This is a genomic window from uncultured Altererythrobacter sp., from assembly GCF_913057185.1.
Classification (GTDB): Bacteria; Pseudomonadota; Alphaproteobacteria; order Sphingomonadales; family Sphingomonadaceae; genus Erythrobacter; species Erythrobacter rubellus.
This window is the reverse complement of record NZ_CAJXNK010000002.1, coordinates 395,782-733,590: the sequence shown is the minus strand read 5'-3', so window position 1 is coordinate 733,590 and position 337,809 is coordinate 395,782. Positions and strand designations below refer to the sequence as shown.

At 56.3% G+C, this 337,809-nt stretch carries 308 protein-coding genes, 9 tRNA genes and 10 pseudogenes (1 of these 327 only partly in view); 162 read left to right on the top strand and 165 right to left on the bottom strand.

What is annotated here, in order from left to right; all coding sequences use genetic code 11:
- From QZ487_RS11440 to QZ487_RS11355, 18 genes and pseudogenes are all read left to right on the top strand, one after another.
- Positions 1–561 (top strand): annotated as a pseudogene (locus QZ487_RS11440) (NADH-quinone oxidoreductase subunit D); the annotation flags it as partial.
- Complete coding sequence (gene nuoE / locus QZ487_RS11435) at positions 561–1,229, top strand: NADH-quinone oxidoreductase subunit NuoE (RefSeq protein ID WP_285975094.1); 669 nt, start codon at positions 561–563, stop codon at positions 1,227–1,229. The pseudogene QZ487_RS11440 and the gene nuoE, both read left to right, overlap by 1 nt.
- Positions 1,226–1,393, top strand: a complete 168-nt coding sequence (locus QZ487_RS11430; RefSeq protein ID WP_285975095.1) for a hypothetical protein — start codon at positions 1,226–1,228, stop codon at positions 1,391–1,393. Before nuoE ends, QZ487_RS11430 begins: the two co-directional genes overlap by 4 nt.
- Positions 1,390–1,572: a hypothetical protein gene (locus QZ487_RS11425; protein ID WP_296025307.1), complete on the top strand. Its 183-nt coding sequence runs from the start codon at positions 1,390–1,392 to the stop codon at positions 1,570–1,572. Before QZ487_RS11430 ends, QZ487_RS11425 begins: the two co-directional genes overlap by 4 nt.
- On the top strand, positions 1,559–1,723 hold the full coding sequence (locus tag QZ487_RS11420; protein WP_285975097.1) for a hypothetical protein: 165 nt from the start codon (positions 1,559–1,561) through the stop codon (positions 1,721–1,723). The genes QZ487_RS11425 and QZ487_RS11420 overlap by 14 nt, the downstream gene beginning before the upstream one ends.
- On the top strand, positions 1,713–3,005 hold the full coding sequence (nuoF, locus tag QZ487_RS11415; protein ID WP_285975098.1) for an NADH-quinone oxidoreductase subunit NuoF: 1,293 nt from the start codon (positions 1,713–1,715) through the stop codon (positions 3,003–3,005). Before QZ487_RS11420 ends, nuoF begins: the two co-directional genes overlap by 11 nt.
- Positions 3,005–5,020: an NADH-quinone oxidoreductase subunit NuoG gene (nuoG, locus tag QZ487_RS11410; RefSeq protein ID WP_296025302.1), complete on the top strand. Its 2,016-nt coding sequence runs from the start codon at positions 3,005–3,007 to the stop codon at positions 5,018–5,020. The genes nuoF and nuoG overlap by 1 nt, the downstream gene beginning before the upstream one ends.
- A complete protein-coding gene (gene nuoH / locus QZ487_RS11405) occupies positions 5,017–6,066 on the top strand; it encodes an NADH-quinone oxidoreductase subunit NuoH (RefSeq protein ID WP_296025300.1) in 1,050 nt (349 codons plus the stop codon). The genes nuoG and nuoH overlap by 4 nt, the downstream gene beginning before the upstream one ends.
- A complete protein-coding gene (gene nuoI, locus QZ487_RS11400) occupies positions 6,063–6,551 on the top strand; it encodes an NADH-quinone oxidoreductase subunit NuoI (protein ID WP_285975101.1) in 489 nt (162 codons plus the stop codon). The genes nuoH and nuoI overlap by 4 nt, the downstream gene beginning before the upstream one ends.
- A 27-nt stretch (positions 6,552–6,578) precedes the next feature.
- Positions 6,579–7,202: an NADH-quinone oxidoreductase subunit J gene (locus tag QZ487_RS11395; RefSeq protein ID WP_296025297.1), complete on the top strand. Its 624-nt coding sequence runs from the start codon at positions 6,579–6,581 to the stop codon at positions 7,200–7,202.
- Entirely contained in the window at positions 7,199–7,504 is a 306-nt protein-coding gene (gene nuoK, locus QZ487_RS11390; RefSeq protein WP_285975103.1) for an NADH-quinone oxidoreductase subunit NuoK, read from the top strand. The genes QZ487_RS11395 and nuoK overlap by 4 nt, the downstream gene beginning before the upstream one ends.
- Positions 7,505–7,510: 6 nt before the next feature.
- The gene (nuoL, locus tag QZ487_RS11385; protein ID WP_296025294.1) at positions 7,511–9,517 is read left to right on the top strand and encodes an NADH-quinone oxidoreductase subunit L; all 2,007 of its coding nucleotides are present in this window, start codon (positions 7,511–7,513) and stop codon (positions 9,515–9,517) included.
- Positions 9,517–11,073 (top strand): NADH-quinone oxidoreductase subunit M, encoded by a 1,557-nt coding sequence (locus QZ487_RS11380; protein WP_285975105.1) that lies wholly within the window; start codon positions 9,517–9,519, stop codon positions 11,071–11,073. The genes nuoL and QZ487_RS11380 overlap by 1 nt, the downstream gene beginning before the upstream one ends.
- Positions 11,073–12,536, top strand: coding sequence for an NADH-quinone oxidoreductase subunit NuoN (nuoN, locus tag QZ487_RS11375; protein WP_296025291.1), 1,464 nt, complete (start codon positions 11,073–11,075; stop codon positions 12,534–12,536). Before QZ487_RS11380 ends, nuoN begins: the two co-directional genes overlap by 1 nt.
- Positions 12,533–13,243: a biotin--[acetyl-CoA-carboxylase] ligase gene (locus QZ487_RS11370; protein ID WP_285975107.1), complete on the top strand. Its 711-nt coding sequence runs from the start codon at positions 12,533–12,535 to the stop codon at positions 13,241–13,243. Before nuoN ends, QZ487_RS11370 begins: the two co-directional genes overlap by 4 nt.
- Before the next feature lie 9 nt (positions 13,244–13,252).
- Entirely contained in the window at positions 13,253–14,029 is a 777-nt protein-coding gene (locus QZ487_RS11365; protein ID WP_285975108.1) for a type III pantothenate kinase, read from the top strand.
- Positions 14,026–15,681, top strand: a complete 1,656-nt coding sequence (locus QZ487_RS11360; RefSeq protein WP_296025288.1) for a ribonuclease J — start codon at positions 14,026–14,028, stop codon at positions 15,679–15,681. Before QZ487_RS11365 ends, QZ487_RS11360 begins: the two co-directional genes overlap by 4 nt.
- A complete protein-coding gene (locus tag QZ487_RS11355; RefSeq protein ID WP_285975110.1) occupies positions 15,681–15,959 on the top strand; it encodes a DUF1467 family protein in 279 nt (92 codons plus the stop codon). Before QZ487_RS11360 ends, QZ487_RS11355 begins: the two co-directional genes overlap by 1 nt.
- A gap of 16 nt (positions 15,960–15,975) precedes the next feature.
- On the opposite strand, the gene QZ487_RS11350 is transcribed toward QZ487_RS11355, so the two are convergent.
- A complete protein-coding gene (locus QZ487_RS11350) occupies positions 15,976–18,543 on the bottom strand; it encodes an ATPase (RefSeq protein ID WP_285975111.1) in 2,568 nt (855 codons plus the stop codon).
- A 127-nt stretch (positions 18,544–18,670) separates the two neighbouring features.
- On the opposite strand from QZ487_RS11350, the gene QZ487_RS11345 reads away from it, so the two are divergent.
- The 4 genes from QZ487_RS11345 (at position 18,671) to QZ487_RS11330 (ending at position 22,623) form a co-directional block, all read left to right on the top strand.
- Entirely contained in the window at positions 18,671–19,006 is a 336-nt protein-coding gene (locus QZ487_RS11345) for an Hpt domain-containing protein (protein ID WP_296025285.1), read from the top strand.
- Between the two features lie 66 nt (positions 19,007–19,072).
- The gene (locus tag QZ487_RS11340) at positions 19,073–20,254 is read left to right on the top strand and encodes a hypothetical protein (protein ID WP_296025283.1); all 1,182 of its coding nucleotides are present in this window, start codon (positions 19,073–19,075) and stop codon (positions 20,252–20,254) included.
- 35 nt (positions 20,255–20,289) lie between these two features.
- On the top strand, positions 20,290–21,234 hold the full coding sequence (locus tag QZ487_RS11335; RefSeq protein WP_296025282.1) for a hypothetical protein: 945 nt from the start codon (positions 20,290–20,292) through the stop codon (positions 21,232–21,234).
- 6 nt (positions 21,235–21,240) lie between these two features.
- The gene (locus QZ487_RS11330; RefSeq protein WP_296025279.1) at positions 21,241–22,623 is read left to right on the top strand and encodes a HAMP domain-containing sensor histidine kinase; all 1,383 of its coding nucleotides are present in this window, start codon (positions 21,241–21,243) and stop codon (positions 22,621–22,623) included.
- An 11-nt stretch (positions 22,624–22,634) separates the two neighbouring features.
- Here QZ487_RS11330 and QZ487_RS11325 read toward each other — a convergent pair whose 3' ends face one another.
- Genes QZ487_RS11325 through gltX form a run of 3 tightly spaced genes read right to left on the bottom strand, consistent with a single transcriptional unit; the run spans position 22,635 to position 25,596 of the window.
- Positions 22,635–22,817: a hypothetical protein gene (locus QZ487_RS11325; protein ID WP_285975116.1), complete on the bottom strand. Its 183-nt coding sequence runs from the start codon at positions 22,815–22,817 to the stop codon at positions 22,635–22,637.
- Positions 22,818–22,847: 30 nt separating this feature from the next.
- A complete protein-coding gene (locus tag QZ487_RS11320) occupies positions 22,848–24,134 on the bottom strand; it encodes a citrate synthase (RefSeq protein WP_296025276.1) in 1,287 nt (428 codons plus the stop codon).
- Between the two features lie 28 nt (positions 24,135–24,162).
- Complete coding sequence (gene gltX, locus QZ487_RS11315; protein WP_296025274.1) at positions 24,163–25,596, bottom strand: glutamate--tRNA ligase; 1,434 nt, start codon at positions 25,594–25,596, stop codon at positions 24,163–24,165.
- Positions 25,597–25,786: 190 nt separating this feature from the next.
- On the opposite strand from gltX, the gene QZ487_RS11310 reads away from it, so the two are divergent.
- Positions 25,787–26,326, top strand: a complete 540-nt coding sequence (locus QZ487_RS11310; protein WP_296025272.1) for a hypothetical protein — start codon at positions 25,787–25,789, stop codon at positions 26,324–26,326.
- A 53-nt stretch (positions 26,327–26,379) separates the two neighbouring features.
- On the opposite strand, the gene lexA is transcribed toward QZ487_RS11310, so the two are convergent.
- The 10 genes from lexA to QZ487_RS11260 form a co-directional block, all read right to left on the bottom strand.
- A complete protein-coding gene (lexA, locus tag QZ487_RS11305) occupies positions 26,380–27,066 on the bottom strand; it encodes a transcriptional repressor LexA (RefSeq protein ID WP_296025270.1) in 687 nt (228 codons plus the stop codon).
- Positions 27,067–27,152: 86 nt separating this feature from the next.
- A complete protein-coding gene (locus tag QZ487_RS11300) occupies positions 27,153–28,349 on the bottom strand; it encodes a molybdopterin molybdotransferase MoeA (protein WP_296025268.1) in 1,197 nt (398 codons plus the stop codon).
- Positions 28,346–28,825 carry a cyclic pyranopterin monophosphate synthase MoaC gene (gene moaC, locus QZ487_RS11295; RefSeq protein WP_296025265.1) on the bottom strand — a complete coding sequence of 160 codons (480 nt, stop codon included), beginning with the start codon at positions 28,823–28,825 and terminating at the stop codon, positions 28,346–28,348. The genes QZ487_RS11300 and moaC overlap by 4 nt, the downstream gene beginning before the upstream one ends.
- 22 nt (positions 28,826–28,847) lie before the next feature.
- Positions 28,848–29,633 carry an indole-3-glycerol phosphate synthase TrpC gene (gene trpC, locus QZ487_RS11290; protein ID WP_296025262.1) on the bottom strand — a complete coding sequence of 262 codons (786 nt, stop codon included), beginning with the start codon at positions 29,631–29,633 and terminating at the stop codon, positions 28,848–28,850.
- Positions 29,634–30,626: an anthranilate phosphoribosyltransferase gene (gene trpD, locus QZ487_RS11285; protein WP_296025261.1), complete on the bottom strand. Its 993-nt coding sequence runs from the start codon at positions 30,624–30,626 to the stop codon at positions 29,634–29,636.
- Complete coding sequence (locus QZ487_RS11280) at positions 30,623–31,210, bottom strand: aminodeoxychorismate/anthranilate synthase component II (protein ID WP_296025258.1); 588 nt, start codon at positions 31,208–31,210, stop codon at positions 30,623–30,625. The genes trpD and QZ487_RS11280 overlap by 4 nt, the downstream gene beginning before the upstream one ends.
- A 48-nt stretch (positions 31,211–31,258) precedes the next feature.
- On the bottom strand, positions 31,259–32,221 hold the full coding sequence (gene pip, locus QZ487_RS11275; RefSeq protein ID WP_296025256.1) for a prolyl aminopeptidase: 963 nt from the start codon (positions 32,219–32,221) through the stop codon (positions 31,259–31,261).
- A complete protein-coding gene (locus QZ487_RS11270; protein ID WP_296025254.1) occupies positions 32,218–33,033 on the bottom strand; it encodes a phosphodiester glycosidase family protein in 816 nt (271 codons plus the stop codon). The genes pip and QZ487_RS11270 overlap by 4 nt, the downstream gene beginning before the upstream one ends.
- Complete coding sequence (gene trpE, locus QZ487_RS11265; protein ID WP_296025252.1) at positions 33,030–34,529, bottom strand: anthranilate synthase component I; 1,500 nt, start codon at positions 34,527–34,529, stop codon at positions 33,030–33,032. The genes QZ487_RS11270 and trpE overlap by 4 nt, the downstream gene beginning before the upstream one ends.
- Before the next feature lie 39 nt (positions 34,530–34,568).
- Positions 34,569–36,503 (bottom strand): peptidyl-prolyl cis-trans isomerase, encoded by a 1,935-nt coding sequence (locus QZ487_RS11260; protein ID WP_296025251.1) that lies wholly within the window; start codon positions 36,501–36,503, stop codon positions 34,569–34,571.
- Between the two features lie 193 nt (positions 36,504–36,696).
- On the opposite strand from QZ487_RS11260, the gene tpiA reads away from it, so the two are divergent.
- The 3 genes from tpiA to QZ487_RS11245 all read left to right on the top strand — a co-directional run bounded on the left by tpiA (position 36,697) and on the right by QZ487_RS11245 (position 39,643).
- A complete protein-coding gene (tpiA, locus tag QZ487_RS11255) occupies positions 36,697–37,458 on the top strand; it encodes a triose-phosphate isomerase (RefSeq protein WP_285975129.1) in 762 nt (253 codons plus the stop codon).
- Between the two features lie 53 nt (positions 37,459–37,511).
- Positions 37,512–37,910 carry a preprotein translocase subunit SecG gene (gene secG, locus QZ487_RS11250; RefSeq protein WP_285975130.1) on the top strand — a complete coding sequence of 133 codons (399 nt, stop codon included), beginning with the start codon at positions 37,512–37,514 and terminating at the stop codon, positions 37,908–37,910.
- Between the two features lie 98 nt (positions 37,911–38,008).
- Positions 38,009–39,643: a CTP synthase gene (locus QZ487_RS11245; RefSeq protein ID WP_296025248.1), complete on the top strand. Its 1,635-nt coding sequence runs from the start codon at positions 38,009–38,011 to the stop codon at positions 39,641–39,643.
- Positions 39,644–40,031: 388 nt separating this feature from the next.
- On the opposite strand, the gene QZ487_RS11240 is transcribed toward QZ487_RS11245, so the two are convergent.
- Positions 40,032–40,508: an Hsp20 family protein gene (locus QZ487_RS11240; RefSeq protein ID WP_296025246.1), complete on the bottom strand. Its 477-nt coding sequence runs from the start codon at positions 40,506–40,508 to the stop codon at positions 40,032–40,034.
- A 170-nt stretch (positions 40,509–40,678) separates the two neighbouring features.
- Between QZ487_RS11240 and grxC the strand changes: the two genes are divergently transcribed.
- Genes grxC through QZ487_RS11225 form a run of 3 tightly spaced genes read left to right on the top strand, consistent with a single transcriptional unit; the run spans position 40,679 to position 42,252 of the window.
- Positions 40,679–40,936, top strand: a complete 258-nt coding sequence (gene grxC / locus QZ487_RS11235; RefSeq protein ID WP_285975133.1) for a glutaredoxin 3 — start codon at positions 40,679–40,681, stop codon at positions 40,934–40,936.
- Positions 40,937–40,945: 9 nt separating this feature from the next.
- On the top strand, positions 40,946–41,764 hold the full coding sequence (locus QZ487_RS11230) for a carbon-nitrogen hydrolase family protein (RefSeq protein ID WP_285975134.1): 819 nt from the start codon (positions 40,946–40,948) through the stop codon (positions 41,762–41,764).
- Positions 41,765–41,772: 8 nt separating this feature from the next.
- Positions 41,773–42,252 carry a DUF1178 family protein gene (locus QZ487_RS11225; RefSeq protein ID WP_285975135.1) on the top strand — a complete coding sequence of 160 codons (480 nt, stop codon included), beginning with the start codon at positions 41,773–41,775 and terminating at the stop codon, positions 42,250–42,252.
- A 215-nt stretch (positions 42,253–42,467) separates the two neighbouring features.
- Here the strand turns inward: QZ487_RS11225 and QZ487_RS11220 are convergent, their stop codons facing one another.
- From QZ487_RS11220 to QZ487_RS11200, 5 genes and pseudogenes are all read right to left on the bottom strand, one after another.
- On the bottom strand, positions 42,468–49,331 hold the full coding sequence (locus tag QZ487_RS11220) for a filamentous hemagglutinin N-terminal domain-containing protein (protein ID WP_296025241.1): 6,864 nt from the start codon (positions 49,329–49,331) through the stop codon (positions 42,468–42,470).
- A 43-nt stretch (positions 49,332–49,374) separates the two neighbouring features.
- Positions 49,375–51,072: a ShlB/FhaC/HecB family hemolysin secretion/activation protein gene (locus tag QZ487_RS11215; RefSeq protein WP_296025239.1), complete on the bottom strand. Its 1,698-nt coding sequence runs from the start codon at positions 51,070–51,072 to the stop codon at positions 49,375–49,377.
- Entirely contained in the window at positions 51,069–53,066 is a 1,998-nt protein-coding gene (locus QZ487_RS11210) for an adenylate/guanylate cyclase domain-containing protein (RefSeq protein ID WP_296025235.1), read from the bottom strand. The genes QZ487_RS11215 and QZ487_RS11210 overlap by 4 nt, the downstream gene beginning before the upstream one ends.
- Positions 53,067–53,781: 715 nt before the next feature.
- Positions 53,782–56,382, bottom strand: coding sequence for a CHAT domain-containing protein (locus QZ487_RS11205; RefSeq protein WP_296025232.1), 2,601 nt, complete (start codon positions 56,380–56,382; stop codon positions 53,782–53,784).
- A 206-nt stretch (positions 56,383–56,588) separates the two neighbouring features.
- Positions 56,589–56,705 (bottom strand): annotated as a pseudogene (locus QZ487_RS11200) (IS3 family transposase); the annotation flags it as partial.
- Between the two features lie 285 nt (positions 56,706–56,990).
- Between QZ487_RS11200 and QZ487_RS11540 the strand changes: the two are divergent.
- The 5 genes and pseudogenes from QZ487_RS11540 to QZ487_RS11180 all read left to right on the top strand — a co-directional run.
- Positions 56,991–57,386 (top strand): annotated as a pseudogene (locus QZ487_RS11540) (multiheme c-type cytochrome); the annotation flags it as partial.
- Between the two features lie 174 nt (positions 57,387–57,560).
- Entirely contained in the window at positions 57,561–58,355 is a 795-nt protein-coding gene (locus QZ487_RS11535; protein WP_349665862.1) for a hypothetical protein, read from the top strand.
- Positions 58,355–60,301 carry a heme-binding protein gene (locus QZ487_RS11190; RefSeq protein WP_296025226.1) on the top strand — a complete coding sequence of 649 codons (1,947 nt, stop codon included), beginning with the start codon at positions 58,355–58,357 and terminating at the stop codon, positions 60,299–60,301. The genes QZ487_RS11535 and QZ487_RS11190 overlap by 1 nt, the downstream gene beginning before the upstream one ends.
- Before the next feature lie 2 nt (positions 60,302–60,303).
- The gene (locus QZ487_RS11185) at positions 60,304–62,139 is read left to right on the top strand and encodes a hypothetical protein (RefSeq protein WP_296025223.1); all 1,836 of its coding nucleotides are present in this window, start codon (positions 60,304–60,306) and stop codon (positions 62,137–62,139) included.
- Entirely contained in the window at positions 62,139–66,170 is a 4,032-nt protein-coding gene (locus QZ487_RS11180; RefSeq protein WP_296025220.1) for a hypothetical protein, read from the top strand. The genes QZ487_RS11185 and QZ487_RS11180 overlap by 1 nt, the downstream gene beginning before the upstream one ends.
- A gap of 3 nt (positions 66,171–66,173) precedes the next feature.
- Here QZ487_RS11180 and QZ487_RS11175 read toward each other — a convergent pair whose 3' ends face one another.
- From QZ487_RS11175 to QZ487_RS11160, 4 genes are read right to left on the bottom strand one after another with little or no spacing between them, the layout of a single operon-like run.
- Positions 66,174–67,043, bottom strand: a complete 870-nt coding sequence (locus tag QZ487_RS11175) for a metallophosphoesterase (protein ID WP_296025217.1) — start codon at positions 67,041–67,043, stop codon at positions 66,174–66,176.
- A 1-nt stretch (position 67,044) separates the two neighbouring features.
- Positions 67,045–68,805 carry a cytochrome c3 family protein gene (locus QZ487_RS11170; RefSeq protein WP_296025215.1) on the bottom strand — a complete coding sequence of 587 codons (1,761 nt, stop codon included), beginning with the start codon at positions 68,803–68,805 and terminating at the stop codon, positions 67,045–67,047.
- A 4-nt stretch (positions 68,806–68,809) separates the two neighbouring features.
- On the bottom strand, positions 68,810–69,694 hold the full coding sequence (locus tag QZ487_RS11165) for a hypothetical protein (RefSeq protein ID WP_296025212.1): 885 nt from the start codon (positions 69,692–69,694) through the stop codon (positions 68,810–68,812).
- Positions 69,694–72,144, bottom strand: a complete 2,451-nt coding sequence (locus QZ487_RS11160) for an NAD(P)-binding domain-containing protein (RefSeq protein WP_296025209.1) — start codon at positions 72,142–72,144, stop codon at positions 69,694–69,696. Before QZ487_RS11160 ends, QZ487_RS11165 begins: the two co-directional genes overlap by 1 nt.
- Positions 72,145–72,250: 106 nt before the next feature.
- Here QZ487_RS11160 and QZ487_RS11155 point away from each other — a divergent pair, with 106 nt between their 5' ends.
- Positions 72,251–73,171, top strand: a complete 921-nt coding sequence (locus QZ487_RS11155) for a cytochrome C biogenesis protein CycH (protein ID WP_296025206.1) — start codon at positions 72,251–72,253, stop codon at positions 73,169–73,171.
- Here QZ487_RS11155 and QZ487_RS11150 read toward each other — a convergent pair.
- Positions 73,168–73,689, bottom strand: coding sequence for a Pycsar system effector family protein (locus QZ487_RS11150; protein ID WP_296025203.1), 522 nt, complete (start codon positions 73,687–73,689; stop codon positions 73,168–73,170). The two genes, QZ487_RS11155 and QZ487_RS11150, sit on opposite strands and share 4 nt — an antisense overlap.
- Positions 73,686–75,035, bottom strand: coding sequence for an NADP-specific glutamate dehydrogenase (gdhA, locus tag QZ487_RS11145; protein ID WP_285975150.1), 1,350 nt, complete (start codon positions 75,033–75,035; stop codon positions 73,686–73,688). Before gdhA ends, QZ487_RS11150 begins: the two co-directional genes overlap by 4 nt.
- 567 nt (positions 75,036–75,602) lie before the next feature.
- Between gdhA and QZ487_RS11140 the strand changes: the two genes are divergently transcribed.
- A tRNA-Arg gene (locus QZ487_RS11140) sits at positions 75,603–75,679 on the top strand.
- Positions 75,680–75,684: 5 nt separating this feature from the next.
- Here QZ487_RS11140 and QZ487_RS11135 read toward each other — a convergent pair.
- From QZ487_RS11135 to QZ487_RS11120, 4 genes are all read right to left on the bottom strand, one after another.
- The gene (locus QZ487_RS11135; RefSeq protein WP_296025344.1) at positions 75,685–76,863 is read right to left on the bottom strand and encodes an MFS transporter; all 1,179 of its coding nucleotides are present in this window, start codon (positions 76,861–76,863) and stop codon (positions 75,685–75,687) included.
- A 5-nt stretch (positions 76,864–76,868) separates the two neighbouring features.
- Positions 76,869–77,783 carry a haloalkane dehalogenase gene (locus QZ487_RS11130; protein ID WP_296025200.1) on the bottom strand — a complete coding sequence of 305 codons (915 nt, stop codon included), beginning with the start codon at positions 77,781–77,783 and terminating at the stop codon, positions 76,869–76,871.
- Positions 77,784–77,855: 72 nt separating this feature from the next.
- The gene (locus tag QZ487_RS11125) at positions 77,856–78,011 is read right to left on the bottom strand and encodes a hypothetical protein (RefSeq protein ID WP_296025197.1); all 156 of its coding nucleotides are present in this window, start codon (positions 78,009–78,011) and stop codon (positions 77,856–77,858) included.
- A 30-nt stretch (positions 78,012–78,041) separates the two neighbouring features.
- Complete coding sequence (locus QZ487_RS11120; RefSeq protein WP_296025194.1) at positions 78,042–78,572, bottom strand: mechanosensitive ion channel domain-containing protein; 531 nt, start codon at positions 78,570–78,572, stop codon at positions 78,042–78,044.
- Between the two features lie 286 nt (positions 78,573–78,858).
- On the opposite strand from QZ487_RS11120, the gene QZ487_RS11115 reads away from it, so the two are divergent.
- The 4 genes from QZ487_RS11115 (at position 78,859) to QZ487_RS11100 (ending at position 82,981) form a co-directional block, all read left to right on the top strand.
- Positions 78,859–80,016, top strand: coding sequence for an acyl-CoA dehydrogenase family protein (locus QZ487_RS11115; RefSeq protein WP_296025342.1), 1,158 nt, complete (start codon positions 78,859–78,861; stop codon positions 80,014–80,016).
- A 69-nt stretch (positions 80,017–80,085) separates the two neighbouring features.
- Positions 80,086–80,385 (top strand): septum formation initiator family protein, encoded by a 300-nt coding sequence (locus QZ487_RS11110; protein ID WP_285975155.1) that lies wholly within the window; start codon positions 80,086–80,088, stop codon positions 80,383–80,385.
- A 151-nt stretch (positions 80,386–80,536) separates the two neighbouring features.
- Positions 80,537–81,619: a pyruvate dehydrogenase (acetyl-transferring) E1 component subunit alpha gene (gene pdhA / locus QZ487_RS11105; RefSeq protein ID WP_367114461.1), complete on the top strand. Its 1,083-nt coding sequence runs from the start codon at positions 80,537–80,539 to the stop codon at positions 81,617–81,619.
- Positions 81,620–81,622: 3 nt separating this feature from the next.
- The gene (locus tag QZ487_RS11100; protein ID WP_296025188.1) at positions 81,623–82,981 is read left to right on the top strand and encodes a pyruvate dehydrogenase complex E1 component subunit beta; all 1,359 of its coding nucleotides are present in this window, start codon (positions 81,623–81,625) and stop codon (positions 82,979–82,981) included.
- Between the two features lie 62 nt (positions 82,982–83,043).
- Here the strand turns inward: QZ487_RS11100 and QZ487_RS11095 are convergent, their stop codons facing one another.
- The 3 genes from QZ487_RS11095 to QZ487_RS11085 are packed head-to-tail and all read right to left on the bottom strand — an operon-like array spanning position 83,044 to position 85,342.
- A complete protein-coding gene (locus QZ487_RS11095) occupies positions 83,044–83,475 on the bottom strand; it encodes a TadE/TadG family type IV pilus assembly protein (protein ID WP_296025185.1) in 432 nt (143 codons plus the stop codon).
- Positions 83,472–83,927 (bottom strand): TadE/TadG family type IV pilus assembly protein, encoded by a 456-nt coding sequence (locus tag QZ487_RS11090; protein ID WP_296025182.1) that lies wholly within the window; start codon positions 83,925–83,927, stop codon positions 83,472–83,474. Before QZ487_RS11090 ends, QZ487_RS11095 begins: the two co-directional genes overlap by 4 nt.
- Positions 83,928–83,929: 2 nt before the next feature.
- Positions 83,930–85,342 (bottom strand): pilus assembly protein TadG-related protein, encoded by a 1,413-nt coding sequence (locus QZ487_RS11085; RefSeq protein ID WP_296025178.1) that lies wholly within the window; start codon positions 85,340–85,342, stop codon positions 83,930–83,932.
- A gap of 190 nt (positions 85,343–85,532) precedes the next feature.
- On the opposite strand from QZ487_RS11085, the gene QZ487_RS11080 reads away from it, so the two are divergent.
- Both QZ487_RS11080 and QZ487_RS11530 read left to right on the top strand, forming a co-directional pair.
- Complete coding sequence (locus QZ487_RS11080) at positions 85,533–86,192, top strand: hypothetical protein (RefSeq protein WP_285975161.1); 660 nt, start codon at positions 85,533–85,535, stop codon at positions 86,190–86,192.
- A gap of 63 nt (positions 86,193–86,255) precedes the next feature.
- Positions 86,256–86,474 carry a hypothetical protein gene (locus QZ487_RS11530; protein WP_367114460.1) on the top strand — a complete coding sequence of 73 codons (219 nt, stop codon included), beginning with the start codon at positions 86,256–86,258 and terminating at the stop codon, positions 86,472–86,474.
- Between the two features lie 179 nt (positions 86,475–86,653).
- Here the strand turns inward: QZ487_RS11530 and trmFO are convergent, their stop codons facing one another.
- Positions 86,654–88,021, bottom strand: a complete 1,368-nt coding sequence (gene trmFO / locus QZ487_RS11070; RefSeq protein ID WP_296025174.1) for a methylenetetrahydrofolate--tRNA-(uracil(54)-C(5))-methyltransferase (FADH(2)-oxidizing) TrmFO — start codon at positions 88,019–88,021, stop codon at positions 86,654–86,656.
- Positions 88,022–88,089: 68 nt separating this feature from the next.
- Here trmFO and QZ487_RS11065 point away from each other — a divergent pair, with 68 nt between their 5' ends.
- Positions 88,090–88,752 carry a lysoplasmalogenase gene (locus QZ487_RS11065; RefSeq protein WP_296025172.1) on the top strand — a complete coding sequence of 221 codons (663 nt, stop codon included), beginning with the start codon at positions 88,090–88,092 and terminating at the stop codon, positions 88,750–88,752.
- Positions 88,753–88,757: 5 nt separating this feature from the next.
- On the opposite strand, the gene QZ487_RS11060 is transcribed toward QZ487_RS11065, so the two are convergent.
- Both QZ487_RS11060 and gyrA read right to left on the bottom strand, forming a co-directional pair.
- Entirely contained in the window at positions 88,758–89,591 is an 834-nt protein-coding gene (locus QZ487_RS11060; protein ID WP_296025169.1) for a TauD/TfdA family dioxygenase, read from the bottom strand.
- On the bottom strand, positions 89,588–92,425 hold the full coding sequence (gyrA, locus tag QZ487_RS11055) for a DNA gyrase subunit A (protein ID WP_296025166.1): 2,838 nt from the start codon (positions 92,423–92,425) through the stop codon (positions 89,588–89,590). The genes QZ487_RS11060 and gyrA overlap by 4 nt, the downstream gene beginning before the upstream one ends.
- A 302-nt stretch (positions 92,426–92,727) precedes the next feature.
- On the opposite strand from gyrA, the gene QZ487_RS11050 reads away from it, so the two are divergent.
- A complete protein-coding gene (locus QZ487_RS11050; RefSeq protein WP_296025161.1) occupies positions 92,728–94,104 on the top strand; it encodes a hypothetical protein in 1,377 nt (458 codons plus the stop codon).
- Positions 94,105–94,177: 73 nt separating this feature from the next.
- Here the strand turns inward: QZ487_RS11050 and QZ487_RS11045 are convergent, their stop codons facing one another.
- A complete protein-coding gene (locus QZ487_RS11045) occupies positions 94,178–94,897 on the bottom strand; it encodes an NYN domain-containing protein (RefSeq protein ID WP_296025158.1) in 720 nt (239 codons plus the stop codon).
- Between the two features lie 52 nt (positions 94,898–94,949).
- Positions 94,950–95,600 (bottom strand): carbonic anhydrase, encoded by a 651-nt coding sequence (locus QZ487_RS11040; protein ID WP_296025156.1) that lies wholly within the window; start codon positions 95,598–95,600, stop codon positions 94,950–94,952.
- A gap of 164 nt (positions 95,601–95,764) precedes the next feature.
- Here QZ487_RS11040 and lipA point away from each other — a divergent pair, with 164 nt between their 5' ends.
- Positions 95,765–96,730, top strand: a complete 966-nt coding sequence (gene lipA, locus QZ487_RS11035; protein WP_296025152.1) for a lipoyl synthase — start codon at positions 95,765–95,767, stop codon at positions 96,728–96,730.
- Positions 96,730–97,191 carry a type II toxin-antitoxin system RatA family toxin gene (locus QZ487_RS11030; RefSeq protein ID WP_296025150.1) on the top strand — a complete coding sequence of 154 codons (462 nt, stop codon included), beginning with the start codon at positions 96,730–96,732 and terminating at the stop codon, positions 97,189–97,191. Before lipA ends, QZ487_RS11030 begins: the two co-directional genes overlap by 1 nt.
- Here QZ487_RS11030 and QZ487_RS11025 read toward each other — a convergent pair.
- Positions 97,152–97,673, bottom strand: a complete 522-nt coding sequence (locus QZ487_RS11025; protein WP_296025148.1) for a CinA family protein — start codon at positions 97,671–97,673, stop codon at positions 97,152–97,154. The genes QZ487_RS11030 and QZ487_RS11025 overlap by 40 nt on opposite strands.
- Entirely contained in the window at positions 97,670–98,821 is a 1,152-nt protein-coding gene (locus QZ487_RS11020; RefSeq protein ID WP_296025144.1) for a bifunctional 2-C-methyl-D-erythritol 4-phosphate cytidylyltransferase/2-C-methyl-D-erythritol 2,4-cyclodiphosphate synthase, read from the bottom strand. Before QZ487_RS11020 ends, QZ487_RS11025 begins: the two co-directional genes overlap by 4 nt.
- A 93-nt stretch (positions 98,822–98,914) precedes the next feature.
- On the opposite strand from QZ487_RS11020, the gene dusB reads away from it, so the two are divergent.
- The 7 genes from dusB (at position 98,915) to hflX (ending at position 108,159) form a co-directional block, all read left to right on the top strand.
- Positions 98,915–99,931, top strand: a complete 1,017-nt coding sequence (dusB, locus tag QZ487_RS11015; protein ID WP_296025142.1) for a tRNA dihydrouridine synthase DusB — start codon at positions 98,915–98,917, stop codon at positions 99,929–99,931.
- Positions 99,932–99,940: 9 nt separating this feature from the next.
- A complete protein-coding gene (locus QZ487_RS11010; RefSeq protein ID WP_296025140.1) occupies positions 99,941–101,038 on the top strand; it encodes an ATP-binding protein in 1,098 nt (365 codons plus the stop codon).
- Positions 101,035–102,447 carry a sigma-54 dependent transcriptional regulator gene (locus QZ487_RS11005; RefSeq protein WP_296025136.1) on the top strand — a complete coding sequence of 471 codons (1,413 nt, stop codon included), beginning with the start codon at positions 101,035–101,037 and terminating at the stop codon, positions 102,445–102,447. The genes QZ487_RS11010 and QZ487_RS11005 overlap by 4 nt, the downstream gene beginning before the upstream one ends.
- 59 nt (positions 102,448–102,506) lie before the next feature.
- Positions 102,507–104,732, top strand: coding sequence for an ATP-binding protein (locus QZ487_RS11000; protein ID WP_296025134.1), 2,226 nt, complete (start codon positions 102,507–102,509; stop codon positions 104,730–104,732).
- Positions 104,733–104,749: 17 nt separating this feature from the next.
- Complete coding sequence (locus QZ487_RS10995) at positions 104,750–106,144, top strand: sigma-54 dependent transcriptional regulator (protein WP_296025132.1); 1,395 nt, start codon at positions 104,750–104,752, stop codon at positions 106,142–106,144.
- A gap of 156 nt (positions 106,145–106,300) precedes the next feature.
- Positions 106,301–106,840 (top strand): RNA chaperone Hfq, encoded by a 540-nt coding sequence (gene hfq / locus QZ487_RS10990; RefSeq protein WP_296025129.1) that lies wholly within the window; start codon positions 106,301–106,303, stop codon positions 106,838–106,840.
- A gap of 14 nt (positions 106,841–106,854) precedes the next feature.
- Entirely contained in the window at positions 106,855–108,159 is a 1,305-nt protein-coding gene (gene hflX / locus QZ487_RS10985) for a GTPase HflX (RefSeq protein ID WP_296025126.1), read from the top strand.
- Here the strand turns inward: hflX and mazG are convergent.
- The 11 genes from mazG to QZ487_RS10930 form a co-directional block, all read right to left on the bottom strand.
- Positions 108,154–108,903 (bottom strand): nucleoside triphosphate pyrophosphohydrolase, encoded by a 750-nt coding sequence (mazG, locus tag QZ487_RS10980; protein WP_296025125.1) that lies wholly within the window; start codon positions 108,901–108,903, stop codon positions 108,154–108,156. The genes hflX and mazG overlap by 6 nt on opposite strands.
- A 121-nt stretch (positions 108,904–109,024) precedes the next feature.
- Positions 109,025–109,201 (bottom strand): hypothetical protein, encoded by a 177-nt coding sequence (locus tag QZ487_RS10975; protein ID WP_285975183.1) that lies wholly within the window; start codon positions 109,199–109,201, stop codon positions 109,025–109,027.
- On the bottom strand, positions 109,198–109,965 hold the full coding sequence (locus QZ487_RS10970; protein WP_296025121.1) for an MBL fold metallo-hydrolase: 768 nt from the start codon (positions 109,963–109,965) through the stop codon (positions 109,198–109,200). Before QZ487_RS10970 ends, QZ487_RS10975 begins: the two co-directional genes overlap by 4 nt.
- Positions 109,962–110,738: a TatD family hydrolase gene (locus QZ487_RS10965; protein WP_296025118.1), complete on the bottom strand. Its 777-nt coding sequence runs from the start codon at positions 110,736–110,738 to the stop codon at positions 109,962–109,964. The genes QZ487_RS10970 and QZ487_RS10965 overlap by 4 nt, the downstream gene beginning before the upstream one ends.
- Complete coding sequence (metG, locus tag QZ487_RS10960; RefSeq protein WP_296025115.1) at positions 110,738–112,309, bottom strand: methionine--tRNA ligase; 1,572 nt, start codon at positions 112,307–112,309, stop codon at positions 110,738–110,740. The genes QZ487_RS10965 and metG overlap by 1 nt, the downstream gene beginning before the upstream one ends.
- Positions 112,302–113,240 (bottom strand): DNA polymerase III subunit delta', encoded by a 939-nt coding sequence (locus tag QZ487_RS10955; protein WP_296025113.1) that lies wholly within the window; start codon positions 113,238–113,240, stop codon positions 112,302–112,304. Before QZ487_RS10955 ends, metG begins: the two co-directional genes overlap by 8 nt.
- A 5-nt stretch (positions 113,241–113,245) precedes the next feature.
- Positions 113,246–113,878 (bottom strand): dTMP kinase, encoded by a 633-nt coding sequence (gene tmk, locus QZ487_RS10950; protein WP_296025110.1) that lies wholly within the window; start codon positions 113,876–113,878, stop codon positions 113,246–113,248.
- Positions 113,875–115,089, bottom strand: a complete 1,215-nt coding sequence (locus QZ487_RS10945) for a D-alanyl-D-alanine carboxypeptidase family protein (RefSeq protein WP_296025107.1) — start codon at positions 115,087–115,089, stop codon at positions 113,875–113,877. Before QZ487_RS10945 ends, tmk begins: the two co-directional genes overlap by 4 nt.
- Before the next feature lie 45 nt (positions 115,090–115,134).
- Positions 115,135–116,184 carry a lytic transglycosylase domain-containing protein gene (locus QZ487_RS10940; RefSeq protein ID WP_296025104.1) on the bottom strand — a complete coding sequence of 350 codons (1,050 nt, stop codon included), beginning with the start codon at positions 116,182–116,184 and terminating at the stop codon, positions 115,135–115,137.
- 57 nt (positions 116,185–116,241) lie between these two features.
- Positions 116,242–116,979, bottom strand: a complete 738-nt coding sequence (locus QZ487_RS10935; protein WP_296025102.1) for an HAD family hydrolase — start codon at positions 116,977–116,979, stop codon at positions 116,242–116,244.
- Complete coding sequence (locus QZ487_RS10930; protein ID WP_296025100.1) at positions 116,976–117,893, bottom strand: aminotransferase class IV; 918 nt, start codon at positions 117,891–117,893, stop codon at positions 116,976–116,978. The genes QZ487_RS10935 and QZ487_RS10930 overlap by 4 nt, the downstream gene beginning before the upstream one ends.
- Positions 117,894–117,960: 67 nt before the next feature.
- Between QZ487_RS10930 and QZ487_RS10925 the strand changes: the two genes are divergently transcribed.
- Positions 117,961–118,050: transfer RNA gene (locus QZ487_RS10925), tRNA-Ser, on the top strand.
- A gap of 5 nt (positions 118,051–118,055) precedes the next feature.
- On the opposite strand, the pseudogene QZ487_RS10920 reads toward QZ487_RS10925, so the two are convergent.
- The 4 genes and pseudogenes from QZ487_RS10920 to QZ487_RS10905 form a co-directional block, all read right to left on the bottom strand.
- Positions 118,056–118,316 (bottom strand): annotated as a pseudogene (locus QZ487_RS10920) (cation:proton antiporter); the annotation flags it as partial.
- 43 nt (positions 118,317–118,359) lie between these two features.
- A complete protein-coding gene (gene lpdA / locus QZ487_RS10915) occupies positions 118,360–119,772 on the bottom strand; it encodes a dihydrolipoyl dehydrogenase (protein ID WP_296025098.1) in 1,413 nt (470 codons plus the stop codon).
- Between the two features lie 125 nt (positions 119,773–119,897).
- Positions 119,898–120,302: a hotdog domain-containing protein gene (locus QZ487_RS10910; protein WP_296025095.1), complete on the bottom strand. Its 405-nt coding sequence runs from the start codon at positions 120,300–120,302 to the stop codon at positions 119,898–119,900.
- A gap of 4 nt (positions 120,303–120,306) precedes the next feature.
- Positions 120,307–121,704, bottom strand: a complete 1,398-nt coding sequence (locus QZ487_RS10905; RefSeq protein ID WP_296025092.1) for a 2-oxo acid dehydrogenase subunit E2 — start codon at positions 121,702–121,704, stop codon at positions 120,307–120,309.
- 126 nt (positions 121,705–121,830) lie between these two features.
- Between QZ487_RS10905 and QZ487_RS10900 the strand changes: the two genes are divergently transcribed.
- Positions 121,831–122,277 carry a universal stress protein gene (locus tag QZ487_RS10900; protein WP_296025090.1) on the top strand — a complete coding sequence of 149 codons (447 nt, stop codon included), beginning with the start codon at positions 121,831–121,833 and terminating at the stop codon, positions 122,275–122,277.
- 12 nt (positions 122,278–122,289) lie between these two features.
- Here the strand turns inward: QZ487_RS10900 and rnr are convergent, their stop codons facing one another.
- The 8 genes from rnr to radA form a co-directional block, all read right to left on the bottom strand.
- Positions 122,290–124,581 (bottom strand): ribonuclease R, encoded by a 2,292-nt coding sequence (gene rnr / locus QZ487_RS10895; protein WP_296025087.1) that lies wholly within the window; start codon positions 124,579–124,581, stop codon positions 122,290–122,292.
- Positions 124,582–124,613: 32 nt separating this feature from the next.
- The gene (gene proS / locus QZ487_RS10890) at positions 124,614–126,158 is read right to left on the bottom strand and encodes a proline--tRNA ligase (protein WP_285975201.1); all 1,545 of its coding nucleotides are present in this window, start codon (positions 126,156–126,158) and stop codon (positions 124,614–124,616) included.
- A gap of 50 nt (positions 126,159–126,208) precedes the next feature.
- The gene (gene phaR, locus QZ487_RS10885) at positions 126,209–126,766 is read right to left on the bottom strand and encodes a polyhydroxyalkanoate synthesis repressor PhaR (RefSeq protein ID WP_285975202.1); all 558 of its coding nucleotides are present in this window, start codon (positions 126,764–126,766) and stop codon (positions 126,209–126,211) included.
- 68 nt (positions 126,767–126,834) lie between these two features.
- A complete protein-coding gene (locus tag QZ487_RS10880; protein WP_285975203.1) occupies positions 126,835–127,881 on the bottom strand; it encodes an alanine racemase in 1,047 nt (348 codons plus the stop codon).
- Positions 127,874–129,511: an MFS transporter gene (locus tag QZ487_RS10875; protein WP_296025082.1), complete on the bottom strand. Its 1,638-nt coding sequence runs from the start codon at positions 129,509–129,511 to the stop codon at positions 127,874–127,876. Before QZ487_RS10875 ends, QZ487_RS10880 begins: the two co-directional genes overlap by 8 nt.
- A gap of 42 nt (positions 129,512–129,553) precedes the next feature.
- Positions 129,554–129,997 (bottom strand): iron-sulfur cluster assembly scaffold protein, encoded by a 444-nt coding sequence (locus QZ487_RS10870; RefSeq protein WP_296025079.1) that lies wholly within the window; start codon positions 129,995–129,997, stop codon positions 129,554–129,556.
- Entirely contained in the window at positions 129,997–130,515 is a 519-nt protein-coding gene (locus QZ487_RS10865) for a CvpA family protein (RefSeq protein ID WP_285975206.1), read from the bottom strand. The genes QZ487_RS10870 and QZ487_RS10865 overlap by 1 nt, the downstream gene beginning before the upstream one ends.
- 9 nt (positions 130,516–130,524) lie before the next feature.
- A complete protein-coding gene (radA, locus tag QZ487_RS10860) occupies positions 130,525–131,892 on the bottom strand; it encodes a DNA repair protein RadA (protein WP_285975207.1) in 1,368 nt (455 codons plus the stop codon).
- Positions 131,893–131,963: 71 nt separating this feature from the next.
- Here radA and QZ487_RS10855 point away from each other — a divergent pair, with 71 nt between their 5' ends.
- Positions 131,964–134,285 (top strand): patatin-like protein, encoded by a 2,322-nt coding sequence (locus QZ487_RS10855; RefSeq protein ID WP_296025075.1) that lies wholly within the window; start codon positions 131,964–131,966, stop codon positions 134,283–134,285.
- Positions 134,286–134,294: 9 nt separating this feature from the next.
- On the opposite strand, the gene QZ487_RS10850 is transcribed toward QZ487_RS10855, so the two are convergent.
- The 3 genes from QZ487_RS10850 to dnaK all read right to left on the bottom strand — a co-directional run bounded on the left by QZ487_RS10850 (position 134,295) and on the right by dnaK (position 138,411).
- Positions 134,295–135,182: an MBL fold metallo-hydrolase gene (locus QZ487_RS10850; RefSeq protein WP_296025072.1), complete on the bottom strand. Its 888-nt coding sequence runs from the start codon at positions 135,180–135,182 to the stop codon at positions 134,295–134,297.
- A 66-nt stretch (positions 135,183–135,248) separates the two neighbouring features.
- Entirely contained in the window at positions 135,249–136,388 is a 1,140-nt protein-coding gene (gene dnaJ / locus QZ487_RS10845) for a molecular chaperone DnaJ (protein WP_296025070.1), read from the bottom strand.
- Positions 136,389–136,467: 79 nt separating this feature from the next.
- On the bottom strand, positions 136,468–138,411 hold the full coding sequence (gene dnaK / locus QZ487_RS10840) for a molecular chaperone DnaK (protein WP_296025067.1): 1,944 nt from the start codon (positions 138,409–138,411) through the stop codon (positions 136,468–136,470).
- Positions 138,412–138,594: 183 nt separating this feature from the next.
- On the opposite strand from dnaK, the gene QZ487_RS10835 reads away from it, so the two are divergent.
- Together QZ487_RS10835 and QZ487_RS10830 are read left to right on the top strand one after the other, a co-directional pair.
- Positions 138,595–139,077: a copper chaperone PCu(A)C gene (locus QZ487_RS10835; protein WP_285975212.1), complete on the top strand. Its 483-nt coding sequence runs from the start codon at positions 138,595–138,597 to the stop codon at positions 139,075–139,077.
- A 50-nt stretch (positions 139,078–139,127) separates the two neighbouring features.
- A pseudogene (locus QZ487_RS10830) lies at positions 139,128–139,400 on the top strand (vgr related protein); the annotation flags it as partial.
- Between the two features lie 197 nt (positions 139,401–139,597).
- On the opposite strand, the gene grpE reads toward QZ487_RS10830, so the two are convergent.
- Both grpE and hrcA read right to left on the bottom strand, forming a co-directional pair.
- On the bottom strand, positions 139,598–140,179 hold the full coding sequence (gene grpE, locus QZ487_RS10825; protein WP_296025062.1) for a nucleotide exchange factor GrpE: 582 nt from the start codon (positions 140,177–140,179) through the stop codon (positions 139,598–139,600).
- 18 nt (positions 140,180–140,197) lie between these two features.
- A complete protein-coding gene (hrcA, locus tag QZ487_RS10820; RefSeq protein ID WP_285975214.1) occupies positions 140,198–141,241 on the bottom strand; it encodes a heat-inducible transcriptional repressor HrcA in 1,044 nt (347 codons plus the stop codon).
- Between the two features lie 100 nt (positions 141,242–141,341).
- On the opposite strand from hrcA, the gene rph reads away from it, so the two are divergent.
- The 4 genes from rph to QZ487_RS10800 are packed head-to-tail and all read left to right on the top strand — an operon-like array spanning position 141,342 to position 144,738.
- Positions 141,342–142,055 carry a ribonuclease PH gene (rph, locus tag QZ487_RS10815; RefSeq protein WP_285975215.1) on the top strand — a complete coding sequence of 238 codons (714 nt, stop codon included), beginning with the start codon at positions 141,342–141,344 and terminating at the stop codon, positions 142,053–142,055.
- A complete protein-coding gene (rdgB, locus tag QZ487_RS10810; RefSeq protein ID WP_285975216.1) occupies positions 142,052–142,681 on the top strand; it encodes an RdgB/HAM1 family non-canonical purine NTP pyrophosphatase in 630 nt (209 codons plus the stop codon). The genes rph and rdgB overlap by 4 nt, the downstream gene beginning before the upstream one ends.
- A gap of 9 nt (positions 142,682–142,690) precedes the next feature.
- Positions 142,691–143,842, top strand: coding sequence for a radical SAM family heme chaperone HemW (gene hemW / locus QZ487_RS10805; RefSeq protein ID WP_296025058.1), 1,152 nt, complete (start codon positions 142,691–142,693; stop codon positions 143,840–143,842).
- The gene (locus QZ487_RS10800; RefSeq protein ID WP_296025055.1) at positions 143,839–144,738 is read left to right on the top strand and encodes a tyrosine recombinase XerC; all 900 of its coding nucleotides are present in this window, start codon (positions 143,839–143,841) and stop codon (positions 144,736–144,738) included. Before hemW ends, QZ487_RS10800 begins: the two co-directional genes overlap by 4 nt.
- Before the next feature lie 79 nt (positions 144,739–144,817).
- On the opposite strand, the gene gshB is transcribed toward QZ487_RS10800, so the two are convergent.
- Genes gshB through rsmI form a run of 3 tightly spaced genes read right to left on the bottom strand, consistent with a single transcriptional unit; the run spans position 144,818 to position 147,014 of the window.
- The gene (gene gshB / locus QZ487_RS10795) at positions 144,818–145,768 is read right to left on the bottom strand and encodes a glutathione synthase (protein WP_296025054.1); all 951 of its coding nucleotides are present in this window, start codon (positions 145,766–145,768) and stop codon (positions 144,818–144,820) included.
- 25 nt (positions 145,769–145,793) lie between these two features.
- Entirely contained in the window at positions 145,794–146,132 is a 339-nt protein-coding gene (locus tag QZ487_RS10790; protein ID WP_367114458.1) for a YraN family protein, read from the bottom strand.
- 24 nt (positions 146,133–146,156) lie between these two features.
- Positions 146,157–147,014, bottom strand: a complete 858-nt coding sequence (gene rsmI / locus QZ487_RS10785) for a 16S rRNA (cytidine(1402)-2'-O)-methyltransferase (protein ID WP_285975221.1) — start codon at positions 147,012–147,014, stop codon at positions 146,157–146,159.
- Between the two features lie 39 nt (positions 147,015–147,053).
- On the opposite strand from rsmI, the gene QZ487_RS10780 reads away from it, so the two are divergent.
- Together QZ487_RS10780 and parE are read left to right on the top strand one after the other, a co-directional pair.
- Positions 147,054–148,223, top strand: coding sequence for a penicillin-binding protein activator (locus QZ487_RS10780; protein ID WP_285975222.1), 1,170 nt, complete (start codon positions 147,054–147,056; stop codon positions 148,221–148,223).
- A gap of 57 nt (positions 148,224–148,280) precedes the next feature.
- Positions 148,281–150,257 carry a DNA topoisomerase IV subunit B gene (parE, locus tag QZ487_RS10775; protein WP_296025048.1) on the top strand — a complete coding sequence of 659 codons (1,977 nt, stop codon included), beginning with the start codon at positions 148,281–148,283 and terminating at the stop codon, positions 150,255–150,257.
- Here the strand turns inward: parE and QZ487_RS10770 are convergent.
- On the bottom strand, positions 150,254–150,559 hold the full coding sequence (locus QZ487_RS10770; RefSeq protein WP_296025045.1) for a putative quinol monooxygenase: 306 nt from the start codon (positions 150,557–150,559) through the stop codon (positions 150,254–150,256). The two genes, parE and QZ487_RS10770, sit on opposite strands and share 4 nt — an antisense overlap.
- A 341-nt stretch (positions 150,560–150,900) precedes the next feature.
- On the opposite strand from QZ487_RS10770, the gene QZ487_RS10765 reads away from it, so the two are divergent.
- The 3 genes from QZ487_RS10765 (at position 150,901) to QZ487_RS10755 (ending at position 153,693) form a co-directional block, all read left to right on the top strand.
- Positions 150,901–151,761, top strand: a complete 861-nt coding sequence (locus QZ487_RS10765; protein WP_285975227.1) for a MoxR family ATPase — start codon at positions 150,901–150,903, stop codon at positions 151,759–151,761.
- Between the two features lie 240 nt (positions 151,762–152,001).
- The gene (locus QZ487_RS10760) at positions 152,002–153,186 is read left to right on the top strand and encodes a VWA domain-containing protein (RefSeq protein ID WP_285975228.1); all 1,185 of its coding nucleotides are present in this window, start codon (positions 152,002–152,004) and stop codon (positions 153,184–153,186) included.
- Positions 153,187–153,342: 156 nt separating this feature from the next.
- Positions 153,343–153,693 (top strand): hypothetical protein, encoded by a 351-nt coding sequence (locus tag QZ487_RS10755; RefSeq protein WP_285975229.1) that lies wholly within the window; start codon positions 153,343–153,345, stop codon positions 153,691–153,693.
- Between the two features lie 187 nt (positions 153,694–153,880).
- Here QZ487_RS10755 and QZ487_RS10750 read toward each other — a convergent pair whose 3' ends face one another.
- Both QZ487_RS10750 and QZ487_RS10745 read right to left on the bottom strand, forming a co-directional pair.
- A complete protein-coding gene (locus QZ487_RS10750) occupies positions 153,881–155,083 on the bottom strand; it encodes a DUF1343 domain-containing protein (protein ID WP_296025340.1) in 1,203 nt (400 codons plus the stop codon).
- Positions 155,084–155,085: 2 nt separating this feature from the next.
- Complete coding sequence (locus QZ487_RS10745; RefSeq protein ID WP_285975230.1) at positions 155,086–155,607, bottom strand: hypothetical protein; 522 nt, start codon at positions 155,605–155,607, stop codon at positions 155,086–155,088.
- Between the two features lie 81 nt (positions 155,608–155,688).
- Here QZ487_RS10745 and tyrS point away from each other — a divergent pair, with 81 nt between their 5' ends.
- From tyrS to cysK, 4 genes are all read left to right on the top strand, one after another.
- Positions 155,689–156,918, top strand: coding sequence for a tyrosine--tRNA ligase (gene tyrS, locus QZ487_RS10740; protein ID WP_285975231.1), 1,230 nt, complete (start codon positions 155,689–155,691; stop codon positions 156,916–156,918).
- A gap of 149 nt (positions 156,919–157,067) precedes the next feature.
- A complete protein-coding gene (locus QZ487_RS10735; protein WP_285975232.1) occupies positions 157,068–157,406 on the top strand; it encodes a PilZ domain-containing protein in 339 nt (112 codons plus the stop codon).
- 71 nt (positions 157,407–157,477) lie between these two features.
- Positions 157,478–158,782: an MFS transporter gene (locus tag QZ487_RS10730; protein ID WP_296025040.1), complete on the top strand. Its 1,305-nt coding sequence runs from the start codon at positions 157,478–157,480 to the stop codon at positions 158,780–158,782.
- A 16-nt stretch (positions 158,783–158,798) separates the two neighbouring features.
- A complete protein-coding gene (cysK, locus tag QZ487_RS10725; protein ID WP_296025037.1) occupies positions 158,799–159,719 on the top strand; it encodes a cysteine synthase A in 921 nt (306 codons plus the stop codon).
- A 78-nt stretch (positions 159,720–159,797) separates the two neighbouring features.
- Here the strand turns inward: cysK and QZ487_RS10720 are convergent, their stop codons facing one another.
- From QZ487_RS10720 to QZ487_RS10700, 5 genes and pseudogenes are all read right to left on the bottom strand, one after another.
- Complete coding sequence (locus QZ487_RS10720; protein ID WP_296025034.1) at positions 159,798–161,603, bottom strand: acyl-CoA dehydrogenase C-terminal domain-containing protein; 1,806 nt, start codon at positions 161,601–161,603, stop codon at positions 159,798–159,800.
- Positions 161,604–161,647: 44 nt separating this feature from the next.
- Positions 161,648–162,106, bottom strand: coding sequence for a MerR family DNA-binding transcriptional regulator (locus tag QZ487_RS10715; RefSeq protein ID WP_285975236.1), 459 nt, complete (start codon positions 162,104–162,106; stop codon positions 161,648–161,650).
- 32 nt (positions 162,107–162,138) lie between these two features.
- Positions 162,139–162,522, bottom strand: coding sequence for a phosphoribosyl-AMP cyclohydrolase (gene hisI, locus QZ487_RS10710; protein ID WP_285975237.1), 384 nt, complete (start codon positions 162,520–162,522; stop codon positions 162,139–162,141).
- Between the two features lie 344 nt (positions 162,523–162,866).
- Entirely contained in the window at positions 162,867–163,478 is a 612-nt protein-coding gene (locus QZ487_RS10705; protein WP_296025338.1) for a ComF family protein, read from the bottom strand.
- A gap of 24 nt (positions 163,479–163,502) precedes the next feature.
- Positions 163,503–163,685 (bottom strand): annotated as a pseudogene (locus QZ487_RS10700) (double zinc ribbon domain-containing protein); the annotation flags it as partial.
- Between the two features lie 42 nt (positions 163,686–163,727).
- Here QZ487_RS10700 and QZ487_RS10695 point away from each other — a divergent pair.
- Positions 163,728–164,537, top strand: coding sequence for a methyltransferase (locus QZ487_RS10695; protein WP_285975238.1), 810 nt, complete (start codon positions 163,728–163,730; stop codon positions 164,535–164,537).
- Here the strand turns inward: QZ487_RS10695 and ppdK are convergent.
- The 3 genes from ppdK to QZ487_RS10680 are packed head-to-tail and all read right to left on the bottom strand — an operon-like array spanning position 164,465 to position 170,126.
- Positions 164,465–167,131, bottom strand: coding sequence for a pyruvate, phosphate dikinase (gene ppdK, locus QZ487_RS10690; RefSeq protein WP_296025029.1), 2,667 nt, complete (start codon positions 167,129–167,131; stop codon positions 164,465–164,467). The two genes, QZ487_RS10695 and ppdK, sit on opposite strands and share 73 nt — an antisense overlap.
- Positions 167,131–169,215, bottom strand: coding sequence for a glycine--tRNA ligase subunit beta (glyS, locus tag QZ487_RS10685; RefSeq protein ID WP_285975240.1), 2,085 nt, complete (start codon positions 169,213–169,215; stop codon positions 167,131–167,133). The genes ppdK and glyS overlap by 1 nt, the downstream gene beginning before the upstream one ends.
- On the bottom strand, positions 169,212–170,126 hold the full coding sequence (locus QZ487_RS10680; protein WP_296025024.1) for a glycine--tRNA ligase subunit alpha: 915 nt from the start codon (positions 170,124–170,126) through the stop codon (positions 169,212–169,214). The genes glyS and QZ487_RS10680 overlap by 4 nt, the downstream gene beginning before the upstream one ends.
- A gap of 165 nt (positions 170,127–170,291) precedes the next feature.
- On the opposite strand from QZ487_RS10680, the gene QZ487_RS10675 reads away from it, so the two are divergent.
- The 5 genes from QZ487_RS10675 (at position 170,292) to QZ487_RS10655 (ending at position 175,052) form a co-directional block, all read left to right on the top strand.
- On the top strand, positions 170,292–171,203 hold the full coding sequence (locus QZ487_RS10675; RefSeq protein WP_296025021.1) for a TraB/GumN family protein: 912 nt from the start codon (positions 170,292–170,294) through the stop codon (positions 171,201–171,203).
- A complete protein-coding gene (locus tag QZ487_RS10670) occupies positions 171,200–172,087 on the top strand; it encodes a TraB/GumN family protein (protein WP_296025019.1) in 888 nt (295 codons plus the stop codon). Before QZ487_RS10675 ends, QZ487_RS10670 begins: the two co-directional genes overlap by 4 nt.
- A gap of 111 nt (positions 172,088–172,198) precedes the next feature.
- On the top strand, positions 172,199–172,876 hold the full coding sequence (locus tag QZ487_RS10665; protein WP_285975244.1) for a 50S ribosomal protein L25/general stress protein Ctc: 678 nt from the start codon (positions 172,199–172,201) through the stop codon (positions 172,874–172,876).
- A gap of 100 nt (positions 172,877–172,976) precedes the next feature.
- Positions 172,977–173,546 (top strand): aminoacyl-tRNA hydrolase, encoded by a 570-nt coding sequence (pth, locus tag QZ487_RS10660; RefSeq protein WP_296025016.1) that lies wholly within the window; start codon positions 172,977–172,979, stop codon positions 173,544–173,546.
- 510 nt (positions 173,547–174,056) lie between these two features.
- Positions 174,057–175,052 (top strand): SDR family oxidoreductase, encoded by a 996-nt coding sequence (locus QZ487_RS10655; RefSeq protein WP_296025014.1) that lies wholly within the window; start codon positions 174,057–174,059, stop codon positions 175,050–175,052.
- A 5-nt stretch (positions 175,053–175,057) separates the two neighbouring features.
- Here QZ487_RS10655 and QZ487_RS10650 read toward each other — a convergent pair whose 3' ends face one another.
- A complete protein-coding gene (locus tag QZ487_RS10650; protein ID WP_296025013.1) occupies positions 175,058–177,406 on the bottom strand; it encodes a zinc-dependent metalloprotease in 2,349 nt (782 codons plus the stop codon).
- Between the two features lie 123 nt (positions 177,407–177,529).
- On the opposite strand from QZ487_RS10650, the gene ychF reads away from it, so the two are divergent.
- Both ychF and QZ487_RS10640 read left to right on the top strand, forming a co-directional pair.
- Positions 177,530–178,630 carry a redox-regulated ATPase YchF gene (ychF, locus tag QZ487_RS10645; protein WP_285975248.1) on the top strand — a complete coding sequence of 367 codons (1,101 nt, stop codon included), beginning with the start codon at positions 177,530–177,532 and terminating at the stop codon, positions 178,628–178,630.
- Between the two features lie 25 nt (positions 178,631–178,655).
- A complete protein-coding gene (locus tag QZ487_RS10640) occupies positions 178,656–179,120 on the top strand; it encodes a MaoC family dehydratase (RefSeq protein WP_285976986.1) in 465 nt (154 codons plus the stop codon).
- Between the two features lie 344 nt (positions 179,121–179,464).
- On the opposite strand, the gene mutL is transcribed toward QZ487_RS10640, so the two are convergent.
- Positions 179,465–181,285 carry a DNA mismatch repair endonuclease MutL gene (gene mutL / locus QZ487_RS10635; RefSeq protein ID WP_296025009.1) on the bottom strand — a complete coding sequence of 607 codons (1,821 nt, stop codon included), beginning with the start codon at positions 181,283–181,285 and terminating at the stop codon, positions 179,465–179,467.
- A gap of 190 nt (positions 181,286–181,475) precedes the next feature.
- On the opposite strand from mutL, the gene QZ487_RS10630 reads away from it, so the two are divergent.
- From QZ487_RS10630 to QZ487_RS10595, 8 genes and pseudogenes are all read left to right on the top strand, one after another.
- Positions 181,476–182,519, top strand: a complete 1,044-nt coding sequence (locus QZ487_RS10630; protein WP_296025006.1) for a rod shape-determining protein — start codon at positions 181,476–181,478, stop codon at positions 182,517–182,519.
- A 3-nt stretch (positions 182,520–182,522) separates the two neighbouring features.
- Positions 182,523–183,428: a rod shape-determining protein MreC gene (gene mreC, locus QZ487_RS10625; RefSeq protein WP_285975251.1), complete on the top strand. Its 906-nt coding sequence runs from the start codon at positions 182,523–182,525 to the stop codon at positions 183,426–183,428.
- Positions 183,425–183,985, top strand: coding sequence for a rod shape-determining protein MreD (mreD, locus tag QZ487_RS10620; RefSeq protein WP_296025004.1), 561 nt, complete (start codon positions 183,425–183,427; stop codon positions 183,983–183,985). Before mreC ends, mreD begins: the two co-directional genes overlap by 4 nt.
- Positions 183,985–186,063 (top strand): penicillin-binding protein 2, encoded by a 2,079-nt coding sequence (gene mrdA / locus QZ487_RS10615; protein WP_296025001.1) that lies wholly within the window; start codon positions 183,985–183,987, stop codon positions 186,061–186,063. Before mreD ends, mrdA begins: the two co-directional genes overlap by 1 nt.
- Positions 186,060–187,202, top strand: a complete 1,143-nt coding sequence (gene rodA, locus QZ487_RS10610; RefSeq protein WP_285975254.1) for a rod shape-determining protein RodA — start codon at positions 186,060–186,062, stop codon at positions 187,200–187,202. Before mrdA ends, rodA begins: the two co-directional genes overlap by 4 nt.
- 105 nt (positions 187,203–187,307) lie before the next feature.
- A tRNA-Lys gene (locus tag QZ487_RS10605) sits at positions 187,308–187,383 on the top strand.
- Positions 187,384–187,504: 121 nt separating this feature from the next.
- Positions 187,505–187,609, top strand: a pseudogene (locus QZ487_RS10600) (thermonuclease family protein); the annotation flags it as partial.
- A gap of 4 nt (positions 187,610–187,613) precedes the next feature.
- Positions 187,614–187,790, top strand: a complete 177-nt coding sequence (locus tag QZ487_RS10595; protein WP_296024996.1) for a hypothetical protein — start codon at positions 187,614–187,616, stop codon at positions 187,788–187,790.
- Positions 187,791–188,513: 723 nt separating this feature from the next.
- Here the strand turns inward: QZ487_RS10595 and QZ487_RS10590 are convergent.
- Complete coding sequence (locus tag QZ487_RS10590) at positions 188,514–188,708, bottom strand: hypothetical protein (protein ID WP_296024994.1); 195 nt, start codon at positions 188,706–188,708, stop codon at positions 188,514–188,516.
- A gap of 55 nt (positions 188,709–188,763) precedes the next feature.
- The gene (locus tag QZ487_RS10585; protein WP_296024991.1) at positions 188,764–189,600 is read right to left on the bottom strand and encodes a hypothetical protein; all 837 of its coding nucleotides are present in this window, start codon (positions 189,598–189,600) and stop codon (positions 188,764–188,766) included.
- Positions 189,601–189,624: 24 nt separating this feature from the next.
- Between QZ487_RS10585 and ribB the strand changes: the two genes are divergently transcribed.
- Together ribB and ribH are read left to right on the top strand one after the other, a co-directional pair.
- Positions 189,625–190,872 (top strand): 3,4-dihydroxy-2-butanone-4-phosphate synthase, encoded by a 1,248-nt coding sequence (gene ribB, locus QZ487_RS10580; protein ID WP_296024989.1) that lies wholly within the window; start codon positions 189,625–189,627, stop codon positions 190,870–190,872.
- A 5-nt stretch (positions 190,873–190,877) separates the two neighbouring features.
- Complete coding sequence (ribH, locus tag QZ487_RS10575; protein WP_296024987.1) at positions 190,878–191,300, top strand: 6,7-dimethyl-8-ribityllumazine synthase; 423 nt, start codon at positions 190,878–190,880, stop codon at positions 191,298–191,300.
- Here the strand turns inward: ribH and eno are convergent, their stop codons facing one another.
- Positions 191,301–192,584: a phosphopyruvate hydratase gene (gene eno / locus QZ487_RS10570; RefSeq protein WP_296024984.1), complete on the bottom strand. Its 1,284-nt coding sequence runs from the start codon at positions 192,582–192,584 to the stop codon at positions 191,301–191,303.
- Positions 192,585–192,754: 170 nt separating this feature from the next.
- On the opposite strand from eno, the gene QZ487_RS10565 reads away from it, so the two are divergent.
- The 6 genes from QZ487_RS10565 to QZ487_RS10540 all read left to right on the top strand — a co-directional run bounded on the left by QZ487_RS10565 (position 192,755) and on the right by QZ487_RS10540 (position 195,246).
- Positions 192,755–193,318 carry a hypothetical protein gene (locus QZ487_RS10565; RefSeq protein WP_285975258.1) on the top strand — a complete coding sequence of 188 codons (564 nt, stop codon included), beginning with the start codon at positions 192,755–192,757 and terminating at the stop codon, positions 193,316–193,318.
- Between the two features lie 24 nt (positions 193,319–193,342).
- On the top strand, positions 193,343–193,780 hold the full coding sequence (locus QZ487_RS10560) for a phage holin family protein (protein WP_285975259.1): 438 nt from the start codon (positions 193,343–193,345) through the stop codon (positions 193,778–193,780).
- The gene (locus QZ487_RS10555) at positions 193,773–194,084 is read left to right on the top strand and encodes a hypothetical protein (RefSeq protein WP_296024979.1); all 312 of its coding nucleotides are present in this window, start codon (positions 193,773–193,775) and stop codon (positions 194,082–194,084) included. The genes QZ487_RS10560 and QZ487_RS10555 overlap by 8 nt, the downstream gene beginning before the upstream one ends.
- Positions 194,074–194,433 carry a hypothetical protein gene (locus QZ487_RS10550; RefSeq protein ID WP_296024976.1) on the top strand — a complete coding sequence of 120 codons (360 nt, stop codon included), beginning with the start codon at positions 194,074–194,076 and terminating at the stop codon, positions 194,431–194,433. The genes QZ487_RS10555 and QZ487_RS10550 overlap by 11 nt, the downstream gene beginning before the upstream one ends.
- Before the next feature lie 81 nt (positions 194,434–194,514).
- Positions 194,515–194,745, top strand: a complete 231-nt coding sequence (locus QZ487_RS10545; RefSeq protein ID WP_285975262.1) for a DUF4170 domain-containing protein — start codon at positions 194,515–194,517, stop codon at positions 194,743–194,745.
- 9 nt (positions 194,746–194,754) lie between these two features.
- Positions 194,755–195,246: a GNAT family N-acetyltransferase gene (locus QZ487_RS10540; RefSeq protein WP_296024971.1), complete on the top strand. Its 492-nt coding sequence runs from the start codon at positions 194,755–194,757 to the stop codon at positions 195,244–195,246.
- A gap of 18 nt (positions 195,247–195,264) precedes the next feature.
- On the opposite strand, the gene greA is transcribed toward QZ487_RS10540, so the two are convergent.
- The 4 genes from greA to carA all read right to left on the bottom strand — a co-directional run bounded on the left by greA (position 195,265) and on the right by carA (position 200,709).
- The gene (gene greA / locus QZ487_RS10535) at positions 195,265–195,741 is read right to left on the bottom strand and encodes a transcription elongation factor GreA (protein ID WP_285975264.1); all 477 of its coding nucleotides are present in this window, start codon (positions 195,739–195,741) and stop codon (positions 195,265–195,267) included.
- Between the two features lie 113 nt (positions 195,742–195,854).
- A complete protein-coding gene (gene carB, locus QZ487_RS10530) occupies positions 195,855–199,178 on the bottom strand; it encodes a carbamoyl-phosphate synthase large subunit (RefSeq protein ID WP_296024968.1) in 3,324 nt (1,107 codons plus the stop codon).
- A complete protein-coding gene (locus tag QZ487_RS10525; RefSeq protein ID WP_296024967.1) occupies positions 199,178–199,534 on the bottom strand; it encodes a hypothetical protein in 357 nt (118 codons plus the stop codon). The genes carB and QZ487_RS10525 overlap by 1 nt, the downstream gene beginning before the upstream one ends.
- Positions 199,531–200,709, bottom strand: coding sequence for a glutamine-hydrolyzing carbamoyl-phosphate synthase small subunit (gene carA / locus QZ487_RS10520; RefSeq protein WP_296024965.1), 1,179 nt, complete (start codon positions 200,707–200,709; stop codon positions 199,531–199,533). Before carA ends, QZ487_RS10525 begins: the two co-directional genes overlap by 4 nt.
- A gap of 147 nt (positions 200,710–200,856) precedes the next feature.
- Between carA and QZ487_RS10515 the strand changes: the two genes are divergently transcribed.
- From QZ487_RS10515 to QZ487_RS10470, 11 genes are all read left to right on the top strand, one after another.
- Entirely contained in the window at positions 200,857–201,321 is a 465-nt protein-coding gene (locus QZ487_RS10515) for a GatB/YqeY domain-containing protein (protein ID WP_296024963.1), read from the top strand.
- 65 nt (positions 201,322–201,386) lie between these two features.
- Positions 201,387–203,273 carry a DNA primase gene (dnaG, locus tag QZ487_RS10510; RefSeq protein ID WP_285975269.1) on the top strand — a complete coding sequence of 629 codons (1,887 nt, stop codon included), beginning with the start codon at positions 201,387–201,389 and terminating at the stop codon, positions 203,271–203,273.
- A gap of 9 nt (positions 203,274–203,282) precedes the next feature.
- Positions 203,283–205,304 (top strand): RNA polymerase sigma factor RpoD, encoded by a 2,022-nt coding sequence (gene rpoD, locus QZ487_RS10505; protein WP_296024960.1) that lies wholly within the window; start codon positions 203,283–203,285, stop codon positions 205,302–205,304.
- A 93-nt stretch (positions 205,305–205,397) separates the two neighbouring features.
- On the top strand, positions 205,398–205,622 hold the full coding sequence (locus tag QZ487_RS11525) for an AAA family ATPase (RefSeq protein ID WP_367114466.1): 225 nt from the start codon (positions 205,398–205,400) through the stop codon (positions 205,620–205,622).
- The gene (locus QZ487_RS10500; RefSeq protein ID WP_367114457.1) at positions 205,567–206,022 is read left to right on the top strand and encodes an AAA family ATPase; all 456 of its coding nucleotides are present in this window, start codon (positions 205,567–205,569) and stop codon (positions 206,020–206,022) included. The genes QZ487_RS11525 and QZ487_RS10500 overlap by 56 nt, the downstream gene beginning before the upstream one ends.
- A 69-nt stretch (positions 206,023–206,091) precedes the next feature.
- The gene (rpiB, locus tag QZ487_RS10495; protein WP_296024957.1) at positions 206,092–206,556 is read left to right on the top strand and encodes a ribose 5-phosphate isomerase B; all 465 of its coding nucleotides are present in this window, start codon (positions 206,092–206,094) and stop codon (positions 206,554–206,556) included.
- Positions 206,553–207,863: a serine hydroxymethyltransferase gene (gene glyA, locus QZ487_RS10490; protein ID WP_296024955.1), complete on the top strand. Its 1,311-nt coding sequence runs from the start codon at positions 206,553–206,555 to the stop codon at positions 207,861–207,863. The genes rpiB and glyA overlap by 4 nt, the downstream gene beginning before the upstream one ends.
- A gap of 3 nt (positions 207,864–207,866) precedes the next feature.
- Positions 207,867–208,085, top strand: coding sequence for a hypothetical protein (locus QZ487_RS10485; protein WP_296024952.1), 219 nt, complete (start codon positions 207,867–207,869; stop codon positions 208,083–208,085).
- A gap of 20 nt (positions 208,086–208,105) precedes the next feature.
- Positions 208,106–208,576: a transcriptional regulator NrdR gene (nrdR, locus tag QZ487_RS10480; RefSeq protein ID WP_285975275.1), complete on the top strand. Its 471-nt coding sequence runs from the start codon at positions 208,106–208,108 to the stop codon at positions 208,574–208,576.
- Positions 208,563–209,288, top strand: coding sequence for an RNA methyltransferase (locus tag QZ487_RS10475; RefSeq protein WP_296024949.1), 726 nt, complete (start codon positions 208,563–208,565; stop codon positions 209,286–209,288). Before nrdR ends, QZ487_RS10475 begins: the two co-directional genes overlap by 14 nt.
- A 104-nt stretch (positions 209,289–209,392) precedes the next feature.
- Complete coding sequence (locus tag QZ487_RS10470) at positions 209,393–209,608, top strand: hypothetical protein (RefSeq protein WP_285975277.1); 216 nt, start codon at positions 209,393–209,395, stop codon at positions 209,606–209,608.
- Between the two features lie 30 nt (positions 209,609–209,638).
- Here QZ487_RS10470 and QZ487_RS10465 read toward each other — a convergent pair whose 3' ends face one another.
- A complete protein-coding gene (locus QZ487_RS10465; protein WP_296024945.1) occupies positions 209,639–209,950 on the bottom strand; it encodes a chorismate mutase in 312 nt (103 codons plus the stop codon).
- A gap of 216 nt (positions 209,951–210,166) precedes the next feature.
- On the opposite strand from QZ487_RS10465, the gene rpsD reads away from it, so the two are divergent.
- A complete protein-coding gene (gene rpsD, locus QZ487_RS10460) occupies positions 210,167–210,781 on the top strand; it encodes a 30S ribosomal protein S4 (protein ID WP_285975279.1) in 615 nt (204 codons plus the stop codon).
- Positions 210,782–210,955: 174 nt separating this feature from the next.
- On the opposite strand, the gene QZ487_RS11520 is transcribed toward rpsD, so the two are convergent.
- Entirely contained in the window at positions 210,956–211,096 is a 141-nt protein-coding gene (locus QZ487_RS11520; protein ID WP_349665834.1) for a hypothetical protein, read from the bottom strand.
- Between the two features lie 18 nt (positions 211,097–211,114).
- Here QZ487_RS11520 and QZ487_RS11515 point away from each other — a divergent pair, with 18 nt between their 5' ends.
- Entirely contained in the window at positions 211,115–211,504 is a 390-nt protein-coding gene (locus QZ487_RS11515; RefSeq protein WP_367114456.1) for an NAD(P)H-dependent oxidoreductase, read from the top strand.
- Here the strand turns inward: QZ487_RS11515 and tgt are convergent.
- The 9 genes from tgt to QZ487_RS10410 all read right to left on the bottom strand — a co-directional run bounded on the left by tgt (position 211,501) and on the right by QZ487_RS10410 (position 218,547).
- Positions 211,501–212,628, bottom strand: a complete 1,128-nt coding sequence (gene tgt / locus QZ487_RS10450) for a tRNA guanosine(34) transglycosylase Tgt (protein ID WP_285975280.1) — start codon at positions 212,626–212,628, stop codon at positions 211,501–211,503. The genes QZ487_RS11515 and tgt overlap by 4 nt on opposite strands.
- A 314-nt stretch (positions 212,629–212,942) precedes the next feature.
- Complete coding sequence (locus QZ487_RS10445) at positions 212,943–213,128, bottom strand: hypothetical protein (RefSeq protein ID WP_296024940.1); 186 nt, start codon at positions 213,126–213,128, stop codon at positions 212,943–212,945.
- Positions 213,129–213,285: 157 nt separating this feature from the next.
- Entirely contained in the window at positions 213,286–214,056 is a 771-nt protein-coding gene (locus tag QZ487_RS10440) for an ABC transporter permease (protein WP_285975282.1), read from the bottom strand.
- Positions 214,053–214,994 (bottom strand): ABC transporter ATP-binding protein, encoded by a 942-nt coding sequence (locus tag QZ487_RS10435; protein ID WP_285975283.1) that lies wholly within the window; start codon positions 214,992–214,994, stop codon positions 214,053–214,055. Before QZ487_RS10435 ends, QZ487_RS10440 begins: the two co-directional genes overlap by 4 nt.
- A gap of 9 nt (positions 214,995–215,003) precedes the next feature.
- Positions 215,004–216,038: a tRNA preQ1(34) S-adenosylmethionine ribosyltransferase-isomerase QueA gene (gene queA / locus QZ487_RS10430; protein WP_296024933.1), complete on the bottom strand. Its 1,035-nt coding sequence runs from the start codon at positions 216,036–216,038 to the stop codon at positions 215,004–215,006.
- 44 nt (positions 216,039–216,082) lie between these two features.
- Entirely contained in the window at positions 216,083–216,769 is a 687-nt protein-coding gene (locus tag QZ487_RS10425; protein ID WP_285976987.1) for a peptidylprolyl isomerase, read from the bottom strand.
- 89 nt (positions 216,770–216,858) lie between these two features.
- Positions 216,859–217,362 carry a pantetheine-phosphate adenylyltransferase gene (gene coaD, locus QZ487_RS10420; protein ID WP_285975285.1) on the bottom strand — a complete coding sequence of 168 codons (504 nt, stop codon included), beginning with the start codon at positions 217,360–217,362 and terminating at the stop codon, positions 216,859–216,861.
- Positions 217,359–218,252, bottom strand: coding sequence for a polyprenyl synthetase family protein (locus tag QZ487_RS10415; protein ID WP_296025336.1), 894 nt, complete (start codon positions 218,250–218,252; stop codon positions 217,359–217,361). Before QZ487_RS10415 ends, coaD begins: the two co-directional genes overlap by 4 nt.
- 16 nt (positions 218,253–218,268) lie before the next feature.
- On the bottom strand, positions 218,269–218,547 hold the full coding sequence (locus QZ487_RS10410) for an exodeoxyribonuclease VII small subunit (protein ID WP_296024929.1): 279 nt from the start codon (positions 218,545–218,547) through the stop codon (positions 218,269–218,271).
- Between the two features lie 54 nt (positions 218,548–218,601).
- On the opposite strand from QZ487_RS10410, the gene QZ487_RS10405 reads away from it, so the two are divergent.
- The 4 genes from QZ487_RS10405 to QZ487_RS10390 are packed head-to-tail and all read left to right on the top strand — an operon-like array spanning position 218,602 to position 222,273.
- On the top strand, positions 218,602–219,006 hold the full coding sequence (locus tag QZ487_RS10405) for a DUF2177 family protein (RefSeq protein WP_285975287.1): 405 nt from the start codon (positions 218,602–218,604) through the stop codon (positions 219,004–219,006).
- A 4-nt stretch (positions 219,007–219,010) separates the two neighbouring features.
- Positions 219,011–219,667: a hypothetical protein gene (locus QZ487_RS10400; protein WP_285975288.1), complete on the top strand. Its 657-nt coding sequence runs from the start codon at positions 219,011–219,013 to the stop codon at positions 219,665–219,667.
- 33 nt (positions 219,668–219,700) lie between these two features.
- Complete coding sequence (gene purL / locus QZ487_RS10395) at positions 219,701–221,947, top strand: phosphoribosylformylglycinamidine synthase subunit PurL (RefSeq protein ID WP_285975289.1); 2,247 nt, start codon at positions 219,701–219,703, stop codon at positions 221,945–221,947.
- A complete protein-coding gene (locus tag QZ487_RS10390) occupies positions 221,932–222,273 on the top strand; it encodes a DUF6122 family protein (protein ID WP_367114465.1) in 342 nt (113 codons plus the stop codon). Before purL ends, QZ487_RS10390 begins: the two co-directional genes overlap by 16 nt.
- Here the strand turns inward: QZ487_RS10390 and QZ487_RS10385 are convergent.
- The gene (locus QZ487_RS10385) at positions 222,270–223,061 is read right to left on the bottom strand and encodes a Coq4 family protein (RefSeq protein ID WP_296024927.1); all 792 of its coding nucleotides are present in this window, start codon (positions 223,059–223,061) and stop codon (positions 222,270–222,272) included. The two genes, QZ487_RS10390 and QZ487_RS10385, sit on opposite strands and share 4 nt — an antisense overlap.
- A 111-nt stretch (positions 223,062–223,172) precedes the next feature.
- Here QZ487_RS10385 and QZ487_RS10380 point away from each other — a divergent pair, with 111 nt between their 5' ends.
- Together QZ487_RS10380 and QZ487_RS10375 are read left to right on the top strand one after the other, a co-directional pair.
- Entirely contained in the window at positions 223,173–223,859 is a 687-nt protein-coding gene (locus QZ487_RS10380) for a nitroreductase family protein (RefSeq protein WP_285975291.1), read from the top strand.
- A gap of 25 nt (positions 223,860–223,884) precedes the next feature.
- Positions 223,885–224,481 carry a hypothetical protein gene (locus QZ487_RS10375; RefSeq protein ID WP_296024923.1) on the top strand — a complete coding sequence of 199 codons (597 nt, stop codon included), beginning with the start codon at positions 223,885–223,887 and terminating at the stop codon, positions 224,479–224,481.
- Here QZ487_RS10375 and serB read toward each other — a convergent pair.
- A complete protein-coding gene (gene serB, locus QZ487_RS10370) occupies positions 224,478–225,356 on the bottom strand; it encodes a phosphoserine phosphatase SerB (RefSeq protein WP_296024920.1) in 879 nt (292 codons plus the stop codon). The genes QZ487_RS10375 and serB overlap by 4 nt on opposite strands.
- On the opposite strand from serB, the gene miaA reads away from it, so the two are divergent.
- From miaA to QZ487_RS10345, 5 genes are all read left to right on the top strand, one after another.
- Positions 225,349–226,296: a tRNA (adenosine(37)-N6)-dimethylallyltransferase MiaA gene (miaA, locus tag QZ487_RS10365; RefSeq protein WP_296024917.1), complete on the top strand. Its 948-nt coding sequence runs from the start codon at positions 225,349–225,351 to the stop codon at positions 226,294–226,296. The two genes, serB and miaA, sit on opposite strands and share 8 nt — an antisense overlap.
- Positions 226,297–226,435: 139 nt before the next feature.
- The gene (locus QZ487_RS10360; protein ID WP_296024915.1) at positions 226,436–228,178 is read left to right on the top strand and encodes an acetolactate synthase 3 large subunit; all 1,743 of its coding nucleotides are present in this window, start codon (positions 226,436–226,438) and stop codon (positions 228,176–228,178) included.
- Between the two features lie 12 nt (positions 228,179–228,190).
- A complete protein-coding gene (gene ilvN, locus QZ487_RS10355) occupies positions 228,191–228,706 on the top strand; it encodes an acetolactate synthase small subunit (protein WP_285975296.1) in 516 nt (171 codons plus the stop codon).
- 14 nt (positions 228,707–228,720) lie between these two features.
- Positions 228,721–229,740: a ketol-acid reductoisomerase gene (ilvC, locus tag QZ487_RS10350; RefSeq protein ID WP_296024910.1), complete on the top strand. Its 1,020-nt coding sequence runs from the start codon at positions 228,721–228,723 to the stop codon at positions 229,738–229,740.
- A gap of 17 nt (positions 229,741–229,757) precedes the next feature.
- A complete protein-coding gene (locus QZ487_RS10345) occupies positions 229,758–230,906 on the top strand; it encodes an alpha-hydroxy acid oxidase (RefSeq protein WP_296024907.1) in 1,149 nt (382 codons plus the stop codon).
- Between the two features lie 4 nt (positions 230,907–230,910).
- Here QZ487_RS10345 and QZ487_RS10340 read toward each other — a convergent pair whose 3' ends face one another.
- Complete coding sequence (locus tag QZ487_RS10340) at positions 230,911–231,342, bottom strand: PaaI family thioesterase (RefSeq protein ID WP_285975299.1); 432 nt, start codon at positions 231,340–231,342, stop codon at positions 230,911–230,913.
- An 83-nt stretch (positions 231,343–231,425) separates the two neighbouring features.
- Positions 231,426–231,980 (bottom strand): YHS domain-containing (seleno)protein, encoded by a 555-nt coding sequence (locus QZ487_RS10335; RefSeq protein ID WP_296024903.1) that lies wholly within the window; start codon positions 231,978–231,980, stop codon positions 231,426–231,428.
- Between the two features lie 280 nt (positions 231,981–232,260).
- Here QZ487_RS10335 and leuA point away from each other — a divergent pair, with 280 nt between their 5' ends.
- From leuA to QZ487_RS10320, 3 genes are all read left to right on the top strand, one after another.
- Positions 232,261–233,934, top strand: a complete 1,674-nt coding sequence (gene leuA, locus QZ487_RS10330; RefSeq protein WP_285975301.1) for a 2-isopropylmalate synthase — start codon at positions 232,261–232,263, stop codon at positions 233,932–233,934.
- Positions 233,935–234,387: 453 nt separating this feature from the next.
- Positions 234,388–235,437, top strand: a complete 1,050-nt coding sequence (locus tag QZ487_RS10325) for an amidohydrolase (protein WP_296024900.1) — start codon at positions 234,388–234,390, stop codon at positions 235,435–235,437.
- Between the two features lie 108 nt (positions 235,438–235,545).
- On the top strand, positions 235,546–236,532 hold the full coding sequence (locus QZ487_RS10320) for a nitronate monooxygenase family protein (RefSeq protein WP_296024897.1): 987 nt from the start codon (positions 235,546–235,548) through the stop codon (positions 236,530–236,532).
- Here QZ487_RS10320 and QZ487_RS10315 read toward each other — a convergent pair.
- Both QZ487_RS10315 and QZ487_RS10310 read right to left on the bottom strand, forming a co-directional pair.
- Positions 236,529–236,960, bottom strand: a pseudogene (locus QZ487_RS10315) (AHH domain-containing protein); the annotation flags it as partial. The gene QZ487_RS10320 and the pseudogene QZ487_RS10315 sit on opposite strands and share 4 nt — an antisense overlap.
- A gap of 272 nt (positions 236,961–237,232) precedes the next feature.
- Positions 237,233–237,619: a flavodoxin family protein gene (locus QZ487_RS10310; protein WP_367114455.1), complete on the bottom strand. Its 387-nt coding sequence runs from the start codon at positions 237,617–237,619 to the stop codon at positions 237,233–237,235.
- A gap of 181 nt (positions 237,620–237,800) precedes the next feature.
- Between QZ487_RS10310 and recJ the strand changes: the two genes are divergently transcribed.
- From recJ to phoB, 8 genes are all read left to right on the top strand, one after another.
- Entirely contained in the window at positions 237,801–239,585 is a 1,785-nt protein-coding gene (recJ, locus tag QZ487_RS10305) for a single-stranded-DNA-specific exonuclease RecJ (protein WP_296024894.1), read from the top strand.
- Between the two features lie 63 nt (positions 239,586–239,648).
- A tRNA-Glu gene (locus tag QZ487_RS10300) sits at positions 239,649–239,723 on the top strand.
- 94 nt (positions 239,724–239,817) lie between these two features.
- Positions 239,818–241,005 (top strand): ATP-binding protein, encoded by a 1,188-nt coding sequence (locus QZ487_RS10295; RefSeq protein ID WP_285975306.1) that lies wholly within the window; start codon positions 239,818–239,820, stop codon positions 241,003–241,005.
- A 164-nt stretch (positions 241,006–241,169) separates the two neighbouring features.
- Complete coding sequence (gene pstC, locus QZ487_RS10290; RefSeq protein ID WP_285975307.1) at positions 241,170–242,555, top strand: phosphate ABC transporter permease subunit PstC; 1,386 nt, start codon at positions 241,170–241,172, stop codon at positions 242,553–242,555.
- Positions 242,548–243,813 carry a phosphate ABC transporter permease PstA gene (gene pstA / locus QZ487_RS10285; RefSeq protein ID WP_285975308.1) on the top strand — a complete coding sequence of 422 codons (1,266 nt, stop codon included), beginning with the start codon at positions 242,548–242,550 and terminating at the stop codon, positions 243,811–243,813. The genes pstC and pstA overlap by 8 nt, the downstream gene beginning before the upstream one ends.
- Before the next feature lie 38 nt (positions 243,814–243,851).
- Complete coding sequence (gene pstB, locus QZ487_RS10280; protein WP_285976990.1) at positions 243,852–244,598, top strand: phosphate ABC transporter ATP-binding protein PstB; 747 nt, start codon at positions 243,852–243,854, stop codon at positions 244,596–244,598.
- Positions 244,598–245,266, top strand: coding sequence for a phosphate signaling complex protein PhoU (gene phoU, locus QZ487_RS10275; RefSeq protein WP_285975309.1), 669 nt, complete (start codon positions 244,598–244,600; stop codon positions 245,264–245,266). Before pstB ends, phoU begins: the two co-directional genes overlap by 1 nt.
- A 67-nt stretch (positions 245,267–245,333) precedes the next feature.
- Positions 245,334–246,023, top strand: a complete 690-nt coding sequence (gene phoB, locus QZ487_RS10270) for a phosphate regulon transcriptional regulator PhoB (RefSeq protein WP_285975310.1) — start codon at positions 245,334–245,336, stop codon at positions 246,021–246,023.
- Positions 246,024–246,026: 3 nt separating this feature from the next.
- On the opposite strand, the gene QZ487_RS10265 is transcribed toward phoB, so the two are convergent.
- The 5 genes from QZ487_RS10265 to QZ487_RS10245 all read right to left on the bottom strand — a co-directional run bounded on the left by QZ487_RS10265 (position 246,027) and on the right by QZ487_RS10245 (position 253,832).
- Positions 246,027–249,512 (bottom strand): error-prone DNA polymerase, encoded by a 3,486-nt coding sequence (locus tag QZ487_RS10265; RefSeq protein WP_296024888.1) that lies wholly within the window; start codon positions 249,510–249,512, stop codon positions 246,027–246,029.
- A 95-nt stretch (positions 249,513–249,607) separates the two neighbouring features.
- Positions 249,608–249,940 (bottom strand): PilZ domain-containing protein, encoded by a 333-nt coding sequence (locus tag QZ487_RS10260; protein WP_296024885.1) that lies wholly within the window; start codon positions 249,938–249,940, stop codon positions 249,608–249,610.
- A 74-nt stretch (positions 249,941–250,014) separates the two neighbouring features.
- Entirely contained in the window at positions 250,015–251,550 is a 1,536-nt protein-coding gene (locus QZ487_RS10255) for a DUF6504 family protein (RefSeq protein ID WP_296024884.1), read from the bottom strand.
- Positions 251,501–252,319, bottom strand: coding sequence for a recA-like protein (locus QZ487_RS10250; RefSeq protein WP_296024881.1), 819 nt, complete (start codon positions 252,317–252,319; stop codon positions 251,501–251,503). Before QZ487_RS10250 ends, QZ487_RS10255 begins: the two co-directional genes overlap by 50 nt.
- A 112-nt stretch (positions 252,320–252,431) precedes the next feature.
- Positions 252,432–253,832 carry a sodium-dependent transporter gene (locus QZ487_RS10245; protein ID WP_296024878.1) on the bottom strand — a complete coding sequence of 467 codons (1,401 nt, stop codon included), beginning with the start codon at positions 253,830–253,832 and terminating at the stop codon, positions 252,432–252,434.
- Between the two features lie 131 nt (positions 253,833–253,963).
- Here QZ487_RS10245 and panB point away from each other — a divergent pair, with 131 nt between their 5' ends.
- Both panB and QZ487_RS10235 read left to right on the top strand, forming a co-directional pair.
- On the top strand, positions 253,964–254,836 hold the full coding sequence (panB, locus tag QZ487_RS10240; protein ID WP_285975316.1) for a 3-methyl-2-oxobutanoate hydroxymethyltransferase: 873 nt from the start codon (positions 253,964–253,966) through the stop codon (positions 254,834–254,836).
- A gap of 6 nt (positions 254,837–254,842) precedes the next feature.
- The gene (locus QZ487_RS10235) at positions 254,843–255,925 is read left to right on the top strand and encodes a DUF475 domain-containing protein (protein ID WP_285975317.1); all 1,083 of its coding nucleotides are present in this window, start codon (positions 254,843–254,845) and stop codon (positions 255,923–255,925) included.
- On the opposite strand, the gene QZ487_RS10230 is transcribed toward QZ487_RS10235, so the two are convergent.
- The 3 genes and pseudogenes from QZ487_RS10230 to QZ487_RS10220 all read right to left on the bottom strand — a co-directional run bounded on the left by QZ487_RS10230 (position 255,900) and on the right by QZ487_RS10220 (position 258,715).
- Positions 255,900–256,862 carry a bile acid:sodium symporter family protein gene (locus QZ487_RS10230; RefSeq protein WP_296024873.1) on the bottom strand — a complete coding sequence of 321 codons (963 nt, stop codon included), beginning with the start codon at positions 256,860–256,862 and terminating at the stop codon, positions 255,900–255,902. The genes QZ487_RS10235 and QZ487_RS10230 overlap by 26 nt on opposite strands.
- A 65-nt stretch (positions 256,863–256,927) precedes the next feature.
- Positions 256,928–257,092, bottom strand: a pseudogene (locus QZ487_RS10225) (sigma 54-interacting transcriptional regulator); the annotation flags it as partial.
- A 231-nt stretch (positions 257,093–257,323) separates the two neighbouring features.
- Positions 257,324–258,715 (bottom strand): short-chain fatty acyl-CoA regulator family protein, encoded by a 1,392-nt coding sequence (locus QZ487_RS10220; protein ID WP_285975319.1) that lies wholly within the window; start codon positions 258,713–258,715, stop codon positions 257,324–257,326.
- Positions 258,716–258,864: 149 nt separating this feature from the next.
- Between QZ487_RS10220 and QZ487_RS10215 the strand changes: the two genes are divergently transcribed.
- A complete protein-coding gene (locus QZ487_RS10215) occupies positions 258,865–260,463 on the top strand; it encodes an isocitrate lyase (protein ID WP_285975320.1) in 1,599 nt (532 codons plus the stop codon).
- 11 nt (positions 260,464–260,474) lie between these two features.
- Entirely contained in the window at positions 260,475–260,642 is a 168-nt protein-coding gene (locus QZ487_RS10210; RefSeq protein WP_285975321.1) for a hypothetical protein, read from the top strand.
- A gap of 144 nt (positions 260,643–260,786) precedes the next feature.
- On the opposite strand, the gene QZ487_RS10205 is transcribed toward QZ487_RS10210, so the two are convergent.
- Positions 260,787–262,589, bottom strand: coding sequence for an SLC13 family permease (locus tag QZ487_RS10205; protein WP_285975322.1), 1,803 nt, complete (start codon positions 262,587–262,589; stop codon positions 260,787–260,789).
- Positions 262,590–262,707: 118 nt separating this feature from the next.
- Here QZ487_RS10205 and QZ487_RS10200 point away from each other — a divergent pair, with 118 nt between their 5' ends.
- Complete coding sequence (locus QZ487_RS10200) at positions 262,708–263,757, top strand: alcohol dehydrogenase catalytic domain-containing protein (RefSeq protein WP_285975323.1); 1,050 nt, start codon at positions 262,708–262,710, stop codon at positions 263,755–263,757.
- A gap of 13 nt (positions 263,758–263,770) precedes the next feature.
- Here the strand turns inward: QZ487_RS10200 and QZ487_RS10195 are convergent.
- The 3 genes from QZ487_RS10195 to efp form a co-directional block, all read right to left on the bottom strand.
- A tRNA-Leu gene (locus tag QZ487_RS10195) sits at positions 263,771–263,855 on the bottom strand.
- An 81-nt stretch (positions 263,856–263,936) separates the two neighbouring features.
- Positions 263,937–264,755, bottom strand: a complete 819-nt coding sequence (locus QZ487_RS10190; RefSeq protein ID WP_296024864.1) for an inositol monophosphatase family protein — start codon at positions 264,753–264,755, stop codon at positions 263,937–263,939.
- Between the two features lie 6 nt (positions 264,756–264,761).
- Positions 264,762–265,325, bottom strand: coding sequence for an elongation factor P (gene efp, locus QZ487_RS10185; RefSeq protein WP_296024861.1), 564 nt, complete (start codon positions 265,323–265,325; stop codon positions 264,762–264,764).
- 126 nt (positions 265,326–265,451) lie between these two features.
- On the opposite strand from efp, the gene QZ487_RS10180 reads away from it, so the two are divergent.
- Positions 265,452–265,799: an elongation factor P gene (locus QZ487_RS10180; RefSeq protein ID WP_285975326.1), complete on the top strand. Its 348-nt coding sequence runs from the start codon at positions 265,452–265,454 to the stop codon at positions 265,797–265,799.
- On the opposite strand, the gene thiE is transcribed toward QZ487_RS10180, so the two are convergent.
- The 5 genes from thiE to tkt all read right to left on the bottom strand — a co-directional run bounded on the left by thiE (position 265,796) and on the right by tkt (position 271,657).
- Complete coding sequence (thiE, locus tag QZ487_RS10175) at positions 265,796–266,434, bottom strand: thiamine phosphate synthase (protein ID WP_296024858.1); 639 nt, start codon at positions 266,432–266,434, stop codon at positions 265,796–265,798. The genes QZ487_RS10180 and thiE overlap by 4 nt on opposite strands.
- A gap of 9 nt (positions 266,435–266,443) precedes the next feature.
- The gene (locus QZ487_RS10170; protein ID WP_296024855.1) at positions 266,444–267,334 is read right to left on the bottom strand and encodes a fructose bisphosphate aldolase; all 891 of its coding nucleotides are present in this window, start codon (positions 267,332–267,334) and stop codon (positions 266,444–266,446) included.
- A gap of 87 nt (positions 267,335–267,421) precedes the next feature.
- Positions 267,422–268,621, bottom strand: coding sequence for a phosphoglycerate kinase (pgk, locus tag QZ487_RS10165; protein WP_296024851.1), 1,200 nt, complete (start codon positions 268,619–268,621; stop codon positions 267,422–267,424).
- A 12-nt stretch (positions 268,622–268,633) separates the two neighbouring features.
- Positions 268,634–269,641 (bottom strand): type I glyceraldehyde-3-phosphate dehydrogenase, encoded by a 1,008-nt coding sequence (gene gap, locus QZ487_RS10160; RefSeq protein WP_285975330.1) that lies wholly within the window; start codon positions 269,639–269,641, stop codon positions 268,634–268,636.
- A 15-nt stretch (positions 269,642–269,656) separates the two neighbouring features.
- Positions 269,657–271,657 (bottom strand): transketolase, encoded by a 2,001-nt coding sequence (gene tkt / locus QZ487_RS10155; protein WP_296024846.1) that lies wholly within the window; start codon positions 271,655–271,657, stop codon positions 269,657–269,659.
- Between the two features lie 231 nt (positions 271,658–271,888).
- Between tkt and QZ487_RS10150 the strand changes: the two genes are divergently transcribed.
- The 5 genes from QZ487_RS10150 to QZ487_RS10130 all read left to right on the top strand — a co-directional run bounded on the left by QZ487_RS10150 (position 271,889) and on the right by QZ487_RS10130 (position 274,748).
- Positions 271,889–272,083 (top strand): hypothetical protein, encoded by a 195-nt coding sequence (locus tag QZ487_RS10150; RefSeq protein WP_296024844.1) that lies wholly within the window; start codon positions 271,889–271,891, stop codon positions 272,081–272,083.
- Positions 272,080–272,544, top strand: a complete 465-nt coding sequence (gene zapA / locus QZ487_RS10145; RefSeq protein ID WP_296024842.1) for a cell division protein ZapA — start codon at positions 272,080–272,082, stop codon at positions 272,542–272,544. The genes QZ487_RS10150 and zapA overlap by 4 nt, the downstream gene beginning before the upstream one ends.
- A 327-nt stretch (positions 272,545–272,871) precedes the next feature.
- On the top strand, positions 272,872–273,441 hold the full coding sequence (locus QZ487_RS10140; RefSeq protein WP_285975334.1) for a 5-formyltetrahydrofolate cyclo-ligase: 570 nt from the start codon (positions 272,872–272,874) through the stop codon (positions 273,439–273,441).
- Positions 273,441–273,665 (top strand): DUF2842 domain-containing protein, encoded by a 225-nt coding sequence (locus tag QZ487_RS10135; RefSeq protein ID WP_285975335.1) that lies wholly within the window; start codon positions 273,441–273,443, stop codon positions 273,663–273,665. The genes QZ487_RS10140 and QZ487_RS10135 overlap by 1 nt, the downstream gene beginning before the upstream one ends.
- 24 nt (positions 273,666–273,689) lie before the next feature.
- Complete coding sequence (locus QZ487_RS10130; RefSeq protein WP_296024838.1) at positions 273,690–274,748, top strand: MBL fold metallo-hydrolase; 1,059 nt, start codon at positions 273,690–273,692, stop codon at positions 274,746–274,748.
- A gap of 14 nt (positions 274,749–274,762) precedes the next feature.
- On the opposite strand, the gene QZ487_RS10125 is transcribed toward QZ487_RS10130, so the two are convergent.
- The 5 genes from QZ487_RS10125 to QZ487_RS10105 form a co-directional block, all read right to left on the bottom strand.
- Positions 274,763–274,839: transfer RNA gene (locus tag QZ487_RS10125), tRNA-Asp, on the bottom strand.
- A 75-nt stretch (positions 274,840–274,914) separates the two neighbouring features.
- Complete coding sequence (locus QZ487_RS10120) at positions 274,915–276,186, bottom strand: dihydrolipoamide acetyltransferase family protein (protein ID WP_296024835.1); 1,272 nt, start codon at positions 276,184–276,186, stop codon at positions 274,915–274,917.
- Between the two features lie 4 nt (positions 276,187–276,190).
- Positions 276,191–277,249 (bottom strand): alpha-ketoacid dehydrogenase subunit beta, encoded by a 1,059-nt coding sequence (locus QZ487_RS10115; RefSeq protein WP_296024833.1) that lies wholly within the window; start codon positions 277,247–277,249, stop codon positions 276,191–276,193.
- Positions 277,246–278,550, bottom strand: coding sequence for a 3-methyl-2-oxobutanoate dehydrogenase (2-methylpropanoyl-transferring) subunit alpha (locus QZ487_RS10110; RefSeq protein WP_285975339.1), 1,305 nt, complete (start codon positions 278,548–278,550; stop codon positions 277,246–277,248). The genes QZ487_RS10115 and QZ487_RS10110 overlap by 4 nt, the downstream gene beginning before the upstream one ends.
- A 104-nt stretch (positions 278,551–278,654) precedes the next feature.
- Positions 278,655–279,623 carry a thymidylate synthase gene (locus tag QZ487_RS10105; protein WP_296024831.1) on the bottom strand — a complete coding sequence of 323 codons (969 nt, stop codon included), beginning with the start codon at positions 279,621–279,623 and terminating at the stop codon, positions 278,655–278,657.
- A 103-nt stretch (positions 279,624–279,726) separates the two neighbouring features.
- Here QZ487_RS10105 and QZ487_RS10100 point away from each other — a divergent pair.
- Positions 279,727–279,803 (top strand) — tRNA-Pro (locus QZ487_RS10100).
- A 1-nt stretch (position 279,804) separates the two neighbouring features.
- Here the strand turns inward: QZ487_RS10100 and QZ487_RS10095 are convergent.
- Positions 279,805–280,257 (bottom strand): DUF3429 domain-containing protein, encoded by a 453-nt coding sequence (locus QZ487_RS10095; RefSeq protein ID WP_296024829.1) that lies wholly within the window; start codon positions 280,255–280,257, stop codon positions 279,805–279,807.
- 92 nt (positions 280,258–280,349) lie between these two features.
- Here QZ487_RS10095 and QZ487_RS10090 point away from each other — a divergent pair, with 92 nt between their 5' ends.
- Entirely contained in the window at positions 280,350–281,108 is a 759-nt protein-coding gene (locus QZ487_RS10090) for an SDR family NAD(P)-dependent oxidoreductase (RefSeq protein ID WP_296024827.1), read from the top strand.
- Between the two features lie 63 nt (positions 281,109–281,171).
- Positions 281,172–282,506, top strand: coding sequence for an AarF/ABC1/UbiB kinase family protein (locus QZ487_RS10085; RefSeq protein WP_296024824.1), 1,335 nt, complete (start codon positions 281,172–281,174; stop codon positions 282,504–282,506).
- Here QZ487_RS10085 and QZ487_RS10080 read toward each other — a convergent pair.
- Positions 282,503–284,299: a DUF885 family protein gene (locus QZ487_RS10080; protein WP_296024821.1), complete on the bottom strand. Its 1,797-nt coding sequence runs from the start codon at positions 284,297–284,299 to the stop codon at positions 282,503–282,505. The genes QZ487_RS10085 and QZ487_RS10080 overlap by 4 nt on opposite strands.
- Before the next feature lie 67 nt (positions 284,300–284,366).
- Here QZ487_RS10080 and QZ487_RS10075 point away from each other — a divergent pair, with 67 nt between their 5' ends.
- A complete protein-coding gene (locus QZ487_RS10075; protein ID WP_285975345.1) occupies positions 284,367–284,840 on the top strand; it encodes a low molecular weight protein-tyrosine-phosphatase in 474 nt (157 codons plus the stop codon).
- On the opposite strand, the gene recG is transcribed toward QZ487_RS10075, so the two are convergent.
- A complete protein-coding gene (gene recG, locus QZ487_RS10070) occupies positions 284,823–286,883 on the bottom strand; it encodes an ATP-dependent DNA helicase RecG (RefSeq protein WP_296024816.1) in 2,061 nt (686 codons plus the stop codon). The genes QZ487_RS10075 and recG overlap by 18 nt on opposite strands.
- A 52-nt stretch (positions 286,884–286,935) precedes the next feature.
- Between recG and QZ487_RS10065 the strand changes: the two genes are divergently transcribed.
- From QZ487_RS10065 to QZ487_RS10050, 4 genes are all read left to right on the top strand, one after another.
- The gene (locus QZ487_RS10065) at positions 286,936–287,214 is read left to right on the top strand and encodes a succinate dehydrogenase assembly factor 2 (protein WP_285975347.1); all 279 of its coding nucleotides are present in this window, start codon (positions 286,936–286,938) and stop codon (positions 287,212–287,214) included.
- A 14-nt stretch (positions 287,215–287,228) separates the two neighbouring features.
- Positions 287,229–290,708, top strand: a complete 3,480-nt coding sequence (mfd, locus tag QZ487_RS10060) for a transcription-repair coupling factor (protein ID WP_296024811.1) — start codon at positions 287,229–287,231, stop codon at positions 290,706–290,708.
- Positions 290,709–290,774: 66 nt separating this feature from the next.
- Positions 290,775–291,563, top strand: coding sequence for an NAD kinase (locus QZ487_RS10055; protein WP_285975349.1), 789 nt, complete (start codon positions 290,775–290,777; stop codon positions 291,561–291,563).
- A gap of 104 nt (positions 291,564–291,667) precedes the next feature.
- A tRNA-Asn gene (locus QZ487_RS10050) sits at positions 291,668–291,742 on the top strand.
- A 331-nt stretch (positions 291,743–292,073) separates the two neighbouring features.
- On the opposite strand, the gene QZ487_RS10045 is transcribed toward QZ487_RS10050, so the two are convergent.
- The 7 genes from QZ487_RS10045 to QZ487_RS10015 form a co-directional block, all read right to left on the bottom strand.
- Positions 292,074–292,469: a hypothetical protein gene (locus QZ487_RS10045; protein WP_296024806.1), complete on the bottom strand. Its 396-nt coding sequence runs from the start codon at positions 292,467–292,469 to the stop codon at positions 292,074–292,076.
- Complete coding sequence (locus QZ487_RS10040; RefSeq protein ID WP_285975350.1) at positions 292,469–292,648, bottom strand: hypothetical protein; 180 nt, start codon at positions 292,646–292,648, stop codon at positions 292,469–292,471. The genes QZ487_RS10045 and QZ487_RS10040 overlap by 1 nt, the downstream gene beginning before the upstream one ends.
- Positions 292,649–293,618: 970 nt before the next feature.
- Positions 293,619–294,056 carry a hypothetical protein gene (locus QZ487_RS10035; RefSeq protein ID WP_296024804.1) on the bottom strand — a complete coding sequence of 146 codons (438 nt, stop codon included), beginning with the start codon at positions 294,054–294,056 and terminating at the stop codon, positions 293,619–293,621.
- A 20-nt stretch (positions 294,057–294,076) separates the two neighbouring features.
- Positions 294,077–294,862: a hypothetical protein gene (locus tag QZ487_RS10030; protein ID WP_296024801.1), complete on the bottom strand. Its 786-nt coding sequence runs from the start codon at positions 294,860–294,862 to the stop codon at positions 294,077–294,079.
- A gap of 627 nt (positions 294,863–295,489) precedes the next feature.
- Positions 295,490–296,248, bottom strand: a complete 759-nt coding sequence (locus QZ487_RS10025; protein ID WP_296024798.1) for a sulfite exporter TauE/SafE family protein — start codon at positions 296,246–296,248, stop codon at positions 295,490–295,492.
- 32 nt (positions 296,249–296,280) lie between these two features.
- The gene (gene secA, locus QZ487_RS10020) at positions 296,281–299,031 is read right to left on the bottom strand and encodes a preprotein translocase subunit SecA (protein ID WP_296024795.1); all 2,751 of its coding nucleotides are present in this window, start codon (positions 299,029–299,031) and stop codon (positions 296,281–296,283) included.
- A 96-nt stretch (positions 299,032–299,127) separates the two neighbouring features.
- Positions 299,128–299,403 carry a hypothetical protein gene (locus QZ487_RS10015; RefSeq protein WP_285975356.1) on the bottom strand — a complete coding sequence of 92 codons (276 nt, stop codon included), beginning with the start codon at positions 299,401–299,403 and terminating at the stop codon, positions 299,128–299,130.
- An 86-nt stretch (positions 299,404–299,489) separates the two neighbouring features.
- On the opposite strand from QZ487_RS10015, the gene argJ reads away from it, so the two are divergent.
- Both argJ and QZ487_RS10005 read left to right on the top strand, forming a co-directional pair.
- Complete coding sequence (gene argJ, locus QZ487_RS10010; RefSeq protein ID WP_296024791.1) at positions 299,490–300,719, top strand: bifunctional glutamate N-acetyltransferase/amino-acid acetyltransferase ArgJ; 1,230 nt, start codon at positions 299,490–299,492, stop codon at positions 300,717–300,719.
- Between the two features lie 29 nt (positions 300,720–300,748).
- Positions 300,749–301,510, top strand: coding sequence for an inositol monophosphatase family protein (locus QZ487_RS10005; RefSeq protein ID WP_296024788.1), 762 nt, complete (start codon positions 300,749–300,751; stop codon positions 301,508–301,510).
- 6 nt (positions 301,511–301,516) lie between these two features.
- Here QZ487_RS10005 and trxA read toward each other — a convergent pair whose 3' ends face one another.
- From trxA to ahcY, 8 genes are all read right to left on the bottom strand, one after another.
- Positions 301,517–301,837, bottom strand: coding sequence for a thioredoxin (trxA, locus tag QZ487_RS10000; RefSeq protein ID WP_285975359.1), 321 nt, complete (start codon positions 301,835–301,837; stop codon positions 301,517–301,519).
- A 79-nt stretch (positions 301,838–301,916) separates the two neighbouring features.
- On the bottom strand, positions 301,917–305,384 hold the full coding sequence (gene addA / locus QZ487_RS09995; RefSeq protein ID WP_296024784.1) for a double-strand break repair helicase AddA: 3,468 nt from the start codon (positions 305,382–305,384) through the stop codon (positions 301,917–301,919).
- Positions 305,381–308,398 carry a PD-(D/E)XK nuclease family protein gene (locus QZ487_RS09990; protein WP_296024780.1) on the bottom strand — a complete coding sequence of 1,006 codons (3,018 nt, stop codon included), beginning with the start codon at positions 308,396–308,398 and terminating at the stop codon, positions 305,381–305,383. Before QZ487_RS09990 ends, addA begins: the two co-directional genes overlap by 4 nt.
- On the bottom strand, positions 308,391–309,107 hold the full coding sequence (locus QZ487_RS09985; RefSeq protein WP_285975362.1) for a nucleotidyltransferase family protein: 717 nt from the start codon (positions 309,105–309,107) through the stop codon (positions 308,391–308,393). The genes QZ487_RS09990 and QZ487_RS09985 overlap by 8 nt, the downstream gene beginning before the upstream one ends.
- Positions 309,104–310,093: a phosphotransferase gene (locus QZ487_RS09980; protein ID WP_285976991.1), complete on the bottom strand. Its 990-nt coding sequence runs from the start codon at positions 310,091–310,093 to the stop codon at positions 309,104–309,106. Before QZ487_RS09980 ends, QZ487_RS09985 begins: the two co-directional genes overlap by 4 nt.
- Positions 310,090–310,527 (bottom strand): tRNA (adenosine(37)-N6)-threonylcarbamoyltransferase complex ATPase subunit type 1 TsaE, encoded by a 438-nt coding sequence (tsaE, locus tag QZ487_RS09975; protein WP_296024778.1) that lies wholly within the window; start codon positions 310,525–310,527, stop codon positions 310,090–310,092. The genes QZ487_RS09980 and tsaE overlap by 4 nt, the downstream gene beginning before the upstream one ends.
- The gene (locus QZ487_RS09970; protein WP_296024775.1) at positions 310,524–312,863 is read right to left on the bottom strand and encodes a PAS-domain containing protein; all 2,340 of its coding nucleotides are present in this window, start codon (positions 312,861–312,863) and stop codon (positions 310,524–310,526) included. The genes tsaE and QZ487_RS09970 overlap by 4 nt, the downstream gene beginning before the upstream one ends.
- A 111-nt stretch (positions 312,864–312,974) precedes the next feature.
- Complete coding sequence (ahcY, locus tag QZ487_RS09965) at positions 312,975–314,393, bottom strand: adenosylhomocysteinase (RefSeq protein ID WP_296024772.1); 1,419 nt, start codon at positions 314,391–314,393, stop codon at positions 312,975–312,977.
- Between the two features lie 181 nt (positions 314,394–314,574).
- Here ahcY and QZ487_RS09960 point away from each other — a divergent pair, with 181 nt between their 5' ends.
- Complete coding sequence (locus QZ487_RS09960) at positions 314,575–315,054, top strand: peroxiredoxin (RefSeq protein ID WP_285975366.1); 480 nt, start codon at positions 314,575–314,577, stop codon at positions 315,052–315,054.
- A 302-nt stretch (positions 315,055–315,356) separates the two neighbouring features.
- Entirely contained in the window at positions 315,357–316,262 is a 906-nt protein-coding gene (locus QZ487_RS09955) for an OmpA family protein (protein ID WP_296024768.1), read from the top strand.
- Here QZ487_RS09955 and QZ487_RS11510 read toward each other — a convergent pair.
- A complete protein-coding gene (locus tag QZ487_RS11510) occupies positions 316,212–316,580 on the bottom strand; it encodes a copper resistance protein B (protein ID WP_367114452.1) in 369 nt (122 codons plus the stop codon). The two genes, QZ487_RS09955 and QZ487_RS11510, sit on opposite strands and share 51 nt — an antisense overlap.
- A 12-nt stretch (positions 316,581–316,592) precedes the next feature.
- On the opposite strand from QZ487_RS11510, the pseudogene QZ487_RS09945 reads away from it, so the two are divergent.
- Positions 316,593–316,799, top strand: a pseudogene (locus QZ487_RS09945) (glutaredoxin); the annotation flags it as partial.
- A gap of 366 nt (positions 316,800–317,165) precedes the next feature.
- Here QZ487_RS09945 and folE read toward each other — a convergent pair.
- The 3 genes from folE to QZ487_RS09930 form a co-directional block, all read right to left on the bottom strand.
- Positions 317,166–317,780, bottom strand: coding sequence for a GTP cyclohydrolase I FolE (gene folE, locus QZ487_RS09940; RefSeq protein WP_285976993.1), 615 nt, complete (start codon positions 317,778–317,780; stop codon positions 317,166–317,168).
- 201 nt (positions 317,781–317,981) lie between these two features.
- Positions 317,982–318,058, bottom strand: a tRNA-Arg gene (locus QZ487_RS09935).
- Positions 318,059–318,085: 27 nt separating this feature from the next.
- Positions 318,086–318,526 carry a (deoxy)nucleoside triphosphate pyrophosphohydrolase gene (locus QZ487_RS09930; RefSeq protein WP_296024766.1) on the bottom strand — a complete coding sequence of 147 codons (441 nt, stop codon included), beginning with the start codon at positions 318,524–318,526 and terminating at the stop codon, positions 318,086–318,088.
- 80 nt (positions 318,527–318,606) lie between these two features.
- Here QZ487_RS09930 and QZ487_RS09925 point away from each other — a divergent pair, with 80 nt between their 5' ends.
- Together QZ487_RS09925 and QZ487_RS09920 are read left to right on the top strand one after the other, a co-directional pair.
- Complete coding sequence (locus QZ487_RS09925; RefSeq protein ID WP_296024763.1) at positions 318,607–318,792, top strand: Flp family type IVb pilin; 186 nt, start codon at positions 318,607–318,609, stop codon at positions 318,790–318,792.
- A 116-nt stretch (positions 318,793–318,908) separates the two neighbouring features.
- Positions 318,909–319,076, top strand: coding sequence for a Flp family type IVb pilin (locus QZ487_RS09920; RefSeq protein WP_285975371.1), 168 nt, complete (start codon positions 318,909–318,911; stop codon positions 319,074–319,076).
- 331 nt (positions 319,077–319,407) lie between these two features.
- Here QZ487_RS09920 and QZ487_RS09915 read toward each other — a convergent pair whose 3' ends face one another.
- The 4 genes from QZ487_RS09915 to QZ487_RS09900 are packed head-to-tail and all read right to left on the bottom strand — an operon-like array spanning position 319,408 to position 323,273.
- The gene (locus tag QZ487_RS09915) at positions 319,408–320,355 is read right to left on the bottom strand and encodes an acetyl-CoA carboxylase carboxyltransferase subunit alpha (protein ID WP_296024757.1); all 948 of its coding nucleotides are present in this window, start codon (positions 320,353–320,355) and stop codon (positions 319,408–319,410) included.
- A 15-nt stretch (positions 320,356–320,370) separates the two neighbouring features.
- A complete protein-coding gene (locus QZ487_RS09910; RefSeq protein WP_296024755.1) occupies positions 320,371–321,255 on the bottom strand; it encodes a tyrosine recombinase in 885 nt (294 codons plus the stop codon).
- A gap of 3 nt (positions 321,256–321,258) precedes the next feature.
- On the bottom strand, positions 321,259–323,103 hold the full coding sequence (locus QZ487_RS09905) for a hypothetical protein (RefSeq protein WP_296024752.1): 1,845 nt from the start codon (positions 323,101–323,103) through the stop codon (positions 321,259–321,261).
- Entirely contained in the window at positions 323,100–323,273 is a 174-nt protein-coding gene (locus tag QZ487_RS09900; RefSeq protein WP_285975375.1) for a hypothetical protein, read from the bottom strand. Before QZ487_RS09900 ends, QZ487_RS09905 begins: the two co-directional genes overlap by 4 nt.
- 68 nt (positions 323,274–323,341) lie before the next feature.
- On the opposite strand from QZ487_RS09900, the gene QZ487_RS09895 reads away from it, so the two are divergent.
- The 5 genes from QZ487_RS09895 to QZ487_RS09875 are packed head-to-tail and all read left to right on the top strand — an operon-like array spanning position 323,342 to position 327,671.
- Positions 323,342–323,911 carry a shikimate kinase gene (locus QZ487_RS09895; RefSeq protein WP_296024751.1) on the top strand — a complete coding sequence of 190 codons (570 nt, stop codon included), beginning with the start codon at positions 323,342–323,344 and terminating at the stop codon, positions 323,909–323,911.
- The gene (gene aroB, locus QZ487_RS09890; protein ID WP_296024748.1) at positions 323,902–325,005 is read left to right on the top strand and encodes a 3-dehydroquinate synthase; all 1,104 of its coding nucleotides are present in this window, start codon (positions 323,902–323,904) and stop codon (positions 325,003–325,005) included. The genes QZ487_RS09895 and aroB overlap by 10 nt, the downstream gene beginning before the upstream one ends.
- Before the next feature lie 41 nt (positions 325,006–325,046).
- On the top strand, positions 325,047–326,447 hold the full coding sequence (locus tag QZ487_RS09885) for a peptide MFS transporter (RefSeq protein ID WP_296024745.1): 1,401 nt from the start codon (positions 325,047–325,049) through the stop codon (positions 326,445–326,447).
- Positions 326,444–327,211: a cyclase family protein gene (locus tag QZ487_RS09880; protein ID WP_285975379.1), complete on the top strand. Its 768-nt coding sequence runs from the start codon at positions 326,444–326,446 to the stop codon at positions 327,209–327,211. Before QZ487_RS09885 ends, QZ487_RS09880 begins: the two co-directional genes overlap by 4 nt.
- Positions 327,212–327,215: 4 nt before the next feature.
- Positions 327,216–327,671: a GNAT family N-acetyltransferase gene (locus QZ487_RS09875; RefSeq protein ID WP_349665836.1), complete on the top strand. Its 456-nt coding sequence runs from the start codon at positions 327,216–327,218 to the stop codon at positions 327,669–327,671.
- A gap of 9 nt (positions 327,672–327,680) precedes the next feature.
- Here the strand turns inward: QZ487_RS09875 and QZ487_RS09870 are convergent, their stop codons facing one another.
- From QZ487_RS09870 to QZ487_RS09830, 9 genes are all read right to left on the bottom strand, one after another.
- Entirely contained in the window at positions 327,681–329,702 is a 2,022-nt protein-coding gene (locus tag QZ487_RS09870; protein ID WP_285975381.1) for an acetyl/propionyl/methylcrotonyl-CoA carboxylase subunit alpha, read from the bottom strand.
- 158 nt (positions 329,703–329,860) lie between these two features.
- Positions 329,861–332,092, bottom strand: a complete 2,232-nt coding sequence (scpA, locus tag QZ487_RS09865; protein WP_296024742.1) for a methylmalonyl-CoA mutase — start codon at positions 332,090–332,092, stop codon at positions 329,861–329,863.
- Positions 332,093–332,140: 48 nt separating this feature from the next.
- The gene (locus tag QZ487_RS09860; protein ID WP_285975383.1) at positions 332,141–332,926 is read right to left on the bottom strand and encodes an enoyl-CoA hydratase-related protein; all 786 of its coding nucleotides are present in this window, start codon (positions 332,924–332,926) and stop codon (positions 332,141–332,143) included.
- Positions 332,926–333,366 (bottom strand): methylmalonyl-CoA epimerase, encoded by a 441-nt coding sequence (gene mce / locus QZ487_RS09855; protein ID WP_285975384.1) that lies wholly within the window; start codon positions 333,364–333,366, stop codon positions 332,926–332,928. The genes QZ487_RS09860 and mce overlap by 1 nt, the downstream gene beginning before the upstream one ends.
- Positions 333,366–333,824, bottom strand: coding sequence for an OsmC family protein (locus QZ487_RS09850; RefSeq protein ID WP_296024738.1), 459 nt, complete (start codon positions 333,822–333,824; stop codon positions 333,366–333,368). The genes mce and QZ487_RS09850 overlap by 1 nt, the downstream gene beginning before the upstream one ends.
- A gap of 79 nt (positions 333,825–333,903) precedes the next feature.
- Positions 333,904–334,134, bottom strand: coding sequence for a hypothetical protein (locus QZ487_RS09845; protein ID WP_285975386.1), 231 nt, complete (start codon positions 334,132–334,134; stop codon positions 333,904–333,906).
- A 139-nt stretch (positions 334,135–334,273) separates the two neighbouring features.
- Complete coding sequence (locus tag QZ487_RS09840; protein ID WP_285975387.1) at positions 334,274–335,806, bottom strand: acyl-CoA carboxylase subunit beta; 1,533 nt, start codon at positions 335,804–335,806, stop codon at positions 334,274–334,276.
- 70 nt (positions 335,807–335,876) lie between these two features.
- The gene (locus tag QZ487_RS09835; protein WP_296024733.1) at positions 335,877–336,599 is read right to left on the bottom strand and encodes an SDR family oxidoreductase; all 723 of its coding nucleotides are present in this window, start codon (positions 336,597–336,599) and stop codon (positions 335,877–335,879) included.
- Positions 336,599–337,618, bottom strand: a complete 1,020-nt coding sequence (locus QZ487_RS09830; RefSeq protein WP_296024728.1) for an NAD-dependent epimerase/dehydratase family protein — start codon at positions 337,616–337,618, stop codon at positions 336,599–336,601. Before QZ487_RS09830 ends, QZ487_RS09835 begins: the two co-directional genes overlap by 1 nt.
- Before the next feature lie 69 nt (positions 337,619–337,687).
- Here QZ487_RS09830 and QZ487_RS09825 point away from each other — a divergent pair, with 69 nt between their 5' ends.
- Positions 337,688–337,809 carry the beginning of an FAD-binding oxidoreductase gene (locus tag QZ487_RS09825; protein WP_296024726.1) on the top strand. 991 nt of this gene lie beyond the right edge of the window, so 122 of the gene's 1,113 nt are visible here — the first part of the coding sequence; the start codon lies at positions 337,688–337,690; its stop codon lies off the right edge, out of view.

The following is a 337,809-nucleotide window of genomic DNA, read 5'->3' as shown; positions in this document are numbered from 1 at the left end:
GTCAGCCGCGAAGACGCTATTGCCTGGGGCTTTAGCGGCCCGATGATCCGCGCGGCGGGTGTGCCGTGGGATCTACGCAAGTCGCAGCCGTATGATGTCTATGACCGGATGGAATTCGACATTCCCGTCGGCACCAATTCGGATTGCTATGACCGCTTCATGGTGCGCGTGAAGGAGATTTACGAAAGCGCCAAGATCATCAAGCAATGTCTCGCAGATATGCCCGAGGGGCCGATTGCGAGCGATGACGGCAAGGTTTCACCGCCGAAGCGCGGCGAGATGAAGCAATCGATGGAAGCGCTTATCCACCACTTCAAGCTCTATACAGAGGGCTTCCATGTGCCCGAAGGCGAAGTTTATGTCGCGACCGAAAGCCCGAAGGGCGAGTTCGGCGTTTATCTCGTCAGCGATGGCACTAATCGGCCATACCGCTGCAAGATCCGCCCGACGGCATTCTCGCACCTGCAGGCAATGGACTTCATGAGCAAGGGCCACATGCTGCCTGACGCGACCGCCATTCTCGGCGCAATCGATGTCGTATTCGGGGAGTGTGACCGCTAATGGCTGACCGTACTCCCGCACCCGACAACCCCGAACTGCGTGAGCGCTGGGGCAATTTCTCTTTCACCGACGCAAACCGCAAGAAAGCTGATTGGCACATCGCGAAGTATCCGGAAGGTCGCCAGAAATCGGCGGTGATGCCGCTGCTCGATCTGGCTCAGCGTCAGGTTGGCGAAGAAACCGATACGCAGGGCTGGCTGCCGCTGCCGGTGATCGAATATGTCGCCGACTATCTCGACATGCCGGTGATCCGCGTGCTCGAAGTCGCGACCTTTTACTTCATGTACAATATGAAGCCGGTCGGCAAATATCACGTGCAGGTTTGCGGCACGACGCCGTGCATGCTGCGTGGCTCGGATGGCCTGTTCGAGACCTGCAAGAAACGCGGCATGAAGAAGGGCCAAGTGTCCAAAGATGGCCTTTGGACGCTAACCGAGGTTGAATGCATGGGCAATTGCGCGACCGCGCCAATGGTCCAGATCAATGATGACAATTACGAAGATTTGACGCCAGAGCGTCTCGATGCGGTGCTCGATGCGCTGGCCAAGGGTGAGCAGCCCAAAACTGGCACGCAAGAACCCGGCCGCCACACGTCAGAGCCTGCGAACGCCCTAAGTAATCTGAAAGAGATGGTCACCGAGAACCACGATTACAGGGGGGATTGGTGATCAGTAAGTACATTACACCCGTGTTGGCAGTGATTGTCGGCATGTTGGCCAGTTTTGGCCTGCAGGAAGCGGGTATTGAATCGCTTTGGGCCAAGGTTACTGGCGTTGTTGTCGCTATCGTCGCGTTCTTTGTGATCGGGTACATAAGGGCATCTCGGGCATGAACGGGGCTGTTCTGACATTGATGATCGCTGGTCTCGTCGGCTTTGGTGCGGGCGCGTATCTCGCCGCGACTGGCAGCCGCGAAGTAGGTATCATCCTGATGGGCGGCGGACTGTTGTTTCAAGTGCTGACGCTGCGCCAGCTGCGCGCGGCCAAGAAGGGTGCCCATGATGATCGGTAAGTCTAAGCGCATGGAGAAGGCAGGCGGACCGGCTATGGTTATCCTTGGCGCTGTATTCATGGGGACATCTCAGGTCGCTTTGGGCGCGGCGTTTCTCGCGATTGGGGCCGCACTGATCACTAAACAGAAGAAGACTGACGATGCTGGCTGATAAGGATCGCATCTTTACCAATGTCTACGGGTTCCAGCCGTGGAACCTGCCTGCTGCGCAAAAGCGCGGCGATTGGGACAATACGAAGAAACTGCTCGAGCGCGGGCAAGAAGCAATCATCGAGGAAATCAAGGACTCCGGCCTGCGCGGTCGGGGCGGGGCGGGTTTCCCTACCGGCCTCAAATGGTCCTTCATGCCGAAGGAAAGCAAGGACGGTCGTCCGAGCTTCCTCGTCATCAATGCTGACGAATCCGAGCCGGGTTCGTGCAAAGACCGCGAGATCATCCGCCACGATCCGCACAAGCTGATCGAAGGCGCGCTGGTTGCCGGTTTCGCCATGCGCGCGCGTGCGGCGTACATTTACATTCGCGGCGAGTATATCCGCGAAGCCGAAACGCTGCAGGCGGCGGTTGACGAAGCCTATGACGCGGGCCTTATCGGCAAAAACGCCAGCGGCTCTGGCTATGACTTCGATGTATTCATGCATCGCGGTGCGGGCGCCTATATCTGCGGTGAAGAAACCGCGATGATCGAAAGCCTTGAGGGCAAGAAGGGTCAACCGCGCCTGAAGCCGCCATTCCCGGCAGGCGCAGGCCTCTATGGCTGCCCGACCACGGTCAACAATGTCGAAAGCATTGCTGTAGTGCCCACGATCCTGCGTCGCGGCGCAAGCTGGTTCAACAGCTTCGGGCGCGAGAACAACAAAGGCACCAAGCTGTTCCAGATCAGCGGGCATGTCGAAAGGCCCTGCGTGGTCGAAGAAGCGATGAGCATTCCGTTCAAGGAGCTGATTGAGAAGCATTGCGGCGGCATCACTGGCGGTTGGGACAATTTGCTGGCGGTGATTCCGGGTGGTTCCTCGGTCCCATTGGTTCCTGCGAAGGAAATTATGGACGCACCGATGGACTTTGACGGTTTGCGTGAACTTGGCTCCGGCTTGGGTACGGCCGCCGTTATCGTCATGGACAAATCGACCGATATCGTCGGTGCGATCAGCCGCTTGAGCTATTTCTACAAGCACGAAAGCTGCGGCCAGTGCACCCCGTGTCGCGAGGGCACAGGCTGGATGTGGCGGATGATGGAGCGCCTGCGCACCGGCGATGCAGCGATCGAGGAAATCGATATGCTGCAGCAGGTCACCAAACAGGTTGAAGGCCACACCATCTGCGCGCTGGGCGATGCAGCGGCATGGCCGATCCAGGGTCTGATCCGCCATTTCCGCCCAGAGCTGGAGCGCCGGATCCACGAGCATAATGCGAAGTTCCAGGAGGCCGCTGAGTAATGCCTAAGGTCACCGTAGACGGACAGGAAATCGAGGTTCCCGCGGGCACGACTGTGCTGCAGGCGTGCGAGATGGCGGGCAAGGAAATACCGCGCTTCTGTTACCACGAACGTTTAAGTATCGCCGGTAACTGCCGGATGTGCTTGGTGGAAGTGAAGCCCGGGCCGCCCAAGCCGCAGGCCTCTTGCGCGCTGCCGACCGGCGAAGGTCAGGAAATCCGCACGGATACACCGATGGTGAAGACCGCGCGCGAAGGCGTGATGGAGTTCCTGCTTATCAATCACCCGCTCGATTGCCCGATTTGCGATCAGGGCGGCGAATGCGATTTGCAAGATCAGGCGGTGGCCTATGGCAGGGGTGGTTCGCGCTACGAAGAAAACAAGCGCGCCGTCACCGAGAAGTATATGGGGCCATTGATCAAGACGATCATGACCCGCTGCATTCACTGCACCCGCTGTGTGCGTTTCAGCGAGGAAATCGCGGGCGTGGACGAGATCGGCGCCCTCTATCGCGGCGAGGATATGCAGATCACCACCTATCTGGAGCAGGCGGCGGCGCATGAAATGAGCGCCAATGTGATCGACCTGTGCCCGGTGGGTGCGCTCACATCGCGTCCCTATGCGTTTGAAGCGCGCCCGTGGGAGCTGAAGAAGACGCTCAGCATCGACGTTTCTGACGCCGTTGGCGCGAATATCCGGATCGACAGCCGTGGCCGCGAAGTGATGCGCGCACTTCCGCGTATCAATGACGACGTCAATGAAGAATGGATTTCGGACAAGGCACGCTATCAGGTCGATGGCCTGACCAAGCGGCGCTTGGACAAGGTCTTCATGCGCAAACGTGGCGGTTTGAAGCCTGCGACGTGGGAAGAGGCCTTCAAAGCGATCGCCAAGCAGCTCAAAGGCGCGAAGTCGTCCATCGCGGCTGTCGCAGGCGACATGGTCGATTGTGAGACGATGTTTGCGGCGAAATCGCTGCTGAAAGCTTGCGGTTCGACCCTGGTCGAAGGTCGCCAGACTGGCATGGACTATGACGTGTCGAACCTTGCGGCAGTCAATTTCAATTCAACGCTGGCCGGTATCGAAACGGCCGACGCAATCCTGATCGTGGGCAGCCACGTGCGCTGGGAAGCGCCATCGGTGAATGTTCGCTTGCGCAAGGCGGTGAAGAACGGCGCGAAGGTCTATGTGATCGGCCCAGAGTGGGAGACGACGTTCCACGCCACCTTCCTGGGCGCGGACCTCTCTGTGCTGTCGAACCTGCCGAGCGATCTGGTCGAGCATTTCCACGAGGCAGAACGTCCCGCAATCATCATGGGCGGCGCGGCGCTGGCGAGGGGTGCGCTCCATGCGGGCCTCGCGGCTGCTGAGCAGTTGAAGGTCGTTCGCGAGGGCTGGAACGGTTTCAACGTGCTGCACTTCTCTGCTGCACGCATGGGCGGGCTGATGCTCGGCTTTGCGCAAAAGGGCGGCATGAAGGACATTGCAGCGGCTTCGCCCAAGGTGATCCTGTCGCTCGGCGCGGACGAGATGAATTTCGAGCCTTATGCGGACAGCCTGAAGGTCTATATCGGGCACCACGGTGACAAGGGCGCGCATGCGGCCGACATCATCCTGCCCGCGGCGAGCTACGTAGAGAAAGATGGCACCTACGTTAACACAGAGGGCCGGGTGCAGTTCGCAGAGAAAGCCGTGTTCGCGCCGGGTGATGCGCGCGAAGACTGGACAATTCTGCGCGCATTGGCCGATGCGCTAGGCGTTAATGTCGGCTTTGACAGCGTTGGCGAATTGCAAAGCGTAATGATCGCCGAAGTGCCTGCGCTGGGCGAAGAAGGCTTGGCCGATTACGGCACGCTACCTGCTGCGCCATCCGGCGCGAAGGTCGAAGGCGTGATCGAGGCCTATCCGATCAAGGATTTCTACCTGACCAACCCGATCGCCCGCGCGAGCGCGGTGATGCAGCGATGCTCGGCAGAACTGCTTCACGGTGATGAACTGAAGGAAGCGGCAGAGTGACCGAATTCTTCCAATCCCTCGGCATGAGCTACGAATGGGCGTGGTTCGTTGCCACGGTCAGCGGTATTCTGCTGATCGCATTCCCGGTGATGCTCGCGGTGGCGATGATCATCTATATGGACCGTAAGGTGCTGGGCGCAGTCATGATGCGGCGCGGGCCCAATGTGGTCGGCCCGTTCGGCCTGCTGCAGAGTTTTGCAGATGGCCTGAAGGTATTCCTGCAGGAAACCATCATCCCCAGCGCCGCGAACAAGGGCATTTTCCTGCTCGCGCCGATCGTGACCTTTACCGTCGCGCTCGCCGCATGGGCGGTGATTCCGTTCGACGCACATATGGTGCTGGCAGACATCAATGTCGGCCTACTCTACATTCTCGCGATCAGTTCGCTGGGTGTTTACGGCGTGGTGATGGCGGGCTGGGCATCGAACTCGAAATATCCGTTCTTCTCCGCAATGCGCGCCGCTGCACAGATGATCAGCTACGAAGTTTCGATCGGCTTCATCCTGGTCTGCGTGGTTCTGTGGGCGGGCACATTCAACTTGAACGGTATTATCGAGGCACAGCGCGGACACGGCCTCGGCTTCGTCAACGGGTTCTTCTTTAACCCGCTGCTGTTCCCGATGTTCGTGGTGTTCTTCATCAGCTGTCTGGCGGAAACCGCACGCGCACCGTTTGACCTGACCGAGGCCGAGTCAGAGCTCGTCGCCGGTTTCCAGACCGAATACAGCTCTATGAGCTTCGCGCTGTTCTGGCTTGGCGAATATGCCAACATCCTGTTGATGTGCATGCTCTGCGCGATCCTGTTCATGGGTGGCTGGCTGCCGCCGGTTGAGTGGGCGCCGCTCTATGCGGTGCCAGGCATCATCTGGCTGCTGGGCAAGACCCTGCTCTTCTTCTTCCTGTTCAGCTGGATTTGGGCTACCGTTCCGCGCTTCCGCTATGACCAATTGATGCGTCTGGGCTGGAAAGTCTTCCTGCCGATGAGCCTGATCTTTGTTGCGGTCATTTCCGGCTACCTCATGGCTACGGGGCATTTTGTAAAATGAGCACCGTCACACATCTCATCAAAAGTTTTACCCTTTGGGAATTCCTGAAGGCGCATGCGCTGACGCTGAAGTATTTCTTCAAGCCTAAGTTCACGATCAACTATCCGTTCGAGAAGAACGCGCTTTCTCCGCGTTTCCGCGGGGAGCATGCGCTACGCCGTTATCCCAATGGCGAGGAACGCTGCATCGCGTGCAAGCTGTGCGAAGCGGTATGCCCGGCGCAAGCGATCACCATCGAGAGCGAGCCGCGTGACGATGGCAGCCGCCGCACCACGCGCTATGACATCGACATGACGAAATGCATCTACTGCGGCTTCTGTCAGGAAGCCTGCCCGGTGGATGCGATCGTTGAAGGTCCGAACTTCGAATACGCCACCGAAACACGTGAGGAGCTGCTCTACGACAAGGCGAAGCTGCTGGCCAACGGGGACAAGTGGGAACGTGCAATTGCCGCGAACCTTGAAGCCGATGCGCCGTATCGCTAACCGCCGCCGCGAAGAGAAACAGGGGTCATGATACAAACCTTAGCCTTTTACCTGTTCGCAGGTTTGATGATCGGCAGCGCGCTGCTGGTGATCACCGCACGCAATCCGGTGCACTCCGTGCTCTGGCTCATCCTCGCATTCTTCAATGGTGCGGGCTTGATGGTGCTGGTGGGTGCTGAATTTATCGCGATGCTGCTGGTGATTGTTTACGTTGGCGCAGTGGCGGTGCTTTTCCTGTTCGTGGTGATGATGCTCAACATCGATTTCGCCGCTATGAGGGCGGGTTTCATCAACAACTTCCCGCTTGGCCTGCTCGTCGCGCTGATCCTTTTTGCAGAGCTGTTCATCGGGATCGTGGCTTACAATGCAGGCGGGCTGGAGCTGGGAACGCCCAATGGCACTGCTGCACAGCCGCTGGGCATGAGCAATATCGAGGCGATCGGCGCGCTGCTATATGGCCGTTATATTTTCCTGTTCGAAGTGGCGGGCATCATCCTGCTCGTGGCAATGATCGGCGCTATTGTGCTGACCCATCGTAAGCGTCCGGACAACGCCCGCGCGCGACAAGATATCGGCAAGCAAATCCGCCGTCGTCCCGAAGATGCGACAGTCATGAAGAACCCTGAAACGGGCAAGGGGGTCGAGCTGTGATCGGCATCGAGCATTATATCACCGTCAGCGCGATCCTGTTTGTGCTGGGCGTGATGGGCATTTTTATCAATCGCAAGAATGTGATCGTCATCCTGATGTCGGTCGAGCTGATCCTGCTTGCAGTGAATATCAACTTGGTTGGTTTCAGCGCTTTCATGAATGATCTGGTGGGTCAGATCTTCGCGATGTTCGTGCTGACCGTCGCTGCTGCAGAAGCGGCTATCGGACTGGCGATTTTGGTCATCTATTTCCGTAACCGCGGCACTATCGCGGTCGACGATGCGACGCAGATGAAGGGATAAGACCAAGTGCATCCGATCCTTCTCATCGTATTCCTGCCCTTGCTCGCGGCTATCGTCGCGGGGCTGGGTAATCGCATGCTTGGCAATACAATTGCCAAGTCGCTGACCACAGGCGCGCTTTTCATCAGCTGTATCCTAAGCTGGCCGATCTTCGTCGGCTTTCTTACTGGCAGCATGGAGGCGAGCGTCGTTCCAGTCCTGAAATGGGTGGAGAGCGGCACGCTATCGTTTGACTGGGCTCTGCGTGTTGATGCGTTGACTGCGGTCATGCTGGTGGTGATCACCACGGTATCTGCACTCGTTCACCTGTATAGCTGGGGCTATATGGAGGAAGACCCGGATCAGCCGCGCTTCTTCGCGTACCTTTCGCTGTTCACCTTCGCGATGTTGATGCTGGTAACGGCGGACAACCTCGTTCAGATGTTCTTCGGTTGGGAAGGGGTTGGCCTCGCATCCTATCTGCTGATCGGTTTCTGGTTCAAGAAACCCAGCGCCAATGCCGCCGCGATCAAGGCCTTTGTCGTCAACCGCGTGGGCGACCTTGGCTTTATGCTCGGCATTTTCGGAACGTGGTTGGTGTTTCAGACCACGTCGATCCCGGAAATCCTCGCGGTAGCCCCCGGAATGACCGGTTCGACCATCGGGTTCTTGGGCTACCGGATGCACACGATGGATATTCTGTGCGTGCTATTGTTCATCGGTGCGATGGGTAAATCCGCGCAGCTGGGTCTGCACACTTGGTTGCCGGACGCAATGGAAGGTCCGACGCCGGTTTCTGCGTTGATCCACGCCGCGACCATGGTAACCGCGGGCGTATTCATGGTGTGCCGCCTTTCGCCGATGTTCGAAGCAGCCCCAGTGGCGCTCAGCATGGTGATCTTCGTCGGCGCCGCGACATGTTTCTTCGCGGCCACTATCGGCACCACGCAGTGGGACATCAAGCGGGTGATCGCGTACTCGACCTGCTCTCAGTTGGGCTACATGTTCTTTGCAGCGGGTGTGGGCGCCTATGGCGCGGCTATGTTCCACCTGTTCACGCACGCGTTCTTCAAGGCACTGCTGTTCCTCGGTGCAGGCTCCGTGATCCACGCGATGCATCACGAGCAGGACATGCGCTATTACGGTGGCCTTCGTAAGAAGATCCCGCTCACATTCTATGCAATGATGGCCGGCACGCTCGCGATCACCGGCGTGGGTGTATTGGGCGTCTTTGGTTTCGCAGGTTTCTATTCGAAAGATGCGATTCTCGAGGCGGCATTTGCGCGCGGCACCGATATGGCAATGTTCGCTTTCTGGGCTGGCGCTGTGGCAGCACTGTTGACCAGCTTCTACAGCTGGCGCCTGGTGTTCCTGACCTTCTACGGCAAGCCGCGCTGGATCGAGAGCGAGCATATTCAGCACTCAGTGCACAAGACACCGGAAGAGGCAGGTGAGGACACGACAGGCGGCTATCACCCGCATGAAAGCCCGATTTCGATGCTGATCCCGCTGGGTGTGTTGACCGTGGGCGCAATCTTCGCTGGCTACGTCTTCAAATATCCGTTCATCGATGGGTCTGCTGAAGCTGTGAACGGCGCGTTCTGGGGGGGCTCGATCTATTTCAACGAGAACCTTATCCATGCGCTGCACGCCGTACCGACATGGGTGAAGCTGACCGCGACATTCGTGATGATAGTGGGCTTTGTCACAGCATGGTTCGCTTACATCAAAGACACATCAATCCCGGGCAAGTTCGTGGAGCAATTCCGCGTCATTCACCGCTTCGTTTACAACAAGTGGTACTTTGACGAGCTCTATCATCTCGTCTTCGTGAAACCGGCTTTCTGGCTTGGCCGCATCTTCTGGAAGAAGGGCGATGAAGGCACGATCGACCGCTTCGGTCCGAACGGTGCCGCATGGCTGGTTCAGCGTGGCGCTCTCGTCGCGAAGAAGGTGCAGTCCGGTTATCTCAATAGCTACGCGCTGATCATGCTGCTCGGCCTGGTCGCGGCAATTACATGGGTCCTGTTCTGATGGAAGGCTTTCCAATCCTTTCCGCAATGCTGCTGGTCCCGTTGATTGCGGGTATCGCGTGTTTCTTTCTTGAGGCGCAGGCGGCGCGCATGACTGCGTTGGTCGCGACGCTGGTCAATCTGGCGCTCGGCATTGTGCTGTGGGTCAACTACGACATCGGTGGCGCGCAGTGGCAGTTTACCGAAACCGCGCCGTTGTTCGCGGGCTTCGAATACGCGCTTGGAATTGATGGTATCGCGCTGATGCTGATCATGCTCAGCGTATTACTTATGCCGATCTGTATCCTTGCCAGTTGGGAGGCGATCCAGAAGCGCGTTGGAGAGTACATGGCTGCGTTCCTGATCATGGAAGTCCTGATGATCGGCGTCTTTGCCGCGCAGGACATGTTCCTGTTCTACATCTTCTTTGAAGCTGGCCTGATCCCGATGTATCTGATCATCGGCGTGTGGGGCGGGGACAACCGCATTTACGCGAGCTATAAATTCTTCCTCTACACTTTGCTCGGCTCGGTACTGATGCTGATCGCAATGTTCTGGATGGTGAACACTGCGGGCACGTCGGACATTCCGACATTGATGCAGTATGACTTCGATCCGAAGGCACAATTCTGGCTGTTTCTGGCCTTCTTCGCCAGCTTTGCAGTCAAGATGCCGATGTGGCCGGTGCACACCTGGCTGCCCGATGCGCACGTTCAGGCGCCGACTGCCGGTTCAGTCATTCTGGCGGGCGTTTTGTTGAAGCTTGGCGGATATGGCTTCATCCGGTTCAGCCTGCCGATGTTCCCGGAAGCAAGCGCACAACTGGCGTGGTTGATCTTCGCACTGTCGATGATTGCCGTGGTGGTGACCAGCCTGATTGCGCTGGTTCAGCACGATATGAAAAAGCTGATTGCCTATTCCTCAGTCGCGCACATGGCGATCGTGACAGCCAGCTTGTTTGCGTTCAACGTGCAAGGGCTGGAAGGCGCGATGATGATCATGCTCGGCCACGGTCTTGTCTCTGGCGCGCTGTTCCTCTGCGTGGGTGTTATCTACGACCGTCTGCATACGCGCGAGATTTCGCGTTACGGCGGCCTCAGCATCAACATGCCGTATTACGCGCTTTTCTTCCTGCTGTTCACGATGGCTAGCATCGGCTTGCCGGGAACCAGCAACTTTGTCGGCGAATTCCTTGCGCTGGCAGGGATCTACAAGATTTCGACCTGGGTCGCCTTTGTGTGCACCACGGGCATCATTCTGGGCGCAGGCTATATGCTGTATCTGTATCGCCGTGTTGCTTTCGGCGAGCAAAAAAACGCCGATGCCGCCTCCATGCTTGATCTGGACAAGCGTGAATGGATCATGCTCGCACCGATCGCTGCGGCCGTGCTGTGGATGGGTGTGTACCCTGAAAGCTTCCTTGCACCTATGCGGCAGGATATTGCGGCGCTTGAAGCCCGCCTTGCGCGCGCGGCCCCAGAAGGAGATAGCCAGCTAGTGATTGGCCAGCCGACCGGCGTGATCGCCAATGAAATGTCGCATGACAGCGAAGAACACGGAACGGAGGGAGCCCACTAATGGACTTTGCAGCCTCCTTTGCGTTGATCGCACCTGAGCTTGTGCTGACCGGTACTGGCATGATCTTGCTGCTGATTGCGGCATGGGGCGGTGACAAGCGCGCGCAGCTCAATACCTATTTGGCATGCCTCGGTTTGTTTGCTGCCGGCATATTGCTGGTTCCGACCTTGCACGATGGCCTTATGGGGCCGGACACCCACGCCTTTGGCGATCTGATGCGAGCAGATGCATTCTCCGCATTTGCCAAGTCGCTAATCTATCTCGGCGCGATAGGGTGCCTGTTGGTGGCTCCGGCCTACTTCAATCGCCACAACGCCATGCGCGCTGAATATCCGGTCCTGATCGCGTTCGCGGCGCTGGGAATGAGCATCATGGTTTCCGCTGGTGATTTCCTGACGCTGTACCTTGGCTTGGAACTCAACAGCCTTGCCGCATACGTTCTTGCATCAATCCTGCGCAATGATGACAAATCAGCCGAAGCGGGCCTGAAGTATTTCGTACTTGGCGCTCTGGCATCGGGCATCCTTCTTTACGGCATGAGCTTGCTCTATGGCTTTACCGGCAGCACCAGCTTTGTTGGCGTGTCTGCCGCACTGTCTGGCGATCTCTCGACTGGAGCATTGTTCGGTATCGTATTCGTGCTGGTGGGCCTTGCATTCAAGATATCCGCCGTTCCGTTCCACATGTGGACACCAGATGTTTATGAAGGCGCTCCAACCCCGGTTACGGCCTTCTTCGCGACAGCACCCAAGGTTGCTGCGGTTGCTTTGACCGCACGCGTCGCGCTGGAAGTATTCGGCGCTCAAGTTGATGCATGGCGTCAGATCGTGATTTTCATTGCCTTGGCTTCGATCGTGGTCGGTGCGCTGGGTGCGATCGGACAGGAAAGCATCAAGCGCCTGCTCGCGTTCAGTTCGATCAACAATGTCGGCTTTATCTTGATCGGATTGGCCGCCGCGACGACGCAGGGTGCATCGGCAATGATGGTCTATCTGTGGATATACATGGCCATGTCATTGGGCAGCTTTGTTGCTGTCCTAATGCTGAAGGATGCTGCGGGCACTTCGGTTGAGAGTATATCCGGAATGGCGGGCATGGTGCGTGAGCAACCGCTGCTGAGCTGGAGCATTTTTTTCCTGATGCTGAGCCTGGCCGGCATTCCGCCGCTGTTCGGTTTCTGGGGCAAGTTTGTGGTTTTCCAGGCCGCGGTGGAGGCGGATCTGATCTGGCTTGCTGCAATCGGCATTGCGGCCAGCGTGATCGGCGCGTTCTATTACCTTAAGGTGTGCAAGATCATCATGTTTGATGACTCTGCGGGCCTTGTTACGGGCAAGAACGAAAAAACGCATTGGGCGGTGCTGGGCATCACTTCGCTTATCATTTCGCCGCTCGGTTATCTGCTAACGCCATCGCTGGGCGATCTGGCTGATAAAGCGGCAAGCGCGCTGTTCCTTGCCTCTTGATCCATTTCGTAGACGAAACCGGCTCCACCAATGCTGATCTGCTCGCGGGCTTGAGCGCGGGTGAGGCGCTGCGCGAAGGTGACTGGCTGGCTGCGCGCCGTCAGGTTTCAGGCCGCGGCAGGCAAGGGCGGAAATGGTTTGACGGTGCGGGCAATTTCATGGGCTCTACCATTGTGCGCCCGGCAGAAAGCGATCCGCCCGCGCACACTCTCGCGTTGTTGAGCGGCCTCGCGGTCTACGAGGCTTTGCTGCCATTTTGCCCCGATCCGTCCGCACTGACGCTGAAATGGCCGAATGACCTATTGCTTCGCGGTGCAAAGCTGTGCGGGATATTGCTTGAATCGCAAGCCAACACGGTGGTGGTGGGAATAGGTGTGAATCTGCGCGCAGCACCAGACCTGCCGGATCGCAGGACGATCAGCCTGTCGGAAGTCACCGCTACGCCGGAGTTAGAGGATTTCGCGGATCGCCTCGCCAAGTCATTCGCCGTTGAACTGGAGCGGTGGCGCAGTCACGGTCTGGAGCTTTTGATACGTCGTTGGCAGGCGGCCGGCCATCCAAAGGGCACTCTGCTAACAGTTCATGATCCCTCTGGTGACAGGGTCACGGGTGAATTCGCAGGATTGGATGCTAGTGGTTCCTTGCTGTTGCGTGACAGCGATGGCAAGACCCACACTGTCCACGCCGGTGACGTGAATTTGGATTAGGAGTTCGCAATGCTGCTTGCAGCTGATGTCGGAAACACGAATGTCGTTTTTGCGCTTTTTGAAGGGCGTGAGATCAAGGCACGCTGGCGCATTGCGACAGACCCTCGCCGCACAGGAGATGAGTATGCAGTGTGGCTGCTGCAATTGCTCGAGATCGAAGGCGTAAAGCGTGAAGAGATCACGCAGATCATTTACGCATCAGTTGTCCCGCGCGCGAACCACAACCTTAATGTACTGTCGGAGAAGTATTTCGGCATAACGCCATTGATTGCCGGGCAAGGGGCCGCTGAATGGCCCTTCGCCATTGATGTTGATCAACCCAGTTCACTTGGGGCGGATAGGGCGCTCAATATATTGGCCGCGCATGACAAATATGACGGCGATCTGATCGTGGTTGATTTTGGCACTGCAACCAAATTCGAAGCGATTGATTTCAATGGCACTTACAAGGGCGGAATCATCGCACCGGGCATCAACCTGTCGCTTGATGCGCTGGTCGGCAAGACCGCGAAACTGCCGCGCATCGCAATCCGCGCGCCTGACGATGACAGCGTGATCGGGCGCAATACAGAGGATCAGATGCTAATTGGCATCTTTTGGGCGCATGTCGCCATGATGGAAGGATTGATCGCACGCATGCAGGCAGAGATCGGCCGCCCGGCCAAGATTGTAGCCACCGGTGGGCTCGCGATCCTGTTTGATGAGAAAACCGATATCTTTGACTATGTCGATGCTGATCTGACTATTCAGGGGCTCGCAATTCTGGCGGAGCATGCCACCTCGTGAAGAAAGACTTCACACCGGAAAAAGAGCTGCTCTTCCTCGCGCTTGGCGGATCGGGTGAGATTGGCATGAATGTCAATCTCTACGGTTGCGACGGCAAGTGGCTGATGGTGGATCTGGGGATGACATTCTCAGGCGATGTCTATCCTGGTGTTGATCTGGTTTTCGCTGATCTGGAATTCATCGAAGAGCGCGCGAAAGACCTGCTCGGGATTGTCCTGACTCATGGACATGAGGATCATATCGGCGCTGTGCCGTATTTTGCGGCTGAATTGGGCGTGCCGCTCTACGCAACGCCATTCACCGCAGAGCTGGTGCGGCGCAAGTTGGAAGAAGCGGGGCTTTCCAAGGAGGTTGATCTGTTCATCGTTGAGGAAGATCACGGCGAATTCAACCTCGGCCCGTTCGATATCACTTACATTCCTCTCGCACACTCGATTGCCGAGGGAAATGCGCTGAAAATTGACACGCCCTATGGACGCATCTTCCACACAGGTGACTGGAAGCTAGACGAAGAGCCGATCATCGGAGAGCCGACCACAGAGGAAGAGCTGTGCGAAATCGGCGAGGAAGGTGTACTCGCGCTGGTTTGCGACAGCACCAATGTCTTCAATCCCAAAGCCAGCGGCTCGGAAGGTGCGGTGCACCGCAGTCTGATGGAAGAAGTTGCCAAGCACAGCGGTAAGCGCGTGATGGTGACCACCTTCGCGTCCAATGTCGCCCGATTGCAGACTTTAGGCGAGGTGGCGCGCGAAACGGGCCGGCAGCTGTGCGTAGCTGGGCGCTCGCTTGATCGGATTATCAGCGTCGCACAAGAGAACGGGTATCTACAGGATTTTCCTGAACCAATCGATTTTGATACGGCGATGGGCTTGCCGCGCGGCCAGGTGCTGATCATCGCAACCGGTGGGCAGGGCGAACCGCGTGCGGCGCTGGCGAGGGTAGCTGAAGGCAATCACCCGCTAGAGCTGGCGCCTGGTGACGTGATCCTGTTCTCCAGCCGGCAAATCCCAGGAAACGAGATCGCCATTGGGCGAGTGATGAACCAACTGGCTGATCGCGGGATCGTAATGGTCACGGATCGCCAAAGCGCAATCCACGTTTCTGGTCACCCCGGAAGACCGGAGCTCGAAGCGCTCTACGATTGGCTCAAACCCGAAATTCTGGTTCCGGTTCACGGCGAAATCAGGCACATGCATGAGCAAGCGAGACTTGGCCACGCCAAGGGCATATTGGCCAATATCGTTCAGAAGAATGGCGATATCGTGCGCCTTGCCCCGGGCTATCCCGGCAAAATTGCCGAAGTGCGGGCAGGGCGGCTTGTTTTGGATGGCGATATCATTGCGCCTGCTGATGGTGAGGCGATCACAATGCGCCGTCGCATTGCGCGTGAAGGCATGCTGTTTGTTGTACTCGATCAGCACCGCAACCCGACCATCGAAGCGGTTGGACTTCCGCTCGAAGAGGATCTGGAAGACTTCGTTGCAGAAGCTGTTTCGGACGTTCGCGATGCTTTGAAGCGGCTGCGCGGTCAGGTGAGCCGCGACCCCGCTGCCGTTTACGAAGCCGCGCGTCTTGCAGCCCGGCGCGCGGCTCAACGCTGGTCTGGTAAAAAGCCCCAGGTTCGTGTGCTAATGCTTGAGGAACAAGATTGATGGAATGGACGTCGGTCGTTGCAATTTATGCCTTGTTCTGGGTGATGACGGCATTCGTCATGCTGCCATTCGGCATCAAAACTCATGATGAAGCCGGATTGCCCAAGATTCCCGGGCAGGCCGATAGCGCGCCTGTTGGCTTCCGCCCGGGACGCCACGCGTTGCAGGCAACAGTAATCGCAGCAGCATCGACTACAATTTACGTGGCCAATTATGTCTATGGCTGGGTGACTGTTGATGCTCTCAATATCTTCCCGGATCCACCAAGCCAACGTTAAGCGAAATGTGGCCGGTTTAATCCCGCAAACGCTCTATCGACTGTGCAAGGGCAACGTATAGCTTTCCGATATCCGAACTTAGCAGGGTAACTCCCAGGGCATTACCATCGCGAGTTGAAAGCACATTGCGCAGCATGCTTTCAAAGTCATGGATGTAACGGCTTACATGCTCGCGGAAGTCATGATCGGCTTCGAAAAGCTCTACGACTTCCCGCGCTTCTATATTGCTTACCAAGCGCACAGATTTTCGGGCGAAAACCCCACGATCACCCTTCAGATATGCGGCCCATGCGGTGTCGCTAACGTCTTGCGACAGGCCTTTTGCGATATCGATGGCGTTGGAATTGAGGCTCTCGGTGATCAATGCCATCCGGCGCGCAAAATCATTATCCACCTTCTCGCCCGCATGCTCTCGTGCACGGGCCACGCGTTCTTCCAGATTGCTAACCAATTCATTCACCTTGACCAGCTGATCGCGCAGGCTGGCTGTGGTCGCTTGGACATGCTCATTCGCACGCGTTGAGGCTTCCTCAAGTCGCTCGACCGCAGCATCTCCTTCCGTGCGAAGGCTACGTTCGATTGCAGCACTTGCTTTCGCGCCGATTTCTCCGGCCAAGTTTTCCAGCCGCTCGCCGGATCCACTTTCGATTGCAGCAAACGCGCTCCGCGCGGCCTTCTCAAGCTCGGCGATGGCCGATTGCAGATTTTCGCTCGCTCGAGCGCTGACACGGTCGCTTTCTTCGCCCAAGGCACCCAAAGCGCGACGAAGGTTTGAAATTTGGGTCAGGCTCTCACTGGAGTTATCAGCAAGCTTGTCGTTCAACGACGTGATTTGTTCATCGGCACGATTCAAGCCCTCGCTCGCTGAAATCACATAGTCTGACAGTCCCGCGCTTCGATCATGCGCGGCATCAACGCTTTGCCGAAGTGCAACTGCTTGCTGTTCAATTTGATTGAGTTTGTCACTAGCCTTGCCGACTGCAGCGGGCAGAGTTTCTCTGGCCTCGCGCGCACTTGACTGAATGATTTCCAGCAGCCGAACACCGGATTCGGTCAGTTCTCCGATTGTCTTCCCGCTTGCATTCAGATCGCTGCGAAGCGTTGAAACGTGCTCGCCAAAACCAACGGTGCCCGCGTCGAGTACATCCTGTGTGGCTTCCGCTTGTTCTGCCATGGCGGCAAGCAGTGTGTTAAGCTCTTCAAGTTTGGTGGTTACGTCAGCCCCGTATGACACCAGTCTCTCGAGGCGCTCGTTCTGTGCCTCACTGCGTTCTGCCAGCATTTCATCAAGATCAGTCAGGCGCTGGGCCAGCACTTCGCTGGCCTGAGTTTCACGGGTTTCAAAACCGTGTTGTCTCCGGGCCATCTCTTCTTCGAAGCGGGCATTTCGTGCCGCAATCCGGTCATCAAATTCGCTTGCTTCAATATGAAGCGCCTTGACGCGATCTCGTGAGGCATTGATTGCCTGTTGATCCAATTGGTCCAACCGCGAGACAACCTCGGCAATTTCCTCTTGAAATTCCGATTTTCTGGCGCGCAATTTGTCCAAAGCATCGTCTTGAGACCGCGCGAAAGAGGATGTTACTTCTTCGCTGCCTTCACGCAGAGTATCCAACCGCATCTGCAAATGGCCGATTTGTGCAGTTTCCTGATCCGCGAGTTCCTCAGCCATGCTTATGACCGACTGGCGCAGATCATCCGAACGCCTGCGCATCGCTGCCAACGCATCAACCTCGCGACCCTCCAGCTCAACACGGAAGGCATCTGACTGCTCTTGCAGGCCGGCAAACCGTGCTTCGGCGGCATGTTCAATGCTATCAAGCTGTGTCGCAAAGCCAGCCAAGGTAGTTTCGATCTTGCCTGACAGCGCGCTTAGCTGACGTTCGCTAGCCTTGCCAAACTCATTGAGACGCTCAAATCCGGAAACCAGGTGTTCCAACTGTTCATGCGCCGTTCGTCCGGCTTGCCCAACCTGATTGGATACATCACGTGCCGAATTGGCAATGACCGGAAGATCATCGCGCAATTTAGACATATTTGTCAGCGCAGTATCGCTGACACTTGCGATGGCCTCGACCTGAGCGCCATTGCTCTTGATGAGAGACTGGAGTTCGCTCGCATGGGTTGAAATCCGTTCGCTTGCGATCCTGCCGAGAGAATCAAGTTCGCGCGATTGGCTACCAAGAAATTCGCGCGCAAGAGACAGCTCGCGGTTCACAGCCCCCAAACGATCTTCCAGCGCTTGAGATTCCTGGCGCAGCATCTGCGCCGTGTCGCCAAAGCGCTGCGCCTCGCGGCGACTGTTGCGCATTGAAAGCAGCCAGAAGATCGAGATCAGCAGCATCGGGACAGCCCAATTGATGATCCAACCGATCCACTGCTGTGAGGTACCCCCTGTGATTATGTCGTTGCGGAACGCCCAGGCAAAGAAGCCAGTCCATGTGAGCATCGCAATAACGGCGGTCATGGGGACAAGCCGATCGATCCAGCGGGTGCGTGGAGCGGGTTCGAACTCTTCCCCTTCGGAAATCCATTCCTCCTCCAGTACAATCGGCTCTTCAGCCACATTTTCTGCTGAATCCACAGGTGCTTCCTGCACCGTCTCTTGGCCTACGGCCTTGATTTGCCACTTTCCCGTCATTTGGGGAATCTAGCCGATTTTCGGAAAGGATAAACCCTGCTTTAACCCTTTCTCGGATATCTGCTGAAATATGGCTTATGAAAGTGGATCACTGGATGCGACCCTTGCAGCAGCTACGGGGCAGGATATCGGCCTTTTGGCCGAGCTGCGCACTGCGCTGGTCGAAAGCGCAGACAAGCAACTGGATCTGCTCAAGCGTTCACGTTGCGACGGCAATTGGCAGGTCGCAGCCATGCGTTTGAAGGGTCTTGCCGCCAGTTTCCACGCAGAAACGCTGTTTGATGCAGCGGAAGAAGCGTTGACCTGTGCGCCGGGTGATCCTGTAGTCACACGGCGGATCGAAGCTGCCATTGCCGCGTTGCGCGGGCATGACCCGGCGCCATTCGGAATTAACCGACAATCCTAATCGCGTGCTTGGCAGAGCGATGCTTTAGCGCTTAACAAAGGCTATCCGAACTGGGGGCCTATTACATTGCGCACAGCACTGATCTCTTGTCTTGAGACATTGCCGGATGGCAAGCGCCGCGGGTTTGCCCGATTAGGCGGACGTATGTTGCTGTCGTGGCAGATAGACATGGCGCACGATCTGGGCTGCGAGCGGTTTATCTGCCTGACAGATGCGAAGCTTGAGGCGTTTGAAGAACTCAAGGATCAAATTCAGCAGTTTGGTGGAGAATTTCACACAATATCGGGACCATTGCCGTTGGTGTCGTTGCTGTCTGCGGATCAGGAACTCATGGTCATTGCGGATGGATTGATTGCCGACCGGGCTCAAGTGGCTGCCTTGCTGACGGGCCAGCGTGGCGTGCTGGTTTTACCAGATACCGCAGGCATCGAGGCTGGATTTGAGCGGATTGACGCGGCGCATGCATGGGGAGGAATTTTTGTTGCGCGGGGCCAGATTGTAGAACAACTCGCGCACATGCCTGAAGACAGCGACACCGTTTCGCTATTGTTGCGGCTTGCCTTGCAATCCGCGGTTAAACTGGTCCCGCTCGATGCATCCCACCTCGAAACGGGCGAATGGCTTTTGCTCCGCGAAGGCTCCAAGCTAGCGGAACGAGAGCAATCGCTTCTTAAAAGCAGTGCGGAACGAGTTTCCTGGTGGGAGCCCACCAGGGCAATGAGTCGCAGAATTGCGCGCTTCCTGGCGCCTGACGGGCTGGATCACGGTTCATTAATCTTTGGCGCGCTAAGCGCCGTCAGTTTCGCAGCAGCGGCTGTTGCGACCTTTTTTAATGTAATGCCGTGGGCGTTATTGTTTTTGGCGCTTTCCATTCTTGCATCTGAAACCCGCGAAGGGATGCTTAGAATGAAGAACTTGCTTCGCGGTGCCGTGCCAAAATCCACGCGTAAGTGGTTTGGTTTATTGAAGGATTTTTTTTTGATTGGTGCCCTTTCCTGGCCGTTCATTGTGGCCGAGGCTGCCACAGAGTTATTCCTGCCAGTTCTGGCCATCGGAATGTTGCGATTGGGCGAAAGAACCTGGAAGGCACCGCTGTCACGCTTACTGACTGACCGGGGAATCTTCGCACTGTTCATGGCGGGAATCAGTGCTTTTCACCTGGTCGATCTTGGATTAGGCGGTATATCCCTCGTGATCCTGGCTTTGTCGCTGTATTTCCAACGCGAATCTCAGATAACGGAGGCTTAACCAAACCGTGCTATACGCGAGCGATGAGCAATACTGTGACCCACGCAGACGAAACCCAAGCGGCAGTGGCCGACTTGCGCCATGAGTTGGCGCGAGCGGACGTTGCGGTTGCAGGCGTTGCGCCGGTGCTCAGTCATTTGCTCTCATCGAGCGGTCAAGCCCTGGTGAGCGAAGATCTTGTTGCGCGGATGCGCGGCATGCTTGGGAACCTGGCAATCCAGATACTGCGCACCGAAGCCGAAGTTTCTGGTGGCTCCCGCCAACTTGAGCTGTCAGTCACGGACGAGCTGGCCGGCAAGCTGGCGGGCAGCAGCACTCTGGTCAGCCATTGCTACGCCATTGCCATGGAAAGCCAATTGGCCGAGCAATTGGAACAAACCCATGGGATTGATCAGGTTCTTACACCTTTGCTGCAAGAGCTCATCGCGTCACCGGATGAGAACATGGCCGAGCTAGCCATGGGAGCAATGACGGCGCAGGCGCGATTTGTTCAAGTTCAACGCCGGATGAATTTGCCGCTTGCTGAACTTCCGGCAGAGCTCTTTCATGTCACTCTCGCTCAATGGTCTGCAATGCGTGGAGATGCCGAATCCATACAGAGGGAACGCGTCTTACAGGTTCTGCGTGGCGGCTATGACGAGAGCAGTTCGCGTTTAGGAATGCTAACACGACTGATCGGTTCGCTGGGGCATGGATTGCGTTCCGCAATCGATCTGGAGCATGCCGGATTTGCACTTTTCGTGAGCGGTCTTGCCCGCGCATCGAAGCAATCGCGCGAATTGGCTGTGCTGTCATGTCATGAACGCCAGGCCACACGACTGGCCTTGGCGCTGCGCGCTGCCGGCTTGAAACCAGAGGAAATGCGCAAGCAGTTTCTCTTGATCCAGAGCGATTTGGCCATGCCAAGAGGCGCAGATGCCATCTCGCAGGAAAGAGCTCTGTCGTTGATTGCCGGCACCCCTGCTGACAGGGTAGGGTAAGCCTCCGTGGAAACCCCAGATACTCTTCTGGCTGCTCGCGGCGTCACCGATCACGAGGATCGTTTGCTTTCAGCGGATCAGCCCTTGGCTGAATTGCAGCAGCGATGTGGCGGTGCGGTGCCAGGCAAGCTCGCCATTCCAGAACTGCTTGAGCTGGTCCAACAAGGCCGCGCCATGGGATTGCGTTTGGCTCGCGAATTCAGTGCGTCAGATGGTGATGGGCGCATCACCGGCTATGTCCGGATTCGTCCGTCTGGCGATGAAGCAGGCGGCGGCTGCGAAATACTGATTGAAAATTGGCGCCGCGAAACCGTTGGCGGTGAAGACGACCGGGAAGCAGCTTCGCGTCAGGATGCGATTGACCGAGCGACAGCGGAATTTTCCGCGCGTCTCGACGGCAAGCAGCGGCTTCTTGCGGGCGAGGGGGACGCACCGGACCTGGCCCAGCTGTTTGGCAAGACGCGCAAAGCGTCCGGCAAAATCTGGACAGAATATGTCACTCTGGTCGATATCGCTTATAAGCAACCGCTTCACTGGCGTTTGCTTGACGGTGCGAAGTGCAAGGTTGAGGGATCGCCGCGCAATTGGTTTGCACGTCTGATCCCCGTTGGCAGTGATCAGATCATTCCAAGAGGTTTCGAGTTGCTTTTGGTGGCCGAACAACCGCTGATTGAAGCTGAGAAGCCTGGAGAGCAAAGCGGCAGCTCTCAACTGGTTGGGAATGCTCTAGCGCCTGCGCTGCGGCAGCCAGTCGCTCGCATCATTGCCAACGCAGACAAGATTCGCGGCCGTCTGGCTGGACCGATTCGTCAGGAGTATGCTGAATACGCGAGTGATATCGCATCCGCTGGACGTCATCTGGCAGCTTTGCTCGATGATCTCAATGATCTGGAAGCGGTAGAATCTCCCAATTTCAAGGTTGTGTCACAAGACCTTAATCTTGAGGATGTCGCGCATCAGGCGATCAAGATGCTGCATGCCAGAGCACAAGCGAAGTCGATCGAATTGGTCGGACCGGAAATTGGCGAGAGAGTAAGCGCACGCGGCGACGCGAAACGCATATTGCAGGTGGTGCTCAATTTGATGGGCAATGCGATCAACTATTCGCCTGAAGGCAGCACTGTGACAGTTGCGGTTTCCAAGGTTGGATCCAGCAAGGCCAGTATAGCCGTTTCAGACGAAGGCCCCGGTCTGTCGCCTGGACAGCTGGAGCGTGTGTTCGCCAAGTTTGAACGTCTGGGACGTTCCGGCGACGGTGGATCAGGCTTGGGCCTCTACATTTCCCGGCGTTTGGCGGAGGCAATGTCAGGATCTCTCGACGTGAAAAGCACGCCCGGAATAGGCGCAATTTTCACGCTAGAGCTACCAGCTGGTAAAAAGGCAATCTGAATCGCGGCAGTTCAACGCCCGATGCGGCTTGAGCCCCATAGCAGCACAAGTCCGACAAGCACGGTGATGCCGCCGTAAAGTGCCCAGCTGCGATCTGCGAGCATAAAGCTTTCCGCAGGCCACATCACAATACCGAGGCCTTGGAGAGCCCACAATCCGCCTGACAACACCAGCGCGACGCCGAATACCATCATGACGAATTTTAGAATGCGCGTTCCCACGGCTTAGCGCTGACCCACCGGTACATAGTCGCGCTCTGTCGGGCCTGTGTAGAGTTGGCGCGGACGTCCGATTACCTGCGCGGGATCGGATATCATTTCATTCCACTGGGCAACCCAGCCTACGGTGCGTGCGAGAGCGAAGAGTGCGGTGAACATCGTTGTTGGGAAACCGATCGAGCTGAGAATGATGCCCGAATAGAAGTCAACGTTCGGGAACAGCTTTTTCTCTCGGAAATAGTCATCGTTCAGCGCGAGCTCTTCGAGGCGAAGTGCGGTTTCGAAGACCGGATCGTCAACGTTGAGCGCGTCAAACACTTCACGCAGCGTCTGTTGCATGACAGTCGCGCGTGGGTCATAGTTTTTGTAGACGCGGTGGCCAAAGCCCATCAGGCGAAACGGATCGTTCTTGTCCTTCGCGCGCTCGATATAATGCGGAATGCGATCAGGTGACCCAATTTCCTGCAGCATATTAAGCGCGGCTTCGTTCGCACCACCATGTGCCGGGCCCCACAGGCACGCGATACCTGCCGCAATACACGCAAAAGGGTTGGCGCCAGACGAGCCGGCAAGGCGTACCGTCGAAGTAGAAGCGTTCTGTTCATGGTCCGCATGCAGGATGAAAATGCGATCCATCGCCTTCTCGATGGCCGGATGCACTTCATACTCTTCGGCGGGCACACCAAAGGTCATACGAAGGAAGTTGCCGGTATAGCTCAATGAATTGTCCGGCTGCATCATTGGCTGACCGATCGAATATTTATAAGCCATTGCCGCAATCGTCGGCATTTTCGCAATCAGTCGGTGGCTGCTGATCTTGCGGTGCTCAGGATCAGAGATGTCCGTGCTGTCATGATAGAAAGCCGAAAGCGCGCCGACCACGCCGCACATGATCGCCATAGGGTGTGCATCACGGCGGAAACCCTGATAGAATTGACGAAGTTGATCATGCAGCATGGTGTGGCGCGTGATCGTGTAGGTGAAGTCATCCAGATCAGCCTGGCTCGGCAGCTCGCCGTTCAACAGGAGGTAGGAGACTTCCATGAAGCTTGAATGTTCGGCCAGTTGACCGATCGGATAACCGCGGTGCAGCAGAACGCCTTCATTGCCATCAATATAGGTGAGGGCACTTTCGCAGCTGGCGGTTGATTTGTAGCCGGGATCGAAAGTGAAAGCGCCGGTTTGACCATAAAGCTTCCGGATATCGACCACATCTGGGCCAACACTGCCACTAACAACAGGGAACTCGTGCGTTTGACCGCCAAGCTCGAGTTTCGCGTTTGTGTCCGACAAAATACGTCTCCTTCAATCCTGCGTAACGTCAGCCCGCTGCAGCAGCCTGCGCGTCGATCCGGGCCAAAGCCTCTTCCCGTCCCAATAGGACCAGAACATCGAAAATACCGGGCGAGGTCGTCGTTCCGGTAAGCGCTGCGCGCAGGGGCTGCGCGAGCTTGCCGAGACCCAGCTCGAGTTCTTCGGCGAGTGATTTTGTAGTGGCTTCGAGCGCGTCGATTGTCCAGTTATTTTCCGCCTTCAGGCGCTCGGAAAGTGTGCTCAGGTTTGCGCGTGCCCCATCATCCAGCAAACTTGCCGCCTTCTCGGTCATTTCGAGAGGGCGCTGCTTGAACAGAAAAGCTGCGCCTTCTGCGAGCTCATGGGTGTTCTTTGCGCGGTTTTTCAGCACTGGCATCGCACGGGTAAGCAGGTCCAGATCCACCTCTGAACCAATCAGAGGTGCACATATACTGGCCAGCCGCGCGTCATCGGCTTCGCGGATGTAGCAGCCGTTCAAGTTCTCGAGCTTCTTCATGTCGAAGCGCGAGGGGCTTTTTCCGACGCCGCTCAAGTCGAACAGTTCGATCGCTTCTTCGCGGGAAATCTCTTCGCGGTCGCCGTGCCCCCAACCAAGTCTAAGCAGGTAATTGGACAGCGCTTCGGGAAGAATGCCATGCTCGTCACGATAGGCTTCCGCACCGAGCGAGCCGTGCCGTTTAGACATCTTTGCCCCATCCGAACCGTGAATCAGCGGTACATGCGCATAGACTGGCGGCTCCCAATCACCTTCGATTTCATGCATCGCATGATAAATCGGAAGCTGGCGAAACGCGTTGTTCAAATGATCGTCGCCCCGTATCACGTGGGTCACCCCCATATCATGATCATCGACCACAGCCGCCAGCATATATGTTGGCGTACCATCAGCGCGCAGTATGATGTAATCGTCAATCTCTTCGTTGCGCACGGTAACACGGCCCTGGACCGCGTCATCGATCGAGGTCTCACCTTCAGTCGGTGTCTTTAAGCGAACTACGAATGGCGTACCCGCGGGAGCTTCCGATGGGTCACGATCACGCCAGCGGCCGTCATAGCGCATGGGCAGCTTATTAGCGCGCTGCTCTGCACGCATTTGCTCAAGATCTTCGGGCGTTGCGAAGCATTTGTAGGCGTGGCCTGCCTCAAGCAGTTTGTTAGCCACTTCGGCATGGCGATCCGCCCTCTGCGATTGAAACGTCGGCTCTTCATCGTAGTCGAGCCCTAGCCAATCCAGCGCGTCCAGGATCGCATCGATGGCTTCTTGCGTCGAGCGCTTCTTGTCTGTGTCTTCAATCCGCAACAGCGCCTTGCCGCCGTGATGGCGGGCATAGAGCCAGTTAAACAACGCGGTCCGCGCTCCGCCGATATGCAGGAAACCCGTGGGGGATGGCGCAAATCGCGTCACCACTTCCCTGGTGCGAGCGCCGCTTTCGCTTGCCATAAGACGTTGTTTCCTTTCCTATGCCGGGATGGCCATGCACCATACGCCAGTGGTGCCCACAGGGGCGCCGCCGAGACAAGCGATGCTGCAGCGCAGCGTCAATGGCGCATGCCGCTTTCCATGTCCAGCCTCACCTCGTCGTGCGAACATTTTTTGAGCGCCTCCGGTTTTGACCGTGGGCCGTGGTTGGTTGTGGCGTTTGCTGGGCTTTGTTCCTGCTGGAGTTGAAGCTGCGATCTTGGTGGCGACACCGGTGCCTGAGATCCTGATTTCGCGAGATGGACGGCACGTCGGGATCACGATTCCAACGGAGAATGGCGCTCAGCTTGCGAGTTTGCGTGATACGCGTTCCGATTATGCACGTGAAAACTCGATGGAGCTAGCGAGCGTGAAGGGCGATCCAATTCCCATGGCGGATTGGCCGAGTGCATATTGCACGTCTGAATTTTGTAAGATGGCACTCACGCGTGATGGGCACGACTGGAAATTGCTGATGGCGCGAAACAACATGCGGGTTGAAGAACGCGCCCTTGCCGCTGCTTGCGAGCTGGCCGACATAGTGGTTGCGGACAGATGGCTGCCACGCTCATGCCAACCGCGATGGTTCAAGGCTGATATCACGTCTCTTGAACAGTCCGGAGGACTGGCGATCCTACTTCGCGAACAATCGATTGTGCAGGTTGCTGACCATCAGGGGGAGCATGGGTGGTGGCGCGCCGAGCCCGATTAGGGCGGGGAACCGCTAGATAGCCGAACGGTCCCGGCGCGCACTGGGGACAATCGTTAGTGGTAACGCCTAAGCAGCCCTGCAAGCTTTCCTTGCACCGCGACTTCGTGCGGTTGATAGATCTGAGGGCTGTAAGCTCCATTCGCGGGATCCAACCGGATCATGCCATTCTCACGACGAAGATATTTGAGTGTTGCCTCTTCATTGCGAACCAACGCCACGACAATCTCACCATCACGCGCGCTTTCGGCGCGCTTGATCAAGGCATAGTCGCCATCGAAAATGCCGGCCTCGATCATCGAGTCGCCGGATACCTCAAGAGCATAATGTTCACCGGGGCCAAGCAGAGCGGCAGGAACCGGCATGCTTGACTGGCCCTCCAGCGCTTCAATCGGAGCACCCGCAGCGATGCGGCCGTGTAGCGGGACATCGATAATGTCATTGGCAGCTTTGCGCGCTGCTGGGGGAGGGCTGGTCACACGAGCAACAAGATCATTTGCCGGCGAAGAACGTCCCACAGGAGTCGCATCTTCCGGCATCTTGATCACTTCAAGCGCGCGCGCGCGATTGGCCAGGCGCCGGATAAATCCACGCTCTTCCAATGCTGAAATCAAGCGGTGCACGCCTGACTTGCTCTTAAGATCAAGCGCTCCTTTCATCTCTTCGAAACTCGGAGAAATGCCGGTCTCTTCCAAACGCTGCTGGATGAAACGGATCAACTCGTGCTGCTTTGCCGTCAGCATGGCGAAAACCTCCTATGGGCGCCTGTCCTGTGCTCACACTTTATGGTGAACGAATGCGGAACAATTAGGCAACGAAAATCGGTAAGTCAAGCAATTCCGCCATTTTTCAGCAGTAGGCACGGAACAAGTGTTCCCGCTTCGATCTCGACTGCGTGGGCGGGGCGGTCGATCAGGCAATTGGTATGAGCCAATGCCGCGAGGGCCGAGGAGTCTTGCGAGTCGGCCAGCCTTACGGTTTCGCCATCCCAAATTGCGCGAAGGAATTCGCGACGCGATCCAATTCCGGGAAGGGTGCTTCCGGCGGTCAGGTTGGTCCTGAAAGGTAGGGGCTGACTTGCTCCCATTGCCGCGTGTACAAGCGGCACCACGAATAGAAAGCATGTGACGAAGCTCGATACCGGGTTGCCGGGCAGTCCGAAGATCACTTGCGCGCCTTTGGTCGCGACCATGATCGGTTTCCCCGGCTTCATTGCGACTTTCCAGAAGTCCAGACTCGCGCCCCAGGCCTCAAGCGCCGGGCGCATCAGATCATGATCGCCGACTGAAGCGCCGCCGGTGGTAACCAACATGTCTGCGTCCCCAGCCTTAGCTAGCGCGAATGCGAGCGCTTCATGATCGTCAGGGACCGGTCCGAGCCTCACCACTTCACAGCCCAGTTCTGCCAGCATTGCGCCGATCATCGCGCCGTTGCTGGCCGGGATATGATGATCTGCACATTCAGCAGGATCAGCCACCAATTCATCGCCGCTGTCGAGCACCGCAACCTTAGGAGTAATGCGTACACCGAGGGTGCCGTGGCCCGCGCCCAGTGCCAGCGCTAATTGCGCAGGACCTACGCGCGTACCTGCTGGCAACACGTGGTCGCCCTTTGAAAAATCAAACCCTCGTTGGCGTACGTGACGCAATGCGTTTGGGAAGTCCTGAAAGCAGGCGACAGTTTGATCGGTAACTTGCGCATTCTCCTGGATCAGCACGCGATCTGCGCCTCTCGGTAAATGTGCGCCGGTCGAAATACGCACGGTTTCGCCTTGAGACAACGTGCGATCAAACGGCGCACCGGCGCGACTTTCCCCAACCAGCGCCCAAGGACCGGGCGCATCGCCGCCAATCGCATAGCCATCCATCGCGGAGAGATCCGCGGGTGGTTGTGTGCGCAGTGCTTGCAAATCCTCAGCTAGGTATCGCCCGATTGCTGCCTCAACCGGCACAGTTTCAATCCGCATTTGCGGCGCTAGCGCCAGAACGCGTTCCTGCGCTTCTTCCAATGTAAGCATCGCGTTCATTGTAAGTCTGCGGTCCAGTGGCCGGATTTGCCGCCCAGCTTCTCAAGCAGCCGAACCTCGCCGATTACCATGCCTTTATCGAGCGCTTTGGCCATATCATAGACAGTCAGCAGCGCTGTGGAGGCAGCCACCATGGCTTCCATCTCTACGCCGGTCTTGCCGGTGAGCGATGCGGTTGCAGTAACGCGCACGCCGTTGTCTTCAAACGTGAATTCGACATTGACTGCGTCAAGGCTGAGTGGATGGCAAAGCGGGATCAGCTCGCCTGTCTTCTTGGCCGCCATGATCGCCGCAACGCGGGCTGTGCCCAAGACGTCTCCCTTGGGTGCATCGCCAGCCTTGATCGCGGCCAGGGCCTCTGAGCTCATGCGGATAATTCCGCCCGCTTTCGCCATTCGTTGAGTGGCTGGTTTTGCGCCGACATCCACCATGCGTGCGGTGCCGGTCTCATCGAGATGCGTCAGGCGTTTGCTCATAGATCGCCTTTCTGGCCGATCATCAGCCTTGCAGCAATGCTCGAGTTGCCAATTCAACGTCTTCCTGACGCATCAAGCTTTCGCCGACCAGGAACGTCCGAATTCCTGCCTCCGCCAATCGCTGGCAATCCGCGTGGCTGTTGATCCCGCTTTCACCAACCAGCAACGTTCCTTCGGGCGCAAGTGGAGCAAGCCGTTCGGTCGTGGCAAGGTCCGTGATGAAGGTTTTCAGATCGCGATTGTTGACACCGATCAGCCGCGATTTGAGCTTGGCTGCGCGTTCCATCTCGGCCTCGTCATGCACTTCGACCAGGACATCCATATTCCGCTCGATCGCAGCTGCCTCGATCTCCGCCATCACGGAGTCTTCCAGAGCTGCAACAATGACCAGGATCGCATCCGCGCCGATGCTGCGTGCTTCGGCGACTTGCCATGGGTCAACCATGAAATCCTTGCGCAACACTGGGAGGTCGCAAGCCGTGCGGGCAGCCTTGAGGTAATCTTCATGCCCTTGAAAATAGGGTGCGTCGGTGAGGACTGACAGACACATCGCGCCGCCTGCTTCATAGGCCTTGGCATGGTCTACCGGCTGAAAATTCGCGCGTATCAATCCTTTCGAAGGGGAGGCTTTCTTGATCTCCGCGATCAGCGCAAAACCGGTTTCGGCTTTGATGCGGAGTGCTGCTTCGAACCCGCGCGGGACCGATTGGCCAGCGGCACGATGATCCAGCGCGGTGACAGAACGCTCGGCGCGGCGCTGAGCCACTTCGATCCGCTTATTGGCGCAGATTTCCTCAAGCTTGTTCATTTACTGAGCCAGCTCAATCCAGCGAGAGAGCATTTGCGCCGCCTTGCCGCTATCAAGCGCTTCGGCTGCCATCTCCGCTCCGGTGCCCCAGTCATCCGTTCTACCCGCTACGATCAGCGTCGCTGAAGCATTGAGCAACACCGCATCGCGATAGGGCCCCGGTGTGCCCTCGAGGAGTGCTTTCAAAGCTTTAGCATTGTGTGTCGCATCGCCGCCGCGAATGGCCTCTACCGGAGCATGCGGCAAGCCCACCATGCCTGCATCGACCCGGCGCATTTCAAACTCGCTTCCGGTTACATCAGCAAGTTCGTTTCCGCCGGCTAGGCTCAGTTCGTCGAGGCCCTCATCTCCGGAGACAATGAATGTGCGCTCTGTCCCCAGACGCGCTTTGGCATCTGCGTAGATGGGCACATAGGCGGGTCGGGCAATGCCGATCAGTTGGCGGGTAACGCTTGCCGGATTGGAAAGCGGCCCCATCAGGTTGAAGATCGTGCGCTTGCCCAATTTCTGGCGGATTGGCTGAATGCGACCCATCGCAGGGTGGTGGTTCTTCGCAAAAAGGAAGCAGATGCCGATTTCGGAGAGCGTCTTTTCGGCTGTTCGTCCTGCTGCGTCCATGTCGAGACCGAGTGCTTCGAGCGTATCTGCTGCGCCGGACTTGCTGGACGCCGCACGGTTGCCATGCTTTGCCACTGGCACGCCGCAAGCCGCCACAACCAGAGAGACGGCAGTCGAAACGTTGAGCGTGTGATGCCCGTCGCCGCCGGTTCCACAGCAATCGACCGCACCTTCGGGTGCTTCGATCGGAATCAGCCGCGCGCGCAATGCCCGTGCAGCGCCGGCTATTTCTTCTGCTGTTTCGCTGCGCTCGGTCATCGCCAGCAGGAAACGCGAGATTTCTTCATCGGAAGCATCGCCGTCCAGTATCCAGCCGAAGACTTCTTCAGCCTCGGCTTCGCTCATATGAGGGACTGCGAGGGGAAGTGTCTTCATTCTGCCAGTTCTTTCGTTTCGATGCCGCATTCGCGCAGGAAATTCGCCAGCAGCGCATGCCCATGTTCGGTCGCGATGCTTTCCGGGTGAAACTGTACGCCGTGGATCGGCAAATCGCGGTGGCGGAACCCCATTGTGTAGCCGTCATCCGACGTCGCATTGACCACTAGCTCCTCTGACTGATCCTGCACCACCAAGCTGTGATAGCGTGTCGCGGTAAAGGGCGAGGGCAGGCCGGCGAACACACCGGAACCGTCATGCGACACCGGTGAAGTCTTTCCGTGCATCAGGCCGCCGCGTTCAACCCGCCCGCCAAAATGCTGTCCGATGGACTGGTGTCCAAGACACACTCCCAAGAGAGGCCTACGGGAATCTGCACATGCTGCAACTAGATCCAGGCTAATGCCAGCTTCATTGGGCGTGCATGGGCCGGGCGAAATCAAAAAACCTGCGGCATTGGTTTGCAACGCGTCAGCCGCGCTAAGCGCATCATTTCGCTCAACCCGCACCTCTGCGCCCAGTTCCATCAAATAGTGGACCAGGTTGAACGTGAAGCTGTCGTAATTGTCGATAACAAGGATCATTGCGATGCCGCCTTCGCGGTTTGCTTGCCCGCGATCAAGAAAGTTTTGCTACGCGGAGGTTTTCCCCGCCAATTCATCGGTCGCACGGACGAGGCCATCGACGATGCCCGGTTCATAGGCGCTATGCCCACCATCATGGAAGATGCGCAGGTCCACCTCGGGCCAGGCTTTCTTCAATTCCCATGCCGAAGTCGGTGGGCAGCAAATGTCGTGACGGCCCTGCACGATTATACCGGGAATGCCTTTCAATTTGTGCGCATTTGTCAGCAATTGCGCTTCGTCGAAATAGAAGTCTTCCAGAAAGAACTTCGCGCAGATGCGCGCAAACGGAACCGCTTTCGCAGGATCGGCAAAGGCAGCTAGTAAGTCAGGATCGGGCAGCAAGGTTGCAACGCTGCCTTCCCATAATGACCATTCTCGCGCAGCGGCAAGCCGGGTCGCTTCGTCGTCACTAGTCAGGCGGTTGTAATAGGCTTTGACCAGGTCGCCGCGCTCGTGCTCAGGGATAAGGCCGGTGAACTGATCCCATTGTTCTGCCATGATCTCGCTTGCGCCATAGCTGTAGAGCCAGTTCTTTTCCTTTTGCCGCGCCAGGAACACGCCGCGCAGAACCAGCTCGTCGCAGCGTTCGGGGTGCGTCTGCGCATAGGCAAGCGAAAGGGTTGCACCCCAGCTGCCGCCAAACACCTGCCAGCTATCGTGCCCGCACATTTCACGCAGTCTCTCGATGTCGGAAACGATCCGCCATGTGTCGTTTTGTTCGACCTCTGCGAAGGGCAGCGATTTGCCGCAGCCGCGCTGATCGAACAGTAGCACGTCGTAAAGCGCAGGATCCCATTGGCGGCGATTTTTCTCGCTGATGCCGCCGCCGGGGCCGCCGTGCAGAAAAACCGCCGGTTTCGTCCCGGGTGTGCCAACCCGCTCATAATACAGCGTATGGCCTTCGCCGACATCGAACATGCCGGTTTCATAAGGTTCGATCTCTGGGTAGAGAGTGCGCTCGTAATTCATTCGCTGACTTTCTTTGTCACAACGATCAGTGGACCGATGCCGTTGGTGTCGTCCAACCGCTCTGTTACCGGATCCCAAAGGCCGGAAATTCCGCCATCAAGATAAAGCGCATTGGGCGTTTGCAACTCGTCCCTGAAATAGCGCGCCAATTGGCCGAAGCTAAGCGCACCATCTGAAATGACGAAATGCGCTTTACCCTCCGCGTCGATGCCCACGCCGTTGCGGATTATCTTGGAGGGACCATCGTCCTGAATCTCGGGATGCAATTGCCCGTCGATCACGAGCATGGGCCCAGATTGCGTGCCAAACTGCGGGCGATCGCTGACATTGTAGAGAAAATTGGTGCTGGTGCGGATTTCCCACCTGCCGTCTGTGCCGAAGAACACGCCATTGGGCTTCAGATAAAAATTTCCCGTGCCGTCGCCGAGGTTGAGCTCTTCTAGTCGTTGGCCCTCTTCGACGTAATAACCGACTGTTTTTCCGTCGTTCTCAAACACCCCGCCATTCATCGCGAAGGCAACGACAGCCGCATCCTTGCCCAATGCTTCGCCATAGGTCTTGAGCGAGCGATATGGTGTGCCGTTCGGATCAGCCAGAACGGTGGAAATATTGTGTTTTACTGGGTCAGCTACACAGTGGGTAAGCGGCACATCTTCGAATATCACGACTTCGCAAGCCGAGACTTCGCGCCGCAACGCAACGCGGGTTTCGGAACCCGATCCGATCTCGGTTCGCGTGACAGGCTCGCCGCCTTGTAATTCGCAACCTGACAGGGCGACCGCAAACAAGCTGAGAAAAAGCAGCCGCTTCATTGGCCAAACTCTGGTTCGCTGGCGACGCTCGCTGCCTCACGCGCTGCCGCGATCAACGCCCCAGCCTTGGCTTTGCATTCGGCCAATTCGTAATCTGGATCGCTATCGGCGACAATGCCTGCGCCGGCTTGCACATGCATGATGCCATCTTTGACCACCGCTGTGCGCAGCACGATGCAGCTGTCAACCGAACCGTCGGGCGCGAAATACCCTACGCCGCCGGCATAGGCGCCGCGCGCTTCGGGTTCCAGCTCGGCGATGATCTCGCAAGCGCGGATCTTGGGCGCACCACTGACTGTGCCGGCCGGAAACCCTGCGAAAAGCGCGTCAATCGCATCGCAGGAAGCGTCCAGTTTTCCGACAACATTGCTGACAATATGCATAACGTGGCTGTAGCGTTCGATTGTGAAGCTGTCGGTGACTTCCACCGATCCCTTTGAGGCCACCCGTCCCACGTCATTGCGGCCCAGATCAAGCAGCATCAGATGCTCTGCCCGTTCCTTGGGATCAGCCAGCAGGCTTGCTTCATTGGCGTTGTCTTCTGCTGTGTTTACGCCGCGAGGCCGTGTTCCGGCAATCGGGCGAATTGTGACTTCACCGTCTCGCACTCTGACGAGAATTTCCGGGCTTGAACCGACAACAGAAAAGCCAGGCAGGTCGAGGAAATAAAGGAAGGGTGAAGGGTTTACGCGGCGCAATGCGCGGTAGAGTTCAATCGGCGGCAGGGGAAAAGGGCAAGTGAATCTCTGGGCCAAAACCACCTGAAAGATGTCACCCGCCGTTATGTAATCCTTCGCGCGTAGCACAATGTCTTTGTAGTCGTCTGCGGGAATGACCGGCTCCAACGACATGTCCGGCAGATGATCAACTCTTTGACGCGGAGCTTTGGCATCTGTGAGTTGCCGCAGCACTTCGTCGATCCGTTTCCCCGCGCGCTCGATCGCCGCGTCCGCCTTGTCTGCCTGCCAAATCGGCGCGATTGCAAACAGCGCATCGCTCAATCCATCGAATACCAGGATGATGGTTGGCCGGACAAACAACATGTCCGGCAGATCGAGTTCGCTGACTGGCGCGCGCGGCAAATCCTCTACCAGCCCAACTGTTTCAAAGCCAAAGTAGCCAACCAGGCAGGCAAGGGCGGGTGGCAATTCTTCCGGAACTTCAATGCGGCAGCTTTCCGCGAGTGATCGCAGAGCATCCAGGCTTGGTTGATCGCATGAGGCAAACCCATCGCGATCCTGGCGCCACCTGCGGTTTATCTCAGCACTGTCTCCGCGCGCTCTGAACACCAGATCGGGGTCAAGGCCGAGCAGGCTATATCGCCCGCGCACTTCGCCGCCTTCGACTGATTCAAGCAGGAAATCACCGCGCTCAGGCTCAATCAGTTTCGCAGCTGCACCAACGGGGGTTTCCGCATCGGCGATAACCTTTCGCCACACCAACGCCGGTCGTCCCGCGGCGAGCGCCAATCTCGCCGCCGCGGAGTTCTCAGGCAAATAGGTTCCGGTTTCAATTGAGGACAAATGCCTGCTTTCTTAGATCTCGCCGGTCATCTGACGTTTGACCGCTTCGAGCGCGGCTGAGTTTGTTTCCACGCCCAGCTCTTGCCGCATCGCGCGGGTCATCTGCTGTGCAAGCTCGTCACCGATGGCACCGCGCAATTGCTGGCGCGAAGCCGCGATGATCGGATCATTGGCTGCAATTTCAGGGGTTTCGATGTCGGTCAGATCAACAACAAACCAACCAAGATCGTTCGGCGCTTCCAGACGTTTGGTCGTGCCTTCGGCCATACTGAACATCAACGCCAAAGCTGGCGGGATTTGTTGCCCTTGCGCGACCAATTGCTGGCGATTGATATTGAGCTCATCAACCGGAGGAAGCGGTGTTTCCTCTTCACCCATAGCCGCAGCCAGGCTGGAATTTGCACCAACCCGTTCGATCACACGATCAGCGGTGGCGCGGGCCAGTTCGGCCCCTTCTGCGAGACGCCAGCTAAGCACAATCTGTTCGCGGATTTCATCCAAGGGTGCCGCAGCAGATTGTGTTATGTCCGATACTTCGAAGATCATGAAGGTCGTGCCACGCGCGATTTCCGCCAATTGCGGTTCGCCTTCGTCCATCTGGAACGCAGTGTTGACCGCGCCAACCAATTGCGGTGGCAACTGTGCGCCAGGTACACCATAAATCTGGCCATCCGCTGTAATCGGGGCCGTCGAGCTGATCTCGACCTCAAGTTCCTGCGCGACCTGCGAGAGGGCAACGCCGCTATCGACCTGCTCTTCAATGCGTGCGCTCAGATCCGCCAAGGCAAAGGCGCGTTTTTCCTGAAGCAATTGCTCACGGATCTCGGGAGTGACGGTCGCCAATGAACGGCCAGCGATACTGGTTACATTGTCTACCCGCACAACGTGCCAGCCCAAAGAGCTGCGTGCTGGCTGTGCGATCAGGCCGCGCGATGCCGCAAAAACTGCCGTCGCCACGGCGTCTGACGCCTGATTGCCGTAGTCTTCCTTGTTAATCGGGCCGATTTGTGTGGTGCTGAATCCGGCTTCACGGGCAACGCTAGCTAATGAAGCGCCGCCATTCACACGGTCACGAATGCTATTGGCGGCATCCTGTGTTGGAACAATCAGTTGTGTGATCGTGCGATCTTCGCTTACCGCATAAAGAGCGCGGTCACGTTCATAGCGAGCTGCGATCTCTTCATCGGTTGGCGTCACATCTGTATCAAGATTCTCAACACCGAACATTGCGTAACGAATGACACGGCGCTCCGGCCGAATGTAGTCACCACGATTTTCCTCGTAATAGGCACTCAGCTGCTGTTCGGTCGGATCGCCACCGGGAGCGAAGGAAGCGCTGGGAATGAAGGCCACCGAGCCTTCACGCCTTTCACGTAAAAGCGATGCGTAACGCATTGCGAATTTTTGCGGCATTTGTGCGCCACTTAGCCCAGGCAAAATGATCTGACGAGCGAGTAGGCTGTCTCCAATTTCCCGGCGCAGCATTGCCTCGTTCATGTTTAGTCTGCGCAACGATTCTTGGAATGATTGCTGACTGAAGTTGCCATCTGGCCCTCGAAAGCCAGGGATCTTCAGAATCTCGCTATTGACCAGATTTTCACCGGCACGCAGGTCATACTTCCTCGCATAGACACCGATCGCGTAACGGTCGATCATTTGCTCGAGGACCTCTTCGAACCCTCCTTGGGCAGCGAAGACAGGCAAAGTTATGGTCGGGTTCTCTTGCCTAACCTGATCGACGGCATTGGCTACAGCGCGGCTAAAGTCGGCATTGCCGATCTTTTCATCACCCACCACAGCGACGCGATCTCCGCCTGACACACCGCCAAATGTGGCCTGATTGGCTACATCACTGCTGGCGAAGGCAAAGGCGATGAGACCGAGGAAGCCTAAAGTCAGGCCCAGACCAAGCTTCGAGCTGAAAAAGTTGCGAAAGATGCTAATCATGAATGCGAGTATTCCGCGATTGTCGACCTAATGGGCGGCCGGTGGATGAAATTGATCGCTGCGCTTTATCGGCCCTGAGTTCTTGCCGCAACAGGTTGCGAACGGTTTTGACTCATTGTGCAAGGTCGGCTAGCGGAACCGTCCCCGATCGCCCTATATCATGGCCAAGATTCGAAAGCACAGGAAAACCCCTATGGCCAGTCGGCCTTTTATTGTTGGCAATTGGAAAATGAATGGCACGCGCGCCATGCTCTCCGAAGCGCGGGCCATTGATCGCGCCGCGCAGCGCCACATGAAAGTGGAGGTGGCTATCGCGCCGCCTTATACGCTGATTCATGCCGTGCATCGCGAAGTGGAGCAAATCGGTGTTGGTGCGCAGGACTGCCATCCTGGTGACGAAGGTGCGTTTACCGGTGACATTTCTGCGCCAATGCTGGCTGATGCCGGCGCGAAGTTTGTGATCGTTGGTCACAGCGAGCGTCGCCAAGGCCACGCAGAAAGCAACGATCTGGTTCGCGAAAAAGCGCAATCTGCGCTGGATGCCGGGATGCAGGTGATCATGTGTTGCGGCGAAGACGCCAAGACCCGCGAAGCCGGAGAGGCGGCATCCTTCGTAACCAAGCAGCTGAAATCTTCACTTCCAGAACTGGACAATGCAGGAGACATTCTGACTGTCGCTTACGAGCCTATTTGGGCGATCGGCACCGGAAACTCTGCGACGCCAGACGATATTGCAGAAATGCATGCGGAGATTCGCAAGCTGTTGGTCAAGCTCTATGGTGAAGAGCAGGGCACCGGTGTGCGCATTTTGTATGGCGGATCAGTGAACCCCGAGAACGCGCGTGAAATTCTCTCGACACAGGAAGTTGGCGGCGCGCTAGTCGGTGGAGCCAGCCTGACAGCGGACAGCTTCTTCGGTATCGCACTTGCCGCTGGAGACGCGCCAGAAGCCTAATGGGCAGGCGGGTCTGACCACAAACACTTGTTCATTGCCGTTCGCGCCCCTAAATGGCGCACAGCAACTTTACTGGGATTATCATGTCGCTGTTTCTTTTCCTGACTGTCGTTCAAGCCGTTGTCGCGGCTGCGCTTGTGGGCGTAATTCTGATGCAACGTTCCGAAGGCGGAGGTTTGGGAATTGGCGGCGGTAGCCCTGGCGGCTTGATGGGCGCGCGCGGTGCAGCAGACTTTCTGACGCGTTCGACCCGCTGGCTCGCGATTGCCTTTGTCGCCTTGTCGATCACTTTGGCTGCGGTCGCGGTAGGGACTGTTGGCGGGGACGAAATCACCACAACAATCGATCGTTCTGTGGTGTCTGCCGATCCATTGGCGCCGGCTGCAGATCCGCTTGCGCCTGTGCAAGAAGCGCCAGCGTCGGACGACCCCCTTTCCGACGTTGCCGAGTAAATTCTCACCATACTTTCAGCCAGACTTGTGGATTGCGCACAATCGTTGCTGCAATTTGCTTGCCACGAATCCAGTTAGGGGCTTAAGGCTCAGCTCCCATGGCGCGGTACATATTTATCACCGGCGGCGTGGTCTCCTCGCTCGGAAAAGGTCTAATGGCAGCAAGCCTCGGTGCTTTGCTGCAAGCACGCGGATTCAAAGTCCGCATTCGCAAGTTCGACCCCTATCTCAATGTCGATCCGGGCACCATGAGCCCGTATCAGCATGGCGAAGTCTACGTTACGGATGACGGTGCTGAGACCGACCTCGATCTCGGCCACTATGAGCGGTTTACCGGCGTCTCTGCGCGCCAGGCGGACAATATCACGTCTGGCCGTGTATATCGCGATATCATCGCGAAAGAGCGCCGCGGTGACTACCTTGGCGCGACAGTCCAGGTGATCCCCCATGTGACCGACGCGATAAAGGAATTCGCCCTGTCGGACCAGGACGATCACGATTTTATCCTGTGCGAGATTGGCGGAACGGTGGGCGACATCGAATCGCTGCCATTCATAGAAGCCATACGTCAGCTAAGAAATGAGCTGGAGCCACAACAGACTGTATCGGTGCATGTCACGCTGGTGCCCTATATCGCCGCTGCCGGGGAACTGAAGACAAAGCCTACGCAGCATTCGGTGCGCGAATTGGCGAGCCTTGGCATCAAACCGGACGTTTTGCTTTGTCGGGCCGAGCATGAAATCCCCGAAGGCGAACGTCGCAAGATCGCGCTATTCTGCAACGTACGGACTGAAAGCGTGATTCAGGCGCTTGATGCGCCGTCGATTTATTCTGTGCCCTTGCAATATCATAGCGAAGGCCTGGACGCAGAAGTCTTGCGCGCTTTTGGAATCACCGATGCACCAGAACCCGATCTGACAGCATGGGACGATGTGACAGACCGGTACTTCAATCCCGAAGGCGAAGTTACAATCGGTGTAGTTGGCAAATATGTCGGCCTGCCTGATGCGTACAAATCGCTCAATGAAGCGCTTGTTCATGGGGGAATTGCCAACCGTACCAAGGTCAACATCAAGTGGATCGATGCCGAAGTCTTCGAAGGCGATGATACAGAGCTCGCCACCAAGCTAGAGCCACTCCATGGCATTCTGGTCCCTGGCGGTTTTGGCGAGCGTGGCAGCGAGGGCAAGATTGCCAGCGTCAAGTTCGCTCGCGAGCGTTACGTTCCCTTCTTTGGAATCTGTCTGGGTATGCAGATGGCCTGCGTCGAAGCGGCACGGAATGCCGGCTTTGAGGCTGCATCCTCGACCGAATTTGGCCCGACTGAGGAGCCGGTTGTCGGCATCATTGAAGAGTGGATGAGCGAGGAAGGTCTGCAAACCCGTGAAGCGGGCGGCGACCTTGGAGGCACCATGCGGCTTGGCGCATATGATGCGAAACTGTCTGCCAACAGTCATGTTTCGCGCGTCTACGGCGGTGCTGTCGAGATATCAGAGCGCCATCGCCATCGCTATGAGGTGAACGGTGCATACATTGATCCGCTTGAAAAGAGCGGGTTGGTTTTCTCGGGCATGTCGCCTGACGGACTGTTGCCAGAGATTATCGAACGACCGGATCACCCTTGGTTTATTGGGGTTCAATTCCACCCTGAACTGAAATCAAGACCGTTCGATCCGCATCCGCTTTTTGCCGGATTCGTGGCGGCTGCATTGGAACAGTCACGTCTGGTTTGACCCTTAACTGAGGGGCAATCAGCTAATTCTGCAATTTCAGGCATGATCGAGATGGGCGTTTCAAGCGGCTGATTTCGCGTTTGAAATCTATTTTGACGGCGATTGCACCGGTTGCTGTCGTGTTCTTACAAGTCAGCAAGATAATTCTTGCGCATGATAACAATCACAACGTAGCACTTACAAATTCTTCTGGAGGGGGTCCGGAAGTTCGGGGTGAAAGCACCATTTGTGAATTTAGCTAACGTGTTCGCACGTTTGCAAAGAGCTCGAGCTGGTTTGTAACGCCTTTTGCGACCCGGACGTTACAGATCGAACGAGGCGATGAAAACCGCAGGGGGCGGATGAACGGTCCGCCCCCTTATTGTTTCATTCTTTAGTTTTGATTGGCTTACGCTGCGTCGACCTGGTCGCCGTCGCCGGATCCAACTGCCTTCAACTTGGTTGTCTGGCCGTTGACCGCGATCTTTTTGGGTTTCATCGCTTCGGGCACTTCGCGCACCAGATCGATGGTGAGAAGCCCGTCTGCCAGATCCGCGTTCTCGACACGGACATAGTCCGCAAGCTCAAACCGGCGCTCAAATCCGCGATTGGCAATACCGACATGCAGCATCTGACCTTCTGGTGAATCATCGCGCTTGCGGCCATGAACCGTCAGCAGGTTCTGTTGAGCAGTGATATCGATGTCGTTCGGGCGGAAACCGGCTACAGCCAGGGTGATGCGATATTCTTCGTCACCGCGGCGCTCGATATTGAATGGGGGGTAGTTATCGCCGGCGTTCTGGCGAACCTTGTTTTCGAGCAAGTCGAACAGGTGATCAAAGCCTACGGTCGAACGGCGATACGGGGTAAAATCTAAACGTGACATATCAAATCCTCTTCTGAGCAATTCAAAAAATGTTAGGAGCCTGCAATTGCAGCGCCCAAGGTGATTGTCGCAGCCCCCATTGCGGCGAGCCTCAACCTATACCAAATAGGTGTCGCAAATTAGCTTTCAAGTCTCCCGCATTCGGGAGCAAATGGGACGAGATAATTACGATGCCCACAATCGACATCTACACCAAGTTCGCCTGCGGGTTCTGCGTTCGTGCTAAGCGTTTGCTGACGGAGAAGGGCGCCGAGTTTAACGAGTATGACATTACCTTGGGCGGCCCCAAGCGGGATGAAATGCTGGCACGCGCGCCTAATGCCATGACTGTGCCGCAGATTTTTATCGGCGATGTCCATGTCGGAGGATCGGATGATCTCGCCGCGCTGGAACGTGAGGGCAAGCTCGACGCATTGCTGGCGGGGTAGGGCGCAGACGTGCCGCTTATAGCTGTCTTGCAGATGACATCAGGCATTGACCCTGAAGTGAACTACTCCACGCTGGAGGCCGCTGCGATTGAAGCTGGCGAGGGTGGCGCGGAGATTCTCTTCACGCCGGAAATGTCTCTGCTGCTGGACAGGGATCGCAGCCGTGCCGGACCATGGATCGAATCGACTGAGCCTGAGCGTATCAGTGACCGGTTGGCAAGATTGTCGGCGGAAGCCGGGATTGATCTAGCGATCGGTTCAATGCCGGTAATGGGCGCGAATGGGCGCTGGGCCAACAGATCATTCTATATCGGTGGATCGCTGGGGCTGCGCACGACATACGACAAAATCCACATGTTTGATGTGCAGTTGTCGAACGGCGAAAGTTGGCGTGAAAGCGCGGCTTACGAGCCAGGCACGCAAGTGGTTACGGTTGATGATACGCCCCTGGGGCGGCTCGGTTTGACAATCTGTTATGACATGCGTTTCCCGGCGTTGTTCGAGCAGCTGGGGCAGCGCAAATGTGATGCGATTGCAGTGCCTGCTGCCTTCACCGTGCCAACCGGTCGCGATCACTGGCATGTCATGCTGCGCGCGCGCGCAATCGAAGCGAGCGCATTTGTGATCGCCGCGGCGCAAGTGGGCCAGCATGAAGACGGCCGGGAGACTTACGGGCATTCCCTGGTGGTCGATCCATGGGGTAAAGTTCTGCTCGATATGGGCGGAGAGGCCTCTGGATTGGCATATTGCGATATCGATCTTTCGCGCGTCGAAGAGGTTCGCTCTCAATTGCCAAGCCTTGCTAATCGTCGCCCAATCGCCAATTAGAGCGCACTATGATCGTTTACGACCTCATCTGTGACCAAAGCCATCGCTTCGAAGGCTGGTTCGGCTCTTCTGGCGACTATGTCGAGCAGTTGGAGCGAGGGCTCTTGTCTTGCCCGCACTGCGGGAGCGAAGCGGTGACGAAAGCACCGATGGCCCCGGCTGTGCCTGCAAAGGGCAACACAAAGAGCGACAGTCCTCGTGCAGCGTCGGACGGTCAGGACGTAAGCCAGCTTTCGAACAAGCCATTGCCGCCTGAAGTGCAGCAGGCTCTCACCAAACTTGCCGAGGCACAGGCGAAGGCACTGAAGCAGAGCACATGGGTGGGTGACAAGTTCGCTGAAACATCGCGCAAGATGCATTACGGCGAAGCGGATGAGAAACCGATCCACGGGCAGGCCAGCCTCGAAGAAGCCCAGGGCCTGATGGATGAAGGTATTGCGATTGCACCGCTGCCTTTCCCTGTGGCCCCACCTGAAGATCTGAATTGATTGGACGCTCTGCGGTGCTATTGGGGTCCGCTCAACTAGACCCTATTTATGAGCACGGCCCATGCTCGAGTCGAGATCACTGCCTGAGTGGATGACTACAATCGGGGCGACCGCACTCATAGCTTGGCTATGTGACACCGGCGGCGTTCGCCGCTGAACTCGATAAGCAATGACCTGTTTCGCTTCCGCTACGCAGCCATTGCTTCAACCGCTCTCTAGGGGTTTAACGCCGAGTTTATAGATAGCGCTTCGTCATCAGATTTTGGCGCTGGTGGAGCCTCTTTTTGTGGGGCCACAGAAATGGTTGGGGTAAGAGCGACAACTTCTTGCGGAACTCCGACACTCGTATCAATCGAGGCCTCATCCTCAAAAGAAACAGCAGCTAAAACAGGGTCTCCGCTATCCTCGGGATCACTAGGAGTAGGTGTTGGCTCATCGCCAACAGGAGACGGCGGCAATGGATCCGCTGGTTTCACCTCCACCTTTACGATTTCACCGCCAGATTGTTGGCTGGATGTGCTCGACCCATCATCTGAACCTTCATCTCCTCCAACAGATGTGCCGCCGTCGGCACCAGTGTCAGCTTCACTATCAGATCCAGCACCATCGGACGTATCAGTAGAATCGGATCCATCGCTCCCCTCATCCGAACTTGATTCTTCAGATCCTTCGCCCGCATCATCGGACCCCTCATCGCTCTCTTCGGAACCTTCTTCTGAACTCTCGTCGCTATCCTCTGAGCCTTGATCGCCCTCATCGGTACCGTCGTCGCTGTCATCAGAGTTCGACTCCCCAGCGTCATCGCCGCCTTCTTCTGATCCATCGCCACCCTCGTCAGACCCGCTATCACCTGACCCCTCGCTACCATCGCCAGAGCCGTCGCCACTGTCATCAGAACCGCCATCGCCAGATCCTTCACCGCCACCATCGGAGCCCGTATCTCCTGATCCATCTCCACTGCCGCCTGATCCCGAATCAGAGCCCGAAGACACCTCATTAACAATATTTTTTTGTACTGTTAGCGCGGTCTCATTCTCAACAGCCTGCACAAAAATATAGTTGGCTGCGGAAAGGCCTCCCCCAAAGATCGGGTAAAGCCCAACATCGGAATTTTCATCTGCTGGAGACGTGAAAACTAACGTTCCTGTAGTCGCATTTTCTAGGTTCTCGCCAGCAATAAAGCCTGTCACTGTACCCGAGAAAGTTGGATTTTGAGCGCCAACATATCTGGTGGCCTCATCAGCTCTGTATGTCAGAGTAGCGGGCAAAATAACTGCTGGGACAGTTATAGTATCTTGGAAACGATAACCAAACACTGGCGCACCGGATGTATCAGTAAAGTTGGCAGTGATCCCTGCAATCACAGCCTCCGTTGCATCGACTCCAGGTAGGTTCGCCGTGGCCGAGACGATATCAATTATGGCACTGTCCCCATTTACTAAACCAGAGAACAACAGGCTGACTAAATCAGGAGAAAAAGTCGTCGTTCCATCATAAATTCTACTTAGCTCTTCAGCAAGTTCTGCATTTAGCACCGGTGAAAGGCCATAGGCTAAGCCATTTCCTTCTGGTCTTTCAGGAAGTTCTGCTTCTCCCCTAGCACCGGCTAAACTTATGCCATAGTACCTAAAATCATGAACCAGAGATCCAACAATGTCTGGGTTATCTTCGCCGAATGGATCCGGATTTCCGCTCCATACCGTCCAGGCACCAGTCTCTAAAACATCCTCCCTTTCGGAAAGGTTTGTAAAACCCGAAACGCCAATAAGATCGATAATTTGGCGAGCGGATAAGAACGCATTCTCACCAAGTGTTAATCGCCGACCACTATCCGCAAAAATTTCGGCCAATCGGCTGTCTGCTCCTATTGTGCCGTTAAAATTAAGGTCTCCTTGAGCTCCGACCTCTAAAATACCCTCACCATCGTTTTCGGCATTTATTGGGCCTGTCATAGTGCCAGAACCATTAAATAATATCCGCGCGTAATCACCCACTGTTATATCTTGTGCAAGTTCTACGGGCTCTTCTGTTTCTATAAAAAGTTCAGCATTCCCAAAGAAAAGCGTGTTTAAGGGTAAATTGCTCAGATTAGAAATAGCTAAAGCGCCGTTTATAATTCTCAGATTATTTATGGCTGAATTTTCACCCGACAAACGTAACGAGCCGGGACCAGTCGAAGACAAAATATTCGTGGTAACATTACCGAATATTTGACCAGACGTTAGTATGTCTAAGGTTATCTCATCGACATCGACGTCGCCATCGACAAAAATATTCTCTCCCGCGAGAACGAGCATGGATTCTTCATTAGTCGGGTCAGACGAAATGCGGCCGCCAATAAAGATGTCCGAAACAGCACGAATATCGCCCTCGCTAAGCAGTAAAACGTCACCCCTCAATTCAATAAAGTTAGCGCTTAAAGCACTATCGAGATGAATCGTTCCTTGATTTTCCTCGGACCCAAAAGTCGTGATGATGCTGAGATCCCCAGTAAAATCAGCATCAAAAACGTCACTACCACTTATAAATATATCGCCCCCGCTCGTACCAAGGCCAATAAAAGTCGCCGCAAGAATGCGCGCATCTTCACTCAAGATTAGATCACCGCCGTCGGAAACAGCTGTGAACTCTGCATGTGACTGCCCTGTCCCAACAAGACCGTCGACCACAAGATCATTCAATGCAAAGACCTGTAATACGCCGGATCCAGCATCCAGAGCGCTGGTCACAGCCGAGAACGAGCCAGGGCCCCTGAACAGAATTTGAGCTCTATCTTCTACAGTAATCTGTTGGGAAAGAGAAACAGGCGTTTCATCTAACTCCGTGTCAAGAAAACCGTCCACAAAGGGACGAATGTCGATATCAAGAAAGCCGTTGCCAAAGAAAATTGAATCGACCGGTAAATTGCTAACGTCGGAAATAGCTAAAGCACCGTTTATAATTCTTAGATGATTTATAGCTGAATTCGTACCCGATAGTCGGAGAAAGCCTTGGCCCAACTTGGATAAGGTCTCTGCCGTCAGGTCTCCAAGAAACCAAGCATCCCCAGCATTCAAAGTGTCAACAGTAACGTCATTAAAAGTAATGCTACCACTTACTCGCAAGTCACCGGGAGAACTAAGGACGAGCGTTGTAGGTTCGCCTTCCTCTTCCGAAGAAATATCTCCATTAATAATCAGGTTGCTCAGAGAAGTGACTTGTCCGGACCGAGAGAATAAAAGGTCGCCAGATACAAAAATTGAGCCCGCACTAAGAGATTCGACAAGGTTAATTGTGCCACCAACTCCATCACCATCTTGATCAGCCTCCAAGTTTAATTGTCCAGTATAGTCACTGGCCAAAATATCGTCGCTTCCAAGTGAGATATTTCCATGGGCAAAAAGACCAACAAATTCTTCAGCTCGCAATCGAGCACTGTCGGCGAAACTCAGGTCTCCGTCTGAATAGAAAGTGGCAGCATGGAGGGACTGTTCTAGTCCGATTTGCCCAGTAATTGTCAGATCACCAAGTGCACTAACGTTGAAACTACCGACACCCTCCTCAACCGAATTAACTGGTCCTGAAACGATGCCTGATCCTCTAAAGAGGATATCACCAGACTCTTCTACCGTAATCTGTTGCGTGAGAGTTATTGGGCCAAAATCAGTTTCAAAAACGGACTGAGAATCTGAAAAATCTACCGTTTCTGGTTCATGAATGTCGATATCAAGAAGGCCGTCGCCAAAGAAGATCGAGTTCAATGGTAAATTGCTGATATCAGCAATTGCCAGAACACCATTGATGATTCTCAGGTTATTTATGGAAGAATTTGGTCCTTGTATGCGCGCAGAACCAGACCCAAGCTTAGTTAAAGTTGTCGCTGTGATATCACCGCTGACCAATATATCTCCAATGCCAGGCGTCTCTAAATTGAGCTGATCAAAAACAATCGAGCCGTTAACCGATAGGGATAGGCCAGCCGACCTAAGCGTAAGTTCAACGCCCTCTTCTTCCGAAATCGTCGATATGCTGCCATTAATATTGGAATTGTTAAGAACACTTATCTCGCCGGAACCATCAAAAACTAAATTACCTGAAACCTCGAGAGCACCCGCGCTGAGAGAGCTAACGAGGTTAATGGTACCTCCAGTACCATCACTATCTCGATCGGCTGAAATTCCTAACTCGCCGCCGAATTGCGATCCAATCACTTCATCGCTGTCGATAAAGATATCTCCATCGGCAAAGAAACCAATAGATTCGTCAGAAACTAGCCTTGCAGTCTCAGTAAGTTTTAGATCTCCTTCAGAAGAAAAATCGATGATCTCAAGGGTCCGATTAGTGCCAATAGATCCACTAATTGTGAGATCACTAATGGAAGCAATGCGTAAATTCCCAGTGTTTTCCGAAAGGGCGTCTACCGAGCCTGAAAAGGTACCAGAAGCTCCAAAAATTATTTCTCCGAATTCGTCAACCGTGACTAGTTGGTCCAATTCTAAGAGACTTGTGTTGGCAATATTGAGTGTCCCATTACCGAAATAGATGGTCTCGCTTGGAAGACCACTTATTTCCGAAAGATTTAGTCTACCACTTAAAATCCTGAGATTCTCGAGGGTTGAATTGGAGCCGCCCAAATTGACGAGGCCTGTGCTCGTCAAAGTCCCGGCAGTGACATTGCCTAATGTGGCTTCCCCACCCACATTCAGGATGATCTCTTCTGCCTCAGTTTCACCAATTTGAATAACACTACCAGTAACTTCAAGCAGGCCTGCAGTTATTAGCCCTTGAGCGAATACAGATCCAATTTGGCCGCTGTCACTAGCCCCGGCGATTAGCCTCAATTGTCCTAGAAAGTTCGAGAAAACCGCAGAACTGTCTATCGAGACGTTATTATCTGCGCTGAAAATTATCTCTTGGGCCGAGCTATTGGCACCAAAACTTAATGTGAGGGGCCCACTGACAGAAATATTTCCAATACTGTCGTTGCTACGATTTGCCTCTGTGAAGTTTCTTGCATTTATGGTTAGGTTCGCGCCGCTTCCCAAAATATTCTGAAGCGTAGCTGCGCTAATTTGTGAAACTGGATCAAAGCCTTGGCTAAAAATATATGCTGTTTGAGAGATATCAGATATGATGTTTGTCGTGCAACAATTATCAAAATCGACTTCTCGGTATGTTAGCTGAGCTATTTGACTAGCGTCAGCGCCAGTCAAACCAATAGAGACGTTGTGTTGAACAATGCTAACATCACCGTAATTTAAATAGATGTCCCCATTCTCTCGTAGTCGAATTTCAAACGTGTTAAGCTGACCGTTTATATATTCTGAGACCGCTTTCCACTGCAGAATAAATTCTCTGGTGCCGTCAGGATTTGTTATAGTCGTATAAAGGACATCGCCACCTTCATAGTTAGGAATAAGGTCTGTCCAAAGTCCAAAAATAGAGAGAAGCGGAGCATTACCATCGTCCAATGGCTGTCCGTTGCAACATCTGCTATTACTTCCTAAATCACCAAAAGACAGGAATCCGTTAGATGAAACCTCTACACTATCGTATGTTTCTCCAAAAAATTCAAAGGCAAACCCAAGAGAAATTCTGCCGGAAACTTGATCATCACCCAAATTAAGGGATGTCATCAATGCAGGGTCATATAGCGGTGTTGTCTCGGCAGACTGCCACTCAAAATCTGAAAAGGATAGATTTGATGAAGCAGCTGAAAGTTGATCAACTAAGTCAATAGACGCAGCAGTAAGCACAACTGTACCAGCTGTAGCGCCGCTAACAGATAATTCTGACCCCTCAATCTCCAAATAGAACCCTGAAAGGTCAATGATGCCGCCTACGCTATCAGTTCCAACCCCATTAGCCCGGATTTCGCCAGCAACAAACGTTGCTAATTCTTCTTCTCCCGGAGCCTCAATGGTAACTGTACCACCGGACCCTGAAACGGTAGCGCTTGCAGAAATTACGCTTCCATCAACTATCGCTATATCTGCCAGTGCACCGTTAGCCAGTTGAATACGGGTCTCTTCGACAAGAAAGGCTTCAGATTCCGAGATGGATACGAAGCTATTTCCCTCGATCGTTGTTGAAGAATTAGAGCCTTGAGTGGCCGTCGAAAAAATAGATATTGAACCCCCGCCAGCCCCGCCGTCAGCTATTACCTCAGCCGTATCAGCCAAAGTGATCAACGTGCCGCTTGCTTCGATCGATCCACCAACTTCATCGGCTTCAAGACCCGCGACAGTCACAGTACCCGTTATGGTAACGTCACCATGGTCCCCAGCATCCAAGATAATTGTGCCATTACGCTCTTCAACCGAGTTGGCCTGCAAAAGTCCCTCGGCATTTATGACACTATGAATGGCGTCTAACGCTGAGGCCATACTAAGGGCTATCAGACCTCCATCAGCCGTGATGGTTCCCGTATTTTTAATTCCTTGAAATGATGCCGCTAGAGTGGACTCATTGCTCACAGCATAAGAAATCAGGTTACCTTCATCAAAAGAGATACTCAGATCATTACCAGAGGCCAGTAAGACCGCTCCCAATGTCGCGCTAATCTGCCCCTCGTTTGTGATGGAGGCGCCGTGCAGGATTGTGTAACCCAATTCAGTGGCAATGCTACCAGCGTTTTCAACCGATGCAGACGAAACGCCTCCAATGCTGAATTGGTCTCCTCCTGCCATAAAGTCCGTCGATGAAATACTGCCAGTAGACGCGAGAAAACCAGAGGCAGTTACCTGACCAGTTGGAGATATGAAGATGCCGTTAGGGTTAAGTATCCAAACTCTGCCATTGGCCTCAATAGTTCCATCAATAATCGTTTGAGTAGTACCGGTGACCCTGTTTAAAGCTATCGACAATGCATCGGGCTGAACAAACTGTAGGGTCTCGTTTTCTCCCACACTAAGGTCTACCCAGTCTAGAAAAACTCGGTCAGTTGTCTGAGTAATGGTACGGACCGTACCCGCTTCATTAACGCTGTAAGTAGCATCTCCAGCTACGACCGTCGGGGAGGAAGAGGTGTTTAGCGTATCCGCAGCCGCAACGGAACTTATACTCGCCGAGGCCAATAATATTAAGCGTAGTCGTTTCATGACCAATTACTCATATAGGATCGCTTGTACACTGTTGTACTCATTAAAGCACCTGCACAAGACTGAGATTTAGGCGAGCGGGGCGCCTCTTAATTCCAGCAAGTTCCCGCCCGTCTGAGGCAAATTGCAAGTCGAGCAGGGCTCGCTCAGCTACAACAGCTCTCAAACCAAACCCATAGGAAAGAAGGCTCTGTTTTTCAGCTTGCACTCCTTCTCCCGCAAGTAATTTAGTCTTCGCCCAGTCTCCAAAACTGTATGCCTGGAGATTTGCGATTACCCCTGCCTCATATACATCGGGAAAATCGAGCCTTAGCTCACCTAAAAGCCCAAAGCCTCTGTCGCCTGTCAGAGACGATGGCGCATAGCCCCGTCCAAGTTGAGGTCCGCCAAAAGCTAATTGCTCTCCTGCCAACAAACGGTCGTCACTCCATTGACCCGAAGCGCGAAACAAAAATGACATGCTCCGAGAGGGAGGAAAAAGATGGTCAAATTGCCAATCAAATTTCAGAAACTTAGACTCAAAATCAACAACGGATGGCGTTGGATTGGACTGATCCAGAGCTCCGAACGCTGGAATTCCTCCGGTCGCCACGAATTGCAAGGCTGTTTGTCCTAAATCTGACTGATGCTGGCCGCGTAAACCTATTTGTCCGCTGACGATTTTATCACGTGTGATGACCGTATCTAGCGCCTCTACGCGGGTAGAAGCGAATGTTACTGCAGTTTCTAGGTAAATCGCAGTTGAACGGTTTCTGAGTAATGGCGACCTCAATCGCGCCTCGACAGAGTAGGATGAACTGGCGACCTCAAGTTCGGCAGCCTCCCCTCCTGGACGAGCGCGTGCCGCCAGCCCGCCGAGGTAAAGAATGTTACCATCAGGTCCGACAGGAAAGGCATAACGGCCACTTACGGCCAAGAGTTCTTCTAAAGTGTGGCCAGCAGAACTGAGCGACAAATCTAGTGCTGCCGGGTGCCCGAAAGGCGAATTAACCGTATACCCAACAGAATATATGACCGGCCCAATTGCATCAGATCCAGTATTGCTGACACTGAAAAATCCCTGGTTTGAAGGCCTTGATGTTGTGATGGCCATTTCGGCTGCGCCAGACTCGCTTCCTGGCCTTAAAAGTGTTTTTACCGACACACCAGGCGTGTCATTCAAAATGAGTAGTTTGCCATCAAGCTCGCGAATATTGAGAGGCTTCGCACCAACCATTTCAGAAAGAGCCGCTTTTGCAAGATTCGCGCCCAAAGCAGCGCTATCATCAACTGCGATATTGTCTAGAAAACCCTCAACAACCTCGACCGTTACAATTCCGTCCTCGATTGTTTGGGGGGGCAGAATGACTCTCGTTAAGAGAAACCCCTCGTTCGCGTAGAGTTCCTGCAGCTGGTTCGCGTATTCTCTCAACTCTTCTAATCTGACTCGTCGACCTTCTATCGACGAAAATATTTCATTAATTTGGTCTGCAGAGAAATATGTAGCACCATTAACCCGCACTTTTGAGACTAGAAAATCCAGACTTGAAACATCTTTTGGGACGACAGACTCCTCAGGATTCCGTATCGTAACGTCGTAGTCTTCCTGAGTTGGTAAATCTGGGGGAGGCAAGCGTAACCTAGAAATATCTGCGCTAGGCGGGATGACAACCGATTGCCCAAAGGCTGGAACGCCAATCATAAGGCTAAAGGGTGCAGCCATTAAAAAAGACGATCTAGAAATTTTCTCAAAGTTAATCATTTACTACCCATCTTAATCCAGGCCGAAATATCCCCGCTCTGCAACCTGTTACTATGATAAATGATCAAGGGATCCGTAGGGTATTTTCCCTGAAGATCAGAAAACCTTTGAGGAGCTGAGCTATCTCGTTGCTCCAATAAAGAAAATGCTGCCTGATATTCCGCTTCAGCCTCTTCGTTGTGCGTTGATGGAAGAGGAGTATATAAAGTTGTATATTCAGATTTTCCTTTGAGAGCAAAATGACCGATGGTTCTGAATGCTTGATCTTTTGCTTGATCGACCACCGACTGAGTACAGCATATCCTAGTGCCGAAGTATTTGTTGATCCCTTCAGTTCTCGCAGCTGTGTTTACGGTATCGCCAAGAGCCGTGAAATCCATCCTCTGTGAAGAACCGAAGTTACCAACCACTGCTGGGCCGGCATGAAGACCGATCCTAGTTACGCCAAGAGGGATACCTTTATTATTACACTCCTCACGATACTTTTCTGCGTAAGAATCCAACTCAAGTGCAGCCTGAACCGCAGCTGCAGCATGGTCAGGTTGCTCAATGGGTGCATTGAAGATCGCCATAATGGCATCTCCAATAAACTTATCGATTGTACCCCCATGCCGTAGAATAATTTCGCAGGCCCCATCTAGATATTGATTAAGAACATCTGACAAATCCTCGGGCGAAAGAAGTTCAGACATCGTCGTGAAATCCGCAACATCGGTAAACAAGAAAGTGGTATCTCGTTTTTCTCCGCTTATTGCGGCTGCACTGGGATCTTCCGCAATTCGATCAACCACGGCCGGTGATACATAACGCGAAAATGTTGACTGAATGTATTGGCGCTGCATTCTTTCGGCGCGTCCAATTACGATATCCATCATCCACACAGATAAAAGAAGAGCAAGAGACGGAGGCAAAATAGGCCACATGCCAATCCCGTAGCCATAGCCAATAATGCAAAGCACCCAATAGCCGGCCAGTACCGCAATTGATAAAGATAAATTGAAGACCAGACCTTTGCGAAGTTGGCTAATCAGCACACCCAGAGCCGTGAATGCAATAACAACAAGCAGTGTAAACCCTATTGAGGACTTCGGCTCAGGCATGCCTGACAGCAAGCTGTCAATAGCATGGGCTTGTATAAGTACACCGGGCATAAACCCGCGATTTCCATCGTCTATAATCGAGAGTGGCGTTGAATGACGGTCGGTGATGGATAGAATAGCCCCTATGAGAACTATTTTTTCTTCGAATAGTTCGTCGGGCAAGTAGGTGACGTAGTTGGCTGATATTACCGGAAAAGGCTCTTGGCCTTCTGCTGATACTGGACGCCATGAAATCTCACGAGGTGTTTCGAGCAAAGGGACCCCTTGCGAGTTAGCAATTTTAGCGGCGAAGCTTGGCGGATAATCATCGTTATAAATAAGTTCTCCATCGGAAAAAATTCCACCCGTGTTAATTCGACGAACAAGAGAGTCAAAAGGATCAGATAAGAGCCTGCTTTCCACTCTTTTGTCAGCCGGAATGAAGGCCCTCATGTAATTAAGCTGATCTTCAGTTACGAACGCGGGATCTGCTGTATAACTAAAATATAAAGGTGTCTCAGACCGGCGAATTACCTCAAAAAGTTGAATATCTTTAGATTCCTCGCTGGCTTGATCGATAAGGACATCCACTACAATCGCCGAGGCCCCTGCGGAATCTATGCGCTCGATCAAATCGGCGATGAATGCTCTATCAATGGGTGAACGGTAAGAAAATTGAGCTAACGTATCCTCATCAAGTGCCACCACAATAATGTCATCGGATGGCTCTTTCGGCACTTCCATCGCCGCAACCCGAATATCGGCAAGTTTCTTCTCAAGATTATCCAGTGGTGCAAGGGTTTGTACTGCAACAAAAGCAATGATTGCTGACAGAAGGGCAACAAGGGTAATCCAAAGAGCCGACCGCGTAGGTTTATTTAATACAATCGAAGACCAACTTGCGGGAAGCCTCATTTACTCCTCTACTCCACCGTCTCATTGGATAAGGATGCCAGCAGTGCGTCGACCTGTTGAATACACCCTTTCTCTATCATCCAAGCAGCAAGAAACGTTGGTTCGTCCAGCAGTGGAGGAACTAGATGCACACGAATACTATATTCCAAATCCCTGTCCTCAATCAGGAAGGCCTTGGTCAAGTCTATGTCGCTTACCTTAGTGATGGCGACAGTATCTTGTCCGGGTTTAAATTGAAACGCAGCCTTCCAAGATCGGTCAAGTGGAGACACAACAAAACTTTGTTCTGAAACATCAGATGGCCGCCACCAACCAATTGGGGCCCCTTCTACGAGACACCGTTCCCCTGGTCGAGTTATATCAATCAGCCAAGGTGATGGTATCGGATCTGCATCTGAACCAGACCGAACAGCTCCAACACGATTTGCACGGTCATTGCGGGTGGCAATTAAAGCTGAAAGGGCGCGGCTAGCATTTTGACCGGCGGCTGCCTGAAGTCTTACCGGGCCATTATGAGGACCCCTAAGCCTAATTACACCGCCGTCGGTCCCCACAACCACTAGCTTACCTCCTGGTGGTAGTGAGACTTGACGGTCTGCGCTGATCCGGCTTCCAACACTTATATCTACGCCTCTGACCTCAACAACAATTAGGCTCTGAGCATATGTCGGAACCGTTAACCCGATTACCAAAATGAAACTGATGAGCGCGCGGATCACAATCTTGACCCCGAGCTAAAGACAGTCTCGGCACCACTTCCCACGAAAGAAAATGCTCCCCAGAAGAAGGGGTGTGCCGTCTCTTCATTGGAAATTGCCTCAACCTGAGCGCGCTGAAGTGCCTGATCGGTCGATAGACCCCTTTCGTCGCCTATATTTCCGAAAAGATTTTTCATTAAGGTAGCAGTGGCTACAGAGGGAACTTGCCAATGGGTAACAAGCATACTGCGCGCGCCTGCTATAAAGAAACTTTCAGCCAGACCAGAAAGCGATTCCCCTTTTTGGACAGCCGCGTCACTGCTGGTTGCAGTATTGCAAGCCGATAACACCACTAAATTCGCTGAAATCCTGAGGGCGGCAATTTCACTGGCATCAAGAAAACCATCTTCTGTTCTTGAAAGTGCCATCTCTCCTGGACGAGCTAGCGCTATGCCTGGCTCGCGTTGACAAGCCACCTCTCCTGGCATCACTGCGTGAGTTGCGACGTAGATAATATTATACTGGTTCAGAGCGTCAGTGCGAAAGACTTCTTCTTTAGCTGCTCGGTCAGAAAACACATCAGCATCTTCAATCCCTAAAGAAGCAATAACTGAGTTCACTTCGTCGATTGTGTCGGGCAGTTCTTCGAGGCTATCAAACCGGCTTAGTATCGCAAGGCCTTCGGGATTACAAATTGGATCCTCTGACGTGGGTAGCGTTTGAATGTCAGATACAAACTTAGGATTAGCTACACCCAAAAACGATCTTGGGGGAGCCCTCACAGTTCTTGTGGATCTTAAATTTATAAAACTAACTAACGACGGAGCATGTGTAACCGACATTCGATTAACTAGCCAGCTCGCCTCTGTGTAATCTGCGCTCAGGGGTAAGCGGGTTACTAAAGTGCCAAACGGTAGATCGCTCAATGGGCCATTGGGTATCACAATTAAACGCCCCAACTTGTTAAACTCATCAGCAACAGCCCCAAAAAGCGTCTGATAAAGGAAATGAGATTCATCAAGATTAAATTCGTTTACTGATCCACCCTCTATTTCGAGACCCTGACGCAATTCGCGAACCATTTGATCAAGCTTGTCATTACCAGCTTCTATCGGCGCAATGTGCACTCTATCTCGCGTAATAAGCTGCAGGAAGGATGAATCTTGCCCTATCAGAAAGCTAGCAAGCGCTTCATCAGGTGCTAATGCACCCCGAACAACATTTAGGTCGGGCAGCTCACTACCGTCAAAGCGTTGGTAATCAGGATATTCCTGATTTAGGATATCGCGAATCCCGGACACCTTATCAGACTGTATCTGCAACTGAGAGAGTAAAAACTCTATCAGGCGATCATCACGGTCTCCGGTAACTTTAGCTCGCTCTACACCTAATTTTCCATTAATTTCTGCTTGCAATAATAAGCTCTGCTTAAGGCTATCAATCAGGTCAGCAAGGACTGGATCGTCATCGACAAACTGCATAGACGCAAGATTAATCACATCGTCTCGCCCTGGAACAAAGGCAATTTGGAAGGCATCATAAAGCTCAGTCATTAAACCAAGCCTATCTTCCTCGCTTTCCAAGAACTGCTCTTCATCAAGAACAGCAGAAGCAAAAGGGACTAGATCATCTACCCGAAGTGCTACTGAACCGGGCGGCATATTTTTTGCAATTTCTACAGCTCTACGAAAGGCTATGATCGAGTTAACGTTCATTGCTTCGCGCTGATATGCGCGCCCCTGAGCAAGGAGCAAACGAATCATTCCCGGCCCGTCCCCTTGGACCGATCGTCTAATATCAATCGCTTTCTTAAAAAAAGTATCCGCAGCTGATAAGCGTCCTAAAGCAGATGATGCTTCACCCAAAATAGCAAGTATCTCTGATCGCCATATGGGGGGTTTTTGAGCTGCTGAATTGAACTCAAAAAGAGCTTCGCCTGCCTTGGCATAAGCAGTTACAGGATCGTCCATTCGCAAAAGAATGGCAGCTTCACGAGCTAACGAAAGTGCAAGCTCAGGCTGAACGCCAACCCGCGCCTCTTCCTCCGTTTGGAAAAGCGACAACAAGGCTTGCTGATCATCACTACCAATAATTTCTCTCCACCTGGAACTGGCATCTTGCGCAAAACGGTTGGCGACCGAATAATCGCCTTGAAGCATAGCAATGGTCGCTTGGTAACCGGCAAATCTGGCTCTATCAGTAGGGCGAGGCGATCTATCAATAATTGGTCCAGCTCGACGGACGATCGCGTCAGCACCTTCGAAATCTTCCTGATATGCGAGCACCATTGCAAGATCCAAAAGCAAGGCCGCTGTCGTAAAATCTGAATCACCGAACAACCTAGATTGAACCGCTAATGCGGCCTCAAGGCGTTCTTGGGCCGCAGAAAAATCAAGTTTTTCACTGGCTTCACGTGCAGCATTCCAGTCAGTCTCAATAGAGATAAGTTCAGATGTGCTTTCTGTACTATCTGCCTCCGGCGTTGAGCCCTCTGATTTAATCTCCGCTGAAGATGGTCGGGCGCCAGAGACTAACGGATCGGCTGCCGCAGGTGCGGCAGCCAAAAGTAAAATAAGGCTCAAAAACATGTTGCTAAATGTCTGCAGCAAGTGGTCCACGACAGATACGATAGATACAATTGCCCCCTCTGACGAGTCTAATCTGAACATTTATGCAGATGACAGGTGTTGGATAATCGGCGATACCATTGTGGCTGGGAATTTAAATTAGTCCCTTATTGGACGCCAAAATGAGAGTAGCGACTGATCACGTGATTTTTAGCCACTGAATAGCCCTTAGATTTGTGGACGCCATCGGTGCTCATAATCTGCTGCCTTTCGAACTCTACGGGTGACAGCATCCCGTTCCTTACATGCTTGCGTATCGGGTTGTAGAACACCTCGATGTAATCGAACACATCCTGCCTGGCCTCGTCGCGTGAGCGATCATGAGAGGCAGCTTCAGGTTAGGTGCGATCGTTCTCTAAAAATGGAATATCGAAAACGATGATCTGCGCATCAGCAGATCGGAGCCTCTGCGCCAGCGTGGCGATATCCCTTCGTCATATATGTTGAGAAAAACGACAAGTGGATCAGCCAGTAATCCGCGCGGCGCAAGCGAAGGCAATGACCTATTCAATTGGCGAGAATGGTTCGCTCTTTGTGACTTGCAATCAATGAATTGCAATTAAACAGCCATATGTGTTAGCCGGACTGCAGGGGTGGGAATGACGAGTCGGTTGAGAACTTTATTGGCCCGAGTGGCGCCGCTTGCCGTTGTCCTTACGTTCGCCTTCGCACTTCCGGCTTCGTATGCGCAGAATAGTGCGACCTATGAAGGGGTTGCGACTTGTGCGGGTTCGACTTGCCACGGCCGGGCTGTAGGCAATGGCGCCGTTGTCCGGCAAGATGAGATTGCGACCTGGCAAGATCCTTCATCACCCAGCGGGGCGCATAGCCGGGCCTATGCATCGCTTGCGAGCCGGCGAGGTCAGCAGATCGCGGACAGTCTGGGATTGGGAGCCGCAACCTCTGCTCCCGATTGCTTGGGTTGCCATTCGACCTTTGCGCCGACTAGCCAACGCGGTGACCGCTTTCTCCTGGCAGATGGTGTAGGCTGCGAAAGCTGCCATGGCGCGTCGCAAGAGTGGCTTCCGCTCCACTATGCTCGCTCGGCTACGCATGCCTCCAACGTCGCTTTGGGGCTAGTGCCTTTGGAACGCCCGCAAGTGCGCGCAAACGTCTGTCTGGATTGCCATTACGGATCCGAAAGGACCGGTCAATTTGTAACACATTCGATGATGGCGGCAGGACATCCGCGTATTTCGTTCGAGCTCGATCTCTTCAGTGCGCTTCAGCAGCACCACGATTTAGATAGTGACTATGTTGATCGCAAGGGGGCGTCTGATAGCGTGCGGATGTGGGCGGTCGGCCAGGCCGAGGCGGTGCGTCGCGCAACCAACCTTTTCGCGAAGCCAGCCTTGGCGCAGCGCGGGATGTTTCCCGAATTCTACTTCTACGATTGCCATTCGTGCCATCGCTCGATCCACGATGGGCCGCAGCGAAAGCTAACCTTTGAAAGCAATCCGGGGCGCCCGATACCGTTCGGCAACCCACCATTTAATGATGAGAACATCATCACGTTGTCCGCTGTTGCACGGGTGCTTGCGCCAGACGAGGCGGATCACTTCCTTGCGGCGAGCAGGGCCTTTCATCGAGCGATGGGCGAGGATCATAGCAAAGCGCTTGAAGCGGCCGTGATACTGCGCGGCCACGCATTCAACCTATCCAATGTGCTTGCGTCGCGCGAATACGCCGGATCGGACGCGTTCTCCGTGATCGCTGCGATATCCAATCGCGCGACGTCTTCGCGTTTCACGGACTATGCGGGCTCGGTTCAGGCGGTGATGGCGGTCGATACCTTGCTCAACGCCATGGTGCGCGATGGCCGGGTGACTGTCGGTGCGGCGGCTGGCATTCGCGCGAATATCAATCGCGCTTACGCGGCTGTGGCGGTGCCCAATAGCTACCGGCCGCAATCTTTCCGATCCGCGCTTGGCGAAGCGGCTCGCGCGATAGGCACGCTGCGGTAATGCGGGCGAAGGCAACCAGTTCATCTCTGGCAGTGCTAGCGCTGGTGCTGACATCTTGCGGTGATGGAGGCGGTTCTTCGAGCGGCGGCTCGAGTGTTACTCCCACGCCAACCACGGCACCGTCATCGGCAGGCGCGCTCTACTCTGTGCCAGCACAAGAAGCGCTCAGCGCTGCCGAAGTAGGAACTGTGATTGCGCGGGCCGCGGCGCAGGCGAGTGCGCAGGGAGATGCGGCAACCATCGCGGTGGTCGACCGGGTCGGCAATGTACTCGGCGTATTCGCTATGCCAGGTGCGAGCGCTACCTCTGACATTCCCGATTCGCCGAATGGCAGCAATGTGGATGCGCAAGGACTTACTGTACCAGCGGCTGCTGCGGCTATCGCCAAGGCGATCACCGGTGCCTACCTTTCCAGCAACGGCAATGCTTTCTCCACCCGAACAGCCAGCATGATCGTGCAAGAACACTTCCCGCCTGCACCAAGCACGGCAGGATTGGAAAGCGGGCCACTGTTCGGAGTGCAGTTCAGTCAGCTGCCTTGTTCAGACCTGTCTGCACGCGCAAGCGACGGCTTAATCGGGCCAAAGCGCTCGCCGCTGGGCCTGGCAGCGGATCCCGGAGGCTTCCCGCTCTACAAGAACGGTGTGGTTGTGGGCGGGGTCGGCGTGATCTCAGACGGCGTATACAGCTTCGATCCTAATGTGCTTGATACCGACATAGATGCTGACGAAGCGATCGCACTGGCAGGCACAATTGGGTTTGAAGCGCCGACAAGTATCCACGCAAACCGAATTTTCGTCGACGGGACATCGCTTCGCTATTCGGACGCAGCCTACTCTTCCTTGGCTGACGTGTCTGGAGCAAGCTTCACAGGCACTCCAGGCGCGTTGCTTGCGGTTACCGGCTATTACGATGGTGTGGCGTTACTGGCCGGATCTGCTTATGGTACAGAAACCTCAGGCATTCGCGCGGCTGGTGTGACTGAATTCGGCAATCAGGATGCCTTTGTGCTGAGCGATGGCGCCGGCACCAATCGTTTTCCCATACGAGCGGGAACAGACGGCGCGGACATTGCCTCACCGATCAGCGCCAATGAAGCGCGTGTAATTCTGGAAGAAGCCTTCGCGATCATGAGCCGCGCGCGTGCGCAGATCCGTCAACCGCTTAATAGTAGGGCACAAGTGACGATTTCGCTGGTCGATACACGCGGCGAAGTGTTGGGTATTGTGCGTTCACCCGATGCGGCGATTTTCGGGATCGACGTCAGTTTGCAGAAGGCACGCACAGCCAATTTCATATCTGCGCCTTTTGCAGCCAATGAACTTCAAGCGGCTACGGGTGAAGTGCCAGCTTTCGTCACCGTCTTGCGCACATTTCTCAATGATCCGAGCGCCTTGACCGGACAATTCGCGTTTGCAGACCGCTCGGGTGGAAACCTCTCGAGGCCCTATTTTCCTGACGGCGAAGTGGGGCAGATCAGTGGCCCGCTGTCGCGCCCGATCGAACAATTCAATCCCTTCTCCACAGGCCTGCAATCGGCGCTTGTGGTCGGCAATCTGGCGCAGCATCTGGCTTTCGTTACCGGTGCAGCACCTAACGATACACCTCGATTTTGCACGTCTTTGCCGCAGGTTAGGCCCGATCATACGAGGATAGCCAACGGTATCCAGATATTTCCTGGTTCAGTGCCGATATATCGGGGCGGCGTGTTGGTGGGCGGGATCGGCGTGTCGGGCGATGGGATTGATCAGGACGATATGATCAGTTTCTTGGGGCTTCACAATGCTGGCCAAAGTGTTGGCGGGATTGGCAATGCCGGCCACGATATTCGCGCTGATCGCATTCTGGTTTCAGTTGGCGGTCGTAAGGTTCGGTTGCGTTATGTCAATTGCCCCTTCGCGCCGTTTCTGGACAGCGATGAAAACAATGTCTGCGAGGGGCTTTAGGCGTGTCGCTGTTGCTTGTTCCTCTCGCTTTCGCGTTGCAACCGCCATCGGTAACGCCGGAAGAGCAGCCAGCCGAACCTCATCCGCCGTGGGAGGCCGAACCACCACCGGTTGATCCTGAAGTGATTGAAGGGCGCAGGCGGCCAGACTACACAGACCCGCTGCCTGACCCTGTGACACAGGATAATCCCGGGGCCGTCCGCGCACCGCCACCGCAAGCTTTCCCGACCGATGAGGTCCCGATCCCTGACCGCTGGCGTTTGATCGAAACACTGGGGCTTGTGAAGGAACGCTTCTGGGACCCCTACAACCAGAACACATACAAGGGTGATCGCCCGATCAATCCGGAGAAGGTTCCTTGGTTGCCGATTACCGGGAATGACTGGTTCCTCGTGCTGAACGGCATCAGCGACACTGTGCTGGAACCGCGCAGCTTCCCGATCCCCGTCGGCGTGCAAACGACAGAAGACACGGACCGTATCGATATATTCGGAGACGATTTCTCGACGGTTTTCTCGCAAACCTTCATCGTCGGTGCAGCGCTGCTCAAAGGCAGCACGGCATACAAACCCCCAGATGTCGAATACCGCGTGACGTTGGCGTTCAACATGAACTACGTCGATGTGCCGGAACGCCGCGTATTGTTTGTCGAGCCATCGAAGCCCAGCCATCGCTTCGACCATTTCCTTGGCGTGCAGGAAGCTTTCTTCGACTATCACTTCCGCAACACTTCAGACCGCTATGACTTCGACTCTGCGCGCATCGGCATTCAACCGTTCCAGTCGGATTTTCGCGGCTTCCTGTTCAACGATCAGCAGCTGGGTCTGCGCTTCTTCGGCACACGCGATAACAATCGCTTTCAATACAATCTTGGCGCGTTCTGGCGGTTGGAAAAAGACACCAATAGCGGGCTGAACTCAGTGGTTCAGCGCCCACGCGATGACTTCGTCTTCGTCGCCAATGCCTATCGTCAGGACTTCCTGATCCCCGCGCTAACCAGCCAAATTACGCTGGTTTACAATCGCAATCGCGAAGCCGAACAAATCGAGATTGATGACAACGGTTTCCCCGTACGACCGGCTTTGCTAGGCGACTTGCGTGGGCGCAATTATGACGTGTTTTACTTGGGCTATAACGCCGATGGCCGCATCGGGCGGATCAATGTGACCGCAAGCGCCTATGGAGCTCTCGGCGAAGATCGAAACAGCTTCTTCACCAGCGAGCCTGCCGACATCCGCGCATTCTTTGCTGCTGCCGAGCTTAGCTATGACAAAGACTGGATGCGCTTCCGCTTATCTGGTGCCTATGCCAGCGGAGATGATGATCCCTTTGACAATACTGAAGGCGGCTTCGACGCGATCTTCGAGAATCCGGTTTTTGCAGGGGCCGATACGAGTTACTGGATCCGGCAGACAATCCCTTTCGCTGGCGGTGGCCGCGCGGTTTCCGTCAATGGCCGCAACGGCCTGTTGAATTCGCTGCGTTCGTCGAAAGAACAAGGCCAATCGAATTTCAACAATCCCGGATTGGTGCTGGTCGGCGCAGGTGCGGATTTCGATCTCACTCCTGAGTTTCGAATTTTTGCCAATGCCAATCATCTATGGTTCGAAAACACCGCTACGCTTGAAGCGCTGCGCAATGAAGGCTCGATCCCCAAGAATATCGGCTGGGACCTGTCGACCGCAGCGATCTGGCGGCCCAAAGCCACGCAGAACATCGTGTTCCGACTATCCGCCGCAGCATTGCTTGCCGAAGATGGCTTTCGCGATCTGTTCGACAGCTTGGACGGCGGCGGCGCCTATTATTCAATCCTTGCCAATGCGATACTGACTTACTGATGCTGGCCCTGCGTCATCTTTTTCTGCTCTTGGCAGTCGCGGCGTTTGCCGGGGTAGTGACCTACGGCCCGATCGAAGCGGCCGAAGGCGAGAAACCCATCAAACGCGATTACAGCCGCGTGACCGCGCCGCCTGCTCCCGCGCGGCAAAGCTTCGAAGAGATGATGGGAAAGTCCGAAGGATGCTTGTCGTGCCATGTCAGCACCGACGCACCGACCATGCATTTAACGCCCGCTGTCCAGCTCGGTTGCACCGATTGCCACGGGGGCGATGTGAGCGTGGTCGGAGATCCGCAGCTGCCGCATGACCACCCGGATTATGTCGCGGCGCGCGATCTGGCGCATGTGCTGCCCAAATATCCTGAAAGCTGGCATTGGCCATCTTCCGCCAACCCCCAACGCAGTTATGCATTGCTAAACATAGAGTCGCCCGAGTTTGTCCGCTTCGTCAATCCCAGCGACTACCGGGTCGCGCGCGAAGCCTGCGGTGCTTGCCATATGGCGACGATCGAAGCGGGCGAACGTTCGATCATGGCAACGGGGGCAATGTTGTGGGGTGGGGCATCCTATAACAACGGCATTTTGCCCTACAAGAACTACATTATCGGAGAGGCTTATACCCGCGACGGGGAACCAGCGAAGCTGGTGACACCCGGAGACCCACCAGGAGAGCTGAGCGAAGCCCAGAAGAAACGCGGCGCGCTCGCTGAACTTTATCCGCTGCCGACCTGGCATGTGATCCCGCCCGGAGATGTTTTCCGCGTGTTCGAGCGCGGTGGGCGCAATATCGCGTCACAATTCCCTGAGATCGGCTTGCCCAATCCTACGGGTCAGATCCAGCGGCTGGAAGAGCCGGGTCGGCCGGACCTCAAGCAGTCCAATCGCGGCCCGGCTACGGGGCTTCGTGTCGCGATCCCCGCGCTCAACATTCACAAGACCCGGCTCAATGATCCCTTCACCTGGTTCATGGGCACGAATGACCAGCCGGGCGATTATCGCCATTCAGGCTGCGCGAGTTGTCACGTTGTCTACGCCAATGACCGCGAGCCGCGCCATTCGCTGATCTACGCGCAATATGGCCGCGACGGACAGACGATCACGTCTGACCCGACAATCGCGAGTAAGCTTGAAAGTGCAAACGGCCATGGCTCGCTCAAGCACCCCGGGGGCGACCACGATGACGGCGAGGCACCGAAGAAAGAGAAGGGCCATCCGCTTCAACACGTCTTCACGCGGGCGATCCCCACGGCACAGTGCATGAATTGTCACATGCACCAGCCCAATATTTTCCTTAATTCCTACCTTGGCTATACCATGTGGGACTATGAGAGTGACGCGCCTTTCATGTGGCCGGCTGAGCAGAAATATCCCACTGCCGAAGAGGTTCGCGCGGTGCTGGATCGCAATCCCGAAGGTGCCGCGCCGAAGGGTAAGTGGGCTGATCTCGATTTCCTGCGCAATGTTTATGATTTGAACCCGAAGCTGCGTGATACGCAGTTTGCCGACTATCATGGCCACGGGTGGAATTTCCGCGCGATCTTCAAGCGTGATCGCGAAGGCAATCTGCTCGATGAGAATGACAATATCATTGATCCTGACGATCCGGAGAAATGGCGTCGCGAGGACGAAGGCAAGTTTGTCGAGCCGGGCACCAATCCGGGCAAGGCCGTTCACCTGATGAGCATCCATGCAGAAAAGGGCATGCAATGCGCCGATTGTCATTACGCGCAGGACAGCCACGGTAACGGATTGATCTATGGCGAAGTGGCCGATGCGATCGAGATTGGTTGCAAGGATTGCCACGGCACCGCCGATGCCTATCCCACGCTGCGGACCAGCGGACCTGCTGCACCGCCAAGGGGCAATGACCTAACGCTTTTGCGCAACCCCGATGGCCGCCGACGGTTCGAATGGACCGAAACTGAAGATGGTGAGCGCACTCTTATCCAGCGCTCGATTGTTGATCCCGCACTCGAATGGGAAGTCAGCCTGGTCAAGAACAGTGTCGACCCCGATACATCCGGTTTCAATGCCAAGGCTGCGCGGGCCAAACTGATGAGCCGGCTTGGCGGAGAGACGGGTAATTTCGAGTTCGGTCTGGGCATCGAGCTGGATGATCGCGCGCACCGTGATCCCGAGATGGCGTGCTTCACTTGCCATCTATCATGGACCACATCTTGCGGCGGCTGCCACTTGCCCATCGAAGCCAACTGGAAGAGTAAAGTGCATCGTTACGAAGGTGAGACGACGCGCAATTTCGCGACTTACAACCCACAGGTTGCGCGCGATCAGATGTTCCAGCTAGGCAAACATCAGACGACTAAGGGCAACCAGACCGCGCCAGTGCGCTCTTCCTCCGCGCTCGTGCTCTCCTCGACCAATATCAACCGCGAGCGGATCTATGTGCAACAAGCGCCGATTTCTGCAATCGGCTTTTCAAGTCAGGCATTTGCGCCGCACTTCCCGCATACTGTGCGCCGGACCGAGACTAAGACATGTTCCGACTGTCACTTATCCGAAAATGATGACAATAATGCGATCATGGCACAGCTGCTATTGCTCGGCACGAATTACGTCAATTTCGTCGGCCTGCACGCATGGACCGGCAATGAAGGCGGGTTCTCAGCAATCCGCGTGACGGAGTGGGACGAACCGCAGGCAGTTCTTGGCTCCTATCTCCACCGCTATGCCTATCCAGACTACTGGCGGATGCATGTCGAAGATAATGAACGCGAGTTGCGCAACTGGAACCGCGGCATCACGTTCGATGGCAATTTGAGCGGCGAAACCAAGGCTTTCGAGCAATTTGTCAACACGCATGAGGGGACGCGCGACCGGGTTGGCTGTCTACAGTTGCGGGGCGAGTACATGTTTGTCGCGGAAGGGAAGGGCGGTTTCCGTGCCTATGACGTGGCATCAATCGCCAACAAAGGCATTTCGGAGCGGATCATCACCGCGCCATTCTCTGCGCTGGGGCACGATACCCATGTCGATACGCAGAATGCGACCTGCTTGGCACTGGCGACGAACCAGCCCATCAATCCGCTTCGCAATACGCCTGAAATGCGCGAAGCCAATCAGGAGCAGCCCTTCCTCCCGATCTATAATTATGCAGCCATCACAGATGCCGAGGAAGGGCTGGTGCTGGTCGATGTGAATTCGCTGGCCGATGGCGAGTTCCGCAACAACAAACTGCGCCGGGCCGAGTTTACCGATGGCACTGGAGCGTGGAATCCCGAAGGTGTGCTCGATGGCGCGCGTCACATCCATCTGGCTGGCGAAGTGGCTTACATCACTACGCGGCGCGGGCTGGTTGTGGTCGATCTGGCTGAGCCGCTCGCGCCCAAGGTCACTGCAGTGCTCCCACTCAACGATGCGCGAGCAAGCGCCATCCAGTTCCGCTATCTTTGGGTGTCAGACGCGGAGGGCGTGAAGTTGTTTGATGTCACTCAGCTGCGCAATCCGGTTGCAATGCCCGATGCGACGGTGCCGCTAGACGACGCGCAGCGGATATATGTTGCGCGGACCTATGCCTATGTCGCGGCCAAACACGAAGGCTTGGCGATCATCAATGTCACCAATCCGCTCAAACCGTTCATCTACGCGAAGGAAACGCTCGACGGCACGCTAAACGATGTAGAGGACGTAATAATTGCGTCGACCAATGCGAGCTTGTTTGCCTATGTCGCAGATGGGCGCAATGGGCTCAAAGTGCTACAACTCACCAGTCCAGACAGCCAGCGCAATTTTTACGGATTCAGCCCTGCGCCGGTGCCTGAACTCATCGCCTGGGCCAAGACGCCGACACCTGCAATCGCGCTCAGCAAAGGTCTCGACCGCGACCGCGCGGTTGATGAAACGGGCGGCCAGATGGCGGTGTTCGGTAGGCTTGGCTCGCGGCCATTCACCCGGCCCGAAATGGAGCGGCTGTTCCTACGGCGTGATGGCGTGCCATGGAAGGTCAGCGATGAGCCTGACATGAGCGCTTGGGTGCCGGGGCGCGGGCCTGTTCGCTTCGATTTGGCGAACTGAACTCTATTCACGCTGGCTAAAAATGCCTCTTATCTGCGGCTGGAGCTCTGGCCCGTAGTGCGCAAGCACCGGCCAATCCCCGACCGGCAATTGATGCGAAACTAGCGTAATGCCGTTCCATCGGTGGAATGCGATAATGGGTGGTTCGTCTGCGATCAGCGCCCGGCCATCAGGGGTAGCCCCATCGATTTGGCGCAGGTCGAGCGTCACAGCGGGCGCGATTGATCCCGTGACCCCTAGCGGAACACCACGAAAGCTTGTTTGCAGTGACCGGTGCAAATGGCCGCTATGGATAGCAAGGATTTGATCATTGCCATCGATCGCTTGCGCAAAATTTGCGATCCAACTTTCATCCGGGCTTGGGTCCATCCAGTCGATCCCACTGACAATGGGCGGGTGATGCATGAAGATAAGCGTCGGCGTGTCAGAGTGATCTGCGAGCTGCGTGCTCAACCAGTTTTTGCGCGCCTCGCAAAAGGCACCACCGTGTCGCCCAGGCTCAAATGTATCGAGGCACAAGTTTCGCAGTCCCGCCTGTTCGATCGCGTAATGGACAAATCCATTGTCGCTGGAGCAGTTGGGGAACGTTTCGAGCAGGGTCTCGCGTGTGTCGTGATTGCCCACCAGAGGATAGACCGGGAAAGGTAAATCGAGGAGCGGTTCCACAAGCCGCGCAAAGCTCTCCGCATCTCCTCGGTCAGTCAAATCGCCAGAAAGCACTAGCATGTCGGGAAGCTCGGGTTGGTGCAACAAATGCGCGAGGGCTTGGCGAAAGCGCTTAAGATTCGCCTCTTCATCGCCGCCTTCCCGATCGAAACCGATATGAATATCAGTCATTTGTGCGATCAGCAGAGATTGTTCCTTGTTGGCCATCTCAGCGCGCCTCCGGGCCTAGGTTAGCGATCTCGCTGCGGCGGTTGTCGGGGTGATCTTGCGGCATAGGCGTGCCTGGCCGGTGATATGAATGGCACATTGCGCAGCTTGAAGGCACTTCGGCCTCAATCGCGGTTTCGCCCTGGTGGCATTCGCGACAACTCGCGAGATCAGGCAGCAGTACATCGCTCGACACCTTGGAGCTTTCCGCTTCATGGCAGGTGCTGCATTCCTCTTGCCGGTGCGCGTGATGGTCAAAGCCGCCGTGTGCGAAGTAGCGATCAGGGAGATTCACCGGCATCACGTCGAGCCTATTGCCGCTTGTCGCTGGCAAATGGCATTCGCCGCACACGCCGCCGGGCGCGAGCGCGCGGTCAATCCCGACCAGCGAACGCCCGGGCGGTCCGAAATTTGAGTAGTAGAGCCCGCCACGTGCATATCTTTCAGGGCGCGAGCGTCCCGTGACGACCGGGCGGCGCGGGCTGCGGTCCATCGCCCGCAGATCGGCCAGCATCTGGTCAACATCGCCATGGTGTAACGTTCGGAACGTGCCGCCCACTTGATCATAGGCGAGGCTGTGGCAGCTCTCGCAATTGGCTTCCATGTCGATCGGTTCGAAGCTGACCCGGTCGCTGGTCGCTTCATGGCAGTCTTTGCAAGCCAGCGCTGAGCCATAGCCTGCGCCACGGCCTAGGCGTATCGCCATACGCGCAACCCCACCTTGTGGATCGAGATGCACGTCATGCGGGAACTTGAGCCCGTTGCGTTCGCGCGGCCTGTCGCCCAGCGAGATGCGCCTGGGCTCTTGCTGTCGGAATTCGGTAAAGATAGCGGCTTTGAACTCGGGATGGGTTTTGCCGAAATCGCTCGCATTGGCGAGGGTTGTATCCGTCAGGCGCGTATCGAGCGTGTCGTGGCAGTCAGCGCAGAACAGTTGACTTGCCGGTCCCATCCGGGTTGGGCCTTCGTGCTCAGTGTGGCATGTCGTGCACGCACCCGGGCCTTCCTTGCCGAACATGCCTGCCACTGCCCATTGGAAGCCCTCGCCAAATTCATGCGGCGCGCGTCCATCGGCAAGGCGCGGAGCTTCAGCATGATCGCCGATATCTTCGTGGCAGGTGAGGCAGGCTTCATCGCGGACCGACACGAAAGCGTCCACGTGACAGGCTTCGCAATTGTCTTCGAGGCTGTGATGCGCAAGGCTGAGCTTGCCGGTGCTCCAGCTTCCATCGAAATCGACCTGGCCCGCGCGATCGACGTCGTTTGTTGTAATCCGTTCGCGAGTGAGATGCGAAGCAATCGGGACGGCGAGGAAAGTGAACAGTATCGCCGCGGCCAATCCCCAGGACATCGCTCGCTTGCCGGGCAATGTACCAGCAAGCGCAAAGCTGCGTTTGGCATCGACCGCATCCTCGCCGCTAACCGCTTTGGTGATGATCAGCATCACCTGGCCATTGTTCTGACTGATCGCCAGTCGCGAGCTGCCCAGCGCCAATTCTGCACCTTGCGCGGGATCGATGCTGGCAGCTTTCTCCGTCCGGCCATCTATCTCAAATCCCAGCCTACTGATCGCTTTGATATCAAGCTTTTCGCCTGTCGCGGCGGCGATCGTCACGTGATGCTGCTCAACTGCGAGATCGGACAAATGGATGTCGTTTTCCGCCGCGCGGCCAATTGAGAGCGTGTCTTTATCGACCATGCTCTCGCGCACGATTTCACGCCCTGACGCGGTTTGATCGATGGTGCGGATCAGGAACGCCATCTGCCTAACCCCAATAGTAGAACACGCTGATCACATGCGCGAGCAGCGCGGTGAGCAAAGCGATTGTTGCTGGGATATGGATGAACAGCCAGACTTCGAGCAGCGCCTTCAAGCGCATCTGGAGGCGAATTTGTGCCAATTGTGCGGAACGGGTTCTCAGCAGAGCAGAGACGCGAGCTTTCGGGGCCTGTTGGTCGCTAGCTGCGCGGAAATCTTCCCGGAAGGCAGTGAGCGCGCGTGCGGTGGCGCAGTGGCGATAGCGTCCTGTCAGCCGTACCCATCCGCCTCCCGCAAAAACGTTCTGCTCCAGCGCTGCAATAACCAGATCGGCTTCGTCGCGCGGCAAGGGTTGGGCGGCTTGTTCAAGCTGCCGATCGATTGCAGCAAGTGCTTCGACCATTTGCCCGCGGGTCATTTGCTTGCGGTTCGCGCTCAAACGTTCTGGCAAGGTCGCATAGACCACCACGCCATAGATGCCTGACGCGATCACTAGCATCATCAAGGCCCAAGCCAACGTGTGGACGTTCCAGCCCAGCTGAAAGCCGGTATGGAGCGTGCCAATAACCACCAGTGACAGCCCGAGAAAGACATGCGCGCTGGTCCAAGCCTTGAGGCTCCAATGCCCTTCATTGATTCGGCGCTTGCGCACGCCGAGCAGCGAGAGCCACACAATCAGCCCCAGGCCGATCGTACCCAGCGTATAGCCATACCAGCTGCCTCCATTGGGCCGGGGTTCTTGGTCGATCAGCAGATAGCCGAGGAACAACACTAAGCTCAGCCCACCAGCGATTTTCGCCCAGCGCATGCCGCGATGGGTGAGGAAACTCTCATGTTCCGCGCCGCGCCGCGTGCCATGAAAGTCGACCTTGCTCTCGGGAAGGCTCACCATTACTCGCCTCCCTCGATCCGCGCGACAGAAAGGAATTTCTCAGGCGCAACCCGGATCGCTGCGCCGGTGGGACATGCGCGCACGCAAGCTGGCCCGCCTTCGATCCCACTGCACATATCGCATTTGATCGCGAGCTTGGGCTGCTGCACTGCTTCATTTTCAGCGATTGCTTTGCGCCATTTGGACGGCGCTTCGCCAGGGCCGGGCCCTTTGCCGAACAGTAGCCATTGCAGCAGCGATGGCTTGGCCGGCGGCTTCGCATCCATCCGGATCACGCCATAGGGGCAGTTGCGCTCGCAATTGCCGCAACCGATGCAGGTCTCATCGATGAACACTTCGCCATCCGGGCCACGCTTGATTGCATTGGGGGGGCAATCGGCCATGCAATGCGGATGTTCGCAGTGGCGGCAACTGGTGGGGACATGCAAATGCGCGTAGCTGCGCCCGGCTTCTCTGTCGAGTCGCGACAAGCCGTCATGGCTGTCCGCACAGGCATTCTCGCAATTGTCGCAGCCGATGCAGAGTTTCTCGTCGATCAGCAGCACATCGGTCGCTTCGCCGATGCCGTTATCAACCAGGAATTGTGCGGTTTCCGAATAGAGATCGACGGCGCCGCTGAAGCTCGATTTGCGGCTCTCGACAAAGGCGTTGATCTCGCGCCGGTTCGCCATTTCCGCCAGCGCGGTCTCGCGCAGCGTGGGATTGCGCTCGATCAGAGCTATAAAGGCATCGCCAGGCAGTCGGATCAGTTCGGATTTGATTGCAGCCTTGACGCTGGCGATGCGCGGGGAACCGTCGATTACCGCCATCTCGCCGAAATAGGAGCCCGCGGGGAGATAGTTCAGGAACACCTGTTTGCCACCGATTGCTTTCTCAACGATCATAGAGCCGCTGCGTATGATGAAAACGTCCTTGTCGTCTGCGCCCTCCGTGACAGCAGCTTCGCCCGCCCTCACTTCGACCAATTCAGCGCTTTCCACCAGTTCTGCGACGTCATTAGAAGTCAGACCCGAACCAAACATCTGGAGCAATTGTCGCTCAATGGAGATGCGGTTGACCACGCGATTGGCACCGGGTGACGTTGCCAGCAATTTGAGCGCCGCCGTGCGGGACAATTCGATCGCTACAATCGGTTCAGCGGCGCGAATCGTTGCTCCGCGCTTGCGTCCGGAAATGAGGCCAACCTCGCCAAAGATCGAGCCTTGGGAGATCGGTACAGTCTGTGAAGGGTTGTCGGGATTCACTTCGACTGCGACTGAACCTTGCGCGATGGCGAACATTGATGATCCGGGGGCATTGCGGGCGAAGATCAGCTCGCCAGATGTGTAGGCATGGACTGTGCTGTCGAGCATCAGCTCGCGCAATTGTAGCGGTGAAAGATCGTTGAAGATCTCTACATTCTGGCCAAACAGCTCAAGCCATTCATCAACGCTGCGATTGCCGGGCAAGGGCGCAAATTTCTCTGCCAGGATCGGCTCGTCAGCGGGCTTGAGATTTGCATTTCCATTGAGGAATTCGATCACATCATAGCCCTGGTTCATACAGTGCTTGATCAACGGATAGCCTGCCAAGGCCCCGATCACGTGGATACCGGATTGGGTTGTCTCGAAGCTGGGCGAAAGCTTGGGAAAGGCGCTTCTTTCTCCGCTTGTAAACTCGATTCCGCAAGCTTCGACGAAGGTGCGTGGCGGCTGCGACCCGGTCCGCGCGATGATCCGGTCGCATGGAATCGCGACTTCCCCATCGCGAGTCTCAAGAACCAATTCGCCAGGCTTGACTTCGGATGGGCTTGTCTCGCGCCGGACGATAAGGCGACCGTCCTGCTCCGCCTCTTCAAGCTGTTTGACGTTAGCGGCTTTCGCGCGGGCGAAATCTGCCCGCCGATTGAGAATGGTGACTGTGTTGCGCTGCGCTTCGTCAGCGGCGAGTCCAAGCGCATTCTCGATCCCTGCATCGCCTGATCCAACGACGGTGATGTGCTCGTCGAAATATTCTCCCGGATCGTCGAGCTGATACTGGATATGCGGCAAGTCAGCGCCAGGGACCCGCAAGCGATTGGGATTGCCTTGCGTGCCGATGGCGAGGACTACGGCTTGCGCAGTCAGTTCGCGCCCGTCTGCTAGCTTGATGGTGAAATCACCCGTCTCGCCTTCGATTGCGGCAACTTCAGCATTGAGCATCACATTGATGTCTTGGCTTGCGGCCTGATCGTCCCAAGTGCTGAGGACTCGCTCTCGCTTGCCGGCTTCGAAATCGAGATCAGAGCGCAGCACGAGGTTGGATGGTGTCGCCATCACATGCTTGCCCTTCTGGTATTTGTAGATCGTGTCAGACAGGTGGTCGGTTTTCTCTATCAGCACATGGTTCATGCCGAGGGCGGCCGCGCGCCCGGCCGCGCTCAGTCCAGCGGGGCCGGAACCAATTATCGCAACCCGGAAAACTTTGGGCAAGTCCGAACTCCAATATTCAAATTGCCGTTACAAACGACTGTACCGCAAGCTGCCAAAAATACCAAAGGTAATTGCCCACAATCATTGGAAATGCTAGTTTGAAAACATGCATGTATCAGAAAACCCTAAGACTTTGGAAAACGGCATTAGCCGCCCCCAACTTGGAGTGCTGTTTGGTGCAGTGCTCCTGTTGATAGCGGTGGTCGGTTATAAGGCATGGGATGGTGGCAGTGAGGCAAAGGCCTCAGGTCAAGACTCAGCGGGTCCGATCAACATCGAACAATTGCGTGCAACAGCAGATGCGGCGGGCGACAACGCACTGCCGTGGCAGCAATTGGGTTTCGCACATTTTCAGCGGGGTGAATTTCTCGAGGCTGAGGCTGCATATGAACGCTCCGTCGCTCTGGACGATGATGAAGCCGTGCTTTGGTCGGCCTTGGGCGAAGCACGTGTCATGGCGTCTCAGCGCGAACCGTTGCCTCCCAGTGCATTGGAGGCATTCAATCGCGCAATCGAACTTGATCCAAGCGATCCGCGCGCTCGCTATTTCCTCAATGTAAAGAAGGATCTTGACGGCGATCACAATAGCGCGATCGCGGGTTGGTTGGCCCTCTTGGCAGAAACACCGCAAAGCGCTCCATGGGAAACCGATCTCATCCGCACAATCGAGCAAGTCGGTGCGATCAATGGCATCGATGTCGAGGAGCGGATTGTTATCGCGCAAGCGGTGCGGGGTTCAACAGCGGTTAGCGATACTCCGCGCGGACCGACGCAGGCTCAGATCGCTGCGGCAGGCTCAATCCCTCCAAGCGAACAGCGTACGATGGCCGAAGGCATGGTCGGGCGGCTAGAAAGGCGGCTAGCAAAAAACCCCAGCGATGTTCAAGGTTGGATCATGTTGATTCGCAGCCGCATGACGCTAGATCAGACCGATCTAGCGAACGAGGCCTTACAGGCAGCGCTTGCCACCAATCCCGCTTCCGAAGCGCGAATTCGCGAAGAAGCTGCGCTACTAGGTGTGCGTTAGAACGCGCTCATCACAAAGGTTGCGAGCGAGGCGGCAAGGCCAGCCAGAAAAACGCGGGATGACCATCCCAGTAGCCGATATTTCTTGCGGTGTAACACTTGGCCGTTCTGGTAGATGTCACGCAGCATCAAGTGATACATCGCTTCCTCATCGCTGAGCTTTGACACTACGGACTTTGCGAACTGCTCTTCTTCCATCTGCGTAAAGACTCCGAAAAACAGGATATTGGACTGATCGTCTGCGACCGGCTTGGCGCCTGCTGTTGGCAAGACAGCTACAATCGCCAAACAAGCTGACACAAAGGCGGAAACACCTAGCGCCACCATTGCAGGCGCCGGATCGCCGCTGCTTGCCTGTCCCATGGCGAGTGTGAAAACCACGATGGCTGCACCCATCAGTAAGCTTGCCTTTTGGTCAGCCATCTGGCTCAACGTGAGGTTGGTCTGCGTGATCGTGCGCACCAGATGAATAGCTTGCGGAGAGAAGGCCTTGTCTGAGCCTTGCGGAGCCTCGCTCATACGACGCCAAACGCCAACATGGCATCTGCAACCTTCTTGAAGCCTGCAATATTTGCGCCTTTGACATAGTCAGTATAGCCGCCGTCTTGCGTTCCATAGGTGAGGCAGCGCTCGTGAATACCGTGCATGATATCACGCAGCATCTCTTGCAATTCATCTTCGCTCCATGACCGGCGAAGCGAATTTTGGCTCATTTCAAGCCCTGATACTGCAACGCCGCCCGCATTAGCGGCTTTGCCTGGCGCGTACAGCAGCTTGGCAACTTTGAACACATGCACACCTTCAAGGTCGGTTGGCATGTTCGCGCCTTCTGACACCGCGATGCAACCATTTTCAACCAATGCGCGGGCATCATCGCCCAGCAGCTCGTTTTGTGTCGCGCAGGGCAGCGCAACGTCGCACGTCACATGCCATGGCGTCTTGCCTTCGTGGAAAGTCGCATTGCTGTATCTCTCCGCGTATTCGGAAATCCGTCCGCGCTGGCGGTTCTTGTGGTCCTTCACCCAATGAAGTTTCTCCAAATCAATCCCGTCGGGATCATGGATGAAGCCTCCTGAATCTGACAAAGTGAGCACCTTGCCGCCGAGCTGGATGATCTTCTCTGCAGCATGGGTTGCGACATTGCCTGAGCCGGAGATTGCGGCAGTCTTGCCCTCAAGATCCATCTCCTTGGTCGCAAGCATATTGGCGAGGAAATAAACCGCGCCATATCCGGTCGCTTCCGGCCTAATGAGCGAGCCGCCATACTCCAGGCCTTTGCCGGTCAGCACGCCGTTGAAGTGGTTGGTGATGCGTTTGTATTGGCCGAACATGTAGCCAATTTCGCGCCCGCCGACACCGATATCACCTGCGGGAACATCAACATCAGGACCGATGTGACGATAGAGCTCGGTCATGAAGCTTTGACAAAACCGCATGATTTCGCGCTCGCTCTTGCCTTTGGGATTGAAGTTGGAGCCGCCTTTCCCGCCTCCCATAGGTAGGCCAGTTAGTGCATTTTTGAATGTCTGCTCGAAAGCGAGGAATTTGAGCACGCTCTCGGTGACGCTCGAGTGAAAGCGAATGCCGCCTTTGTAAGGGCCGATGGCATTGTTGTTCTGCACGCGCCAACCGCGTTGGACGCGTATATCGCCTTTGTCGTCTTCCCAGCACACGCGAAAGCTTACGACCCGATCGGGCTCGGCGATACGCCGCAAGATTTGCTCGCTGTGGTAGTCTTCCTTGTCTTCTATGAAATCGAAGATATCTTCCGCTACTTCCTGCACGGCTTGCACAAATTCGGGTTGATGCGGATTTCGTCGCTTGACGCCCTCCATAAAGCCATTGAAATCGACGTGTTCTACCATCTGCTGTTGACCTCCCCCTAACAGGCTACTGCATTTAACGTATGACAGTTTTTATCTTGTGTGACCAAGGGGCAAAAGACGCAATGTCTTTTTCATAATACTGCCCGTCATCAGATAAATTGAGACACGCTGAGGCTTTGGTTTAGCGAGTGTTTGGCCTCATCTGGTTGATGTTTTTTAAGCGGCGAGCTTGCGGTGAAGCACGCGATGTTCAAACTTCTTTCGTTTCAACTTTTCTCTTATTTGGATAATTTCTGTGGCTCTGCCGAATTAGGCATCGGCCGGTGTGACGTTGTCGAGGCTTTCGCGGTAGCTTGTGTGTCAGTGAGGAGGTAATCGAGTATTGCACTTTTGCATTCTGGGCTTCTGAGTTTGGGTCGCAGATTTGCGCGGCGCACCGGTCAGGCAAGGGGCTATCTGCGCGTTAACTGGGGCTTTGCTGGCAGCTTTGTGTTGCGACACATAGGGCGAGGGACTAGGCAGCGACGGCTTTTCGCAATTATATAACCTAAATAGAGTTGACCATCGGTTACCCACAGGTTTGAGGAAAGGCTAAAACACTAGGTTGGCCCCGTAGCTCAGCCGGATAGAGCACCAGATTCCTAATCTGGGGGCCGCGTGTTCGAATCACGCCGGGGTCACCACTCAGTTAGCGCGCGCCAATCCGTCGGTAATTTGCCCAGGCCAAAAGCGAGATTGTGGCTGAAGCAATGGCGACGAGCAGACATGTGCCGGCCCAGCCGTATCCATCATAGATCGCTGTGCCCAAAACGCTTCCAATGCCGCCGCCGATAAACATGATCACGATATAGATTGTCGTCAGCCGGGTTCGGATCGCGGGCTCCAGCGCCAGAAAGATCATCCGGCTTGTCACATCGACCGATGGGCCAACCAGATTGATGAGCGTGAGCGGAATTAACACAGCCCATGCGCTGAATCCGAACGGATAGAGTAAAGCAATTCCCGCAGATTGCAGCACAGCGACAATGGCTCTGGCGCGGCGCGGCCCGACATGGTCAGCCCATCGACCAATGCGCGGGGTTGTAAGAACACTGATCGCGCCAATACCCGCCAGATAACCGACAGTATCGACCCCATAACCAAGCGCAGGACTGGTTAGGTGCAAGGCAAGTGCCAGCCAGACTGCGGTGAAACAACCAAAATTAAGACCCTGAATCATCGCGGAATGGAGAACGTCTTTGTGCTGCTTAGCCAAACTGATCACCGACGCTAGAAGCTCTCGATAAGAACCGGTCGGGCGTTTTTCTGGCGCCGTCTCGCTCTGCATCGTGATCGGGAGCATCAACGTAACTGCAATCATCAGGCTGGCGGCGATCCAATAAACTGTGCGCCAACCGTAAACCTCTGTAACGATACCAGCGCCAACACGTGCGACAAGAATGCCAAAGATTACACCGGCTGTGAGTAGCGCAGTCACTTGACCGAGCCGCTCTGGAGCAACCCGCTTGGATGCAAACGCCGGGAGCTGATAGGGGGCAATTGTCACAAAGCCCAACAGTGTCGATGCCAATGTGAAGAGCGCAAACTGCGCTGCCAAAGCCATTCCCAACATCGCGAGCGTTTGCAGGCTGACAAACAGGATACAAAGGCTGCGGTTGGAATATCTATCGCCGAGCGGCAAAAGCAGGAAGATGCCAATTGCGAGTGCGATCTGATTGAGCGCAGGAACGACGCCAATTGCGCCATCGCTTACGCCGAAATCGCGCGCAACCTCTCCGATAATGGGATGGATGTAATACGCATTGGCAGTGACCACCGCGGTCGTCGCGGCGAGCCCGTATTCCTGAGCGCGGCTGAGATAGCCCACTTGGCTCAATCCAGAATACCCGCCAGTTTACCCATCTCGATCACGCCCTGGGATAGCTCTGCCGGCCGGTCTTCCTGACAGAAATGACCGCAGCCGTTCAGGATTTCGTGCGGCATGCCCTTTGCACCTTTGATCCGCCCGGCAAGAGCTTCGCCTAACCCGCCCGTAACAGGATCATCCGCACCAAACAGGGTCAGGAACGGTTTATCGAAAGCGGCCAGATGCTCCCAAGCTGCGGTGTTCTCTTCAATGCCCGCCATGCCATTTTCGACCGGCACCAACTGAGGGAATGCGCGTGCGCCCGCTTTGCTTGGTTCATCGGGGAAGGGGGCGTCATAGGCGGCAATTTCCGCCGCTGATCGTTCAGTATATGCGGCGCGTTGGAGCAGCTCACCGATCTTGAAATCGGGCGAGCTCTTGGCATACTCGCGCCAAGCGAGAAACGCAGGCGACGGCGTGCCGCCTGTCGGTAGGAATGTGTTACTGGCCACAACTAAGTTGAACCGGTCTGGCGCGCGGCCAACCATTCGCAGACCAAGCAGTCCGCCCCAGTCCTGACAGAATAGTCCGGCGGTTTTCGGCACAACTGCGTCGCGCCATTGTTCAAGCCAATCAACGTGGCGGGCATAGGTGTAAAAGTTTTGATCGTCGGGCTTGTCGCTTTTGCCAAATCCGATCAGGTCTGGCGCCAAACAACGAAATCCGGCATCGACCAGGATCGGGATCATTTTGCGATAGAGAAAGCTCCAGCTTGGCTCGCCATGGAACAGCAGGATGGGCGGCGCGTCACTCGGGCCTTCGTCCAGATAATGCATCTGCCCTTTGTGCCCGTCACCCAGATCAATTTCGAGCCATTGCTCTGCAAATGGATAGTCAGGGATATCCGCAAAGCGGACTGGGTCGTAACGCAGAATTTCCATCGCTCTCAATCTCCTTGATGAAATTGAGTAGCACAAAAAAACCTAAAAACCACTAGGCCTTAACCATGGGTGCTATTTGTCGAGCGGGACCGCACCCTTGAATGTAGGTGTCACGTGGGAGAATGGAATTTCTATTCCCGCATTGTCCAGACCTTGCTTGATCGTGCAGATGACCTTGTCACGGCTTTCATGTCCGTCGCGATTGGTTGAACCAGTCCACCAACGCACCTTGAAATCGACAGAGCTGGAATTGAACTCCTACGCGAAAACATCGATCCCTTTGTCGAGAATGATGCCATCGACGCTCTCTACCGATTTGCGGATCACTTCTACTGCTTGATCAAGGTTTGAGTCATAGGCAACGCCAACTACGACATCGAAGCGGCGCCGGTCCTGATCGGTCAGTATCTCGACCGGGTTCTTGAACAGTATCGAGTTTGGAACGATCGTCAGCTCTCCAGACAGGGCGCGAATGTGCGTTTCGCGCAAGGTGATGTGTTCTACCTTGCCAATTATCCCTTCGCATTCGATCGGGTCGCCAATGCGCATTTTCTCGCGCAGCATGATCAGCACGCCTGCAAGGAAGTTCTCGAAAATATCCTGAAATGCAAAACCGATTGCAACTGCGCCGATGCCAAGTCCCGCAAACAGACTGCCGGGTGTAAGGTCGGAAAAGATTATCGCTGCCAGCATTACGCCGAACAACCAGATGGCCAGTTTCACCAAAGTCTCCACCAGATTGCGCAGAGAAGGGCGAAGGTCAACTTTTTCCGGTAATGCGACCCGCAATCTTGACTGCAAAACCAGTAAGCAATCCGGTCAGCAAAAGGACAATGATGGCGACGATGATCACCGGTATCGACTGGGCAAATCAGTCCATCATCGCCGTGACCTGATAATCGATCTGATTGAGCATATTTGAGTTTTCCCTCTTTGCTTACCAAGCCAATGGATAGCGCGAGGGTAAAGTTCCCAAAGTTCCGATTGCGCAAGTCTATCAACTTGATCAGGTGGACTTGGCGCGCGCACTTGGGCAATCAGCGCAAGCAACTTCAAATAGGGAAATCCAGCAGTGATGCAGGAAAGCGAAGAACTGACTGAAATCCGGCGCGCGGTGCGTGCGTTATGTGAAGAGTTTCCCGGCGAATATTGGCGCGACAAGGATCGAACGCGGGATTACCCGGCCGAGTTTGTCGATGCGCTCACCAGATCTGGGTTTCTGGCAGCGCTGATTCCGGAGGAATTTGGGGGCAGTGGCCTAAAACTTGATGCGGCATCGGTCATTATGGAAGAGATCCAGGCTTCAGGTTGTAATGGCGGTGCGGCCCATGCGCAAATGTATATCATGAACACGCTGCTTCGGTATGGGAGTGACGCGCAAAAGGCCGAATACCTGCCCAAGATCGCCAATGGTGAGTTACGCCTTCAGGCGTTTGGCGTTTCCGAGCCAACCAGTGGAACAGATACACTTTCGCTCAAGACTCGAGCGACCAAAGACGGTGATGAATATGTGATCAACGGCCAGAAGATCTGGACAAGCCGTGCAGAGCATTCCGATCTGATGCTCTTGCTAGCTAGGACAACTCCGCGAGAGGAAGTGGAAAAGCGAACCGAGGGACTGTCGATCTTCCTTGTCGATATGCGGGAAGTTGTGGGCAAGGGAATGACGATCAAGCCCATCCGCACGATGATGAACCATTCATCCTGCGAGGTGTTCTTCGACGATATGCGTATCCCGGCAAGCGCGCTGATCGGGGAAGAAGGCAAGGGCTTCCGCTATATCCTGTCCGGCATGAACGCAGAGCGCGTTTTGATCGCTGCTGAATGCATCGGCGATGCCAAATGGTTCATTGAAAAAGCGAAGGGCTACGCCAATGAGCGCGAAGTTTTCGGCCGCCCGATCGGCCAGAATCAAGGCGTGCAATTTCCGATCGCGCGCTGCTACGCGCAAATGCGCGCGGCCGAATTGATGGTGCACCATGCGGCGGATGTTTATGATCAGGGCGGCAATGCGGGCGAAGAGGCGAATATGGCAAAGCTGCTTGCATCGGAGGCGAGCTGGGCCGCGGCTGAAATGTGTGTGCAGACCCTTGGCGGGTTTGGATTCGCTGAAGAATATGATGTGGAGCGCAAGTTTCGCGAAGCGCGGCTCTACACAGTTGCGCCCATATCGACCAATCTCATCCTGTCATACTTGTCCGAACATGTACTCGGACTGCCGCGTTCATACTGATTTGTGACACAAACCACTTGCAAGCGGCAGTTAACTATGATTCTGTGGCTTTGACGAGGACGGGGCAAAATGCGCAAACCACCAAAAGAGCAATTGAGGCAGGGCTTGGCTCTTGCGGCACTGCTGGTCATTGCGAGTTTTGCGATTGCGGGTCCGACAGGACTGTTGGCTTGGAACGAGAGTGAAGAGCTGCTGGAACAACGCAAGGCTCACATTGCGGAAACGCAAGCCAAGCGGGACATGCTCAAGAACAAAGTCGACCGGCTTCACCCGGATGGAGCGGACCCTGATCTGGTCGGCGAACTGTTGCGGGAGAACATGAATGTTGTTCACCCGGATGAGATCGTCATAACGCTCGATCAAGAGTAATCGCGGCGCAATTCAAACTCGCGGCGCAATTCAAACTAAAGATTTCGTATGCGCAGATGCGCGCTTGACGTTGCGTAACCGTGCGGCTTGCGCCTATATCATGCGCGCAACCCACCTCTCCGGGGAAGAACAATAAACAAGGATGAGAGCTTTGGCTAAAGCGGCGAAAAAGGCGCAGAATGCGTCTGGTAAATCTCCAGCTTCGGACGACGGCGATTTCGTTCTGCATTCGCTCCAGGAAGCGCATGAGAAGAACCTGAAATACGATGCCAGCGACGAGGAATTGCTCACATTCTATGAGCAAATGCTTCTTATTCGCCGGTTTGAGGAGAAGGCCGGGCAGCTATATGGTCTCGGCCTGATCGGCGGGTTTTGTCACTTGTATATCGGGCAGGAAGCGGTTGCGATTGGCCTCCAAAGCGCGCTCGACAATGATCGCGACAGCGTGATCACCGGCTATCGCGATCATGGGCATATGCTTGCGTATGGCATCGATCCCAACGTCATTATGGCAGAGCTGACCGGACGTCAGGCTGGTATATCGAAGGGGAAGGGCGGCTCGATGCATATGTTCAGCACCGAGCACAAATTCTATGGCGGCCATGGCATTGTCGGGGCACAGGTGTCGCTCGGCGGCGGGCTCGCCTTGGCGCACAAATACAAAGAGGATGGCGGTTTGTGCCTGACGTATTTTGGCGATGGCGCGGCCAACCAAGGACAGGTCTATGAGACCTTCAACATGGCGTCCCTTTGGAATTTGCCGATCGTGTTTGTGGTAGAGAACAATCAGTATGCCATGGGCACCAGCACTGCACGCTCTAGCGCGGAAACCGAATTTCACCGGCGCGGTACAGCATTCCGTATTCCCGGGATGGACGTGAATGGTATGGACGTGCTCGAAGTGCGTAGCGCGGCCGAAATCGCATTCAAGCACGTGCGCGAAGGCGGCGGCCCCGTGCTGATTGAGTGCAATACCTATCGTTACCGCGGCCATTCAATGTCTGACCCTGCGAAGTATCGTAGCCGCGAAGAGGTGCAGGGTATGCGCGACAATCGCGATCCCATCGAAGGGCTCAAGAAAGTCCTTCTCGAAAAAGGGAAGACAGAGGAAGACTTGAAAGCCATCGACAAGGCAATCCGGGCCCGCGTTGCAGAGAGCGCGGACTTTGCCGAAACTTCGCCAGAGCCGGATGCATCTGAACTCTACACCGATGTTTTGGTGGAGGAGTATTGAGCCATGGCGATCGAACTCAAGATGCCCGCGCTTTCTCCGACTATGGAGGAGGGCACGCTCACCAAATGGCTGAAGAAGGTTGGTGATACGATCGAAGCTGGCGACATCATTGCAGAGATCGAGACCGATAAGGCAACGATGGAATTTGAAGCCATTGACGATGGTGTGATCACGAAGATCCTCGTCGCGGAAGGCACCGAGAATGTCGCTGTCGGTACTGTAATTGCCGAGCTCGAAGGCGAAGGTGACGAGGCGAGCGCTTCGGAAACACCTTCGGCTGCCGCTCCTGTCGTCGCGCCTGCGCCAGCACCGTCAGCTGCTCCTTCGAAGCGGGTTACTACACCAAAAGCTGATCCTTCGATCCCCGAAGGCACGAGCTTCTCCCAAGTTTCGGTACGCGAAGCGCTGCGTGATGGGATGGCAGAAGAGATGCGCCGCGACGATCGCGTCTTTGTGATGGGTGAAGAAGTCGCCGAGTACCAGGGTGCCTATAAGGTTACGCAAGGACTGCTCGACGAATTTGGCCCGAAGCGCGTGATCGACACGCCAATTACAGAATATGGCTTTGCAGGCATTGGAACCGGCGCGGCTATGGGTGGATTGCGCCCAATTGTCGAGTTCATGACCTTCAACTTCGCGATGCAGGCGATTGATCATATCATCAATTCAGCCGCGAAAACAAACTATATGTCTGGCGGCCAGATGCGCTGTCCAATCGTATTCCGCGGCCCGAATGGCGCAGCCAGCCGGGTTGGCGCCCAACACAGCCAGAACTATGGCCCGTGGTATGCCAGCGTGCCGGGCCTGATCGTGATTGCACCATATGACAGTGCTGATGCGAAAGGCCTGATGAAAGCAGCAATCCGCAGCGAGGACCCTGTTGTCTTCCTCGAAAACGAGCTGGTCTATGGTCGCAGCTTCGATGTGCCCGACGTTGACGAATATGTCCTGCCCATCGGCAAGGCGCGCATCATGCGCGAAGGCAGCGACGTTACAATCGTCAGCTACTCAATCGGGGTCGGGCTCGCGCTGGAAGCCGCGGATACGCTGGCCGAAGAAGGCATCGATGCAGAAGTGATCGACCTGCGCACTTTGCGTCCGCTGGACCGGGAAGCAATCCTGACTTCGCTCGCCAAAACAAACCGCCTCGTGATTGCTGAGGAGGGCTGGCCAACTTGCTCAATCGCGTCTGAAGTGATGGCGGTTTGCATGGAGGATGGCTTCGATCATCTAGACGCGCCGGTCTTGCGTGTATGCGATGAGGATGTCCCGCTGCCTTATGCGGCAAACCTGGAGAAGCTTGCGTTTATTGACGCTCCGCGCATCGTCGCAGCAGTCAAGAAGGTTTGTTACAAGGCCTAGTCCGCAACGAAAACGGCGGGCACTGTGGCCCCCCGCTTTGACGCTAATTTTTTGATGCACCCTTACTCGTCAAGCACGATGATCGGGCGAGAGAATGTAAGTTGCGGCGACACCCAGTTTACCAGAGGTACAACCGCAGGCGGGGTGTAGGTCAGCGTGATGGTCTTCTCGAATGTTCCGGCGACTCGTGGCGTCGGAACGCTTGTCACTGTCGCGTCGAAAGTGTTGTTGAGCAGATAGGGCGCGGTTGCTGCGGCGGTCTCTGCCCAGGTTTCGATCGTCGCATCGGTGATCTCGTTACCCTTTTGGTATTCCACAACGGCAAAGCGAGAGGTTTCCTGAGCGATTGATCGCAGCGCATTTTGCGCCTGCATGCCGATCCCAACCTGGAAGACACCAAACAGCAGGCCGATAATGGCAGGTGCCAGAATAGCGAATTCGACAATGGTCGAACCAGACTGGTCCTTGACGAGATTTCCGGATGTTCTGCTCATGAGATCTGCACCCGCCTCGTAATGTTGAAGTTCACCGGGCCACCAATTCCGAAATCTGTCCATGCCGGAGTGTAGGTGTCAGTCATTGTGATGATAATGAATTCCGACACCACCGCAGTCGTACCGCAACTGCTTGCATTGGCTTCCAAGGTGGTTGCCGTATCACAACGATAGCGCAGCTGCATTAAAACCTGATCAGCAGGAAGACCTGCCGAAGCCTCGATAATCGCTTCAAGCGTGGCGCGATCGCTCGCTTCTGCCGGCGGGCGTGCAACGACCACCGCCGCAGCCTCTGCCATCGATGTCTGAAGCTCGGCCTGACGCGAGACGATGCTGCTCACCTCCAGGCCACCAAGGGTCATCGTAGCCAGGATTGGCAGGATGAACGCGGTTTCAATTGCTACGCTTCCGCGCTCGCTATTAGCGAATGTCTTGGCAAGCTTGCTTAGCATGATCACCCCACCAACCTTACGCGTGTGCCACCATTGCCGACGACCACGCTGTGTGTCTCGCCAATCGGGCAAAGCGTGGTCAGATCAGCTGTACCTGCTACTTGCACCTTCGATGACATCACCATCATGCAATTGGCGGTTGCCTGGATGTTACCAGCCAGTTTCAATTCACTTTTGGGCATGTAAATCACGCCATTGATGTCAAAGTTGGTAAAGTTGGTAAAGTTGGTAAAGTTGGTAAAGTTGGTAAAGTTGGTAGCGCCGGTGAGCTTGCTTCCCAAGTTGCCTGGAGAGTTCGGATCTTCGAAGATCAGCATGTTCTCCATACGGGCAGCATCATCCGCCGGAATGCCCAATGCCAGAAGTTGCAATGCGCTCATCGGTGACAGAAAAACGTCTGCTCCACCGTTGATGTCTAGCTGCGCGCCGTTCTTCAGCACGAACATCACGCCGGTTCCGGTCAGCTGATTGCCACCATTAAGTTTCAACCGACCACCATCGATCACGTAGATCCCGCTAGTTAGGTTGGCATTGCCGCCGATCTCTAAATCGGTGTAAGTTCCCGGTAGCGCCTTGCATGTTTTTCTCGGGAATTTGGTATAGACTTTTTTTGGAATCGATAATGGTTGATCGCCATTATCAAAACCATCTCCTGTGTAGGTCAAACCAGATGACCCGCATGACAACGTCCGCGGGGTGGGATTGTCCGGCGGGGTGAGACCTGAATACGGATCATTCAGGCCGTCGAAATTCTCGATCGTGCTGGCGTTAGCAAAGGCACCCATACCATCGTCGATACCGCCAGCAGACGCGACAGTGTTGATGTTTTGTGCGCGGCTGCTTCCGTTGGTACGGATCGAGGTGTCCGACGTAGACAGTGAAGCGACACCGCAAGCCGCGTCGACTGTTGGGCCACCATTAAACCACATTGCACTGCCAGCGGTAGGGTGGAGCGCCATCAGGCAGGCAGTGTATTCATCTGTTCGCTCAAACGTTGCTTGTGCGTTGACACGAATGGTAGTGGATCGCCCCATAACAAAGCTTGCAAACGGCAGGTCAGCCACAACCTCTGCGCGTACGATCACGCTGTTCTGTGTACCAGTGCCCCAATCGGCCAGGCTAGCCGCGTGCGTCGCGCCATTGTTAGCGATGATTGACAAATTGTCGGAGAATTCCTGATTGGCGCGAGTGATATAGATTGTACCGGTGTCGCCATTGCCGCGTGCCCATGCGCCGGCCAAGGCGGCCTGGTCTGCTGCGAATTGCAATTCGCGCTGCCACAAATACCATTGCGCGGTGTCTACAGCCAGGCCTGCGCCCCCCATCAGGGCTGGCATCCCCAGCGCAACGAGAATTGCGGCATTGCCGCTCGTGCTGCGGCGCAGTTTCCGGCTGAATTTCTTCAACACACCCATGGCGTCTATTCCTTTCGCAGAACCTGAATTGGCTGCATTGGTTAGTCTTTAGCGCGCACTAGGTATGCGGTTCGTTCACTTGTGTGGTTAATGAAGGGCTACTGAATCAGCGCTCATTTCTCCGCAAACTTACGGATTCTGCGATCTTCAAAGGTTGACACGTCACGCGGCTCCGGCACTAGGGCTGCCCATGACAAGCGACCTTGAAGCCGAAATTGGTGATGCCGAACGGGTGGCGCTGAATTATGCCAAGCCGGACATTCGGCCGAAGCTCGCGTCATTCTTTGCTTTGGATCGCCGTTTGGGACAGATCGTCGCAAACTCTAGCGAATCTTTGCTGGGACAGATGCGGATAGCCTGGTGGCGCGACATGTTATTGGCTTCGGCGAGGGACCGCCCGGCGGGTGACGTTGTGCTGGACGCAATCGGGGCAAGCTGGGGAGGGGATGCGCAGCTGCTTCAACCTTTGGCAGATGCCTGGGAGGTCTTCCTGATTGCAGAAGAGCTCACAGCCGATATTCTGTCACAGTTTGCCCAAGGTCGCGCCAGACCCCTGGCTCAAGCCTTCGGATGCGCGCACGAAGGTTTAGCAAAGCGGGCGCAACAAGCAGGCTCACTATGGGCGCTTGCGAATACAGCCGCGCATGTTTCTGATCAGACAGAACGAGAGCTGATACTTGAACTGGCCCGCGCCGAGTTGAGCGTGAATACTCCAACCGGATCAATGCCCAGAGCACTTGCAGTGCTAACCGCACTTTCTCGGCGTTCTATCAGGCGCGGTGGCCATCCGTTGATGGTGGGCAGAGGTGCGGCCTTGGCTGCATTACGTGCGGGTTTAATTGGAAAGTAGTTTCGTATAGCCTCCTTTTAATTTAGAGGAGGAAGTAAGGAGTCGAGTGATATTGGGCTTATCATGGCGACAATTGGTCTTTACTGGTGGCAAGGAAAGGCCGAGGCGGAAGAAGCACGCCAAAATCCCGATGAATTGCCTGTCTCAAATCCGGGTGAGATGACGGGGCCAACTACACCTGAGGCCAGCGAGCTTACGAGAGAGCAGCGACGCTTCTTTCTTTACAACCGCACTCGCGATTGGTGCATTTCGCGCAATGAAATGCTGTCCACCCGCAGCTAGGGCTTTCGTAAGCTCGATTTGGACGGCAACAATTTGCTCGCCTTCGAAGAATGGGCCGTGGCTACCGCAGAGAAGTTCGAAGGGGCCGATGCTGATGGGGACGGCAAGTTGCCATGAAGGAATTCGCAACAACCGCATCAAAACGCCGCTTGAGGCGGTCGTCCTGCCGATGCTAAACGCTACGCAGTTGCAGCTTCGTTTGACCTGATCCAATCGGTTAATTTGGCCTTGGCCCGTGATGTATAGGCCTCTTTTCGCTGCTTCTTCTTCACATCATGCAGCGGCGGGAATAGACCAAAATTCACATTCATGGGCTGGAACGTCTCTGCCTCTGCATCGCCTGTAATATGGCTAAGCAGGGCTCCCATGGCAGTCGTCGCGGGCAGGGCGGACCACTCGCGCCCGGAAAGTTCGCAAGCCGTCATAATGCCCGCAATCAGCCCCACAGCAGAGCTTTCGACATATCCTTCGCAGCCGGTGATCTGTCCGGCAAAGCGGATATGGGGTGCCTCCCTCAGCCGAAGCTGCCGATCAAGCACGAGTGGCGAATTCAGGAATGTGTTGCGATGCAGCCCGCCAAGTCTTGCAAACTCCGCGTTTTCCAATCCAGGGATGGTACGGAACAGCTCCATCTGTGCGCCATATTTCAGCTTCGTCTGGAAACCGACCATATTCCATAGCGTGCCGAGCTTGTTGTCCTGACGCAGTTGCACAACTGCATAGGGCCAGCGCCCCTGCGGGTGCTCTTCATTGGTATCGTAAGGATTGTCGAGGCCAACACCCTTCATTGGACCATAGCGAAGTGTTTCGACCCCGCGCTCAGCCATGACTTCAATTGGCATGCAGCCTTCGAAATAGGGCGTGTCCTTCTCCCATTCGCGAAATTCGGTCTTCTCTCCATCAATTAAGCCCTGATGGAAGGCGAGGTACTGTTCCTTTGTCATCGGACAGTTGATGTAATCGCCATTTTCATTGCTGGCTTCGGTTCGCTTGTTCCAACGACTCTGTATCCAGCATTTAGACATATCAATGCTGCCGCGATGAATAATCGGTGCAATGGCATCAAAGAACGCCAAGCGCTCTTGCCCTGTGGCTTTCACGATATTCTGAGCCAGCTCTTGCGCAGTCAGCGGACCGGTCGAAACAATGGTCATGCCGGCATCGGGCAGAGTGTCTACACGTTCGCGCACGATCTCGATTCTCGGATGTTCGGCCAATATGCGCGTCACTTCATTGCTGAAGGCATCCCGGTCGACGGCCATCGCGCTACCAGCAGGGACGCGCGCCATCTCCCCGGCACGCATAATGATCGAATCCAGTTCCCGCATTTCATGGTGCAGCAGGCCAACAGCGTTTTTTTCATCATCATCGGACCGGAAACTGTTAGAGCAGACAAGCTCCGCCAGGCCATCAGTCTGGTGCGCAGGTGTCATTTCTCCTGACCCGCGCATCTCGGACAAACGCACCCTGAAACCGCGCTTTGCTAGCTGCCAGGCCGCTTCGCTTCCCGCGAGGCCGCCGCCGATAATGTGCACATCGAAAGTCATTGTGTCGCGCAGTTAGACTTGCAGTTGCACCCCATCAAGCCCTAGCAGTGTCGCCAAGGGGAGTTTGCATGCCAAAACGCGCTTTGATCAATCGTCGCCCTTGGTTGCTGGCCAGCTTGATTGCTGCGGTTGCCTATTACTTTTTGCGCGACAATCCGATCGGGGAAGTGTGGCTGATCGTGCTGAAAGGCATGGGGGTGGCCTGTCTCGCATTCTATGCGATGCGGCGCGGGTTTGGCCCGGATGCGCAAATCCTCGCGGTGGTGATGCTGTTTAGCGCACTGGGTGACATGGGCATCGAGTTCGATATCGCGCTCGGCGGTGGGCTTTTCTTTGTCTCCCATGTGCTCGCGATCTGGCTCTATTTACGCAATCCGCGCGACAATCCTGTTAGCTTGCAGAAAGCATTGGCGGTTGTATTGCTGCTCGCAACACCCGCGATCAGCTGGCTGTTGAGCGGCGATTTGATGGTGGCACTCTATGGGCTGTCGCTGGGCGGAATGGCGGCGTGCGCGTGGATGAGCCGCTTTCCGCGGTACCGCGTTGGCATCGGTGCTGTGCTATTCGTAATCTCGGACTTTGTCATTTTCAGTCGCTTGGGCGCATTCGATCTGGGCGATCTGCCGCATTACCTGATCTGGCCGCTTTACTTCGCTGGACAGTTCATGATCGCAACTGGTGTGGTGCAGACACTGGGCGGAGAGCATCCGGGGCGCCAAAAGGCCGCCTAGCCTGCCTAGGCGGCAATCGTCGTTCGGTGCAATTCACGCCGATGGCCTTCATAGCCGCCGGTCGCCTTGTGTAGCACGCTCCGATTATCCCACATGACCAGCATGTCCGGCTCCCAGCGATGGCGATAAACGAACTCGTCGCGCGATTGCCACTGGGCTAGCTCTGACAGGAGAGCGATCGCATCCGCTTGATCCATTCCTTCAATACCGATGATGTAACCGAGCGTGGAATACAGCGCCTCTTCACCGGTTTCAGGGTGTCTTTGCACCAATGAGTGTGTTTGCGTTGCACGGGCGCTTTGATCTGGCCGAATGTCCATGCTTCGGCCGGTGTCTTTCTCGCCATACGAACCATCCGGCGCATAAGCGAGCTGAGCGGAATGGATGGCGGTTAGAGCCCGAAGAAACTCCTGTCGCTCAGGGGTAAGTGCATTGAACGCCGCGATCTGGTTGGCGAATAGCGTGTCACCGCCCGTTGGCGGAATATCCACGGCCAGTAAGCAGGTGCCCGATGGGGGCTCTGCCAGAAAACTCCAGTCACTATGCCAGTTTTCGGCAAACAGTGGCGATGTTTCATCAGCTTCGCGCAGGATAGCGGCGATATTCTGCCGACCCTTGATTGGCGCGAAGAAAGGGTCTTCGCCAAAGCCGCCCATTGCAATGGTAAAGCGTTCTAGTGCGTCATCGTCCATCTGTTGGCCGGCAAAGGCGAGCACTTTGTGCTGCAACCAGGCGGCCCGAATATCGGCAATGAGCTTTGCGGTTAGTTCTCCCGACAAATCAACCCCGGTGACAGTCGCACCGCATGATTGACCTGAGGGACTAACTGTCAAACTCATTCTTCGCTGTCGCCTGCGATATCCTTATGCGAATGCAGCGTGGTTGGCGGCGTTGTTACATCACCGTCGCCGCGCCGTTCGACCATTTCCTCGACGATAGTTTCTTCAACCTCATTTTCAGGCTCTTCAGTCTCGTCGATCAGCGCCGCTCCGACGATCTGTTCGTCCTTCGAGACATTGAATATGCGTACGCCAGATGAGCTACGCCCAGATACCGAGTAGCCAGAGTGGTTCTCAAACCCGCTTTCAATCATGTGGCGGAAGTCAACCGGCAAGCGGATAAGTTTTGCCTGATCGGTGACCAGCATCAGTTGAGAGCCATGCTTCACCGGGAAACTCGCGACGACAGAACCATTGCGGTTCTTGTCCGAAGGTTCACCAATATTGGTCAGGCCCATACCGCCCCGGCCAATGGTGCGATATTCGTAGGCGGAAGAGATTTTTCCGTAACCGCGCGATGTCAGCGTGAGAATGAACTCTTCATTCTCGGCCATTTCCGCGACTTTCTCCCCGTCTAGTGAAGGCTCGGCATCGTTTTTCTTCCACGCCGCTGCTCGCAGATAGGCATCGCGAACTTCGGTGTCGCGCTCACCCGCATCCAGCACAGCCATTGATACGACTTTCTGACCGTCCTTCAGCTTCATTCCGCGCACGCCGATGCCGGTGCGGCTCTTCGTCTCGCGCGCATCAGTGGCGGAAAACCGGATCGCCTTGCCGGAATCGGACGCAAGGAAGATTTCCTGATCCTCGGTCAGCAATTCGACTCCGATCAAATTGTCACCGCTGCCTTCAACAAAGCCCATGGCGTATTTGCCATTGGTGGGCACGTTGGTGAACGCATCCATCGAGTTGCGTCGTACCATTCCTTGCTCGGTGGCGAAGACAATGTTGAGCTTGTTCCACTCGCTTTCATCCTCTGGCAAGGCCAACACATTGGTGACGCGTTCGTCATCGCCCAACGGCAGGAGATTCACCATTGGGCGACCCTTGGTCTGTGGTCCACCTTCGGGCAGTTTCCAGACCTTCAAACGATATACACGGCCGGTGTTTGTAAAGAACAGCACCGGATTGTGCGTGCTGGTGACGAACATCTCGACAACAGCATCTTCATCCTTCGTGGCCATCCCGCTGCGGCCCTTGCCGCCGCGAGCTTGCGCGCGGAACGTGTCGAGCGGTGTACGCTTGATGTATCCGCTATGCGTGACCGTCACGACCATCTCGTCGCGCTCGATCAGGTCTTCATCTTCAAGACCATCCCAGGCAGGCCCGATTTCCGACACGCGCGGGGTGGCGTAGGTATTGCGGATTTCCTCCAGTTCCTCGCGCAATACCCCGTAGAGCTTTACGCGGTCGGCAAGGATCGAGAGATACTCTTCAATGGCGATCGAAAGTTCCTTGAGCTCTTCACCAATTTCATCCCGGCCCAATGCGGTAAGACGATGCAGGCGCAGGTCCAGGATCGCCTTCACTTGACGTTCTGAAAGATTGTAAGTGCCACCTTCTTGATCGGCAGTGGGCTCGATTGCTTCAATCAGGCGGATGTATTGCGCGATGTCGCCGATCGGCCATTCCTTGGCGAGTAAACGTTCGCGCGCAGTTGCAGGGTTTGGCGCACCGCGAATGATCGCCACCACCTCGTCCAGATTGGAAACCGCGACAACCAGACCAAGCAAGGTGTGCGCACGTTCGCGCGCCTTATTGAGTTCGTATTTTGTCCGGCGAGTAATGACCTCTTCACGGAAGGATATGAAGGACTGGATTATGTCGCGAAGGGCAAGCGTTTCAGGGCGTCCGCCACGAATGGCGAGCATGTTTGCAGGGAAGCTCGATTGAGCCGGCGTGAAGCGCCAGATCTGATTGAGCACGACTTCCGGAGATGCGTCTCGCTTCAAATCAATAACGACGCGCACACCTTCGCGCGAACTTTCATCGCGAATGTCCGATATGCCCTCGATACGCTTCTCTTTCGCCGCTTCGGCAATCTTTTCTACCAGGCCCGATTTACCGACCTGGTATGGCATCGAAGTCAGGACGATAGACTGCTTGTCGTTCCGGCCGGTCTCGATCTCGTGCCGTGCACGCATCAGGATGGAGCCGCGTCCGGTCGTATAGGCCGATCTGGCGCCTGACTGGCCAAGTATCAGCGGGGCTGTTGGAAAATCGGGTCCCGGAATGTATTCGATCAGTTCTTCTGATGTGATCGCCGGATTGTCGAGAAAGGCAAAGCAACCATCGATCACTTCACCCAGATTGTGCGGCGGCACATTGGTCGCCATACCAACGGCGATACCCCCTGCGCCATTGACCAGCAGGTTAGGGAAACGCGCAGGGAGAACCTGTGGCTCCTTCAGCGAACCATCATAGTTATCCGCGAAATTGACTGTATCCTTATCCAGATCATCTAGCAGCGTGTTCGCCACCCGCGCCAGCCGCGCTTCGGTATAGCGCATGCTCGCAGGGGGATCTGGATCCATGGAGCCAAAGTTACCTTGGCCATCGATCAATGGAACGCGCAGCGACCAATCTTGCGTCATCCGGGCGAGGGCATCGTAAATCGCGGAGTCCCCATGTGGGTGATAATTACCCATCACGTCACCAACGATTTTCGCACTCTTGCGATAAGGGCGGCCGGCAACAAAGCCACCTTCCTTGCAGGCGAAAAGGATGCGGCGGTGAACCGGTTTCAAGCCATCGCGCACATCTGGTAGGGCGCGGCTCACGATTACGCTCATTGCATAATCAAGATAGCTCGTTTTCATTTCGTCGACGATGTCGACTCGTTCAAACTCACCTGATGGTTGTGGTGCGGAAATTGTATCGGTTTCGTCGCTCAAAGCGTATCCGTTCTAGCTAGGCTGGTCTCCAGCGGTCAATGAGTGTCGAATGTAGGCTTTCGGACCATTTTCCGCCAGTTTATGGGGCAACAAATGCGGTATAAAGAAAGCTTTTTCCACACATAGGGCGGTGCTCTTGTGCAAATTCCAAAACGCTTGCTTTTAACATCATTCAAAGCTCGTTCAGCACGGCTTGCATAGGAAAAATTGCAAAATAGGCCAGACCAGGCCATTGGATTCTGCTTGTTGTATTTTACAAGCGGGGAATCCGCGGTATTTTATTTGTTTCAGGAGTAAATTTCATGCGTCTTTTTGTGTCACCTTCGCGCGCTCGCAAGAAGCCGGGGTCGTCAATCGTTTTGGCAGTGGCGCTGCTTACCGGGGCTGTGATGCTGAGCGGAGTTATTTCAGATCCGGCGCATGCGCAGCGTGACCGCAAGAAGAAAGACAAAGAACCAAGAGCTGAATATTCAAAGGAATTCATCGAAGCGTTCACGCCGCTGCAGAATGCAGTGAATGCCAACGATGGCTCTGCGGCGACGGTTGTTGGACAGTTTCCCGCGATTATTGCGCTCGCGCAGTCTGGCGACGAGCAGAATGCACTGGGCGGCTTGATTTACAACGCTGGCGTGCAAACCAGGGAGCAGGCCCTTCAGCTGCAGGGCATGGGCTTGATGCTGCAAAGTGGAAAGGTTCCAACTGAGAATATCGGTCGCTTCAACTTCATCGCGTATCAATTATCGAATGCTGCAGGGGACCATCCCGGAGCGAGAGCCTATCTTCAGGCGGCAATCGTTGCCAATTTCAACACGGATTCTGTCTCTGTTTCTGACATGCAGATCGCGATGGCAGAAAGTTTTATTTCCGAGAGCCGTATAGCAGAGGGGCTCAACTATCTTGCGACTGCCATCGAGAGCCGCAAGGCTGCCGGTCAAAGCGTTGATGAGGCATGGTACCGTCGCGGATTGAGTGTGGCCTACAACAATGAAGTCGTTCCGCAGGTTTATGATTTCGCTTCGATCTGGATTGCGGCCTATCCAAGTGAAACCAATTGGCGCGACGCAATTAACATTGTCCGTAACCTAAACACTTACGACAGCGGTCAAATGCTCGATCTGATGCGTCTTTCCCACCGCGTCGGCGCGTTGAAAGAGAAGTATGAATACATCGACTATGTGGAAGCCGCCGATGCGCGCCGTCTGCCGAATGAGGTTAGACGCGTCATCGAACAGGGATACGCTTCGGGGATTGTCAGCCGAGATGACATTTACCTCTCTGACGCACTAGGCACAGCGAAGAACCGGATTGCGGCCGATGAAGCAGAGCTTCCTTCTCTAGAGCGTGATGCTGGTGTTTCTGGCGCTGGCGTGCGCACAGTTGTTGCCGCGGGTGACGCGTTCCTGAGCTACAACGAATACACAAAGGCAGAGGTGTTCTACACCAAGGCATCCACGATGCCAGGCGCTGACAAGAATGAAATTCTGACCCGACTTGGTATTAGTCAGCTAGAGCAAGGCAAGTTCGACGCGGCGATGGAGTCGTTTGCTCAGGTTGGCGGCAATCGCTTGCCCATCGCAAGGCTTTGGACGGCCTACACGACTCAAAAGGCGGCAGCGGTGGCAACTGTAAGCGAGCCGGAAGTGCCAGCGGTAGCAGAACCGGAAGCCCAAACCAGTTAAGCCAAATGAAATGTGCATTTCGAGCGGCGCAGTTTCTAAGCGAAAGCTGCGCCGTTTTTTGCTTGCAACGGCTTTAGCGTTGTCGCTTCAAATAAACATGGTTCTCGCGGCGTTCGACTTTGAAATTGTCCAATGCATCAAACATCTCATTAACGCTTTTGAAGCCGTGATTTCGGACATCGAAGCTCGAACGGTTGCCCGCAATCTGTCCGAGATGTGAGAGATTGGCGTAGCCCTTTTCGTCGCCTTCGGCATCGGAGTAAACAGCCGTGATCATTTCCATCAACTTGGTGTCGAGACCTTCTGAACCTAAAGAATTGCCGTCTTTGTCCTGGGCAGCAACTTCAGATTTATAGTTCGTAATCAGTTTCATGAATTCGATGAAGCGCGTGTACACGCTCTTGAAAGCCTGTTGGGTTTTGGCCTTTCCAAAGCCGTGAGCCAGGATCCCGTCCTGACGCAGCCGCGTGACCAGCGGTGCGAAATCGCTGTCCGCAGTCATGATGCCGAAGCCATCAACCTTGCCCTGATAAAGCAGATCGATTGCATCAATGGTCATCGCCATATCGGTGGCATTTTTGCCTTTGCAAACATTAAATTGTTGCTGCGGGCAAATACCGAATTTATTGGAGATCTTGTCCCATTTTGCGAGATTGTTCTTAGGGAAATCGCCGTAGGCGTGCCAAATGTTCACTTGGACCAACTCGGCCATTACCGTCAGGGCAGGATCGATTCGTTCCGGAGTGGTGTTGTCTGCGTCAATCAGCTGAGCGATATTTACGGGTTTTGACATGCACTGACATGGGGGCAGGGCACACCGGGGGCAAGCGATTAATCCGTTCGATTTAGTCTTCTGGCAGAAACTCGCCGGTGTCCTCATCAAGTGAATACAGCACACCTTCCTTGATCGAAAAATGGGCCCCGCGCAGCTTTATCTTGCCAACTTTTTCTTTGTCTGCGAGCCATGGAAAGCTGCGCAAATTAGTGAGGCTTTGTCGAATAGCAGCAAACTCCATCGCAAGTTCTGCTTTCCGACCTGTGCTGCCATGCTTGGCCGATACTGCCTGGCTTGCATCGTCGAGGAGGCTGACCCAGTTTGCCACAAACCCGCCTTTGCCCGGATCTTTGGCCTTCATGCTTTGTGTGAGCGCAGCCTGGCATCCGCCGCAGCGTCCATGCCCCATCACGACAATTTGCCTGACCTCCAGCATCTGAACCGCAAATTCGATTGCAGCAGAAACGCCGTGATAGCCAGGAGTGGTCTCAAATGGCGGTACTAGGGCCGCAACATTTCGTACGACAAAAATCTCGCCCGGATCCACGTCAAAAATCTGGGCTGGATCAACGCGGCTATCTGAACAGCTGATTATCATGACTTTGGGGCTCTGGCCCTCGCGTACCAGTTCCTCAAAACGAGCTTTCTGGCGCGGATAACCGTCCGCGCGAAAGCGCTTATAGCCCCGCAGCAGTTCAGCATATTCAGGATACTCAGGCATTCGTCATTTCATCTCCGAAGGGGTTTAGAAGCGCTCGCCTCTGATCATTTCAACGTCCCACATGTTCAAAAGTAACCCGTCAGTTGTAGCGTTCATGGCGCTGCGTTAGCTATGCATACCAATGTCGGCAAGTGCCCATTGCGCAGTGTCCAGCCTTATCCTACATGGCGCGCATGAACGACCTTGCATCTGTTCCGTCGAAAGATAAAACGCTGCGTCCCGTACGACAGCGCAAGCCCGACTGGATTCGCGTAAAAGCTCCTGTCAGCAAGGGCTATAATGAGACGCGCAAACTGATGCGCGACTTGAACCTCAATACGGTGTGCGAAGAAGCTGCCTGCCCGAACATTGGTGAGTGCTGGACAAAGAAGCACGCAACAGTGATGATCCTAGGTGATGTTTGCACGCGTGCTTGCGCGTTCTGCAACGTGAAGACCGGCATGCCGCGCAAGGTAGACCCAATGGAGCCCGACAATGTTGCAATTGCGGCAGGTAAGATGGGCCTCGAACACATTGTCATTACCAGTGTGGATCGCGACGATTTGCCGGATGGCGGGGCGGGGCAGTTTGTGAAGGTGATCAATGCGCTCCGCCGTGAGACTCCCAACACAACAGTCGAGATCCTGACGCCAGACTTCCGCGGTAAAATGCGGCCCGCGATTGAGGCAATTTGTGAAGCGGGGCCAGACGTTTACAACCACAACCTCGAAACGGTTCCGCGGCTTTACCCTACAATCCGCCCGGGCGCGCGTTACTATGCATCCTTGCGTCTGCTTGAAGAAATCAAACGCCACGATCCGATGATTTTCACCAAGTCTGGCATCATGCTGGGACTGGGTGAGCAGCGGCTTGAAGTGCATCAGGTGATGGACGATATGCGCAGCGTGGAAATCGATTTCATGACGATGGGCCAATATCTCCAGCCAACGCCGAAGCATGCCAATGTCGAGGATTTTATCACGCCTGATGCATTCAAGGCATACGGCTCGATTGCGCGCGCAAAGGGTTTCCTGCAGGTCGCATCAAGCCCTTTGACGCGTTCAAGCTATCACGCGGGCGATGACTTCGCAGTCATGAAGGCGGCGCGGGCTGAAAAGCTGGCTAAGGCGCAAGCTCGCGCAAAGGCCTGATGCCCGGAATACGAGAAACCCGAAGGCTACCTTACTCCGCCGAACAGATGTTCGATCTGGTGGCGGATGTGGGGCGCTATGCCGAATTTCTCCCGTGGGTCATCGCGACACGCGTAAGATCTGACAGCGATACTGAAATGGTCGCCGATATGGTTGTCGGCTTCAAATCACTGCGGGAAAAGTTCACATCACGCGTGGCGAAGGACCGCCCGCGTGAGATCGATGTGCATTATGTCGATGGTCCGCTGCGCGATCTAGACAATACATGGATATTCAGACCGCATCCCGAAGGCGGATGTGAGATCGACTTCAAGGTCGAATTCACATTCAAGAACCGTATGTTTGAACGGATTGCAGGGCAGTACTTCGACCGTGCATTTCACAAGATGGTAGCCGCCTTCGAGGCGCGCGCGGTAGAGGTTTACGGGAGCAAGAGCTCAAGCGCGCAAAGCGTGGCTTGATGGCGTACCTCTGCTCTGTTCATATCCGCAAAATGCTTTAGCTCGCCTTCCGGCTTTGCCTCGCTGTCCCGCGTGGCCCGTGCAAAAACGACAGTGCCAACTGGTTTCAGCTTGGTTCCGCCTCCGGGGCCGGCAACCCCGCTTATGGCTACGGCAACATCTGCATTGCTCTTGTGAAGTGCACCGTTCGCCATCGCCCAAACGCACGCGATCGAGACCGCGCCGAATGTTTCGATGATGTCGAGTGCGACACCCAGCGCTTCCATCTTGGCTTCATTGGAATAGGTAACAAAGCCACGATCAAGCACGGCGGACGAGCCAGGAATCTCGGTAAGCGCGGCCACAACCAATCCGCCCGTGCAGCTCTCTGCCAAAGCGATCTTGCGCCCGGCGGCAGCATTCTCTTCTATTACGCGGCGAGCGAGCGCATCGATATCAGCGGGCAGCAAGTTGCCGTGGTCTGTTTGCGTATTTTCGGTCATATCTCTCTCTGGAGGCTCACCATCGCTTGCGCCGCTATACCTTCGCCGCGACCTGTAAAGCCCAGACGTTCGGTCGTAGTCGCCTTAACGCTCACTTGCGATGCATCAATCCTTAGCAGCTCTGCAAGTCTTGCGCGCATCGCGTCCCGATGCAGGCCAATCTTGGGTTCTTCGCAAATCAAAGTGAGGTCGACATTGCAAATCCGGTATCCGGACTGATCGACCAGTTTCACTGCATGTTCCACAAACAAGGGTGAAGGCGCGCCTTTCCATTGCGGGTCGCTGGGTGGAAAATGCGTGCCGATATCGCCATCGCCAATCGCACCGAGCAATGCATCGACCACGCAATGGAGCGCGACATCGGCATCTGAATGACCGGACAGACCCTTGTTGTGCGGGATTTGCACGCCGCACAGCCAAAGATCCTCGCCTTCGAGCAATCGGTGAACATCAAAGCCTTGTCCGACCCTTATTTGGGGTTTGTCTGACATCAGATCCTCTGCAAATGTGATTTTCTTGAGGCATTCATCGCCATCAACCAAGCCGACTTGGCCGCCTGCGGCCATGAGTACTTGTGCATCATCGCCAGCATCGGTTGCGCCTTTCCATGTGCGATGTGCGGAGAGGATATCTTTATAGATGAACGCCTGCGGTGTCTGAACGCGGCGCAAAACCTCTCGGTCTGCCTTGCCGCACATTGCATCTCCCTCGGCCACGGCAATACTGTCTACGACGGGCAGAACCGGGATGGCACCTGCAGTCTCAACAAGTTTGTCAAGCAGGCGCTCGATCACGCCGTTGGGAAGATCAGCGCGAGCGGCATCGTGGATCAGTACTTGCTCCGGAGCCGATGTTGCCAATGCCTCGAGCCCGTTTCGCACCGAATCCTGGCGCGTAAGGCCACCGATTGCAAAAGCTAAATCTTCGATTCCCTGAAGGGCCGCCCTTGCGGCATTTTCTTGTCCATCGCCGATCACCACAATCAGCGGTGAAGCCCCGGCTTTGCCCAAAGCCTCTACCGAATGGCGTACCAATGGCTTGCCGCGATATTGCGCAAATTGTTTCGGAACATCGCCGCCTGCGCGCAGGCCTTTTCCAGCTGCAACAACGATTGCGGCAAAAGGGGGAAGGGGAGTGGCTTGTGTCACGCTTCTCTCAGACTCGGTGCACGCGCTTAGGGGCTGGACGAGCAGAGCGCAATCCACTATGAGCTGCCCAAATTTTAGGCACATGATTAGACGATGACTTCGCTCCCCTCCCCACCGGCTGTGACGCAGATCAAGATCGGCACGGTATCGATCGACACTCCTGTTATGCTCGCGCCAATGACGGGCGTGACCGATTTGCCGTTCCGAAAACTGGTGCGTCGCTATGGCTCTGGCCTCAATGTAACAGAAATGATCGCTAGCCAGGCTGCGATCCGTGAAACGCGCCAGTCGATTCAGAAGGCTGAGTGGGACAAGAGCGAAGATCCCGTTTCAATGCAGCTTGTTGGCTGTGATCCCGAAAGCATGGCTGAAGCGGCCAAGCTTCAGGAAGGGAATGGCGCCGCGATCATCGACATCAATTTCGGATGCCCAGTGCGCAAGGTTGTGAATGGCTATGCCGGAAGCGCGCTGATGCGCGAGGTTCCGCTTGCGATAAATCTGATGGAAGCGACTGTGAAAGCGGTCGATGTCCCGGTCACTGTAAAAATGCGGATGGGCTGGGATCATGCCAGCCTTAACGCGCCCGAGCTTTCTCGCATTGCAGAGGATATCGGGGTCAAGATGATCACCGTTCACGGGCGAACGCGCAACCAGATGTACAAAGGCAGCGCGGATTGGTCATTCATCCGCAAGGTCAAGGATGCCGTCAACATTCCTGTGATTGTCAATGGCGACATCTGCACGATTGCAGATGCGGCAAAGGCGCTTGAACAGTCGGGTGCGGACGGTTTGATGATCGGCCGTGGGGCATATGGCAAACCTTGGCTGCTGGGGCAGGTCATGCAATGGTGGCACACCGGCGAAAGCCTGGAGAGCCCTAGCTTTGATGAGCAGTACGAGACTCTGGTCGAGCACTATAACGACATGCTTGAGCATTATGGCCGCGATGTCGGAAGCAAGATCGCGCGAAAGCATCTTGGTTGGTATACAAAGGGGATGCATGGCTCTGCCGAGTTTCGCAATCACGTGAATTTCATCGACAATCCGGATCAGGTGCTGGGCGAGATCGAACGCTTTTACACGCCGTTCCTGCATCGCCGTGCGGCGTAAGCCTCTGGCGTGGACGAAATCGGCACCATCATTGGCGAAAAGCCGGACAAGGCCGCTCAGATAGAGGGGTTGGTGTTTGCCGCTGTTCTGATCGATCCTGAGGGCCGGATTGCTGAACTGAACTATGCGGCGGAAAATTTGTTGAGCCGCAGTGAGAAGAGGCTGCTAGGCAAAACTGTCGTGTCCAAGATAGATATTCTTGACGATCGCGTTGTGGCGCATCTGAACGAGCCTGAATCGCAATTGGTTGCGCGCGATGTGGGTCTGCGCGTGAACAATCAGGAGAGCAGGGTCAATTTGACCATTTCCCCACTGGCATCTCATCCAGGCTGGCGGATCATGACCCTTTCTGACACTGGGCGTGATGATGGTTCGAACGAACGCGAGGCAGAAATCGCAAGTTCCGGTGCTCCATCGATATTAGCGCATGAGATTCGCAATCCACTGGCCGCAATTCGCGGTGCAGCGCAGCTCGCGTCCCGCAAACTCGAGCCGAAGGACCGAGGTCTCGCCAAGGTGATAACGGACGAAGTCGATCGCATTGCCCGCCTCATCGACCGGATGCAGCAATTGGGCGGCTCAACCCGCGAAGAGCTGGCGTCTACCAATCTCCACGAAGCTATTCGATCAGCGCTTGCCACCGTACGTGCTGCGGGAACCGAGGGAGTGGAGATCACCGAAGAGTTCGATCCTTCTTTGCCTCCGGTTTTGTCAAATCGTGACGCGTTGGAGCAAGTTGTCATGAACCTGGTCAGCAATGCCTGTGATGCATTGCGTGCGAGCGAACAGGCCAATCCTGCGGTTATTGTTCGTACACGGTTTGTAAGCGGATTTGCTCTCAGTGCTGTCCACGATGGCAAGGCGGTCAAATTACCGATTGAAATCACCGTTACCGATAACGGTCCCGGTATTGATGAGGCTCTGCGCGATCATGTTTTTGAACCCTTTGTGACGACCAAGAAATCGGGGCAGGGGCTAGGCCTCGCGTTAGTAAGAAAGCTGGTCCGCGACATGCATGGTCGCATCGCGCACGAGCGGGATACACGGCTTGGTTTGACGCATTTCCGGATGCATCTGGCGTTGGCTGGTGACGGAGAAAAAACTTGAGCAGCAAGATTCTGCTGGTGGAAGATGATCGTTCCATCGCAACCGTGATCACCGCGGCATTGGAAGATGAGGGCTTTGTTCTACACCACTGCGAGAGCATTTCGGCGCGCGATCGCCTTCTGTCGGAGCACAGTTTCGATGCGATGTTGACCGATGTGGAGCTTGGCGACGGAGATGGCATTGCCTCGCTAGACTCCGCACGCGCGATCGGCCCTGACATGCCGGTAATTGTCATATCCGCGCAGAATACGCTGGATACGGCTGTGCGCGCCAGCGAGCACGACGCCTTTGAATATTTACCCAAGCCGTTCGATCTGGACGAGCTGGTTCGCGCTGTCAGACAGGCGGCCGGGCAGAGATCGGGGGCTGAGCCGCTGCCTGTCTCAGAGGGCGACGGAATGCCTTTGGTGGGCCGCAGCCCGGCCATGCAAGGCGTCTACCGCATGATTACGCGCGTCCTGCGCAATGATTTGACGGTTCTGGTCATTGGCGAATCCGGGACAGGTAAGGAACTGGTTGCGGAGGCGATACACCAATTGGGTGCACGCAAGTCTGGGCCCTTCGTGGCCGTAAACACCGCCGCTATCCCTTCCGAATTGATCGAAAGCGAGCTCTTTGGGCATGAGAAGGGCGCATTCACCGGGGCCGTGGCACAAACCATCGGCAAGTTCGAACAGGCCAATGGTGGAACATTGTTTCTGGACGAGATTGGCGACATGCCGGCAGAAGCCCAAACGCGACTTCTGCGAGCGCTGCAGTCAGGCCGCATACGCAGGGTGGGGGGGCGTCAAGAAATTGCCGTGGATGTACGCATCATTGCTGCGACCAATCGCGACCTGCCCCCCATGATTGCAGAAGGCCGTTTTCGTGAAGACCTCTTCTACCGATTGAACGTCGTGCCGATCGAGCTTCCACCTTTGCGCGAACGCCGTGAAGATATCGAAGTGCTGACGCAGCATTTCTTTGGTCAGGCGGCCGAAGATGGTTTGCCGCGACGTCAGATTTCAAGAGAAGCGCTTGATACCTTGGCATTGCGGCGCTGGCGGGGGAACGTGCGCGAATTGCGCAATGTTGTGTATCGCCTGGCGCTTTTGGCGCGTGAAGACGTGGTCGATGTTGATGGACTAAACGAGATATTGGGCTCGGAAGGTGAGGGTGTACCAGAGCAGCGCAAGCTCGATTTCGAAGGTGCGTTGCAATTGTGGCTGGCGGACAATCACCCGGCTCCTGGCGCATTGTATCACAGCGCATTGGCCGCATTCGAAAAGCCCTTGATGGAATATGCGCTCGCTCAGACCGGGGGCAATCAACTGCGAGCGTCGAAGCTGCTTGGCATTAATCGCAACACTCTGCGAAAGCGGTTATCAGAACTGGCGATTAACGCTGATCGCTTTACCAGACCGCTTTAACGCAACTACCACACTTAATGCTTGCATAATTGCAACAACCTAGTTGTATCGTTGCAACTATGCATGCTCAGGCAGGTTTTCAATCGCGGCGGTCGCCGCGCTGGTGGCGGCAGTTTACTGTCGCGACCAAGCGCTCGAACCTGATTGTCTGGTTAGAGATCGGTTGCGCTCTAACCCTGTTTGTGGCGCTGTGGGGAACCTGGTTCGCCTTTACGCGCGATCCCGTTGACGGCGAATTGCTCCCTTCGGCGCAAGTGTCGTTCCTGCTTGTGGCTTCATTGATTCCTGCCATTGCGCTGATTGTTTTAATGGGTCGACGACTTGCCTTGCGGCGAGCGGCAGGCAGCACAGCGCGTTTGCACGTCCGCCTGGTGTTTCTGTTCTCCCTGATCGCTGCTGTGCCAACGATCTTGGTTGCTGGCTTCGCGGCCTTTTTGTTTCAATCCGGGGTCGATTTCTGGTTCTCTGACGAGCCACGCAATTTGATGGAAAACGCCAATGAGTTGGCGCAGGGATATTACGATCAGAACCAAAGGCAGGTCGCCGCAGAAACAGTCACCATGGCTGGCGATGTGCGTTTCTATTTGCAGCAGGGATCTGTCGCTGATGAAGAGTTCATCGATTTCTATACATTGCAGATAACCGGTCGCGAGCTAACCGAAAGTGCGATTTATCAATTGGTGGACGATGGTTCCATTCGCACCGCCGCAATGCTGAACTTGTCCCAAGATAACGACACCAGCGATGTGATAAACGCTGCGCTTCCCACTATCGAACAGGGCGAACTGGTTTGGGTAGGTGGCAGCCCGGAACGCATTGAAGCCTTTGCTCCGATCGATAGAGCTGCAGGCATATATCTCTACAATGCCCGCAGCGCGGAAGAGGTTTCATTCGGTTATTGGGAAAACGCACAAAGCGTCGCCAGTAGTTTTGAAGCGCTGACCGCAGAAGCCAGAACCCTGCAGCTGCGCTTCAATCTGGCTTTGTTCATTGCCAGCCTGGCCTTGGTCAGTCTGGCTGTATGGTTCGCGCTGCGCTTTGCTGACCGACAAGTTGAGCCACTGACGGATCTGGTTGTGGCCGCGCGCAAGGTAGGTGCGGGCAATTTCGCACTGCGGGTCGATGGTCGCACAGGTGCAGATGAAATCGGTATGCTCAACCGCGCCTTTAACCGTATGACGCAGCAATTGGACAAGCAAACCACCGCGCTGGTTGAAGCGAACACCCAGCTTGATGAACGCCGCGCCTTTATGGAGGCGGTCCTAGATTCTGTTACTGCGGGTGTTGTTTCGATAGACGCCAAGGGCGAAGTACTGCTTATGAACGGCTCTGCTCAGACATTGCTGTTTCAAGATGCAGCAAAAGCAGCGCCAGTGGGAACCAAGCTAGAGGCACTGCTTCCGCAGATTGGCTCGTTGATCAAAGCGGGCCTTTCAAGCGGTGTTGTGACACATTCCAAGGGCAGCGAACTGCTCACGCTCGCGGTAAAAGTTGCGCGGGAGAATGATGGCCACGTTATCACTTTCGAAGACATCACCCGGCAGCTGCTCGATCAACGCCAGGCGGCGTGGTCTGATGTGGCGCGCCGCATCGCGCATGAGATCAAGAATCCACTGACGCCGATCCAACTCGCGACTGAACGCCTCAAACGCCGGTATCGCAGGCAGATTGAAAGCGACGGCGATCTATTTGACGAGCTAACCAACACCATCGTGCGGCAGGTCGGTGACCTGCGCAAAATGGTTGATGAATTCAGTTCGTTCGCGCGTTTGCCCAAGCCTACTTTCCGGCACGAAGACGGGCTTGATCTGCTTCGCCAGGCCCTCTTCTTACAGGAAGTTGCGCACCCCGAAGTCGACTTTGCTCTTTCGGTTGATGATCTTGAGACGCCAAATCTCAATTGCGACCGCCACCAGTTCGGTCAGGCCATGACCAATGTGCTCAAAAATGCGGTTGAGGCGGTCGGCGCTAGGGCTGTCAATGAAGAACCTGATTTTCGCGGCAAGATATCAGTCGAGATGTCGGATGATCTCGGTCATGTTACGATCGCTGTAGAGGACAATGGTGTAGGCCTTCCGCAAGAGCGGGACCGGATTACCGAACCCTATATGACGACCCGTGAGAAGGGGACCGGTCTGGGTCTCGCGATCGTCAACAAAATCGTTGACGAGCACGGCGGAGAGATGAATTTTTCCAGCGGAAAGCAAGGTGGCACGCGCGTGGTCCTGCGCTTTGCACGCGACCCGATGGATAGCGGGGCGGGGCAGCACAGTGATAACATCTGAAGAGGGAAATTGCCGGAATGGCGCTTGAAATCCTAGTAGTCGATGACGAACGAGATATCCGGGATCTGGTCTCGGGCGTATTGTGCGACGAAGGCTATGAATGCCGCACGGCCGGCGATAGCGCCAGCGCGCTAGCGGCGGTTGATGAACGTCGTCCAAGCCTGGTCCTTTTGGATGTTTGGCTGCATGGCAGTGAGATGGATGGGCTTGAAGTGCTCGATGCGATCAAGGTTCGCGAACCGGAGCTGCCGGTCATCATCTTCTCTGGCCACGGGAATATCGATACCGCTGTCTCTGCTGTAAGCCGCGGTGCGATGGACTTCATCGAGAAGCCATTCGAGGCAGAGCGCCTGCTGCTTCTTGTCGAACGTGCGACAGAGACAGAGCGGCTTCGGCGCGAGAACACGCAACTGCGCGAAGGCTTCTCTCGCGGTGAAGAGTTCACAGGTAACTCTTCAGCTATCAACGCTGTTCGTGCGACTCTGAAGCGCGTCGCCAACACTGGCAGTCGAGTTATGATTTCAGGCCCAGCAGGCGCCGGCAAAGAGGTTGCCGCCCGGCTTCTTCATACCTGGAGCGGGCGCGCCGAGCATGCGTTTGTGATAGTCAACTCTGCGAGGATTACGCCCGAACGTTTTGAACAAGAGTTATTCGGCGAGGAAAATGACGGCAAACTGGTCCGTCCCGGCCTGCTGGAGCTGGCCGATGGCGGAACGCTCTACCTTGACGAAGTGGCCGATATGCCTCTTTCGACTCAGGCACGTATCCTCCGCGTATTGACTGACCAAAGTTTTGTGCGGGTCGGCGGCAATCGCCAGATCGGTGTGGACGTGCGTGTTGTATCCTCGACTTCGCGCGATTTGGCCGGAGAAATGGAAGAGAAACGTTTTCGGGAAGACCTGTTCTACCGGCTAAATGTTGTTCCAGTGGAAATACCGTCCTTGGCCGAGCGCCGCGACGATATTCCCGCGCTGGCTGAACATTTCTTCACGCGTTATGCCAACGATCAAGGTCTCCGCCCGCCAGAGATCGGAGACAAGGCTATGGCTGCCTTGCAAGCCTATGACTGGCCCGGCAACGTGCGCGAGTTGCGCAATCTGGTCGAAAGAACGATCATCATGACGCCGCGCGAGGAATTGAAGGTTGTGGAGCCTGAAATGCTTCCACCCGAAATCACAGGCGGAGCGGGTTCGACCGACACCGACATTCCATCGATGGGCGGCGTAATGGGTGTTCCGCTGCGAGAGGCACGTGAGAGCTTTGAGCGCGAGTATCTGTCCGTCCAGATCAGGCGCTTTTCCGGCAATATCTCCAAGACAGCGACCTTTATCGGCATGGAACGATCAGCTTTGCACCGCAAACTCAAGCTGTTGGGGATGACCGGCAAGAAAGCGAAGGACGAGCATGATTAGGCTCTGATTTCCTATTCATTCTAAAAACATCGTTGCAGCTTGGCGGCTATCACGTCATGGTATGGATATGCCGGCAATTTAACGAATACCGGTCAGAACAAAACAATATCGCGGACCATAAAGGTGGCCGCCAACATACTCATAGGAGACACAACGATGTCTGATGGGCGAACCCTCTCTACCCGCCCGCGTTCCGCTCCAGCTACTCCGCAGTCTGGCGGCAAGCAAGCGAAGCTTCAGGACGCTTTCCTCAATCTCATGCGCCGCAACAAGACGCCTGTGACCATCTTTCTGGTCAAGGGCGTGAAACTGCAGGGTATTGTCACCTGGTTCGATAATTTCTCGCTGTTGCTGCGGCGCGATGGCCAATCTCAACTGGTCTACAAGCATGCGATCAGCACGATCATGCCCGGCCAACCAATTGAGGCCGAGCAGTTCACAAGCCAGCTGGACAACGGAAAACAGCGCCTTTTGCAGGACGTGTTCCTCTCTTGCGTCAGCGAGAGCGAAGTTGAAGTCACGATGTTCTTGGTGAATGGCGTAATGCTGCAGGGACAGATTGCATCCTACGATCTTTTCTGTGTTCTGCTTGAGCGCGATGGCTTTGTGCAACTTGCGTACAAACACGCTGTGTCAACGATCCAACCCGCGAGTCATGTTGACTTGAGCGGTGATTGGGAAGGCGAGGAAGACTGAGTTTCGACGAAAATTTGCTCGATGAAGTAACGCGCGGCGCGCGAGCGCTGGTTTTGTGCCCGGATATCCGGGGGCAGGCTTATGTCATCGACAATGCCGAGCGGCTCGAAGAAGCATGCGGATTGGCTTTGGCCATTGGCGTGGTAATCGCCGATGCGCGCATTGTTCCGGTTCGCACGGTTCGGCCCAACACTCTGTTCGGTTCAGGTCAGGTAGAGCAGATCAGGACCGATTGCGAATTGCATGAAGCCGAATTGGTGATTGCAGATGGTGCGCTATCACCTATCCAGCAACGCAATCTTGAAGAGAAGCTAAAGCGCAAGGTCATTGACCGTACCGGCTTGATCCTCGAGATATTCGGAGAGCGCGCCGCGACTGCAGAGGGGCGCTTGCAAGTCGAACTGGCTCATCTGGATTATCAACAAAGCCGGCTTGTCCGCAGCTGGACGCACTTGGAGCGTCAGCGCGGCGGTTTTGGCTTCCTCGGTGGCCCGGGTGAAACACAGATCGAAGCCGATCGCCGAATGATCCGCCAGCGCATGGCGCGCTTGCGCAGAGAGCTTGAACAGGTTCGCAAGACCCGTGCGCTCCACCGTGTGCGACGGGGTAGAGCGCCATGGCCGGTTATCGCGCTGGTTGGTTATACAAATGCCGGGAAATCGACGCTGTTCAACCGCCTGACCGGTGCTGAAGTGATGGCAGAAGACCTGCTGTTTGCGACTTTGGACCCCACCATGCGCGCAATTGCGCTGCCAGGCGTCGAGAAAGCCATTCTGTCCGATACGGTCGGATTCATCTCGGATCTGCCTACGCAATTGGTGGCGGCATTTCGAGCGACTTTGGAAGAAGTAACTGGCGCGGACATCATCCTGCATGTCCGGGACATGTCGAACCCGTCCAACGAAGCGCAAAAGAAGCAAGTACTATCCGTTTTGGCGGATCTTGGCGTAGTAGAAGGCGAGGGCTATGTGTCCAACATCCCGATCCTGGAGGCCTGGAACAAGGTCGATCTGGTAGAGCCCGAACGCGCCGAGGAGCTACGCATAATGGCAGAAACTCAGGACAATGCGCTCGTTCTTTCTGCCCTTACTGGCGAGGATGTCGATGCTTTGCTCGAAAAGGTCAGCGTAATGCTGACGCGAGAAGCGCGCGTTCTGAGTGTTGAACTGCCCGCCAGCGACGGAAAACGCATTGCATGGCTGCACGCGCATGGAGAGATTTTGACAGACGAGGAAGCCGGGGAAGGGGAGCAAGGGCCGCTACGCAGGCTCAGCGTCAGGTTGAATCCCAAGCAACTCGGCCAATTTGAACAGTTATGAGCGTTTCTCAGCCGCCTTGACTCTTTGCCAGAGCGCTTCTTGTTCATCGAGGTTCAAATCCGCGAATTTCCCTTCGCCGAGTGTTTCCATGTCCCGAAAGCGGCGTTCGAATTTTGTATTTGCGGCGCGCAATGCCTCCTCAGCATCAATGCCGTGGGCACGAACCAGGTTTACCGCCGCAAAAAGGAAATCTCCTGCTTCTTCGGTCTTTTCTCTATCTGAATTAGCTGTTTTAAGTTCCTCTATTTCTTCATGAAGTTTAGCGGTCGGGCCTGCGGTGTCTGGCCAGTCAAAACCGGTTCTGGCGGCGCGTTTTTGTAGTTTCTGGGCGCGCATTAACGCCGGAAACGCTTTCGCGACGCCGTCCAGTGCACTTGTTGCACCTTTGGTATCGCGTTCTGCTGCCTTGATCGTTTCCCAGCGGGCTTCACCAATGGTCCCGGTCTCATCGCCAAAGACGTGGGGATGACGTGCTTCCATCTTGTCAGAGATTGATTGGGCTACGTCGCCGAAGTCGAAGTATCCGGCTTCTTCGGCGATGCGGGCGTGAAACACGACTTGGAACAAGAGATCCCCGAGTTCATCCTGTAGATCCGCATGATCGTTGCGTTCGATTGCATCCGTAACTTCGTATGCTTCTTCGATTGTGTATGGCGCGATGGTTGAAAATGTTTGCGCGAGATCCCAGTCACATCCGGTTTGCGGATCACGGAGTTTCGCCATGATGCCGAGCAGACGTTCCATCTGATTTGTTTCCGGATTTCCCTTTTGTTTTGACATTGCGGCGGTTCTGGTCTGCCTTCAATAGTGGAATGATAATATATATTATGTTAAATACGATGGTCTAATGCTGATACAGGCATCCCTACTGACGAAACTCGATAATGCTGAAGAACAACGCCACCGCACAAAAAATAGCACCCCAAATCAACGCCATACGCAACGCCTTCGACCAACTAAGCCTAAAGGACGCCAGAGCGCTGCCGGCCAGGATGAGAAAACCCACCAAACTGATGATTTGGACAATCTGAATCTCGCTCATGCAGTTATCTCCAAACCGTCATATCCAACAATAACATGATCAGGCGTCTCGGCCTCTAATGTGGCGTAATCCATCGTCTTGTCCAAATGGCTCAAAACCAGCTTGCCCACGTTTGCACGCTCGGCCAACTCCATAGCCAGCGCCAGACTGGCATGCGTCGGATGTGGTTCACGCTTCAAACAGTCGCTTACGAGAATATCCACGCCTTCATACAGTTCGACCATGTCGTCAGTTATCTCCGAATAATCAGTCGAATAAGCGATACTTTTGCCATCGGCATCGAAACGATAACCGGTCGTTTCACCGGGACCATGCGGCATCTGACACCATTCCACACCAAATCCGGCATGCATTCTCAGCCTATCAAGCGTCTCTAGCGTCGCGATGGTCGGATAACCATGTTGACCAGCAAAAATGTATCCGAAACGCTGGCGGAGCCGATAAGCAGTATCTTTGGAAGCAAAGCCTGGAATCGGACCTCCACGGCCGTATCTCAGCACGCGCAGATCGTCGATCCCATGGCAATGATCCGCGTGATCATGCGTCCAGAAAACGCCATCCAACCGGTCAATATTGTTGTCGAGCAACTGCTGGCGAAGATCCGTCGAAGTATCGACTAATATACGCTTGCCCTCATTACTCTCGATCGCAATCGACACCCTCGAGCGCCGGTTTCTGGGTTCGTTGGGGTCGCAATCTCCCCAGTCATTTCCGACCCGTGGTACACCGGTCGACGTGCCCGAACCGAGGACTATCAACTTCAAAACACAGCCTTGCTGAACAATATTTTGAAGTTTTCTGTGGTATAATCAGATAGTTCACTGACATCATCACCGCGCAGGCCAGCCACGAATTGCGCAGTATTGGCGACGAATGCAGGCTCGCATGGTTTCCCGCGATGCGGAACCGGTGCCAGAAACGGACTGTCGGTTTCCACCAGCAAACGATTTCGGGGAATTTCTCTCGCGATTTCCTGCAGTTCCTTGGCGTTCTTGAAGGTCACAATCCCTGACAAAGAGATAGTGAGGCCCAGCTCCAGCACGCGGTTCCCGAAAGCTTGCGATGCTGTGAAGCAATGGATGAGGGCAGGGAATGCCCCCTTCCCCAGCTCGTCTTCAAGAATTTCTAATGTGTCATCCTCGGCATCGCGCGTGTGGATGATCAGCGGAAGGCCAGTTTCGCGCGATACACCGATATGCATTCGGAACAGGTCCCGCTGCGTTTCGCGGTCCGAATGGTCGTAATAGTAATCGAGCCCGGTCTCGCCAATGGCAATTACGCGTGGGTTTTCGGTGGCTTCGAGCAGGACGTCACGGCCCAAATCGGCATGCTGGTCAGCTTCGTGTGGGTGAATGCCCACGCTGGCCCAGACGTCCGGTTCACGTGTCGCTGTGGCTACAACCTGATCCCATTCGCTGCGACGGGTCGAAATGTTGAGGAACTGCCCTACCCCGGCTTCGCGGGCACGCGTGAGGACGCCTGCCTGATCCTCGACCAACCCTTTGTATTCAAGATGGCAATGGCTATCGACCAGCATCAGGCGGCGCTTTCTTCCTCGCGAAGCTCAAGGCGTGGGAACAGTGGTTTGGGCGCTTCAATCTGGAAACCGCTTTCGGCAAGAGCCGAATACCAATGGTCGCGAATGCCGTCATAAGATCGGTTTTCAGTAGGAATCCCCATAGTATCGAGCAATGTGGCGCTGCTGCCCGGGATCACAGGCTCTATGGCAACCGCCAGCTGCGCGATACAGATGTAAAGCGTTGCAAGAACGGTCTCCATCCGTTCAGGGTCTGTCTTTCGCAGTGCCCAGGGGGCCTCGGCGTCGATGTAGCCATTGCAGGCGAACGCCGCCCTTAGCCACGCCTCAACGCCCTGTTGAAAGGCAAGGCTGCTGAATGCGTCGGGTATTTCAGACGAGATAGCTCGATCGACAGTTTCGAAAAGTTCGGCATCTGACTCGGTATGACCATGAATAGCGGGCAGATATCCATCGAGGTTCTTGGCAATGAAGCCGAGTGTACGTTGTGCAAGATTTCCGAAAGCATTCCCCAACTCGCCATTGGCCCGCTGCACAATTGCCTCGGCAGAATAGCTGCCATCCTGCCCGAATGCGATTTCGCGCATGAAGAAATAGCGCAATTGATCGACGCCATATGTATCGGCAAGTTCCATTGGGTCGACGACATTGCCCGCGCTCTTGCTCATTTTCTCGCCGCCGCGAGCCAGCAGGAAGCCATGCCCGAAGACCTGCTTTGGCAAGGGCAGGTTCGCGCTCATCAGGAATGCTGGCCAATAGACCGTGTGGAAACGGACAATATCCTTGCCGATCATGTGGATGTTCGCAGGCCAATAGCGCTGGAACATCTCGCCGTTCGCATCGGGAAAGCCAACGCCCGTCATATAGGTCGTCAGGGCATCTACCCAGACATACATGACGTGGCCTTCGCTGCTTGGCACAGGCACCCCCCAGTCAAAACTGGTACGTGACACGCTCAGATCCTTGAGGCCGCCCTCAACAAACCGCATCACTTCATTTCTGCGGCTCTCCGGGCGGATGAAATCGGGATTGTCGCGATAGAGAGCGAGGAGCTTGTCCTGATAGTTCGAGAGGCGGAAGAACCAGGTTTCCTCTGCGGTCCATTCAACGGGCGTTCCTTGCGGAGAGAGCTTTTCATCGGCCTCCCCATCGACCAGCTCGCTCTCGTCATAAAAAGCCTCGTCGCGCACCGAATACCAGCCTTCGTAGCGATCGAGATAAAGGTCACCATTGGCCTCCATCCGCTTCCACAATTCTATGCTGGCCGCGTGGTGGCGCTGCTCGGTCGTACGGACGAATTCGTCGTAAGAGAGGTTGAGCTTGTCCGCCATGTCGCGGAAGTGGCCCGACATCTCGTCTGCCAGATCGATCGTTTTGCGGCCCAAATTGCGCGCAGTCTGATCCATCTTGAGGCCGTGCTCGTCCGTTCCGGTAACAAACCGCACGTCGCGGCCCATCAAGCGTTGGAAACGCGCCATAACGTCTGTCGCGATACCCTCGTAAGCATGCCCGATATGCGGACGGCCGTTTGGATAGTTGATCGCAGTGGTGATGTAGAATGGTTCAGCCATGGATCGGCTCGCTAGCGCCCCCCGCGTTGGCAAGCAAGCTGGCTATTTCACCGACCAGCAAGCCATTGTCGAAATTGTAGGTTGGTGCCTTGGCTGCCAGATCGACCAAGGCGGCATGCGCATCAATGATTCCAAGGCGTTTGTCAGCCGGTGCATCTGCTATCGACTGCGCCAGAGTTGTCCGGGCCAGATCAAGGATCGACTGAATGCGTTCGCGGCTTGGCCGCGCACCAATCTCCGAGATCAGTTGGGCGCGCAATGCCAAAGTGGGGTCCCCTTGCGCCGCTAATTGCTGCATTACTTTTGCGATCGGCTCCAGCTTCATTTCCATGAACTTCCGGGCCGCGCCCAGTGAACCGCCAGCCAATGCTATCGCTGCATTTGACCCTGCGCCCAGGTGCCGGGCAATGGTTTCATCATCCATATCCGGAAAGCGCAGGATACGGCAGCGCGAACGGATCGTGGGTAGCAGGCCTGAGGCGCGATGGGTGACGAGCAAGAAAAACGTGCCTTGCGGCGGCTCCTCAAGGCTTTTGAGGAGCGCGTTTGAGGCTGGCCGCTCCATATCATCCGCCGGATTGATGATGATCACGCGGCGCGATCCGACACTTGGCCGCGTGTTCAAACGCTGCTGCATGGCGCGGATCTGCCCTATCCTTATCGACCTTGCCCGCTCGTAATCCTTACCCTCTGCTGCCGCCCGCGCAGCCTTGTCGTCCTTTGGACCATAAGTGAGCATATGAATATCGGGGTGCTCACCGATCGGTTGAGGAACGGCTTCCTCCGACACAAGCTCGCGTGCTGCCTGTAGCGCGAAGTCATGCTTACCCAGCCCGGCCTTGCCCGCCAGGATCCAGCCATGATGCATTCGCGCGCCTGCAGCAGCTTCGCGCCATTCACGCCATGCGGCAGTGTGGTTGGGCCAATCCATGCGGTTCAGCTTTCCGGCAGCAACGAAATTGCAGACATGATGCGCGCGTGCACCTCTTCTGGAGTGCCACCTGCGTCGATCACTGCGAAACCCTTAGGGTCCTCGCTTGCGTAGCGGCGAAAAGCCTCAGCCACGGCGCGGTGATAGGTGATATCACGGCCACCGATGGCATCTGAGTTGTCACCATCCCGCTGTGCAAGACGTGCGGCGACATGATCTTCTTTGGCTTCCAGCAGGATTGTGAGATCAGGCCGCAGCCCGCCACTGCCAATCGCGTGAAGTGCAACCACAGCTTCATCGCCCAGCTGGCCGGCGCCGCCTTGATAGGCGCGACTTGAATCAACAAAACGGTCGGAGATAACCCAGTCACCGCGATCCAATGCTGGAACAATCCGCCGCGCGACATGATCTGCGCGGGCAGCGGCGAACAGCAGCGCTTCTGCTTCGGCACCCCACCCCTGACCCGGAGGATCAAGCAGCAGGTTGCGGATAGCTTCCGCTCCGGGTGTACCCCCGGGTTCACGCGTCAAATCGGCATGGATACCGCGTTCGGCCAGCGCACTGACCAGCATGCGCGCTTGCGTGGATTTTCCAGCCCCCTCGCCACCTTCCAATGCAATGAATTTCCCGCGTGTCATGTAAACCAACCGATAACGCCATTGATCATTCGAGCAAGGGGGCCGGCCGGACCAATCGCTTCGGACGCATAGAGTGGAACGCGTGATGGCTCCGCCCCGTCTATCGAAATTTCAAGCTCGGCTATTTGTTCTCCGGCCGCGATGGGTGCGCGAACCGGTCCGTCATAAATGATCCGCGCTGTGATGTCGGGACTTTCTGTTCCTTGCGGCAAGGCGGCTGCAATCGCTCTTGGGCTGACGAGCGCCACCGATCTCTTGGAGCCGCCTTGCACCCGAATGACTCCGACAGTCTCGCCGGCAGCAAACAGGCGGCGGCTTTCAAATGCAGAGAACCCCCATTCGATAAGGCCCCGCGCTGCGCGTGCCCTCTCTGAGTTCGTATCGGCACCCGCTACAACCACCATCAGTCGCCTGCCTTCTCGTTCGGCAGAACCGAGAACTCCGAAGCCAGCTTCATTGGTGAAGCCTGTTTTAATCCCGTCACCGCCAGCCACTCGGCCAGTCAGTGGCTCGTGATTGGACTGTGTGATGCCGCGATATGTCAGCGAGCGATGCCCGAAGAAAGCGCGATACTGATCCGGGTGATCGGTAACCAAGGCCGTGCCAAGTGTGATCAGATCGCGCGCCGTTGTGAATGTTCGGCCTTCGTCAGGCCATCCATTGGGCGTTCCAAAACGGCTGTTGCTCATGCCAAGCCGCTGCGCAGTCGCATTCATTTGCTCGAGCCAACCCTGGACAGAGCCCGCCGCGCCTTCTGCCAACACAATCGAGGCGTCATTGGCGGATATTGTGGTAATCCCGAGCAAAAGGTCAGAGACGCGGGTGTCCTCGCCAGCATTGAGGAACATGGTAGAGCCTTCGCCGCCCCGCTGTCCAAAGGACGACCGGGTAAATGGAAACGACTGATCCAATTGAAGCTTGCCAGCTTCGAGTAGTTCGAAAGCCTGATAAGCGGTCATCACCTTTGTGATTGAAGCCGGAACAAACCTGCGATCCGGATTGCGTTGGAACAGGATTTGTCCACTGGACAAATCAACCAGCAAGATGATCGGCACGTCTTCCACATTGGTTGGAGGAGCCGGACTAGCCGCGGATACAACCGGATTGCACAGCACAAGCAGAGCTGCCGCCAAACCGATCTTTGTTTTGCTAAGGATGCGCAACGCCAACTCCATGACCTTGCGTCGGTCTATAGCGATGGTCAGCAGCACACGCGAGCGCCTCTGCGCCGCAATCCCCTTCGAACTTTAGTTCGGTTAACGAGCGATCTCGTCTGCGAGAAGGCCCACGCTCATCGCGTAGTAATTCGAGCAATTGTACTCGAGGATCGCGCGGTAATTGCTGGTCAGTAGCCAAGCACGTGTCCCCGGCCCATCGGGTTGGAAAAGCGAGGCAAGCACGTCGTCACCCAGCGACCTTTGTGGATAGACGCCCAACGCACGCCATTCAGCGACTGTCTTCCATTCGCTGTGACGTTCGTGAACCCGCGAACAAACGGGAGAGACGATCTTCGTTTTCAGCGCATCGACATCGAATCCTTCAGGAACACGCGCCAACACACCCCAAGGCTGCCCCTCACGCCATCCGGCATACTTCAGATAGTTGCCGATAGACGCGAATGTATCTGCGCGATTGGTGAATATATTCGCGCGGCCATCCCCGTCGCCGTCTTCGGCCAAGCGAAGGTAAACGCTCGGCAGGAACTGCGGATTGCCGAAAGCCCCGGCATAACTGCCTACCAGCTGCTGACGTGAATATCCTTTGTCAGCAACTTTCATCAAGGCAATGAATTCATTTGCGAAAAGCTCGCGCCTACGCCCTTCCCAAGCGAGCGTTGCTAGCGATCGCGCGAGATCGAAGCTGCCAGGAATGCGGCCATAGCTCGTCTCATGGCCGAAAATTGCGACAATTATCTCCGCGGGAACACCATATGCGGCTTCAGTTGCCATCAACGCTGAGCGGTTTTCAGCAAAGACATTGCGCCCTCCCCTGATACGGACGCTGTTTACATGTGTGTTGATGTAAGGCTGAAGCGCAGGATAACCCCGGCTTGTCGGCCTGCCCGGTTGACCGCGATCCAACTGGATAACTCGGCTGTTGGGGGTCAGCCCCGAAGTCATCCGGTCAAGCGTGCTCTCGCTCACACCTTCGGCACGGGCGCGCGCGATCAGCAGTTGCAGATAGGCATCAAAGGAAATGTCACCAAGTTCTTGCGCAGCGTTCGTCGAATCCTGAGCGATAGCTGGACTAGCGAATACGGACAGAGCCATGGCCGATACGGCAAAGAGAAATGGTTTCAATGTCATAGCAATCACATTGTCATGCGCTGGATAAATGGTCCATGATTCTGTTCTTCTGGCGGCCTAAATTGCCGTAATTGCATGTCGTTTCAGCGCTAGATAATCCTCACGGCATTGCTCGGCCACTTCGGCGTAGGCTCCATCCAGATCAGGAAGTGGCGCGTGATTGGATCCGAATCCTGTCGACGCATTCACCTTATCATACCAATGTGTACCCCAGACACCGTCCTCGGGATGCGGTCCTTTCTTCCAAGACAGCATGGCCGGATCCCAAGATATCCCAAGCGCATCGCACAGCGCAGCAAGTACACCCGCCGGATCGCGCAAGATATCGTCAGAATCAACGACAGGCGGCGATTTCCCTGTGCGATCGCGCTCCAGGTCGAAGTACTCACGTAATTGCGCGAAGCCCAACATCTCTGCCCGGCGCAATTCGTTCTTCTTGCGATAGCTTGCTACGACGCGCTCTGGCGCTCGGATCAGAAACGCGTGCTGATGCCCCGGAAAGTCCGTAATGTTGATAGGCCCGACCATATGGTGCGGCATATGCTTCTGGTACCATACGGATTTGCCGCCCGGGATCGGTCCGGACTGTGCGGCCGTGACACTATCCCAATCACAAACCATATCCGCGATGGTTTCTGCGGCCATCGGGTGTTGTTCGCCGCTATCCTTCAGAAACGCACCATAGAATGGTTCATCGGATACCGCACAATCCGCTCGTGCCCCGAAACTGCGCATCATTGCCGTCGAGATATTGCGCGGTCCAGACCACATGGCAATCCGAACTGCCGACGTCACGCCGCCACATCCCGGTCCATCAACGCCTTGTACAATTGTTGCAGGCGTTCGACCATCGGCCCCCGCCCATCAGTCAGATCGCGCCCATCAACTTCCGTCACAGGGACCACGCCTGCAAATGTTCCGGTTACAAAAGCCTCGTCTGCGCCATAAACATCGGTGAGAGAGAAGTTCTTCTCAAACACGGGAATACCTTCCTCGCGGCACAGCTGGATCACATTGCTGCGGGTGATACCTCCAAGGCAATAATCGCCGCTGGAGGTCCAAACCTCTCCCTTTCGCACGATAAAGAAATGGGTCGAGTTGCATGTCGCGACAAAGCCATGCGAGTCGAGCATGAGTGCCTCATCAACACCTGCCTGTGTCGCTTGAATGCAGGCTGTGATGCAATTCAGCTTGCTGTGTGAATTCAGCTTTTGATCCTGTACCGCTGGATCACCGCGCCTGACATGCACAGTGAACAACCGGATGCCGTTTTCTATAACTGCAGGAAGCGCCGCCTTGTATTCCGGAATAATGACGATGGTTGCGGGCGAAATCACCACCCGCGGATCCTGATATGGCGTCGAACGGATGCCGCGCGTCACCATCAAGCGGATATGAACCCCCTCTGCATCGCGCATGCCATTGCCATCAATGGTTTCGTCAAGACGCGCGGTCAGTTCATCCCTCGTCAGGCCTATATCCATCGCAATGGCTTTTGCCCCTTCATAGAGACGGTCCATATGCGCTTCGAGGAAAGCGATCTTGCCGCGGTGAACTCTCAGCCCTTCCCAAACGCCATCGCCGAGCATGAACCCGCTATCGAAAACCGAGACGGTGGCCTCTGCGCGCGGTGTCATCACACCGTTGACATTGATCAGAATGCTGTCGTTGCGCGGGTCCTGCGCAAACTCATGTGTCCCTTTTCCCATAAAGTGGTTTTAAGCGCTTGTTTGAGGGTGACAATGGCGAAATGACACGCTAGCGGGACTTTCGAACGGACAGTTGGCAGAGTGGTTGAATGCACCGGTCTTGAAAACCGGCAAGGGTGCAAGCCCTTCCAGGGTTCGAATCCCTGACTGTCCGCCACCCAACCCGATCAGTCGCTTGCGCATGGCCCAAAGCCGCTTGGGCGCAAGCTCAAGCCCGATGATGAACAGCATCATCACCACGCCGAACTCAGCAAAGTGTTGAAGCTGAACAACGTCCACGCCGAGGAAAGCTAGCAATGGGGCAATCGCCATTCCGGCGAGGAGATAACCGAGCACCGACCCAAGCCCGAAACGGCTCGCGATAGGGACGGAGACCACGCCTGGTACTAACAGGATAAACGCAAGCAAGAGGAATTCAGTCATATGCCTCGCGGCTCCTGCTTGCCCCCCCTGTTCGCTTTATGGGTCAAATGTGCAGCGCCTTGCCGTATGCCGCCAGCACGCTTTCGTGCATGCTCTCGCTGATTGTGGGGTGCGGGAACACCGTCTGCATCAGCTCGGCTTCGGTGGTCTCAAGCGTCTTGCCGATGGTGTAGCCTTGAATCATCTCGGTCACTTCCGCTCCTACCATATGTGCACCGAGCAGCTCACCGGTTTTCGCATCGAACACCGTTTTGGTGAAGCCTTCTGCCTCGCCCAGTGCAATCGCCTTGCCATTGCCGATGAACGGGAAGTTGCCGACCTTTAGCTCGTAGCCAGCTTCCTTCGCCTTCGCCTCGGTCAGGCCAACGCTTGCGATCTGCGGGTGGCAATAGGTGCAACCCGGGATCGCATCACGGTTCAGCGGATGAGGATGCACATCCTTATTGCCCAATTCCCGAGCGATGGCTTCGGCAGCCGTCACCCCTTCGTGAGAAGCCTTGTGCGCCAGCCACGGCCCCGGGGTGCAATCTCCGATGGCCCAGAGGCCCTTCGACTTGGTGCGGCCATAGGGGTCGATCTGGATGAAGCCGCGATCCATGTCTGCTAGCTTCTCCACCCCAATGTTTTCAGTGTTGGGGACGATACCGATGGCTACTATGCAGTGCGAGAATTCTTGTTCGCTTACCTTGCCATCCTTACCCTTGATCTTGGCCTTGACGCCTTTGCCGTCAACTTTGATGTCTTCGACGCCAGCCCCGGTCATGATGGTTATGCCTTGTTTTGTTAGCGACTTCTCCAGGAATGCGCTGACTTCGTGATCTTCAACCGGCACGATCCGGTCGAGCATCTCCACGACCGTCACGTCACAGCCCATATCGTTGTAGAAACTGGCGAATTCGATCCCGATGGCACCGCTGCCGATTACCAGCAGTTTCTTGGGCATTTCGGGCGGCGTCATCGCCGTCCGGTAGGTCCAGATGCGTTTGCCGTCGGCAGGCGCGAAAGGCAGGTCGCGCGCCCGCGCACCCGTGGCGACGATGATGTGTTTCGCGGTGAGTTTCTCCTCACCCTTTTCGCCCTTCACGCTGAGCGAGGTAGGTCCGGTCAACGTGCCCTCACCCATATGCACGGTTATCTTGTTTTTCTTCATCAGGTGCGTGACGCCCTGATTAAGCTGCTTGGCTACACCGCGGCTGCGCTTCACAACCGCTTCAAGGTCAGCTTCGATCGTGCCAGCGATCTTGAGGCCGTAATCTTTGGCGTGCTGCGCGTAGTGTAGTATCTCTGCGGAACGGAGCAGTGCTTTCGTAGGGATACAGCCCCAGTTTAGGCAGATGCCGCCCAAATTCTCCCGCTCGACAATGGCAGTGTTCAGACCAAGCTGTGCGCAACGGATCGCGGCGACATAGCCGCCAGGACCAGAGCCAAGAACGATAACGTCATAACTAGCTGACATTGCTCAATAACCTCATTTCAAATCCAACAGGATGGAACACATGGAACACTGTCCATGGGCCAGAAAATCTTGCGGGTCGGATCGGCCCGAAATTACGGCTGCGAACGATGGAACAAGGACATTTGTCATGCCGCACCCTTCGCATGATCACCGCCTTGTAGGACAGCGCGCACCGCGCGTGGATTGCCCTCTTCATCGGCAAGCACGAACACAAACGTGCCTTTACACACGAGCTGCGTGGTTTCTCCGTTGCGCTCGCGCGAAATACCTTCGGCGGCGATAGTGATCGAGGTGTTTCCCTCTCGCACAATCTCGCAGTAGATGCTCAGCTCATCGCCCAGCGCCATCGCCGCGGGAAACGCAAAATCGGTTGCGGCGACGACATTGGCGCGCCCCTGCCCAGTCCGGCTTGCAAGCGATCCCGCACCCAGCGCCATCTGGCTCATCAACCAGCCGCCAAAAATCCCGTTATAGGGATTAAGGTCGGTCGGCATGGCCGTGACGCGGATTGTAAGCTCGCCTTGCGGCATAACTTTAGACCACCAGACCCATAGGGTTTTCGATCAGGCTGCGGAACTGGTCGAGCAGTTTGGCTCCGTCCACGCCATCAATCGCACGGTGATCGAAGCTGCCGGTCACGCTCATCACAGTTGCAACTTGTAGCGCGCCGTCCACCACAAATGGCCGCTGTTCGCCAGCACCCACGGCCAGGATCATAGCCTGCGGCGGGTTGATCACGGCGTCGAACTGCTTGGTGCCGAACATGCCGAGATTAGAGAGTGACGCGGTTCCGCCCTGATACTCATGCGGTTGCAGTTTGCCATCGCGCGCTTTGCCTGCGAGTTCCTTCATTTCGGTCGATATCTGCGCGAGCCCCTTGTTGCCCGCATCGGTGATGATCGGCGTGATCAGGCCAGAAGGCGCGGCAACAGCTACAGAGATATCCTGCCGTGAATATTGGTGCATCACATCGCCCTGGAAGCTGACATTGCACTGCGGCTCACGCTGCAATGCGCGGGCCAATGCCTTGATGATCAGATCATTGACTGAAAGCTTCACACCGTCGGCCTCAAGCGAGGCATTCAGTTGGCTGCGCAGCTTCAGCAGCGGATCCAGACGCACATCTACGGTCAGGTAGATATGCGGAATGTTCAGCTTCGCTTCGGTCAGGCGGCGCGCAATAACCTTGCGCACGTTGTTGAGCTTAACCTCTTCATACGGCGCACCACCGTCCGCGGGTGAAACTGACGGAGTTGGCGCCGGTGTAGGCGCTGGCGCAGAGGCAGCGGCTGCAGGAGCAGCACCCGGCGCGGCGTCTTCAACGTCTGCCTTGACTATACGGCCATTGGGTCCGCTGCCGGTAATGGTAGAAAGGTCGATACCCTTTTGCTCGGCAATTCGTTTTGCAAGCGGTGATGCGACAATACGTTCACCAGAGGCTGCGGGAGCGGCGGCCGCAGCAGCCGCGGGAATTGGCGCAGGCGCCGGCGCACTCGTTCCGCCAGCCGCCTCAACATCATCCTTGGTAATCTTGCCGTTCGGGCCAGTGCCAGTGATTGTGTTGAGATCAATCCCGCTAGCTTCAGCTAGTTTGCGCGCGGTCGGAGTGGCAGCCGGGCCATCATTTGACGGTGGCGCAGCAGGTGCTGGTGCCGGCGTAGGAACCGCCGCCGCTGCATCTGCATCTTCACCCTCTTCCGCCAGCACAGCGATAACCGTACCGACTGAAACGTTCTCGGTCCCCTCTTCGACAGCGATCGAGACCAGCGTCCCTTCATCGACTGCTTCGAATTCCATTGTCGCCTTGTCGGTTTCGATTTCGGCCATGATATCGCCAGACCGGATTTCATCGCCTGGCTTCACCAGCCATTTGGCGAGTGTTCCCTCTTCCATCGTGGGCGATAGCGCTGGCATCTTGATTTCGATTGGCATTGCTGGAGAGATTTCCTTTCCTTTACGCGAGGGAAGCCTGTGCCGAATTAGAGCGCATGGGGCAAGAACCTTGCTAAGAATACGTTTTCAGCCAATACCTCTAACCCAAAGAACGGAGCGGGTCACATGCGGGTATTTCTGGTCGTTATAGACGAGACCGACGAAGCACGGTCAGCCTTAAGGTTTGCCGCCAGGCGAGCAGCCGCGGTAGATGGCGGCGTGCATATTCTGGCGCTGGTCCCGCAGCAAAATATCAGCGCGTTCGGAGGGGTTCAGGACACCATTGAGCAGGAGGCTCGCGACCGCGCAGAGGTGCTCGCGCATGGGGCGGCCGGCAGCCTGCTGGCAGAAGGCGGAATTATGCCCAGCATTTCTGTAGTCGTCGGGGGCGGTCAGAAGGTGATCCGGGAATTTCTTGAAGAGCACGATGAAGTGGCCGCTCTGGTACTTGGCGCCGCGCATGGGGGCACCCCGGGCCCGCTGGTTACGCATTTCTCGGCTAATGCCGGGACTTTGCCATGCCCGCTCTACATCATCCCGGAAAATTATGATGAAACAGCCGACAAAGCGTAAATCGCGTCCCGATCAGCGTTTTCGCCCCTGATGACGAATGTTTTTCGGGCGGCCGCGTTTGGCGACCATGTGCTTGCCCTGCTTCTTGTGGCCAAATCGAGGGGCCGGTCGTGCACCGCGTGGTTCGATTTCGTTTCCATCTGCGTCAACCGGAACGAATTTCAACGAACCGGTTAGAGCATTGGCTTCTGCCAGTTTCAGCTTCAGCCGGTCTCCGGAAGAGTAGGTCGTGCGGCTGTCCTCGCCGATCAGGCTTTGCGAGGCTTCTTCGTAGCGGAAGTGTTCACGGCCCAGAGTTGAAACCGGCACCAGGCCATCACCGCCCATTCCAAGGATTGTCGCGAAGAATCCGAACGCCTGTACGCCGGTGATTCGGGTGTCGAATACTTCCCCGACCCGAGCAGACAGCCACGCCGCAACATAGCGGTCAATCGTGTCGCGTTCGGCCTCCATCGCGCGCCGTTCAGTCTGGCTGATCGCATCGCTTACTTGTTGAAGGCTGCTGCGATCACGGTCCGACAGTCCGGTGAAATCGCGCAGGTCGAGATCGGTTTTTGGCTGTTCCAGCTTGTAAGCATCAACCAGGGCGCGGTGAACCAGAAGATCCGAATAGCGGCGGATTGGTGATGTAAAATGGGCGTAGCTGCCCAGCGCGAGCCCGAAATGCCCAGCGTTGGTTGGCCCGTAATAGGCTTGCATCTGGCTGCGCAGCACCGCTTCCATCACTTGCGCCTTTTCGCTTTCATCGCTTACATCCTTGAGCATCCGATTGAACAGCGACGGCGTGATGACCTGACCCAAGGCGAGTTTGCGTCCAAAGGTGGCCAGGTAGTCGCGCAAAGCGATCAGCTTCTCACGCGCAGGGGGCTCATGCACGCGGTAGACGACTGGTGCGGTCTTGGCCTCCAGCGCCTTGGCGGCGGCAACGTTCGCCGCGATCATGAAATCTTCCACGACCCGGTGGGCATCCAGCCGCTCGCGCACGGAGATTTCGGCGATCTGGCCGTGCTCGTCCAGCACAACCCTGCGCTCGGGCAATTCCAGCTCCAGCGGATCGCGCGCATGCCGCGCTTTTTCCAGCGAGCGCCAGCAATTCCACAGGTCTACAAGATGTTTCGGTGCTGAACCGTCATCGATCGCAGCTTGCGCGTCTTCATAAGCGATATTGTGATGGATGCGAACAATGGCGCGGGTAAAGCGCGTCTTTTTGACCGCCCCATCTTTATCGACGTGCAAATGGCAAACCATTGCCGCGCGATCCAGGCCTTCCTTCAGCGAGCAGACGTTCGCGCTAAGCACTTCGGGCAGCATGGGAACAACGCGATCCGGGAAATAGACCGAATTGCCGCGTTTGCGTGATTCCTTGTCCAGCGCGCTTCCGGGGCGAACGTAAAATGACACATCTGCAATTGCGACAATCGCGTTGAAACCGCCCTGCCCATCCGGCTCTGCCCAGATGGCGTCATCGTGGTCGCGCGCATCCGCCGGATCTATCGCAACAATCGGGACATGCCGCAGATCTTCACGGTGTTCTTCGCTCAATTCCAGTTGTGCAGCCGTTTCCGCTTCACGCAGGGTTTCTTCTGCAAAAACATGCGGAATGCCGTGCTTGGCAATCGCGATCAGGCTGAAGCTTTTCGGCGCTAGCGGATCGCCGATGACTTCCACCACTTTCACACCTGCGCGTTCGGATCGGCCGATCCGTTCGGCAATGACCAACTGGCCCTCTCCCGCCTCACCCACATCCGCGATCCGCGTTGAGTTTCGGACCCGCTTGTCAATCGGGGCAAGCCAGGCCTTGCCGCTGCCATCCAGCTCGACCACGCCCATCAGGCCTTCGGTCCGCGCGGGCAGTTTCTTCATCGGGTGCGCGATCCAGCCTCTATCGGTTTCCTCGGTTCGCGACAGCACTCTGTCACCGGTTCTGAGCGCAGGCAGGCGCTTTCCTCCCCACCCCTTGAGCTCTCTCATGGTGATACGCGGCGGCTTACCCGGCGCATCGGGAGACCAATTGTCGGGAATGGCAATCGCTTCGCCATCATCAATCTCGACCACACGCAGTACGGTTACCTTGGGCACACCGCCCATGCGGTGATAGGCCGTCTTCTTGCCGTCGATCAGGCCTTCTTCGGCCATGTCTCTGAGAATGCGCTTCAGCGTAATCTTTTCCTGCCCTTTAAGCCCGAACGCTTTTGCGATCTCGCGCTTGCCAGCAGGTGTGTCCGAAGATTGAATGAATTCGAGAATTTGTTCTTTTGACGGCAGCCCGATCGGGCGCCGCATTTTCTTATTATTTTTATTCATGTCCCCTTATATCGGATTCGAGGGCGCTTCAATCAATAGGCCTTGGCAATCAGGATCCGTTCGACCGCAGGGTCTCCGGTAAAAATACAGGGGCCGTCAGCAGGTTCGGCATCACGCGGCACGTTGCGGATGTTGAGCTTGTGTCCCTTTAAAGTCTCGACCACCTTCTCCAACGCGTCGCCTGTCGGCTTTGACCACTGCACTTCCAACCAGCCAGGATATTTTGCAGAGCCATCATAAAACGCCGCTACTTCATCCAGCGAAGTTACGCCGCGGGTGATATTGGCGTCGCGGCGTTCGGCAGCCTCATTGAATAGCGAGTTCTGAATATCTTCCAGCAGCGCGCTCAATCCGGCAACGGCGTCTGCGCGAGGTGTGAAAGCGAAGTTGGCTTTGCCGTTGTCCATGTTCCAAAGCTGGTCGCGGCGGATCATGGCAACTTTGTTGTCATTCATATCGCGCGGACCAACTTCCATGATGACAGGGGCGCCCTTGCGCACCCAGTCCCACCGCTTGGCCGCGGCTTGTCCAGGCTTCTTGTCCAGCAATACGCGTACCGGTTCGCCCAGTGCCTGTTGCGCCGCAATTTCTGCGCGCAAGCTCTCACAATACTCGAGAACGACCTCGTCTTCATCTTTGCCGCGCAGCATCGGCAGGATCACGACCTGATGCGGAGCGATACGTGGCGGCACGCGCAGGCCGTCATCGTCACCATGCGTCATGATAACGCCGCCAATCATGCGCGTCGAAACACCCCAGCTGGTTGTGTGGCAATGCTGTTCGGTGCCTTCACGATCCTGATATGTGATACCGGCAGCGTGCGCAAAATTGGTGCCGAGATAATGCGAAGTTCCCGCTTGCAGCGCCTTGCCGTCCTGCATCATCGCTTCGATTGACCAGGTCTCGACAGCACCGGGAAAACGCTCGTTCTCCGGCTTCTCGCCCGCGATCACAGGCAGCGCCATGTCTTCTTCTGCGCACGCACGATACATTTCCAGCGCGCGGTGTGTTTCCTCCAGCGCCTGTTCCCGATTTTCATGGGCGGTATGCCCTTCCTGCCACAGGAATTCGCTGGTGCGCAGGAACATCCGAGTGCGCATCTCCCAGCGCACCACATTGGCCCATTGATTGGTAAGCAATGGCAAATCGCGCCAGCTCTGGACCCAGCGCGCCATGGCATCGCCAATAATCGTTTCCGATGTCGGGCGAACAACAAGCGGCTCTTCCAGCTTGGCTTCGGGATCGGGGATCAAGCCGCCCTTGCCATCGGAAATCAGGCGGTGATGCGTGACAACAGCCATTTCCTTGGCAAAGCCTTCAACGTGTTCGGCTTCGCGTTCAAAGTTCTTGAGCGGAATGAAAATCGGGAAGTAGCAATTCTGTACGCCCGCAGCTTTGATGCGGTCATCCATCAGGCGCTGGATACGTTCCCAGATGCCGTAACCCCATGGCTTGATCACCATGCACCCGCGCACACCCGATTCCTCGGCCATGTCGGCGGCTGAAATAACTTCTTGATACCAGGCGGCGAAATCGTCCTCGCGCTTGGTGTTGAGGGCGTGGCGAATATTGGACACGTTTACTGGTTCCTGCTGCTGCGGCGATTGGTTCGACCGCGCGTTTGTTCTTACTTGCTGAGCTCGTCCAGCTTCTTCTGCATTTCTGACATCTGCTGGCGCAGCGCCTCTATTTCAGAGCTTGAGCTGTCTTTGGCCTTGCCGCCGTTCTTGCTGGCGCCCGGCATCAATACATCCGTGGCGGCGCGCATCATCGCCATATTGGTTTCATGAATCTTGGCAAAAGGCGTATTGCTTATGCCCTTCTCAAACGCTTCACGGATCTTTCCCTGGTTATCGCGGAAGTTGGTCATGGCCGCTTCAAGATAGCTTGGCATCATCGACTGCATCGAATTGCCATACATGCTGATCAGCTGCCGCAGGAAGTTGACCGGCAGCATCTGTTCACCGCCACTGGCTTCCTCATCCATTATGATTTGCGTCAGGATCGAGTGGGTGATGTCATCACCAGTCTTGGCATCAAGAACTTGAAACTGGACATCTTCCCGAACCATCCCAGCCAAATCATCCAGCGTAATGTAGCTCGATGTGCTGGTGTTGTAGAGACGACGGTTTGCGTATTTCTTGACGATGACGGTATCGCCATCGCCTGCGTTTTTCTTGGCCATTATGCTGCAACCTTATAGGATCTATGCTGCGCCCTTAGCACTTGCACAATGTGCAGTGCAACATGCGACTACCGCGGCTTGAAGCGTTGTCCCAATGTGGTAAGCAATTCATACTGAGACAGGCCCGAATTCGGCGCCACATCGGGAAGGTGGAATGGCACTTCAAGCCAGTCGCCCTCGCGCAAGCTGGGTGCGTTGGAGAGGTCGACAATGAGCATGTCCATCGAAACTTTGCCCACGATCGGAAGCCTAGTTTTGCCAAGCAGCAAGTGGCTGCCTTCGCCGCCTCTGCTGCGAAAAAAACCGTCAGCGTAACCAAGCGATACAACACCCGTTGGCATGGCACATTGGGCAGTAAATTCCGCATTGTAGCCAACAGAGTCACCTGCACTGAGCGAACGGGTTTGCAAGATTGCAGCTTCCGGCCTGGCGACCTGTCTGATCTTGTTCGCAAGTTCAGGCCTTGGAACACCGCCATACAGCGCCAGTCCAGGCCGCGTCAGGTCGAAGTGATAGGCGCTTCCAAGCGCGATCCCTGCGCTGTTAGTCAAACTGGCGGATTGGTGCGGAACGACTTCTGTTGCTTGTTTAAATACCGCGAGCTGCCGTGCATTCATGACATTGTCTTCATCGGCGCAAGCGAGGTGCGACATCAAGATATCAACATCCAGCGAGGCAATCGCAGGGTCAGACAAGTCCCCCAGCGAGACGCCCAGTCGATTGATCCCGGTATCCACCATCAGTTGGCAAGTTCCGCCGCCGCTTTCATGCCAGAGCCTGGCTTGAGAAACCGAATTGATCACAGGTGCGGCACCGGTCTGTTGCGCATAGGCAGCGTCAGCCGCATTCATTGGGCCATGCAGCACGGATATCCTGGCCGGTGGTACATGGCTGGCAACCGCTTCGACTTCGCTCCAGTGTGCAACGAAGAAGTGCGTGCAGCCTGCGTCGCGCAAAGCGGGTACGCATGCATCCACGCCCAACGCGTAGCAATCGGCCTTGACAGCTGCACCGGTCTTGGCCTCGCCGGACATCGCATCGAGCGCGCGCCAATTATCTGCCAGAACGTCAGCGTCAATTGTCAGCCGCAGGCTGGGCGGCGGAAGTTCAGCCATGTTCGTCTGTGAAGTCTTTCGGTGGGCCATCAGGGATGCCCCACCACAGCACAACGACACCAAATGCAACGACGACCCATGTGTACCAAAGCCCGGAGTAGATGTTGCCCGTGCTCGCCACGATCACACCTGCAATCAGCGGCAGAAATCCGCCCAAGTAACCCGCGCCGATGTGATACGGGATCGACATCGAGCTGTAGCGAATGGTTGGGGGAAACATTTCAGAAAGCAGCGCTGCAACCGAACCGTATGTGAGCGCTGATAGCATGCCCAGCCCGAGCAGGATCGCGACAATGCCAAGGATATTAGCGGCCGCCGGTTGTTGCTTGCTGAAGTCAAAACCGTACTCACCCAACGCATCGCGAATACCGGCATTGCGCGCGGCACCATCATCAAACCATTCTTGCTCAAGCGTCACGTCTTCAACGCCTGCGAGCAATCTCAGATCTGTGGCTGGCTCAACCTTGTAAGGGACGCCAGCGGCCGTAAGCGTTTCCAGCACCTTGCCGCATTCGGTCTGCTCCCGGTTGAACATTTCGGCGAACGGGTCTGTCGTGCACTGGCTACCCTGGACCACAATCGGGGTCTGCTGGGCGGCGCGCTCAAGACCCGGATTGGCCAGACTGCCCATGCCCCAGAAAGCCGGGAACAGCAGAAGCAACGTCAAGACAGCGCCGATCATAATCGGTTTTTTGCGGCCAATCGTGTCCGACCATTTGCCGATCATGACGTAAAAACTCATCGCGATCAGGCCGGAGAAGAAAAGGATAAGCTCGACCGTCAGATCATCGACATGCATCGGCCCCCTCAGGAAGCTCATGCCGGAGAAAAACGCGGTGTACCAGATAGTGGTCAGAATGCCGGTTACGCCAAACAGCGCGACAAATATCCGCTTCTTGTTTCCGGGATAGGTGAAGCTCTCCTTGAACGGATTGCCGGCGATTTTTCCCTCCGCCTTCATCGCCTGGAACACCGGGCTTTCTGACAGCATCAGGCGCATCCACAGAGAGATCACGAGCAGAATGATCGAGAGCAGGAATGGCACGCGCCAGCCCCAAGCGGCAAAGTCATCTGCCGGGATAAGATACCGGCAAGCCAACACTACTGCGATGGACAGAACGAAGCCGCCAGCAACACTGGCCTGGATGAAGCTAGTATAGAAACCGCGCTTTTCCGGTGGAGCGTGCTCGGCAACATAAATCGCTGCGCCGCCATACTCTCCGCCTAAGGCGAGGCCCTGGATCACGCGCAGCAAAATCACGATAATCGGTGCAGCAATACCGATCGTGTCTATGGTCGGGATCATGCCCACCCCGGCGGTGGCAATGCCCATCAGGGTCACAGTTACAAGGAACGTATATTTGCGCCCCAGCTTGTCGCCCAGATATCCAAACAGGATCGCGCCAATCGGACGAAAGGCAAACCCGACTGCAAATGTTGACCAGACGAGCAGCAGTCCAAGCGTTTCATTGTCCGTATCATAGAACGCATCCTTCAGGATGTAGGCAAGCGTGCCGTAGATGAAGAAATCATACCATTCGAAAACGGTGCCCGCCGAGCTCGCTCCGATTACAAGTTTGATTTCTTTCTCGGACGGTTCGCGAACCGCGACGCTAGCGCTTTCTGACATGGCTGCTGCACTCTCCCCTACAACATTGTGCGATGCGCCGCTCTAGCGTGTGTCTGGAACCTTGCAAAGCGCTTGCTGGGCAGCCTTCCACGGTAACAGGATTGCGCCATGGCGCCCCTTTAGTTCGCGCGCCGCAGACAGGGCCTGAAAGTCTGGCCAATCAGGTTCAGGTGCGGACGGATCTTTCATCCAGGCTTCTATTTTCGCAAGGACGAGATTGATCGATGTCAGCCTGGCCCCTGCTGCCGCACGCGCAAATACCGCCGCAGCGGCCTGACCAACTGCGCAAGCTGACACGCCCAGCCCTAACTCCGCGATTGCGTCTTGGTCGGTGAGATTGATGCCGACCGTTAAAGAGCTGCCGCAGGTCGTGGAGCGCGAACTTCCCTGTGCCTGCCAATCCCCCGAGAGCGGAAAGGCAGCCAATTCTGTCGCCAGTGATAGCAGATTGGGAGTGTAAAGTTTCGCCGCAGTGCTGGCGGGCATCACTCGCCTTCCACATCGATACGCAGGCGTTCCCTGCGTTCGGCAATAGTATTCACCAGATCACTCGAAGCGGAATCGATGACTGGGTATGTGCGTGCTGTGGTGATCCAGACGGGGCGCCCTTTGTACCCCCACAAGCTATCAAATCCGAGCGCGATGACCGAGAACGCAAACACTGTAATCAGCGCGCCCTTGACCACGCCAAATCCAAATCCCAGCACGCGGTCGATCGGTCCCATAATCGAACCGCGCGATGCCTCACCCACGTTGTTTGCGATGAGTTTCATGGCCGCATATGGGATCAGTAACAAAAGTGCGAACGCGAGGATAGAAGTTGTCGGTTCTGCATCGAGATACTCGAGCAGGATTTCCGTAAAAGGCTCGTGCAAATAGTAGATTGCCGCCGCGGCCAATGCCCATGCTGCGAGCGATAACACCTCCTGCACCAATCCGCGCAGAAAGCCGCCTATCGCAGCCACCCCGATAATGATGAAAACAATAATATCGAACCCGTTCATGGGGGCGGATTATGACTTTGACATCACGCGGTCAACGAGGTTCGCAACTTGTCCCAAACCATTGAACGCGATTTTGGATGCACCGGTCTTGCTGCTCGCCGGGCCAAACGCAGCGGCAAAGCCAAGTTTGGCCGCTTCCTTGACGCGCAAATTGGCATGAGCAACGGGGCGCACTTCGCCGGAGAGTGACACCTCACCGAACCAGACCGACTTATCAGGGAGCGGCCGATCCGCCAACGCGCTGACCAGCGCGGCCGCCACCGCCATATCGGCGGCGGGATCTGATAAACGGTACCCGCCGGCAATATTCAAATACACTTCGGCCGAACTGAAATTGAGCCCGCAGCGAGATTCCAGCACCGCCAACAACATCGCCAATTTGCTGTTGTCCCAACCGACCACCGATCGCCGGGGCGTTGCTCCCGATTGCAAGCGGACAATCAAGGCTTGAATTTCGACCAGGACGGGCCGTGTTCCTTCGAGAGCGGGGAAAACCGCGCTGCCTGCCAATGGTTGATCCCGTCCAGATAGAAACAGCATCGAAGGGTTGCTGACTTCTTCCAACCCTTCCTGCTCCATAGAGAACACGCCGATCTCGTCGACCGCGCCAAAGCGGTTCTTGAGTGCGCGCAGGATGCGGTATTGATGGCTCCGCTCTCCCTCAAAGCTCATCACGACATCGACCATGTGTTCCAGCACGCGCGGCCCAGCGATGCTGCCGTCTTTGGTCACATGTCCGACAAGCACGAGCGCGACACCATTCTCCTTGGCGTATCGGATCAATTCAAAGGCACATCCGCGAACCTGACTAACAGTGCCCGGAGCCCCCTCGATTGTGTCCGAATACATGGTCTGGATCGAATCGATCACTAACAGAGCTGGCGCTTCCATCTGACCCAATGTCGTCAGGATATTCCGCACTGATGTTTCTGACGCCAGCTGAAGCGGTGCATCGGACAAGCCGAGCCGTGCTGCGCGCATCCGCACCTGGCCCGCGGCCTCCTCTCCGCTGACATAAACCACACTTCCACCATTCTTCGCTATGGTCGCTGAAGTCTGTAGCAAAAGAGTGGATTTCCCGATCCCGGGATCACCGCCCATCAGCACCGCCGAGCCGGGCACCAGCCCACCGCCAAGTGCGCGGTCAAATTCCGCCAGTCCCGTCGAACGGCGTTTGGGTAATTCTGTTGGCGCATTCAGTTCTTCAAAGGCAACCGCACGACCGCCTCTCGATAGGTCATGCTTTTGCGAGAACACGGTCGCTGGCGCATCCTCAACCATAGTGTTCCATTCGGCACAATCGGGGCATTGCCCCTGCCACCGGTGTGTCACGCTTCCACAAGACTGACAGACATATCGCTTCTTTGCTTTCGCCATCCGCAGATCGATAAACGGAACATAGATAGAACGCAATTGCCTTCTGTGGTTAAACCCCTAAGGAAATCAACATGCACCAGAAGGAACTTCGTATTGCATTGGTTTGCTACGGCGGCGTCAGCCTGGCGATATACATGCACGGTGTTACGAAAGAGCTCTGGCATCTGGCCCGCGCAAGCAGATCCTACCACCTGGAGGAAGAGCCAGAGGGGCACGTGGCCAAGGTCTATCATGACTTGCTGGGAGAGATTGAGGCGCAACAAGGACTAAGATTGCGCGTGCTGCCTGATATTCTAACCGGCGCAAGTGCAGGCGGGATAAACGCGGTATTTCTGTCACAAGCTATATTCGCCGGACATTCGCTTGAGCCACTTACCGATCTGTGGCTTGAGAATGCCGATGTCGACAAATTGCTGGACCCCGATGCCCGCCCAATGTGGAAGTTCGCCAAATTCTGGGCCCAACCGATAGCCTGGTGGCTGTTCAAGCGACCCGGCAATGTGGTGTCGGAGAGCGTCGCCCCTGAAACGCGGAGCGAGGTGCGCCGGAAGGTCTCGCGTTTTGTGCGGGGGCGATGGTTCCAGCCACCCTTTTCCGGCGACAATTTTTCGCAGCTACTGTTCGATGCAATCAAGGCGATGAACGCCAACGAAACGGGGCCGCCGCTTTTGCCACCAGGCCATCCGTTGGATTTGCTGGTAACGGCCACAGATTTTCGCGGGCATGTAGAGATGCTGCGCCTTCATAGCCCGGCGGTTGTTGAAGAAAGCGAACACCGCTTGCCGATCGGATTTCGTGGTCTGACCCCGGCTCAATCTGGTGCAGGACTTGCTGATCCGCTTGAGCTGACGATTGCAGCGCGCGCGACGGCAAGCTTCCCGGGCGCCTTCCCGCCGCTTGAACTGGCAGAGATCGATCGTTTGGCCCAGCGAAGCAAACACCATTGGCAAACTCGCGGTGCCTTTCTGAAACGTGTCATGCCCACTCACGTGCGTCTGGGCACGACCGAACAAGTTGCGCTTATCGATGGCTCGGTGCTGGTCAACGCACCGTTTGAGGGCGCAATTGATGCCCTGCACGGCCGCCCTGCCCATCGTGAAGTAGACCGGAGATTTGTATATATCGATCCGCGTCCAGATCGGATTGCTTCACTCAAAGATGAGGAACAAAAGCCCGTCGGGTTCTTCGCTGCGATTTTCGGTTCGATATCCGCCCTGCCGCGAGAGCAACCGATCCGCGACAATCTGGAAGAGTTGAAACAGCAATCCCGCAACGCCGAAAGGTTGCAGCAAATCCTTGCCGGTCTTCGGCCTGAAGTCGACCGCGCGGTTGAGAAACTTTTCGGGCTGACATTCTTCCTCGACCGGCCAACGCCCAAAAGGCTGCACAACTGGCGCGCGAAAGCGCAGCAATCGGCAGCGCAAGAAGCAGGCTATACTTTCCATTCCTACGCGCAGGTGAAACTGGCAGGTATTGTCGAACGCCTGGCGAAATTGGTTCATCAGGCGGCACCGCAACTGGATCTGCCCGACTGTGATCCCATTGTTTCTACCCTGCGCGGCGAATTAATGCGGCGCGGGTTGGATCAATTGTCCGAGGAAAAGGGCGGTGCAAGCGAGGCTGCAATCGCATTCTTCCGGACACATGATCTGGGCTTCCGGATTCGCCGTTTGCGCTTGCTGGCGCGGCGATTGGCGCGCGATTGGGAGCGTGATCCCGAAATTCCTGACGATGTACTGGACCTCGCGAGGGGTGAAATCTACGCCATTATGCGGCTATACCTTGATCGGGACAAGCATGCGGTTCGGCACCCTGAATTCGGTGACCTGGCCGCCAATGTTTTTGTCGATCCCGGCGCGGTGTTGGACCACTTGGGGGCGCATCGCTTGCTGCCGGAAATCGATGATGAAGCGCTAGATCGCCTTTGCGCTGCACTGGCACAGATGCCCAAGCAACTTCGCCGACGTATGCTGTTCGCCTACCTCGGGTTTCCGTTTTACGATGTCGCGACGCTGCCACTGTTGCGGCACGAAGGATTTACCGAATACGATCCGATCAAAGTGGATCGAATTTCTCCTGATGATGCCCCATCGATACGAGATGGCGGCGCCAGAGCGACGCTGCGCGGCATAGAGTTCTACAACTTTGGCGCTTTCTTTAGCCGTGCCTATCGCGAGAATGACTATCTATGGGGCCGATTGCACGGGGCAGAGCGGATGATCGACCTTGTTTGCTCAACAGTAGACAGCGGTGTTGATAGCCGCGTCTGCCATGGGTTCAAGCGGCGCGCATTCGAAGCAATCCTGCAGGAAGAGACCGAAGCCGGACGCTGCGACGCCGGCCTGATCGAAAGCCTGAAAAGTGAAATCGCGGCGAAGTTTGATACCGTTTAAGCTGTCGAATTAGTTGAGGCTTTTCCAAACGGCCTCAATAAACCGATCTTCGTTGATGAAGCCTTCACCCCCATCAAAACTGTCGAGCGGGCGCAAGGCTTGAGCTTCCTCCAGCGATGATCCGGAATCGCGCAGCGCGCGAATTCGGGTCACAGCCTCACCTACAGTGTTGCGATAAGCGATCAATTCGCGGCGATCCGACATTGTGCCATGGCCCGGGATCACCTTTGTATCCTCATCCATCAGGTTGATCGCGCTATCCAGCGAATAGAGCAGGTCTTCGATATCACCGCCGGACGCCACATCGACAAAGGGCCAGCGCGGTATCTTGAAGTAAAGATCGCCCATATGGACGATATTCTTTTCGCGCCAGCGCACGATACTGTCGCCATCGGTTTGGCCACCACCGACAAACACGACATCAATTGTGTCGCCATTGAGGTGCAAGGTCACACCGCGTTCATAAGTGACAACAGGCAGAGCCGCCTTGGGTGACGGCGGCGTTACGCGCTCACCGCGGGTCGGCGGGAATGACATCCAGAAGCGCACATTGTGATGCGCGGAGATCGTTGCGCCAGTGCCGCCGAAATGTTCGTTTCCGCCCGTGTGGTCACCGTGCCAATGCGTATTGACGACATATTTGACGGGCGTCGCGCCAAGATAGGCGACCGCGCCTTCGATCTTCTCTGATAGCGGCGCGAACTGGTCATCGATCAGGATCGTGCCATCCTCACCATGGCTAACAGCCATATTGCCGCCCGCACCGAAAAGTACGGCCACACCCTGCGCCAACTCTTCGGAAGTAATATCCACCTCGCTGAAGTCTCGCTGAGCTGCCAGGGGCGATGCAATAAAGATCGATGCGGTTGCTAGTGCGGTGGCGAAAATGCGTTTCATGACTGTTCCCTCTGTTTGACCTAGGCTTAAGTCTTGCCGAGAGAAGGGTCGAGAATTGCCCGTAAATTAACTGCCGAACGCTTCCTTCACGCGGTCGAAAAAGCCCTTGCTTTCGGGGCATTCTTCACCGGTTTCGGTTTCGCGAAACTGCTTCAGCAGTTCCTTTTGCGCCTTGGACAGTTTGGTCGGTGTTTCCACCGCAATTTCGACCACCAGGTCACCACGTCCGCGGCCTTGCAGCACGGGCATCCCCGCTCCGCGTACGCGCAACTGCTTGCCGGATTGAATGCCCACCGGGATTTCAACGCTGTTATCGTCACCGCCCAGATCAGGGATATCGACCGTGCCGCCAAGCGCAGCTGTAGTGAAGCTGATCGGAACGCGCGTGAGCAGCGTCGTACCCTCGCGCTGGAAAACCGCGTGCGGCTTCACATGTACGAAAATGTATAGATCGCCCGCAGGAGCGCCTCTGGGCCCGGCCTCCCCCTTGCCAGACAAACGAATGCGCGTACCGGTATCGACGCCTGGCGGAACTTCAACCTCGAGTGAGCGCGCCTTGTCGACGACCCCTTCCCCGCGGCAATCACCGCAAGGGTTTTCGATCACAGCGCCGCGGCCGTGACAGGTCGGGCATGGGCGTTCAACCACGAAGAAACCTTGCTTGGCGCGAACTTTGCCGTGACCATCGCACATTCGACATTCGCGTTCGCTTGTACCCGGAGTAGCGCCAGACCCATCGCAAGTGCCGCAGCTCTGCGAGACTTCGATTTCCAGCTCGACTGTTTTTCCGTGGAAGGCATCGTCCAGGCTGACTTCCAAATCATATCGGAGATCCGCTCCGCGCCGCGGCTGCGCGCGTTGCCGCCCGCCACCGCCGCCAAAAGCGCTGCCGAAAATAGTCTCGAAGATGTCCCCGATATCGCCAAAATCGCCTTGCGGACCACGACCGCCGCCGCCACCGCCGGACATTCTCTGCGTATATGCTGAATGGCCATAGCGATCATAGGCCGCGCGCTTCTGCGGGTCCTTCAGGCAATCATAGGCCTCGTTGATGGACTTGAATTTTGCCTCACTCTCGGCATCGCCCGGATTACGATCCGGATGATACTTCATCGCAAGCTTGCGGTATGAGCTCTTCAGCGCACCGCCGTCAACGTCGCGCGAGACTTGAAGCAATTCGTAATAGTCGATGTCGGTAGATGCCATGCTGCTGCTTCCCTGCCCTAAACGCTAACCGCCACCGGCGCTATATGCGCTGGCGGCGGCAGAGTTTCCCATTAGGACATCAGCCCTTTTTATTGTCGCTGTCTTCGCTCGAATTTTCGTCAACTTCGGAGAATTCCGCATCGACAACTTCTTCGTCAGCCGAACTATCCGAAGAACCTTCCGCGCCAGCGTCAGGACCGGCAGCCTGCTCTTTTTCGTAGATCTGCTGACCCATCTTCATGGCCGCTTCTGTAAGCGCCTGCGCCTTTGCATTGATCGCATCGACATCATCGCCTTCGAGCGCGGTCTTGGCTTCGGCCAAGGCTGCTTCGACGGCAGATTTCGTATCAGCGTCAACCTTGTCGCTATGCTCTTCGATCTGCTTCTCGGTCGCGTGCACCAGGCTGTCTGCCTGATTGCGAGCTTCCGCAGATTCGCGGCGCTTCTTGTCTTCTTCCGCGAACTTTTCGGCATCCTGAACCATCTGATCAATGTCCGAATCCGACAAACCACCAGACGCCTGGATCTTGATCTGCTGTTCCTTGCCGGTGCCCTTATCCTTGGCAGAGACATTCACGATACCGTTTGCGTCAATGTCAAAGGTCACTTCGACTTGCGGAACACCGCGCGGCGCGGGCGGGATGCCCACCAGATCAAACTGTCCAAGCAGCTTGTTGTCAGCGGCCATCTCGCGCTCACCCTGGAAAACCCGGATGGTCACGGCATTCTGATTGTCTTCAGCGGTCGAATAGACCTGTGTCTTCTTCGTCGGGATCGTCGTGTTGCGATCGATCATGCGGGTGAAGACACCGCCCAGTGTTTCAATACCCAGCGACAGCGGGGTCACGTCGAGCAGAAGCACGTCTTTGACGTCGCCCTGCAGAACGCCCGCCTGAATGGCGGCCCCCATGGCCACCACTTCATCAGGGTTCACGCCAGTGTGCGGCTTCTTGCCGAAGAATTCTTCCACGACTTCGCGAACCTTTGGCATACGGGTCATACCGCCAACCAGGATCACTTCATCAATCGCGCCTTTATCCAGACCTGCATCAGCGAGCGCTTTCTTGCACGGATCGAGCGTGCGCTTGATCAGATCGCCAACCATCTTTTCCAGGCTGGAACGTGTGATCGTTTCAACAAGGTGCAGCGGCGTGGAAGAACCATCTTCCATGCGCGCGGTAATGAACGGCAGGTTCACTTCTGTCTGCTGCGAGCTAGAGAGTTCGATCTTGGCCTTTTCAGCCGCTTCTTTCAGACGCTGTAGTGCAAGCTTGTCCTTGCGCAGGTCCATGTTCTCTTTCGTCTTGAACTGGTCAGCCAGCCATTCAACGATCGCGCTGTCGAAATCTTCACCACCAAGGAAGGTATCGCCATTGGTCGATTTAACTTCGAACACGCCATCACCGATTTCGAGGACGGAGATATCAAAAGTACCGCCGCCAAGGTCATAGACAGCGATGGTTTTGCCGTCTTCCTTGTCGAGGCCATAAGCCAGTGCCGCGGCAGTAGGCTCGTTAATAATACGCAGAACCTCGAGGCCTGCGATCTTGCCCGCGTCCTTGGTTGCCTGACGCTGGGCATCGTTAAAGTAGGCCGGAACAGTGATAACTGCCTGCTCTACCTTCTCGCCAAGATATTCCTCAGCGGTCTCTTTCATCTTTTGCAGGATGAATGCAGAGATCTGCGACGGTGAATAATCTTCACCGCCAGCGTTGACCCATGCATCGCCATTGGTGCCCTTGACGATATTGTAAGGGACCAGTTCCATGTCCTTCTTGGTCATCGGATCATCGAACCGGCGACCGATCAGGCGCTTCACTGCATAAACCGTATTGTCAGGGTTGGTCACTGCCTGGCGCTTTGCCGGCTGACCAATCAGACGCTCACCATCTTTGGTGAAAGCGACGATAGAAGGTGTAGTGCGCGCACCTTCAGAGTTTTCGACGACCTTGGGCTTGCCCCCGTCCATAACAGACACGCACGAGTTGGTGGTGCCGAGGTCGATACCGATTACTTTACCCATGTTTCTTCGTTTCCCATCAGTTCAATTATTGGACACCGCGCATTGTGCTTTCCAAAGTTGGCAAAACAGCTCGGCGGCTCAGTCCGTCAGGTGTGATACTCGGGGGATATAGGTGCGGTTTTGCTTGGCACAAGGGAACAGGCACACTAGATTTTGCATGTTTTCAGACCGGAGAAACCTGACATGAAGTTCAATCAATTGGCCGCCGCGAGCATGCTCTTCTCTACATTCGCCTTGGCAGCTTGTGGCGCAGAGCCGGAGACTGTGGTCGAAGCCGAACCCGAAGGTGTGCCCGGTTTGAGCGTCGAAAATGCTCGCGTTGTTCTGGCGCCGGTGCCGGGCAATCCGGCTGCAGGCTATTTCGATCTGAAGTATGAAAACGACCGCGGCCTCGCGATCCGCCGGGCCGATGTAAGCGGCGCTGAGAAGACCGAAATCCACGCTTATGGAGAATGGAACGGCAAGATGACCATGGCCGAAGCCATGGAAATTGCCATTCAGAAGGGCACTGAAATCGCGTTCGAGCCAGGCGGCTATCACCTGATGGTGTTTGATCTGGATGAAAGTGTTGAGCCCGGTGATACGGTCGAGTTTACGCTGACTGTGTCGGGAGGGGACAAACACAGCTTTGAAGGCGAAGTTCGCGCCGCCGGGGACGAGCGCTGAACCACGTTTCCACCGGAGGAGATTTAAGCGTTTCTCCACTCGCCTGTCCGGTGGGTGGCGAGCGCGCACTTACTCCGGGCGAAGTGAAATTGGCAGCTTCTGTTTTCGGGACGGCGATCGACTACGCTGCAGTCACAATCCGGCGCAGAAAGTGGTTTCCGTTTCAGCCGCGCAAGGTCACGATGGCACCGGGCGGGCATTTGCATTTCCATCCCAGGGGCAGCGCCTATTGCGATGATTTCTCAAGCGAGGATCTGCACCGGCAGGGCTTCTTCATACATGAGATGACAAATGTCTGGCAGGCGCAGGCACGCGGCATCTGGAGTACGCGGCAAGCTACATCAACAAGCAGGCCGGCAGTATCGCGGGCAATGACCCCGATGTCGGCACCGGCGGCACGCCTTTCATGAAGTATGTGAAGAAGCACCACGATGAAAACTGTGCGCAAGTAGTGGCGTGATACAAAAAGGGCGAGGTAGCAAACGCCGCCTCGCCCCTTTTTCAAATTCTAGTCTCTGACTCAGGGCTTCTTCGCCACGCCAACCATAGCCGGACGTAGCAAGCGGTCCTTGATCATATAGCCGCTCTGCATTTCTTGCACGATCGTGCCTTCTTCGTGCTCTTCAGTTGGCACTTCCATCATCGCCTGATGCTGATTCGGATCGAGAGGCAGGCCAACCGAAGCAATGCGCTTCACACCGTGCTGGCCGAATACTTTCTCAAGTTCGCGCTGAGTGGCTTCAATGCCGGTTACAAGCGCCTTCATCTTGTCGTCTTCACGCAGACTTTTGGGAATTGCCGCAATCGCACGCTCAAGGTTGTCTGACACGCTCAGAACATCTCGTGCAAAGCCGGTCGCGGCGTAGGCGCGCGCGTCTTGCACATCCTTTTCCGCGCGGCGGCGCACATTCTGTGCCTCTGCTTTGGCGTAGAGAATATCCTGCTTTGCGGTCTCCAGATCGGCCTTCAGCGCATCGAGCGCTTTCTCGAAACCGTCTTCAGATGCCTCGTCCTCTCCATTGTCGAGGAACTCCTCCGGCACGCCTTCAAGTTCTTTGTCTACCGCATCATCTTCTGCTTGCGATTTGTCGTTGTCGATCATGTTCTTACATTTCCAAAGCTATCCGATAAGCTTGCCCAGCGAACGGGCGGTCAGGTCAATCATGGGTATCACGCGCGCGTAATTCAACCGTGTGGGGCCGATGACGCCAAGCACGCCGACCACCCTTCCCTCACGGTCACGATACGGCGACGCGATAACCGAAGAGCCGGACAATGCAAACAACCGGTTCTCGCTTCCGATGAAAATCCGCGTAGCTTCGGCTTCGCGCGCGCTTTCCAGCAATTCGGCAACTGATTGCTTGCTTTCCAAGTCTTCGATCAGGCTGCGCACACGCTCAATGTCCTGCATCGCTGCGTCATCGAGAAGATTCGCTTGTCCGCGTACGATTAAAACCGGACGCTGTGCTGCGTCTTCGCTAAGAACCGCAAGACCACGCTCGACCAGATTGCGGCTTGCGCTGTCGAGCTGAGACTTGCCCGATTTGATTTCTGCCCCGATCGCAGCATTGGCTTCGGCCAACGTCCGCCCAGCAAGACGTGCCGTGATGTAATTGCTCGCTTGCTCCAGCACTGAAGGTGCCAATGAACCACCCAACTCGATTACGCGGTTCTCGATCGATCCATCTTCGCTGACGAGCACAGCTAGCACCCTCCCCTGGCCCAGATTGACCAGGCTGAACTGTGCAAGCTTGGCCTCGCGGGTTGGGACCAACACCATCCCGGCAGCGCCTGAAATGTCAGACAGGATTGCGCTGGTTTGCTCCAATGCTTGTTCGATCGGGCCGCTGTCTGAAAGACGCCCCTCTATCGCGGCGCGCTCCTCCGCATTGGGCTCTGACACGCGCATCATCCCGTCAACAAACAGGCGCAAGCCGCTTTCGGTTGGCATGCGCCCTGCACTTGTGTGCGGCGCGGATAGCAAACCGTGTGCCTCAAGGTCCGACAACACCGCGCGGATCGAGGCCGGCGAAAGATTGACCGTACTATCGCTGGCAAGCGTTTTTGACCCGACCGGCTGCCCGCGATCCAAATAGCCTTCGACCACGAGACGGAAAATCTCTCTCGCACGGTCGGTCAATTCTGCGATGGGTGGTGTGGACATATAACGCTATCTAGCGCTTTGCTCCACAGCCTCAAGCCTTGCAGGTGACACCGCGCACAGCCTATCGCGGCGGCAACGAATCAAAACACAAGGGATTCTCATGCGACCTTCCGGCCGCGCGCCTGACGAAATGCGCGCTATTAGTATCGAAACCGGCTTTACCAAGCACGCTGAAGGCAGCGTGCTGATTAGTTGCGGCGACACGCGGGTGCTGTGCACAGCGAGTATCGAAGAACGCATTCCACCCTGGCTGCGCGGCAAAGGCGAAGGTTGGGTCACAGGCGAGTATTCTATGCTGCCCCGTTCTACGCATACGCGCAGTGGGCGCGAAGCAGCGCGCGGCAAGCAATCGGGCCGAACGCAGGAAATCCAGCGCCTGATCGGCCGGTCATTGCGAGCTGTCGTTGACTTGAAGAAGCTTGGCGAGCGTCAGATCACTCTCGACTGCGATGTGCTTCAGGCGGACGGCGGAACACGCACGGCATCCATTTCAGGTGCCTGGGTGGCGCTGCGTTTGGCGGTGAACGGCCTCATGGCGTCTGGCGACCTCAAAGAAGATCCGATCACAGGCCAGGTCGCTGCAATCAGCTGCGGAATCTACAATGGCACACCTGTGCTTGACCTCGATTATGATGAAGATTCCAGCGCCGATGCAGATGCGAACTTTGTCCTGATCACAGGTGGCCAAATCGCCGAAGTGCAAGCAACAGCAGAAGGCGCAACCTATGATGAGGAGGGCCTGCTACGCTTGCTGCGTTTAGCCAAAATCGGCTGTGACGGCATCTTCAAGGCACAGCTGGACGCCTCAAAATGACTCGGAAGCTGGGCGGAGGGTCACTCGTTATTGCCACTCACAATGAAGGCAAATTGCGCGAAATCTCTGCCCTGCTTGCGCCATATGGCCTGAAATGCATTTCGGCAGGTTCGCTTGGTCTGCCGGAGCCCCCCGAGGATGGAAAAACCTTCGTCGACAATGCGTTGATAAAGGCGCGCGCAGCCGCCGAGGCGTCGGGTCTCGCGGCGCTGGCCGACGATAGCGGATTGTCCGTGGACGCATTAGGTGGTCGCCCCGGTGTGTACACCGCGGACTGGGCCGAACGGCAATGGTTCGAAGGCGATCCGGGCCGCGATTGGTATATGGCGATGGGCAAGGTCGAAGGGATGCTCCAACAGCTTGGCCCGGATACAGACCGCAGCGCGGCTTTCCATTGCGTACTGGCGATTGTGTGGCCCGGTGGCGAGCATGAGGTTTACGAGGGAACATGCTCGGGTTCGCTGACGTGGCCGCCGCGCGGTGAGATGGGTTTCGGTTACGATCCTGTTTTTGTCCCTGAAGGCCGCGATCAGACCTTTGCTGAAATTGACCCGCAAGAGAAACACAGCATGAGCCACCGCGCGGATGCGTTTGCCAAGCTGGTCGCGGACCAGTTTGGCAGTTAGTATGGGCGCATGGCGCGCGCACTATACATCCATTGGCCCTTCTGCTCGAAGAAATGCCCCTATTGCGACTTCAATAGCCACGTCCGCGACTTGGTGGATGTGGCGGCGTGGCGCGATGCCTTGTTGGCGGATATGCGCCACGAAGCCGAACTGGCAGGCGGTGAACCACTGCATTCGATATTCTTTGGCGGTGGAACGCCTTCCTTGATGCCACCTGCCCTGGTCGAGGCATTGCTTCAGAAAGCGGAGGCGTTGTGGGGTTTTGACGCCAATATCGAAATCACGCTCGAGGCCAATCCATCGTCGGTCGAGGCTGCGAACTTTGCCGCTCTAACGCAAACAGGCGTAAATCGGGTTTCTCTGGGTGTTCAATCACTTGAAGACGATACCTTACAGTTTTTGGGGCGCCTGCATGGGGCGCAGGAAGCGCTGGATGCGTTCGAGACTGCGCAACAGAATTTCGACCGCGTCAGCATCGATCTGATTTATGCGCGCCCGGGGCAGTTGGCTGAACAATGGACAGCGGAGTTGAGCCGCGCTCTGGCGCTCGGCACGGACCACATGTCACTCTATCAACTCACGATCGAGCCAAACACGCGCTTTGCCACCGATGTCCGACGTGGCGTGTTCACCCCGCTGGACGACGATCCGGCAGGTGATCTGTATGCGCTAACGCAAAAGATCATGAACGCGGCGGGCCTTCCTGCCTATGAGATCAGCAACCACGCCAAACCGGGGCAGGAAAGTCGCCATAATCTGACCTATTGGCGGTATCAGGATTATTGCGGGATCGGCCCCGGCGCACACGGACGACGCGGTGGAGTGGCAACCGAACGCCACAAGAAGCCGGAGAATTATCTGTTGGCGGTCAGCGAGCACGGACATGGCATCAAGGATCAGCGCGCACTCTCGATGGGTGAACAAGCATCCGAAGCGCTGCTTATGGGCCTGCGCCTCGCTGAAGGGATTGATTTGAGCAAGTTGGAGGCGCGGTTTGGAATCCCTTCTACCGATCTGATCAATGCGGATCGCCTTGCACTTCATAGTGACCTTGGCCTGCTTGAATACGATAGTGGCCGGATCACCGTGACGCCCTCCGGAATGCCGTTGCTGGACGCGCTTCTTGGCGAAATTGTTGCGGACGCGCTGGTAACCGCATGAGCGCGGCGGATCTCCTCGAAGCGTGGAACAATGAGCTGACCAATTCGCGCCGGCGTAGCCCGCATACGGTGCGCGCCTATCTGGGCTGTGCGGATCGTTTGCTGAAAGCGCGTGATTTGGTCGATTGGGATGGTGTGGCCTTGTTGGAGGCCCAAGATTTACGCCGTCATCTGGCCGAGCGCCGCGCGGATGGAATCGGCAATGCCAGCGCCGCGCGTGAATTGTCCGCGCTCAAAAGCTTTATCGCTTTTGCACGTGAGCAAGCGGGCGATCCTGACCCCGCCTCACCGCGCCTACGCGGGCCGCGCGTCAAGAAGGGCTTGCCCCGCCCGGTTATGCCCGATGAGGCAAGCAATCTCGCCGATCTGGTCGCGGGCAATGCCAAGGCGGAATGGCTGGGCGCGCGCGATCGCGCGGTGCTGCTGCTGCTGTATGGTTCAGGCTTGCGGATTGCCGAGGCGCTGTCGCTCAAAGCCAATGACGTGCCGTTGGGAGAGGTGCTGCAAGTGACGGGCAAAGGCGGGAAGCAGCGTATGGTGCCGGTGCTGCCGATCACCCGCGCTGCGGTGGCGGATTATTGCGCAAAATGTCCGTGGCCGCTGCCGGGCAATGAGGTGCTGTTCCGCGGAGAGAAAGGTGGCCCGCTTAGCCCCGGCATGGTTCAGAAGGCGACCGCGCAAGCGCGCCGCGCGCTGGGCTTGCCTGAGACCGCCACCCCGCATGCATTGCGGCACAGTTTTGCGACGCATTTGCTCGGGGCGGGAGCGGATTTGAGAAGCTTGCAGGAATTGCTCGGCCATGCTTCTTTGGGATCGACGCAGATTTACACCAAGGTTGATGCGGCCACGATGCTGGAAAACTACCGCGACGCGCACCCGAGGGCGAAGAAGAGGTAATTTCCACCAAAAGCAGACATTCCGCAAACGACCCAATTGCAGACATTTGGCTGCAAGATCGGCTAAATCTTGAGCGGACCTAAGCTAATCGCGCCTCAATCGCGTCCCAGATCATTCCGGCGGTATCGGTGCCGTTGAACTTATCAATCGCAACAATCCCGGTCGGTGAGGTGACGTTGATCTCGGTAAGGTATCTGCCGCCGATCACATCGATGCCGACGAATGTCAGCCCGAGCCGTTTCAGTTCCGGTCCCATCGCATCGCAGATTTCCTGCTCGCGCTCGGTCAACTCGGTCGCTTCGGCGCTGCCGCCCATGGCTAGATTTGAACGAAACTCGCCCTCGCCCGGCCGGCGGTTGATCGCGCCCGCCACCATGCCATCGACCAGCACGATGCGCTTGTCCCCTTCGGCCACTTCGGGAAGGAAAGGCTGCACCATATGCGGTTCGGGCCAGGTCTGGTTGAACACTTCGAACAGTGCAGACAGATTGTCGCCATCGGCGGGCACGCGGAAAATTGCCTTACCGCCATTGCCGTGTATCGGCTTCACCACCAACGCGCCATGCTCAGCCATAAAACGCCGCACTTCGTCGACTGATCGCGTCACCAGCGTGGGCGGCATAAAGCGGCGATAGTTCAGCACCATCACCTTTTCCGGCGCATTGCGCACGCTGACCGGATCATTGACCACCAGCGTCTCGTCCTTAACTCGCTCGAGCATATGCGTGGCGGTGATATAGCCCATGTGGAATGGCGGGTCCTGCCGCATCAGAACAACATCGATATCCTTGCCCAGGTCGAGCCGCTGCGCTGCGCCCTTAGTCACATGGTCGCCCTTAACGCGTTGAAGTTTGACCGGATGGCATTCGGCATAAAGCCGATCGTCTGCATCCAGCGTCAGGCTCTCAACGTGGTATTCAAATACCTCATATCGGCGCTCCTGCGCGCTCATCATCAGAGCAAAGGACGAATCCCCGTCTATGTTGACGGTTTCGATCGGGTCCATCTGAACGGCGACGCGTAGGCTCATTCTGTATTCCTAATTCTCGCCCTACTCAGGGCATCAATGCATTGGTGATGTGGCGAGGGATGCTCGCGGGTGCAAGCAGGATTACGTCAACTCGTATATCATCGCCGTCGCGAACATATTGATGTGCAACCGCTACTGCCGCTGCGGCAAGCCTACGCAGCCGGTATTCATCAATCGCATGATCAAAGTCTTCGCGGCGTTTGCGCCATTTAACCTCGGTGAATGCGACCACACTATTTCGCCGCGCGATCAGATCAATCTCGCCCAGCGGGGTTTTCACCCGCTCAGCCAAAATTTGCCAGCCTTGCAGCCGCAAAAAAAATGGCGGCGCGAAATTCGCCTTGCCGCCCAGCTCGCTCGGCACGTTTTCTGGTCGCTGCGGGCCGCTTCATTCGGCCTTCAGTTCCATAGCACGAGCGTATAGCGCCTTACGGTCAAGCCCGGTTGCCTTCGATACTCTGGCGGCAGCCTGAGAAGTCTTCATCGTAGCAAGCGCCTCTCGCAGCAGCACGTCCGGATCAACATCGCAAGAGTTCTCGACCGGCGGACCCACCATCAGCACAATCTCGCCCTTGGGCGGGTTGGCAGTATAATGATCGGCCAGTTCCGTCGCTGTCCCGCTTCGGCATTCCTCGTACAACTTGGTCAGCTCGCGCGCGACCGCCACTTCGCGGGTGGGCCACAGTTCCCCCAACATATTCAGCGATTTCACCAGGCGCGGTCCGCTTTCGTAGAATATCAGCGTAGCGTGGATGCTGGCCAATTCCGCAAGTGCGTCTGCACGCGCTTTTTCCTTGGTCGGCAGGAATCCCGCAAACAGAAAGCGGTCATTGGGCAGCCCGGACATGGTGAGCCCCGCGATTGCAGCACACGCGCCTGGCAAAGTTGTGACCGCAACGCCGCTTTCGCGGGCAGCCTTCACCAGACGATATCCCGGATCGGATATCAAAGGTGTGCCTGCATCGCTGACCAGTGCAATCGCTTCACTGCGGGCGCGTTCGACAATTGCCAAACCCGCCGCCTCGCTCGCGTGATCATCATATCGAATCAACGGTTTATGAGTGAGCAGACGCTTCAGCAGCTTGCCCGTCACCCGCGTATCTTCGCAGGCGACAGCATCGCATTTGCTCAGTATATCGACCGCACGGAGCGTTATATCGCCAAGATTGCCAATCGGCGTGGCGACGATGTACAGCCCCGGATGAAGAGGTTCAGACAGGGCTTGCTCAGGGGCGATTGTGTTCACAAGATGCTCTTTGGAACAGCCAAGACAGGGTCGGCAAGTATGAAGCGTAATTTGTTTAATCGGCGCAATCTGGTTGTGGGCGCCACAGCACTGCTTTTGGCAGGGTGTCAGGTCATACCCAAAACCGGTCCTGCCACAACTGAGCCAGTAGCCGGTCCAACTCCCGAACCAAGCGCAACAGCGCTTCCCACAGACGAAACACGCCACCGGATAGCAATTCTGGTGTCTTTGTCCGGTCGCAACGGCGCGGTTGGCGAATCGATTGCCAATGCGGCCAACATGGCGATCCTCGATACCGGCGCGGATAATATCCGTATCACGACCTACGATACATCCAGTGGTGCGGCCGAAGCTGCGGCCCAAGCGGTCGCAGATGGCAATCGACTGATACTTGGCCCGATGCTGGCAGACAATGTTCCCGCGGTGCGTAACGAGGCTGCCCGCGCGGGCGTTCCACTGATCTCGTTCTCCAACGACACCAATGTTGCGCGGCCAGATGCATTTGTGATGGGTCACATCCCGGAACAGTCTATCGCGCGCTCTGTCGCCTACGCCCGTTCGCGCGGGGCGGAACGGTTTGCCGCATTGTTGCCCAGTGGCGACTATGGTGATCGAGCAGCCAGCGCGCTCGACAATGCATTGCAGGACTACGGAGGTCTGTTGTCTCAGACACGCCGTTACGACCGGGGCAGCAGCGCGGTCATCAGCGCAGCGACGCAGATGCGCGAAGCTGGTGGCTATGACACCGTTCTGATCGCAGACGGGGTACAATTGGCGTCGCAAGGTGCCAATGCCCTGCGTGAAGATGAGACAGGCTTGCCGCCGCGGGTGCTGGGCACAGAGCTTTGGAGTGGTGAAAGCGCTGTGACGCGGACCAGCGCATTGCGCGGCGCGATCTTTTCCGCGGTGTCTAACCGTCGGTTCCAGCGTTTTCGCGATAGCTATCAGGAGCGCTTCGGCAGCGCGCCCTACCGGATTTCGACATTGGGCTATGACGCTGTCTTGCTGACCTTGCGGGTTGCGCGCGATTGGGAGGTTGGCCGCCCTTTCCCCACGCGTCAGCTGACGACCAACGACGGGTTCCTAGGTCTCGACGGGGCTTTCCGCTTTGGCGGCAATGGTGTGATTGAACGGGCCATGGAAGTGCGCGAAGTTCAGCAGAACCAAGTTTCCGTTGTGGATCCAGCACCTGCCCGCTTCAGTGACTGAGCAAAACATTTTGTGCCCGCTTGTCGCCGTGATCGCGCGCGGCATATAGGCTGACCTATGTCCGATGACCTGTTTGAAAACGCGCCAGCTTCCAGCGGTGACTATGATTCCTCCTCGATCGAGGTCTTGGAGGGGCTTGAGCCTGTCCGCCGCCGCCCTGGCATGTATATCGGCGGCACCGATGACCGCGCGTTGCACCACTTGGCAGCCGAAGTGCTCGATAACTCAATGGACGAAGCGGTTGCCGGCCACGCCAACCGCATTGAGGTGCGGTTAGATGAAGGCAACAGGTTGTCGATCAGCGATAATGGTCGCGGCATTCCGGTTGACGAGCACCCCAAATTTCCGGGCAAGTCCACACTCGAAGTGATCCTGTCTACACTGCACTCAGGCGGCAAATTTTCTGGCAAGGCCTATGCCACATCTGGCGGTTTGCACGGCGTGGGCGTGAGTGTGGTCAATGCGCTGTCGAGCCACACCCGCGTCGAGGTGGCACGCGACAAACAATTGTTCGCGCAGGAATTCTCGCGAGGCCAAACCCTTGGCAAGATCGAAAAGCTGGGCGCTGCGCCCAATCGCCGTGGCACAACGGTCAGTTTCACGCCCGATACGGAGATTTTCGGCGACCGGCAGTTCAAACCGGCCCGCCTGTTTAAACTGGCCCGGTCAAAGGCGTATCTGTTTGCTGGCGTCGAAATCCGCTGGAAATGCGCACCTTCGCTGGCAAGTGAAGATGTACCCGAAGAAACAACCTTCAAATTCCCCGGCGGATTGGCGGATCACCTGGCCGAACAGATCGGTGAGCGCGAATGCGTGACGGCTGAAGCCTTTACCGGCAGCCAGGATTTCCCTGAAGAAAAAGGCCGCGTGGAATGGGCCGTCGCATGGCCGCTATATTCCGACGGCTCGACCAGCTGGTATTGTAACACTGTGCCCACCCCGGATGGCGGCACACATGAACAAGGCTTGCGCGCGGCATTGACCAAAGCATTGCGCGCGTTTGGCGAACTGACCGGCCAGAAGAAGTCAAAGGATATCACGGCAGACGATGTGATGACCGGCGGCGAAATCATGCTGTCGGTTTTCATTCGCGATCCGCAATTCCAGTCACAGACCAAGGACCGGCTGACTTCATCGGAAGCCTCTCGCCTGGTTGAAAACGCTGTGCGCGATCATTTCGATCACTTCCTGACCGCTAATATGGAGCGCGGTAAAGCGCTGCTGGGTAGCGTGATGGAACGCATGGACGAGCGGCTGAAGCGCAAGCAAGAGCGCGAGATCAAGCGCAAGACCGCGACCAATGCAAAGAAGTTGCGGCTGCCCGGCAAGCTTACCGATTGCAGCGGTGAAGGTGACCGCGAGACCGAGCTGTTTATCGTCGAGGGCGATTCTGCGGGTGGCAGCGCCAAACAGGCGCGCGACCGCAAGAGCCAGGCAATTCTGCCGATCCGCGGCAAGATCTTGAACGTTGCCAGCGCCACCGCTGACAAAATCCGCGCCAATCAGGAGATAGCTGATCTTTCGCTGGCGCTGGGTTGTGGCACCCGCAAGGACTGTGACCCAGAACAGCTCCGCTACGACCGCATCATTATCATGACCGACGCTGACGTTGACGGCGCGCATATCGCAACGCTGCTGATGACATTCTTCTTTCAGGAAATGGCGCCCATTGTGCGTGGCGGGTATCTCTATCTAGCGCAGCCTCCTCTATATAAACTCAGCAGTGGCAAAGAGACGCGTTACGCGCGCGATGATGATCATCGAGCCGAACTGGAAGAGACTGTCTTAAAAGGCAAAAAGGTCGAAGTGGGCCGTTTCAAGGGCCTTGGCGAAATGAACCCTGGTCAGCTGCGCGAAACCACCATGAATCCGGAAACGCGTTCATTGATCCGTATAACCTTGCCCGAACAACATGAGCAGCGTTTTGCGGTGAAGGAACTAGTCGAGCGTTTGATGGGACGCAATCCAGAACACCGGTTCAACTTTATCCAGAACCACGCCAGCGATGTCGATCGTGACATGATTGACGCCTAAAAAGGTGCGCCTTCGATAGGCATTGCAGAGAATATCGATATCTCTGGAGGTATGATCGCCAACCCGCCAATCTGCTGAACAAATGTACCGGATTCGGGCACTGCAAAGTGTCTTTGAACGGCATCCATATCACGCCATTGCTCGAAGAAATGTATCCGGTTCGCATCCTCGGCATCGAAATAGCAATTGTGCGAAATGCAACCTTCCTCCGCGCGTGATCGTGCAGAGTGTTCACAACCAATCCGGATGGCCTCATCACGCTTGGTCGGATCAATAACGACCGTGCCTGTGATAATGATCATTGAGCGACCTCCGTATGAATATGCAAGTGTCCTTCGATTGCTTGGTGCGCGTAAAACAATGTGCAAACACCGCCGCCCCCCGCACCAGCCCAGTTGGCAATTCCAACGCGCCAGAAAGCTCATGCCCTTCAGATGTTGTGATCTTTAGCGTTTCAGTTGGCATTGTTCTCTCCTTGGCCTGATAGCTCTAGAGCTTTATTCGCGCGCCAGTGTCAAAGGTTTCATGGACTGCATTACCCACTCGCCAATTCGATAGCTTACGCAGCGTCACCCTTGCGCTCGTCGCGTGTGTAACTTAACGCGCTCGGCAAGTTTCAAACGAAAACCTCATGGGAAAATTCATGACCGATCAGCCGCAACGTTTCGAAGGTACAAACGACTATATAGCTACTGACGACCTGAAGGTTGCGGTGGATGCTGCGGTCATGCTGCGACGGCCCTTGCTGGTCAAGGGTGAGCCAGGCACCGGCAAAACCGTGTTGGCACACGAGATTGCCAAGGCAATCGGTGCCCCGCTGATCGAGTGGAATGTGAAGTCGACTACCAAGGCCCAGCAAGGTCTGTATGAGTATGACGCAGTTGCCCGTTTGCGCGATGGCCAGTTGGGTGATGAGCGCGTTCATGACATTGCGAACTACATCAAGAAGGGCAAATTGTGGGAGGCATTCACCTCCAAAGAACTGCCTGTCTTGCTGATCGACGAGATTGACAAGGCGGATATCGAATTCCCCAACGACCTTTTGCAAGAGCTCGATCGGATGAGCTTCGACGTGTATGAAACGCATGAGACAATCACTGCGAAAGAGCGCCCGATTGTCGTGATTACGTCGAATAACGAGAAAGAGCTGCCCGATGCGTTCCTTCGCCGCTGCTTCTTCCACTATATCAAGTTCCCAGATCGCGACACGATGCGCGACATCATCGAGGTTCACTATCCCGGAATTCAGAAGAACCTTGTCAGCAAGGCGATGGATATCTTCTACGAATTGCGCGACGTTCCCGGCCTGAAAAAGAAGCCGTCAACCAGCGAGCTGCTCGACTGGCTCAAGCTGCTTCTGAATGAAGATATGCCGATGGATGTCCTGCAAGACAGCAATCCGAACAGCGCCATTCCCCCACTGCATGGTGCCTTGCTGAAGAACGAGCAGGATGTGATGATGTTCGAACGGCTCGCGTTTATGGCGCGCCGCAATCCGAGTTAAGCCAGCGGCCAGCTTTAGTCGAAGCTGTAGGCCAGTTCGTAATCACCGCAGCTTTCCGGAATCATGTCGAGCGCACTCGCGCTTCCCGTGTCGATCTCAATTGGCTTCATGCCGTGTCATGCCCCTGAATTTCCGTCTTGAGAACCTCGGTAACCGCGTATGGTTATCGTTGGGTTAAATTAGATAGGGGTTTGCACTCAGGGCTGGCGAGGCCACGATAGGTGCGCTATCGAAATCGTCATGTTCTTCAATTTCGTCGATGAGCTTCGCGCTGCGGGCATACCCGCTAGTTTCAAAGAGCACCTCACATTGCTTGAGGCGCTCGACAAAGATGTGATCGAGCAAACGCCAGAAGCGTTTTACTACCTGTCGCGCGCCACATTCGTGAAGGACGAAGGCCTGATCGATCAGTTCGACCAGGTCTTCAACAAGGTATTCAAAGGCATTCTGTCAGACTACGGGCAAAACCCGGTCGAGATCCCGGAAGACTGGCTGAAGGCCGTAGCTGAGAAGTTCCTGTCCGAAGAGGAAATGGAAAAGATCAAGTCACTGGGCGACTGGGACGAGATCATGGACACGCTCAAGAAGCGCCTTGAAGACCAACAAAAGCGCCACGAGGGCGGTAACAAATGGATCGGCACCGGCGGCACATCCCCGTTTGGACATTCCGGCTACAACCCGGAAGGCGTGCGTATTGGCGGCGAAAGCAAGCACAAGCGTGCAGTGAAGGTGTGGGAAAAGCGCGAGTTCAGGAACTTGGACAACACCAAGGAGCTTGGAACGCGCAACATCAAGATGGCGCTGCGCCGCTTGCGCCGTTTTGCGAGGGAAGGTGCGCAGGACCAGCTTGATCTGGACGCGACAATCGATGGCACGGCCAAGCAGGGCTGGCTCGATATCCATATGCGCGCCGAGCGCCGCAATGCGGTGAAGCTACTCTTGTTCCTTGACGTAGGCGGTTCGATGGATCCGTTTATCAAGCTCTGTGAAGAGCTGTTCAGTGCGGCGACTAGCGAGTTTAAAAATCTGGAGTTCTTCTACTTCCACAACTGCCTTTATGAAGGTGTGTGGAAGGACAACAAGCGTCGCTGGCAGGAACGGACCAAGACCTGGGATGTGCTGCACAAATACGGACATGACTACAAGGTCGTGTTCGTCGGTGACGCCGCGATGAGCCCTTATGAAATCACTCATCCGGGCGGCAGTGTAGAACATATGAACGAAGAAGCCGGTGCGATTTGGATGCAACGTGTCACGAACACCTATCCAGCGACTGTGTGGCTCAATCCGGTGCCGGAGAAGCAATGGGGCTATTCACAAAGCACCAAGATGCTGAAGCAACTGGTCAATGACCGGATGTATGGGCTGACATTGGATGGCCTGGATGAAGCCATGCGCGAACTCAGCCGAAAGCAAGGGCATTGACCTTCAGATCGGAATATCAGGCATTTGCCGTAATTATCGCTTGTTCCCGTCACCAACTAAGGCGTAGGTGTCTAGCGTCACTTTCGTGCAAGCTAGAGGGGCATGTGGTCGCAAGCCAACCTTAAGGGTCACAAAACCTAAAAGGGGGAATGACCAATGAAACGCATTATACTGAGCAGCATCGCAACTGCATCTTTAGCCTTTACCGCAGCACCTGTAACTGCACAGGATGAACCGGAAGAGGCGCGCACAACCTACACCGTCGAGTTCTTGCGTTTTGAGCCGGACAAGGCGGAAACATGGACGGAAATGCGCGAAAAATACTGGGTCCCTGCGGCCAAAGCGGCAGGCCTACCCGTACCCACAGTTCATTGGATGATGGATGGGGAATGGGATCTGATGGTGATTCGTGAGATTCCACGCGGCATGGCGTCTTTCGACAGGCACGGGTCTCCTGAGGGGGAGCGCTGGAATGAAGAGTTTCTGAAGCTGGTCGGCGGTGAATAAGCTGCTGCAGCCCTTCGCGAGAAAAACGGCCAACTGATCGAAGCCTCGGCAAGCTACTTCACACACACTCATCCTGACTAAGCGAAAGCCAGTCGGACAGTTTGAATCGATTACAAGGGCGTCATGTCATTCTGGGTGTGGCGCCCTTGCTAGGTCTGAAATCGTTCAGCCGCCGGCATCTGTATTGCTAATAAATCAGCAAATCCCGCACATCGGCGATCCACGCCGCTTCGTCATTGCTCGCTAGCGCATCCAGATCGGCAACCCTGGCGGCAGGATCATCGACCCATTCGCGCAGCGCCGGCCCACCATTGATCACATCAATCGCGAGCACATTGTCCGTGTACTCGTATTTGAAGTCGGACCCGCGCCACAATTGATAGCCCGGATACACGTTACGGATCGCCTTGAACGCGAGCGCCTGCAACCTCCATGGTTTGAAGGCATGATGATCATAAAACGGCCCTTCTGCGTGGATCATCAATGCGTTACACAGCTTACCTGCATGTTTGTGAAAAGTAGGTTCGAACCAACATTCACGGATCGCGCAGCCTTCGATCCAATCAGGCGCTAGCCTCCACATTTCGGCCAAGACAGCCTTTGTGTCGATGTCAGGCGCACCGAACAATACCTCCAGCGGGCGAGTAGTGCCCCTGCCCTCGCTCACCGTCGCGCCTTCGATCATCACCGTTCCGGCATAGGCGCGCGCCATGTTTACATTGGCGGCATTGGGTGAGGGATTGATCCATATGCGTGTCAAAGGCCAGCCATGGCCTGGACCGTCAGGCTCCCAACCCTGCATCTCGATCACGCGATAATCTACGTTAAGGTCAAAATGGCGGATGAACCAATGCCCCATTTCTCCCAGCGTCAGCCCGTGCCGCATCGGCATTGGAGCGGCCCCGACAAAGCTTTCATTGCCCGGAATCAGCAAACTTCCTTCCACGGGCCGGCCTGCCGGATTTGGCCTGTCTAGTACCCATACGGTCTTTCCAAATTTCGCGGCTTCTTCAAGTAGGTAGAGCAGAGTGGTGACAAATGTGTAGATGCGGCAGCCGAGATCCTGCAGATCGAACAGAAACACATCCGCACTCGACATCATCTGACACGTTGGCCGACGCACTTCGCCGTAAAGCGAGAATACGGGAATGCCGTATTGCGGATCGTTTTCATCCGCTGTTTCGACCATATTGTCTTGCTTGTCGCCTTTCAGCCCATGTTGCGGGCCAAATGCGCTGGCGACGTTGACCCCGGCGGCGATCAGCGCGTCCAGACTATGCGTCAGGTCTCTGGTCACTGATGCGGGATGAGCGACCAAAGCCACGCGCTTGCCATCGAGCTCACGGAGAAGCACTGGATCGCCAAGCAGCCGGTCGATACCGAATTGCACGCTCATTCTCCTCGCTCCACCCGCAATTGGCGGCAAACCTCGCTGTGGAATTCCGGCTTTCCATCGGGGAATGCCAATGCCCAGAACTGGATATTGCCCTCAAGGTCCTCGACAATTGCATTGAGCGCCACTTGCGCAGGGTCCCCTAGCTCGGACGCAATGCCCGCGCGCAGCAGCAGACCATCGGCGGAATGGGTACAAGCGACCGCAATTGCCTCAACTGGCCCATCACGTGAATTGAGGCGGAAATCGTCAAAATCATAACACGCCCATTTCGATGAAGGTGAAAGATTGAATTCGCGGTACCACTGGCCACCGTTTGGCTGCCAGAAGATCTCGAAACAGGTGGTCTTCCATAGGAAATCCTCGCGCAAGGGTGTCGCTTGCGTCGGAATCTTTATTGCGCCGATGTCTCCTTGAAGGCGAAACTCGGCCGTACAACCCCCTGCCGTTGGTGAGAGGCTGGCCGTTACCGATGTAATCGGCCCAGGCTTGCAATCGGGATGAAGAACTAGCTTATGCATGGCTTTCAGCCCTATGTCTGTGCGAACAGGCAAGCAAGAGGCTTACCTTCCGCAAAATGCATTGCTAGAGGCCTCTCCACAATGAGCACATACAAATCCGATCTTCTGCGCGTCCTCGATGAACGCGGTTATATCCACCAAACAACTGATGCAGAGGGTTTGGATAAGCTTGCCTGTGACAGAGTGATCCCGGGCTACATCGGCTTTGACGCGACTGCACCCTCGTTGCATATTGGCAGCCTGGTGCAGATCATGATGCTGCGCCGCTTGCAGCAGGCGGGGCACAAGCCGATTGTCGTGATGGGCGGCGGGACGACCAAGATCGGTGACCCGTCTGGCAAGGATGAGAGCCGCAGGCTGCTGACCGCTGAACTGATCGATGAGAATATCGCGGGCATCCGCACGGTATTTGAGCGGCTTTTAACCTTCGGCGATGGTACGACCGATGCGATCATGGTCAATAACGATGAATGGCTGAGCACGCTTGGCTATATCGAATTGCTGCGCGATGTTGGCCCGCATTTCACAATCAACCGCATGCTGACCTTTGATTCAGTCAAGCTGCGGCTTGAGCGAGAGCAGCCGCTCACCTTCTTGGAATTCAACTACATGATCCTGCAGGCCTATGACTTTCTCGAGCTGGCACGCCGCTATGGCTGCCGCTTGCAGATGGGCGGCAGCGACCAGTGGGGCAACATCGTCAACGGTATGGAGCTTTCACGACGCAAGGATGGGCGCGAGCTCTACGGTTTGACTACCCCGCTGCTGACCACTGCCGATGGCGCGAAAATGGGCAAGACCGCAGCGGGTGCTGTTTGGCTGAACGAAGCCCAGCTGCCCGGATACGATTTCTGGCAATACTGGCGCAATTGCGATGACCGCGACGTCGGGCGTTTCCTTCGCCTGTTCACCGATTTGCCGCTGGATGAGATTGCCCGGCTCGAAGCGCTAGAGGGTGCAGAGATCAACGATGCCAAAGTCGTGCTGGCCAATGAGGTGACCAAATTGGTCCGCGGCGAAGATGCGGCAAGAGCGGCGGAGGCCACCGCGACGCAGACTTTTGCTGGCGACGGAACCGGCGATGACCTGCCCAGCGTGGCAGTCGGCGACGAAGGTATGCGCATAGGCGCATTATTGACTGAGATCGGGTTCACAGCTTCGAATGGCGAAGCGAAACGCAAGATTGCCGAAGGCGCGGTGCGACTTGATGGATTGCCCATTATCGACCCTTCAACCTTGGTCGAGGTCGGTGAAGGTGATCAACGCAAGCTGAGCCTTGGAAAAAAGAAGCACGGCATCGTGACACGTTAACCGCACTTAATATCTGTATCATAAAGTCGTTTGCTCAGACCGGCACGAAGAGCCTGGCTCAATTGTCGTTTTGATCCAACCGGTCCTTACCAAATATCAGCCTTTAGCGCGCATACCGCATCCTCAGAACGATAACTGGAGGTTGTGTTGTGAGTGCCGGAGCAAATCTGAGCGTTACTGATCTACGTCGCGCTGCGCGTCACCCGGTTGATTTCCCGGTGATTGCAGAACACCGCCGTCTCGGTGATATCGAACTGCACGTGGCCAATCTGTCAGCCCACGGTTTCATGGTCGATGACGCTGAGAGCCTTCAACGTGGAGACCGGGTTATCATCCGTCTGCCAGTTGTCGGACGCATCGAAGCCTATGTGATCTGGACCCGCGACGAGCGAGCCGGCTTCCAATTCGAACGCATTTTGCGCCTGGACGATTTCCTCGCCATCATCGACGAGCTTCAGCCAAACCCGCGTTTGCGCAAACTGCGCTGAATAATCGCAACTCCGATAAGATAAATTTTTGATATCTTGGCACAGGGCATTGGCCCTGCCATGGCGGTTGGGTGAATAACGCAGCCTCCCCCTCTCCGGATGACTTGAGCGAGCCTTCGCACCCGTTCCGTGTCGCTAACTTCCGTTACTATTGGGTCAGTCGTCTCAGTATGACACTGGCGCAATATGCCATGCTGCTGATCATCGGTTGGCAGACCTACAATATCGCGCGTGATGACGGGATGGGCATCGCCGAAGCATCTGGCCAACTGGCGCTGATCGGCCTGCTTCAGTTTCTGCCCCTGTTTATCCTGACCCCGTTTAGCGGGCTCGCAGCAGACCGGTTTGACAGGCGTAAACTGGGCCGGCTCACCGTGCTGCTTCAGCTAGCATGTGCGTTGGTTCTGGCATGGTTCAGTTGGACCGAAGAGATTACGATCCCGATCCTGTTCAGTGTGGCTGTGCTGTTGGGAATTGCGCGCGGCTTTGCTGGCCCTGCGCTCTCCGCACTGTCTCCAAACCTGGTGCCCAGAGCTATACTTCCCACCGCAATCGCGCTTTCCTCTATCTCTTGGCAAGTCGGCATGATCGTCGGGCCAGCGTTGGGCGGCGTGCTCTACCGGATCGCGCCCGCACTACCCTATGCCGGTGCCGCAATTCTTTTTGCTATTTCAGCTATTGCACTGACTTTGATCGGTAAGGTTCCGCAGCCAGCCACGCGCAAGGATCAGCGGCCAATTGGTGCGATCGTTGACGGCTTGGCCTATGTCGTGCGCAACAAGATGGTTCTTGGTGCAATAACACTCGATCTTTTCGCGGTGTTTCTGGCTGGAGCGACTGCGCTTTTCCCGGTCTATGCGCGTGATATCCTGCAAGTAGGTGAGATAGGATTGTCCATGCTTGCTGCCGCACCTGCTACTGGTGCAGCGCTCACCGCTCTATTTTTCAGCTTCCGTCCCTTGGAAAGCAATGTTGGCCCGAAGATGCTCTTGGCCGTGGCGATCTTTGGCGTTGCGACAATTGTCTTCGGTCTATCAACCAGCATGCCGCTGAGCCTTGCGATGCTCTTCATTGTCGGCGCGGCGGACATGTTCAGCGTCTACATACGCCAGTCGCTCATCCAGCTGCACACACCCGATGACAAGCGCGGGCGCGTATCATCGGTCAGCCTGCTGACCATCAGTGCTTCCAATGAAGGGGGGGATGCTTTTTCAGGTGCCCTCGCCTTCGTTATTGGCCCGGTTGCGGCAGTGGTGGTTGGCGGTGTCGGTGCGCTTGTAACCGTTGGGCTTTGGAGCCGAATATTCCCTGTATTGCGCACGACAAAGACCTTCGATCCGCCAGAAGACGTGCTACAAGCAGGTCGACGAAATTAATCTCAGGAGGCCTGACATGAAAGCCGCAAACATCCTCGAAACGATTGGCAACACCGCACATATCCGGCTGTCGCGTATGTTCCCTGACCATGAAGTGTGGATCAAGAGCGAGCGATCCAATCCGGGCGGATCAATCAAGGACCGGATTGCACTGGCGATGGTGGAAGATGCCGAACAATCGGGCGCTTTGAAGCCGGGTGGCACCATCATTGAACCGACAAGCGGCAACACGGGCATCGGCCTGGCTATGGTGGCGGCTGTAAAAGGCTATAGGCTGGTTTTGGTCATGCCGGAGAGCATGTCGCTTGAACGTCGGCGTTTGATGCTGGCTTACGGTGCATCCTTCGATCTGACCCCGAAAGAAAAAGGGATGAAAGGCGCGATCGAACGCGCGCACGAATTGGTCGAGAGCACCGAGAACTCGTGGATGCCCAGCCAGTTTGACAATCCCGCGAATGTCGCTGTTCATGTGAAGACCACCGCGAAAGAAATTCTGGCGGATTTTGCCGAAACACCGATTGATGTGATGATCACGGGTGTGGGCACCGGCGGGCACCTGACAGGGTCTGCAGAGGAGTTGAAGCGTCATTGGCCGGACATGAAGGCCTATGCCGTGGAACCGACGCTTTCGCCGGTGATCAGCGGCGGACAGCCAGGCCCTCACCCGATCCAGGGTATCGGCGCCGGCTTCATTCCCGGCAATTTGCACACACAAGCTATCGACGGCGCGATCCAGGTTGATCCCGAAGACGCAAAGGAAATGGCGCGCCGCGCAGCAAGCGAGGAAGGCATGCTGATCGGTATCTCGTCCGGCGCAACTCTGGCAGCGATTGCGCAGAAACTCAGCGATTTACCTGCTGGATCGCGCGTACTCGGCTTCAACTACGACACAGGCGAGCGGTATCTCTCAGTGCCGGATTTCCTGCCAGTCGAATAAGCGAAAGAACAGGCCACAATACAAAAGGCCCGAAGGATTGTTCCTTCGGGCCTTTTTTGTTTCCGAATTCAGATCGGTTTAGGCTGCCGTGGCAAAGGCCTCTTCACCCAGCGCCATCATGCTCTCGCTACCTGCTTCGATCTTGCGGCGAAACGCACCGGCATCCGGCAAATACCGTTCAGCGTAATAACGCGCGCTGGTAAGCTTTGCTTCGTAATAGGCCTTGTCCTCGGTATCCGCGGCCAAAGCCTGCTTCGCAGCCTTTGCCATGCGCAGCCACATCCAGCCAAGCGTAACAATGCCCATAATGTGCATGTAGTGATGCGCGCCCGCGCCGAGGTGGTTCGGGTTCTGCATCGCATTGTTCATGAACCACATGGTGGCCGCTTGCTGCTGCCCGAGAGCTTTCTCCAGCATTTCGGCGATGTCTTTCAGCGCTTCGTCTTCCTTGGCTGAAGCGATGTCTTCACCAACGATCTTGAAGAAGGCCTGGATTGCGGCGCCACCTTTGCTCGCGAGCTTGCGCCCGCAAAGGTCCATCGCCTGCACGCCGTTGGTGCCTTCGTAGATTTGCGCAATGCGCGCATCGCGAACGAACTGGCTCATGCCCCATTCTTCTACATAACCATGGCCGCCGAAGACCTGCTGCATGTTGGTGGCAATGTCATAGCCCTTGTCAGTGCCATATCCCTTGATCACCGGGGTCAAGAGACCAATCAAAGCGTCCGCCTGGTCGCGTTCTTCCTCAGTCTGCGCCTTGTGAGTCAGGTCGACCTGCAATGCGCCCCAAAGGCACAATGCCCGCATGCCTTCTGTGAAGACCTTCGCGTCCATCAGCATCCGGCGAACGTCAGGGTGAACGAAAATCGGATCTGCTTTTTCTTCTGGCTCCGCTGGACCGGTAAGCGCGCGGCCCTGTCGGCGATCGAGCGCATAGGCAACTGCATTCTGATATGCCGCCTCAGCCTGTGCGAGGCCTTGAATGCCAACGCCAAGACGCGCGGCATTCATCATCACGAACATGGCCGCCAGCCCCTTGTTCTCCTCGCCAACCATCCAGCCTTTCGCACCGTCATAATTGAGCAGGCAGGTAGCGTTTCCGTGGATGCCCATCTTGTGCTCGATTGAACCACACGAAACCGCATTGCGGTCGCCTAGCGAGCCGTCATCATTGACCAGCACCTTTGGCACCACGAACAGGGATATGCCTTTGGAGCTATCCGGTGCGCCTGGTGTCTTGGCGAGTACCAGGTGAATGATGTTTTCAGTCAGGTCGTGCTCGCCTGCCGAGATGAAGATCTTCGTTCCGGTAATCGAATAGCTGCCGTCTGCCTGTGGCTCTGCCTTGGTGCGGATCATCCCCAAATCCGTGCCGCAATGCGGCTCAGTCAGATTCATAGTGCCAAGCCATTCGCCCGAGATCATTTTCGAGACGTATTTCTCTTTCTGCTCTTCAGTCCCCGAAGCGATCAGCGCCGCCACGGCTCCAGTGGTCAAACCCGGATACATACCGAATGCCTGATTGGCTGATGCAACGAATTCCTCAATCACGAACCCCAAAACGTGCGGCATGCCCTGTCCGCCGAATTCTTCAGGCGCAGAGATCGTACCCCAACCTGCTTCACGATATTGCTTGAAGGCTTCCTTGAAGCCATCTGGTGTTGTCACGCTGCCGTCATCGTGGCGCGTGCAGCCTTGCTGGTCGCCAATCTGGTTGATCGGGGCCAAAACCTCGGAGCAGAACTTGCCGGCTTCGTCCACAACCGCTTCGACCATGTCGGGCGTTGCCATTTCAAAGCCTGGCAGATTACCGAAGGATCCCAGCTCCAACATTTCGTTGATTACGAAACGGGTGTCACGGGTGGGGGCGTTGTAGGTGGGCATCTGTGTGTCCTTGCTGCAATAGGGTTGCGACTATAGGAAAAAGCTCACTTGTTGAGGTTGAGCGTTTCGATCTGTTTGATGAATTCGCTGAGCTCTTTGATCGAGGAATCAATGTCTGCGCGCTGGCGCTTCAGCTTTGCAACATGCGCCTTGCATTTTTCGATTGTAACGCGGCGCTGTTCAACACGGCCATCATCGAGATCGTAAAGGTCGATCATTTCACGGATTTCGACGAGGCTAAAGCCGACATTCTTTGCCCGCATGATCCACGCCAGACGAGCCCGATCGCGCTTCGAATATACGCGCGTCAATCCGACCCTTGCGGGCGAGATCAATCCTTCGTCCTCATAAAAGCGCAGCGCGCGGGCGGTGCACTCAAATTCCGTTGTCAGATCGGAGATTGAGTATTGCTGGCGTGCGAGTTTATCGGGTCGGTCGATATGGGCCCCGGCATGCTTGCCGTCTTGAGCTATTTGATTCGATTTTGCTGGTGCTGTTGCCATACCACTGGCTATAGCTTACCTTTACGTTAGCGTCAAGTCTTGACCCTTACGAGAGTGCCGTCACTGACAATCCGATAAAAGCACGAATGCTCTCCGGTATGACACGCAGGACCGGCTGGATCGACGTAAAGAAGCAGCGCATCCTGGTCGCAATCAGTACGCATTTCAGTGACGCTCAAGTTATTGCCCGAGGTCCCGCCCTTCATCCAAAGCTCTTGCCGCGAGCGTGACCAGAAATGCGCTATCCCACTACTCTGCGTTTGAGCAATGGCATCTGCATTCATATGTGCCACCATCAGAACATCCTTGGTCGAATTCTCGATCACAACCGCGGTAACAAGCCCGGCCATGTCGAACTTAGGCCGGAACTCTAATGACAGTTCGGGTGATTCAGATCCGCCATTGTGATCAGTCAAAATATCTTCCTTCGATGAACGGGTGGTGGCTTACGATGGGTTGTTGCAGGATAACCACATTGCCGCTCCAAAATCTATTGGCAAGCGACTTCACACTTTGAGTTTTGACGCTGCAGTGAGACGTAGCGTCGTCGGGCTTAGGCTCGACCACCGGACAAAGGTGCAAAATGCGCCGGGTTCAGGGGGCAGTCGGAATGCAGCACTCCTTTTGGAAGAGCTCTTTCGGCAAGAACGATGAGGGATAGGACCCGAACAACCAAAAAGGGGGTGGTTGTTCAAGCTTCTATGAAGAGGGTTTGTTTAATTTCGTCACGTGGCGCCCGGGGCCTTTTCGGCCTCGGGCGTTATGTTTTCAGACCTTGGGGTATCGCGGCATGATCGCCATGCAGAGCACCCGACATCACCCTTGCAAAACACGCGATGGAGACGGACCGCGCTCCGCTTTTCAGAAGTACGCGCGTGCACACATCACTGGTTGCTCCGCTGGTCAGCACATCATCGACCAATATGATATCCTGACCAGATAGCATTGTTGCCCGACGCGGGTTCAATCGAATCGCACCTGAAAGGGTTTTCTCGCTTTGTTTAGGAAGCATTCCGCCAAGCATTGGCGTATTCCTGATTCGGTATAGCCCGTCGACAAGTGCTTTCCCTTTTCCCAACATCTCCAGTTCTAGCGCGAGAAGCGCGGATTGATTGTATCCCCGCCGCCATAGCCTCCACCTGTGCAGTGGCACCGGCACCAGCAAGGGAGGTGGCACCACACCATCCGTTTGTGGAATCTTGGACCCGATCATTTCTGCGAGCTGCCGCGCCAATCCGATCTTTCTGCCATGTTTGAAAGAGAGGATCAGCTTGCGCGACGCGTCATTGTAAATCGTTCCTGCGTAAATCCCGGAGTGCTTCGGCATACGCTCGAGGCAAACGGCACATTGTGCGCCATCGGGATTGGTCATGTCGCTTGGAAAAGGCCTGGAGCAAGTCGCGCAAGCAGGATCACCGGGAATAACAAGCCCACTCCAACATGGTGCGCAAAGCCCGTCTTGATTGGCTGTCGCATTTCCGCAGATCGGGCAGCGCGGCGGGTAAACTAGATCAATCAACGGCGCGAAGGCTTGCGCGGCCTGCGCAAGAACTCTTCCGCCCGATCTGCTGCTGGTCATGCGGCCCTCTTGCGTTGGCAATGTAAGCACGGCAGTGATCGCATGATGTCGCAAACACAGGTACCTACTATATTCTCAAGAGCGCGCCGGGAGCAGCGAGAGCAACGGGCGTCAGTCCGCATCGGCACAAGCTGGCTCTATGACGCTATGCAGGAAGATATCGGTGAGCGGCTCGACTTCATGCGGCACGAGGCAAAGAGTGCCCTTCTGGTGGGGCACGAAACTTCCTTGCTTGAGACAGCACTTGCGGCCTCAGCATCGAATATCTGTTCAGCCCGCACTCTTGATGAAGAAGAGCCACTGCCATTCTCCGAGCTTAATCTGCTTGTCAGCCTCGCCCGGCTAGATAGCGTCAACGATCTGCCGGGCGCGCTTATCCATGCGCGCAATGCACTGGCTCACGGAGGGCTGATGATCGCGCAGATTATCGGGGCTGGTAGTTTAACATCGCTTCGGGAGATCATGTTGGCTGCGGACGGCGATCGGCCAGCGGCGCGCATTCACCCACAGATTGATGATCGCGCGGGGACTGCTCTGCTCCAACGCGCCGGGTTCTCAAAACAAGTGGTCGATACACACAAACTTACGGTGCGCTATAAATCAGTGACGACGTTGATTGATGATCTTCGCGATCAGGCGCTGACTTCAGTGCTGGTATCACCGGCCCCGTATTTGGGAAAGTCGGGTCTGGCCCGCGCGCAGGCCAAGTTCGATGAGCTGCGCGAGGACGACGGGAAAGTTTCCGAAACCTTCCAGATCCTGACGCTGACCGGTTGGCGCTACGCCTTCAGTGATGATTGCGCCGCCGCCAGTCGCGCGATCGGCACGCGGTATGGCGATGCGCTGACATAATCCAGGCCAACGCTCTCGTAGAAGGCGATGCTGGCAGGATCACCGCCATGCTCGCCGCAGATGCCTAGCTTGATATCAGGGCGCGTTGCCCTGCCGCGCTCTGCCGCGAGTTCGACCAGTTGCCCGACACCTTCGATATCCAGACTCACAAACGGGTCACGCGGGAAAATGCCCTTCTCAACATAAGGCGCCAGGAAACGTGCACTGTCGTCGCGCGATACACCAAGCGTGGTTTGCGTAAGGTCGTTCGTGCCGAAGCTGAAGAATGCACCTTCTTCCGCGATCTCTCCGGCCATCAAGGCCGCGCGTGGCAGCTCAATCATGGTGCCTACTAGATAGTCGACCGCAATACCCTGCGCCGCGAACACCTCAGCCGCGGCTTTGTCGACCAAGGCTTTGAGAATCTCCAGCTCCCGCTTGGTCGCAATCAGCGGGATCATGACTTCCGGAATCGGGGCTTCGCCCGATGTCTTTGCCACCTCACACGCGGCTTCAAAGATCGCCCGCGCCTGCATCTCGTAGATTTCAGGGAAGGTGATCCCAAGGCGGCAACCGCGGTGGCCCAGCATCGGGTTGAATTCGTGCAACTCTCCCGCGCGGCGCTTTAGGTGATCCACGCCAAGGCCGGTTGCATCCGCGAGATCGGCAAAGTCTGCATCCTCGTGCGGCAGAAATTCGTGCAGAGGCGGATCAAGCAAACGGATGGTGCATGGCAAGCCGACCATCACTTCGAAAATGGCCTTAAAGTCTGCGCGCTGTTCCGGCAGCAGTTTCTCGAGTGCAGCACGCCGTGTTTTCTCGTCTTCTGCAAGGATCATCTGACGCACTGCCCGGATCCGGCTCGCGTCGAAAAACATATGTTCTGTGCGGCAAAGCCCGATGCCTTCAGCACCAAATTGCCGCGCCATCTTGCAGTCTGCGGGCGTTTCGGCATTGGTTCGCACACGCATGCGGCGGTGTTTGTCCGCCCATTCCATCAAAACACCAAAGTCGCCGGCCAGTTCTGGCTCGATGGTGCGAACCTCACCGGCCATGATCTGGCCATTCGCGCCGTCTATGGTGATGGTATCACCCTCTTTCAGCTCACGATTGCCGATGCGCAAAGTCTTGCTCGCGCGGTCGATCGAAACGGTCGACGCGCCCGAAACACAGGGCCGCCCCATACCGCGCGCAACCACGGCTGCATGTGACGTCATGCCGCCACGCGCTGTCAGAATGCCTTGCGCGGCGTGCATTCCGTGGATGTCCTCTGGCGAGGTTTCTAACCGGACCAAGATCACTTTCTCGCCGCGACCGGACCACTGTTCCGCGGTGTCTGCATCCAGCACGATCTTGCCTGAAGCTGCGCCTGGTGAGGCGGGCAAACCGGTACCCAGAATATCGCGGTGCGCCTTGGGATCAAGCGTGGGGTGCAGCAACTGATCCAACGCCATCGGATCGACGCGCAGGATCGCGGTTTTCTCGTCGATCAGGCCTTCACCAACCATATCGACCGCCATCTTCAGGGCAGCCTTGGCAGTGCGCTTGCCCGATCGTGTCTGCAGCATCCACAGCGTGCCCTGTTGCACGGTGAATTCGATGTCCTGCATGTCCTTGTAGTGATGTTCCAGCAGGTCAAACACGCGGGCTAGCTCGCCGTAAGCCTCTGGCATCGCCTCTTCCATACTCAGCGGTTTGGCATTCGCTTTCTCGCGCGCAGCTTTCGTCAGATATTGCGGCGTGCGGATGCCAGCCACCACGTCTTCACCCTGCGCATTGATGAGATATTCGCCATAGTACGCACGCTCGCCTGTTGCCGGATCGCGCGTGAAGGCAACGCCAGTGGCCGATGTGGCGCCCATATTGCCGAACACCATGGCCTGCACATTGACGGCGGTCCCCCAGTCGGCAGGAATATCGTTCAACCGGCGGTAAACCTTGGCGCGGTCGCTATCCCAGCTGTCAAACACTGCCTGGATCGCGCCCCACAGCTGCTCGGTCACGTCTTGCGGGAACGGATGGCCTAGCTCTTTTTCGGCGATGGTTTTGTATTCGGCGACCAGTTCCTTCCAGTCGCGCGCCTCCATCTCGGTATCGGCGTAGAGGCCCTTCTCGTCTTTCGCGATCTCCAGCGCTTCCTCGAACAATCCGTGATCTAGGCCGAGCACAACGTCCGCATACATCTGGATGAACCGGCGATAGCTGTCCCACGCGAAGCGTGCATCGCCCGATGCACTGGCGAGGCCAGCAACGGTATCATCGTTGAGGCCGAGATTCAGGACGGTGTCCATCATGCCCGGCATGGAAACGCGCGCGCCCGATCGGACCGAAACGAGCAGCGGGTCACTCGCATCACCAAAGCTTTTACCAACGGTCGCTTCGATATGCTTCAGCGCGCCTGCAACTTGCGCGCGTAATTCTTCCCCGAATTCCGCACCTTCTTGCAGATACTTCACACATTCTTCAGTGGTGATGGTGAAGCCCGGAGGGACCGGCAGGCCGATGCTCGCCATCTCTGCCAGATTGGCGCCCTTCCCGCCGGTAACGGTCTTGTCCTTTTGGCGTTCATCCGAGTGATCTGCCGATCCGCCGAAAGTGTAAACCGTTTGAACCATCAACCTTCAATCCTTGAGAAATCTGCTACTTGATGCACTGCATCGTGGAAGCGCGATAGCAGCGTCAGGCGCGCTGCGCGAACATGCTTTTCTTCAGCGTTGACAATCACGTCTTCAAAGAAGTGGTCAATTGGCGCGCGCAGACTGGCGAGAGCAGACATGGCAGCAGCAAAGTCTTCTTCGGCAATCGCTGCGACTACCTTGGGTTCCGCAGCCTGAAGCGCATCGATCAGAGCCTTCTCGGCGTCTTCAGGCGCATGCGAAGGCTCGGTCGGCTCGAATTCCTCTTTCTTGAGGATATTCGCGGCACGCTTGTAGCCTGCTAGGAGGTTTGCGCCATCTTCGGTGTCTAAGAACACTTGAAGCGCTTTGGCGCGACGAACAACGCGATCCATTCGAACGTCTTCCCGGAAGTTCCAGCGGTCTGAAGCGTCAATTCGATCGTGCTTAATACCCTGCTCTTTTAACTGAACCTTGAGACGATCAAGTAAGAAGACCGGTATCGCCGTTAGAATGCTTCGACGCGCAATATCCTGCTCAGAAAGATGCTGCGTCGGATCAGCCTGTCCGAGCCACTTCTCGATTACAAAGTCTGTTTGGACCCTAATGTCATTTTCTAGAAGCAACCGAAGGATTCCCAGTGCCGCGCGCCGAAGGGCAAATGGGTCCTTCGACCCGGTCGGGAATTCCATGATATCAAAGAATGCGATGAGCGTATCAAGCTTATCCGCCAAACTCACCGCCACGGTCACCGGCTCGGTTGGCACTTCATCACCCTGCCCCACCGGCTTGTAGTGATCGCGGATTGCGTCGGAAACTTCCTGACGCAAGCCTTCCTTCTCGGCGTAATATCCGCCCATCAGGCCTTGTAGCTCGGGGAACTCGCCGACCATTTCAGTGACGAGATCGGCCTTGCACAGGCGCGCGGCCCGTTCGGCCAAATCGGGATTGGCTTTGACGATCCCTTCCTCGCACAGCCAGCGGGAAAGCTTCGCCACACGCTCGACCTTGTCGGCAACGGTGCCGAGCTTCTCGTGGAAGGTAATCCGCTCCAGCTTTTTTGCGTGATCTTCAAGGAAAGTCTTCTGGTCCAATTCCCAGAAGAACCGCGCGTCGGAAAGCCTTGCGGCAAGGACTTTGCGGTTTCCGTCGACCACAACCGCCGGATCGTCGGCTTCGATATTCGCAGTGCAAATGAACGCATTGGCCAGTTTGCCATTCGCATCCTCGCACACGAAATACTTCTGGTTCACCCGCGCAGTCAGCTGGATCACTTCGGGCGGAACGTCGAGATAACTCTCGTCGAAACGGCCGAGCAGCGGCACCGGCCATTCGGTCAGGCCGGCATTCTCGATCACAAGACCTTCATCTTCGACTAGATTCAGGCCCGCATCTTCCGCTGCCTTTTTCGCACCCGCGCGCACAGCATCCTGCCGCTCTTCATGATCAACGATCACATGACATGCGCGCAGCTTCTCGACGTAGTCATCAGCCGAACTGATGGTGATTTCACCTTGGTGATGGAACCGGTGGCCAACCGTAGCATAGCCGCTTGTGATGCTGTCTACGCCGCATTCGATCAGATCTTCGCCCAATATCGCCACAATGCCAGACAATGGACGCACCCAGCGCGGGCTTTCCGTGCTGATCGAGGCATCGCCCCAGCGCATCGACTTGGGCCAGGCGAAATCGCGGATGATCGCAGGGATAGCCTCAGCGAGCAGATCCTTCACTGCCCTGCCCGGCTTTTCGATCACGGCAAAATAGGTATTGCGCCCTTTGACCTCGCGCACTTCCAGCTGATCACGCGTCACGCCGTTCTTGCGGCAGAAACCCTCGATTGCTTGATCGGGCGCGCCTTCGGGCGGCCCCTTGGCTTCTTCGCGAACCGCCTCGGTCTCGGTCGGTAAATCGCGCGCGATCAGCGCCAGCCTGCGCGGGGTCGAGTAAACGGTCAGATCACCGACCGAAACACCCGCCGCATCCATCTCGCGACGGAACAGTTTCTCCAGTTCAGCGCGCGCACCAGCCTGCATCCGCGCGGGGATTTCTTCGGATAGCAGTTCCAGGAGGAAGTCGCTCATTTCGACCACTCCGGATATTTCTCCGCCCAGCCCGCGGCTTCTTTTTCCATATGCGCTTCGCAGCTTCCTCGCGCCAGATCACGTACGCGGCCCATATAGCTCGCGCGTTCCTGAACGCTGATTACGCCGCGCGCCTGCAGCAGGTTGAAGATGTGGCTCGCCTCGACTGCCTGTTCATAGGCCGCGATCGGGACATTGGCCGAAAGTGCGTTCTTGCACTCCGCCTCTGCCTTGTTGAACAGGTCAAACAGCGCGTCTGTGTCAGCAACCTCGAAGTTCCACTTCGACATCTGTTTCTCGTTTTCGAGAAACACCTCGCCGTAGCTTACACCGCGACCGTTGAAGTCGAGGTCGTACACATTGTCGACGCCCTGGATATACATCGCCAGCCGCTCTAGGCCGTAAGTTAGCTCGCCAGCAACGGGTTTGCAGTCAAACCCGCCCATCTGCTGGAAATAAGTGAATTGCGTGACTTCCATTCCGTCACACCACACTTCCCAGCCCAGGCCCCATGCACCCAAGGTGGGGCTTTCCCAGTCATCCTCGACAAATCGGATATCGTGCTTAAGCGGATCGATCCCGATGACCGAAAGGCTATCGAGATACCATTGCTGGATATCCGGCGGGCTTGGCTTCAGGATCACCTGATACTGATAGTAATGCTGCAGGCGATTGGGGTTCTCGCCATAGCGCCCGTCAGTCGGGCGGCGGCATGGCTGAACGAAAGCCGCGTTCCAAGGCTCCGGCCCTAGCGCGCGCAGCGTGGTGGCGGTGTGGAACGTGCCAGCGCCCATGCGCATGTCGTAAGGTTGCAGCACCAGACACCCCTTTGCGCTCCAGAAATCATGGAGCGCAAGGATCATGTCCTGAAAAGACCGCTTTGGATCGCGTTTTGGCGGGTCGAAACTCATAGCGCAGGCCAATGGCTCAACCCCCTGCCCTCGTCAATGCTGCGATGCAGCGTTGGCGCGCGTAAGCACGATTTTCCCAAGATACACAGCAAGACTTCATTGCGTGTTAAGGGCAGGTGCGGATACGGTCGATTTCAACATTAGCGAGACAGGACTAACCCGAAGATGCGCATCAGGATCACCACAGCACTAACCGTGTCTGCTTTGCTACTGGCCGGGCCAGCCCTGGCACAAGATGAGATTGCTCCTGAGGTAACAGAAGAAACCGCGGCAGAAACGGGATCCCCCGCGCTTTGGAAAGTCGCAGACGAAGACACCACGATCTATCTCTTTGGAACCGTCCACGCGCTACCTGACGACGTCGAATGGTCGACACCGATGCTGGAGAACGCGCTTGCCGAATCCGATAGCATCGTGACCGAAATCAAGATGGGCCCTGAAATCGGGCAAGAAATGCAAACTCTTGTGATGACCAAGGGGGTCCTACCGAAAGGTACCACGTTACGCAGCTTGCTGTCAGCGGAACAAAAGGCTTCATACGAAGAAGCGATGGGCAAACTTTCTGTCCCGCCAGCGGCGTTTGACCAGTTCGAGCCATGGTATGCTGGTATGATGATGAGCATGTTGCCCTTGCTGCAGCAAGGCTATTCGCCGGATGCTGGCGTTGAGAAAGTGCTGCTCACAAAGGCCGGCGAAAAAGACCAGCAAGCACTTGAGACCATCGAATTCCAGATCAGCGTGTTCGATGAACTGCCCCAAGAATCGCAGATTGGATTCCTGATCGACGCCGCAAATGGGATCGACGAGATCAAGCCCATGCTGGACAAGATGGTCGCAGAGTGGGTCGAAGGTGACGCTGATGCCCTGGCAAACCTGATGAACGAGGGCCTGACCGATCCCGCGGTCGCTGAGAGCCTCCTCTACATGCGCAATCGCAATTGGGCCGACTGGATTGACACGCGTTTAGACACCCCTGGCACTGTCTTCATCGCCGTGGGTGCGGGCCACCTCGCGGGTGACAAGAGCGTTCAAGACTATCTGGCAGAACGCGAGATCGAAACAATCCGCGTTCAATGATCGCAAGGTTCGCTTTCTTGCTGGCGGGTGCCTTGGTGCTAGCCGGCTGCGAAGCTGGCGGTGAAACGGTCGAAAACGACCAGCTCACGCCGTCTCCGATCTTGTACGAGATCGCGGACGCGAAAGGCGAGCCTCAGGGCTGGCTGTTTGGCACTATTCATGCGCTGCCCGACGGGGTCGAATGGCGAACCGCTGATCTCGAAAGGGTTATCGATCAGGCACAGCTACTTGTCGTTGAAGTTGGCGATTTGTCTGACACACGCTCGATCAACAGCACATTCACCACTCTTGCCACGACCCCCGGTCAACCCGACATACGGACCCGGGTCGATGCCGAAGACCGTCAGCAACTCGATGAAATGATGGCAAAGGGACATTTTTCATCGCGCGATTTTGCAAATGTGGAAACCTGGGCGGCAGCCCTTATGCTCGCGCGGGTTTCCAACACCGGCTCCCCGCGTAACGGAGCGGACAAAGCACTTCTGCTTGAGTTCCCCGACCATCGGGTGCGCGAGCTCGAAGGCACACTCACCCAAATGCGCATCTTTGATGATCTGGCACCGCAGGATCAAACAGATTTGCTGAACGGAATTATAGCCGAGTACCGCTCGCTTGGCGACAATCCGGAGCGATTACGGAAGGCATGGCTCAGCGGTGACGAGGAAGGGCTGATCAACGCAACCCAATCGGGCATTATGGCTGATCCCGAACTCTATGAGGCCCTACTAGCCGGCCGTAACCGTGCCTGGATGAAAGAAATTGACGACCTACTGGCTGATGGGCCCAATCCTCTCATCGCTGTGGGCGCTGCCCACCTGGTTGGCCCAGACGGGCTGACGACCCTGATTGAACAGCGCGGATACACCCTCACCCGCCTGCAATAGCGCTTGCCATTCATCTGCACCCCCTCTAAAGGCCCGCGCTTCGGCGTCATGGTCATCCCTGGAGGTGTGGCGCGCGAAGTAACCAAATAAGCATTTCGAAAGGTAAGCGACATGAGCGACGCTCTGACACTTCCGGCCGAGACGCGCGAACGGGCTGGCAAGGGAGCCTCCCGTGCACTGCGTCGCGAAGGCCGAGTACCCGCTGTAATTTATGGCGGCAAAGAAGCACCAACGACAATCCATCTGGAAGAAAAAGAACTGGTCAAGCAACTCGGGACCGGTCACTTCATGAACTCGATCGTTGAGATCAAGCTAGGTAGCGAAATCATTCGCACTCTTCCCAAGGACGTATCGCTCCATCCGGTCACAGATCGTCCGGAACATGTCGACTTCCTCCGCATGACCAAAGGTGGCAAGATCGGCGTGTCTGTCCCTGTTGTCTTCATCAATGAAGACGCATCACCAGGTCTCAAGAAGGGTGGAGTTCTCAACGTAGTCCGTCACGAGCTGGAACTGGTCTGCGAAAACGACAAGATTCCGGGCGAGATCGAGATCGATGTCACTGGCAAGGAAGTGGGCGATTCGATCCACATCAGTGAGTTGACGTTGCCAGAGGGCAGCGAGAGCGCCATCACCGATCGTGACTTCACCATCGCAACGCTGGTTGCTCCGTCCGCACTTAAGAAGAGCGAAGATGAGGCGGCAGCAGGCGATGAAGATGCAGGCGAAGCAGCGGAAGCTGAAAGCGGCGATGACGCAGCTGACAGCGAAGAAGGCGGCGACGAGTAACTCGCTTCCAACCGCTTTCTCATTGAGAAATCACCAAGGCGCCGGGCTTCGAAAGAAGTCCGGTGTTTTGTTTTTTGCCTCCGCTCGCTAGGGGATCTGCATGCAAATTTGGGCTGGCCTTGGTAATCCTGGACCGTGTTACGCGATGAACCGGCACAATGTCGGTTTCATGGTGTGTGACGTCTTGGCTGAAATGCACCCGTTCGGCCCGGTGCAGAAGAAATTTCAAGGATGGGTGCGGGAAGGCCGGATCGGCCCCGAAAAAGTGCTTTTGCTGAAACCTGCGACTTTCATGAACGAAAGCGGGCGTTCCATTGGCGAAGCGCTGCGTTATTACAAGCTTAGTCCGCAAGACCTGACCGTATTTTATGACGAGCTTGATCTCGAACCGTTCAAGATCAAGGTAAAGCGCGGCGGTGGGGCTGCTGGACACAACGGAATACGTTCTACAATTCAGCACATAAGCGAGGATTTTCGCCGCGTTCGCATCGGTATAGGTCACCCTGGACATAAGGAACGCGTCACTGGCCATGTGCTGGGTAACTATGGCAAAACGGAACAAGATGATTTGGTTCAGATGCTGGGGGCGATCGGAAGCGAAGCCGAATTGCTGGCGAAGGGAGATGATGCCCGGTTCATGAGCGACTACGCGTTGCGCATAAATGGCTGATACAATGCAAAGAGTGATAGTCATTGGGCCATGCGGGGCTGGCGAGAGCACGGCGTCACATCGGATCGCGACAGCTCTAGGCCTGCCAATCTACCACCTGGACAAGCTCCATTAGAGTGCCGGGTGGGTGGAAGGCTCGAAAGATGAATTGCGAGCAGCTCTGGCGCCGATTGTCGCGAGCGATTGTTGGCTAATCGATGGCAACTATGGCAGCACAATGGAGGCGCGCCTTAAGCGCGCTGATACGGTTGTCTACCTCGACTACCCAATCACCCTTTCCCTTTGGCGAGCAGCCAAACGAGTGTGGTTTTACCGCGGGCGATCTCGACCGGACATGGCAGAAGATTGCCCTGAAAGGTTCAGTTTCGAGTTCTTCTGGTACATTGCGAATTGGAACCGCCGCGCGCGACCAAGAACCGAAAACTTGCTCAAGGGATCTGAAGCACGCATCCTGCGTTTCAAGAAACCACAGCAACTCGATCGCTGGTTGTCGAACCTGGAGAGTAGATCATGAGCAGTATTTCCCGTCGCGACCTTCTTGCTGGTGGCGCAGCAGTTGGAACTTTTGCAGCCACCGCCAGCTTCGCGCAGACAGATCAGATTGCGGTCAAGCACGACATGCGCGGCAAAAGCATCCTTATCACCGGTTGTTCTTCCGGCTTCGGACGGTTGATGGCTGAAGATTTCGCGCGCAAGGGTGCCAAGGTTTTCGCGACCATGCGCAATTTGCCGCGCCCGGAAGCAGGCGAGCTTGAGGCGCTGGCAAACACGGAAAACCTTGATCTGCATGTGATCGAGATTGACGTGCAGTCCGATGAACAAGTCACCGCTGGTGTTGCCAAAGCGGAAGAGATTACAGGCGGCGCGATAGACATTCTGATCAACAATGCTGGGATCGGTTATGCTGGCCCGATCGAGTTGCAGGATATGATCGCAACGCAGCTGATCTTCGATACCAATGTCTATGGCCCTCACCGTATGTCGCGCGCTGTCCTTCCCGCGATGCGCCGCGCCAAGAACGGCTTGATCTTCAACATCTCCTCTCAGCTAGGGCGCGTAATCGTTCCATCAGCGGGGCATTACTCGCCAACAAAGTTCGCGTTGGAGGCGATGAGCGAAGCAATGGCTTATGAGCTTGTCCCGCACGGCGTAGAAGTGTGCGTGATCGAGCCGGGCGGCTATCCGACCAAGGTCTGGGTCAATCGCAACAAGCTGGCAAGTGAACTTAAGGAACGCCTCAATTTTGACGAACGCGCCGCCTATCCGCAATTGGTTGCACGCATGGGGCGGGAAGATGGCACTCGCCGCACTGCGGACCCGATGGATGTGCCAAATGCTATCGCCGAAATCATTTCCATGCCGCCCGGCACGCGCCCGCTGCGAAAGGCGGTTCATCCTGGCAGCAAACCGCAGATTGCGATCAATGATCTAACTGCGAAGGTTCAGGTCGATTGGCTGGGTGAGACCGCCTTCGGCCCTTGGATCAAGGACGTTCACAACGTCTGACCTGATCAGATCGGGCTGCCTGGTGGTAGATCAGGCAACATGCTCTTATTGCTGATCGCCGCATCCAGCGCCTGACGGTCTGACAGAAGCGCGCCCAGCCCGCGCGCCCAGTCTCCGTCAGCACCCTTGGCACGGCTGCGGCTGAGTTCCGCCGCCCAGGTCGCAATGCGCCCGTCCATCTGCATCCCAATCGATTGCGAGAGCGCGCTTTCACGCGATGCTTTGGCCATGGACAGCGCTATCGTGGTCGCGATCCTGCGGCCCAGCGCTCCCTTTCTGGCGGAATCATTGGCATGCCCGATCAGTCGGTCAAGCACACGTTCGACATCGGGCGCGGCAATCCCGTCTGCCTGCTGAATGTCGAGCCGGTTGAGCCGGTCTGGCGCAAGCAAATTGTCCAGAACCGCGACGGCACCGATTTCGGCAGCGCGCATAGGATCGAAAACCGATCCACCAGCCATTGGCAAGATCTCGATTGTCGTCGAGTAATCGTAATCGGTGCGCGGGCCGTATGACAGCGCATGCCATAGTTGCCGGGGTATGCTCAGCGTTTCGACTGACAGGGCACGCATGAGCGCATCCAGCGCGGCATCCTGCTGGTGAGCCGGAACCTTTGAGACTGCGACATCGTCTCCGTTCAGTCCGATGGGAGTATAGACCCCGCCAAGCAGCTTTGCGCTCGCCTCTGTCTGGTAGCGATGAAGCAGCCAGATTGGCACGAACGCCCGGCGTAGGCTCGCCAGATCCTGACCCGCAGGGATCGCATCAATATTGAAGCGTTCAAGCGCCGCTTCGCGCACATCCAGCACCCGGTGCAGTTCGGCCGCAGGCTCCAACCCGTCATCCCACAACCCGCCATATGGATTGGCCGCGCCGGTTCCATCAGTGTCGGCATTGGACGCAAAGCGTAACCCCCTCGCTTGCGCTTCCTGCACCATGGCGCGGGCCTCTTCATCTGTCTTGGCAGCATAGAGGTATTTGATCGCGAACTTGTCCCACTCGCCCACGCCTACGCCATATGCATTGGCAATGGACAACTTGCCTTCAACCAGCTCCACCCGTGGCGCAGGGTAATCCATGACCGAGTATCGATCCTGCGTGCTGGCCGCAAAATTATGCGCCAAGCCTAGAGTATGACCGACTTCATGCGCGCCCAATTGGCGAATGCGCGCCAACGCAACCGGAACAGGATCGTTGGGATCGCCAGTGTCCGTCAGCCCCGCCCCCATCAGCGCCTGGAAGATCATGATATCCTGCCGCACGCGCAGCGAGCCGAGCATTACGCTGCCCTTCAGGATCTCTCCGGTACGCGGGTCGACTATGCTCGGGCCATAAGACCAGCCCCTGGTTGCTCGATTGACCCAATTGACGGCATTGTAGCGCATGTCGAGCGGATCGACGTTTGCTGGAAGAACTTCAACGCGGAAAGCATCGATAAAGCCCGCTTCGTCAAACGCCTCTGCCCACCAACCAACACCATCAATCAGCGCTTGGCGCACGGGCTCTGGCGCGGCCCCATCAACGTAATAGACAATCGGCTCTTTCACCGGACCGCGCTCGGCCGCCGGATCGACTTTCTCCAAGCGGTACCGTTCGGCCAGATTGACCAGCATGGATTTGCCCAGAGGCGCAGAAAAGTCATAGGTTTGCGTGCTGAACGCAAAGCCATAGGGATCGGTGCGCCGCGGCATCGGATCATCCGGCAGTTCGACAAGCGAATGGCGCACCCATAGCGAGATGTCGCTGCCATTTGGCGACACATTGCGCAGCGATGGATCAGGCTTCTTGGAGGTGAAACTGAGCAGCGCGGAAAACTCCACGTTCTCGGGAAAGGCCTTCACCTTTGCCGGGTCCGCAAGGGAGTAATCCCCTTGCAGAGTGTACCCGTCTCCCAGTTGTTGCGCGAAGCCGAAGTGATCCTTGGCTAAGAAAGGCGCGAAGTCAAAACTGAAGCTGCCATCTTCGGACGTTTCCTTGATATCGCCAACCCACATGGTCGCATTTGAGAAGCTGTTCGCGATGGAGTCCTGTTGCGCCTTCGAACCATTGGGCGCGATGAACTTGGTATTCTCAAGCTCTGCCACAACCTTCTTGCCAAGACGGCGGAACCGCAGGATCCCTGTGCGCAAAGGTGCGCCGCGATCTACACCAGTCGCGGCTGATCCCACGCCTGTTTCTATCTGCGCAACATAAAGATATCGTCCTGCTATGCCGGCATCGTCGGGGGCTGACATTTTTACCATGATCGTGCCCGTTTCGGTATCGGCAGCAACCGGCAGCAAAGTGTCTTGAGCAGCTAGCGGTCCGAACGGCATGGCGCTCGCTAACGCAGCAGCAAGGATGAGTTTACGCATTGTCTATCCCCTGTTGTTGCACAAAGAGTTAGCAGCTTCACACAATCTGTCGAGCATCGCGCTTCCCCCCGCGCCGCTAACCCGCTAAGGCGCGCGCGAAATCACTTTTACCGGAGTTTTGCGATGGGTTTCCGTTGCGGGATCGTCGGCTTGCCCAATGTTGGCAAGTCCACCCTATTCAATGCATTGACTGAGACGCAGGCTGCGCAAGCTGCTAACTATCCTTTCTGCACGATTGAGCCGAACGTCGGCCAAGTCGCCGTTCCGGATGAACGGCTCGACAAGATCGCCGCGATTGCCGGTTCGGCCAAGATCATCCCCACACAGCTGGCGTTTGTCGACATTGCAGGCCTCGTCAAAGGCGCAAGCAAAGGCGAAGGATTGGGCAACCAGTTCCTGGGCAACATCCGCGAAGTCGACGCGATTGTGCATGTGCTGCGCTGTTTCGAGGATGACGATATTCAGCATGTTGCCAACAAGGTCGATCCGCTGGCCGACGCTGAAGTGGTCGAGACCGAGCTGATGCTGTCCGATCTGGAAAGCCTGGAGAAACGTGTACCCAATGCGCAGAAGCGCGCCACCGGCGGCGACAAGGAAGCCAAGATCATGGCGTCCGTGCTTGGCCAAGCGCTTGAATTGCTGCGCGAAGGCAAGCCAGCCCGGCTGACACAGCCCAATGACGAAGAAGAAGCGCGGGTCTTCGCGCAGGCGCAATTGCTGACAGCGAAGCCGGTTCTCTATGTCTGCAACGTTGCTGAGGAAGATGCGGCAGAGGGCAATGAACTGTCCGCACAGGTATTCGCCAAGGCCGAAGCAGAAGGCGCGCAGGCAGTGGTCGTCTCGGCTGCGATCGAGGCTGAGTTGGTTGCAATGCCACTGGAAGACCGCGCGGAATATCTTGAAGCGCTGAGCCTTCATGAAAGTGGCCTCGCGCGCGTTATCCGCGCCGGATACGAGCTACTCGATTTGCAGACATTCTTCACCGCGGGGCCAAAGGAAGCGCGCGCATGGACGGTCGCAAAGGGCGCGAAAGCTCCGCAGGCCGCTGGCGAGATTCACACCGATTTCGAGAAGGGATTCATCCGCGCAGAAACCATCGCCTATGACGACTACATAGCTCTGAACGGCGAAGCGGGCGCAAAAGAGGCAGGCAAGATGCGTCAGGAAGGCAAGGAATATCTTGTCCAGGATGGCGACATCATGCTGTTCAAATTCAACGTCTAAATCGGAGCACCTGATGAGCGACGACATGATCTATTACGAAGATCTGGAAATCGGTGCGAAGCAAAACTTTGGCCGCTATGAAGTCACGCGCGAGGAAGTGATCGAGTTTGCGAAGCAATACGATCCGCAAGCCTTTCATCTCGACGATGATGCCGCTGCCAGAACGCATTTCGGCAGGCTTTCCGCAAGCGGCTGGCACACCTGCGCCATGACCATGGCGATGATGGTCGAGAATATGAAGAACGTGAAGCAGGCCGGGCTCGGCTCGCCGGGGCTCGATAATCTGCAGTGGAAGAAGCCGGTCTATCCCGGCGATACTTTGCGCGTGGAAAGCGAAGTTATCTCGAAACGTCGCAGCCAGTCGCGCCGCGAAATGGGCCTGTTCAAGAGCCGCGCGCAAATTTTCAATCAGAACGATGAAATTGTGCTGGAGATGACCTCAAACGGCCTTATCGCGGTGCGTGATCCTGACGCCCCGATCGAAGGATGATTGTCTGATTTTGGGGTGGAAAGCGGACGTTAGTGGGAACGGTCAAAATACCATTTCAACAAACGGTTGATACCAAAAGCGATACAGAAGGCCACGATAGCTAGAACAGCAGGCCCGATCCATGTGGAACTGTAATCCAATATGCAGTTCGCAGGATCAGCGACGAACTCGCATCCTCCACCACCCATAGCTCCCACCATGAACCAAAGAACGGCGAGAGGACTAACTAGGAGGGGGCTTACCAAATAGCCCCACCTTGGGGGTCCGTCGTCACTGAATGCCATAAGTCACCATACGTTTTTCGATAAGGTCAGCAATTGGGTCGTAAGCGGACAGTCCGCTTTCTAGTGCCGCCCGAACAGCTTTTCGACGTCTTCCATGCTGAGTTTTACCCATGTCGGGCGGCCATGATTGCATTGCCCTGAACGCGGGGTGGCTTCCATCTCGCGCAGCAGGGCATTCATTTCCTCGACACGAAGCACGCGCCCAGCCCGCACCGATCCGTGGCACGCCATGGTCGCGAGCACATGTTCGAGCTTCTCTTCCAGCAACAAAGCTTGCCCGTGCTTGGCGATATCATCGGCCAGATCGGTTAGTAGCGCTTGCGGATCGCCCTTGCGCAACGCGTGCGGCATTGCGCGCACCAGCATGGCGGATGGTCCAAACCGCTCGATTACCAGACCGAACTTCGCAAAACCCTCGGCTGCCTCCTCAAGCCAGTCGCAATCAACCTCGTCCAATTCCACAACATCGGGAACCAGCAGAGCTTGCGAACGTGCCACTGCGTCCCCTGCCCCCGCCGCACGCAACCGTTCCAGTACAAGCCGTTCATGCGCTGCATGCTGATCAACCAGCACCAGACCATCAGCTGCTTCAGCAACAATATAGGTGTTTGCCACCTGCCCACGCGCAACGCCCAGCGGGAATTCCTCTGGCGCTTCCCGCTGTTCGGCCTCTGTCGCCCTGCCCCGCGGCGCGTAGTCATCACGCGCCATCACAACGCTCTCATAGGCTCGGTATGTCAGGCCCGCGCCGCTTACCCGCGATTGCTGCGCCGACCAGTCACGTCCTTCGAAGATCGAACGCAGGGCCGGCGATGGCTCAGATACTGGCTCTTGCTGCCAACGTTCCATCGCACCGCGATCCGGCCCCTGCGCGCTGCGCCTGTCACCCGTCCCAAGCGCTTGCCGCAAGCCCGAAACAATAAACCCGCGCACACCACTGGCATCACGGAAACGAACCTCCGTCTTTGCCGGATGGACGTTCACATCGACGTCTTCGGGCGGCAGTTCGAGAACCAGCGCGAGCACTGCATGGCGATCACGCGCCAGCATATCGGCATAGGCCCCGCGCACCGCACCAACCAGCAGCCGGTCTTTCACCGGGCGACCATTGACGAACAAGTATTGATGATCAGCCACGCCGCGATTGTATGTCGGCAGACCCGCAACCCCGGTCAATCGCATCACACCGGCGGGGCTTGGTCGCTCAAGATCGATGGCAACGCTGTTGTCCTTAAGCTCGCGCGCGATAATGCCCGACACGCGGTCGATCAGCGGCTCATCCGCTTGCAGACCGAATATCCGGCGCTCGCCATGCATCAGAGAGATCGCAATGTCAGGCCGCGCCATGGCAAGTCTGCGAACCACATCCAGGCAGGCAGCATACTCGCTGCGCGGCGTGCGCAGGAATTTGCGGCGCGCAGGCACTTTGGCGAAGAGCTTTTCAACCTTCACGCGTGTGCCGGGCGGTAAAGCAGCTGGCCCTTCTTCAACCATCTGGCCGTGATCGACTATCTTCCGCCATCCATCAGCGGCGTCTCTAACGCGGCTCTCGATGGTAAGTTGCGCGACGCTGGCAATTGAAGGCAGCGCTTCGCCGCGAAACCCCAATGTGCTCACCAGCTCGATCGCTTCATCCGGCAGCTTGGACGTGGCATGACGTTCAAGCGCGATGGACATTTCCTCCGCACTCATCCCGCAACCATCGTCGACAACCTCGATCTTGCCGAGCCCGCCTTCAATCAACTTCACATCGATGCGACTCGCGCCGGCATCAATTGCGTTCTCGACCAATTCCTTGAGCGCGGCTGCCGGTCTTTCGACCACTTCACCTGCCGCAATACGGTTGATCAGGCTTTCTGGAAGGCGGCGGATTTGCGGCATTTTGACAAGGTAGCGGCCAATCGCTGCAAATTCGAGGCCAGCGGTGGAAAATACTGTGTGGATCGAACAATTATTTTGGCCTTTTCCCTGGCGATCCGTTAGATAGAGATCATCCTGTCAAATTGGGATCGCAGGGGAGGCCCCGTGGGGGTTGCCAAGGCGGTCCACTACACATGAATTGCATGGTCAAATGAGCTTCTTTTCCAAATTTCTGAAATTCGGTTCACACAATATGGCTATCGATCTGGGCACAGCAAACACGCTGGTCTATGTCGAAGATCAAGGCATCGTGCTGGATGAACCTTCTGTGGTCGCGATTGAAACTATCAACGGGATCGAACGCGTCAAAGCCGTGGGTGATGACGCAAAGATGATGATGGGCAAGACACCCGATACGATCAAGGCAGTCCGCCCGCTTCGCGACGGTGTGATCGCTGATATCGAGGTGGCAGAAAAGATGATCGAGCACTTCATCCGAAAAGTGCACGGCAAGCGTACGCTGTTCCGCTATCCCGAAATCACGATCTGTGTGCCGTCTGGCGCTACTTCGGTCGAGAAACGTGCGATCCGCGATGCCGCCTCGAATGCCGGTGCCTCGGAGGTCTATTTGATCCTTGAGCCGATGGCCGCCGCGATTGGAGCGGATATGCCGGTAACCGAACCGGTTGGTTCAATGGTGGTCGATATCGGTGGCGGCACGACAGAAGTCGCCGTGCTTTCGCTCCGTGGTCTGGCCTACACCACTTCGGTGCGTACTGGTGGCGACAAAATGGACGAAGCCATTGTCTCCTACGTTCGCAGACATCACAATCTCCTGGTCGGTGAAACCACGGCAGAGCGGATCAAGAAGGATTATGGCATCGCGATCATTCCAGAGGACGGCGTAGGCGAGACCTTCACCCTCAAAGGGCGTGATTTGGTCAATGGCGTCCCCAAGGAAATCACGATCAATCAGGCGCACATTGCAGAAGCATTGTCCGAGCCGGTCGGGGCCATCGTGGAGGGCGTGCGTATCGCGCTTGAAAACACCGCGCCTGAACTGGCGGCCGACATTGTCGACCAAGGCATTGTGTTGACCGGCGGTGGTGCGCTTATTCGCAAACTTGACGAGCATCTTCGGGAAGAAACCGGCCTGCCGGTTAGCATTGCGGAAAACCCGCTAACTTGCGTAGCGATCGGGACAGGCCGTGCGATGGAGGACCCAATCTATCGCGGCGTTCTGCACACGGCGTAGCTCATGGCGCCGCCGTCGTCCCGGGCTTCTGGCCACTCACGCAAAGCGCAATACTCACGTTTTACGAGTTATCTGATTGCCGCCGTCGGGGCGGCCATCGGTCTGGTTCTGCTCGGCATTTCGCTTTGGCAACCAGCGACATTCAGCTCGCTGCGCGGCGTCGCAGGTGATGTTGGTGAACCCGCCGGACAGGCGGTTGCCGTATCACGCGACGGAAGCGGAACTGTGCTCGATCGCATTGCCGGATTTTGGAATGCCGGCAAACAAAACGCCGCCCTGCGCGAAGAACTTCAGCTCGCGAGAATTCGACTGAAGGAGCTGGAGGCGACCGAACAGGAGAATGCGCGGCTCAAGGCACTGCTCGATTTGACCGAGGAAAGTGGAGCGCCCGTCGCTATCAGCCGCATAGTCGGGTCCAGCGTGGTCAGCGCGCGCAGGTTTGCCTATATCGGAGCAGGTTCCAGGGATGGAGTGCAGGCCGGAATGCCCGTTCGTTCCGAACGAGGAATTCTGGGCCGCGTTTTCGAAACAGCATCGTCAACCGCACGCGTTCTTTTGCTATCCGACAGTGAGAGTGTTGTCCCAGTGCGGCGGGCTCAGGATGATCTGATTGCTTTTGCCGAGGGGCGAGGTGACGGCCTGGTCCGAATTCGCTTGATCAATCTTGGCATCAATCCTGTCGAGGAGGGTGATGTCTTTGTGACGAGTGGCGCCGGCGGCTATTTCAAGCCAGGCCTCGCCGTCGCGGTGATCCATGAAGTAACCGATGACGGAGGTCTGGCTCGCATGATTGCAGATCCTGCGGGGACTGACTTTGTCCGTGTCGAGGCATATTGGGAACCGGAGGCGGTCGAAGCCGCCCAACAGTCGCCTGATCAGATGCTGCAAGGCACGAACGCGCCACAATGATCAACAGCGATCTTCAGATGGGCCCGCGTCCAAAGTACTCTCGGCGCCAGATCAATCGAGAGCCTTCGCCCTTACTTGCCGCCTCGGTACTCTATGGATCCATCATTTTCGCGTCTTGGGTCCCAACATTCCTGGTGACTACCAGCATGCCGTTGGTTCCGCCGATGGGATTTCTCTTGCTAATCGGCTGGCGCCTGATGCGGCCGGGAACCCTGCCCGCCTGGATCGGCTGTCCACTTGGTGCGATCGACGATCTGGTTAGCGGTCAGCCCTTCGGCAGTGCCATCTTGCTCTGGGCTGTCACTCTGCTTGCCTTTGAGTGGTTTGAGAGCCGGTTTCCATGGCGCGGCTTCTTTCAGGATTGGCTTGCAAGCGCAATTGCTTGTGGTTCTTACGTCGTTTTGGCAGCGCTGGTATCAGGAGCGGTGCTCAGCCTGCCGATTCTTGCAGCAATTACGCCTCAACTCTTGCTGTCGATGGCGCTCTATCCCATGATAGCCGCCATGGTCGCCACGCTTGATCGCATCCGTCTCATACGCATCAGGGAAATTCGCTGATGGCGCTACGCGGTGCGCGTTCGACACTTAATCCAACGAAGCTGAAGAATGCCTTCGATCGCCGGAGCTTTGTAGTCGGCACGGCGATGGGCGGGATTGGTGTGCTGCTGGCCGCGCGGATGGCCTATCTCTCGATCGGAGAAAATGAAAAATACCGCACGGAAGCGGAAAGCAACCGCGTCAATCTGACTCTTATTCCGCCGCGCCGGGGCTGGATTCTAGATCGCAATGGTGCGCCATTGGCCTCGAACCGTGCGGATTTTAGGGTCGACATCATTCCGGAGCGAATGAACAACCCCAATGCCACGATTGAGCAATTGGGCGATCTTCTTGGTCTTGAGGCAGACCGGATCAGCGACATCAAATCCAAAGTTGAGGGCTCGCGTGGTTTTCGGCCCATCGAAGTTGCCAGCGGTCTCGATTATCGTGACTTTGCTGCGGTTAGCGTCCGCCTGCCGGATTTACCGGGGGTCGTTCCGCAAAGGGGTTTCTCACGGTATTATCCAACCGGTCCTACAGTCGGTCACTTGATCGGCTATGTCGGCCCGGCATCGGCCGAAGAATACGAGCTGGATCGCAATCCCCTTCTCATTACGCCTGGTTACAAGATTGGCAAAGACGGGATGGAGAAGCAGTTCGAACAGACGTTGCGCGGGGTACCCGGTGCCCGCCGTGTCGAGGTTACGGCATCAGGCCGTATTGTGCGCGATCTCGAAACACGTGAGAATATTCAGGGCAATGCTGTCCGACTGACTATTGACGGGCCATTGCAAGACTATGCCGCGCGGCGGATCGGACTGGAAAGCGGTTCCGTAGTCGTAATGGATTGCCGGACCGGCGATTTGCTCTGCATGTCGTCCATGCCCAGTTTTGATCCCAACAGCTTTTCTGCCGGCATTGGCAGTATCGAGTATTCGATGCTGCGCGAAGACGAACGGGTTCCCCTTCGTAACAAGGTCCTGAAGGGACTTTATCCGCCGGGCTCCACCGTCAAGCCAATGGTTTCCATGGCCTTCCTCAAGGAAGGCATCGATCCTGAGGAAACCGTGTTTTGCGGTGGGGGATTGCGGGTTGGCAATCGTGTTTTCCGCTGCTGGAACCGGAGCGGGCATGGCCAAGTCAACATGGCCAAGGGCATCTACCAGAGCTGCGATGTCTATTTCTACCATCTGGCCCAACGCATCGGAATGGACCCGATTGCGGAAATGAACCGCCGTTGCGGCCTGGGCGAAGAATTTCCCTTGCCGGTCACAAGCCAGTTTTTCGGCACCGTCCCTGATCCGGAATGGAAGCTCAGCAAGTTCGGCCGGGAATGGCAGGCTTTCGACACCGTTAATGCTACCATTGGTCAGGGTTATATGCTGGCCAGTCCACTTCAATTGGCGGTCAGCGCCGCTCGGGTCGCGACAGGCAGGCATGTCATGCCGCGCCTGACAATTGATACGCCGCCCATGGGCTTCGATCAGGTAGACTTTCCACCCGAGCATGTGGCGTATGTGAGGCAAGCCATGAGTGATGTCGTAAATGGCCCGGGAACCGCAGGGCGTGGCCGCCTGCCGTTCGATGATATATTGATGGCAGGCAAGACGGGCACTGCACAAGTCGTCTCGCTAAATGTTTCTGACGGCAAAAGCGGGCCGTGGAAGTACCGCGACCACGGTCTGTTCACTTTCTTCGCACCGTTTGATAATCCGCGCTACGCAGGCGCGGTTGTGATCGAGCATGGCGGTGGATCAGGCGCCGCTTACCCGATCGCTCGCGATGTAATGACTTTCCTGTTCGACCCGCAACAGGGGTTGGAAAAACTCCGCGCCCTGGAAACCCAATGGGGAGGCAATGCGCAAGACCGGCTGTCCGCAAAATACGCGGCATATGCCGAAGCAAGGGGCGAAGTGGTCAGCCCTCCGCCTCGGCGCGACGAGGACATATTTGCAAGGGTCGAAGCCGAAGCACGAAGTGCCGCCGCGCAATCTGAAGCGATTGCCGATCAGGCTGTTGCGCCGCGGCCAGAGGCTGCACCGACTGGCGAACCCCGGCCCAGTCCGATCGAATTGATCCGGAACGAGGCGCGACCATGAGCAGATTCGGCGAGCCCGCCAATACATCGCTCATTCCTGCGCCCATCGCTCGGCTGCCTTGGGGCATGCTGATCCCTCTGTTCCTGCTGGTAATGTTCGGCGCAGCCGTGCTCTATTCGGCGGCTGGGGGTGCAATGCAGCCATTTGCCTCCTCTCATCTTATCCGTTTTGCCGTGTTTATGGTGATGGCTGCCATCATCGCTTCATTGCCACAACCATTCGTCAAGTTCATGACATATCCGGCATACATCGTCGTCCTGCTATTGCTGCTGGCTGTAGAGATTGTCGGCGCTATCGGCGGGGGAAGCCAGCGCTGGCTCGATCTCGGCTTCATGCGCTTGCAACCATCAGAAATCATGAAACCGATAGTTGTTCTGGCCCTGGCGCGGTTCTTCTCATCCCTTCCTCCGGGCATGGTCGGCAGTTGGCAGGCTCTGGCGCTCCCCGGCGTGCTGATCGGATTGCCGATGGCGCTTGTCTTGATGCAGCCAGACCTTGGAACCTCGCTTGCGTTGGCATTTGGCGGCGCTGTGGTAATGCTGCTTGCAGGCCTTCCGATCAGATGGTTCGCAGCCGGTGGCGCAGTCGCAGCGGTAGCCGCGCCGATCGCGTTCTTCTTCGGACTGCAGGATTACCAACAGCGGCGCGTCACAACTTTCCTTGATCCGGAAAGTGACCCACTCGGCGCCGGATATCACATTACCCAGTCAAAAATTGCGATCGGATCCGGCGGTATTACGGGAAAGGGATTCAATCAGGGATCGCAGAGCCACCTCAACTACCTCCCCGAGCCGCATACCGACTTCGTCTTTTCAACGATGGCAGAGGAATGGGGCCTGATCGGCGGTCTTTTCGTCATGGCTATGTTCGCGCTTATCCTGCGTTGGGGTTGGCGTGTTGCCGCTGCATCAAACGATCGATTTTCCATGCTCCTCGCAGGAGGGGCGACAGCCACCATTTTCTTCTACATTGCGATCAATCTGATGATGGTGATGGGCTTGACGCCGGTTGTCGGCATCCCGTTGCCGTGGATGAGCCATGGTGGATCGTCGATGCTGACCAATATGATCTGCATTGGCCTGTTGATGATAGTGAACCGATGGAATCGGACCGCACCGCGGCGCGGATTGTCGGGCTAGGCATTCAAACGCCTAACAATCGCTTCCAATTCGAAACAGCATCGCTATATGAGCCCGTCTATTGATTCGAAGCGGCTTGCTCAAGCTTCTCCGAAAGTCAGGAATGGACGCATAGCTCAGTTGGTAGAGCAGCTGACTCTTAATCAGCGGGTCCTAGGTTCGAACCCTAGTGCGTCCACCATGTTCTCTTAATGATAGCATATATTTAGGGCTCCTGCCGAGCTTCGCCGACGCATGCGCAACATGGCCAAAATCATTTTTGGCAGCATTTCGAAAGCAGATGCATAACGTACCAGTCGCTACGCAAGCTGCGTGTCCTCACACGCAACGGGCAATCTATTGGCGATATGCTGGTGAGTGAGAGATTGGCGCGGACTTGGACTGGCCGCCGCCAGCCTTGGTGCTAATGCGATGAGCAACACAGACCTCGCCGCCCGCGTCGAAGGCGCATACCGCACGTGCTCTGAGCTGCGCGAGCGCAACAACGGCGATGGCACATTTACGATTGACGCAGCTAAGATGATGGCGTTGATTGAACTGCGGAACCTAGCGCCTGATGTGGTGCTGGCTTTGATCAAGTCAGACTAACCTGCACCCACCATTCAACCGCCCAGTGCTAGCCTGCGGGTCCTTGATGTAGATCAATGACAGCCCTCCTCGGTTGGTGCACTCAGTTATTGCGACCCGAAGGAGTGGCATCGTCATTCCTCCAACTAAGCCCCGAGTGGATGTCCCAAAAAGCCCGCTCGGAGTATTTTTAGGTCCGCCTTCACCCACCAAGGGCAAAAAGGGTCGTACAATTTTCAAGGCTGTCTAAGGCAATACTTTCCAGAAGTATACCAACCTGAAGGACAAGAACCGCCAACCTTTGGGATCGCGATTGCTTCATTTGAAGTGGAAGCGACGCAGTAGTTGCCGCTGCTAAAAAATCCTGAAGGGCAAGAGTTCAATCTCTTAATCGCTCGGCGCGCACCCGTCGAAGGGACGCAATACGCCCCACTGGTGAAAAATCCGCTCGGGCAGGCGCCGTCTTTCGCCAAAGGCTCGGCATGACACGAAGCCGCCGCGGGAAGAGAGTAAGAAAGCATTGCTATGGCAATTAAAGTGATGCGCATGGGCTATCCGAACTAATTTTCAGTGAGGCAGACAGAGTTATATAAGCGCTTATTAACTGGGGATTACCATTCACCCCCATTCTCGACCAATGCCGACAAGTCCGGCTTCGAGCGGATCGATGGCCAAGGCGATAAGGGTTCGACTTTGCTTACTGGCGGGAGGAATGCGAACGGGTGGCTTCACTCTAGCCTCTTATCAAGGCTGGGCTTGCAGTTTGCGCTTGGCCCGATCAGCGACACTCCATGTGAGTAAAAGCAAAACCTCCGAGAGGCGAACCCCATCCCAGTTTGACCAGAACCACTGCAATTCCCAGAAAACGAACGAGGCAATGCCGCTGAGCATCAAGGCGATGGCAGCAAGGCCGAAAACGATGGAAACCACAGTCGACATTTACAAATCTCCAAAGCAAAAACAGACACATAACGGCGATTCACGCTACATCGACCTAGCTGTCGAGACTGGTCACAACTTCGTTGCCTTCTTGCTTTGAGAAGAGAAACAGGCTGGCTGAGAAGGTATCGGGAATCATGGAAGTCCGCACCCAAGACCAATTCACAACCCCCAGACCGAGGGGGACATGGGACACCCCTATAGGGTTGTGTCCCGTCCCGCCTATTCGGCTTCTGCATCGGGACATGTCCCGCTGTTGTCCCGTGTCCCGCCTCATAGATATGGCAAAGACAATGCCTTCATCATTCCAGAGATAAATATCCCCTCGAACCGCGACTAACCCGTCTTTTGAGAGACTGTCGCGTGATCGACTAAAGGCACGCTTCTTTGTGTCGGTGTTGTCGCCTGAGTGGATGGCGTAGAAGGCAGGTCGCCAATCATCCAGATGAAGACCTGCAAAGCCTTCATCATTCCAGATCCCGCTTTTGATTGCGACCTCGATGTAGGAATCTTTGGCCAGCTTCTGATTGGCAGTGAGTGGCTTGTTTCGTTCGCTTGCTGTGCCCTCTGTTAGTTCGAGCACCGCACTCGAACCGCCGTCATCTAAACCGACAGACAACAGCTTGAATGTCTGTAAATTAGGCGGCTCAGCATCCTTCATTTTGGTGTTGGATAGCTTCACGATGCTTTCGTTCTTTGAAAGGTAGTATTCGCAATCGGGCGCAGCTTTGAGCGCAATGGAGCCGCGCGCACGCGACTTTTGGCGCGTCTGCCAGGCGATATTCGAGAAGGTAATGCAGAGCGGCATTGCTGCGATACTGGCTTCACGAACACTTACACATCTTGGTGTGAAGTTGCGTGATTCTGATAGGGCGACCAGCCTTGAAATCACATCCCGATGTGATACTAATGATGAATGGACACATCAATCATCACACGCGTCCGTGAGATTGTTTCCTCGGGCGAACTCACCAAAGCCGGTCTGGCTCGAGCCTCCGGCCTTCACGCAAACACACTGCGCGAATGCACAGAAGATGGCTGGAACCCCACAGCTGAAACGTTAGCCAAGCTCGAAAACTTTCTGTCGGGCAACGACGACCGCCCTGCCCTTGTCGGTATCGAGGAAATTATTGACGAGGCCCGGAACGGCCGGATGTACATTCTGGTCGATGACGAAGATCGGGAGAACGAAGGCGATCTGATCATACCTGCACAGATGGCCACTCCCAATGCTGTCAACTTTATGGCGACATACGGCCGCGGTTTGATCTGTCTGGCGCTGAGTCGCAGCCGGGTTGAAGCCTTGGGGCTTGAACCCATGACCGCGAACAACACTGAAAGTATGCAAACCGCCTTCACCATTTCGATCGAGGCGAAAGAAGGCGTAACCACCGGCATTTCAGCCGCCGACAGGGCGCGGACAGTCTCTGTCGCGATTGATGCGACCAAGGGCCCCGGCGACATTGTCAAACCCGGCCATGTGTTCCCTTTGACTGCACGCGATGGCGGGGTTCTGGTGCGCGCCGGACATACCGAAGCAGCGGTAGATATTTCGCGCCTTGCGGGGCTCAATCCCTCCGGCGTGATCTGCGAGATCATGAACGAAGATGGCAGCATGGCTCGGCTAGACGATCTGATCGGATTTGCGCGGAAGCATGACCTCAAAATTGGTACAATCCGCGATCTGATCGAATATCGCCGCCGCAACGACCACTTGGTCGAGCGGGTTAGCGAGCGTACGTTTGAATCCGATTATGGCGGGCAGTGGAAACTCATCACCTATCGGAACACCGTCGACGGGAGTGAAGCGCTGGTTCTGCAAAAGGGGCATGTAGTACACGGTGAGCCCACTCTTGCCAGGGTGCACCCGATCTCGGTGCTGGACGATGTTCTTGGTCAACCCGGCGAACGCAAACGCGTTTTGCAGCGTTCCATGCAGGCCGTTGGCCAGCATGGTTCAGGCGTCATCGTTGTCCTTCGCGACCGCCCGGCCACAGGTAGTTATAGCGAAGAGGATGAGATCAGAAATGTGGGCATTGGTTCGCAAATTCTTGCAGACCTCAAGATCCATGACATGATCCTGCTCAGCAATTCCCAACCCAATGTTGTCGCGATTGAAGGCTATGGCCTCAATATCGTCGACCATATGCCTATTCCGGATTGACTAAAATGGCGAAAATTCTGATAGTTGAAGCACGCTTTTACGGTCATTTGAATGACATGCTGATCGCTGGTGCGAAGGCCACGATAGAAGCGGCAGGGTATGAGGCCGAAGTTCTGACCGTTCCCGGCGCGCTGGAAATTCCCGGCGCAATCGCTCTCGCGTTGGAAAGCGATCAGTATGACGGTTTCGTAGCGATTGGCGTGGTGATCCGCGGCGAGACCTACCACTTCGAGATAGTCGCCGGCGAAAGCGCTCGCGCGATCATGGCGCTGACCATGGATGGCATCGCCATTGGCAACGGCATCCTGACGGTCGAGAATGAAGATCAGGCGCTGGTGCGCGCAGACCCTGCACAAAAGAACAAGGGTGGCGAAGCAGCCGAAGCCGCCCTCGCCTTGCTCAATTTGCAGGAACGCTTTGGCGGCTAGTCAGGCAAGCCGACCGAAGCAGCCGGCGCCGGCGTAAACTGCGTTCGCGCCCAGCTCTTCTTCGATCCGGATCAGCTGATTGTATTTCGCCAAACGGTCAGAGCGCGCCAGCGAGCCGGTTTTGATCTGCCCGCAATTGGTTGCGACTGCCAGGTCAGCGATGGTGGAATCCTCGGTTTCGCCCGAGCGGTGGCTAATTACAGATGTATAGCCCGCGCGGTGTGCCATATCGACCGCAGCCAGTGTTTCTGTGAGCGAGCCGATCTGATTGACTTTCACGAGCAGCGCATTGCCCAGCCCCTTGTCGATACCCATGGCAAGGCGTGCCGGATTGGTAACGAACAAGTCGTCACCCACAAGCTGAACCTTGCCACCAATCTTGTCGGTCAGGATTTTCCAGCCTTCAAGATCATCTTCATCCATACCGTCTTCGATCGACCGAATGGGATAATCATTGCAAAGCACCGCGAGATAATCAGCCATTTCCTCGCTCGAAAGCGATGTCCCCTCACCCTTCATCTCGTACCGGTCTTCAGAGAAATACTCGGAAGACGCACAATCAAGCGCCAACACGACTTCGCTGCCAGTTTTGAAGCCAGCCCGTTCGATCGATGCCATAATGAAATCGAGTGCGGCGCGCGTGCTGGCCAAATCAGGCGCAAACCCGCCCTCGTCGCCGACAGCTGTCGACAAGCCTTTGTCTGACAGGCCCTTTTTGAGGGTATGGAATATCTCTGCGCCCCAACGCACCGCTTCGGCCAGGCTGCTTGCCCCAACCGGCATGATCATGAATTCCTGAATATCGATCGGATTGTCGGCATGTTCGCCGCCATTGATGATGTTCATCATAGGTACCGGCAGGACATGCGCAGACACACCGCCAAGATATGAGTAGAGCGGCAGGCCGCGCGCATTGGCCGCTGCCTTTGCCACCGCAAGACTGGTGCCCAGAATGGCATTCGCCCCGATCCGTCCCTTGTTCGGCGTCCCGTCCAGTTCGATCATGGCGAAATCGACGTCGCGCTGATCTTCCGCATCCAAGCCAAGGATTGTATCGGCGATCTCGGTATTCACTGCATCCACCGCCTTGAGCACACCCTTGCCGAGGTAGCGATCTGCGTCACCATCACGCAGTTCTACCGCTTCATGTGCGCCAGTCGAGGCGCCTGATGGCACTGCGGCGCGCCCGAAACTTCCGTCCTCAAGCAAAACATCGACTTCCACTGTCGGGTTTCCGCGGCTATCAAGAATTTCTCGGCCATGGAGGTCGATAATTGCAGTCATTTTCAGGCTCCTGGATGGGACTGTTGTATTCGGGTAAAACACCCCCATATGAGGGTTGCAATCGCGCTCTATGCGCCCGCTCATCGTGGTGCAAGCCGCGTTGCAGAATTAGTAGGTTCGGCAGACGTATTCATGCCGAACGCTTTAACACATTAGGCAAAGGACGGATCATGGCAGAAACCAGCAAAACCAAGACCCGAAAGTCTGCCGCCAAGAAGCCGGCAGCAAAGAAAACAACCAAGGCAAATGCGCCTGAGAGCAATACCGCTGAAGCGAAATCGCGCTTCAACGCGGCGCTTGACGAAGCAAGGGCCGGTGCTGCCGCATTGAAGGCGGAGGCTGGCGAACGTGCAGGCGCCTATCGTCAACAGGCCCGTGAGAAAGGAACGGATCTCGTGTCGGAAGCAAAGAATTACGGCAATGAAGCCAAAACAAAAGCCAGCGATCTGGCGGTTGAGGGCAAGACTCGCGCGAGCGATGCGCTGTCATCTTTTGGCAAGATTGTAGCAGACGTGGCCCCTCAGATTGATGAGAAGGTCGGCGAGCAATATGGCGACTATGCTCGCAAGGCATCGCGTAGCCTTCAGGAAGCCTCTGCCAAGCTGGAAGCCAAAAGCGTAGATGAGATCGGCGAAGATGCGCGTGAATTCGTGCGGAAAAGCCCGGGCACAGCGCTTGGTATCGCAGCTATTGCAGGCTTCATCATTGCTCGGCTATTCCGTGGGAGCAAATAAAGCGCCACACGGAAGGGGCTGATCATGAGCGATACGGATCGGGCTGAACGCAGCCCGGCCGAATTGGAGGACGAATTGAACGCTGCGGTTCGCGGCGAGAAGGATTCTGCGCCTCCTGAATCCTCTTTGATCGATGATCTGACCGCACTCGCTGACGATGGTAAAACGCTATTCGAGGCTGAGATTGGATTCCAGAAAACCCGTCTTGCATTTGCAGCGAACCGCAGCAAAACCGCAGTTCTGTCCGGCCTTATGGCGATCGGGTTTCTTCATCTCGCTTTGATTGCACTCGTGGTTGGAGCGGTGATTGGATTGACTCCCTGCCTTACCGCATTCGGCGCCACTACCGTAGTTGTAGGCGCATTGCTGCTTGGCGCTCTCGCGTTCTTGAGTCGTGCACGTGGATCCGCGCGTGACATTGGTGAAGCATTCGACAAAAGTTCGGGAGAGACTGATGACTGATCTCAAACGGCAATTAAAGGAAGACAAGGCCATTCGCAGCGCGGCCCGCTCGATATTGTTGGCGCAGATAGCACAGGTTCGCCATGGCCTGTCCGGTCAACGTATCGGGGAAAAACTAGCGGACAAGATTGGTAATCCTGCGCTGGAAAAACTCGAAAACGCGGGAACACCTGCAAAGGTGATTGCGGCTGCCGTTGCCGGGGCCGCCAGCGTCGTTGCCGTCGCACTGGCCTGGAAACCTTTAACTGAACTGTTTGCGACAACTGCCGAAGAAGAAGCTTTGGAGACCGACGATGACGCGTGAACACAAGCGCGAAGCGCTTAAAGAACGGATCGCGGCTGCTCAAGCGCGCTTCAGTGACCGGCCTCCCGAAGAGATCGTGGCGGATGCTGCCGGTGCAGCCTTTGATTTTGCCAAACAAAATCCATTGGTGGTGATCGGCGGGGCGGTTGTTTTGGGGTTGACGATTGGAAGCCTTAGCCGGCGTGGCCGCAAGGCAGCCAGGACAGGCGGAATTCTCGCCCGGATCGCTATCGACGCCGCAATAGGATTTGCGCTGGCAATGTATGAGAAAGCCAATCATGCACCAAAGGAAGTTGGTCTTGCGAAGGGCCAGGATTTGATCGAACAACAAAAGACCGATCAAGAATAGACCTGCACAAGCCCCTCCCCTTGCCTCTGCGGCACACTTGTTTATTTCGCGCGGCATCAGAACAAGCTTACAGGACAATCCATGGCCGAACTCGAAACCAAACAACGACTCCACCTTGTTATGGGTGGCCGCGTCAGTGATCCGCGATCATACGAATTTCAGGACCCGGAAAGCATCCACGTCGTCGGCGTGTTCAGCAATTATGAGGACGCGGTTGAGGCATGGCGTGGCCAGGCCCAGCGCACCGTTGATGATGCTGAAATGAAGTATGTCGTGGTGCACATTCACAAGCTGCTCGAACCGGACGCATAAATCCAACTAATGTCGTATTCTCTTCGCCTGTTCTGGAGCATCGATGCCGCACGCCTCGGCGAAATCTTCGCGGAAGCTGTCCGCGTTGTGGGTGCGCATGGCTATACGAACGAGCAAGTTGCAGCATGGGCGGCGAGGTCACCCGCCGCAGAATCTCGCATCTTTGAGCGCATATCGGCAGGCGATAGGATAATGGTCGCAGTTGGCTCAGACGATGATCCTGTCGCCTACGCCATTCTCGAACAAGACGGACATCTGGACCACCTCTACTGCCACCCGAATCACACTCGGCAAGGTTTGGCTGATTTGCTGCTAGAAGCGGCCGAGGAACAAGCACGTGCGCGGGGGTGTTCGCGCCTATACACCGAAGCGAGCGAGCTTGCTCGCCCGGCATTTGAACGTGCGGGCTATATCGTGACGCATAGACGCGACTTTTACATCGCACATGCCGGGCAAGATGTGCCGATCCACAACTACGCGATGGAGAAAGCGCTCGATTGAACGCCGCTCAATTCGAGATCAGATGAATTCGATCTTGCTGACGAGATAGAACTTGTCGCCTGACGGGACAGTCACTTCGATCTCGTCGTCGACCTCTTTGCCGATCAGAGCGCGCGCAAGCGGTGAACTGTAAGAGATGCGGCCCGATGCCACATCAGCTTCTGTTTCGCCAACGATCTGATATTTGATCGGCTTATCGTTTTCATCAAGCAATGTAACGGTCGCGCCGAATACAATCCGGTTACCGCTCAACGTTGCAGGATCTATAATCTGCGCGCGGCTCACCTTGCTTTCGATGTCGCCGATCATGGCCTCAACCTGGCCCTGACGCTCCTTCGCGGCATGATATTCAGCGTTCTCGGACAGATCGCCATGTGCGCGAGCTTCCTCAATCGCATCAACAATCTTGGGTCGTTCCTCGCGCAGCACTTTGAGGTCGGCTGTCAGCCGTTCGTAACCCTCTGCCAGCATTGGAACCTTTTCCATCGTAGCCATCCAGTCTTTCCTTCAGCGCTCTTCCCTACTGAAATCACAGTCATTTCGAACGTGACCGCTTCTGTCGAAGCGGCTTGGTCACGCTTGAAATGTGGGGAAAGAGCTAAGTTTCGCTAGCGATAATAGTCCTGCAATGACCGGACTTCAAGGTCACTTGCGCTTATAGCACGAATTGCATTGGCAACGGCCAGCGATGCGGCGGCTGTTGTATAGTATGGTAACTTCGCCTCCAGGGCCGAAGCGCGGATCGATTTTGAGTCCAGCAAGCTCTGCCAGCCTTCGGTTGTATTGAAAATCAAATCCACATCGCCATCGATGATTTTGTCGACAATATGCGGCTGTCCTTCGGCAACCTTGTTGACGCGTTCAACGGCCAATCCCTGCTCGCTCAGATAGGTCTGCGTGCCGCCTGTGGCAATTGCGCTGAAGCCTTGCTCGATCAGAGACTTTACTGCCGGAAGGATGTACGCCTTGTCGCTATCCTTGACCGATACGAACACAGTTCCTTCAGACGGCAGTTTCATGCCGGCCCCGAGTTGCGACTTGAGGAAGGCCGCTTCGAAGGTCAAATCGATGCCCATGACTTCGCCGGTCGATTTCATTTCCGGTGAAAGAATCGGATCCGCGCCGGGGAAACGGCTGAACGGGAAAACCGCCTCTTTCACTGCCATGTATGGCAAGTCGCGCTTGAACGGCTCAAAGTTAGAGAGCGGTTCGCCCGCCATTACCCTGGCAGCGATCTTTGCCACCGGCTGACCGATTGCTTTGGCGACGAAGGGCACCGTGCGTGACGCGCGCGGGTTCACCTCGATCAGATAGACCTCGCCATCCTTCACCGCGAACTGGACATTCATCAGGCCCACGACATTCAGCGCCTTGGCAAGCGCATCTGCCTGGCGCTCCATCTCTTCAACGATATCAGCCGGAAGCGAATATGGCGGCAATGTGCACGCGCTATCGCCCGAATGGACGCCCGCTTCCTCGATATGCTGCATCACGCCCGCAATGCGCACTTCCTTGCCATCACACAGGGCATCGACATCGCATTCAATCGCATCGCGAAGATATTGATCAACCAATACGGGACTGTCGCCCGATACGTTCACAGCGGTGCGGATGTAGTCATCGAGTTGCGCTTCGCTGTCGACGATTTCCATCGCACGGCCGCCCAAAACGTAAGACGGGCGCAGCAGCACCGGATAGCCGATCCGCGCTGCCACAGCTGCGGCTTCGTCGCGGCTATATGCAATGCCATTGTCCGGCTGCTTCAGGCCGAGCTTGTCGACCAGTTTGGCGAAGCGTTCGCGATCTTCGGCCAGGTCGATCGCATCCGGCGAAGTGCCAAGGATTCGCACGCCTGCATCTTCCAGCGCCTGTGCCAGCTTTAGCGGCGTCTGCCCGCCAAATTGCACGATCACACCTGCCAGAGTGCCCTTGGACATTTCGACGCGCATGATCTCCAGCACATCTTCTGCGGTCAGCGGCTCGAAATACAGGCGATCGGACGTGTCATAATCAGTCGACACCGTTTCCGGATTGCAATTGACCATGATGGTTTCATAACCCTGCTCGGCCAACGCAAAACAGGCGTGCACACAGCAATAATCGAACTCGATCCCCTGCCCGATCCGGTTCGGGCCTCCGCCCAGGATCACGACCTTCTTGCGCTCTGACGGATCAGCTTCACATTCCGGCTCGCCGAATGTCGGTACCTCATAGGTAGAATACATATACGGCGTGATGGCTTCGAATTCCGCTGCGCAGCTGTCGATCCGCTTGAAAACAGGCCGCACGCCCAGCTTTTCGCGCAGCGCGCGCACTTCGGCTTCGCTGGTCGCACCCGCCATCGCCTGCAAGGCATCGTGCAGCAGGCCGGAACGTCTCGCCTGTGTTTCGCCCAGACTGCCTGCAACGCCGACTGAACGCACAGCCAATGTTGCCAGGCGCTTGTCAGAAAAGCCCATCGACTTAAGCTTGCGCAGCCCCGCCGCATCGCGCGGCAAGCCATCTTCGGAAATCTGCTTTTCAGCAGCGATAATCTCTTCGATCTGGCGCAGGAACCACGGGTCATAGCTCGTGATTGTGTGGATCTCTTCGACGCACATGCCTTCGCGGAATGATTGCCCGACATTTAGCAACCGGTCCGGCGTACGTTTGCTGAGCGCCGCGGTCAGCACTTCGCGCGATACACCTTCCAGCGCGAGTACGCGGTTGAACCCATCGAGATCGGTTTCCAGCCCGCGCAGCGCCTTCTGCATCGATTCCTGGAAGTTACGCCCAATCGCCATGACTTCGCCGACCGATTTCATCGCGGTCGCAAGCTCGTTCTCCGTGCCCTTGAATTTCTCGAACGCAAAGCGTGGGATCTTGGTCACAACATAGTCGATAGTCGGCTCGAACGATGCCGGGGTTGCGCCGGTAATCTCGTTGGTAATCTCGTCGAGCGTGTAACCAACCGCCAGCTTTGCCGCGACGCGCGCAATCGGAAAACCGGTTGCCTTGGAAGCAAGCGCAGACGAACGCGACACGCGCGGGTTCATCTCGATCACAATCAGGCGGCCATCTTTGGGATTGACCGCAAACTGGACGTTGGAGCCGCCGGTTTCGACGCCAATCTCGCGCAGCACGTTCAGAGACGCGGTGCGCATGATCTGGTATTCCTTGTCGGTCAGCGTCAGCGCGGGTGCGACAGTGATCGAATCCCCGGTGTGCACGCCCATCGGATCGACATTCTCGATACTGCAGATGATGATGCAGTTGTCATGCTTGTCGCGGACAACCTCCATCTCATATTCTTTCCACCCTAGCAGCGATTCCTCGATCAGAACTTCTGTGGTTGGCGATGCATCCAGCCCTTCGCGAACGATGCGTTCAAATTCGGTCTTGTTATAGGCAATGCCGCCGCCGGTGCCGCCCAGAGTAAAACTGGGGCGGATGATCGCGGGCAATTTGGTTCGCTCGAGAACTTTCAGAGCATCGTCCAATGAATGCGCGATCCCGCTGCGTGCGCTTTCCAAGCCGATCTTGTCCATCGCGTCTCGGAATTTCAGCCGGTCTTCGGCCTTGTCGATGGCTTCGGCATCGGCGCCGATCATCTGGACGCCGTATTTCTCCAGCACGCCCATCTTGTTGAGCGAGAGCGCGCAGTTCAGCGCGGTTTGCCCACCCATCGTTGGCAGCACAGCGTCTGGCCGCTCCTTGGCGATGATCTTCTCGACGATTTCGGGCGTGATCGGCTCGATATAGGTCGCGTCGGCAAATTCGGGATCGGTCATGATCGTCGCCGGGTTCGAGTTCACCAGAATGACGCGATAGCCCTCTTCCTTCAGCGCCTTGATCGCCTGCGTGCCGGAGTAATCAAACTCGCACGCCTGGCCGATGATGATCGGGCCTGCGCCAATAACGAGGATCGAGGAGATGTCAGTGCGTTTGGGCATCAACTAGCCTTTATTTCGAGGGAAACTGGCTCAGGCGAGTTTCCGAAGTTCACTACGAGACAACACAAAGAGGGCTCGATTTCCTCCGTAATAGGAACGGCATAAGCCAGACCATGACGGTTCAATTCAATCTCGAATGCTTCCAGGCCACATTGGCTAATAACTTCGCCCACTTTCAAACTAAGGTTCTCGAGTTCATCGAAATCTGACTCAGCATAACGAATGTCAGGAGCGCCGATCACTATGTGAGGCATTGGCGCCTCTTCTTCAGCCTCAAATAAAGAGACCGAAATAGCCCAGCTTGCGAGAACCGAAGAAGCACCAAAAGCAAACCAGATAAGTTTGGTTCGCCTCACCCCAACATCCCCACGAATTTCTCGAACAGGTAGAAGCTGTCTTGCGGGCCGGGTGAGGCCTCGGGGTGGTATTGGACGCCGAAGGCTTGCTTGCCCTTGATCGAAATGCCGCAATTGCTGCCATCGAACAGGCTGACATGCGTCTGCTCGACATTGTCAGGCAGGCTGTCGGCATCCACCGCAAAGCCGTGATTCATGCTGGTGATTTCAACCAGCGTTTCGCTGTGCCCCCAGCTTTCGCCCACACGCTGAACCGGATGGTTCGCGCCGCGGTGCCCCTGATGCATCTTAACCGTCTTCGCGCCCGCTGCCAGCGCAAGCATCTGGTGCCCCAGGCAAATGCCGAACAGCGGAATGTCACGTTCCAGTAGAGCCTTGATCACCGGCACCGCATACTCGCCCGTCGCCGCCGGATCGCCCGGACCGTTCGACAGGAACACGCCCGCAGGCTCCAGCGCCAGCACATCCTCCAGCGAGGTCTTGGCAGGAACCACGGTTACATTCGCCCCGGCGCGCACAAGATTGCGGAAGATATTGTCTTTTGCGCCGTAATCTATCGCAACGACGTGCGGGCGATCTGCGCCCTCGCCTTCGCCATAGCCGTGGCCGAGCTGCCAGTACGAACCGCTCCAGTCTTCGCGGGCTTCGCGCGTGACAACCTTGGCGAGGTCCATCCCCTCTAGCCCCGCCCAGCCTTGTGCCTTCGCAACCAAAGCCGGGATATCAAACTTACCCTCAGGCGAATGTGCGATCACCGCATTGGGCGCGCCGCTCATCCGGATACGTCGGGTCAATGCACGGGTATCGACGCCCGATAGGCCGATCTTTCGATTCGCCGCCATCCACTCGGTGAAGCCTTCGATGCTGCGGAAATTGCTCGGCTGCGTCACATCTTCGCGCACCACGCAGCCCACTGCGCCTTCAACCTTGCTTTCAATGTCTTCAGGGTTCGCGCCGACATTGCCGATATGCGGGAATGTGAAGGTTACGATCTGCGCCGCGTAGCTCGGATCGGTCATCACTTCCTGATAGCCGGTCATCGCGGTGTTGAAGCACACCTCGCCCAATGCATCGCCGCTCGCGCCGAACCCCTTTCCCCAGATTACCGTGCCATCGGCCAATACCAATACGCCGGTAGCTCCAGTGGGTTGCGCAGGCGTAGAGGCAGAAGCCATTCGGGCTCTCCAAATTCAAGGGTTTTCCGGCGATGTCGCTAAGACCCATCCGCTAAGCTTGCGTAACGGGTCCGTCAACCTATCTGTGCAGGGTATTTTGCGCTATCGGCGCTTGCATACGAATCCATCCACAAGAAAGACAATCAAATGCCCGAAGCGAAACTGCGCGATGACATCAAGGCCGCCACGATCACTGCCATGAAGGCAGGTGAGAAGGATCGCACCGCCGCGCTTCGCCTGATCGCCGCCAAGATCAAGGATCGCGATATCGAAGCGCGTACCGGCAAGGCGCCGGATAATGACGACGATCTGGTCATCGAAGTGCTGCAGAAGATGGCCAAGCAGCGCAAGGAATCAATCCAGATGTACGACGATGGCGGGCGCAAGGAACTGGCGGATCAGGAACGCGCTGAACTGGCAGTGATCGAGGAATTTCTGCCCGCAATGATGGACGAGGCCGCTACCAAGGCCGCAATCGAAGCGGTGAAGGCCGACGTCGGCGCCGAATCGATCAAGGATATGGGCCGCGTCATGGGCGAGCTGAAGAAGCGCCACGGCGCCGAACTCGACATGGGGCTCGCCAGCGGAATGGTAAAAGCCGCGCTTTCTTGAGATTGGCACAGGCTGGTCCACAGCCGACGCTTGAACATGGCGCGCATCCCGCGCATTGGTAACCTATGTCGATAACCCCGCAATGGAAGGATGAATTGCGCGCACGTGTGACGCTGTCTTCCGTCATCATGCGGACGACCAAGCTGCAACGTGCGGGGCGTGAGTGGAAGGCTTGCTGCCCGTTCCACAATGAGAAGACGCCCAGCTTCACGGTCAATGATCAGAAGGGTTTCTACCACTGCTTCGGCTGCGGCGCGCATGGCGATGTAATTTCATGGATGACCGACCAGCGTGGGCTGCCCTTTATTGACGCGATCAAGGAACTGGCTGCGCAGGCAGGTATGGAGGTTCCGGCCCCCGATCCTGTGGCCGCGAAACGCGCGGAGAAGCGCGCCGGCCTGGTCGATGTGACCGAAGCGGCACAGAAGTGGTTTGCCGCCAATCTGTATGGGCCGGACGGGGAGAGCGCTCGCGAATATCTGCGCTCAAGAGGTTTCAGCCGCCGCATCGTCGAAGAATTCGGCTTCGGCTATGCGCCAGACAGCAAAATCGCCCTGAAAAGCGCATTGTCCGACTTCGATGACGCAATGTTGGTCGAAAGCGGAATGCAGATCAGTGTTGAAGACAAAACACCCTATGACCGCTTTCGTGACCGGTTGATGCTGCCCATACAGGATCAACGCGGGCGCGTGATCGCATTCGGCGGGCGCATTCTTGAGTCGCGCGATGGCATGGCGAAGTACCTAAACTCGCCCGACACCCCGCTGTTCGACAAGGGCCGCACGCTTTACAATCTGCACCGCGCAGGGCCCGCTAGCCGCCAGACCAATCGTTTGGTCGTGGTTGAAGGCTATATGGATGTCATCGCGCTGGCCAATGCGGGCATTACCGATGCGGTGGCGCCGCTCGGCACCGCGCTCACGGAAAACCAGCTGACCTTGTTATGGCGCTTGGTCGATGCGCCAATTTTGTGTTTCGATGGCGACAATGCCGGGCGGCGTGCGGCGATGCGAGCGATCGGACGCGCTTTGCCGATGTTGCAACCTGGAAAGACATTGTCGATTGTGCGCCTGCCCGCCGGGCTCGATCCGGATGATCTGATCAAAAAACAAGGCGCGGGTGCGCTTGAAAAACTACTCGCGAGCCCGGCCAGCCTGCTCGACAACCTGTGGATTTTTGAGCGCGACGCGCAGGAACTCAGTACGCCAGAGGACAAGGCCGGCTTGAAAGCGCGTTTGCTGGAGCATGTCGATACGATCCAACATGCCGATATTCGCGCGCTTTACAAACGTGAATTGCTGGAGCGTTTTTCCGATTTCGCTTTTCCACCACGCCCTAAACGCGATTGGAAACCTGGCTCCCGCTCAACTTGGCAGCCCAGCCCCCGCCTTTCCAGTGATGCCGCCTCCAAGCTGCAACGCGCTCTGTCTGGCGGCGCGCGTGACGAGTTTACGCGCGCGGTTATCCATGGGCTTTTGCAGCATCCAAGCGAAATTGTCCGGCACACCGAAGCCTTGGGTAAACTCGCACAGAATGATGCAAAAATGACAGAAACTGTCGAAAGCTTGCTTGAACTGTCAGAAACGCTTGATTCGCACGGGCAAGTCGCCATATCAGGCGCAGAAGGCCTTCCTGCCCCACCGGATAACAAACGATACGCTTTCCTGCGAGAAAGCACCGACCCGGTAGATGCGCGCGAGGAATTGGCTGAAGCCGTTGCGTTACTGGTCGAGAGGCCGGCCCTCTTGTCTGCCCTCGAGGCTGCAAAGGCGCGGTTTGATGAAGACCCAGAAGGGGCGTTTGCAGAGCAGACGCGTTTGCGGGAACGGTTGGCTACACTGAATTTACGTCTGAAGGAATTTGGACGACGCAAGGCCGGGAAACCGGCCGGGACAGAAATTTCTCGCGAGGGTGCTGAATTCGAGCAGCTCTCCGACATGAACACGGACTGATTTGGACCTATGGCTTCACGGACAAAAAGCGCACCGAACAAAGATGACGACGCTCCGCTGATCGACCTCAACGAAGCTTCGATCAAGAAGCTGATGACCAAGGCAAAGAAGAAGGGCTACGTCACGCTGGACGAGCTGAACGAAGCTTTGCCAACGGATATGGATTCCGAAAAAATCGAGGACGTCCAGACCGCTTTGTCTGAAATGGGCGTGCAGATCGTCGAGAGTGACGAAGATGCTGAAGCTGAAGCCGAGCAGGAAGCCGAAGTGGCTGAAATGCAGGTCGATGAAGGCAAGAAAGACGCGAAGAAGCCTACAGCGGCGGCGGCTGCCAAGAAGACGACAACCGGTGACCGAACCGACGATCCGGTGCGCATGTATCTGCGCGAAATGGGCGCAGTGGAATTGCTCAGCCGTGAAGGCGAAATCGCGATTGCGAAGCGCATTGAGGCTGGCCGTGACATGATGATCATGGGCCTTTGCCAAAGCCCGATCACGTTCCACGCGATCATTCAGTGGTCCGAAGCGCTCAACAATGAAGAAATGCAGCTGCGCGAGATCCTGGATCTCGACGCGATGCTATCCAAGGAACCGCCTGCAGAAAAGCTGCAAGACGGCGCCGAAGATGACGATGATGACGATATCTCGGAAGAGACCGCTGGCCCGACTATTCGCGACGATGATGATGTCGAAGACGAAGATGACGGCGAAGAAGGCGAAGACGGCGAAGGCAAGAAAAGCGACGACGATGAAGATGAAGACAACACCATGTCGCTCGCGCAGATGGAAGAAGCGCTAAAACCTGACGCAATCGAACGCTTCGCGCGCATCACGCAGACCTTCAAGAAGTTCGAAAAACTCCAGGCCGAGCGTGTCGAAACACTCGCTGCCGGCAATGAATTCCCGAAGACCAAGGAAAACCGCTACGAGAAGCTTGGTGAAGAGCTGACCGGTGAAGTGGAAAGCATGCAGTTCCACGCCACCAAGATCGAATTCCTGGTGGATAATCTGTATGCGTTCAACCGCCGCCTGACGGCGCTCGGCGGCCAAATGCTGCGGTTGGCCGAACGTCATAAAGTCAAACGCCTCGACTTCCTGAAAGCCTATGTCGGCAATGAGCTGGACGACGGCTGGCTCGAAGCCAACGCAAAGAAAGACAAGAAATGGGCGGCCTTCGCTGAAAAGGAAGCCGACGCAATTGATCGAATTCGCGCTGAAATCTCAGACATCGCCAGCCAGACCGGCATGTCGCTGACTGAACTCCGCCGAATCGTAAACATGGTACAGAAGGGCGAGCGTGAAGCGCGTATCGCCAAGAAGGAAATGGTTGAGGCCAACCTTCGCCTGGTGATCTCGATCGCCAAGAAATATACCAACCGCGGCCTGCAATTCCTTGACTTAATTCAGGAAGGGAACATCGGCCTGATGAAAGCGGTCGACAAGTTCGAATACCGCCGCGGCTACAAGTTCAGCACCTACGCGACTTGGTGGATCCGACAGGCGATCACGCGCTCGATTGCCGATCAGGCGCGCACTATCCGTATCCCGGTCCATATGATCGAGACGATCAACAAGCTTGTACGCACCTCGCGCCAATTCCTGCACGAGGAAGGCCGAGAGCCCACTCCTGAGGAAATGGCAGCACGCCTCTCCATGCCGCTGGAAAAGGTTCGCAAGGTGATGAAGATCGCCAAGGAACCGATTTCTCTTGAGACACCAATCGGTGACGAAGAAGATTCACATCTGGGCGATTTTATCGAAGACAAGAACGCAATTATCCCTGTGGATGCCGCGATTCAGGCGAACCTCAAGGAAACCGTCACTCGCGTGCTCGCATCGCTCACCCCGCGTGAGGAACGCGTGCTGCGCATGCGCTTCGGTATCGGCATGAACACCGATCACACGCTGGAAGAGGTAGGCCAGCAGTTCTCCGTGACTCGCGAACGTATCCGTCAGATCGAAGCGAAGGCGCTGCGCAAGCTAAAGCACCCAAGCCGCAGCCGGAAAATGCGTTCGTTCCTGGATCAGTAAGGTCGGTTTTCCCCATAAAGGCGCTTTCCGCTCTCGCGTTCTAGCTTGAATTGCGATACCCATTGTGCGGTGCAGCATTTTGGGGTTGGAACCATGCCAACCATTGCCATTATCAGCCAAAAGGGCGGGTCGGGTAAGACCACCATCGCCCTGCACTTGGCCGCGAGCGCTACGCAGGCGAAGCAGCCAGCCTGCGTCATCGATACCGACCCGCAAGCCACCGCGGCAACGTGGGGCGACTGGCGCGGGGATTTCTACCCGCTTGTTGTCACCAGCCCCCCCTGCCCGGCTCGCGAAGACCATCGAGCGTGCGCATAAGCAGGTCGAAGTAGACGTGGTGGTCATCGACACGCCGCCACACGCCGAAGCTGCGATGCGCGAAGCAATCAAAGCCGCTGATCTGGTGCTGATCCCTTCGCGCCCACGTGCGTTTGACTTGCACGCGCTCGAAGCTGTGGCTGAAATGATCGAGTTCGCAGGCAAGCCCGCCTATGTCGTGCTTAACGCTGTGCCTGCAGGCGCGACCCGCCAGATCGCAAAAGCCAAAGAGACCGCAAAACAGTTTGGTCTCAAAACCTGCCCCGTGACCTTTGGCGAGCGCGCGGACTTCCACCGATCCTCTGCCAAGGGCGAGGTCGCTTCAGAAATCGATGCGACCGGAAAAGCTGCTGCTGAAGCCAAAAAACTTTGGGCGTGGGCACGCAAGCAGGTAAGCTGATCACAGATCGCGGTAGAAAAGCCGGTATTCGGGGTAGAGAGAATCATCACCCTACCCTATGTGGTCAACATGCGTATCGCGATTGCATCTGACCACGCCGCCACCGAACTCAAATCAGAGCTTGCAGAGTGGCTGATGGAAGCCGGGCACGAAGTTGCAGACCTTGGGCCCCATTCGACCGAAAGCGTCGACTACCCTGACTATGGCTACAAGCTGGCCGAAGTTGTGGCTGATGGCACAGCAGAGCGCGGAATTGCCTTGTGCGGCAGCGGGATCGGAATCTCAATTAGCGTCAATCGCAATCCTGCTGTGCGCTGCGCCCTGGTTTCAGAGCCCTTGTCGGCGGCCTTGTGCCGCGAGCATAATGACGCAAACTGCATTGCCATGGGCGCGCGGCTGATCGGGATCGAAATGGCCAAGGCCTGCGTTGCAACATTTCTAGACACCGAATTTGCCGGCGGGCGCCACCAGCGCCGTGTCGACAAATTGTCCAACCCGCCCTTTAACACCGACACGATTGAGCCTCTCCAATGAGCACAGCACCCTCTACCGATACCGATATCATGCGCCGTTTCTGGCATGACAACCTGGCTGAAGCCGACCCTGAAATCGCAGAGGCGGTTGGCAAGGAACTGAAACGCCAGCAAGACAAGATCGAGCTGATCGCGTCTGAAAATATTGCTTCAAAGGCCGTGCTCGAAGCAACCGGCAGCGTGTTCACCAACAAATATGCAGAAGGCTATCCCGGCAAGCGTTACTATGGCGGTTGCGACTATGCCGACGTGGTTGAAACACTCGCAATCGATCGCGCGAAAGAACTGTTCGGGTGCAACTTCGCCAATGTTCAACCCAATTCGGGCAGCCAGATGAATCAGGCCGTGTTCCTTGCGCTGCTGCAGCCTGGCGACACCTTCATGGGCCTAGACCTCAATTCGGGCGGCCACCTGACCCACGGTTCGCCCGTGAACATGAGCGGCAAGTGGTTCAATCCCGTCGCCTATGGCGTACGCAAGGAAGACGAGCGTATCAACATGGACGATGTCATGGCCATCGCGAAAGAGCATAAGCCTAAACTCATCATCGCAGGTGGCACGGCCTATTCGCGCGTTTGGGACTGGGAGGCTTTCCGCAAGGTGGCCGATGAAGTCGGTGCATATCTGATGGTTGATATGAGCCACATTTCGGGCCTGGTCGCTGGCGGTGCGCACCCCTCACCCTTCCCGCATGCTCACGTGGTCACCAGCACGACTCACAAGAGCCTGCGCGGTCCACGTTCAGGGATCATCCTGTGGAACGATGAAGAGCTGACAAAGCCGATCAATATGGCGGTTTTTCCCGGTATGCAGGGCGGCCCACTGATGCATGTTGTCGCAGCGAAAGCCGTTGCATTCCGCGAGGCATTGCGCCCCGACTTCAAGGCTTACGCCAGCGCCGTGGTAGAAAACGCTCGGGCTCTGGCGGCCAGCCTCGAGGAAAACGGTCTGCGCATCGTGTCGGGCGGGACGGACAACCATTCCATGCTGGTTGATCTGACTGCCAAGGATGTGACCGGCAAGGATGCCGAAAAGGGCCTCGACCGCGCGTGGCTCACCTGCAACAAGAACGGCATTCCCTACGATACGCGCAGCCCCTTTGTAACAAGTGGTATTCGCCTTGGCACGCCAGCGGGCACTACCCGCGGTTTTGGACCCGCTGAATTCCGCAAGGTCGGCAAGCTGATCGCCGAAGTGGTCGACGGACTTGCCAAGAACGGTCCGGAAGGCGATGCTCAGGTCGAGGAAGCCGTGCGCGGTCGGGTATCGGAGCTGTGCGCAGCCTTTCCTGTCTACCCGGAGAGCTAAACCATGACTGACAAGAACCCTCAAGAAGGCAACATCTTCGAAGATGTGAAAGACGAAGTTGTCGGTATCGCCAAAGGGGGCGCGAAGCACCCTGGAACCAAGCCAGTTCTTACAGGCGCAGCTGTCGGCGCAGTCGCAGGCGCGCTTCTGCCCGTCGTGACGTGGCCTGTTGGTTTGATCGCGGGTGTAGGCATCGCGATCTACAGCCGCGTCAAGAAATAGCGGGATAGCTTCGACAAATCATGCGCTGCCCATTTTGCGCCCACGATGACACGCAGGTTAAAGACAGCCGCCCGACCGAGGATAACACCTCGATCCGGCGGCGTCGGCAATGCTCAAGCTGCGGTGCGCGTTTCACGACATTCGAGCGCGTCCAGCTGCGCGAAGTCATCGTTGTCAAAAGCGGAGACCGGCGCGAGGCATTCGATCGCAGCAAGCTGGAGCAATCGGTTACACTCGCCTGCCGCAAACGTGGGGTAGAACAGGAACGTATCGATCAGCTTGTCTCTGGCATCCAGCGACAGGTTGAAACAGCGGGTGATCCCGAAGTTGCCTCCTCTCGCATCGGCGGCATGGTGATGGACGGACTACGCCAGATCGACAGCGTCGCCTATATCCGCTTTGCCAGTGTTTATCGCGACTTCTCAGAGGCCAAGGACTTCGAAGAATTTGCCAGCACTGTGCAGGAAGCCGCGATAGATGGGACAAAGTAACCAGCCCGTCTTTGTGCTGGTTCGCCCGCAACTGGGTGAGAATATCGGCAAGGCAGCGCGCGCCATGCTCAACTTCGGGCTGACCGAAATGCGTATTGTTGCGCCGCGCGATGGCTGGCCCAACCCCGATGCCGGCCCCTCAGCTGCTGGCGCGGATATCGTTCTTGAACGCGCAAGAGTCTACGAGACCACAGCCGAAGCTGTCGCGGATTGTGCCCACGTCTATGCCACGACTGTGCGCAAGCGCGGCGTTACCAAGCCGGTGGTCGGGCCGGACGAAGCAGGCAGCGCGATCCACGCCGAGATTGGAAAGAGCGCGATCCTGTTCGGGCCTGAACGTTCAGGTCTGGAAACAGAGGATGTGGCTCTTGCCAGAACGATCCTTACAGTTCCCATCAACCCGGAATTCGGCTCACTCAATCTCGCGCAAGCTGTGATCTTGTGTGCCTATGAATGGTCAAAGCAGGCCGATCTGGTTCAACCCACTGCGGAAGACGAAGCGCTTCCCCCCGCCCCTCAAGAGGAACTAGATGGCTTGATCGCACATCTGGAGCGCATGCTGGAACCAAAGGGCTATTTTCTGCCGGAAGCGCGGGCAGAAGCTACCCGACGGACCTTGCGGACAGTTCTGACCAAACCCGGTTGGGATCACTTGCAAGTGCGAACATTGCGCGGGGTGTTGTCATCGCTTGATCGTGGTGATCGCAAATAAAGCGGAACGCTCGAGGAAACAGAGCGTTCTTCTGTAGACATTCAGATGGGCGTGTAGTTAAAGTACGCGTCCCCCCAACCCTCTCCATCCATAGGATTTTATTCATGTTTTCTACGATGCTAGCTCTTGCGCTGGTCGCACAAGCAGAACCTGCTCAGCCCGAAGTTCAAGAAGAAGAGCGCGCCGCCGAACAAGCTCAAGAAGAAAAGGCCGAAGACAAACCGATTTGCCGCCGGATCAGCACCGGCATGGGTTCACGCAAGAAAGAGCGTGTATGCATGACGAGCAAGGAATGGCGCGAATTCAATCGCGGCAACTAAACGCAGTTCGTTTCTGGAACGCGACTTCGATCAATCGCGCGTCGCGTCCCAGATTTCGAATTCATAGGCGATCGAGTTCTCGACCAGGAGATCCCAGATTGCCTCGATGCGATCACGAGGCATTCCTCTTGCTTCGGCTGCATCGCCTGCAGCGTTGATCACCGCAGCCTTGCGATCCTCGTCCCGTACGGTGTCACGCGATGGTTTTATCCGCGCGGCGGCACGCATGTAGTCAAACCTGCGCTCAAGCAACGCAATCAACTCTCTGTCAGTTGCATCTACGCCTGCCCGAACTTCGATCATGGAAGTACAGTCAGCAGGCATAACAATCGTATCAGTCATGGCCGCGCTCTTAGCCTCTGGCGCGCGTTTGTCGAGGGGGCATCTGATCTCCGATCCCCCTCTTGACGCGGTGCACAATCCTGCTATCTGCGCGCCTTCGCAAATTGGCTCCGCACCCCGGTGAAGCGGTAGCCGCGCTTGAAACTTTCTCAAACGCAGCGAGGCCGGGTTAAATGGTCGCCACAGGGGCGGCTCATGCAATTTGAAGGATAATCCATGACGAAGCGTACCAGCTCGAAGCATAAACTTGATCGCCGGATGGGCGAAAACATCTGGGGTCGTCCCAATTCCCCGGTGAACAAGCGTTCTTACGGCCCGGGCCAGCACGGTCAGCGCCGCAAGAGCAAGATGAGCGATTTCGGCTTGCAGCTGCGCGCCAAGCAGAAGCTTAAGGGCTATTACGGCGACGTAACCGAGAAGCAGTTCCGCTCTACTTACAAAGATGCAACCAAAATGAAGGGCGACACCGGTCAGAATCTGATCGGTTTACTTGAGCGCCGTCTCGACATGATCGTGTATCGCGCGAAGTTTGCACCAACCATCTTTGCCGCACGTCAGATAGTGTCGCATGGCCACATCTATGTGAACGGTGTGAAGTGCAACATTGCATCGCGTCGTTGTGATGTAGGCGATGTGATCAGCCTCGGCAGCAAGGCGAAGGAAATGGCGCTGGTTATCGAAGCCCAGAGCCTGCCAGAGCGTGACATTCCTGATTATGTTGCCCCTGACGGCAATGACAAGGTTCAGTTCACCCGCGTGCCGAAGCTGGACGAAGTGCCTTATCCGGTAACGATGGAACCGAACCTCGTGGTCGAGTTCTACTCGCGCTAATCCAAGAGATCAGCACGATATACAAACAGGGCGGCCTTTGCGGGTCGCCCTTTTTGTATTTGCCTAAATCCCTTTGCAGGGCCTATCCTCCGCGAAATGCGTATCCTGATCCTTGACGGGCACCCTGATGCCAACCGGCTTACGAGTCATCTTCTCGACTTGTATCAGGCAGGTTTAGCACACGGTGATGAAGTCGATCGGATTGCGGTGCGTGACCTGCAATTCGATCCGGTTTTGCATCATGGTTATGCCAAGCGAACCGGATGAGAGCCGGGCTTCCATCGTGTCGCTGCCTTGCTGGATGCTTGCGATCATTTGGTGGTCGCCTTCCCAATGTGGTGGGGGAGCGAACCAGCCCACCTTAAAGGCTTGCTTGATCGCGTCCTCTTACCCGGCCTAACCTTCGCCTATCATGATGACGACAACTGGTGGGACAAACTGATGGAAGGGCGCTCCGCCGATGTTATCGCAACTATGGACACCCCACCGCTGTTCTTGCGGTTGATGTATGGCAATGCGCTGATCAAGAGGTGGAAACTTCAGGTTCTGGGTTTCTGTGGATTCAAGCCATTGCGTTTTCTCGCCCTCAGACCCGTAAAGCATGGCGAAGCGGACAAGCCTTTGCCGAAATGGCGCAAACGAATTGAGAATATGGCGCGAACCGAAAGTCCCTCAGAGGCAGCCAAAAAGCGCGCAAGGCTGAAGAGCTTCTTGAACCGCTAAGCGGACAGGTAATCACGGCGGAAATCAGCAGCAAACGTTGCAAAGCGCTCTTCGGCAATCGCATCGCGCATGGCCTGCATCAACTGCTGATAGAAACTGAGATTGTGCTCAGTCACCAGCATAGCCCCCAGGATCTCACCCGATTTCTGCAGGTGATGCAGATAGGCGCGCGAGTACGTATTGCAGACATCGCAGGCGCATCTTTCATCAAGCGGGCCGGTGTCTTCTGCGTGTTTGGCGTTGCGTAGATTAAGCGGCCCGTGCCAGGTAAAGGCCTGACCATTGCGCCCTGATCGCGTAGGCAACACGCAATCGAACATATCTATCCCGCGTTCCACCGCGCCAACCAGATCATCGGGCTTGCCAACCCCCATTAGATAACGCGGTTTGTCTTGAGGTAGCTGGTCTGGGGCAAAGTCGAGCGTTGCGAACATTGCCTCTTGCCCCTCGCCCACTGCAAGCCCGCCGACTGCATAGCCATCAAAGCCGATCTCGGTTAGCTTGTCGGCGCTGATTTGGCGCAAATCTTCATCAAGCGCGCCCTGTTGGATACCGAACAAGGCTGATTTTGCGGCGTGTTCTCCGCCGCTATCAAAGCCATCCCGGCTGCGCTTTGCCCAACGCATCGACAGCTCCATGCTTTCTGCGATCACATCACGGGGCTGATCTGCACGCGGACATTCGTCAAACGCCATGACGATGTCGGACCCAAGCAAGCGCTGTATCTCCATCGATCTTTCTGGCGTGAGCATATGCTTGGAGCCATCGATATGGCTGCGGAACTCGACGCCTTGCTCGGTTAGCTTGCGCAGATCGGATAAGCTCATAACCTGATAGCCGCCACTATCTGTCAGGATCGGCCGCTGCCAGTTCATGAAGCTATGCAACCCGCCCAAGCGCGCAACACGCTCTGCACCGGGGCGCAGCATCAGGTGATAGGTATTGCCAAGGATAATGTCCGCGCCAATCTCTCGCACCATCTCCGGCTTCATCGCCTTCACCGTCGCGGCGGTCCCAACGGGCATGAAGGCAGGCGTGCGAATGTCGCCCCGCTGCATCTTGATACACCCGGTGCGGGCCTTGCCGTCCGTGGCGCTTATAGTGAATTTGAACCGTTCGCTCATGGCGCTACCCGCTAGCCGCCAGAGACAATCATGTCACTCAAAAGAAAAAGGCCGACGATGCAACGCACCGCCGGCCTGTTCCTGTTTCTCGATGATTAGAAAGAGAAAACGAATCCAGTGGTGCCACGGACCGTGTCGAACGAAACTGTGTCGACATTGAAACGCAGCTTTCCGCCTGCGAGCGGAATATCGATGCCAGCACCGACGATCAGATCACCATCGCTGGTGTCAACACCGTCCAGGTCGCCATCGTCGAGCTCAACATTCAGAATTTCTTCAACGTCGAGTTCGATTTCCTGGTAGCCACCACGCAGTTAGTATTTGGTGCCGCTTGAATCGACGATATCGAAACCCTCGGCTTCGTCGGAACCGATACCAAGATCATGGTAGCCAGCTGATACGCCGATGAATGTTTCGGTTTCGTTGGAATCCTGAGCCAGCGCAGCGGCTGGCGTCATCATAGCCGCTGCGAACAGCCCTGCTACAAACTGCTTTTTCATTCTTTTGTACTTTCATTCTTCACCGCTCAGGGGGCGAGCGGCGCAGCCCATATCGTTCCCAAGCCCGAGGCCAACAAGGCAACTTAAAGTCGCATTTTACTGTTTATATTCGATAATCTGAGGGTGTTGTAATACGGTAACACACAGCGCGTTCTGGTTAGGCTCTCAGGCGCCATCCGGTCTTGAAGATGAAAGCAATTATCGCTGTACAGGCTGCCAAAAATCCCAGCGTGATACCCAGAGACAGGCCAAAGCCTACGTCTCCACTGCCATAGAATGTCCAACGCAGCCCGCTGACCAGATAAACGATCGGATTGGCGAGCGCTATCTTGCCCCACGGCTCTGGCAACATGTCGATCGAATAAAACGTGCCACCGAGGAAGGTCAGAGGGGTTAAGAACAACATCGGAATAATGCCAAGCTTCTCGAAATTGTCCGCCCATACGCCAAGGATGAAGCCGAAGAGTGAAAAGCTTGCAGCGACCAGCATGATATAGATCACCGCCAGGATCGGGTGCGCGATGGTGTAATCGACAAACAGGTTTGCGGTAATCAGGATAATGCTGGCCAGGATTAGGCTTTTCGCGGCTGCCGCGCCGACAAAACCAATTAGTGTCTCCGCGACGCCAACGGGCGCAGAAAGCAATTCGTAGATGGTTCCCGTAAACCGCGGCATGTAAATGCCGAAACTAGCGTTCGAAGTCGTCTCACCCAGCAAGGTAAGCATCAACAGTCCAGGGATAATGAACGCGCCATATTGCACACCATCAATCGGTTCCATCCGGCTGCCGATCGCCGATCCAAACACAATGAAATACAGCGATGTCGTCAAGACTGGCGCAAGGATCGACTGGAACGCAGTGCGAAAAGCGCGGGTGACCTCACGTTTGAAGATCGACCATGCGCCGCGAAAATTGAACCCCATCATGCCAGTTCCTCTTCGCCAAGCAGTGATACGAAGATATCTTCAAGCGAACTCTCGTGCACATCGATGCCGGTGTAGTCGATGCCAGCTGCGGTCAGTGCCTTTGTCAGTTCAGCAACCTCGGACTTGCCCTTGCCTGTGCCATCGCCGCCGCGATAACACAGCGAACGTCCACCTTGCTCGATCTCGACAGGAAAGTGAGCGAGTGCTTTCGGCAACTCGGCAAGAGGTGAAGCCAGCTCGATATGTGCTTCAGTCCGGCCCAAACGCTGCATCATGGCAGCCTTGTCGTCGACCATCAGCAAGCGTCCCTGATTGATAATCCCGACACGGTCCGCCATTTCTTCGGCCTCTTCGATGTAATGGGTGGTCAGGATGATTGTAACACCGCGTTCGCGCATGGTGCCGATCAGCTCCCACATGCCTTTGCGCAACTCGACGTCTACCCCAGCAGTGGGTTCGTCGAGGAAAAGCAAGTCAGGTTCATGGGCCAGCGCCTTCGCGATCAGCACACGTCGTTTCATGCCGCCTGAGAGCGCCATGATCCTTTCGCCGCGCTTGTCCCAAAGGCTAAGCGCGCGCAGTATCTCTTCAATCCTGCCAGGATCGGGTGGATAGCCGAAAAGGCCGCGTGAATAGCTGACCGCGTCAATCACCGGTTCGAACATGTCTGTAGAGAGTTCTTGCGGCACCAAGCCTATCCGCGCTCTGGCATGCCGCCAGTTCCTGGCAAGATCATGCCCGAACGCGCGTATCGTGCCAGAAGTTGGTCGGACCAGACCGCAAACCGCACCGATCAATGTAGTCTTGCCGGCTCCGTTAGGCCCAAGCAGCGCGAATATCTCACCCTGCCGGATCTCCAGATCAACACTGTCCAGCGCTTTGAGACCACTGGGATAGACTTTGCTGAGGCCATGCAGCTCAAGGATCGGTTCGTTCATTGCAACCGATTAGGGCAGCAATAATGATGAGTCACCATACGAATAGAACCTGTAGCCATGCAAAATTGCATGCTCATAAGCTTCCATCATGCGTTCGCGACCGATGAGCGCGCTGACAAGCATCATCAGTGTGGATTTGGGCAGATGGAAGTTTGTCATCAACCCGTCGACACCCTTGAAGCGGTATCCCGGCGTGATGAAAATATCGGTGTCACCTTCAAACGGGGCAATGGTTCGATCTTCGCGGGCCGCGCTTTCCAGCAGCCTCAGTGAGGTTGTCCCAACTGCAATAATCCGCCCTCCTGCAGCGCGCGTTGCGTTGAGGCGCTCAGCAACTTGAGGCGTAATCCGCCCCCATTCCGAATGCATCTGATGGTCGTCGGTGTCATCGGCCTTAACCGGCAGGAATGTGCCCGCACCGACATGCAGGGTCAGCGTTTCGTGCTGGATACCTGCTGCGTCCAATTCTGAAACCAGGCGTTCTGTGAAATGCAAGGAAGCCGTTGGTGCAGCAACTGCGCCATCCTCTTGCGCAAACATCGACTGGTAATCTTCATAATCCTGCGCGTCGATCTGGCGCTTGCTCGCGATATAGGGCGGCAATGGCATTGTGCCTGCACGGTCAAGCAACACTTCGACGGGTTCATCACCCTCGAAAAACAGTGTGAAGCTGCCGTCCGAATTTCGCTTCTCTGCAGTGGCGGTCACGCCGCCGCCGAAAACAATCTGATCGCCTTCCTTCAGACGCTTCGCATTACGAATGAACGCGATCCATCGGCGCAGATCCTCACGCTTGTGCAAAGTCGCTCCGATCCTGGCCACTCCGCCTGCACGACGGCCTTCTAACTGCGCGGGAATGACACGGGTGTCGTTGAACACCAGTACATCGCCCCGTTTGAGAAGCCTCGGCAGGTCCCGCACACCCAAGTCTTCAAATGCGCCCTCGCCCGGAACATAGAGCATGCGCGCCGCATCACGTGGGCGCACGGGACGCAGCGCGATCAGCTCTTGCGGGAGCTCGAAGTCAAATAGATCAACACGCATGATTGGCGCGCCTTAAGGTGCACCAATCGCAATGGAAAGAGAGATTAGCTTAGCGGCGCGCTGAGAAGATCAGCAGTGATCTCTTCTTCAACCGGCGCCTCGGGCTGCGGGAACAGCTGCGGCTTATTGTCCGAAGCAATGCTGGCCTGAAGAATGCGCGTAGGATTGGCAGGCGGTTCGCCGCGAGTGATCGTATCCACCCCGTCCATATTCGAAATCACGCGGCCAAAGTTGGTGTAACGTTTGTCTAGGCTGAAACGAGGATAGAATACAATGAAGAACTGGCTGTTCGCGCTGTTCTCATCTGTCGCGCGGGCCATCGAAACAGTTCCGCGAATGTGCGGGCGCGGATTAAATTCTTCCTCAAGGTCAGGCATCGCAGAGCCGCCTTGCCCAGTGCCGGTGGGATCGCCGCCCTGCGCCATAAAGCCGTCGATGACACGGTGAAAGATCACACCATCGTAGAACCCGGTACGGGTCAGTGTCTTTACACGCTCGACATGGTTGGGCGCCCAACCCGGCATCAGGCGGATTGCAACACGCTCACCATTGGATAGATCGAGCAGCCAAACATTGTCAGGGTCCGCTGTCACATCGTAATTGATCGAATATTGAACCGCGGAAGCCGGCGCCTGTTCAACGGCCTCAGTCTCAGCGTCTTGTGCAGGCGCCGCGGCCGGAAGGCCAAGCAAGGCCGCTGAAATAGAGGCTGCGAGTATTTTCTTCATCATGTTCAAGGTCACGCGATCTTAATGTCCTGATTTTCTGACATGCGATCTAGCGGCAAGCATCTGTCGCCGCAATGAATGATCGCCCCACTCTACACAGAGCGCTGTTTTGGAACCCGCGCTATCACGTCTTCGCGCACGGAAGCGGTCACGAACTTGGATATTTCTCCGCCGTAGATCGCAACCTCTTTGACCAGCCTGCTCGCAATATGCTGCAAAGAGATATCTGCCATCAGGAACACTGTCTCGACGTCATGATTAAGTTGGCGGTTCATGCCGGTGAGTTGATATTCGTATTCGAAGTCTGTGACACCCCGAATGCCGCGAATGACCGTGCCCGCGCCCATTTCATCGGCAAAATCGACCAACAGAGAGTCAAACCCGACTACCCGGATGCTGCCATCACCGATCCCCGCAACCTCGCGCTTTACCATCGCGATTCGTTCATCATCGGAAAACATGGGTGATTTGGCGGCGTTGGTCGTCACACCGATGATCAGCTCATCAACCAGCTTCGCGCCACGTTCAATGATGTCCATATGGCCCAGGGTGATCGGGTCAAATGTGCCCGGATAGATACCTATGCGTTTCTTCACCTGTCCCTCTCCACAATGTAACGCGCGACTGCAGCCAGCATCTTGGCATCATCGCCGTGCACTGACAAATGACCGATCGCCTGATCGACCAGCGCGCACGCCTGTTCCCGAGCCTTGTCCACGCCCATCAGTGTCACGAAAGTCTGCTTGCCTTGGCGCTCATCCTTGCGCAGAGCCTTTCCGGCTATCTCGGCATCGCCTTCCACATCGAGCAGATCATCTGCAATTTGGAAAGCGAGCCCGATGTCGCGCGCATAGGCGCGCAGGTGCCCCCTTCCCTCAGGCTGAACATGGCCCAGGATCGCTCCCATTTCGACAGAAGCGGCCAGCAATGCGCCAGTTTTCAGTTGCTGCAAGCGCGTGATTGTGTGGAGATCATAGTCTTCACCCTCGGCCATCATATCCATCATCTGGCCGCCAGCCATACCGTCCTTGCCGCTAGCGGTACCGAGTGTCAGGATCAGTTCGGATCGGGTGAACGGATCTTCACTGGCGTCCGTGTCCGCAAGAATTTCAAACGCGAGCGCATGCAATGAATCACCTGCCAGAACCGCAGTTGCCTCATCGAACTCCACATGAACCGTAGGCTTCCCGTGGCGCAGCGAGTCATCATCCATACACGGCAAGTCATCGTGGATCAGGGAGTAGACATGGATCGCTTCCACTGCACAGGCAGCGCGCAATGCAGCATCCCGGTTCACACCGAACATTTCGGCTGTGCTAACCAACAGCAGCGGGCGAACACGCTTGCCGCCGCCAATCGCTGCGTAGCGCATAGCCTCTACCAGACGCGCCCGGCCGTCCTGCGGCACCGGCAAAATCGCGTCAAAAACGCTGTCCACTTCGCGTTGAACCCGCGCGAGACCTTCTTTCAACAGACTGTGTTCCATCCCCAAAGACACCGACCTATCCGTCGGTATCGAATGGGACAGTCGAACTGGCCGCACCGTTGGCGTCTGTCACGATCTTCTCAATGCGTGCCTGCGCATCATCAAGCCGGGCTTGGCACAGCTTTCGCAACTTCTCACCGCGTTCATAAAGCGTAATTGATTGATCGAGCGGAACGCTGCCGCTTTCCAGCTGCTGGACCACTTCTTCCAGTGCAATCAATGCCTGCTCGAAACTCAATTGGCTAAAGTCTTTCTCTGACACGTCTTTTCTGATCCCCTGACTGGCAAGAAGCATTGACCGCCCTCATGCCGACGGTCAAGCTGCGATGCAATAGAATGGGAGTCGTGAATGACAAAGTGGGTAATAGCCTACATCTCCGCCGCCATCGTGTTCGGCGTTATGGATGCAATATGGCTTCGATGGGCAGGCCCGAATTTGTATGAGCCCGTGATTGGCGAGATCATGGCGGAAAACTTCCGTATTGCGCCTGCGGCTGCATTCTATCTCGTTTACCTCGCCGGAATGTGCTGGTTCGCGATCAAGCCCGGGCTTGAAAGCGGGCAAGTGTCTACTGCGCTGCTCAATGGCGCGATACTCGGCGCGGTTTGCTACGCCACTTTTGACCTGACAAGCCAGGCTGTGTTCAAGGTTTGGGCGACACACATCAGCGTCGCGGATATCTTGTGGGGGACATTTGTAACCGGAACCTCGGCGGCGATTGCCACCTGGGTCACTCTCAAGTTCTCTGGTTAAGCGAATGTTTATAGGCCACTTTGCTCCTGCCTTTGCCGCTGCAGCGGTCAGCCCCCGTTCGCCGAAACTGGGCACGCTCTTCATCGCCGCCCAGCTGGTCGATTGGGCATTCTTTTGCTTCGCGATAATCGGCATCGAAGCGATGCGAATTGATCCAACGGCCACGGCAATGGTCCCGTATGATCTATATCATATGCCCTACACGCACAGTCTGCTGGGGACTGGTGTATGGGCCGTCATATTCGGACTGCTTGTCTTTGCCATAATGCGCGAAGCTGTAGCAGGCATCCTGGCCGGTCTGGTCGTTCTGTCACATTGGGTGCTCGATTTTCTGACACACAGACCCGACCTGACGCTGGCAGGTGGCGATTCACTTTATGGGCTGGGCCTGTGGAATCTGCCTTTTGTCGCTATTCCACTCGAACTCGCCATCACGCTGGGTGCCTTTTATTGGTTTGTGAAGCGCACAAGGGGACCAGTTGGTCCACCATTGGTCTTGCTTGCTTTGCTGCTGGTTATGCAGGCTGTGAACTGGTTCGGCCCACATCCAGAGGAGGCCGGCCTTGGCCTGTATATTCAGGCGTTGGTGGCCTTTGCCGTGCTGACATTGCTCGCGCGTTGGGTCGGGGACAATCGCAAGCACAAGCGCGCACGGGGCTAGCGCAAATATTACCTCAACGCTAAGGGCGCTGGCATGGCTACTACTGCATCTGAAATCACCCCAGACGTCGTCGAACAGCACGGCCTTTCTCCGGAAGAATACGAGCGTGTTCTCCATGCGCTTGGGCGCGAACCCAATCTGGTTGAGCTAGGCATATTTTCTGTCATGTGGTCAGAGCATTGCTCTTACAAAAGCTCGCGCTTGCACCTGAAGAAACTGCCGACCGAGGCGCCTTGGGTAATCTGTGGTCCGGGCGAGAACGCTGGCGTTATTGATATTGGCGATGGTCAGGCGGCGATCTTCAAGATGGAAAGTCACAACCACCCCAGTTACATCGAGCCATATCAGGGTGCAGCGACAGGCGTCGGCGGCATCCTGCGCGATGTATTCACCATGGGCGCGCGCCCGGTTGCAAACGCCAACGCGCTGCGATTTGGCCGCCCGGATCATCCCAAGATGCAGCATCTGGTCAAAGGCGTGGTCGCGGGCATCGGCGGCTATGGCAATTGCGTGGGCGTGCCTACGGTTTGCGGCGAGACCAATTTCCACCCCGCTTACGATGGCAATATCCTGGTCAACGCGATGACCGTTGGCGTCGCGGACGCAGACAAGATTTTCTATTCGGCTGCGACCGGGGTTGGCAATCCGATCGTCTATGTCGGCTCAAAGACCGGCCGCGATGGCATTCACGGTGCAACCATGGCGAGCGCGGATTTCGAAGAAGACGCAGATGCCAAGCGCCCTACTGTGCAAGTGGGTGACCCGTTCACGGAGAAGCTGCTGATCGAGGCCTGCCTCGAACTGATGGCGACAGATGCGATCGTCGCGATTCAGGACATGGGCGCAGCGGGCCTCACCTCTTCCAGCGTCGAAATGGCGACCAATGGCAAGGCGGGCATCCGGCTCGACATGGACAAGGTGCCATGCCGCGAGGAAGGCATGACGCCATATGAAATGATGCTGAGCGAGAGCCAGGAGCGGATGCTCATGGTGCTGAAGCCTGGCAAGGAAGCCATGGCAGAAGCGATCTTCAAGAAGTGGGAACTTGATTTCGCGGTGATCGGCGAAGTCACCGATACGCGCCACATGGTGCTAGAATTTGGCGGTGAAGTCGTTTGCGACATTCCGCTTGGGCCGCTGGCTGCCGATGCCCCCGAGTATGACCGTCCTTACCTCTCTAAAGAGAAATACACCGCGTGGGCGTCAATCACGCCCATGCACGACGCGCCCGATAGCGCCGATCCGGGTGCAGACTTGCTCAAAATGATGGCCAGCCCGCAACTGGCCTCTCGCGCCTGGATTGCCGAGCAATATGACAGCCAGGTGATGGGTGACACCATTCAGACTGGCGGTGATGCGGGTGTGGTGCGGGTGCACGGCACGAAGAAGGCGCTTGCGATCAGCACCGATTGCACGCCGCGCTATGTTTATGCCGATCCTTATGAGGGCGGAAAACAAGCGATAGCAGAGGCCTATCGCAATTTGTGTGCGGTCGGTGCGCGTCCGCTCGCGGTGACCAACTGCCTCAATTTTGGCAACCCGCAGCGGCCCGAAATCATGGCACAATTCGTTCACGCACTCGAAGGCATGGGCGATGCCTGCCGCATGCTCGATTTCCCGATCGTTTCCGGCAATGTCAGCCTCTATAATGAGAGCAAGGCGACAGGCGGCGGCTCAGCGATCCTGCCCACCCCTGCCATCGGCGGCGTCGGCATTATCGATGATTACGATCACATGATGACAATGGGCTTCAAGAATGAGGGTGACACGCTCTATCTGGTCGGCCCTGAATTCTGGGCCAAGCCAGACCCGACACGTTCGCACCTTGGCAAATCACTCTGGCTGCAAATCGTCCATGGCCGTGATGAAGGGCGCACTCCGCCGACAGATCTTGTGGTTGAACGCAATGCGGGCAAGATCATTCACGAGCTGATCGAGGATGGCCTGGTCAACGCAGTGCATGATCTGTCTGATGGCGGATTGGCCGTAGGCTTGGCTGAAATGGCACTGGCGAGCGGACTGGGCGCAGATGTCGAAGCGCATCCGGATTATAGCGCCGCGCAGTGGTGGTTTGGCGAAGATCAGGGGCGCTATATTATCTCGGTTCCTAACACCGAAGCGCTCAATCATGCGCTTGCCAAAGGCACGGAGAATGCAGAAACCGCGCAGATCGGTTTCCGTCGCATCGGCACCGTTGGCGGTGACAACCTGCTTGGAATCTCTCTTGCCGATCTTCGTGAGGCGCATCAAAGCTTCTTCCGCGACTGGATGGAGGCATAGAGCTCTTCCAGGCAATTCTGCACTATGGCGGTCATTGGCTAGCGCCGTTTGTGATCTCGGCAGTTATCTGGCGCAGGAAATGGATCCGCGCAGGGTTTGTGATTGCCGCTGGAAATTTGATCGACCTGGATCATCTCATGGCCGATCCGATTTTCGATCCCAACCGATGCAGTATCGGGTTTCATTTGCTGCATGGCTGGGAAGCCGCAGTCATCTACCTGCTCATGCTGGGGGTGCCCAAATGGTGGGTTCGCGCTTTTGCTTTGGGCGCTTTGTGGCATTTGGCGGTCGACTATGGCGACTGCGTGATGATGCAGGCCTCTTAAGCCGCCAATGCCTCTGGCATGATCATGTCTTCGTCTTGCAACCCTTCTTCGAACAGCTGCGCGATACATTGGCGATAGATCAGCGGCTCACCGATATTCAGGCGTTTGCGCGCTTCATCGATGTCCTCTCGCATAAGGGCCTCGATGTCCTGATGCGCGATCTTGGCCGCAGCCCTGCCTAGCTTGCGACCTTCGCGCAGAGCGTCAAAGATTGGCGCCTTGGTCGGCACTTCCTTCAATCGGTTGCGCGTTCCCGCATAGGCAATGAAAAGAATGCCCAGATTGTGGTTCTGCTCGTAACTAAAGCCCAGCAGGCACGCCTCACCTAGCCCGTCGCGATTGTATGTAGTCAGCACGTGAAAGAGATCATGCGTGTCACGCAGCCGTTCGAAATACCATTCGGTCTGATCCTGATGGCGTTTCTCGGCGGGTTGCCACTTGTGACTTTCAGCCACAAGCCCGGCTGCTGACAGACCTTCGCGCTTCATGAAGCGGATATAGTGCTGCGCCACGGTGTTGGGCCCGCAATCTGCCCAGCGTTCGTGATCGTCGAGCATGGCCGGAATGTTCACTTCCTCGCGCATCATGCGTTGGCCTTCGGGTGAGCGAATAAAGTCCCAACCCTGCTTGTGACCTTTGCGCCCCTTGAGCGCCTCTATGATATGAAAAACCTGCTCGGTGTCTTCCTTGTCCGCAACAAGTTTGCGGAAGTGCTTCAACACCTTGAAAGGCCTGAAACCGGTGGTCTTGCGACCTGGTGCAACCAAAGGACGATCAATAACAGCCATTGCAAGCTCCCGAGTAGCTGGTCGCAACTTACATCATTGTAAATTCGCTGTCCACGCCCTCGGCGGTGTAACGACTTTCGTTCCGAGCTCGAATGCGCAAGAGGAGGAAACATGCAAGACACCGATACCCTGCCCTATTCGCTGCCGGCTTTGTCCGATGAGGAAAGCATAGCTCGCGCGCGATCGCTGCGTGACCGATTGAAAGAGCGCCGCACATGCCGGTACTTTTCAGACGAGCCAGTACCACGCGAAGTCATCGAGGCTGCCATCGAAGCTGCGGGCAGTGCTCCCAATGGCGCGAACCATCAGCCCTGGCATTTTGCGGTGGTGTCCTCCGCAGACAAGAAACGCGCCATCCGCGAAGCCGCAGAAGAAGAGGAACGTCGCTTCTATGGAGCAGACGGGGACAAGCCCAAGGCAAGCGAGGAATGGCTAGAGGCACTCGCCCCCATCGGGACGGACGAAAGCAAGCCCTTTTTGGAGACTGCACCTTGGCTGATCGTGGTCTTCGCCCAGCGCAAGGGCGGGATCGAGGAAGATGGCAAAACGCAGAATTACTACGTTAACGAAAGCGTGGGCATCGCTTGCGGAATGCTGATTGCGACATTGCACGAAGCCGGCTGCGCAACATTGACGCATACCCCGTCACCCATGGGTTTCCTGCGCGAAATCTGTCAGCGGCCAGAGCACGAAAAGCCTCTGATGATCGTTGTTGTGGGCCATCCCAGCGACGACGCGACTGTGCCGGCGCATGCCGTGAAGAAGAAACCGCTTAGCCAGATTGCAAGTTGGCTTTAGGCTAATCGAACGGGAGGTTAGCTCGATGGAAAAGACGTGGCCGGTCTGGATTGGGGGCATGCTAGGCCTTGCAGCCATTGCATTCGCGTTTGCGACACAGGCAGGCGTGGTCAATCAATGGCATGAGGCCGCCCATTACACAGCCCGCGTTGGCTTCCCCCTCCTCATTCTCGCCTACGTTGCAAGGCCGCTGGTCGAACTAACCCGCAGCGAGTTGGCGAAGTACATTCTGGCACGGCGGAAATACTTCGGTCTTGGCTTCGCCGTCGCGCATACAATCCACTTGGCGGCGCTGATCACAGCGATTGAAGTGTCGGGCGAAGGCAAAGGCATTGTGACCTATGTCTTTGGCGGCGCTGCCTATACGATCCTGTATGTCATGGCTTTCACATCCAACACCGCTGCAATGAAGGCCATGGGCGCTTGGTGGAAACGCGTTCACCGCGTGGGCATCCATTATCTCTGGTTCATATTCTTCCAGAGCTATGCCGGTCGTATGGCCGACCCCGAACAAGCAATGGTCGCGATACCGTTCACCATCATTGCTCTGGCCGCAGCAGCTGTCCGGTTTACAGCATGGTGGAAGTCGCGGCAGCGCAAGCGCGCTCAAGCGGATAGCTAACCGCGAACCCAATCCTCTTCCGGGATGCCGAGCAGGCGTAGCACCGACGTCAGGTCGCCACTGTCGATCCACGCATTTGCGGCCTGTTTCGCTTTGGGCTTGGCCTTGTATGCAAAGCCGTAGTGCGCAGCCTCCAGCATCGGAATGTCGTTGGCTCCGTCACCCATAGCAAGCGAAACTGCGCCCTCACCCAATCTCGCCAGCTCGCTCTTCAACGTAGCGCGCTTGACTGAACTGTCGACAATCGGGCCCACCAATCCACCGGACAGCTTGCCTCCAGCAACATCTAACCGGTTGCCTACGACATGTTCAAAGCCAAGCAGCCGAGCCACCGGATCTGCAAAATGGTGAAAACCACCGGTGACGAGGACGGTCTGGCAATCGTGCTCTTTGAGAGTCTGCACCAGCTCGCGTGCGCCCGGCATCGGAAAAATCCGTTCATTCAAGCACAGCTGGATCGCGCCTTCATCCAATCCAGCCAGCAGTTTTACACGTTCACGCAAAGCCTCTTCAAAATCTAGCTCACCCTGCATCGCGCGTTCGGTAATCGCGGCAATCTGCGGCTTAATCCCGGCATAATCCGCCAGCTCGTCGATACATTCCTGCCCGATCATGGTAGAATCCATGTCCGAGATGAACAGGTCTGGCAGATCAAAGCCGTGATCGCTGATTAACGCTGCCTCTGCGCCCAAAGCTTCACTCAACACACGCGATAGAAGCGAAGGATCATACTCACCGCTCCACTCAAACTCGTGCACGCCTTCGTCGATCTCGACCGGCTCGAACGCTGCGCCAAGTTCAATCAGCCATGCCGGCGGATTGCTCAAACGAGTTTCAAGCTGAGCTGCGTCTGCTATCAGACGGGCGATGGGCACGGGAGAATCTCCGAATAGAAAACCGGTTGCGCTCATCGCAGGGCCAACCGCCAGCGGCAAGAGCGCAATTGCTTTGCGGCTGGCAAGCGCACGTTTGGCCAAGGGCCTGCGAACCGCCATCATCAATGCGGACAGCATGCAGGTTTATCGCGATATACCCGTGCTCGCCGCTTCTCCGGACGCAGATGAGCAGAGCCAGTGCCCGCATAAGCTTTATGGCGCATGGGATGGATCGGAGGCTTGCTCCGCTGCGGACTGGGCTGCGCGTGCGAAGCAAGAGATTGCGGCAGCGCATACGGCAGGCGCTCTGCCCGTCCTCGTTGGCGGCACAGGTATGTATATGAAGGTACTGCTGGAAGGGATCGCGCCCATCCCCGAAATCGATCCGGAGATACGCTCGCAAGTTCGCGCGATGGATACGGGTCTAGCATATGCCGCGCTCCAAACCGAAGACGCAGAGCGAGCTGCCCTGTTGGAGCCAACTGATAGCCAGCGAATTGCACGCGCGCTGGAAGTGGTGCGGTCTACAGGTCAGACACTCGCACACTGGCAATCACGCAAGGAGGGCGGGATTCAAGACGACATCGATTTGCATCCGCTCATCCTGCTGCCAGATCGTGATTGGCTTTATGAGCGATGTGATCGACGCTTCGTGCAAATGTTGGAAAGTGGGGCGATTAAGGAGGTTGAGGCGTTGCTATCACGAAACCTGAATCCCGATTTGCCGGTCATGCGCGCTATCGGCGTTCCGGAGATCGCGGCGTTGGTGAAAGGAGAACTTTCCCGAACCGAAGCAATCACCGCTGGTCAGCAATCGACGCGCAATTATGCCAAGCGGCAATACACATGGTTTCGGCGACAACCACCGGAAGATTGGCCAAGGATCGAGTCATCAAATGTCGATTTTGAGCCTTATTTCGCATCATTATTACAGCGATAACGGTTGACACGATAGATTCGAACGCATAGCGAGACTTGCAGAGGCCCGGTGTTGCAGTCCCTGCACCGGGCCTGCTTATTTAGGGGCCAACTGAGCCAGAGATGCGGGAAAGTTCCTGCGCAGATGGAAGGAAGCAAAAGTGTCGAGCGAACGCAGCGGCGCCAAAATCCTGGTAGATTGCCTGATCGATCAGGGGGTCGAATTTGTATTCGGCTATCCCGGTGGCGCCGTCCTCCCCATTTACGACGAACTGTTTGGAGACGAACGCATTCGCCACATCCTGGTGCGCCATGAAGCCGGCGCGGCACATGCGGCAGAAGGTTATGCTCGTTCAACCGGTAAACCCGGCGTGGTTCTGGTTACATCAGGGCCGGGTGCGACCAATGCCGTTACCGGAATTGCGGATGCATTTCTCGATTCGATCCCGCTGGTAGTTATCACCGGCCAGGTCCCTACCCCGCTGATCGGGACCGATGCATTTCAGGAAGCCGACACCGTGGGCATCACGCGCCACTGCACCAAGCATAACTACCTGGTGAAAGATCCGGCGGATCTGAAGCCGACTTTGGAAGAAGCTTTCCGGATCGCCACTACTGGTCGGCCTGGCCCAGTTGTTGTCGATATTCCCAAAGACGTGCAAATCGCAGTTCCTTCGATCCAGCGCGCCTCCAAATCGGCGGCGCATCGCTATGAACCGCAAATGGTTGGCAGCGCGGAAGCGATTGCAGAAGCAGTTGAATTGCTTGCCAATGCAGAGCGCCCGATCCTCTACACCGGTGGCGGTGTTATCAACTCCGGCCCTGAAGCGAGCAAACTTCTGCGCGAATTGCAGGACCTGACTGGAGCTCCGCTGACAAGCACGCTGATGGGGCTTGGCGCGTTTCCGGCAAATCATCCCGATTGGCTTGGCATGTTGGGCATGCATGGCACTTACGAAGCCAATCTGGCGATGAACAAATGCGATGTGATGTTGTGCGTCGGCGCACGATTTGATGACCGCGTTACAGGTAGGCTCGACGCGTTCTCGCCTGAATCGACTAAGATCCACATCGATATCGACCGCAGTTCAATCAACAAGACGGTACCGGTTGATTTGCCCATACTGGGTGACTGCGCCGCTGTCCTGAGCCAGCTGATTGCCGCTTGGGGTGATCGCAAGCCGCAAGATCTGGGCGAGTGGAAAGCCCACATTGCGGGTTGGCGCGCGCGCGAATGCCTGGCCTATCCGGAAAAGTCAGAGATGATCATGCCGCAAAAAGCGGTCGAGAGGTTGTTCGCGCTAACCAAGGATCGCAATCCGATCATCACAACCGAAGTTGGCCAGCACCAGATGTGGGCGGCACAATACTTCGGCTTCAACGATCCGAACAAATGGCTGACCTCTGGCGGGCTTGGTACCATGGGTTATGGCCTGCCCGCGGCAATCGGCGCGCAGCTCGGCAATCCGGACGATCTGGTGATCGATATTGCTGGCGAAGCATCGATCCAGATGAACATTCAGGAGCTTGGCACAGCCAGCCAGTATCGCTTGCCAGTCAAGGTGTTCATCTTGAACAATAAATATATGGGCATGGTTCGCCAGTGGCAGGAACTGACCTATGAAAGCCGCTATTCCAACAGCTATTCGGACAGCTTGCCCGATTTCGTGAAACTGGCCGAAAGCTATGGCTGGACCGGAATCCGCATCCACGACGAAAGCGAATTGGATGCGGGGATCGAAGCCATGTTGGCAGCCGATGGACCGGTGATGGTGGATTGTCTTGTGTCCAAGGATGCAAACTGTTTCCCCATGATCCCGTCAGGGGCTGCGCATACCGAGATGCTCCTTTATGGAGACCAAGTCCAAGGCACGATGGACGACGAAGCAAAAGCGCTGGTTTAGGAATATCCGACAATGAAAATCAGAGACGCAGCGTCCGAGCGGCACGTCCTTAACGTTACCGTCGACAATGAACCGGGTATTCTGGCCAAGATCACCGGCCTGTTTACCGCGCGCGGATATAACATCGACAGCCTGACCGTGGCGGACATATCCGAAGACCATGCTGTCAGCCGAATTACCATCGTCACCAATGGCCCGCCCGAAGTGATCGACCAGATCGAAGCGCAGCTGGAACGGCTCGTGCCTGTCCACCGCGTGGTGGACCTCACCACCGCCGGCGAACATGTCGAGCGCGAGCTGGCCTTGGTGAAAGTTGCCGGCACTGGTGACAAACGGGTGGAGGCTCTTCGGATCGCGGAATTGTTCCGCGCCAATGTGGTCGATACCACCATCGAAAGCTTCGTCTTTGAAATCACCGGAGCGCCGGACAAGATTGACAGTTTCATTGCGTTGATGCGCGAACTCGGCCTTGTAGAGGTTGGGCGCAGCGGCGTGGTGGGTATGATGCGCGGCGCTGAAGGCGCCTGAAAAAAGGGAATACGATGAAAGTTTATTATGACGCCGATGCAGATCTGGGTCTGATCAAGGGCAAGAAGATCGCTGTCTTGGGTTATGGTTCGCAAGGCCATGCGCACGCGCAGAACCTGCGTGACAGCGGTGTGGCCGAAGTCGCAATCGCACTGCGCGAAGGATCCGCGACGGCCAAGAAGGCCGAAGGCGCAGGCTTCAAGGTGCTTTCGAACAGCGAAGCCGCCGAGTGGGCTGATATCCTTATGATCCTTGCCCCGGATGAGCATCAGGCCGCCATCTACGCTGACGACGTCCACGGCAAGATGAAGCCCGGCAGCGCGCTGGCTTTCGCGCATGGTCTCAACATCCACTTTGGCTTGATCGAAGCTCAAGATGACATCGATGTGATCATGATCGCACCAAAGGGCCCCGGGCACACTGTACGCAGCGAGTATCAGCGCGGCGCCGGCGTACCCTGCCTGATCGCGGTGCATCAGGATGCCAGCGGCGCTGCGCATGACGTGGCGCTTGCCTATGCTTCCGGCGTTGGTGGTGGCCGCAGCGGCATTATCGAAACCAATTTCAAGGAAGAGTGCGAAACCGACCTTTTCGGTGAGCAGGCCGTGCTGTGCGGCGGGATCACCCACCTGATCCAGGCCGGCTTCGAAACGCTGGTTGAAGCCGGCTATGCGCCGGAAATGGCCTATTTCGAATGCCTGCACGAGACCAAGCTGATCGTTGACCTTCTATATGAAGGCGGCATCGCGAACATGCGCTATTCGATCTCCAACACTGCGGAGTATGGCGACATCAAAACCGGCCCACGCATCATCACCGATGAGACCAAGGCTGAGATGAAGCGCGTGCTGGCGGACATCACCTCTGGCCGCTTCGTGAAGGATTTCGTCCTCGACAACCGCGCGGGTCAGCCAGAACTGAAAGCAAGCCGTAAAGCAGCCGAAGCGCACCCGATCGAAAAGACCGGAGCAGAGCTGCGCGCCATGATGCCGTGGATCAGCGCCAATAAGCTGGTCGACAAGGAAAAGAACTAAGCCCAAAAAGGCGCATCATGCGTCTTTCCGACTGTCATAATATCGATGATTTCCGGAAACTGGCCAAGGCGCGCTTGCCTTGGCCGGTTTTCGATTACATCGACGGCGCGGCAGATGACGAGCTGACCAAGGCGCGTAACACCGCTGCATTTGATGACGTTGATCTGGTGCCTGATGTGCTGGCGGGTGTGGCGGAAATCGACACCAGTTGCACAATCATGGGCCGCACAAGCGCCCTGCCCCTGATGCTGAGCCCCACAGCCGTGCAACGCGCATTCCACCATCAGGGTGAGAGCGCGGTGGCAAAGGCAGCAGAAAAGTTCGGCCTGTGGTTCGGCATTTCCAGCCTGGCGACCCGCAGCATCGAAGAGATCGCGGCGCTCACCAACGGCCCGAAACTGTTCCAGCTCTATGTTCACAAGGACAAGGGGCTGAACCAGTCGATGATCGAGCGCTGCCAGAGTGCCGGTTTCCATGCCATGGCGCTGACTGTCGACACCATTGTGTCCGGCAAGCGCGAACGGTGTTTGCGCAGTGGCTTCACCACCCCACCCCGCTTCACACCATCAGCCGTCTGGAGCTACGCCACGCGCCCGCGCTGGACGCTCGACTATCTTCTCCGCGAGAAATTCCGACTGCCTAACCTCGACACGCATGTGTCCGAGGGTACCGGTAAAGCAGTGAGCATTGCTGAATATTTCAACACCATGCTCGACACCTCGATGGATTGGGACACCGCCGCGCGCATCAGGCAGGATTGGGGCGGCACATTCTGCCTTAAAGGCGTGATGAGCGCCAATGACGCACGCCGTGCGGTCGAAATTGGCGCCGATGCGATCATGATTTCCAACCACGGCGGGCGGCAACTGGACGGCAGCCGTGCACCCTTCGATCAACTGCGGGAAATTGTCGACACGGTCGCGGGAGAGATTGAGATCATCTGCGATGGCGGCGTACGGCGCGGTACTCATGCGCTTAAATCGGTGTGCGCCGGGGCAACCGCCGCATCGGGTGGGCGGTTGTATCTCTATGCTTTGGCTGCGGCAGGTCAGCCAGGTGTGGAGCGCGCGATTGGTATCCTGAAAGACGAGATCGAGCGCGGGATGCGTTTGATGGGCGTAACTTCAGTCGACCAGATGACACCGGAACGGCTGCGCTGGCGGTAGCCGCCTAGCTGCGAGCCTTCTTGGAGGCATCCTCGACCCGCGCCCGATCAGCCAACAGAATAGTGCTGGTTGCCTTTGCCAGAACAGTGCCGTCGGGCGATTTCAGATGCCCTTCATAAAAGCTCGTGCGCTTGCCATGCCGCTCAACCCAGCCTTCAGCAATCACCAGCCCCGGCCGTGCGGGAGCGAAAAAGCTCACCTTAAGCTCAAGCGACATCGGTGTGATGTCAGGCCCGTTTCTAGCGATCGCCGCATGCGCCATGGCGGCATCGATCCAGCCTGAGATAAACCCGCCCTGCACCACGCCTCCCGAATGACACATCTCCTCTCTCGCATGATACTCGAGAGTGGCGCGCCCTTCGGGATTCATTTCGACGATGCGGGCTAACCCCATCATCTTGTACAGCGGATCTTGCAAATCGAATGCCTGTGTCATCTGCGCTGCTTAGCCGATTGATCACCACATACAAGAAAAGGGCGAGCAAATGCCCCCCTTTCCTTGCAAGAGATCTCGAAGGATCAGTTGGTTGTGTAGTGCTCATCCGGTGCGTGGGTAGGATAGTTCACGTCAGCTTTCTCGATGAAGCCCGGGATATCCTTGTTCCAACGCTCGGCCACAGCCTCGTTGAAATTCAGGTAAAGCTTGCCGTCAACGATCTTGTAAACATTGGGATCGCCTGATGCCAGCGCGTCATTGGCGCCGATCGCCCATGCACAGTAACCGCCATATTGGGGCGCATACTTGGCTGGATCTTCCTGGAAAGTCGCCGCGTTTTCTGCTGACGCGAATTGATAGTCATAGCCTTCGTACTTCACAGTGAATTCGGCCGATCCAACAACTGGCGCGTCACCTGTGAAATAGCTCACCGCGTCATAGCCTGACAGTGCCAGCGTTTCTCCGGCGACTTCGGTGTAGACCGGACCGCTGTTTTCGCCGCCAAGGTCAGCAATCACATTTGCCGCCTGAACGGCCTCTACCGCGCTATCGGTGCTCGATGCGTCAGTTGCATCGTTTTGCGCAGAGCAGGCCGCGAGTGCGGTGGACAGTGCAAGTGCAACAATAATCTTCTTCATGGGTTGTATCCTATCATCATTGTTCTGACGGGAAGTTCGCGGCCTGGATCAGAAAGGTGACACTGGCGGCCGCGAGAAATGAAATTCGCCAGAAAATGTCACTTTCGGTTGCGTCCGTTGAAATTTTCCGCAATGCGTCAGGTCATGACACGCAACGGCCTGCTTCTACTACGACTTACACGCCCTTGGGCGTGACGTCTCGCGTGCCTTTAGAGCGCGCGGATGCGCTCAAGGGAACAATCAAGCAGTAAACCCCAAATCCGTTCGAGTTTTTCCAACCATGACCATGCTTTCTGATCCAAGCCGCAAATACCGGCCATTCCCGCAGGTGGCGCTGCAAGACCGGCAATGGCCTTCACGAACCATCACCGCCCCGCCCCGCTGGCTTTCGACCGATCTGCGCGACGGCAATCAGTCGATCATTGACCCGATGGATGCGGTAAAGAAAAACCGCTTTTTCGATGAACTGGTCCGAATCGGGATCAAGGAAATCGAAGTCGGTTTCCCGAGCGCCGGTGCGACCGAGTTCGACTTCATTCAAGGATTGGTTCGCTCCGGCCGTATTCCTGACGATGTCAAAGTACAGGTGCTGACCCAGAGCCGTGAAGACCTGATACGAACAAGTTTCGAAAGCCTTGAAAGCGCGAAGCAGGCCATCGTGCATCTCTACAACGCAGTTTCACCGGCGTGGCGAGACATTGTCTTCCGTATGTCGAAAGACGAAGTGCGCGAAATCGCTCTAGCGGGCGCAAAAGTGATGCGAGACGAAGCGAGCAAACGACCAGATACAGACTGGCACTTCCAATACTCACCGGAAACATTCTCGACCGCCGAGCTAGATTTCAGCATCGAGGTTTGCGAAGCGGTTATGCAAGTTCTGGCCCCAACACCAGAGCATCCGATCATTCTCAATCTGCCTGCCACTGTCGAAGCGGCGACGCCCAATATCTACGCGGACCAGATCGAGTATTTCTGCCGCAATCTGCCCAATCGTGATGCAGCGGTGATCAGCCTGCACACACACAACGATCGCGGTACTGGTGTTGCCGCGGCCGAGCTTGGCCTAATGGCAGGTGCAGATCGTGTTGAAGGTTGCCTGTTCGGAAATGGAGAGCGAACCGGCAACTGTTGCCTCGTGACGGTTGCACTCAACATGTATACACAAGGGATCAATCCCGGCCTCGATTTTTCAGATATCGACCGAACCATCGAAACGGTTGAGTATTGTAACGAGCTGCCCGTGCACCAACGCCACCCCTATGGCGGTGAGCTGGTGTTCACCGCCTTCTCCGGCTCACATCAGGACGCGATCAAGAAAGGCTTTGAAGCCAATGATCAGCAAAATGACGAGCATTGGCGCGTGCCCTATTTGCCCATTGATCCTGCGGACTTGGGCCGTGACTATGAAGCTGTCATCCGCGTCAATTCGCAGTCAGGCAAAGGCGGCTTTGCCTGGGTTTTGGAGCAAGACCAAGGCCTGAAGCTGCCCAAGAAGATGCAGGCAGACTTCTCCAAACATGTCCAGCACATGGCGGACGAGCTTGGCCGTGAGCTGAACGCAGCCGACATCTGGGAAGCGTTCAAATCCGCCTATTACGTCCAAACAGACAGCAAGCACTTCCAACTGGTTTATTACGATGAGAGCCGCGCGCCCGACGGAACGCGCGTATTTGCTGGAAAGATCGCGGTTAAGGGCCAGGAGCAAAGCGTTTCCGGCCGGGGCAATGGCCTGATCTCGTCTGTGGTCACGACCCTGGAAGAAAGCTTCGGGCTAGATTTGAAGGTGCTCGATTATTCCGAGCACGCCATGGGTTCAGGCCGCGATGCGCGCGCGGCGGCTTATTTGATGTGCCAATCGGGCGACCGGATCATCTGGGGCTGCGGAATCGATGAAGACGTTGCCACGGCCAGCGTACGCGCCGTGCTCAGCGCGGCGAATGGTATTGTTGGCTAGCGTCCGCAATTGGGTCGGAAAGCGACATATATTCCTTTAAGCCGCCAGAACAGACTGACCAGTAATGCCGTTCAAATACTTGCATTGAGATAATCCAACAGGCGTTCCATTACCTTCATCCCTTCTAGATGTGTGTACAAATCTCAATCACGCCCAAATTTTGATGTGTTCTTGCAAAATGAGTGTGGTTCACTCTCTCATGCTTGAGATATAGTCTCTTGCTGTCGCAATTTTCTCAAAGAAAACTTCATTCGATCGATCAGCTTACTCACATTTTCCTACACTGACTTGCACATATCGAACCTTGCCGATGACCGAAGCCCACCCTTTTCGCTATCAAAATGTGGTTCGACACAGCGAGTTTTCCGGTCCACCTTTTCTGGCAAAGGACAGTGTTCCAAGTGTTCCACCGTGTTGGAATTGGCGAACTGTGCACGAGGGGGATAAGCCGCGATGACTGAAGCTATAATCGAGCCTGATCTGCCGATCATAGATCCGCACCATCACCTGTGGGATCTTCGGCCCATTATACCCTTGTTCCCGGCGCCCCGGCATCGATTCATCGAAACGCTGGTGCCGGCCGCGTACTACACGTTCGACCAGTTCAACGAAGAGGTTGCAGGCAGCGGTCATAACGTCGTCGGCACGGTCTTTATGGAATGCGGTGCCTTCTACAACGCTGTCTATGGCGATGCGAAAAAGGTAGTTGGCGAAGTCGAATTTGTAAACGGTGTCGCAGCGCAATCGGCGAGCGGTCTTTACGGCACCAGGCGGCTTTGCGCCGGGATCGTTGGCCATGCGGACTTGATGCTGGGCGCGGCAGTGGGCGAAGTGCTCGATGCGCTTGCGGCGGCTTCGCCCCGTTTCAAGGGCATCCGCCATGCAGGCGCATGGGATGCGGACCCCGACGTGCTTGGCCCTCCATTTGCCCACCCGCCTGAGCGTTATCTCGATGCGGGCTTTCGCGAAGGGTTCTCTGAACTCGGCAAACGGGGAATGAGCTTCGATGCGTGGATCCTTGAACCACAACTTCCCGACGTGATTGACCTTGCGCGGGCGTTTCCCGACACGCCGATTTGCCTGGATCACTGCGGCACGCCGCTGGGCAGCGCGAGCTATGAGGGCAAACTTGCAGAACGGTTCGACATCTGGCGCGCCAACATTCTTGAACTGGGCAAATGCGAGAATGTGATGATCAAGCTTGGCGGGCTGGCCATGCACAATTGTGCGATGCCGGAACAAGGACAGGCGGCGGGCATAGGGTCGGAAGAGCTCGCGAGGCTATGGCAGCCCTATATCGAAACCTGCATCGAAGCCTTTGGCACCAAGCGTGGAATGTTCGAAAGCAACTATCCGGTGGATCGCTGGGGCGCGACCTATCCTGTGCTCTGGAACGCATTCAAACGCATCACATCAGGTGCAAGTGCGGAGGAAAAGGCAGACCTTTATGCGGGCAACGCAGCGCGATTCTATAGAGTCGAGCATTTGCTGCCATCCGCATGACGTTACGGCATCGGTGTGTTGCGTGCGCTAGTAAAATCACCCCCTTCACAGAGCTGGAACCCGCGCTAAATAGCCTCGTAAATCAGAATATCCCTTTGGAGTATCCGTATGGCCCTTCCCGCACCGTTTGACCGTCTTCGCCTGCCACTGATCGGCTCTCCTTTGTTCATCGTTTCCGGCCCTGAACTCGTCATTGCGCAGTGCAAGGCTGGTATTATCGGAAGCTTCCCCGCATTGAACGCTCGCCCACAGACATTGCTTGACGAGTGGCTCCATCAAATCACCGAAGAATTGGCAAAGCACAATCGCGAGAACCCCGATCGCCCGGCGGCGCCGTTTGCGGTCAACCAGATCGTCCACAAATCCAATGATCGCGTGATGGCTGACATGGCGACTTGCGAAAAGTGGCAAGTTCCCATGGTCATAACATCACTGGGTGCGCGCGAGGAGATTTTCCAGGCTGTGCGCAACTGGGGCGGGATCACGATGCACGATGTCATCAACAACCGTTTTGCCAACAAAGCGATCGAGAAAGGTGCGGACGGGTTGATCCCCGTAGCTGCGGGTGCTGGCGGCCATGCAGGGGCGCTTTCACCATTCGCCTTGATGCAGGAAATTCGCGAATGGTTCGACGGCCTTGTCGCCCTTTCTGGCTCAATCGCCAACGGATACTCGATCCTTGCAGCACAGGCGATGCGTGCAGACTTCGCCTATGCGGGCAGCGCATTCATCGCCACCAAAGAAGCTAATGCTGACCAAGGTTACAAGGAAGGCATCGTCGGCGGCGACGCTAGCGGGATCGTGTACACCAATCTCTTCACCGGCGTTCACGGCAATTACCTTCGCAGCTCAATCGAAAAGGCCGGGTTGGATCCCGACAATCTTCCCGAAAGCGATCCTTCCAAAATGAATTTTGGCAGCGGTGGCAACACCAAAGCCAAGGCCTGGAAAGACATTTGGGGCTCGGGCCAGGGCGTTGGCGCAGTTAAGTCTGTCGGGTCGGTGGAAGACATGGTTGCCCGTTTTGAGCGTGAGTACCATGCTGCGAAGGAAGGGCTTGCAGGTAAGACTGGCTACAAAGCCTGGAACAACTAAGTCGCTGCCCAAAGCAGTTCGGCCATCGCATCGAGTTCGGTAAAATCAAACCCGGTTCCCAGCGGATCCTCGCGGTTGAGGACAATGCCGCGGCGATCGGCAAGTAACCTCTTGCGCAAAGCGCTCTGTAGGAGCGACAACCGGTAGAGCGAATCCACCATGGCTTTCGCCGGGTCGCTCAATCGTTGCCTCGACCATGTCTCCTCAACGCATCCGACCCGTTCAATAACCATCTCGTTGTAATCGCGATGCGGCCCACGATGCAGCGGCATTGACTTCTGAACGGCCGCTTCTTCGTTAGCTGGCAGTAAAAGACCGTTGGCTCTGAAATCCTGAAAGCCCACGCGCCGCAAGCCAATCTGGGAGAACATCCTTCCGAAGCAATGTTTTGTGAGCAATTGACAAGGCAAGAGATGATGGCGTTGAAGTCCGGGATCATATCCAGGCTAATCGAGATGCCACGGTTCTGGCTAATGAATCGATAGATGTCTTCAGAGCTTGGACGATACCCATCTCTGAACAAAAAATAGATACCGTGCACATCACTTCGCGCTTGGTGATCCAAACCCTTTGACACAATTACAGCCAGCTCTCCACTCCTGCATCCGGCCCTGATCCCCTTTTGGCCAAAATTATTCAGCACCTCGAGTCTTGGAAAATGATTATACAATTTAAGTGGTAAACGCTGCCACCGCCTTCATCAATAAATACCGAGCTTTATCGCCTCTACTAAAGTAATGCCCAAATCCTTTGCAGCATTGAGATCAGTATCCGGTAATACTTTTAAAGCTTCGATTTCTTGACGAGTCTGAGAGTGGGTTCTCACAATCCAAGGGTCGCTAACTCTTCGCAAGCGCCAGCCAGTGGCGATCCGATCCACTTGACGCTGCGCGCCCTCCCCATCCGAACCCGCTGCGATGATCGTTGCATATGCGCGACCTTCGATATGGCCCAGAACAGGGTAATAACACCGATCAAACATTTCCTTCATTTCGCCGCTCATCGTCGCAAGGTTCTCAGGGCACACAAAAACGTATGCAGATGCCGACAAGATATCTTCGGGGAATACGGCGGATGCCCGGGCCAAGCGGCCCAGTTCAGCTGCACCGGCCGCGACATTGCGAGCCAGGGCCTCGCTGGCACCAGTCCGGCTATGCCAGATGACAAGGAGATGAGGAGCAACCATGGTGCAGATTGTCAGACGTTCAGATGCGGAAAGTCAATTGCCAGCACTGTTCGTAGTCCACTTCCTCGGGTAATCTCCCCCGATGGCATCGCGATCCCTCAACCATGTTCTTGGCGTTCAACGTTCCCTTTCCGGCAAAGCCTGGCTTTGGCGCGGCGGAAACATGGAAATCGATCCTGCTAGTTCGGGCATAGGCGATAACATTACGACCCAGCTGCTCAAAGCCCGCGGCGTTTCGGACAGTGACATTCCACGCAATCTCAATCCCACGATGCGCGAATTCTTGCCTGATCCCAGCATCTTCAAAGATATGGACAGCGCAGCCGAGCGGATCGTCCAGGCGATCCTGAGCAATGAAAAGATTACTGTTTATGGCGATTACGATGTGGACGGCGCAACTAGCGCGGCCTTGCTTATCAACCTGCTGAACGATCTTGGCGCAGAAGCAGAATATTACATTCCGGACCGTCTGCTTGAAGGATACGGCCCCAGCGGTGAAGCTCTGATCAAACTGGGAGAAGCAGGTTCCAGCCTGATCGTCACCGTCGATTGCGGTGCGATGGCGTTCGATGCCTTGAAACAGGCGCACGATGCCGGCGTCGATGTGATCGTAGTCGATCACCACAAATGCGCAGCAGAACTACCTTTGGCTGCTGCGCTGGTTAATCCCAACCGTCTCGATGAAGATGATGAGGCCGCTGCACATGGTCATATGGCGGCGGTAGGTGTTGCCTTCCTGCTCGCCATTGCGCTTATCCGGACTTTGCGAGAGCAGGCGTTCTTTGAAGATCGTGCAGAACCCAATCTGATGGCACTCCTCGACCTTGTCGCCCTGGGCACGGTTGCCGATGTTGCCGCCCTTTACGGAATCAATCGTGCGTTTGTAGCACAAGGCCTGAAAGTAATGGGCAAGCGCGAGCGGGTCGGGATGTCTGCCCTGATCGACGCAAGCCGGTTGAAGCGCGCACCGCAATGCAGCGATCTGGGGTTCGCGCTGGGCCCGAGAATCAATGCCGGCGGCCGGGTGGGCGAGTCGACCCTCGGTGTAAGGCTCCTCACTACCAACAACCGATACGAAGCAGCAGAAATTGCAGAGCAATTATCCCGGCTCAATGAAGATCGCCGTGCGATCGAAGCAGAGGTTCAGGCCGCAGCAGAAGATCAGATCGCATCCCAACACAATCGTTCGGTCTTGCTACTATCGGGATCAGGCTGGCACCCTGGCGTGATCGGGATCGTTGCAGGGCGAGTTAAGGAGAAAACAGGCAAACCAAGCCTGGTCATTGCGATCGATGATGACGGGACCGGCAAGGGTTCGGGCCGGTCAATCTCTGGTGTTGACCTGGGTGCGGCAATTATCGCGGCGAAGGAAGCAGAACTTCTGGTGGCCGGAGGCGGTCATGCAATGGCGGCAGGACTCACGATAGAAACTGCGAAGATCAATGCCTTGGCAGACTATCTTGATGAAAGGCTGTCGCGCGATGTCGAGAAAGCGCGTTTGAACCAGGCCATGCAACTTGACCTCGCACTCGCTCCGGGCGGTCTGGTCCCGGATCTCGTCACTACGCTAGATCAGGCTGGGCCCTATGGCGTGGGCTGGCCTGCACCACGTGTCGCTGTCGGGCCCGTAAGAATCGTAAAAGCCGATATTGTGGGGACGGATCATTTGCGGATCATTGCCGCTGGCGAAGACGGTCGATCGTTCAAGGGAATCGCGTTTCGCGCTGCGGATACAGAGATGGCGCAAACCTTGATCCATCGCTCACACGGACGGCGTTTTCACTTGGCTGGACGGGTTAAGATCGACGATTGGGGCCCGCGCCCTCAAGCCGAATTGCATCTGGAAGACGCCGCTTTCGCAGATTGATTGAAAACTGGGCTTGACCGGAATCGCGCGCCCATCTAGAGGCGCGCTCTCGCAAACGAGCGTGGCCCGTTCGTCTAGCGGTTAGGACGCGGCCCTTTCACGGCTGAAACACGGGTTCGATTCCCGTACGGGTCACCACCTTTTCTTCCGCTCTCGTTAAATCGACGCAGTTCTCACCAAACTGCGCGTAGTTGCGCTTTCCTTGTCCGCTTGATCTGATATGGGCAAGGTAATGGATAGCGGATCAGAACAACCGATCGGTGCGATACTGATTGCGGCCCTTGCCTGTATTGCGCTGGCTATGTTTGGCGTGGGCTTGGCTACAGTTGCTGGTGTATTCATCCTTTGGATTGGCTCGATATTCCTCGCGAACGCCCGGCCGCCGCAGATCGAGAGTCAGCCAGACACGGATATCATTTCCAGCAAGTCTATGGCCAAGCTGATCAAGCATTCGGCAACGCCGCTGTTGGTAATCGAAGGCAGCAAGGTGACCCTGGCAAGCCGATCCGCTCAGCGGCTGCTTGGCAAGCATATCATCGGGCAAGATGTTCGGATGGCCTTTCGGCAGCCGCAAGCGATCAAATTGCTCAACAAACAAAAGAGCGGCCTGGCGATTATCAAGGGTCTCGCCAGGCGCCGCGATATTTGGCGCCTGAAGTTACAGAAGATCGATACATCGATGTCTGTGATTGAACTGACTAGCCTGACGGCAGAGGCCGACATCAGCCGTGCGCATACCGATTTTGTCGCCAACGCGAGCCATGAGCTGCGTACGCCGCTCGCTTCCATCATCGGATATGTCGAAACACTCCGCGAGGATGGGACTGATCTAGACAACAAGACTTCGAAGAAATTCCTCGAGACTATCCATCGTGAAGCGCAACGCCTTGAGTCGCTTGTCTCTGATTTGATGTCCTTGTCCCGCATCGAGGCCGAGAAACATGATGAGCCCAGCGGTATCATCGAATTCGGAAAATTGATTACGCAAGCCGCACGCGATGCCGCCGGCGCAGAGCGTTTGGATCGAGTCAATTTTGATATCGATGACACCTTGCGGATCAAGGGAGACGCGCAGCAGATTGAACAGCTGGTACGAAACCTTACCGATAACGCGCTGAAGTATGGCGACCCGGAACAACCAGTGAGCCTGCAGCTAACGGAAGGCAAAGATGGCCAGGCACGCTTCACTGTCTGTGATCGAGGCGCCGGGATCGATCCTCAGCATCTGCCTCACCTTACCAGACGCTTCTATCGCACTGATCCAGGGCGCAGCCGCGCCGCTGGCGGCACTGGATTGGGATTGGCCATCGTGAAGCATATTGTGGAGCGACACCGCGGACGCCTCGACATCGAGAGCCAGTTGGGCAAAGGCACCAGTGTGATCGTCAGGGTTCCGGCGGTCACAGGTGAAGTGGACTGACTGTCATGAATTTGTCTTATTTCTTTCACAATGTGGAGAAGCACTGAGCGGCATGGACGCCAGATTCGCGCTTACGCAATAATGACACAGTCTCGCATTAGCCTTGCAACACTAGACGATCGCGCACCGGCAAGCGTTGGTGCATTAGGGCAAAACGTTCAATCATGACGCAGATATCCTTGCTCTTGATAGCTCTTGGCCTCGCATTGGCTGGCTGGCTCGCTGCGCGAGCCCGTGCGTGGAGCTTTCAGGCAGCCGCAGGCGCACCACGTCTCGCTGCGCGTCCAAACTATCACGCATGGTATGTGGCGCTTTGGATCATCGGGCCCGTTCTGGCCTTCATTCTGCTTTGGTCCTTTATTGAACCCCAATTGGTGATGCAGGCCGTACTGGCCTCTCCGGCGGCATCCGAATTGCCGGAATTCGGCTTTGAACGCGATTCCATCCTGGCTGAGGCGCGCGCTGTTGCAGCCGGGCAATCCAGTTCCGTGTTCAACCCAGCAGCTCAGGCCATGGTCGGCCCCTTCGGTGAAGCGATCGAGAAAAATCAGTTGATCGCCATCGCAATCACAGTTGCAATCGCTTTGGTGGCAGGTTCGCTCGCATTTCTGCGCGTCAAGCCGGATTTCACGGCGCGTACCCGCGTAGAAAAGGCTGTCATGGCTATCCTGCTGGTGGCATCGCTCGTCGCCATCCTGACAACCTTCGGGATCTTTGCCAGCCTGGTTTTCGAGACGATCCGTTTCTTCGGCATGGTCTCACCGATTGATTTTCTGTTCGGCACGTTCTGGGCACCGGATCCGATGAGCAATCCGACAAATCCGGACGGTTCGCGTTTCGGCGCAATTCCGCTGTTTTGGGGTACCATCTACATTGGCGCGATCATCGCGATGATTGTAGCGATTCCGCTCGGCCTGATGAGCGCGATCTACCTCACGCAATATGCAGACCCGCGGCTGCGCGCCTGGCTTAAACCTGCTCTGGAAATCCTGGCTGGTGTTCCAACCGTGGTCTACGGATATTTCGCTGCGCTGACGGTTGCACCGGCAATCCGCGATGCGGCTGTATCGATCGGTATCAGTAATGCGTCCAGCGAAAGCGCCTTGGCCGCAGGTCTGGTTATGGGCGTCATGATCATTCCGTTCGTATCTTCCATGGCAGACGATTCGATTGCGGCTGTCCCCAGTGCAATGCGCGACGGCAGTCTGGCGTTGGGCGCTACCAAGTCTGAAACGATCAAACGCGTGCTCGTTCCAGCAGCCCTACCTGGCATTGTGGGCGGCGTCATGCTCGCAATCAGCCGCGCAATCGGTGAGACGATGATTGTCGTGATGGCCGCAGGTGCGGCAGCCAACCTCAGCGCAAATCCGTTAGAGGCGATGACCACTGTTACGTTCCAGATCGTCGCCATGCTGACAGGCGAAGGCAGTTTCGATCACCCGGCAACGCTCAGCGCTTTTGCGCTCGGCCTTGTGCTTTTCCTAGTCACCTTGGCGCTCAACTTCGTTGCCTTGCGCGTCGTAAAACGGTTCCGTGAAGCTTATGAGTGAGGCAATCATCTCGGAGGGTATTCGTCCCACCCGGACTGACGAATTCCGTCAGCGCTTGGAAAAGCGCTACAAGGCTGAACGCCGCTTCAATCTCGCCGGTCTGAGCGCGATTCTGATATCAGTTGCCGTGCTCATCTTCCTGCTTGGCAACATGACATTTAATGGAATGGGTGGCTTCCAGCGCGCTGAAATCGATGTATCGATCGATCTCAGCCAATCCGGAATTGCCGGCGATTCCAGTACTCTTAGCGGCGACGACGCGCTTCAAGTTCTACAGCGTCAGGGCTTGCCCGATGTGGTGCAATTTTACGCGGAGCAATCTCTCGGCGAAGAGGCTGCGCAAGGTATCAGCAGCGAAGCATGGCGCGACGTGGCTAATGATATCATTGCAGACACCAGCATTCTTCGTGAGGAGGTAACTTTCAGCCTCGCGGCAACCGATGGTCTCGCCTCGGGTCTTAAGGATGAAGGCAGTGCAGAAATGCAGGCTTTGGCCGACCGGCTCGAGGCTGACGGAGTGTTGGCTAGCAATTTCGATCCGGGTTTCCTTGCACGTTCGGACGCAACGAGCCCGCAAAAAGTGGGTATCTGGGGCGCGCTTAAAGGCTCTATCCTGACAATGATTGTGACTTTGCTGCTCGCATTTCCGATCGGCGTTCTTGCTGCGCTTTACCTCGAGGAATACGCCCCCAAGAACCGCTGGACTGATGTGATTGAAGTCTCGATCAACAATCTGGCTGCGGTACCGTCGATCATATTTGGCCTGCTTGGCTTGGCCGTGTTTCTCTGGATGTTCCCTAATCTACGTTCAGCGCCGCTGATTGGCGGTATGACCCTGGCGTTGATGACAATGCCAGTGATCGTAATTTCCGGGCGTAACGCGATAAAGGCGGTCCCGCCTTCGATCCGCGACGGCGCGCTCGCAATTGGTGCGTCTCCGGTTCAAGTGGTGTTCCATCACGTGCTCCCGCTGGCGTTGCCCGGCATCCTAACCGGCACCATCATCGGGATGGCGCGCGCACTTGGCGAAACCGCACCGTTGTTGATGATCGGTATGCGCGCCTTTGTGGCAACCGCGCCCGATGGGTTCACTTCGCCGGCCACTGTGCTGCCGGTGCAAATCTTCCTTTGGTCAGATGAAATTGACCGAGGCTTTGTCGAGCGGACCAGTGCCGCTATCATCATCCTGTTGCTGTTCCTTCTGCTGATGAACGGCCTTGCAATCTACCTTCGTAACAAATTTGAGAAGACCTGGTGACTGTAATCCATCCAAACCTAGAGCAGCTCGACGCCAAGATGAGCGCGAAAGACGTTTCGGTCTTCTACAGTGAGAAGCAAGCGATCGATAACGTCTCGATCGACGTGCCGACCGGCCACGTAACCGCCTTCATCGGGCCGTCTGGTTGCGGCAAGTCGACCTTTCTGCGCGTTCTCAACCGTATGAACGATACAATCCCGACAGCTCGCGTTGAAGGGACGATCGAACTGGACGGAGAAGACATTTACCGGTCTGGAATGGATGTGGTTCAGCTGCGCGCCCGCGTTGGCATGGTTTTCCAGAAACCAAACCCATTTCCCAAGTCGATCTATGACAACATCGCTTACGGCCCGAAGATTCACGGTCTGGCGGAAAGCAGAGAGGAACTGGACGAGGTCGTCGAGCGCTCGCTTACCCGCGCCGGTCTTTGGGAAGAGGTGAAGGATCGCTTGCTGGACAGCGGCACCGCGTTATCCGGTGGTCAGCAGCAGCGGCTTTGTATTGCGCGTGCAATCGCGGTCGATCCGGAAGTCATTCTGATGGATGAGCCATGCTCTGCGCTGGACCCGATTGCGACGGCAAAGATCGAAGAACTTATCGCGGAACTTACTGATCGCTATGCGATCGTGATCGTCACCCACTCTATGCAACAAGCCGCACGTGTTTCGCAGCGAACGGCATTCTTTCACCTTGGCAAGATCGTGGAATATGGTCAGACAAAGGACATATTCACGAACCCCATCGAAGAACGAACCAAGGATTACATCACAGGACGGTACGGATAATGGCTGAACACACAGTCAAAGCATTCGATGAAGACATCACGCGTTTGCGTGGTCTGATCGCAGAAATGGGCGGCCTGGCAGAGACTGCCTTGCAAGATGCGCTGGAGGCCATGGCACGCGGTGACGAGACGCTGGCTGAGAAGGTTATCGCAGGCGACAAGAAGATCGACGCGCTCGAGTCCGAAGTCGACAAGCTGGCGGTGCGGATTATCGCCTTGCGCGCACCAATGGCGGACGATCTGCGCGAAGTTATCGCAGCACTCAAGATCGCCGGCGTGGTCGAGCGGATCGGCGACTATTCGAAAAACATTGCACGCCGGATCGGCCAGATCGAAGATCGCAAGCGGTTCGAGCCGCTGACCTTGCTTCCCGCCATGGGTGAATTGGCGGGTGAGATGGTGCATGACGTACTGACCGCCTATGCCGCGCGTGACCCAGACCTTGCGCTGGAAGTGATCGAAGCGGACAACAAGGTTGATGCGTTCTTTGACAGCATTTTCCGCAATCTTGTGAGTCACATGATGGAAAATCCCGCCACGATTTCCAGCGCGGCGCAGCTGTTGTTCGTGGCGCGCAACATCGAGCGAATTGGTGACCATGCTACCAATGTTGCAGAGATGGTGCATTTCGCGGCAACCGGGGTTTATCCCCCAGACCACGATGACTGACATCAAACTGTCGTAAAAGTGCAATAGTGCGGTTGTCGTCGCTTTCGGTTGAAGGAGCCTAACGAGAATGTCCGCGGCCAAATTGCTTCTTGTTGAGGACGATCCGGCTCTGTCGGAGTTGCTCGAGTATCGCTTCTCGAATGAAGGGTATCACGTCCGCTGCACAGCCGACGGTGACGAAGCCCTAATGCTGGCGGCTGAAGATCTTCCCGATTTGATCATTCTCGATTGGATGATTGAAGGTACGAGCGGGATTGAAGTTTGCCGACGTTTGCGCCGCGACAAAAAAACAGCTCACGTACCCATCATTATGCTCACCGCCCGCGAAGCAGAGGATGATCGTGTACGCGGTTTGGAAACTGGTGCGGATGACTATTTGACAAAGCCATTCAGCCCGCGTGAATTGTTCGCCCGCGTTGTGGCAGTCATGCGCCGTATCCGCCCCGCACTGGCCGGTGAATCAATATCGGTAGGCGATATTACGCTGGATTCAGTGGGACATAAGGTTCAGCGTCGCGGGCGTTACCTGAAGCTTGGCCCGACCGAGTATCGCTTGCTTAAATTCTTCATGGAAAGCCCCGGCCGTGTATTCAGCCGCGGGCAATTGCTGGACGGTGTCTGGGGAACCGAAAGCGATATCGAACTGCGCACTGTCGATGTGCATATTCGCCGCCTTCGCAAGGCTATCGAAGTTGACGGCTTCGAAGATCCGATACGCACCGTCCGGTCAGCTGGCTACGCTATGGAGGCGGTTTAACTTTCAGTGAAAATCGCGTGACTTGGGCAGGATGCGCAAGTTACGCGGGTGCCCCCTGACAGGGGCCGGTCGCTCACCATGCAGGTCACGCGGTTTAACGGCGAGCGATTTTCGGGTATTGAGCGGACTGCTTACATGATCTGCGCGTGCCACAGGTGACGTCAGCAAGTCATCCGCCAGACCGTACAGGCTATCGGTCGCATCAGTCATATGATGTGCGATGACATGAATAACCTCATCGTCATATTCGACCCGCCCGCGCACTTCCATCAGCCGCGCGCCCATGATGACACGGCGCTGTTTCTCCATGACGTCAGGCCAGATTACAAGGTTGGCTACACCGGTTTCATCTTCGAGTGTAATGAAGCACACGCCTTTGGCAGAGCCCGGGCGCTGGCGGATCAGCACAAGGCCCGCGATCTGGACCATGGAACGGAACTCACGTGTCCGAAGCTCGCCGGCGCGGACGAAGCCACGCTCCGCTAGCGATGCACGCAGGAATGACAGCGGGTGTGCCTTCAAGCTGAGGCGGGTGGTCTGGTAATCCGCCACCACTTCCTCGCTCAGCGGCATTTGAGGCAGCTGAGTACGGGCTCTCTCCGCCCCTTCATCTCGCTCCGCTGCAGCCTGGAACAGCGGCAAGTCAGGCGCAGCAATCAGGCTGCGTGCATCCCACAGCGCCTGTCTTCGCGATAGCCCTAGCGAGGTAAAGCAATCCGCGCTCGCAAGCCGTTCGATATGCGCAGGCGAAAGCCCTGCCCGTTCGCGCAGCTCGGCCACATCCTTGAACGCGCCGCCTTCTGCACGTACTGCAACGATCTTCGCGGCAATATGCTCCGGCAGGCCATCGACCTGCCTTAGGCCCATACGCATGGCGATGTCTTTTCGCTCGCGCCGGGAAATGGCATCACTTTCAAGCGTATTGTCCCACATGGAATGGTTCACATCCGCCAGCAGCACCTCCACCCCATGCTCGCGCGCATCGCGCACGATCTGCGCCGGAGCGTAAAATCCCATCGGCTGCGAGTTGAGCAGAGCGCAAGCGAAAGCAGCGGGAAAATGGCATTTGAGCCAGCTAGAGACATAGACCAGATGCGCAAAACTGGCCGCATGGCTTTCGGGGAAACCATATTCGCCAAAGCCCTTGATCTGGTTGAAGCAGCGCTCGGCAAAATCCGGGTCATAGCCGCGCGCAACCATTCGCCCGACCATCATATCCTCCAGCTCGTGCACCATGCCGCGCGACCGGAAAGTCGCCATTGCTTTCCTCAACCGATTGGCCTCCGCGCTGGAGAACTTCGCTGCATCAAGCGCGATTTTCATCGCTTGCTCCTGAAAGATCGGCACACCCAGCGTGCGGGCAAGAATGCTGGAAAGTTCATCCGGTGGGCCATGCTCTGGCGCTGGAGCAGGAATTTGTACCGGTTCCGCCCCCCTGCGGCGCTTCAGATACGGATGCACCATATCACCCTGGATCGGACCGGGGCGGACAATGGCGACCTGAATCACAAGGTCATAGAACTCCCGCGGGCGCAGGCGGGGAAGCATATTCATTTGCGCGCGACTTTCGACCTGAAACACGCCGAGCGAATCCCCGCGCCTCAGCATCGTGTAAGTTTCCGGGTCTTCACGCGGAACAGTGGCCAGTGTCAGCGTTCGGTCATGATGCACCTCTAGCAAATCAAAGCACTTCTTGATGCAGGTCAGCATCCCCAAAGCCAGCACATCGACCTTGAGAATGCCAAGCGCTTCGATGTCATCCTTGTCCCATTCGATGAAACTGCGATCAGGCATGGCGCCATTACCGATCGGCACGGTTTCGGTCAGCGCTTCTTCCGTCAGGATGAAGCCGCCGACATGCTGGCTGAGATGACGCGGCATACCGATCATCTGTTCCGCCAGCTTGATAACCCGCTTCAAATGCGGATCGCGTACATCCATGCCGGTTTCACGCACATGCCTTTCCGCAATCTCGCTGCCGTAACTGCCCCAGACGGTGCGCGCCAGCGTGCTAGTGACATCCTCTGAAAGCCCCATCACCTTACCGACTTCGCGGATCGCCATGCGCGGACGGTAATGGATCACTGTCGCCGCCAGACCGGCGCGATGGCGACCGTATTTCCTATAGAGATACTGGATCACTTCCTCACGCCGCTCATGCTCGAAATCGACATCGATATCAGGCGGTTCTTTGCGTTCCTCAGAGATGAAGCGATCAAACAGCAGCTGATGTTTCGCCGGGTCGACACTGGTGATTTCCAGACAATAGCAGACCGCGCTGTTCGCAGCAGAGCCCCTGCCCTGACACAGGATCGGCGGATCAACGCTACGCGCGAAATCGACGATATCCTTGATAGTGAGGAAATAGCGCGCAAGATCGAGCTTACCGATCAACTCCAACTCGCGCTTTAATGTTTGCCGCACACTATCCGGAATGCCCCCCGAATATTCACTGGCAGGATAACGCCGAGCCGCTCCCGCCCATGTCTCGCTTTCGAGATATTGCTGAGGGGTCATTCCATCGGGATAGATATCTTCGGGATATTCATAGCGCAGCTCTTCAAGGTTGAATTCGCATGCATCAGCCACATCGCGCGCCGCTGAGAACGCGTGTGGCCAGCGTTCAAACAGCCTCTGTATCTCTTGTGGGCTTTTCAGGTGCCGTTCTGCATTCGCTGCAAGCAGATGTCCCGCTTCGGCAACCTTGGTCTTGTGCCGGATCGCGGTCATCACATCTTGCAAGGGCCGTTTGTCAGCGCTTGCATAGTGCACGTTGTTAGTGGCGAGCAGGCTGAGGCTGTTCGCTTTGGCCAGCGTATCAAGCCGCTCGATCCGTGCCACATCATCGCCGCGATAGAGATAACTCGCTGCGATATGGTGCAGTGTCGGAATCCCCGCCGTTAAATGCGGGAGAAGTTCCGCAAAACTGCCTGACACGCTATCGGAAAGCTCACTATTGATATCGAGCGCGATTACATTGTTGGCCCAGGCAGGAATGGTGAAGCGTGCGCTCAAATCATCCGGCGGAATCAGGATCAGCTGCACATCTTCGGCATGTTCGGCGAGCATGGCGAGCGAAATTTCGCACACTCCCTTGTCCTGCCATTCCCCGCTTAGCGTCTGCATTCGACCTGCGCTGATCAGCTTGCATAATCGGCCGTAAGCAGCCCGATTTCTAGGGTATGCAAGAAATGCAAGGCCCTCGACCGTCTCTATCCGAGTGCCGATAACCGGCCGCATTTTCAACGTTGTCGCCTCGCTGTGAATACGCACAACGCCTGCAAAGGAATTCACATCTGCAATGCCAATGGCGTCATAACCAAGGGCGTATGCCGTACTCACCAAATCCATGGCATCGGATGCACCGCGCAAGAAACTGAAGCAGCTAACCAGGCCCAGCTCTACAAATGCTGCGCGCGCAGGCAGCACAATGGCATCGGGATCAATGTGGATCCGGCGCTTGGCAGGTGTCAGCGGTGTATCGGGCATAGTTCACATAGATTGACCTTCTGGATCAAACTTATGTTCACTAAATGTTCTAGATCAACTTTTCAAGCAGAGTGGGGCAAAAGACGAGCAAAGGATCAGGCGGCGTTGCCCGTGCTCTTAGATTCCTTGCTCTTCAAGCGTACATTGTAGAGGAAATCCACAATCGCCGGATGCATCTTGCCCTCGAACTTCAGCCCGGCATACTCATCTTCCACCCAGACAATCTTGCCCAGCGGCGTGCTTACACCATCGATTTTGAGAACGACGGCCTCTCCCGCTTCGGCAAAGCCATGACGGCCTTTGATCTTGCAGCCACCCTCGGACACGTCGATCACTTCGACATAGACCGAACGCGAACGCATCCACCCTTGCACGAGCAGATCCAACGGCTTGCGCACCGATGTACGAATTGATTCAGTACCTTCCATGGCCACATTTATGCCGGAAAAGAGTAAAGAAACGGCTACTTATCAAATTCCATGTGATTTTAGTTAGTTGGTCATTAGCCATATAGTCCGTGTAAGTACCAAAGCGGCAAATCGCCCCGCCCATCACCGCTGATTCCATGGCGGTAGATCCAGTATCTCCGCCCTTCTCCATCTTCGATCCGGTAATAGTCACGCAGTCGTGCGGTGGACCTTTCACGCCACCATTCGGGCGCAATCCGTTCAGGCCCCTCCACACGTGTGACTTCGCGCACGCTCCCGCGCCAACGAAACGAGCGTGGGTGACCGTCTGGCGACGCATAAAGCACCGAAATCCTTTCGGGCCGGTCGAGCAGCTTCAGCGGCCGCTGATGGAAGGCGAGTTCGCCTTGAATCACTGGCTGCGGTTCTAACGGAGCCCGCCAGCGCTGCGCACGCTCGGGCATATGGCTCGCATGCGGCACAGGGCGTTGCACAGCCTGCTTGCCGAGCCGCACCGTTAGCCGGTCAACACAAGCATTAAGCGAAGTGCCCTGCTTTTCTACTGCGCTTTCAATATCTCGCTGATCGAGCGCTAATGGTTCAGCCCAACTTGCGCGTAGACGCAGAAATTCGATCCCGAAGCCGGCATCAACATCGTCCAGTTTGGCAGCAAACAACCGGCATATATGTACGGGGTCACGGGTAGATGCAGACAGCTCTAGCGCGCGGATCACAACCTCGCCATCCACTCGCCACAATCCGAGCTCCAGACGCCGCGCGCCTTCGCCCTTGCCTTCCAGTTCGCGCGCCATGTCATCCGCCAGATCGCGCATCACCTGATCTAGCAGGTCGCGATGGCGAATCGGTTCCATCAAGCGGCGCTCGACCAGCGGTACATTCTGCGGAATGACCGGCAGCAGCGGCTCTGGCACCCGCCCCAGCAGCTGATCCATTCGCACCAGCGGATTGGAAGCCGGAGATTTGCGATTGCGGAACCGCCGCTGGAGCGCATCGCGCCCTACCCCGTTCAGATCCTCCAAGCGTTTGAGCCCCAGACGGCGCAGCACTGTCAGTATATCGGGATCCAGCCTTAAGGCTGCGACCGGCAATTGCCCCAGTCGCATCACCGCATCATCCTGAGGACCGAGGATCGCCTCAATCGGCCCATAATGCGCCAATGCCCATGCTGCACCTGCTGTGGACGCAATCGCGAGCCTTGCGGAGATATCGCGCGCTACAAACGCCGCCTGTGCGTCAGCTATCAAGCGCTGCTCCCCTCCGAACAGATGTGCCACGGCTGTGACATCAACGATCAATCCGTCCGGTGCATCTAGCGCACTCCATGGCCCCCAGCGCCGCGCCCACAGCGCGAGCTTCTCCAGGAAAGCAAGATCACCTGCCGGATCTGCTGGAGCTGTCTGTATCTCAGGACACAAAGTGCGGGCATCGGCCAGCATTGTTCCAACACGCGCCCCGGCCAAGCGCGCTGCTTCATTGATTGCAGCAATCCGCGGCCCATGCGCGCTCTCGCGGATCAGGACAGTAGGAGCGGCGTCCGCACCCTCCCCGCGTTTAATGCCGTTAGAGAGCCGCCAGCGATCGACCGCCAGCTGTGCGAACCAGATCGACATGATCCGCCGCGGTTGCGACTGACGCGTCTCCGGGTGATAGCTTTTGCGATCGAGCGGCGATGAGACCACTGCCGTCATCGCTCATACTCCATTCTCCAGGTGGGTGCGCACGCGCGCGAAACAGCTCTGCCTGCCAGCTCGACCAGCCAGGTGCAGCGCGGTTCCAGCGCGGCAGTGCAGATGGAGCGGACACAACCTTCCAACGCATCCGCGCAGAAGACAGGTCTGGTGATGCATCAAGCCGCACCAGCCAGAGCGGAACGCCGTGTTTTTCAGCGGCCAGGCTTAATCGCCGTGACGCAGTAAAATTAAGCCCGCGCGGATTGCCTGCAATCTCTCCCAGAACGAAAGCCAAGTCACGGCAGCGCAACCCCTCTTCCAGCGCGAACAGCGCATCTTCGGGGGACTTGGCTTCAACATGGATCACCCGGTGGCGCAGTTCCTCTGGCAGTCCATGCACATAAGGGCGCCCGCCCAGCCGCACAGCAGATGTATCCTGCACCCACAGAACCTGCCGCCGATCCTCTTGCGCTGGCGCGTTTCCCCTTGCCGCGACTTGCATCGCGTCACGCGCTAGCGACAGCGCCAGCCCTGCCCCTGCAGCCTCATCCCCGCGCGCAAACACTTCGCTATGCTGAGGTGCGGGGAGGCCCGGCCTCCAGCGAGGTAGACGCGTACGGATTAGCGCTGATGCACTGTCGGTACATGCATTCGCAGCAAGAATTTTTGCAGCAGGATAGGCAGTATGGGACACAGCAGAACGACTCATTTGTTCTTATTATGTTCCATCACCTTCCATTTGGCAATGACTGGCAATGCTTCACCCACGAAAAAGGCCGGAGGATCGCTCCCCCGGCCCTAATCTCAATCTTGCGGTCAAATCAGGCAAACAGGCCCGCCAGCAAAATAACCGTCAATGCAATCGGGCACACAAACCTGACCAGCGCGCGCCAAGTCTGGTGCAGAACCCCGTCCAGACCATTCTCATCATCGATCAGCTTGGCATCAGCGATCCAGCCAACAAAGATACAAGTCAGGATCGCACCAATCGGCATGAACAGTTTCGCGGTTACACCATCAAGCGTATCGAAGAAATTGGTCTCAGCGAATAATGGGATGAAGTTAAGCGGATAGAACTCAGCCATTTCGTTGAACGAAAGCGAAGCAAACACGCCAAGCACCGCGGCGCCCAAACCTACGATCAGTGTCGCAATCGGGCGCGTGATGTTGAACTTCTCGAACACATAAGCCGTGGGTGCTTCGAGCAAGCCAACGGAACTGGTGAGCGCCGCAAAAAAGACCATGATGAAAAACGCGAGACCAATCAGCGAACCGAACGGCATGGCCTGGAACGCAATCGGCAGAGACTGGAACATCAAACCGGGCCCGGCGCTCGCTGAAAGTCCAGCAGCAAAAACGATCGGAAAGATTGCCAGACCCGCAAGCATCGCAACGGCGGTGTCGGCGCCAGCAATAATACCGGACGTTTCGCCCAAGTTGGTGTCGCGATTAGCATAGGATCCGTAAGTTATCATACCTGCCACACCGAGAGAGAGCGAGAAGAACGCCTGCCCGACGGCAGCGAGCATGACTTCACCAGTCAACTTGGAGAAGTCAAACGTGAACAGATAGGCGACCGCTTCGCCGAAGTTGCCAGTAAAAGCACCATAGACCGTGATGCCGAGGAAGAGCGCGAAAAAGATGGGCATCAGGTAGACAGCAACCCACTCGATCCCGCTCGAAATCCCGCGTGCTACAAAAAACATTGTCACGGCAAGGAAGCCGAGATTGAGCCCTACCATCAGCCCACCATTGCCGAATAATCCCGGCAGCAGACCTTCAACATCACTCGCTGCGCGACCTTCAAATGCACCGCCAGCAAGGCCGGTCTGGAATAGATCACCAACAAAAACGCCGATGTAATAGACAACCCAGCCGCCCACGACGCAGTAGAAGCTGAGGATCAGGAAAGCGCCGAGAACGCCCAGGGAAGCAAGAATACTCCAGCCTTCATGTGCATTGGAATCGCGCGCGACGCGGCGCACACTTTCCGGCGCATTTGCCTGGCCGTGTCGACCAATCATAACTTCCGACAACAAAACCGGCAAGCCGATCAAAAGCACGCAGAAAATGTAGAACAGAACAAAGGCCCCGCCGCCATTCTCTCCGGCTTCTGCCGGGAAGCGCCACATATTACCAAGGCCCACGGCCGAGCCAACTGCTGCCAGAATGAATGCGCTACGCGATGACCAATTCTCGTGGGTCTTGCCTGTTGCTGCCATAGTTTAAGGATTTTCCCTCTAGCGCACGTTCCCCGACGTGCTCTCTTGTGGAATGCCTTCTGCAAGAAAATTACGCCCGCGCCAAGTGGCTTAGCTTTGCCTTATCCCCACAGCACCGCTAAAGCGGCGACATGTCTACGACTTTTCAACTCGATACGAGCACGAGCAGGGCAACGCCCACACCAAAGCCACGCAAGCGGCTGACTGTTCCAAAGATTCGCGATCACAAGAAAGACGGCCAGACTAAAGAGCCGCTGGTCATGCTGACCGCTTACACGGCGCGGCAAGCCCAACTGCTCGACACGTATTGCGACATTCTGCTTGTGGGGGATTCACTGGGGCAGGTGATTTACGGGCTTGATTCCACCTTGCCAGTAACGGTCGATATGATGATCGCACACGGCGCCGCCGTCGTGCGCGGCAGTTACCACGGCGTTGTCATCGTCGATATGCCATTTGGATCCTACGAAGGTTCAAAAGAGCAAGCATTCGAGACTGCAAGCCGCATCATGGCGGAAACAGGCTGCGCTGCTGTAAAGCTGGAGGGTGGTCAAGCGATGGCGGAGACGATTTCATTTCTGACCAACCGTGGCATTCCCGTGATGGCTCACGTCGGGCTGACGCCTCAGGCCGTGAACGTCTTGGGCGGCTATGCGGCCCGCGGACGTTCACAACAGGAACATGACAAGATCCTGGGGGACGGTAAAGCCGTTCAGGATGCCGGTGCGTTTTCTGTCGTAGCCGAGGGGGTTTTGGAGCCGATTGCAATCGCACTCACCAAATCACTCGAAATCCCGGTCATTGGCATTGGCGCGTCTGCACAATGTGATGGCCAAGTGCTGGTAACCGAGGACATGCTGGGCATGTTCGAACGCGTGCCTCGCTTTGTGAAGAAGTATGATGACATTGCAGGAATGATCGACAGGACGGTTGCGCAGTACGCAGAGGAAGTACGCGCACGTAAATTCCCGACTGCGGACCAGACCTATCATCCGAAAAGCTAAGAACTGATGCAGACCTTGCTTCGATATTACAGCTTCTCGCTGGCATTTTCAGCCGCCAGCCTTGCACTTGCGGTTTGGTACGGCTGGGCGAGCACGGGAAACGTAACCGCGACGTTGGGCATCCTCTGGATTGTTCTCGTACTTTCCATCCTCGAAGTCTCGTTGAGCTTCGACAATGCGGTCGTGAACGCCACAGTGCTGCGCAATATGGATCCGGTTTGGCAGCGACGTTTTCTAACTTGGGGGATCCTGATCGCCGTGTTCGGCATGCGGATCATTTTTCCGATCGCAATTGTCGCCATCGCGGCGCAAGTCGGTCCGGTCGAGGCGATCAATCTCTCCCTCAATAACCCGGACGAATACCAGCGTATTGTCTCTGACGCTCACGTCGGCATTGCCGGCTTTGGCGGCGCGTTCCTTGCGATGGTGGGCCTGACATTCTTCTTTGAAGAAGACAAGGAAGTGCATTGGATCGCAATGCTTGAACGCAGTATCAATCGATTCTCCAGTGCTCCCGCGATTGAGATCGGACTGGTGTTGAGCGTGCTCTACGGCGTGTCGACGCTGCTCTCGCCGGAGGACACGATCACATTCCTCACCGCAGGCATCCTTGGCCTTGTCACTTTCATCGGCGTGCAGGCAATCTCTTCTCTGCTGGAAGAAGCAGAAGCGAAGAAGCGCGCAGCAGGCATTGTGGTCAAGTCCGGCCTAGGCGGTTTTCTTTATCTTGAAGTGCTGGATGCCAGCTTCAGCTTTGACGGCGTAATCGGTGCATTTGCGCTTTCGAACAATATGGTGATCATCGCGTTGGGCCTGTCTGTTGGCGCGATATTTGTGCGTTCGATTACGATCCATCTGGTCCAGACCGGTACGCTCAACCAGTATCGCTATCTTGAACACGGGGCATTCTGGGCAATCATCGTGCTCGGCGGCATTATGTTGTTCTCGGCCAAATTCCATATTCCAGAAACAATCACTGGTCTGCTCGGCGCAACCCTGATCGGATTGAGTTTCTGGTGGTCCGTACGACACAATCGTCGCGAAGGCAGTGAGAAGATCGACCTCAACTCTGCGCCGCTAGACGGTTAGCAATAGGTGCCGCTATCACTAGCTGTATGAAGTGATATGCGATCAGCGGAATCAAAACCACGCCAGCTATTGCCGGGTCGAACATCAGCGTTGCCAGCGGCGCGCCCATAGCCAGGCTTTTCTGGGTTCCGGCAAACAGGAACGCGATACGGTCTTCGCGTGTCTTGGTGAGCAAGCCACCCGCGCTCCAGGAACCGACAATGGCATAAACGAGATAGATACACACAGCGGAGAGCGCAAACAGCCACGCTGTGCCGTCTATTCTGTTCCATATCCCTTCGCTCACCGCACCGCTCATCGCGACATAGACCGCGATGGCGATCGGAACTCTATCAGTCCATTTAGTCAGCGCTGGGTTCTGGGTAACAATTTCGCCAAAGCGGGGCTGAAGGAGCTGACCCAAAGCAAACGGTAGCAGCAAGACCGTTGCGATCTTGACCAGCGCTTCGCTGTGAAATGCAACCACCTCACTGCCCGCAAGCAATGCGAACAATGGCGCGCTTAGGAATACGCCGAGAATATTGAGCAGCGCGGCTGCGACAACGGCATGCGCAACATTTCCGCCTGCCATTGAGGTGTAAACTGTGGCCGATTGAATCGTTGAGGGCAGTGCACCAAGGTAGAGAAAACCTACTGCCAACAGGGCTGGAAACAGCCCTCCGCCCAGCTGCCAGATCGCCCAACCGCCAAACAGCATCGCACCAAATACCCATAGCGCCAAGGCACCGTGGAATCGCCAGTCAGCGGCGCCCCGCACAACCTGGTCGCGTGGCAGGCGCAAGCCATTGAGAAAGAACAGGACAAAGATCGCCGCGTTGGCAATCCATTGTCCCAATTCCTGGCGAGATTCTGGTACAGGAACAAGGATTGCCAGGACCAAGGCAAGGATCAGCAAGCGGACCATCGGGTCAAAAACACGGGCAAGCGAAGCAAGCATGCTTCGCCAGTGGCCTGCCAACCCGATTCTGTCGAGGGCGCGGTTTAAAACCTCCCCCGATCAGAGAGCTTTACCTGCAATGGCAGCGCGATATCGCTAACCTCATCGAGGAAAGGCGTGCCCCCGGCTGAGTTCTCGATCTTGCCTTCAGTCGTCTTCACGGCTTCCGCGAATGCGCCCTTCTCGTGACCGAATAACTAACTTTCCAACAGATTTTCAGGGATAGCTGCGCCACGATCTCATCGCTGGGCTTCTCCGTATTGATAGACCCAAGCAGCCGCAAGCACACGGGCGACGACGCCGGTGATCCCTGGGAACGTCCCGAATGCTTAATTCAAACTGGTCGAGAGACCGAACCTTGGACTACTCTTAATGAGCAGAAGTGAAATGTCGGTAAACTTTACACTAGCGCCCTAAATTGCAGATATCGCGGCACTCCAGTGGTTAAGCAGTGATAATCGTTAACGTCGATCCAAGCCTTGAAACTCGAATGGTGTCACTCCTCGGGCAAGCCGATCAACCTGGAGCGGTGCCCCGCTTGGTGGAAGCGAACGCTGCCTGCAACCCTCCCGATAACATCTTGCGCACCCCAGACCGATTGCTTCTGCAGATTCAGGATCGAGAGACAGCCCCTTGGCGGCTGACAACTGGGCTGCGAAGCGCGCTTCCACACCCAGAACGATGACAAATCTAGCCTGATCACCTGCGCCAATCGCGTCGACAGTCCGCGCGATGGTTATCCAATGGGTGGGGCCAGCATCAACGCCCTCGACAAACACAGACTGCACGCAAAGATCGCCCCGACGTTCAAATGCAGTATGCACGATCCACAACGGGCAAGATACATCACTTTCCAACAAGGTAGCGCCGCTTGCACCTGAGAACCGTTTTGAAAACTGCCCGGCCCGATCGATCCGCGCCATGAAGAACGGCAATCCGCGCTGTCCGACGCGCTGCAATGTTGTGAGACGATGCGCTAGTTGCTCAAAGCTCACGCCAAACCGACGTTGTAGTACCGTGAAGTCATAGCCTGTCTGCTCGCAGGCCCGCAGGAATCGCCCATAGGGCATCAGCAAGGCGGCCGCGAAGTATGCCGTTACGTGCCGTTCAAACAATTGCCGCGCAGCCGCGTCATCGAATTGAGGACCCGCCACAAGGCTTGAGATGGCCTCTCGCTGCTCAAGTGTGACCAGTTGTGCAGCAATCTGGAAATTGCGCGAGGAACGGTCGAGCATTTCGGATAGCTGGAGTTGCCGTGCGTGCAGGTCCAGGCGACGCACCGCGTTGGGCATCACCTCCAATGGGAGTATGCGAACGCTCAACTGGTGCTTCTCGCGCAGTCTCTCAGTCAACGCTGCGCCAAGATCGCTATTGGATAGCCGTAGCTCATCAGCAAGCTTCTCTGCCACTTCATCGATATCGGCGAAGTGGTTGCGCCAACGCTCAATCTCGCGCCGCGATTCTACCAGGCTATCATTCACGCCGCCAACGTCCTGCCCGGACCTGTCATAAAGACGTGCTAATGCCGCAGCGGCCTGAGGTGCTGAGTTGAGTAGCTCGCTTACTTCTTCCCGGTCGATATTCAGATCAGCGAAACGCTCATCGGCCAATCTGCGGGCAAGCCCATCGATTCCGCCAATGCTCTCGTCTTCTCTAAGCGTGCGCGGATCAAAGTCGAAGCGGTCAATGACTTGGATCAGAACTCTTGCGGACAAGGGACGCTGATTGCGCTCGATCAGGTTGAGATAGCTTGGACTGATACCCAGCGTTGCGGCCATCGCGGATTGAGTCATGCCTTCGCGCTTGCGTAGCCGCCTCAATGCAGGGCCAGCCAAAAGTGTATTGTCGCTCATTTCTGTGAATATATTTACATCATGACAAAAGAAAAGCCAAAAATACGCTCAATAAGACACGAATTTTTGTAACATTTCCTGTTCTCTCGCGCGTTTTTGCCGCAAACCAGCATTCAAGAGGCACCTCCCCGCCTCCGCAGGAGATTCAGATGACGTACTCAAACACAATAGCAGAACTTCGCAACACCATCGAAAAGAATGGCCCATCTTGGGATGCGATTGACGCGGAGAGCACAGCTCGCATGCGTATCCAGAACCGCTTCACTACCGGTCTTGATATCGCGCGCTACACCGCGAAGATCATGCGCGAAGACATGGAAGCCTATGATGCAGACCCGGCAAACTACACCCAGTCGCTCGGATGTTGGCACGGTTTTATCGCCCAACAAAAGATGATCAGCATCAAGAAGCATTTCGGAAGCACCAAGCGACGTTACCTCTACCTGTCCGGCTGGATGGTTGCTGCGCTGCGAAGCGAGTTTGGTCCACTGCCCGATCAGTCAATGCACGAGAAAACCAGCGTTCCTGCCCTGATTGAAGAGCTCTACACATTCTTGAAGCAAGCCGATGCACGCGAACTGGGCGGAATGTTCCGCGAGCTTGACGTGGCCAAGGAAGCTGGCGACGCTGTTGCAACGCATCGCTTGCTGCACAGGATCGATAATTATGAAACGCATGTTGTGCCAATCATCGCAGACATTGATGCTGGATTCGGCAATGCGGAAGCAACTTACCTGCTTGCGAAGAAGATGATCGAGGCAGGTGCGTGTGCACTGCAGATCGAAAATCAGGTCTCCGACGAAAAGCAGTGCGGCCACCAGGACGGCAAGGTTACCGTTCCGCATGAGGAATTCCTGCAGAAGATCCGCGCGATCAGGCATGCATTCCTCGAGCTGGGCGTTGAGGATGGAGTCATCGTTGCCCGCACGGACTCGCTCGGTGCCGGCCTGACAAAATCTATCGCGTACACCAAGGAGGAAGGCGATCTGGGTGACCAGTACAACAGCTTCCTCGATTGCGAAGAAATTGCGCCTACAGACATCAATAATGGCGATGTATTCCTGAGTCGTGAAGGCAAGCTACTTCGTCCAAAGCGTTTGCCGTCAAACCTCTACCAGTTCCGCGCCGGAACAGGTGAGGATCGCTGCGTGCTCGACTGTATCACATCGCTTCAGCATGGCGCAGACCTGCTCTGGATCGAGACCGAGAAGCCACACATCGGCCAGATTGGCGGGATGGTTGATCGCATCCGCGAAGTCGTCCCGAATGCGAAACTGGTTTACAACAACTCGCCTAGCTTCAACTGGACGCTCAATTTCCGCCAGCAGGTTTACGATGCTTGGGGAGCTGAAGGAAAAGATGTCAGCGGGTTCGAGCGCGATAGGCTGATGAGCATTGATTACGACGGCACTGAACTGGCAGCGGAAGCGGACGAGCGCATCCGCACTTTCCAGCGCGACGCCGCTGCTCAGGCTGGCATTTTCCATCACCTGATCACGCTGCCGACTTACCACACGGCTGCGCTGAGCACCGATAACCTTGCAAAGCGTTACTTCGGCGAAGACGGGATGCTCGGCTACGTTCTCAATGTTCAGCGTGAGGAGATCCGCCAAGGGATCGCCTGCGTTAAGCACCAGAACATGGCCGGCTCTGACATCGGCGATGATCACAAGGAATATTTTGCCGGCGAAGCGGCTTTGAAGGCTGGCGGCAAAGACAACACGATGAACCAGTTTGAAGCAGCCTAAGGAGAGCGAAGATGAGCAACACCAACTCAAAGGAACCTGGCCGCGCACGCGCGCTGCTTTCGACTGCCGACTTCCGATTGCTGCGGCGCGCGCTGGAAAGCCATGCCAAATCAACAGAGGATCGGGAAGAATTAGCTAAGATCAACGCACTGCACCATCGCCTTGGCAATTACACCTAAAGGATTAGCGAAGCGGCCCTTCCCCCCGCTGCCGAGCTAGAACTTTTCTCCTGGGGAGGAGAAGTCGGCCGTCGGAGCTTCATTGCTTCGGCGGCCGAACCATTTGCGCGAGAGTGACGACGTGCCGGATCTTCGCCGGATGCTTCAAAGCATTCCGTAAGACCAGGCCAGCATAGCGGACAGGCTAGTCACCATAATCAAAACAAGCGGAACGCCAGTGCGGATATAGTCCTTAAAGACATAGCTGCCCTCACCCATAATCAGCATATTCGTTTGATAGGCAATCGGCGTGGCGTAACACAGGTTGCAGCCGAACAGCACAGCCAGCACAAGTGGTTCAGCAGGAACCCCCAACAGGCTTGCGATGCTGAAAGCAATCGGCGTACCCACAGTGGCCGCCGTCGCATTCGATGCGAAGTTCGTCAGCACCGTTACGAACAGCATGATTGCGGCAATAACACCGGCCGGCGGAAGAAACTGCAAGCCTAAGGACAACAACTCACCTAGCCACGCCGCAGCTCCGCTTTCCAATATTACGCGCCCGATGGCGATACTGGCCGCAATCAGCACGATGACCTGGGCAGACAAAGCGCGCCCAACACGTTCAAACTTCACGCAGCCGGTCAGGAACATAAGAATAGCGCCCGCCAATGCAGAGATCGCAATCGGAAAGATACCGACAGAAGCGGTAAAGATCGACACGCCCATGATAGTCGCAGCCAGCGCAGCCTTGGATTTGCGAGGCAACTCGCGTGCACCTTCCAGCATCAACAAGCTGTCGCTGGTGGCAAAATCCTGAAGATCCTCTGGTAATCCCATCACCAGCAGCACGTCGCCTTCACTGATCCGCAGATCGCCAACTTCGCTATAGTTTGCTTTTTCGCCCAGCAAACGGTCCGGCCTGTGAATACCTAACACAGCCACACCGTGGAGATCAGCGATGCCCGAGGTTGGCAAGGTACGGTTTATCAGACGCGAATCCGCGGTCACTGTCATCTCGACTACGACAATATCCCTCTCGCGATTGCCGGACTCGCGGCGGATCCGGTCGAGCACCCATGTCGGTGCGAGCTCGCCCTTCAACACGCGTACGGCATCTTCCAGCGCCTGGTGCGAACCGGACATATGTAGCCGCTGCTGAGGCTGTATCGGCCCGGTCATCTTGTCGTGAAAGCGAATACCCTCGGGAAGCTTTGGCAGGACTGCAGCCACTTCCTGACCGATCAGCTCACTGTCCCCACCGATCCGCAAACGTGTGTGGAACATGCGCGGGGCATGAGCCGCCGCGACGCGATTGTCACCCAGGAGCCTGGGCATCACCAACCAAAGATAAGGCAACGCAATCAGCGACGCACCCAGCACAATCGGAGTAAAGTCAAACACCCCAATCTCGCGCATCCCCAAGTCAACCGCGATCGAAACAACAAGTATGTTAGTGGAGGTACCAATTGTAGTGGCGAGCCCGCCCAAGAGCGAAGCCGCATTGAGCGGGATCAACGTTTTGGATGCGGGCAAGGCCCCACGTTCTGCCAATGCAACAAAGATCGGAATCATCAGCACCAGCACAGGGGTGTTGTTGACAACCATCGATAGCGTGAAGGCAATGAACAGCGAGAACAGCAATCCCAGCTGCAAATTGGCTTTGAATATTCGCTCCAGAACCCGCGCTGCCGGTTCAAGCGCGCCTGTAACCACCAATCCGCGCCCCATCACCATAAGCGCGCAAATCGTAATCAGCGCATAGTGACCGAAGCCTTCAAATGCGAGTACGAGCCCGTCCGTGGAGCTCGTGCCTTCGAGCGGGAAAAAATACAGACCGACTGCAATCACAGCGATCGTCAGCAGTGAAATGATCTCAATCGACATGCGGCCGCGCGCGAAGCCGACAAACATTGCGACGGTCAACGCCATTGCGGCGAATGCATGTAGGGAAGGCAGCGCGATCATTGCTGGCGCGAAGAATCATACACCTGCGACGAAAATACAAGCGAAATCACGCTGCGCCGGGTTGTGTTGATACTGAAATGCGCTGAAGGTGGAGGAGCTTAAACTGGGAGACACATAGATGAAGGCATTGGTTTTTAACGGCGCGCGGGACATCCGCTACGAGACTTATGCCGACCCTGAGTTGCGCAGCCCGAACAGCGTGATCCTGAAAGTAGAGAGCTGTTCAATCTGCGGAAGTGATCTTCACATGTATCACGGCGCACACATTGGTGACAAAGACTACGGATCCGATGCTCCGAAGTTCTGTTGTGGGCACGAGTTTATCGGTGAAGTCGTCGAAACAGGCCCGGAAGTTCACGGACACAAGGTGGGCGACAAAGTACTGGCCGCGGGCGGCACGGGTTGCGGGCAATGTCCGTCATGCCGGACCGGCAATGCCGGTTCTTGTGCCCATTCCACCGCCTTCGGGATCGGTCCGACTTTGGAAGGCGGCCAGGCTGAATATGTGTGCGTACCCAATGCCGATGCGACACTCTATTCGCGTGATGGCTTGTCAGACGAACATGCAATGCTGCTGACTGACGGCATGGCCACCGCCTATTTCGGCCTGACGCGCGCGGAACCAAAGCCAGGCGGCTCGGTCGCAATTGTCGGCTTGGGCCCGATCGGTTTGATCGGCGTGGAGCTGGCATTTTTACTTGGCGCATCGCAGGTGTTCGCGATCGACCCGGTCGAATCCCGCCGCAAAATGGCGGAGAAATTGGGTGCCGCCACTTTCGCACCTGGAGCGGACCTGGTTCCGCAAATCCGCGAGCTGACCGGTGGGCGCGGGGCACAATCTGTGTTCGAGGCCTCTGGCGCTAGCGGAGCAATCGCCAGCACACTGCCGCTGGTTGCCCCGCGCGGGAATGTCAGTTTTATTGGAATTCCAGAACCATCCGATACGCTGCCTCTGCCGCTTATCATGTTCAAGCATGTGACGGTGCGCGGCGGAATCTGCGACGTACCCAACATGTGGCAGCATCTTGTACCGATGCTGCAGCAGGGCCGCTTGAAGGCCGAAGGGCTTTTCAGCCACGACTTCAGATTGAGCGAGGGCGCAGAAGCCTACTCACTATTCGACAGCCGTGATGACGGGGTGATCAAAATCCGAATTGACGTGGACTGACGCGAAAAGAAAGTGGTGCCCCTGGCCCGACTCGAACGGGCACTCCGTTAGGAACTCGATTTTGAGTCGAGCGCGTCTACCAATTCCACCACAGGGGCTTCCTTTTCGGAAGGGCGCAGATAGCCGCGCCCGTTGGCATGTTCAACCCTTCAGTTCGTCCTGATTGGGTTATCGCTGCGCTATTTGAGCGCGCCAACCAACAACTTGTGAAGTTTCGAGTGCAAACCATCATTCGCAGCGAGCACCTGCTTTGAAAGCACAGGCTCCGAACGCCCGCGAAAATCGGTTACAAAGCCGCCTGCCTCACGGATCAGGAGACAGCCTGCTGCTGTGTCCCAATCGCTAAGACCAGTTTCCCAGAAACCGTCAAACCGGCCCTGTGCAACATAGGCCATATCGAGCGACGCTGCACCGAAACGGCGGATTCCGGCAACCTCGGGCCCGAATGCCGAGTAGATTTTCATCCATTCATTGGGATCACCCGCCCCTTGGAACGGGATACCGGTGGCAATCAGCGAATCTGACAGACGCGATCTCGCCGAAACGCGCAAACGCGCATCCTGCAGCCAGGCGCCGCGCGTCTTTTCCGCCCAATAGGTCTCGTCATTGATCGGATGATAGATAACCGCCGCTGTCACGTCGCCCCAGCCTGAACCGTCAAGCTTCGGCTCCTGCGCCGCGATCGAGATCGCAAAATGCGGAATGCCGTGCAGGAAGTTACTTGTCCCGTCGAGCGGATCGATGATCCAGCGCGGCTTGATGGGGTCGCCTTCGATGACACCAGCTTCCTCCAGCACAAATCCCCAGTCGGGGCGTGCATGAAGCAATTCGTCATAGATGGTGCGTTCAGCGCGCATGTCCGCTTTGGATACGAAATCCGCCGGGCCCTTGCGGCTCACTTGCAAGTGCTCCACTTCGCCGAAGTCGCGGCGCAAACGATGGCCAGCCTTGCGGGCGGCTTTTTCCATTACGCGGATGAGGCCTGAAAACATCGACATGGGGGGTTAGCTCGCCTTCCCGACGTAGGTTTGCTCATACACATCAACGATGATGCGTGTGCCGCTGCCGATATGCGGGGGCACCATGATGCGCACACCATTGTCGAGGACTGCCGGTTTATAGCTGGAAGATGCAGTTTGCCCCTTCACTACTGCGTCGGCTTCGACGATTTCAGCTTCGATCTGCGCTGGAAGCTCAACACTGATCGGCTTTTCTTCCCACAGCTCGAGCTTCACCTGCATACCATCCTGCAAGAACGGTCGCGCATCGCCCAGCAAATCCGAAGGCAGAGTGATCTGCTCATAGGTTTCCTGATCCATGAAAACGAGCATGTCGCCATCTTCATAAAGGAAGTGATACTCTTGAGTATCCAAACGCACCTTTTCCACGGTGTCGGCGCTGCGAAAACGGACATTGGTTTTGCGGCCATCCTGCAGGTTCTTCATTTCGACCTGCATATAGGCGCCGCCTTTGCCCGGCTGCGTGTGCTGGATCTTGGCAACTTTCCAGATGCCTTTTTCGTACTCGATGATATTGCCTGGGCGGATATCGACGCCGCTGATTTTCATGGGAACCAACCTTTTCAAGGAGCCTGCAGAGAACTGCTCTGCGTTGTGTTGCGCGCCCTTAGCCGAGCCAGCGATGCGGGGCAAGGATGCTGGCAAGTTCGCCGCTCGCATGATATCCGATAATCCATGAAACGGACTACTCTGATTGCTTGCACCGCTGCATTGGTGGCTTCAGCACCGGCAGCGGCGCAAATGCTGCGCACCATGCCTCATGGCCCCTATGAATGCGCCCTGCCCGGCGACGCCTCGAGAGAAGCCTGGATTCCGCAAGAGGATGAGAGCTTTCGCATCGCGCGCGCCTCGCGCTATCGCAATGATGCAGGCCGCGGTACATACATTCTCAAAGGTGACGAACTGACATTTACAGCCGGGCCCAAAAATGGCCAAAAACTTCGGCGTACCGGCCCGAATGAACTGCGCTCGATCAACGAAGACGGCTCGACCGGCCGGATGATTTGCGTGCGTGTGGGTTAGCTTGCCGCGCTGATTGCATCAGTAAAGGCGTTCACTGCCGCAACTTCATCGCTATTCCAGACCGCACCGGATACAGCCAGAAAATCCGCCCCTGCCATTATCAGAGGCCCGCAGTTCTCTGGCGTAATCCCGCCAATTGCCACGCATGGGATTTCAAAGAGTGTGGCCCACCATTCGAGTGTTTCGATGCTGGGCCGTTCAGCATCGCCCTTATCCTTCGTGGTACTCTCGAAGAACGCGCCAAACGCAACATAGTCTGCGCCTGCTTCCCCGGCATCCATCGCCATATGTCGCGATGCGTGACAGGTAATGCCGATTTGCGCCTCGCGGCCCAATTCCTCACGCGCATCCCTTGGGTCGCCATCATCTTGTCCAAGATGGACGCCGTCAGCCTTCAAACGCTTGGCCAGCGCGACACTGTCATTCACGATGAACGCCACGTCGCGCTCAGCGCAGATCGCTTGCAGTGGCTCTGCAAGGCGCGCGGCATCATGCTGATCGAGATCTTTTACTCGAAATTGAAAGGCAGTGACGACGCCTTTGCCCGCATCCAGCGCTCTTTCAAGCCGCGCGGGAAAGTCACCTGAAACATCAAGCGGCGAAATCAGATAGAGCTGTGTTCCAGGTTCAGTCACGCAGGCGCTTTAGCCAGCACACGACGCATCTGCAATCTGATCAATGGCTTTGCCCAGAGCCGCATCAAATTCTGCATCACCCTGGCCTTTGCGAAGGTCTTGCAGCAGCCCACGGCTGAAACTTGCGATCATGCCAGGATTCTTTGCCAGATGCGCGCATGCATCATCGGTCGAATAACCACCTGACAGTGCCACAACGCGCAACACATTGGGGTGCGCGATTGCGGGTGCATATAGGTTCGGTTCAACAGGAATCGACAGTTTCAGCATAACTTTGCGTCCTTCAGGAAGCGCATCGAGAGCTTTCATGATTTCAGCCAGCAAGATCTGTTCACCTTCGCCGCGGTCATCTGCGTTGATGTCATACTCCGGCTCGATCATCGGCATCAGGCCTTTGTCCGCGATCCGGTTGCCGTATTCGAACTGTTGCGCGACGTTTGCGGCGATACCGCCTGCGTTTGCCGACTTGATGACCGAGCGCATCTTGGTGCCAAACATTCCAGCAGCAACTGCCTTCTCGAGCAGCGCGTCAAGTTTCGTCATGTCCTTCATCATCTGGACACCTTGGGCCTCATCTTCCAGCCCCTGATCTACCTTGATGAATGGCACGATACTGCGCTGCTTCAATGCATCCGGCGTGGGCACGCCTTCGACTAATCCGTCCATGGTTTTTTCGAACAGGATCGCGCCGATCACCTTTCCATTTGCAAAGCTTGGCGAGGTTATCACACGGCTACGCATCGCATGGATCGCCGCGAACATCTCATCATCGCCAGACCACTCGCTGTCTTCGACGCCATAACCACGCAACGCTTTGGGGGTGGAGCCTCCCGACTGGTCAAGCGCAGCAATAAAGCCGCTGCCCGTGGCGATTTTGGCGGTCATTTGATCGAGGTTCATGGATGTATTCCTGCTTGTTGCCATTTATGCATAGGTATGCACGCGCCCTTACCCAGCAGCGCGCTGCACTGCAACACCGACAAACTGCTATTTAGACAATGCGGCGACGCCAGGAAGATCCTTGCCTTCCATCCATACAAGAAAAGCGCCCCCTGCGGTTGAGACGAATGTGAAATCATCCTTCACCCCGGCATGCGCAAGCGCAGCGACTGTATCGCCGCCCCCCGCAACCGATATGATCGAACCCTCTTGCGTCAGCGCCGCCGCCGTTCGCGCAAGCGCCACTGTTGCCGCATCGAAAGGCTCAGTCTCAAATGCACCTAAAGGGCCGTTCCAAACGAGAGTGCGGCACGTTTTCAAGACATCGGCCAAAGCCTCAACCGCTTGATCGCCGATATCGAGGATCATTTCGTCCTCGGCCACTTCGTGAACATTGCATGTGCGCAGGCTGGGTGGGTTCGCCGCGAAATCCTTGGCCACGACCACATCATAGGGAAGATGCACGGTGCACCCCGCGTGGTCCGCCTTGTCCATGATGGCATTGGCGGTGTCGGTCAGGTCATGTTCGCACAAGCTCTTGCCCACATCGACTCCGCGCGCGGCAAGAAACGTGTTGGCCATCCCGCCACCGATGATGAGGTGCTGAACCTTGCCGACAAGGTTTTCCAGAACTGCGAGCTTGCTTGAAACCTTGGCCCCACCCACAACGGCCGCAACCGGCTGCTCCGGCGTTCCTAAAGCTGCATCAAGCGCTTTCAGCTCGGCTTCCATCGCGCGGCCGGCATAGGCTGGCAACAGATGCGCCAACCCTTCCGTGGTCGCATGTGCACGGTGCGCAGCCGAAAACGCATCATTGACGTAGAAATCGGCATTTGCCGCAATAGACTTGGCAAAGTCTTGATCATTGGCTTCTTCGCCTGACCAAAACCGGACATTGTCGAGCAGGCCGATATCCCCATTGCGCAGAATACCGATCGATTGCTCGACTACAGGGCCTGCAACCTCCGGAATGAACATCAGCTCTTTGCCCAACACATCTTCAACATCGCCCACAACCATGCTGGTGGACAGCACCGAGCTGCGATTGCCGCCGGGCCGCCCGAAATGAGCAAGCAAGAGCACTTTCGCGCCTTTGTCGCTCAATTCAAGGATAGTGGGCTTGGCAGCTTCGACCCGAGTGACATCGGTTGCTGACCCATCCTTCATCGGAAGGTTGAGATCGACGCGAACCAGAGCGACCTTGCCGGTCACATCGCCAAGGTCATCAAGGGTCTTGAAGGATGCCATTTTATTCGGTCCTTAAAGGAACTTCGCCATCACGCCCGACGTATCGATCATCCGGTTCGAGAAGCCCCATTCATTATCATACCACGAAACAACGCGGCAAAGCTTGCCTTCCATCACGGATGTTTCAAGGCTGTCGATCGTGGAGCTGGCCGGATAGTGGTTGAAGTCGCTGCTGACCAGCGGTTGATCGGTATAGTCGAGCACGCCTTTCATAGGGCCTTCAGCGGCCGCTTTGAGCGCCGCATTGAGCTCTTCTACCGTGGTATCACGGCCCGGCGTGAACACCAGGTCAACCAGCGATACATTCGGCGTTGGCACGCGAACCGAGGACCCGTCCAGCTTGCCAGCAAGTTCTGGCAGGACCAGGCCAACCGCACGTGCTGCGCCGGTCGTGGTCGGGATCATGTTCTGCGCCCCGCCGCGTGCCCGGCGCATGTCACCGTGCATCTGGTCCAACATACGCTGATCATTGGTATAGCTGTGGATCGTGGTCATAAAGCCGCGCTCGATCCCAACTGTCTCGTTCAAAACCTTCGCCATCGGCGAGAGGCAGTTGGTGGTGCAGCTGGCGTTCGACACGATCACATCGTCAGCGGTCAGCGTCTCATGGTTCACACCGTAAACAATTGTGGCTGAAACATTCTTTGCCGGGGCGGAGATCAGCACCCGCTTTGCGCCCGCTTTTAGGTGAGGCTCAGCAGCCTCGTGGCTCTGGAAAAAGCCGGTGCATTCCAAAACAATATCGATCCCTTGCGCCGCATGCGGCAAATTGCCCGGATCACGCTCGCTGGTCACAGCAATAGACTTGCCATTAACGATGATAGCATTGTCGCCGACTTCCACCGTGCCGGGGAAACGACCGTGTGTGCTGTCATATTGGAACAACAATGCGTTCGACTTCGTATCTGCCAGATCGTTGATCGAAACCAATTCAAGATCATGATCGCTGCGTTCCAGAATGGCGCGCGCCACCAGACGACCGATACGTCCAAAACCGTTGATTGCAACTTTAGTCGCCATGGGGGAAACTCCTGCTTATGCGTTCAATTTGTTCAAGATTTGCGGGACAATTGCCTCCGCAGTGAAACCGAATTTGGCAAACAGATCGCCGGCAGGTGCAGATGCGCCAAAGCGATCCAAGCCAATATTAATGCCATCGGTGCCGGTATAGCGCTCCCAACCCAGGGTTGAGCCTGCCTCAATCGAGACCTTGAGCGCACCCGCCGGCAAGACATCAGCACGATAGTCATCCGACTGCGCTTCGAACAGTTCGGCACAGGGCATAGAGACAACATCGGCGCCGATGCCATGCCCTTCCAGAGCCTGTGCCACTTCAAATGCCAGCGCAACTTCCGAACCTGTAGCAATCAGCACAACCTTGCGGTCAGCATTCGCGGAAACAAGACGGTATGCGCCCATGCCTGAACGGTTCGACAAGGCTGACCAATCCCCATCACCGTCTCCGCGCAATTGCGGCAGACCCTGTCGAGACAGGCACAAGACCGAAGGCGTTTCAGGCGTAGACAAGGCCAAGGCCCAGCATTCTGCAGTCTCGATTGTATCGCATGGGCGATAGACATTGAGATTCGGGATCAACCGCAGGCTCATGACCTGCTCTACCGGTTGGTGCGTTGGCCCATCTTCACCCAGGCCAATGCTGTCATGGGTCATGACATAGATAGCTTGCGTTTGTTGCAGCGCTGACAGGCGGATCGCATTGCGGCAATAATCGCTAAAGATCAGGAACGTACCGCCGTAGGGCACAACGCCGCCATGCAGTGCCATTCCATTCATTGCTGCGGCCATGCCAAATTCACGTATGCCGTAATAGACATAGCGACCCGCATAGTCTTGAGCGGTCAATGGCGTTGTGCTGGACGTTTTGGTGTTGTTGGAACCGGTCAGGTCTGCTGATCCGCCAATAAGCTGGGGCAAAGCCGCTGTAAGAGGCTCCAGCGCCATTTCCGAAGCTTTGCGAGTGGCAACCTTCTTCGGTTCTGCAGCCAGACCATGGATATAGGCCTCAAGTGCAGGCGACGCCAAATCGGCCACGCCCATCATATGGTTTTCGAATTTGGCCTTGCGATCCAGATCGGTCGCAAGCCGCCCCGCCCAGGCGCCATGTGCAGACGCACCGCGTTCGGCAGTCGCATGCCAATCGGCCAAAATGTCAGTCGGAACCTCGAACGGTTCGTAATCCCATCCAAGTTCTTCACGCGCAGCCGCGATTTCATCCGGGCCCAGCGGCGCGCCGTGCGTTGCACTGGTACCTTGCTTGTTCGGCGCACCTTTACCGATCACGGTTTTGCAAGCGACAAGCGATGGACGACCATCAGCAACAGCTTCATCGAGCGCGCGAGCGATATCAGCAAAGTCATGCCCGTCACAGCTAACCACGTGCCAACCAGTCGCCCGATAGCGGGCCTTGATATCTTCACTGGTGGAAAGATCGGTGCCACCATCGATGGTGATGTTGTTGTCGTCCCAAAGAACATTCATCCGGCCAAGGCCGAGATGACCGGCAAGCCCGATCGCTTCGTGATTGATGCCCTCCATCAAACAGCCATCGCCCGCGATAACCCATGTACGGTGATTGACCAGATCATCGCCGAAGACAGCGTTCAGGTGTCGCTCAGCCATCGCCATACCCACTGCCATGGCAAGCCCTTGCCCCAATGGGCCGGTGGTGCACTCGACCCCGGGCAGCAAGAAGTTTTCCGGATGGCCCGCGCACGGGCTGCCTAGCTGACGGAAGTTGCGGATGTCGTCCATCGTCGGAGCAGCGTATCCCGACAGATGCAGCAGGCTATAAATCAGCATTGAGCCGTGCCCGGCTGAAAGCACAAACCGGTCCCGGTCGGCCCAGTCGGGTGCATGAGGGTCAAACTTCAGATAATTGGACCACAATACTGTAGCGACATCCGCCATTCCCATTGGCATTCCCGGATGCCCCGAATTCGCAGCTTGCACAGCATCCATCGACAATGCGCGGATTGCGTTGGACATGGGTTGAAGACGGGCGGGATCGAGGCTCATTCGCAAACTGCTCCTGACAAGCATTGAGCGGTGCCGGATCAGCCACCGCCCGGCGCGTCGATTCGACGCGTTGGCGGACCCTTCGCGGAGGGCCGTTATCAGGTCAAGGCGAACAATCGAGCCTTCCACTGACTGTCGATTTTTCTAATGAAACAGGGTTCTTGAAGAGCAGTTATCAACAGGATGCGCCAAGGCTTTGCTCCTGCTGACGAATTTGGGTAAATCCCTGCTATGGAAAGTGATCGTATTTCGCAGGCGATCGAGAGGATCGAGGCAGCTGCCAACCGTATCAGCGCGGCGGGCGGCAAGCTGAGCGTTTCAGCGACGGGCGATAATGAGCTGGCAGCAAAGCACGAGGCGCTGCGTCAAGAGGTCTCACAGACCCTTTCCAAACTTGACGAATTGATTGAGGGCTTCGAGCAATGAGCGAAGTCACACTCCGCATCGCCGGCAAGGCTTACAAAGTCGCCTGCGCCGACGGTGAAGAGGCGCACCTCGCCCGCCTTGGATCAATGATCGATGAAAAGCTGAACCAGTTGCAAGGCAATCTAGCCGGGACAGAAGCGCAGAATCTCTTGTTTGCTGCACTGTTTCTCGCGGATGAATTGCACGAAACACGCGAAGCACTTGGAGAAGATCCAAGGGATCTCGCCTCAAAAATCCAGGCCCTTGAAGAAGGTGCTGAAAACGCAGAGAAAAAGACCCGTGAACTTTCGCTGGAGCTCAACGCGCTTAGAGCTGAACGAGATGCAATCGCCAACGATCTGGCCAACATGAAGTCTGCTGCATCAGGGCAGGAACCGCTTTTTGCGACTGATAATATCAGTTCCAAACTGGAGCAGCTGGCGGATTTGATCGAAAAATGTGCTGACACGCTTGAGGCATAGGCTGCGACACACTAAATAGACAATTGGCGGGACTGCCCGGCACGAGCCGTTCGAACATCCCTGAGGCTATAAGCAATTCCTAGGGAGCTGTCCCTGTCTTGGATTACGGGTTCGTCCTGGGGCCCAGGACATACGGCGCCCACCTGACGTTTAGGCGTCAGAGGATTTCTCGAGCAAACGACCCATGGTGGTTCCGCCACATCTTTCATTCCGCACGCTTTCCAGCGCGCGATTTCCTCGCTCACGCGACCTTACGGTCGCATCGCTGCGGGCGCCCGGTCGGGCTTGCGGCCATGCAGGCCGATTGATCGAGTAGGATACGTAGCAATGAAGAAGCCCGAACTTCGAAAGAAATTGCGCGCAGCTCGCCGGGAGCATGTTGAGAAACTGCCAGAAACAATGCGCGGGCTGGTGTTCCGCCACCCCCCGTCCCAGCTTCTTCAAAAAATCGCTACAGACGCTGTGATAGGCTTGTACCATGCCGGCCCATACGAGGCTCCGACCGCCCACTACACAACCTATTTCCACGAGAACGGGCACACGATCACTCTACCGCGCTTCGCATCAAACAAGTCTCCAATGGAATTTGCTGTTCATGTGGACCCGTTCGGCGAAAGCGACCTGGTTACCGGTCCCTTTGGAATGCTTGAGCCCCGCACAGAAGCCGAGACCTTGATTCCGGATGTACTGCTAATCCCGCTGGTAGGTTTTACCGCCAACGGAGACCGCCTCGGTCAAGGTGGCGGGCACTATGATCGCTGGCTGGCGGAACATCCTGGACGGATAGCGATTGGTCTCGCGTGGGATGTGCAATTATGCGACGCCTTGCCCACAGAGCCACATGATCAGCGTTTAGATGCTGTGATTACACCAACGCGGATGTACGGACCTTTTTGATGCGCGAAACTCCAACCTGGCGAATCCCCGTTGGCATACTCGGTCTTTTCGCCGCCCTCATTGTCTATGGTATCGTGATCGCGCGCCACGCGCCTGATCTGATCGGCGGCTGGCCGATATGGGTACAGACGATCATCTACCTCGTGCTCGGCCTGATCTGGCTGCTGCCTTTGAAACGCTTCCTGATCTGGATGGAGACAGGGCGCTGGAACGCTCCAGATTAGGTTACCGTTTGAACCGGAGGGTCAATGACACGCAAACTACTGATCGGCTTGCTCCTTGTCGCAATTCTAGCAGGGAGTTTTGCCCTATTCGGAGGGCAATGGATTGGACAACGCGTGTTCGAACGCGCGGCAGAGCAGCGCGCTGGCGTAGATCAGACTGTCGATTTCGCCGACGGATTGCATGTCTTTGTTTGCGGTAGTGGGTCACCAATGCCTGATGCCAATCGCGCTGGCCCATGTCTGGCGGTACTGGCGGGCCGCGATGGATATATTTTCGACGTTGGTTCGGGTTCCGACCGCAAGCTTGGCGCTATGGGCTTTCCTATGGTTCGTCTCGAAGCGACATTCCTGACACATCTGCATTCGGACCATTTCGACGGGTTAGGCGCGTTAATGTTGCAGGCGTGGATGGCCGGCGGTCGCAGCACGCCACTGCCAGTCTATGGCCCGGAAGGGACCGACCGGGTGGTCGACGGTCTAATGACAGCCTACGGGATCGATCGCGGCTATCGCATCGCGCATCATGGCCCGGAAGTCGCAAGGCCAAGTGGATTCGGCGGCGTGGCGACGAACATTGATGAGAGTTTCACCTTCGAACGCAACGGACTGTCAATTCGCACCCTACGCGTAGATCACGCTCCAATCGACAATGCCTATGCCTTTCGGCTCGACTACAAGGGGCGTTCAGTGATGATCAGCGGTGACCTGAAGTACTCAAAAGAGTTCGCGCGGTTCGCGCAAGGTGCCGATCTCATTCTGCACGAAGCGCTCAATCCAGCGATGGTTGGCAAGCTGGGCGAAACGCTGGCCGCACGAGGCAATACCGATGGCGCGAAAATCATGGCCGATATTCCGGATTATCACACCACGCCTGAAGAAGCGGCACGGGTTGCGCAGCTCGCCGGTGCGAAAGCGCTGGTTCTATACCATCTGGTGCCAGCACCGCCCGCGCGCCTGATCGAGCCCGCATTCTTGGGTGATGCCAAACAGAATTTTGATGGTCAGCTGGAATTGGCCAAAGACGGCATGTTGATCAGCCTACCGGCGCAAAGCCAGCAAGTCGAAATCGATCAGCTTCTCTAGGAAAATTCCCCAAGTGGCGCGAGTGACGGGACTTGAACCCGCGACCTTCGGCGTGACAGGCCGACACTCTAACCAACTGAGCTACACCCGCGCAGCCACTTGGGAGACGGGCAAATACGGCCGAGTCCAGATGCTGTCAACGACCGTTTGCGCGAAAAATCAAACTTTATTCGCTCAAAAGCAGGACAGGTGTTTCGATCAGTTTTTTGACCTCTTGAATGAAGCTGGCCGCGTCATATCCGTCGACTACGCGATGATCGCAACTGATCGAGATATTCATCAGCTTGCGCTTCTCGATACGTTCCTGTCCATCAGGACCAGTGACAAACATCGGGCGCTCGACGATGCGATTCGGGCCGATTATCGCGACTTCGGGGCGATTGATCACCGGCGTTGTTGCAACCCCGCCGAGCGGCCCAAGTGACGTGACGGTCAGCGTCGATCCAGACAGCTCGTCCGACTTGGCAGAGCCGTCGCGCGCTGAATTGGCAAGTCGTCCAATTTCGTTCGCAAGCTGCCACAGGTTTTTAGCCTGCGCATCCTTGATAACCGGTACCATCAATCCATTGTCGGTCTGGGTTGCCATGCCCAAATGTACAGAACCATGGCGCGTCACCACGCCTGCTTCGTCATCATAACGCGCATTGATCATCGGATATTCTGGCAGTTTCTTGCAGATTGCTGCGATCAACAGCGGCAGCATAGTCAGCTTGGGTTTGCTACCGCGTGCAGAATTCAGCTGCGCGCGCATCCGCTCAAGCTCGGTTACATCGCACTCTTCAACATAAGTGAAATGCGGGATGTTGCGCTTCGCAGCAGACATATTTTGCGCAATACGCTTGCGCAGGCCGATGACTTTGATGCTCTCGTCCGCACGCGCCACTCCGGCGGGAGCAAAACCTCCGCCCGCATTATAGGCTAGAAACTGATCCAGATCGCCATGGCGAATGCGGCCGTCTTCGGCGGGTTTTACTTCGGACAGATCAATTCCCAGATCGCGCGCGCGCTTGCGTACCGCAGGTGTGGCAAGGACCTTTTCCACGGCCTCAGCCGCAGCCGGAGCTGGCTTTGATGCTTGCTCAGGTTCTGGTGTTCGTTCAGGTTCTGGTTGACGTGCTGGCTCAGCTTGCTGAACCTCTTTAGTTGCCGGTTCAGCTTCAACTTCGTTCGCTTCCTCGACCTCGTCAGGCACTTCGCCTTCGACCTCGACAACGACCAGCATCGCGCCAACCGCGATCACATCGCCAACTTCACCGGCAACTTCAGTGACAACACCGTCAACCGGGCTTTCGATGTCGATCGTCGCCTTGTCGGTCATCACATCGACGAGATGCTGGTCTTCCGATACAGTGTCGCCAACCTTCACGTGCCATTCAACGATCTCGGCTTCGGCAACGCCTTCGCCGACGTCAGGCATATTGAATGTGAACTTTGCCATCGGGTCAGTCCTTCAGAATCTTGTCGATCGCTTCGCCAATACGAACCGGGCCAGGGAAATAGGCCCATTCAAGGCTGTGCGGATAGGGTGTGTCAAATCCGGTTACACGCTCAACCGGAGCTTCGAGATGATAAAAGCAGCGTTCGGTCACGAGCGCAGATAACTCGGCGCCGAAACCGGCGGTTCGAGTCGCTTCGTGTACGATCAGACAGCGCCCGGTCTTTTCGACCGAAGCTTCGATTGCTTTGATATCAAGCGGAACAATTGTCCGCAGGTCCAGAATATCGGCGTCGATACCCTTTGTTGCACACACAGCCTCTGCCACGTGTACCATCGTGCCATAGGCCAGCACAGTCAGTGCTTCACCCTCTGTCACTTGACGTGCTTTGCCAAGTGGAACCTTGTAGTACCCTTCCGGTACAGCGCTATCGTTGTGCTTCTTCCACGGCTCTACCGGTTTATCATAATAGCCCGAGAACGGGCCGTTGTAGATACGCTTTGGCTCGAAGAAGATCACCGGATCATTGTCTTCGATGGCGCTGATCAACAGTCCCTTCGCGTCATAGGGTGTAGCCGGAATGACTGTCTTCAAACCCGCTACATGCGCAAAAATCGCTTCGGGTGACTGACTGTGCGTCTGGCCACCGAAGATGCCCCCACCGAAGGGAGACCTCACAGTCATGGGTGCGATATAGTCATTCGCCGAGCGGTAACGCAAGCGTGCTGCTTCCGAAATCAGCTGATCAAGGCCGGGATAGATATAATCGGCAAACTGGATTTCCGGAACGGGTCGTAGGCCATATGCCCCCATCCCCACCGCGACGCCAATAATGCCGCACTCGGAGATTGGCGTATCAAAAACACGGGTCTTTCCGTGCTTTTCCTGCAGACCAGCAGTGCAACGGAATACGCCGCCAAAGTAACCGACGTCCTCGCCCATCACGATCACATCGTTGTCACGCTCAAGCATAATGTCGAGCGCGTCATTGATCGCTTCAATCATGTTAAGGCGGCGCTCCGTGCCCGCGTCACCCGTGGCTTGATCTTTCACATCAATGCTCATGCGCCCGGCCCTCCCTTGGGCCATTTGACCTGGCGTTCGCGAATGGCTTGCTCAGCCTGTTCTTCCAGATTCCATGGCAGTTCTTCGTAAACATCTTCAAACATGGTGTGGAATGGGTGATGCATTCCATGCCCGAGGATGCCGTTCTTCTCGGCTTCCTTGGTAGCGGCCTTCACCAGCTCCGCACATTCAAGGTCCATCGCTGACTGGCGATCTTCGTCCCACTCGCCTAATTCGATCAAGTGGTTCTTGAGGCGCATCACTGGATCACCCAGCGGCCACTCCTCGCGCTCCTGTGCACTGCGATAGCCGGACGGGTCGTCCGACGTAGAGTGGCCCTCTGCGCGATAAGTGAAGTATTCTATCAAAGTCGGACCAGCATTCGCGCGCGCGCGGTTCGCGGCCCATTGCTGCGCTGCGTAACATGCTAGTGCATCGTTTCCGTCGACGCGAAGGCCAGCCAAGCCATATCCCAGTGCGCGTGCAGCAAAGGTAGTGCGCTCGGCACCTGCAAAGCCAGAGAAGCTGGAGATCGCCCACTGGTTGTTGATCACATTCAGGATGACCGGTGCGTTGTATACCGTTGCGAATGTACAGGCGTTGTGGAAGTCACCTTCGGCAGTTGAACCCTCACCAACCCATGTTGCGGCGATCCGGGTGTCGCCCTTGATCGCGCTCGCCATCGCCCAGCCCACCGCCTGGGGGGTTTGTGTGGCAAGGTTGCCTGAAATCGAGAAAAAACTGTGTTCTCTGCTTGAATACATGATCGGCAGCTGGCGACCCTTCAACTTGTCGCCTTTGTTCGAGTAGATCTGGTTGATCATGTCGACAATGGGATAGCCGCGCGCGATCAAAATGCCTTGCTGGCGATAGCTGGGGAACACCATATCGTCAGATGCGAGCGCCATTGAGGATGCCACGCTGGTCGCCTCTTCACCGGTGCACTTCATGTAGAAACTGGTTTTGCCTTGGCGCTGGCCGCGGAACATGCGGTCATCAAAAGCGCGCACCATCGCCATGTTGCGCAGCATCGTTCGCAAGGTATCCGCATCAAGTTTCGGATCCCAGGCGCCATGCGCCTTGTTGTCGTCACCAAGAACGCGGACCAGACCATAGGCAAAGTCCAGCATATCCTTTGGATCGCTTGTTTCATCCGGACGAGGCTGTGTACCCGCCTCAGGGATCTCGAGATGACTGTAGTCCACCTCATCGCCCGGCCTGTACTTCGGCTCTGGAACGTGAAGCTGTAGCGCCGGCTTGTTGCTTTTCGGCTCAGGTGTTGTCTCAGGCCTATTGGCCATGGCTGGCTCTCCCCCTGCTAACAGCAGGTCTGTAGCATTCTTTTACGTTGGTGTTATTTTATTTCACGCAAAGACTACGGTCAAGCTGGTCTAGCCGCTTTCACTCATACCGCAACAGGTGCCTTGATCGGGGCCTGCGGTGCGTAATCATGCACTACAAAATCATCGATTGTGTAATCGAAAATTGTGTCCGGCTTGCGCGTGATTTCAAGCGTCGGGTTGCCTTGCGGCTCGCGCGAGAGCTGTTCGGTGATCAAATGCTCGTGGTTCAGATACAAATGAACGTCGCCACCCATCCACACCAACTCGCCGGGTTCGAGGCCCGTTTGCTGCGCGATCATCCGTTGCAGCAGCGCCGCTGACCAAAGATTAAACGGCAGGCCCAAGGCGACATCACAGCTGCGTTGATACAGCATGCAATTGAGCCGCTCTCCCGCAACATGAAACTGATAGGTCTTATGGCATGGTGGCAATGCCATCCGGTCCAGCTCTGCCACGTTCCAGCCTTCGATGATGTGCCGCCGGCTGCCGGGATTGTGGCGCAGGCTTTCGACGACTTCCGCAACCTGATTGATGCCTGGCCCGCGCTCGTAGAGCCCGTCTTTGCGATAGCGATAGGTCGGCCAGTCAACCCATTGCTTACCGTATACTGGCCCCAGATCACCCCATTGACACGCAAACTCTTCGTCATCAGCAATCCGTTGAACAAAATCGTCAAGCGCGATGTTATCGCCTGTTTCCTTGACGTATCGCGCGTGCGGCCATTCATTCCATATCTTCACGCCCTGCAGCACAAGCGGACGAATGTTGGTCTCTCCAGTCAGAAACCACAGCATCTCGCGCGTGGCGGTTTTCCAGTAGACCCGCTTTGTGGTGAGTAGCGGCATCGCGCCATCGGCAAGATCGAACCGCAGCATCGCGCCGGCAATCGAGCGCGTACCAATCCCGGTGCGATCAACGCGTTCGCTGCCGCCCTCCCAGATGCGCCGCATCAGGTCGAGATATTGCCATTCAGGCTGGCCTGGGCCGGTGTGTTTAGACGGAATTATTTCAGGAGACTCAAGCGTTGCCATGGGCGGACCCTAAACCTGCATTTGCTCGCTTGCCACCCCGCAAAAGCACACTTATATCGCGCCTCCTGCCGCGACCCACAGTTTTGTGTGGGGCCGATCCGGTCGGGGAGTAGCTCAGCCTGGTAGAGCACTGTCTTCGGGAGGCAGGGGCCGGAGGTTCGAATCCTCTCTCCCCGACCATCTAAACTGGCTCGATGCCGATTATTCCTAGCGCAGCCGTGAGCGCACCCAGCCCTAGCGACAGGTGCCAGCGCAGCCGCACAAAGTCTTGTCTGCCAAGATCGAGCCATCGGTCTACCAGCGGACTGAGCGCGATCAATGCAGCAAGAAACATTAACGCCGGTCCGGGCCATTCCCAGCCGAAGGTCCATGGCAAAAACAAGGCCAGAGCAAGCAGGCTAGGCAGCACGGCGACAAGGTATGCCGCAGCATCTGCTCGCCCCGAAGCCAGCGACTGACCCCACCACACACCGCCAAGAAAACTGAAGATGAATGCAGCGTAGCCAAAGCCTGCGGCAAGCGCCACATACCCAAACTCCCCGCCTTGCAATACCAATGCAAGAGCGATGAATTGTGGGATCAGTCCCGCATAGCCCAACCCTTTGGCGACGGGAGTCAATGTTTGCTCTGCCATACCCGAACAATAGCCAAACACATCATGTGTTCCCTCCCCCCTCGCATTTTGTGTGATTGCAGTCACAATGCTCATGGCGCAAAACAAAATACATGAACTTGTTTGATCTTAGCGGAAAAACCGCAGTCATCACCGGCGGCAATAGCGGCATCGGGCTCGCCTTTGCGCGCGGGTTGGTAAAGTCCGGCGCGGACGTAGCCATTTGGGGGCGCAATGAAGCGAAGAACGCCGCCGCGGTGGAGGAGCTCAACGCCTTTGACGGCGGGAGCGCGGCAGCTTTCCCTTGCGATGTCGCCGAAGAGGAGCAGATTGCCGCTGCGATGGCCTCGACACTCGATAGCTTCGGAAAGGTCGATATATGTTTCGCCAATGCGGGAATTGGCGGGGGCATGGCGCTGCCGGAAATGACCGCTGAGGCATGGGACAAGGTGATGGCCGTCAATGCCCGCGGCCCCGCCCTCACCTATCGCTACGTCACCGAACATATGGTTGAGCGCGGCGAAGGGGGGAAGCTGATAGCGACCAGTTCTGGCCAATCGATCATGGGCGTAAACCGTAGCTCGAACTATGCCGCATCGAAAGCCGCTGTGAATGGGCTGACACGCGCGGCAGCATTCGAACTGGCGAGATACCAGATTACTGCGAACGCTCTGCTTTTCGGTTTCTACGAAACCGATCTGACTGCTCAGGCAGATCCGCGTTTTGCCGAATGGATGACCAAGCGCATTCCCTTGCGGCGGTTTGGCGACCACGATGGACTGGAAGGTCTGGCGGTGTTCTTTGCTTCGCCGCACAGTGACTATATTACAGGGCAATGCCTGCCCGTAGATGGCGGGCTCTGTATTAGCTGAGGAACAGGCGATGCCGCCGATCATTGGGCTATGGTATGCAGCACCTGACCGGGCCAAATCTCAATGTCACATGACAACGATAGATCGCGATACCGCGCTGTACCCAGCTCGCGCCTGAGCCGCGTCGCGGGTTTCGGACGTTTGGCAAGCGGTGTCGCTGGCGGAATGCTGGCCGAGGGCGTGCGGCGTATGGCCAGCGGAAAGCGCATGTCTGCCCAGGATCTGCTGTTGACCCCAGGCAATGCTCGGCGACTGACAGAGCGGCTGTCGCATTTGCGCGGCGCAGCGATGAAGCTGGGCCAGATTATCAGTATGGACGCAGGCGACTTCTTGCCGCCTGAGTTATCGAACATACTTGCGACCTTGCGCGACCAAGCGAACTTTATGCCTGCGCGCCAGCTCGACAAAGTCTTGCAAGAAGAATGGGGACCGGATTGGCGAAAGCAATTTCGCTGGTTCAATCCGCGCCCGATTGCCGCAGCTTCGATTGGCCAAGTACACAAGGCCATGACCCGCGAGGGCGAGGAACTGGCTATAAAAGTCCAATACCCTGGTGTGGCCGACAGCATCAGCGCGGATGTCGATAATGTTGCCACATTGCTTTGGATGTCAGGCCTGTTGCCGGACTTTCTCGATATGGAACCCTTGTTAAAGGCAGCAAAGGAACAGCTTCACGAAGAAGCCGATTATGTCCGAGAAGGTGAGCAGATGCGGCTCTATGCCGCGCGCATGGCACAAGACGAACGCTTTGTGGTCCCTACCCTGCATGAGGGCCTGACCAGAAAACGTATACTCGCGATGAGCTTCGAAGATGGTATTGCGATCGAAGCCCTCACAGATGAAGCACAGGAGCTTCGCAACGAAGTCTTCGAGCGGATCGTGGAATTGGTGCTGCGCGAGCTGTTCGAATTTGGCGTCATGCAAACCGATCCCAACTTCGCCAATTATCGCTATCGCCGTAGCGATGGCGCAGTCGTACTGCTGGATTTCGGAGCGGCTCGAAACGTCGAACCGCACGTGGCAGAAGGCTATCGCCGCTTGCTCGGCGCAGGACTTACAGGTGAAGCAGACAAGATTCGCGCAGAAGCGCTCGCGATTGGCTTCATCAATCCGACTGTGATCGAGCGGCAAGGCGAGCGTGTCGACAGAATGATCGGCGTGATCACTTCAGAGATGAATCGCGATGCGCCCTTCGACTTTGGCGATCGCGCCTTCGTGCCGCTGTTGCGCGAAGAAGGCATGGCCATCGCCGAGGACAAGCAGAGCTGGCATATTCCGCCAGCCGAAACGCTGTTTGTACAGCGCAAGGTCAGCGGCACTGCTTTGCTTGGAGCAAAGTTGAAAGCCGTGATCAACATTCGCCAGCTGGTCGAACGCAAGCTGGCGGAATTGGTTTAGAGCTTCGCTTTTTCAGCTGCGATCCAGCGCTTCACATGAGCCTCAAGGACACTGAGGGGCACTGAACCGTTCTCAAGAACCGTGTCGTGAAACGCACGCAGATCAAAAGACTCGCCAAGCTCGCCTTCCGCCAATATCCGAAGCTCGCGAATTTTTAGCTCGCCCACTTTGTAGGCCAGCGCTTGGCCGGGCCAAGTGATATAGCGGTTCACTTCGGCATCAATATTGGCGGGAGAAAGCGCGGTGTTGTCGAGCATGTAATCGACCGCTCTCTGCTTGCTCCATCCCTTCGAGTGGATACCTGTATCGACCACAAGTCGGGTGGCGCGCCACATCTCATAGCTCAACCGCCCCATTTGCTTGGCTGGAGTATCGTACAAGCCCATCTCGATTCCCAGACGCTCCGAGTAGAGGCCCCACCCCTCAACAAACGCGGTGAAAAATGTACCATTGGCACGCAGGGGGTGCAGATCTAGCTCGCGTTGCAGTGCGATTTGATGGTGATGCCCTGGAACAGCCTCGTGCACGCCCAAGGCCGGCAATTCCCAAAGTGGACGCTGGTCCAGCTCCGTCAGGTTCAAACGATAGATGCCCGCCTGCCCGGTCTCCAGCGAACCTGGCTCATAGTAGGCCGTCGTATTCCCGGGGGCCCGCTCGGCGGGGATTGGCAGCACAGTGTAGGGCTGGCGCGGAAGCTTGCCGAACAGCTTCGGCATCCACCCGTCGATCTCTTTCGCAAGCGCCTGAGTGTAGCGCAGATATTCCTGTTCATCGGTCATGTAATACTGCGGATCGGTGCGCAGATGTTCGACGAAGGCTTCGCGCGTCTCGAAGCCAGCTTTAGAAGCCACCTCCTCCATTTCAGCACGAATGCGCGCGACTTCGGATAGCCCCAGCTGATGCACTTCATCAGCTGTCATATCCGAAGTGGTGAAGCTCTTGACCCGATAGTCATAGAATTCGGTCCCACCCGGCGTCCCCAAGATACCCGGCATACCAGTGCGACATTCAGGCTCGTATTCTTGCCGGTAGAAATCGGCAAAGGCTTGTAGCTCGGGAAAGACCGTTGTTTCCAGCGCAGCCTTGGCGCGCTCTTTCAAACTCGCCCACTCGTTATCACCAATGGTCGAAGGTTGAGTGGCGAACGGTGACCAATAGGGAGAGCTTTCCGCCTCTGAATAGACCATGCTTTGCATCCGTTCATGGAAGCCCTCCATCGGTCCGCACGCGTGTGTGAGCCCCTTTTCAATCGCAATTCGTGTGCGCGCCATCGCATCCTGATTGACCTTCGCATAGGCTTCCAGTCGGCCAACGTAGCTATCGTAATCTGCGCTGGTGAAGAAAGGTGATCCGTTCGGAAGCGATGCAAGTTGATTGAACCAACCGCCGCGGTTGGTGAATATCTGATACCAATCATGTTCGTGTAAAGACGCGGCAATGATGTCCGCCATGCTCACGCGCACGACATCGTAATCCACTTGAAGATCTGCGGTTAGTTCAGCCCGGTCAATTGCATCAAGCCGCGCCACGAACTGCCGGGCATCCACGATACTGCGTGAATGTGCTTCAACTGACCAATCGCCCAACTTGCCGTCACCGCGCCGGTCGCCCACGCTGGTTGCCAGGCCGGGGCTGTTGTCGAGCTGCCATTGCCATATGTCTGCGCGAACACTCTTGTAGCTTCCCGCCGAGGCATTGTCCGCCGTTTGAACCGAGTGATCATCCGCGATTGCAGAGCTAGGCAAAACCGTGGTGGCGGATGCCAAAAGTGCTGCGGCGAAAAGCTTGTGCATGGAAAATTCTCCTCTTGGCCCCGCTTCCTATTGCGCGGGCACCCCAAGGTCCAGTAGCCTTTCGCCAATGGCACAAACAGCATCCGTTTTGTTCGTTTGTCTCGGCAATATTTGCCGCTCACCTTTGGCCGAAGCCGCATTTCGCGCGGCTGCGGATGACGCAGGTTTGGCGGTGCATGTCGATAGCGTCGGGACAGCTGGCTATCATGTGGGCAAGCCACCAGACCCGCGCAGCATCCGTACAGCAGCATCGCGGGGAATCGACATCACGCACTATTGTGGGCGGCAGCTTGCGGAGAGTGACTTCAGCGAATTCACGCATATCTTCGCGATGGATCACGAAAACCTGCGCAATGTCGAAGCGCGCGCACCAGCGAACGCGACGGCTGAAATCTCGCTTTTGCTCGATGTGCTGCCCCATCGGGTGGGCGATCCAGTTGGCGATCCCTATTATGGCGGAGATGACGGGTTCGAACGGACCTGGGCTGAAGTCAGCGAAGCCGCACAGGCGCTGGTCGCGAAACTAGCCTCCGCGCAATAGCTGTACGCCCCAGTCGCGCTCAAACAGATAGAGCAGTGTGCGTGCCGCCTGGCCGCGTCCGCTGGCTAGACCCCTGTCGCGCTCCATAAGCAGACGCGCATCGGCATGGGCAGCTGGCAGTAGCCGCGTGATCTGTTCCAGATTGGCAACCCGGAACAGCGTGTCGCCTGATTGGCGCGTACCCAACAGCTCGCCGCCGCCGCGCAGTTCGAGGTCTTCTTCCGCAATACGAAAACCGTCCTGCGTCTCACGCATCAATGCAAGCCTTCTTCGTCCGGTTTCGCTTAGACCGCTCCCTCTCAGCAGCAAGCATACCGATTTCTCGCTGCCGCGCCCTACCCGACCGCGCAGCTGGTGCAATTGTGCTAAACCGAAACGCTCGGCTTGCTCAATAACCATCAGCGTGGCGGCCGGCACATCAACGCCCACTTCGATGACAGTTGTTGCAACCAGCAGCTTTGCCTGACCGCTAGCGAAGCGTTCCATCGCCGCATCTTTGAGTTCCGGTTTTAACTGACCGTGGACCAGCACCACGTCATCGCCGAAACGCTCCTTCAACACTGCATAGCGCGCTTCTGCCGCCGCGAGGTCAGCAACCTCGCTCTCGTTGACCATCGGACAAACCCAATAGGCTTGCTGCCCGCTGGCTACGTGCCGGGCCACGCCTGCAATGACATCCTCCATCCGGTCTTGCGCAATCACGCGGGTGTCGATCGGTTGCCGCCCAGGCGGCATCTCGTCCAGACGGCTCACATCCATTTCACCATACTGAGCAAGCGTCAGCGTTCGGGGTATCGGTGTCGCGGTCATGGCAAGTGTATGCGGTGTCCGCTTGCCTTTGCTGGCAAGTTGCAATCTTTGGGCAACGCCAAAACGGTGCTGCTCATCGATCACCACCAGACCAAGGTCTTTGTAATTAACCGTATCCTGAAAAATGGCGTGCGTGCCGACCACAATATCGATTGAGCCATCGAGCAATCCCATCAGAATACTCTCGCGCGCTTTGCCTTTGTCACGCCCGGTCAAGATCGCAACTTCAACGCCAGTTGGCGTAGCCATCTGACGCAGGGTATCGAAGTGTTGCCGCGCGAGAATCTCAGTCGGCGCAAGTAGAGCTGCCTGCTTGCCGGCTTCATTCGCGATCAGCATGGCATAGAGCGCGACCACCGTCTTGCCGGCCCCGACATCGCCTTGCAGCAATCGCAGCATGGGCGCTTCCTGTGCGAGGTCGCCTTCGATCTCGCGTACTGAACGCGCCTGTGCGCCAGTGAGAGAGTAAGATAGCTGCAACTTGCCGCGTAGCCCGCCGTCGCCCTGCAATGGCTGGCCCTTCCGGCTGCGATTATCCGCGCGAACCAGCATCAGGGCGAGCGAATTGGCTAGCAACTCGTCATAGGCCAAACGGTCACGCGCATTGGAGTTCTCGGACTTATGGGACAGCTGCAGAGCGTCACGCCATGCAGGCCATCCTTCTTTGTCGAACTGCGTCGGCTCGATCCATCCGGGCAATTCCGGTAGACGCTCCAGCGCCTGCTGGACCAATCCGGCAATGCGCGGCTGAGTTAGCCCCTCTGAAAGTCCATAGACCGGCTCGCACATCCTGCCGATATTGGCGCTGCTTTCTTTCTCGACATGATCCGGGTGGACGATCTGCAGCATGTCTCCATAGCGATCGAGCTTGCCCGCCACCCAACGCTTCTCGCCTACCGGCAGCTGCTTCTTTGCTGTAAAGGATGCGCGCCCGAAGTAAGTGAGGTTGCAAATGTTGCCCGCGCTATCTTGTGCAAACACCCTGTAAGGCCCGCGATTATTGCGCGCTGGCCTGTGTTCCGTGGGGGTCAGCGCGATGATCACATTCTCGCCTTCAGCTGCATCATCCAGCGATTCAATTACGCGGCGAGTCACGAATCTCTCGGGCAAATGATAGGCCAGATCACGCACCCGTGTGAGGCCCAGCTTGGCGAGCGGCTTTTTTAGCTTCGGCCCGACACCATCGAGCGCATCGGTATCGATAAACAGCGGATTCAAAACATCAGGGCGCATTCGCTTGCTATAGCCGCTTGCGCGTCACGTGCGAGTCCCCTACCCGCGCCTTATGCCCGACGCATTGACATTCGAAGCCCGCCTTGCACGCGCCAAGTTTCGCGCATGGCACCGTGGCACTCGCGAAGCCGACTACATGATCGGTGGCTATTTCGACCGCTATCATGCCGAATGGGATGAGGCTGCGCTGGTTTGGTTTGAGGCCCTACTCGACCAGGATGATGTCGATGTGATGGCTTGGGCTCTGAAGACTGCACCTGTTGCAGAGCGATTTTCCGGCCCCATGATGGAGCGGATGCAACTGCTCGACTACGTCGACATTCCGCGCTGATCCAGCCTGTTTTAATGCCTGATCTTTCACGTATACTTACCGCCTCGGCGCCGCTGACACTCGCTTCGGTAGCGCGTGGCGCGCAGCCATTGATGATGAGCGATCTGGCGCGGGCTGCCAAAGGTCGCGCGGTATTTATCGCCCCACACGAAGCTACAATGCACTCGATCGCGGAAGCTGCGAAGTTCTTCGCGCCCGAATTGGAAGTGATCGAATTTCCGGCGTGGGATTGCTTGCCATATGACCGCGCAAGCCCTGCGCTTTCCGTCAGCGCAAAACGTTTGGCCGCGCTGCATCGCATGCAATCGGGCAAGGCAGGCTCGCAGCTTCTGGTAACGACCGCAAATGCTGTGCTGCAACGTGTCCTGACTCCGTTTCGAATTCGCGAAAGCGTACGCGATTTCAAGCAAGGCACCATAATCGGCCATGGCAGTCTTTCAGCGCTGCTGCAGCGTCAGGGGTATTCGCGTACGGATACAGTAGTCGATCATGGCGAATATGCATTGCGAGGTTCGATAGTCGACATCTTCCCGTCGAGCCTCGACCAAGGCTTACGGCTCGATTTCTTCGGCGATGAGCTGGAAAGCCTGCGCCTGTTCGACCCTGGCACTCAGATGACCGTCGGCACGCTCAAACAACATTTGTTGCTACCCGCCAGCGAGGCATTGCTGGACGAAGAAAGTATCAAGCGTTTTCGTAGCCGCTATCGCGAAATGTTCGGCGCCACCGCAACCCAAGACCCGCTCTACGAAGCGGTAAGCGATGGTCGCAGGCTTGCGGGAATGGAACATTGGCTGCCGCTATTTGAAGAACGACTGGCGACAATCTTCGACTACATGGAGCCAGAGGATCTCGTGGTCATCGACAGCGGAGCCATTGGCGCTGCTGACGAACGACTGAAAGATGTGACCGATTACCACCAGGCGCGCGAAAAGGTCGCCGGGCAAGCCGCGGGCAGCTACCGTCCATTGCACGAACATTCACTCTATCTTGCCAAGGATGAGTTCGACGCATTGCTGAAGGAGCATACAGTCCATCGTAGCGTGATCTTTGCAGAGCCAGAGAGCGATCATGTTGTCGACTTCGGCTTCTCCTCTGCCAGAGACTTCGCTCCAGACCGCGCGCGCGGTGACAACATCTATCCGATTGCCGCCCAGCATCTCTCTGCGCTGAGCAAATCGGGAAAGCGCCCGATTATCGCCGCCTATTCGAGCGGTAGCCGGGCACGTATCGCGTCGATACTGCAAGAGGCCGGCTGCAAGGTTACCCATGCCGAAACATGGCAGGAAACCTTGGGTGTTAGCTCAAAGGGCAATCCGGTCGCCACTGTCCTGCCGCTCGAAACCGGTTTTGCCAATGATCAGCTGGAACTGCTTACCGAGCAGGACATCCTTGGTGACCGTCTGGTTCGCCGCAAGAAGCGCCGCAAGGATTCCGACGCATTTCTGGCTGAGCTCCAGTCACTCAATCGCGGCGATCTGGTGGTTCATGTAGAACACGGAATTGGCAAATATCTCGGGCTGGAACCTGTGCCTGTCGGCAAGAGCCAGCACGACTGCGTGATGCTGGAGTACAAGGGCGGCGACAAGCTGTTCATCCCGGTCGAGAATATCGACGTTCTGTCGCGATACGGATCTTCTGAAGATGCTGTCATGCTGGACAGGCTTGGCGGTGAAGGCTGGCAGAAGCGCCGCGCCAAGCTGAAGGAACGCATTCGTGCGATTGCCGGCGAGCTGATGCAGATTGCTGCGCAGCGCGCGCTGAAGAAGGCGCCGGTGCTGGAGCCCGATGAATCTGCCTACAACCAGTTTGTCGAGAAGTTTCCCTGGCAGGAAACCGATGATCAGGACGCGGCAATTGATGACGTGTTGCGCGATCTGGAGAGCGGTAGACCGATGGACCGGCTGGTTTGTGGCGATGTCGGGTTTGGCAAAACCGAGGTCGCGCTTCGCGCGGCATTTGTTGCGGCAATGAATGGTCAGCAAGTCGCGGTTGTTGCCCCGACCACGCTGCTCGCACGCCAGCATTACACCAGTTTCGCGGAACGCTTTGCAGGTTTCCCGCTCAAAGTTGGCCGCCTCTCGCGGCTCGTGCCGCCAAAAGAGACCGCCGCGACCCGCGAAGGGCTTGAGAAAGGCGATGTGGACATCGTCGTCGGCACACATGCAATCCTGTCCAAGAGCACGAACTTCCGTGATCTGGGGCTCGTTATTGTCGACGAAGAGCAGCGCTTCGGAGTGACGCATAAGGAGCGCCTGAAGGCTTTGCGTGCTGATGTGCATGTGCTGACGCTGACTGCCACACCTATCCCGCGCACCCTTCAAATGGCGATGAGCGGGCTGCGGGAACTTTCCACAATCCAGACGCCACCCGTCGACCGCTTGGCCGTTCGGACTTATGTTATGGAATGGGACGATATGGTCATGCGCGAGGCTTTGCTGCGCGAACACCACCGCGGCGGGCAAAGCTTTATCGTCGTGCCGCGCATCTCGGACATGGCCGATGTCGAGGAATGGCTTCGCGAACATGTGCCGGAAGTGAAAAGCATTTCTGCACATGGGCAAATGTCGCCAAGCGAAGTCGAAGAACGCATGAGCGCCTTTTATGACCGTCGATATGACGTGCTGCTATCGACTACGATCGTCGAGAGCGGCCTGGACATCCCGACTGCCAACACGATCATCATCCACCGCGCGGATCGCTTTGGCCTGGCGCAGCTATATCAGCTGCGCGGCCGCGTGGGTCGGTCAAAACTGCGCGCCTATGCTTATCTCACCTATGCAAAGGATGTGCAGCTATCCGAAGTCGCGGAGAAGCGCTTGAAGGTGCTGGGCGATCTAGACTCGCTTGGTGCAGGCTTCCAGCTTGCCAGCCACGATCTGGATATTCGCGGTGCCGGAAACCTGCTCGGAGACGAGCAATCGGGCCACATCCGCGAAGTCGGGTTCGAGCTGTACCAATCCATGCTTGAAGACGCGATACTCGCCGCAAAGGCCGGCGAAATGGGTCTTGAGACGGCTCGCGACAAAGTGAGCCCACAAATTACCGTTGATGCACCGATAATGATCCCAGAGGATTATGTGCCCGATCTCGCGGTACGCATGGCGCTTTATCGACGTTTGAACGATGCCAAGGATAAGGCCGAGATCGAGGCTATGGCAGCCGAGATGATCGACCGTTTCGGTCCCCTGCCCGATGCAACCTCAAATCTTGTGCGACTGATCGAGATCAAACATCAGGCGATCGAAGCCAATATTGCCAAGATAGATGTCGGCGCGCGCGGTACACTGGTCAGCTTCCACAAAGACCACTTCCCCGATCCGGCCGGATTGCTCGCCTATGTCGACAAACTGCAAGGAACGGCAAAACTGCGCCCTGATATGAAACTGGTCATCAACCGGGCCTGGGGCGATCCGCAAAGCCGCCTCAATGGTCTGTTCCAGCTGACTAAGGGCCTTTGCCGTATCGTTCAAAAGGCTAGTAAAGCCGCCTGAGCGTTGAAAAGCGCAAGTTTCGCGCATAGTTGTTCAATCTAGCGCGGCGATGAAGGGGGCTGGGTTTTGCCCGATACGAATACATACGAACGGTTTGCCCTTCTGGCCTCGGACGCGCACCGCGCCAGAGCGGCCTATGCTGACCTTTTGCCGACGCATGATTGGGTGCCGATAGAGGAAGCTGACGTTGCTGTGGTGCTGGGCGGCGATGGTTTCATGCTGCAAACGCTGCACGAGATGCACGATCGCGGCAAAGTGATCCCTGCCTACGGCCTCAATCGCGGCACAGTCGGCTTCATGATGAACAAATACCGCAATGGCGGCAATGTGCTGAACCGGGTGCAGAAGGCCCGACCGTTCAAGTTTTCTCCCCTCAGAATGGACGCAGTCACTCAGGATGGGGAAGAACACACTTTTCTCGCCATCAACGAAGTCTCCTTGCTGCGTGAAATGCGGCAGACGGCCAAAATCGAAGTGTCGGTGAATGGTCGCGTTCGGATTAACGAGCTTGTCTGTGACGGTGTGCTGCTGGCGACCCCTGCTGGCTCTACCGCTTACAACTTGTCTGCCAATGGCCCAATCCTTCCGCTTGATTCTAAGCTTCTGGCGCTGACACCAATCAGCCCATTCCGCCCTCGCCGTTGGAATGGTGCCATCCTGCCAGATCATTTGCCGGTCAAATTTCGCATACTCGAAGCGGCCAAGCGGCCGGTTTCGGCCGTGGCTGATCAAACCGAGCTGCGCGACATTGCCGAAGTGATGCTGACGGTTGAGCGCGACACAGAATTGACGCTACTGTTCGACAAGGGCCATTCGCTGGACGAACGGATCGTTGCCGAACAATTTGCAGTGTGATCTGCCCGCCACCGGCTTGCATGAAAAAGTACGTAATTGGGGCGAGTCACCACTTGCCAAATAATTCCAGCCCCCATATAGCGCCGCTCTGCCTTTCGGGCTGCTCCCCGATAGCTCAGCGGTAGAGTAGGTGACTGTTAATCACTTGGTCGTTGGTTCGAATCCAACTCGGGGAGCCACTTTTCTCTATAAATCACTGTATTACAGAGTATTTTAGAGAAATTGTGCTTTAAATCCGCCCTCCAATCCGCCCTTAAAAATCGCGACTTTGCCAGTGTGGAAATCCGCATACCGCCGCGCACAAGGGCCGACCCTAGCACACCTAATCGAGCAAATATCTGCCCCAGTGATCAGCTGGGATGACCCTGACTGCAAGGTATGGATGCGTAAGCAGGGTGAGAGCCTTAGTCAGCTCAGGCGGCGCGTTGGGCATGACGCAGGCTGCCTAGAAGGTGAGCTAAGCTTGTTTGATGCGGTGAGGTCGTCCTGAAAGAGAATTCCTGCCTGCCTTTAAGGACAGCGAATTTTCTCGAACTCATAATCCTCGGTCTTGATTGTCAACTTTTGACCGTCTTCGGAAAGCTCGTAGGAACGATAATCTGTCCAAGTGTCGCCCTCGCCTTGCATGTTTAAGCTGACTTGAATGCGGTTATCGCCTTCTCGGACGACATCACCCGTTACATCACCCGCGGACTCGTAGAAAACTATGCTGTCCTTATAAATCGTTAGTCGACCATCGCTATAGCGAAAGGAACATCCGGCTTCACTATTATCGAAAACTCCGTGAAACTTTTTTGGGATTTCATTTGCTGGAGAGCTTTCATTTGCCGTCGAATTATCTTCGACTGGATCACTCGAGCATCCGATCAAAGTCACGCCTACTAATAATATAGAAAAAGGTTTCATCAATTCTCCTCCCTAAGCAGTGCCAGCACCACCTCTGGTGCCAGATTTCGGAGTTCAATCAACGCCATCATCTTAGCCGCGTCTATCGTAAACGTGCCATCGCCATTGTTGCGCTCGCGCAGGTCAGAGCACTTGCGATATGCGCCCTCGACACGGGCGGCAAGGTCATGGTTGGACATGGTCGCATACTACATCACTGCCGAAGGCTGGCAATAGCGGGTCCTTCTAGCTAACCTACCGTCACCGTTTATTGGGACTGCGCCAGTCTTGCAGACTGATCATTTTTGAGAACCATTTGCGATAGAGTACTATGCCGCAACCCAGCCGCCTCCGGCATGACCGTGTGCAGGTACCACGGGGCTAGAAAGCCAGAGACCATCCAGTCCGGCTAGGCACATTGGAACTATCGACACGGGAAAGAGACGATGAAGGCAAAGTCAGACCGGAGCCTGCGGCTTATCGAGCTGCGCGAGCTGGAGGCACTATCTTTCTCGCTCGGATTAGCTTCTGGACCTAAATGGCGGGGCAGAAAGCCCAAGGTCCGCTAACGACCCAATTGCTGACGTTGCCGCCGACGGGCTTATTCGCCGTTGCGATAGCGCCATTCACCATCAGACCTAAGGTAGCTAATGAAAATAACGGCCGCAGTCAGTGGGATCGCCGCAATTACGAAAGCCAAGGTCGGAAGTAGCGATCCGGATAAGATCATGGCAGCCACGTATAGACCTAATACTAACCATCCCTCCCAAGCGATGGGGAAACCTACCCCGTATCCATATCGCTTCACAGGGAACCATGGTTTTTTGCCTTGGGTTGGCATGACATCTCCTAGTCGGCAGAGTCTCAGAATAAATTAGCCCTTCTAAGGCAGTTATTGGTCCTGTTAAGCGCACGGATTTTACGGTGCAACTCAGCGCGCTGTTGTTGGTTGGTCACGTAATTGATCCCCTGAACTTTCAAGCGCATGCCTAAACCCAATCTACAGATCATTAAGCAAGACGATGTCACGCTAAGCCTATGATTTATAAGGTGGACGCACTAGGGTTCGAACCTAGGACCCGCTGATGTTTAGAACTATTTTCAGGTATAACGGGGCCTAACTAATCACTTGTTTTCTCCATTCGTAAACCACAGAAAATCTTGCTTTAGTTAGTCGAATGCAGACGGGTTTTGGCGCCCCTCTAGCCACTGATAAAAATTGTGACCGTCCTCGGTTTGATCAACCCGCCACGTAAATTCAGCACCGAGGGTAAGCCATTGCCCCTTCTGTTTGTGGTAAAGCGAGCCCGAGCAAATAGCGTTAGAAAAATCCTGCCTGAGCGTAACTACTTCTCGAAACTGAAATTCAGTAGCATCAATAAATCCGCTCAGGGTTGCGCCGGTATCACCCTGACCAGCCAGCGGAAGAAAGGCATCCGCGATTTGTGCCACAAAGCCACCAAAGGGGTTAGAAGCTATCTGATCGATCGTATCATTAGCGATGACCTCAGCGGCCCCGTCTGCATCGCAACCCTGCTGTAGGGCCTCCGTACATCCGGTAACTAATAGGGTAAGGGCTATCGCTGCCGCGCACTCTACTCTTCTCACATCGCTCTCCTCAGCAGTCGTTATGGTTCTTTGTGCCCATTCAGGCCGTTATTCAACACCTGCCGTGGAGAGATCCAGATAGCTCTTTCAGCATGCCAAAATTTCTCATCAGCCAAGCCTGTCTTCTCGAGGTCTGCCAAGGAGCATTTCGAATTCAGGGGGTTGTCATCAGATAATACATCTCGAATCCCGATTTCGTTTATTTTGCCGCTAGTAACGATGTTCCCTCCATCACCGCTTATTTCCAATGACAACAAAGCTGCTGCTTCCTCATTGTAGTGTTGCCCACTTAAAATGAACCCATCTAAGTCGATCCATTTTCCTTCTTTATTTGCCCAAACATCTGCGCTTTTGATGACCTCCCGACCGTTTTCGAAAACCTCATTTACATCTAAAATATATTCAGTTCCTTCCGCCCCTTCATATTCATATGCAGCCCTCGAAATAGTTCCCAAGCTATTCGTTTGCTTTGGATCTACCCAATTGGGGTATGCATAGTATACGCTCTCGGTCCTGGGCTTCATATATGAAAAGACGGCTCGATTATGTTGGCCATGTATCGAAAACATAGCCGTATCTAGTTTCATCTGCTCATCGTATCTGAGTATTTTATCGCATTGATAAATAGTAGAAATATAGATGAGCCCATTAGGAACCGGCGTCCTCTTCCAAGCTGGATCCTTGAGCTTGATTTCGGAAAGCTCTCGAGTACTGCCTTCAATTTGTGTGTTCTGGAGATCTGGCTTTGAATTTTCGTCGCACCCAGCAAGAGCAATTAGCAGGACTAAGAAAGTTGGTTTTGTCATTGACCGAAAAGAAAGCCGCTTCGCTTAGCAGGGGTAGGCTTTGGTGTTGAAACGTCATAATCACACACCCACAGCAGCAATTCTACATCAGCCTCACTTCCAGTCCCATCGTCACCCCATGCAGGTTTAATCCTCAGGGGGCGAAAGTCTCCCACTGATCCTTCTCGTGTGGAGACAATCAAAGTCCGCCAACTGTACATCGTACAGTCAAACTCTCTGGTTCGCTGAAAATGGATACCATCTTCTAGTCGAACCGTGAGCGTCCTTGCCTCTATCAAACCGTTATCTCTGAGAACTATGCTCGATATATCAATTGATACTTTTTCTTCGGGTGTTTGAATTATAGCAGTCCAGTCGGAGGCCATCAGAGGGCTGGACAGTGTGGCGGCAATCAGGGCGGCTGAGAGAGTTAGTATACGCATGGCCGCAGATTAGCGCGGAAAGGGTGAGGGGCAACAGGTTTTGTTTCCCGTCGTTTGTTACCCCATTTGTTACCCCAGAGGCATTTTCCGGGTAACTGGGACAGACCCCAATTCCTATTAAACATCTGTATTTTCGTGGGAATTAGTGGCTCCCCGAGTTGGAGAAAATGCCTGGATTTGCCTGCCAAGCGCACAAAAGGGCTGGCTAACCGCCAAGCAGAAGCCGCGCGCCCACGATGGTCACCAATCCTGCGGTGAGCCACCGGATCCAGCGTGATGGCAGTAGCTTCAATGCCATCAAGCTGCCAAGCTGGCCGCCAATCGCAACCGCGATGAGCAGCGGGAGGCTCTCATAGAGAGCCCCCGTGAAGGCATCGGGCCCACGCTTCAACATTTGTCCGGCTAGGCCGAACACGGAATTTACCAGGATAAATAAGCTTGCCGTCGCAGCGATCGCGCGAGGCTCTCGCCAACGTGTAAGATGAAGTAGAGGCGCGAGGAATATCCCTCCCCCGATACCCACTAATCCTGCAAGATAGCCAAGCGGCGCTGCAAACAGCGGCATAAAGCGCACAAGCCGCGAAGGTTCGCCGCTGTCCTGGCGTTCAAACTGCGGCAACACCATTGCTGCGCCGGTCAAAAGCAAGCTCGCCCCTAACAGGTTGAAGAACAGACCTTCGGTAATTGGTGTAAGCCCGCCAAGCAAAGCCGCAGGGGCAGCTAAAGCTGTGACCGCGATAGCGCCGCGCCACGGCGTCACACCCGCTCTGGCAAATCGCATGGTGCTGCCCGCAACGACTACGATGTTGCACGCGAGTGCAATCAACGGAAGGACCCGGTAGTCGAGCCCAGACAATGCCAGCAAAGCGGCATAAGTTGATCCACCGCCAAACCCCACAGCGGCATACAAAACGGCCGTAACGAAGAATGCGGCAACCAGCCCGATTGGGACCAAGCCCGCCATCAATCGCTCCGGCTGCCTATCGCTCTAGACCGTTACGCAGCTGCACCGTGGCAATGCTTGTACTTGTTACCAGACCCGCACGGGCACTGTGCATTTCGGCTGATGTTCTGATTGGCATAGGGGTTGTCGGGGTTTCTGCCGCCCGGCCCAAACCCGGCACGCGGACTCCCCGCCAATGATCCGAACAGTTCTGGACGTTCCGCGGAGCCGTCACCATCATTCGAATTGTCCAGTCCAGTCAACGGATCGATATGTCCGGTCAGGAAATCAGGCAAATCTGGTAGGGCTTGCGGCTCGGGCATCTGCGTACGTAGCTGCGCGGTGGCGAGAATTTTCGTCACATCTTCGCGCAGAGTTTCCAGCATGTTTTCGAACAGCCCGAACGCCTCTTGCTTGTATTCATTGATCGGCTGCTTCTGCGCAATGCCGCGCATCCAGATCACCTGACGCAGCGCATCAAGCGTCGCGAGGTGTTCTTTCCAGTGGTAGTCGAGACGCTCAAGCAGAACTGACTTTTCAACCTGGCGCCAGATGTTGGGATCGGCCTCTGCAATCTTTCGATCCATCATCGCATCCGCTTCAGCCTGAATGCGCTCTTCAATAATTTCAGGCTCGACCTGGTCTTCATCAAGCCATTGATCGATCGGCGGTTTCAGGCCGAACACATCCTCGATCTTCTCCTTCAGGCCCGCAATATCCCACTGTTCAGGATAGGATCCCGGTGGGCATGCCTCGCTAACCAACGAATTGACCGTATCCTGACGCATGTCGAGCACGACATCGTCAACCTTTTCGGCTTCCATGATCTCGCCGCGCTGCTCGTAAATCACCTTGCGCTGGTCATTCATCACATCATCATATTGGACGACTTGCTTACGCGCTTCGTAATTGCGTGCCTCAACCTTTTTCTGCGCAGTCTCGATGGCTTTGGAGAGCCATTTCGAACCGATCGCCTCTCCATCGGCGAGGTTTGAGTTCATCATCTTGGAGAACAGCGTGTCCGGTCCAAAGATGCGGAGCAGGTCATCCTCAAGGCAAAGGTAGAAACGTGACAAACCGGGGTCACCTTGTCGCCCCGAACGGCCGCGCAGCTGGTTATCGATCCGGCGGCTCTCATGGCGCTCTGTACCTAGAACAAACAGGCCGCCCGCCTCCAGAACCTTCTGCTTCTCGGCAGCAACTTCGGCCTTGATCCGATCTTCTTCCATCTGCCGTTTGGGATCATCCTCAGCCATTTCACTGAGCTCGTCACCAATGCGGAAATCGGCATTGCCGCCCAGCTGGATATCGGTCCCGCGGCCCGCCATATTGGTGGCGATCGTTACAGCGCCAATCCGGCCAGCCTGAGCTACGATATGAGCCTCGCGCTCATGCTGACGCGCATTGAGCACCTCGTGCTTCACACCTTCCTTCTCTAGGAACTGGCTGAGCAGCTCTGACTTCTCGATGGAAACGGTGCCAACCAGAACCGGCTGACCTATCTCGTTCTTCTCCTTGATCGCCTTCGCAATAGCGCCGAACTTGTCCATCGTGTTCTTGTAGAACTCGTCTTCTTCGTCGATACGCTGGACCGGCACGTTAGTTGGGATTTCGACCACATTCATCTTGTAGACGTCCCAGAATTCCGCTGCTTCGGTCGCTGCGGTACCGGTCATGCCTGACAGCTTGGGATACATACGGAAATAATTCTGGAACGTAATCGAAGCCATGGTCTGGTTCTCAGGCTCGATCTTGACGCCCTCCTTGGCTTCGACCGCCTGGTGCAAGCCGTTTGACCAGCGCCGGCCATCCATCATTCGGCCGGTGAATTCGTCAATGATCACGACCTTGTCGTCTTTGACGATGTAATTGTCATCGCGCTTGTACATGATGTTAGCGCGCAAAGCCTGCTCCAGGTGATGGACAACCTGAGTGTTCTCTACGTCATAGAGATTCTCGGTTGCGAGAAGGCCTTTATCCATCAGGATTTTCTCGATCTCATCCGTGCCTTCTTCGGTAAGCTGGACGTTTTTGGTTTTCTCGTCCTTCTCGTACCAATCCTCGGGAACTTCCTTCACGACTTCGTCGAGCGCGACATAGAGATCGGATTTGTCTTCAGTCGGACCGGAGATAATCAAAGGTGTCCGCGCTTCGTCGATCAAGATCGAGTCGACTTCATCGATAATCGCGAAATTGAACGGACGTTGGACCATTTGATCGCGCGAATGCTTCATATTGTCGCGCAGATAGTCGAACCCAAGCTCGTTATTGGTGCTGTAGGTAATGTCCGCATTGTAGGCCTCGCGGCGCTGGGCTTCAGGCAGATTTGGCACAATCACACCCACGGTGAGGCCAAGCCAGTTGTGAAGACGCCCCATCCATTCCGCATCGCGGCGGGCGAGGTAGTCATTCACGGTTACAACGTGAACGCCCTTGCCCTCAATCGCATTGAGGTATGTCGCCAGCGTAGCCACGAGCGTCTTGCCCTCACCCGTCTTCATCTCCGAAATTTCGCCGCGATGGAGCACAATGCCGCCCACCATCTGCACATCAAAGTGCCGCATGCCGAGAACACGGGAAGATGCTTCTCGAACAGTCGCAAAGGCCTCTGGCAGAATGTCGTCCAGGGTCTGTCCATCGTCTAGCTGACGGCGGAACTTGTCCGTCTGGGCACGAAGTTCATCATCGCTCAGCGCTTGAATTTGCAGCTCTAGTGCATTGATTTGATTAACGACTTTTCCGATTGATTTGACATAGCGATCGTTGGAAGAGCCAAAGAGTGACTTGGCAATTGTCTGAAACATGAAAACGGTCCTGTCGGGACTGGAAATATAAGGAGATCAGCCACACCAATAGGGTGCCGACTGCAAAATTAGCATGGGTATGGGATGTTTGCTGCCCTATTCGTGGGCGCGATCAACACCATAAAGTACCGGCAAACGCAGCACGCGTTTTGAGCGCTTGGCGGGTTTGCTGGCCTTGTCACCGTCATCGGCTTCGTCAGCCTCGTCGGGATTGTGATGACACGTCCGGTTATCATCAGCCTTATCGTCCGCTGCATCAATCGTGATACCAATCTCGCAATCGAGAAGATTGGAAACACTCGCATGTGCAGGCGAGGTGACGGCCACAAGACCGGTCAAAAGCGCAAAACAGGCAAGCAGACGACGTAACATCACCCCCTAAATACGCCCTCTTTTCTCAAACGTCCACCTCCCAAGGTGGATTTACTGACACGAAATGTATCGCTAGCGCGCAAGACATGGAACTTGAACGCTCTCCGCTTGCCTTTCCCTTCCCCGAAGAACTGCCTGAAATCGTGGGGGTGGAACTGCGTGTTGCCCGCGCACGCTACAAAAATTGGGACCGTGCAGACCTGACCTTCATTACTCTGAGTGAAGGCACGGCCGTTGCGGGCGTCTTCACGCAAAGCGCTTGCGCCTCATCCGAAGTCGAACTGGGCAGGGAACAGGTAAAATCGGGCACGGCACGCGCTCTGGTTGTCAATGCCGGCAATTCCAACGCATTTACCGGCTATCGCGGGCGCGAAGCGGTCGAGCAGATCATGGAGCAAGTAGCCGATCATCTTGGCTGCAAAGTTTCCGAGGTCTTCGTGTCATCGACCGGCGTAATCGGTGTGCCATTACCCAAGGACAAAGCCCGCGAGGGCGTTGCACAGGCGCTGAACGCGCAGCCATGCTCATGGCTGGAAGCTGCCGAGGCGATTTGCACAACCGATACATTCGCCAAGGCTGCTCACGCTTCCGCAATGATCGGTGGCCAGAGAGTAAACCTGGTCGGGATCATCAAGGGATCCGGCATGATTGCCCCCGATATGGCTACGATGTTGGGTTATATCTTTACCGATGCAGCTGTTGAGCCCGCATTCCTGCAACAGCTGCTATCAAACGCCAACCGCGAGACATTCTCTTGCATCACCGTGGATGGAGACACGTCTACCAGCGACACCGTGCTCGCCTTTGCGACCGGCAAAGCTGGCAATCCTGCACTTACAGCCTTTGACGATGCAGGTGCCGATGCATTTGCTGCGGCTCTGGCGGATGTCTGCCGCCAATTGGCGCAAATGGTGGTTCGCGATGGCGAAGGGGCGAGCAAGTTCATCACCATTCGCGTCTCCGGTGCCAGTTCGGATGACAGCGCGCACCGCATAGCGCTCAGCGTCGCCAACTCTCCGCTTGTGAAAACCGCCATCGCCGGTGAAGATGCCAATTGGGGCCGTGTTGTCATGGCCGTAGGTAAGGCAGGCGAGCCTGCGGATCGGGATAAACTGTCGATCGGGTTTGGCGGCATTTGGGCTGCACGTGATGGGCTGCCTGTCGAAGATTACGATGAGACGCCAGTTGCCGAGCATTTAAAGGGGCAGGAGATCGACGTCACAGTTGACCTGGGAATAGGGTCCGGACGCGCCACGGTTTGGACCTGCGACCTCACACATGGATATATCTCCATCAACGCCGACTATCGTTCATGAATGCAATCGACCGTCAAATTTGTGCCTTGATGCAACGCGTCAGCCAGGAGGCGATCCTTCCCCGGTATCAAAACCTGTCTTCTGCGGAAATCGACCAAAAGGCTGCGGACGATTTCGTGACTGTCGCGGACCACGAGGCCGAAGAGAAGCTGAGCGAGGGGCTCGCTGCCATTGAAGGCTCCCTGGATATTGTTGGTGAGGAAGCATCGCACGCAGACAGTAGCGTGATGGACCGGCTGTCCGGCGATTGCTGGATTATCGATCCGCTCGACGGAACGCACAATTTCGCCCATGGAAAACCGCCCTTCGGTATCATTATCGCAAGGGCTAGCGGGGGGCTCTGTGAAGCTGGCTGGATCTATGACTGCCTGTCAGGGCGCTTCTGCCACACGCAACGCGGCGCGGGCGCGTTTGTTGATGGCGAACCGATCAAATCCCGTCCGACCGGGCACGACAAGCCAGTCGCGGCCATTTCACGGATCTTTCTGACTGAGGAACAGCGCGCACTCGTCGATGCGAAGCTGGCGCCGTATTATGAACTTGCTGACATACCGCGCTGCGCGGCCGAGCAATACCCACGTCTGGCCTTGGGCGAAAACGATGTGTCCAGCTTTAAACGGACCCTTGCCTGGGATCATGCCGCGGGGGTGCTCTGGCTCAACGAAGCAGGCGGAAAGGCATGTAGGCTGGATGGCAGCGCTTATCGTGTCGACGAAAGCGACAAGCCGGGCCTGATTGGTGCATCAAGCCCGGCCATCTGGGATGAATTTGCCCGGCGTGCGCTGGGCTAATATCTCTTAGAGTTCGCTCTCAAGCCATTCTTTAAGTGCGCTTTTCGGACGCGCGCCGGTCAGCGTCGCGGCGATTTCGCCATTCTTGTACAGCGCAAGATAGGGTATGCCCTGCACGCCCAGCTTACCGGGAACATCGGGGTTTTCCATGATGTCCATCTTCGCAATGGTGACTTTATCGGAAAGCTCTTCACTGATCTCTTCCAGCGATGGCGCGATCATTTTGCACGGACCGCACCAGTCGGCCCAGAAATCAACCAGAACGGGCTTGTCGGCATCGACCACATCGGCCTGAAAACTTGCATCGGTGACTGCTACTGTCGCCATGGGGAATCTCCTGATTTTGTGTTGCGGCATATCTAGGAATTTTTCGCGCTCACTCAATGTTTGAACGTGGATAGCTTTCTCACCCGTCCACAAAGGCGTTCTTGTGTAACGCGATAAGCTCTTGAGGTATTTCGATTAATTGTGGCGTTTGCGTGTAGAGCACTCCCGCGCGGATCGTGCGCCCCGGGTAGATCGCCTCAAGCGCAAGGGCATAGGCCGCCATTTGCTTGAGGATACTGTCGGGAACGCTATCTGCAGTAGAGGTCGGTCGCCGTGCTGTCTTGAAATCGACTATCGTGATCGCATCATCTTTGATGAGTATCCGGTCAATAGTGCCTGCAATCACTTGCCCGGCTACCGTTGCCGCCATCGGGACTTCCGCGAGCGAGTCAGGTCCGAACACATCGGAAAATTCAGGCGTTTCGAGCACACGCAGGGCCAGATTACGCATCTCGTGTTGCGCGACCTCGTCAAACTCGCGCCCATTGCGCGCTAGCCATTTCGTCGCCAATCGGGCGCGATCATCCGCTGGCACATCCGGCAGGCGCTCTAGCAATGCATGGATCAGAACGCCGCGCTTCGCCGCATGCTGCACCTGATCCAACGGGAGCGGAGGATCGCTGCCATGGTCTTCCCCGGCCGAAGAAGGAGCCAAAGGACGCGGTGGCTTGGGCTCAGGTCCGATGGGTGTCTTGAGCCATTGAGGTACCGCAAACTCAATCTCGGCGATTGCGTTGGCGGTCTCAAGAACAGGCTTGGCGCGAGTCCCATATTCCCTGCGGCCAAGCCAGATATCGTCCTCAAGCACGACATCCCCCATCAGCGGGGTCAGCCGGGCGTACCAGCTGTCAGGATGCGGTTCTTTGGTCTTTGGGCCTAAAGAGCCGCCAATGAACAACGCCTCTTCCGCGCGGGTCATTGCTACATAGAGCAGTCGCCAATGCTCCTGAAGTTCCTTCGCCTTAGCCAACTCATGCGCTTCTTCCAGGCGCCCCTTCCGCTGCTCAGACTTGACGCCCGGCAACGGAATGCGGCGCACGTCATCGCTTGCGTCCAGTGAGGGCGCATTCTCTTCCAGCTCAAGTTCACGCACATCGCCGGGCTTGCTGGTCGCATCGGCCAAAATCACGATCGGCGCTTGTAGCCCTTTGGAACCATGCACTGTCATCACGCGGACCAGGTCGGGCGCACCATCGGGATCGCGTTTTAGCTCGCCCTCGCCCACGTCGAACCATTGGATGAAGCCGGCAAGACTGGGAGTATTGCCGCTTTCGTAGGCGAAGGCAGAATTCACCAGCTCGTTGATCGGGTCGTTGGCCTCTTGCCCAAGGCGCGAAACAAGCTTTCTGCGGGCTTGCCATGGCCCTACCAATATCCATTCGAGCAGAGCTTGAGGGGTTTCATAGTCAGCCAGAGCCAGAAGTTCGCGAAGCCGTTCGACCGTCGCATGCACAAAGGGGGCCTCATGGCCGCGTAAATGGTGCCAGAGACGCTTTTTCTTCTCGCGCGGCACATAGGCGAGAAGATCATCCTGGGACCAACCGATCAATGGGGACGACAGCAGATTGGCCAGCTCCAGATCATCCAACGGCTGTGATGCGAAACGCAGTGCCGACATCAGATCCTTGACCGCCAACGGCTCGCCCAGCCTCAACCTATCAACGCCAGCAACAGGAACTCCGCGGGCGTGGAGCCGCGCGACAATCAGGCCGGCCAGATCCTTGCGGCTGCGAACGAGCACCATGATATCGCCCGGGCGCACATTGCGATGCTCGCCCTTCTCCAAGGCAAAGGGTTCGCTTCCGTCGAGCCAGCGCTGCACCTGCCGCGCGATCCGTTCCGCATTCTTGCGATCGTGCTTTGCAAGCCAGCCTTCTTCTCCGCCTTCACGATCGTCGCTCTCGCCGGAATCCCGTGTGTCGTGCACCGGGTTCCACAATGTTACCATCCCGGCACGTGTTTGACCTTCATGATGCTTGTAATCGTCTTGCAGCCCCAATGCCGTCGGCCCGATTGCCTCAACCGCGCGGTCCACGAAATCAAGAACAGGATAACTGGTCCGGAATGACTGGCCCAGATCGAGGTCTTGCAACTCTCTCTGGCGCGAATTGTGCCGCGTCTCTGCTGCGTTCTGCACCGCGCTCAAGATCGATGCCTTCACGCGTTCCTTTGCCTTGCGGAAGTTCTCCGGACTTGTGCCTTGAAAGCCAAAGATCGCTTGCTTGTAATCGCCGACCGCGAAAATCGTGCGCAGCTTATCGCCCGATGCGCCGAGCCCGGAAAAATAATCATCGATCAGTGCATCGATGATTCTCCATTGTACTTCATTGGTGTCCTGCGCCTCGTCGACAAGGATATGATCGAAGCGTCGATCCAGTTTGAAGCGGATCCAGTCGGCTGCATCCTTTTGCCGAAGCAATGCGGCGGCTTTCTGGATCAGATCGTCAAAATCGAGCAGGCCTTCGCGCATCTTCGCCGCATCCCAGCGCAGGGCAAAAACACGCCCAAGCTCCAGTGCTGGTGCGAGGAATTCGGAAAGCTCCAGCAGTGATCTGCGCTCGTCGAATATGGCCAATGCTTCGGCTATCTCTTCCTGCCGACCGGGCAGAGAAGGATCCTCTTGCGCGGGCTTTTTCATTTGGCGCGGTGCGCCATTCGCCGTCAAAACGGTTTTGTAGAACTGATCGTACCGCTCTGCTCTTCCCGTAACGCCAAGAGGCAACCATTCACGGATAAAAGCGGCGGTTTCTGCCCCTGTCTTCGCACTCCAAGACTCCATCACAGGCAACATCGTCTGCAACTGGTGATCCGGAAACACATCCGGGGAAAGCGCATCTTGGGCCCACGCTTCATCCGCATCGCTTGGAATGCCCAGCAATTGCCTTACCTGCGGCGCCATTGGCGGCTGCCATGCGCCGGGCCCATACCAAAGCTCGTTCGAGTTTGCGCAGCGCATCAGCCATTTCTGCAGCGCATCCTGACCCTTGCTGAGAGTAAACTCCGCAACCGTTTTGAGCGTTGCGGTGTCATTATCGCGCTCGGCCGCGACCAGCATATCGGTCAGCACGTCTCGCGCCAGCAACACCCGTTCACGATCCTCTATCGGGCGCATTCCGGGCATCATCCCGGCCTCATTGGGGAAATTTGCAAGCAACCATTGCGAGAAAGCGTGGATGGTGTCGATACGCAGTCCGCCACCCGGACAATCGAGCACACTGGCAAACAACGTCCTTGCGCGATCACGTGTTTCCGGACTGTTCGAAGCCCCGATATGCTCAAGCTCTTTGCCAAGTTTCGCGCTGTCGATCCGCACCCAGCGTGCCAACACCGAATTGATCCGGTTTGCCATCTCCGCCGCGCCCGCTTTCGTGAACGTCAGACAAAGTATCTGCGAAGGATCAACATGGGGTTGCAGCAGCAGCCGCAAAACGCGCGCGGAAAGAACCTGGGTCTTTCCTGTGCCGGCAGAGGCGGACAGCCAGACGCTGTCCTCGGGTGCAACCGCCGCGCGCTGGTTGTACTTGAGGGGGAAGACTGCACCGCTCATGCCGACGCCTCCTCATAGTCATCGACCAAGTTGGCCTGCCACTCATCCAGACGCATCAATTGATCATAGTCATTGTAGCCCGGATAATCCGGGTTCAGCTTCGCAGTGAAAGGATTATCGCCTTTGACAAATTGAGTGATGGCTTTGCGCAGAAACTCTTCATGTTTGGGCAGGAACTCGGCGGGTTCAATGCCACTCCGTTTCTGTCCGTCCTTCCAAGGTGTAGACACAAATCCGAAATCGCCATCGTCCTTGGCCAGCGACCAATACTCGAAACGCGACGTGACACCACTGTATCCAGCAAAGTCGCCATCCCGTGCGATCAATCCCATCGTGCCCATCTGCAGGGCATAGCCTGCTTCAACTTGAGCGGCCGAAGGTGGCTTGCCTGTCTTGTAGTCAACAATCGCAAGTGAACCATCGTCCATCCGGTCAATCCGGTCAGCGCGCCCATAAACCCGCACGCCGTCAAATGTCATCGAGCCTTGGGCTTCAACCGCTACAATCGCCCGATCTTCCAGAACGGCGACCTCTCGCTCAACCCACTCAAGCCCGGCCAGCAGACGCGGCTGCCACAACCCGCGCAAGAGCGGGTGAATGTTAGCCTCATCCAGAACCTTCGCTACAATCCCGGCAATGCTGACGGTATTGCCGTTCAAATTTGCCTCATGCCAACGCTGAAGAATCGTATGCGCTTGCGTGCCTTGCCAGGCGAAATCACGCGACGGATCTGCATCCAGCGGATCAAGCTTGCGCAATGCCAGAATTTTGTCCGCATAGAACTGGTATGGATCACCCAGCAGCCGGTCGAGACCCGTTACATTGATTGCGACATTGCGCAGCTCCAACGACGGTTTCGGTTCGGGTCTCGGGTAGGCATCCCGTTCGCCAGCGTCGCGGTCGATCGCATCGACCAATTGCGCGACCTCGCTAAATTCATGCGCTTTCGCGTTTTCGCCCAGCAGCGCTTCGATACGCAGGAGAAAACGGGACGGGATCGTAGGCCCGTCCATGTCGCGTATAGCGCGGGTCAAAACGACGTCAGGCGCGCCCAGCGCACCCGCCAGATCATGCGCCGCTAGACCAATTCGGAATTCCGGGCCGGGCATTCCCAATGCGCGCAAAATAGCTGGCGCCAGCAGTGGATCAGGCGACGGAGCTTGCGGCCACGTCCCCTCATTCAAACCGCCACAAATCACCACATCAGCACGCGTCATGCGGGCTTCAAGCAAGCCGTAAATGGCTACGCGCGGATGGCCGCCATAAGGTGGGCGGACGGACACTTGCTCCATCGCATCGCGCAAAGCGGAGTGCAGCTCTTCCAGCGATATCTTTGTCCCCACGTCACGCGCATGGAGGCGCAGTTCTTCAACCAGCCGCGACAAAGCGCGCCCGTCTTCATTTCGCCAGACCGCTTCGCCTGCCATCGCTTCTGCAGTAGCGGACAACACATCTATGGTGTCCGCGAGCCCGATCAGGTCACTTTGCCCGGCAAGGTCGATAATCGGCTGCAGCAAGTTTTCCACCTCACTCCACCAATCTGCAACACCAGCGTCACTCGCGACCTTTCGCAGGCTTTCCAGCCCGGGTGCAGGCCGCGGCCCACGCAGCTTTCTTTCGAATGCGCGCAACGCCCTGAGCCAATCCGCGCGTGCATCATCTTGCTTCACCAGCGGGTGGCCAAGCGCGGCAATCAGCTGGACTGGCGCTAACTCCTCAACCGCAAGTTCCGCCAGTTGCAGCGCGAAGCGACCAGCAGGCGTGAGCGACAATGGCATGCCTGCGGTATCGTCCGCTTCGATGTTCCAGCGCGTCAAATGCTGCACCACGCGCCGCGCCAATGTGCGATCGGGTGTGACGACCGAAACGCGCTTCTCAGGCTGTTCCAAAGCTTCACGCACCAGAATGGCGATTGCTTGCGCCTCGTCCTCCGAAGTCGCGCAGGCAAGCGTCTTCACGCCCGAAAGCCTGCGTTTGTCAGCAGGCAAATCGACCCAGGCTTTGCTCGCTTCCGGTGGCAGGAATAGCGAGGAGATCGCGTGACTGCGCTCTGGCGGGGCCGCGCTCATGCCCTTGCGATGCCATTGCCGAACCTCTTCCCGCGCTACGCCCATCCGGTGCAGCAGGAGCTTCAAGTGATACTGCGGGTGCGTAGCCGCTTCACGCGCTGAGAATGGCAATTCGTCCGGCTCGGGCGAACGCCCTGCCCGACCCAGTTCATCCCAGCCATTATCTGGCATCGAAAGATCAAGATCGGGCAGAATAACGGCGCCGTTCGGCAAGTCCGCGATCCGGCGCAGCATCCGCGCCAGAGCTGGCGAAGCGCTTGTCACTCCGGCGGCCACAATGGGCGTTTCTGGTGGAGCATCTTTCCATCGCCGTGAAGCTTTATCGAACAGCATGTTGCGCCGTGTCGCCAGATCGACTTCGCCGCGTTCGTCCAATTCCGCCTGCCAAAGCGTTTGCACCAGCTTGAACAGTTTGGTGTTGCGCTGCCAATGTTCGGATAGCTCTGTATGCGCGCCCAGAACACGCTCACTAAGAAAGTCATTAAAGCTGATTTCCTCTGCGATCAGCCTATCCATGGTGCCTGCCAATTCGCGCGACATGCGGAGCAACGCCGCATCACCCGAAATGTGTTGCCCCTCGCGTTCCATGGCGGTGCGCAAATGGCTTGCTAGAACCAGCCATCGCCGCGTCGGATCAGCAGCCGCCGGGATGTCTGACGCACCCAAAGGATCGAGCAAGGCGCCCAGCGCTTCATTGAGGTCAAGATCGCCGATCATGACCATGCGCGGCATCAAGAGGCCGTTCGCATCGCCTTGCATTCCATAGTGACGGATGAAGGCTTCACTCACGCTGCGGGCGGTCCTGCTGGACGGCAAAAGCAAGGTCAGACGGGCAAGGCCCACGCCCTCCTCGCTATAGCGCGGGACAAGACCCGCCACGAGCGCATCCGCGAAACCGCGATGAGCGGCAATTGAATAGATACTTGGCTGTTTCGCTTCAGCCACGCTGCAGCGCTGCTTCTGTCGGCGCTATCGCTTCTGGCGTGCCGACTTCAAACCATTGTCCTGTGAAAGATGCCCCAAACAGGCGTCCTTCCTCGATCGCGCGGTTCCAGAGGAGGTTGGTTGAGAAAGCGCCCTCTGGCGCTTCACGCATCAAGCGATGCGAGACCAGCTGGATTCCCGTATAGATAAAGGGTGCAATGCGACCGCTGATGCGGCGGCGAAGGCGACCGAGCGGATCCATGTGGAAGTCACCCGCGCCACTGAAATTGACCGCGCGCGCATGCGGCACCACAAGCAGCAAAGCGTCCATCTCGTCCGGATTCCAGCGATTGGACAGGTCATGGAATGCGCTGCTCGGCCCATCCAGCCAGATATTGTCCGAATTGAGCGAAAAGAACGGATCGGGCAGCCGCGGCAATGCCTTCAACATGCCGCCACCCGTTTCGAGCAGCTCCTCACGTTCATCGGAGATAGTCACCGCAGGAGCAGCGCGCCCGACGATATGCGCTTCCAGCGCATCCGCGAGATAATGCACATTGACCACAGCTTTAGCGACCCCTGCATCTTCGAGCCGGTCCAGCGCATGATCGATCAGCGGTTTTCCAGCCACGCGCACCAGTGGCTTGGGCTGACTAGCGGTAAGCGGACGCATCCGCTTACCCATCCCGGCCGCCAAAATCATCGCAGTATCCGACGCCAGTTCGCTCATGCGATTGTCCCTCCGCCGCTGCGGCGAATTTCATCGGGAATGTTCGCATCAAACCAATCGGCAACGGGTGAAAGAGCCGGATGCAGAAGGTCGCGCTCCATCAACGCCCAAACACGCGGGATGTAATCGAGATATTTCGGCTTGCCATCCCGCTTGCATAACCGTGTGAAGATACCGACGATCTTGGTGTTCCGCTGCGCGCCGAGCACGGCATAGTCCGCCTCGAAATCTTCTCCCGCATGCGCAGCAGAAACGTATCGGTCCAGCATCGCGCGCTCTAACGCCGGCGCAACATCGCGGCGCGCATCCTGCAATAAAGAAACCAGATCGTAGGCGGGATGGCCCACCAAAGCGTCCTGGAAATCGATGAGGCCTTGCTCGCCCTCTGCACCGCCAGCCCCGTTCAGGATCATGATGTTCTCGGCGTGGTAATCCCGCAGAACAGTGACCCCCGGTTGCTGCCGCGCCAACACCGGTGAAAGAACCGCGTCCCAGGCTTTGATGAAGCCGGCTTCATCCACGTTCAAACCAGCCGCCGGGCAATACCATTCGGTCAACAGCCCAACTTCGCGTTGGTACACAGACATATCGTATGACTCGAGCGGGCCGGCTTTGTGCTGATGCAGCTTCACCAAAGTGTCTATCGCCTGCGCATAGATTGCGGTCTCTGTCTCTGGTCTCGCCTCGATCCATTCACGCATTCGATCGTTGCCAAAGTCCTCGATCAGCAACCACCCAGCATCCAGATCCTGCGCCAACAATTCGGGCGCGCGCATATCGTTATCGAGCAACCATTCGGCCACAAATACGAACGGTCTCGGGTCCTCGTGAGGCGGAGGTGCGTGCATCAACATTGCGGTATTTGCACCATTGCGCAGCCGGAAATAGCGCCTGAAAGACGCATCCCCCGGGATCGCCTCAATCGACGCTTCACCCCAACCCGCACCAGTGATGAAACCTTGCAAACCTTCAGGCAGAACAGTCATGGCAAACGGCTTAGCCACTCCCTGCCGCCTTGAACATTCGCACGGCGTGATTGGCCCACAATTTCCAGCTCGATCGCGAGGCAGGCTAGTTCATTCGAAAAACCACCAGCCTTTTCAGGCCATTCAGCGATCAACGCAGCACCTTCGCGATAGTCATCCAACCCAAGCTCGAGGACTTCGGCCGGGTTTTCCAAGCGATAGAAATCCGCATGGACGATTGGCGGTGATAGCGCATCATAAACCTCGATGATTGTGAAGGTTGGTGACGGAACCTCCCCCGTATGCCCCAAACCTGCGATGATGGCACGTGCCAGTGTCGTCTTCCCGGCGCCCAAATTGCCCGTGAGCGCAACGACATCACCGGCTTTCAGCTTGCGCGCAATCGCCTGGCCAAACTCGGTCATGGCCGGCAGATCAGGTAATTCACGAATCACGGCAGCATGATCAAGGCGGTGGTGCCAACGCCCTTCCTGCTTTCGAGTGTCAATTTGCCGCCGTGCGCTTCAACAAACTGGCGGGCCAGGGGAACGCCAAGCCCGTCGCGCCGCTCGACCTTGCCGTCTTCGGTCAGGCGCAATCCATCGAGTAAACGTGCCAACTCCTGTTTGCCCATTCCGGATCCATTGTCCGAAATCACAATCCGCGCGCCATCCTTCGTACGGGCAACGTCAACCAGGATTTTGCCGCCGCGATCTGTAGCTGCGATGGCATTGTCGAGCAGGTGACCAATCGCACGGCTCAATTGCCTGGGGTCAGCATCAATCGCACCGCCCGCATTTCCGCGCAGGTCCAGGCTAAGTCCCTTGTCGCTGATCGCCTGCTCTCGCTCACGCACAATGCCGGTCACAAAGGGGAGCAGTTCGAGCCGCTTCTTCGAAAGCGGCAACATGCCCGCTTCACCTTGCGAGAGATCAAGCACGTTCTCGACCTGATCGGTCAGGCGGTTGACCGAATCCAGAATGGCTTGAACGTATTCTTCCAACTGCGGACTGACGGGGCCAGCTGCACCGCTTTGAATCAACTCCGCAAAGCCGCCGATCGACGTGAGCGGAGTACGAAATTCATATGACATATTGGCCAGGAAGCTCGCTTTCACACGATCCGCCTCTTCCAGCGCTTGATTGCGCTCACGCAGCGCGGTCTCTGCCATTTGTGAATCCGTGATGTCGAGAACCGTCAACAGTCCATTGCCATCGGGCAAAGGCACACCCGCAAATTCAAGCGTTCGACCGCCCGCCAGCTCAACCCGCCCGCCTTTTTCCTTGCGGTCCAGTGTGGCAGACCGGATGATCTTGCCAATCGCATCCGCATGGGCAGACTTCTGCAGATTTGGCGCGATTGCTTCGATCAACTTGTCGGCAGAAGGGTGACCGTCAAGCGCTTCGGGTTCAATGCCCCAGATTCCCGCAAAGCTGCGGTTCCAAAGCTGAAGTGACCCATCTGGAGCGAACACAGCGATCGCCTCGAACAGGCTGTCGAGCATGGCCGTTCGCGTTCGCAGCAAGGTGTCGCGCGTGGCGGATTCGGCCAATTGCTCTGTGCGATCTTCGGCGAAAAGAACCAAGCCGCCATCCGGCATAGGTTGACCGACAATCCGAAGATGTTGCCCCGCACCGAGCGGCCAAGCCTCCTCCACCGCCTCGTTTAAGCTGAACCATTCGACCCGCTCGCGGCGCCAGGCGGGGAAATCTCGAACCTCTGGCGTGCGCCGTTTCTCTCGAGCATCGCTCAAGAAACGATCAAAGGGAATGTGATCGGATACGATTCCAAATGGCAGATCGAACAGCCGAATGAAGGGTTTGTTCGCAAAGGCCAATTTCTGATCGGCGTCAAACTGAGCAACCCCAACCGACAATTGATCCAGCATTGCACGTTGCGCTTGGCGGAATGCGCGGAATTTGCGGGCAATCTGCTCTGTTTCTTCGATATCAATCGCGTAGCCAGCAATGCCTTCGTCACCGACTGCAAGGTCGCTAACCCGCAAAAGCCTGCGCTGCCAATCAATTGTCGCAGGAGATTCCCGCTCAATCGTTTCACCGCTTGCAGCGGCTTCCTTCGCGTAATCTCGTGCTGACTTGCCTTGATGGGATTCCAACAATTCGATCTGTTTGCTGACCACTTCGTCGGCGCTTTGCGCTGCCACAGCGTCGACATAGGCCCGATTCACCAGCTTGATATTGGCATCTTTTCCCCGGAACCACATGGGAATCGGGGCCGCCTCAATCAAACCAACCAGAGCAGTGAAATCACTTTGCGCCCGCGAAACCTGTTCGCGCAATAGAGCCAATTCGCCCTCGCTCTCGGTAAAATCGAAAATCCACACCTGCGCCGCCCCGCCTGGCGCGACTTTGGGGTCTGCCGCACACCCACGGAATGCCAGGCTGCGCCCCGCGCCATCCAATTTGATCGACATGCGAAAAGGCGCGGCAGTTCTCTGTGTGACCTTGATAGCCTGGGTCAAATCTTCAAGCTGCGCAGTTGTGAGGCCAGCGCTCGCGCCGCCGTCGAGCTCGCTCAAGAACGATGGAGGTGAATCTAGGCCAAGCCACCCAGCAAGGCGTTCATGCACCTCTAACCTGCCATCGGCAAGGACCAGCATCGGGATGGCCGGGGCTTCTTCGAGCATGCCCGAGAGCCGCGCGCTTGAACGTTTCAGAACCTCAAATTTCTGGGACCTTTGCGCTGCTCTGATCATAAGCAACGCTGCGCCCACCGTCCAAGCGGCTAGCAGTAGCCCGATCATGGCCAAAGCGGTCGGCGAAAAGTCCATCGATCCCAGCTATGCGCGGGCTGCGGCGGATGCAACCGATCACTAAAGAAAAGCCCCCGCAAACACATCAGTTTGCGAGGGCTATCGTAGATTTTCGGACGAACCGAGCGCTTAGTAGCGATAGTGATCCGGCTTGAAAGGTCCTGCCTGTGGCACGCCAATGTAATCGGCCTGCTTCTGGCTCAGCTGAGTCAGCTGAACACCAAGCTTCTCTAAGTGTAGCGCTGCCACCTTCTCGTCCAAGTGTTTGGGCAGAACGTAGACTTCATTGTCGTACTCATCCGCCTTCGTGAACAATTCGATCTGCGCCAGCGTCTGGTTAGTGAAGCTGCTGCTCATGACGAAACTCGGGTGACCGGTCGCGCAGCCGAGGTTGACCAAGCGCCCCTTGGCAAGAACGAGGATCGAAGACCCGTCCGGGAAAGTCACAAGGTCGGTTCCTTCCTTGATTTCTTTCCATTTGTAATTGTCGAGCGCAGAAACCTGAATCTCGCTGTCGAAGTGGCCGATGTTGCACACGATTGCCATGTTTTTCATGGTTTCCATATGCTCGCCAGTGATCACGTCTTCGTTGCCGGTCGCCGTCACGAAGATATCAGCGCGTTTCACCGCTTCATCCATCGTCACAACTTCATAGCCATCCATCGCTGCCTGCAATGCACAGATCGGATCGATTTCTGTGACCATAACGCGCGCACCGCCATCGCGAAGTGACGCCGCTGAGCCCTTGCCAACGTCGCCATAGCCAGCAACGCAAGCGACCTTGCCAGCCAACATCACGTCAGTCGCACGGCGGATCGCGTCGACCAGCGATTCCTTACAGCCATAAAGGTTGTCGAATTTGGATTTGGTCACGCTGTCGTTCACATTGATCGCCGGGAACGGCAATTTGCCCTGCTTCGCGATCTGATAGAGCCTCATCACGCCGGTAGTGGTTTCTTCCGAGACGCCTTTGATGTTTTCAACCGACTTGGTCAGATAACCTGGCCGTGCAGCAACGAAAGCCTTGAGCGCGCGCTGGAATTCGATTTCCTCTGCATTGCCAGGTGCTGGCAATTCTTCGCCAGCCTCGATGCGGGCGCCCCAAAGCGCGAACATGGTGGCATCACCCCCATCATCAAGGATCATGTTCGCCGTCAGGTCAGCATGTGATTCGGTCGACCAATCAAAGATACGACCAACATAGTCCCAATAATCGGCCAAACTTTCACCCTTGATCGCAAACACGGGGATACCCTGCGCCGCAATGGCTGCCGCTGCGTGATCCTGAGTCGAGAAGATGTTGCAAGTTGCCCAGCGGACTTCCGCACCCAGTGCAATGAGAGTTTCGATCAGAACGGCCGTCTGGATGGTCATGTGCAGCGAACCGGTGATGCGTGCACCTTTCAACGGCTGGCTCTCTCCGTATTCCTCCCGCAATGCCATCAAGCCGGGCATTTCCGTTTCGGCGATCGCGATTTCGTCTCGACCATACTCGGCCAGCGCGATGTCTTTAATGATGTAATCTTGTGCAGCTTTTGCCACGGCCAAACTCCTGAAAATCAATCCAGCATCGCAGCCGATGCCAGTGCCAAAAATATGTCGGGGGCTCTAACGCCACGACTGCCCTAGGGCAAATATAAAAGATTCTTTATATCCTTCATTATTGCGGACGCGCAGCAAGCGCCTATATCGAGCGCAGTTAAACGGAATTTCGAAAGGATATTACGCGATGGCAATTTCGGTTGGTGACAAGCTTCCTGATGTAACTCTGGTCAAAGCGACCGAAAACGGGCCGGAGCAAGTCTCCTCGGCCGATTATTTCGCTGGCAAGAAAGTAGCTCTCTTCTCGGTTCCGGGCGCCTTCACACCCACCTGTTCAGCACGCCACCTTCCCGGTTATGTCGAGAAGGCCGCAGAGCTGAAGGCAAAGGGCATTGATGAAATCGCCGCGACCGCAGTGAACGATGCCTTTGTCATGGGCGCATGGAACAAGGCAGCTGGCAGCTATGACATCACGATGCTGGCAGACGGCAATGCCGAATTCGCGGAAGCGGTGGGCCTGACCATGGATGGTTCGGGCTTTGGTATGGGCAAGCGCGGTCAACGCTTTTCGATGATTGTCGAGGACGGCATTGTCAAAGAACTGAATGTCGAAGCGCCAGGCGACTTCTCGGTTTCGAGCGCGGAACACATGCTCGGCCAGCTCTGAGCTTTCCAACATATGTAAGCTTGAAGGGCGCCCAGTGCGGCGGCCTTTTTCGTTTCATTGAGGCGAATTGAACCGAATCAGACGCGCGATTCAGGCCGATACAATCAGTTCGCCGCAACTTGCGCTCGAAACACCCCCAATAGCTATCAGGCAAGCTGGGATCGTGTGAATGGCGCGATTATGGCTTCTCGTCACATTTTAAACGGGGGTTTGGCTCGCGCAAGCGGGTCAATTTCATATGGGTCGGCCGGTTTGTCCATAGATACAACATTGCAACCGGCTACGAATGAAGGAGTACACTGATGAAAGTCCACTCAAAGGGAACCAAAGCGATGCTCGCAATGTCGATTGTCGCAGCGCCCGCTTGGAGCGGAGCGGTTGCCCAAGACCAAACCGCGCCATCGGAAGAAGTCTTGACTACGGTTGTTGGCGTTGAAGGCCCGAAGATCGAAGGAATTATAGCCGCTCGCAATGAAGATCGTCTGCAAATCACAACGGCAGGCGGAACTACCACCACGGTTGCGGTAAACGACGAAACCCGCGTACGCGGAACTGGTGGCTTCCTTGGTCTGGGGCGCAAAAGCCTCGGCATCGATGCGCTGCTCAACGGCCTGCCTGTGACAGTTGAAACCTGGCAATCCGGCGCAACGCTTGTTGCCAGCGACATTCGTTTCAAGAACGATGATCTTAAAACCGCTGCGATGATCCGCAACGGAACCGCTCAACGCTTCGCAGCAAACGAGCAGGCGATCGGAGAGAATAAGGTCGGCGTTAAAGAGAATGCACGCGCAGCAGAGGCTCTTCGCGGCCGACTTGGCGACATTGATCAGTATAACATCAAGGGCGTGACTAATGTCTACTTCGCCTCTGGCCGCTACCAGCTGTCTGGCAAAGCTCGCGAAAAGCTGTGCGCCGCAGCCGCTGAAGCCGATGCGATCGAAAACTCACTGCTACTGGTGGTTGGATACACTGACTCAACTGGCAGCTATGAAGTAAACCAACGCCTGAGTGAGCAACGCGCAGGCCGCGTAGTTAACTACCTCCAACAGGAATGCTCGTGGAAGCCATTTCGCATGTTGACGCCAACTGGCATGGCCGCCTCTGATCCGACGGCCGACAACAGCACTGCCGCAGGTCGTTCAGAAAACCGCCGCGTTTCAGTCAACATTCTGGTGAGCAAAGCGCTCGACGGATTTGGAGACAGCTAAGTCAATCTGACTTTTAGTTTTGGAGAGGCGCCCGCCGAAATTCTCGGTGCGGCGCCGTTTATTTTGCCAATCAATATCTAGGCCAGTCTCGCAGCGATGCGCGCAAAACCAGGCTCGCAGCCCGATCAAGATTTTGAGACCAGCCACATCTTCACCATCGGCGCGGGCAAGATCGGCGGCCTGACCCAACTTTGCCTCGTAATCTACGCCGACATAGGGGGCGAATTCAGGCACGAATTCATAACGTAAGCGAAGGCCGGGTTCGATCTTGGTCAGACCCGCACTAATCTCTCGCTCCGGAATATCTTGCGCTGACATCTCGAGCTCGATTGGGTGTCGATCCCTGTTGCGCTTCTGATTGGCTCAATCGGTGCAATCAGCGTGTTCAAGGCGGTGTATATCGATAAGCGCGAACTGAAATGCGCCTGCGTAGGCGGAGACAGTAATGTGCCCTTGGGGTTTGTCTCACTGACCGAAAATCTGTTTATGATCAGCATGGCGCTGTGGATGTTGGTGAAGCCAAGCCTTGTCGGCTAAACGGTTATATCTGGCCCGGAGTGAAATCGAAGCCCTCTCCGTCCAATGCCTAGCATAGAGCATCGACGGCGCTCTTCAGGTCGTTGTCCTTACCAGTCGAACGCATTACCAAGTTCGCGACGGCTACATCAAGGGAACCGGATATCCCAATGATCCGAACAGGGTTTTGCTTGTCTCAACACAAACCCCGTCGCCGAAGAAATATATCTTCGACACGGTAAGCGCATTCGATATTCCGTGCGCTATGACTGCGGGCAAAAGCAGGAACGCACAGCCGCCTTAGAGACCCGTTGAACGAAGCTTCAGCTTGAGGCACGCCTACAGTGGAACGATTAGATGATAGAAGAAGCACAGCTGCGCTGAGATCTAGTAGCCCATCAGGCTCATCACTTCCTTGCGGCTGCGATGATCTTCGAGAAAGCAGCCCATCATGCGGCTGGTGAGCATTTCCACTTCGTGCACTTTAACACCGCGGCCCGTCATGCAAGCGTGCTCGGCCTCGATAACAACGGCTACACCGCGCGGTCCAAGGTTCTGCCAAATGCAATCGGCAACTTCAGCAGTCAGGCGCTCTTGCACCTGCAGGCGGTTGGCGAAACCATGAAGGACGCGCGCGAGTTTAGAGATGCCGACAACTTTCTTGTCGGGAATGTAGGCAATATGCGCCTTTCCCGTGATTGGCGCCATGTGATGTTCGCAATGCGACTGGAACGGAATGTCTTTCAGAAGAACAATCTCGTCATAACCGCCAACTTCTTCGAAGATGCGGCTGAGATGGACTGCGGGATCGCTCTGATAGCCTTGGCAGTATTCCAGCCAGGCCCTGCCCACCCGTTTGGGCGTGTCGACCAGGCCTTCTCTCTCTGGATTATCTCCGGCCCAGCGAATCAGTGTACGAATGGCTTCTTGCACATCTTCAGGAACGTCAGGCTTGTTCAAGGGATTCTCCGGATCAAACTCAGCGTTATCATGCACGCTCATATAGTTCATGGCTATGTCTTTCGCGTATGTCGTTCTTTCCTGACGCGCCATCTAAAACGGCCGGCGCGTCTTGACGGGTCTTTCAAACACGCACTTAGATTCACGAGTTAAGCCCGGAGAAAGAACAGCATCTGCCCGTGAATGTTCCAAAAACTCTGCAGATTCTACAAAAAAACCCACCCCCGAGGGGATGGGTTTTCTTGGCGCGCCAGGAAGGATTCGAACCTCCGGCCGCCTGATTCGTAGTCAGGTACTCTATCCAGCTGAGCTACTGGCGCGCGAGAGGGCCGGCACATAAGGGGGCTTTACCGCCTTTGCAATCCCTTATCGGCCAATTCTTCAAACAGTTTTTCCGCTAGCACTACGTCAAGCGGTGGCTTGTCGAGCTTGTTAATCTCATCAGGCGTAAACCAACCGATTGACCCGCCTTCCAATGCCTGCGGCTCCCCCACCCAATACCGGCAAGTGTATAGCGCGATGACAATCTTTTCACCTCCGGTCGGCGAAGCATGTCTCGCTTCAGCAATCGAGCTATGCGAGTCGAGGACGGCTTTGATCCCGAGCTCTTCGTGAAGCTCGCGAATCAAGGCTTCGTTCTGATTTTCATATACTTCCGCTTTGCCACCAGGAAATTCCCACAGTCCACCATGCTGTTTGTGCAGGGGCCTCTTGTGCATCAGCCAGAGGCCATCTTGGCGCTGCAGAGCGCCAGCCACCACACGCATGAATGTCGGATTTTTTTCCAAACTTCGGTTCCCCCTCAACACATTTTTAACACCCTGAGGCGCAGAAGGCTCTCATCACGACGTAAAAACAGGTTTTGTCTATGAAATTACCGACTTTCGTTAAGCGTATCGGGAGCGACAATTCCGGGGTAACCGCCGTCGAATACGGCCTGATCGCAAGTTTAATCGTTATTGCATCCATGGGAGCATTTGGTTCGGTTGCGGACGAGAATGCCCGGATGTGGAACACGGTTAAAACCGTGATGGTCGAGGTGGGATCAAGGTAAATATTTTGAAAGCATCCGATTTAGGATTTTTCAATAACTGCGGATTACACCTTTGTCAGTTCGGTCGGAATACTCGATCGGACACGGGTACCGAAGACTGAACTAGGGGACGACTAATGACTTTCTTCAACAAGCTTCTCAAAAACGAGCAAGGCGCGACTGCAATTGAATACGGCCTAATCGCTGCACTGATCGCAGTTGCTGCTATCACTGCAATGGGCGCTTTAGGTGACCAGTTGGACAACACCTTCACTGACGTTTCGACCAAATTGGCAAACGCCTAATTTTCGAACGGCATCGCCGAAAAGCGAAGCGGCGGGGGTTTCCCCGCCGCTTTTCTTTTGTGCGCAGTAAATTCCTCGGACTCTGCGCCCTGCTGGGCCTCTTACTGCGTAATCGGGGTCGAGGCGCTGGGAATGCTGCCCCCGCCCATACAACCGGTGAGCGCCAGACTGAGCGAAGCCGCCGTTGTCAGTGCCAATGCCTTGCGCGAAAAAGCCATGAATTCTCTCCGTTTTTCAGCGTCTGCGCCCCACCACGCGCTTTGGAAAACACGCGCAGCATCGCGCATCGCAGCCTTCGCTGCAAGGGCGATCAACGGCAATTTGAAACGATCTAACTTGCGCCGATCTGCAGGAAGCGTTCTTCGCGCATCTGCCGGATCTGGTCCGATGGCATCTTGCCAAGCTTCTCAAGCTCTTCAGCAATCGCATTGCCCAGGCTCCGCGCCATCGCTTCAGGCGCGCGGTGCGCGCCGCCAACAGGTTCTTTCACGATCCGGTCAATAATCTTCAAGCGCTTCAGATGTTGCGCAGTGACGCGCATAGCTTCGGCTGCGTCAGGTGCTTTCTCAGCGGTACGCCAAAGGATTGATGCACACCCTTCAGGAGAGATTACCGAATATACCGCGTGTTCAAGCATTAGCACACGCTCCGCACTCGCCAAAGCGACTGCGCCGCCAGAACCGCCCTCACCTACGATCGTCGCCACCATCGGTGTCGGCAATGCCAGACATGCCTCCGTCGAGCGTGCGATCGCTTCTGCCTGGCCCCGTTCCTCGGCCTCAACGCCGGGAAATGCACCCGAAGTATCCACCAGCGTGACCACCGGCAGATCGAACCGGCCAGCCAGTTCCATCAAGCGGATTGCCTTGCGATAGCCCTCTGGCTTGCCCATGCCGAAATTGTGTTTGAGGCGCGTCTCGGTATCGTGGCCTTTCTCATGGCCGATCAAAACAACGCGCTTACCCTTTAGCCGGGCAAATCCGCCCTGAATCGCTTCATCATTGCCGTAATAACGATCACCGCCCAATGGCACGAATTCGTCAAAGGCGTGTTTGATGTAATCGCGCAAATGCGGCCGCTGCGGGTGCCGTGCAACCTGCGTCTTTTGCCAAGGGGTTAGCGAGGCATAAGTGCTCGCCAGAAGTTCCTTGCTTTTTTGTTCGAGCCGCTTGAGCTCCGCGCCGACATTGACCTCGTCATTGTCAGCAGCGGCGCGCAGTTCTGCGATCCGCTCTTCGAGCTTGGAAATCGGCTTCTCGAATTCGAGATATGAAATCATGCGGCAGCGCTAGTCTTATGTTGCGTTTCGGGCAAGAGGATGTCGCGCATTTACCAGCGCAACCAAGCGCGCAGCATCGACATGGGTGTAAATTTGCGTTGTGGAAATATCCGCATGTCCAAGCAGAGTTTGTAGCACGCGCAGGTCCGCACCACCTTCCAGCAGATGCGTTGCGAAGGCATGGCGCAACACGTGCGGACTGACCGATCCGGGATCGATATCGGCCCGCAAAGCCAGTTCTTTCAACATCTGGTATAGGCGCACACGGGTCAAATGCTTGGCGCGCGACGGGAACAGGAATCGCGCAGCTGGCCCAGAGGGCGCCCCTCGAACCGCCATCCAAAGCGCGATTGCCTCTTTGGCGCGCTCGCTCACCGGAACCATCCGGGCTTGCCCGCCCTTGCCCATCACCGTCAGCAAGGGGGCATCGCGAGGGACCGAGGAGACAGGAAGCGAAACGAGTTCACTTGCGCGCAATCCCGAACCGTAAAGCAATTCCAGCAAGGCCAATTGACGAACCGCCGCCGGTTTGCCGCTGCCCGTCTCCAATTCCGCTCGATTGAAAAGTTTGTCGACGTCATCATGCGAGAGAATCTTGGGCAAGGGTCGCCGCGCACGCGGCTTGGGAAGCGCATTCGAGGGATCGTCTCCCCGCCAGCCTTCATCCACTGCAAAACCGAAGAATTGTCGTAGCGCCGAGCTTTTGCGCGCCACTGTAGAAGGTGCCAGCCCAGACCATGCTGCGGCCAGTTTCTGTACATCTGCGCGCGATGCCTTAGCTAGGTCTCCGATCAGGTCCTCCGAGCCCTGCAAGTCGCGTCGATACGCCGCCAGCGTGTTGATCGCTGCCCCGCGTTCGGCTGCCAACATGTCGAGAAAGGCTTCGCTGGCCGCGCTCATGGTCTAAACGCGCGCGATCGCCTCCACAGCGATCATTCTGGCTTCCGCCTCCAGACCGACCCGGCGCAGAGAGGAAACTATGAAGTAGAGATGACGCGGTGTCATGCGATCCCATCCCTCGCCCTGCATTCCCAACCCTGCGAGCAATGCGACCAATGCCGCGTTATTAACGTCTGCCGCGCGTGTGATGGCGCGTGACCAACGGCTTTGGCGGACTAGGTCTGCCTCCGTTCGGCTGGTAAAGTCACTGAGATCTCTAGGGGCAACCCGTTCCAGCCCGGCCAATCCCGCCAGCAGAAACTGCGAACGGCGGTAATCTGCGCTGCTATCACCATCAATGAAGCTATCGATCGCTTCGCGAGGCTCAATTCGGCCAACGGCGTTGCGCCCCACCGCGATCAGCGCCCATGCATCGCTTCCTTGCTCGACGGCCTCAGACCAGGCTGCCGCATCGCGGTCCAGACCAGCAGTCAGCATGGACGCGATCAGAGCCGGTGCATGTTCCGCCAAATCGGGTGACGCGGGAATCCTCGCGGCTGCATAAGCTGTCAGGACCAAGCGACCATAGTCAAGAGAATCCCCATTCCCCCAGACCGACTGCATTGCCGAGACGCGTTCGGGCGCTGTGTTCGCGACGTAAGCTTCTCGCAACAGAGTGGCGCGGTCGGCGGCTTCGCCTGTAATATTCTCATTCGCATAGATTTGGCTGTAGAGATCAATCGCGGCCTGCGAAGAGAATATACCTTCACGTGCTGCTCGATCCGCGCCAATCGCCCGCTGTTGCAAGGAAAGTGTCGGCGTTACCGCCCAAACCCGCTCGTAATAGGGTTCCACATTTGCTCGAAGTGATTCGGGAATTTCCTCTCCAACAGCGTTTGCTATCGCAAATCGCCACGGATTGATCCCGTCCACGCCGTCCCACTCGACATCAACTGCTCTGCGGCCCCGCCCGGCAGCCCCAGCCAACCGTTGAGCCAGCAAGACATCAATACCAGGGGCAATTTCGTCGCGCAGCGCACGATCGAGCTGACGCCCGCCCAATACACCCTCGCCCGCATAGGAATTGCAGATTGCACCAAGCATGCGCCATTGTGGGTCTTCGCGCTCGGAACCGACCAATCGAACAACCGGACAGGTACCGATCAGGTCGGTCGTCGCTATGTAGGCTTCGAGCCCGGCGTCAACGAGCGCCGTATTCCAATTGCCCGTGTCGATATCCTGCAGCAGCGATCGTGCAGCATGATATTCGCCCATATTGTTGAGCGCCTGAACCCGAAGAGCGGCGAATTCGACCGGACTCATGCCTTCGGGAGCCTGCAGCCTGCTCGCCAAAGCCCGGCGCAGCAGAACATGGCCCCAGCGCGAGACGACTGGCCGTTCAAGCCCGCGAAGCGCAGCCTGAACCAATACAGCTGGTTGCCGCGCCAACGAGGCGGAGGGAAACCCGCCTTCCTGTGAAGAAATCACTCCGACCCGCGTCATCGCACGCCGTGCCGCCGGCGGAATGTCGTAACTGGGGCTTAGACCAAGTAGATCGTCCAGCTCGTCTGGCGACATTTCTTCCAATTCCTCAAGCGTGGGAATGGTCGAAAAATCGAACTGAGAGAGGTCGCGCAAAGGATCGCCCGCACCCGGTATCGGCTGCACGGTTGGCGCACCCGGTTCCTGCGGCTGCCCCGGTACAGGAGCGGTTGGCGCGGCTGGAGCGGTGGGTGCAGGTGTCGGCCTTGGTTCCGGATCGTCAAAGCCAGGCGGCAGCAAAGATTCCGGCGCGTCTTGCGCCGCAACGAAACTGGCGCTGAGCGCAATTGCAGCCACGCCTGCACAAATCCATGTCTTGCGGGTCATTGTTCGGCCAACTCCGGAATGGCAATTTCCTGCGAGATCGGGTGCAATGCCTCTTCTCCGCCATCGAACCAAGCCAGGCAAAGGATCCCGACCAAAGCGGCAACCGCCAGCCAAATTCGCTTGGCGCGCGGCTCGCGCTTTTGCGAAGTCACACCAACCGAGTCATCCATGGAAAGAATTGTGCTGCGTCTGCTTACCATATTGCATGGCCGATAGCCGATCTATAGGCCGCTCTGCAATGACTGACGCACAGCCTACCCTCAATGAAGAGCGGATTGCCGGAATCATCAAGCGGCTGGACCGGCCAATCGCATTGGTCGGGCTGATGGGCGTGGGCAAGTCGACCATCGGAAGGCGGCTGGCCAATGCGTTGGGCCGCCCGTTTGTCGATGCGGACGACGCGATAGAGGATGCCGCCCAGCACAAGATTTCAGAAATCTTTGAACAATTCGGTGAGGACTATTTTCGCGACGGAGAACGGCGTGTGATTGCCCGGCTCATCGAAGAACACGACGGCGTTATCGCGACGGGCGGCGGCGCATTCGTAAACGACGATACACGCGCCTTGATTCTGGAACAGGCAATTGCGGTTTGGATTGACTGCGACATCGATACCTTGGTCGAGCGCACAGCGCGCAAGAACACCCGCCCACTGCTCAAAACCGGCGACCCGCGTGAGATACTCGGCAATCTCTACGAAAAGCGCAAAGGCTTCTATTCGCAGGCACAAATCCATGTCATGAGCGACGCCGGTCCGCACGATTACACTGTGACGAAAATTCTGGAGGCGCTCGACTCATGGCTGTGATCCCGGTCCAACTAGCTGGTCGAAGTTATGAAGTGCTGGTCGATCACGGCTTGCTTGACGATGCCGCAAATGTTGGCGCAGCATTTTTGCGCAAGGAAACTGTCCCGATTGTCGCCGATACCAATGCGAAGGCGCACCATGGCAAACGTCTTGAAGCTGCCCTGGCTACGGCAGGCCACAAAGCCACATGGTTTGAGGTAGCATCCGGAGAAGCCTCAAAAAGCTGGCAAGGCCTCCAGGAACTAACCGACTGGCTGCTTGCGCAAGGGGTAGAGCGCGGCGATCATGTGTTTGCGCTGGGCGGCGGCGTGGTTGGCGATCTGACCGGATTTGCCTGCGCAATCCTGAAGCGTGGCTGCGGCTTCGTGCAAATCCCCACCACCTTGCTCGCTCAGGTTGATTCGAGCGTAGGCGGGAAGACCGCAATCAACACAAATGCGGGCAAGAATTTGATCGGGGCATTCCATCAGCCCGCGCTCGTGCTGATCGACCCGGCCACACTCGACACATTGCCGGATCGCGAGATGCGCGCGGGCTATGCCGAAGTGATCAAATACGGCGTTCTGGGGGACCGCGAATTCTTCGATTGGCTCGCCGAAAATGGCAAGAAAGTAGTCGCCCGCGATCCAGGCGCACTTGTCCATGCGATTTCGACCAGCGTAGCGGCCAAAGCGCGGATTGTCGCAGAGGACGAGCGCGAGACCAGCGGCGCGCGCGCGTTGCTGAATCTGGGTCACACGTTTGGACATGCGCTTGAAGCGGAAACGGGTTTTTCCGACAGATTGCTTCATGGTGAGGGTGTCGCACTCGGTATGGTACTCGCCGCCCGGTACTCGGCGCGGCGCGGACTAATCAGCGTTGAGGACGCCGCATTGGTTGCCAGCGCTATCGAGGCATCCGGCCTTCCGTCGGAGATTTCGCAGCTCGGACTCGATTGCGATGGCTCCAAACTGGCGGATCACATGTTGCACGACAAGAAGATGGACGCGGGCACTTTGCCATTCATTTTGCTGCGCGGCATCGGTGCAGCATATCTGGCAAAGGACGTAGCTCTGGATGACGTTGCAAGCTTCCTCGACGAGCAGCTTCAATAGGGCTAGATCAGCGACAAAAGCAGACATGAGGGGAGTTCTGCATGACCGTTGCCGAAGCCACACCAGAGCTTGATTTCGATTGGGACGATAAAAGCTTTCTTGGCCACCCGAAGGGGCTTGGCTATCTCGCCTTTACTGAAGCGTGGGAGCGTTTCAGCTTTTACGGCATGCAGGCACTGCTGGTGCTCTACATGGTCAATTTCCTGCTCTTGCCGGGAAATGTCGAGCAAGTCGCGGGCATCGAACAGCTTCGTGCGCTCTATGGCGGACTCGAAGGACAAGCCTTCGCAAGCGCGATCTTCGGTACCTATGCCGCAACGGTTTATCTGACACCCATCTTTGGCGGCCTGCTGGCTGACCGGGTTCTGGGCAAACGGCGCACCGTGCTTCTTGGCGCGGTCACCATGGCGCTCGGCCATTTCCTGATGGCGTTCAACGTCACCTTCCTGTTCGCGCTGCTGTGCCTGATCCTTGGTTCAGGAATGTTCAAAGGCAATATCTCCAGCCAGGTGGGTAGCCTTTACAAACCCGAAGACCTGCGCCGCGCCGATGCTTTCCAGATCTTTTATCTGGGCATCAATGCGGGCGTGATTGCGAGCCCGCTGGTGGTTGGCACATTGGGTGAAACCATGGGCTGGCATTGGGGGTTTGGCGCAGCGGGGGTCGGCATGCTGATCGGCCTTGTTATCTATGTCGCAGGTCAGAAATATTTGCCCAAGGAACATTTCGACGTCGCAGCGAAAACAGCAAAAGCAGCGCAGGATCCGATGTCGCGCAATGACTGGCTCGCCACCATTGCACTGCTGCTGCTGATCCCCGTTCTGGCCGTCGCAATCGTTCCCAACAACCAGATATTCAATGCCTATCTGGTTTGGGGGGATCAGCAATTCGCGCTTTACTGGGGTGACGAGAAGCTTCCTACGACTTGGCTTATCACGCTCGATGCTGTCGTATCCGTCAGCTTCCTCGCCGGTGTTGCTGCCTTTTACCGTTGGTGGAAGACCAAATGGCAGGAGCCCGATGAACTGAGTAAAATCATCATCGGATCGGTATTCTCGATTGGCGGCATGGCCTGCCTCTATATGGCCGCTACAACGACACCTGCGGGCGAGAAAATCGGCCTGTTCTGGCCGGTCATGTTCCACATCGTAAACTCGATCGGCTTTGCGCATATGTTACCCGTCAGCCTTGCACTGTTTGCGCGGCTCGCGCCCAAACAGATATCCGGAACGGTTATCGGGCTTTACTTTCTGGCATTCTTCGCCGGCAATTCGATGGTGGGCTATGTCGGCGGCTGGTTCGAGACTATGCCGGTTACGCAGTTCTGGCTGATCCACATGGGCTTTGCCGCGGCGGCGGGCGTGGTGTTCCTGCTGTTCAAGCTGCTGCTCGCACCGCGCCTGATGCATAGCGCAGAGCCGGAGGATGTCGCGCTCGCATGACCCGCTTCATCGATCTCTCTATCCCGATCACCAACGATGTGATTTCCGATCCGGAGGTGATGCGGCCCAAGGTCACTTACATGACCCACGAGAACACGTGGGAGCAGATCGCGATGTTCTTCCCCGGACTCGAAAAGGACGATCTACCAGACGGTGAAGGATGGGCGGTCGAATTCCTTGAACTGTCCACGCACAACGGCACACATATGGACGCGCCGTGGCACTACCATTCAACCACGGACGGCGGAGCCAGCCCTGCCCCGAGCATCGACGAGGCACCGCTCGACCGGTTCTTCCGACCCGGCGTGAAGCTCGATTTCAGTCATCTGCCACACGGGCATGTGGTGAGCGCGGCGGAGCTGGAGGAAGCGTTCCAAAAGATCGGTTACGCGCTACAGCCGCTAGACATCGTATTGATCCAGTCAGGCGCGGTCTATGGAACGGAAAATTTCACCGATCAGGGCGTGGGACTTGGCACGGAAGCGACGCTGTGGCTGACCGAACGCGGCGTGGAAGTTGTCGGCACCGATGCCTGGAGCTGGGATGCACCGTTCAGCCACACCGCTCGGCGCTGGGCCGAAACCAAAGACCCGTCGATTATCTGGGAAGGGCACAAGGCCGGGCGCATCCGCCCCTACTATCAGATTGAAAAGCTGACAAACCTGGCCACACTGCCCGATTTTGGCTTTACTTTCAGCTGCTTCCCCGTGAAGATTGAACGTGCCAGCGCAGGCTGGATTCGTGCGGTCGCAATCGTGGAGTAAGTCAATGCGGGTTGGAAAGGCGTCCTTGACGGATAGCCAGGTCAGGGACTTGCTCGAAGCGCATCAGCGCAACATGTTTGAAATATCTCCGCCTGGCACTTCATTTGCGTTGGACTTGTCCGGGCTCTCTGGCCCGACGATTTCCCTGTTCGGGGCATGGGAGGGTGACACGCTGATGGCGGTGGGCGCGCTCAATCGACTGTCGGACACCGAAGCCGAGATCAAGTCCATGCGTACCCATGCAGACCATCTGGGCAAAGGCGCAGCTCAAGCCGTTCTGAATCTGATTCTGGAAACCGCGCGAGCTGATGGCGTTGAACGTCTCAGTCTGGAAACAGGGACAAGTGAGGAGTTCATGCCCGCAGTGAAGCTTTACCTCAAGAACGGATTCGAGCGGGGTGAAGCGTTTGCCGACTATTCAAATGGTCCGCACAATCAGTGTTATCACTTAGCGCTTTAGTGCCTCCGGTTATTCCAGCTCAAGGATGATCGCATCAACAGCCAGGCTCTCGCCCTCGCCCGCGTTAATCTTGGAAACAATCGCCTGTTTCTCCGCGCGCAGGATGTTTTCCATCTTCATCGCTTCGACGGTCGCCAGCGGCTGTCCGGGCTGAACTTCATCGCCTTCCTGGACGTGTAGCTTCATCAGCAGGCCCGGCATCGGGCAGATCAGCAACTTGGAAAGATCAGGCGGTTCTTTCTCAATCATGTGGCCCGCCAAATGCGCAATTCGCGCTGGTAGCACGCGCAAGATGTGGGTCGCGCCGCGTGTCGTGATTGCATAGCCGGTATGATTGCGCGCAAGCTGGATCGTTAACGCCTCTTCGCCAAACTCTATATCCACCATCGTTTGACCCGGCGTGTAATCGAATGTGAGATCAATCGCCTGGCCATCAACGGTGATTGCATCCTCTTCGAGAACCACCGCATATTCGGTTTCGCCAATCTTCACCGACCAATCGCCCGGCGCATACATCTCATCAGCAAGCTGCTGATCAATACGCCGTGCGCGGTCTGCATCAACCGTCGCGATGACGCCGCCGATTGCCGCCAATCCGCGCAGCAATTCGTCAGACGTTGCAGCGCCTTCAAAACCGTCCGGATATTCCTCTGCGATAAAGCCGGTGGTCAGTTCGCCTGAACGAAACCGATCATGCTGCATTATGGCGCTGAGAAAATCGACATTGTGCCCCAGCCCCTTGATGCGAAAAGCATCCAGAGCCTGAATCTGCAGATCAGCCGCTTCGTCGCGTGTTTCGCCCCAAGTGATCAGCTTGGCGATCATCGGGTCATAGAACATGGAAACTTCGCCGCCTTCATAGACGCCGTCGTCAATCCGCACTCCATCGACGCCGCGCCTGCCATTGGCATTGCCATCGTCGGTCCAGCCTTCGAGCGCGGGCTGGTATTCGACCAAGCGGCCCGTCGACGGCAGAAAGCCGCGATAGGGATCTTCGGCATAGACACGGTTTTCGATCGCCCAGCCATCAATGCCGATATCATCCTGCGTCATTTCCAGCTTTTCGCCAGCAGCAACGCGGATCATCTGCTCGACCAGATCAATGCCGGTGATCGCTTCGGTAACCGGATGTTCCACTTGCAGGCGGGTGTTCATTTCTAGGAAGTAGAAGCTTTCGCCAGTGGTGTCCGCGCCGCTGACGATCAGCTCAACCGTGCCGGCGGAGTGGTAATCGACTGCCTTGGACAACGCGACGCATTGCTCGCCCATCGCCTTGCGCATCTTGGGGGTCACGAAGGGCGACGGCGCTTCCTCGACCACCTTCTGGTGGCGACGCTGGATCGAACATTCGCGCTCGTTCAGATAGAGCACATTGCCGTGCTTATCGCCCAATATCTGGATTTCGATATGCCGCGGGTCTTCAATGAATTTTTCAATGAAAACGCGGTCATCGCCGAAGGAGTTCAGCCCTTCACGCTTGGTCGCTTCGAAGCCTTCGCGTACGTCCTTCTCTGAATAGGCAAGGCGCATGCCCTTGCCGCCGCCACCCGCGCTGGCCTTCATCATCACCGGATAGCCGATGTCATTGCTGATCTCGACCGCGTGCTCGGTGTCGCGGATCTCGCCAACAAAGCCCGGGACGACATTCACGCCTGCTTCCTTGGCAAGCTTCTTGGATTCGATCTTGTCGCCCATCGCCGCGATGGCCCCGGCTGGTGGTCCGATAAACGCGATACCTTCCTTCTCCAGCGCTTCAACAAAGCTTGCACGCTCGGAAAGGAAGCCATAGCCAGGGTGTACAGCCTCCGCGCCGGTCTGCTTGCAGGCCTCGATGATCTTGTCCGCAATGAGGTAGGACTCAGCGGCAGGCGGCGGGCCGATGTGCACGGCCTCGTCTGCCATCTTCACGAAGGGCGCGCGTGCATCAGCATCGGAATAGACCGCAACGGTCTGAATACCCATGCGACGGGCGGTCTTGATAACACGGCAAGCGATTTCACCGCGATTGGCAATCAGGATTTTTTTGAACACTCAGGCGTCCCCTGGTTTTTCAGGCCCAGTTTGCGGGCTTTCCATTTCATTGTCGCTATAGCCGATGCAATCACAGTCCTTGCAGGAACAATGCATCTCCGGATCGGTTCCAGCATGATGATAGCCAATCGGATGGCCGCAGTTTAGGCAATCACTGCTCACTCCGCCGCCTCATCCATTGGAGGCATGTTGTGGCCAAGCAGCGTCAGGATATCTGCCGCACATTCGACCACGTTCGAGCCAGGGCCATAAATCCCCTGAACGCCCTTTTCGCGCAGGAAATCATAGTCTTGTGGCGGGATCACCCCGCCGGCAGTCACCTTGATATCAGGCCGCCCGGCATCGCGCAGCAGCTGTATCAGCTCGGGGATCAGCGTCTTGTGCCCTGCGGCGAGCGAGCTTGCACCCACCACGTCGACCTGCTTTTGCAGCGCGAGCGCGGCGGTTTCCTTCGGCGTCTGGAACAGCGGGCCGGAAATCACCTCGAAACCCATATCGGCAAACGCGGACGCGATCACATTCGCGCCGCGATCATGCCCGTCCTGCCCCATCTTGGCGACCATGATGCGCGGTTTGCGGCCCAGCCGGCGCTCCACGGCGTCGACGCCATCGGTTACCTGAGCCCAACGCTGATCAAATTCGTATGCGGTTTTGTAAACCCCGCTGACCGGCTTTGGTGTCGCGTCATGGCGCCCGAACACTTCTTCCATTGCGGCCGAAATCTCGCCCAGCGTCGCATCATAGCGTGCAGCGTCTACCGCCCGCGCAAGCAAATTGGTGTCACCCTTTCGGGCCATTTCCTCCAGGACTGACGGCGGCAACGGAATCCCGTTCTCGTCAAGCCCGGTGCTCAGTGCTTCGCTACTTGCGCCCGGGTAAGCCGCAGCGGCTTCGCGCAGTGCCGCCAACGCCGCCTGACACGCTGCTTCATCACGGCTCGCGCGCACTTGCTGCAATCGCTCGATCTGGCCGGTGCGAACCTTGTGATTGTCGATGTCGAGCGTTTCGATCTGCGCTTCTTCAGCAAGGCGATACTTGTTGACGCCAACAATCACGGTTTCGCCCTTGTCGATGCCGGTCTGCTTTTGAGCAGCCGCGCTTTCAATCGCAGCCTTGGGTGCGCCTGTATCGACATAGGCAGTCATTCCGCCGGCCTCATCGACTTCCGCGATCAGCTTTTCAGCTTCTTCAACCAGTTTCGCGGTCAGCGCTTCGATGTAATAGCTGCCACCCAGCGGATCGACGACGTTAGTGATGCCACTTTCTTCCTGCAGAACCAGTTGTGTGTTGCGAGCAATACGCGCTGAGAAGTCGGTAGGTAACGCTATAGCTTCGTCCAGTGCGTTTGTGTGCAAGCTTTGCGTGCCGCCCAGCGTCGCCGCCATCGCCTCCACCGTCGTGCGGATTACGTTGTTGTAGGGGTCTTGCTCTTGCAGTGAAACGCCGCTGGTTTGGCAGTGGGTGCGCAACATCTTGGAACGTTCCTGCTTCGCGCCGAGACCGTGCATCACGCGGTACCACAGCGTGCGCGCCGCGCGCAGCTTCGCGATCTCCATGAAGAAGTTCATGCCGATCCCAAAGAAGAACGATAGGCGTCCGGCAAACGCATCGATGTCCAGCCCTGCCGCCATCGCCCGCTGCACATATTCCTTGCCGTCAGCGATGGTGAAGGCCAGCTCTTGCACCGCTGTCGCCCCGGCTTCATGCATGTGATAGCCGCTGATCGAAATAGAGTTGAATTTCGGCATGTTGGCCGAGGTATAACCGACGATGTCCGACACAATCCGCATGCTCGGCTCAGGCGGGTAGATGTAAGTGTTCCGGACCATGAATTCCTTCAGGATGTCGTTCTGGATCGTGCCCGAAAGCTGTTCAGGCGAGACACCCTGACGCTCGCCCGCAACGATATAGAACGCCAGTACCGGGATCACAGCTCCGTTCATCGTCATGCTGACGCTCATCGTGTCGAGCGGGATCTGATCGAACAGGATTTCCATGTCCTTGACGGTGTCGATCGCAACGCCCGCTTTGCCGACATCGCCAACTACACGCGGGTGATCGGAATCATAGCCGCGGTGTGTCGCCAGATCGAACGCTACCGACAACCCCTTCTGGCCTGCTGCCAGATTGCGGCGATAGAATGCATTCGATTCCTCAGCCGTAGAGAAACCCGCATACTGGCGGATCGTCCACGGGCGGCCCGCATACATGCTGGCCTTAACGCCGCGTGTGAATGGCGCAAATCCCGGAAGCCCCGGATCCTGAGCATCCGCTTGTGTATAGAGCGGCTTGATGGCGAAGCCTTCGGGCGTTTCCCAAGTCAGGTCACGCCCCTTCACTTCCTTGTCGGCAAGCGCTTCCCAGTCAGATACGGTCGGTTTTTCAGTCATAGCGCGGCTCTTAGCACAGTTGGATCAGCGCGGAAGTCTGCGGCAAGCTTACTTCCCCTTAAACTCAGCCTTGCGCTTTTGAAGAAAGGCCATGCCGCCTTCCCTCGCATCTTCGCTCCGGCCCGCAATGTGCTGTGCCTCTGCTTCTGCGAGAAGCACTTGCTGGAGCGAACCATCGAGCGCCGTCGCAATGTTGCGCTTCATCGCCGCATAGGCCAACGTCGGCCCATTCGCGAGCTTGCCTGCCAAGGCGCGCGCTTCTTCCATCAAGTCTTCGGCTTCTACGGCCTTGTAGATCAGACCCCATTCCTCGGCCTGTTCTGCACCGATCTTCTCGCCCAGCATCATCATGCGGGTGGCGCGCGCGCGGCCAATGGCACGGGCGAGCAACCAGGTAGAGCCGCCATCGGGGACCAGGCCGATATTCACGAAAGCTTGCAGGAAGTAAGCATTCCTGCTGGCGATGGTAAAATCAGCTGCGAGAGCGAGTGAACACCCCACACCTGCTGCCGGGCCGTTTACGGCACAGATCACAGGAACATCTGCGCGGATAAGATGGCTTATCGCCGGATTGTAGTGGTTGTTCAGCGCTTCGTGACTGCCGCCCTTGCCGGTCAACGCACTGTCGGAGCCCCGCGCAGACAGATCAGCGCCCGAGCAGAAGCCCTTGCCTTCGCCGGTAATCAATACGGCACGCGCATCACCCAGATCGTAAAACACCTGGCCGATCTCGTCGGCCATAGCGGGAGGCATGGCGTTCAGGCGTTCTGGTCGGTTCAATGTGATGGTGAGCAGTGGACCGTCGCGGTCAACCTTGATGGTTTCGTAGGACATTAATGCGCTCCGTCTTTCGGCGTTTCCATGATTTCCGTAAGCATGCCCTGCATATCCTTGGGATGGACGAAAAAGATAGGCGTGCCGTGCGCACCAATGCGTGTGGGGCCAAGAATACGCTTGCCTATTGCTTCGAATTCCTCCCTCGCCGTAGCGATATCTGGCACTTCGAAGCAGACGTGATGCTGGCCGCCCAAGGGATTCTTCTCGAGGAAGTTATTTATCGGGGAACTGTCATCAAAGGGCTCGATCAGCTCGATTTGCGTCCCATTCATGCCCGAATCGGTCGGCGTATTGACGAAGCAGACCTTCACGCCCTGCTCTGGCAAGTCGAAGGGCTCCTCGATATCTGTCGCACCCATCGTGTCACTATAATGCGCGATCGACTCTGCGATCGAGGGCGTTGCTACGCCGATGTGATTGAGACGTCCCAGTTTCATTATTCCACCACCACTTCCGTTTTGACCGAGTTGGCTATGAAGCAGGCCTTATGCGATTTGTGATGCAGCGCATCGACTTCTTCCGCAGTGGGCCGGTTCTCGCCGGAAAATCCGATTTTCGGCTTCAAGCTAACCCTGGTCATGGCCATCTGGCCACTCTCGTTTTTCTCCATAAGGCCTGACGCCTCGTCAACGTAGCTATCGACGCAGAAACCGCGCTGAGCCGCGAAGGAGAGAAAGAACAGCATATGGCAGCTTGATAGCGCAGCTACAAACGCCTCTTCCGGATCGACGCCTGCTTCGTCGGAATAGGGCAATGAAACGATATGCGGAGAGGATGACGCCGGGACCACGGCCCCGCCATCAAATTCCCATTCGTGCCGTCGGCTGTATTTGTTGTCTGTGAAGTCTTCCGATGCAGATCGATTCCAAGATACCGTCGAAGTGTAGATTGCCATGGTTGCGAGCCCTTTGTTTGAGGCTTCGCCACTTGTCATTTTTTGTTCGGTCTATCCAGCGATATAGCGAGGCCCAGTGTCAAAGTTGCAGCCCCAAAAAACTCGCGACGCCTAGACCAGTAAAAATCACGGCCAATAACAAATGAAAAGACTGTGTCCCTTTGTATCCATCAGAACCGCGCCCAAACCTATCTATAGACATCGCCTCGCCAAAATCCTCACCGGCATCACCGTTCAGATCGTTGCGCAGCCAGGCGATCAGGTTGATTCCCGCGAGTGCAAAACAGACATAAGGAAACAGTTCAGGCATCACAGCAGCACTCTTCAGTTGGATGAGGAGGCGTAGAGCCGATTGGTCGTCAAATCCTTACAAGTTCGAAGCCGTGCCGCGACAGCAAGTCGCAAGACGTTATTCACGTCCTGCGATGGTCAAAGCAAGAAACGAAAAGCTAAAGCGGGATATTGTCGTGTTTCTTCCACGGGTTCTCGAGCGCTTTGTTGCGCAGTTTCCTGAGGCCGAGCGCGATGCGCTTGCGGGTCGAGTGTGGGTAGATCACTTCGTCAATGTAACCTCGGCTAGCCGCTACGAAGGGATTGGCAAACCGGTCTTCATATTCCTTTGTTTTCTCCGCAATCTTGCCCGGATCGTCGCGGTCTTGGCGGAAGATGATCTCCACCGCACCCTTCGCGCCCATCACCGCGATCTCTGCAGTCGGCCACGCATAGTTCAAATCGCCGCGCAAATGCTTTGAGGCCATGACGTCATATGCCCCGCCATAGGCCTTGCGAGTGATAATGGTGATCTTGGGCACAGTCGCCTCGGCGTAAGCGAACAGCAGCTTCGCGCCGTGTTTGATGATCCCGTTATGCTCTTGCGCGGTTCCAGGCAGGAAGCCGGGCACATCCACAAAAGTGAGGATCGGAATTTCGAATGCATCGCAGAAACGCACGAAACGCGCGGCTTTCTTTGATGAGTTGATGTCGAGCACACCAGCGAGCACCATCGGTTGGTTCGCGACGACGCCCACGGTGCGCCCTTCCACCCGGCCAAAACCGCAAATGATATTCGCTGCATGGGCAGGCTGAATTTCAAAGAAATCGCCTTCGTCCAGCGTCTTGCGGATAACTTCGTGCATGTCATAGGGTTGGTTCGCATTGTCGGGAATCAGCGTGTCGAGGCTGTCCTCGATGCGGTCCCAGGGATCATCGGTCGGGCGCTCTGGCACGTCTTCGCGGTTGCTGAGCGGTAGATAATCAAAGAACGCCCGCGTTGCCATCAACGCTTCGACATCGTTTTCGAACGCGATATCCGCCACCGAAGTCTTAGTGGTGTGAGTGATCGCACCACCCAGCTCTTCTTGCGTGACTTCTTCATTGGTTACGGTCTTCACAACGTCCGGGCCCGTCACAAACATGTAAGAGCTGTCCTTCACCATGAAGATGAAGTCAGTCATGGCTGGCGAATAGACTGCCCCGCCCGCGCATGGCCCCATGATCAGGCTGATCTGCGGCACGACGCCGCTGGCCAGCACATTGCGCTGGAACACATCAGCATAGCCGCCCAGTGACGCCACGCCTTCCTGAATGCGCGCGCCCCCGCTGTCGTTCAGCCCGATTACCGGCGCGCCATATTTCATGGCGCTTTCCATTACTTTGCAGATTTTTTCCGCGTGCCGTTTGGACAGACTGCCACCAAAGACAGTGAAGTCTTGCGAATAGACATAGACGAGGCGGCCGTTGATCGTCCCGGAGCCGGTGACCACGCCATCGCCCGGAATCTTCTGATCCTGCATGCCGAAATCGACGCAGTCATGCTCGACATAAGCGTCCAGCTCTTCAAACGAGCCCTCATCGAGCAGCATGTCCAGCCGTTCGCGCGCGGTCAGCTTGCCCTTGGCGTGTTGCGCGGCGATCCGCTTTTCTCCGCCACCAAGATTTGCAGCTGCGCGGCGGCGTTCCATTTCAGCGATATTTGCGGACATCAGGCCCCCTGAATGTGACTTTGTACTTGAGTAAAGCGCCTAGCCAGCGAAAGCCTGCAGCGTCAACGTATCAAAAACGCAGTGTTATCCGGCGCGCGAGAGCGGGAGATAATGAATAGGCCCAGCGCAGCAGCCGAACCTGCCCAATATTGGCTTCATCTGCTCCGCTTTCGATCGCGTCCATGATCTGCGCCGCGCACTCGGCGGCGGGCATTTTCGACATCAGATTATCCGCGTTCATCTGCGTGTCCACAACCGGCGGCAGCGCTTCGATCACGTGGATATTGGTGTCCTTGAGCTGTTCGCGCAGCGTCAACGAATAGGCACGCAGCCCCGACTTGGTGGCGCAATAGACCGGCTGGCGCGCAGCAGGCGCAATCGCAAGCCCGCTGGTGACATTGACAATCGCAGCCTCAGGACGGTGCCCCAACATCGGCACCAAAGCCGTAGTGAGCCGGATCGGCGCGCTCAAATTGGCATAAATACAATCATCAGCAGCATCACTGTCTGGCAAGCCCTTGCGGAAATCGTGATCGACCAATTGCCCTGCATTGTTGATCAGAATGTCGAACTCGCGCTCGCCAATATCCGCAATCAGCGCATCGACACCTTTCGCGTTGGACAGGTCGGCCTCGATCACTTCGAAGCCTTCTTCCTGCATCGCCGCCATTCGTTCCTTGTTGCGACCCGTTAGCGTAACTTTTGCGCCCTTTTTTTTCATCAAACGCGCCAATTCGCGCCCGATCCCCGTGCTGCCTCCGGTCAGCAATACTGCCTTGTCTTTCAAGTCCATCAGAGTTTCACAATCCCATGCTCGACCAGGCTACGTGCCGTGTCTTCCAATGTCTGTTCGGCAGAAATGAACTGGAAGCCAAGCACTTCTTCGGTGTGCTTGCCGGACACATCACGCACATTGCCCAGCTCTGGCTTGATCTGCTTCATTTCTTCCATGAATAGCGCGAGGATGCTGACAAGCCAGTTCGGCATCGGTCGTTTGGGTACCTTGCCGGCAAGTTCGGGCGCGCGTTGTCGAACTATGTTGGCCATTTCGCGCAGCCACAGAAATTTCTCGGACGTGGGGAAGCGTTCGCCGCGCACCTTCTCTTCCGGGGCTTCAATTGCCAGCACATGCGCCCTTCCAACATCGCGGATATCGGTTACGCATATGCCCATATTCGGGATCATGGGGATCGATCCGTCAATGATCTTCTTCACCAATTCGATGCTTGTTGACAGGTCATCATTGTAAACCGGCCCAAACACCGCAACCGGATTGACCGAACAAAAGATCATCTCTGGCGCGTTTTCCGCCACCCAGTCGCGCGCGGCACGTTCTGCCACGGTCTTTGACTCGATGTACGGTGCGACATTCGCATCAAGGTTCGTCCAATCAGTGTGATCGAAATGGTCCTTCTCTGGATGGCCATAGGCAATTGCAGCGGCAGAGCTTGTCTGAACAAACCGCTGAACCCCAGCGTCCTTGGCAAAACGCAGCGCGCGAAGAGTGCCCTCACGCGCGGGAACTAACAGCTCGTCCTTGTGCTTGGGTACGGCGAGCGGAAAAGGCGAAGCGACATGCGCCACGGCGTGACAACCGGCATTCGCCTCTGCCCATCCCTCATCGCTCATCAGATCAGCCTGAAAGACCTTGAGGCGATCACCAGCATCCGGCCAGCGTTCACGCAGGCGTGGCTCGCTCTTGGCAGCGTTCCTCACGGTAGTATGAACGGCATATCCCTTGACCAGAAGCTGGTCGATGACTTCGCCGCCAATATAGCCTGTGCCGCCAGTTACGAGTACAGTGCCTGTCATTGACTTTCTCCCTTGAAGCGAAGGATATGTCGCGGGATTTCAAATGACAACGCAGATAATCTCTCGGCGATGAAGCAGATCGACTGCCTTGTGGTCGGCGCAGGCATTGCGGGGCTGTCCGCCGCTGCACGCATCGCTGCGCACCGCAGCGTTATCGTATGCGAAGCAGAAGGGGCAGTGGGTATGCACGC

Coding starts and splice junctions, on each gene's coding strand:
- nuoE (WP_285975094.1), top strand. CDS start 561: ATGGCTGACCGTACTCCCGCACCCGACAACCCCGAACTGCGTGAGCGC.
- QZ487_RS11425 (WP_296025307.1), top strand. CDS start 1,390: ATGAACGGGGCTGTTCTGACATTGATGATCGCTGGTCTCGTCGGCTTT.
- QZ487_RS11420 (WP_285975097.1), top strand. CDS start 1,559: ATGATGATCGGTAAGTCTAAGCGCATGGAGAAGGCAGGCGGACCGGCT.
- nuoF (WP_285975098.1), top strand. CDS start 1,713: ATGCTGGCTGATAAGGATCGCATCTTTACCAATGTCTACGGGTTCCAG.
- nuoG (WP_296025302.1), top strand. CDS start 3,005: ATGCCTAAGGTCACCGTAGACGGACAGGAAATCGAGGTTCCCGCGGGC.
- nuoI (WP_285975101.1), top strand. CDS start 6,063: ATGAGCACCGTCACACATCTCATCAAAAGTTTTACCCTTTGGGAATTC.
- QZ487_RS11395 (WP_296025297.1), top strand. CDS start 6,579: ATGATACAAACCTTAGCCTTTTACCTGTTCGCAGGTTTGATGATCGGC.
- QZ487_RS11380 (WP_285975105.1), top strand. CDS start 9,517: ATGGAAGGCTTTCCAATCCTTTCCGCAATGCTGCTGGTCCCGTTGATT.
- nuoN (WP_296025291.1), top strand. CDS start 11,073: ATGGACTTTGCAGCCTCCTTTGCGTTGATCGCACCTGAGCTTGTGCTG.
- QZ487_RS11365 (WP_285975108.1), top strand. CDS start 13,253: ATGCTGCTTGCAGCTGATGTCGGAAACACGAATGTCGTTTTTGCGCTT.
- QZ487_RS11355 (WP_285975110.1), top strand. CDS start 15,681: ATGGAATGGACGTCGGTCGTTGCAATTTATGCCTTGTTCTGGGTGATG.
- QZ487_RS11345 (WP_296025285.1), top strand. CDS start 18,671: ATGGCTTATGAAAGTGGATCACTGGATGCGACCCTTGCAGCAGCTACG.
- QZ487_RS11325 (WP_285975116.1), bottom strand. CDS start 22,817: ATGATGGTATTCGGCGTCGCGCTGGTGTTGTCAGGCGGATTGTGGGCT.
- gltX (WP_296025274.1), bottom strand. CDS start 25,596: ATGGCAAGCGAAAGCGGCGCTCGCACCAGGGAAGTGGTGACGCGATTT.
- lexA (WP_296025270.1), bottom strand. CDS start 27,066: ATGCTGACGGCAAAGCAGCACGAGTTGATCCGTTTCATCCAGCAGCGT.
- QZ487_RS11300 (WP_296025268.1), bottom strand. CDS start 28,349: ATGAACGCGATGCTTACATTGGAAGAAGCGCAGGAACGCGTTCTGGCG.
- moaC (WP_296025265.1), bottom strand. CDS start 28,825: ATGAGCAAACGCCTGACGCATCTCGATGAGACCGGCACCGCACGCATG.
- trpC (WP_296025262.1), bottom strand. CDS start 29,633: ATGAACAAGCTTGAGGAAATCTGCGCCAATAAGCGGATCGAAGTGGCT.
- trpD (WP_296025261.1), bottom strand. CDS start 30,626: ATGAAGACACTTCCCCTCGCAGTCCCTCATATGAGCGAAGCCGAGGCT.
- QZ487_RS11280 (WP_296025258.1), bottom strand. CDS start 31,210: ATGATCCTTGTTATCGACAATTACGACAGCTTCACGTTCAACCTGGTC.
- pip (WP_296025256.1), bottom strand. CDS start 32,221: ATGAATTACGAGCGCACTCTCTACCCAGAGATCGAACCTTATGAAACC.
- QZ487_RS11270 (WP_296025254.1), bottom strand. CDS start 33,033: ATGAAGCGGCTGCTTTTTCTCAGCTTGTTTGCGGTCGCCCTGTCAGGT.
- QZ487_RS11260 (WP_296025251.1), bottom strand. CDS start 36,503: ATGATTAGCATCTTTCGCAACTTTTTCAGCTCGAAGCTTGGTCTGGGC.
- tpiA (WP_285975129.1), top strand. CDS start 36,697: ATGGCCAGTCGGCCTTTTATTGTTGGCAATTGGAAAATGAATGGCACG.
- secG (WP_285975130.1), top strand. CDS start 37,512: ATGGCGCACAGCAACTTTACTGGGATTATCATGTCGCTGTTTCTTTTC.
- QZ487_RS11245 (WP_296025248.1), top strand. CDS start 38,009: ATGGCGCGGTACATATTTATCACCGGCGGCGTGGTCTCCTCGCTCGGA.
- QZ487_RS11240 (WP_296025246.1), bottom strand. CDS start 40,508: ATGTCACGTTTAGATTTTACCCCGTATCGCCGTTCGACCGTAGGCTTT.
- grxC (WP_285975133.1), top strand. CDS start 40,679: ATGCCCACAATCGACATCTACACCAAGTTCGCCTGCGGGTTCTGCGTT.
- QZ487_RS11225 (WP_285975135.1), top strand. CDS start 41,773: ATGATCGTTTACGACCTCATCTGTGACCAAAGCCATCGCTTCGAAGGC.
- QZ487_RS11220 (WP_296025241.1), bottom strand. CDS start 49,331: ATGAAACGACTACGCTTAATATTATTGGCCTCGGCGAGTATAAGTTCC.
- QZ487_RS11215 (WP_296025239.1), bottom strand. CDS start 51,072: ATGATTAACTTTGAGAAAATTTCTAGATCGTCTTTTTTAATGGCTGCA.
- QZ487_RS11210 (WP_296025235.1), bottom strand. CDS start 53,066: ATGAGGCTTCCCGCAAGTTGGTCTTCGATTGTATTAAATAAACCTACG.
- QZ487_RS11535 (WP_349665862.1), top strand. CDS start 57,561: ATGATGGCGGCAGGACATCCGCGTATTTCGTTCGAGCTCGATCTCTTC.
- QZ487_RS11190 (WP_296025226.1), top strand. CDS start 58,355: ATGCGGGCGAAGGCAACCAGTTCATCTCTGGCAGTGCTAGCGCTGGTG.
- QZ487_RS11180 (WP_296025220.1), top strand. CDS start 62,139: ATGCTGGCCCTGCGTCATCTTTTTCTGCTCTTGGCAGTCGCGGCGTTT.
- QZ487_RS11175 (WP_296025217.1), bottom strand. CDS start 67,043: ATGGCCAACAAGGAACAATCTCTGCTGATCGCACAAATGACTGATATT.
- QZ487_RS11170 (WP_296025215.1), bottom strand. CDS start 68,805: ATGGCGTTCCTGATCCGCACCATCGATCAAACCGCGTCAGGGCGTGAA.
- QZ487_RS11165 (WP_296025212.1), bottom strand. CDS start 69,694: ATGGTGAGCCTTCCCGAGAGCAAGGTCGACTTTCATGGCACGCGGCGC.
- QZ487_RS11155 (WP_296025206.1), top strand. CDS start 72,251: ATGCATGTATCAGAAAACCCTAAGACTTTGGAAAACGGCATTAGCCGC.
- QZ487_RS11150 (WP_296025203.1), bottom strand. CDS start 73,689: ATGAGCGAGGCTCCGCAAGGCTCAGACAAGGCCTTCTCTCCGCAAGCT.
- gdhA (WP_285975150.1), bottom strand. CDS start 75,035: ATGGTAGAACACGTCGATTTCAATGGCTTTATGGAGGGCGTCAAGCGA.
- QZ487_RS11130 (WP_296025200.1), bottom strand. CDS start 77,783: ATGGAAATTCTGCGTTACGACCCAGTCCGCTTTGCGGATATCCCTGAC.
- QZ487_RS11115 (WP_296025342.1), top strand. CDS start 78,859: ATGCAGGAAAGCGAAGAACTGACTGAAATCCGGCGCGCGGTGCGTGCG.
- QZ487_RS11110 (WP_285975155.1), top strand. CDS start 80,086: ATGCGCAAACCACCAAAAGAGCAATTGAGGCAGGGCTTGGCTCTTGCG.
- QZ487_RS11100 (WP_296025188.1), top strand. CDS start 81,623: ATGGCGATCGAACTCAAGATGCCCGCGCTTTCTCCGACTATGGAGGAG.
- QZ487_RS11095 (WP_296025185.1), bottom strand. CDS start 83,475: ATGAGCAGAACATCCGGAAATCTCGTCAAGGACCAGTCTGGTTCGACC.
- QZ487_RS11090 (WP_296025182.1), bottom strand. CDS start 83,927: ATGCTAAGCAAGCTTGCCAAGACATTCGCTAATAGCGAGCGCGGAAGC.
- QZ487_RS11085 (WP_296025178.1), bottom strand. CDS start 85,342: ATGGGTGTGTTGAAGAAATTCAGCCGGAAACTGCGCCGCAGCACGAGC.
- QZ487_RS11080 (WP_285975161.1), top strand. CDS start 85,533: ATGACAAGCGACCTTGAAGCCGAAATTGGTGATGCCGAACGGGTGGCG.
- QZ487_RS11530 (WP_367114460.1), top strand. CDS start 86,256: ATGGCGACAATTGGTCTTTACTGGTGGCAAGGAAAGGCCGAGGCGGAA.
- trmFO (WP_296025174.1), bottom strand. CDS start 88,021: ATGACTTTCGATGTGCACATTATCGGCGGCGGCCTCGCGGGAAGCGAA.
- QZ487_RS11065 (WP_296025172.1), top strand. CDS start 88,090: ATGCCAAAACGCGCTTTGATCAATCGTCGCCCTTGGTTGCTGGCCAGC.
- QZ487_RS11060 (WP_296025169.1), bottom strand. CDS start 89,591: ATGAGTTTGACAGTTAGTCCCTCAGGTCAATCATGCGGTGCGACTGTC.
- QZ487_RS11050 (WP_296025161.1), top strand. CDS start 92,728: ATGCGTCTTTTTGTGTCACCTTCGCGCGCTCGCAAGAAGCCGGGGTCG.
- QZ487_RS11045 (WP_296025158.1), bottom strand. CDS start 94,897: ATGTCAAAACCCGTAAATATCGCTCAGCTGATTGACGCAGACAACACC.
- QZ487_RS11040 (WP_296025156.1), bottom strand. CDS start 95,600: ATGCCTGAGTATCCTGAATATGCTGAACTGCTGCGGGGCTATAAGCGC.
- lipA (WP_296025152.1), top strand. CDS start 95,765: ATGGCGCGCATGAACGACCTTGCATCTGTTCCGTCGAAAGATAAAACG.
- QZ487_RS11030 (WP_296025150.1), top strand. CDS start 96,730: ATGCCCGGAATACGAGAAACCCGAAGGCTACCTTACTCCGCCGAACAG.
- QZ487_RS11025 (WP_296025148.1), bottom strand. CDS start 97,673: ATGACCGAAAATACGCAAACAGACCACGGCAACTTGCTGCCCGCTGAT.
- dusB (WP_296025142.1), top strand. CDS start 98,915: ATGACTTCGCTCCCCTCCCCACCGGCTGTGACGCAGATCAAGATCGGC.
- QZ487_RS11000 (WP_296025134.1), top strand. CDS start 102,507: ATGCATGCTCAGGCAGGTTTTCAATCGCGGCGGTCGCCGCGCTGGTGG.
- QZ487_RS10995 (WP_296025132.1), top strand. CDS start 104,750: ATGGCGCTTGAAATCCTAGTAGTCGATGACGAACGAGATATCCGGGAT.
- hfq (WP_296025129.1), top strand. CDS start 106,301: ATGTCTGATGGGCGAACCCTCTCTACCCGCCCGCGTTCCGCTCCAGCT.
- mazG (WP_296025125.1), bottom strand. CDS start 108,903: ATGGAACGTCTGCTCGGCATCATGGCGAAACTCCGTGATCCGCAAACC.
- QZ487_RS10975 (WP_285975183.1), bottom strand. CDS start 109,201: ATGAGCGAGATTCAGATTGTCCAAATCATCAGTTTGGTGGGTTTTCTC.
- QZ487_RS10965 (WP_296025118.1), bottom strand. CDS start 110,738: ATGCTGGTCGATAGCCATTGCCATCTTGAATACAAAGGGTTGGTCGAG.
- metG (WP_296025115.1), bottom strand. CDS start 112,309: ATGGCTGAACCATTCTACATCACCACTGCGATCAACTATCCAAACGGC.
- QZ487_RS10955 (WP_296025113.1), bottom strand. CDS start 113,240: ATGGATTGGCCCAACCACACTGCCGCATGGCGTGAATGGCGCGAAGCT.
- tmk (WP_296025110.1), bottom strand. CDS start 113,878: ATGACACGCGGGAAATTCATTGCATTGGAAGGTGGCGAGGGGGCTGGA.
- QZ487_RS10940 (WP_296025104.1), bottom strand. CDS start 116,184: ATGACATTGAAACCATTTCTCTTTGCCGTATCGGCCATGGCTCTGTCC.
- QZ487_RS10930 (WP_296025100.1), bottom strand. CDS start 117,893: ATGGGAAAAGGGACACATGAGTTTGCGCAGGACCCGCGCAACGACAGC.
- lpdA (WP_296025098.1), bottom strand. CDS start 119,772: ATGTCAGCTAGTTATGACGTTATCGTTCTTGGCTCTGGTCCTGGCGGC.
- QZ487_RS10910 (WP_296025095.1), bottom strand. CDS start 120,302: ATGCCGCAAGGCGAGCTTACAATCCGCGTCACGGCCATGCCGACCGAC.
- QZ487_RS10905 (WP_296025092.1), bottom strand. CDS start 121,704: ATGCCAATCGAAATCAAGATGCCAGCGCTATCGCCCACGATGGAAGAG.
- QZ487_RS10900 (WP_296025090.1), top strand. CDS start 121,831: ATGCGGGTATTTCTGGTCGTTATAGACGAGACCGACGAAGCACGGTCA.
- rnr (WP_296025087.1), bottom strand. CDS start 124,581: ATGAATAAAAATAATAAGAAAATGCGGCGCCCGATCGGGCTGCCGTCA.
- phaR (WP_285975202.1), bottom strand. CDS start 126,766: ATGGCCAAGAAAAACGCAGGCGATGGCGATACCGTCATCGTCAAGAAA.
- QZ487_RS10880 (WP_285975203.1), bottom strand. CDS start 127,881: ATGGCTGAACTTCCGCCGCCCAGCCTGCGGCTGACAATTGACGCTGAC.
- QZ487_RS10875 (WP_296025082.1), bottom strand. CDS start 129,511: ATGTCAGAAAGCGCTAGCGTCGCGGTTCGCGAACCGTCCGAGAAAGAA.
- QZ487_RS10870 (WP_296025079.1), bottom strand. CDS start 129,997: ATGCCCGCCAGCACTGCGGCGAAACTTTACACTCCCAATCTGCTATCA.
- QZ487_RS10865 (WP_285975206.1), bottom strand. CDS start 130,515: ATGAACGGGTTCGATATTATTGTTTTCATCATTATCGGGGTGGCTGCG.
- radA (WP_285975207.1), bottom strand. CDS start 131,892: ATGGCGAAAGCAAAGAAGCGATATGTCTGTCAGTCTTGTGGAAGCGTG.
- QZ487_RS10855 (WP_296025075.1), top strand. CDS start 131,964: ATGCACCAGAAGGAACTTCGTATTGCATTGGTTTGCTACGGCGGCGTC.
- QZ487_RS10850 (WP_296025072.1), bottom strand. CDS start 135,182: ATGAAACGCATTTTCGCCACCGCACTAGCAACCGCATCGATCTTTATT.
- dnaJ (WP_296025070.1), bottom strand. CDS start 136,388: ATGGCATCTACCGACATCGACTATTACGAATTGCTTCAAGTCTCGCGC.
- dnaK (WP_296025067.1), bottom strand. CDS start 138,411: ATGGGTAAAGTAATCGGTATCGACCTCGGCACCACCAACTCGTGCGTG.
- QZ487_RS10835 (WP_285975212.1), top strand. CDS start 138,595: ATGAAGTTCAATCAATTGGCCGCCGCGAGCATGCTCTTCTCTACATTC.
- grpE (WP_296025062.1), bottom strand. CDS start 140,179: ATGATCGACAACGACAAATCGCAAGCAGAAGATGATGCGGTAGACAAA.
- hrcA (WP_285975214.1), bottom strand. CDS start 141,241: ATGTCCACACCACCCATCGCAGAATTGACCGACCGTGCGAGAGAGATT.
- rph (WP_285975215.1), top strand. CDS start 141,342: ATGCGACCTTCCGGCCGCGCGCCTGACGAAATGCGCGCTATTAGTATC.
- rdgB (WP_285975216.1), top strand. CDS start 142,052: ATGACTCGGAAGCTGGGCGGAGGGTCACTCGTTATTGCCACTCACAAT.
- hemW (WP_296025058.1), top strand. CDS start 142,691: ATGGCGCGCGCACTATACATCCATTGGCCCTTCTGCTCGAAGAAATGC.
- QZ487_RS10800 (WP_296025055.1), top strand. CDS start 143,839: ATGAGCGCGGCGGATCTCCTCGAAGCGTGGAACAATGAGCTGACCAAT.
- gshB (WP_296025054.1), bottom strand. CDS start 145,768: ATGAGCCTACGCGTCGCCGTTCAGATGGACCCGATCGAAACCGTCAAC.
- QZ487_RS10780 (WP_285975222.1), top strand. CDS start 147,054: ATGAAGCGTAATTTGTTTAATCGGCGCAATCTGGTTGTGGGCGCCACA.
- parE (WP_296025048.1), top strand. CDS start 148,281: ATGTCCGATGACCTGTTTGAAAACGCGCCAGCTTCCAGCGGTGACTAT.
- QZ487_RS10770 (WP_296025045.1), bottom strand. CDS start 150,559: ATGATCATTATCACAGGCACGGTCGTTATTGATCCGACCAAGCGTGAT.
- QZ487_RS10765 (WP_285975227.1), top strand. CDS start 150,901: ATGACCGATCAGCCGCAACGTTTCGAAGGTACAAACGACTATATAGCT.
- QZ487_RS10760 (WP_285975228.1), top strand. CDS start 152,002: ATGTTCTTCAATTTCGTCGATGAGCTTCGCGCTGCGGGCATACCCGCT.
- QZ487_RS10755 (WP_285975229.1), top strand. CDS start 153,343: ATGAAACGCATTATACTGAGCAGCATCGCAACTGCATCTTTAGCCTTT.
- QZ487_RS10745 (WP_285975230.1), bottom strand. CDS start 155,607: ATGCATAAGCTAGTTCTTCATCCCGATTGCAAGCCTGGGCCGATTACA.
- tyrS (WP_285975231.1), top strand. CDS start 155,689: ATGAGCACATACAAATCCGATCTTCTGCGCGTCCTCGATGAACGCGGT.
- cysK (WP_296025037.1), top strand. CDS start 158,799: ATGAAAGCCGCAAACATCCTCGAAACGATTGGCAACACCGCACATATC.
- QZ487_RS10720 (WP_296025034.1), bottom strand. CDS start 161,603: ATGCCCACCTACAACGCCCCCACCCGTGACACCCGTTTCGTAATCAAC.
- QZ487_RS10715 (WP_285975236.1), bottom strand. CDS start 162,106: ATGGCAACAGCACCAGCAAAATCGAATCAAATAGCTCAAGACGGCAAG.
- QZ487_RS10705 (WP_296025338.1), bottom strand. CDS start 163,478: ATGACCAATCCCGATGGCGCACAATGTGCCGTTTGCCTCGAGCGTATG.
- QZ487_RS10695 (WP_285975238.1), top strand. CDS start 163,728: ATGATGTCGCAAACACAGGTACCTACTATATTCTCAAGAGCGCGCCGG.
- ppdK (WP_296025029.1), bottom strand. CDS start 167,131: ATGGTTCAAACGGTTTACACTTTCGGCGGATCGGCAGATCACTCGGAT.
- glyS (WP_285975240.1), bottom strand. CDS start 169,215: ATGAGCGACTTCCTCCTGGAACTGCTATCCGAAGAAATCCCCGCGCGG.
- QZ487_RS10680 (WP_296025024.1), bottom strand. CDS start 170,126: ATGAGTTTCGACCCGCCAAAACGCGATCCAAAGCGGTCTTTTCAGGAC.
- QZ487_RS10675 (WP_296025021.1), top strand. CDS start 170,292: ATGCGCATCAGGATCACCACAGCACTAACCGTGTCTGCTTTGCTACTG.
- QZ487_RS10670 (WP_296025019.1), top strand. CDS start 171,200: ATGATCGCAAGGTTCGCTTTCTTGCTGGCGGGTGCCTTGGTGCTAGCC.
- QZ487_RS10665 (WP_285975244.1), top strand. CDS start 172,199: ATGAGCGACGCTCTGACACTTCCGGCCGAGACGCGCGAACGGGCTGGC.
- pth (WP_296025016.1), top strand. CDS start 172,977: ATGCAAATTTGGGCTGGCCTTGGTAATCCTGGACCGTGTTACGCGATG.
- QZ487_RS10655 (WP_296025014.1), top strand. CDS start 174,057: ATGAGCAGTATTTCCCGTCGCGACCTTCTTGCTGGTGGCGCAGCAGTT.
- QZ487_RS10650 (WP_296025013.1), bottom strand. CDS start 177,406: ATGCGTAAACTCATCCTTGCTGCTGCGTTAGCGAGCGCCATGCCGTTC.
- ychF (WP_285975248.1), top strand. CDS start 177,530: ATGGGTTTCCGTTGCGGGATCGTCGGCTTGCCCAATGTTGGCAAGTCC.
- QZ487_RS10640 (WP_285976986.1), top strand. CDS start 178,656: ATGATCTATTACGAAGATCTGGAAATCGGTGCGAAGCAAAACTTTGGC.
- mutL (WP_296025009.1), bottom strand. CDS start 181,285: ATGCCGCAAATCCGCCGCCTTCCAGAAAGCCTGATCAACCGTATTGCG.
- QZ487_RS10630 (WP_296025006.1), top strand. CDS start 181,476: ATGAGCTTCTTTTCCAAATTTCTGAAATTCGGTTCACACAATATGGCT.
- mreC (WP_285975251.1), top strand. CDS start 182,523: ATGGCGCCGCCGTCGTCCCGGGCTTCTGGCCACTCACGCAAAGCGCAA.
- mreD (WP_296025004.1), top strand. CDS start 183,425: ATGATCAACAGCGATCTTCAGATGGGCCCGCGTCCAAAGTACTCTCGG.
- mrdA (WP_296025001.1), top strand. CDS start 183,985: ATGGCGCTACGCGGTGCGCGTTCGACACTTAATCCAACGAAGCTGAAG.
- rodA (WP_285975254.1), top strand. CDS start 186,060: ATGAGCAGATTCGGCGAGCCCGCCAATACATCGCTCATTCCTGCGCCC.
- QZ487_RS10595 (WP_296024996.1), top strand. CDS start 187,614: ATGAGCAACACAGACCTCGCCGCCCGCGTCGAAGGCGCATACCGCACG.
- QZ487_RS10590 (WP_296024994.1), bottom strand. CDS start 188,708: ATGTCGACTGTGGTTTCCATCGTTTTCGGCCTTGCTGCCATCGCCTTG.
- ribB (WP_296024989.1), top strand. CDS start 189,625: ATGGACACATCAATCATCACACGCGTCCGTGAGATTGTTTCCTCGGGC.
- ribH (WP_296024987.1), top strand. CDS start 190,878: ATGGCGAAAATTCTGATAGTTGAAGCACGCTTTTACGGTCATTTGAAT.
- eno (WP_296024984.1), bottom strand. CDS start 192,584: ATGACTGCAATTATCGACCTCCATGGCCGAGAAATTCTTGATAGCCGC.
- QZ487_RS10565 (WP_285975258.1), top strand. CDS start 192,755: ATGGCAGAAACCAGCAAAACCAAGACCCGAAAGTCTGCCGCCAAGAAG.
- QZ487_RS10560 (WP_285975259.1), top strand. CDS start 193,343: ATGAGCGATACGGATCGGGCTGAACGCAGCCCGGCCGAATTGGAGGAC.
- QZ487_RS10555 (WP_296024979.1), top strand. CDS start 193,773: ATGACTGATCTCAAACGGCAATTAAAGGAAGACAAGGCCATTCGCAGC.
- QZ487_RS10550 (WP_296024976.1), top strand. CDS start 194,074: ATGACGCGTGAACACAAGCGCGAAGCGCTTAAAGAACGGATCGCGGCT.
- QZ487_RS10545 (WP_285975262.1), top strand. CDS start 194,515: ATGGCCGAACTCGAAACCAAACAACGACTCCACCTTGTTATGGGTGGC.
- QZ487_RS10540 (WP_296024971.1), top strand. CDS start 194,755: ATGTCGTATTCTCTTCGCCTGTTCTGGAGCATCGATGCCGCACGCCTC.
- greA (WP_285975264.1), bottom strand. CDS start 195,741: ATGGCTACGATGGAAAAGGTTCCAATGCTGGCAGAGGGTTACGAACGG.
- carB (WP_296024968.1), bottom strand. CDS start 199,178: ATGCCCAAACGCACTGACATCTCCTCGATCCTCGTTATTGGCGCAGGC.
- carA (WP_296024965.1), bottom strand. CDS start 200,709: ATGGCTTCTGCCTCTACGCCTGCGCAACCCACTGGAGCTACCGGCGTA.
- QZ487_RS10515 (WP_296024963.1), top strand. CDS start 200,857: ATGCCCGAAGCGAAACTGCGCGATGACATCAAGGCCGCCACGATCACT.
- dnaG (WP_285975269.1), top strand. CDS start 201,387: ATGTCGATAACCCCGCAATGGAAGGATGAATTGCGCGCACGTGTGACG.
- rpoD (WP_296024960.1), top strand. CDS start 203,283: ATGGCTTCACGGACAAAAAGCGCACCGAACAAAGATGACGACGCTCCG.
- QZ487_RS11525 (WP_367114466.1), top strand. CDS start 205,398: ATGCCAACCATTGCCATTATCAGCCAAAAGGGCGGGTCGGGTAAGACC.
- rpiB (WP_296024957.1), top strand. CDS start 206,092: ATGCGTATCGCGATTGCATCTGACCACGCCGCCACCGAACTCAAATCA.
- glyA (WP_296024955.1), top strand. CDS start 206,553: ATGAGCACAGCACCCTCTACCGATACCGATATCATGCGCCGTTTCTGG.
- QZ487_RS10485 (WP_296024952.1), top strand. CDS start 207,867: ATGACTGACAAGAACCCTCAAGAAGGCAACATCTTCGAAGATGTGAAA.
- nrdR (WP_285975275.1), top strand. CDS start 208,106: ATGCGCTGCCCATTTTGCGCCCACGATGACACGCAGGTTAAAGACAGC.
- QZ487_RS10475 (WP_296024949.1), top strand. CDS start 208,563: ATGGGACAAAGTAACCAGCCCGTCTTTGTGCTGGTTCGCCCGCAACTG.
- QZ487_RS10470 (WP_285975277.1), top strand. CDS start 209,393: ATGTTTTCTACGATGCTAGCTCTTGCGCTGGTCGCACAAGCAGAACCT.
- QZ487_RS10465 (WP_296024945.1), bottom strand. CDS start 209,950: ATGACTGATACGATTGTTATGCCTGCTGACTGTACTTCCATGATCGAA.
- rpsD (WP_285975279.1), top strand. CDS start 210,167: ATGACGAAGCGTACCAGCTCGAAGCATAAACTTGATCGCCGGATGGGC.
- QZ487_RS11520 (WP_349665834.1), bottom strand. CDS start 211,096: ATGATCGCAAGCATCCAGCAAGGCAGCGACACGATGGAAGCCCGGCTC.
- QZ487_RS11515 (WP_367114456.1), top strand. CDS start 211,115: ATGTGGTGGGGGAGCGAACCAGCCCACCTTAAAGGCTTGCTTGATCGC.
- tgt (WP_285975280.1), bottom strand. CDS start 212,628: ATGAGCGAACGGTTCAAATTCACTATAAGCGCCACGGACGGCAAGGCC.
- QZ487_RS10445 (WP_296024940.1), bottom strand. CDS start 213,128: ATGAAAAAGCAGTTTGTAGCAGGGCTGTTCGCAGCGGCTATGATGACG.
- QZ487_RS10440 (WP_285975282.1), bottom strand. CDS start 214,056: ATGATGGGGTTCAATTTTCGCGGCGCATGGTCGATCTTCAAACGTGAG.
- QZ487_RS10435 (WP_285975283.1), bottom strand. CDS start 214,994: ATGAACGAACCGATCCTTGAGCTGCATGGCCTCAGCAAAGTCTATCCC.
- queA (WP_296024933.1), bottom strand. CDS start 216,038: ATGCGTGTTGATCTATTTGACTTCGAGCTCCCGCAAGAGCTGATCGCG.
- QZ487_RS10425 (WP_285976987.1), bottom strand. CDS start 216,769: ATGATGAAGAAAATACTCGCAGCCTCTATTTCAGCGGCCTTGCTTGGC.
- QZ487_RS10415 (WP_296025336.1), bottom strand. CDS start 218,252: ATGGAACACAGTCTGTTGAAAGAAGGTCTCGCGCGGGTTCAACGCGAA.
- QZ487_RS10410 (WP_296024929.1), bottom strand. CDS start 218,547: ATGCTTCTTGCCAGTCAGGGGATCAGAAAAGACGTGTCAGAGAAAGAC.
- QZ487_RS10405 (WP_285975287.1), top strand. CDS start 218,602: ATGACAAAGTGGGTAATAGCCTACATCTCCGCCGCCATCGTGTTCGGC.
- QZ487_RS10400 (WP_285975288.1), top strand. CDS start 219,011: ATGTTTATAGGCCACTTTGCTCCTGCCTTTGCCGCTGCAGCGGTCAGC.
- purL (WP_285975289.1), top strand. CDS start 219,701: ATGGCTACTACTGCATCTGAAATCACCCCAGACGTCGTCGAACAGCAC.
- QZ487_RS10385 (WP_296024927.1), bottom strand. CDS start 223,061: ATGGCTGTTATTGATCGTCCTTTGGTTGCACCAGGTCGCAAGACCACC.
- QZ487_RS10380 (WP_285975291.1), top strand. CDS start 223,173: ATGCAAGACACCGATACCCTGCCCTATTCGCTGCCGGCTTTGTCCGAT.
- QZ487_RS10375 (WP_296024923.1), top strand. CDS start 223,885: ATGGAAAAGACGTGGCCGGTCTGGATTGGGGGCATGCTAGGCCTTGCA.
- miaA (WP_296024917.1), top strand. CDS start 225,349: ATGGGCACGGGAGAATCTCCGAATAGAAAACCGGTTGCGCTCATCGCA.
- ilvN (WP_285975296.1), top strand. CDS start 228,191: ATGAAAATCAGAGACGCAGCGTCCGAGCGGCACGTCCTTAACGTTACC.
- ilvC (WP_296024910.1), top strand. CDS start 228,721: ATGAAAGTTTATTATGACGCCGATGCAGATCTGGGTCTGATCAAGGGC.
- QZ487_RS10345 (WP_296024907.1), top strand. CDS start 229,758: ATGCGTCTTTCCGACTGTCATAATATCGATGATTTCCGGAAACTGGCC.
- QZ487_RS10340 (WP_285975299.1), bottom strand. CDS start 231,342: ATGACACAGGCATTCGATTTGCAAGATCCGCTGTACAAGATGATGGGG.
- QZ487_RS10335 (WP_296024903.1), bottom strand. CDS start 231,980: ATGAAGAAGATTATTGTTGCACTTGCACTGTCCACCGCACTCGCGGCC.
- leuA (WP_285975301.1), top strand. CDS start 232,261: ATGACCATGCTTTCTGATCCAAGCCGCAAATACCGGCCATTCCCGCAG.
- QZ487_RS10325 (WP_296024900.1), top strand. CDS start 234,388: ATGACTGAAGCTATAATCGAGCCTGATCTGCCGATCATAGATCCGCAC.
- QZ487_RS10320 (WP_296024897.1), top strand. CDS start 235,546: ATGGCCCTTCCCGCACCGTTTGACCGTCTTCGCCTGCCACTGATCGGC.
- recJ (WP_296024894.1), top strand. CDS start 237,801: ATGGCATCGCGATCCCTCAACCATGTTCTTGGCGTTCAACGTTCCCTT.
- QZ487_RS10295 (WP_285975306.1), top strand. CDS start 239,818: ATGGATAGCGGATCAGAACAACCGATCGGTGCGATACTGATTGCGGCC.
- pstC (WP_285975307.1), top strand. CDS start 241,170: ATGACGCAGATATCCTTGCTCTTGATAGCTCTTGGCCTCGCATTGGCT.
- pstA (WP_285975308.1), top strand. CDS start 242,548: ATGAGTGAGGCAATCATCTCGGAGGGTATTCGTCCCACCCGGACTGAC.
- pstB (WP_285976990.1), top strand. CDS start 243,852: ATGAGCGCGAAAGACGTTTCGGTCTTCTACAGTGAGAAGCAAGCGATC.
- phoU (WP_285975309.1), top strand. CDS start 244,598: ATGGCTGAACACACAGTCAAAGCATTCGATGAAGACATCACGCGTTTG.
- phoB (WP_285975310.1), top strand. CDS start 245,334: ATGTCCGCGGCCAAATTGCTTCTTGTTGAGGACGATCCGGCTCTGTCG.
- QZ487_RS10265 (WP_296024888.1), bottom strand. CDS start 249,512: ATGCCCGATACACCGCTGACACCTGCCAAGCGCCGGATCCACATTGAT.
- QZ487_RS10260 (WP_296024885.1), bottom strand. CDS start 249,940: ATGGAAGGTACTGAATCAATTCGTACATCGGTGCGCAAGCCGTTGGAT.
- QZ487_RS10255 (WP_296024884.1), bottom strand. CDS start 251,550: ATGTCGATCTGGTTCGCACAGCTGGCGGTCGATCGCTGGCGGCTCTCT.
- QZ487_RS10250 (WP_296024881.1), bottom strand. CDS start 252,319: ATGAGTCGTTCTGCTGTGTCCCATACTGCCTATCCTGCTGCAAAAATT.
- QZ487_RS10245 (WP_296024878.1), bottom strand. CDS start 253,832: ATGGCAGCAACAGGCAAGACCCACGAGAATTGGTCATCGCGTAGCGCA.
- panB (WP_285975316.1), top strand. CDS start 253,964: ATGTCTACGACTTTTCAACTCGATACGAGCACGAGCAGGGCAACGCCC.
- QZ487_RS10235 (WP_285975317.1), top strand. CDS start 254,843: ATGCAGACCTTGCTTCGATATTACAGCTTCTCGCTGGCATTTTCAGCC.
- QZ487_RS10230 (WP_296024873.1), bottom strand. CDS start 256,862: ATGCTTGCTTCGCTTGCCCGTGTTTTTGACCCGATGGTCCGCTTGCTG.
- QZ487_RS10220 (WP_285975319.1), bottom strand. CDS start 258,715: ATGAGCGACAATACACTTTTGGCTGGCCCTGCATTGAGGCGGCTACGC.
- QZ487_RS10215 (WP_285975320.1), top strand. CDS start 258,865: ATGACGTACTCAAACACAATAGCAGAACTTCGCAACACCATCGAAAAG.
- QZ487_RS10210 (WP_285975321.1), top strand. CDS start 260,475: ATGAGCAACACCAACTCAAAGGAACCTGGCCGCGCACGCGCGCTGCTT.
- QZ487_RS10205 (WP_285975322.1), bottom strand. CDS start 262,589: ATGATCGCGCTGCCTTCCCTACATGCATTCGCCGCAATGGCGTTGACC.
- QZ487_RS10200 (WP_285975323.1), top strand. CDS start 262,708: ATGAAGGCATTGGTTTTTAACGGCGCGCGGGACATCCGCTACGAGACT.
- QZ487_RS10190 (WP_296024864.1), bottom strand. CDS start 264,755: ATGTCGATGTTTTCAGGCCTCATCCGCGTAATGGAAAAAGCCGCCCGC.
- efp (WP_296024861.1), bottom strand. CDS start 265,325: ATGAAAATCAGCGGCGTCGATATCCGCCCAGGCAATATCATCGAGTAC.
- QZ487_RS10180 (WP_285975326.1), top strand. CDS start 265,452: ATGAAACGGACTACTCTGATTGCTTGCACCGCTGCATTGGTGGCTTCA.
- QZ487_RS10170 (WP_296024855.1), bottom strand. CDS start 267,334: ATGAACCTCGATCAAATGACCGCCAAAATCGCCACGGGCAGCGGCTTT.
- pgk (WP_296024851.1), bottom strand. CDS start 268,621: ATGGCATCCTTCAAGACCCTTGATGACCTTGGCGATGTGACCGGCAAG.
- gap (WP_285975330.1), bottom strand. CDS start 269,641: ATGGCGACTAAAGTTGCAATCAACGGTTTTGGACGTATCGGTCGTCTG.
- tkt (WP_296024846.1), bottom strand. CDS start 271,657: ATGAGCCTCGATCCCGCCCGTCTTCAACCCATGTCCAACGCAATCCGC.
- QZ487_RS10150 (WP_296024844.1), top strand. CDS start 271,889: ATGGAAAGTGATCGTATTTCGCAGGCGATCGAGAGGATCGAGGCAGCT.
- zapA (WP_296024842.1), top strand. CDS start 272,080: ATGAGCGAAGTCACACTCCGCATCGCCGGCAAGGCTTACAAAGTCGCC.
- QZ487_RS10140 (WP_285975334.1), top strand. CDS start 272,872: ATGAAGAAGCCCGAACTTCGAAAGAAATTGCGCGCAGCTCGCCGGGAG.
- QZ487_RS10135 (WP_285975335.1), top strand. CDS start 273,441: ATGCGCGAAACTCCAACCTGGCGAATCCCCGTTGGCATACTCGGTCTT.
- QZ487_RS10130 (WP_296024838.1), top strand. CDS start 273,690: ATGACACGCAAACTACTGATCGGCTTGCTCCTTGTCGCAATTCTAGCA.
- QZ487_RS10120 (WP_296024835.1), bottom strand. CDS start 276,186: ATGGCAAAGTTCACATTCAATATGCCTGACGTCGGCGAAGGCGTTGCC.
- QZ487_RS10115 (WP_296024833.1), bottom strand. CDS start 277,249: ATGAGCATTGATGTGAAAGATCAAGCCACGGGTGACGCGGGCACGGAG.
- QZ487_RS10110 (WP_285975339.1), bottom strand. CDS start 278,550: ATGGCCAATAGGCCTGAGACAACACCTGAGCCGAAAAGCAACAAGCCG.
- QZ487_RS10105 (WP_296024831.1), bottom strand. CDS start 279,623: ATGGCAACGCTTGAGTCTCCTGAAATAATTCCGTCTAAACACACCGGC.
- QZ487_RS10095 (WP_296024829.1), bottom strand. CDS start 280,257: ATGGCAGAGCAAACATTGACTCCCGTCGCCAAAGGGTTGGGCTATGCG.
- QZ487_RS10090 (WP_296024827.1), top strand. CDS start 280,350: ATGAACTTGTTTGATCTTAGCGGAAAAACCGCAGTCATCACCGGCGGC.
- QZ487_RS10085 (WP_296024824.1), top strand. CDS start 281,172: ATGTCACATGACAACGATAGATCGCGATACCGCGCTGTACCCAGCTCG.
- QZ487_RS10080 (WP_296024821.1), bottom strand. CDS start 284,299: ATGCACAAGCTTTTCGCCGCAGCACTTTTGGCATCCGCCACCACGGTT.
- QZ487_RS10075 (WP_285975345.1), top strand. CDS start 284,367: ATGGCACAAACAGCATCCGTTTTGTTCGTTTGTCTCGGCAATATTTGC.
- recG (WP_296024816.1), bottom strand. CDS start 286,883: ATGCGCCCTGATGTTTTGAATCCGCTGTTTATCGATACCGATGCGCTC.
- QZ487_RS10065 (WP_285975347.1), top strand. CDS start 286,936: ATGCCCGACGCATTGACATTCGAAGCCCGCCTTGCACGCGCCAAGTTT.
- mfd (WP_296024811.1), top strand. CDS start 287,229: ATGCCTGATCTTTCACGTATACTTACCGCCTCGGCGCCGCTGACACTC.
- QZ487_RS10045 (WP_296024806.1), bottom strand. CDS start 292,469: ATGAAACCTTTTTCTATATTATTAGTAGGCGTGACTTTGATCGGATGC.
- QZ487_RS10040 (WP_285975350.1), bottom strand. CDS start 292,648: ATGTCCAACCATGACCTTGCCGCCCGTGTCGAGGGCGCATATCGCAAG.
- QZ487_RS10030 (WP_296024801.1), bottom strand. CDS start 294,862: ATGACAAAACCAACTTTCTTAGTCCTGCTAATTGCTCTTGCTGGGTGC.
- QZ487_RS10025 (WP_296024798.1), bottom strand. CDS start 296,248: ATGGCGGGCTTGGTCCCAATCGGGCTGGTTGCCGCATTCTTCGTTACG.
- secA (WP_296024795.1), bottom strand. CDS start 299,031: ATGTTTCAGACAATTGCCAAGTCACTCTTTGGCTCTTCCAACGATCGC.
- QZ487_RS10015 (WP_285975356.1), bottom strand. CDS start 299,403: ATGTTACGTCGTCTGCTTGCCTGTTTTGCGCTTTTGACCGGTCTTGTG.
- argJ (WP_296024791.1), top strand. CDS start 299,490: ATGGAACTTGAACGCTCTCCGCTTGCCTTTCCCTTCCCCGAAGAACTG.
- QZ487_RS10005 (WP_296024788.1), top strand. CDS start 300,749: ATGCAACGCGTCAGCCAGGAGGCGATCCTTCCCCGGTATCAAAACCTG.
- trxA (WP_285975359.1), bottom strand. CDS start 301,837: ATGGCGACAGTAGCAGTCACCGATGCAAGTTTTCAGGCCGATGTGGTC.
- addA (WP_296024784.1), bottom strand. CDS start 305,384: ATGAGCGGTGCAGTCTTCCCCCTCAAGTACAACCAGCGCGCGGCGGTT.
- QZ487_RS09985 (WP_285975362.1), bottom strand. CDS start 309,107: ATGAGCGAACTGGCGTCGGATACTGCGATGATTTTGGCGGCCGGGATG.
- QZ487_RS09980 (WP_285976991.1), bottom strand. CDS start 310,093: ATGACTGTTCTGCCTGAAGGTTTGCAAGGTTTCATCACTGGTGCGGGT.
- QZ487_RS09970 (WP_296024775.1), bottom strand. CDS start 312,863: ATGGACTTTTCGCCGACCGCTTTGGCCATGATCGGGCTACTGCTAGCC.
- QZ487_RS09960 (WP_285975366.1), top strand. CDS start 314,575: ATGGCAATTTCGGTTGGTGACAAGCTTCCTGATGTAACTCTGGTCAAA.
- QZ487_RS09955 (WP_296024768.1), top strand. CDS start 315,357: ATGAAAGTCCACTCAAAGGGAACCAAAGCGATGCTCGCAATGTCGATT.
- QZ487_RS11510 (WP_367114452.1), bottom strand. CDS start 316,580: ATGTCAGCGCAAGATATTCCGGAGCGAGAGATTAGTGCGGGTCTGACC.
- folE (WP_285976993.1), bottom strand. CDS start 317,780: ATGAGCGTGCATGATAACGCTGAGTTTGATCCGGAGAATCCCTTGAAC.
- QZ487_RS09925 (WP_296024763.1), top strand. CDS start 318,607: ATGAAATTACCGACTTTCGTTAAGCGTATCGGGAGCGACAATTCCGGG.
- QZ487_RS09920 (WP_285975371.1), top strand. CDS start 318,909: ATGACTTTCTTCAACAAGCTTCTCAAAAACGAGCAAGGCGCGACTGCA.
- QZ487_RS09915 (WP_296024757.1), bottom strand. CDS start 320,355: ATGATTTCATATCTCGAATTCGAGAAGCCGATTTCCAAGCTCGAAGAG.
- QZ487_RS09910 (WP_296024755.1), bottom strand. CDS start 321,255: ATGAGCGCGGCCAGCGAAGCCTTTCTCGACATGTTGGCAGCCGAACGC.
- QZ487_RS09905 (WP_296024752.1), bottom strand. CDS start 323,103: ATGACCCGCAAGACATGGATTTGTGCAGGCGTGGCTGCAATTGCGCTC.
- QZ487_RS09900 (WP_285975375.1), bottom strand. CDS start 323,273: ATGGATGACTCGGTTGGTGTGACTTCGCAAAAGCGCGAGCCGCGCGCC.
- QZ487_RS09895 (WP_296024751.1), top strand. CDS start 323,342: ATGACTGACGCACAGCCTACCCTCAATGAAGAGCGGATTGCCGGAATC.
- aroB (WP_296024748.1), top strand. CDS start 323,902: ATGGCTGTGATCCCGGTCCAACTAGCTGGTCGAAGTTATGAAGTGCTG.
- QZ487_RS09885 (WP_296024745.1), top strand. CDS start 325,047: ATGACCGTTGCCGAAGCCACACCAGAGCTTGATTTCGATTGGGACGAT.
- QZ487_RS09880 (WP_285975379.1), top strand. CDS start 326,444: ATGACCCGCTTCATCGATCTCTCTATCCCGATCACCAACGATGTGATT.
- QZ487_RS09875 (WP_349665836.1), top strand. CDS start 327,216: ATGCGGGTTGGAAAGGCGTCCTTGACGGATAGCCAGGTCAGGGACTTG.
- scpA (WP_296024742.1), bottom strand. CDS start 332,092: ATGACTGAAAAACCGACCGTATCTGACTGGGAAGCGCTTGCCGACAAG.
- QZ487_RS09860 (WP_285975383.1), bottom strand. CDS start 332,926: ATGTCCTACGAAACCATCAAGGTTGACCGCGACGGTCCACTGCTCACC.
- mce (WP_285975384.1), bottom strand. CDS start 333,366: ATGAAACTGGGACGTCTCAATCACATCGGCGTAGCAACGCCCTCGATC.
- QZ487_RS09850 (WP_296024738.1), bottom strand. CDS start 333,824: ATGGCAATCTACACTTCGACGGTATCTTGGAATCGATCTGCATCGGAA.
- QZ487_RS09845 (WP_285975386.1), bottom strand. CDS start 334,134: ATGCCTGAACTGTTTCCTTATGTCTGTTTTGCACTCGCGGGAATCAAC.
- QZ487_RS09840 (WP_285975387.1), bottom strand. CDS start 335,806: ATGTCCGCAAATATCGCTGAAATGGAACGCCGCCGCGCAGCTGCAAAT.
- QZ487_RS09835 (WP_296024733.1), bottom strand. CDS start 336,599: ATGGACTTGAAAGACAAGGCAGTATTGCTGACCGGAGGCAGCACGGGG.
- QZ487_RS09830 (WP_296024728.1), bottom strand. CDS start 337,618: ATGACAGGCACTGTACTCGTAACTGGCGGCACAGGCTATATTGGCGGC.